307 protein-coding genes, 3 tRNA genes and 2 pseudogenes are annotated in these 381,486 nt (G+C 64.4%); 145 read left to right on the plus strand and 167 right to left on the minus strand.

Features of this window, described 5'->3' with window-relative positions; all coding sequences use genetic code 11:
* Positions 1-65 precede the first annotated feature (65 nt).
* Positions 66-605, plus strand: a complete 540-nt coding sequence (locus tag V3C40_RS04250) for a hypothetical protein (RefSeq protein WP_331776627.1) — start codon at positions 66-68, stop codon at positions 603-605.
* Between the two features lie 40 nt (positions 606-645).
* Here V3C40_RS04250 and V3C40_RS04255 read toward each other — a convergent pair whose 3' ends face one another.
* Positions 646-1,629: a tyrosine-type recombinase/integrase gene (locus V3C40_RS04255; protein WP_331776628.1), complete on the minus strand. Its 984-nt coding sequence runs from the start codon at positions 1,627-1,629 to the stop codon at positions 646-648.
* A 257-nt stretch (positions 1,630-1,886) separates the two neighbouring features.
* Between V3C40_RS04255 and V3C40_RS04260 the strand changes: the two genes are divergently transcribed.
* Entirely contained in the window at positions 1,887-2,909 is a 1,023-nt protein-coding gene (locus tag V3C40_RS04260; protein WP_331776629.1) for a DNA-binding protein, read from the plus strand.
* Between the two features lie 45 nt (positions 2,910-2,954).
* Here V3C40_RS04260 and V3C40_RS04265 read toward each other — a convergent pair whose 3' ends face one another.
* The 4 genes from V3C40_RS04265 to V3C40_RS04280 are packed head-to-tail and all read right to left on the minus strand — an operon-like array spanning position 2,955 to position 5,026.
* Positions 2,955-3,383 carry a GNAT family N-acetyltransferase gene (locus V3C40_RS04265; protein ID WP_331776630.1) on the minus strand — a complete coding sequence of 143 codons (429 nt, stop codon included), beginning with the start codon at positions 3,381-3,383 and terminating at the stop codon, positions 2,955-2,957.
* Between the two features lie 21 nt (positions 3,384-3,404).
* Entirely contained in the window at positions 3,405-3,956 is a 552-nt protein-coding gene (locus tag V3C40_RS04270; protein WP_331776631.1) for a hypothetical protein, read from the minus strand.
* Positions 3,953-4,387 carry a DUF1801 domain-containing protein gene (locus tag V3C40_RS04275; protein ID WP_331776632.1) on the minus strand — a complete coding sequence of 145 codons (435 nt, stop codon included), beginning with the start codon at positions 4,385-4,387 and terminating at the stop codon, positions 3,953-3,955. The genes V3C40_RS04270 and V3C40_RS04275 overlap by 4 nt, the downstream gene beginning before the upstream one ends.
* A gap of 30 nt (positions 4,388-4,417) precedes the next feature.
* Positions 4,418-5,026: a hypothetical protein gene (locus V3C40_RS04280; protein WP_331776633.1), complete on the minus strand. Its 609-nt coding sequence runs from the start codon at positions 5,024-5,026 to the stop codon at positions 4,418-4,420.
* A gap of 188 nt (positions 5,027-5,214) precedes the next feature.
* Here V3C40_RS04280 and V3C40_RS04285 point away from each other — a divergent pair, with 188 nt between their 5' ends.
* Positions 5,215-6,123, plus strand: coding sequence for a VirK/YbjX family protein (locus V3C40_RS04285; RefSeq protein ID WP_331776634.1), 909 nt, complete (start codon positions 5,215-5,217; stop codon positions 6,121-6,123).
* A gap of 141 nt (positions 6,124-6,264) precedes the next feature.
* Positions 6,265-7,617 carry a serine hydrolase gene (locus V3C40_RS04290; protein ID WP_331776635.1) on the plus strand — a complete coding sequence of 451 codons (1,353 nt, stop codon included), beginning with the start codon at positions 6,265-6,267 and terminating at the stop codon, positions 7,615-7,617.
* A gap of 3 nt (positions 7,618-7,620) precedes the next feature.
* Here V3C40_RS04290 and V3C40_RS04295 read toward each other — a convergent pair whose 3' ends face one another.
* The 3 genes and pseudogenes from V3C40_RS04295 to V3C40_RS04305 form a co-directional block, all read right to left on the minus strand.
* Entirely contained in the window at positions 7,621-7,974 is a 354-nt protein-coding gene (locus V3C40_RS04295; RefSeq protein ID WP_139248270.1) for a hypothetical protein, read from the minus strand.
* A complete protein-coding gene (locus tag V3C40_RS04300) occupies positions 7,971-9,539 on the minus strand; it encodes an EAL domain-containing protein (protein WP_331776636.1) in 1,569 nt (522 codons plus the stop codon). The genes V3C40_RS04295 and V3C40_RS04300 overlap by 4 nt, the downstream gene beginning before the upstream one ends.
* A 92-nt stretch (positions 9,540-9,631) precedes the next feature.
* A pseudogene (locus V3C40_RS04305) lies at positions 9,632-11,131 on the minus strand (MFS transporter); the annotation flags it as partial.
* Positions 11,132-11,191: 60 nt separating this feature from the next.
* Here V3C40_RS04305 and V3C40_RS04310 point away from each other — a divergent pair.
* Positions 11,192-12,085: a LysR family transcriptional regulator gene (locus V3C40_RS04310; protein WP_331776637.1), complete on the plus strand. Its 894-nt coding sequence runs from the start codon at positions 11,192-11,194 to the stop codon at positions 12,083-12,085.
* 13 nt (positions 12,086-12,098) lie between these two features.
* Here V3C40_RS04310 and V3C40_RS04315 read toward each other — a convergent pair whose 3' ends face one another.
* Positions 12,099-12,668: a helix-turn-helix domain-containing protein gene (locus V3C40_RS04315; RefSeq protein ID WP_331776638.1), complete on the minus strand. Its 570-nt coding sequence runs from the start codon at positions 12,666-12,668 to the stop codon at positions 12,099-12,101.
* A 91-nt stretch (positions 12,669-12,759) separates the two neighbouring features.
* Between V3C40_RS04315 and V3C40_RS04320 the strand changes: the two genes are divergently transcribed.
* Positions 12,760-13,290, plus strand: a complete 531-nt coding sequence (locus tag V3C40_RS04320; protein ID WP_070301721.1) for a GNAT family N-acetyltransferase — start codon at positions 12,760-12,762, stop codon at positions 13,288-13,290.
* Positions 13,291-13,297: 7 nt separating this feature from the next.
* Here V3C40_RS04320 and V3C40_RS04325 read toward each other — a convergent pair whose 3' ends face one another.
* From V3C40_RS04325 to V3C40_RS04335, 3 genes are all read right to left on the minus strand, one after another.
* Positions 13,298-14,488, minus strand: a complete 1,191-nt coding sequence (locus tag V3C40_RS04325; RefSeq protein WP_331776639.1) for a low temperature requirement protein A — start codon at positions 14,486-14,488, stop codon at positions 13,298-13,300.
* Between the two features lie 46 nt (positions 14,489-14,534).
* Positions 14,535-15,488 carry a 2-hydroxyacid dehydrogenase gene (locus V3C40_RS04330; protein WP_331776640.1) on the minus strand — a complete coding sequence of 318 codons (954 nt, stop codon included), beginning with the start codon at positions 15,486-15,488 and terminating at the stop codon, positions 14,535-14,537.
* 259 nt (positions 15,489-15,747) lie between these two features.
* Positions 15,748-16,425 carry a hypothetical protein gene (locus V3C40_RS04335; RefSeq protein ID WP_331776641.1) on the minus strand — a complete coding sequence of 226 codons (678 nt, stop codon included), beginning with the start codon at positions 16,423-16,425 and terminating at the stop codon, positions 15,748-15,750.
* A gap of 232 nt (positions 16,426-16,657) precedes the next feature.
* On the opposite strand from V3C40_RS04335, the gene V3C40_RS04340 reads away from it, so the two are divergent.
* From V3C40_RS04340 to V3C40_RS04380, 9 genes are all read left to right on the plus strand, one after another.
* On the plus strand, positions 16,658-18,865 hold the full coding sequence (locus tag V3C40_RS04340; protein ID WP_331776642.1) for a TonB-dependent receptor: 2,208 nt from the start codon (positions 16,658-16,660) through the stop codon (positions 18,863-18,865).
* A 102-nt stretch (positions 18,866-18,967) separates the two neighbouring features.
* The gene (locus V3C40_RS04345) at positions 18,968-19,843 is read left to right on the plus strand and encodes a hypothetical protein (protein ID WP_152546399.1); all 876 of its coding nucleotides are present in this window, start codon (positions 18,968-18,970) and stop codon (positions 19,841-19,843) included.
* Between the two features lie 84 nt (positions 19,844-19,927).
* Positions 19,928-21,055: a sensor histidine kinase gene (locus V3C40_RS04350; RefSeq protein ID WP_331776643.1), complete on the plus strand. Its 1,128-nt coding sequence runs from the start codon at positions 19,928-19,930 to the stop codon at positions 21,053-21,055.
* A 173-nt stretch (positions 21,056-21,228) separates the two neighbouring features.
* Complete coding sequence (locus V3C40_RS04355) at positions 21,229-22,683, plus strand: circularly permuted type 2 ATP-grasp protein (RefSeq protein WP_331776644.1); 1,455 nt, start codon at positions 21,229-21,231, stop codon at positions 22,681-22,683.
* Positions 22,677-23,621 (plus strand): alpha-E domain-containing protein, encoded by a 945-nt coding sequence (locus tag V3C40_RS04360; protein ID WP_034748325.1) that lies wholly within the window; start codon positions 22,677-22,679, stop codon positions 23,619-23,621. Before V3C40_RS04355 ends, V3C40_RS04360 begins: the two co-directional genes overlap by 7 nt.
* Positions 23,621-24,430: a transglutaminase family protein gene (locus V3C40_RS04365; protein WP_034748328.1), complete on the plus strand. Its 810-nt coding sequence runs from the start codon at positions 23,621-23,623 to the stop codon at positions 24,428-24,430. Before V3C40_RS04360 ends, V3C40_RS04365 begins: the two co-directional genes overlap by 1 nt.
* 91 nt (positions 24,431-24,521) lie before the next feature.
* Entirely contained in the window at positions 24,522-25,400 is an 879-nt protein-coding gene (locus tag V3C40_RS04370) for a peptidase (RefSeq protein WP_128141527.1), read from the plus strand.
* Positions 25,401-25,508: 108 nt separating this feature from the next.
* Complete coding sequence (locus V3C40_RS04375; protein WP_331776645.1) at positions 25,509-26,849, plus strand: alpha/beta hydrolase; 1,341 nt, start codon at positions 25,509-25,511, stop codon at positions 26,847-26,849.
* A 103-nt stretch (positions 26,850-26,952) separates the two neighbouring features.
* Positions 26,953-27,378, plus strand: coding sequence for a Fur family transcriptional regulator (locus V3C40_RS04380; protein WP_034748338.1), 426 nt, complete (start codon positions 26,953-26,955; stop codon positions 27,376-27,378).
* Positions 27,379-27,384: 6 nt separating this feature from the next.
* On the opposite strand, the gene V3C40_RS04385 is transcribed toward V3C40_RS04380, so the two are convergent.
* Genes V3C40_RS04385 through zigA form a run of 4 tightly spaced genes read right to left on the minus strand, consistent with a single transcriptional unit; the run spans position 27,385 to position 30,977 of the window.
* On the minus strand, positions 27,385-27,903 hold the full coding sequence (locus V3C40_RS04385; RefSeq protein WP_331776646.1) for a GNAT family N-acetyltransferase: 519 nt from the start codon (positions 27,901-27,903) through the stop codon (positions 27,385-27,387).
* Positions 27,904-27,947: 44 nt separating this feature from the next.
* Entirely contained in the window at positions 27,948-28,736 is a 789-nt protein-coding gene (locus V3C40_RS04390) for a HoxN/HupN/NixA family nickel/cobalt transporter (protein WP_331776647.1), read from the minus strand.
* The gene (locus tag V3C40_RS04395) at positions 28,733-29,731 is read right to left on the minus strand and encodes a CobW family GTP-binding protein (protein WP_331776648.1); all 999 of its coding nucleotides are present in this window, start codon (positions 29,729-29,731) and stop codon (positions 28,733-28,735) included. The genes V3C40_RS04390 and V3C40_RS04395 overlap by 4 nt, the downstream gene beginning before the upstream one ends.
* 19 nt (positions 29,732-29,750) lie before the next feature.
* Complete coding sequence (gene zigA / locus V3C40_RS04400; RefSeq protein WP_331776649.1) at positions 29,751-30,977, minus strand: zinc metallochaperone GTPase ZigA; 1,227 nt, start codon at positions 30,975-30,977, stop codon at positions 29,751-29,753.
* A gap of 136 nt (positions 30,978-31,113) precedes the next feature.
* Between zigA and V3C40_RS04405 the strand changes: the two genes are divergently transcribed.
* The 7 genes from V3C40_RS04405 to V3C40_RS04435 all read left to right on the plus strand — a co-directional run bounded on the left by V3C40_RS04405 (position 31,114) and on the right by V3C40_RS04435 (position 38,530).
* Positions 31,114-31,776 carry an ABC transporter ATP-binding protein gene (locus V3C40_RS04405; RefSeq protein WP_331776650.1) on the plus strand — a complete coding sequence of 221 codons (663 nt, stop codon included), beginning with the start codon at positions 31,114-31,116 and terminating at the stop codon, positions 31,774-31,776.
* Positions 31,773-32,951 carry an FtsX-like permease family protein gene (locus tag V3C40_RS04410; protein ID WP_331776651.1) on the plus strand — a complete coding sequence of 393 codons (1,179 nt, stop codon included), beginning with the start codon at positions 31,773-31,775 and terminating at the stop codon, positions 32,949-32,951. Before V3C40_RS04405 ends, V3C40_RS04410 begins: the two co-directional genes overlap by 4 nt.
* Before the next feature lie 12 nt (positions 32,952-32,963).
* On the plus strand, positions 32,964-33,431 hold the full coding sequence (locus V3C40_RS04415) for a DUF3299 domain-containing protein (RefSeq protein WP_331776652.1): 468 nt from the start codon (positions 32,964-32,966) through the stop codon (positions 33,429-33,431).
* Positions 33,428-33,877, plus strand: coding sequence for a TlpA family protein disulfide reductase (locus tag V3C40_RS04420; RefSeq protein ID WP_331776653.1), 450 nt, complete (start codon positions 33,428-33,430; stop codon positions 33,875-33,877). Before V3C40_RS04415 ends, V3C40_RS04420 begins: the two co-directional genes overlap by 4 nt.
* Before the next feature lie 89 nt (positions 33,878-33,966).
* Entirely contained in the window at positions 33,967-36,063 is a 2,097-nt protein-coding gene (locus tag V3C40_RS04425; RefSeq protein WP_331776654.1) for a bifunctional 2',3'-cyclic-nucleotide 2'-phosphodiesterase/3'-nucleotidase, read from the plus strand.
* 55 nt (positions 36,064-36,118) lie between these two features.
* Positions 36,119-36,811, plus strand: coding sequence for a tetratricopeptide repeat protein (locus tag V3C40_RS04430; protein ID WP_331776655.1), 693 nt, complete (start codon positions 36,119-36,121; stop codon positions 36,809-36,811).
* Between the two features lie 282 nt (positions 36,812-37,093).
* Positions 37,094-38,530 (plus strand): catalase, encoded by a 1,437-nt coding sequence (locus V3C40_RS04435; RefSeq protein ID WP_128141539.1) that lies wholly within the window; start codon positions 37,094-37,096, stop codon positions 38,528-38,530.
* An 89-nt stretch (positions 38,531-38,619) separates the two neighbouring features.
* On the opposite strand, the gene V3C40_RS04440 is transcribed toward V3C40_RS04435, so the two are convergent.
* The gene (locus V3C40_RS04440) at positions 38,620-38,952 is read right to left on the minus strand and encodes a hypothetical protein (RefSeq protein WP_331776656.1); all 333 of its coding nucleotides are present in this window, start codon (positions 38,950-38,952) and stop codon (positions 38,620-38,622) included.
* Positions 38,953-39,119: 167 nt separating this feature from the next.
* Positions 39,120-40,301: a S1 family peptidase gene (locus V3C40_RS04445; protein ID WP_254671487.1), complete on the minus strand. Its 1,182-nt coding sequence runs from the start codon at positions 40,299-40,301 to the stop codon at positions 39,120-39,122.
* A gap of 256 nt (positions 40,302-40,557) precedes the next feature.
* Here V3C40_RS04445 and V3C40_RS04450 point away from each other — a divergent pair, with 256 nt between their 5' ends.
* Genes V3C40_RS04450 through V3C40_RS04460 form a run of 3 tightly spaced genes read left to right on the plus strand, consistent with a single transcriptional unit; the run spans position 40,558 to position 45,220 of the window.
* Positions 40,558-42,513, plus strand: a complete 1,956-nt coding sequence (locus tag V3C40_RS04450; RefSeq protein WP_331776657.1) for a serine protein kinase — start codon at positions 40,558-40,560, stop codon at positions 42,511-42,513.
* A 2-nt stretch (positions 42,514-42,515) separates the two neighbouring features.
* Positions 42,516-43,733 (plus strand): DUF444 family protein, encoded by a 1,218-nt coding sequence (locus V3C40_RS04455; protein ID WP_331776658.1) that lies wholly within the window; start codon positions 42,516-42,518, stop codon positions 43,731-43,733.
* Complete coding sequence (locus V3C40_RS04460; RefSeq protein WP_331776659.1) at positions 43,730-45,220, plus strand: SpoVR family protein; 1,491 nt, start codon at positions 43,730-43,732, stop codon at positions 45,218-45,220. Before V3C40_RS04455 ends, V3C40_RS04460 begins: the two co-directional genes overlap by 4 nt.
* Before the next feature lie 84 nt (positions 45,221-45,304).
* Here V3C40_RS04460 and V3C40_RS04465 read toward each other — a convergent pair whose 3' ends face one another.
* Both V3C40_RS04465 and V3C40_RS04470 read right to left on the minus strand, forming a co-directional pair.
* Positions 45,305-46,540, minus strand: a complete 1,236-nt coding sequence (locus V3C40_RS04465) for an SDR family oxidoreductase (RefSeq protein ID WP_331776660.1) — start codon at positions 46,538-46,540, stop codon at positions 45,305-45,307.
* Entirely contained in the window at positions 46,540-47,868 is a 1,329-nt protein-coding gene (locus V3C40_RS04470; RefSeq protein ID WP_331776852.1) for a nucleotide sugar dehydrogenase, read from the minus strand. The genes V3C40_RS04465 and V3C40_RS04470 overlap by 1 nt, the downstream gene beginning before the upstream one ends.
* A gap of 241 nt (positions 47,869-48,109) precedes the next feature.
* Between V3C40_RS04470 and prsT the strand changes: the two genes are divergently transcribed.
* Genes prsT through V3C40_RS04485 form a run of 3 tightly spaced genes read left to right on the plus strand, consistent with a single transcriptional unit; the run spans position 48,110 to position 54,141 of the window.
* Entirely contained in the window at positions 48,110-50,893 is a 2,784-nt protein-coding gene (gene prsT / locus V3C40_RS04475; RefSeq protein ID WP_331776661.1) for an XrtA/PEP-CTERM system TPR-repeat protein PrsT, read from the plus strand.
* 3 nt (positions 50,894-50,896) lie between these two features.
* Positions 50,897-53,368 (plus strand): hypothetical protein, encoded by a 2,472-nt coding sequence (locus tag V3C40_RS04480; protein WP_331776662.1) that lies wholly within the window; start codon positions 50,897-50,899, stop codon positions 53,366-53,368.
* Positions 53,365-54,141, plus strand: coding sequence for a S1 family peptidase (locus V3C40_RS04485; RefSeq protein WP_034748378.1), 777 nt, complete (start codon positions 53,365-53,367; stop codon positions 54,139-54,141). The genes V3C40_RS04480 and V3C40_RS04485 overlap by 4 nt, the downstream gene beginning before the upstream one ends.
* A 4-nt stretch (positions 54,142-54,145) precedes the next feature.
* On the opposite strand, the gene V3C40_RS04490 is transcribed toward V3C40_RS04485, so the two are convergent.
* A complete protein-coding gene (locus tag V3C40_RS04490) occupies positions 54,146-54,892 on the minus strand; it encodes an N-acyl amino acid synthase FeeM domain-containing protein (protein ID WP_070301749.1) in 747 nt (248 codons plus the stop codon).
* A gap of 200 nt (positions 54,893-55,092) precedes the next feature.
* A complete protein-coding gene (locus V3C40_RS04495; RefSeq protein ID WP_034748384.1) occupies positions 55,093-55,716 on the minus strand; it encodes an XrtA/PEP-CTERM system exopolysaccharide export protein in 624 nt (207 codons plus the stop codon).
* A 254-nt stretch (positions 55,717-55,970) separates the two neighbouring features.
* Here V3C40_RS04495 and V3C40_RS04500 point away from each other — a divergent pair, with 254 nt between their 5' ends.
* The 15 genes from V3C40_RS04500 to V3C40_RS04570 all read left to right on the plus strand — a co-directional run bounded on the left by V3C40_RS04500 (position 55,971) and on the right by V3C40_RS04570 (position 74,087).
* On the plus strand, positions 55,971-57,500 hold the full coding sequence (locus V3C40_RS04500) for an XrtA system polysaccharide chain length determinant (protein ID WP_034748388.1): 1,530 nt from the start codon (positions 55,971-55,973) through the stop codon (positions 57,498-57,500).
* Positions 57,501-57,516: 16 nt separating this feature from the next.
* Positions 57,517-58,350, plus strand: coding sequence for an XrtA-associated tyrosine autokinase (locus V3C40_RS04505; protein ID WP_331776663.1), 834 nt, complete (start codon positions 57,517-57,519; stop codon positions 58,348-58,350).
* Positions 58,334-59,863: a TIGR03016 family PEP-CTERM system-associated outer membrane protein gene (locus V3C40_RS04510; RefSeq protein ID WP_331776664.1), complete on the plus strand. Its 1,530-nt coding sequence runs from the start codon at positions 58,334-58,336 to the stop codon at positions 59,861-59,863. The genes V3C40_RS04505 and V3C40_RS04510 overlap by 17 nt, the downstream gene beginning before the upstream one ends.
* Positions 59,864-59,872: 9 nt before the next feature.
* The gene (gene wecB / locus V3C40_RS04515) at positions 59,873-61,033 is read left to right on the plus strand and encodes a non-hydrolyzing UDP-N-acetylglucosamine 2-epimerase (RefSeq protein WP_331776665.1); all 1,161 of its coding nucleotides are present in this window, start codon (positions 59,873-59,875) and stop codon (positions 61,031-61,033) included.
* Positions 61,030-61,881, plus strand: coding sequence for an XrtA system polysaccharide deacetylase (locus V3C40_RS04520; RefSeq protein ID WP_331776666.1), 852 nt, complete (start codon positions 61,030-61,032; stop codon positions 61,879-61,881). Before wecB ends, V3C40_RS04520 begins: the two co-directional genes overlap by 4 nt.
* The gene (locus tag V3C40_RS04525; RefSeq protein WP_331776853.1) at positions 61,881-62,963 is read left to right on the plus strand and encodes a FemAB family XrtA/PEP-CTERM system-associated protein; all 1,083 of its coding nucleotides are present in this window, start codon (positions 61,881-61,883) and stop codon (positions 62,961-62,963) included. Before V3C40_RS04520 ends, V3C40_RS04525 begins: the two co-directional genes overlap by 1 nt.
* A 15-nt stretch (positions 62,964-62,978) precedes the next feature.
* A complete protein-coding gene (locus V3C40_RS04530) occupies positions 62,979-64,274 on the plus strand; it encodes a TIGR03087 family PEP-CTERM/XrtA system glycosyltransferase (protein WP_331776667.1) in 1,296 nt (431 codons plus the stop codon).
* On the plus strand, positions 64,271-65,851 hold the full coding sequence (gene xrtA, locus V3C40_RS04535; RefSeq protein WP_331776668.1) for an exosortase A: 1,581 nt from the start codon (positions 64,271-64,273) through the stop codon (positions 65,849-65,851). The genes V3C40_RS04530 and xrtA overlap by 4 nt, the downstream gene beginning before the upstream one ends.
* Entirely contained in the window at positions 65,841-67,043 is a 1,203-nt protein-coding gene (locus V3C40_RS04540) for a TIGR03088 family PEP-CTERM/XrtA system glycosyltransferase (RefSeq protein ID WP_331776669.1), read from the plus strand. Before xrtA ends, V3C40_RS04540 begins: the two co-directional genes overlap by 11 nt.
* Positions 67,044-67,053: 10 nt before the next feature.
* Complete coding sequence (locus tag V3C40_RS04545) at positions 67,054-69,015, plus strand: XrtA/PEP-CTERM system amidotransferase (RefSeq protein WP_331776670.1); 1,962 nt, start codon at positions 67,054-67,056, stop codon at positions 69,013-69,015.
* 3 nt (positions 69,016-69,018) lie between these two features.
* The gene (locus tag V3C40_RS04550; protein WP_331776671.1) at positions 69,019-70,245 is read left to right on the plus strand and encodes a TIGR04063 family PEP-CTERM/XrtA system glycosyltransferase; all 1,227 of its coding nucleotides are present in this window, start codon (positions 69,019-69,021) and stop codon (positions 70,243-70,245) included.
* On the plus strand, positions 70,242-72,677 hold the full coding sequence (locus tag V3C40_RS04555) for a glycosyltransferase (RefSeq protein WP_331776672.1): 2,436 nt from the start codon (positions 70,242-70,244) through the stop codon (positions 72,675-72,677). Before V3C40_RS04550 ends, V3C40_RS04555 begins: the two co-directional genes overlap by 4 nt.
* 84 nt (positions 72,678-72,761) lie before the next feature.
* Complete coding sequence (locus V3C40_RS04560; protein WP_331776673.1) at positions 72,762-73,472, plus strand: HTH domain-containing protein; 711 nt, start codon at positions 72,762-72,764, stop codon at positions 73,470-73,472.
* 1 nt (position 73,473) lies between these two features.
* Entirely contained in the window at positions 73,474-73,731 is a 258-nt protein-coding gene (locus V3C40_RS04565) for a hypothetical protein (RefSeq protein ID WP_331776674.1), read from the plus strand.
* Positions 73,722-74,087 (plus strand): hypothetical protein, encoded by a 366-nt coding sequence (locus tag V3C40_RS04570; protein ID WP_331776675.1) that lies wholly within the window; start codon positions 73,722-73,724, stop codon positions 74,085-74,087. Before V3C40_RS04565 ends, V3C40_RS04570 begins: the two co-directional genes overlap by 10 nt.
* 34 nt (positions 74,088-74,121) lie before the next feature.
* On the opposite strand, the gene V3C40_RS04575 is transcribed toward V3C40_RS04570, so the two are convergent.
* The 3 genes from V3C40_RS04575 to V3C40_RS04585 form a co-directional block, all read right to left on the minus strand.
* Positions 74,122-74,370 carry a hypothetical protein gene (locus tag V3C40_RS04575; protein WP_139143300.1) on the minus strand — a complete coding sequence of 83 codons (249 nt, stop codon included), beginning with the start codon at positions 74,368-74,370 and terminating at the stop codon, positions 74,122-74,124.
* A 189-nt stretch (positions 74,371-74,559) separates the two neighbouring features.
* On the minus strand, positions 74,560-75,027 hold the full coding sequence (locus tag V3C40_RS04580; RefSeq protein ID WP_331776676.1) for a MepB family protein: 468 nt from the start codon (positions 75,025-75,027) through the stop codon (positions 74,560-74,562).
* Positions 75,024-75,257, minus strand: coding sequence for a hypothetical protein (locus V3C40_RS04585; RefSeq protein WP_034748420.1), 234 nt, complete (start codon positions 75,255-75,257; stop codon positions 75,024-75,026). Before V3C40_RS04585 ends, V3C40_RS04580 begins: the two co-directional genes overlap by 4 nt.
* Before the next feature lie 96 nt (positions 75,258-75,353).
* Here V3C40_RS04585 and V3C40_RS04590 point away from each other — a divergent pair, with 96 nt between their 5' ends.
* A complete protein-coding gene (locus tag V3C40_RS04590; RefSeq protein WP_046685185.1) occupies positions 75,354-75,716 on the plus strand; it encodes a TfoX/Sxy family protein in 363 nt (120 codons plus the stop codon).
* On the opposite strand, the gene V3C40_RS04595 is transcribed toward V3C40_RS04590, so the two are convergent.
* From V3C40_RS04595 to V3C40_RS04625, 7 genes are all read right to left on the minus strand, one after another.
* Positions 75,705-76,709, minus strand: a complete 1,005-nt coding sequence (locus tag V3C40_RS04595) for a 2-hydroxyacid dehydrogenase (protein ID WP_331776677.1) — start codon at positions 76,707-76,709, stop codon at positions 75,705-75,707. The genes V3C40_RS04590 and V3C40_RS04595 overlap by 12 nt on opposite strands.
* 87 nt (positions 76,710-76,796) lie before the next feature.
* A complete protein-coding gene (locus V3C40_RS04600) occupies positions 76,797-77,990 on the minus strand; it encodes a hypothetical protein (RefSeq protein ID WP_331776678.1) in 1,194 nt (397 codons plus the stop codon).
* 46 nt (positions 77,991-78,036) lie between these two features.
* Entirely contained in the window at positions 78,037-79,227 is a 1,191-nt protein-coding gene (locus V3C40_RS04605; protein WP_331776679.1) for a hypothetical protein, read from the minus strand.
* Between the two features lie 2 nt (positions 79,228-79,229).
* Positions 79,230-80,804, minus strand: coding sequence for an MBOAT family O-acyltransferase (locus V3C40_RS04610; RefSeq protein WP_331776680.1), 1,575 nt, complete (start codon positions 80,802-80,804; stop codon positions 79,230-79,232).
* Positions 80,794-81,867: a glycosyltransferase family 4 protein gene (locus V3C40_RS04615; protein WP_331776681.1), complete on the minus strand. Its 1,074-nt coding sequence runs from the start codon at positions 81,865-81,867 to the stop codon at positions 80,794-80,796. The genes V3C40_RS04610 and V3C40_RS04615 overlap by 11 nt, the downstream gene beginning before the upstream one ends.
* A gap of 2 nt (positions 81,868-81,869) precedes the next feature.
* Entirely contained in the window at positions 81,870-83,342 is a 1,473-nt protein-coding gene (locus V3C40_RS04620) for a lipopolysaccharide biosynthesis protein (RefSeq protein WP_331776682.1), read from the minus strand.
* 15 nt (positions 83,343-83,357) lie between these two features.
* Positions 83,358-85,442, minus strand: a complete 2,085-nt coding sequence (locus V3C40_RS04625; RefSeq protein WP_331776683.1) for a glycosyltransferase — start codon at positions 85,440-85,442, stop codon at positions 83,358-83,360.
* Positions 85,443-85,580: 138 nt separating this feature from the next.
* Here V3C40_RS04625 and V3C40_RS04630 point away from each other — a divergent pair, with 138 nt between their 5' ends.
* Positions 85,581-86,873 carry a putative O-glycosylation ligase, exosortase A system-associated gene (locus tag V3C40_RS04630; protein ID WP_331776684.1) on the plus strand — a complete coding sequence of 431 codons (1,293 nt, stop codon included), beginning with the start codon at positions 85,581-85,583 and terminating at the stop codon, positions 86,871-86,873.
* Complete coding sequence (locus V3C40_RS04635; RefSeq protein ID WP_331776685.1) at positions 86,870-87,805, plus strand: polysaccharide deacetylase family protein; 936 nt, start codon at positions 86,870-86,872, stop codon at positions 87,803-87,805. The genes V3C40_RS04630 and V3C40_RS04635 overlap by 4 nt, the downstream gene beginning before the upstream one ends.
* Here the strand turns inward: V3C40_RS04635 and V3C40_RS04640 are convergent.
* Genes V3C40_RS04640 through V3C40_RS04650 form a run of 3 tightly spaced genes read right to left on the minus strand, consistent with a single transcriptional unit; the run spans position 87,714 to position 92,502 of the window.
* Positions 87,714-89,657, minus strand: coding sequence for an asparagine synthetase B family protein (locus V3C40_RS04640; RefSeq protein ID WP_331776686.1), 1,944 nt, complete (start codon positions 89,655-89,657; stop codon positions 87,714-87,716). The two genes, V3C40_RS04635 and V3C40_RS04640, sit on opposite strands and share 92 nt — an antisense overlap.
* On the minus strand, positions 89,654-90,913 hold the full coding sequence (locus V3C40_RS04645; RefSeq protein ID WP_331776687.1) for a pyridoxal-dependent decarboxylase, exosortase A system-associated: 1,260 nt from the start codon (positions 90,911-90,913) through the stop codon (positions 89,654-89,656). Before V3C40_RS04645 ends, V3C40_RS04640 begins: the two co-directional genes overlap by 4 nt.
* Positions 90,910-92,502, minus strand: coding sequence for an acyl-CoA ligase (AMP-forming), exosortase A system-associated (locus tag V3C40_RS04650; protein ID WP_331776688.1), 1,593 nt, complete (start codon positions 92,500-92,502; stop codon positions 90,910-90,912). Before V3C40_RS04650 ends, V3C40_RS04645 begins: the two co-directional genes overlap by 4 nt.
* Before the next feature lie 209 nt (positions 92,503-92,711).
* On the opposite strand from V3C40_RS04650, the gene V3C40_RS04655 reads away from it, so the two are divergent.
* The 6 genes from V3C40_RS04655 to V3C40_RS04680 are packed head-to-tail and all read left to right on the plus strand — an operon-like array spanning position 92,712 to position 97,434.
* Positions 92,712-93,467: a GNAT family N-acetyltransferase gene (locus V3C40_RS04655; RefSeq protein ID WP_331776689.1), complete on the plus strand. Its 756-nt coding sequence runs from the start codon at positions 92,712-92,714 to the stop codon at positions 93,465-93,467.
* The gene (locus V3C40_RS04660; RefSeq protein WP_230515827.1) at positions 93,446-93,691 is read left to right on the plus strand and encodes an acyl carrier protein; all 246 of its coding nucleotides are present in this window, start codon (positions 93,446-93,448) and stop codon (positions 93,689-93,691) included. Before V3C40_RS04655 ends, V3C40_RS04660 begins: the two co-directional genes overlap by 22 nt.
* Positions 93,688-94,545 carry a hydrolase 2, exosortase A system-associated gene (locus V3C40_RS04665; protein WP_331776690.1) on the plus strand — a complete coding sequence of 286 codons (858 nt, stop codon included), beginning with the start codon at positions 93,688-93,690 and terminating at the stop codon, positions 94,543-94,545. The genes V3C40_RS04660 and V3C40_RS04665 overlap by 4 nt, the downstream gene beginning before the upstream one ends.
* Positions 94,542-95,429 carry a hydrolase 1, exosortase A system-associated gene (locus tag V3C40_RS04670; protein WP_331776691.1) on the plus strand — a complete coding sequence of 296 codons (888 nt, stop codon included), beginning with the start codon at positions 94,542-94,544 and terminating at the stop codon, positions 95,427-95,429. Before V3C40_RS04665 ends, V3C40_RS04670 begins: the two co-directional genes overlap by 4 nt.
* Positions 95,423-96,727 carry a glycosyltransferase gene (locus tag V3C40_RS04675; RefSeq protein ID WP_331776692.1) on the plus strand — a complete coding sequence of 435 codons (1,305 nt, stop codon included), beginning with the start codon at positions 95,423-95,425 and terminating at the stop codon, positions 96,725-96,727. Before V3C40_RS04670 ends, V3C40_RS04675 begins: the two co-directional genes overlap by 7 nt.
* Positions 96,724-97,434 (plus strand): ABC transporter permease, encoded by a 711-nt coding sequence (locus V3C40_RS04680; protein WP_331776693.1) that lies wholly within the window; start codon positions 96,724-96,726, stop codon positions 97,432-97,434. The genes V3C40_RS04675 and V3C40_RS04680 overlap by 4 nt, the downstream gene beginning before the upstream one ends.
* Here V3C40_RS04680 and V3C40_RS04685 read toward each other — a convergent pair.
* The 8 genes from V3C40_RS04685 to V3C40_RS04720 form a co-directional block, all read right to left on the minus strand.
* Entirely contained in the window at positions 97,421-98,158 is a 738-nt protein-coding gene (locus V3C40_RS04685; protein WP_331776694.1) for a hypothetical protein, read from the minus strand. The two genes, V3C40_RS04680 and V3C40_RS04685, sit on opposite strands and share 14 nt — an antisense overlap.
* Before the next feature lie 16 nt (positions 98,159-98,174).
* Positions 98,175-98,612, minus strand: a complete 438-nt coding sequence (locus V3C40_RS04690) for a DUF6678 family protein (RefSeq protein ID WP_257620624.1) — start codon at positions 98,610-98,612, stop codon at positions 98,175-98,177.
* Positions 98,612-99,841, minus strand: coding sequence for a formate-dependent phosphoribosylglycinamide formyltransferase (purT, locus tag V3C40_RS04695; protein ID WP_072453699.1), 1,230 nt, complete (start codon positions 99,839-99,841; stop codon positions 98,612-98,614). Before purT ends, V3C40_RS04690 begins: the two co-directional genes overlap by 1 nt.
* Before the next feature lie 90 nt (positions 99,842-99,931).
* Positions 99,932-100,429 carry a VOC family protein gene (locus tag V3C40_RS04700; RefSeq protein WP_442907219.1) on the minus strand — a complete coding sequence of 166 codons (498 nt, stop codon included), beginning with the start codon at positions 100,427-100,429 and terminating at the stop codon, positions 99,932-99,934.
* An 81-nt stretch (positions 100,430-100,510) separates the two neighbouring features.
* Positions 100,511-101,890: a TolC family protein gene (locus tag V3C40_RS04705; protein WP_331776695.1), complete on the minus strand. Its 1,380-nt coding sequence runs from the start codon at positions 101,888-101,890 to the stop codon at positions 100,511-100,513.
* Complete coding sequence (locus tag V3C40_RS04710; protein WP_331776696.1) at positions 101,880-103,223, minus strand: HlyD family type I secretion periplasmic adaptor subunit; 1,344 nt, start codon at positions 103,221-103,223, stop codon at positions 101,880-101,882. Before V3C40_RS04710 ends, V3C40_RS04705 begins: the two co-directional genes overlap by 11 nt.
* Positions 103,220-105,406 (minus strand): type I secretion system permease/ATPase, encoded by a 2,187-nt coding sequence (locus V3C40_RS04715; protein WP_331776697.1) that lies wholly within the window; start codon positions 105,404-105,406, stop codon positions 103,220-103,222. The genes V3C40_RS04710 and V3C40_RS04715 overlap by 4 nt, the downstream gene beginning before the upstream one ends.
* A gap of 91 nt (positions 105,407-105,497) precedes the next feature.
* Positions 105,498-108,518 carry a calcium-binding protein gene (locus tag V3C40_RS04720; protein ID WP_331776698.1) on the minus strand — a complete coding sequence of 1,007 codons (3,021 nt, stop codon included), beginning with the start codon at positions 108,516-108,518 and terminating at the stop codon, positions 105,498-105,500.
* A gap of 311 nt (positions 108,519-108,829) precedes the next feature.
* Here V3C40_RS04720 and V3C40_RS04725 point away from each other — a divergent pair, with 311 nt between their 5' ends.
* Entirely contained in the window at positions 108,830-109,981 is a 1,152-nt protein-coding gene (locus V3C40_RS04725; protein ID WP_331776699.1) for a serine hydrolase domain-containing protein, read from the plus strand.
* Positions 109,982-110,025: 44 nt separating this feature from the next.
* Here V3C40_RS04725 and V3C40_RS04730 read toward each other — a convergent pair whose 3' ends face one another.
* Together V3C40_RS04730 and V3C40_RS04735 are read right to left on the minus strand one after the other, a co-directional pair.
* Entirely contained in the window at positions 110,026-110,670 is a 645-nt protein-coding gene (locus V3C40_RS04730) for a DUF6000 family protein (RefSeq protein ID WP_331776700.1), read from the minus strand.
* A complete protein-coding gene (locus tag V3C40_RS04735; protein ID WP_331776701.1) occupies positions 110,667-111,560 on the minus strand; it encodes a LysR family transcriptional regulator in 894 nt (297 codons plus the stop codon). The genes V3C40_RS04730 and V3C40_RS04735 overlap by 4 nt, the downstream gene beginning before the upstream one ends.
* 109 nt (positions 111,561-111,669) lie before the next feature.
* Here V3C40_RS04735 and V3C40_RS04740 point away from each other — a divergent pair, with 109 nt between their 5' ends.
* Both V3C40_RS04740 and V3C40_RS04745 read left to right on the plus strand, forming a co-directional pair.
* Positions 111,670-112,314, plus strand: coding sequence for an MFS transporter (locus V3C40_RS04740; RefSeq protein WP_331776702.1), 645 nt, complete (start codon positions 111,670-111,672; stop codon positions 112,312-112,314).
* On the plus strand, positions 112,212-113,177 hold the full coding sequence (locus tag V3C40_RS04745) for an MFS transporter (protein WP_331776703.1): 966 nt from the start codon (positions 112,212-112,214) through the stop codon (positions 113,175-113,177). Before V3C40_RS04740 ends, V3C40_RS04745 begins: the two co-directional genes overlap by 103 nt.
* Here the strand turns inward: V3C40_RS04745 and V3C40_RS04750 are convergent.
* From V3C40_RS04750 to V3C40_RS04760, 3 genes are all read right to left on the minus strand, one after another.
* A complete protein-coding gene (locus V3C40_RS04750; protein WP_331776704.1) occupies positions 113,159-113,695 on the minus strand; it encodes a hypothetical protein in 537 nt (178 codons plus the stop codon). The two genes, V3C40_RS04745 and V3C40_RS04750, sit on opposite strands and share 19 nt — an antisense overlap.
* Positions 113,696-113,777: 82 nt before the next feature.
* Positions 113,778-115,358 (minus strand): methyl-accepting chemotaxis protein, encoded by a 1,581-nt coding sequence (locus V3C40_RS04755; RefSeq protein ID WP_331776705.1) that lies wholly within the window; start codon positions 115,356-115,358, stop codon positions 113,778-113,780.
* 268 nt (positions 115,359-115,626) lie between these two features.
* Positions 115,627-116,061 (minus strand): hotdog fold thioesterase, encoded by a 435-nt coding sequence (locus V3C40_RS04760; protein WP_072453709.1) that lies wholly within the window; start codon positions 116,059-116,061, stop codon positions 115,627-115,629.
* 143 nt (positions 116,062-116,204) lie between these two features.
* Between V3C40_RS04760 and lpxO the strand changes: the two genes are divergently transcribed.
* The 3 genes from lpxO (at position 116,205) to fdx (ending at position 117,979) form a co-directional block, all read left to right on the plus strand.
* Entirely contained in the window at positions 116,205-117,104 is a 900-nt protein-coding gene (gene lpxO / locus V3C40_RS04765) for a lipid A hydroxylase LpxO (RefSeq protein ID WP_035818659.1), read from the plus strand.
* A gap of 82 nt (positions 117,105-117,186) precedes the next feature.
* Positions 117,187-117,585, plus strand: coding sequence for a DUF6331 family protein (locus V3C40_RS04770; RefSeq protein WP_331776706.1), 399 nt, complete (start codon positions 117,187-117,189; stop codon positions 117,583-117,585).
* A gap of 61 nt (positions 117,586-117,646) precedes the next feature.
* Positions 117,647-117,979: an ISC system 2Fe-2S type ferredoxin gene (gene fdx, locus V3C40_RS04775; protein WP_046685158.1), complete on the plus strand. Its 333-nt coding sequence runs from the start codon at positions 117,647-117,649 to the stop codon at positions 117,977-117,979.
* 45 nt (positions 117,980-118,024) lie between these two features.
* Here the strand turns inward: fdx and V3C40_RS04780 are convergent, their stop codons facing one another.
* Both V3C40_RS04780 and V3C40_RS04785 read right to left on the minus strand, forming a co-directional pair.
* Positions 118,025-120,070 (minus strand): M13 family metallopeptidase, encoded by a 2,046-nt coding sequence (locus V3C40_RS04780; RefSeq protein ID WP_331776707.1) that lies wholly within the window; start codon positions 120,068-120,070, stop codon positions 118,025-118,027.
* A 118-nt stretch (positions 120,071-120,188) separates the two neighbouring features.
* Positions 120,189-120,974, minus strand: coding sequence for a hypothetical protein (locus V3C40_RS04785; RefSeq protein WP_331776708.1), 786 nt, complete (start codon positions 120,972-120,974; stop codon positions 120,189-120,191).
* Between the two features lie 123 nt (positions 120,975-121,097).
* Here V3C40_RS04785 and V3C40_RS04790 point away from each other — a divergent pair, with 123 nt between their 5' ends.
* Both V3C40_RS04790 and V3C40_RS04795 read left to right on the plus strand, forming a co-directional pair.
* Positions 121,098-121,328 carry a DUF7661 family protein gene (locus V3C40_RS04790; RefSeq protein WP_034748505.1) on the plus strand — a complete coding sequence of 77 codons (231 nt, stop codon included), beginning with the start codon at positions 121,098-121,100 and terminating at the stop codon, positions 121,326-121,328.
* Entirely contained in the window at positions 121,325-121,825 is a 501-nt protein-coding gene (locus V3C40_RS04795; RefSeq protein ID WP_331776709.1) for a hypothetical protein, read from the plus strand. The genes V3C40_RS04790 and V3C40_RS04795 overlap by 4 nt, the downstream gene beginning before the upstream one ends.
* 23 nt (positions 121,826-121,848) lie before the next feature.
* On the opposite strand, the gene V3C40_RS04800 is transcribed toward V3C40_RS04795, so the two are convergent.
* From V3C40_RS04800 to V3C40_RS04825, 6 genes are all read right to left on the minus strand, one after another.
* Positions 121,849-122,418, minus strand: a complete 570-nt coding sequence (locus tag V3C40_RS04800; protein WP_331776710.1) for a DUF1439 domain-containing protein — start codon at positions 122,416-122,418, stop codon at positions 121,849-121,851.
* 218 nt (positions 122,419-122,636) lie between these two features.
* Positions 122,637-123,590: a hypothetical protein gene (locus tag V3C40_RS04805; RefSeq protein ID WP_331776711.1), complete on the minus strand. Its 954-nt coding sequence runs from the start codon at positions 123,588-123,590 to the stop codon at positions 122,637-122,639.
* 36 nt (positions 123,591-123,626) lie between these two features.
* On the minus strand, positions 123,627-124,070 hold the full coding sequence (locus V3C40_RS04810; RefSeq protein WP_034748516.1) for a hemerythrin domain-containing protein: 444 nt from the start codon (positions 124,068-124,070) through the stop codon (positions 123,627-123,629).
* Positions 124,071-124,160: 90 nt separating this feature from the next.
* Positions 124,161-125,531, minus strand: coding sequence for a PEP-CTERM-box response regulator transcription factor (gene prsR / locus V3C40_RS04815; protein WP_331776712.1), 1,371 nt, complete (start codon positions 125,529-125,531; stop codon positions 124,161-124,163).
* Positions 125,532-125,546: 15 nt separating this feature from the next.
* Positions 125,547-127,649 (minus strand): XrtA/PEP-CTERM system histidine kinase PrsK, encoded by a 2,103-nt coding sequence (gene prsK, locus V3C40_RS04820; RefSeq protein WP_331776713.1) that lies wholly within the window; start codon positions 127,647-127,649, stop codon positions 125,547-125,549.
* The gene (locus V3C40_RS04825; RefSeq protein ID WP_034748523.1) at positions 127,646-129,034 is read right to left on the minus strand and encodes a TIGR03013 family XrtA/PEP-CTERM system glycosyltransferase; all 1,389 of its coding nucleotides are present in this window, start codon (positions 129,032-129,034) and stop codon (positions 127,646-127,648) included. The genes prsK and V3C40_RS04825 overlap by 4 nt, the downstream gene beginning before the upstream one ends.
* Positions 129,035-129,239: 205 nt before the next feature.
* Here V3C40_RS04825 and nadB point away from each other — a divergent pair, with 205 nt between their 5' ends.
* Positions 129,240-130,853: an L-aspartate oxidase gene (gene nadB, locus V3C40_RS04830; RefSeq protein ID WP_072453720.1), complete on the plus strand. Its 1,614-nt coding sequence runs from the start codon at positions 129,240-129,242 to the stop codon at positions 130,851-130,853.
* A 121-nt stretch (positions 130,854-130,974) separates the two neighbouring features.
* Here nadB and V3C40_RS04835 read toward each other — a convergent pair whose 3' ends face one another.
* The 5 genes from V3C40_RS04835 to V3C40_RS04855 are packed head-to-tail and all read right to left on the minus strand — an operon-like array spanning position 130,975 to position 137,467.
* Positions 130,975-132,336 (minus strand): toxin-antitoxin system YwqK family antitoxin, encoded by a 1,362-nt coding sequence (locus V3C40_RS04835; RefSeq protein ID WP_331776714.1) that lies wholly within the window; start codon positions 132,334-132,336, stop codon positions 130,975-130,977.
* Entirely contained in the window at positions 132,321-133,667 is a 1,347-nt protein-coding gene (locus tag V3C40_RS04840; RefSeq protein WP_331776715.1) for a toxin-antitoxin system YwqK family antitoxin, read from the minus strand. Before V3C40_RS04840 ends, V3C40_RS04835 begins: the two co-directional genes overlap by 16 nt.
* Positions 133,668-133,676: 9 nt before the next feature.
* On the minus strand, positions 133,677-136,016 hold the full coding sequence (locus V3C40_RS04845; RefSeq protein ID WP_331776716.1) for a hypothetical protein: 2,340 nt from the start codon (positions 136,014-136,016) through the stop codon (positions 133,677-133,679).
* Positions 136,013-136,780, minus strand: a complete 768-nt coding sequence (locus V3C40_RS04850) for a PP2C family serine/threonine-protein phosphatase (protein WP_331776717.1) — start codon at positions 136,778-136,780, stop codon at positions 136,013-136,015. Before V3C40_RS04850 ends, V3C40_RS04845 begins: the two co-directional genes overlap by 4 nt.
* 3 nt (positions 136,781-136,783) lie before the next feature.
* Entirely contained in the window at positions 136,784-137,467 is a 684-nt protein-coding gene (locus V3C40_RS04855; protein WP_072453725.1) for a vWA domain-containing protein, read from the minus strand.
* A gap of 304 nt (positions 137,468-137,771) precedes the next feature.
* Between V3C40_RS04855 and V3C40_RS04860 the strand changes: the two genes are divergently transcribed.
* The 5 genes from V3C40_RS04860 (at position 137,772) to V3C40_RS04880 (ending at position 140,762) form a co-directional block, all read left to right on the plus strand.
* Positions 137,772-138,479: a helix-turn-helix transcriptional regulator gene (locus V3C40_RS04860; protein WP_331776718.1), complete on the plus strand. Its 708-nt coding sequence runs from the start codon at positions 137,772-137,774 to the stop codon at positions 138,477-138,479.
* A 185-nt stretch (positions 138,480-138,664) separates the two neighbouring features.
* The gene (locus V3C40_RS04865; RefSeq protein WP_331776719.1) at positions 138,665-139,114 is read left to right on the plus strand and encodes a hypothetical protein; all 450 of its coding nucleotides are present in this window, start codon (positions 138,665-138,667) and stop codon (positions 139,112-139,114) included.
* A gap of 33 nt (positions 139,115-139,147) precedes the next feature.
* Positions 139,148-139,540, plus strand: coding sequence for a hypothetical protein (locus V3C40_RS04870; RefSeq protein ID WP_331776720.1), 393 nt, complete (start codon positions 139,148-139,150; stop codon positions 139,538-139,540).
* Between the two features lie 158 nt (positions 139,541-139,698).
* Positions 139,699-140,142, plus strand: a complete 444-nt coding sequence (locus tag V3C40_RS04875) for a hypothetical protein (RefSeq protein ID WP_331776721.1) — start codon at positions 139,699-139,701, stop codon at positions 140,140-140,142.
* A 95-nt stretch (positions 140,143-140,237) separates the two neighbouring features.
* A complete protein-coding gene (locus tag V3C40_RS04880; protein ID WP_331776722.1) occupies positions 140,238-140,762 on the plus strand; it encodes a hypothetical protein in 525 nt (174 codons plus the stop codon).
* Between the two features lie 32 nt (positions 140,763-140,794).
* On the opposite strand, the gene V3C40_RS04885 is transcribed toward V3C40_RS04880, so the two are convergent.
* On the minus strand, positions 140,795-141,250 hold the full coding sequence (locus V3C40_RS04885; RefSeq protein ID WP_035818589.1) for a tellurite resistance TerB family protein: 456 nt from the start codon (positions 141,248-141,250) through the stop codon (positions 140,795-140,797).
* 354 nt (positions 141,251-141,604) lie between these two features.
* Here V3C40_RS04885 and V3C40_RS04890 point away from each other — a divergent pair.
* Positions 141,605-142,316 (plus strand): annotated as a pseudogene (locus V3C40_RS04890) (lipid II flippase family protein).
* Positions 142,317-142,410: 94 nt separating this feature from the next.
* Positions 142,411-144,240 carry an ATP-dependent nuclease gene (locus tag V3C40_RS04895; RefSeq protein WP_331776723.1) on the plus strand — a complete coding sequence of 610 codons (1,830 nt, stop codon included), beginning with the start codon at positions 142,411-142,413 and terminating at the stop codon, positions 144,238-144,240.
* A gap of 98 nt (positions 144,241-144,338) precedes the next feature.
* On the opposite strand, the gene purL is transcribed toward V3C40_RS04895, so the two are convergent.
* Together purL and V3C40_RS04905 are read right to left on the minus strand one after the other, a co-directional pair.
* On the minus strand, positions 144,339-148,376 hold the full coding sequence (purL, locus tag V3C40_RS04900; protein ID WP_331776724.1) for a phosphoribosylformylglycinamidine synthase: 4,038 nt from the start codon (positions 148,374-148,376) through the stop codon (positions 144,339-144,341).
* Positions 148,377-148,569: 193 nt separating this feature from the next.
* Positions 148,570-149,634, minus strand: a complete 1,065-nt coding sequence (locus V3C40_RS04905) for a GGDEF domain-containing protein (RefSeq protein WP_331776725.1) — start codon at positions 149,632-149,634, stop codon at positions 148,570-148,572.
* A 348-nt stretch (positions 149,635-149,982) separates the two neighbouring features.
* On the opposite strand from V3C40_RS04905, the gene V3C40_RS04910 reads away from it, so the two are divergent.
* The gene (locus tag V3C40_RS04910; RefSeq protein WP_139088868.1) at positions 149,983-151,608 is read left to right on the plus strand and encodes a tetratricopeptide repeat-containing response regulator; all 1,626 of its coding nucleotides are present in this window, start codon (positions 149,983-149,985) and stop codon (positions 151,606-151,608) included.
* Positions 151,609-151,948: 340 nt separating this feature from the next.
* Here the strand turns inward: V3C40_RS04910 and V3C40_RS04915 are convergent, their stop codons facing one another.
* The 3 genes from V3C40_RS04915 to V3C40_RS04925 all read right to left on the minus strand — a co-directional run bounded on the left by V3C40_RS04915 (position 151,949) and on the right by V3C40_RS04925 (position 154,087).
* The gene (locus tag V3C40_RS04915; protein ID WP_331776726.1) at positions 151,949-153,043 is read right to left on the minus strand and encodes a S41 family peptidase; all 1,095 of its coding nucleotides are present in this window, start codon (positions 153,041-153,043) and stop codon (positions 151,949-151,951) included.
* Between the two features lie 62 nt (positions 153,044-153,105).
* Positions 153,106-153,615: a MarR family winged helix-turn-helix transcriptional regulator gene (locus V3C40_RS04920; RefSeq protein ID WP_331776727.1), complete on the minus strand. Its 510-nt coding sequence runs from the start codon at positions 153,613-153,615 to the stop codon at positions 153,106-153,108.
* Positions 153,616-153,784: 169 nt separating this feature from the next.
* Complete coding sequence (locus V3C40_RS04925; protein WP_331776728.1) at positions 153,785-154,087, minus strand: HNH endonuclease; 303 nt, start codon at positions 154,085-154,087, stop codon at positions 153,785-153,787.
* Between the two features lie 695 nt (positions 154,088-154,782).
* On the opposite strand from V3C40_RS04925, the gene V3C40_RS04930 reads away from it, so the two are divergent.
* On the plus strand, positions 154,783-155,259 hold the full coding sequence (locus V3C40_RS04930; protein ID WP_331776729.1) for a hypothetical protein: 477 nt from the start codon (positions 154,783-154,785) through the stop codon (positions 155,257-155,259).
* Positions 155,260-155,617: 358 nt separating this feature from the next.
* Entirely contained in the window at positions 155,618-155,875 is a 258-nt protein-coding gene (locus tag V3C40_RS04935) for a hypothetical protein (RefSeq protein ID WP_034748572.1), read from the plus strand.
* 257 nt (positions 155,876-156,132) lie between these two features.
* Here V3C40_RS04935 and V3C40_RS04940 read toward each other — a convergent pair whose 3' ends face one another.
* The 4 genes from V3C40_RS04940 to V3C40_RS04955 all read right to left on the minus strand — a co-directional run bounded on the left by V3C40_RS04940 (position 156,133) and on the right by V3C40_RS04955 (position 161,408).
* On the minus strand, positions 156,133-156,678 hold the full coding sequence (locus tag V3C40_RS04940) for a hypothetical protein (RefSeq protein ID WP_331776730.1): 546 nt from the start codon (positions 156,676-156,678) through the stop codon (positions 156,133-156,135).
* A gap of 176 nt (positions 156,679-156,854) precedes the next feature.
* Entirely contained in the window at positions 156,855-157,427 is a 573-nt protein-coding gene (locus V3C40_RS04945) for a TetR/AcrR family transcriptional regulator (protein WP_331776731.1), read from the minus strand.
* Positions 157,428-157,507: 80 nt separating this feature from the next.
* Entirely contained in the window at positions 157,508-159,934 is a 2,427-nt protein-coding gene (locus tag V3C40_RS04950; RefSeq protein WP_331776732.1) for a membrane-bound PQQ-dependent dehydrogenase, glucose/quinate/shikimate family, read from the minus strand.
* Between the two features lie 427 nt (positions 159,935-160,361).
* Positions 160,362-161,408: an NAD(P)-dependent alcohol dehydrogenase gene (locus V3C40_RS04955; protein WP_331776733.1), complete on the minus strand. Its 1,047-nt coding sequence runs from the start codon at positions 161,406-161,408 to the stop codon at positions 160,362-160,364.
* 179 nt (positions 161,409-161,587) lie between these two features.
* Here V3C40_RS04955 and V3C40_RS04960 point away from each other — a divergent pair, with 179 nt between their 5' ends.
* Positions 161,588-162,526 (plus strand): AraC family transcriptional regulator, encoded by a 939-nt coding sequence (locus V3C40_RS04960; RefSeq protein WP_034750995.1) that lies wholly within the window; start codon positions 161,588-161,590, stop codon positions 162,524-162,526.
* Here V3C40_RS04960 and V3C40_RS04965 read toward each other — a convergent pair.
* Positions 162,508-166,080: a hydantoinase B/oxoprolinase family protein gene (locus tag V3C40_RS04965; RefSeq protein ID WP_034750998.1), complete on the minus strand. Its 3,573-nt coding sequence runs from the start codon at positions 166,078-166,080 to the stop codon at positions 162,508-162,510. The genes V3C40_RS04960 and V3C40_RS04965 overlap by 19 nt on opposite strands.
* Positions 166,081-166,224: 144 nt before the next feature.
* Here V3C40_RS04965 and V3C40_RS04970 point away from each other — a divergent pair, with 144 nt between their 5' ends.
* Positions 166,225-167,769, plus strand: coding sequence for a bifunctional ADP-dependent NAD(P)H-hydrate dehydratase/NAD(P)H-hydrate epimerase (locus V3C40_RS04970; RefSeq protein WP_070301857.1), 1,545 nt, complete (start codon positions 166,225-166,227; stop codon positions 167,767-167,769).
* Between the two features lie 117 nt (positions 167,770-167,886).
* Here the strand turns inward: V3C40_RS04970 and V3C40_RS04975 are convergent, their stop codons facing one another.
* Positions 167,887-168,639 carry an ABC transporter ATP-binding protein gene (locus V3C40_RS04975; RefSeq protein ID WP_425323989.1) on the minus strand — a complete coding sequence of 251 codons (753 nt, stop codon included), beginning with the start codon at positions 168,637-168,639 and terminating at the stop codon, positions 167,887-167,889.
* On the opposite strand from V3C40_RS04975, the gene V3C40_RS04980 reads away from it, so the two are divergent.
* The gene (locus tag V3C40_RS04980) at positions 168,638-169,327 is read left to right on the plus strand and encodes an arylesterase (protein ID WP_080698539.1); all 690 of its coding nucleotides are present in this window, start codon (positions 168,638-168,640) and stop codon (positions 169,325-169,327) included. The genes V3C40_RS04975 and V3C40_RS04980 overlap by 2 nt on opposite strands.
* A 178-nt stretch (positions 169,328-169,505) precedes the next feature.
* Here V3C40_RS04980 and V3C40_RS04985 read toward each other — a convergent pair whose 3' ends face one another.
* From V3C40_RS04985 to tig, 8 genes are all read right to left on the minus strand, one after another.
* A complete protein-coding gene (locus tag V3C40_RS04985; protein ID WP_070301964.1) occupies positions 169,506-171,431 on the minus strand; it encodes a SurA N-terminal domain-containing protein in 1,926 nt (641 codons plus the stop codon).
* Positions 171,432-171,841: 410 nt separating this feature from the next.
* Positions 171,842-171,918: transfer RNA gene (locus V3C40_RS04990), tRNA-Asp, on the minus strand.
* A 17-nt stretch (positions 171,919-171,935) separates the two neighbouring features.
* Positions 171,936-172,012 (minus strand) — tRNA-Asp (locus V3C40_RS04995).
* A 125-nt stretch (positions 172,013-172,137) separates the two neighbouring features.
* Entirely contained in the window at positions 172,138-172,410 is a 273-nt protein-coding gene (locus V3C40_RS05000; RefSeq protein ID WP_010398442.1) for an HU family DNA-binding protein, read from the minus strand.
* A 204-nt stretch (positions 172,411-172,614) separates the two neighbouring features.
* Positions 172,615-175,026 (minus strand): endopeptidase La, encoded by a 2,412-nt coding sequence (gene lon, locus V3C40_RS05005; RefSeq protein WP_034751007.1) that lies wholly within the window; start codon positions 175,024-175,026, stop codon positions 172,615-172,617.
* Positions 175,027-175,302: 276 nt separating this feature from the next.
* Positions 175,303-176,571, minus strand: coding sequence for an ATP-dependent Clp protease ATP-binding subunit ClpX (gene clpX, locus V3C40_RS05010; protein ID WP_034751010.1), 1,269 nt, complete (start codon positions 176,569-176,571; stop codon positions 175,303-175,305).
* Positions 176,572-176,771: 200 nt separating this feature from the next.
* The gene (gene clpP / locus V3C40_RS05015; protein ID WP_374106865.1) at positions 176,772-177,389 is read right to left on the minus strand and encodes an ATP-dependent Clp endopeptidase proteolytic subunit ClpP; all 618 of its coding nucleotides are present in this window, start codon (positions 177,387-177,389) and stop codon (positions 176,772-176,774) included.
* An 85-nt stretch (positions 177,390-177,474) separates the two neighbouring features.
* Positions 177,475-178,815 carry a trigger factor gene (tig, locus tag V3C40_RS05020; RefSeq protein WP_319991792.1) on the minus strand — a complete coding sequence of 447 codons (1,341 nt, stop codon included), beginning with the start codon at positions 178,813-178,815 and terminating at the stop codon, positions 177,475-177,477.
* Positions 178,816-179,415: 600 nt separating this feature from the next.
* Between tig and V3C40_RS05025 the strand changes: the two genes are divergently transcribed.
* Positions 179,416-179,598, plus strand: coding sequence for a hypothetical protein (locus V3C40_RS05025; RefSeq protein WP_034751016.1), 183 nt, complete (start codon positions 179,416-179,418; stop codon positions 179,596-179,598).
* Complete coding sequence (locus V3C40_RS05030; protein WP_331776734.1) at positions 179,561-181,120, plus strand: hypothetical protein; 1,560 nt, start codon at positions 179,561-179,563, stop codon at positions 181,118-181,120. Before V3C40_RS05025 ends, V3C40_RS05030 begins: the two co-directional genes overlap by 38 nt.
* 59 nt (positions 181,121-181,179) lie before the next feature.
* On the opposite strand, the gene V3C40_RS05035 is transcribed toward V3C40_RS05030, so the two are convergent.
* The 3 genes from V3C40_RS05035 to V3C40_RS05045 all read right to left on the minus strand — a co-directional run bounded on the left by V3C40_RS05035 (position 181,180) and on the right by V3C40_RS05045 (position 185,694).
* Positions 181,180-181,262 (minus strand) — tRNA-Leu (locus tag V3C40_RS05035).
* Positions 181,263-181,435: 173 nt separating this feature from the next.
* Complete coding sequence (locus V3C40_RS05040; RefSeq protein WP_331776735.1) at positions 181,436-184,534, minus strand: efflux RND transporter permease subunit; 3,099 nt, start codon at positions 184,532-184,534, stop codon at positions 181,436-181,438.
* Positions 184,531-185,694, minus strand: coding sequence for an efflux RND transporter periplasmic adaptor subunit (locus V3C40_RS05045; protein WP_081368049.1), 1,164 nt, complete (start codon positions 185,692-185,694; stop codon positions 184,531-184,533). The genes V3C40_RS05040 and V3C40_RS05045 overlap by 4 nt, the downstream gene beginning before the upstream one ends.
* Before the next feature lie 288 nt (positions 185,695-185,982).
* Here V3C40_RS05045 and hpnC point away from each other — a divergent pair, with 288 nt between their 5' ends.
* The 6 genes from hpnC (at position 185,983) to V3C40_RS05075 (ending at position 191,024) form a co-directional block, all read left to right on the plus strand.
* A complete protein-coding gene (gene hpnC / locus V3C40_RS05050; protein WP_034751023.1) occupies positions 185,983-186,864 on the plus strand; it encodes a squalene synthase HpnC in 882 nt (293 codons plus the stop codon).
* Positions 186,865-186,910: 46 nt separating this feature from the next.
* Positions 186,911-187,744, plus strand: a complete 834-nt coding sequence (gene hpnD, locus V3C40_RS05055) for a presqualene diphosphate synthase HpnD (protein ID WP_139092815.1) — start codon at positions 186,911-186,913, stop codon at positions 187,742-187,744.
* A complete protein-coding gene (hpnE, locus tag V3C40_RS05060) occupies positions 187,737-189,110 on the plus strand; it encodes a hydroxysqualene dehydroxylase HpnE (RefSeq protein ID WP_331776736.1) in 1,374 nt (457 codons plus the stop codon). The genes hpnD and hpnE overlap by 8 nt, the downstream gene beginning before the upstream one ends.
* A gap of 124 nt (positions 189,111-189,234) precedes the next feature.
* Entirely contained in the window at positions 189,235-189,390 is a 156-nt protein-coding gene (locus V3C40_RS05065) for a hypothetical protein (RefSeq protein ID WP_331776737.1), read from the plus strand.
* A 28-nt stretch (positions 189,391-189,418) separates the two neighbouring features.
* The gene (locus tag V3C40_RS05070; protein ID WP_331776738.1) at positions 189,419-190,207 is read left to right on the plus strand and encodes a DUF1700 domain-containing protein; all 789 of its coding nucleotides are present in this window, start codon (positions 189,419-189,421) and stop codon (positions 190,205-190,207) included.
* 10 nt (positions 190,208-190,217) lie between these two features.
* Positions 190,218-191,024 (plus strand): head GIN domain-containing protein, encoded by an 807-nt coding sequence (locus V3C40_RS05075; protein ID WP_331776739.1) that lies wholly within the window; start codon positions 190,218-190,220, stop codon positions 191,022-191,024.
* Here the strand turns inward: V3C40_RS05075 and V3C40_RS05080 are convergent.
* Positions 191,011-192,267, minus strand: coding sequence for a TIGR03862 family flavoprotein (locus V3C40_RS05080; protein ID WP_331776740.1), 1,257 nt, complete (start codon positions 192,265-192,267; stop codon positions 191,011-191,013). The two genes, V3C40_RS05075 and V3C40_RS05080, sit on opposite strands and share 14 nt — an antisense overlap.
* A 152-nt stretch (positions 192,268-192,419) precedes the next feature.
* Between V3C40_RS05080 and V3C40_RS05085 the strand changes: the two genes are divergently transcribed.
* Entirely contained in the window at positions 192,420-192,653 is a 234-nt protein-coding gene (locus tag V3C40_RS05085) for a hypothetical protein (RefSeq protein ID WP_034751041.1), read from the plus strand.
* Between the two features lie 41 nt (positions 192,654-192,694).
* On the opposite strand, the gene moaD is transcribed toward V3C40_RS05085, so the two are convergent.
* From moaD to thrC, 3 genes are read right to left on the minus strand one after another with little or no spacing between them, the layout of a single operon-like run.
* Positions 192,695-192,949 (minus strand): molybdopterin converting factor subunit 1, encoded by a 255-nt coding sequence (gene moaD / locus V3C40_RS05090; RefSeq protein WP_034751044.1) that lies wholly within the window; start codon positions 192,947-192,949, stop codon positions 192,695-192,697.
* Positions 192,950-192,959: 10 nt separating this feature from the next.
* Positions 192,960-194,186 carry a molybdopterin molybdotransferase MoeA gene (locus V3C40_RS05095; protein ID WP_331776741.1) on the minus strand — a complete coding sequence of 409 codons (1,227 nt, stop codon included), beginning with the start codon at positions 194,184-194,186 and terminating at the stop codon, positions 192,960-192,962.
* On the minus strand, positions 194,186-195,667 hold the full coding sequence (gene thrC / locus V3C40_RS05100; protein ID WP_331776742.1) for a threonine synthase: 1,482 nt from the start codon (positions 195,665-195,667) through the stop codon (positions 194,186-194,188). The genes V3C40_RS05095 and thrC overlap by 1 nt, the downstream gene beginning before the upstream one ends.
* Positions 195,668-195,937: 270 nt before the next feature.
* On the opposite strand from thrC, the gene V3C40_RS05105 reads away from it, so the two are divergent.
* On the plus strand, positions 195,938-196,681 hold the full coding sequence (locus V3C40_RS05105; protein WP_331776743.1) for an AAA family ATPase: 744 nt from the start codon (positions 195,938-195,940) through the stop codon (positions 196,679-196,681).
* A gap of 155 nt (positions 196,682-196,836) precedes the next feature.
* Here V3C40_RS05105 and V3C40_RS05110 read toward each other — a convergent pair whose 3' ends face one another.
* From V3C40_RS05110 to kbl, 3 genes are read right to left on the minus strand one after another with little or no spacing between them, the layout of a single operon-like run.
* Complete coding sequence (locus V3C40_RS05110; RefSeq protein WP_331776744.1) at positions 196,837-198,249, minus strand: L-serine ammonia-lyase; 1,413 nt, start codon at positions 198,247-198,249, stop codon at positions 196,837-196,839.
* 46 nt (positions 198,250-198,295) lie between these two features.
* A complete protein-coding gene (locus V3C40_RS05115; RefSeq protein ID WP_331776745.1) occupies positions 198,296-199,261 on the minus strand; it encodes an NAD-dependent epimerase/dehydratase family protein in 966 nt (321 codons plus the stop codon).
* 20 nt (positions 199,262-199,281) lie between these two features.
* Entirely contained in the window at positions 199,282-200,505 is a 1,224-nt protein-coding gene (gene kbl, locus V3C40_RS05120) for a glycine C-acetyltransferase (protein WP_331776746.1), read from the minus strand.
* A 222-nt stretch (positions 200,506-200,727) separates the two neighbouring features.
* On the opposite strand from kbl, the gene V3C40_RS05125 reads away from it, so the two are divergent.
* From V3C40_RS05125 to V3C40_RS05150, 6 genes are all read left to right on the plus strand, one after another.
* Positions 200,728-201,303: a helix-turn-helix domain-containing protein gene (locus tag V3C40_RS05125; RefSeq protein WP_070218654.1), complete on the plus strand. Its 576-nt coding sequence runs from the start codon at positions 200,728-200,730 to the stop codon at positions 201,301-201,303.
* A gap of 91 nt (positions 201,304-201,394) precedes the next feature.
* On the plus strand, positions 201,395-202,321 hold the full coding sequence (locus V3C40_RS05130; RefSeq protein ID WP_331776747.1) for an STM4015 family protein: 927 nt from the start codon (positions 201,395-201,397) through the stop codon (positions 202,319-202,321).
* A gap of 6 nt (positions 202,322-202,327) precedes the next feature.
* A complete protein-coding gene (locus V3C40_RS05135; protein WP_331776748.1) occupies positions 202,328-203,404 on the plus strand; it encodes an STM4014 family protein in 1,077 nt (358 codons plus the stop codon).
* Positions 203,397-204,239 carry an STM4013/SEN3800 family hydrolase gene (locus tag V3C40_RS05140; RefSeq protein ID WP_331776749.1) on the plus strand — a complete coding sequence of 281 codons (843 nt, stop codon included), beginning with the start codon at positions 203,397-203,399 and terminating at the stop codon, positions 204,237-204,239. Before V3C40_RS05135 ends, V3C40_RS05140 begins: the two co-directional genes overlap by 8 nt.
* On the plus strand, positions 204,236-205,615 hold the full coding sequence (locus V3C40_RS05145) for an STM4012 family radical SAM protein (protein ID WP_331776750.1): 1,380 nt from the start codon (positions 204,236-204,238) through the stop codon (positions 205,613-205,615). The genes V3C40_RS05140 and V3C40_RS05145 overlap by 4 nt, the downstream gene beginning before the upstream one ends.
* Positions 205,609-206,517, plus strand: coding sequence for an STM4011 family radical SAM protein (locus V3C40_RS05150; protein ID WP_331776751.1), 909 nt, complete (start codon positions 205,609-205,611; stop codon positions 206,515-206,517). The genes V3C40_RS05145 and V3C40_RS05150 overlap by 7 nt, the downstream gene beginning before the upstream one ends.
* Positions 206,518-206,610: 93 nt before the next feature.
* Here V3C40_RS05150 and V3C40_RS05155 read toward each other — a convergent pair whose 3' ends face one another.
* Complete coding sequence (locus V3C40_RS05155; protein ID WP_331776752.1) at positions 206,611-208,806, minus strand: prolyl oligopeptidase family serine peptidase; 2,196 nt, start codon at positions 208,804-208,806, stop codon at positions 206,611-206,613.
* Between the two features lie 11 nt (positions 208,807-208,817).
* Positions 208,818-209,024 (minus strand): hypothetical protein, encoded by a 207-nt coding sequence (locus V3C40_RS05160; protein ID WP_139248279.1) that lies wholly within the window; start codon positions 209,022-209,024, stop codon positions 208,818-208,820.
* A gap of 196 nt (positions 209,025-209,220) precedes the next feature.
* On the opposite strand from V3C40_RS05160, the gene V3C40_RS05165 reads away from it, so the two are divergent.
* Positions 209,221-211,008 carry a GGDEF domain-containing protein gene (locus tag V3C40_RS05165; protein ID WP_319991899.1) on the plus strand — a complete coding sequence of 596 codons (1,788 nt, stop codon included), beginning with the start codon at positions 209,221-209,223 and terminating at the stop codon, positions 211,006-211,008.
* Between the two features lie 22 nt (positions 211,009-211,030).
* On the opposite strand, the gene V3C40_RS05170 is transcribed toward V3C40_RS05165, so the two are convergent.
* From V3C40_RS05170 to V3C40_RS05190, 5 genes are all read right to left on the minus strand, one after another.
* Entirely contained in the window at positions 211,031-211,474 is a 444-nt protein-coding gene (locus tag V3C40_RS05170; protein ID WP_070301893.1) for a DUF6386 family protein, read from the minus strand.
* Positions 211,471-211,947, minus strand: a complete 477-nt coding sequence (locus V3C40_RS05175; protein ID WP_319991810.1) for a DUF4262 domain-containing protein — start codon at positions 211,945-211,947, stop codon at positions 211,471-211,473. Before V3C40_RS05175 ends, V3C40_RS05170 begins: the two co-directional genes overlap by 4 nt.
* 102 nt (positions 211,948-212,049) lie before the next feature.
* Positions 212,050-213,438 (minus strand): tetratricopeptide repeat protein, encoded by a 1,389-nt coding sequence (locus V3C40_RS05180; protein WP_331776753.1) that lies wholly within the window; start codon positions 213,436-213,438, stop codon positions 212,050-212,052.
* Between the two features lie 176 nt (positions 213,439-213,614).
* Positions 213,615-214,244, minus strand: a complete 630-nt coding sequence (locus tag V3C40_RS05185) for a 3'-5' exonuclease (RefSeq protein WP_170846245.1) — start codon at positions 214,242-214,244, stop codon at positions 213,615-213,617.
* 38 nt (positions 214,245-214,282) lie between these two features.
* Positions 214,283-215,533, minus strand: a complete 1,251-nt coding sequence (locus V3C40_RS05190) for an Hsp70 family protein (protein ID WP_331776754.1) — start codon at positions 215,531-215,533, stop codon at positions 214,283-214,285.
* 179 nt (positions 215,534-215,712) lie between these two features.
* On the opposite strand from V3C40_RS05190, the gene V3C40_RS05195 reads away from it, so the two are divergent.
* Positions 215,713-217,767, plus strand: coding sequence for an Ig-like domain-containing protein (locus tag V3C40_RS05195; protein ID WP_331776755.1), 2,055 nt, complete (start codon positions 215,713-215,715; stop codon positions 217,765-217,767).
* 238 nt (positions 217,768-218,005) lie between these two features.
* Positions 218,006-219,031 (plus strand): LacI family DNA-binding transcriptional regulator, encoded by a 1,026-nt coding sequence (locus V3C40_RS05200; RefSeq protein ID WP_072453759.1) that lies wholly within the window; start codon positions 218,006-218,008, stop codon positions 219,029-219,031.
* A 167-nt stretch (positions 219,032-219,198) separates the two neighbouring features.
* Here V3C40_RS05200 and V3C40_RS05205 read toward each other — a convergent pair whose 3' ends face one another.
* Positions 219,199-219,585, minus strand: coding sequence for a YidB family protein (locus V3C40_RS05205; RefSeq protein ID WP_051991132.1), 387 nt, complete (start codon positions 219,583-219,585; stop codon positions 219,199-219,201).
* Positions 219,586-219,876: 291 nt separating this feature from the next.
* Between V3C40_RS05205 and V3C40_RS05210 the strand changes: the two genes are divergently transcribed.
* From V3C40_RS05210 to V3C40_RS05225, 4 genes are all read left to right on the plus strand, one after another.
* Positions 219,877-220,089, plus strand: a complete 213-nt coding sequence (locus tag V3C40_RS05210; protein ID WP_034751103.1) for a hypothetical protein — start codon at positions 219,877-219,879, stop codon at positions 220,087-220,089.
* 109 nt (positions 220,090-220,198) lie between these two features.
* Positions 220,199-220,906: a hypothetical protein gene (locus tag V3C40_RS05215; protein ID WP_331776756.1), complete on the plus strand. Its 708-nt coding sequence runs from the start codon at positions 220,199-220,201 to the stop codon at positions 220,904-220,906.
* An 87-nt stretch (positions 220,907-220,993) separates the two neighbouring features.
* Entirely contained in the window at positions 220,994-221,467 is a 474-nt protein-coding gene (locus V3C40_RS05220) for a DUF6328 family protein (RefSeq protein ID WP_070301903.1), read from the plus strand.
* A gap of 266 nt (positions 221,468-221,733) precedes the next feature.
* Entirely contained in the window at positions 221,734-223,944 is a 2,211-nt protein-coding gene (locus V3C40_RS05225) for a hypothetical protein (protein WP_034751109.1), read from the plus strand.
* A gap of 92 nt (positions 223,945-224,036) precedes the next feature.
* Here the strand turns inward: V3C40_RS05225 and V3C40_RS05230 are convergent, their stop codons facing one another.
* A complete protein-coding gene (locus V3C40_RS05230; protein WP_331776757.1) occupies positions 224,037-224,501 on the minus strand; it encodes a DUF421 domain-containing protein in 465 nt (154 codons plus the stop codon).
* Positions 224,502-224,531: 30 nt separating this feature from the next.
* Complete coding sequence (locus V3C40_RS05235; protein ID WP_331776758.1) at positions 224,532-225,455, minus strand: LysR family transcriptional regulator; 924 nt, start codon at positions 225,453-225,455, stop codon at positions 224,532-224,534.
* A 101-nt stretch (positions 225,456-225,556) separates the two neighbouring features.
* Here V3C40_RS05235 and V3C40_RS05240 point away from each other — a divergent pair, with 101 nt between their 5' ends.
* The 3 genes from V3C40_RS05240 (at position 225,557) to V3C40_RS05250 (ending at position 228,523) form a co-directional block, all read left to right on the plus strand.
* Positions 225,557-226,573 (plus strand): aldo/keto reductase, encoded by a 1,017-nt coding sequence (locus V3C40_RS05240; RefSeq protein WP_331776759.1) that lies wholly within the window; start codon positions 225,557-225,559, stop codon positions 226,571-226,573.
* Positions 226,574-226,594: 21 nt separating this feature from the next.
* On the plus strand, positions 226,595-227,011 hold the full coding sequence (locus V3C40_RS05245; RefSeq protein WP_331776760.1) for an SRPBCC family protein: 417 nt from the start codon (positions 226,595-226,597) through the stop codon (positions 227,009-227,011).
* A 294-nt stretch (positions 227,012-227,305) separates the two neighbouring features.
* Complete coding sequence (locus tag V3C40_RS05250) at positions 227,306-228,523, plus strand: MFS transporter (RefSeq protein ID WP_035818476.1); 1,218 nt, start codon at positions 227,306-227,308, stop codon at positions 228,521-228,523.
* Positions 228,524-228,574: 51 nt separating this feature from the next.
* Here the strand turns inward: V3C40_RS05250 and V3C40_RS05255 are convergent, their stop codons facing one another.
* From V3C40_RS05255 to V3C40_RS05270, 4 genes are all read right to left on the minus strand, one after another.
* Positions 228,575-229,273: an aspartate/glutamate racemase family protein gene (locus tag V3C40_RS05255; protein ID WP_331776761.1), complete on the minus strand. Its 699-nt coding sequence runs from the start codon at positions 229,271-229,273 to the stop codon at positions 228,575-228,577.
* Positions 229,274-229,395: 122 nt separating this feature from the next.
* Positions 229,396-229,911 carry a hypothetical protein gene (locus tag V3C40_RS05260; RefSeq protein WP_331776762.1) on the minus strand — a complete coding sequence of 172 codons (516 nt, stop codon included), beginning with the start codon at positions 229,909-229,911 and terminating at the stop codon, positions 229,396-229,398.
* Positions 229,912-229,936: 25 nt separating this feature from the next.
* Positions 229,937-231,472 carry a hybrid sensor histidine kinase/response regulator gene (locus V3C40_RS05265; RefSeq protein WP_331776763.1) on the minus strand — a complete coding sequence of 512 codons (1,536 nt, stop codon included), beginning with the start codon at positions 231,470-231,472 and terminating at the stop codon, positions 229,937-229,939.
* An 11-nt stretch (positions 231,473-231,483) separates the two neighbouring features.
* Positions 231,484-232,314, minus strand: a complete 831-nt coding sequence (locus V3C40_RS05270) for an alpha/beta fold hydrolase (RefSeq protein WP_331776764.1) — start codon at positions 232,312-232,314, stop codon at positions 231,484-231,486.
* Between the two features lie 249 nt (positions 232,315-232,563).
* On the opposite strand from V3C40_RS05270, the gene V3C40_RS05275 reads away from it, so the two are divergent.
* Together V3C40_RS05275 and V3C40_RS05280 are read left to right on the plus strand one after the other, a co-directional pair.
* A complete protein-coding gene (locus V3C40_RS05275; protein ID WP_331776765.1) occupies positions 232,564-233,823 on the plus strand; it encodes a PepSY-associated TM helix domain-containing protein in 1,260 nt (419 codons plus the stop codon).
* 298 nt (positions 233,824-234,121) lie between these two features.
* Positions 234,122-236,425 carry a TonB-dependent receptor gene (locus tag V3C40_RS05280; RefSeq protein WP_331776766.1) on the plus strand — a complete coding sequence of 768 codons (2,304 nt, stop codon included), beginning with the start codon at positions 234,122-234,124 and terminating at the stop codon, positions 236,423-236,425.
* Here V3C40_RS05280 and mdcH read toward each other — a convergent pair.
* From mdcH to mdcA, 9 genes are read right to left on the minus strand one after another with little or no spacing between them, the layout of a single operon-like run.
* Positions 236,422-237,360, minus strand: a complete 939-nt coding sequence (gene mdcH / locus V3C40_RS05285; protein ID WP_331776767.1) for a malonate decarboxylase subunit epsilon — start codon at positions 237,358-237,360, stop codon at positions 236,422-236,424. The two genes, V3C40_RS05280 and mdcH, sit on opposite strands and share 4 nt — an antisense overlap.
* A complete protein-coding gene (locus V3C40_RS05290) occupies positions 237,357-237,965 on the minus strand; it encodes a malonate decarboxylase holo-ACP synthase (protein ID WP_331776768.1) in 609 nt (202 codons plus the stop codon). Before V3C40_RS05290 ends, mdcH begins: the two co-directional genes overlap by 4 nt.
* Positions 237,965-238,729: a malonate transporter subunit MadM gene (gene madM / locus V3C40_RS05295; protein WP_034751139.1), complete on the minus strand. Its 765-nt coding sequence runs from the start codon at positions 238,727-238,729 to the stop codon at positions 237,965-237,967. Before madM ends, V3C40_RS05290 begins: the two co-directional genes overlap by 1 nt.
* Positions 238,722-239,126 carry a malonate transporter subunit MadL gene (madL, locus tag V3C40_RS05300; protein ID WP_072453773.1) on the minus strand — a complete coding sequence of 135 codons (405 nt, stop codon included), beginning with the start codon at positions 239,124-239,126 and terminating at the stop codon, positions 238,722-238,724. The genes madM and madL overlap by 8 nt, the downstream gene beginning before the upstream one ends.
* Positions 239,127-239,180: 54 nt before the next feature.
* On the minus strand, positions 239,181-239,993 hold the full coding sequence (mdcE, locus tag V3C40_RS05305) for a biotin-independent malonate decarboxylase subunit gamma (protein ID WP_072453774.1): 813 nt from the start codon (positions 239,991-239,993) through the stop codon (positions 239,181-239,183).
* On the minus strand, positions 239,990-240,844 hold the full coding sequence (locus tag V3C40_RS05310) for a biotin-independent malonate decarboxylase subunit beta (protein ID WP_070301933.1): 855 nt from the start codon (positions 240,842-240,844) through the stop codon (positions 239,990-239,992). The genes mdcE and V3C40_RS05310 overlap by 4 nt, the downstream gene beginning before the upstream one ends.
* On the minus strand, positions 240,841-241,149 hold the full coding sequence (locus V3C40_RS05315; RefSeq protein WP_070301935.1) for a malonate decarboxylase subunit delta: 309 nt from the start codon (positions 241,147-241,149) through the stop codon (positions 240,841-240,843). The genes V3C40_RS05310 and V3C40_RS05315 overlap by 4 nt, the downstream gene beginning before the upstream one ends.
* Complete coding sequence (locus tag V3C40_RS05320; RefSeq protein WP_442907220.1) at positions 241,136-242,023, minus strand: triphosphoribosyl-dephospho-CoA synthase; 888 nt, start codon at positions 242,021-242,023, stop codon at positions 241,136-241,138. The genes V3C40_RS05315 and V3C40_RS05320 overlap by 14 nt, the downstream gene beginning before the upstream one ends.
* Complete coding sequence (gene mdcA, locus V3C40_RS05325; protein ID WP_331776769.1) at positions 242,023-243,696, minus strand: malonate decarboxylase subunit alpha; 1,674 nt, start codon at positions 243,694-243,696, stop codon at positions 242,023-242,025. The genes V3C40_RS05320 and mdcA overlap by 1 nt, the downstream gene beginning before the upstream one ends.
* Positions 243,697-243,815: 119 nt before the next feature.
* On the opposite strand from mdcA, the gene V3C40_RS05330 reads away from it, so the two are divergent.
* Positions 243,816-244,739, plus strand: coding sequence for a LysR family transcriptional regulator (locus V3C40_RS05330; protein ID WP_070305853.1), 924 nt, complete (start codon positions 243,816-243,818; stop codon positions 244,737-244,739).
* A gap of 40 nt (positions 244,740-244,779) precedes the next feature.
* Here V3C40_RS05330 and V3C40_RS05335 read toward each other — a convergent pair whose 3' ends face one another.
* From V3C40_RS05335 to V3C40_RS05350, 4 genes are all read right to left on the minus strand, one after another.
* Complete coding sequence (locus V3C40_RS05335; RefSeq protein ID WP_034751161.1) at positions 244,780-245,139, minus strand: hypothetical protein; 360 nt, start codon at positions 245,137-245,139, stop codon at positions 244,780-244,782.
* Positions 245,140-245,237: 98 nt separating this feature from the next.
* Positions 245,238-247,079 (minus strand): glycoside hydrolase family 15 protein, encoded by a 1,842-nt coding sequence (locus V3C40_RS05340; protein WP_331776770.1) that lies wholly within the window; start codon positions 247,077-247,079, stop codon positions 245,238-245,240.
* A 3-nt stretch (positions 247,080-247,082) separates the two neighbouring features.
* On the minus strand, positions 247,083-247,844 hold the full coding sequence (otsB, locus tag V3C40_RS05345) for a trehalose-phosphatase (RefSeq protein ID WP_331776771.1): 762 nt from the start codon (positions 247,842-247,844) through the stop codon (positions 247,083-247,085).
* Complete coding sequence (locus tag V3C40_RS05350) at positions 247,844-250,108, minus strand: alpha,alpha-trehalose-phosphate synthase (UDP-forming) (protein ID WP_331776772.1); 2,265 nt, start codon at positions 250,106-250,108, stop codon at positions 247,844-247,846. The genes otsB and V3C40_RS05350 overlap by 1 nt, the downstream gene beginning before the upstream one ends.
* A 260-nt stretch (positions 250,109-250,368) precedes the next feature.
* On the opposite strand from V3C40_RS05350, the gene V3C40_RS05355 reads away from it, so the two are divergent.
* The 4 genes from V3C40_RS05355 (at position 250,369) to V3C40_RS05370 (ending at position 254,392) form a co-directional block, all read left to right on the plus strand.
* Positions 250,369-251,484, plus strand: coding sequence for a mechanosensitive ion channel family protein (locus V3C40_RS05355; protein ID WP_072453781.1), 1,116 nt, complete (start codon positions 250,369-250,371; stop codon positions 251,482-251,484).
* Positions 251,485-251,534: 50 nt separating this feature from the next.
* Positions 251,535-252,830, plus strand: coding sequence for a cation:proton antiporter (locus V3C40_RS05360; protein ID WP_331776773.1), 1,296 nt, complete (start codon positions 251,535-251,537; stop codon positions 252,828-252,830).
* A 109-nt stretch (positions 252,831-252,939) separates the two neighbouring features.
* Positions 252,940-254,121: a serine hydrolase domain-containing protein gene (locus V3C40_RS05365; protein WP_331776774.1), complete on the plus strand. Its 1,182-nt coding sequence runs from the start codon at positions 252,940-252,942 to the stop codon at positions 254,119-254,121.
* A 91-nt stretch (positions 254,122-254,212) separates the two neighbouring features.
* Positions 254,213-254,392 (plus strand): hypothetical protein, encoded by a 180-nt coding sequence (locus V3C40_RS05370; RefSeq protein ID WP_331776775.1) that lies wholly within the window; start codon positions 254,213-254,215, stop codon positions 254,390-254,392.
* Here V3C40_RS05370 and V3C40_RS05375 read toward each other — a convergent pair.
* A complete protein-coding gene (locus tag V3C40_RS05375; protein WP_331776776.1) occupies positions 254,389-254,772 on the minus strand; it encodes a YkvA family protein in 384 nt (127 codons plus the stop codon). The genes V3C40_RS05370 and V3C40_RS05375 overlap by 4 nt on opposite strands.
* Positions 254,773-254,864: 92 nt before the next feature.
* On the opposite strand from V3C40_RS05375, the gene V3C40_RS05380 reads away from it, so the two are divergent.
* On the plus strand, positions 254,865-255,962 hold the full coding sequence (locus tag V3C40_RS05380) for a DNA topoisomerase IB (protein ID WP_331776777.1): 1,098 nt from the start codon (positions 254,865-254,867) through the stop codon (positions 255,960-255,962).
* Here V3C40_RS05380 and V3C40_RS05385 read toward each other — a convergent pair.
* The gene (locus V3C40_RS05385; RefSeq protein ID WP_219329428.1) at positions 255,922-256,182 is read right to left on the minus strand and encodes a hypothetical protein; all 261 of its coding nucleotides are present in this window, start codon (positions 256,180-256,182) and stop codon (positions 255,922-255,924) included. The genes V3C40_RS05380 and V3C40_RS05385 overlap by 41 nt on opposite strands.
* A gap of 229 nt (positions 256,183-256,411) precedes the next feature.
* On the opposite strand from V3C40_RS05385, the gene V3C40_RS05390 reads away from it, so the two are divergent.
* Complete coding sequence (locus V3C40_RS05390) at positions 256,412-259,771, plus strand: hypothetical protein (RefSeq protein ID WP_331776778.1); 3,360 nt, start codon at positions 256,412-256,414, stop codon at positions 259,769-259,771.
* Positions 259,772-259,777: 6 nt separating this feature from the next.
* Here the strand turns inward: V3C40_RS05390 and V3C40_RS05395 are convergent, their stop codons facing one another.
* The 4 genes from V3C40_RS05395 to V3C40_RS05410 form a co-directional block, all read right to left on the minus strand.
* Positions 259,778-260,593: a ferritin-like domain-containing protein gene (locus V3C40_RS05395; RefSeq protein WP_070306039.1), complete on the minus strand. Its 816-nt coding sequence runs from the start codon at positions 260,591-260,593 to the stop codon at positions 259,778-259,780.
* A 43-nt stretch (positions 260,594-260,636) separates the two neighbouring features.
* A complete protein-coding gene (dsdC, locus tag V3C40_RS05400) occupies positions 260,637-261,539 on the minus strand; it encodes a DNA-binding transcriptional regulator DsdC (RefSeq protein WP_331776779.1) in 903 nt (300 codons plus the stop codon).
* Between the two features lie 20 nt (positions 261,540-261,559).
* The gene (locus tag V3C40_RS05405; RefSeq protein ID WP_331776780.1) at positions 261,560-262,879 is read right to left on the minus strand and encodes a D-serine ammonia-lyase; all 1,320 of its coding nucleotides are present in this window, start codon (positions 262,877-262,879) and stop codon (positions 261,560-261,562) included.
* A gap of 118 nt (positions 262,880-262,997) precedes the next feature.
* On the minus strand, positions 262,998-263,735 hold the full coding sequence (locus tag V3C40_RS05410; RefSeq protein WP_331776781.1) for an NYN domain-containing protein: 738 nt from the start codon (positions 263,733-263,735) through the stop codon (positions 262,998-263,000).
* Positions 263,736-263,961: 226 nt separating this feature from the next.
* Between V3C40_RS05410 and V3C40_RS05415 the strand changes: the two genes are divergently transcribed.
* Positions 263,962-264,186: a hypothetical protein gene (locus tag V3C40_RS05415; protein WP_034751205.1), complete on the plus strand. Its 225-nt coding sequence runs from the start codon at positions 263,962-263,964 to the stop codon at positions 264,184-264,186.
* A 146-nt stretch (positions 264,187-264,332) separates the two neighbouring features.
* Here V3C40_RS05415 and V3C40_RS05420 read toward each other — a convergent pair whose 3' ends face one another.
* The 3 genes from V3C40_RS05420 to V3C40_RS05430 form a co-directional block, all read right to left on the minus strand.
* Positions 264,333-266,411 carry a TonB-dependent receptor gene (locus V3C40_RS05420; protein ID WP_331776782.1) on the minus strand — a complete coding sequence of 693 codons (2,079 nt, stop codon included), beginning with the start codon at positions 266,409-266,411 and terminating at the stop codon, positions 264,333-264,335.
* 93 nt (positions 266,412-266,504) lie between these two features.
* Complete coding sequence (locus tag V3C40_RS05425; protein WP_331776783.1) at positions 266,505-266,897, minus strand: DUF2946 domain-containing protein; 393 nt, start codon at positions 266,895-266,897, stop codon at positions 266,505-266,507.
* Positions 266,898-266,948: 51 nt separating this feature from the next.
* Positions 266,949-269,093 carry a TonB-dependent siderophore receptor gene (locus V3C40_RS05430; protein WP_331776784.1) on the minus strand — a complete coding sequence of 715 codons (2,145 nt, stop codon included), beginning with the start codon at positions 269,091-269,093 and terminating at the stop codon, positions 266,949-266,951.
* 247 nt (positions 269,094-269,340) lie between these two features.
* On the opposite strand from V3C40_RS05430, the gene V3C40_RS05435 reads away from it, so the two are divergent.
* Entirely contained in the window at positions 269,341-272,826 is a 3,486-nt protein-coding gene (locus tag V3C40_RS05435; RefSeq protein ID WP_331776785.1) for a DUF748 domain-containing protein, read from the plus strand.
* A gap of 35 nt (positions 272,827-272,861) precedes the next feature.
* Positions 272,862-273,953 carry a hypothetical protein gene (locus V3C40_RS05440; RefSeq protein WP_331776786.1) on the plus strand — a complete coding sequence of 364 codons (1,092 nt, stop codon included), beginning with the start codon at positions 272,862-272,864 and terminating at the stop codon, positions 273,951-273,953.
* Between the two features lie 64 nt (positions 273,954-274,017).
* Here V3C40_RS05440 and V3C40_RS05445 read toward each other — a convergent pair whose 3' ends face one another.
* Positions 274,018-276,468, minus strand: a complete 2,451-nt coding sequence (locus V3C40_RS05445; protein ID WP_331776787.1) for a membrane-bound PQQ-dependent dehydrogenase, glucose/quinate/shikimate family — start codon at positions 276,466-276,468, stop codon at positions 274,018-274,020.
* A gap of 309 nt (positions 276,469-276,777) precedes the next feature.
* Between V3C40_RS05445 and V3C40_RS05450 the strand changes: the two genes are divergently transcribed.
* From V3C40_RS05450 to V3C40_RS05485, 8 genes are all read left to right on the plus strand, one after another.
* Positions 276,778-278,457, plus strand: coding sequence for a methyl-accepting chemotaxis protein (locus V3C40_RS05450; protein WP_331776788.1), 1,680 nt, complete (start codon positions 276,778-276,780; stop codon positions 278,455-278,457).
* Between the two features lie 49 nt (positions 278,458-278,506).
* Positions 278,507-279,151 carry a hypothetical protein gene (locus V3C40_RS05455; protein ID WP_139248285.1) on the plus strand — a complete coding sequence of 215 codons (645 nt, stop codon included), beginning with the start codon at positions 278,507-278,509 and terminating at the stop codon, positions 279,149-279,151.
* Positions 279,148-280,062: an HDOD domain-containing protein gene (locus tag V3C40_RS05460; protein WP_331776789.1), complete on the plus strand. Its 915-nt coding sequence runs from the start codon at positions 279,148-279,150 to the stop codon at positions 280,060-280,062. The genes V3C40_RS05455 and V3C40_RS05460 overlap by 4 nt, the downstream gene beginning before the upstream one ends.
* 73 nt (positions 280,063-280,135) lie before the next feature.
* Positions 280,136-280,762, plus strand: coding sequence for a response regulator (locus V3C40_RS05465; RefSeq protein ID WP_070306043.1), 627 nt, complete (start codon positions 280,136-280,138; stop codon positions 280,760-280,762).
* Between the two features lie 34 nt (positions 280,763-280,796).
* Complete coding sequence (locus V3C40_RS05470; protein ID WP_331776790.1) at positions 280,797-281,159, plus strand: Hpt domain-containing protein; 363 nt, start codon at positions 280,797-280,799, stop codon at positions 281,157-281,159.
* Positions 281,156-282,685 carry a response regulator gene (locus V3C40_RS05475; protein WP_331776791.1) on the plus strand — a complete coding sequence of 510 codons (1,530 nt, stop codon included), beginning with the start codon at positions 281,156-281,158 and terminating at the stop codon, positions 282,683-282,685. The genes V3C40_RS05470 and V3C40_RS05475 overlap by 4 nt, the downstream gene beginning before the upstream one ends.
* 121 nt (positions 282,686-282,806) lie before the next feature.
* A complete protein-coding gene (locus tag V3C40_RS05480) occupies positions 282,807-284,498 on the plus strand; it encodes a sensor histidine kinase (RefSeq protein WP_331776792.1) in 1,692 nt (563 codons plus the stop codon).
* A gap of 57 nt (positions 284,499-284,555) precedes the next feature.
* The gene (locus tag V3C40_RS05485) at positions 284,556-287,999 is read left to right on the plus strand and encodes a response regulator (protein WP_331776793.1); all 3,444 of its coding nucleotides are present in this window, start codon (positions 284,556-284,558) and stop codon (positions 287,997-287,999) included.
* Here V3C40_RS05485 and V3C40_RS05490 read toward each other — a convergent pair.
* The 9 genes from V3C40_RS05490 to V3C40_RS05530 form a co-directional block, all read right to left on the minus strand.
* Positions 287,996-289,207, minus strand: a complete 1,212-nt coding sequence (locus tag V3C40_RS05490; protein ID WP_331776794.1) for an NnrS family protein — start codon at positions 289,205-289,207, stop codon at positions 287,996-287,998. The two genes, V3C40_RS05485 and V3C40_RS05490, sit on opposite strands and share 4 nt — an antisense overlap.
* A gap of 134 nt (positions 289,208-289,341) precedes the next feature.
* Positions 289,342-290,004: a response regulator gene (locus tag V3C40_RS05495; RefSeq protein WP_034751227.1), complete on the minus strand. Its 663-nt coding sequence runs from the start codon at positions 290,002-290,004 to the stop codon at positions 289,342-289,344.
* 23 nt (positions 290,005-290,027) lie between these two features.
* Positions 290,028-291,914: a type IV pili methyl-accepting chemotaxis transducer N-terminal domain-containing protein gene (locus tag V3C40_RS05500; RefSeq protein ID WP_235194215.1), complete on the minus strand. Its 1,887-nt coding sequence runs from the start codon at positions 291,912-291,914 to the stop codon at positions 290,028-290,030.
* A 44-nt stretch (positions 291,915-291,958) separates the two neighbouring features.
* The gene (gene moaA / locus V3C40_RS05505; RefSeq protein ID WP_139091857.1) at positions 291,959-292,945 is read right to left on the minus strand and encodes a GTP 3',8-cyclase MoaA; all 987 of its coding nucleotides are present in this window, start codon (positions 292,943-292,945) and stop codon (positions 291,959-291,961) included.
* Positions 292,946-293,047: 102 nt separating this feature from the next.
* Positions 293,048-293,794: a peptidylprolyl isomerase gene (locus V3C40_RS05510; protein ID WP_331776795.1), complete on the minus strand. Its 747-nt coding sequence runs from the start codon at positions 293,792-293,794 to the stop codon at positions 293,048-293,050.
* A 15-nt stretch (positions 293,795-293,809) separates the two neighbouring features.
* Positions 293,810-294,496 carry a respiratory nitrate reductase subunit gamma gene (narI, locus tag V3C40_RS05515; protein WP_331776796.1) on the minus strand — a complete coding sequence of 229 codons (687 nt, stop codon included), beginning with the start codon at positions 294,494-294,496 and terminating at the stop codon, positions 293,810-293,812.
* 27 nt (positions 294,497-294,523) lie between these two features.
* Positions 294,524-295,192 carry a nitrate reductase molybdenum cofactor assembly chaperone gene (narJ, locus tag V3C40_RS05520; protein ID WP_257620467.1) on the minus strand — a complete coding sequence of 223 codons (669 nt, stop codon included), beginning with the start codon at positions 295,190-295,192 and terminating at the stop codon, positions 294,524-294,526.
* A 9-nt stretch (positions 295,193-295,201) separates the two neighbouring features.
* The gene (gene narH / locus V3C40_RS05525) at positions 295,202-296,752 is read right to left on the minus strand and encodes a nitrate reductase subunit beta (RefSeq protein ID WP_034751243.1); all 1,551 of its coding nucleotides are present in this window, start codon (positions 296,750-296,752) and stop codon (positions 295,202-295,204) included.
* Between the two features lies 1 nt (position 296,753).
* Positions 296,754-300,452, minus strand: a complete 3,699-nt coding sequence (locus V3C40_RS05530; RefSeq protein ID WP_331776797.1) for a nitrate reductase subunit alpha — start codon at positions 300,450-300,452, stop codon at positions 296,754-296,756.
* Between the two features lie 245 nt (positions 300,453-300,697).
* Between V3C40_RS05530 and V3C40_RS05535 the strand changes: the two genes are divergently transcribed.
* A complete protein-coding gene (locus V3C40_RS05535) occupies positions 300,698-301,069 on the plus strand; it encodes a hypothetical protein (protein ID WP_034751248.1) in 372 nt (123 codons plus the stop codon).
* A 115-nt stretch (positions 301,070-301,184) separates the two neighbouring features.
* On the opposite strand, the gene V3C40_RS05540 is transcribed toward V3C40_RS05535, so the two are convergent.
* From V3C40_RS05540 to V3C40_RS05550, 3 genes are all read right to left on the minus strand, one after another.
* Positions 301,185-301,877, minus strand: coding sequence for a carbonic anhydrase (locus V3C40_RS05540; protein ID WP_034751250.1), 693 nt, complete (start codon positions 301,875-301,877; stop codon positions 301,185-301,187).
* Positions 301,878-301,938: 61 nt separating this feature from the next.
* Positions 301,939-303,324, minus strand: a complete 1,386-nt coding sequence (locus tag V3C40_RS05545) for a NarK family nitrate/nitrite MFS transporter (RefSeq protein WP_034751252.1) — start codon at positions 303,322-303,324, stop codon at positions 301,939-301,941.
* A complete protein-coding gene (locus tag V3C40_RS05550; RefSeq protein ID WP_034751255.1) occupies positions 303,321-304,565 on the minus strand; it encodes an MFS transporter in 1,245 nt (414 codons plus the stop codon). The genes V3C40_RS05545 and V3C40_RS05550 overlap by 4 nt, the downstream gene beginning before the upstream one ends.
* Before the next feature lie 282 nt (positions 304,566-304,847).
* Here V3C40_RS05550 and V3C40_RS05555 point away from each other — a divergent pair, with 282 nt between their 5' ends.
* The 3 genes from V3C40_RS05555 to V3C40_RS05565 all read left to right on the plus strand — a co-directional run bounded on the left by V3C40_RS05555 (position 304,848) and on the right by V3C40_RS05565 (position 306,387).
* On the plus strand, positions 304,848-305,294 hold the full coding sequence (locus tag V3C40_RS05555; RefSeq protein WP_331776798.1) for a GNAT family N-acetyltransferase: 447 nt from the start codon (positions 304,848-304,850) through the stop codon (positions 305,292-305,294).
* A gap of 84 nt (positions 305,295-305,378) precedes the next feature.
* Entirely contained in the window at positions 305,379-305,756 is a 378-nt protein-coding gene (locus V3C40_RS05560) for a SirB2 family protein (RefSeq protein WP_319991858.1), read from the plus strand.
* A 118-nt stretch (positions 305,757-305,874) separates the two neighbouring features.
* A complete protein-coding gene (locus V3C40_RS05565) occupies positions 305,875-306,387 on the plus strand; it encodes a hypothetical protein (RefSeq protein ID WP_331776799.1) in 513 nt (170 codons plus the stop codon).
* A 10-nt stretch (positions 306,388-306,397) separates the two neighbouring features.
* Here V3C40_RS05565 and V3C40_RS05570 read toward each other — a convergent pair whose 3' ends face one another.
* From V3C40_RS05570 to V3C40_RS05590, 5 genes are all read right to left on the minus strand, one after another.
* Positions 306,398-307,705 (minus strand): DUF3472 domain-containing protein, encoded by a 1,308-nt coding sequence (locus V3C40_RS05570; RefSeq protein ID WP_331776800.1) that lies wholly within the window; start codon positions 307,703-307,705, stop codon positions 306,398-306,400.
* 128 nt (positions 307,706-307,833) lie between these two features.
* Positions 307,834-309,225 (minus strand): Gfo/Idh/MocA family protein, encoded by a 1,392-nt coding sequence (locus V3C40_RS05575; RefSeq protein ID WP_200899242.1) that lies wholly within the window; start codon positions 309,223-309,225, stop codon positions 307,834-307,836.
* A gap of 66 nt (positions 309,226-309,291) precedes the next feature.
* A complete protein-coding gene (locus tag V3C40_RS05580; RefSeq protein ID WP_331776801.1) occupies positions 309,292-312,333 on the minus strand; it encodes a TonB-dependent receptor in 3,042 nt (1,013 codons plus the stop codon).
* Between the two features lie 494 nt (positions 312,334-312,827).
* The gene (locus V3C40_RS05585; protein WP_331776802.1) at positions 312,828-315,773 is read right to left on the minus strand and encodes a TonB-dependent receptor plug domain-containing protein; all 2,946 of its coding nucleotides are present in this window, start codon (positions 315,771-315,773) and stop codon (positions 312,828-312,830) included.
* A 98-nt stretch (positions 315,774-315,871) separates the two neighbouring features.
* Positions 315,872-319,222, minus strand: coding sequence for a TIM-barrel domain-containing protein (locus V3C40_RS05590; protein WP_331776803.1), 3,351 nt, complete (start codon positions 319,220-319,222; stop codon positions 315,872-315,874).
* Positions 319,223-319,569: 347 nt separating this feature from the next.
* Here V3C40_RS05590 and V3C40_RS05595 point away from each other — a divergent pair, with 347 nt between their 5' ends.
* The 8 genes from V3C40_RS05595 (at position 319,570) to V3C40_RS05630 (ending at position 329,668) form a co-directional block, all read left to right on the plus strand.
* Positions 319,570-320,706: a tagatose-6-phosphate ketose isomerase gene (locus V3C40_RS05595; protein ID WP_331776804.1), complete on the plus strand. Its 1,137-nt coding sequence runs from the start codon at positions 319,570-319,572 to the stop codon at positions 320,704-320,706.
* Positions 320,693-321,640 (plus strand): ROK family protein, encoded by a 948-nt coding sequence (locus V3C40_RS05600; RefSeq protein ID WP_331776805.1) that lies wholly within the window; start codon positions 320,693-320,695, stop codon positions 321,638-321,640. Before V3C40_RS05595 ends, V3C40_RS05600 begins: the two co-directional genes overlap by 14 nt.
* A gap of 5 nt (positions 321,641-321,645) precedes the next feature.
* Positions 321,646-322,989 (plus strand): D-tagatose-bisphosphate aldolase, class II, non-catalytic subunit, encoded by a 1,344-nt coding sequence (locus V3C40_RS05605; RefSeq protein ID WP_331776856.1) that lies wholly within the window; start codon positions 321,646-321,648, stop codon positions 322,987-322,989.
* Positions 322,990-323,024: 35 nt separating this feature from the next.
* A complete protein-coding gene (locus V3C40_RS05610) occupies positions 323,025-323,792 on the plus strand; it encodes a DeoR family transcriptional regulator (RefSeq protein WP_034751280.1) in 768 nt (255 codons plus the stop codon).
* A gap of 3 nt (positions 323,793-323,795) precedes the next feature.
* Positions 323,796-324,890, plus strand: coding sequence for an N-acetylglucosamine-6-phosphate deacetylase (locus tag V3C40_RS05615; protein WP_331776806.1), 1,095 nt, complete (start codon positions 323,796-323,798; stop codon positions 324,888-324,890).
* 35 nt (positions 324,891-324,925) lie between these two features.
* Positions 324,926-326,713 (plus strand): MFS transporter, encoded by a 1,788-nt coding sequence (locus tag V3C40_RS05620; protein ID WP_331776807.1) that lies wholly within the window; start codon positions 324,926-324,928, stop codon positions 326,711-326,713.
* Between the two features lie 211 nt (positions 326,714-326,924).
* Positions 326,925-328,322 (plus strand): amino acid permease, encoded by a 1,398-nt coding sequence (locus tag V3C40_RS05625; RefSeq protein ID WP_034751289.1) that lies wholly within the window; start codon positions 326,925-326,927, stop codon positions 328,320-328,322.
* A gap of 59 nt (positions 328,323-328,381) precedes the next feature.
* Positions 328,382-329,668, plus strand: coding sequence for a DUF445 domain-containing protein (locus V3C40_RS05630; protein ID WP_331776808.1), 1,287 nt, complete (start codon positions 328,382-328,384; stop codon positions 329,666-329,668).
* A 6-nt stretch (positions 329,669-329,674) separates the two neighbouring features.
* On the opposite strand, the gene V3C40_RS05635 is transcribed toward V3C40_RS05630, so the two are convergent.
* Positions 329,675-330,700 carry an LLM class oxidoreductase gene (locus V3C40_RS05635; RefSeq protein WP_331776809.1) on the minus strand — a complete coding sequence of 342 codons (1,026 nt, stop codon included), beginning with the start codon at positions 330,698-330,700 and terminating at the stop codon, positions 329,675-329,677.
* A gap of 18 nt (positions 330,701-330,718) precedes the next feature.
* Entirely contained in the window at positions 330,719-331,369 is a 651-nt protein-coding gene (locus V3C40_RS05640; protein ID WP_331776810.1) for a glutathione S-transferase family protein, read from the minus strand.
* Between the two features lie 125 nt (positions 331,370-331,494).
* Between V3C40_RS05640 and V3C40_RS05645 the strand changes: the two genes are divergently transcribed.
* The gene (locus V3C40_RS05645) at positions 331,495-332,397 is read left to right on the plus strand and encodes a LysR substrate-binding domain-containing protein (RefSeq protein WP_331776811.1); all 903 of its coding nucleotides are present in this window, start codon (positions 331,495-331,497) and stop codon (positions 332,395-332,397) included.
* On the opposite strand, the gene V3C40_RS05650 is transcribed toward V3C40_RS05645, so the two are convergent.
* A complete protein-coding gene (locus tag V3C40_RS05650; RefSeq protein ID WP_331776812.1) occupies positions 332,394-332,627 on the minus strand; it encodes a hypothetical protein in 234 nt (77 codons plus the stop codon). The genes V3C40_RS05645 and V3C40_RS05650 overlap by 4 nt on opposite strands.
* Before the next feature lie 356 nt (positions 332,628-332,983).
* Here V3C40_RS05650 and V3C40_RS05655 point away from each other — a divergent pair, with 356 nt between their 5' ends.
* From V3C40_RS05655 to V3C40_RS05685, 7 genes are all read left to right on the plus strand, one after another.
* Positions 332,984-333,886, plus strand: coding sequence for a sensor domain-containing diguanylate cyclase (locus V3C40_RS05655; RefSeq protein WP_331776813.1), 903 nt, complete (start codon positions 332,984-332,986; stop codon positions 333,884-333,886).
* Positions 333,887-333,946: 60 nt separating this feature from the next.
* Positions 333,947-334,450, plus strand: coding sequence for a chemotaxis protein CheW (locus tag V3C40_RS05660; protein WP_219329458.1), 504 nt, complete (start codon positions 333,947-333,949; stop codon positions 334,448-334,450).
* A 51-nt stretch (positions 334,451-334,501) separates the two neighbouring features.
* Positions 334,502-335,560: an HD domain-containing phosphohydrolase gene (locus V3C40_RS05665; RefSeq protein ID WP_331776814.1), complete on the plus strand. Its 1,059-nt coding sequence runs from the start codon at positions 334,502-334,504 to the stop codon at positions 335,558-335,560.
* A 14-nt stretch (positions 335,561-335,574) separates the two neighbouring features.
* Complete coding sequence (locus V3C40_RS05670) at positions 335,575-336,717, plus strand: FIST signal transduction protein (protein WP_331776815.1); 1,143 nt, start codon at positions 335,575-335,577, stop codon at positions 336,715-336,717.
* Complete coding sequence (locus V3C40_RS05675; protein WP_331776816.1) at positions 336,714-340,211, plus strand: PAS domain S-box protein; 3,498 nt, start codon at positions 336,714-336,716, stop codon at positions 340,209-340,211. The genes V3C40_RS05670 and V3C40_RS05675 overlap by 4 nt, the downstream gene beginning before the upstream one ends.
* 62 nt (positions 340,212-340,273) lie before the next feature.
* Complete coding sequence (locus V3C40_RS05680; RefSeq protein WP_331776817.1) at positions 340,274-342,079, plus strand: PHA/PHB synthase family protein; 1,806 nt, start codon at positions 340,274-340,276, stop codon at positions 342,077-342,079.
* Between the two features lie 34 nt (positions 342,080-342,113).
* Positions 342,114-342,959, plus strand: a complete 846-nt coding sequence (locus tag V3C40_RS05685; protein ID WP_331776818.1) for a universal stress protein — start codon at positions 342,114-342,116, stop codon at positions 342,957-342,959.
* Between the two features lie 36 nt (positions 342,960-342,995).
* Here V3C40_RS05685 and V3C40_RS05690 read toward each other — a convergent pair whose 3' ends face one another.
* Entirely contained in the window at positions 342,996-343,373 is a 378-nt protein-coding gene (locus tag V3C40_RS05690; RefSeq protein WP_331776857.1) for a c-type cytochrome, read from the minus strand.
* 232 nt (positions 343,374-343,605) lie between these two features.
* On the opposite strand from V3C40_RS05690, the gene V3C40_RS05695 reads away from it, so the two are divergent.
* Positions 343,606-344,304 carry an alpha/beta hydrolase gene (locus V3C40_RS05695; RefSeq protein ID WP_331776819.1) on the plus strand — a complete coding sequence of 233 codons (699 nt, stop codon included), beginning with the start codon at positions 343,606-343,608 and terminating at the stop codon, positions 344,302-344,304.
* 9 nt (positions 344,305-344,313) lie between these two features.
* On the opposite strand, the gene corA is transcribed toward V3C40_RS05695, so the two are convergent.
* The 16 genes from corA to V3C40_RS05775 all read right to left on the minus strand — a co-directional run bounded on the left by corA (position 344,314) and on the right by V3C40_RS05775 (position 375,167).
* Positions 344,314-345,300, minus strand: coding sequence for a magnesium/cobalt transporter CorA (gene corA / locus V3C40_RS05700; protein ID WP_331776820.1), 987 nt, complete (start codon positions 345,298-345,300; stop codon positions 344,314-344,316).
* An 89-nt stretch (positions 345,301-345,389) separates the two neighbouring features.
* Positions 345,390-346,022, minus strand: a complete 633-nt coding sequence (locus V3C40_RS05705; RefSeq protein WP_139248287.1) for a hypothetical protein — start codon at positions 346,020-346,022, stop codon at positions 345,390-345,392.
* 145 nt (positions 346,023-346,167) lie between these two features.
* Positions 346,168-348,540, minus strand: coding sequence for a TonB-dependent siderophore receptor (locus V3C40_RS05710; protein WP_331776821.1), 2,373 nt, complete (start codon positions 348,538-348,540; stop codon positions 346,168-346,170).
* A gap of 95 nt (positions 348,541-348,635) precedes the next feature.
* A complete protein-coding gene (locus V3C40_RS05715; RefSeq protein ID WP_219329466.1) occupies positions 348,636-349,610 on the minus strand; it encodes a FecR family protein in 975 nt (324 codons plus the stop codon).
* Positions 349,607-350,125, minus strand: a complete 519-nt coding sequence (locus V3C40_RS05720) for a sigma-70 family RNA polymerase sigma factor (protein WP_331776822.1) — start codon at positions 350,123-350,125, stop codon at positions 349,607-349,609. The genes V3C40_RS05715 and V3C40_RS05720 overlap by 4 nt, the downstream gene beginning before the upstream one ends.
* 136 nt (positions 350,126-350,261) lie before the next feature.
* Positions 350,262-352,778, minus strand: coding sequence for an ATP-binding protein (locus tag V3C40_RS05725; RefSeq protein ID WP_331776823.1), 2,517 nt, complete (start codon positions 352,776-352,778; stop codon positions 350,262-350,264).
* A 10-nt stretch (positions 352,779-352,788) separates the two neighbouring features.
* Entirely contained in the window at positions 352,789-353,817 is a 1,029-nt protein-coding gene (locus V3C40_RS05730) for an ABC transporter substrate-binding protein (protein ID WP_331776824.1), read from the minus strand.
* Complete coding sequence (locus tag V3C40_RS05735; protein ID WP_331776825.1) at positions 353,814-355,451, minus strand: ATP-binding response regulator; 1,638 nt, start codon at positions 355,449-355,451, stop codon at positions 353,814-353,816. The genes V3C40_RS05730 and V3C40_RS05735 overlap by 4 nt, the downstream gene beginning before the upstream one ends.
* 123 nt (positions 355,452-355,574) lie before the next feature.
* Complete coding sequence (gene paoC / locus V3C40_RS05740) at positions 355,575-357,773, minus strand: aldehyde oxidoreductase molybdenum-binding subunit PaoC (RefSeq protein WP_331776826.1); 2,199 nt, start codon at positions 357,771-357,773, stop codon at positions 355,575-355,577.
* A gap of 4 nt (positions 357,774-357,777) precedes the next feature.
* Entirely contained in the window at positions 357,778-358,737 is a 960-nt protein-coding gene (locus tag V3C40_RS05745; protein ID WP_331776827.1) for an FAD binding domain-containing protein, read from the minus strand.
* Positions 358,734-359,381 (minus strand): aldehyde dehydrogenase iron-sulfur subunit PaoA, encoded by a 648-nt coding sequence (gene paoA, locus V3C40_RS05750; protein ID WP_331776828.1) that lies wholly within the window; start codon positions 359,379-359,381, stop codon positions 358,734-358,736. Before paoA ends, V3C40_RS05745 begins: the two co-directional genes overlap by 4 nt.
* A 76-nt stretch (positions 359,382-359,457) precedes the next feature.
* On the minus strand, positions 359,458-360,165 hold the full coding sequence (locus V3C40_RS05755; protein WP_331776829.1) for an RNA polymerase sigma factor: 708 nt from the start codon (positions 360,163-360,165) through the stop codon (positions 359,458-359,460).
* A complete protein-coding gene (locus tag V3C40_RS05760) occupies positions 360,162-372,737 on the minus strand; it encodes a filamentous haemagglutinin family protein (protein WP_331776830.1) in 12,576 nt (4,191 codons plus the stop codon). The genes V3C40_RS05755 and V3C40_RS05760 overlap by 4 nt, the downstream gene beginning before the upstream one ends.
* A 143-nt stretch (positions 372,738-372,880) precedes the next feature.
* Positions 372,881-373,852, minus strand: coding sequence for a FecR family protein (locus V3C40_RS05765; protein WP_070305971.1), 972 nt, complete (start codon positions 373,850-373,852; stop codon positions 372,881-372,883).
* Positions 373,853-373,860: 8 nt separating this feature from the next.
* Entirely contained in the window at positions 373,861-374,436 is a 576-nt protein-coding gene (locus V3C40_RS05770; RefSeq protein WP_139248288.1) for an RNA polymerase sigma factor, read from the minus strand.
* A complete protein-coding gene (locus V3C40_RS05775) occupies positions 374,433-375,167 on the minus strand; it encodes a hypothetical protein (protein WP_139248289.1) in 735 nt (244 codons plus the stop codon). Before V3C40_RS05775 ends, V3C40_RS05770 begins: the two co-directional genes overlap by 4 nt.
* A 209-nt stretch (positions 375,168-375,376) precedes the next feature.
* Between V3C40_RS05775 and V3C40_RS05780 the strand changes: the two genes are divergently transcribed.
* The 3 genes from V3C40_RS05780 to V3C40_RS05790 are packed head-to-tail and all read left to right on the plus strand — an operon-like array spanning position 375,377 to position 378,224.
* On the plus strand, positions 375,377-376,393 hold the full coding sequence (locus V3C40_RS05780; protein WP_331776831.1) for a M14 family zinc carboxypeptidase: 1,017 nt from the start codon (positions 375,377-375,379) through the stop codon (positions 376,391-376,393).
* Positions 376,390-377,196 (plus strand): alpha/beta fold hydrolase, encoded by an 807-nt coding sequence (locus tag V3C40_RS05785; protein ID WP_331776832.1) that lies wholly within the window; start codon positions 376,390-376,392, stop codon positions 377,194-377,196. The genes V3C40_RS05780 and V3C40_RS05785 overlap by 4 nt, the downstream gene beginning before the upstream one ends.
* Positions 377,187-378,224, plus strand: coding sequence for a serine hydrolase domain-containing protein (locus V3C40_RS05790; RefSeq protein ID WP_331776833.1), 1,038 nt, complete (start codon positions 377,187-377,189; stop codon positions 378,222-378,224). The genes V3C40_RS05785 and V3C40_RS05790 overlap by 10 nt, the downstream gene beginning before the upstream one ends.
* 3 nt (positions 378,225-378,227) lie before the next feature.
* Here V3C40_RS05790 and V3C40_RS05795 read toward each other — a convergent pair whose 3' ends face one another.
* Positions 378,228-379,367 carry a YbfB/YjiJ family MFS transporter gene (locus tag V3C40_RS05795; RefSeq protein WP_331776834.1) on the minus strand — a complete coding sequence of 380 codons (1,140 nt, stop codon included), beginning with the start codon at positions 379,365-379,367 and terminating at the stop codon, positions 378,228-378,230.
* The gene (locus V3C40_RS05800; protein ID WP_331776835.1) at positions 379,364-380,239 is read right to left on the minus strand and encodes a LysR family transcriptional regulator; all 876 of its coding nucleotides are present in this window, start codon (positions 380,237-380,239) and stop codon (positions 379,364-379,366) included. The genes V3C40_RS05795 and V3C40_RS05800 overlap by 4 nt, the downstream gene beginning before the upstream one ends.
* Before the next feature lie 87 nt (positions 380,240-380,326).
* On the opposite strand from V3C40_RS05800, the gene V3C40_RS05805 reads away from it, so the two are divergent.
* Positions 380,327-381,388 (plus strand): NAD(P)H-dependent flavin oxidoreductase, encoded by a 1,062-nt coding sequence (locus V3C40_RS05805; RefSeq protein WP_331776836.1) that lies wholly within the window; start codon positions 380,327-380,329, stop codon positions 381,386-381,388.
* Positions 381,389-381,486 lie beyond the last annotated feature (98 nt).

The raw sequence follows: 381,486 nt of genomic DNA on the forward strand, positions 1-381,486 counted from the left end.
AGATGTTATATCGCAGGCGCGTTAGCTCGTCGTTTTGTAATGTAGAACACGTTGGGTCTAAAAAAATGAAACTACCCGTTCAGCTTGAAAAACTGCATCAAGTCGCTGAGGCCGCCGCAATTCAGTTTGAAACTTCCGCCGATATGGTCTTCGAGCCTTGTGGCCTTATCCTGGAAACGCCTCAAATGGAACAGCAATACTGGTGCACCCCTGCTAACGTCGTTACCTTTGCAAGCACAGGCGGGGACGGTGTCCATTACAGTTATCTCAAAGACTTTGTATCCGCTAACGGAACTTTACCGATCGTAATGACTCTGCCAAGCGCGGACGAAAACAACGTAGTGATCGCCGAGTCCTTTGAGGAATTCTTTAATTTGGGCTACTACGTCGGCTGGTACTCCCTGGAGCAGTTGGTATATCAAGAGGAAGAAGCAATCGGTTACTTTACAGAACCCGACGAAGAACACCATGACGATGCGGAGTCTCGTCTCGAATACATGCGAGAAGCTTTGCAGATGCGTCCTGTTCCGCCGCAGATGGCGCGGCTCGCCAAGCTCCGCGAGCAATATTTCGATCTTCTGCTGATCGCGGAGTTGCCGGAGTAAGCGCAGCCAGTCATTCAGCCGGACGCGTTGGCGCGCACCCTCAGCCCGCCGCCTTCTTCTTCCCCTTCAACAAACTCCCGGCCGCATTTTCCTCGAAGCGGCCCGCCTCTTCTATATAGCCATGCACGGTGCCGTCGTGGCGCCAGCCGCCCTGGCGCTTGATGGCCTGGAAATCGGCGCCGGCCCGGTGCGCGCTGGTGGCCATGCCGCGGCGCAGGCTGTGGCTCGATAGTTCCGGCACGTAGTCGAGCGCCGCCAGCCTGGCGCAAGCTTCCAAGATCGTATTGATGCTGCTCGCGTGCAGTCCCTTCGCGCCCACGTGTCCCCACTGGTTCACCGTGCGCAAGAGCGGCCCCGTGCGGATGTGCGCCGCGGCCAGCCACGTGCGCAAGGCCGTGGCCGGGCAGCAGACGCCGTCGCCGAACGGAATCGCCTTGACGATGCCCTCCCCCAGTTGGTCCGTTTTCGAGCGGGGCAAGGTGATCACCATGCCCTGCGGCTCCCAGCGCACGTCTTCCACGGTCAATCCCACCAGTTCGCTGCGGCGGAAACCGCCAAAAAATCCCAGCTGCAGCAAGGCGCTGTCGCGCAAGGCCTTGTTGGTGCCCAGCGCGGCCAGCTTGGCGACGATCGCTTCCAGATCCTCCAGCGGCAGGGCCTTGGCCTTCTTTTTTGGCTTGCCGTGCAGGCGGGCGATGCCGGCCAGGGTTTTGCGCACGGTGGGCGTGGACGCGGGGTCGGCAAAGCCCTGGTACACATGCCATTGCGACAGGGCCGTCAGGCGCAGGGCCAGGGTACGGGCGTTCAGGCTGTCCGCATGGGCCATCAGGTAGCGGATGACGGTGGACTCGTCGGCGGGCAGCGCCCCGCCCCAAGTCTGGAAGTGGCGGATGGCGGAACGGTAGGTGCGGCGCGTGTTATCGGACGTGGCGGCGGCGAGAAACGCCTGGTGGCGCGCGGCCAGCTCGGCATCGATCAGGGCGCCGTGTAATGGCGCAGGAGCGATGGCGGTGCTTTTTGGCACAGCGGCACGGCGTTTCGAGAGGGGCAAATCGGGCATGGCGGCGGCGAAATCGCGGTTTTGTACTGGGAGATACGCAGAATAGCATGCAAAGCACCCGCGTAACACGCGATAAGCGATCTTATCGTGACTTATATTTTTTGAGAATCACGAAAATTTATATCGTAATATTATTAGATATTACGTATCATGTAATACGTTACTAAATTTCGCTCATAGGTGGTTTTATGGCCCGCACCGGCATTTTGTACTCTGATGTTATGAAGGCAGCCCAAATCGTCGCTGCCGATGGGCGTAATCCCACGGTCGACAGCGTGCGCGAAGCGCTGGGCAGCACGGGCAGCAAGAGCACCATCGCGCCCTTGCTCAAGCGTTGGAAGGAAGAGTTCCAGGGCGCGGGCGCCGTGAAAACGGAAGCGGGCTTGCCTGCCGAGTTGATGGAAGCGATGCGCGGCGTCTATGACAAGCAGCAGCGCGACGTGGCGCAGCAGCTGGAAACGGGCATGCAGCAGAACCGCGCCGAACTCGACGCGGCGCTGGAAAAATTGAAAAAGACGGAAACGGAGCGGTTGAAACTGACGGAAGCGCGCGCGGCCCTCACCCAGGAATTGCGCGCCACGCAGCACGCGCTGGCACAGCTGAAGGAAGAGCACCATTTTCGCGCCGTCACCCTGGCCACTCTGCACAGCGACAATGCTGGCCTGACGCAGCGCCTGGCCGACCGGGGCGAGGAAATCGCGGCCCTGAACCGCCAGCTGGCGCAAGTGCGCTCGCAGTTCGACCATTACCAGGAAGCGGCGGCCGCGCAGCGCAGCGAGGAACGGGCCCAGGCCCAGCAGCGCGAGAGCCGCCTGGAGCAGGAGAACGCCCAGCTGCAGCAGCGCCTGCAAGGCCAGCAAGCGACCTTGGTGCAGCAAGACATGCGGCTGGCACAGCTGCAGGCGGAGCACACGCGCCTGGCTGATGAAGCGGCCGCCGACCGCGCAGCGCTGGCTACCGTGCGTCCCGAACGCGATCAGTTCGAATTCCAGTACTTGCAGGCGGCCGCGTCGGCCGACGCCCTGCTGGCCAAGCTCGATACGGCCTTGCTGGCGCTGAACGACGCCAAAGTAGCGCTGGCCGCGCAAGACCGGCAGCTCGACATGCTGGCGGAAAATGCGCAAGCGTCGCAACTGAAGGCGGAAAGCCTGGCGCAGGAACGCGATGGCTTGCTGCGCGAGAATGCCGGCATGGCGGCGCGCCTGGCCCTGCTTTCGGATAGCAAGGAGAAGCGTGATGTTTGAACCTGTCTATATGGCTGCCTTGCGCGCCTCGCTGAATCTGACGCTTTACTGCCGGTAGCGGACCCGTATCCACGCGCCGATGGCGTCCACGCCGCTGTCTGCCGCATCTTCGACCCAGCCCGCGCGCGCATAAAAGCGCCGCGCGCCCGTATTGCTCAGCTGCGTTTTCAGGCTCAGGCGGGGACCGAAGCGCGCCACGACGGCGGCCAGCAGTTGCCCGCCGATGCCCGAGCCACTGTGCACCGGGTGCACATACAGGTGGTGCAGGAAATAGTCGGGGGCATCGCCCGTGTACACGGCGGCAAAACCGGTGACGATGCCGCCGCGCTCGGCAACGAGGATGGCTTCGCCTTGCGTCGCCGCCGTGAAAGTAGCGCTGCCGACGACAGGGCCGAAGGCGTCGCGCCCGGCCAGGGCCAGGATGGCGGTGCAGGACTGCGTGTCCGCGCTGGAGAAAGGACGAATCAGGCACATGGCTGGCGCACTATCCATTCCTTACAGGCGGCGATTCAGCACGCTGTCGATATCGTGGGTTTTCAGTTCTACCTGGACTGTGCCGTCCTGCAACCAGTAGCCGTCACCTCCCTGCTGCAGTGCCGCCAGATCGAGCGTGCCCAGGGCTGGCGGGATGGTGCTGGCGAGCAAGGCCGCCACATCGTCCCATTCCCCATAAAACAGTTTCAGATACCAGCCGTCGTCGTGGGCAAAGGCAAGAAAGCGGCCCTGCAGGGCGGGCAGCGGCGCCAATGCGGCACGGTGATCGAGCATCTCGGCCACGGCCGCATCGCCGGAGGCCGGCGGCGCGCCTTGCCAATCGGCCCAGGCGTGGCTGCCTGGCGCGTACATGTCTTCGAGCGCCAGGGCCGGCAGTTGTTGCGGCGCCAAGATATGAAAGGCGGCAGGCTTTTTGATTGTGCCGGCGCTGCCCTTGCGCAGCACGATGCCGTCCGCTTCGCCGAGGGCAGCAATACAATCCTTGAATTCGATGCCGGAAGCGACCAGCATGCGCTCGGCCGGGTCGTGCCAGAGGTACAGATAATGTCTCAAGTAGAAGTCCGTTTTGGTTTTGGCGCCGTATTTGCGGCCACGGCGGCGCGTATCAGCGCCTTGAACGCCGCGGCATCGAGATGCTCGTCTTCGTGGATATCGATGGCCCGGCGCGTGTTGCCGTCCAGGCTGGCATTGAACAGGCCGGCCGGATCGGGCAAGGCGGCGCCCTTGGCGAAGGTGAGTTTCACGGCCGATTTGTAGGTTTCGCCCGTGCAGATCATGCCCGCGTGCGACCAGACGGGCACGCCGCGCCATTTGACTTCCTCGACCACGTCCGGGTCCGCCTGGCGGATCAGCGCCCGCACGGCGGCCAGGGTTTTGCCGCGCCAGTCCGCCAGCGAGGCGATCTTCGCGTCGATCTGGCTGGCGGCGGGCTCGGCGTTTTCGGCGTCATTATCGGGCGCCGTGCCCGGTACTGTTTTTTTCATGGCTGACATTTCCTTCCCTGCCCGCTTGCCTTACTGCGCAGGATCGGCCATGCAGCTGGCAAGCGAGGCAATCAATTGTGCGCGCAGCGCCTGGTATTGCGCATCCGTCGCAAAGTCGCGCGGATCGGCCGGCTGGTTCAGTATGTAGGCGGTGGCGACCGTGCCGCTGGCGGCGTGCAGCAGTGTATACAAACTGATGATGCCTTGCGCTTGCGCGATACTGGCGTTATTCAATCCTAGCACTTCCACGCCATCGCGCGTGTCCGTTTCCAGCGGCAGTTGCTGCGGCAGCTTGCCCCTGGCGGCCATTTCCCGCATCTGCGCCACGATGGTCTCGCGGTCGGCCGCGAACTGGCCTTCGGCGCTGCGTTCGATCTTCAGATTCACGAAAGGCAAGCTGCTCTTGCGGAACAGCATCAGCCGATAGCCATCGGCCGTCGATATCTGCCTATCCCCCGCCACCATCTTGACGATGCGCGTGGTCGCACCGGCTGGCAGCCGGTCCTGCGTCCTGAACTGGAACTGGCTGCGGTTGATGCATTGCGCCAAGGGCGCCAAAGGATCGGCCGTGCGGTCTTGCGCGTGGACGCCCAGTGTCGCAAGCAATACGGGAATGGCAAGCAAATGGCGGTGGTTCATGAGAGGCGTCAGTCATCGAGTCAAGGTGCGGCGAGCATAACCGTCTATATTGCCATAAGGCAAATGTTTAGTTGCCATCCTCTAAATACCCATGGGATAGCTTCTTAATATGAACTTCACCTGGCCCACGTAGCATTCATGTTGGCAAGGCTCTCATTGTGCAGCGCCTGCCCTTTACCGGCAGAACCATGAATGACATCGCGTTAACCCTGCGCCACGGCGCCGCCGTGCCGCACCTGGCCAGCGGCCACCGCCTGAAAGCGGCGCTGGGCGCCCTCTTCTTTCCCCGCCAGCGCTCGCGCTGGCACGCTTTCCTGGGCAGCATGCCGGGCCTGCACTCGCTGGCGCAGCTGCATCCTTGCCTGCGCTTCAAGATTTACCGTCCTTACGCCTCGCGCCAGCTCGGTTGCGCGGATCGCCTGGCCTTGCTGGAAGGACATTACCGTTTCCTGTGGCAAGCGGGCGCGCGCCCCCTGGTCGAACGGGCCGCGCACGCGCCCGTGGTGCTGGCCGCATTCCAAGGCAAGGACGCGGCGCTGTACCGCTTGCAGCTGACGGCCATCCACGACAGCTACCGCGAAGGCGAACTGTGCCTGCGCCTGACGCGCGACGGACAGCCCCTGTACCTGGCCAGCTTTTTGTTCGTGCCGCGGGCCGATGGTGTCTCGCTGCAGCTGGGCGCGCTGCAAGGCTTGCGCTCGGAAGCGGGTAAGCTGGCCGTCAAGGAAGCCACGCGGGCGCTGCATGGTTGCCGTCCGAAAAACCTGATGGTGACGGCCTTGCGTGATTTCGGCGACTTTTTTGCCTGCAATAACCTGTTCTTGATCAGCAATGACAACCGCATCGCCCTGAATGCGCGGCGCCGGCGCCATATCGCCGCCGACTACGACCTGGCGTGGCAAGAGTTGCACGCCTTGCGTATGCGCGACGGCAATTATCACTTGCCCTGCGCGCCCTACCGTGCGCCAGACCTGGCCGGTGTGCCATCGAAAAAGCGCGCCGATGCGCGGCGGCGCGGCGAATTGCTGCAAGACATGGCCGACGGCATGCGCGCGCAGCTGGCGGATTTTCTGGAAGCGCCGGCGGCTGACAATTGAGCAGGCACAAGCATTGCCAAGCCGATAAGCATGTCATAAAACTCAGGCAACCTTCATGTTGGCGCCGTATCCTTCACTTGACATGCCAGATACCCTATCGAGGCGCTGGCGTGCATCCGGCCCACCCAGGACAAGGTTCCCATGACACCCGCATTTACTTTTCTCCCCCTTTGCCTGCTCGGCAGCGCCGCGCTGGCCGCCCCCGTACTGGACGATGCCGTGCGCCAGCGCGCCGAGGAACTCACGCGCACGGGCATGCACGCGAGCATCGTCATCGCCATCATCGATGGCAAGGACAGCGCTGTGTACGGCTTTGGCAGCGTACACGCCGGCAAGAACATCAAGCCGGGCGCCGATACCGTCTACCAGATCGGTTCCGTCACCAAGACCATGACGGGCTTGCTGCTGGCCGACGCCGTCGTCCAAAACAAGGTCAAACTCGATGAGCCGGTCGCGGCATTATTGCCCGGCTATACGGTGCCTGCGTTCGAGGGCAAGACGATCAGCCTGCTCGACCTGGCCACGCACTACTCCTCACTGCCGCGCCTGCCCGACAACTTCGCGCCCAAGAACCCGGCCAATCCGTATGCCGACTACACGGAAGCCAAACAGCGGCAGTTTCTCGCCGCCTATCATCTGCCGTATGCGCCGGGCACGAAACTTGAATACTCCAATATCGGCTACGCCGTGCTGGGCACGGCCCTGGCGGCACAGGCCGGTACCAGCTTTGAAGCGCAGCTGCAAAAGCGCATCGCCGTGCCGCTGGGCATGCGTTCCACTTCGAACAAGCCCACGCACGGCATGCTGGCGCGCCTGGCGCCCGGCCATTTGCTGTCGGGCGAACCGACGCCGGCTTTGGATATGAACGTGGTGGCGCCGGCCGGCGGCGTGTATTCGAGCGCGCGTGACATGATTTCCTACTTGCAAGCGTATATGTTCAAGCCGCTGCGCCCGTACGCGCTGGCGATCCAGCCGCAGCGTCCGCTGGCGCCCGACAGCGGCTCGAAAATCGGCCTGGCCTGGCTGCTGGAACAGCAACAGGGGCAAACCTACGCCTGGCACAACGGCCAGACGGGCGGCTACGCCAGCTATGCGGCGTTCACGACGGACGGCAAGCGGGGCGTGATAGTGCTGACCAACACGGTGCGCGAGGTCGATGCGCTGGGCTTGTCCGCCTTGCTGCCCGGCACACCGTTGCCGCCGCTGAAAAAGCCGCAGGCCGCCATCGAGCTGCCGCGCACAGCATTGGCCGAGTACGTGGGCGAGTATCCGCTGGGCGCGGAATTCACGTTGACGGTGACCTTGGGCAAGAACGGCCTGGAAGCGGCCGGCACGGGCGTTGGGTCAGCCCCCTTGTTTGCCAGCGCCAAGGACCAGTTTTTCTTCCGCGCCATCGAGGCGGAACTGGCATTTACACGCGATGCGGCGGGCAAGATCGCCAGCGCCGTGCTCAAGCAAGGCGGACAGGACGTCGTCTTGCCGCGCAAGCCGTAAAAATCAAGCTGCCGGGTCCTGCATGAATTGCTCGACCCGGGCGACAAACGCCGCCTTGCTGCGTGTGCGAAACTCGCCGAGGAAGGCGTCGCTGCCCTGGACAATCTTGCCATGGCGGTCGTATGCCACCTTGCCCATCTCCAGCACGAATTCGCCCTGCGGATCGTCTTCCGGTTCAAAATGCGAATTGAAGCAGTAGCCGGTGTCGCGGCAGCTGCCCCATAGCAACAATGCGCTGCTGAACCATTCCATGGTATCGGGGCCAGGCTCCACTTCGAACAGGGTGTTGACGGTGATATGCCAGCCGCCGGGGACGCGCAGCGGCTGCAAGGGATAGGGAAAGCGTGGCTGTTTCATGTGGACGACGGGGCGCGGCGCGCCCGGTAAAAGGTGAGGAATTCCGCGGCCGGCAGCGCCTTCGCAAACAGCCAGCCCTGGCCGAATTCTACCTTGCGTTCCAGCAGATAATCGGCTTGCTGCTGCGTTTCGATGCCTTCGGCCACGATCAGCATGTTCAAGGTGCGGGCCATGGCGATGATGTGCGGCGTGACGCTGCTGGTGGCCGCGTCCGTGCCGATGGTGTCGACGAAGGATTTATCGATTTTCAAGGCGTCGAGCGGCAGGTTTTGCAGGCTCGACAGGCTGGAATAACCGGTGCCGAAGTCGTCGATGGCCACGGCATGGCCCCGTGCCCTGGCCTTTTCGATGGTGGCGCGGGCCGCTTCCACGTTGATGAAGCCCCGCTCGGTTGCTTCCAGCCAGATCTGCTGCGCCTCGATGCCCGTGCCGGCCAGCGCGCGTTCCAGCACGTCGAGCACCCGGCCCGTTTCAATGTCACTGGCGCACAGGTTGATGGCGATATGCAGCTCGCGGTCGGCCAGCAGCGCGGCGCGCATGTCGGCGATCACGCAAGCGATGACCTGGTCCGTGATGGGCAGGATCAGTTCGGCTTCTTCGGCCACGGGGATGAACAGGTCGGGCCGTATCATGCTGCCGTCGGGACGGCGCCAGCGTATCAGCGCCTCGGCGCCCACGCACACGCCCGTATCGAGCGCGATGATCGGCTGATAGTGGACAAAGAATTCACGCCGCTCGACGGCCGTTTCCAGTTCACCGCGCAGCGACAGCCGGCGGCGCGACAGCCACACGACGATACCGACGATGAAGGCGGCCATCAGCAGGCCCAGCGGCAAGAGCAGCAGCTGTTCGCGGCGCAGCCTCTCGCTGAGCTTGCTGCGCGGCTCGATCATGACGGCCGTCAAGCCATCGCGGTACAGCATCGCATGGATGCTGTCCTCGCGCGCCAGCGTGTCCGTCCCCCCTTTGCCGGCGAGCAGGGTCTTGACCAGTGCCGGGTCCGGATGGTGCAAGGTGTCGAGCACGCCGCCCTTGCCGATGGCGACGGCCATCTGGATGTCGTTGTCGACGATGACGTCGGAAAAGCGCACGGGATCGATCAGCACCTTATAGGCGCGGTAGGACAAGCCCACCATGCGCTTGCCGCCGCTGACGACGGGGCGCAGGTTGAAATCGAGGCCCATGCCATTGTCGAGGGTAAAGTCGGCGGGCGTGACGGCGATGCGCGCTTCCTCCATGCCGTTCGACGTGCATTTGAGCAAGCCATTTTCGACATAGCCGATATCGTCGATGCTGCGCGTGGTGATGGTGATGCGGCGCAATTGCTGGACATGCGCTTCCGAACACGGCGCCAGGTCCAGCGCATCGGCGCTGCGCAAGGCCATGCTGGCCGAAGCGATCGAACGGTGGGCGCGCTCGAGCGCATAGCCGGCCAGCAGGCGCAGGCGTTCCTGCTCGCCCTGCTTGGCGCGCACGGACGACAAGTAGAAGGCCAGGCTCAGGGGGGCGGCCACGCCGATGACTGCCACCAGCACGCTGGTAATGATGATCCGTTTTCTGCGCATGTGATTACCTGCGGTAGTTATATGATTGCTATGTATTGCTCGCTGGCATCATATTACACGTGCAGGCTGCGCACGCGGATATTGCTGAACAGTTACACTTTTTCCAGCGGCCGCGCCAGCACGAATACGAGCACCGCCACGACTGCTGCCAGTCCGCCCGCCAGGTACAGCACGCTGGCAAAGCCGTCGATGAAGGCGTGGCGCGCCGCTTCCTGCGCCACGGCCTGCATCGCGGGCGGTAGCTGGCCGAAAGCGTCGGCCGCGTTGCCGGCGACGATGCGTCCTATCATTTCGGGCGAGGCCTTCAAGCCGTGCAGCCACGCCAGCTTGTCGAACGAAGCGGCCGTGCGCATGGCCAGCACGGCGCCCAGCGCACCGACGGCCAGCACGATGCCGACAAAGCGCGTCGTCGTGCTGATGCCCGAGCCCATGCCCGTGCGTTCTCTGGGGATGCAGGCAAGGATGGCTTTTTGCGTGGTGCCGTTGAGCAATCCCGCGCCCGCGCCCGTGACGATCATGCCCGCCGCCACCCAGCCGTACTGCAGGCTGGCGGCGGCCAGCGCCGTGGCCACGTTGCCGACAGCGACGATCAACAAGCCCGTCACCAGAATGCCGCGGTCGTCCAGATGGCGCATGGCGTGCGGCGCCAGACGGGACAGCACCACCATGGCGACGGCAAACGGCAGCATGGCGCAGCCGGCCAGCACGGCGGAAAAGCCGAAGGCGTTCTGCAAGTACAGCGGCAGGAAGGTCATCATCACCTGCGCGGCGATCGCATAGCCGAACATGCCCAGCACGGCGCCGACGAACACGCGGCGGCCAAACAGCGACAGATCGACCATGGGTGCGCGCTGGCGCCGTTCCACCAGCACGAACACGACCAGCAGGGCCGCACCGGCCACAAAACGCAGCACGGTGGCGCGGCTGGTCCAGCCCGCCACGCTGGCGTCGATCAAGCCCCAGATGATGGCGAACAGGCCGGCGGAGAAGAATGCCGCGCCGAGCGGGTCGAAACTGGCGTTGGACGCATCCTTCGACTCGTCCACGTGCTTGCCTACGAGCCACATCAACATGGCGACGACGGGCAGGTTCAAATAGAAAATCCAGCGCCAGTTGATGGCGCTCGTGATCAGGCCGCCCAGCAAGGGCGCCACCGTCATGGCCACGCCCATGGCCGCGCCCCATACGGACCAGGCGCGCGCCCGCTCCTTTTCCGCATGGAAGGTGTGGCCGATGACGGCCAGCGCGGACGTCAGCAACAGCGCGGCGCCGAGCCCCTTGACGGCGCGCGCCACGTTGAGCACGAACGGCGTCCACGCCAGGCCGCACAGTAGCGACGCCAGCGCGAATACGGCCAGGCCATACAGCATGACCCTGCGCCGGCCCAGGCGGTCGGCGATGCTGCCGGCGGGCAGCAAAAATGAGGCGAACGCCAGCATGTAGGCGCTGACCACCCATTCCACGTCGACGAAGCTGGCGTTGAGCGAACGGGCGATCGACGGCAGGGAGACGGCCACGACGTTGGTGTCGAGCATGATCAGCGCGCACACGCCCGAGCACGTATATAAGGTCCAGTTGGTATTCTTCATGCCCCGATTGTAAGCACGCTTGTATTATTTCCTGTTATAAGACAGCCACCTTATAATTTACCCATGGTGAATACAGATAAAGAGATGGAACTGCGGCATTTCCGCTGCGTGCTGGCCGTCGCGCACAGCCTGCACTTCGCGCGGGCCGCCGCGGAACTCGGTATTTCTCCGCCCGCGCTGACCAAGCAGGTGCAGGAAACGGAGCAGCTGCTGGGTACGCGCTTGTTCCAGCGCAGCAAGCGCGCCGTGTCCCTGACGGCCGCCGGAGAATTGTTTGTCATCGAGGCCACGCGCGCGCTGGGGCAGCTGGCGCAGGCGCAGGAAGTGGCGCGGCGGGCGGGACGGGGCGAACTGGGGCGGCTGGAAATCGGCTACGTGGCGTCGGCCGCCTACTCCGGCGTGCTGCAGGACCAGTTTGCCCGCTTTCGCGCCAGCCATCCCGGCATCCACATCGGCGCGCGCGAGTATGCAATGGATACCCTGCCCGGCTTGCTGGACCAGGGCCGGGTCGACCTGGCGTTCGTGCGCCCGCCCCTGCACCTGCCGGACGGACTGGACAGCGTGGTCTTGCTGCGCGACCGCTTCGTGCTGGCCGTGCAGGCGGACAGCCCGCTGGCTTCGTTTGATGCGGCGGCGCCGGCCGCGCTGGCGCAGCAGGCGTTCATCGTGCCGGAACAGGAATTGGGAACGTTGGAAGTGAGCCAGCGCGGCGGCTTTGCGGCGCAGGTGGTGTCGCGCCCGGGCAGCCTGGTGGCCGTGCTGACGGAAGTGTCGCTGGGCGTCGGTTGCGCCATCGTGCCCCACTCCGTGATGGCCAGCGTGCAATTGCCGGGCGTGGTGTTCCGCGAGCTGGCAGGGCCGCAGATCAGCTCGGAAATCGCCGTGGCCTTCCGCCGCCACGAACAGGCGCCCGCCGCGCGTGCCTTCATTGCCCAGTTGCGCGCAGTAGCGCTGTAGCGCCGGTTTAAGCTTAACTATTCTTCAACACCGCCACGACGTAGGTGCACGCTGTGGCCGTTTCATTGCGGAACACGCAGTCGGCGGGCGGACCCAGCTCCAGGCAATCGCCCTCGTCCAGAACGTGACGCGTGTCCCCTTCGATGAAGACGAGGCTGCCGCTGAGCGACCATATGAGTTGTCTCCGCGATACATAGGCGGCGGCCGGCATGGCCACCACGGCGCCCGGCGGCAAGGTAATATGCACGAGGTCGAGCGGCATGTCGGACGCGGGCGACACGTGCCGCCGCAGATAGCCGCTCTGCGGGTCGATCCACACGGGCTGGTCCGCCTTGCGCAGCAAGCGCCCTGCGCACATCTCGGCGCGCGCGATCAGCTCGGACATGCTCAAGTCGAAGGCGCCCGACAGCCGCGCCAGCAAGGTGGCCGTGGGGCTGCAATCACCCCGCTCCACCTTATGCACCATCGCGCGCGACACGCCCGAGCGGGCCGCCAGGTCCGTCAGCGACCAGCCCAGGTTTTCCCGCTCGAGGCGCACCCTGGCGCCGATGCGCTGATTCAATTCGTCTGGTTTAGTGGACATGTATCGGCTTCCATTCGGATTTTATTGGACAAGCGGTGAGCGGCAATCTATGATTTATCCATTATAGTAGACGCTTGACGAGGAGAGCAACATGCAGATACGCGATGCCCATGCGGGCGATATCGAGGCCATACTGGCCATCTACAACGATGCCGTCAGCAATACCCTGGCCATCTGGAATGAACGCACGGTCGATGCGGCCAACCGCGCCGCCTGGCTGGCTGACCGCCAGCGGGCCGGCTACCCCGTGCTCGTCGCCATCGATGCAGAGGAAAATGTCGCCGGCTACGCCTCGTTCGGCGACTGGCGCCCGTTCGAGGGTTTCCGGCATACGGTCGAGCATTCCGTGTACGTGCGCGCTGATCGCCGGGGCGCCGGCGTCGGCAAGGCCTTGATGGTGGAATTGATCGCGCGGGCGCGCGGCCTGGGCAAGCACGTGATGGTGGCGGGCATCGAGGCGGGCAATGCCGGCTCGATCGCCCTGCACAAACAGCTGGGCTTCGAGGAAGTGGGATTGATGCGCCAGGTGGGTACCAAGTTCGGCGCCTGGCTGGACCTGGCGTTCCTGCAGCTGCAGCTCGATACGCGCAGCGATCCGGACGGCATCGCGCCGCCCGGCTAAGCAAGCATCAGGGATCGATCTCCGGTGGCGGACGGCGCAGCGCCATATGTTCCCACACGGCCACCAACACCAGCACGCAGCTGGTGATGCAGGCCAGGGTCAACGGCGAATACAGGCGGCCGTAGGCCATCGGGATCAGCGCCAGGATGATCAAAATCCCCAGCAGATGCGACAGCGGCGGCGCGGCGCGCTCGCTGCTGACCCATTTGAACAGCGCATTGCCCAGCAAATACAGGATCGGGCCGCCCAGCAAGGCGCTGATGCCGGCGAAGCTCGCTTCGTCCGGATGCACGAGGGCCAGTTCATCGGCCACGGCGCTGACGATCACGCCGCCCACGATCAGCACGTGGATATACGTGTAGGCCTTGCGGGCGATGCGGCCCGGGTCTTTCGAGTGGGCGATGCGGTGGTGGCCCGCCTCGGCGCCCGTGTCGAAATAAATCCACCACATGGCGATGCTGCCGACCAGGGCCGACATGAAGCCCAGCCAGTTGGCGGCCGTCCATTCCAGGCCCGCGAACGTGGCGCCCGTCACCAGCAACGATTCACCGAGGGCGATGATGACGAACAGGCCGCAGCGTTCGGCCATGTGGCTGCCGTCGACGTCCCAGTCGGCCGTCGTCGAGCGGCCCAGGCCCGGCAGGCCGAACTGCATCCAGGGGCCGGCCAGGTCGATCGCCAGTGCCAGCATCCACCAGAAGATGCGCTGTTCGGGCGACGCCATGCCGCCGGCGATCCAGAAGATGCCGGACAGCACGGCCCACAGGGCGATGCGCTGGAAATTGCGGCGGCGCGACAGCGCTTCATGGCGCACGGCCCACCAGGCAAACAGGGGCCGGCCCACCTGCATGGCGACGTAAGCGCCGGCAAAGGCCAGGCCCCGTGTGCCGAACGCTTCGGGGATCGAGGCCGACATGATCAGGCCGCCCAGCATCAGCGCAAACAGGCTGATGCGCACGGGAATGCGTTCGGGGTCGAGCCAGTTGGTGATCCACGACGTGAAGATCCATACCCACCAGACGGCCATCAGCAGCAGACCCGTCTGCAGCCAGCCCATGGCGCTCAGGTGGGCCAGCAAGCCGTGCGACAGTTGCGTGACGGCAAACACGAACACGAGGTCGAAGAACAGCTCGATCATGCCCACCTTGCCGCTGTCCAGCCCGCCGCGCGTGCGCAACAGCGATTTTCTTAATTCCATAGCTACTCTTTCATTCATGCTTGATTAAAACGGTTGATCCTGGACTTTATGGCTTTACGGGTGTCAACAAGGGCAAGCCGGCGAAGTGCGCGGCCAGGTTATCGACGACCAGCTGGCCCATGGCGTGCCGCGTTTCCACGGTCAGGCTGCCCACGTGCGGCGTCAGCACGACATTGGGCAAGGCGCGCAAGGCGGTCGGTACGCGCGGCTCGTCGGCAAACACGTCGAGACCGGCCGCGCCCAGGTGACCATCCTGCAAGGCGGCGATCAGCGCGTCTTCGTCGATGAGCGCGCCACGGGCGATATTGATCAGGGTGCCTTGCGGGCCGAGCGCGTCGAGAATGGTACGGTCGACGATCTTGCGCGTGGCGGGCGTGCCCGGCGCGCAAACGATCAGATAATCGCTTTCCTGCGCCAGGGCCAGCAGCGATTCCGCGCGCGGCACGGTAGTATCGGCAATGGCGCGCGGCTGGAAGTAGCGCACATGGACGCCGAAAGCGGCCAGACGCAGCGCGATGGCCTGGCCGATCTGGCCGAAACCGAAGATGCCGGCCGTCTTGCCGCGCAGGCTAGATGCGGGGGCGATGGCCTCGCGGCGCTCCCAGCCGCCGTCGCGCACGAAGCGGTCGAGCGCCACGATGTGCCGCGCGCTGGCCAGCAGCAGGGCCAACGCCACGTCGGCCACGTCGTCCGTCAGCACGTTCGGCGTGGTGGTGACGGCGATGCCCCGTTCGCGCGCCACGTCAAGCGCCACGCCATCGAGACCCACGCCATTGACGGCGACGATTTCCAGCGCGGGCAGCAAGCCCATGTCGGTGGCATTCAAGCCCAGCGCGCCCGTCGTGACGACGGCGCGAATAGACGGCGCGCGCTCGGCCAGCCAGGCGTGACGTTCGTCCGCCGGCACTTGCCAGGCGTGATGACAGGTGTAGTGCTGTTCCAACTGCGCGTTGACGGCAGCCGAAGGGCTGGGAGCGAGGATGAGGAGGTCGGGTGGCATGGGCGTCCGGGTCGGTGTCGGCAGGATTTGCAGACGCAACTTAGCATATTTGATGCCACGTCGGGGGTGACTGCCCTATTACCGCCCCTAAAACCCTGCCCGGCGCACGGTCTTTTCCCGCGTGGGGCTACCCCCATCCAATCGTAGGTCGGCTTAGCCCAACGGGCGTAAGCCGACGTGCGCCGCCACGCAGCATGTCAGAATACGCTGCGCTAATCTGACCTACAGCTAATCTGACCTGCACAGCCTTCCATCCGACTCAACCCGGGCAAGGCACTCTTTTCACCTTGCCACCCGTCTTGAACGGGTCGGCGCCCGCGCCCGGGTTCGCATCGAGCCCGAAGCACGTGGCGCCGCCGGCGCTGACGACGCGCGTGGCGGGACGGCCGTCGGCCGTCAGGTATTCCTCCACGCGGATGACGGGGCCGCCGCGCCAGGCTGAGGCGACCAGCTTCTGGAAAGTGCTTTCGCTCTTGAGTTCGGCCGTGGCCAGCCACGGCTTGTCTTGCCTGGTTTCGCCGCGCAGGGCCTTGTCGGCGGCGCCTGCGGCCAGCCGGGCGCGCGTGCGCAAGTCTCCGGCGGACGGTACCGTGGCGGGTGCGGCAGGAAACTCCTCGGCGGGAACGGTGATAATTTCTGCGGCCACGGCGGGCGGCGCGGCAATTGCGGACGGCGCTGTAGCCCGCGCGCGCGGCATGGGAGCCGGCATCGGCAGCGGTAAAGCCAGCGGCGGCGCCTGCGGCGCTGGCCGGGGCGGCAGCAAGGTCATGAAGGCCACTTCCGTGTATTGCTTCAGTTGCCGCGCCGGCAGCAGCAGGAAATACAGGCCCAGCGCATGCATGGCCAGGATCAGCGCGACGGCCGCGCCCTTCAGGCTCAAGCCCCGTCGTATGCGCAGGCGCATGGAAGCGGACGGTAGATGGCGGAGCAATGGCATGCGGATTCCTGTGGGCGCCGGGCGCGATGGCCCATTCTAGCGAAACTTGACCATAGGCATTAATAAATCCACAAGGTATCGTCTGATGCGCCTTTTTTCGCCAGATTCCAGTGCCTGGCTTGCCCGGTGTTGTACAAATGGCGATTTTTTGATCGCTTTGTCACACTTTTCCACGCTGTGTGCCACGCTGGAATATAATGATAATCATTCTCATTAATATCCAGACAACACCATGCGCTCCTTCCACCTCGTCCCTACCCCGTTCGCCCTGGCCGCCTTCCTGCTGGCCAGCGCCGCCGCCCATGCCCAGACCACGCCGGCTGGCGACGCGCAAACCATGCCGACCGTTGTCGTCAACGCTTCGGCCGATGCGTCGGCGGAAGGCTTGTCGAAGGCGTATGCGGGCGGCCAGGTGGCGCGTGGCGGGCGCAAGGGCATCCTCGGGTCCGTGGACATGATGGATTCGCCATTTGGCAGCACCAGTTATACCCAGCAGTTCATTGCCGACCAACAGGCGCGCAGCGTGGGCGACTTGCTGCAGAGCGATGCGGCCGTGCGCATGTCGCGCGGCTATGGCAATTTCCAGGAAGTGTATGTGATCCGCGGTTTCGCCCTCGATTCGGACGACGTGGCCTACAACGGCCTGTATGGCGTGTTGCCGCGTCAATATGTATCGCCGGAATTGCTCGAGCGCGTGGAAGTGTTCCGTGGCGCCAGCGCCTTCCTCAACGGCGCGGCGCCGGGCGGCAGCGGCATCGGCGGCACCATCAACCTGATGCCCAAGCGCGCCGGCAACACGCCGCTGACGGAATTGACGGTGGGCGTGGAATCGGGCGGCCACGCTTACGCGGCCATCGACGTGGCGCGCCGCTTTGGCGCGAACCAGGAATTTGGCGTGCGCGTCAACGCCGCCAAGCGCCAGGGCGAGACCAGCATCAAGCGCGAAGACCACGACGTGGGCATGTTTTCAGTCGGCCTCGACTACCGCGGCCGCGGCTACCGCCTGTCGGCCGATGCCGGCTACCAGAATTTCGATCTGACGGCGCCGCGTCCTTCCGTCAACACGGGCAGCCTGACGGCCTTGCCGGGCGCACCCGATGCGTCGAAGAACTTTGCCCAGCCGTGGAGCTATTCGAAGGAGCACGATGTGTTCGGCACGGCGCGCGCCGAAGTGGATCTGGCCAAGGATGTCGTGGCCTGGGCCGCGTTCGGCAGCCGCTCGACGAAGGAATCGAACAGCCTGGCCCAACCGACGTTGACCTCGCTCAATGGCGATGCCAGCGTGTACCGCTTCGACAATGCGCGCAAGCAGGAAATCCGCACGGGCGAACTGGGCGTCCGCGGCAAGCTCACGACGGGCGCCGTCCAGCACACCCTGGTGGCCAGCTGGTCCGGGCACTGGAACGAAGCGAAGAATGCGTATGCGATCAGCGACTACGCGGGCTTGCCGACGAATATCTACCGTCCGCTGGAGGTGGCCATGCCGCCCACCCTGGCCGCGAACTCGGGCGGCGTGATGAGCGAGCCGCGCCTGACGCAAAAAACCATCCTCAGCAGCTACGCCGTGGCCGACACCATGGCCTTCCTCGACGACCGGCTGCTGCTGACCGTGGGCCTGCGCCGCCAGCAGATCCGCGACGCCGCGTATGCCTACGGTACGGCCGTACAATATTCCAGCTATGACAAGAGCGCCACGACGCCCGTGGCCGGCATCGTTTACAAGGCCAGCAAGAACGTGTCGCTGTACGCCAACTACATCGAGGCGCTGGTCAAGGGTCCCGTTGCCAGCGGCACCTATTTTGATGGCAAGAATGACGTGCCACTGAGCAACAAGGGTGAAGTGTTCTCGCCCTACAAGTCGAAGCAGAAGGAAATCGGCGTCAAGTATGACGGCGGCAGGCTGGGCATGAGCGCCGCCCTGTTTTCCACGGCCAAGCCTTTGCCTGCCGTGGTCGGTTCACGTGCCACCCTGTCGGGCGAACAGCGCAACCAGGGCCTGGAACTGTCCATCTTCGGCACGCCGATGGCGGGCGTACGCCTGCTGGGCGGCCTGACCTGGCTCGATACGGAACAGCGCAAGACGGACAAGCCGGCCAACAATGGCAACAATGCCATCGGCGCGCCAAAGACACAGCTCAGCGTGGGCGGCGAATGGGACGTGCCCGGCGCGCCCGGCTTGAGCCTGAACGCCCGTACCGTCTACACGTCGACGCAGTATGCGGACCTGGCCAACAGCAAGCAACTGCCATCGTGGACCCGCGTCGACATCGGCGCGCGCTACCTGACGCAGCTGGCCGGCCATGACGTAACCTTGCGCGCGCGCATCGACAACGTGGCCGACCGCAGCTACTGGGCCTCGGCCGTCTCCTCGTTCGACGCCGGCAGCCTGGTGCTGGCCGCGCCCCGCACCTTCGTCGTCTCGGGCAGCGTGGCGTTCTAACTGAGCCTGCATCAGCCTGCGACCAAGCTGTCCCTTCCCGGGGCAGCTTTTTTTTCGCGTGCGCGCCTGTGCCGCAAGCGGCGCTTCGGCGACAATGCCCCCATGAAACGATACCCTGCCCTGCTGCTCTTGCTCTGCCTGTCCCTGCCGGCCGCCGCGCAGAAGCAAGCGGCCTGCCCGTATGCCGCCTGGAAAAGCGGCTTCAAGGGCGATGCGCGGGCGCAAGCCACGTGCTTGCTGCGCCCCGTCAAGTTGTATGCGCGCCTGGGCGAGAGCGCGCCGCTGCCCGAGTTTCTTGCCGCCCGCATCGGCCAGCGCACGGGCATCGCCCCGACCCGGCTGCGCGCCTGGCTGGCGCAGCAATCGATCAGCGAAGCGGACGTGGGCGGCGCCGTCGATGCACCGCTGTCGCGCGCCGTGGGCCGGCTGGCCGCGCCCATGGCCCGCTATTTCGTCATCCACGACACCAGCTACCCGAATTTCCTGCTGGAGCCCATTCCCGGCCACATCAACGACGCCAGCTGGGATTTCAACGATTTCAATTTACGTAACCCCGCGCTGGGCGGCGGTCCGAAAGGCCATGTGTACGTGAACCGCCTGGGCGGCTCCCTGGCCGTGCGCGACTTCGGCACGGCCAGCTACGCGAGCAAGCTGGAAAAAGACAAGCCGTCGCTGACGGGCCTGTTCCTGCACGTGGAATTGGTGCAGCCGCGCAACTCCGTGCCCGGCGGCGGCAAAGGCAACGACGGGCTGGCGCCCGATCCCGGTTTTACGCCTGCGCAATACGAGCGCCTGGCCCTGCTGTACATCGCCGCCAGCGTGCGCAAGGGCACGTGGCTGATCCCCGCCTTCCACGCCGTGCTCGATACGGGCTATGCGAATGGCCATGACGATCCGCAGAACTTTTCGCTGGAGCAATGGGATACAACCCTCGGTCATTTGAGCGCCGTCATGACCGGCGCCGACGCGCCGAATTGAACACCACCTGCACGCCGATTTGGAGGATACTTTAGCTCCCGCCGTTGCACCGCGTGGATGCCGAGCTGTCGATGGAGAGCTGCGATGACCTATGCCTCTGACCAGAAAATGCACGTGCTGGACATGCCCGCGCGTACGCGGCGCATCTTCAGCATGCGCGATGCCGTGCTGACGCAATGGGAACACGAGGTGCGCGCCAAGGTGCGCGGTGCCGATGCCTTGCTGACACCCATCTTGATCAATACCTTGCCCGCCTTCTTCGACAACCTGGCCGAAGCGCTGACGCCAGGCTATCCGCGCGACAATGCCACCAGCAATACCAATGCCCCGGCCGTGCACGGCAACGAACGGGCGCGCATGACCAGCTATGGCCCGGAACAGGTGATCCAGGAATACCAGATCTTCCGCGACTGTTTCGCCGATGCGGCCCTCGAAGCGGGCGTGCCGCTGCGGCGCCGCGACTGGCAGGTGATCAATGCCTCGATCGATACGGGCATACGCGAAGCCATCCTGGAATTTACCGCCATGCATGAAAGCTTCCAGCGGCGCATCGCCGCCGGGCTGTCGCACGACATGCGCAATCCCCTCTCCGTCATGCTCAACAGCGCCCAGCTGCTGCAACGGTGCCCGCAGCAGCTCGACGTGCCGGCCCTGGCGTCGAAAATCATCGAACACGGCAAGCGCCTCGACGAGATGATCCAGGAATTGCTTGATACGCTCAGCTACCACCGGGGGCAAAAGCTGCCGCTGGTCTTGCATCGCTTCGATATCCTGCCGCTGGCGCAGCAGGTGGGCGACAGCGTCAATACTGGCCATCCGGGCAAGTGCCTGGTGACGGGCGCGTCCGTCACCGGCTGGTGGTGCGAAAATTCGCTGCGCCGCGCCCTGGAAAACCTCGTGGGCAACGCCCTCAAGTACGGCGACGACGGCCCCATCCATATCCACATCAACACCCTGCGCGAACGCATGATACTCACCGTGCACAACACGGGCAGCGCTATCGCCCCGGACCAGACCGAGCGCATCTTCGAATACCTGCGCCGCGAACACCAGGGCAGCGCGCTCGGCTGGGGCATCGGCCTGCCCTTCGTGCAAAACGTGGCGGAAAGCCATGGCGGCAGCGCGCTAGTCGACAGTGCGCCGGAAACGGGCACCACGTTTACCATCGACCTGCCCATCGACTGCCGGCCCTACGTCACGCCGGACGCTTGAGCTCGCCGCCACCTGCCCCAACACCGGCATTTTCCGCGCAGTAATGCACCAATACGGTGCGGATGACGGTTTTACGCCACAAAAATGGTCATTTTTTACATACTTTCGGGTATGCGGCACTGGCACGATTTCTGCTGAGCTATAGTCAGACACGGCTCAAGGGAAATCACAACATGGCAAATTTTTTCAATGAAATGACTGCAAATGAAGTGGGTACGGACAGCAAGGTACGTGAACACTATCGTGAATTCAGCAACTGGCTGGAGCAGCAATCCCCCGAGACCATCGCCCGCAAGCGGGCCGAAGCCGACCTGACGTTCCGCCGGGTCGGCATCACGTTCGCCGTCTACGGCGACGATGCCGGCACGGAGCGCCTGATTCCGTTCGACACCATCCCCCGCATCATCCCCGCCGCCGAATGGGCGCAGATGCAGACGGGCCTGGTGCAGAGGGTGCAAGCCTTGAACATGTTTATCCATGATATTTATCACGAGCAAAACATCATCAAGGCGGGCATCATTCCCGCCGAGCAAATCTACAAGAATGCCCAGTACCGCCCGGAAATGCAGGGTATTTCCGTCGCCTCCGATATTTACGCCCACATCGCCGGCGTCGACATCGTGCGCGCGGGCCAAGGCGAATTCTATGTGCTGGAAGATAATCTGCGCGTGCCCTCCGGCGTGTCCTACATGCTCGAAGACCGCAAGATGATGATGCGGCTGTTCCCGGAACTGTTCGCCCGCAACCGCATCGCCCCCGTCGACCATTACCCGGACATGCTGCTCGACAACCTGCGTTCCGTCGCGCCGATGGGCGTCGATGACCCCACGGTCGTCGTCATGACGCCCGGCATGTACAACTCCGCCTACTTCGAACATGCGTTCCTGGCCCAGCAGATGGGCGTGGAACTGGTGGAAGGCAAGGATTTGTTCGTCAACGACAACTCGGTGTACATGCGCACGACGCGCGGCCCCAAGAGAGTCGACGTGATCTACCGCCGCGTGGACGACGATTTCCTCGATCCGCTGGCCTTCCGCTCCGACTCGTCGCTGGGCGTGCCGGGCCTGCTGTCCGTCTACCGCGCCGGCCGGGTGACCCTGGCCAACGCCATCGGCACGGGCGTGGCCGACGACAAGTCGATCTATCCTTTTGTTCCCGACATGATCAAGTTTTATCTGTCGCAGGAGCCGATATTGAACAACGTGCCCACGTACCAGTGCCGCAAGAGCGCCGACTTGTCCTACGTGCTGGCGAACCTGGCGAAACTCGTCGTCAAGGAAGTGCATGGCGCGGGCGGCTACGGCATGCTGGTGGGGCCGGCCTCGAGCGCCGCGCAGATCGAGGACTTCCGCCAGCGCCTGCTGGCCAATCCGGGCGGCTACATCGCCCAGCCGACACTGGCACTGTCCGCCTGCCCCACGTATGTCGAGGCCGGCATCGCGCCGCGCCATATCGATTTGCGTCCGTTCGTGCTGTCCGGCAAGACGATTTCCATGGTGCCCGGCGGCCTGACCCGCGTGGCACTCGGCGAAGGTTCGCTGGTGGTCAACTCCTCGCAAGGGGGCGGCACCAAGGATACCTGGGTACTGGAAGCCACATCCGCTTTTGCAGGAGAGAAAACATGCTGAGCCGCACCGCCGATCATTTGTTCTGGATGGCCCGCTACACGGAGCGGGCGGAAAACACGGCCCGCATGCTCGACGTCAACATGCAGACCTCGATGCTGCCCCAGTCCGAACAGGACGCGGAGCAAGGCTGGCGCGCCACGCTGGGGATTTCCGAGCTGCAAAGCGCGTACGATCATAAATATGGCCGTTTTCATACACGCGACGTGCTCGACTTCATGGTGCGCGACCCGAACAACCCATCGTCCATCCTTGCCTGCCTGACGGGGGCGCGCGAAAACGCCCGTGCCGTGCGCGGTACCTTGACGACGGAAGTGTGGGAAATCCAGAACGCCACCTGGCTCGACATGCAGAAGCGATTGAAAAGCAATCTGCTGGAAACGGACCCCAGCCAGTTCTTCGAATGGGTCAAGTACCGCTCGCACCTGTCGCGCGGCGTGACCCTGGGCACCATGCTCAAGGATGAGGCCATCCATTTCATTCGCCTGGGCACCTTCCTCGAGCGGGCCGACAACACGGCGCGCATCCTGGACGTGAAATTCCACGGCGCGCGGGACACGTCGAAAGACATCACCCAGCGCGATTTTTACTACTGGGCGGCCCTGCTGCGCTCCGTCTCCGGCTTCGAGATCTACCGCAAGGTTTACCGCGACGTGATCACCCCGGCACGGGTGGCGGAATTGCTGATGCTGCGCGGCGACATGCCCAGGTCGCTCCTGGCCTGCATGGATGACGTGGTGGAAAACCTCAAGCACATCCGCAACGATGTGTCGGCCGATACGGAGCGGTTTGCCGGCAAATTGCACGCGGAACTAAAATTCGGACATATCGACGACATCATGAAGGCGGGCTTGCACCTGACTTTGACGGAGTTTCTGGAAAACATCTATGACTTGGGCAACCGGGTCAGCCGCGACTTCCTCGTTCCCTTGGCGGCCTGATGCAGCTCACCATCCGCCACGAAACCCATTACGCCTACAGTGCGCCGCTGGCCTACACCATCCAGCAGCTGCACCTGACGCCGCGTATCGAGCCGCAGCAGCGCGCCCTGTCCTGGCAAATCACGACGCCGGGCCAGTGCCACGCCTACACGGATGCCTACGGCAACTTGTCGCACATGCTGACGATTAACGGTAGCCATCACTCCCTGAGCCTGGTGGCGCATGGCGTGGTGGAAACCATCTACCCGCACAAGGGACGGCTGAACCTGATCGACACCTTGTCGCCGTTGCTGTTTACCATGCCGACGCCGCTGACGCAGGCCGATCCCGCCATTCTCGACCTGGCGGCCGCCAGCCTGCCGGACCGGAGCGTGACGGCGGGCACGGGCCATCTGCTGCGCCTGGCCGAGCACATCGTCGGCAAGGTCGCGTATGAAAGCGGCGCCACCATGGTCACCACCACGGCCGGCGACGCGCTGGCCCTGGGACGCGGCGTGTGCCAGGATCACGCCCACCTGTTCCTTGCCTGCTGCCACGCCTGGGGAATCCCGGCCCGCTATGTGTCCGGCTATATCGATCCGGGCACGACGGGCCATGCGGCCAGCCATGCCTGGGTCGACGCGTGGGCCGAAGACACGGATTTCGCGGGCTGGGTCAGCATTGACGTCACGCATGCGCGGCTGATGACGGATGCGTATTGCCGCCTGGCCATCGGGCGCGATTACGATTCGGCGGCCCCCGTGCGCGGCGTGCGCCAGGGTGGTGGCACGGAAACCTTAAGAGTCGATGTGCAGATCGTGCCCGTGTAAACAGGCAGGAATGAGGCTGGCCGGGCCTTGCCAGCGGTATGCCGGGCCCGGCTGGTGTAAAATGCTTCCCCTTTTGATTTGATTTACGACGATGACTTATTGCATAGGCATGCGCCTGAACGAAGGCCTGGTCTTCCTGTCCGACTCCCGCACCAACGCCGGCGTGGACCAGGTAGGCACCTTCCGCAAGATGAGCGTGTTTGAAAACCCGGGCGACCGCATGCTGGTCCTGATGACGGCCGGCAATTTGTCGATCTCGCAGGCGATCCGCCAGATCGTTTCCGAACACGTCGATGCGGACGGGCGCAGCATCTGGAATGTGGCCAGCATGTATGACGCGGCCCGTATCGTGGGCGAAGCCGTGCGCACCGTGCACCTGCGCGAAGCGAAGGCCCTGGCCGACTGCGGCATCGATTTCAATGTCAGCATCATATTAGGCGGGCAGATAGGCGCCGAGCGCTGCCGGCTGTTCCAGGTGTATTCAGCCGGCAATTTCATCGAATCGCACGATGAAAACACGTATTTCCAGATCGGCGAAGCTAAATATGGCAAGCCCATCATCGACCGGGTGATCAACCCGTTCACGCGCCTGGACGAGGCGGCAAAGTGCGCGCTGATCTCCATGGATTCGACCTTGCGTTCGAACATTTCCGTCGGCTTGCCGCTCGACCTGCTCGTCTACGAGACGGGCAGCCTTGCCGTCACGCGCTTCGTCACCATCGATGAAAAGAACCAGTATTTCCGCATGATCCGCGACACCTGGGGCGAACAATTGAAACAGGTGTTCGAAGGCATCGTCGATCCCGTGTGGAACGCGGCGCCGGAGACGACGACGAACGTGCTGTCGTCCGCCAACATGCACAGCAAGCCCGTGCGCGTGGCCATCCCCGAGCACGTGAGCCGCGGCGGCCTGACCGTGGCGCCGCTGCAATCGTTGGCGCAGCAGTTCAGCGACGACAAGCAGCATTGATCTGCCGCGCACCGCCTGCGCGCGGTGCTGGACAAGTCGCTTTTCGCGTGCTTTTATGGCAATATGGGTTGATATTTAATCCAGATTGACCTGAAAGGCAGGTAGCGCATGGACTTGATCACTTCCGCCGTCGTGGCGGCCATCGGGCATGGCGCGCCCGGCCATGCGCCCGAAGCCGTCGCCAGCCACTATGAGCGGCTCAAGCAGGCCATCGCCAAGTTCGACAGCGCCGCCGCCATCCTGGCCGCCATCGCCGCACTGGAAGCCGAGCCTGACAATACCCAGCTGCAACTGGCCCTGTCGGCCGCCCTGTCCAGCGCCAACGTGCCGGACGATATGGAAACCCTGTTTGCCGCGCAAGGCTTGCTCGATGCGGTGCAGCGGCGTTTGCCCCAGGCACCCGACGTGGAAGCGGCGCCCGCCCCGGCCGATAAAAGCGCCGTCGTGTCGAATTATGCGGTGGTGAAAGTGTATTTCGCCACGGACCGCCAGCGCGACGTGGGCAAGCCACCGGCCCAACGGTTCAGCGGCGAACGCAACATCCTGGGAGGCAATGGCCCGCTCAGCTATGGCAGCTGCGACATCAGCATCCCCCGCGACCATCGCATGGGCCAGCTGGAATCGCCATCGCTGTGGCGCCTGGAATTTCGCGACGACCCGGCCAAGCACGTGGTGGTGCTGTCTGCCGAGGTGCAGGACCGCGACAACTTCTTTGCCGCCCTCAAAACCCAGATCCGCGCCTCGGCCGATAAAAGCGCCTTTCTCTTCGTGCACGGCTATAACGTGAGTTTCGAGGATGCGGCGCGGCGCACGGGACAGATGGCCTACGACCTCGGTTTCGATGGCGCGCCCGTGTTCTACAGCTGGCCGTCGCGCGGCGGCGTGGCCGGCTACACCATCGATGAAAACAATATCGAATGGAGCACGCCCCACATGACGGCCTTCCTGGCCGACTTTCTCGCCAGCACGGAAGCAGCGCAAGTCTATCTGGTGGGGCACAGCATGGGCAGCCGAGGCCTGGCGCGGGCCGTGGCCGACTTGCTGGCCGCGCAGCCGCAGCTGGCGCAAAAGATCACGGAAATCATCCTGTCCGCACCCGATATCGACGCGGCCATCTTCAAGCACGATATCGCGCCGAAACTGGCCGGCGCGCGCAACCCCGTCACCTTGTATGCCTCGTCGCAAGACCTGGCCCTGGCCGCCTCGAAGGCCGTGCACGGCTACGCGCGCGCGGGCGACAGCGGCGCGGGCATGCTGATCGTGGCCGGCGTGGAAACCATCGACGCCAGCGGGGTCGACACGAGTTTCATGAAACACACGTATTTCGCGGAAAAGCGCTCCGCCCTGTCCGACATGTTTTATTTGATACGCAACCATGCGCGTGCCGACCAGCGCTTTCTCGACCCCGTCGACACGGCAGCCGGCCGCTATTGGACGTTCAAACCGTGACGCCGTTCCATCCGGTGCGGCACGCATGCTAAGATACGGCCCAGAGGGTGGCAACGGGCACGGCGATGACGCCGCCAGCCGATCCCCCGCAAGCAGGCCTATCATGTTGACATCATCTTCTACACCGCAAGCCGAATCGCTGATCCGCAACACCAACGCCCGCGTCACCAAGACGCGCGTGAAGGTGCTCGACTTTTTAATGGCGCAAAGCCGTTCGCTGACCCACCATGAAATCCAGCAGGCGCTGTCGCAGGACAGCGATATCGATTCCGTCACCCTGTACCGGGTGCTGGAATGGCTGACGGAAAATGAACTCGTGCACCGCATCGCGGGCACCGACCAGGTATGGCGCTTCAGCGCGGGCGCCGGCCACCAGGCGCACGAGCACGCGCATTTCCAGTGCACGAAATGCGCGAACGTCACCTGCTTCAATGAAGTCAAGCTGCCGCCGCCCGTGCTCTTGCCGGAAGGCTTCAGCGGCGGCGAAGTCGATTACCTGATCAAGGGCCTGTGCCCGCGCTGCAAATAGCGGGCGTCACTTCAGCAGCAAGGCCAGGTGGTGCTCGTCATGGAACAGCTCACCGACGCGCATCGAGCGCGGCTCCGTGCCATACGCGATAAATCCCAGCGATTCATACAGGCCCAAGGCGGCATTGTTTTCCGCATTCACGCTCAAGTGCACTTGCATGATGGCAGGGTCGTGTTCGGCCTGTTCGATGCAGGCGTTCACGAGGCGCCGCGCCACGCCCTTGCCACGCTGCGTCACATCGACGAACACGCCCCATAACAATGCCTTGTGCGACAACTGGCGCATCCTTTCGCGCTGCAATCCGGCAAAACCGACGAGACGTTCGCCATCGAAGGCGCCAAAGCCGCGCTGAAAGGCGCCGCCGGCAATGCGCTGCGCATGTTCTTGCGGCGTGCGGGCCAGCTCGTCTTCACGCGACGAAGAAAACGAGCTGGGCGAATCGAGGATGGCGCGCAGGCGCAGCGCGCAAAAGGCGGGGGTGTCTGCTGGCGTCAGCAGGCGGATGACGATCTCGTGTGCGGGCATGGTGGAATCCGGCAGTTTTTTCCCATTATACCCACGCCTCCAGCTCAGGCACGCACGCGGCGCAAACCCAGCAAAGTCCAGCCGTACAGGGCGGCCATCAGCAGCACCATGGCCGCGCCCAGGGCCGCCGTCCAGCTTTCCGGCAGCGACCACTCGGAGTCAAGCTTGCCGGCCGCCATGTATCCAGCCATCGCCATGCAGATGGCGACGATGGGCCAGCCCAGGCGGCGGCGGAACGCGCGCACGATGTCTGCCTGGCCCGTGCGCATGACTTTCGCCGTGACCCAGCCATCGAAGGTATCGGTCACGCCCATGCCCACGGCGAACACCGTGCCTGTGAGCAAGGCCGGCTGCATGCCGCCCAGCGCGACGGCCGCGTAACCCCAGGCGGCCGCCTGCAGGGCAGTGTCGAAGACGAGCGCGAACAGCATGCCGACGAGGATGGCGGCGAGCGGTCCCGAAGCGCCCCGCAGCGCCCGCGGCAGCAGCCGGCCGCGCACCTCGGCCAGTTGCGCGCCGGCCAGCAAGCTGCGCGCATTCATGCCGGCGATGAGCAATAGCAAGGCAATGGGCAGCCATTCCAGCCAGCCGAATACTGCCTCCGACGGTGTAAATTGCTGCGACGCGACGGCGGCGACAGCGACGATGGCCAGCACGGTGACGCCATGGCCCAGCGCAAACAGCGCGCCCATCCATGGTGCCCAGCGCGGCGCTGCGGCCTGGCTGCGCAAGGTCAATCCATCGACGGCGGCCAGGTGATCGGGTTCCAGCCCATGCCGCATGCCGAGCAGGAAGATCAGCGCCAGGGCGGGCAAGCCCGCTTCCACGCTCATGCCGCCACCTCGCTTACGCTGGCCGTCACGCAACGGTCCAGGCCGCGTATCAGCATATCCTGCGGCAAGTCGCGGCCGATAAAGATGATCTTGCTGGCGCGCGGTTCGCCGTCGCGCCACGGCGCGCCCAGCTCCGAGCCCATCAGCATGTGCACGCCCTGGAACACGGCGCGGCAATCCAGGTCGGCCATGTACAAAATGCCCTTGTAGCGCATCAGCTGGGTGCCGAACAGCTGCACCACGGCATCGAGGAAATTTTCCACCTGCAGCAAATCGAGGGGCTGGGACTGGTGGTAGACGAACGATTGCACGCCGTCGCCATGGCGGTGGCCCAGTTCCCCCAGGAAATCCGGCTCCAGCTCGACGATGGCGTTCAAGTTGAAACCGCGAATATTCAGGATGTCACGCAAGGGCACATTGCCGAAGCGCACTTTCTGTATGCCGGCACGGCCATTGATGGCGACCAGACGCTGGCGCAGCGCGGCCAGCTCGTCCTTGCTGACCAGGTCCGTCTTCGACAACAGGATGCGGTCGGCAAAGCCCACCTGCTCCTGCGCTTCCTTGTGCGCCGTCAATTGCTGCTGCGCGTGTCGCGCATCGATCACCGTCAGGATGGCGTCAAGCATGTAGTACTCGCTGACGGAGGGCTCCGCAAAGAAGGTTTGCGCCACGGGCCCGGGCGCGGCCAGGCCCGTCGTTTCGATGATCACGTGGTCGAAGGCAATGGTTCCTGCCGCGCGCCTAGCCTGCAGTTCACCGAGGATGCGGATCAAGTCGCCGCGCACGCTGCAGCAGATGCAGCCATTGTTCATTTCCACGATCTGCTCGTCGCTATCTTGCACCAGCAAGCCATGGTCAATGCTTTCGGCGGCGAATTCGTTTTCGATCACGGCGATGCGCACGCCGTGATCGCCCTGCAATATGCGCTTGAGCAAGGTGGTTTTCCCGCTGCCGAGAAAACCCGTGATGATGGTAACGGGGATCAGTTCTGTCATAGTGCTTTCCTGTCGGTGGTTAATCTTCGAGTTCTTCCATGCGCTGCCATTGCGGGAACGGGTCGGGCAGCTTGCGCCAGGCGGCCATGCCCTGGCGCGTTTCCGTGTAGTTGAGTTGACATTTCTTCAAGTCCGCCTCGATCGCGGCCTGGTCCATGTCCTGGCCGATGAAGACGAGTTCCTGGTAGCGGTCGCCATATGTCTCGTTCCAGCCCGCTTTAACTTCCGCCAGCGAGGCCGCATCCGTTGGCCAGCGCTCCTTCGGCACGGACGCCCACCACAGGCCCACGGGTTCGATATTCATCAGCTTGCCCGCGCCGGACAGGCTGGCTACCCATTCGGGGCGGCTGGCCAGCCAGAAATATCCCTTGCTGCGCACCACGCCCTTGATCGGCTGGGCAATGTAGTCATGCAGGCGCTGCGCGTGGAACGGCTCTTTCGCGCGATACACAAAACTGCTGATGCCATAGGTGTCCGTTTCCGGCGTGTGGATGCCGGCCAATTCCTGCGCCCAGCCCGGCATGCTGGCCGCCTGCTCCAGGTTGAACAGATTCGTACCCAGGATGGCGTCGAGCGGCACGACGGACTGGTTGGTTTCGATGATGCGCGCGCCGGGATTCAAAGCCTTGATGACGGCCAGCACGCGCAGGCGCTCGGCCGCATTGACCATGTCGACCTTGTTGAGGACGATGACATTGGCAAATTCGATCTGTTCCGTCAGCAAGTTGGCCAGCTGGCGGTCGTCGCCCTCGCCCGCCGTCTCGCCCCGCTGCTCCAGGCTGTCTTCGCTGTGGAAATCGTTGAGCAGGTTGGCGCAGTCGACCACGGTGACCATGCAGTCGATCTGCGCCACGTCGTTCACGCTGTCGCCGTGCTCGTCCTCGAAGTCGAAGGTGGCGGCGACGGGCATCGGCTCGCCCACGCCCGTCGATTCGATCAGCAAATAATCGAAGCGGTCTTCCGCGGCCAGGCGCCGCACTTCCAGCAACAGATCGTCGCGCAGGGTGCAGCAGATGCAGCCGTTCGACATTTCCACGAGTTTTTCTTCCGTGCGCGACAGGGCCGCGCCGGCCGCTTCGGCACTGTCTTTCACGAGCGAGGCATCGATATTGACTTCGCTCATGTCATTGACGATGACAGCCACGCGCTTGCCTTCGCGGTTGCGCAGTATGTGGTTGAGCAAGGTGGTCTTGCCGGCGCCGAGAAAGCCGGACAGGACGGTGACGGGGAGTTTGCGCTGGGCCATGGGTATCTTTCGGATGAGCAATTAAAGAGGCAATGGACCTTGGATTTTAAATGCAAGTCTATTGCGTTTGAATTATAATGCAGCTCAGTTGCATTTGTGCGCCAATCTTTGCCGGCCTGACTTCCGAAAGAATTCCATGCTCCACCTCGCCTCTTTGACCTATGGCTATGACCATGCCAGCCCCGTGCTCGATATCGACGCCTTCCACTTGCCCGTCGGGCAGCACGCACTGTTGCTGGGGCCGTCCGGCTCCGGCAAATCGACCTTGTTGCATTTGCTGGCGGGTATCCTGGCGCCCCAGGCGGGCCGCCTCGACGTGGCGGGCAAGTCCCTGCCCGGCCTCACGCCGCGCCAGCGCGACAGCTGGCGCGGCCGCACCATCGGCTTGCTGCCCCAGCAACTGGCGCTGGTGCCCAGCTTGAACGTGCTCGACAATGTCTTGCTGCCCGCCTACGCCAGCGGGCAGCGGCCCGATCCGGCCCGCGCGGCCAGCCTGCTGGGCCAGTTGGGCCTGGCCAACAAGCTCGATACCTACCCATATGCCTTGAGCGGCGGCGAACGCCAGCGGGCCGCCATCGCGCGCGCCATCGTCATGCGCCCACGGCTGATCCTGGCCGACGAGCCGACGGCCAACCTCGACGACGCGGCCTGCACCGCCGTCGTGCACCTGCTGGCCAGCCAGGCTGAGCAAGTTGGCGCCTCGCTGGTGATTGCCAGCCACGACGCCAGGGTGCTGGCCGCCATGCCCGATGCGCTCGTGCAGCGCCTGCCCCGCTCCAGCTCCAGAGTGGCGGCATGAACGCGGCCACCCTGGCCTGGCGTGCCCTGCGCCACAAGCCGCTGGCGTCCAGCCTGAATCTGCTGCTGGTGGCCATCGGCATCGCCATGATGACGTTCATTCTCGGCGTATCCAGCCAGCTGGAAGAGCACGCCGAACGCGACGCGCAAGGCATCGACCTCGTGGTGGGCGCGAAAGGCTCGCCCTTGCAACTGATCCTGTCGTCCGTGTATCACGCCGATATTCCAACCGGTAACATTCCCAACAGCGCGCTGGCGGCGCTGGCCGCTCAGCCGCTGGTGCAATCCGCGATCCCGCTCGCGCTGGGCGACAATTTCCACGGTGTGCGCATCGTCGGCAGCACCACGGCGCTGCTCGACCATTACGGCGCGCAGCTGGCGCAAGGAAAGTTGTTCGCGCAACCGATGCAAGCCGTGTTCGGCGCCCAGGCGGCCCGTGAAACAGGCGCCACCCTCGGCGCCCGCTTTGCCGGCTCGCACGGGCTGGCGGCCGGCGGCGAAGTGCACGAGCACGCGCCCTACACGGTGACGGGCATTTTGGCGCCCACGGGCACGGTGCTCGACCGATTGATCATCACGCCCGTCGCTTCCGTGTGGCAAGTGCACGAAACGGACCCCGACAAATCAGCGGCAACTGCGCCCCAGCGCGAATTGACGGCCGTGCTGGTGCAGTACGCGTCGCCCCTGGCCGCCATCAGCCTGCCGCGCTGGGTCAATGGCCAGCCGCGCTTGCAGGCGGCCCAGCCCGCTTTCGAGGCGGCCCGGCTGTTCAGCCTCTTGGGCGTGGGCATCGCCGTGCTGCGGGCGATTGCCGCCGGCGTGCTGCTGGTGGCGGCACTGTCGTTGTTCGTGGCACTGTATGGCGCGCTGGAAGAGCGCAAGACGGACCTGGCCATCCTGCGCACCTTGGGCGCCTCGCCCGCCAAACTGCTGCGTTTGCTGCTGGCGCAAGGCTTGCTGCTGTCATTGACGGGCGCGGCGCTGGGCTGGCTGCTGGGCCATGCCGGTGTCGGCTTGCTGGAATCGATGCAGCAACTGAATCTGCAAGCGTGGCGCATCGCGCCCGGCGAAGCGTGGCTGCCCGTTATTGCCGTGGCGGTGGGACTGCTGGCCGCCGCCATTCCCGCCGCGCGCGCCTACCGCACCGATATCGCCGCCACCCTGGCGCGTCCCTGAAAGGAAACGAACATGCTGAAAATCATGCTATTGAGCGTTGGACTGCTGCTGGCCGGCTCTGCCTGCGCCGCCCCCGCCGACGAACCACCGTCGTTCTTCGCTCCGTTGACGGACTTGCCCGGCGTCGTGTCGTGGAAACTGCTGGGCAAGGCCACCACGGTCAAGGCGAAAAAGGGCCGCATGGTGCCGAAATACACGCCGGAAATCAGCGCGCTCGACAATACGGACGTGAAAGTGCAAGGCTTCATGATGCCCTTGGAACCGGGGCAAAAGCAGACACACTTCCTGCTGACCGTCACCTCGGCCAGTTGCCCCTTTTGTCTGCCGGCCGGCCCGGAAGGCGTGGTGGAGATCAAAAGCCGCACAGCCGTGAAATTCAGCTATGCGCCGTTCATCGTGCAAGGCAAGCTGAAAGTGCTGGCCAGCGATCCCATGGGCCTGTATTACCGCATGACGGACGCGGCCGTGGTGCCGCAATGACGCGCTGGCCGGCGCTATTGCTGTTGCTGGCCAGCCATGCGGCTGCCGCGCCGCTATCCTTTGACTTGGCCCGCCTCGATGGCGATGGCCGGCTGAAGCTCGACCAGTTCCAGAACCAGCCAGTGGTGCTGAACTTCTGGGCCAGCAACTGCCTGCCCTGCATCCTGGAGTTGCCGATATTGCATGCCCATGCCGCCAAGCAGCAGAAACTCCCCTTCATCGGCATCGCCATCGATACGCGGGCGGCCGCGCAAGCGTTCCTGCGGCAGCACCGGGCCAGCTATCCCCAGGCCCTGGCTTTACCCGCCTTGCTGCCAACCTTTGGCAATCAAATCAAGGGCTTGCCGTACACAGTGATCCTGACTTCTCAACATCGGATCTGCACGCGGCGCCTGGGGCCCGTCGATGCGGCCTGGCTGGCCAAGGCCGTGGCCGCCTGCACGTAAGCCTGTATCCATGCGCCTTGCACGGCTGTCATCGCCGCGTCACATGGCGGCGTTACAGTCGCGTCCTTTGAATCTCTGCGAGGGCGGTAATGAAAACAAATAGGGTCATGCTGGCGGCGCTGGCAAGTGCGGGTCTCGTTGCTTGCAACGGCAGTTCAAACACGGCGCCGGCCATTCCCGAGGGCACGACGGTCACCGTGGCATTGCTGGAAACCACCGATATCCACTCGAACGTGTTGAGCTATAACTACTATGCGCTGGCCGAAGACACGAGCCTGGGCCTGGAACGCACGTCGACCCTGATCCAGGCGGCGCGCGCGGAAAATCCGAACAACGTGCTGCTCGACGATGGCGACGTCATCCAGGGCACTTTGCTGGCCGACTTGCAAGCCGTTGCCGCGCCCGTTCCGTGCAGCGGCACCCTGGCCGTGCATAAAGCCATGAACGCGCTGAAATACGACGCGGGCGGCATGGGCAACCATGAGTTCAACTACGGCTTGCCTTACCTGAGCCAGATCACCAACACGGATTTCGGCATTCCCGGCGTGGCCAAGCCGACGGGCACGTGTGGCGCGCCCGCCTTCCCTTCCGTGCTGAGCAACGTCGTCGGCGTATCCAGCGGCAAGCCCATCTTCCAACCCTACACGGTGCTGCCGCGTGAATTCGCCGCCACGGCGCCCGATGGCAGCAAGCTCACCGTCAAAATCAATGTGGGCGTGTTGAGCTTTGTACCGCCGCAAATCCTCGAATGGGATCAGAAAGTGCTCGCTGGCAAGGTCAGCGTGACGGGCGTGCAGGAAGCGGCGAAACAGTACGTGCCGGAATTGCGCAGCAAAGGCGCCGACCTCGTCGTGGCCCTGTCGCATGGCGGCCTGGACACGAGCGCCTACAGCCCGAAGATGGAAAACGGCAGCTATCATTTGACCACCACGGGCATCGACGCGCTGATGATCGGCCATTCGCACCTGATCTTCCCGAAAGGCAAGGAAGTGGGTGCGGCCGCGCTGGACGCCTCGTTTTCCGCCTTCCCGGCCAGCGCCAAGATCGACGCCGTCAACGGCTTTGTGAACGGCGTGCCGACCGTCATGGCGCAAAGCTGGGGCCGCCGCCTGGGCATCATCAAGCTGACGATGGTGTATCAAAGCGGCAAGTGGGTAGTGCAGCCGGCCAAGACGACGGTGGAATCGCGCGGCTTCAAGTACACGGATGGCACGACTCTCGTGAAAGCCGATCCGGCCATCGCGCCTCTCGTGGCCACCGAGCACGCGGCAACCATCGCCTACGCCAAGCAGCCGCTGGGCATCAGCACCGATTTCGAGATGTCGGCCTACTTCGCGCTGGTGGGCGACGTGAGCGCCATCCAGCTGGTGAACCAGGCGCAGCTCGACTATGTGAAGAACTTCATCGCCACCAGCACGGACGCCACCTTGGCCAGCTACAAGAATATTCCCGTCATTTCGTGCAGCGCGCCGTTCAAGGCGGGCCGCAACGGACCATCGGACTTTACGGACGTGGCCGCGGGCGCGACGCCGGCCACACCGGTCGGCTTGCAGGTGCGCAATCCGGGCGACCTGTATTTATATAGCAATAACAACTTGCAAGCCGTCAAAATCAAGGGATCGGACTTGAAGGCGTGGCTGGAAACGTCGGCCAAGCAATTTGCCCAGATCGACCCAAGCACCACGGCCGAGCAGGACCTGGTGCCCTCGTATGGCACGATCTATAACTATGACGTGTTCTACGCGGAAAACAATGCGCTGACGTACCAGATCGACGTGACGAAAAAACCGGGCAGCCGCATCGTCAACCTCACGTACAAAGGTGCGCCCGTGGCCGATGGCGATGACTTCATCGTTGCCACCAACGACTACCGCGCCGGTGGCGGCGGCGCCGTGCCCGGCATCGATGGCAGCAAGACCATCATCAAGTCGCCCGATGCGAACCAGGCCGTGGTCAGCAACTACCTAGCGTCGCTGAGCACCAAGGGCGGCAAGGTCACCCTGGCCAACAATGGCAGCGCACGCAGCTGGAGCTTCGTCAAGACGGCCACGGCCGGCCCCGTGATCCTGCGCTCGGCACCGGGCCATCTGGCGCTGGCGCAAGGCAGCGGCATCGCCAACGTGGCGGCCGAAGGCGGACTCGACGCCAGCGGTTTCGCCAAGTACCGCATCGACCTGAGCAAATAAGGTCCATGGCCGGAACCGCGGCGGTTCCGTCCTGTCTTGATGAAAGCTGATCCAGATGAAACATCCACTCTCCCTGCCCGCCGTCGTGCTGGCAACGTTCTTGACCGCCTGCCAGTCGTCGCCACCGCCCACGGCGGCGGAAATCGAAGCCGTCGCCATGCATGCGCGCCAGGCGGGCGACCACCAGGCCGAGCGCAAGGTACGCAGCTGGGCCGCCAAGGACATGCCCGTCGCCGAACGCGAACTGGCGCTGATTTACCAGCCCCGTCCCGAACGCCGCGCCGAAGCCTTGAGCCTGTTCGAACAGGCGGCGCGCGCGGGCGACACGGAAGCGGCCTTCGAACTGGGCCAGATGCTGCGCGCGGCTACGCCTGGCCAGGCGTGGCTGTGGTACCGGCAAGCGGCCCAGCAAGGCCATGCGAAGGCGGCCCTGATGCTGGGCCTGCTGGCGGCGAATGGCGAAGGCGTGCCGAAAGATCAGGGTGAAGCGGCCCGCTGGCTGGCCAGGTCAAGCGAGCTGGGCAATCCGCACGCCATGTTTTTGCTGTACAACGCCTACCGCGAAGGCCGCGGCGTGCCGCGCGACCTGGCCAAGGGCCATGCGCTGCTGGAAGAAGCGGCCCACCACGAATATCCGCCCGCCATCCAGGAACTGGCCATGACGGTGCAGGCGGACGACGCCCTGCGCGCCGGCCACCTGATGAAGGAAGCGACGGAGCACAGGCATAACAACTGGAACAAGTTTTAAGAACTGGGCAAAAGGCCAGTGGCGTGATCGTAACCAGCCTTTATATACTTGCAACTTGCAAGCGTGCGGGAGCGGCAGCTATTCAGCGCTTATGATGCAAGGACGCCGCCTGAGCTTGCTCGGGCGGCGTGGCAAGCCATCCCGCATAAAAAAGTTTACACTGGTTTGCATTTTAGAAATTTTACTCTGGACCAGCCCCGGTGAGTGTTCATTCAACCCAGCCAGTGTTTGAGTAGCGCCGGTGCGTCCATTGCTCTGCCTAGCCATGAAAGAAAGAGTCCAATGAAAAAGCTGACCACCGCCTTTGGCGCGCCTGTCGTCGACAACCAGAACATCCAGACGGCCGGTCCGCGCGGCCCCGCCCTGCTGCAAGATGTGTGGTTCCTGGAAAAGCTGGCCCACTTCGACCGTGAAGTCATCCCCGAGCGCCGCATGCATGCCAAGGGTTCCGGCGCGTACGGCACGTTTACCGTCACGCACGACATCACGCGCTACACGCGGGCTAAAATCTTTGGCGAAGTGGGCAAGAAAACGCCGATGTTCGCGCGCTTTTCCACGGTGGCCGGCGAACGGGGCGCGGCGGACGCGGAACGCGATATCCGCGGCTTCGCCCTGAAGTTCTACACGGAAGAAGGCAACTGGGACCTGGTCGGCAACAACACGCCCGTCTTCTTCATGCGCGACCCCTTGAAATTTCCCGATCTGAATCACGCCATCAAGCGTGACCCGCGCACGGGCTTGCGCAGCGCCAACAGCAACTGGGATTTCTGGACTTCGCTGCCCGAAGCCCTGCACCAGGTCACGGTGGTGATGAGCGACCGTGGCTTGCCGCGCAGCTTCCGCCACATGCACGGCTTCGGCAGCCATACTTTCAGCTTCCTGAATGCGCAAAACGAGCGTTTCTGGGTCAAGTTCACCTTGAAAACCCAGCAAGGGATTCAAAACCTGACGGACGCCGAAGCCGAAGAACTGGTCGGCAAGGACCGCGAAAGCTCGCACCGCGACCTGTACGAAAGCATCGAAAACAAGGATTTCCCCCGCTGGACCCTGTACGTGCAGATCATGCCGGAAAAAGAGGCAGGCACGTATCACCTCAACCCGTTCGACCTGTCGAAAGTGTGGCCGCATGGCGACTATCCGCTGATCGAAGTAGGCGTGCTGGAACTGAACCGCAATGCCGACAACCACTTTGCCGAAGTGGAACAGGCGGCCTTCAACCCGGCCAACGTGGTGCCCGGCATCAGCTTTTCGCCGGACAAGATGCTGCAAGGCCGGCTGTTCTCGTATGGCGACGCGCAGCGCTACCGCCTTGGCGTCAATCACAGCCATATCCCTGTCAACGCGCCGAAATGCCCGTTCCACAGCTACCACCGCGACGGCCAGATGCGCGTCGACGGCAACATGGGCGGCACCCTGGGCTATGAACCGAACAGCGAGCAGGAATGGGCCGAGCAGCCCGATTTCCGCGAGCCGCCATTGAGCATCGAAGGCGCGGCCGACCATTGGAACCACCGCGTTGACGAGGATTACTATTCGCAGCCGCGCGCCCTGTTCCGCCTGATGACCGCGGCGCAGCAGCAAGCCTTGTTCGACAACACGGCGCGCGCCATCTCGGGCGCGTCGGAGCAAGTCAAGCAACGCCACATCGGCAACTGCACCCTGTGCGACCCCGCCTATGGCGCGGGCGTGGCCGAAGCGATCGGCCGCCTGAGCAAATAAGGCAGGCTGCAAGACTGCATGGAAGGCCTGGCAACAGGTCTTCTATCGCAACGCTCCGCCGCGGCAAGGTGCCCAGGCCCGCTTGCTGCCTACCAGCGCTGGATATCGATCTGGCCCGTGATGCTCGTTTCCACCGGATAACCCTCGACCTGAGACGGCACGCTCCGCTTGACGGACGAGTCGCGCAGATACACGACGAGCGCTTCCTTGCCCACGGCCGTCTGTCCCACGCTGACACCTTCCACGCCGTCGATGGCCATCAGCGCCCGCTCGTTGCGCCGCTTCGCCGCTTCCAGCCGGCCCTGGGGCGCGGCAGGAGCATATTGCCCCATGCCGTGTCCAAGAGTCTCATCCGGCAAATACGGCATGGCGGCGTCCTCGAAGACGCCATAGGGCGATTGTGCGAATTTACTGTTTGACATGACCCACCCTCCTGATGCCTTCCATGATACACCCGGCCATCGTGTGCCGCAGCGCCGTTCGCCGGGCACATGGCTGCTGCCCCTCATACCATCATCATCGTGCAAAAAACAGCGTTATACAAGGACGAGGCGGCGCGACACCTGCGCCGCGCCGTCTCCTCAAGGGTTCAAGTATACAAATTGATGTCGAGCGCCACCACCACCCGCCGCATCTGGTTGGCAAAGGTGATGTTATTGCCGCCGGCAAACAGCAAACCGACGGGATTGCGCTGCTGGTTCCAGGTCCAGATGGAGGAACCGGAATCGCCGCCCGCGCTGAACGCCCCGCTCACGCCCGTGATGGCGATCTGGTCCTGGAACAGCGCGATCCTGCCGCCGCCGTAATTGACGTTGATGGTGGCGCCCAGGCCCGTGATGCGGCCCTGCGTCAATTGCGTCGTGCGGCCGGACTTGCCGACCATCATGCCTAGCGCGGGCGCCACCAGCGCATTGCTGATGCGGAAGTACGCGGGCACGCCGCCGCTCAGGTAGACCAGTTCGGGACGCACCCTGTCTGGCCAGGCCCAGCCGGTGGCGCAATCGACGAAATTGACGCCGCCGCTGAAATTGATGGGCACGAAGCGCTCGAGCACGGCGACCTGGTCTTGCGGACAGCGGCCGCCGTCGATGGGGCCAGGCTGCACGATGCAGTCGTTGAAGACGCCGCCATTGGAATTGGCCAGCACGTGATTGTTGCTAAGGATCATCAAGCGGCTGTTGCGCGGCGCGCTGCGCCCCACGGCCAGGCAGCCGATGGTACCGGCCGTGATGCGGAAATGCCCGACCGACACGCCGCCCGGCGCGGGGCGCAAGCGGAAACGGTGCGGCTGCGCATCGATCACGCCCGTGACGACGATGTTGACGGGCACCCTGTCGCTCGACACGGCGCGCACGCCCATGGCGCCCACGATGGCGGCCTTGGCGCGGTCGACGGAAGTGGGCTCGGCCACGTACAGGGTCAGGGCCGGCAAGCCCGGCTCGCCGGACGAGCTGTCGCTGGCGCCCTCGCCCAGGCCGATGGACACGCCCTGGATATTTCCGCCGTCGCTGAAGGCATCGGCCGCGCGCACGCCGGCCGCCTGGGAGATGGACTGGCGCATGCCGTCTTCGATGCTGCGCTTGATTTCCAGCAATTCCATGCTGACACCGCTCAAGGCGTCGGGCACGTCCGAGACGGACGCGCTCTCGATCGTATTGTCGTCTTCGCCGGGGGCGGCAAATTGGCCGACGGCCTCTTCATCGTCCGCGCTTTGTCCCCTGCCGCTGCCGCCAGGCGGGGCGCTGAAACCATTCTCATTGCCAATCATCATGCTCTCCTCGTGGGTCGTTCCGAAACACCAGTGTGGGCTGGCCGCGCGGGCCGGTATTGATCTGGGTTGAACCGCGCCGACACATGGCCGCCCTGTCCCAGCGGGGGCAGCAAGGATAAAAATAGTTCCCTCGTCAAGGTTGAGCGAGATCAGGCGTGCGGGCAGAGGCAGCGCCGTATACTTGGCTGGCAGGCTGGAATTGGGTCTGCTCCACGGCAGCAACGGTATGGATGGGGGAACAATGACGAGCCCTGGTATGACACGCCAATCCGACGACGCGCCTGCGGACCAACATGCCGGTTTTATGCACGGCATGGCGGCCTGGGCGGAAAAACACCGCATCAGTCCCTGGCGCGGCAGTTTTGCCGACTTCATCGAGCAGATCCTGCCCGGCCGCGCGGCTCTGCTGACGCGCAGCGCGCACCAGTACCTGTGGGACATGATGCGCTGGAACGGCCAGACGGACGATGCCGGACGTTTCCGCTGCCGCCTGTTCGACGACGAGCTGTTCGGCATCGACGAGGCGATCGACCGCGTCGCCGCCTACTTCAAGGCGGCCGCCGCCGGCTCCGAAGTGGGCCGGCGCATGCTGCTGTTGCTGGGCCCGCCGTCGGGCGGCAAGTCGACCATGGTGATCCTGCTCAAGCGGGGGCTGGAAGAATACAGCCACAGCAGTGAAGGTGCGCTGTACGGCATCGCCGGCTGTCCCGTGCACGAATCGCCGCTGCACCTGGTGCCGCACAGCATGCGCGCCGACTTTCGCGCCAGCTATGATGCCGAGCTGCACGGTGAACTGTGTCCCCATTGCCGCGCCCGCCTGGAAGAACAGTACGCGGGCGACTTCCTGCGCATGCCCGTCGAGCGCATCCACCTGTCCGAGGCGGGCCGCTGCGGCATCGGCACGTATGCGCCGCACGATCCCACCACGGCCGACCTGGCCGACCTCGTGGGTTCCGTCGACCTGTCGAAAGTGGCGCAGTACGGCGACGAAGGCGATCCGCGCGCCTGGTCGTGGTCCGGCGCCGTGTATGCGGCCAGCCGCGGCATGCTGGAAATGATCGAGATCCTCAAGGTCAAGCGGGAATTCCTCTACCTGCTGCTGACCCTGACGCAGGAAAAGAATGTCAAGGTGTCGCGCTTTCCCCTGATTTACCTCGACGAAACCATCCTCGCGCACACGAATCTGGCCGAATTTCGCAAATTCCTGCAAGAAAGCGAAAACGAGGCCTTGCTCGACCGCATGGTCATCGTGCAAGTGCCGTACACGCTCAATTACCGCGAAGAAGCGCGCATTTACCGCAAGCTGATCCAGGCGGCCGCGCCCGCGTTCCGCGACGTGCACCTCGATCCGCACGTGCTGCATGCGGCGGCCGTGTTTGCCATCCTCAGCCGCTTGCCCGAGGGCGACGACAAGGAAGCCGAACTGGTCAAGAAACTGCGCGTGTATGCCGACGAAGACGTCGACGACTTGCAGCATGCCGACATCCGCCGCGTGCGCGAGCGCGACAAGGCGCCCGACGAAGGCCTGTCGGGCGTCTCGCCCCGTTTCGTCATCAATGCCCTGTCGCACGCCATCATTTCCGCCCAGCGCAACAGCCTGTCCACCATGGACGTGCTGCTGGCCCTGAAAGATGGCATCGAAAGCGATGCGCGCATCGAACCGCGGCGCAAGCGCAAGTGGGTCGATTACCTGGTGCTTACGCGCAAGGATTTCTATAACCGCTGGGTCAAGGCTGACGTGCACAAGGCCCTGTTCGTATCGTTCGAGCAGGAAGCGCAAGACTTGCTGAACAAATATCTCGATGAAGTCGAAGCCATGCTCGACAACCGCCAGATCCGCGACCCCATCACCAGCGAAGAACGCCGTCCCGACGAGCGCTTCCTGCGCGCCGTGGAAGAGAAAATCCACATCAGCGACTCGGGCAAGCAATCTTTCCGCCAAGAAGTGGTACGCAAGGCCATGAGCGCCTTCAAGCGGGGCGAGGCGTTTGGCCTGGGCAGCCATGCGCAATTGCACGACGCCATCCAGCAATATCTGTTCGAGCAGCGGCGCGACGTGCTGCGCCTCGTGGGCTCGGCCAAGCGGCCCGATGACGACGTGCGGGCCAGGATCTCCGCCGTCGAACAGCGCCTGGTCGACGAATATGGCTATGACGCCCATAGCGCGCGCGAAGCGCTCAACTACGTGACCACCTTGCTGGCGCAGGAATAGCCATGTCCGCCACGACCTCGCCAGGCAGCGCCAAGCACGATAGTCCAGTGGGATCGTCCACGCCGGCACTGGCCCGCCCCTGGTACGGGCTGTTCTCGCGTGGCGCGCGCGACTGGCTGCGCCACAACCAGAAAGTGCGCGACGCCGTGCAGGCGCACTTGCCCGAACTGATCGCCACGCCTGACCTGATCGGCGGGCCGCAGCAGCGCACAGTGCAAGTCCCCATGCACCTGCTCGAACATGCACGTTTCCGCCTGGCACCCGCGCGCAACAGCGTGGGCGCTGGCCAGGGTGACGGCCAGCCCGGCGATATCCTGCGCGCGGCCCGTCCCGCCACCACGGACGGGGGCGGAACGCAAGGCGACGGCGGCGATGGCGAGGGAGCCGTGCGCCTGCTGCTCGAATTTCCCATCGACGACATACTCGAATGGCTGTGGGAGGCTTTCGAACTGCCGCACCTGAAACCGCGCCACCTGGGCGCTATCGACGACGTACGGCTCGTGCGTAGCGGCCTGGACCGACATGGCGCCCGTTCGCGGCTGGACCGGCGGCGCACCGTCAAGGAAGCGATCAAACGGCGCGCCCTGCAAGCGCAACCCGTGCCTTTCACCAATGACGACTTGCGCTACCGCCAGGTACTGCAACAGCCACGGCCCAGCACGAATGCCGTCGTGTTTTTCGTGCTGGACGTATCGGCCAGCATGGCACAGGCCGAGCGCAAGCTGGCCAAATCCTTCTTTTTCTTTGCCTTGCAGGGCTTGCGCCGCAGGTATGCGCGCGTGGAAGCGCGCTTTATCGCGCATACGACGCGGGCCTGGGAATTTTCCGAAGCCGAGTTCTTCCAGGTCAATGGCATGGGCGGCACCATGGCGTCCACCGCCTTTCGCCTGAGCCGCGAATTGCTGCAGGAACACTACGCGCCGGGACGCTACAACGCCTACCTGTTCTATGCATCCGATGGCGAGAATTTCAGCGAAGACCGGGGAGCGGCCAGCCTGGCCCTCGGTGAACTGGCCGCCTTGCTCAACTATATGGGCTATGTGGAAACCGTGCCCGGCGTGCCGCGCAGCCTGGAAACGGAAATGCACAGCTTGTTTGCCGAGCTGGAACGGCGCGGCTTGCCCTTGCATAGCAGCATTCTCAGCAGGAATGACGATATCTGGGCGGCCATCCGCACCTTTTTCCAGCACGAGGCGGCCGATACGGAGGAAACGGCATGACGTCTGACACAGCCAACCTGGATGGCTACGCGGCGCGCATCGAAGCGCTGGCGCGGGAAATGGGGTTGGAGTTTGCGCCCGTCGAGTTCGAACTGGTGCCGGACAGCTTCATGGCAGAGATCGCCATCTATGGCTTGCCCGTGCGCATGCGCCACTGGTCGTTCGGCGTGCGCTACATCCACCAGCTCGTGCATCAAAAGATGGGCAACTCGCATATGTTCGAAGTCATGTTTCCCGGCGACCCTTGCCATGCCTACATGGCCGAGCACAATTCCGTGGCCGAGAACACCCTCGTCACGGCCCACGTGCTGGGCCACGCCGACTTCGCCAGCCGCAACGCCCTGTTTCTGCGTTTCGGCGCCATGGCAGGCCAGCACATCCTGGAACAAAGCGCGGCGCGGGCGCAGCGTCTCGAAATGGCGCTGCAACGGCACGGACAGGAGCAGGTGGAAGCCGTGCTCGACGCGGCACTGGCGCTGGAACAGCATGTGGACATCCATGCCGAACTTCACCGCCCGCCCTATGCCGCGCCATCCGGGCCAGCCGGTGTGGCCGGCACGCAGGACTGGCTTGGCGCAAACGATCGTTTTGCGGATCCTTTTACGCGGCGTTACCAGCGCTTGCCCGGTGAAGCGGCAGCGCTGGCGGCGCACGAGGCGGCGCGGGCACGGCTGGCACAGCGCCCCCTCGTGCCGCCGCAGCCCGAATACGATTTGCTGTGGTTCATTGCGCAATATGGGCCGGAACTGGCCGACTGGGAACGCGACATTTTCCTGGCCGTGCGCGAAGAGTCGTTTTACTTTTATCCCGTGTACTCCTGCCAAATCATGAACGAAGGCTGGGCCTCGTACTGGCATGCGCGGCTGCTGCGCGAAGCCGACTTCCTGCCGCAGGCCCTGTACCTGTCCGCGATCAAGTCGCACTCGGACGTGGTGCGCCCTTACGCGGGCGAGCACCAGCAGGCGCTGGCCGTCAACCCCTATCACCTGGGTTTTTGCATGTGGGAACACATCATCGAGCGCCAAGGACTGGCGCGGGCGCGCCAGATTTGCCGCGACGACGACGACTGCAGTTTCATTCGCAACTATCTGGATGGGGAACTGGCTGACCGCCTGGGCCTGTTCGTGCATGAAAGCCACCGCGATGGCGAAACACGAATTGCCAGCCGCGACTTGCTCGCCATCCGCGAAGCCATCCTGGCGCCCAAATACAACTATGGCGCGCCGTGCATCGCCGCCACCCTGCTCAACGACGACGGCAGCCTGGTACTGCGCCACGATCACCAGCGCGACGGGCGCGGCCTCGACCTGGAGCGGGCGGAGCAGGTACTGGCGTACATCGCCCGCGTCTGGCGCCGTCCCGTCACCCTGCATACAGCCGATTTCCGCGGCACGCCCCGGGTTCTGCGCAGCAAGACCGAAGGCGTACCGGAGCCGCCCGCGTCGCCTGCGTCAACCATGCCGGCAGCGCCGCCTGCGCAACGCTGAACATTGAACCACTGAACGGCAGCAGTCTGGCGGATATCAGGGTGTACCTGGCCAACTGTGCCTCGCGCTTGGCAAGCCGGGCCCTCAAGCCCGTTCAGCCTGTTCCACATACCAGGCGATGGTCTGCCGCAAGCCTTGCGCCAGGTTGTGCGTGGGGACATAGCCGAGCAGGCGGGCCGCCTTGGCGATGTCCGCCTGCGAATGGCGCACGTCGCCGGCGCGAAATTCGCCATAGCGCGGCGCCAGCGGCACGTGCTGCGGGCGGGCGGCAAGCAGCATCTGCTGCATGGCGGCGTGCAGCTGCGTCAGGCTGGTGCGGGCGTTGACGGCCACGTTGTAGACCTGGTTGACGGCTGCCGGGTCGGTGCCGGTGGCGGCCAGGATATTGGCTTGCACGGCATTGTGCACGAAGCAGAAGTCGCGGCTGGTGGCGCCGTCGCCATGGATGTGCACGGCCTGCTTGTCCAGCATGGCGGCGATCCAGCGGGGAATGACGGCCGCATAAGCGCCCAGCGGATCCTGGCGCGGACCGAAGACATTGAAATAGCGCAGCCCTACCGTCTGCATGGCGTAGCAGCGCGCGTACACTTGCGCATACAACTCGTTGACATATTTGCTCAAGGCATACGGCGACAGGGGCGCGCCGATGTGCTGTTCCACTTTCGGCAGGGCTGGATGGTCGCCATACGTGGCGCTCGAGGCCGCATATACGAAGCGCCGCACGCCCGCGTCGCGCGCGGCGGCCAGCATGTTCAGGAAGCCGCTGACATTGACGGCGTGGCACAGCAGCGGGTCTTCCAGCGAACGCGAGACGGAACCGAGCGCCGCCTGGTGCAGCACAAAATCGACGGCGGCGACGGGGCCACCGGCACGGCCGCGCCCGGCCAAGCTGCCGCTGCTGCCGCTGCCACCATCTTCCGCATCTGTCTCGCCGTCTGCCTCGCCATCGCCGGCGCTGGCAGCCTGGCCGGCGGCCTGCGCAGGCGTGCCGCACGCGCGCGCGCATGCCTGCGGGTCGCGGATATCGCCTTCGATGAAGGTGAAGCGCTGCCACGCCTGCTCGCCCACGCTGGCGCGCACCTGTTCCAGGTTGTGGCGGTGGCCCGTCATGAAATTATCGAGGCCGCGCACTTCCTGTCCCAGCTTCAGCAAGGTTTCCAGCAGGTGCGAACCGATGAAGCCGGCCACGCCCGTCACCAGCCAGCGCCGAGGTTCCTTGCTCAGTTGTTCGCAGGCTTGCGCATAGGCGCCGGCAGAAGGATCTCCAGCGGAGGCGCTTCGCGCCGCGTTTGCGGCCCGATCGAAGGTGTCGGCCGCCATCACAGCCTCCACACGTGCAGGCCGCCGTCTTCCAGCGGACGGGGGTCGAAATGCGATTTGATGTCGATGAAACAGCCGTTTTCCAGCACCTTGGCCTGGAAGTCGGCCAGCGGACGGGCCAGCAAGGCCTGGTGCGAGACGGCGCTGATGATGGCCTCTGCCTGCGGCAGCTGTTCCCAGCTCTCCAGCAATAAACCGTATTCTTCCAGCGCTTCGCGGCCATCGGCGACGGGGTCGTGCACGTGCACCTGCACGCCGTACGATTGCAGTTCGTGGATCATGTCGACCACCTTCGAGTTGCGCAGGTCCGGGCAATTTTCCTTGAAGGTCAGGCCCAGCACGTTCACGTGCGAGCCTTTCAATTTGAAGCCGGCCCGCACCATTTCCTTGATGGTTTTTTCCGCCACGAACTTGGCCATGCCGTCGTTGATGCGGCGCCCGGCCAGGATCACGTGCGGGTGGTAGCCCAGCATTTCCGCCTTGTGCGTCAAATAGTATGGGTCGACGCCGATGCAGTGGCCGCCCACCAGGCCGGGCCGGAACGGCAGGAAATTCCATTTCGTGCCCGCCGCCTGCAGCACTTCCAGGGTGTCGATGCCGATGCGGTCGAAGATGATGGCCAGTTCGTTCATCAGCGCGATGTTCAGGTCGCGCTGCGTGTTTTCGATCACCTTGGCCGCCTCGGCCACCTTGATGCTCGACGCCCGGTGCACGCCGGCCTCGACCACGCCTTCATACAGGGCGGCCACCTTGTCCAACGTGGCGTCGTCGTCGCCCGAGACCACCTTGCGGATGCTGTGCAGGGTGTGGTCCTTGTCGCCGGGGTTGATACGCTCGGGCGAAAAGCCCACATGAAAGTCTTCCTTCCAGCGCAGGCCCGAATGCTGTTCGAGGATGGGGATGCAGATTTCCTCGGTGGCGCCCGGATACACGGTGGACTCGTAGATGACGATGGCGCCGCGCCGCATGTGCCGTCCGACGGCCGCGCTGGCGCCGGCCAGGGCCGAAAAATCGGGATTGTGCGCGCTGTCGACCGGCGTGGGCACGGCCACGACGATGAAATCGGCCAGTTCCAGCTCGGCCGGATCGCAGCCGACGCTCAGCCATTGCGCCGCGCGCAGCTGTTCCGTGCTGACTTCACCGGTCGGGTCGACATGGCTGCGGTAGCTTTCCACCTTGCGTGCCGACAAGTCAAAGCCGATCGTGCGCTGGCGCATGCCAAACGCCACGGCCAACTGCAAGCCCACATAGCCGAGCCCCACCACGGCCACCACGCCGCCCTTGCCAATCACCTTGCTATTCGCGTTGCTTTCCACCTTGCTGTCCATATGCATGTGCTCCGAATGGTTGCGGCACGAGCATCGCCGTCCGGGAAATTCTACGGTTGCCAATCGGGCCATTCTTGAGCGGGAACAAGAAACACGGGCCGGCGGCCAGCATGCACGCGGACAATCAGCGGCTTGTTGAGCGCAATCAAGGAGTCCTGCGGCCATCTTTTTAAGCTAGGCCATGCCCATCGCCCATCGCGAATCGGCTAATCGTCCACGCACGCCGCTACCGGAGATTTCCATGGCCTTTACCCTGCCCCGCCCTTTCCCTGGCCTGCCGGCCGCCGCGCTGTGCTGTACTTTGCTGCTGCCCCTGCTGACGGCTTGCCACGGCACGCAGAGCAGCGAAAGCCTGCTGGCCGACGCACAGCAGTACCGCCAGAAAGGCGAAGCGCGGGCCGCCATCATCCAGTTGAAGAACCTGCTGCAAAAGGAGCCGGACAATGCGGCCGCCCGCTTGCTGCTGGGCAGTATCTATATCGACACGGGCGAAGCGCTGTCTGCCGAGAAGGAATTGCGCAAGGCAAAGTCGCTGGGCCTCGCATCGCAGCAAGTGATGCCACTGCTGGGCAAGGCCTGGCTGATGCTGGGCCAGTTCGACAAGGTACTGGCCGAGATTGCCGATGATGCGGCGCAGCCCGCCAGCGTGCTGGCCCTGCGCGGCGATGCCTTGCTGGCTCTGGGCCGCCAGGACGAGGCGCACGCCCTGTACTCGCGCCTGCTCGAAGCCCATCCCGACCAGGTCGAGGCATTGCTGGGCCTGGCGCGCCTGTCGGCGCTCGACCACCAGGTGCCGGCGGCCGAGCTGCTGCTGGCGCAAGCCTTGAAAAGCGCGCCCGCCAACCTCGACGCCTTGCGCCTGCAGGGCGACCTGCTGCGCCTGCAAGGCAAGAACGGCCCGGCGCGGCTCGCCTACATGCAGATCCTGAAGATCAAACCGGACAATACCCAGGCGCACATCGACCTGGCCAACCTCGATATCGTGGAAAACCGCTACGCGGAAGCGTCGGCCCAGCTGGCCACGGCGCGCAAGACGGCGCCCAACAGCCTCGGTTTGCTGCAAGCCCAGGCGTTGCTCGATTTTCGCCAGGGCAAGAACAAGGCGGCCCTGCAAGCCTTGCAGCTGGTGCTCAAGGCGGCACCCGACCACATGCCGTCCATCCTGCTGGCCGGCGCCGTGCAACTGGCGCTCGGTTCGCCGCCGCAGGCGGAAAACTATCTGCGGCGCTTCCTGGCCGTGTATCCCAGGCATCTGTATGCCGTCAAGATGATGGCATCGATCGAATTGATGCGTGGCAAGACCGACGCCGCCATCGACTTGCTGCAACCGATGCTGGCCGCCTTTCCGGAAGACGTGGAACTGCTGTCGCTGGCCGGCGAAGCCCACTTGCGCGCGCGCCGCTACGACAAGGCGACCGCGTATTTCGAACAGGCCAGTACCCTTGCGCCGGACACGGCCAAGCTGCATGCGGCCCTGGGCATCAGCCGCCTGGGCATGGGAGAGAACAGCCGCGCCATCAATGAACTGGAACGCGCCAGCATGCTCGACAAGAGCACGCCGCAAGCGGGCACCATGCTGGTGATGACCTTGCTGCGCAACAAGCAGAACGACAAGGCCCTGGCCAGCGTCAAGATGATGGAAGAGCAGCAGAAAGGCACGAATCCCTTGCTGCTGAACCTGAAAGGCGGCGTCTACCTGGCCTTGCGCGATTTACCGGCCGCGCGCGCCAGTTTCGAGCAAGCGCTGAGCATGGACCCCGTCTACCTGCCCGCCTTGAACAACCTGGCGCAGATCGATCTGGCCGAGAAAAAGCCGGAGCAGGCAAAACAGCGCTTCGAAAAGGCGCTGGCGAAAGCGCCGAAAAATGCCGACCTGTGCGCGGCGCTGGCCAAGCTGGCCGCGTCGCAGGGCAAGACGGAAGAGGCGCGGCGCTGGCTCGAACGGGGACACCGCGACAATCCCGATGCCGTCGCGCCAGCCCTGCTGCTGAGTAACTTCTACCTGAAGACGGGCGCGCCCGACAAGGCGCTGGAACTGGCGCGCACCTTGCAGACGGGCCACCCGGGCGACGCCGATGCGCTGGCCCTGCGCGCCCAGGTGGAATACAGCGCCGGCCTGGCGCCGGCAGCGCTCGACAGCTACAACAAGCTGGCCAGCATACAGACCACGTCCGCGCCCTTACAGATGCGCATCGCCAGCCTGCACCTGGCCTTGGGCGACCACCAGAATGCGCTGCAAGCCGTCAAGCGGGCGCAAGTGATTGACCCGACCCTGCTCGAAGCGCGCGTCGTCGAAGTGGCACTGCTGCTGAACCTGAACCGCCAGCGCGAGGCGCTGGCCGTGGCGCGGCAAGTACAGGAACAGCAGCCGAAGCTGGCGGCCGGCTACAAGCTCGAGGGCGACGTGCTGATGGAGCAAAAGCTGCCGCAGCAAGCCGTCAAGCTGTACCAGCACGCGTTCGGCATCAGCCCCATCGGGCCGTTGCAGGTGCAGCTGTACCGCGCCTTGCAGGCTTCCGGACAAGAGCGCGAAGCCGATGCGCGCATGGCCACCTGGCTGAAGGAGCATCCGGAAGACTTGCCGACGCGCACCTATTTGGCGGGCACCCGGCTGGCCGCCAAGCAATACCGCGCCGCCATCGAGCACTTCCAGTATGTCGTCGCCAAGGACACGGATAACGTGGTGGCGCTGAACGACCTGGCGTGGGCGTATCAGCAGGAAAAAGATCCGCGCGCGCAGGCCACGGCCGAGCAGGCACTGAAGCTGTCGCCCGGCAATCCCGCCGTGCTCGACACCCTGGGCTGGATCGTGCTGCAGCAAGGCGACGTCAAGCGCGCCACAGCCCTGCTGCGCAAGGCGGCGGAACTGGCGCCGAAGTCGCCCGAAGTGCAGTATCACCTGGGCGCTGCCCTGGCGAAATCGGGCGACAAGGGCGGTGCGCGCAAGCAGCTGGAACAACTGCTGGCCGCCAACAAGGACTTTCCACAGCGGGCCGAGGCGCAGGCCTTGCTGACCCAGCTGTAAGCCATGGCTGTGCACGCTGCCATGCCCGGCCTGGCAGCGCGGCCGCTGGCCCTGCTGGCGGGCGCGGCCTGCATGCTGGCCTTGCGCCACTATCCGCTGGGGCACGGCTGGCCCGGCCTGTTGTTTGCCGCCCTGCTGCCCGCATATTTCCTGCTGCTGTGCTGGCGTCCCGCCTGCTGGCTGTTCTGCGTGCCCGCCCTGCTGCCCGTGCTGGACCTGGCGCCGTGGACGGGCTGGTTCTTCCTCGAAGAAATCGACGTGCTGCTGTTGCTGACCGTGGCCTGCGGTTATTGGCGCCTGGGCGGACCGGCCCACCCGGCAGCGGCGCGGCTCTCGCCCGCCGCCCGCGCCTGTTTGCTGCTGTGCAGCCTGGCCTGGCTGGCGGCGCTGCTGCGCGGCGTCCTGCCGCTGGCGCCACTCGACCTGAATGCCTGGGATAACTACCTGAGCCCCTACAACAGTTTGCGGCTGGGCAAGGCCTGGGCCTGGAGCATGCTGCTGTTGCCGCTGCTGCTGCGCGACGCGTCTGCGTCCGCCTTGCGCCGCTACGCGCTGCCGGGCATGCTGGCCGGGCTGGCCATGGTGTCGCTGTTCGCGCTATGGGAACGGACCGTGTTTCCCGGCCTGTCGAACCTGTCCAGCGACTACCGCATCACGGCGCCGTTTTCCGCCATGCACACGGGTGGCGCCGCGCTGGACGGCTACCTGGCCCTGAGCCTGCCGTTTGCCGCGCTGTGGCTGGCGCGCGCCAGCAGCCGCTGGCAGGCGGTGCTGGCCATGCTGCTGCTGGCCCTGGCCCTGCACGCGGCGTTCACGACTTTTTCACGGGGCTTGTACGCGGCCCTGGCCGCGGCCATGCTGCTGGGATTCTGGCAAACCCTGCGGACGGCGCCCGGCGCGGCGCGGCGCGCCTCTTCCCTGTTGCCCACGCGCGGAGTGTTGCTGAGGCTGCTGCTGGCCGGCCTGGGCACCGTCCTGCTCGTGTACATGTTCAGCCTGGCCGGCTACCGGGGCTTGCTGGCCGCCGTCGTCCTGCTCGCGGCCAGCTTCGTGCTGGCGGCGCGGCCCTTGCCGTGGAGCCTGGCGCCTGCCAGCGTGCTGTGCGCGCTGTGCCTGCAAGGCTTGCTGGCCGCCTGGTGGCCGGAACCGTCCGGCCAGCAAACGGCCGGCTGGCTGAAAGGCCCGTATTTCCTGTTCCTGCTGGCCGCCGTGCTGCTGGTGGGCACGCTGTGGCCCGGTAGCGCCGGCGGCAAGGCTGGCAAAGGGCTGGACAGGCTGGGGCTGGCGATGATGGCGTGGACCATGCTGGCATGCAATCTCGCCTGGATAGGCTGGCACTGGGCGGGACCGCCGGCCCTGCTGCCGGCCAGCCTGGTCGTGCTGCTGGCCATGCTGATGCTGTGCAATGGACGCCTGCGCCCGCCGCTGTGGCGGCTGGACCGCGCCAGCATCAGCATCGCGGGTGCGGCCGGCATCCTGCTGCTGCTGGCCATACCCGTGTCGGCCAGCTATTACGCCACAGAACGTTTCGCCACCACGGCCTTCGACATGCAAGGCCGCTTGCGCCATTGGCGGCAGGCGCTGGCCATGCAGTCGTCCGACTGGGGCGACCGCCTGTTCGGCATGGGTAGCGGCAGCTTTCCCGCCACGTATTACTGGCACAATCCCCAGCGCGAGGTGCCGGCCAGCATCGCGTATGCGGACGAAGGGGGAAACCGCTATGTGCGCCTGACCAGTCCCGGCTACAGCGCCGGCTATGGCGAATTGCTGCGGCTGCTGCAACGCCTGCCCGTGCAGCCCGCGACGCGCTACACTTTGGCGCTCGACGTGCGGCGCACGGGACCCATGCCCGTGCTGCTGGTGCGCCTGTGCCAGCGGCAATTGCTGTACGCACAGGGCTGCGTGAACGTTCCGCTGCGCCTGCGCCCGCCGCCGCCTGGCAACCCGCCGGAGGGATGGCAGCACTATGAAGTGCCGTTCGACAGCGCCTGGCTGGGCGCGGGCGCCTGGCTGCTGCGTCCGCCCGTGCAGCTGGAACTGGCGGCCAGCGGCACGGCCACCTCATCCGTGCTCGAAGTCGACAATCTGAGCTTGCGCGCGCCGGGCGGCGAGGAACTGATCGCCAACGGGAGCTTCACGCAAGCCAATAATTACTGGTTTTTCAGCAGCGACCACCACCACTTGCCGTGGCATATCAAGAGCATGGCACTGCATTTGCTGATAGAAACGGGCTGGTGCGGCGCCCTGTCCTTGCTGGCCCTGCTGGTTCTGGCCGGCCACCGCCTGCTGCGCCAGACCGCGCGCGGCGATGCAGGCGCGCTGGCCTGCGCCGCCGCCGTGCTGGGTTTTCTCGTCGTCGGCCTGTTCGACAGTCTGCTCGACGTGCCGCGCATCGCCCTGCTCTGCTATCTGATGCTGCTGTGCGCGCTGCTGCAGCCCGTGCCACCTCCTCACGTTGAAAGTGCGCCGCCATGAAAGCCCTGCCGTTTACATGCTTGTCCGCCCTCGTGTTTTGCCTGGTCTTGGCCAGCGTGCCGTGCCGCGCCGATGCGCCGCTGGCGCAAACCATCGCGCGCATCAAACCATCGATCGTCGGCGTGGGCAGCCTGCAAAAGACGCGCACGCCGCCGATGAATTTCATCGGCACGGGTTTCGTGACGGGCGACGGCTTGAGCGTGCTCACTTGCGCCCATGTGATCCAGAAACTGCTCGACGCCAATCCGAACGAAGTCATCGGCATACTCACGGGCCAGGGTGACGTAACGCAATTTCGCCCCGCCAAGGTCCAGGCGCTGGACACGGAACACGACCTGGCATTGCTGCGCCTGGCGGGCGCGCCCCTGCCCGCCCTGGCGCTGGGCGACGCGGCCACGGTGCGCGAAGGCCAGGCCATGGCGTTTACGGGATTTCCGCTGGGCACCTTGCTCGGACTGCGCCACGTGACGCACCGCGCCACCGTGTCATCGCTGACACCGGTGGTCATGCCCAGCGAAAACGCCCAGCGCCTCGACGTGCGGCGCCTGGCGCAGCTACAAAAGGCGCCGTACACCGTGTTCCAGCTGGACGCGACGGCGTATCCGGGCAGCAGCGGCAGCCCCTTGTTCGATCCCGAGACCGGTCTCGTCTACGGCATCGTCAACATGGTGTACGTCAAGGGCCTCAAAGAGGCCGCCATCAGCGCGCCCAGCGGCATCACGTACGCGATTCCAGGCAGCCACATGCAGGCGATCTTGCTGAAGAATAAATAAATCGTCAGTTGCGCCCCTGCCTCAACCGGTCAGTAATACCGGGCTCATCCCATGTCGGAAAAAAAAAGGGGTAAAACGACCGTTCACCCCCATGCTGTTCCATCAGGCCACCGAATTTACGGATCTGGGCCCCCATGTAATCGAGGTCCAGCCGTAGCAGCACGGCCGGCGCCCCCACGCGCGTACACTCGCGCTCGCCGCCGAAGTCCTGGAAACCCAGCATGCGCTTGTAAAACACCACATGGCGCGGGTTGACTTCAATCACGTAATCCGTAAAGCCGTGAATATTGTGAGCATAGATATAAGAAATATGAATCAGCGCCGCAAACACGCGCTTGCTCACGCCCTTGTCGATGGCCAGGCGCGACGGTTCGCACAGGCGCCGGCCTTGCTCGCGCAGGACGTCGAGCTTGTCGCGGAAGTTTTCATCGGCGGGCAAGCCCGTCTCGTCGTTATCGAGGCACAAGGTCATGGTGCCGACGGTGGTGCCGGCCGTTTCCGCAAACAGCGTGATTTTATTCAGCGCATGGGCCGTGCAAGGATCGACGGCATAGCCGCGCCAGCCGTACATCTTGCGGATCAGCAAACTGGCCGCTTCGCGCCGGCCACGCGAATTGGCCATGCGGATATGAAAGCGCTGCAGGTCGAGCTCATGCTCCATGGCCGGGTCGATCTGCCCCTCGCCCACCACCAGATCACTGAAGTTGCCTGGCGTGTCGAAGGAAATTATGGGTTCATCTTCAAAGCTCATCTTGTCCTCACGTTCATCGGCAGCCGTCGAGACGGACTGAAGCCAATGCCTTGTGACAAGAGAAAAACTGGAGAAGTTCCCAGCAATAGCTAAAAAAACAGAAGAAATTTGCCTTGGGATAGCAAAATAACACGATGAAATTTGTCTATAAGTACAAAATGGCAAATATAATTGCTGTTTTGATATTGACGAGCCTGCTGTTAAAAAAAGCTTTCCGGTATCAATAACACGTCGCCCGGCCGCATCATGACGTTGGCGGAAATATCGCCTTCCTTCAGCAAATCGTCGAGCCGCACCCGCAGCTGCTGCTGGTTGCCTTCGCGTACCCGGATGATGCTGGCCTTGTTGCCGGCCGCGAAGTCGGTGATGCCGCCGACGGCGATGAGCACGTCCATCAGCGACATGCCCAGCCGGTACGGCAGCGCCTGCGGCTTGGCCGCCTCGCCGATGACGCGGATCTGCTCGCCATATGGCCCCGAGAAGTTCGTGACGATGACCGTCACCACGGGCTGCTGGATGAACTTGCTCAAGGCTTGCTCGATATCGCGCGCCAGCTGGGTCGATGTCTTGCCGCTGGCGGGCAAATCCTCGACCAGCGGCGTGGTGATCTTGCCGTCCGGCCGCACGGCCACCGTCAGCGACACTTCCGGATTGCGCCAGACGATGATGTTGACGGAGTCGCCCGGACCGATCAGGTAATCGTGCATGGGGGCGCTGTCGTCGGAAGGCGCCAGCGGATGGCGCGTGCGGCAGGCGCCCAGCAGGCTGGCGGCGCCCGCCAGGACCAGCGTGTTGCAGACAAATGCACGGCGAAATGGATTCATGCGGAGCCTCTTCGAGTCGATGCGCGTCCATGGCCGGCCCCGCAGAACCAGCCTGGGCCGCGAACTTCCTATGATTATTAAAACCCGGCAAGTGAACCTTGAGGCGTATCAAGAAGCAATCATCTTGGGAAATCTTGCTCCACAGCCGCCCTATACTTTGCTTACTCAACAAGCAAGTATTTCTTGCAAGACGCCGTCGTTGTCCGCGCCGCCAACCCATCTACCGGGCAGCACCGTTACCTGAAGGAAGCGACATGGAAGAATTGATACAGCAACTGCTTTCCGGCTTGAAAGGCATCTGGAAGTACCGCTGGCATGCGGTGCTGGTGGCGTGGCTGGTGGCCATCGGCGGCTTCATCAAGGTGATCACCCTGCCCGACGATTACCAGACGTCGGCGCGCGTGTTTGTCGATACGCAAACCATCCTCAAGCCGTTGATGGCCGGCATGACCAGCGTGCCGAACACGGAACAGCAGGTGGCCATCATGAGCCGTACCCTGCTCAGCCGCCCGAATGTGGAGCGCGTCATGCGCATGGTCGACCTCGACCTGGACTCGAAGACCGTGCGCGAGCACGAAGCCCAGCTGGACAACTTGATGAGCCGCATCAAGATCACTGGCACCAACGCGTATGACATCTACACCATCAGCTACAGCGGACGCGACCCCAAGCTCGTGCGCGACGTCGTGCAAAGCCTGCTGACCATCTTTGTCGAAGGCAGCTTCCAGGGAAAGAAAGGCGATTCGCAAAAGGCGGTGCAGTTCATCGACGAGCAGATCAAGAATTACGAGGACAAGCTGAGCGCGGCGGAAAACCTGGTGAAGGAATTCAAGATCCGCAACAACCTGCTGCTGCCGCGCCAGGGCATCGACTATGGCAGCCAGCTGCTGATGTCGTCCGATAGCCTGAACAATGCCAAACTGGAACTGGTCGAGGCGGAACAGGCACGCAAGGCCATCCAGAGCCAGATCGAGGGCGACGAGCCCGTGCTCGACCTGGAGCCCAGCGCGTCGGCCATCACGAATCCCGAGCTCGACGAGCGCATCGCCTCGATCAACAAGAACCTCGACAGCCTGCGCATGCAATTTACCGAACTGCATCCCGACATCATCGCCTCGAAGCGCCTGGTGGCCCAGCTGGAAGAACGCAAGATCGAGGAAAACAAGCTGAAAGCGGCGTCCGGCGACCCGGGCAAGAACTACAGCCCCATGCTGCAGCAGCTGAAGGTGGCGCTGACGGATGCGGATGCCAAGGTGGCCGCCATCCGCGCCCGCGTGCAGGAATACAGCGCGCGCAACGAGCGCCTGCTGGCGCAAAGCAATGCCGTGCCCGAGGTGGAATCGCAGCTGGCGCAGCTCAACCGCGACTACATCATCAACAAGGAAAACTATGAAAAGCTGATCGGCCGGCGCGAAGCGGCCAAGCTGTCGGGCGAACTCAGTTCCACCACCGACATGATGGCCTTCAAGATCATCGACCCGCCCACGGTGCAATATGCGCCCGTCGGCCCGAACCGCCCGCTGCTGTTCAGCGCGGCGCTGGGCGCGGCCCTGGTGGCCGGCGTCGCCACGGCCTTGCTCATCAGCCAGGTGCGCCCCACCTTCCTCAGCCCCTCCGAACTGCGCGATGCCACAGGCTTGAACGTGCTGGGCACGGTATCGATGAACTGGACGCCGCTGCAGCAGGTACGCCGCCGCCGCGCCCGCTATGGCTTTGGCGCCTGCCTGGGCAGCCTGTTCGTCCTGTACGGCGGGGTCATGACGGCCGCGCTGCTGAAATTCTAGATCCAAGGGAGCGACGATGAGCAGCAAGGACAGCGGCAAGCACGAACCCACGATCCTCGGCGTGGCCGAGGCCAGCGTGCCTTATACAGTGAACGGTACGGATGGCGCGGATGCAAGCCGGTCGCCCCGCTACCGCGCCCTGAACCTGGCCCGGCTGGCCGAGCAAGGCATGCTCACGCACGATGGCGGGCGCAGCGCCGTGGCCGAGGATTTCCGCATCATCAAGCGCCCGCTGCTGCGTCAGGCGCGCGCCAGCGGCAGCGACGCCATCCGCCACGGCAACCTGATCGTCGTCACCAGCGCCATGCCGGGCGAAGGCAAGACCTACTGCGCCGTCAACCTGGCCATGAGCATCGCCATGGAACTCGATATCACCGTACTGCTGGTCGATGCCGACGTGGCGCGCCCGTCCGTGCTGAAGGTGCTGGGCCTGCCGCCGGAGCCGGGGCTGATGGACGTGCTGTTGGACCCGCAACTGGCCATGGCCGACGTGATCCTGAAAACCAACGTGGCCAATCTGAGCATCCTTCCCGCCGGGCGCAGCAACAAGCACGCGACGGAATTGCTGGCCAGCCGCGCCATGAGCCGCTTGCTGGCAGAAATCGCCAGCCGCTATGGCGACCGCATCGTCGTCTTCGATTCGCCGCCCCTGCTGATCACCAGCGAAGCGCACGCGCTGGTGGGTCAGATGGGGCAAGTGGTGATGGTGGTCGAGGCGGAAACGACGACCCAGCACGCCGTCAAGGAAGCGCTGCGGCAGATCGAGTCGTGCGAACACATTCATTTGATCTATAATAAGACCAAATCGTTCCCCGGCAACGACTACTACGGCTATGGCCATTACGACTAGCCGCCGGGGCTCGCTACCGCTGCTGCCCTTGCTGTCGCTGCTGCTGCCCGTGCCGGCCAGTGCCATCGACTGGCTGGCAAAACCGTCGCTGCGCCTGCGCGAAAGCTATACGGACAATGCCTTGCGCGCGCCGCCCGGCAAGGCGCAATCGGACTTCATCACGGAAATCGCGCCCGCCATCGCCCTCATCGGCACGGGCCCCCGCCTGCGCGTGCACCTCGATTACAGCTGGCACAAATACCTGTCCGGACAACGGGCCGATACCGATAACCACGAACTGCAGGCCTCGGCCGACGCCGAGCTGGTCAAGGACTGGTTCTTCATCGATGCCAACGCCAGCGTGAGCCGGCGCAACATCTCGCCGTTCGGCCCCCAATTGATCGACGACCTGCCCGACACGGACAATGCCAGCACCGTGCGCACCACGGGCATCAGCCCGTATCTGCGCCACCGTTTCCGCAGCCTGGCCACGGCCGAGCTGCGCTATACGCGCAACACGGTCGACAGCGGCGGCGACTTGCTGTCCGTACACAGCGATGAAATGGAATTGCTGCTCAGCGGCGAGCCGCGCGGCAACGGCTGGACGTGGAACGCCAGCCACGACGTGCGCCGCACGCAGGACAGCAAGCTGGCGCCCGTGCGCATGCAGCGCAGCAGCGTGGGCCTGCGCTATCCATTCAGCAGCAAATGGTCGGCCACGGCCAGCGGCGGCATGGAAAAGGAAGGTTATATCTCGGCCAGCGGCAAGGCGCCCGAGGGCCGCTTCTGGTCGCTGGGTGGCGTGTGGACACCGTCGCCGCGCACCAGCGTCGCCTTCAGCACGGGCAAGCGCTTCTTTGGCACCACCTACAGCCTGGACGCCACGTTCCTGCAGCGCCATACCAACTGGCAACTGAACTACAGCGAAAACATCACCACCATGCCGACGCAGTTTTCGCGCCTGGGCAACCGCGACGCGGGCCAGTTGCTCGATCAATTGTGGCGCGGCATCTTTCCCAATGCGCGCGACCGGCGCCTGCGCATTGATGCCTTCCTGCGCTACGCCAACAGCCTGGGGCCGGAACGGGGCGCCATCAATTACTTCAGCCACCGCTATTTCCTGCAAAAGCAGCTGAAGCTGACGATGGCGCGCGCCACGGCGAAAAGCACGACGATCGCCGGCATCACGGCCGTCGACCGCACGGCGCAAACGGCCAGCGGCATCGACAGCGGCTTGCTGCCCGGCGTGGAATTCGGCAGCGAAGACCGCACGCGCCAGATCGGCGGCAATGTGGGCTGGAGCTGGCAAGCCAGTTCGCGCACCAGCGTGAATGTCAATGCCGGCTACGCCAGCGTGCGCTCGCTGAGCGTACCCCGGCGCGACAACAACATCACCTTGACGGCCGGCTACACGCGCATCCTGCAGCCGAACATGACGGCCAGCATCGACGTGCGGCACACGCGGCACGCCAGCAACCGCGGCGGCGACTACCGCGAAAACGGCGTCAGCGCCACGCTCACCATGCAATTCTAAGGAGCCCGCATGTCCGACCCCTCTCTTGCGTCCGCCGCGCCGGCGCACCTGCTGTGCGTGGTGGCCGCGCGCCCCAACCTGATGAAGATGGCGCCCATCCTGGCCGCCCTGGCCCGCCAGGCGCCCGCCGTGCGCGTCACCTTGCTGCATACGGGCCAGCATTACGACACGGCCATGAATGGCCAGCTGTTTGCGGACCTGGATCTGCGCCCGCCCGACATCTGCCTCGACGTGGGCTCGGGCAACCACGCCCAGCAGACGGCCGAGATCATGCGCCGCTTCGACGCCGTGCTCGATGCGCACCCGCCGCTGGCGCCCGATGGCGTGCTGGTGGTGGGCGACGTCAATTCCACCTTGGCTTGCGCGCTGGTGGCGGCCAAGCGCGGCATGCCCGTGATCCATGTCGAGGCGGGATTGCGCAGCGGCGACCGGCGCATGCCCGAGGAAATCAACCGCGTGCTGACGGACCAGTTATCCAGCCTGCTGCTGACCAGCGAGGAAGGCGCGCGCGCCAACCTGCTGCGCGAAGGCATCGCCCCCGAACGCATCCATTTCACGGGCAACGTCATGATCGACAGCCTGCGGCGGCAACTGCCGCGCGCCGTACCGCCGGCCGCCACCCTGCGCGCCCACGGCCACGCCTGCCCGCCCGCGTATGGCCTGTTGACCCTGCACCGGCCATCGAACGTGGATGCGCCGGTGCAACTGGAAGCGCTGCTGCGGGCGCTGGGGCAATTGTCGCAGCAACTGCCGCTGCTGTTTCCCATCCACCCGCGCACCCTGGCCGGCTTGCGCCTGGCGGGCCTGGAGCCGCTGCTGGCGCGCCATGCCATCGTCCGCCTGCCGCCGCTGGGCTATTTGGAAATGCTGGGCCTGATGCAGGACGCGCGCCTGGTGCTGACGGATTCGGGCGGCGTGCAGGAAGAAAGCACGGCCCTGGGCGTGCCCTGTCTGACCCTGCGCGACAATACGGAGCGGCCCGTCACCGTGAGCGATGGCACGAATACCCTGGCCGGCACGGACCCGGCCGCCATCCTGGCGCTGGCGCGGGGCATCCTGGACACGGGCGGCAAGCAGGGCCGCATTCCGCCATTGTGGGATGGCCATGCGGCCACGCGCATCGCCGCCGTCATCGCACCCTGGCTGGCGGCGCGCCGGGGCACGCCGTGACGCCGCCGCTGATTTTGCGCAACGCGCTGACCATCGACGTGGAAGATTACTTTCAGGTGTCCGCCTTCGCGCCGCACATCGCGCGCGCCGACTGGCCCCGCCTGGAATGCCGGGTCGAGGCGAATATCGAGCGCATCCTGATGCTGCTCGACAGCCGGCGCATCCACGCCACCTTCTTTACCCTGGGCTGGATCGCCGAGCGCTATCCGGCCATGCTGCGCCGCGTGGCAGAGGCCGGGCACGAAGTGGCCAGCCACGGCTATGCGCACCTGCGCGCCAGCGACCAATCGGCCGCGCAATTCGCCGACGACGTGCGCCGCAGCAAGACCATCCTCGAGCAATTGACGGGGCTGGCCGTGCGCGGCTACCGGGCGCCCAGCTTTTCCATCGGCGCGGCCAATCTGTGGGCTTTCGACGTGCTGCAGGAAGCGGGCTACCGCTACAGTTCCAGCATCTATCCGATCCGCCACGACCACTACGGCATGCCCGATGCTCCCCGCTTCGCCTGGCGGCCACGGGGTCCACACGGCGTGCTGGAATTGCCCGTCAGCACCGTGCGCCTGCGCGGGCGCAACTGGCCGGCCGGCGGTGGAGGCTATTTCAGATTGATGCCGTATGCACTGTCGCGCTGGCTTTTGCGACGCATCAATTCGCGCGACGGGCAAGCTGGCATATTCTATTTTCATCCCTGGGAACTCGATCCCGGCCAGCCGCGTCCGCCGGGCCTCAGCGCCAGGACGCGTTTTCGCCACTACCTGAACCTGGGGCGCATGGAAGCACGGCTGGGGCGTTTGACGGGCGACTTCGCCTGGGACCGCATGGACCGTATTTTTCTGGAAAGTACATGATGCACGAGGCCAGCCTTGCTCCCGACCCGGCACCATCGAGCGCCGCCATCGCCGTGCGGTCCCTGCAGGGGCACGAGCATGCGCGCTGGGACGCCTTTGTCGCCACGTGCCCGGAAGCGACCTTCTTTCACCGGGCCGGCTGGCAAACCATCATGGAGCAAGGTTTCAAACACGACAGCCATTTCCTGTACGCGGAACAGGATGGGCGCATCGCCGGCGTGCTGCCGCTGGCCCACCTGCGCAGCCGTTTGTTCGGCTCCGCCCTCGTGTCGCTGCCCTTTTGCGTGTATGGCGGCGTCGCCAGCGGCAGTTCTTCCGTGCGCCAGGCGCTCGACAGCGCCGCGCTGGCACTGGCCCGGCGTCTCGGCGTGGGGCACCTGGAATACCGCTGGCGCGAAGTGCCGGAGGAAACCTTGGACGCCTCCTGGCTGCAGAAACCCCTGTACGCGACCTTCCGCCGCCCCTTGCTCCCCGACGCCGAACAGAATCTGCTGGCGATTCCCCGCAAGCAGCGCGCCGTCGTGCGCAAGGCCATGGCGGCCGGCCTGCACAGCGCGATCGACTATGACATCAGCCGTTTCTACCCGATCTATGCGGCCAGCGTGCACCGGCTGGGCACGCCCGTCTTCGCGCGCCGCCATTTTGCCCTGCTGCGCACGGTGTTCGGTGACGCCTGCGACATCCTCACCGTCTACCACGGCCAGCAGGCGCAAGCGAGCGTGCTGCTGTTCTATTTCCGCGATGAAGTGCTGCCGTATTACGGCGGCGGCAGCGTGCTGGCGCGCAGCACAGGCGCCAACGATTTCATGTACTGGGAAGCGATGCGCCGCGCCTGCGCACGCGGCTACCGCCTGTTCGATTTCGGCCGCAGCAAGCTGGGGACCGGGGCATACGACTTCAAGAAGAACTGGGGCTTTGCGCCGCAGCCGCTGCCGTATGCCTACAAGCTCGTGCGCGGCAAGGCCTTGCCGGATGTCAATCCTCTGAATCCGAAATACGCGCTGTTCATCCGCGCCTGGCGCCGCCTGCCGCTGCCGCTGGCCAACCTGCTGGGGCCGCACATCGTGCGGCAACTGGGCTAAGCAAGGGGACCCACCATGCGCGAACTGCTCTTCCTCGCCCACCGCCTGCCGTATCCGCCCAACAAGGGCGACAAGATACGCTCGTGGCACATGCTGCAATATCTGAGCCGGCATTTCCGCGTGCACCTGGGCTGCTTCATCGACGATGACGACGACTGGCAACACACGAAAACCGTGGCCGCCCTGTGCGCCAGCACGCGCTTCATCGACTTGCGGCGCGGCCCGGCCCGCTGGCGCGCCATGCAGGCGCTGCTGTCGCGCCAGGCCATGAGCGTGCAGTACTACCGCGATGCGCGCCTGCTGCAATGGGTCGACGGCTTGGTGTCCGGCGGCAAGGTGCGCCACGCGCTGGCCTTTTCCGGGCCCATGGCGCAATACATCGACGGCAGCGCGAGCCGGCATCTGCACCGCGTGATCGATTTCGTCGACGTCGATTCCGACAAATGGCGCCAGTACGGCGACAGCAAGCCCTGGCCCATGTCGCAGCTGTACCGGCGCGAAGCGCAGCTGCTGCTGCAGTACGAGCGCCATATCGCCCAGCAGTTCACGGCCGCCAGCTTCGTCTCGCCGGCCGAAGCGGCCCTGTTCCGCCAGTGCGCACCGATGGCGCGGCGCAAGACGGGCTACTTCAACAACGGCGTCGACACGGCGTATTTCACGCCCATGCCGGCCCAGCCTGGCGTGTATCCGGCGGGCGTGCAGGCGCTGGTGTTTACGGGAGCCATGGATTACTGGCCGAACGTCGACGCCGTGCAATGGTTCGTGCGCCACGTCTGGCCCGCCCTGCGGCGCCAGTTTCCCCAGCTGCAGTTCTATATCGTCGGCAGCGCACCCGTGCCCGCCGTCACGGCGCTGGCGCGGGTGGCCGGCGTGGTGGTGACGGGCAAGGTGCCCGATATCCGGCCCTACCTGGCCGGCGCGGCGCTGGCCGTGGCGCCCCTGCGCATCGCCCGCGGCGTGCAAAACAAGGTGCTCGAAGCGATGGCGATGGGCAAAATCGTGCTGGCCACGCCGCAGGCGCTCGAAGGCATCGCCGCGCAGCCGGGCCTGGAACTGCTGCTGGCGCGCGACGACGCCGAATTCATCCACCATGCGGCGCGCGTGCTGCGCAATGCGCAAAGTGGCGCGGCCGAAGGGAGCGGCGCGGCCATCGGCGCGGCGGCGCGCCAGCTGGTCTTGCAGGACTACGACTGGGAGCGCAATCTGCGCGGCCTTGGCGCCATGCTGGGCCTGCCAGCCGAGGCCAATTCCGAGGCTGCCTCCAGCGGCGCCGCCTCGCCTTTGCAGCCCGTGCGGGAGCCATCCACATGAGCTTGCAGCTCGACCAGCTGGCCCGCTTGCCGGATGCGGCCGTCCTGCCGCACGGTCATCCGCGGCGCCAGGCCGCGCTGGCGGCGCTGCTGCTGTCGCTGGCCGCCGTCGTGCTGCTGTACCACGCCACTTTCTGGTCGATGGTGGAACTGTGGGCCCGCTCGCAAACGTTCGCGCACGGTTTCCTGATCGTGCCCATCAGTTGCTGGCTGGCCTGGCGCCAGCGCGCCCGCCTGGCCGCGCTGGCGCCCCGGCCGTCGCGCCAGGGCTTGCTGCTGCTGGGCGTGCTGGGCCTGACATGGCTGCTGGCCGACGCCGCCAACGTGCCCGTGGTGGAACAATATGCGGCCACGGCCATGCTGCCCGCCTGCGTGCTGGCCATCCTCGGCTGGCCGGCCGTGCGCCTGCTGGCCTTTCCGCTGGCGTATCTGTTCCTCGCCGTACCGTTTGGCGAAGTCTTCATCGAGCCCCTGATCGACTTCACGGCCGCTTTCACGGTGACCGCGCTGCAATGGTCGGGGGTGCCTGTGTTTCGCGATGGCAGCAATTTTTCTCTGCCCACCGGCAACTGGTCGGTGGTGGAAGCGTGCAGCGGCTTGCGCTATCTGATCGCCGCGCTGGCCCTGGGCGCCCTGTTCGCCCATGTGAATTGCCACAGCACGCGGCGGCGCGTGGCCGTCATGGCCGCCGCCCTGCTGGTTCCCATCCTCGCCAACGGCGTGCGCGCCTACCTGATCGTGATGCTGGGCCACCTGAGCGACATGCGCCTGGCCGTGGGTGTCGACCACCTGATCTATGGCTGGCTGTTCTTCGGCCTGGTGGCGCTGCTGCTGTTCTGGCTGGCCGCGCGCTGGCGCGAATTGCCGCCGCCACGCGCCGTGCCGTCAGCCCTGCCCGTGCGCCTGAGCGCCGGCGCGGCCAGCCCGCGCGCCGCCGTGCGCGCCGGCGTGGCCTGCCTGCTGCTGGCGGCCGTGTGGCCGGCACTGGCGCTGGCCAGCCAGCGCGATGATGGCGCCACGCTGCCTGCCATGGTGCTGGCCTTGCCCGATCCGCCCGCCTGGCGGCGCCTGCACGACGCGGTACCCGACTGGCAAGCGCCGTATGCGGGCACGCCGGCGCGGTTTACCGCCACCTATGCGCGCCAGGACGGCGACGATGCGCCCGTGGGGCTGCAACTGCACTGGTATGCACGCCAGGCGCGCGATGCCGAACTGCTGACGCACCAGGCCTTGCCGTACGGCGCCCGCTGGATGCCGCTGGCACAGCGCGTGCGGCACGTCAACCTGGTCAACGGCAAGCTGGCCGTGCGCGAAAGCGTGCTGGCGTACGGCGGCGAACGCCTGCTCGTGTGGCGCGTCTATCGCCAGGGAGGCATCGTCACGGCCAGGCCCGTGCTGGTGAAACTGCTGCTGGCGCAAGCCAAGCTGCTGGGCAGGCGCCAGGATGGCGCCGACATCATCGTCTTTGCCGCCTACGACGAGCTGGCGCCGCCGCCGCGCGCGCGCCTGCAAGCGTTCCTGCAGGCGGCGCTGCCCGTCATCGAACAACGCTTGCAGGAGCTGCCGCATGGCCCTTGACTTCGACACCGGCGACACGGAAGCGGCCAGCGCCGCCCCCCTGATCGTGCACGTGATCCACCAGCTCGACGTGGGCGGGCTGGAAAACGGCCTCGTCAACCTGATCAACCATTTGCCGCCGGAACGCTACCGGCACGCCATCGTCTGCATGAAGAACGCCACCGCGTTTCGCCTGCGCCTGACCACGCCCGGTGTCGATGTGATCAGCCTGGACAAGCGCGAAGGCAAGGACTGGCGCCACTACCTGCACCTGTACCGCGTGCTGAAACAGCTGCGGCCGGCAGTGGTGCACACGCGTAACCTGGGCTGTCTCGAGGCGCAGCTGCTGGCCTGCCTGGCCGGCGTGCGCCTGCGCGTGCATGGCGAACACGGGCGCGACATGAGCGACTTGCACGGCACCCGCCGCAAATACCGGCTGCTGCGCAAATTGATGCTGCCGCTGGTGCAGCACTTCATTGCCGTCAGCGCCGACCTGGGCCACTGGCTGGTGGACGCCATCGGCGCGGCGCCCGCGCAGGTGTCGCACATCGGCAACGGCGTCGACAGCGTGCAATTCCACCCGCGCCTGGGGCCGCCGGCTGCCGTGGGGCCGCCCGGCTTCCTGTGCAACGGCGCCTTCGTCATCGGCAGCGTGGGCCGCATGGCGGCCGTCAAGGACCATGCCTCGCTGGTGCGCGCGTTCTTGCTGTTGCTGGCGCAGCCGGGCGCCCGCGCGCGCCTGCGCCTGATCATCGTCGGCGACGGTCCGTGCCGCCAGGCTTGCCTGGAGCTGCTGCAGCAGGCCGGCGTGGCGCACCTTGCCTGGCTGCCCGGCGCGCGCGACGACGTGGCGCAACTGCTGCGCACGATGGACCTGTTCGTGCTGCCCTCGCTGGCCGAAGGCAGCTCGAACACCATCCTCGAAGCGATGGCGACGGGGCTGCCCATCGTCGCCACGCAGGTGGGCGGCAACGCGGAACTGGTGCAGTCGGGCTGGAGCGGCACGCTGGTGCCGCCCGGTTCGCCCGAGATGCTGGCCGACGCCATGCTCGACTACTACAGCATGCCCGAACTGGGTCCGCGCCACGGCGCGCGCGGGCGGCGCCAGGTGCTGGCCGAGCACAGCCTGCCCGCCATGGCCGGCGCCTACCTTGCCGTGTACGACCGCCTGACGGGCGCGCGCCAGCCATCTCCCCTGTCCACCATTCCCTGAAAGGCCTTCCATGTGCGGCATCAGCGGCATCTTTGATTTGCAGGGCCAGCGCGACATCGACGTGCTGCTGCTGGCGCGCATGAACCATAGCCTGCGCCACCGGGGGCCGGACGAAGGCGGCTTGCACCGCGAACCGGGCCTGGGCCTGGCGCACCGGCGCCTGTCCGTGATCGACCTGGCCAGCGGCCAGCAGCCGCTGTTCAACGCCGACCGCAGCATCGCCATCGTTTTCAATGGCGAAATCTACAACTACCGCAACCTGATGGCGGAACTGCGCCAGTTCGGCCATCAGTTCCGCACCAGCAGCGACACGGAAGTCATCGTCCACGCTTGGGAACAATGGGGCGAACAATGCGTGCAGCGCCTGCGCGGCATGTTCGCCTTCGCCCTGTGGGATCGCCGCCGCCACCTGCTGTTCCTCGCGCGCGACCGCCTCGGTGTCAAACCGCTGTACTACGGCGAGGCGCAGGACGGCACCGTGCTGTTCGGCTCCGAACTCAAAGCCCTGCTCGCGCATCCGGCCATGCCGCGCGCGCTCGACCCGCTGGCAGTGGAAGAGTATTTCGCCTACGGCTACGTGCCCGAGCCGCGCAGCATCTTCCAGCACGCGCGCAAGCTGCCGCCCGGGCATACCCTGTCCATCCGCGCGGGCCAGCCGCTGCCCGCGCCGCAATCGTACTGGGACATTCCCTTCGCGCCGAACCCGCCCGCCAGCGAGGCGCAGGCGGCCGACGAACTGCTGGCGCGCCTGCGCGAAGCCGTGCGCATCCGCATGGTGGCCGAAGTGCCGCTGGGGGCATTCCTGTCCGGCGGCGTCGATTCGAGCGCCGTCGTGGCGCTGATGGCCGGCGTCAGCAGCACGCCCGTCAACACCTGTTCCATCTCGTTCGGCGACCCGGCATACAACGAGGCGCACTACGCCGACCTGGTGGCGCGCCGCTATGGCACGGCGCACCACGCGCGCCAGGTCGAGCAGGACGACTTCGAACTGATCGACTTGCTGGCCAACCTGTACGACGAACCGTTCGCCGACAGTTCCGCCATGCCCACCTACCGCGTCTGCCAGCTGGCGCGCCAGCGGGTCACGGTGGCCCTGTCGGGCGACGGCGGCGATGAAAGCCTGGCCGGCTACCGGCGCTACCGCCTGCACACGCGCGAGGAAAAAGTGCGCAAGGCGATGGACCCGCTGCTGCCGGCCGGCTTGCGCCAGTCGCTGTTCGGCACACTGGGGCGGCTGTATCCGAAGGCCGACTGGGCGCCCCGCTTCCTGCGCGCCAAGACCACGTTCGAGGGCCTGGCGCGCGACACGACGGACGCGTATTTTCACGGCGTCAGCCTGCTGGGCGACGCCATGCGCGCGCGCCTGTTCAGCCCAGAGCTGCGGCGCAGCCTGCACGGTTACCGCGCCGTCGAGGTGCTGCGCCGCCACGCGCTGGCCAGCCCCGCGCAAGACCCGCTGTCGCAGGTGCAGTACCTGGACCTGAAAACCTATCTGCCCGGCGACATCCTCACGAAAGTCGACCGGGCCAGCATGGCGCATGCGCTGGAAGTGCGCTCGCCCCTGCTCGACCATGAACTGGTGGCGTGGATGTCGGGCTTGCCGCCGCAGTTCAAGCTGCGGCGCGGCGAAGGCAAATACCTGCTGAAAAAAGCCCTGCGCCCGCTGCTGCCCGATACCCTGCTGTACCGCCAGAAGATGGGCTTTTCCGTGCCGCTGGCCGACTGGCTGCGCGGTCCGCTGCGCCAGCGCCTGCAACAACGGCTGCTGGGTCCCACCCTGGCGCAGTGCGGCCTGTTCGACATGGATTACGTGCGCCTGCTACTCGATCAGCATGCGAGCGGGCGGCGCGACTACAGCGCGCCCTTATGGTCGCTGCTGATGTTCGAAGCGTTTTTGCGCCAGGTTGCAAAGGGGTCAGACCCGGCGGGTCTGACCCCAGCCGTCCCGGTAGCAGCCACCGTCCCAGGCTAAGCCATGCGCATCCTGCACATCCTCGACCACTCGCTGCCCCTGCACAGCGGCTATACCTTCCGCACCCTGGCCATCCTGCGGCAGCAGCGCGCAATGGGCTGGCACACGACGCAGCTCACCAGTGCCAAGCAGGGGCCGTCCGATGGCGCGCAGCAGCTGGTCGACGGCTGGCATTTCTACCGCACGGCGCCCGATGCCCGCTGGTGGGCGCGCCTGCCCGTGCTGCGGCAAGTGGCCGTCATCATCGGCCTGGCCATGCGCCTGCGCCGGCTGGCGCAACGCCTCAAACCGGACATCCTGCACGCCCATTCGCCCGCGCTGAACGCCATCGCCGCCCTCAACGCGGGGCGCGCGCTGGGCATCCCCGTCGTGTATGAAGTGCGCGCCTTCTGGGAAGACGCGGCCGCCGACCATGGCAGCAGCCGGCCCGGCGGCCTGCGCTACCGGCTCACGCGCGCGCTGGAAACCTATGCGCTGCGCCGCGCCGACGCCGTCACCACCATCTGCGACGGCTTGCGGCGCGAGCTGTGCGCGCGCGGCGTGCCTGCGCATAAAATCACCGTGATTCCGAATGCCGTCGATGCGGGCGATTTCAATGTCTCTGATAATCCAGCACTGGCCCACACGCTGGGTTTGGATGGTCATCCTGTCATCGGCTTCATCGGCTCGTTCTATGCCTACGAGGGACTGGCCCTGCTGCTGCGCGCCATGCCGCGCCTGCTGGCGGCGCAGCCGGCATTGCGGCTGCTGCTGGCCGGCGGCGGTCCGCAGGATGCCCAGCTGCGGGCGCTGGCGGAGCAGCTGGGCATAGCCGACGCCGTGGTGTTCGCGGGCAGAGTGCCGCACGCGCAGGTGGCCGCCTATTATCAGCTGGTCGACATCTGCGTGTATCCGCGCCTGCCGATGCGCCTGACGGAATTGGTGACGCCCTTGAAACCGTTAGAGGCGATGGCGCAGGGCCGTCTTGTTGTGGCGTCCGACGTGGGCGGCCACCGCGAACTGGTCGACCATGGCAAGACAGGCATGCTGTTTCGCGCCGGCGACACCGAGGCGCTGGCGCAAGCCATACTGGCCCTGCTGCAGGCGCCCGCCAGCTGGCCGGCACTGCGGCGCCAGGCGCGCGCGTTTGTCGAGACGGAGCGCAGCTGGGGCGCCAGCGTGGGCCGCTATGCGCCCGTGTATGCGCGCGTGTCGGCGGAAGCGGCGGAAGCGGCGGGAGCAGTGCCATGATCTTCACGGGCCTGCGCATCGCGCTGGTCGGCCCGCTGCCGCCGCCGGCCGGCGGCATGGCGAATCAAACGGCGCAACTGGCGCACAAGCTGCGTGAGGACGGCGCACAAGTGCAGCTGCTGGCCGTCAACGGTCCGCATCTGCCGCCGTGGCTGGCGCGCATCCGCTACCTGCGCGCCGCGCTGCGCCTGCCCCTGCTGCTGTGGCGCTTGTGGCGCACGGCCAATACGGTCGACCTGTTCCACATCATGGCCAATTCCGGCTGGTCCTGGCATCTGCAGGCCGCGCCCGCGCTGTGGATCGCCAGCCTGAAAGGCAAGCCTGCCTTGCTCAATTACCGGGGCGGCGAAGCGGCCGTTTTTTTCGCCCGCTCGCCGCGTCTGGTGGCGTTCAGCCTGCGCCGCGCCAGTGCCATCGTCGTGCCGTCGGCCTATCTGGCCGGCGTCTTCGAACAATACGGCCATACGGCCCACATCGTGCCGAACATGGTGGACTTGCAGCGATTCAGGCCAGCCACGCCACGCACAGCAGCCGCAGATGGCCCGTGCATCCTCGTGGCGCGGCACCTGGAAAGCCTGTACGACAACGCCAGCGCCGTGCGCGCCTTCGCCATCGTGCGCGAGGCGTTTCCCGCGGCGCGCCTGGTGCTGGCCGGCGGCGGGCCCGAGCGCGCGGCGCTGGCGCGCCTGGCAAGGTCGCTCGGCGTGACCGACGCCGTGCGCTTCACCGGCCCCGTCGACAACGCCGCCATGCCGGCCCTGTACCAGGCCAGCGACATCGTCCTCAATCCCAGCCTGGCCGACAACATGCCCAATTCCGTGCTCGAAGCGCTGGCCTGCGGTGTGCCGGTCGTCAGTACCAACGTGGGCGGCATCCCCGCCCTGCTGCAGGACCGCGTGACGGCGCTGCTCGTGCCGCCCGGCGACCCTGCCGCCATGGCGCACGCCATCCTGGCGCTGCTGCGCGACCCGGCGCGCACGCGGCAGCAAGTGCAGGCCGGCCTGGGGCACGCCGCCACCTTCGGCTGGCCCGACATCGCGCCCGGGCTGGCCGCGCATTACCGCCGCATCCGCGCCGCGCCGCGCCCCGGCGCCTATACGCGCCTCGTCGCCCGCTGGCTGTTTCCCCTGCATGAATGGCTCAAGGGCCACCACAGCGCGCGCCTGCTGCGCCGGATGGAACGCTCGCAATGGTGGAGCACAGAGCAGCTGCAAGAGTGGCAGCTGGCGCGCCTGCGCGTGCTGCTGCGCCATGCGGCCGATCACGTGCCCTACTACCGCGCCCTGTTCGCCCGCAGCGGTTTCGACCCCGAGCAAGTCAGGCAACTGGCCGATCTGTCGCGCCTGCCGCTGCTGAGGAAGCGCGACATCGCCGCCGCGCGCGACAGCTTCAAGTCCACCCGCGCCGTGGGTTTGCGCCCGTTCGCCACGGGCGGCTCCAGCGGCGAGCCGCTGCAGTTTTTCCTCGGCCGGCGCAGGATCAGCCACGACATCGCCGCCAAGTGGCGCGCCACGCGCTGGTGGGGCGTCGACATCGGCGACCGCGAAGCCGTGCTGTGGGGTTCGCCCATCGAACTGCACGCGCAAGACCGCGTGCGCCGCCTGCGCGATGCGCTGCTGCGCACCACCCTGCTGCCCGCGTTTGCCATGTCGCCCGCGCGCCTGGACGGCTATGTGCAGCAATTGCGCCGCTGGCGCCCGCGCATGCTGTTCGGCTACCCGTCGGCCCTGTGCCGCATCGCCAGCCATGCTGCAGCACGCGACGTGCCGCTCGACGGCCTGGGCGTGAAAGTGGCGTTCGTCACTGCCGAACGCCTGTACGACGAACAACGCGCGCAGATCGCGGCCGCCTTCGCCTGTCCCGTGGCCAACGGCTACGGCGGGCGCGACGCGGGCTTCATCGCCCACGAATGCCCGGACGGCGGCATGCACATCACGGCCGAAGACGTCATCGTGGAAATCGTCGATGGCCAGGGCCGGCCGCTGCCCGCAGGCGCCACAGGCGAGATCGTCGTCACCCATCTGGCCACGCAGGACTACCCGTTCATCCGCTACGCCACGGGCGACGTGGGCGCGCTGGGCACGCAGCCGTGCACCTGCGGCCGCGGCCTGCCCCTGCTGCAGAAAATCGAAGGGCGCAGCACGGATTTCCTCACGGCAGTAGATGGCACCGTCATGCACGGCCTGGCCCTCGTCTACATCGTGCGCGAACTGCCGCAAGTGCGCAGTTTTAAAATCATCCAGGAGAGCCTGCTGCGCACGCGCGTGCTGCTGGTCTGCCTGCCGCGCCTCGACGACACCACGCGCGCCACCATCGTGGCCGGTTTCCAGGCCAGGCTGGGCACGCAGGTCGACATCGCCGTCGAGGAAGTCGACGAGATCGCGGCGGAGGCGTCGGGGAAGTACCGGTATGTGGTGAGCAAGGTGGCTTGACGCCGATACGTTACGACAAAAAGTTGTTTTGGTTGTCAATATCAGGTTCTGGAGTAGAATTTGGTATCGCAACTGGAGGGTGTCATGGCAAAGTTGGAAGTTTCAAAGCCGGAGAAAGCGAAGAGCACGCATCGAATGGCGGTACCTGACCCGAGCAAGGCCTTGGGTGATTCGATCCGGAAAATCGGGGCGAGAGGAATCGACCTTGGCGATGGCTACGTATTGGTCAAGATACGACGCACCAAGCGGGCAGCCCAGCATGCCCGCGGGGAGGAAGTGGCGTTTGTACCGCAACAGCTGCCGGGAGTGCCTGTCGTTTCCAATGCCGACCTCCAGGAGTTGATCCAGCGATACCAGCATATACAAGCAATACAAGGTGCGGCAAGCACGGTTCCGCCAGCGAACCAGGCATTCCTTGATCAGTTTGCCCATCAGGAACTGGAAAAATACGCGAGCCTTGAAAAGAAAGGCGAACTGCTCACCTCACAGACGCTGGCCGAGCAAATGGGAGTGACGCGGCAGGCGATCAGCAAGGCGGTGACGGAGCAGCGGATGTTTTCCTTGGACAGCGCAGCCGGCAAGAAACTTTACCCTGCCTTCTTCGCCGATCCCACCCTGAACCGTCGCCAGCTCGGCAAAGTGAACAAGGAACTGGGTCACCTGGCCGGTTCCAGCAAGTGGCAGTTCTTCACCCATCCACGCATGTCGCTCAACGGCATCAGCCCGATCAATGCCTTACGGAAAGGAAAATTCGCCGACGTCATTGCCGCAGCGACAGCGTTCAGGGAGACGTGATGTGGCAGCGACCCGGCTGAAGCCGCCTCCAAAAGTGCTGGCAACGAGCGCGATGCTTCCCGTCGTCGGGCTGCCAATGCCCGGTCTGTACCGCATCTCGGGCCATGCGGCTGGCGAACCCTATTTCGGCTGCAGCGGCGAGAATCGCTTTGATGCACCCGGCTGCAAGACGGGCAATCCCGAATACAGCACCTGCTATCTGGGCCGAACTTTGATGTCGCGCTTGCCGAATCCCTGTTACATGATGCAGTGCCTGTAAAGGGCGCGTTTCCTATCGCTAAGTCCGAAATTGATCGCCGATGGGTGCATCAATTCAGTGGCAATTTGAGATTATTTGACCTGACCGGCCATTTGCTCAAGCAGATGGGCGGTCATGCGGGATTGACAGGTACATCAAGTTACACCTTGCCTCAACAATGGGCGCTGGCCGTGTATCGCAATCCGCTCCGGGTCGATGGCTTCCTGTATATGTCTCGTCATTTCACCAACGAAAAAGCCATCGTGGTATATGACCGCGCCAAAGCCAATCTCACAGCAATGGGCAAACCTATCCAACTTATCATGGCAACGGAAATGCCGAATGCCATGCGGCTGTTTAATATCGTTCCTGCTTGATATCGCCAACCGTCAGGAAAAATGAAAAACCTGCCTACTTATCGCTCAGAGCTTGCACGCGCAGAGCCAAATCGTCAATTTTTCGCTCGAGCTTTAAATTTGAAGCACCGATGAAGAACCAGATACATGCGAAGTTTACAATCGGAATCAACGCAAGAATCGTCCATTTTGTTACATTGCGCCCCTTTTCCTTCGCCAGAAGATGTGCCGCTATTGCCATCAGTAATGACATCAATATCAATGGGAGAAATGAAACAAGAATATTGGGGCCGCTATTTTCCATGGGTTAAATCCTATTTAAATTTACAAATATGATAATACCTTATCTTGTCACTGACAACAGCCAGCTTATAGCCGATGGTCGGAACGTCGCAGTATAAGTGGAAGTTGTCATTATGGAAATAAATAGATTTTATAATGCGTTCTAACTCAGTACTAAAGGCACAGATAAATTCAAGGAAAAAGAGAATAGTCACTCCCCGAACAGCTGTTCCAGCCTGTGCTGATTCCCCGCCGCCACAAACCACTCCTCCTGCCACCGCTGCGTGCGCAGCGCCTGCGCGGACTCAGGCGCACACCACGGCGGATACACGCGCAGCGCGCGCTTGCCTCCGGCTCCGGCGCGCGACATCACGCCCCGTTCCAGCAGTACCTTGCGCGGAAAAATGAAGAAACCGTGCCGCGCGCCATCGTCGTTGGCCACGGCGATGATGACGATGTCGACGGGGTCCGCGTCGTCGAGCGGGGCGATCTCGGCGTCGGGATGGGGGCGCTTCCAGACGGTGACGAACTGGCCGGTTTTCGTCGGGGTGGTTTTGGCCACGCGCAGGACCAGTCGCTTGCCGTCCAGTTCGGCGCGGCAGGCGCCGTAGTCCGCGCTTTCCGCTTCCGGCACGGGCGCTTGCGGCAAGCCCAGGAAGGCCCAGGGACTGGCCTTCATTGCGCGCTGAACTCGGCTGCGGCCTTGGCCGCCCACAGCGCTTCGGCGTGGCTGGCGAACGGGCTGTCGTAGCCGTCGACTGTGCCATCCTCGTCGACAAAATACAGCCACCAGCCGTCGTCCTGCTCGCGGATGGCCGTGTGGCCTGGTGCGCAATGGGTGTCGATGGACTGGCCGGCCGTCAGGGTGGTGATGGTGATGCCGCGGTGAATGATATGCTGGGGTGTCATGGGGTGAAATCGTGCAAGAAAATCAATGGCCATAGTGTAGCCGCGCCCGACCATCCTGGCCAGTGCGTTACACTGATCACTCACACGGAGGACGAAATGGCATCACAGCAAGGCACGGTGGATTTTTTGCTCGACCAGATGGCGGGCGCGGGCAGCATCAGCGCGAAAAAGATGTTTGGCGAGTACGGCTTGTATTGCGACGGCAAGATGTTCGCCGTCGTCGCAGACGACCAGCTGTTCATCAAGCCGACGGACGCGGGCCGCGCCTGGATCAGCGCGCAAGGCACGTTGCAGGAAGCACCGCCCTATCCGCAAGCCAAGCCGTACTTCCTCATCGATGGCGGGCTGTGGGATGAGCGCGACTGGCTAAGCCAGCTGGCGCGGCGCACGGCGGACGCCTTGCCGCTGCCAAAACCCAAGCCGCCGCCCAAGCCTAAAAAACAGGCGTCAGCCAGCTAGTACGCTGTTCTCGCATTGCTTGCCCTGGCGGAAGCATTGCAGGTTGTGATACGTGATGGCGGCGATTTCGCGCAGCGCTTCGCTGGTGAAAAAGCCCTGGTGGCCCGTCACCAGCACGTTCGGGAACGTCATCAGGCGCTGGAAGACGTCGTCGTCGATGATGTCGGACGAGCGGTCCTGGAAGAACAGATTGCTTTCCTGCTCGTACACATCGATGGCCAGAGAGCCCAGCTGGCGCGATTTCAATGCCTCGATGACGGCGCCCGTGTCGATCAGGCCGCCGCGCGAGGTGTTCACCAGCATGGCGCCCTTCTTCATCAGCGGCAAGGTTTCTTCGCTGATCATGTGGCGCGTGCTTTCCATCAATGGGCAATGCAGCGAGACGATGTCGGACTCGGCCAGCAGCTGTGGCAGTTCCACCATCGTGCCCAGCTGCGTGAACGCGGGCGCCGGATACGGGTCGTGGCCCAGCACCGTGCAGCCGAAACCCTTGAAGATGCGCGCCGTGGCCAGGCCGATCTTGCCCGTGCCGACGATGCCCACCGTCTTGCCGAACAAAGTGGCGCCCAGCAAGCCGTCGAGCGAGAAATTGCCTTCGCGCACGCGGGCATAGGCGCGGTGCGTGTGGCGGTTCAGGGTTTGCACGAGGGCCAAGGTGTATTCAGCCACAGCTTCCGGCGAGTAGGCAGGCACGCGGGCGACGAACAGGCCCAGGCGCTTGGCCGCTTCCAGGTCGAGGTTGTTGTAGCCGGCGCAGCGCAGCAGGATGGCGCGCACGCCGTAGCCGTGCAGGGCTTCGAGCACGGGCGCGTCGAGCACGTCGTTGACGAAGACGCAGACGGCGTCCGCGCCTTGCGCCAGAACCACGGTTTCCTGGCTCAGCAAGGCGCTGTGGTAGACCAGTTCGATGCCGGCGGAATCGGGTTGGGACGGCAAGGCTTCATCGAAGAAACGGCGGTCGTAGGGCTGGCTGGCAAAGAAGGCGATTTTCATGGGGCGTCCTGGAACTTGCTGGATGGCAAAACACCATCATAGCGCAAGCGCCCTGCCCCACTGTGTACGCCTGGCTTGCCTGGCCGCCTATTTGGGTTCGCGGGGCAAGGTCAGCACGTGGCGCAAATACGCCGTTTCCTCGGCGTGCTGCGCATGATAGCGCTCGCGCGCGGCGCGCATGGCCGCCTGGTGCGCCGCGATGCCCCTTTCCGTCAGCTCGACGCCGAAGTCCGCCGGCGGCTGCTCGGGGCCGCCGAACAGGCGCGCCAGGATGAAGCGGCCCACATTGTCGCGGTAGTGCGACGCTTCCCAGTAATAACGCATCGCGCGCGCGCCCGTCACCTGCGGGATAGGCTCGCTGGTGATGCTGTTGAAGCCGGAAAAATCAACCAGGAGCACGTCGCAACCCAGGCGCCGGTAGCGTCCGGCCATCTGCGCCAGGTCGCGCTGCCAGGCTTCCATGGCGTCCCACTTGCCGCGCCAGTACAGGGCGTCGAGCGTGAGCGCGTGCGTGGGATTGATGTACAGGCGCAAGCGCGTGCCGCCACGGCACAGCTTGCCGACGCTGGCATCGAAGGCTTGCAGCGCGGGTGCGGTCGGGCCCAGGCCGTCGCCGAATTCCTGCAGGCGCGGCTTGAAGGCGCGCGCCGTGCCGACCCAGACGCGGTTGCGACTGGTGAGGCAGGACTCGTCGCGCTGGCCGTACAGGGCCAGGCTCGACAGACAGACGCCGTCATAGGTGCCGCTGAGGATGCGCCAGCTGTCCTGGGTCATGTCGACAGTCAGGCCACGCTTGATGTTGAGCAAGGCGCGCCGCGCGAAAAACGCGGGAGCGGGATCCGTCAAGCCCGGCTCCACGCCAGCCGAGCCCAGTTCCAGCGAGAACGAGGGGGCATCGATGCCCCACACCATGGTGTCGACATGGCTGACCGTGGCCGCGTGTTCTGCCAGGCGGATGGCCTCGCCGATCGAAGCGCCCGAGACCGCGCTGTTGAACACGCTCTTGCCATCGAACAAAGTACGCATGCTGCTCGTAGGCAAACCCATTTCCGTGCGCGAATTGCCGATGTAGACGATGGCGGGCCGGTAGCGCGCCACCGCATATGTCTTGCTCCACACGCTGAGTTTTTCGGTCGTCGGCCGCAAGCGCTGCAGCAGCGGGCTGTCCCACTGGTGCAGCAAGTAGGGATCGACGTGGTAATTGACGGCGGAAACGAGGGCCAGCGCGGCCAGCGCGCAGGCAAGGAAGGTGGCGAGGTAGCGGCGGGCGTTGGTATCCATGGTCGGCATTGGAAGTGGAGAAATGGCGTATATGTGGGGCTTTGCATCAACGCCGGATCAGCGGCCCGTCCAGCACCCGCTCCGTATAGGCCGCCTCGCGCGCATGTTCCAGGCGATAGCGGTCGCGCGCGGCGCGCGTGGCCGCATGGTGGGCGTCGACGTTGGCCTGCGTCAGCTCCACGCCGAAATCGGCCGGCGGCGGCGTGTCGCCGCCAAACAGGCGCGCCAGGATCAAACGGCCCACATTGTCCCGGTAATGCGACACTTCCCAGTAATAATGCATGTCGGGCTTGCCGCTGACGAGCGGGGTCGGTTCCGTCGTGATGCTGTTAAAGCCGGAAAAATCAACCAGGCGCACGTCGCAGCCCTGCTGGCGGTGGCGCTCGGTGATCTGCACCAGGCCGCGCTGCCAGGCCTGCATGGCATCCCACTTGCCGCGCCAGTGCAGCGCGTACAGGGTCAGCGCGTGCGTGGGGTTGATGTACATGCGCAGACGCACGCCACTACTGCACAGCTTGTCTATGCTGGCATCGAACGCGGGTATCGAGGGCGGCGTCGGCCCCTGGCCATCGCCAAATTCCTGCAGCCGCACGGGTATGGCGTCCTTGGTTCCCAGCCAATGCCGTATGCCTTTCAGGGTGCAGGTCTCGTCGCGCTGCCCATACCGGGCCAGGTTGGAGCGGCAGACATCGCCCGCATTGCCGGTGAGGATGCGCACGCTGTCCTCCGTCATGTCCAGGGTCAGGCCGCGCTTCAGGTTGACGAGGGCGCGCTGGGCGAAAAAGCCGTGCCGGGCGCCCGTCAGGCTGTCTTCCACCCGCGCCGCACCCATGTCCAGGGAAAACGTGGGCGCGTCGATGCCCCACACCATGGTCTCGACGCGGCTGACCCTGGCCGCATGCTCGGCCAGGCGGATGGCGTCGCCGATCGAGGCGCCGGACACAGCGCTGTTGAAGATGCTCTTGCCGTCGAACAAGGCGCGCACGCCCGTCGGCAAGCCCAGTTCCGTGCGCGAATTGCCGATGTAGATGATGGCCGGCCGGTAGCGCGCTACGGCATAGGTCTTGGCCCAGGCGCCGAGCTTTTCATTCAACTGGCGCGGGCGCTGCACCAGAGGACTGTCCCACTGGTGCAGCAAATAGGGGTCGACCTGGTAGTTCAGAAACGAGATGCCGCCCAGCACCAGGAATACACAGGCGAGGAAGCAGACAAGATAGCGGCGGCCGGCGGTGTCCATGGTCAGAACTGGAAGTAAAGAAATTCGGTGACCCGGTTCATGCCGAAGATGCAGGCAACGAACAGCGCGGCCAAGCCCACGCTCCAGCGCGAGGTGGGCCGCCAGCTGAAGGACCAGCGCCCTGCGGGCTGAAAGATTCTTTCAATCGCAGGCTCATAGAGAAAGAATATTTCTTGCGTATTGGGCGCCTTGAAGGCCAGCAGCATCGCCGCCAGCAGCACGGGCAAGCCTGGCCCTGCCAGTTCGATCCAGCGGATGCCATCGAACGCGGGATGCAGGCCCCACTGCGCCAGGCTGGACGCCTGGCTGGCCAGGCCGCGCGGCAGGCTTACGCCGTTCGCCCCCACCAGCGCGCCGGCGATATCCCAGCCTGTGGCTACGTCGGGCGCGCGGAAGAAGACCCAGGCCAGCATGACGGCAAGAAAGGTCAGGACGCCGGGCCACCAGCGCAGCCAGCAGTAGCCCGGCGCCGCGCCAAACACCCGCTGCCACGCCTGCTGCAGCACCAGGTACAGGCCGTGCAAGCCGCCCCAGATGACAAACGTCCAGCCGGCGCCATGCCACAGGCCGCCCAGCAGCATGGTCAGCATCAGGTTGCGGTAGCGCATCGCTTCGCCGCGCCGGCTGCCGCCCAGCGGGATATATAAATAGTCGCGCAGGAAACGCGACAAGGTCATGTGCCAGCGGCGCCAGAAGTCGGCGATATTGGCCGCCTTGTACGGCGAATTGAAGTTCAGCGGCAATTTCACGCCGAACAGGCGCGACAGGCCGATGGCCATGTCGGAATAGCCGGAAAAGTCGAAATACAGCTGGAACGTGTAGGCCAGCACGCCGATCCACGCTTCGATCAGGGTCGGCTCGGCGCCTGCCGCGAAGATGGGGATGGCCAGCGGCGACAGGTTGTCGGCGATCAGCACCTTTTTTGCCAGGCCTATCGTGAAAATCGACAGGCCGATGGCAAAATTGGCGGCGCGCGGATGGGCATTGGCCGGGTCGGCGAACTGCGGCATCATGTCGCGGTGATGCAGCACGGGACCGGCGATCAGGTGGGGGAAATAGCTGACGAACAGCACGTAATGGATGAAACGGTATTCACGCACCTCGCCCCGGTAGCAATCGACGAGGAAGGCGATCTGCGTGAAGGTAAAGAACGAGATGCCGATCGGCAGGATGATGTCGAGGCCATGCCATGGCAGGCTGTCAGCGCCAGCACCAGCGGTCACGGCGATGGCATTGACGCTGTCGATGAAGAAATTCGCATACTTGTAGTAGGCGAGTAGCCCCAGATTCAGCACCAGCGCCACGACCAGCGCCCGCTTGCGGGCCGCTCCCGCGCGCGCGCCGATCAGCCGCCCCGCGCCGTAATTGACGCAGATCGACGCCAGCAGCAGCGGCAGGTAACGCACGTCCCACCAGGCATAGAAAAACAGCGAGGCAAGCGCCAGCCACGTCGCGGGGGCCAGGCGGCGCCAGCTGGCGGATGTGCCGGCGGCCGGCGCCAGGCGGTCCAGCAAAAAATAGCCGGCCAGCACAATGGGCAGATAGCCGAACAGGAAGGCGAAGGAATTAAACAGCATGTTGCCTCCTGGCAGGCAGCGACTGCGCCTGGTAGTAACAATCGGCAATCTGGGCAGCCACCCGCTCCCACGTAAAACGTTCCACGAGGGCTTGCACGCGCGAGCGCTCGGGCGGCAGCGCCAGCAGTTCGAGGATGGCCTGGCGCTGCGCGGCGCCGTCGTCCCAGCGCACCTTGCGCAGTGCAAACGCGGAATCGGGCAAGTCCAGCGCGCTTTGCGCCGTCATGACGACGGGCGTGCCGGCCGCCAGCGCTTCGAGCACGCTCAGGGGAAACACCTCGCCCTGGCTGGGCAAGGCCGCCACGGCCGCCGCGTGATAGGCGCTGGCCAGCAGCGGGTCGGCGTGGTCGAGCGCGCCCAGCCAGCTGACGTGCGGCAAGTCCAGCAGCAGTTGCAGATATGCCTGCTGTTCGCGCGGCGCGGCGCCGATCAGCACCAGGGGCAAGCCGGCGCCCGCCAGCGCCTGGGCCAGTCCCAGCTGGTTTTTATACGGTGAAATACTGCCCACCATCAGCACGAACGGCCCGGCGATACCCGTTTCGCGCAGGAACAGGTCGCCATTGGCCGTGAAGAAATGCGGGTTGATTCCGTTGGGCAAGACGCGGATGGCGTCGGGTCCCATGCCGAAACCTTGCACGATGGCGTCACGCTCGGCCTCGCCCAGCGCGATCACCACGTCGGCCAGTTGCAGGGCGCGCCGGGTTTGCGCATAGCTCGTTTGCACCATCCATTCCGTCAGGCGCCCCGCCAGCCGGTCGGCGAGCCGCGCGCGCCAGGCGCTGGCACGGTTCCAGCTGGGCGCCAGCAGCGGCGACAGCACCACGGGCACGCCTTGCTCGCTGGCCATTTCCATGATGCGGTAGGTGCCATTACTCGCCGAAAACACGTGCAGCACGTCGAAATCGGCCAGCCGCTGGTGATTGGCGTCGACCAGTTGCACCTCCAGAGGCCGCGCCGGCTGCTGGGGCAGCCGGTTTAGCGCGGCAATGGTTTCGCGTACCTGGATCTGCAAGCCGCCGTCGCGCTGGAACAGCATCGGATAGGACAAGATACCGACACGCATGGTCATCCTTTCGTGCATTTGACTGCCAGCCATCGGCCAGCGAGCTTGCGTTGCAACAACAGAAACTCGCCAGCGAGTTCATGTTTCAACAGGAACAGACCGGCCAGCCAGCACAGCAAGGTAGCCAGCGCCGTGCCCATCAGCGCCAGCAGCGCCGGGGTGTCCGTTGGCAGCCACAGCAGCGAAGCGACGGGCGCAACGGCGCTGACACCGCAGAGCAGCGAACTCTTGCGCACTGCCCGCGCCAGGATGCGCCAGTCGAGTGCGCTCAAGCGCCGCAGGCAGTTGTAGTTCAGCCAGCTGCGCAGCACATTGCTGAGCACCACGGCCCAGGCCACGGCCACCAGACCGAACGGCGCTGCGGCCAGCAGCAGCGCTACTTTGATGACGCCGGCGCAGGCATCGAGCCGCACCTGCGCATGCAGCTGGCCCGTCGCCACGAACAGGTAGCGGGCCATGCTGAACATGCTATACACGGCCGAGGACAGGCACATGATGCGTATCAAGGGCACACAGCCTAACCATTGCGTGCCATACAACACCTTGACCAAGGGCAAAGCCATGCAGGAGAGAAAGAGAAAAAACGGCCATGCCAGCGCCGTCATGTAACTGATCGTGCGCAGATACACGAGCTCCGCCCCGCCCTGCCCCCCTTCCCCCCTTGCGCGGGCCGCGAACAGGGGAAACACGACGGGAGAAATCGCGCTGGTGATGGCCTGGTTAAAGATATTCAGTACGCTTTGCGCCTTGCCGAACAGGGCCAGGCTTTCAATGCCGATCAACTTGCCGATGATCAGGTCCGGCGCCGCCACGCCCGCCTCGTCGACGAGGCCGCCCCCCGTCGCATACGCGCCAAAGCGGGCGATATCGCCCATGCCGCGCCGTCCCGGCAACCATGGTAACTCTGCAGGCCGCACCAGCAGGCTCACCAGCAGCGACGCGCAGGAACCGGCCAGCGCCGCCCACACCATGCTCATGTAGCTGTAGCCCTGCATCGCCAGCAGCACGGCCACCAGCAGGTTGACGACGCTATTGGCCGCATTGATGGCATAGATGGCGCGAAAGCGCAGTTGCCGGCGCAACATCGGTAACGTCAAGGCGCTGAACGGTATCAACAGGAAATTGATCGCCAGCAAGCGCAGCACGAGGGTCAGCCGGGGTTCGCCATAGAACTGCGCGAGCGGCGCGCTGGCCAGCAGCACCAACCCTGCCAGCAGCCAGGCGACGAGCAGGCTGGTGGCCAGCGCGGCCCGCAATTTCACCGTATCGAGCTGTTTTTCCTGGATCAGGTATTGCCCCACGCCAAAGTCGCGCACCACTTGCGCCAGCGCCACCAGCACGGCGCCCAGCGAATACACGCCCACTTCGGCCGGCGTCAGCAAACGCGACAGCACCATGGTGGCGACGATGCCCAGCAGAAGCACCGTGTATTTTTCGGCGAACGAGAAGAAAAACGAGTGGCGGGTGGCGCTCATGCGGGCTGCCCGCGCCTACACGAGGCCGGCGTAAAACGCGCGCAGCTGGCGTTCCAGGCGCGGCATCGAATAGCGCTGCACGGTTTCTTCGCGCGCCAGCCGTCCCATGCGGGCGCGCCGGGGCGCGTCCATCAGCAGTTGCGCCACGGCAGCGCAGGCGGCGTGCTCGTCCTCGAGCGGCAGCAGCAGCCCGCCTTCGCTATCATGCAGGATATCGTGGGTGCCCGGCACGTCCGTCCCCACGGCCGGCACGCCGCAAGCCATGGCCTCGATCGTGGCGATGCCGAAGCCTTCGTTTTTACTGAGGAGCACATGCAGGTCGAAGGCCGGCATCAGCAACTCGACACGCTGCTGGAAGCCGGCAAACACGATCCTGTCCTGCAAGCCCGATTGCTGCGCCTGCAGCCGCAGCATGGCTTCCAGCGGCCCCGTGCCCACCAGCACTAAATATAGATTGGGAAATTGCTTGGCCAGCCTGGCGAACAGGGCCAGCAGCGCCTGCGGGCGCTTTTGCGCGGAGAGCCGGGCCACGCAGCCGAGCACGAGCGCGTCCGGCGGCAGCCCCAGCTGCTTGCGCGCCAGTATCCGCCGTTCGGGCGAGGCGATAAAAGTATCCGTATCGACACCGTTGGGAATGACGGCCAGCCGCGTTTCCGGATTCAGCATGCCGCGATACAGCGCGAGAAAATGCCACATGGCCGACGGCGACACGGCATACACGCCTTTGACGGTGCGGAACGCTTCCTGCAGCCGCGGCCGCTGCCAGTCGCTGAACGCTTCCAGCGGAAAGGCATTGTGCACGCTGATCACGGCAGGCAAGCGGCATTGCCGCGCCAGCCACAGGATGGAAGCGCCATAGCTGGTCCAGCAAAACGCCACGTGGACGAGGTCGGGCCTCAGCCGCCGCAGCCGCCACGCTCCCGTGACCCTGGCGCGCAGCCAGTTCCAGCGCCGCCAGGCCCAGTGTTCGAGAAACAAGGGCGGTTCATACACACGCACCTGCAGATGCTGCGCGCGCAAACCTTGCACCCAGGCAGTAAAACCGGGAAAGCGCCGCAGGGCAAGCACGCTGTCATAGCCGCTCGCGCCCAGTACTTTCGCCTCTTGCGCCATGCGCAGCTCCATGCCGCCCAGCTCGCCCGAATAACTGCTGATGACGATGCGCGGCAAGCGTTTGCGCCGTCCGCGCCACGCTTCATGGAAAAAGCCGCGCAGCCAGGCCCGTTCCCACTGGCGCAGGAACAGGTCGGCGTGGTCGCGCCGCAGCCAGGCCCGCACGGCGCCGAGGGAGTCGCGCACGTATCTGCCCAGCATCCAGCGCGGTACGCCGAGCAACTCCACGCTTGGTGCGAATGTGGCCAGACGGCATTGGCCGCGGCCAAACAGCATGGCGCGGCGCAGTATCCAGGCGCGCTGTACTTGTTGAGCGCGGATGATGTGCGCCACTTTCGCTTGCGGACAGAACCAGGAAGGATTGCCTGCCGCATGCATCTCCAGGTTGAGCCGGGTTTCGCTGCCCATGGCGTAGTTGGCGCCTTGCGGGCCGATGCTTTCGTCATAGCGGGCGCCCGCCTCGAAGATGCGGCGGCGTATCGCCATGTTGGCGCCCCAGACCAGGCCCGGATAGATGGGCGCGTCGCGCAAATCGGGGCTGGTGATGCCCCACGTCAGGCCAACGGGGGTCAGGCGCAGCAGCCAGTCTTCCGGCTTTTCCCGCCAGGCAGGCACGATGGCGCCGCCGAACAGGGCGTAGCCGGGGTGAGCGCGCGCGCTGTCCTGCAAGCGGCACAGCCAGTCCGATGCGGGCATGGCGTCGTCATCGCCAAACACGAACAGCTCGCCGCCATCGCCGCTTGAACGCAAGGCGTGTTCGACAGCCCCGTTCAGGGCGGGACTGCGGCCGCGCCGCGCCACGTAGACGGAACGCAAGGGCAAGCGGCCGCGGAAGGCGGCGATCACCTGGGCCGTGGCGTCCGTGCTGCCATTGTCGGCGATGATCAGGCGCCAGCCGCCCACGGGGGCTCGCAACCCCATGTAGGCGCGCAATACCTGGGGCAAGGTGCCGGCGCCATTGTAGGTCGCCATGAGAACGGTCAACAAGGACATGCCTCCTTGGTCTTACCATGACAAAACTATGTACTCAAGCAGTGTTGATCCAGTGTACTGAGCCTGCCCGCCAGCCCGTTGACAGGCATCAATACCTTGCCAACCCGGGCACAACCAGGAGCGTCTCCCTTCATGCGCGACATACTGATTACCATCATCATCCTGGGCTCGCTGCCCTTCATCCTGAAGACACCGGCCACCGGCGGCCTGATGTGGGTCTGGGTCAGCGTGATGAACCCGCACACGCAGGGCTGGGGCTTTGCCACGCACATGCCGTTCGCCTTCATCATCGCCATCGCCACCCTGATCAGCCTCGTGATGACGCGCGAGCCGAAAAACCTGCCGCTTACGCCCGTCAGCGTGCTGCTGCTGTTGTTCGTCATGTGGATGAATGTCACGGCCCCGTTCGCCCTGATTCCGGAATCGTCATGGGTGCAGTGGAACAAAGTGATGAAGATCATGCTGATGAGCTTTGTCATCATGATGGTGATACGCACACGGCGCGACATCGTGCGCCTGATCTGGGTGCTGGTGGGGTCGATCGGCTATTACGGCGTGAAAGGCGGCATCTTCACCATCCGCAGCGGCGGCACGGACCGGGTCTGGGGGCCGGAAGAAACGTTTATCGGGGATAACAATGCGCTGGCCCTGGCCCTGATCATCACCATCCCCCTCATGTATTATCTGCAGCAAAACACGGATAAACGCTGGGTGCGCCATGGTTTGTCCGCAGCGATGCTGTTGTCGGCCCTGGCGGCGCTGGGCTCGTATTCGCGCGGCGGGCTGCTGGCCATTGCCGCCATGGGCCTGTTCATGTGGCTGAAAAGCGACCGCAAGATGGTGCTGGGCGCGCTGCTCGGCGCTGTCGCGCCGCTGCTGCTGGCCTTCATGCCCGAGCGCTGGGCCGAACGCATGGACACCATCAACACCTATCAGGACGATGTCTCCGCCATGGGCCGCCTGAATGCCTGGCGCATGGCCTGGAATTTGGCACGCGACCGTTTTCCCGGCGGCGGCTTCGACGTCTCCGACGCGGCCATCTTTGCCCGCTATGCGCCCAACCCCATGGACGTGCATGCGGCGCACAGCATCTATTTCCAGGCACTGGGCGAACACGGCTTTGTCGGCTTGCTGATTTACCTGGCGCTGGGCATCGCCACCTGGCGCACGGCCGCCGCCATCATCCGCCGCACGCGGGGCAAGCCGGAATTGCGCTGGGCGTACGGCCTGGCCACCATGAGCCAGGCCAGCCTGATCGGCTTTGCCGTGGGCGGCGCCTTCCTCAGCCTGCTGTACTTCGACATGCCGTATTACCTGATGGCCGCCCTGATCGCCACGCGCATCATCGTCGAGCGGCAGGTGCCCACGCTCACCTCTACTTCGCGCCAGGCCAGGCCCCGGACCGCCATCGTGGAGCAGCCATGACAGCCACCTTGTCCATCCTGATCTACCACCGCGTGCTGGCGCGGCCCGACCCGCTGTTTCCCGGCGAAGTGGACGCCGTGCTGTTCGAGCGCCAGCTGCGCCTGCTGAAACGCTTCTATACGCCGCTGTCACTGAGCGATGCCGTGCAGCGCTTGCAGAATGGCAGCCTGCCGCAGCGCGCCGCCTGCATCACCTTCGACGACGGCTATGCGGACAATGCGCAAGTCGCCCTGCCGCTGCTGCAGCGCCTTGGCATGCACGCCACGTTTTTCATCGCCACGGGCTACCTGGACGGCGGGCAGATGTGGAACGACACGGTGATCGACGCCGTGCGCCATGCGGCCGGGCCCGTGCTGGACTTGCGCAAACACGAGCTGGGGACGTTCCCCGTCGCCAGCCTGGCGCAGCGGCAAGCGGCCATCGCCACCCTGCTGGGGCAGCTCAAATACCTGCCGTTCGCCAGGCGCCAGCAGCTGGCCATGCGGATACGCCGCCAGGCGGGCGTCCTGGCAGGTCCGCCCGCCATGCTGAGCACGGCGCAGCTGCGCCAGTTGCATGCGGCCGGCATGGAGGTGGGCGCGCACACGGACAGCCACCCGATTTTGTCCACCTTGCCGGACCACGCGGCGTGGCAAAACATCGCCGACGGCAAGCGCCAGCTGGAAAGTCTGATCCAGGCGCCCGTCACTCTGTTTGCGTATCCGAACGGCAAGGCCGGGCGCGACTATGGCGCGCCGCACGTGGCGATGGTCAAAAGCCTCGGTTTCAAGGCGGCAGTGGCCACGGACTGGGGCGTGGCGCGCCCCGGCGCGGAGCTCGACCTGCTGCAGCTGCCCCGCTTTACGCCGTGGGATCGAGGACGGCTGGCGTTTCTGTGGCGCATGCGGCAAAACCGCCGGCAAGCGCACCCAGCGCGCCTGGATGCTGGCTGAGCCACTGTTCCAGCATCAGCAGCAGCCACACCATGGTGCCGTGATAGGCCGGATGTTCCGCCAGCAAGCGCCCTTGCAGATCGTCGATGAAGGCGGGCCGCACGATGCCGCGTCCGCGCAGCTGCGTGAGGTTGTCGAATGCAAACTCGCGCAGCGGCGGATGGCTGTGCAGCCACAGGCCGAAAGGCAGGCCGAAGCCGTGCTTTTTCTTGCGCACGATGGCCGGCGGCAAGATTTCCGCCAGCGCCCGCTTGAAGAAGGGCCGCAGCCGCATGCCGTCGAGCTTGTCCCGCGGCGCCAGGCGGGCGGCAAACGCCACCATCGCATCGTGCAGAAAGGGAAACGCCGCTTCCACGCCGGCCAGCTCGCACGCCTTGCGCACCTTGAACAGGTCGTTGTCGGCCAAAGTAAAACGCATGTCGAGCGCCAGCAGTTCATTGATCTGGCTCAAGCCCTGGCCTTGCCGCTCCCAATACGCGCCATTCACGCAGCCGGGTGCCATGCCCGGGTCGATGGTGTCGATGAAACCCGCTTCCAGCACCGTGCGGTGGCCATGGCGCAGCAGCAGGTTGTAGCTGTCGAGCCGTGCCGGCAGCGGCAGGCTCGATAGCTCGATGTAGCGGCGCGCCTTGTCGCCCAGCCGCCACGGCTTGCCCGTGCGCTCGCGGAACAGCAGCGGCTCGATAATGGCCTGGCGCAGCACGGCGGGCAAGCGCTCGTACTGCGACAGCAAGGCCTGGTGCGCATAGCGTTCATTGCCGCCAAACAGTTCATCGCCGCCGTCGCCACCCAAGAGGCGCGTTATGCCATCCTCGCGCGCCATCTGCGCGCAGTAAAAGGCGGGAATGGCCGAGGCGTTACCGAAAGGCTGGTCGAAGATGGCCGCCATGGCGGGAATGGCGGCCAGCACGTCGGCTGGCGTCACGTAGCGCTCGTGGTGGATGCTGCCCGCGTGGCTGGCGGCCAGGCGCGCATACGCCATTTCGTCATAGCCGGGCGCATCAAAACCGATGGAATACGTGCGCGCGGGCCGGCCCGTCACTTGGCCCATGATGGCGGCCACGGTGGAACTGTCCGTGCCGCCGCTGAGAAACGCGCCCGTGTCCGCGCCATCCGCGCCCAGGCTGCTTTCCACAGACTGGCGCAGCAGGCGCAGGAATTCCTGCTTGTTGCTGTCAAAGCTGGCCCGCGTGCGCGCCGCGCCCGGCTCCTGGAAAGCCAGTTGCCAGTAGCTGCCCTTGCATTGCTTGCCGCCGCGCACATGCAGGTATTCGCCGGGCAGCAAGCGCTGCTGGCCCAGATAAGCCGTGGCCGGGCCAGGCACCATGTGGAAGAACAGGTAGTGATACAGCGCTTGCGGATCGAGCGCGCCCCGCACGGACGGATGGGCCAGCAAGGCGTCATGCGAGGAGGCAAAGAACAAGCCTTGCGCATTGCCCGCATAGCTGAGGGGGTGGATTCCGGCGCGGTCCACTGCCAGCAGGGCCGAGCCGGAAAAAGAGTCGAGGATAGCTATAGCAAATGGCCCGGACAGGCTGGCGCAGGCCGCCACGCCCCGGCTCAGCCAAAGGGAAGCGAGGCGGCTTGCCACGTCATCGGCCGAACCGTCAAGCATGGGCCGGCCCCAGATAGCCACTTGCAAGCCATCCTGCTGATACACATGGCGGCTGCCGTCGATCGCGGCCACGGCCACGCCGCCCACTTCGCTCACGCAGGCAGTCAAGGGGGCCCTATCGAAACGCGACAGGGGCGCGGCCATGCCGGCCAGCGCGGCGCCACTGGCATCGGCATCGGCGGCGACAGAGCCCGCTGCCCCGCCGGTCGCCGCCAGCCAACCGCACAGGCCGCTCATACGAGCACCTCGGCCGGCAGCGGATGGCCGAGAAACGCCGTCGGGCTGGCCGTCAAGCCATACGCGCCCGACTGGAACACCACCACCAGATCGCCCTCCTCGGCGCGCGCCATCTCCATCTGATCGGCAAGCAAGTCCAGCGGCGTGCACAACGGTCCCACGACGGACGCCACTTCGCGCGCCCCGCCATGCAGCCGGTTGCCGATGGCGACCGGGTAATTCTTGCGGATCAGCTGGCCGAAATTGCCCGAGGCCGCCAAGTGGTGGTGCAAGCCGCCATCCGTGACGAGAAACACTTGTCCATGCGACACCTTGCGTTCGAGCACCTTACACACATAGATGCCCGCCTCGGCCACCAGATAGCGGCCCAGCTCCAGGTTCAGGCGCGCGCCGGGCGCCGCCTGGGCCAGCAGATCGAGCTGCCGCTGCAAGCCGTCCGCCACAGGCGCCAGGTCCAGCGCCTGGTCGCCGGGAAAATACGGCACGCCGAAGCCGCCGCCGATATTCAGGGTGCGCAAGGGCGACGGCGCGCTGTCGGCCAGTTGCAGGGCCAGTTGCACGCTCAGGGCTTGTGCTTCAGCCAGGGCCACCGCCGACAGGCTTTGCGAGCCTGCATACAGGTGAAAACCATAAAAATCCAGCCCCAGCTGGCCGATGCGGCCCAGCAGCGCCGGCACGAGGGCCGCATCGACGCCAAACGGCTGCGCGCCGCCGCCCATGCGCATGCCCGTGCGGCGCAAGGCAAAATCGGGATTCACGCGTACGGCCACCCTGGCCGTCATACCCAGCCGTTCGCTGGCCAGTGCCACCCTTTCCAGCTGGGCGCCCGACTCCACGTTGATCAATACGCCAGCGGCCACGGCCCGCGCCAGTTCGCCATCGCTCTTGCCCGGTCCCGCAAAACTGATGCGCTCCGGCGCCATCGGCGTATCGAGCGCCGTGGCCAGTTCGCCGCCCGAGGCCACGTCGATGCCGTCGACCAGACCCGCCAGCCATTGCACCACGGCCGGCATGGGGTTGGCCTTCATCGCATAATGCACATGCACGCCAGCGGGCAAGGCGGCACGCAGTTGCGCCACGCGGCGCGTGATGTGCGCGCGGTCATACGCGTAAAACGGCGTGCCGCCCACCCTCTGCGCCAGCCGGCGCAAGGAAATACCGCCGACCTGCAGCATGTCGCCATCCATGGCAAACTGCTGGCCCAAGGCCGAATGCAAGGGTAATTCCGTACTGTTCGAGCGGATCAAGTCCTTCATGCCGCGTCTCCTGTTTGGACCGCATACGCGCGCGCCAGTTCCCGGGCCAGCAAGGGGCGGTCGATCTTGCCGTTCGGATTGCGCGGCAGCACGCCGTCGCGGATCTCCACCCACAGCGGCACCATATAACTGGGCAGGCGTGCGCGGCAGGCTGCCAATACGCTGTCGCGCTGCAATTCCACACCGGGCGCGGGCGTGACGAGCAAGGCGATGGCCTGGCCCAGCACGGCATGGGGCAGGCCCAGCGCGGCGGCATCGCCCACCAGCCCGCTCGCATACGCGACTTCCTCGATCTCGGCCGGGCTGACCCGGTAGCCCGACGTCTTGATCATGTCGTCGCTGCGCCCGACGAAATACAGATAGCCATCCGCATCGCGTCGCACCGTGTCGCCCGACCAGACGGCCAGTTCCGGCAGCACCAGGCCACTCGCCTGCGGCGGCAGCGGCTTGAAGCGTTCGGCCGTGCGCGCCGCGTCGTTCCAGTAGCCAAGCGCCACCAGTGCGCCACGGTGCACGAGTTCGCCCGGCTCGTCGGCGTCGCACACGCTGCCGTCGGGACGCAGCACCAGCACTTCCGCGTTCGGGATCGCTTGCCCGATGGAATCGGGGCGCCGTTCCAGCTGTTCCGGCGCCAAATAGGTCGAGCGGAACGCTTCCGTCAAGCCATACATCAGGTAGACTTGCACGCGCGGCAGCGACAGGCGCAGCCGGTCGAGCGTGGAACGCTGCATCACGCCGCCCGAATTGGTGATGTAGCGCAAGGGCGTGGACAAGGGCCAGCTCAGCTGGGACAGCTGCACCCACAGCGGCGGCACGGCGGCCAGGCCCGTGATGGCTTCCTGCTCGACGGTTTCGACGATATCGCGCAGCAGCAGATAATTCATCAGGACGGCACAGGCGCCGCTGGCAAACGCCGTCGTCAGCTGGCTCAGGCCGTAATCAAAACTGAGCGGCAGGACGCATAAAATACGGTCTTGCGGCGTGTTGCGCAGATAGCCCGACACGCTGAGCGCGCCCGCCAGCATGTTGCGGTGCGACAGCACCACGCCTTTCGGCCGCCCCGTGCTGCCCGAGGTATATAAGATGGCGGCCATGTCCATGTCGATCGCCGCATGCGGCTGGGACGCACCAAAGGCGGGCGCAGCGTTCCACGGCAGCACGCGCACCTTGCCCAGGCTGGACTCCGCCTCCGCTTCGCCCGTCAGCAGCACCGTCCGCAAGTCCGGGCAGGCGGCCAGCGCCGGGCCCAGCTGCGCCAGGCGTTCGCGCGAGGTAACGAGGATGGCCACGTTGCAGTCGGCCAGGATATACGCCACCTGGTCCGGCTTGAGCAGCGGATTGACGGGCACGAACACGCCGCCGGCGGCCGCCGCGCCGAACATGGCGCTGACGTTTTCCGGGCGTTTCTCCAGGTACACGGCCACGCGCGCGCCACCTTGCAAGCCCAGGGTCAGCAGGGTAGCTGCCGCCTCGCGCACGGACTGCGCCAGCGCGCCATAGCTCAGCTCCTCGCCCTGCCACGACAGGGCCGGCGCGTGGGGGGCGCGCTGCGCCGTTTCAAAGATCAGATCGTGTATCAGTGTCGCCATCGTGTCGCCCCAGGGTTGCCATGATTGCCATGCATCCCCCTATGATTGGGATAAACGGGCGCGGCAGTGTTGATTTTTATCAAGCAAGCACCTCTCCCCACGGACGGTGGCCTATCTGGCCCAATGCTTGAGGCCGCGCAACATCGGCCACTGGCCGCTGCGCTCTAATGGACAGCGTTGGCTGCATAGCCGCCCCGTCCGTTACTACCATGGCCCTGTCCCCGCAATTTCCCTTGCTGCAACGGCTGGCCGCCAGCGTCGCCCAGCTGGGCTGGCGCGACAGCGCCTGGCTGGCCGTGGCGCGGCTGCTGGCAACGGTGCCGGGCGGGCGCTGCGCGCTGTACCGTTATCAATTTGTGGCGCAAGCCGTGGCGCCCGGTTCGCTGTGCCGCGGGCGCGGCCAGTCGATCACCGTCACGCCCTGCCTGGCGGAAGCGGACTTGCCGCCCGGTCCCGAGCGCCGGCCCGGCGCGCTGCGCGAGCGTTACCGCCAGGGCGCGCAATGCCTGGTGGCGCGCGACAAGTCCGGCATGGTTGGCTGGATCTGGCTGCTGCGCCACGGCTGCCAGGAAGACGAGGTGCGCGCCCGCTATGCGCTGGCCTCAAACCAGTCGTCGTGGGACCTCGACGTGTGGGTGCATCCTGAACAGCGCGGCGGCCTCGTCTTCGCGCGCCTGTGGGAAGAAGCCAACGCCGTGCTGTACGCGCAGGGCGTGCGCTGGTCGTGCAGCCGCATCTCGCGTTTCAACCGCGCCTCGCTGGGCGCCCACGCGCGCCTGGGCACGCACGCGCTGGGCACGGCCACCTTCATTCGCTGCGGGCGCTGGCAATGGATGGCCGCCAGCCTGCCGCCGCATGTACACCTGTCGCGCCGTCCCGACGACATCCCCTGCCTGGCCTTCGATACGTCGTCCCTGCCGCACTACCCTTCCCTGGAGCTGACATGCCGCATCTTGAAGCAGTAAAGCACATCCTCGACACCACCCTGGGCTTGAACGGGCGCGTGCTGGAAGCCCACACGCCGCTCCTGGGCAGCGTGCCGGAACTCGACTCGATGGCCGTGATCGGCGTGATCGCCGCGCTGGAAGACCATTTCGGCATCATCGTCGCCGACGACGACATCCACGCACGCCACTTCGCCACCGTGGGCACCCTGCACGATTTCGTGTTTGCAAAGCTGCGAGCATGAACCGCGCCCTCACCGACGCGCTGCCGCTGCTGCCCTTCTTCCTGCCCGCCAGCGGCGGCCAGCGCTATTGTTTGCTGCACCTGCCGCCGCCGGGCCAGGCCGCGCGCGGCGGCATCCTCTACGTGCATCCGTTCGCGGAAGAACTGAATAAAAGCCGCCACGTGGCCGCCGCGCAGGCGCGCGCCTTTGCCGCGGCCGGCTACAGCGTGCTGCAGATCGACCTGTTCGGCTGCGGCGACAGCAGCGGCGACTTTGGCGAGGCGCGCTGGGATATCTGGCACAACGACCTGCACCTGGCGTGCGCGTGGCTGGCACAGCGGGTCGACGGTCCCTTGACCGTATGGGGCTTGCGTCTGGGCGCCCTGCTGGCCCTCGATTTTGCCAGCAACCCGCCGCTGCCCCTGGCGCGGTTGCTGCTGTGGCAACCGGAACTCGATGGACGGCGCGTCATCGACCGTTTCCTGCGCCTGCGCCTGGCGGCCGGCATGCTGGCCGGCGGCGGGCAGGAAGCGCCCGGCCATGCGCGCGCAGTACTGGCAGAGAGCGAAGCTGTGGAAGTGGCCGGCTACCTGCTGGCGCCCGCGCTGGCGCACGCCATCAATGACGTCAGCGCGTCCGCGCTGCAGCCTGCCGTTCCAGTCTATTGGCTCGATTACCGGGGACCGGACCAGGCAGCCGCGCCCTTGCCGCCCCTGGCACGGCAATGGCGGGACCAGGGCGCCGCCGTCCACGTGGCCAGCTTCGGCGATGGCCCGTTCTGGCACAGCGGCGAGCTGCTCGCTTGTCCGCAACTGCTGGACGCCACGCGCGCGCTGTGCCGCGACTGGCTCGATGCGGAGAGGACGCCGCCATGAAGCGCGACAGCAGCCAGCAGCACCTCGCAGCACCCGCCGTGCGCGAACTGGCCCTGCGCTTTCGCAGCGCAACTGATGACGGCGAGGCGCAGGCGCGCATGATCGGCATCCTCAGCCTGCCCGACGCGCCGGGCCCGCGCGGCGTATTGATCGTCACGGGCGGGCCGCAGTACCGGATCGGGAGCCACCGCCAGTTCGTCTTGCTGGCCCGCGCCCTGGCCGCGCAAGGCTGGCCCGTGCTGCGTTTCGACTTGCGCGGCATGGGCGACAGCGAAGGCAGCGCGCGCGATTACCGTGCCGCCGGTCCCGACATCGCCGGCGCGCTGGCGCAATTCTTCGACGCCGTGCCGGCCTTGCGCGAAGTGGCGCTGTGGGGCTTGTGCGACGGCGCCACGGCGGCCGCCTGCCACGCGCCGCGCGACGCGCGCGTCAAAGCCCTGATCCTGCTCAACCCGTGGGTGCGCAGCAGCGCCGGCCTGGCGCGCGCCACCTTGCGCCACTATTATCTGCCACGCCTGCTGCAAGGCGGTTTCTGGCGCAAGCTGGCCAGCGGAGGACTGCAGCTGGGCGCCAGCCTGGCCTCGCTGCGGCAGGTGGCGGCCGCCACGCAAGAACCGACAATGCAGGAAGACGATGCGCCCGCGCCGGCCCTGCTGCGGGCCCTGGCGCAATTCCAGGGCAAGGTGCTGCTGGTCCTCAGCGGCGACGACCTCGGTGCGCGCGAGTGGCAAGCCCTGCTCGATGGCGACACAGCCTGGCGCGCCGTGTCCACCCGCGCGCAATGGACGCAGGCGCAGGTCGCTGGCGCCAACCACACGTTCGCCAGCGCCGCCTGGCGCGGCGAAGTCGAACAGCTGTGCGCGCGGTGGCTGCGGTCATGGTAATGACCTCGCCGAACGCGGCCCGACCGAACGCGGCCCGACCAAAACGGGTGCTGATGGTCGCCTACCATTTTCCGCCGTTTGCCGGCGGCAGCGGCATCCTGCGCACCTTGGGCTTTGCGCGCCATTTGCCCGACTGCGGCTGGCAGCCGCTCGTGCTCAGCCCCTCGCCGCTCGCGTATGCGCAGCGGGGCAATACGCAACTGGCGCAGATCGGCGCGCAAGCGACCGTGCGGCGCACCCTGGCGCTGGACGCGGCGCGCCATTTGTCCATCGCCGGGCGCTATCCGCGCTGCCTGGCGCTGCCCGACCGCTGGAGTTCCTGGTGGCTGAGCGCCGTGCCGGCCGGCCTGCGCATGATCCGCGAATACCGCCCCGACGCCATCTGGTCGACATACCCGATCGCCACGGCGCACCTGATCGCGATGACCCTGCAAAAACTCAGCGGCCTGCCGTGGATCGCCGACCAGCGCGACCCCATGCTCGACGACAGCGACCCGCTGGCGCCGTATCCGCCCGAGCCTCGCCTGCACCGCATGCATGCGTGGATCGAACAGCGCATCGCGGCGCGCAGCGCGGCCATCGTCTGCACCACGCCGGGCGCCATCGCGGCGCACCAGCGGCGCCTGGCACAGGTGGGGCGCGAGCGCTTCTGCCTGATCGAAAATGGCCACGACGATGACGCGGACGCCGTGCCGCTGGCCGGGCCGCGCGGCCACCGCAGCCGCTTTTTGCTGCTGCACAGCGGCGTGATCTACCCGTCCGAGCGCGATCCGCAGCCGCTGTTCGAAGCCCTGGCCCGCCTGCGCCACGACGGCGTGCTGCACGCCCGCAATTTCCAGCTGGTGCTGCGCGCCACGGGCCACGATGCGTGGCTGGCGGAACTGCTGGCGAAATACGGCATCCTGGATCTGGTGAGCCTGGAACCGTTGCAGCCGCACGAGGATGCGCTGCGCGAAATGCTGGCCGCCGACGGCTTGCTGCTGCTGCAGGCGGCCAACTGCAACGGACAGATTCCCGCCAAGCTGTATGAATACCTGCGCTGCCGCCGCCCCATCCTCGCGCTGACCGACCTGGCCGGCGACAGCGCGGCCAAGCTGCGCCACTGTGGCATCGATACCATCGGCCAACTGGCGTCGAGCGGCGATTGCGCACGCGCGCTGCTGCGCTTTCTGGAACTGGCGCGCCAGGGCCGCGCCCCGCTGGCCAGCCCCACGGCCATCGCCCTGCAATCGCGGCAAGCCCGCAGCAACGCCCTGGCCGATTTGCTCGACCAGGTCAGCCACAGGAGTCCGACATGAAGCATTGCTTGTTAGCCTGCACCCTCGCCGCCTGCTGCGCCAGCGCTACTGCCGCCGAGTGTCCGCCCTACGTCAAGCGCACGCCGGGCGGCGACTACACGAGCGCGGAAGACCGCGACGGGCTGTCCGTGGTCGAGAAATTCCATTTTTCGCGCGCCGTGGAAACGCTCACGCAAGGCATGACGGGCAGCCTGGGCGCGGACATCAGCTACACGCTCGAACACTTCCCGAACCACCACCGGGCGCTGGCATCGATGGCCAAGCTGGGATTGCGCCTGAAAAGCGCGCAGCCGGTGGGCGCCCGCTATACGGTCAGCTGCTACTTCGAACGGGCGATCGCCTTCGCGCCGCACGACGTGACGGCGCGCATGGTATATGGCAGCTATTTGCTGTCCACGGGCCAGGATGCGATGGCGCTGGAACAGCTGGACGCTGCCAGCCGCCTGGCGCCTGACCAGGCCACCATCCAGTACAACCTGGGCCTGATGTATGCAAAGAAGAAGGAATACGAGAAGGCCAGCGCGCACGCGCAAAAAGCCTATGCGCTGGGTTTTCCCTTACCGGGGCTGAAAAACAAGCTGAAGGCGGCGGGCAAGTGGCGCGAGCCGCCGCCGGCGCCCGTCGTCGTGGAGGCGAAGGAAGCGCCGAAAGCGGAAGAACCGGAAGCACCAGTTGCCGTGCCCGTGGAACCGCCTAGCGGGGAATGACGGCCGGCCGCTGGGCCACGCTCCAATGCCCGGCCGGCGACGCGGCCAGCGCGGCGGCCAGGTCGCGCCGCGCTTGGGCCTTGTCTTCGGCCTCGCTGATGTATGCCAGTTCGGCCGGCTGCAGCGCGGTGAGCGTCAGCAGCATCACGTCGCCAAACGGCGTGTCGAAGGAAGGGGGAATCGTGCCCGCGCCCTGGGCCAGCAGCACGCCCACCTGTTCATTCTCGTCTTCGAGGCCCTTGGGTACGTCTTGCAAGTCCAGCGCCATCGACACGCTGCCGTGGCGCTGCACCAGCAAATCGATGGAGCCATGATCGGCCACGTTCTGGCTGACCTGGTAGACCAGATCGAAGAGCCACGATGCCTGCACCGGACCGCCGTCGAAGGCGGACAGCGGCGCCTCGATGCACACTTCCAGCAGGTGGCCGCGCGGGACAAAAACGTCGTCGTCATCCTCGAACGGGTCGCTCAAGCCATCGCTGGCGATGAGGATGGAATCATTGCGGCGGATCACCCGCCAGGCCTGACGCAACGATGGCCAGCGTGGGCCACCCATGAAGGCCGGGTTGACCAGCGGCGCCAGCACGTCGGCGTCAACGGCGCCCAATGTGGCATAGAAGGCGTCGCGCGCGGCGCACGCCGTGGCCAGCATCTGCGCGCCCGCTTCCTTGCCGACGACGGCGTCGTCCGGTTGCGGCACCTGGGGAATAAGGTTTTCAGGCATGAGAGTAGTCTTTGAATTAGTCGGCGGTTGGGAAGTCGTGATAATTACGGGGCAAATAGCCCCAGATACGCGCCACCCGGTCCCGCACTTCGAAATCGAAACCAATGCGCTCGAGCGCCGGCACGATCCACACGCCGTGGTCGATGATTTTCTTGGGCAGCAGCATAGCCACGTGTTCTTCCGAATACAGGCTGATATCGAACCATTCCACGCCCAGGAACGGGAACGGCGGGTGGTAATCCCATTCCGTATCCCAGCGCGACACATAGCCGGTGACGGAGCCGTAACGGTACGACGGCGCCCAGTCGGTGCGTCCGCGCATAAAGGCCAGCAGCTCGTTCCACTTGCAATCGTTGGCGGCGCCGGCCAGGTTGCGCCGCGCGATGTGGCCGCGCAGCTTGCGCTTGATGTCGTCGCCACCGGCGTCGGCCTGCGGCAGGCTGGCCTCTGGCATCAGCGGACCACCGGCTTGACTTTCGACGCAGCCAGCACGGCGCGCGCGCGCGCCGTGTCGATATCGTCGGCCGTGGCCAGCGCCACGCCCATGCGGCGGCGGGCGAACGATTCCGGCTTGCCGAACAGGCGCAAGTCCGCGCCCGGCACGCTCAGGGCGTCGGCCACGCCTTCGAAGGCGATGCCTTTCGCTTCCAGCTGGCCGTAGATGACGGCCGAGGCGCCGGGCGAGCGCAGGGCCACGTTGACGGGCAAGCCGAGGATGGCTTTCGCGTGCAGCTCGAATTCGCTCTGCACCTGGCTGGCCATGGTGACCATGCCCGTGTCGTGCGGACGGGGGCTCACTTCCGAGAACCACACCATGTCGTCCTTGACGAACAGCTCCACGCCGAACAGGCCCAGGCCGCCCAGGTTGTCCGTCACCTTGCGCGCGATGTCGCGCGAACGCTCGAGGGCCAGCGGCGCCATGCGGGCCGGCTGCCACGATTCCACGTAGTCGCCATGCACCTGCAAGTGGCCGATCGGCTCGCAGAACTGCGTCTCGATCTGTCCCGAAGCGCCGACGGCGCGCACCGTCAGCAGGGTGATTTCGTAGTCGAAGTCGATGAAACCCTCGACGATGACCCGGCCCGTATCGACACGGCTGCCGCTGGCCGCATACGCCCACGCCGCGTCCACGTCCGCGGCGCCATCGAGTTTGGACTGGCCTTTTCCCGACGACGACATCACGGGTTTCACGACGCACGGAAAGCCGATCTCCTGGCATGCAAGCTGCAACTCCCGCAGGCTGCTGGCGAAGCGGTAGGGCGACGTGGCCACGCCCAGGGTTTCGGCCGCCAGGGTGCGGATGCCTTCGCGGTTCATCGTCAGCACGGCCGCGCGCGCGTTCGGGATGCACGTGATTTGTCCGGCCGCTTCCAGCGCCGCCAGCGTATCGGTGGCGATGGCTTCGATTTCGGGCACGATCAAATCGGGCTTTTCCAGTTCGATCAGGGCGGCCAGGGCCACGCCGTCGCTCATGTCGATCACGTGCGAGCGGTGCGCCACCGGGTGGCCCGGCGCGTTCGGGTAGCGGTCGACGGCGATCACTTCCACGCCCAGGCGCTGCAGCGACATGATCACTTCCTTGCCCAGCTCACCGGAACCCAGCAGCATGACTTTGATGGCGGTGGAAGACAGGGGCGTGCCGAAGGTGCGGGGCGCGATGGTGCTGCTGGTGCTAGTGGTCATGGCAGGTATGTAGGCGGATGGAAAGATGGCTGGGACTATAACAAATGCCGGCCATCTTGGACAGGGCGCACCGCTGCCTGACGGACCAGGCTAACCCGCGTACGCCCGCTTGATCTCGTCGATGTCGATCTTTTTCATGCCCATCATGGCTTTCATCACGCGCTGGGCCTTGATCGGGTCGGGATCGCCCAGCAGCTTGACCATGATGGTGGGCACGATTTGCCAGGACACGCCGAACTGGTCCTTGAGCCAGCCGCACTGCTGCGCTTCCAGGGCCCCGCCTTCGGACAGCTGGTTCCAGTAGTGGTCGACCTCGTCCTGGGTTTCGCAATTGACCTGGAACGAGATCGCTTCGGAAAACTGGAACAGCGGCCCGCCATTCAAGCCTGTGAACGTCTGGCCGTCGAGTTCAAACGCCACCGTCAGCACGCTGCCCGGCTCCTGGCCGTGGATTTCCTTGCCCTCCTCGCCATAGCGCAGGATCTGGCCGATCTTCGAATTGGGGAATATCCCCGTATAAAACAGGGCCGCCGCCTCGGCGTGGCCGTTGAACCATAAACACGGGGTAATCTTTTGTATGCTGTGCATGATGTCTCCCTTGGCCGGTGTGTGGATTAGCTACGCTAATATAGTCATAATTGCGCCGGCATGGCGCGCGGAATGCGCCTGTTAGCGACCTGCAATGGCCTCCCGTCCCAGCACGCCGGCGCTGGCCAGCAGACGCAGCCGGGCCGAACGCCATTCCGCCTGGCAACGGATGCGCTCCTGCTGCGCCTCGAGCAGCGCCGACTGCGTGTTCAGCATTTCCAGGATATCGGCCGCGCCCAGGCCGAACTTGCGCTGCACGCTGGCCTGGGCATCGCGCGCCGCGTCCAGCCACGCTTGCGAGGCGGCCAGGTTAGCCAGCGCCGTACTCGCCTCCGCATGCGTTTTCACCAGTTCCATCAGGGTTTGCTGCTTTACGTCTTGCGCCTCGGCTTCCCTTTGCCCGGCCTGCGCCAGCGCGCCGCGTACCTTGTAGTGGCGCGCAAAACCGTCGAACAAGGGGATGTTCAATGAGATGCCCACCAGGGTTTCACGCGTGGACGCGGCGGACAAGCCCTGGTTGGGGCGGCCGTTCTGGTAGATATTGGCCGTCAGGTCGATGCTGGGACGGCCTTCCGACTCGCTCATGGCCACCCGTTCGCGCGCGGCCGCCAGCTGCGCCTGCGCAGCCACGATGGCCGGGTGCCGCGCCTGGGCCAGCGCCAGCCAGGTGTGCAAATCTTCGCCCAAGCCCGCCACCGGGGCATCCGCTTCGTCATCCAGCACCACGCCCGCCTCAGCCGGCAAGCCCAGCGTATAGACGAGCACGGCGCGCGCCTTCTGGAACTCGCCATCGGCGCGGCTGGCGCCCAGGGCCGCCTTGGCCAGCGCGCTCGTCGCCTGCAGGGTGTCGCTGTGCGAACCCAGTCCCCGCTGCGCGCGGCGCTGCGTGGCCAGCACCGTTTCATTGGCCAGCGCCCGGTACTCCTCGCGCATCCGCACGTTGGCCCGCGCCGTCTGCGCGTCGAAATACGCGCTGACGGTGGCCGCCAGCGTCTTTTGCAGCACGGCGTCGCGGTTGGCCAGGGCCGCGTCGAGCAAGGCTTGCGCCGAACGCTGGCCCGCCGCGCGCCCGCCGAAGTCGAACAGACGCCAGGACAGATTGAGCGAGCCCGTATTGCTGTTCAAGCTGCCGGACGGCGTACTGGCGCCCGGATAGGCCGTGCGGTCGTGCACCCGGCTCACGCCCGCATTCAGGGTCGGCAGAAAGACGGCCCTGGCCTCGCCCACGCCGGCCGCCTGCAAGCGGATGCCGGCCCAGGCGCCGTGCACCTGCGCGTTATGGCACAGGGCCAGGTCGACGGCCGCCGGCAGGGTCAAGGGCACGCCCGCCTCGTACGCGGACGGGCATGGCGCGGCCTCGAACTCGCCCGCCTGCGCCGCAGCACTGGCCAGCAGCAAGCTGGCGGCGATGGCGATGGCGGCCATGGCGATGGCGGCCATGGCGCGGGGTCTAGCGTTCATGCAGCGCCTCCTTCTGGTGCTGTACCAGCGGCGAGAGCACGTATTCGATCACCCTCCTCGTCCCCGTGCGGATTTCCGCGCGCACGGCCATGCCGGCCGACAGCGGCGCCAATCTGCCGTCGACGACGATGGACGGCTGCCGCAGCGTGATCCTGACGGCATACACGGGGCCCTTCTTTTCATCCTCGACGGCGTCGCGCGAGACGCTGCTGACGACGGCGGGCACGGTGCCATACTTGGTGTAATCGAAGGCGTCGACCTTGATGGCCACCGCCTGCCCGACCTGCACGAAGCCGACGTCGCGGTTTTCCAGCACGGCGTCGATTTCCAGCTTGCCCTGGCGCGGCACGATCTGCATCAGCGCCTGCGCGGCCGGCACGACGCCGCCCACCGTATGCAGCTTCAGTTGCTGCACCGTGCCATCGACGGGCGCCGTCAGGCGCAGCAGGCTGCCGCGGGCGCCTGCGCGGCGCGCATCCTGGCCGCTGGCCGCCGCTACCCTGGCCCCTTCCGTCAGCGCGTCGTAGGCATCCTTGCGCGTCTGCGCCACCAGGGCCGCGCGCTCGCTGCGGGCCGACGCCAGCTGGCCGGCCAGGTCGATACGCGCCTGTTCCTTTTCCAGCCACGCGTGTTCGGCCACGTCGCGCGTGGCCAGCAGCGCCTGGTAATCGCCTGCGCGCTGGGCCGCCAATGGCAGCGCCTGGGCGTAGCGGGCGATTTCTCCATCGAGATGCGCGAGCCTGGCGCGGAAGTTCGCGTACTGGCCATCGAGGTGGCCCTGCGCTTCCTCACGCTGGGCGGCGGAAGCGCCATCGGGCGCCACCAGCTTCGGCAGCGTCAAGCTGTCGATGGCGGCGATCAGCGCACGCGAACGGGCCATCTGCAGCGCGGCCGCCACGGCGTCGCCGGCGGCCTTGTCGCGCTCGGCGTCCGGGCCGCGGCTGTCGAGTTCCACCAGCAGCTGGCCCGCCTTCACGGCCTGCCCCTCGCGCACGTGCAGGGCGCGCACGGCCGCCACGTCGACTGAAGCGATGGTCTTGGTGTTGCCGGAAGGAATGATCTTGCCTGCCGCGTTGACGATGATGTCGACCTGGCCAAAGACCGCCCACAGCACGACGCAGCCGACCAGCAGCATCAGCACCCTGGCCGTCAGGCGCAGCGATGGCGACACGGGCCGCTCCTGCAGCGCCAGCGCGGCCGGCAAGAAGGCCGCCTCGTCTTCGCTGAGGACGGGGCCGCTCAAGGCGGCGCGCTGGCGCCAGCTGTGCCGCAGCACCTGGGCGTAGCGTTGCAACAGCTCGCCATACGCGGCCAGGCGGTGGCCGGCGCTCATGTTGCGTCCCCTGTTGCGCTCCCGCTCGTGCCCTGCTGCAGGCTGTACAGATGGGCGTAGATGCCGCCCGGCTGCGCCAGCAGCGCGTCGTGCGTGCCCAGTTCGGCCACCTGCCCCCGCTCCATGACCACGATGCGGTGCGCTTCGCGCACGGCCGACAGGCGGTGGGCGATGATCAGCACGGTGCGCCCCGCGCAAATGCCGCGCATATTGTCCTGGATGATTTTTTCCGACTCATAGTCGAGCGCGCTCGTGGCCTCGTCGAAAATCAGGATGCGCGGATTGCCGATCAGGGCGCGGGCGATGGCGATGCGCTGGCGCTGGCCGCCCGACAGGCCCGTGCCGTGCTCGCCCACCATGGTGTCGTAGCCTTCGGGCAATTCGCAAATAAAATCGTGGGCGCCGGCCAGTTTCGCCACGGCGATGACGGTTTCCATCGGTAGCGCCGGGTCGCTCAGCGCGATGTTGTCGCGCACGGAGCGGTTGAACAGGATGTTTTCCTGCAGCACGACGCCAATCTGGCGCCGCAGCGAAGCCGTGTCGATGACGGCGATATCCTGCCCGTCGATCAGCACCTTGCCACGCTCGGGGATATACAGGCGCTGCGCCAGCCGCGTCAAGGTGCTCTTTCCCGAGCCGGAACGCCCGACGATGCCGATCACTTCGCCGGGCGCGATGGCAATCGACACATTGCGCAGCACCTCGGCCGCATCAGGCCGGTAGCGGAAACCCACTTGCTGGAAGTCGATGGCGCCCGCGATGCGCGGCAGGCGCGCCTTCTGGCTGCCCGCTTCCACGCGCGCGTTGAGGATGTCGCCGAGCCGGCTCATGGAGATGCCCACTTGCTGGAAATCGTTCCACAGCTGGGCCAGGCGCAAGATGGGCGACGCCACCTGCCCGGCCAGCATATTGAACGCGACCAGTTCGCCCACCGTCATCTTGCCGTCGATGACGAGGGTGGCGCCCCACCACATGATGGCCGCCGTCACCAGCTTGCTCACGAGCGTCACGCCGCCGCTGGCCAGCATGCCGATGTTATTCGCCGACAGGCCCGCCGAGACATAGCCGGCCAGCTGCTTTTCCCACTGCTGCTGCCAGCGCGGCTCGACGGCCATGGCCTTGAGCGTATCGACGCCGCTGATGGTTTCGACCAGGAAGGACTGGTTTTCCGCGCTGCGGTTGAATTTGTCGTTCAGGCGGCCCCGCAACACAGGCGTGAGCAGCATCGACAGGGCCGCATAGACGGGAATCGAGGCCAGCACGACGATGCTGAGCGCCGCGCTGTACCACAGCATGGCGGCAATGAAGATGAAGGAAAACAGCAGGTCGAGCACCAGGGTCATGGCGTTGCCGGTGAGGAAAGAGCGGATGTTTTCCAGTTCATGGATGCGCGCCACGGAATCGCCCACGCGGCGCGCCTGGAAATACGCGATCGGCAAGGCCAGCAAGTGGCGGAACAGGCGCGCGCCCAGTTCCACGTCGATCTTGCTGCTCGTGCGCGCAAAAACATAGGTGCGGATGAGGCCAAGCACGGCTTCGAAGACGATGGCACACACGAGGCCGATGGCCACCACGTGCAGGGTTTTCATCGCGTGGTTGACCAGCACCTTGTCCATCACCACTTGGAAAAACAGGGGCGTGGCCAGGCCGATCAGTTGCAGCACGAAGGAAATCAGCAACACTTCGCCCAGCAGCCTGCGGTATTTGACTATGGCGGGAATGAACCAGCTGAAGTCGAAACGTGCCGTCTCGCCCGCATAGCTGGCCTTGCTGGTGAAAAAGATCAGCTCGCTCGTCCAGGCGGCAAGGAAGGCGTCACGGCCGAGGATTTGCGGCGGCTGGCCCGGATGCTGGACCAGCACCTTGCTCACGCCGTCAGCGCCCGTCTCGACCTTGCCGAGGATAAAGAAACGGCCATCCGTATCGATGGCGATGGCCGGCAGCGGCGCTTGTGCCAGCCGTTCGGGCGCCTGGCGCACCAGTTTGGCCGTCAAGCCAAGTTGCCGGGCGGCCAGCAGCACGGTTTGCCGCGTGAACACGGCCTGGCCGAAAGCGTGCTTGAGCTGGGCGCCATCGGCGGCGATGCCGTGCAGGCTGGCCATCAGCAACAGCGACAGCAAGCCCGAGTCGGGCGCGGTTTTTTCCAAGGACGGCGTATCGTTGCGGTGGGAGAGGACTGTCATCGGGCAATATCAGAGATTCAATGGCGCAGCCAGGCCGTGACAGGTCGCCCCGGCCCGGCTGCGTGAGGGTGGATCTGGCTATGTCAACTGATTAATGGACTGCCGCCAGCTGGATCTGCGTCGACGGATTGCCGTGGCCTGACCATGGCGCCGATGCAGCCGGCGGCACGGCAAAGCCGGCCATCGCTTGCACCAGCTGCGCGGAATCCGCCTGCCAGCCGCCGAAGCCGCCCTGGCTGGCGGCAAGCGTTTGTTGCGCGGCGCGCCAGTTCTGCGCCAGCACCGGCGCCAGGATGGCGGCCGTGCCTGCAGGCAAGGTCAGCTGGCCGGCCGGTGGCGGCGTCAGGCCCGCCATGGCCTGCACGAGGTTTTGCACCTGGCTGCCCAGCAAGACCCGGCCATCGGCCATGCGGAATTGCTCGATGCTCGCCCCCGCTGCCGCATACCAGCCATTGACGGTGATCTTGTCATTGGTGCCGATGGTGCTCACTTCGAGGTTGCTGCCCACCTGGCGGAACCACAGCTGCTCGGCGCTGACGCCGGCCAGGAAGGACACCACGTCGCGGCTGCCCACCTCGTTCGCCTCGGAAATAATGTCGGCGCCGTCGCCGCGGGCGAAGACATAGGTGTCGTTGCCCAGCGTACCGGCCAGCGCGTCATCGCCCTTGCCGCCTTGCAGGATATCGTTGCCGAGGCCGCCCAGCAGGATGTTCTTCAGTTCATTGCCGGTCAGCACATCGTCGAACTTGCTGCCGATGACGGCATTGAAATTGGCCAGCACGTCGCTACCCGCGCGCGCCGTCATCGGGCCGCCAACGGGCGCAAAGGCGGCCGTCACGCCCGTAGTGGAAGTGGCATAGGACAGCGAATTGCCCGCCCCGCCACCGTCGAGCACGTTGCCGCCGGCGGTGCCGACATGGAAGACGTTGCTGGTATAGGCGCTGCCCGTCACCGTCAGGCCGGCAGCGGCCAGGCGCACGTACTCGACGTTGTCGGCCACCGTGTAGTTGACGCTGGTGTACACGGTGTCGTTGCCGCCATTGCCACGTTCATCGATGAAGTCGCCGCTGTGGTTGACGTAATACGTGTCGTCGCCACCGAGGCCTTGCAGCAGGTCCGCGCCGGCCGTGCCGTTGATGACGTCGGCGCCCGCCGTGCCGACGAAGGTCTGCCCCGTCGGTTGCGTGGGACCGTTGAAGTGCCAGGCCTGGGCCAGCGCGGGCGCCAGGGCGGCGGCCGTGCCGGCCGGCAAGGTCAGCTGGCCCAGCGGCGGCGGCGCCAGGTTCGCCATCGCCTGCACCAGCAGCTGCACGTCGGCGCCGCGCATGACGTGGCCGGCGGCCGTGCGGAATTCCTCGATGTTCGGCACAGCCGCGTTCCAGGCGCGGATAGTGATCTTGTCCGTGGTGCCGATGGTGCTCACTTCCAGGTCATTGCCCACCTGGCGGAACCACAGCTGGTCGATGTTGACACCGGCCAGGAAAGCGATGGTGTCGTAATTGGCATCGGCGGACGATTCGATAATGACATCGGCGCCGTCGCCGCGCGCAAAGACATAGGTATCGTCGCCGAGGCCGCCGGTGAGCACGTCGCTGCCTTTGCCGCCTTGCAAGGTATCGTTGCCAAGGCCGCCAGCCAGGGTATTGGCCAGCTCGTTGCCGGACAGTACGTCGTCATAGCCGCTGCCCGTCACGCTGGAAATATTGACCAGCACATCGCTGCCCGGGCGGGCCGCATGGGATTCATTGATGGAAACGATGCTGGCCGTCGCGCCCGCCTTGGAGCCCGCATAGGTGGCCGTGCTGTTCGTGCCGGTGCCGCGCAGCACGTTGCCGCCGGCGACATCGACGTGGAACACGTTGTCATTGCCGTTGCCCGTCACCGTCAGGCCGGCGGCGCTCACATGCACCTCTTCGACGTTGGCGGCCAGCGTGTAGTTTGCGCTGGCATAGACGGTATCGCGGCCGCCGCCGGCCTGCTCCACCACCACGTCGCCGCTGTGGTTGACGTAATACGTGTCGTCGCCGGCCAGGCCCGCCATCACGTCGGCGCCCGCCGTGCCCAGGATGATGTCCGGGTTCGCCGTGCCGGTAAAGACGCCATTGCCGGGCTGGTTCGGTCCTTCCGTGCGCCAGTTCTGCGCCAGCGCCGGCGCCAGGGCGGCGGCCGTTGCCGCTGGCAAGGTCAGCTGGCCAGCGGCTGGCATCGCCAGGCCCGCCATTGCCTGCACGAGGTTTTGCACGTCGCTGCCCAGCAGCACGCGGCCTTCGGCCGTGCGGAATTCCTGGATGCGCGGCGCCGCACTGGAAAACCAGGCGTTGATGGTGATCTTGTCGCCGGTGCCGATGGTGCTCACTTCCAGCGCCGTGCCCACCTGGCGGAACCACAGCTGGTCGGCATTGACGCCGGCCAGGAAGGAGACGACGTTATGGCTGGCCGCCTCTTCCCCTTCAACGATGATGTCGGCGCCGTCGCCACGGGCAAACATATACGTGTCGTCGCCCTGCATGCCGGCCAGGGTATCGTCGCCCTTGCCGCCGCGCAGGATATCGTTGCCAAAACCGCCCACGAGGGCGTTTTTGAGCTCGTTACCGGTCAGGACATCATCGAACTTGCTGCCGGCGATGTTGGCGATATTGAGCAGCACATCGCTGCCGGGCGGCGCCGTCACCGGGCCATTCGCTCCGGACAAGGTCGCCGTCACGCCCGTGCTGGACGCCGTGTAATTGACCATGTTGCCCGTGCCGCCGCCATCGATCCTGTTGCCACCGGCCGCATCAACGAAAAAGACGTTATTGGTATTGGCGCTGCCCGTTACCGTCAGGCCGCCTGCGGCCAGGCGCACGTTCTCGACGTTGTCGGCCACCGTGTAATTGACGCTGGTGTAGACGGTATCGCTGCCGCCGTTGGCCAGTTCGACGATCACGTCGCCGCTGTGGTTGACGTAATACGTATCGTCGCCGGCCAGGCCTTCGAGCACGTCGGCGCCCGTGGTGCCGCTGAGGATATCCGCGTTCGCCGTGCCCGTGAAGCGCTGTGCGGCGGCTGCCGAACTGTTCAGGTAAGCGTCGATGGCGGAGACGCTGGAGCCAGATGCATTGTTTTCAGTCATGTTGCAGTTTCCTGTCATTAAACTTAAAACCAAGATTGAATATGCCGGCGCAAGCCGGCATGCAAGGCAAAAGTTCCGGCCGCATCCACTTGCCATTCAGCGTGCACCTTCAACGGTCCGGCACTTTTGGCGCATGGACGGCGAGCGCTTGAGCGTCGCCTCGCATGCACGCCTTAATGACGCGCAATCGGGACAGGCACTGTTATTTGTCATGCAAATGTCACACTGCATGGAAGAAAGAAGATGAGATTTTTGCCAAGTTTTTTCTGTCACCGCTGTAGCCATTGTGCGAGAATGCCCCTCCCCCCTCGATGGTGCGCATGATGACCAAACTCGCCGCAAGCATCACTGTAATGACACTGCTGCTGGCAGCTTGCAAGCCAGCAGCCACGGCATCTGCGCACGACATTCCTGCGGCCATGCGCCAGACCGCGACCACTTTGCTGCAGTCACCATTGCTGCACGCGACCTCGATTGCCGTCGTTTATCGCGGCAAGGAATTCATCCTGCATCAGGGCGAGCTGGAGACCGGCAAAGCCAATCCGCCGAACGATACAACGCTGTATGAAATCGGCTCAGTCAGCAAAACTTTTGCTGGCCTGCTACTGGCGAACGCCGTGCTGGACGGGAAGGCGGCGCTCGACGATCCCATACAAAACTACCTGCCGGCCGCCTACCCGAACCTGCAGTGGCAAGGCCAGCCCGTGCGCTTGCGCCACTTGATCACGCACACCAGCACCATGCCGGGCATGCTGCCATTGCAGGTGAACGCCATATTGCAGGATTTCACGGCACACGCCACGCCGGCAAAGCTCAATGCAGCGTATGCCAACTACGGGCAACAGCAATTCTGGCAGGATTTACATACGGTCAGCATCAAGGGTCCGCTTGGCAAGGACTACGCCTATTCCAGCGCCGGTACCGAACTCATTGCGCACACGCTCGAAACAATCTACGACATGCCCTATGCAGACCTGCTCGCGCAATTCCTCGCGCGCGAAGCCGGCATGCGCGATACCGGGCTGAAAATCGCAGCCCAGGATGCCGGCCGGCTGGCGCCCGGCTACCACAGCGACAATCCCGTCATCACGACACCGATGCCGCAACTGCCCTGGGGGGCGGCCGGCAACCTGAAGTCAACCATGCCCGATATGGCGAAATACCTGCGCCTGCAATTGGGCACCCATCGCGCGGTCGCCGAATCGCACAAGCCGCTGGTGCGCTTTCAGGATGACTTCAGCATTGGCTATTTCTGGAACATCGGCAACAACCGCCAGTTGGGCACGCATTATGTACACCATGGCGGCGTGCCACGTGCGCAAAGCTACGCCTACATCGTTCCCCAATATCAGCTTGGGGTCTTCATCATCACCAACCAGAGCGGCGACGCGACCGCCGGCGCCATGGAAAGCGCGCTGGCGCCTATTTTCGACACAGTGGAATCGATGGAAAGCGCGAAGTAGGCCGCCAACAATACGTACGGCGCCACAGTTTGGGGAGATGGCGCTTATTTGCCAGGCGCTGCGGCCTGCAAGGCGCGCAAGGCGGCCATGCGGGAAGTAAATTGCGCGAGCGCGTCGTCCAGCGCCAGGCCCGGGCGGCTGGCGGCGAAGGCGGTCCAGGCCGGCGCGTGGCGGGCCGCCTCATCCCGGCCATGCTGGCCATCGAGGTAGGCAATGGCCGCCATCGCGTGCTCCTGATCAAAGTGCAGCTGCGGCTGGCACAAGTAATATTCAAGATAGCGGTGCAGGTAGTCGCGGCTGGCTGGCGTGTCGAAAACAGCCAGCGCCAGACAATACGCGCTGCCCGCGTAGCAGACCTCGCTGGCCAGCAGCAGGCCGCCCAGCTGGTCCGTGAAAGCGGACTGTCCGGTCAGTGCGGCCAGGTAGGCGCCCGCCGTGCGGCTGCGCCAGTCGAATTGCCCCAGCAGGCGCGCGATGACGGTGGCGTCGGCCTGCGCCAGCCGCTGCGCGCACGCCAGCGCCTGGGGCTGGTGCAAGCCCATGTACAGGGGCCGCACCCAGCCGTCGCGCAGGGCCGCCGTCAGCGGTTCCTGCGGCGGCAGCGCCGGCATGGCAAACGGGTGGTCATGGCGCACGGTGGCGCCGGCCACATGCAATTGCAATGGCGTCAGGGAAGAATCCACCGTCATGGCATAGCTCCAAAAGTTTGATCCTGCAACTGTTCCACGAGGAAATCGATGAACACGCGCAAGCGCGGCGGCAGGTGGCGGCTGGCCGGCCACAGCAGCCAGAATGCCGTGCGCGCCTGCGTATGCTCGTCCAGCAGCGAGACCAGTTGCCCCGCCGCCAGCTCGCGCTGCACGACAAATGCGGGCAGGTAGGCGATGCCCTGCCCCTGTACGGCCAGGAAGACGCGCATCTCCACGCTGTTGCACACCATGCCTGGCACCGGCTGGGCAGCCTCGTCCATCAGCGGCCACTGTTCCACACGGCCCGTGGAGGGAAAACGGTAATCGAGGCGCTGATGCCGCATCAGTTCGGTGCCATCGGCGGGCCGGCCGTGGCGCGACAGGTAGGCGGGCGACGCCACCAGCAGGCGCCGGAACGTACACAGTTTGCGCCGCATCAGGCTTGAATCGGCCAGCTCGCCCGTGCGCACGGCCGCGTCAAAGCCGTCGCTGACGATGTTGACCATGGCGTCGGAGAAATCGAGGTCGAGTTCGATGGCGGGATAGGCTTGCATGAACGCAGCGATGGCCGCTTCGAACAGGCCGCTGTAGCGTGGCAGGCTGATGCGCAGGCGGCCGCTGGGCGCGCCGCCCGATTCACCGAGTTCGCGCTCGGCCGCTTCCACTTCCGCCAGGATGCGCTTGCAGCGCTGCAGGAATTTTTCCCCTTCCGCCGTCAAGGCCAGATGCCGCGTGCTGCGCTGGAACAGGCGCGCGCCCAGCCGCGCCTCCATGCGCGCCACGCTTTTCCCGACGGCCGACGACGACAGGCCCAGCAACCGGCCCGTGGCCGAAAAACTACCGCTGTCGGCCACCTGCACGAACATGGCGATGCCACCCAAGCTATCCATTCACACTCCACTCAAGACATTTGTGTCCGATATGTTGATCAGTTTAGCCCATTTTTCTTCAATGATGGGCGCGCCATACTCGCCCCTCTTTCTTTCATATCCGACACCCATGTCCTCTTCCTCACCTCTTTCACTCCCGCTGCAAGTGCTGGCCGCTTGCCTGACGGGCTTGCTGATACCCCTGTGCTTCACGGGCCCGGCCGTGGCCCTGCCCGCCCTCGGCGCCGAATTGCACGGCAGTGCCGCCGCCCTGAACTGGGTCATCAACGCGTATATCCTCAGCTATGGCAGCGCCATGATGGTGGCCGGCAGCCTGACGGACGTGCTGGGACGGCGCCGCGTCTGGCTGGCGGGGTTGGCGCTGTTTTGCGTGGCGACCCTGGCCATTGCTGTCCCGCCATCGGTGGCATGGATCGCCGCGCTGCGTTTCGTGCAGGGCCTGGGCGGCGCGGCTGCGTTCGCCGCCGCCATGTCGTCGCTGGCGCCATTGTTCCACGGCGCGGCGCGCAGCCGCGTGATGAGCGTGCTGGGCACGACATTCGGCCTGGGCCTGGCCTTCGGTCCGCTGGCGGCCGGCGCCATGCTGGCGCTGGCCCGCTGGCCCGCTGGCCCGCCATCTTTTATGCCACGGCCGCGCTGGGCGCCACCGGCATGCTGCTGGTATGGGTCAGCGTGCCGGCCGATCCGGCGCGCGGCCAGGGCCGGCTGGACTGGCCTGGCGCCATCAGCTTCAGCGCCGCGCTGGGCCTGCTGACCCTGGGCATGCTGCTGGCGCCCGAACACGGCTGGCGCAACGGCGCCGTGCTGCTGTCCATCGCCGCATCCGTGCTGCTGTTCCTCGCCTTTGTCGCGATCGAGCGCAGGACGGCGCGGCCCATGCTGGATTTGTCGCTGTTCCGCCAGCGCCGCTTTGTCGCCGTGCAAGTGCTGGCCGCCTCGCCCGCCTTCCTGTTCATCGTGCTCATCGTCATGCTGCCCGGGCGCTTCATCGGTATCGACAATATGTCCGCGCTGGCCGCTGGCCGTCTGATGATCGCCCTGGCCGCGCCGCTGCTGCTCGTGCCCGTGTTGGCGGCGCTGCTGTCGCGCTGGGTCAAGACGGGCGCCCTGTGCGCGGCGGGACTGCTGCTGGCCGCGGCGGGCCTGGCCTGGCTGGCGCAAGTGCTGGGCCATGGCGGCACTGCGGCGCTGGCCGGCCCCCTGCTGCTGATCGGCGTGGGCATCGGCTTGCCGTGGGGCTTGATGGATGGCATGGCCCTGAGCGTGGTGGAAACGGAGCGGGCCGGCATGGCGACGGGTATCTTCAATACCGTGCGCGTCAGTGCCGATGGGGTGGCGCTGGCCCTGGCGGGCTCCTTGTTGGCCGGCCTGATCGGTGCGGGCCTGGCACAGCAACTGCCGGCCGAACTGCCCGTGCTGGCCGCCGCCAGCCGCGCCGCGCTCGGTGACATCCAGCAAGCAACACAGCTGCTGGGCGGCCAGGAAGCGCTGCTGCGCGCCAGCTATGACGCCGCCTTCCGCCAGTTGCTGGTCGGCCTGGCGGTGCTGGCCGTGGCGCTGGCGGCGCTGGTGCCGTATTTGCTCAGGAAGGATGGGGCTCAGGCATCCAGGCCGTAGAACACGGCGATAAGGATGGCGATATTGTTGCAGGCGCGCGCAAACGCCGTTGTCGCGTAGGCAACGGCCACGCTGGGGCCGCGGTAGCGCAGGTAGACAAAGCTGAACATGGCGCCGGACCCCAGCGCGACGATGGCGTGCAGCAGGCCGCCGCTGATGAAATGCACGATGGCCCACAGGATGGCGCCAATAAAAACGCTGAGCTGGCGACTGGCGCCCAGGCGACGGAGGATTTCCAGCGGCAGCAGCTGGCCGAGGAAGGTTTCCAGGATGGGGGAATAGATGACGACCCAGAACACCAGCAGGGGCAGCGACATTTCGCGCTTGAACTTGGACAGGCCCGTGTGCGCGCCCCAGTATTCGGGCGGCAGCAGCCATTTCGTGACGAACAGGATGGCAAAGCACAGCATGCAGGTGAGCAAGCCCCAGCCAAGACAGGCAAGGGCCAACTGCAGCACGGGCGGCGCCGGTTTGTCGTCGTCCGGGCTGGATAGATCATGGCTGCTGCGCACTTGCATGACTCGTCCTGGCGGTGATCCAGCGCTCATTGTAGCGCGGAATATGCCGGTTGGCGCGCGCCGCGCCAAAGCGCCATCGGCCTCAGGCCGCCAGGCGCAGCGGTCCGCTGGCCGGCGGGGCCAGCTTGAAGATGCCCACTTCCTGTTCCAGCTGCGCCGCCTGCTGCTGCAGTTCGTGCGCGGCGGCGGCCGCCTGCTCGACCAGGGCCGCGTTTTGCTGGGTCACACGGTCCATGTCGACGATGGCGCGGTTGACTTGTTCGATGCCGGCGCCCTGCTCCTGCGTGGCGTGGCTGATCTCGGCCATGATGCCTGTCACCCTGCCGATGCCGGCCACCACATCATGCATGGTGGCGCCCGCCTGCTCGACGAGCACGGTCCCCGTGCCCACCTTGCTGACGGAATCGTCGATCAATGCCTTGATTTCGCGCGCGGCGGCGCTTGACCGTTGCGCCAGGCTGCGCACCTCGGTGGCGACGACGGCGAAACCGCGTCCCTGTTCGCCGGCGCGCGCCGCTTCCACGGCCGCGTTCAAGGCGAGGATATTCGTCTGGAAGGCGATGCTGTCGATCACGCCGATGATGTCGACGATCTTGTTCGATGAGGCATTGATCAGGCCCATCGTGTGCACCACTTCGGCCACGGCCTTGCCGCCCTGCTCCGACACCTGCGACGCTTCGCGCGCCAGGCGGTTCGCCTGCTGGGCGTTGTCCGCATTCTGGCGTACGGTGGAAATCAGTTCTTCCATCGATGAGGCCACTTCTTCGAGCGAGCCGGCCTGCTGCTCCGTGCGCTGCGACAGGTCGCGGTTGCCCGTGGCAATCTCGGTCGACGCCGTGGCGATGCTTTCCGTTCCATGGCGCACCTTGCCGACGATGGCGGCCAGGTTGTCGCGCATGGTCTTGATCGCAAACAGCAGGCTGCTGTCGTCGCCATGGCGCGTGTGCACGTCGATGGCCAACTCCCCCAGCGCGATGCGCCCGGCGATCGCGGCCGCATACGCCGGTTCACCGCCCAGCTGGCGCAGCAGGCCGCGTGTGATGACGGTGGCGACCGCAATGCAAATAAGCACGCTGAGCGCGGCCAGCACGCCGATCCAGCGCAAGGACTGGCCGTAGATGGCGCGCGCGGCCACGCTGGCCTGCTCCGATTCGCGCTGCACGTTTTTCAGCACCGTATCGATGTCGGCGACGATCTGGCGCCGCAAGGGGCTGCACTCTTCGACGAGGAAGGTGCCGTACTGTTCCATTTGCCCAGCGGCGCGGAACTGGCGCGGACGTTGCAATTCCTGCGCCATGGCTTTCAAGCCCGTGCTGACTTTCTCGAATTGAGCATCGCCAACAAACTGCGGCGCCAGCCGGGCCAGCGCGTCCAGGTACAGGGCCTTCTGGCTGTCGAGGATGGCCAGCTCTTTCTCGGCGGCGGCCTGGTCGTGGAAGATATATGCGTTGCGGGCGGCCAGGCCCGTCTGGTCGAGCGCTTCGCGCGCCACGTACAGCGGTTCGAGTTTTTCCAGTTGGACTTTTTCTTGCGCGTCCATGGCGCCGGAAATGGCGCCGATGCGCAGCAGCGCAAAGGCCGCCAGCACCAGCATGAGTAAGACCAGCAGCCCGAAGCCTGCGCTCAGGCGCGCGCCTATCGTCAAACGATTGAATGACATCATTGTTGTTATTGCCCTGTATAAAGTTGATTTTTTGCCGGTTCCGCTAGAACCGGGCGATCTGCTCGCCGTCGTGTGCCTTTCCCGCATGCTGCAGGATGGGTCTCTAACTGGCGTTTTTTGGGCAGTCAGCTTCTAATGTCGGGCAATGCAGGCGCGCGGGACTTTCCGCTACGCCATACAACAGCACACTGAATTATAAGCGAACAGCGTTTTTTATGATTTCACGCGCTCGCTTTTCATGCCTTGATGCAAGTCAAGAGCTGCCGCATCAGCCCGCGCCCGGGGCGTCGATGACGGCCATGGTGATGCGCGAGATGCAGCACAGTTTGCCGTCGTCGCCCGTGATGCGGATTTCCCAGACCTGGCTGGTGCGGCCCCGGTGGATCGGCGTGGCGCGCCCCGTCACGTGGCCGCCGCGCACGCCGCGCAGGTGGTTGGCATTGATTTCCTGGCCCACGCTCACGTGCCGGCTGGAATCGAGGCAGGCATTCGCGGCCATGCTGCCCAGGGTTTCGGCCAGCAAGACGGAAGCGCCGCCGTGCAGCAGCTTGAATGGCTGCATGGTGCGGTGGTCGACGGGCATGGTCGCTTCGATCCAGTCGGGGCCGAAGGCCGTAAATTCGATGCCCAGGTGGCGCATGGCCGTGCCCTCGCTGGCGGCGTTGAGGATGGCCAGGTCGAGCGGTGCGTGCCAGATTTCCATTGTTACCTCGGATAGTGTGTAGAAAAGGCCATTGTAGGACAGAGCGTCCGCGCGTGCCGCTTCATCTTTCCTTCACCGTGGCCCGGGGTGGCCATGGCATTAACTGGTTATAATTGCCCCATTCTTAAAAAACGAGGTTGTGTATGAAGTGGGCCTTGCTGGGCATTTTTGTGTTTTCTGTTTTACATATTCATTTTCGGGGCAAGGTGCGCCTGCCGTTCCGCCGCCAGATCTTCGATCACTCCTCGTTCATGGCGCCGCTGAACCTGTTCATGCACACCTTTTCCAAGGTGCCGGCCACGCCGTATTTGGCCGTCGAGCAATTCCCGGAACTGGCGCCGCTGCAGCAGAACTGGCAAATCATCCGCGATGAAGCGCTGCGCATGCAGGAAATGAAAAAGATCAAAGCCGCCGAAAAGAACAATGACGTCGGTTTCAATTCCTTCTTCAAATATGGCTGGAAGCGTTTCTACCTGAAATGGTATGACGCGAACCATCCGTCGGCGCAGCAGATGTGCCCGCAAACCTATGCCTTGCTGCAATCGATTCCGTCGATCAAGGCCGCCATGTTCGCGGAACTGCCGCAAGGCGGCAAGCTCAACCCGCACCGCGACCCGTTCGCGGGCTCCCTGCGTTACCACCTGGGCTTGCAGACGCCGAACGACGACCGCTGCTTCATCGACGTCGATGGCGAGCGCCACAGCTGGCGCGACGGCCAGGCCGTGATGTTCGATGAAACGTATATCCACTGGGCCCGCAACGATGCCGACAGCGACCGCATCATCCTGTTCTGCGACATCGAGCGCCCGATGCGCTACCGCTGGGCGCAAGGCTTGAACCGCTGGCTGGGCCGCACCCTGATGACGGCCGCCGCCTCGCCCAACGAACTGGGCGACCAGGTGGGCGGCGTGAGCAAGCTGTTCCAGATTTCCTGGACCATGGGCCAGTACCGCCGCCGCTTCAAGGCGTGGAACAAGACGGCCTATCAGGTCACCCGCGTGGCGCTGGTCGTGGGCATCATCGCGCTGATCTATTTTATTTAAGCACTGCATTACCGCACAAGAAAACCGCCTTCGGGCGGTTTTTTTTATAATGCAATACCACTGACCAGGAGAATGCTGACACATGACGGAACGCGACCGCCAATACGATATCCAGATCGGCGACGATGCATGGATCGAATTCATCGGTCTTGACGGCCGCTATGAGCAAGCCATCGACATCGATCCCTTGCTGGGGGAACTGTGGCCGCTGATCTGCCTGCTGGAAACCCATTGTGTCGCCGGCTGCTGCGGCATGGATGCCTACGACTTCACGCGGGAAGCCGTCGATACGGCGCTGCTGGAACTCGATCGCGCGCAACTGCATGCCGCCTGCGTGCAGGCCCGCAGCGCCGTGGCCGCGGTCGCCAGCGATGTATTGCTGAGTAACACGATGAATCACTACGCCGATAAACGCGTGTTCCTGCAATTGCTCGATCATCTGGACGAATGCATCGTCGCGCAGGATGCCGCAGGGGCTTGACCTTGCCAAGGCGGGAAGGTCCACAGTGACGGCATTAAAGGATAACCGAGGAGAATCCCGCATGCCAAAGATCACCGTCCTGCCCCATCCCGAGCTGGCTCCCGACGGCGCCGTCATCGACGCGCCGCAGAACATGAGCATTTGCGACGCCTTGCTGCTCAACAAAATAGACATCGAACACGCCTGCGGCCAGGTGGGCGCCTGTTCCACCTGCCACGTGATCGTGGTGCAGGGTTTCGATACACTCAACGAACTGGGTGACAATGAAGAAGACATGCTCGACCAGGCCTGGGGCTTGCAGCCCCACTCGCGCCTGTCGTGCCAGGCGCGCCTGGCCCAGGAAGACCTGACGGTCGAACTGCCCCGGTACACGCTGAACCACGCCAAGGAATAGTCCCTGGCGCGGTTGCGCGACTGCCCTACGGGTTTACCACGTGATTTACCACATGATCACACGCTGCTCGGGCGGCAGATACATCAGGTCGCCCGGCTTGATGCCGAACGCTTCATAGAAGCCGGGCTGGTTCTTGACCGTGCCCTTGGCGCGGAATTCGCCCGGCGAATGCGGGTCGCTCTTGATCTGGGCGATGGCCGCTTCGGGACGCAGTTTCGCGCGCCATTTCTGCGCAAAACCAATGTACAGGCGCTGTTCGCCCGTCAAGCCATCGATGACGGGGGACGGCTTGCCACCGAGCGAACGCTGGTAGGCCTTGTAGGTGATCGACAGGCCGGAATTGTCGCCGATGTTTTCGCCCAGTGTCAGCTCGCCATTGATGTGGTAGCCAGGCACCGGGCTGTAGGCGCCGTATTGCTTGACGAGGCCGGCGGCCAGCGCCTTGAAGGCCGCGCGGTCTTGCGCCGTCCACCAGTTGCGCAGACGGCCCTTGGCATCGTATTGGCTGCCCGAATCGTCGAAGGCATGGCTGATTTCATGGCCAAAAGTGATGCCGAGCAAGCCGTAATTGACGGCGTCTTCCGCCTTCACGTTGAAGAATGGCGGCTGCAAAATGGCGGCCGGGATCGTGATGGCGTTGAGGGCCGGGCTGTAGCTGGCGTTGACGGTTTGCGGCGTCATCGACCATTCGTCGCGGTCGACCGGTTTGCCCAGCTTGGCCAGGTTTTGCTGGCGGCTCCACGCGCGCGCGGCGCGCACGTTGGCGATCAGGTCATTCGGCTGCGTCTGCATGCTGCTGTAGTCGCGCCAGGTATCGGGGTAGGCGATCTTCGGCTTCAAGGCCGCCAGCTTGAGCTGGGCTTCCTTCTTGGTTTCCGGGCCCATCCAGTCGAGCTGCTCGATGCCATCCTTGAACGAGGCGACGAAATTGTCGAACATGGCCATCACGCGGGGCCGGGTTTCCGGCGGCAGATACATTTGCACGTAGCGCTTGCCGACGGCGTCGCTGATGGCGTTATCCGTGAAGCGCAGCGCCAGCTGCCACTGCGGTTCGCTTTGCGGCACGCCGCGCAGCACCGTGCCGTCGAAGGCGAAGCGCTCCTTGACAGTCGCGCTGTCCAGGTAGGACGCATAGCTTTCGATGATGCGCCAGTTCAGATAGCTCTTCCACGATGCCAGCGGCACGGCGGCCACGGTCTCGGCAAAGCCTGTCATGAAGCTGGGCTGGCGCACCACGGCCGAGGATGCCTTCGGCGCCAGGCCGGCGGCCGTAAAGTAGGCGTGCCAGTCGAAGGCCGGCGCCAGTGCCGCGAATTTGTCGAAATCGACGCGGTTGTACGATTTCACGGGGTCGCGCATCTGCACGCGCGTCCACTGCACTGCCGCCAGGCGCGTTTCGATGTCGAGGATCTGCGCCGCGTGTTCGGCAGCGGCCTTGTCGCCACTCATGGCCAGCATGGTCTCGATATGCTTGAGGTATTTGGCGCGCACGGCTTGCAGCTTGGCGTCGTCGTCCTTCAGGTAGTAATCGCGGTCGGGCAAGCCCAGGCCGGACTGGCTGATATTGACCGTGTACTGCTCGGGGTCTTGCGCATCGGGCGCCACATAGGCGGAAAACGGCGTCGCCACGCCATTGCCTTGCAGATAGGCCAGCAGCGCCGGCAAGTCTTTCTTGTCCTTGACGGCAGCCACGCGGGCTAGTTCGGCGTGCAGGGGCTTGAAGCCGGCCGCATTGCGCGCCTTGTCGTTCATGAAGCTCGTGTACAGGTCGGCGATCTTGTGCGCCTCGCTGCCGGGCTTGCCGGGATTTTTCACGGTGGCGTCGATCAGGCCGCGCAACTGGCCCTGGGCAATTTCGCGCAATTCGATATACGTGCCCCAGACGGATTTGTCGGCCGGGATTTCCGTATTGCGGGTCCACACGCCGTTGACGTAGCCGTAGAAGTCATCCTTCGGGCTGACGGCCGGGTCCAGGGTTTTCAGGTCGATGCCGGAGACGGGTGCGGCGGGATTGTTGGCTTGGGCGTACAGCGAGGGCGAAGATAAGGCGAGCAAGGCGCAGCAGGCGGCGCTGATAAGTGAGCGTTTCACGAAGATTCCTTTAATTGTTTTCACTTCATGTTGGGGAACATGCTTGTCCAGGCATGGGAGGCCGGATTATAGTCCGCCAGCCTGCCCCGCAACAATGACAGTTAAACAATTCCAGGTATCAGCGGATCAGGAGATCGAACAGGTCCACGGTCTTTTTACCCTGATTTTTCAGCAGGTCTGCAAGCGAGCCCGGCGTTGGCCCACCATCGCCGGCCGCATGATTGAAATAATTAAAATCGAGCTTGATCTTGTCTTCCAGGTCGTTCGCATAATTGGCGGGATATTGCGACTGTTCCAGCTGGGGCAATGTACTGAAATGGCCCAGCACCGACTTGAAGAAATTGGTCATCTTGCCGGTGCTATTGTATTCCTGCATGGCTTGCGTCACGACTTGGGTGCGCCAGGCCTGTTCTTCATCGTATGCCTGCGTAAAGGCCGCACGCCGCTCGTTGATGGTAAAGGTCCCGCTGTCATCGTTCGAAATGGTGGACAATTGCTCGCGCAACAAGCCAGCAAAGGGATTGGGCCCCTTCCTGTCGACAAACGCGGTAGCGGCAGCGGCCGACTTTGCCGAGGCCGCGTCATTCGGTTCCGGCACCTGCCTGGCGGCGGCCGCCTTGTGTTCCGCGTCCAGCGGATAGAGAATCTCCGTCGTATTGTCCTTCACCCACACACCCAGCCCCGCATGATCGTAGCCCTGGACGGTGGCGCTGGTGGCTGTCGCGGCCTTCGACAGGCGCCCGGCCAGGGTGGAAATCACGACGTCGTCGGCCACGGCGCCAGCGCCAGCCGGTGCCCGGGAGGCCTGCGCCTGGTCCGACGATGTCTTGTCCGATGATGTCTTGTTGCCTTGCGCGACCGATAATGCCCCAGGCTGGATTCCCACCGTGCTGATATTCATCATCGCCCGCCCCAAGTTAAGTAAATGTTACTATAGCACAATAAATATCGGGGTTATGTCACGGCGCTTTACGCAATGCTTCCTGTCGCGGCACATTCAAACCATTTGTTTTGTTGGAGCAGACTGATGCAGGAATTCAGATTCAATGTTTTCGGCACGCTGATTGGCATCCGGGGGATGCCGGGAGCATGGCGCGCATTCTATCTCGGCGCGGAAGGCAAGCGCCGGCCCGCCGATTTCATTATTCCCGACGATATTCAAGCCGATGCGCTGTGCGAATACCTGGCTGACCTGTTCCATGAAGAGGCGACGCCGCGCAATAACACAACGATACAGCTTAATGAAGGATCGCCGTGAATCGATGGACGCAATACCTGTTCGAGGAACATGACGAAAAAAAGCTGCGCAAGTGGTCACGGCGCCTGAAGTTCTTCCGTTTTTTCAGGGCGCTTGGGGGACATGCCAATGACGGCGACTCACTGGATGTCGCCTTTGCCTACGTCGAACCCGCACAGCTCGACACATTCTTGGCGGGCCTGGGCATCAAGCTGGTGAAATTTGACGCACCGCCACCGCAGCCTTTACCGGGCGACGCCTACCCCGGCGATGCATACTTGCAGTTTCCATCGCTGATTGATGGCACCTTGTGGCAACAGCCCGGGCGGTGTGACATCATGGGTATCGAGGTCTTCATCTGGTGCCATGCCGGGGTGCTGAAAATTTCTCTACATGATGGCTATGCGGTGTCAGAGCAGAATGTGCGCGACGCCGAGGCCATCGAAAAGCTGCTCGCCCGGGTGGTTCTTGAGCGGATAGAACCGCCTGCCGACAGCCTTCATTACATTTTCCCGTAACAGCATCCTGGTGCAATGCGCCCCTACTTCACCGGCTCGAACGTCACCGTCAATCCATTGCTGCTGGTCCTGAGCTGCGTCGGCACGAATTGCACGCCCGCATAGCGCAGTTCGTCGGGCTTGAACGTGTAGATCGGCGTTTCATGCATGAGCTGGTCGGCCACCAGGCTGGCCACCTTGGCGAACTGGCGCTGCTGGGCTTCATCCATGCCGTCGATGGTCACCTTGTCCACGCTCGCTTCGCTCAGGTAGACCGCGTTGCGCTGGGCGTCCAGCACGAGGCGGCCCGACATGGCCAGGCTGCCGCGCCAGGTTTGGCGGATGAACGGCGGCAGGACGCTGGCGTCCACGCTGAGAGCCACTCTTTCGCGCTCGGGTTGCAAGGACAGTTGTGGGTGGGTCAGCTTAACGTCCAGCACGGACAGCACGCGCTTGTCGATGGGAAAGCGGCGCTCCAGGCCTTGCTGCATCTTGCTCAGCGACACATTCACGTCGCGCGGGCCGATCAGGGTGGAACACGCGGCCAGCACAGTACAGGCAAAGGCGGCGATCGTGGCGGTTTTCAGCAAGGGACGTATGGAGGTCACGTTCATGGATGGTCTCGGAGGAAAGATGGCGCCATCTTACACATGCGCCCGCTTTCACGCAAAAACCGGCGCCCACCTTGCAGCGGGCGCCGGTTCTTGTGTTGGCCTTGTCAGCGGACGAACAGGGCGATCAGTATGACGATGGGCAATGGAATGCCCAGCAGCAGCAAGAGGATGGAACGCATGGAGGACTCCTTGATTTATATAGTTTATAGAGACAGGGTTCAGATGGTGACGTGGCGCAGCACGCGCTCATGGTCGCGCTGGCGGCCGCCAAACGTTGCCGCCAGGCTGGCCACGAAAGCGCCGAGCAGCAAGGCGACGAACATCCACAGTGCCGTGTGGGCACCGGCCTTGCGGGCCGTGTCGGCCGCCTGCTGGGCACGCGCCTTGGCATCGGCGGCGGCCTTGGCGGCGCGGCCGTAGACGGCGTCGACGCGCGCTTCCGCTTCAGCTTGCGTCAAGCCCGTGCGGCTGGCCACGACCTGGCCCAGATAGGCGCGGTCATCGGCGGCCAGGCTGCCCGTGGACAGGCTTGTTGCGAAGATCCTGCCGGTTTCCATGCGCTGGTCGGCCGTGCTGGCATTGGCCGAGGGTGCCGCCAGGGTGCCGGTGGTGGTGGCAGCAGCGGTGGCAGGCGCGGCAGGCGCGCGCAGCAGCATGTCCGAGAAATAATCGAGCGGATTGGCTCCGCCGCCCTCGCCTGCATTGGCGCCTGCAGCACCAGCAGCACCTGCGCCCGCCGCCGCAGCTGGCGACACCGCCGCCGCCACGCCGCTGCCCGCATCGATGGCGCCGCTCAGTACGGCGCGCGTGCCGCCGGCCATCACGGCCACGGTGACCAGGGTGGCCACGGCCCAGGCCAGCAAGCCGTGCGCCGTATCGCGGAAGTGCACTTCATCCGTGTGGATGGCACTCCATTTCACGCGCAACCGGCCCGCCATGTAGCCGCCGATGCCGGAGGCGGCCAGTTGCATGAAGGCCAGCCAGGCGATGGTCGACACGCCGATGGCCGTCGCGTTGAACGACCATGGCGACACGGACGACAGACCCAGGCCCACGCCGAGGATCAGCAGGATGAAGGACAAGGCGGCCGCAGCGGCCGCGCCCGCCAGCACGGCGCCCCAGGAGACGCCCGGATTGTTCAGGTCCGACACGGACAATTGTGTAGCTTGCATGGAATACTCCCTTGGTTGTTGATTTTTTTAAGCCGTTCAGGCGGCCACGCCCGTCAGCTGTTCCTTGCGCGCGGCCATTTCCTGGCCCAGCGCGTCGAGGTCGACAGCCGTCTCGCGCACCTTGGGAAACATGTCACCCTCCTCTTCCTTGACGTGGTGCTCGATCTGCTCGGACAGCACCTTGACCTTGGCGTCGTACAGGTCGTCGGCCGGGTCCATGGCGGCGATTTGCGCGATGAGCTCCTTGGCGCTCGCGTGCTCGACGAGGGCTTCATCCATCAGGTCGCCGTCGTGGATGGGGCGGCGCACGGCCGGGTAGAAGATTTCTTCTTCCAGCTGCGTGTGCACGGTAAGTTCCTGGCAGATCTGGTCGGCCAGCTTTTTCTTGGTGGCAAATGAGCGGTCGCTCAAGCCTTCATATTGGGCAAACAGGGCCTTCACGGCCTTATGGTCCTGCATCAATAGATTGATCGCGTTCATGGCGCCTCCTTGTTGTAGATGAGGCAAGGATGCGCCATGGCGGCGCCATCGTATGTGCGACGCCTTACACAATCTTGATTTTTAATACACTCAGCTATTCACCTGCGACTTGATGCCGTGATGACCCATCAGGTCGTACAAGGTGGGCCGGCTCACGCCCAGCAGTTCGGCCGCCTTGGCAATATTGCCGTCGGCCCGCGCCAGCGCGCGCACCATGACCTTGTATTCGGCACCGTCGCGGGCCTGGCGCAGGTTCAGCGGTTCATCCTGGGGCGCAGCCTGGGCGCTGGCGGGCAAGCCCAGGTCGTCGGCGGCGATCTGCGGCCCGTCGCTCATGATGACGGCCCGCTTGATGCAGTTTTCCACTTCGCGCACATTGCCGGGCCAGCCGTAGTTTTCGATCAGCTGCAGCGCGCCGGTGCTGAAATGCAGGTTGCTGCGGCCTTCGCTGGCGCAGAACTTGTTCTTGAAATGGTGGGCCAGCAAGGCCGCATCGCCGGCCCGCTCACGCAGCGGCGGGATGCGCAGGACGATTTCGCTGAGGCGATAAAACAGGTCTTCGCGGAAACGCCCCTGTTCCGCCAGCACTTTCAGGTCCTGGTGCGTGGCGCATACGATGCGTACATCGACGGCGATCTCGGCACGGCCGCCGACGCGCTCGATGACCCGCTCCTGCAGGAAACGCAGCAGTTTCGCCTGCAGCCCCATCGGCATGTCGCCGATTTCATCGAGAAAGAAAGTGCCGCCGTGGGCCAGTTCGATCTTGCCCAGGGTTTGCCGCGCCGCGCCCGTAAACGCTCCCCGCTCATAGCCGAACAGCTCGCTCTCGAGTAGGTTTTCGGGGATGGCCGCGCAATTGATGGCAACGAAGCGTTGCGCATGGCGGCTCGACAGTGCATGCAGTCCCCGCGCAATCAGTTCCTTGCCGCTGCCCGAGTCGCCCAGCAGCATCACGCTGGCCGACGAGGGCGCCACTTTTTCCACGCTGCGGCACAGCTTCAACATGCCCGGGTCGCGGCTGACGATGCCGGCCAGCGGCGAGTCCGCCTGCGTCTGCAGCATGCGGCGGTTTTCCTGCTGCATCGCGTGCAGATAGAACGCGCGGGCGATGACCAGGCCCAGCATGTCGGCCTCGAACGGTTTCTGGTGAAAATCGTAGGCGCCCAGGGCGATGGCTTTCAAGGCATGCACGCGCTCCTGGTTGCCGGAGAGGATGATGACTTTCGTGTCCGGCGCCAGCGCGAGGATTTGCCGCAGGGTGGCCAGGCCTTCCGTGGCGCCGTCCGGGTCGGGCGGCAAGCCCAGGTCCATCGTCACGACGGCCGGCTGGTGTCGCCGCACGAGCGCCAGCGCCGCCTCGCGCTCGCCCGCCAGCAAGACTTCATAGCCGTCAAAACTCCAGTGCAACTGCTTTTGCAGGCCGGGGTCGTCTTCGATGACCAGCAGTTTTTGTTTTGCCATACGTATGCACTCCAGTCAGCGGGTAGAGCAGCGGAAATCTGGGGTATGACCCGGCGGGTCAGACCCCGTGGCCGCGTGCAGCGGCAGGACCACGCGAAACGTCGTGCCCACCTGCGGCTCGCTGCGCACTTCCAGGCTGCCGCCCACTTCGCGCAGGTATTCGCGGCTTTCGAACACGCCGATGCCCATGCCCGCCGTCTTGGTCGTGTCGAACGGTTTGAACAGGCGTTCGCGGATGAATTGCTCGCTCATGCCCTGCCCCGTATCGTCGAGCTCGACGACGGCCGTATGCTGTTCGCGCCGCAGCCGCACGGCCACCTTGCCATCGCTGGCCGTCGCTTCGATGGCGTTCTGGATCAAATGGCCCAGCACCCGTTCCAGGCGCGCGCGGTTGGCCAGCACCGTCAGCTCGCCATCGACGATTTCCAGCCGGGGCGCCGGGGCCAGGCTCGCCTTGGCGGCCACGGCCTGGCGCAGCAAGCCGTCGAGCAGCAGCGGCGCGGGCGCTTCCGGCGCCTCGCCGCGCGCCAGTTTCTGCAGCAAGGTCTTCATTTTCTGCACGGAATGGTCGAGGGTGCCCAGCATGTCTTCCTGGAAGGCGGGATTGGCGCGGTGCTTTTCCGCATTACTCAGTAGCAGCGACAGCTGGAACACGAGGTTTTTGAGGTCGTGCACGATGAAGGTGGACATGCGGTTGAACGAGTCGAACTGGCGCGCCACCGTCAAGGTATCGAGCGATTCGCGGTGCGCCAGGTAGCTGGCGGCTTGGCTGCCGGCAATTTTCAGCACGTCGAGGATTTCCCAGTTCAAGCTGATGTGCGTGCGGGGCCGCGCCAGCGCGACAAAGGCGAACAGCTGGCCGTGCAGCATCAATGGCACCAGCAGCCACACATCGGGCAGCGCCAGCAGCGCGGGCGGCAAGCGCAAGCCGCCGTACTGGCGCGGGTTTTGCTGGCAATCGGGCACGTCGATCACCCATAGCCGTGCCTCCAAAAACTGGCACAAGGGACCAGATGCCGGCTCGCTCCACCTGCTCGGCGGCCAGTTCCAGCTGGCCGCCGGGGTGAACTGTCCCTGTTCGCGCAAGATCCACAGTGCGCCGGCGCGGCTTTCCACCAGCTGCGCCATCGCCTGTATCGTGCGTTCACCGAGCGCTGGACCGTCTTCGGACAAGGCGCGCGTAAATCTCAGCCATTCCTCGCGGTAATCGAAGATGGCATTGTAAAAATGTTTATTGATATACACCTTGAGCTTGGCGCGCAGGCTGCCGGAAAACAGCACGCCCGCCAGCAGCAAGGCCGCGCCGCCCAGGTAAGCCATCTGCATCAGGGAACCCCAGGTGCCGCCGAAATAGCGCAAATAATAGGCACTGGCCGCCATGGCCAGCAAATAGATGGCCGAGCCCAGCAAGGCGGCCGAGCGGTACAGCATCTGGCGCGAGACGGACAAGCCCAGCGCCCAGCCCGGATTGCGCGCGGCCGAGACGGCCAGCAGCGGCGCGCACAGGGCGTCGACGATGCCGCGCGCGGCCCAGATGTCGTCATTGACCGCGCGAAACAGCAAGGCGTCGCTGTACAAATAGAAATCGTAGGCGAACAGCCCGCCTACGCCCAGGCACGCGAACTTGATGCCCCAGCGTTTCAAGGGCGGCGTGTTGCGGTACCATTGTTCCACCAGCAACATGCCCAGCACGGCCAGCAGCAAACGGCAAACACTGGCGATGAGCCGCGCCGGCAAAGGCAGCGCCAGCCAGGATGAGGCCATGGAAAGCAGCCACGGTGCCAGCGCCGTGAGGACAATGCCGGCCAGCACGAGGCGCAAACGGGGCCGCGACGGTTCGATCAGCAGCAGCAAGAATACCAGCCAGGCCAGGGTGCGCAACAATTCCAGCGCGTCGCCGGCCAGCGCGATGCGCTGCCCCAGCAGCACCAGCACCACCGTGCCCGTCGCCCAGCCGCCCGTCGCCAGGCACGCCACAAGCAAGGCGCGCACGTTTTGCCGTGCGCGCCAGTTGCTGATCAATAGCAGCGCCAGCACGAAAAAGGCCAGCGACGCCAGGCCATGGCTGAGAGCCGCCGCGTCGGGCGCCGCCAGCCAATCCGACTGATCCCGCATCATCGGCTGCCCTTGCCAAACAGCACCACCTGCACCGTGTCGAGCAGGATCAGCAGGTCGAGGAACAGGCTATTGTTTTTCACATAATACAAATCGTATTGCAGCTTCTTGACGGCATCGTCGACGGAGGCGCCATATTGATAGCGCACCTGCGCCAGGCCCGTGATGCCCGGCTTGATGCTGTGACGAATGTTGTAGTACGGCACCTGCTCCTTCAGCTGCTCGACAAAATACGCGCGTTCGGGGCGTGGTCCCACAAAACTCATCTCGCCGCGAAACACATTGAGCATTTGCGGCAGCTCGTCGATGCGCAGCTTGCGGATCAGATTGCCCACGCGCGTGATGCGCGCATCGTTGGCCAAGGCCCAGATGGGCGTGCCGTCGCGCTCGGCGTCGCAGCGCATGCTGCGAAATTTCAGCACCTTGAATGGCTGGCCGTCGCGCCCCACCCGTTCTTGCTGATAGAACACGGGGCCGCCGTCTTCCAGACGGATGCACAGGGCGGTTACCAGCATCACGGGCAGCGACGCCAGGCAGATGACCCCGCTGGCCGCCAGGTCGAACAAACGCTTCGACGTGGCGCGGAAAAAGCTCTGGTCGAAGCCGCCGCCATAGATCAGATAGCTCGGTTGCAATGAATCGATGCGAATCTGGCACGCTTCGCGCTCGAAAAACGTGGCCGCGTCGATCACCTTGACGCCGCCCAGCGCGCATTCCAATAGTTGCTTGGCAGGAAACGCGCCATTGCGCCGGTCGCTGACGGACACGACGATTTCATGCGCGGCATGGCGCTGGGCCGTGGCCAGCAGGGACGGTCCGGTCGGCAGCAAGGCCGAGGCCGGCACGCAGCATTGCTCGCCCGCCACATCGATGCAGCCGACGACCGTAAACTGGTGGAATCCGATCTTGCTGGCCGCCAAATCCATGCATTCGCGCGCCAGTACCCCGCCACCCACCAGGATCAGCCGGCCTTTCATCAGCGCCGATTGCGAGGATTTGAATACCAGCAGGCGCGCCAGCAGCACACCGATGGCGCCCAGGCCGAAGATCAGCACGCTGCCGCGTCCGAAATGCAGGGCTGGAATGAAGCGTATCAACACGCTGAGCACGGCAAAACCCAGCGCGAACGACGGCAGGATGCGTAATAACGTGTTGCGGATGTCTTCGCGCGAGCGGTGCTGGTACATGCCCAGCGCGCTCATGCTCAAGACGATGACCAGCGCAAAGATCGAGGACGACAGGTAGACCTCGCTCGCCCGCACCACGTGGCTGCCATCCGCCAGCCACAGCAAGGACGTCAGGGTGGCCGACAGCAGCAGGATCAGGATTTCCAGCAACAGCAGGATAAACGCTGTTTTCGAGACATAGTGGCTGAAGATGCGGATCATGGTTCCCCCTGCGGCAAAAAGCATCGGGCCGCGCGCAAGGCGGCCTGTTGCTGGTCTTGCCATCATGGCGAACTGTTCCAAGAAGACATTGATGCGCCACAAGCTAAGGCCCCGGCTATCTTTCGCTGGCAGAATTTATCTCAATACATTACCGAATGAGGGGAAATGGCATATAGTATGCTTCCCCTAAAAAAAGATAAATGTCATGAAATTTGATGTAGCGATTGTCGGCAGTGGCCTGGCGGGTTTATCGGTTGCACTGCATTTAGCTGAGACGCGCACTGTCGCGATCATTTCCAAACGCGCGCTGCTCGATGGCGCCAGCAACTGGGCGCAAGGCGGGATCGCGGCCGTGCTGGACTCGGGCGACAGCCACCAGCAGCACATCGAAGACACCCTGATCGCCGGTGGCGGCCTGTGCGACGAGAGCGCCACGCGCTACATCGTCGAGCACGGCCGCGAAGCGATCGAATGGCTGATCGAGCAAGGCGTGCCGTTTACACGCGACGCCACGGCCGAACTGGGTTTCCACCTGACCCGCGAAGGCGGACACAGCCAGCGCCGCATCATCCACGCGGCCGACGCCACCGGGCACGCCGTGCAAGTGACCCTGGAAGAAAAGGTCCGCGCCCACCCGAACATCAGCCTGTTCGAACACCATTGCGCGATCGACCTGATCACTTCCGACAAGCTGGGCATGAAGCCGACCCAGCGCAATGCCCAACCACATTGCCATGGCCTGTACGTACAGGATGAGCAAACGGGTAAAGTACTGACGTTTGCCGCCGAGCACACCGTGCTGGCCACGGGCGGCGCCGGCAAAGTATACTTATATACAACGAATCCCGACACGGCCAGCGGCGACGGCATCGCCATGGCCTGGCGCGCCGGCTGCCGCGTGTCGAACATGGAATTCATCCAGTTCCACCCGACCTGCTTGTACCACCCGTATGCCAAATCGTTCCTGATCACCGAAGCCATCCGTGGCGAAGGCGGCTTGCTGAAACTGCCGCCTGAAGCGGGTGCGGCCGCTGGCACGCGCTTCATGCTGGCTCACGACGAGCGGGCCGAACTGGCGCCGCGCGACGTGGTGGCGCGCGCCATCGACTTCGAGATCAAGAAACGGGGCCTCGACTACGTGCACCTGGACATCAGCCACAAGCCGGCCGAATTCCTCATCGAGCACTTCCCGACCATCTACGCGCGCTGCCTGGAACTGGGCATCGACATCACCAAGCAGCCTATCCCCATCGTGCCGGCCGCCCACTACACATGCGGCGGCGTCGTAACGGACTTGGCGGGCCGCGCCGACTTGCCGGGCCTGTACGCGGTCGGCGAGACGGCGTGCACGGGCCTGCATGGCGCGAACCGTCTGGCGTCGAATTCCCTGCTGGAATGCATCGTCATCGGCCGCGCCTGCGCGCAAGACATCGAAAGCAAGGAAAAGCTGGGCACGCCGTATCTGCCCGACTGGGATGAAAGCCGGGTCACGGATGCGGACGAGGAAGTGGTGATTTCCCACAACTGGGACGAGCTGCGCCGCTTCATGTGGAATTACGTGGGCATCGTGCGCACGACGAAACGCCTGGAACGGGCCCAGCATCGCATCGCGCTCTTGAAGGAAGAGATCGACGAGTACTACCGCAACTTCCGCATCACGCACGATTTGCTGGAATTGCGCAACCTCGTCGACGTGGCCTCGATGATCGTCAACAGCGCCCTGTCCCGCCGAGAAAGCCGCGGCCTGCACTTCAGCCGCGATTATCCTGAGACCTTGCCGAAGGCGATTGCCAGCGTGCTGACGCCGCCGCACCGCTAATGTTACGCCTCAGTCCTAGACCATTTGTAAGCCGATAGCATCACCGAACCCTCAGGCAAAGAGCCGGGGTCAGACCCGACGGGTCTGACCTCAGTCCTTGTCTTGGGTCAATTGACGTGCCTCACCGCTCCGGCATCTCGAACTCAATCCCATCCTCCGTGTACGACATCTTCGCGGACGCCCCCGTGCACTCCCCCTGCGGCTCATCCGCCACATAACGGCACTCGCTTTCCACACTACCGTCAGCACGCCAGTGCCGCGTCCAGCCCTGGCGCTCGCCATCGATATACTCGATCAGCTGCCGCGGCTTGCCATCGGCATACCAGGAACGCAATGCGCCCTCCTCGCGCCCGCCCGCGTTCCACTGTTTCTGCACCATCAATACTCCGGCCCGGCTGAAACGCTGTTCGCTGCGCAACACGAAGTGGCCGCTGTGCGTGCGCTTGCTGGCGACTTTGCCGTCCGGGTAATATTCGACGCTGTCGCCGACAGGCTTGTCGTCCACGTACTGCGTTGTACGCTGCACCTTGCCATCCGGGAAATAGCCGGTGCTCGGTCCTGCCTGGATGCCATCCACGTACAGACTGCGGCTTTCCACACTACCGTCCGGATAAAACAGCAGCAGCTCGCCCTCCGTCTGGCCCTTGACCTGGGTCATGCGCGTGCGCAGCTTGCCGTCTTTATCAAAAGACTCCACCACGCCATCGGCGCGGGCGCCGTTCACGTACTGGCTGGCCTCGTTCAGCTTACCCGTATCGTGGTAGGTCCGCTGTTCGCCTTCCTGCACGCCATTGCGCCACGTGTTGCGCATGGAAATCTGGCCGTCAGGACGATACAGGGTCTGCACACCTTCCTGCACGCCGCGGCCATCTTGCTCCACCTGCATTTCCAGCTGTCCATGCGGGTAGTACATGCTGTAGTTGCCCACCAGCTTGCCGCGCAGGTAATCGGGATCGTTGACCTGGCCAATCAGCCGCTTCGGCTCGCCTTCGCGCGCGTGCACCACCTCGACTTGCCAGGTGCCGGGCGTCTTGCCTGGCGGCAGCGGGACGATCAGCGCATAGCGCGCATGTTCCTTGACTTCGCCGCGCGTCAGATTGTGATTCAGGTACAAGCTCGCCTTGCCATCGGCACAGGCTTGCGGCTCGCAGCCGCCCAGCTTGCCAACATCCGGCATGGCGAGCGCACCCACATTACCCGGCGCAGGGCAGAATTTGATACGCATCAACAAGGGCGTTTTGTCACGTATCAGCTTGGCCAATTGCTGCTTCATGGCGGCGTATTGCTGCGCGTCCAGGCCCACGGACACGGCATCCATCAGCACCTGCCTGCCGCCACAGCCGCTGTCGCTGGCCAGGGTCAGCACATCGCCGTCGGGCGTCGCCTTGATGGCGCTGACTACTTGCCGCTGTTCGATCTCGGCGTGGGCCAGCACCGGCCACAGCAGCGTTGCCAGCAGCACATGCTTCACAAGGCGCGCCATGCCTGCTCCTTGCGCTGCAGTTCCGGCGCTGGCGGCGCTTCGCCGCAGCCGCCCTGGGCCTTGCCGGCCACGTACTGGCATTCGCCCTTCAAACTGCCATCCTCGTGCCAGCTGCGGCTCCAGCCGTCGCGCCGGTCGTTCACGTAGTCGATGGCTTGTTCCGGCTTGCCGTTCTCGTACCACGAGCGCGACGTGCCCTGTTCGCGCAGTTGTGCATCCCATTTCCGTTCCAGCACCAGCACGCCCTGAGGGCTGTAGCGCTGGATACTGAGCAGCCCGCCCTTGTCTCCATATTGCTGGCGGCTTTTCACCTTGCCGTCCGCATAGAATTCCATTGCCTCGCCCGTGGGCAAGTCGTTAACCTGCGTCATCCTGGCTTGCACGGCGCCATCCGGGTAGTAATTCGTGCTCACGCCATTGAACTTACCGTTCTGCATTTCCGCGCGGCTGGAGATTTTTCCATCAGGGAAGTATGTGAGCATCTCGCCTTCCATCTTGCCGCCGCGCAAAGTGTAGCTGCTACTCAGCTTGCCATTTTCATCAAACGTCTGCACTGGCCCGTCGAGCTGCTTGCCGTCGCGGTAGATGCTCGTTTCACTCAACTTGCCGGTCGCGTGATAGCGCTGATGCTCGCCTTCTGGCAAGCCATGGCGCCAGTCACCGCGCAGCTCCAGCGTGCCATCGGGAAAATACTTGCTGCCGATGCCATGCTGACGGCCCTGCCCATCCTGCGCCACCTGTTTCTCGGTCTTGCCATTCGGGTAATACGTGACATAGCCACCCACCAGCTCGCCCTGCGCATAATCGGCGCGGTTGACCTGGCCCGACAGGCGCAGCTTGTGGCCGGCCACGCTGTAAATGTCCACCTTCCACGTACCCGGCAGCTTGCCTTTCGGCAAAGGCAACAGCAACACGTTTGGCGCCTTTTCCTGCTCGATGGGGTAGAAACGCTCGTGCAGGTACAACCGCGCCCGGCCGTCGGTGCAGGCCGCTGGCGTGCAGGCGGCGATCTGGCGCACGATGGGCACGCTCGCATCGTCCGGGCATTTTTTCAATGTGACAAGCATGGGCGTCTTGCTGCGGATCTGCTTGGCCAGCCGGGCTTTCATCGCTTCGTATGGCCCATCGTCCAGCCCGACCGAGCGCGCATCCATGCGCACTTGGCGGCCGCCGCAAGCCGTGTTCGCGGCCACGGTCAGCACGTCGGCGCCTTCGCTATCCTGCTCGCCGGCGATGGCTGTCACCACCTGGCGTTGAACGATCTCCGCCTGCGACAACGCGGGCCACAATAAGGACGCGCCCAGCACGGCGCATAAGGTCTTGATTTTCATGGCATTCCTCTAATTTTCCGCCGTGACGGCCACGCCGCCCGGCACAAAGCTGACCCGGCCATCGCGGTAGCGCACGAGCACCACCACCTTCGATTCCAGCAATTGACCGTGCTGCACGGCCGGCAAATAAGTCCAGCGCTTGACGCTATCGAGCAGCACCTTGTTGAGCATCGGCTCCATCGGCAACTCGGCCGCCGCATAGGTCAGGGTGCCGTCGGCCGCGATGGTCAGGGTCAGGCGGTTTTCACCCGTTGCGTGCTTTTCGTCCAGCACGCCATACGCAACCGTCGTCATCGTGTCGCGCTGCACGCCGCCGACTTGGTCGCGCAAGGGCGGCATGGCCTTGAGTTTGGCCGCCAACAGCGCGCCCTCGGCCAGCACCTTGTCCCAGCGTTTCTGGTAATCCCACCCCTGAGCCAGGCGCAACACCTTGGCGTTCAGGTCCATGCGCTGCATCGTGCGAGCGACGCCGTTGTCGGCCGGTTCGCCCGGTTCCGCCGGCAAGGCGTTCTGCACGGCATAACGGTAAGCCGTCAGCTGCGCCAGCGCCACCAGATTCACGGCATCGCGCTCATCGCCGCCGCGCAGCAGGGCCGTGGCCGCGATGCCCAGCCAGGCTACGCCATCGGTGGGGCGTGCCCACACGGCTTGCTCGAAATACTGGCGCGCCGCCTGCGGTTCGTCCAGGCTCAGGTACATGCGGCCCATGGCCGCCGCCGCCAGATAGTCGCGCGGGTCGGCTTGCAAGTTGTCGAGATACGTATCCGACAATTCGGGGGCGTAGCCCGGCATCGACCCCAGGCCTTCCATCAAGGTGGTGCGCAGCCGGACGCGCATCGGGTCGCCAGCGTAGGTGGACGGCTTTCCTTCGCCGGCCCGGTACAACAGCTGCAAGCCGCGCGTAACGGCGTCATCGTCGCCCTTGCTGATCGCTTGCGACAGGCTGCGCACGGCCTTGCGCGCATCGGACGGCTGGAAGCCGGTCGCCTTGCGCGAACGCCAGCGAAATACTTCCAGGCCAGCCGCCTGGTCCGCTTGCGCCTGCAGGCTGGCCTTGGCCTTGGCTTCATCGGGCGACGAGGTCCAGGCCGTAAAGCCGATCAGGAACAGCACAATCAGCAGCACCACCACGGCCCAGCCCTTGCCCGTGATGCCGCCGCCAGTGTTGCCTGCCACTGGAATGGCGGCGGGCGCCTGCCCCGGCGCCGTGCGCCGCGTACTGCGCTGCGGCGGCAACGATTGCTGTTGCAACTGCATCTGCTGCGCCTGCACCGAGGCTTGCGCAGCCGCGACAATGACCTTGTCGCGCGCACAGGCCGCGCAGCCGAGGCCCGCGAAATGCTGGTGCTCGGGATTCGCGGTACACACGACGAGCTTGCCGTCGCTGCGCTGCGCATAGCCGCGCAGCAACTGCGCCCAGTCGGCCGCCGAGGGCCGCTGCGGTTTGGGGGACTGGGAAAAAGCGCGGTCGAACATGGCGCGCAGCTCGGGTGGCATCAAGGCATGGCCGCTGGTCGCGTTCGGCGCCAGCTGCTTGTGGCGTTTGACGCCGTACGCATAGCAGGCGTCGCGGATGCGGCCGGGAATGTCGGTCGCCACTTGCGCATTGCCGGGCCGCCCGCTGTACGGGTGAATGCCAAAGTTGAGCAACTGGAAGATGACGACGGCCAGCGCAAAGCGGTCTTGCGCCATTTCCGTGCCCGCCGGCATGCCCTTGCGCTGGAATTCCGGCGCCAGGTAGTCGGCCGTGAATTGCTCCGCAGGAAAACGCTCCGCATGGCCCTGGATGCTGAAACCATCGCAATCGAGCATGGCGATGTACAGCGAATCGCGGTAGAAGCGCAAGTTCACGGGTTTCAGATCGACCACGTAATGCTGCTGCTGGTGCAGCGCATCGATGACGGCGGCCAGGTTGGCGGCCAGGGTCAACTTGGGCCCGAGACCCGTGGGCAAGCCGGCCGCGCGCGCTTGCCGCTCCTGCATGATCTGTTCCAGCTCGGCCGTTTGCGCCATGTCCAGCAAGGGCATGACGAAACCTGCAAAGCCGCCCTGGCCGTCGAACACGGCCGCTTGCGGCCAGGCGATCTGCACGTAGCGCTTGCCGTTTTCCAACTGGTCCGGCAGCTCGGGCGACAATTCCAGCATCGCTTCGAGCTTGCGCCGGTTGGCGGCCCGGTCCAGGTGCGGGTGGTACAGCTTGGCCACCTGCGCCGGCGCGCCCGGCAGCAGATACACGCTGCCCGCGCCGCCGCTCTTGATGAGTTTGCCCAAGACAAGGCTACGGACTTTGTCGAGCCAGATTTTTCCGCCCGGACTCAGACCCGGTGTCACGCCCTGCTTCCGGCTCATGCGCGCAAAGCCAGCAGCAGGGTCTTGTCGTCACCCGTGATCTGGTGCGTGCGCGGATCGGCCAGGGTGGACGCCAGCGCTTCATTGCCCAGTTCGATGCTCTCGACCGTGCGCAGATAGCCTTGCACGGCATCCATGAACGGCGCGTACAAGGCCGCATTGTTCTTGCTCATGGCAAAGGGCATGCAACCGTCCGACATCAGCACGACGCCGCGCACGGACTGGGGTATCGGCAGCAGGCGCAGCTGTTCGCGCCAGCGCTCGCCGCTGATAAAGTATGTTTCGTTCGCGTATTCGCCGTTGGCGGGCAGCGAGATCAGTTCGCCGCCATCGCCCAGTTGCGCCACGCCCAGACCGTCGCCCAGGTGGAAGAAGAAGCCGGTATCTTGCCCCATGACCGCGCCGACAACTGTGGCAGCGTAATCGTCGAGAGTGGCGTTGGCGGCGCGGGCGATATCGCCCAGCGCGGCGCGGATCTGCGCCAGGGTGCCTGCCAACGCGCCGTCATGTAAATCCTGCACGGTGGCGCCCTGCTCCAGCCGTCCGGCCAGCGCCTGCACGGTTTGCGCGGAAACAAACTGTGCGCCCTGCTCGCTGAGCCTGGCCGAACCGGCGCCATCGCAGACGATGGCCACCAGGACGTCGCCCACGACGGCGTGCGCATGCGCATCCTGGCAAGGGATATCCTTGTCCAAATGCGCCTTGCCCGTGACGGAGGCGCCGAATGTGCGCCAGGAGTCCTGTGTTGCTTGCACTGCTGCCATCGATCAGGTGCTCACGACAGACCAGCCGTCCGTCGAGGCCAGTTGGGCCTGCGCACCGGGACGCGACTGCGACACCACCTGCATGCTGGCGCTCAGCCACAGGAACAGTTCGCGGAACTGCAAGCCTTTCAGCTGCTTCACGCCCCGTTCGCCACGGCTGGAAAACTGCCCCAGGGAATCGATGTTCGCGTTGTCGCCCACGGCGATGGGGAAGATCGCCACTTTATTGGCCTGCTCGGCCGCGCGCGCCTGCTCGGCGCCGTGCTGCCAGCGATCCGTCGGCTCGCCGTCCGACATCAAAAACAGCCACGGCCGCGTGTACGCCACGCCCGCCTGGCGGAAGCGCTGCTTTTCCTGCTCGATCTCGGCCAGCGCCAATTCGACGGCCGCGCCGGTCGGCGTGGTACCGTTCGCTTCAAGCCGGGGCGCCGTGAAATCCATAGCATCGCACCAGTTGCTGGCCACCACGGCTTCATCGTGGGCGCCATATTGAATCACGAGGATGCGCACGCGCTTGGCGGCGATCACGTCGGACTTGAGTTCCTGCTCCAGCAAGGCCAGACCTTCGTTGAGCAGGGCGACGGGCTCGCCATCCATGCTGCCGGAGCAGTCCAGCACGAGCACCAATGGCGTGCGTTGTTCGGTGTTGTCGACGAGGGCAACGTCGGGGATCATTATTGAACTCATGGGCAATTGGCAAATGTGAAATCGGTCATAGTGCGAATCTTACATCATGGACGTGTTTTGCCCGTGCAAGTTTCCTACAGAACACTATCCCACCATATTATTGCAAACCATTGCAGCACTGATGTCTTTGTACTATCTTGATAGTTGCCCAGGCCAGATGGCAGCGGCCAGCCCCTCCTCACAAAGGCGGGGCGGATCGCTGCGCAACACCGCCCTTACCCAGTTCCGCACCTGCACGCCTGCGGCACGCTGATCTAATCAGGCTATGGGGACAAGCATGGGCACAGCTACAATAAGCGCGGATGTGGGCAAACTGATTGCCGCCTTGTACGAGACGGCTTGTGGCACGGACGACTGGCCGCAGCTCGACAGCGCCGCCCTGAACAGCCGGCAATGGCAGGAACTCTTGCCGCATCTGCAACGCGCCGTGTGCTTGCAACAGCGCCTGCGCGAGGCGCAACTGGCCAGCCGCTGCGCGCTGGCGGCGCTCGACGCCATGGGTGCCGCCGTGCTGGTACTCGACGCGGGCCTCGGGCTGCGCTTCGCCACGCCCGCCGGCCACGCTCTGCATGCGGCGCAGCTGGCACACGGCGTACCGCCGGCCCTCGTGCGTGCCGTGCACCTCGTCATCGCCAGCGCCGGCAGCGCGCCGCAATGCCAGTCGCTGCGCCTGGCGCGCAAGCAGCAAACGCCGCTGGCCCTGACCGTCACCCTGCTCGCCGCCTGCCAACCGCCATGCGCACTGCTGATTGCGCGCGATCCCACACAGGCGAGCACCTCCGTCCCCGCCTTGCGCCAGCTGTTCGACTTGACGCAAGCCGAAGCGCTGGTGGGCAAGGAGCTGGCGCAAGGGGCCACCATCGAAGAAATCGCCGCACGCAGCGGCATCAGCGTCAACACCGTCAAGACGCATCTGCACCACACCTATCTGAAAACGGACACGCGGCGCCAGGGCGAGCTGATCGCGCTGATTCACGGCGCGACGGCGCACCTGGCCGTGCTCGACGCATGAGGCTGTCTCATCCGATCGGATGATGTACAGGACAACTTGCCTGCCTACACTGGCAAGACCGGTCGCCCGCACCTTGTCAGTGTCACCACAGCGCGTGCTGGCCAGCCGGTCGATTTCTCTGGTATCGACAACCATATCGCCGCGCCGGCAGCGGACGGCACCAAAGTTCAAGGATGGGTAAAAAAATGAAAACATGGATACTGGCCGGCACCCTGGGCGTCTGCGCCCTGCTGGCAAATGCGCAATCGCTCCCCGACAGCCAGACCGTCGTCATTCCAGGCGGACGCCTGCAGACGATCGAAATGCCGGCACAAAAACATTTCATGACTGCAGAAAGGTTTGCCCCGTTCCGCGGCGGCTATGAGCTGGCGAACGGCCAGGTGCTCTACCTGCGCAATGCAAGCAGCATCGGCGCCATCATGTATGCGCGTATCGATGGCCAGGAAGAACACCGTATCGTCGCCACCGACAACAACAGCTTCGTGGCGCTGGACCGGCAGCTGGCCATGCGCATCGACTTGCGCGACGATGGCAGCGTGGGCGGCGAAGTGCTGATGCTGGTGCCGGCCGAAAAACTGGCCAGCGGCGACATCGTGCCGGCCCACGTGCAAAGCATGGGCCTGGCATCGCGCTAAGGCAGCAAGTCCCCTTCAGCATGGGTGGCAGGCATGAGCAGACAATATTCTGTCCAACAGCAGAACGCGCAGACCCTGGCCGCCATCAAACAGACGGCGGCCTGGTGGCGCGCCCGCCCCCTGCCCGACGCCCTGTGCCAGTACGCGGCCAGCCATGGCGTGGCGCTGAGCGCGGCCCTTATGCTCGACCTGCGGCTGGCCTACCCCGGCATGCCCGCCGTGTACGGCAAGCTGCTGAGTGCCGACGGCCACTTCATCCACTTCGAAATGGATCTCGACGATGCCTTGTGCCCGCTGCCCGGCAGCGTGGCCTGGGACGACATCAGCGCCAGATATGACTTGGCCGCACACAAACGCGGCACTGGCGTGGGATACGGCGAGCTATGCAAGAAGGCGCTGCAAGAAATGAATCACGCTGCGCGCTAGTGCATAAACCACCGCCATGCGATGGCCTACCCGCAAAATATCAAGGCCGTCTCCACCGAATGAACGATGCGCAGCGCCAAACCTGTGCCTAGACTGGTTCCTGCCCCATGCCCGCCCGCATCACGCGCCAGAGGCCATCAACCAACGAGGACAACAACATGAAAACCATCATCCTGGGCACACTGCTGTGCCTCGCCGCCGCCAGCACGGCAGCCATCGCGCAAACCCTACCTCCCGAGCACACTGTCACCGTGCCGGGCAACATGCTGCGCATCGATGTGCCCGAACACCCGCGCTACATGATGCGCCGGGATTTCAAGAAATTCGTCGGCGTCTATGATCTGTCGAATGGCGACACCCTGGAACTGCGCCTCGCCGGCGCTGAAAAGTATGCGCGTATCGGCAAGCAGGAAGAGCACCGCATCGTCGCCACCGATCGCAACGCCTTTGTCGCGCTGGACCGCCAGCTGAAAGTACGCATTAACCACAACGATGACGGCAGCGTGGATGGCGAACTGGTGATGGTGGTGCCGTCGCAGAAGGTATCGAGCGGCGGCATCGTGCCTTCCCATGTGCAAAACATCGGCCTGGCGTCGCGTTGAGGCGGCGCACAGGCACGGCAGGCACAGGCGCTGCCATCGCGTGCTATCATCGCCGCCAAATTCCTTAAACGAATGGCAACGGCCCATGGAGCGCAATGCAGACACCTCGCAGTAATCCAATATTCACCGTGCTGCGCGGCGGCCTGCGCCTGCTGGCCTGGCCCTTGCTGGCCCTGGTCAGCGCCGCGTGCACCAGCACCACGCGCCATCCGGCCAGCGAGCCCACGCAAGTCATCCTGCGCTTTACCTATGACGACGGCAAGCCGATGCGGCATGACGATTACCTGGCCAATGCGCGCCAGCAAACGTATATCAAGCACTGCAGCAAGATAGGCAGCACCACTGTCTGCGACATCGGCTCGGATCCCCTCTTCATGGGTGGCGACGCCCCGCTGGACGCCAACGGCGAAGTGCGCGTCACCCTGCACTCGACCGGCCCCATTGGCAACAATCCGAACCAACACTGCATCAAGGGCCAAAGCTACATCTTTGATTCCGGCGACTGGAGACGCGGTCCGTTTCACCATGGGCAAGTGATCGAGATCCGCTACAGGATCAGCGAAGTGCAAACGGCGTGCCCCTGGTCGTCGGGCACGCCGCCTTGGTGGGACAAGAGTTAGGTCTGGCCAGCCGTGGCCGGCTGGCTTAAAAATTACTGCAGCTCGAACTCGCCTGGGTTCAAGCCCAGTTCGCGCGCGATCTTGCTGGCCACGCGCTGCTCATTGGCGTCGAAATTGCCGTCCGACGAAGCGACGGCGATAATCATGCGCACCAGCAGGCGCGACGCCTCCACATTCGACTTCATCTTGCCCAGCGCCTGATACGCCTTGGCTTCGCCGATATCCTTGTCGAACTCCAGCTGACCGACATAGTCCTGGAAAGCCTTGATCACGTCCGTGGTGGTAAACACTGACAGAGCGTCATTGCTCTCAATAAACTTCACCATCTTCTGCTTCTCTTCCGCACTGACGCTGCCGTCCGCCATGGCGATCAGGGCCGATCCCGCCATCGCGGCATTCAGGAAATCCTTGTTCTTGTACTTCAGTGCCTCGGTTTTCAGCTCGCTGGCTTTGGTCTTCAGTTTGGACAGAAAGGAATCGAAACTCATGGTGTACCTCCGGGTTGGTTGATTCATGTCGAGCGGCAAGTCGTGCCGTTACCCAGGATAGTTGAGGGTGCAAGCTTGAAATACAAGCAAGGAAACCAGTCAGACGCTCACTGGCGGCATTTATCTCACCCACAGGCAAAGGCCGGGGTCAGTCACTTCGTGATCGTAATGTCCCCCATTGGGGGACATTACCCCTGTAGGGTCTGACCCCAGTTTCTGCCTTGGGGTGAAATTCAGTCAACTCCACACAAACCACCACAAAACCCCAATCACATAAAATTAACTTATTTGCAGTTGAAAAATAAATAATTCCATGGCAGGATGGAATTATATTTTCCATACTGCAAGGCTGTAATGGACAAGCAATTGCTGCTGATTTGCGCGCTGACGTTCATCATCCACATCATCGGCACCCTCGCCTCCCATGCGCATCGCCGGCATCCACACGCGATGCATCGCCGTGTCGCTGGCCCTGTTCAGCATCCTGATGCTGCTATCGCGCACCTCGAACTCATTCCTGGGCCCCTTCCTCGCCAAGCGCGTGGAAACAGGCATAGACCAGCATGGTGCCGCCAGCACGCTATTGGTAGATTTCCGCTGGCTACTGTCCTCCGCCAGCCTGGCAACCATCCTCGGCGCGACACCGAAACTGCTGCTGCACGCCGTCTTCAAGGGCGGCTTGTCCTACCTCAAGACCTCCGCCAGCCTGCCCAAGCCGGCCAACGTCACGGGCCTGCCCGAAAAATCAGGCGTCTCCGTCTCCATGACAGCCATGAACGTCATCGCCACGGCCCTGTGGACGGTGGGCGTCTTCGCGGCGCTGTACGCAGGCGTGCTCGACCCCAGCGTGCGCGTCACCTCCAGCACGCTTTCATCGATCATCAACGGCGGCGCCACCATCATGATGGCCGTCTTCATCGACCCGCACATGTCGGGCATGACGGATGACGTCATCGAAGGCAAGATCGAAGAATCGCAGTTCCGGCGCGCGGTGGTGTGGCTGGTGGGGAGCAGATTGGCGGGAACGCTGATTGCGCAGTTTTTGCTGGTGCCTCGGCGGTGGTGATTGTGGGGGGGGGGCGAAGGGGTTGTAAGTGTAGATTTAAAATTCGAGAAGATAGGACGTCTTCTTTTAAACAACTAAGAGAAAGAAAAATTACATGTCGAATCCTAGTATCACTACCTTGAAAATTAAAAATTTTGGATGCATTGGATCAACAGGAGTTTCTATTGATATAGATAAAATTGTTGTTCTAGTGGGTGCAAACAATGCAGGAAAAAGCACTATATTAAGAGCCTTTGAAGTTGTTACCGACTGCCTAAAACTAGATCAAGACGATTTCCACAACAGAGAAATAATAGCTGATCAACTTCCTGAAATAGAACTTCACTCAATCGCAAATGCAGAAAATAAGCCGGGTGATGAATGGTGCGCACCAACTGTAGATGGAAGCTTCCTAATAAAAGAGAAATGGACTTGGGATGGAGTTGGTGCCGAACCTAAACGCGTTGGATTTAATGCAAATAAAAATGATTGGGCACAACAAGCAGACAAAGAAAAAATGCCGTGGGGTGTAAACAACGTCGCAAAATCACGCAGACCTAAACCGCATCGCGTTAACACTTTTGATGATCCAGAAATTCAAGCTAAAGCTATTACATCACTATTCAAGAGCTTACTTGAAGATCAAATAAAAAATCTAAAACACAAGGAAGATGACGAATTATCAAGATATGAATTTATTCTAGAAAGCTTAAAGAGTTTGCGATTAGATTCAAAAAATATGCAAAAGACCGGAATTAAAGAAATAGAGGCACAGGCAAATTTAATACTTGAGCGAATATTCCCAAGTTACGGATTAAGCATTACTGCTCCTGAAAGCATTGCACCGATTTCAATTGAATTACTTGGCGAAGAATTCTCTGTAGAAATGGGAGTAAAAGATGGAATCTCTCTTCCGCTACAAAAACAAGGAAGTGGTACGCGAAGAACAGCTTTATGGACTATTCTTAAATTACTTGCAGATAAAGGAATGAAAGCCAAACCAGCAGGAAAAACTGCAAAGTCTTTTCACGAGGGACTTGGACCAAACACAGCACATATTCTTCTGTTAGATGAGCCAGAGGTAAGCCTACATCCCCGCGCAACACAAAATGCAAGAGATGTTCTTTATGCATTGCCAGAAAATGACAATTGGCAAATAATGATTACCACTCACTCCCCAAGCTTTATCGACTTAACCAAAGATCATACCACCATAATCCGCGTAGAGAAAAATATTGGCGACGAAATAAAAGCCACGACTCTTTATCGGCCAGAAATAGCGAAATTAGATGTTGACGACAAAGAAAATTTGAAACTATTAAATCTATTTGACTCACATATTTCTGAAGCATTTTTTGGAGGAAAAATTTTAATTGTTGAAGGCGACACTGAATATTCGGCATTCAACCATATAAAAAACGAAGAAGAAAAGAATGGGAACTTCCAGTACAATGACTTAAATATAATAAGAGCAAGAGGCAAGGTAACTGTGGCATCCATGATGAAGGTTTTGAATCATTTTGACTCGGAATATTTTGTTTTACATGATACAGATTCGCCGTTCACAAAATCAAAAAAGAAAGACAAAGAAAAAAGCACCGAAGACATAACAATATACAAAGAAATAATTATAAAAAATCCTGCTTGGACAAACAATGAGAAAATTCTATCTCAAATGAGTGAAAAATCAAGAGTTGTCGCTTCGATTATGAATTTTGAAGAAGCCTATTTCTCCGAGATCATCGAGAGTGACAAACCAGAAAATTGCATTGAACATTTAAAGAACGAGGAAGGTTCATACAACAAAATAAAGCAACTTCTCGATAGTATATTAAATATTAATGATGCATTGCTTCCCGAGGGGGCAATTTCCTGGTCCGACATGACTGAACTAAAGGATCACATTGATATATGGCAAGGAAAAATTAAAATAGAGGCCATATAAAATCTACAAAAAAAGCCGCTGTCTCCCGACAGCGGCTTCCTCATTCCTACCCCAGCAGCAGCGCATTGAACCAAGACGCCGCGTTGAAAGCTAACTAATTACCCCACAAACTTCCGAGCATTCCTGAACATGCGCATCCACGGCGAATCCTCGCCCCACGCTTCAGGGTGGTACGACTGTTGCACGGAGCGGAACACACGTTCCGCGTGCGGCATCAGCACCGTGAAGCGGCCGTCTGGCGTGGTCACGGAGGTGATGCCTTCCGGCGAGCCGTTCGGGTTGTACGGGTAGGCTTCGGTGGCGGCGCCCTTGTTGTCGACGAAGCGCATGGCTTTGGTGACCTGGGTGATGTCGCCCGTTTGCGAGAAGTCGGCGTAGCCTTCGCCGTGGGCGATGGCGATGCCGGCTTGCGTGCCGGCCATGCCGTTGAAGAAGATCGATGGGGAATCCATCACTTCGACCATGGCAAAGCGGCCTTCGAATTTCTCCGACTTGTTGCGCGTGAATTTAGGCCAGGCGTGGGCGCCGGGGATGATGGATTTCAAATTGCTCATCATCTGGCAGCCGTTGCAGATACCGAGGCCGAAGCTGTCCGTGCGGTTGAAGAAGCGCGCGAACTGTTCCGCCAGGCTGGCGTTGAACAGAATCGTTTTCGCCCAGCCTTCGCCGGCGCCCAGCACGTCGCCGTACGAGAAACCGCCCACGGCGATGACGCCCTGGAAGTCGTCCAGTTTGACGCGGCCCGCAATCAGGTCGCTCATGTGCACGTCGACAGCGGTAAAACCTGCCTGGTGCATCACGTAGGCCGTTTCGATATGCGAGTTGACGCCCTGCTCGCGCAGGATGGCGACACGCGGACGCACGCCAGTGGCGATGAATGGCGCGGCGATGTTGTCGTTCTGGTCGAACGTGACGATCGGCGACATGCCCGGGTCTTGCACGTCCAGCAGGCGGTCGTATTCGGCGTCCGCGCAGGCCGGATTGTCGCGCAGGCGGGCGATGCGCCAGCTCGTTTCGCTCCACAGGCGGTGCAGTTCGGCGCGCGGCTGGGTGTAAATCAGCTTGGCGTCGCGCGTGAATTCGATCACGTCGCGGTCGTTCAATTTGCCGATGATATGACTGCAGGCGCCCAGGTTGAACGTGCGCAGCACATCCATGACGAGCGACTTTTCTCCCGCGCGCACCTGGATCACGGCGCCCAGTTCTTCGCTGAACAAGGCGCGCAGGGTCAGTTCGTTGCGGCGTTCCGCTACCTGGCCGGCCCAGTTCTTGGCGTCGCCCCAGTCGCTCGAATGCTCGCCTTCCATGGTCAGCATGTCCAGGTTGACGGACATGCCCGTGTGGCCGGCGAAGGCCATTTCCGTCAGGGTCGCGTACAGGCCGCCGTCCGAACGGTCATGGTAGGCCAGCAGCTTGTCGTCGCTGTTCAATTTCTGGATGGCGGCGAAGAAGCCTTTCAGGTCTTCCGCGCTGTCCACGTCCGGCGTGGCGTTGCCCAGCTGGCCCATGACTTGTGCCAGGGCGGATGCACCGAGGCGGTTCTTGCCGCGGCCCAGGTCGATCAGGATCAGCGACGTGTCGCCCTTGTCCGTTTTCAGTTGCGGCGTAAGCGACTTGCGCACGTCCGTCACTGGCGCGAACGAGGACACGATCAGCGACACCGGCGACGTGACGGATTTCGCCGCGCCTGTGCTTTCGTCTTTCCACGTCGTGCGCATCGACAGCGAATCCTTGCCGACGGGGATGCTGATGCCCAGCGCCGGGCACAGCTCCATACCGACGGCTTTGACCGTGTCGTACAGGGCTGCGTCCTGGCCAGGCTGGCCGCAGGCGGCCATCCAGTTGGCGGACAATTTGATGTCGCTGATATCGCTGATAGCTGCGGCGGCGATGTTGGTGACGGCTTCGCCCACGGCCATGCGGCCCGAGGCGGCGGCGTCGATGACGGCCAGCGGCGTGCGTTCGCCCATGGCCATCGCTTCGCCCAGATAACCTTCAAAGCTCATGGTGGTGACGGCGCAATCGGCCACAGGCACTTGCCATGGTCCCACCATCTGGTCGCGCACGGTCATGCCGCCCACGCTGCGGTCGCCAATGGTGATCAGGAAGGATTTGTCGGCCACGGTCGGCAGCAGCAGCACTTTTTGCGCCACGTCCTTCAAGTCCATGCCCGTCAGGTCAATCGCAGGGAAATCGTTGGCCACGTGGACCACGTCGCGCTGCATCTTTGGCGGCTTGCCCAGCAAGACGTCCATCGGCATGTCGACCGGTTCGTTGCCGAGTTCCGTGTCGATCAGTTTCAGTTGACGCTCTTCGGTGGCCACGCCCACGGCGGCGAACAGACAGCGTTCGCGTTCGCACATGGCTTTAAATAATGGCAGGCTTTCCGGCGCGATGGCGAGAACATAGCGTTCCTGCGACTCATTGCTCCAGATTTCCTTCGGCGCCATGCCCGACTCTTCCAGCGGCACCTTGCGCAGGTCGAAAATCGCGCCGCGCTTGGCGTCGTTGGTGATTTCCGGGAACGCGTTCGACAAGCCGCCCGCACCCACGTCGTGGATAGAGATGATCGGATTGTCTGCACCCATTTGCCAGCAAGCGTTGATGACTTCCTGGGCGCGGCGTTCCATTTCAGGGTTACCGCGCTGGACGGAATCGAAGTCCAGGTCGGCCGTGTTGCTGCCGGTGGTCATCGACGAGGCGGCGCTGCCGCCCATGCCGATGCGCATGCCCGGGCCACCCAACTGCACCAGCAGGCTGCCGACGGGGATGTCGTTCTTGTGCGTGTGCTGCGCCGAGATATTGCCGATGCCGCCGGCGATCATGATCGGCTTGTGGTAGCCGAAGACGGCGTCTTTATCTGTACCGACGTTCTGTTCATACGTGCGGAAGTAGCCGCCCAATACGGGACGGCCGAATTCGTTCGAGAATGCGGCGCCGCCCAGCGGGCCTTCGATCATGATTTGCAGCGGCGAAGCGATGCGCTCCGGTTTGCCGTATTGGTCCGCATCTGTGCGGCCAGCCAGCGGCGCCGTCACGGAAGCTGCCGTTTCCCAGCTGCGCACGGCATCCGGCAGCGACAGGTTCGAGACGGTGAAGCCGGTAAGGCCAGCTTTCGGCTTGGCGCCGCGGCCCGTCGCGCCTTCGTCGCGGATCTCGCCGCCCGCGCCCGTGGAGGCGCCAGGGAATGGAGAAATCGCCGTCGGGTGGTTATGCGTTTCCACCTTCATCAGGGTGTGCGTCAGTTCCGTCGACGCCGCGTATTCGTGCTTGTCACCGCGCGGGTAGAAGCGCGATACGGTCGCACCTTCCATGATCGAGGAATTGTCGCTGTAGGCGACGACGGTGCCCTTCGGCTGCAGTTCATGCGTATTCTTGATCATGCCGAACAGGGACTTCGGCTGCGCCACGCCGTCGATGGTCCAGTCGGCGTTGAAGATCTTGTGGCGGCAATGCTCGCTGTTCGCCTGCGCGAACATCATCAGTTCCACGTCGGTCGGGTTGCGGCCGGCCTTGGTGAAGGCGGCGTCCAGGTAGTCGATTTCGTCTTCCGACATCGCCAGGCCCAGTTCCGTGTTCGCCGTTTCCAGCGCGGCCTTGCCCTGCCCCAGCAAATCGATCGATTCGAGCGGGCGCGCTTCCAGGGTGCGGAACAGGTCCTTGGCGTCGTCGGCGCTGCGCAGCACGGATTCCGTCATGCGGTCGTGCAGCAGGTCGGCCACGGCTTGTACCTGCTCGTCCGTCAATTTGCCGGCGCCGATGGCGCTGCCCAGGATGCCCGATTTCAGGTTGATGCGGAAAGCGATGCCGCGTTCGACGCGCTTGATGTGCGCCATGCCGCAGTTGTGCGCGATGTCGGTGGCTTTCGAAGCCCACGGCGAGATCGTGCCGAAACGGGGGATGACGAAGAATTCTTCGGCAGCGCCTTCCGTATTGTCAGCCTGGGCCGGCTCGCCGTACGTCAGCAAGGCGCCAAGGCGCGTGCTGTCGTCGTTGGTGAGAGGCGCGCTGGCATCGATGAAATGGACATAGCGTGCTTGTACGGCAACAATCGCAGGCGAGACGGCTTGCAGTTGGCTTAACAGACGGTGGCTACGGAAATGGGACAGGGCATTGGAACCCGGCAGTATCAACATGATTGGAAGGTGGTTGATGCAGCGTGGCTGCGGGTTAAAGGTAGGTATGACAATATCTTTCGTACGGCAAATTTCCTTTGCGCGCATTATACCCGTTTTACCCCTGCCTTATGACCGGAACTTGGCCCTTTGCCACCGTTTTGCCCCTCACAGCGGCAGTTTTTGACACTGCAACAACACCCTCAGCCGGTCATCAGGCGATCACATAGCGGTTCTTGCCTTGCCGCTTGGCCAGGTACAGGGCCTCGTCGGCCCGCCGGTAGCTGTGGCCCAGGTCCTTGCTCCGGTCCAGCTCGGCCACGCCCACGCTGATTGACACGAACTGTGCAGCCAGGAAAGCCTGGCTGACGGCTTCGACCAGGGAGCCGGCAAAGGCGCGCGCGTCTTCCCGGTCGCCCGCGTAGACGATGCCGAATTCCTCGCCGCCCAGGCGGCCGCACAGATGGCCCTGGGCCTTGTCCGCGATGACGGCGGCCGTGCGCACGAGCACCGCGTCGCCCGCATCGTGGCCCTGCTGGTCGTTGATGATCTTGAAATTGTCGATGTCGATCATCAGGAAATGCAGCATGCCGCCATGGCTTGCGCCATGCATCTGCTGGGCGCGCTGCGTGAACATGCGGCGGTTGTTCAAACCCGTCAGGCTGTCCTGGAAGGCCAGCCGCGTCAACTCCACCTTGGAGTGATAGTTACGCAAGCGCAATAAACTGAAGCTGACATTCAGTGCCAGCCCGAACAGCACGCTGACGGCGATCATCAAGGGCGCCCAGGATTGGTCGGGCAAGCCCGCGTTGACGGGATACAGGCCATGGCCCACGTTCCACCAAACGCCGGCCACCACGGCCAGGTAGCTGAGACCGCCATTGAAAATGGAGGCGATGGCCAGGGTCATGAAGACGCCCACCGGCAAGACCCAGAAGCTGGCGTGATGCACGGCGTCGGCCATGGTGCGCAAGCCGAAAGTCAGGGCCAGCACGGCGCAGGCGCCGGTAATCGTCAGCACGGGCAAGGTGGTGCAGCGGTAGCGCACGACCAGGCTGATCAGCATGCCCAGCAGCGCCAGCACGGCATGCGTGAGGTTCGGATGGTAGGTAGGCGGCATCAGCAGCCACGTCAAGCTGAAGGCGATGATGCCCAGCACTTGCGTGACCATGCCGACCCGGTGCAATTCCGCAAAATAGGTATGCTGCTGTTCGCTGTTGCCGCCAAATGCGAGGGGAACGGCAACGCGGCGCAGGGAAGAAAGATCAGGAACACGCATACGGGTATCGACACCAGAAAGAAGAAAAGCGCCCGGTACAGCCTTGCGCATGCCTGGCCGCAAGGTTGTGCGGCATCCAACATTAGTTGTAATTAGGATACTATCATGCTAGTCAACTATGTGCTGGAATTTGCGGCGCCGGCACTGGCGCGCAGCACAACGGCGCCATGAAATACAACGCTGCGCGCCACCGGATGCGCCTTGCACCCTGCCCTACGCCCGATTGCACGCATTTTGCTGGCAGTGCCGGCCAGCTTTGCAGTATGCTGATAAAAAACAATACTGCCAGGCCGAGACATATAAGAAGAGTTCCCGCAAATGACCGAACAGATGAACGAGAGCTGAACAATGCCAGAAACTAGCGACTTATCTGTCCTGATCGTCGACCCGAACCCCAGCATGCGGGGCAATCTGCACAATATGCTGAATCAGGCTGCCATCACCAAGGTGGAATATGCCGTCAATGCCGGCACGGCCATCCGCTTGCTGACGAAGAAACCGTTCGACATCATCCTGTGCGAATACGATCTTGGCAGCGGCACGGACGGCCAGGATGGCCAGCAATTGCTGGAAGACTTGCGCCACCATAAGCTGATCGGCCTGTGGACGATCTTCATCATGCTGACCTCGGAAGCCATCCACAGCAAGGTAATCAGCGCGGCCGAACTGACCCCGTCCGACTACATATTAAAACCGTTCACCGTCGACGTGCTGAGCGGACGCATCGCGCGCGCCATCGAGCGGCGCGCCATTTTCCTGCCCACGTATCAGCTGATCGACAAGGGCGACTTGCGCGAAGCCGTGAAAAGCTGCCGCGCAGCCGAACTGCAGCACCCGCGCCTGGCAGCCGATTTCGCCCGCCTGCGCGCCGAGCTGCACATCGCCCTGGACGAATGGAAGGAAGCGGAACAGCTGTACGCCGACATGCTGGCCACGCGCCCCATGGCTTGGGCCCACCTGGGACTGGCGCGCACCCTGTTCGAACAGCAGCGCCACGAAGAAGCGCAGGACGCGCTGCTGGAACTGGTGGAGGTCTATCCCCGCTTCATGGCCGCCTACGACTTGCTGGCGAAGAACCATGAAGCCATGGGCCAGCAGCTGCAGGCAAAGAAAATCCTCGAGGACGCGGTGGCCATCTCGCCGCACATGGTGCGCCGCTTGCGCCACCTGGGCGGCATCGCCTTCGACACGGGCGACATCGGCGCGGCCGAACGGGCCTACAAGCAGGTAGTGACGAAAGCCAAATACTCGGAATTCCGCGATCCCGAAGATCATGTGAATCTGGTCAAAACGCTGGTCAAGAAAGGCGATGCACCGCAAGCGAGCGGCGTGCTGCGCGACATGGAGCGCTCCTTGCGCGGCGGCGCCAACGTGGAAGCGTGCCGCGCCATCTCGGCCGCCATGCTGCATGAATTGTCGGGCAACGACATCGCCGCCGCCACCGAACTGCAGCTTGCCGCCGCCGCGCTGGACACGGCGCGGGGCCTGTCAACGCAGCTGAAGGTGGGCCTCGTGCAAAGCTGCCTGAAAAATAACCTGGAACAGGCGGCGTCCGACGTCATGATGAAACTCGTCAACGAAGCCGACAGCGACGTGACAATGGAAGCGGCCGTTGACGTCTTTGAAAAAGCGGGCCGCCACGACCTGGCGCAAGGCATGGGCCAGCAGATCACGAACCAGGTGCAGGAACTGATGCAGGATGCGGCCAGCAAGTCGGAAAGCGGAGAGCTCAAGGGAGCCGTATTCGTGCTGCGCCAGGCCCTGCGCAAGACGCCAGGCAACCTGCCCGTGCTGTTCGCCTCCGTCGATGCCATCCTGCGCCAGCTCAACATGCTGGGCTGGGAAGCCCCGCTGGCCGAACAGGCGCAACACCAGATGCAGGTGATCCGCAAGATCGATCCCAAGCATCCGAAGCTCGAGTCGCTCAAGCAGCAGTACGAGGCGACGCAGCACAAGTATGGTATTGCGACTTGAGCTGAGGGACGCACTGCAAACCTGCTGCGCAGCCCATTTCCGATGATTCACGTAGGTCGGATTAGCGGGGCCGCCGAGGCGGAGCGTAATCCGACACCATTGTTGGCTCAGTAGCGTCGGATTACGCGGCGTGCCGCCGCTAATCCGACCTACGCCTGAGCTGAGGGACGCCCCTGCAAACCTGCTGCGTAGCCCATTTCCGATGATTCACGTAGGTCGGATTAGCGTAGCGTAATCCGACACCATTGTTGGCTCAGTAGTGTCGGATTACGCGGAGTGTCGCCGCTAATCCGACCTACGCACCATCGGTACCGCCACAAGCTTGATCAGCTTCGCGATATCAACGCTCGTCCCTGAGCGTGTAGACCGGCTTATCGGACTCCCCCTTCTCCGCCATCGCCAGCACGCGCTGCAGTTCCTTGCGCTCGTTGCCCTCCTTGGCCGATGACACCAGGTTGCGCAGGATGGCGACATGCGCCGTCTGCAGCGCCTGTGCCGCCGGCACGGCGATGTCCGGTTTCACGCCGACATGCTCCCAGTTGGTTTTGGTGACGGCATTGGTCGTGCGCGCGGTCGGAATCGCGACAATGATGTCCTGCCCTACGTTGTACCAGCTCACGGGATTGGAGCCGCCGCCGGTGGTTTCTCCAACCACCGTCCCCCGTTTCTGCGCCTGGATGCCATAGGAGAAATCCTCGCCGCCGGAAAACGTGCGGGCCGAGGTCAGCACGTACACGGGCTTGTCGTAACGCTGTGCGACCGTCTTCACGGTCCAGAACTGCCGCGTCGTACCGGTAGGGCGATCGTACATGTCGATCAGGTGACGCTCGTCGCCGAATGGGAAGAAATGACTCATCAGGTAAGCCACGCTGGCCGGGCTGCCGCCGCCGTTGCGGCGCAGGTCGAGGATCAGCGCATCCGTCCCCGCCATGAGCGACATCGCCGCCGTGTACGCCGCAGCGACGAATTCCGGACCGCCGAAGCCGCGCAGCTCGATATAGCCGACGTTGCCGGGCAAGCGTTCGATCTTCTCGATATCATAGCCGCGCCGGGTGGTCTGGTCGCGCCATTCGTCAATCTTGGCGCGGCTGGGCACTTCGGCGGCACCGCTGCGCTCACGAAGACCTTCGTAAAACGCGGCGCCGAAATGCAAGTCACCGCTCAATTCCCGCAAGTCCTTCGCCAGCGCCGCACTGAAGGCCTTCACGCTGGAGGCAGTCGCATAGCCTCCTTCGGCATTTTTTCTGGCAATCGCACTGCCGACCCGTTCGGCCACCGCTGGCTCGATGTAATTCGCGTTCATTTTCACTGCCAGTGTCTGCACGATCGCCGTGCGATCGGCCGCGTTCAACGCGGTGTCCTCCGCCGCAAAGGCGTGCAACGACAACAATGTACCCAATACGACGCCTGCGACAAACTTCTTTCTACCTGACATACATTCCTCCAAGTTGGACTGCGAAACGTTTGATCGTTGTGCGAAAAGTGTGCGTGGCTGCATCATTCAGGTTTCTCGCCAGGTGTTGTCGTCGCTGCGTCAGAGCGGGCATCCAGGCGCAGCCTGCCATCGTGGATGCGCGCGCCGAAGGAACGCGTCTCGAGTACGGCGATCGCCTGTGAGAGGCAGTCGGACAAGGGAAACGCCAGCTCCGCATCGAGGCTGTCGGCTGCGGATTTGGTCGCCTGCCAGCACAACCGCAGGCGCGGCAGCAGCGCTGCGCCAGCGGCGCTGAGGCGCACCACGCGCTGCCTGCCGTCTTCGCCGCCGGCGGCTACCGTCAACAGACCCTTCTTCACCATCAAAGCCACTGTCTGGGTCGCGGCGGGCTGCGTGAGGCCGCCCAGGGCCGCCAGCTCCCCAATGGTCGCGCTCGGCTGCTCGGCCAGCACCCGCATTACCGGCGTGTAGCGCGGCCGGTAATCGAGCCCCGCTTCCACGTAGGCCTGCTCGACCGCGCCGTCGAGCAGTTCGATGAGATGTCTTAATTGCGTGCCCAGTCCTGGTTTCATGAAACCATCGTAGCACTATTTATATAAGAGCTTATATAAATATTTGAAAACTATTGAAGCGGGCCACCATCCAACCAAGGTGGCCTCAGCGAAGCGCCTGCTTGTGCACGTTATAAGTTAGCGACGATTGGTACTTGGCAATGAGTTCGCTGCTACTGCAGCGCCTGCATCAGCGCGGGAATTTATACCGTACCAGCAGCGTAGCTCCCTTGCCGCCAGGTGGCGTCAGCAGTATCTCGTCACCCGGCTGCATTTCTTCATACATCACCGTGCAACAGGTCGGCATCGAGTGGCCGCGCGCCGGATAAACCCCAACCTCGGTGTGCAGGTTCGCAGCGCGTACGTCCACGCTGGACTTGCCGGCCTTTGCTTCGTCTTGCAGCAGCTTGCGCAGTACGGTGACGAAGTCCTCTTTGCTGAGCCTGACAGGTGCCTGGTTTGCTTGCGGGCGAGTGGTTGCGTCGTTTTTCATGGCAGTTTCTTTCAGTAAATAAATTTTCGCCACTATAACATTCGCTCCTGGCGCAACACGACCAGGGGGCACAGCGAGGCCATCACATCCGACCGAGGCAACTGCGGCAGAACGCCTGCGATGGAGCTGCCATCATGATCGGCGCGACATGGCATCTGGCGTCTGGTCAAAGCAGAAGCTACGCTGGCCGCTTACATGCTCCAAGTGATGAGGCGACCAGCCATTTGGGGTAAAGTGCTGCATCCAGCGGATTGACCCGCCGGTTTGAATTGCCAACGGCAGTAGCCAACAGCAGGCATTGCAAACGTTAACGTCTTGTGGGGTTCAAGCACCTAGAGGAAAATCATGGCAGGAAAATTTTTGAGCCGAGGCGCGCTAGTCCACCTTATCAAGAGTCAGGAACGAACTAATGCTATTCAGAAGCGCGATGGATTAATCCAGCACCCGGTGCGAACAACTGTGTGTGGCTGCCCTGACCCTGATTGCGGTGGCTGGCATACCATACTGACCGAGAAAAACGTGCCAACCGAAGACGAATGCAGGTCGATTTTGCAACGAGAAAAGACCAAAAGAAAGGGCTAGTTGCGTATGGCCGAATCTGGCCAAGAGCGGATGTTGAATAAGTTTGCGATGTGCAAGAACACAAGTTGTTTAATTCAGGGGCGTGCAGTCGCCCATTTCTAAATATGGAATCAATGACAGTGATGGCAATAAAGTGGAGGAACCAGGAGGTGCGAAGCCACAATGGCCTCGTGTGCAGCAACGGTGATATCTACGAAGTGCACGAAACCTGGATGGCCAGAGTACATGAAAAACAGGAGCTTGGCGGTTGGCTCAATGTCGCGATTCTGGCGCAAGAAGAGTTGTATGGTGGTCAGTACATAGTCAAGTGCGGAGAGGCTGCGGAACACGGCTCAATCGGCGTAGTCGTTTTGGAATCGCTGCAAAATCATGAACCTGTTTGGACGTTTGTTTCGGATCAATCCAATCCATTTGATCAAATAACAATCAAGGGCGGCTGGGTTGTGGTGCTGTCAACGTCAGGCGCCGTGTTACGGTTTGGTGCGCCAATGAGGGAGGCAAGGCTTCTGCTTACGCGTACTTCGATCCATGGCTCTAACGACGGCGCTTGTAAAGTGGTGAGAGGCTGCGCGTCCGCTATGCTTAGGTGATGCCTTTTAGGCAGCCTCCGGCCAAGAGCAGCCGTTCAATGATCGGTTCAATTATGAAATTTATGCAATACGATGTAGTTAAGATTGCGGCATTCAACGTGCAACAGGCCACATTTTCTGATGCATTCAATCTTCGGCGGCCGGCAATCGCTGACGTCGCAACCATCATTGAAATTTACTCATCACCTCCGGGTTACGAGTTGGAATGCAGTGATGCACACGGTATTACACAATGGCTAGTTGCGTTTCGACCTGAAGATGTAGTGCTCGAGTTGCATCGCTAATTCGACCGAGATCGGCCAGAAGCCGCCGTTCGCCGATGTAAAAACTGAAACATCCTTCTTCCTGGAGCATCGATTTGGACAAGATGATTGTTTTGCGAATTTCCGATAATAGTGGCGTAGACTTGAATGGCGTCAAACTACATTCAACAACTGAGGTCGCGGAAGCTCTTGAGAAAATCTCCGCCGAGAACCCGGACATGGCAGTTTCTGTCGAGGCCACCGATTCCAAATGGTATGAATCTATCGGGAAGGCCATTTACGGTAGCCACCGGGCGGGGTTTTCAGGTGAACGGTTTCGCGTACTTATCGATGGCAAGCCTCTGGAAGCCTGACATGAACCTCGGTTACTCCACCGCCTGCTGCCGGCCTATCGTGTTGAAAAACGCGGGTAGGTTGACGTTTAGCTAGAAATTCTGACAGCCTAGACTGGCCAGAACCGCCGCTATTGAACGATCTCCGACTGTTTGGAGGTCTGAGACCTCCCGAAATTGTTGCCGATCGACTTCTTCAACACAATAGGCCAAAAGCGGACGGTCAGTCGCCGCGGTTTTGCTTGAGCATGTCCTCGATCAGGACGGCAGGATATTGGTCAGACCTGCCGCTTTATCCCCGGTATTGCAGCGTAGACGTGCAGCACATCTCCATCAATATGTATCACCTGCGCCGGTGTTCCTTCGAACACGGGCGCAAGCAGCAAGGGGCGCAGGTCGCCACTTGCCACTGCCGCATCAAGAAATACCAGCAGCTCAGTGACGCTGGCCTGCGCCACACGGCCCTGGAAGATAACGCGCTTGCCGGCATGTGCGACCAGCTTGTGGGCCACGTAATATGCTGGCGCCGTCAACTGCATCCGCAAGTCGGTCATCGAATCGTATGCGACCAGCGGGCCGCCGCGCAGGACCGGCGCCAGCATGCTGAAAAACAGCGCATCGGCATCCGGTCCCGGCGCGACTTCCTGCTTTGCCAGCGCCGCAAAAGTGTACTCGTTCTTCATGCAGCCCTGGCTTGGTATGGGATGTGCCGACGAACGTCGATGTGTGCGGTTTTCATGGGCAAAGCATAGCACGGCGAGCAAGCATTCATTTGAATGCCGGTTGTGGCAGCCTTCAAGCATACGTGAGATCAAATGCTTCAATCCCACGCCAATTTCAACAGACCGCAAACGAACTTTGAAGGTCCGCTTCGGGGGCGAAAGCAGACGAACACGACGGCCAGGGATAAGATGGCGAACAGGACTGATGCTATGACTAATGCAATGCTGCCCGACGGCTTCAGCTGCTCACCTTTCAGCACAGTCGGATTATGGCCCCGCTAATCCGCCCTACGCTCCACCCGCGCCACCACCAGCTCAATCAATTCCGCAATCAACGGCCGGAACGTGGCCGCATTACCGCCCTGCCCCAGCATCACGGTGCGCGTGGTCAGGTGCGAGAAGACGGCGTCGAACAGGATTTGCGGCAGGTTGGAAAATGAGGTATCGGGCGCGATGCGGCCCTGGGTGCGCTGCTGCTCCAGCAGGCGCAGGATGAGCGCATGCCACACTTGCGGGCCGTGCTCGTACCAGGTCTGGCCCACGGCCGGCACGGCGGCGGCGCCCGTGACGACGAGGCGGTAGAAATCCACGTGGCGGGGGCTGGTGACGACGGCCACCAGTTCGTCGAGGATCAGCTGCAAGCCCTGTTCCAGGCCCGCTTGCGAGGTATCGAGCTGGCGCAGCGCGATGATGAAGTCGGCGCACAGGTATTCGACCACGGCCACCAGCAATTCCTGCTTGCTGCCGAAGTAGCGGTAAGCGGTGGCTTTCGAGCCGCCCGCCTCGGCCACGATGGCGTCCATGCTGACGCCGTCGTAGCCGGAGTCAAGAAAGAGTCTGGATGCCGCCACCAGCAGCTTTCGCCGCCGCTCCTCGCTTCGGGTACTCGGGGAAGCGGGAACGGTGCGCAACTGGGGCATGAAGCAAACTCTTACTGTGTCTTGGGAAGCGCGTATGCTATCACGTAATCCCCCCGGTCCGGGCTCTGGCGGGCGCCGCCCGCGACCACCACGACGTACTGGCGGCCCGACTTGGGCGACACATAGGTCATCGGCGTGCCTTGCGAACCGACAGGCATGCGCGCCTTCCACACTTCATGGCCGGTGGCGATATCCATGGCGCGCAAATAATAATCCTGCGTGCCCGCATAAAACACGAGGCCGGACGCCGTGCTCATGCCGCCGCCCAGAGTCGGCATGCCCAGCGGGATGGGCAGCCTCGCCTTGACGCCATTGACCACCGCATCCTGCACCGTGCCGGCCGGACGCTCCCACACTTTTTTCTTCGTCTTGAGGTCGATGGCGGCAAACACGCCCCACGGCGGGGTTTGGCACGGTATGCCCAGCGGCGAATTGAAGGCCTTGTGGTCGATGACGAACGGCGTGCCATCCATCGGATAGGTGCTGCCCACGCCGTGGCCAGCCGTCAGCTTGGCCACGTCCACCGTTTCGCGCGGCACCAGCTTGACCACTTGCGGCATGCGGATATCGTTGACGAACATATAGCCATTGCTTTCATCGACGGCCGCGCCGCCCCAGTTGAAGCCGCCGTAATAGCCGGGGTAGATCAAGGTCTCTTTCGTGCTTGGCGCCGTGAACTCGCCCTGGTAATTGAGCTTGCGGAAGCTGATGCGGCAGGCCAGCTGGTCGAAGAAAGTGGCGCCCCACATGTCGCGCTCCGTGAGCGTATCCGCGCCGAGGGCCGGCATGCCCGTCGAGTATGGCTGCGTTTTCGACACCCAGTCGCCGGCCGCGTGCTCTTGCGGCACGGGTTTTTCCACGACTTCCGCAATCGGTTTTCCCGTGCGGCGGTCCAGCATGAAGATCTGGCCACGCTTGGTCAGCTGCACCAGCGCGGGGATCTTGCCTCCCTTGCCGTCCGGGACGTCGTACAGGGCCGGCTGCGCTGCCACGTCGTAGTCCCAGATATCGTGGTGGACGGTTTGATACGTCCAGCGCTCGCGGCCCGTGGCCATGTCGAGGGCAACGATGGCCGATGCGTATTTTTCCGTCAGCGGCGGACGCTTGCCGCCCCAGAAGTCCGGCTGCTCGTTCCCCGTCGGCAGGTAGACCAGACCCAGTGCATCGTCGAACGCGGGCGCCGACCACATGTTCGGCGTGCTGCGCGTGTACGTCTGCCCTTCCGGCGGCAGCTTGGTAATGGCTGGATTGCCCAGGTCCCAGGCCCACACCAGTTCACCCGTGTCGGCGCTGTAGGCGCGCACGACGCCAGACGGTTCATCGGTCGAGCGGCCATCGAACACCCAGCCGCCGAGGATGATCAGGTTGCGCGCCACTGTGGGCGCGGATGTGTAGGCGTAGTACGGCACGTTCATCTTGACCTTGCCCAGGCCGACCGTCAGGTCGACCGAACCCTTGTCGCCGAAGCCTTCGCACTGCTTGCCCGTCTGCGCGTCGATCTGGATCAGGCGCGCATCCATGGTCACTTGCACGATACGCTGGGCACAGGCGCCCGCCACCGGCGCGCTAGCCGCCTGCATGCCCTCAAAACGGAACGGATTCGTCACTTTCGCAGGCTCGTAATAGCCGACGCCGCGGCAACGGTTCCACGTCTTGGTATTGGCCGGCTTCGGGTCGAAGGTCCAGCGCTCCTTGCCCGTATCGGCATCGAGCGCGATGACCTTGCTCGTCGGCGTGCACGTATAGATGGTGTCGCCGATCTGCAGCGGCGTGTTTTGCGATTCGGACGCGCCTTCGGCCAGCTCGCCCGAGCGGTAGGTCCACGCCACTTGCAGCTTGTCGACATTCTGTTTGTCGATCTGCGTGTACGGCGCGAAGCGCGTGCCCTTCGGGCCATAGCCGTAATGCGCCCAGTTGGCGCTGCCGCCGTTCACCGCCGCCAGCGCATCCTGCTGCGGCTGCAAGGTGGCGTCAAGCACGCCGTGCGGCTTGAACATGGCGGCGAAACCGGCCACCAGCACGACGGCGAGCAGCGCCGCGAAACCGCGCGACTGGCCGGTGTGCTTGCGCCCCGCCAGCCACGGATGCAGCAAGGCGGCCACCAGGCCGATGACGAGGAACGGCGCCAGGCGCGGTACCATGGGCCAGAAGGCGAAGCCGATTTCCCACACGGCCCATACCAGGGTGGCGATGACCAGCGCGGCGACGATGCCGCTCGCCAGCGGTTTGCGGCGCAGATACAGCACGCCAGCGAGGAGCAGGCCGAGACCGGCCAGCAGGTAGTACCAGGAACCGCCGAGGGTAATAAGTTCGATGCCGCCGGCGGCCAGGGCCAGGCCGGAAAATCCGAGAAAGATGCCGAAAACCGTCAAGGCAAGCCGCTTGCCCCTGAAGACCGCCGGGATCGCCGGCGCTCCTTTATTTACTGAAGTGTCCATTTTTTATCCATGACGCCTCCCCTGCCCAGGCAAATACGCCGGGGATGGCTGGTTTTTTCAAATCTACGTAGTGAAACTGTACTGTACGGTTTCATTTTATGCCGATTTTTGATGCAAGGAAAGAAAAATTGACGCGGGAGCTTGATTTTTGGCGGGGATGGGGAGTTGACGGGGGTGTCGGATTACGCGCTTGCGCGCCTCGGCGGCCCCGCTAATCCGACCTACCGGAACGCTGAACGTGCGTAGGTTGGATTAGCGCAAAGCGCGTAATCCAACAAACACAAGTCAACCGGATAGCAGCCGGTTTTGCTTTTAAAGCATACCGGTTGGAACGCCCGAAAAATGCCCAGGGCTAGGGGCCGCGTCGAAGACAGTACGAATAGTACGGCGAGACGCGGTAACAACGCCCTGGGCTTTTTCTCGAGCGTTACAAAGATGCCATGTCGATCACGAAGCGGTAGCGTACGTCGCTCTTGACGACACGCTCAAACGCCTCATTGATATCCTGGATGCGGATGATCTCGATGTCCGACACAATATTGTGCTTGCCGCAGAAATCCAGCATTTCCTGGGTTTCCTTGATCGAGCCGATCATGGAGCCGGACAGGCTGCGGCGCGCGCCCACCAGGCCGAAGGCGCTCACGGGCGGCACGGCGCCGTCGGGGATGCCGACGATGACCATGTTGCCGTCGACTTTCAGCAGGTTGATGTACTGGTTCCAGTCGATCGCCGCGCCGACGGTGCAGATAATCAGGTCGAACGTGCCGGCCAGTTTAGTGAACGTTTCCGCGTCGTTGGTGGCGTAGTAATGGTCAGCGCCCAGGCGCAGGCCGTCTTCTCGCTTCGACAGGGTCTGGCTCAGCACCGTCACTTCGGCGCCCATGGCGTGGGCGATTTTCACGCCCATGTGGCCCAGGCCGCCCATGCCCAGGATGGCGACCTGCTTGCCAGGGCCGGCTTTCCAGTGGTTCAGTGGCGAATACAGGGTGATGCCGGCGCACAGCAGCGGCGCCGCGGCGTCCAGCGGCAGGTTGTCGGGAATCGACAGCACATAGCCTTCCTTGACGACGATGCTGTCCGAGTAGCCGCCCTGCGTGGCCGTCTTGCCGTCCGCTTCCAGACCGTTGTAGGTCTGGATCAGGCCTGGCATGTACTGTTCCAGGTCCACGTTGCGCGTCTTGCAGGTGGTGCAGGAATCGACGAAGCAGCCCACGCCCACGTGGTCGCCCACCTTGAACTTGCTGACGTTGGCGCCGACGGCCGTGACGACGCCGGCGATTTCATGGCCGGGCACCATCGGGAAAGCGGCGCCGCCCCATTCGTCGCGCGCCTGGTGGATATCGGAATGGCACACGCCACAGTATTTGATCGAGATGGCCACGTCGTCTTCGCGCGGGGCGCGGCGCTCGAACGTGAACGGTTGCAGTGCGGAAGTCGGGCCCAGTGCGGCGTAGCCTTTGGCGATGGTGGTCATGAAAACTCCTGTATCTAGATGTGTGTGGCGAGGGGTGACGCGTGCCATGCATGCGATTGCACAAGTGTGCCCGAGATGCCCGGCCGCCGTTACCGCGATCCTGCAAGACCTTTGCACGATCCTCCAAATCTGCGTAAGATCAGCCCCTGCCCTTCTTCGCCTCACGCATACTGAACGCCATGTCCACGCCACTTACTCCGCAAGATGAAATCGCCGCCCTGATCAGCCGCCACGCGCCGCGCACGGGCGACTACACGACGGCCATCGGCAACCTCAGTTTCCACCGCCAGTCCTCGGTCACGGAATCGCTGTTCCATGCGGCGCGCCCCAGCGTGGCCATCATCGCGCAGGGTGCGAAAGACGTCACCCTGGGCACGGAAACCTTCCATTACAGCCGCATGCAGTATCTGCTGACCTCCGTCGACCTGCCGGTGCAGGTGCGCGTGGTGGAAGCGAGCGTGGACAAGCCGCACCTGTGCGTGGTGCTGGGCATCGACATCGCCGACGTGGCTGCGCTGCTCGACAGCGAAAGCGGCAGCGACAACGTGGCGCAGCAGAAAATCCTGCCCGCCACGCGCGGCATTTCCGTCAGCGACGTGTCGGCTGAGCTGCTCGACGCCATGCTGCGCCTCGTGCGCCTGCTCGACAAACCGGGGGAAATCGCCACATTGGCGCCATTGATCCGCCGCGAGCTGACCTATCGCCTGTTGAACGGCCCTGTCGGCGCGCGCCTGCGCCACATGGCGCTGGCCAGCAGCCAGTCGCACCAGGTGGGGCAAGCCATCGACTGGATCAAGCACAATTATTGCGAACCGCTGCGCATCGAGCACTTGGCCGGCATGGCGAACATGAGCATGTCGTCGCTGCACCACCACTTCAAGGCGATTACGGCCATGACGCCGATGCAGTACCAGAAACTGCTGCGGCTGCAGGAAGCGCGGCGCCTCATGCTGGTCGAGCAGATCGACGCGGGCACGGCCGGCTACCGGGTCGGCTACGCCAGCGAATCGCAGTTCAGCCGCGAATACAGCCGCCAGTTCGGCCGCGCGCCCATGCGCGACGTGGGCCAGGTGCGCGCGCAGCTCAGCGGAGCCACGGCCTACTCCGTCTTGCCGTAAGCGCCGCCACCCGGCGTTTCGATCACGAACACGTCGCCCGCCTGCATGTCCGTCTTGCCGATATGGGGCAAGTGCTCCACCGTGCCGTCAACCCGCTCGACGTAATTGCGCCCCAGCGCGCCCGGCGCGCCGCCGTCCATGCCGAAAGGCGGATGGATGCGGTTGTTCGACAAGATCGCCGCCGTCATCGGCTCCAAAAAGCGCACCCGGCGCACGCCGCCATTGCCGCCGTGCCAGCGCCCCGCCCCGCCGGAGCCTGCACGGATGCTGTAGCTGTCCAGCCGCACGGGAAAGCGCCACTCGAGGATTTCCGGGTCCGTCAGGCGCGAATTGGTCATGTTCGTCTGCACCACGTCCGTGCCGTCAAAACCGGGACCGGCGCCCGAGCCGCCCGATATCGTCTCGTAGTACTGATATTTGGCGCTGCCGAACGTGAAATTGTTCATCGTCCCCTGTGAGGCGGCCATCGCCCCCAGCGCGCCATACAGGGCATTCGTGATGCAGGTCGAGGTTTCCACGTTGCCCGAGACGACGGACGCAGGATACTGCGGGTTGAGCATGGAGCCGGGCGGGATGATCACCGTGAGCGGCTTCAGACATCCGGCATTCAAGGGAATCTCGTCGTCGACCAGGGTGCGGAACACGTACAGCACGGCCGCCATGCAGACGGCGGATGGCGCATTGAAGTTGTTCGGCAACTGGCTGGACGTGCCCGTGAAATCGATGACGGCGCTGCGGGCAGTTGCGTCGACCCTGATCGCCACCTTGATCTGCGCGCCGTTGTCCAGGTCCAGCGCATAGCGGCCATCCTTCAGGGTCGTGATGACCCTGCGCACGGCTTCCTCGGCATTGTCCTGCACGTGGCCCATGTAGGCTTTTACTACGGCGAGGCCGAAATGCGCGACCATCTTGTGCAGTTCGTCGGCCCCCTTCTGGTTGGCCGCCACCTGGGCGCGCAGGTCGGCCAGGTTTTGCCGGGGATTGCGGGCCGGCCAGCTGGCGCCCGCCAGCAGGGCCAGTGTTTCCGCCTCTGCTAACCGCCCCGTGTCGCCGTCGACCAGTTTGAAATTGTCGATCAACACGCCCTCTTCCTCGATGCGCGTGGAGTCGGGCGGCATGGAGCCTGGTGTCGTGCCGCCGATATCGGCATGGTGGCCGCGCGAGCCGACATAGAACAGGATGGCGCCGCCCGCTTCGTCGAACACGGGTGAAATGACCGTCACGTCGGGCAGATGCGTGCCGCCGTGGTACGGGTCGTTGAGCATGTAGACGTCGCCCGGCCGCATGGTGCCCGCATTGCGCGTCATGACCGTGCGGATGCTCTCGCCCATGGAACCCAGGTGCACGGGCATGTGCGGCGCGTTGGCGATCAAATGGCCTTGCGCGTCGAAGATGGCGCAGCTGAAATCGAGCCGCTCCTTGATGTTGACGGAATGGGCCGTATTTTGCAAACGCAGCCCCATCTGCTCGGCGATCGACATGAACAGATTATTGAAAATTTCCAGCATCACGGGGTCGGCATTGGTCCCGATGGCACGGCGTTCAGGCAAGGCGACGACCCTGCGCAAGACCAGATGGCCATGCGCCGTCACTTCGGCGCGCCAGCCCGGCTCGATGACCGTGGTGGCGTTGGCGTCGCTGACGATGGCCGGGCCATCGATGATGTCGCCTGGACGCAAGCTGTCCGCCGCATACAGGCCGCTTGGCCTCCACGCGCCGGCGCAATACATGTCCACCGTCTGCAAGGGCGCCAACCCACGCGCGCGCGCCGCATGGGTAGGCGTGGCCACTTGCGGCGCATCGGACGCGCCGATGGCTTCCACGGAAATCGCTTCGACGATCAGCGCGCGCGCCGGCATCAGAAAGGAAAAGCGTTTTTTGTAGGCCGCTTCGAACTGCGCCTGCATGCTCGCCACCGTATCGAACAGCACGACAAGGGCCGAATCCGTGCCTTCGTAGCGCAGGTGCACGCGCGACACCAGCGCGATGCGCTTCCCTTCCACGCCCTGGCGCAGCAAGTCGCCACGCGCCAGTTCGCCCAGTTGCGCGAAATCGCCGGCCAGGTCCGCGCCCAATGCCGCCTCGATGGCGCGCTCGCGCATGGCGCTCTGGTCGGCCAGGCCCATGCCGTAGGCCGACATCACGCCCGCCAGGCGGTGGATGAACACCGTGCGCATGCCCAGCGCATCGGCCACCAGGCAGGCATGCTGGCCGCCCGCGCCGCCAAAGCTGGTCAGGGTGTATTCGGTGACGTCGTGGCCGCGCTGCACGGAAATCTGCTTGATGGCGTTGGCCATGTTGCCGACCGCGATGGCGACATAGCCTTCGGCCACATCTTCCGGCGTCGAATTCACCGTGCGCGCCAGCGCTTCGAACTGGGCCCGCACGGTGGCCACGTCCAGCGCTTCATTGGCATCGGGGCCGAAGACGCGGGGGAAGAACGCGGGCTGCAGCTTGCCCAGCATGACGTTGCAGTCGGTGACGGCCAGCGGGCCGCCGCGCCGGTAGCTGGCGGGGCCGGGATTGGCGCCCGCGCTGTCCGGCCCCACCTTGTAGCGGGCGCCGTCGAAATGCAGGATGGAGCCGCCGCCCGCGGCCACCGTGTGGATGCTCATCATGGGCGCGCGCATGCGCACGCCGGCGATCTGCGTCTCGAACACGCGTTCGAATTCGCCCGCGTAATGCGACACGTCGGTGGAGGTGCCGCCCATGTCGAAGCCGATGACCTTATCGAAACCGGCCAGCGCGCTGGCGCGCACCATGCCGACGATGCCGCCGGCGGGACCGGACAGAATGCTGTCCTTGCCCTGGAAGGCGCGCGCATCCGTCAAGCCGCCATTCGACTGCATGAATTGCAGGTGCACGCCGGGCAGCTCCATCGCCAGTTGGTCGACGTAGCGGCGCAAAATCGGCGACAGATAGGCGTCGACCACCGTGGTGTCGCCGCGCGCCACCAGTTTCATCATGGGACTGACTTCGTGCGACACGGACACCTGCGTAAAACCGGCTTCGCGCGCCAGCTGCGCCACCCGCGCCTCGTGCGCGTGATGGCGGTAGCCGTGCATCAGCACGACCGCAATGGCGCGCACTCCGCGCGCATATGCGTGTGCCAGTGCCACCCGCGCGGCCGTCTCGTCGAGCGGGGTCACGACGTCGCCGTGGGCGCCCACTCTTTCATCGATCTCGATCACGTCGCCATACAGCAGTTCGGGCACGATGATCTGGCGCGCGAACAGCTGCGGGCGGTTCTGGTAGGCGATGCGCAGGGCGTCGCGGAAACCGCGCGTGATGGCCAGCACGGTCGGCTCGCCCTTGCGTTCGAGCAGCGCATTGGTGGCCACCGTCGTGCCCATCTTGATGGCGCCCACCAGTTCGACGGGCAGCGGCGCACCAGGCGCCAGGTCCATCAGCTGGCGCATGCCGGCCAGCGCCGCGTCGCGGTACTGGCCAGGATTCTCCGACAGCAGTTTATGCGTGGCCAGGCTGCCGTCAGGACGGCGCGCCACGATGTCCGTAAAGGTGCCGCCCCGGTCGATCCAGAATTGCCAGTCCATCGCCTTGCTCCCGTGCTTGTGTGAGATCCTATGTGAGATGGCTATTGTAGCCGCACAATTACGGCGCACCGCAGGCGTGCGCGCCTTGCCTTTCGCTCGCTTCGGCCTTATGTTGAAGATATGCTGACTAACGGAACACGCTCCATGAACCTGATCGACTCTGCCGCCCCCTTGTATTCCATCGCCGAACTGCGCGCCATCGAACAGGCGGCCATGCGCGACCTGCCGCAAGGGCTGCTGATGCAGCGCGCGGGCCAGGCCGCCGCCAGTGCCGCCCTGAAGCTGCTGCATGCCCAGGACGATGGCGAAGACGCGGGCCACCGCCGCGTGCTGGTGCTGGCTGGCCCCGGCGACAACGGCGGCGACGCGCTGGAAGCGGCCGCGCACCTGGCCGGCAGCGGCACGGAGGTGCTCGTCTGGCTGGCGCCCGAAGCGCAAGCCACGTCGCCCGAGCGCGAACAGGCGCTGAGCCGCGCGCGCAACAGCGCCGCGCGCTTCATGGATGCGGCAACGTCGATGGCGTCGGCCGCGGTGGGCGCGGCGCCGTGGCATCTCGTCATCGATGGCCTGTTCGGCATCGGCGCGTCGCGCCCCCTGGACGGCGAATGCCGCGACATGGCGCAACTGGTCAACAACCTCGATTGCCCCGTGCTGGCCCTCGACGCGCCCAGCGGCCTGCACGCGGACACGGGCGCCATCGACGGCGTCGCCATCCGCGCCACGCATACGCTCACCTTCATCGGCGACAAGCCTGGCCTGCACACGGCGAATGGCCGCGACCATGCGGGGGATGTGGAAGTGGCGGAACTGGCCATCGATCCCTCCCTGCTGCCGCCCGCCAGAGCCCAGCTGGGCGGCCTGCACCTGTTCGCCCGCCATTTGCTGCCGCGGCGCCAGAACACGCACAAGGGCAGCTACGGCAGCGTGGCCATCATCGGTGGCGCGCAAGGCATGGCCGGCGCGCCCATCCTGGCGGCCCGCACGGCCCTGCATGCGGGCGCGGGACGAGTGTATATCGCGTTTCCCGACGCACCGCCCGCCTTCGACAGCGGCCAGCCGGAGCTGATGTGCCGGCACGCGAGGGACGTGGATTTCTCGGGCCTGCACTTCGCCGCGCTGGTGGCCGGTCCCGGCCTCGGCGACAAGGCCGGTACGGTGGAACTGCTGCAGCGTGCCATTGACAGCGACAGCCCCCTGCTGCTGGACGCGGACGCGCTGAACCTGATGGCGGCCGAGCCGGAGCTGCAATCGGCGCTGGCCGTGCGCACGGGCGCGGGGGCGACGATATTGACACCGCATCCGCTGGAAGCGGCGCGTTTGCTCGACCTGACGGTGGCCGAGGTGCAGGCCGACCGCCTGGGCGCGGCGCGCCAGCTGGCCACGCAGCTGGGCGTCATCGTGGTATTGAAAGGTTCGGGCACGGTGATCGCCGCGCCCGATGGCCAGATTGTCGTCAACAACACGGGCGGCCCCGCGCTGGCGACGGCCGGCACGGGCGACGTATTGTCCGGCCTGTGCGGCAGCCTGCTGGCGCAAGGCTGGCCGGAATGGGAGGCGGCGATAGGCGCCGTCTGGCTGCATGGCGCGGCGGCCGATGCGCTGGTGGCCGCAGGCAGCGGCCCGATCGGGCTGACGGCCGGGGAATTGATACCGGCGATACGCCGGTTGATCAATGCCTTGTCGGCATAGGCATTTGGCGCGCTTGTGTTGGATTACGCTGCGCTAATCCAAGCTACACCCCGAAGGTCGCGTAGGTCGGGTAGGTCGGATTAGCGGAACGCGTAATCCGACAACCGCCACTAACAATCACACCAGCCGACCAGCCGCAATCGTAATCGTCCGCCCGCAACGGGCCGCGATCGAACTGTCGTGCGTGACGAGCACCAGGGTCGACCCGCGTTCGCGGTTCAGCTCGAACATCAGCTGGATCACGGCTTCGCCGGTGGCCGCATCGAGGCTGCCCGTCGGTTCATCGGCGAACAGCAGCGGCGGCTCCGTGACGAACGCGCGGGCCAGGGCCACGCGCTGCTGCTCGCCGCCGGACAGGTATTTCGGATAATGCTTCAGGCGGCTGCCCAGGTTGACCCTGCCCAGCATGGCTTGCGCCTTTTCCTTCGCGTCCGGGTCGCCGCGCAACTCCAGCGGCAGCATGACGTTTTCCAGCGCCGTCAAATGGGCCAGCAGCTGGAAAGACTGGAACACGAAACCGAGCTTTTCCTTGCGAAAGCCGGCGCGGCCGTCTTCATCGAGGGCGAAGATATCGGTGCCGTCGAGGATGACTTTGCCTTCGCTGGGCGTGTCCAGTCCCGCCAGCAAACCCAGCAAGGTGGACTTGCCGGAACCGGAGGCGCCGACGATGGCCAGCGTCTCCGCCGTTTGCACGGTAAAATCGACTTGATGCAGGATGGTCAGCTCACCATCGGCATCGGGTACGCGCTTGGCCAGTTGGACCACTTCGATGGCCGGCTGGGCATTTTGGCTGTTGGGTACGGCGGGCCGCTGGGCCGCCGCGTCTGATGGAAGAAAACTGGTGGAAGTCGCTTTAGGGAATTCGGGCATGCTGATCTATCTTAAAAAATTTCGTGAACAAATAAGTGTCGAGGGCAGCAGCCGCATGCGGCGGCGCACCCTGTCCTTGCTTCCTGCGGCAGCCCTGCTGCTGGTATCGAGCATGACGAACGCCTATTCTGCACCAAAAACGCTGCTGGTGCTCGGCGACAGTCTGTCGGCCGAGTATGGGCTGGCGCGCGGCACGGGCTGGGTGGCGCTGCTGGAACAGCGGCTGCAAGCGCAAAAGAACGACACGCGCATCGTCAACGCCAGCATCAGCGGCGAGACCACGAGCGGCGGCCGCGCGCGCCTGCCTGCCCTGCTGGCCAAGCACCAGCCCGATGTCGTGCTGATCGAACTGGGCGCCAACGACGGCTTGCGCGGCTTGCCCGTGGCGGCCGCCGAAGCAAATCTGCGCGCCATGGGCGAGGCAGCCAAAAAATCGGGCGCGCAAGTGGTGCTGGTGGGCATGCGCATGCCGCCCAACTATGGCCGCGCCTATGGCGAACAGTTTTACGGCGTGTACGGCAAGCTGGCCAAGGAATGGAAGGCGCCACTGGTGCCGTTCATGTTCGAAGGCATCGCCGACCAGCCGCAGCTGTTCCAGGCCGACCGCATGCACCCGAATGCGAATGCGCATCCGACGATTTTGAGGAATATCTGGCCGCGGCTGGCGCCGTTGCTGGGGGCCAAATAAGCAAAAGGCTGGTGTTACCTCTAGCCCAAGGCAGAATCCGGGGTCAGAGCCGGCGGGTCTGACCCCAGCTTTATGCTGACGATCCCGCTCGCGTCCATGGCACGCTCACTCCACAGACAAAATCCACAGACAAAAAAATAGCCGCTCAAGAGCGGCTATTTTTATGGGCTAAAACTGATTACGGTGCTTCCGGCGCTGCCGCAACCGGTGCGGTCACCGGCTTGACGATCTTCACCTTGGCCTTGGCTTTCAGGTACTCGACGTAGTCGAACATTTCCTGTTGTGCCAAGATGCCGCTGATCTGGTCTTTCTCTTGCTGGCGGCGCGCTGCGTCCACTTCTGCTGGCTGCTGCACCTTGGCGATGCGGTAGATGCCGTAGCCCAGGGCTGGCAGGTCCACGCCCACATAGGCTGGCAGCTTGCTCGTGTCCGCTTTCATGACTTGCGCGATGGCGGCACGGTTGATGCCGTCGAGCTTGCTGCGCGATACCCATTGCGCCGCGCCGAAACCGGTCGCATCACCGGAGGCTTTCAAGGCGGCCAGCTTGGTCTCGCCCGCTTTCTTGGCCAGCTTTTCCGCTTCTTCCATCGTCACGCGTTGACGGATCATCGCTTCGACTTCGGCCAGCGGACGCTTCGAGGCAGGCTTGAATTCCACCACGCGGCCGGCGATCAGCACGTTAGGCGCGACGGTGACGGCTTCCGTGTTGCGCTTGTCTTTCAGCGAGTCGTTCGAGAAGATGGCTGTCAGGAACTTGGCGTTGTTGAACGGCGCCTTGCCCAGTGCTGGCGACGGCGTGCGCGACAGGTTGGCGACGGTTTCCACTTTCAGCTTCAGCTTGTCGGCCACCGGCTTCAGGCTGTCCGATTGCTCGTAGACCGTGTTGGTGAACGTTTCGGCCATTTCCGAGTATTTCTTGGCGGCAAATTGCTTGCGCAGGTCGGCCGTGATTTCGCCGCGCACTTCGTCCAGCGCACGGACGTGCTGTGGCTTGAGCGAGGTGACGGTCAGGATATGGAAGCCGAAATCGGAAGCGACGACATCGCTGATTTCGCCTTGCTTGAGTTTCGCGACAGCGCTCAGCAGCGGTGCTGGCAAACCATCCTTGCCAATCACGCCCAGGTCGCCGCCTTGCTCTGCGGACGCCGGATCTTCCGACTTGGCTTTCGCCACGGCGGCAAAGCTGGCTGGCGCCTTGCGGACTTCCGCCAGGATGGCTTCGGCCTTGGCCTTGGCGGCTGCCTTGTCGGCGGCCGACGCGTCTTTCTTGACGGCTACGAGGATGTGGCTGGCCTGGCGCGCTTCTTCCGTCGTGTAGGCTTTCTGGTTCTTCGCGTAGTAGCCGGTCACGTCGGCGTCGGTGACGTCGACCTGCTCGCCGGCGGCGCTGTCGTCCAGCACGACGTACTCGACCTTCGCTTGTTCCGGGATTTCGAAGAACTTGCTGTTCTTGTCATAGAAAGCCTTGATCATGGCGTCCGTCACTTTGACTTCCGACACGTACTGAGCGATCGGCAGCAGCAGTTCCTGCACTTCACGCTCTTCCGAGGTGATATCGGACAGGCGCTTGGACACGGTGTTCGGCGCGAAGGCGGTGCCTTGCACGGCGCCGGCCAGTTGCTGCAGGGCCAGGTCGCTGCGGCGGCGCGCATCGTACATCTGCGGCGTCATGCCTTGGGCGGCCAGCATGGCCTTGTAGCGTTCCAAGTCGAATTTACCGTCCGGCAAGGTCAAGCCTGGGATGTCCAGCACTTCCTTTTGCAGCACGGCATCGCTGATGACCAGGTGGCTGCGGCCCACTTCGGCGGCCACGGCGCGCTCGGCGATCAGGTTGTCGAGGATGCTCTGGCGCGCTTCCGGCGTGTCGAACATTTTCTGGTCGAACTGCTCGCCCATCATCTGGCGGTAGCGGTCGATCTGCTGGCGTTGCGCTTCTTCATATTGCTGCTGCGTAACGACCTGGTCGCCGACCTTGGCGATGGTGTTCGCGCCATCGCCGAAGCTTTGGTAGCCGCTGATACCGACCAGTGCAAAAGACGGGACGATGACCAGCATCAGGAGAAACTGCATCAAGCGTCGATGGGTACGAATAAATTCAAACATGGTCAGCCAATTCGGGATGAGTGGATCACTATAAAAAAAGGCGAACATGCGTTCGCCTTGATTTCTTCGGCGGAATGGACGGGACAGATGTCCACTTCCCCTTTAGATTCAACAACTTGGCGCTGGAACTAAAGCAGGATTCTGACGCCCAAGCCATTATCTCCTGATTCTACAATGCCCATAGCGCTATAGCAAGAGTAAATCAGGGCGCGCGCCCTGCCCTGGCGCCGCATGGCGCGCAAGGCGCCGGGCTCGATCATTTAACACGGCGCAGCTTAAAGCGGATTTAAACGCGGGCGTTTTTATTCAAAACGGCAGGACGGGATTTTAAAAGCAGGTGCGCCGAGATAATCTGGCGCCGGAAAAGAAAAACCCGCGCTACTTATTCAGCAGCGCGGGCTTCTATATTCTGGCGGAGCGGACGGGACTCGAACCCGCGACCCCCGACGTGACAGGCCGGTATTCTAACCAACTGAACTACCACTCCTTAAGAGCGTATTTTTTTGGCGGAGCGGACGGGACTCGAACCCGCGACCTCCGACGTGACAGGCCGGCATTCTAACCAACTGAACTACCACTCCGAAAAATACACAGTACTACTTGCATTTGTATTCAGGGTTGCGATTCGCAGAACTTCAACCCTGAAATCGCGGCACCCGGAGGCGCCGCCAAATGTTTCCGGTGATTGTCACCTCACCGAAGTCCGTTAGTTTACAGCATCCTTCAAAGCTTTACCAGCTTTAAATTTTGGAACTTTTGCAGCTTCGATCGTGATCGCTTCTTTGGTACGCGGATTGCGGCCGGTACGCTCAGCGCGTTCGCTGACCGAGAAAGTGCCAAAACCAACCAGCGTCACGCTGTCGTTGTTTTTCAAAGTTTCCGTCACGCCGCCGATAACAGCGTCGAGTGCGCGCGCAGCGGCGGCTTTGGAAATGTCAGCTTTTTCAGCAATGTGGTCGATCAATTCAGTCTTGTTCACTAGCATCCCCAATTACAAAGGTATAAAACGTTTACCGTATCGTTGCGGCACTTTTGGCACCACAGCTGTCCGGCGAAAAAAATGTGCAGGCGTATTAAACAAGCCACACTGTATATGTGTCAAGCGCTTTGGGGGCGCAATTCACGTTTCAATATAAAACAAGCGCTCTAAAAGCGCTTGTTTGGGGAAAACAGGGGTAAAACGTTAGTGTTTTACTACCTCGCCGGCCGCGTCAGGCTTGGCCGCGGCGGCCGTGACAGCCTCCACCGCAGCGACATCCGCCAACGCTTCAGGCATGCGTTCGAGGGCGATTTCCAGCACTTTGTCGATCCAGCGCACCGGTACGATCTCGAGCTTGTTCTTGACGTTGTCCGGAATGTCGGCCAGGTCTTTCACGTTCTGCTCGGGAATCAGGACCGTCTTGATGCCGCCGCGATGAGCCGCCAGCAGTTTTTCTTTCAGGCCGCCAATCGGCAATACTTCGCCGCGCAAGGTGATCTCGCCCGTCATCGCCACGTCGGCGCGCACGGGGATGCCCGTGAAGACCGACACCATCGCCACCGTCATGGCCGCGCCAGCCGAAGGACCATCCTTCGGTGTCGCGCCTTCCGGCACGTGGATGTGGATGTCGCTCTTCTCGAACACGTCCGCCTTGATGCCCAGGCGCTGTGCCCGGCTGCGCACCACCGTGCGGGCCGCCTCGATCGACTCCTTCATGACGTCGCCCAGGGTACCCGTGCGGATGATGCCGCCCTTGCCCGGCATTGACACGGCTTCGATGGTCAGCAGATCGCCGCCCACTTCCGTCCATGCCAGACCGACCACCTGGCCCACCTGGTTTTCTTTCTCTGCGACACCGAAATCATAGCGGCGCACACCGAGGAATTTGTCCAGGTTCTTCGAGTTGACGATGACTTTCTTGTCGGATTTCTTCAGCAGCAGCATCTTGACCACCTTGCGGCAGATCTTCGACACTTCACGCTCGAGCGAACGCACACCGGCTTCCCGCGTGTAGTAGCGGATGATGTCGCGCAGGGCCGACTCGGCCACCGAGATTTCCTCTTCCTTCAAGCCATTGTTCTTGATTTGCTTCGGCAGCAGATAACGCTGCGCGATGCTGGTCTTTTCGTCTTCCGTGTAACCGGACAGACGGATCACTTCCATGCGGTCAAGCAAGGCTGGCGGAATGTTGTACGAGTTCGACGTGGCCACGAACATCACGTCGGACAAGTCGAAATCGACTTCGATGTAATGGTCGGAGAACGTGTGGTTCTGTTCCGGATCGAGCACTTCCAGCAGGGCCGACGATGGATCGCCACGGAAATCGGCACCCATCTTGTCGACTTCATCGAGCAGGAACAAAGGATTGCGCACGCCGACTTTCGACAGCGATTGCAGGATCTTGCCCGGCATCGAGCCGATGTAGGTGCGGCGGTGGCCGCGGATCTCGGCTTCGTCGCGCACGCCGCCCAGGGCCATGCGCACGAACTTGCGGTTCGTCGCGCGGGCGATGGACTGGCCCAGCGAGGTTTTACCGACGCCAGGAGGACCGACGAAGCACAGGATCGGGGCTTTGAGCTTGTCGACGCGCTGTTGCACCGCGAGGTATTCCAGGATGCGTTCCTTGACCTTGTCGAGGCCGTAGTGGTCGCCTTCGAGCACTTTTTCCGCATTCGACAGATCGTTGTTGACCTTGGATTTCTTTTTCCAGGGCAAATTGACGAGGGTGTCGATGTAGTTGCGCACGACGGTGGCTTCGGCCGACATCGGCGACATCAGCTTGAGTTTTTTCAGCTCGTTGGTGGCCTTGTCGAGCGCTTCCTTCGGCATTTTTGCCGAAGCGACTTTTTTCTCCAACTCGTCGAGGTCGGCGCCATCTTCGCCCTCGCCCAGTTCTTTCTGGATCGCCTTGACTTGCTCGTTCAGGTAGTACTCGCGCTGCGACTTTTCCATCTGGCGCTTCACGCGGCCGCGGATGCGCTTTTCCACCTGCAGGATGTCGAGCTCGCCTTCGAGCTGGCCCAGCAGGTGCTCGAGGCGCTTGGCCACGCTGAAAATTTCCAGGATGACTTGTTTTTGCTCAAGTTTCAGTGGCAGGTGCGCGGCCACCGTGTCGGCCAGGCGGCCGGCATCGTCGATGCCCGACAACGATGCCAGGATTTCCGGCGGGATCTTTTTGTTCAGTTTGACGTACTGGTCGAACTGCTGCACGATCGCGCGGCGCATGGCTTCGACTTCCGACTCGTCGCCCGGCTCGGACTCGAGCGGCGTCAGGTCGGCGATGAAGTGCGTCGGCGCATCGCTGATATGGTTGATACGGGCACGCTGCGCGCCTTCGACCAGCACCTTGACGGTACCATCGGGCAGCTTCAGCATTTGCAGAATATTGGCGACGCAGCCAATTTCATAGATATCCGAAGGAGACGGCTCGTCCTTCGCGGCTGCTTTTTGAGCGGCAAGCATGATGCTCTTGCCCTGCTCCATCGCAGCTTCCAGCGCCTTGATCGACTTTGGACGGCCAACGAACAGCGGTATCACCATATGCGGGAAAACGACGACATCCCGCAACGGCAATAACGGCAGTTGAGTTTGCTCAGTTAATTTGGAAGTTGTCATGGCGTACCTTATAGAAAGCGTGTTTACGATGTTGGCGCTCGCTGCCAAAACACAAGACCGGCGAGAATAAATAATTCTGTGAAACAAACATTTTTCTGTCTATTTCGCAAAACACACCCGCATGACGGTAATAAATGCAGTTTTCACAGTAAAAAAGCCACGCGCAGCTAAGCGCCGCGAGTGGCTTTCCGATTGAAGCCTGCACTCATTGATTTAAATTGTACTGCCATGCATTAAGGAATCAAAACCCTTTTTATGCATTTGTCTCAGCAGTAATCAATTTTCTCCGGAGGCCTTGGCAGTCTCTTGATAAATCAACAAAGGTTTGGCGCCACTGGTGATGGTATTTTCGTCGATGACGACCTTCACCACATTTTGTTCGCTCGGCAGTTCGTACATGACGTCCAGCAAAGCATGTTCCAGGATGGAGCGCAGGCCACGGGCACCGGTCTTGCGCGCCAGTGCTTTCTTGGCGATCGCATGCAGGGCGGCCGGACGAATCTCCAGTTCCGCGCCTTCCATGTCGAGCAGCTTCGAATACTGCTTGATCAGCGCATTCTTCGGCTCGACGAGGATCTGGATCAGCGCCTCTTCCGTCAATTCCGCCAGGGTGGCGATGACGGGCAGACGGCCGACCAGTTCCGGGATCAGGCCGAACTTGACCAGGTCTTCCGGTTCCGCTTGCAGCATCAGTTCGCTGGCCGAGCTTTGCGACTTGCTGCGCACCGTGGCCGAGAAGCCGATACCGCTCTTTTCGGAGCGGTTGGCGATCACTTTCGACAGGCCGTCAAAGGCGCCGCCGCAGATGAACATGATGTTGGTCGTGTCGATCTGCACGAAATCCTGGTTCGGGTGCTTGCGGCCGCCTTGTGGCGGCACGGAAGCCATCGTGCCTTCGATCAATTTCAACAGCGCCTGCTGCACGCCCTCGCCCGACACGTCGCGCGTGATGGACGGATTGTCGGACTTGCGCGAAATCTTGTCGATCTCATCGATGTAGACGATGCCGCGCTGGGCTTTCTCGACGTCGTAGTTGCAGCTTTGCAGCAGCTTCTGGATGATGTTTTCCACGTCCTCGCCCACATAACCGGCTTCGGTCAGGGTGGTGGCATCGGCGATCACGAACGGCACGTTGAGCATGCGCGCCAGGGTCTGTGCCAGCAGGGTCTTGCCCGAGCCGGTAGGACCGACCAGCAAGATGTTGCTCTTGGCCAGTTCGATGTCGTCTTTCTTGCCCAGGTGCTTGAGGCGCTTGTAATGGTTGTACACCGCCACCGACAGGATGCGCTTGGCAGTCTGCTGGCCGATCACGTACTGATCGAGCAAGGCGGCAATTTCTTGCGGCGTCGGCAGGTCGGATTTGGTACCGGTCACCGTCTCGATGCTCGACGTTTCATCACGGATGATGTCGTTGCACAAGTCGATACACTCGTCACAAATGAATACGGACGGGCCGGCGATGAGTTTCTTCACCTCGTGCTGGCTTTTGCCGCAGAACGAGCAATACAGTAATTTTTCGCCGCTAGAGGATTTTTTGTCTGACATAAGGCATTTTGGTTGGAACTGCATTAACAATATTGCAAAATCGCAAGCCGGATGATGGTTGCCGCCCGCAAAGGCGGCTATCCATGGCGCAAGTCAACAACGTGCACAAGCTCCATGCTACCCGAAATAAAAGCGAAACGCCCGAACGTTTGATCGCCCGGGCGTTTACTTACGTACTTAGCAATACCGGTAGGGGCTCATCAAGCGCGGCTGGTCAACACTTTGTCGATCAAACCATACTCAACGGCCTCGTCGGCGGACATGAAACGGTCGCGGTCGGTGTCCTTGGCGATCTGTTCGATCGACTGGCCCGTGCGCTCGGCCATGATGCCGTTCAAGCGGGTGCGCAGGTAAAGGATTTCCTTTGCCTGGATCTCGATATCGGACGCCATGCCTTGCGAACCACCGGACGGCTGGTGAATCATGATGCGCGAGTTGGGCAGCGAGAAACGCTTGCCCTTGGCGCCAGCGGCCAGCAGGAAAGCGCCCATCGAAGCAGCCATGCCCGTGCACAGGGTCGAGACGTCCGGCTTGATGAACTGCATGGTGTCGTAGATGGCCATGCCGGCCGAGACCGAACCACCTGGCGAGTTGATGTAGAGCGAGATTTCCTTTTCCGGATTTTCGCTTTCCAGGAACAGCAGCTGGGCGACAACCAGGTTGGCCATCTGGTCATTGACCGGGCCGACCATGAAAATCAAGCGTTCCTTCAGCAGGCGCGAGTAAATATCATACGAGCGCTCGCCGCGACCGCTTTGTTCCACCACCATCGGCACCAGGCCGAGCATCTCTGTGTCCAGCGCCGGATTACGGTTCATACCTGTCATTTCATTTCCTTGTGAAGCAGTTAGGGGATACCGCCCTCGCCTTTCGGCAAGAGCCGGCATCCCAATACCAACTGGTTTACGCTTGTGCGTTGCTTCCCATCAGTTCGTCGAAAGCAACTGCTTTCGTCGTGACTTTCGACAGGCCCAACACGTAAGTGACGACGTTTTCTTCCAATACAAGGGCTTCGATCTCACCCAGACGACGACGGTCGCTGTAGTAGTACTTCAGCACTTCGCGTGGATCTTCGTAGCTTTGGGCGAAATCTTCGATTTGCGCCTTGACTTGCTCAGGCGTTGCCTGCAGGTTGTTGTCGCCCACCAGTTGCGACAGGATCAGGCCCAGGCGTACGCGACGCTCGGCTTTGTCTGCGAACAGTTCTGCTGGGAAAGGCACGTCCTTGACGTTCATGCCACGCTGCGCCATGTCTTGACGGGTCATTTCGGCCAGGCGCTCGGAATCCTGAGCGATCAGCGTTTTTGGCACTTCCAGCTCAGCAACTTTGATCAGCGCGTCCATGACGGCTTCCTTGTTGCGTGCTTTCACGCGGCCAGCGACTTCGCGTTGCAGGTTGACTTTGATGTCTTCGCGCATTTTGGCCAGGTCGCCATCGGCAACGCCCAGGGACTTGGCGAATTCGGCATCGACTTCCGGCAGGTGCGCCCATTCCAGCTTTTGCAGGGTGATGGTGAACGATGCGGTTTTGCCGGCAACGTCCTTGCCATGGTAGTCCTCTGGGAACGACAATGGGAACGTCTTGGCTTCGCCAACTTTCAGGCCCAGGGTCGCTGCTTCGAATTCTGGCAGCATGCGGCCTTCGCCCAGCACGAAAGCGTAGCCTTCAGCTTTGCCGCCTGGGAATTCAACACCGTCGATCGAGCCGACGAAGTCGACGGTCACGCGGTCGCCGTTGGCAGCGACAGCTTCGCCGCCGTCGCCGTGTTCGCCAGCTTCGCCCTTGGTGTGGAAGTGCACGCGCTGCTTGCGCAGGATGTCGATGGTCTTGTCGATTTCGGCTTCCGACACGTCGGCTTGCACGGTTTCGATTTCAACGGCCGTCAGGTCGCCGATGGCGACTTCCGGATACACTTCGAACGTTGCGTCGAAAGCCAGCTGGCCTTCGGCTGCTTCTTCTTTCGGCACGATGTTCGGGAAACCGGCCACGCGCAGATTGTTTTCGTTGGCGGCGTCGTTGAACGCGCGGCCGACTTTGTCATTCAGCACTTCCGATTCAATTTGGTAGCCGTATTGTGCTGCGACCATTTTCAACGGCACTTTGCCCGGACGGAAGCCCGGTGCCTTAGCCGTACGGGCTTGCACTTTCAGGCGCTTCTCAACTTCCGTGCGGACGTCCGTCAGCGGGAAGGAGATCGTGATACGACGTTCGAGTTTGCCCAAGGTTTCGACTGCAGTTGCCATGTAAAAAATCGTCCAAAAAATAAACACTGTTGGTGCGAGAAAAGAAGACCCGACCCCTTGCGCCATCACTGGCGGCAAGACATGGGTCCAGCTTCACTCGCTCGCATATTCATCTGTAAAAGTACTGAAAACAGGACGATGGACCTGGTCTACCCGGCTGAGGGAAAACCCGCACCAGGCACCAAACAATCCGCCGCTTCCAGTACTGCGACAGGGCTCCGAGCGTCCAGCCATGCGTCTAAGTATATGCAGGGCCGGCCATCATTCGGTAAAGCGTGGCATTATAACAAAGGACTTCGGGAAAGTGGCTGGCTTTGCAGCCCGGCCACAGAGGATACCAGCGGCGGCGAACGAGTCGCCACAGCCTGGGGGTGCCCTGTCTTTACTCTTGCCCCGGCATTCTTTATTTCGCCAGAGACAGGCTTTCCAGCCTGCTTCGTTCATTAGTATATGCGAACTGGCGCCCCGTCCGAAACAAAGAAATGCGCTCACAGCGAAGATTTCGGGCAAAAAACCTTTGATTTACCTCAATTTGGCCATTTTTCAGGCAAACCTAAGTCGCGCGCGCCCTCTCCAAGTGAATTTAATGGAGAAAACATCATGAGCGATAGCACATCCGGCAGTTCCAGCAACGCCAAAGCCAAGCTGCAAATGGTCCTCAGCCGCCTGCTCGACGGCGTATCCGATGACGACCTGCAAAAAATCCAGACGGAAGTCGATGAAATGGAATTGCGCATGCGCGGCGATGGCCACCACGACCACGACCACCCCACCGTCGCCTGACCCGGCAGTGGCTGCGCTTACCGTGCGCGCCGCGCCACCGGATGCGGACGTGCTGGCCGCCGTGGAAACGGCGCTGGCGACCCACCGCGCGTTTGGCGACAGCGACTATATCCGCGACCAGCTGGCCATCACCTACCGGCGGCGCCTGCACAAACTGGGCGGCACCCTGCCCGAGGCCGCGCGGCTGGCCAGCCTGCTTGAGGGGGCGCCACCGGCGCGCCAGCGCCAGCTGCTGGGCGACACGGTGCTGCGCTGCGCCGTCCAGCACGCCATGCGCCAGTTGCACCTCGGCGACGAGTACGGCTTGCCCCTGCCGCAATGCGCGGCATTGTTTCAGGCGGCCAGCGCACACCTGGATGCGGGCCTGCCCGGCGGCCCGCTGACGACGCACCTGCCCGACATGGCGCGTCTTTACGGCGAGCACCCGCCGCAGGACAACGACACTTACCTATGGCATGCCTGGCAGGAAGATACGCCGTACGCACGCGCCTTTCTTGCAGTGATGGACGATAACTACGGCGCGCCACTGACCACGCCCACGCCGCAGGAACGGACCCTGCTGCGCCGCGGGCTAGGCTTGCTGGAAACCTTGCTGCCCCGCCTCACGACCAGCGCGCTTTCTCATGTGCAATTGATCGCCCTGTTTCCCAAGCTGGGCACGTGGCGCGGCAAGGCGTCCAGCTCGCAATTTCGCGTCAACGGCAGCGTGTTCCTGAACCAGGAACTGATCGGCAATCCCTGGTGGCTGGCCGAGCACTTGCTGCACGAGTCGCTGCACCAGAAACTGTACGACTTCCGCCACGGCCACAGCCTGCTGGCGCCCGACTATGCGCGCGAGGATGGCGCCAAGGTCTGCTCGCTGTGGAATGCGCCCGATGATGAGGGCAATCACTATTGGGATGCCCACCGCACCCTGGCCGCCTTTCATGTGTATGTCCACCTGGCCTTGCTGTGCCTGCTGGCCGAGCAACAGGAGGCGGCACTGTCGCCCCAGTACGGCCCCATCGGCCAGCACATGAGCGGCAGCCGGCGCGCCATCGACCGCGCCCGCTACCTGGGCGAACAATTGCAAAGCACCACCTGGCCGGAACTGGGACTGGCCGGGCGGCAGATGACGCACTGGCTGCTCGATGTGCTCGACGCCCTTGACACGCAACGGCGGCCAGGCGGCGCCACCGTGCATTTGCTGCTCGACCTGTACGAGCGCCAGAGCCGCAAGCTCGACACTTATCTGGCGCGGCAGCCGCCACCGCGCAGCGACACGCTGGCCGCGCAGGCGCAGCAAGAGCTGGCGATGACGCGCGAGGCGCTGCACCTGCTGGACAAGGAACTGCCGCCCTCAACGCAGACGCACGAGCACGACTGGCCGCAGACACGGCAACGCGTCTTGCAGGCGCTGTTGCCGCTGACTGAAGATGATCATTTAATGGAAAGGAACGGCTACCCGCAGGCGCAGGCACTGATTGCGCAGATGGTGCAACAGTCGAGCCGGCAACTGGGCGCGCTGGGCGCACTCGCTTAATTGACTACTTTGGAGAAAATCTTGATGGCGCTGCACATCCGGGCTGGAACAACCCGGATTGGTGCGGATGGGGAGACTCGAACTCCCAAGCCGAAGCACTGGCTTCTAAGACCAGCGTGTCTACCAATTCCACCACATCCGCATTTGGTACTACTGTGTGCTACTTGTTGCAGCTTGCTCCTGATTTTAACAACTCGGGAGCGATCTGGCTACCGCAGACTAAACGAGCAAGCCCTCGGTAAAGCAAAGGCGGCATTCTACTGGATTTCCCAGAGGAATGCCGCCTTTTTTATGCCAGCACCCTGGCGCTGGCGCCTAGCCTTCTTTTGCGCTCACCGGCTCTGGCCTCTTGACCCGGAACCAGGCCGCATACAGGGCCGGCAGGAACAGTAAAGTCAAGGCCGTCGCCAGGATCAGGCCGCCCATGATGGCCACGGCCATCGGCCCCCAGAACACGGAGCGCGACAGCGGGATCATGGCCAGCGCCGCGGCGGCGGCCGTCAGCACGATGGGGCGGCAGCGGCGCACGGCCGAATCAATGATGGCGTCCCACGGGGCGGAGCCATCCTGGATGTCTTGCTCGATCTGGTCGACGAGGATCACGGAGTTGCGGATGATCATGCCGAACAGCGCGATGATACCCAGGTTGGCCACGAAACCAAGTGGCCGGCCCAGCGCCAGCAAGGCAAACGCGGCGCCCGCCACACCCAGCGGTCCCGTCAGGAAAACGAGCAGGGAACGCGAGAAACTGTGCAGCTGCAACATCAGCAAGGTGAAGATGATGAAGATGGCCAGCGGCAGGTTCGCCGAGATCGACGCTTCCGCCTCGCCGCTGTCGGCCGCCACGCCTTTCACCACGATGCGGTAGCCGGACGGCAACTTGGCGCGCAAGGCGTCCAGCTGCGGCGCCAGCTGTGTCGACACGGTCGCGCCCTGGATGCCATCGATCACGTCCGACTGCACGGTGATGGCCCATGCGCGCTTGTCGCGCCAGACGACACCCGGCTCCCACACGAAATGCGCACGGGCCAGCTGCGAAATGGGCACGGACTTGCCCGTCGCCGTCGGGATATTCGTGTCATTCAACACGGAAATCGTCGCCCGCTCTTCCAGAGGCTGGCGCACCTGGATGTCGATCAGCTTGTTGTCCTCGCGGAACTGGCCGATGACGGTGCCCGACAGGATCGTATTGGCCGCCTGCATCACCGTTTTCGAGGTGACGCCCAGCGCGCGCATCTTGTCCTGGTCCAGGTCCAGGCGCAGCACTTTCACCGACTCATTCCAGTTGTCATTCACGCCCAGGGTGTTCGGATTGGCGCGCATGATGTCCTTGACCTGGTCGGCGATGGCCCGCACACCCGCCACTTCCGGCCCCATGACGCGGAATTGCACGGGATACGGCACCGGCGGCCCATTCGGCAACAGCTTGACCCGGCCCCGCACTTCCGGGAAATCCTTCTTGAAGACGTCGACGATTTGCTGGCGCAAGCGTTCGCGGTCCGCCAGGCTCTTCGGCAAGACCACCACTTGCGACACATTGGTCTGCGGGAATATCTGGTCCAGCGGCAAATAGAAGCGGGGGCTGCCCGTGCCGACATAGCTGGTCACGCTTTCCACGCCATCGAGCTTGCCCACAAACGCTTCGAACTTCTTCACCTGCTTTTCATTCGCGGCAAACGTCGTGCCCTCGGGCGACCACAGTTCCACCATCAGTTCGGGACGGCTGGAATCGGGGAAGAATTGCTTTTCGATAAAGTTGAAACCGTAAATACCGAGCGCAAAGATGGCCAGGGTGGCGGCAATCGTCGTCTTGCGCCATTCCACGCACCAGGTGACGGCACGGCGGAAGCGGCGGAAGTTTGGCGTGTCGAACAATTCATGGTCGTTATGCGCGTGCGGTTTGACTTTCAGCAAGATGTAGCCGATGTACGGCGTAAACACCACGGCCACCACCCACGAAATGATCAGGGCCAGCGCATTGACGGAGAACAAGGAAAACGTGTATTCGCCGGCGGCCGACTTGGCCAGGCCGATGGGCAAGAAGCCCGCCACCGTGATCAGCGTGCCCGTCAGCATGGGCATGGCCGTCGACGTGTAGGCGAACGTGGCCGCGTCGAAACGCGACATGCCCTCTTCCATCTTGCGCACCATCATCTCGACGGCAATGATGGCGTCATCGACCAGCAAGCCTAGCGCGATGATCAGGGCGCCCAGTGAAATCTTGTGCAAATCGATGTCGAGCAGGCGCATGAACAGGAAGGTGACGGCCAGCACCAGCGGGATGGTCAGCGCCACCACCAGGCCCGGCCGCACGTCGATGCGCAGCGGCTTCGTGTGCAAGCCCAGCGCGACGAAGCTGACGGCCAGCACGATCAGAATGGCTTCGATCAGGGTATGCACGAACTCGCCAACGGAAGCGGACACGGCTTCCGGCTGGTTCGACACGCGCTGCAATTCTATGCCGACCGGCAATTCACTCTTCATGCGCGTGACGGTGGCCTGCAAGGCCTTGCCCATGTCGATGATGTTGCCGCCCTTTTCCATCGACACGCCCAGGCCGATCACTTCCTTGCCATTGAAACGCATCTTGTCCTTCGGCGGATCGACAAATTCGCGTTTCACCGTGGCAAAGTCGCCGAGGCGGAAGGTGGTACCGTTGGCGCGCAGTTCCAGGTTTTCCAGGTCCTTGACGGTCACCATGGCGCCCGTCACGCGCACTTGCAGATTATCGGTCGGCGTCACCAGCACGCCCGTGGCGTTGATGCTGTTTTGCGCGGACAGTTGCTGCACGATGGCGTCGAAAGGAATGCCCAGCTGGGCAAATTTCTTGTGCGAGAAGATGATATTGATCTTTTCATCCTGCACGCCGAACAGTTCCACCTTCGATACCTGCCCCACGGCCAGCAGCTCCTGGCGCACCTTGTCCGCGTAATCCTTCATTTCCGCGTAGGTAAAACCGTCGCCGGACAGGGCGAAGATGGAGCCGTACGTGTCGCCGAACTCGTCATTGAAGAACGGGCCCACGACGCCGGACGGCAACGTGCCCTGGATGTCGCCGATCTTCTTGCGCACCTGGTACCAGGCGGCCGCCGTTTCCTTGGGCGGCGCCGATTCGCGCAACTCCAGCAAAATCAGGGTTTCGCCCGGCTTCGAATAACTGGTGATTTCGTCGATGTACGGCGTTTCCTGCAGTTTCTTTTCCAGCTTGTCCGTCACCTGCTCGGCCATCTGCAAGGCCGTGGCGCCGGGCCAGTACGCTTGCAAGACCATGGCGCGGAAGGTGAACGGGGGATCCTCATCCTGGCCCAGGCTGGCATAGCTGAGCATGCCGCCGATCAGCAGCACGGCCATCAGGTAGCGCGTCAGCGGGATGTGTTCGAGCGCCCAGCGCGACAGATTGAAGCCGCCCTTCATTTGGCCGCACCCACGGTGACGGCGGCAGCGGCGGCAGCCGGCTTGCTGGCCACGTCGGCGCCGAGGATGGTCACTTTCTGGCCCGGCTTGAGCAGGTTGACGCCGGCCGTGACCACCGTCTGACCCGCTTTCACGCCCGACGCCAGCAGCAACTCATTGCCGGCCACGCCGCCCACCGTCACCGGCACGAGCTTCACGGCGCCGTTTTCCACCACCCACACGGAACTTTGCGATTTTTCATTGAACAGGGCCGTCAACGGCACCTTGATCTGCGGCGTGGCCGTCTGCGAGGCGAACTGCACCACGGCCGTCATGCCCAGGCGCACTTGCGGCGCGTCCGGGATGCTGACCTTGGCAATATAGGTGCGCGTGGCGGCATCGGCCACGGGCGACACTTCGCGGATCTTGCCCGGCAGCGCCTGCTTCGGATCGGCCCACAGGCGCACGACCACATCCTTGACGCCACGCAAAGTCTCGACCTTGTCTTCCGGAATGCCGATCACGACTTCCTTCTCGCCGCTCCTGGCCACTTGCACGACAGGCGCGCCGGGCGCCACCACCTGCCCCACTTCAGCCTCGATGCGCGTGACGACGCCATCGACGTCGGCCAGCAGGCTGGCATAGCCGGACTGGTTGGCCTGACCACGGTACAGTGCCTGGGCCGCTTCCACGTTCGCCTGGGCCGCCTTGTAGGTGGCATCCTTGCCATCGAGCACGGCCTGGCTGACGAAATTTTTCTCGCGCAAATCCTGGTAGCGTTTCAATTCCGCGCGCGCCAGGTCGCGGCTCGTTTCCGCGCTGACCAGCGAAGCCTTGGCCTGCGCCTGCGAAAGCTGCAAGTCGACGGGATCGAGCTGCATCAGCACTTGCCCCTTCTTGACGGTAGCGCCCACGTCGACCTTGCGCGCGACGATCTTGCCGCCCACGCGGAAACCCAGCTGCGACACGACGCGGGGCACGACCTCGCCCGACAGCTCGGCACTGACGTCAACATTACTGCTAGACAACACGATCGCGCGCACGGGGCGCACGTCTTCCACTTTGACGGCAGGCTTGGAACAGGCCGCCAGAGTCAGCGCGAGGGCCGCGGCGGCAGTCAGCCGCAGGGCAGGAAGTGCGGATGCGCCGGTCTCGCGGCGCAGGGTTTTCAGGGCAAACAAGGTATTTTCCTTTACTATGCGGGCTGCAATATTTTTATGCGGAGAAACTTTTTGCCTGCCCTTTGGGCCAAGACAAACTTTTTCGCACGCGATATCCTTAAATTTGTGACAATATCAGTTTGGTCGTGACGGGGAGTATTCTTCGCCTACTGACTTTCTGGTTATTAATTATAATCGTGCGTAAAAGTTTTTAGTGACTTTTGCGTCATTAATCTTGAGACGTACAACGTCCGGCCACACTCGAGCATTTGGGGTGCCGGACAAACGCAAGACTAGAGAAGTGTGTTCATGCCTGTAGACCATTACGAAAATTTTCCTGTTGCATCATTTTTACTGCCGCGCCGCCTGGTGCCCGCCGTCGAAGCCATCTATGCCTTCGCCCGCAGCGCCGACGACCTGGCCGATGAAGGCGACGCCACGCCGGCCGAACGCCTCGTGGCCCTGCACGCCTATGAAGAGGCGCTGGGCCGCATCGACCGCCACGAAGGCCACGCCGGCGAGAACGCCGCCATGTTCGAACGCCTGGCCGCCGTCATTGCCAAACACCAGTTGCCGCTGAAGCCGTTTTACGATCTGTTGTCCGCCTTCAAGCAGGATGTGGAAACGACGCGCTACGCGAGCTACGACGACCTGCTCGATTACTGCGCCCGCTCCGCCAACCCCGTGGGGCTGCTGATGCTGCACCTGTACGGTGCGGCCGATGAACAGAATGTACGCGATTCCGATGCCATATGTTCAGCTTTGCAACTAATTAATTTCTTGCAAGACGTCGCCATCGACCAGCAAAAAGAGCGCATCTACCTGCCGATGGAAGACTTGAGCCGCTTTGCCGTCTCCGCCGCCGCCTTCGAGCGGCCCGAGGCGCACGGCAAGTGGAGCGCCCTGATGCGCTTCGAAGTGACCCGCGCGCGCGCGCTGATGCTGTCCGGCGCGCCGCTGGCCCTGCGTTTGCGCGGGCGCATCGGCTGGGAACTGCGCCTGGTGGTGCAAGGGGGCTTGCGCATTCTCGAGTGCATCGAAGCCGTCAATTACGACGTGTTCCGGCGCCGCCCCAAGCTGGAGAAACGCGACTGGCTGATCATTTTCTGGCGCGCCCTGCGCATGTCGCGCAAAAGCTTGCATCAAGAGACACAAGTAAAAACGGCTTTTCCCCCGTCGCCCACTCTGTAAGACGATAGAATAGCGGCTTCGATCTGCAACCCTTGCTCTTTTGACTATGTCTCCCGACGAATACTGCCAACAAAAAGCCGCCCAGAGCGGCTCCAGCTTCTACTACAGCTTCCTGTTCCTGCCGGCCGAGCGCCGCAAGGCCATCACGGCCCTGTACGCGTTCTGCCGCGAAGTCGATGACACGGTTGACGAATGCACGGACGAAGCCGTGGCACGCACCAAGCTGGTCTGGTGGCGCAAGGAAGTCAAGGCCATGTACGAGGGCAACCCCACGCATCCCGTGATGCGCGCGCTGCAGCCGCACCTGGACATCTATAAACTGGAAGAAAAGCATTTACAGGCCATCATCGACGGCATGGAAATGGACTTGAACCAGACCCGCTACCTCGATTACCAGGCCATGAGCCGCTATTGCTGGCATGTGGCCAGCGTGGTCGGTATCTTGTCGGCCAGCATCTTCGGCGCGACCCGCCCGGAAACACTGCTGTACGCGGAAAAGCTCGGCCATGCTTTCCAGCTGACCAACATCATCCGCGACGTGGGCGAAGATGCGCGCAAGGGGCGCATCTATTTGCCGATCAGCGAATTGCAGCAGTTCAATGTCACGGCCGCCGACCTGCTGAATGCGCGCCACAGCGAAAACTTTGAAAACCTCATGCGTTTCCAGGTGGCGCGCGCGCAAAAGGCCTACGACGAGGCATTCGCGCTCTTGCCTGCCGAGGACCGCCGCGCCCAGCGCCCGGGCCTGATCATGGCCGCCATCTACCGTACCCTGCTCAATGAAGTCGAGCGCGACGGCTACCATGTGCTGAAACAGCGCATTTCGCTCACGCCGATCCGCAAACTGTGGCTGGCCTGGAAAACCTGGGTTCGTGGCTGATCAGGCCGTGAAGCAACGCTACGCCGTCATCGGCGCCGGCTGGGCCGGCTGCGCGGCAGCCATGGAACTGGCGCGCGCCGGTCATTCGGTGACCGTGTTCGAGGCGGCGCGCACCCTGGGCGGACGCGCGCGCCGCGTCGAGCGAGAAAATACGCTACTCGACAACGGCCAGCACATCCTGCTAGGCGCGTACACGGAAACCTTGCGCCTGATCAAGCTGGCGGGGCAAGACCCTGGCGAACTGATCCTCACCTTGCCCCTGCAGATGCGCTATCCGGCGGACTCGGGCGGCATGGATTTCATCGCGCCGCGCCTGCCCGCGCCGCTGCACCTGGCGTGGGCCCTGCTGCGCGCGAAGGGATTATTGCGTGCCGACAAGCTGGCCCTGATGCGTTTTTCCACGGCCATGCGCTGGATGGGCTGGCAGCTATATAACGATTGCACGGTCAGCGAGTTGCTGCAGCGCTTCGACCAGACGGAGCGCCTGAACCGGCTGATGTGGCATCCCTTATGCCTGGCCGCACTCAACACGCCGCCCGAGCGCGCCTCGGCCCGCGTCTTCATCAACGTGCTGCGCGACAGCCTGGGCGCATCGCGCCGCCGCGCATCCGACATGCTGATCCCGAAAGCGGATTTGAGTACCCTGTTGCCCGACGCGGCCGCCCGCTATGTCGAACGGCATGGCGGCGCAGTGCGCACGGGCGCCAAGGTCGACGCCTTGCAGGCGCTGCCCGATGGCCGCTGGCAGCTCGATGAGACCGGCACTTACGACGGTGTCATCATCGCCACCTCGTCCGTGCAGGCCATCAGCCTGCTGCAGGGCTTGCAGGACGCCCGCCTCGACGAGGCTATTGGCCGCATGCAAGCTTTCACGCCGGAAGCCATCAGCACCTGCTACCTGCAATACGACGCCTCGGTGCGCCTGGACTTGCCGTTCTACGCCCTCGTCGATACGCCGGGGCAACAGCACTGGGGCCAGTTCGTCTTCGACCGGGGCCAGCTCGACAGCGAGCAGGCGGGCTTGCTGGCCGTCGTCGTCAGCGCGTCAAGCGCTGCCGCCGAGCAAGGCCATGGCCCGCTGGCGCAAGCGATCGCGACGCAGCTGGCGCAGGTGCTGCAGCGCCCGGAACTGGCGCAACCTGCCTGGACCCAGCTGATCACGGAAAAGCGCGCCACGTTTGCCTGCAAGCCGGAGCTTGCCCGCCCCGGCAACGCCAGCGGCGTGCCGGGCTTGCTGCTGGCTGGCGACTACACGGCCAATGATGACCGGACGCAAGATTATCCGGCCACCATCGAGGCGGCCGTACGCAGCGGCGTGGCGGCGGCCAAAGCCGTCACCACGGGCAAGGCGGCAAAACAGCCTTGACGGTGCATCCTGCCCTGGTGTCGCTCGCCCCCGCGAAATTGCAGTCTGTCGCACCGCGCTGGTGCGCTCGCGTGCGCTTGGGTACAGTCTGATCATCGACAACGGCCATGCCACGGGGAATACCATGCACACCACCTTGCACTTGAAAAACAGCTTGAAAGCCGTGGCGCTGCTCGCTTGTGTGGCACTGGCCACCTTGACCGTCGTCAGCGGACAGCAGGCATCCCATGCGCCATTGCTGCTGAGCCAGGCAAGCATGCTGCTGCCGGCAATGGGCTGAAGCGGCAAAGCGGACTGACAGGAAGAATATGATGAACAAGCAAGATTATCTCGACGCCCTGCGGCGCGCGCTGGAAGGCCTGCCACCGGACCTGGCGGCCAAGACCCTCGATTATTACGAACAGACCTTCATCGAAGGCGCCGCGGCCGGCCGCAGCGAGCAGGAAGTCGCCGACGACCTGGGCGACCCGAAAAAGATCGCCCTCACCTTGCGCAGCAGCACCCACCGCCAGGCTTTCGAACAGAAGAAGACCCCCGTCAACCTGCTGCGCCTGCTCGTCTCGCTCGTGGGCCTGGCCATCTTCAACCTGTTCATGGTCGTGCCTGCCGCCGTGTACGCAGCCCTGCTGGCCGCCCTGTATGCCGCCGGCCTGAGCTTTTACCTGGCCGGCATCGCCATCACGGCCAGTGGCTTGTCCGGCGCTAACGAACTGGTGCTCGACGGCCCGCTGCGCCACGTCTTCATCCATGACGATGACGGCGGCGAAGGCGGCGAACGGCGCGAAACGCGCATCACCATCGGCGACACGGGCATCGAAGTCGATCACCTGCCCGGCCCCGTCAAAGCGGAGTCCGAGCCCCAGGCACCGGGCGCGTCATCGCGCGTGATGGAGCGGGCCGAAGCGCTGGCCGGCGGCGGCATCCGCATCTCCACGGACATGGACCGCGATGCGCGCACCACGCAAACCGTCTTCGGCGTGGGCATGCTGCTCGGCGGCATCGCCATCTTCCTGCTCAGTCTGGTGGTCACGCGCTATACCTTGATCGGTATCAAGCGCTATGTCGCCATGAATGTCTCCCTGCTCAAAGGTCACTAGAAAGGCTGCCATGAAACGCTTGCTCAAAGTTGGCCTGTCCATGCTCTTGCTGGCACTGGTCCTGATCGCCATGTCGTATGCGGCGCTGCGCGCCAAGGGTATCAGCAATCCCAGCAGCGCCGCCGGCCGCGCCGTGCGCAGCGAAACGCGCCCGGTTGCCGCCAATATCAACAGCATCGACCTGGCCGGCCCCATAGACCTGGTGCTGCGCCGCGGCGCCACGCCATCGCTGAAAGTGAGCGGCGAGCAGCGTTTGCTGTCGAACGTCGACACGACGGCCGATGGCACGACCCTGCATATCGGCCCGAAAGGCATGCTGTTCCACCATCGCCAGCCGCTGCAGGTGGAACTGGTGCTGCCAACCCTCGTGCGCGTGGAAGTGCACGGCAATGGCGACAGCAAGATCACGGGATTTTCCGGCGACAGTTTTATCCTGGAATTGACGGGATCGGGCGACGTCAGCTTCACGGGACGCTACAAGCAGGTGCAAGCGACCGTCAACGGCAGCGGCGACCTCGACATCAATGCCGGCAACAGCGACAGCGTGGTGCTGGAAATGGTGGGTTCCGGGCGCATCGCCGCCAGCGGCAACACGAAATTCCTCCGTGCCGACCTGAGCGGATCAGGCGATATCGATGCAGAGCACCTGGCCGCCGACAAGGCCAGCGTCAGCCTGCAAGGCTCGGGCACGAGCACCGTCTTCGTGCGCGACGCCGCCAACCTGACCCTGCGCGGCAGCGGCGACATTAACGTCCACGGCAACCCGCGCCAGCGCGAGACGCAAAAGAGCGGCTCAGGCGATATCACTTGGCATTAACCTTCTCTTCCAGCCACGCCACCGCCTGCTCGCCGGCCGCCTTGCCTTGCGCCAGGCAGGCCGTCAGCAGGTAGCCGCCCGTCGGCGCTTCCCAGTCCAGCATTTCCCCCGCCACGAAGACGCCCGGCATGGCGCGCAGCATGCTGCCGTCGATGCCGTCGAACACCACGCCGCCGGCGCTGCTGATGGCTTCATCGATGGGACGCGGGCGTACGAGTGTCACGGGCAGCAGCTTGATGGCGGCAGCCAGCTTCGCTTCGTCGGCAAAGTCGGCCGCGCTCAGGCATTCGCGCAGCAAGCCCGATTTCACGCCCTTGATGCCCAGGCGGCTATTCAGGTGGCTGGACATGGAACGGGCGCCACGGGGGCGCGTCACTTCCTCGAACACGCGTTCATGGCTGTGGTCGGGCGCCAGGTCGAGCCAGATGGTGGCGCTGCCGTCGCGTGCGATCTGCTCGCGCAGCGCGGCCGACAGCGCATAAATCAGGCTGCCTTCCACGCCCCCCGCCGTGATGACGAACTGCCCCTGGCGCTTGATCCGCAAGCCGTCGATGTCATGCGCCGTGATGGCCACGGTCGTCAGCGGTTCGCCCGCATGGCGGCTGCTGAAATGCGCGCTCCAGTCCACGTCGAAGCCGCAATTGGCCGGTACCAAAGGCGTCACGGCCACACCCTGCCCTTGCAGCAGCGGCACCCAGGCGCCATCGGAACCGAGCCGCGCCCAGCTGCCGCCACCGAGCGCCAGGATCACGGCGTCGAAGGCGCGCAAACGTTCGCCGTCCGGGGTGGCAAACGCCAGCTGGCCATCCTCATCTTGCCAGCCCGTCCAGCGGTGGCGCATGTGAAATTGCACGCCCGCTTCGCGCAGGCGGTGCAGCCAGGCGCGCAGCAGGGGCGCCGCCTTCATGTCCGTCGGGAAGACGCGGTTCGAGGAGCCGACAAAGGTTTCCACGCCCAGGCTGTGCACCCAGTCGCGCACCTTTTGCGGGCCGAACTGGTCCAGCGCAGGCTTCACCCGGTGCGCCTGCCTGCCGTAGCGCGAGACGAAGGGCTGGTAGCCTTCTGCATGCGTGATGTTCATGCCGCCGCGCCCCGCCAGCAGGAATTTGCGGCCGACGGACGGCATGGCGTCGAACAGTTCCACCCTGGCTCCCAGGCCGGACGCAGCCTGGGCGGCCATCAGGCCGGCGGGGCCGCCGCCGATGACGGCGATGTGAAACGGAGGGGAACTGGAGTTGGTCATGGCAAGCTGGAAGACGGTGAAAACCCCGGCATTTTAGTCGAGATAAGGCCGGTGGATGGCGAGAATGCCGAAAAATGATGCATACTGCGCGGACATGCCGCAACGATCGGCTTTGACTTCACGAGACAACGAGACGACAAGAGGAGAAACACATGGGCGCAGGATTCTGGATTTCCCGCTATTTGCTGGCCAGTTCGATCTTATTCATCATCCTGACGGTGGTCGAGTACAGCAAGGGCACGCCCAGCCAGGCCGATATCCTCAGCGCGCTGGCCTGGTCGCTGGTGGCCTCGGCCATCTTCATCGGCTCGAAATACTGGCGCTACCGGAAAGCCGTCGCCTGCGCCACGTGCAGCGGGGACAAACCAAAAACCAAGTCGCGATAAAAAATGGCCGCATCAGCGGCCATTTTCTTGAGTCAGTATTCTTAACCGCCCGTCACGGGCGGGAAAAACGCCACCTCGTCGCCATCACCGATCAAGGTGTCGGCATCGCACATCACCTGGTTGTGGGCCATGCGCAGCGCGCGGCCTTGCGCCAGCGCGTATTCCCAGTTGCCGCCGCGGGCGATCAGCAGCGCTCTCACCGCACCCACCGCCAGCGGCTCGGCTACTTCCAGCACTTCATGGCCGGTGCCCACCAGCTCACGCACGCTGGCAAAAAACCGCAGATTGATCTTCATCGATACTTCCTCAGTACAGCAATTCGTTAAACGGGATAAAACGCAGCATGTCGCCGCGCGCAATCGACAGCCCCGGCGGACAATCGATCAAGCCGTCGCCCCACACGGTGGACGTCAGCACGCCCGAACTCTGGTTGGCGAACAGTTCCAGCTCGCCCTCGTCATTGACCTTGGCGCGCAAGAACTCGTTGCGCTTGTCCGCCTTCAGGCGCTCGAACGCGGCCGGCAGCTTGTAGCTGCGCGGCGCCAGGTTACCCGCCACGCCTTGCAGGCGCAGGATGAACGGGCGCACGAACAGCAAAAACGTGACAAAGCTCGACACGGGATTGCCGGGCAAGCCGACAAAGAACGCCTCCCGCACTTCGCCAAACGCCAGCGGTTTGCCTGGTTTGACGGCGATCTGCCACATGTTCAGCCGCCCTTCCGCTTCCACGGCCGGCTTGATATGGTCTTCCTCGCCCACGGACACGCCGCCCGAGGTGATGATCAGATCATTGCCCTGGGCCGCCTGGCGCAGCACGGCTTTTGTCGCTTCCAGGCTGTCGGGCACGATGCCCAGGTCCGTGATCTCGCAACCGAGGTTTTCCAGCAAGCCGCGCAAGGTAAAGCGGTTCGAGTTGTAGACGGCGCCCGGTGCCAGGGGTTCGCCGGGCATGGCCAGTTCGTCGCCCGTGAAAAATACGGCCACGCGCAGCTTGCGCAGCACAGGCAGCTGCGCCAGGCCCACCGAGGCGGCCAAGCCCATTTCCTGGCTGCGCAAGCGACGGCCCGCACCGAGGATCTCGCCGCCGGCGCGGATATCCTCGCCCTGGCGGCGCACCCATTCTCCCGCTGCCGGTACGTGATTGACCGTCACCACGCCGTCCGCCACCGTGCACTGCTCCTGCATGACGACGCAGTCGGCGCCGTCCGGAATCAGGGCGCCCGTGAAGATGCGCGCCGCCGTCCCCGGTTGCAAGGGCTGGCCCACGTGGCCGGCCGCGATGCGCTGCGACACGGGCAAGCTGGCCGCGCCGCTGGCGCAGTCACTGGCGCGCACGGCGTAGCCATCCATCTGCGTGTTGTCGCGCTCGGGCACGTTCAGGGTCGACGTTTGCGCGGCCGCCAGCACGCGGCCGTTGGCGCGCATGGTGTCTACCAGCTCCACGTCGGCCACCGGGCGCGCCGCGCCCAGCATGAAGGCTTGCGCCTCGGCCACCGACAGCATCGGTTTGCGTACAGTGCTGGCGTCTGTCATCACAAGCCCGTATTGGCGGCGATATACGCCTTCATTTTCTCGACATCGGCATCCATCACGACGAACTTTTGCGGCAAGTCTTCGATGTTCTCGAAGCCGGCTGGCCGTTCCGCGTCCACGCCCAGCGCTTCGAGGATGGTTTCGTTGAACTTGGCCGCCAGCGCCGTTTCCAGCACGATCATCGGCACGTTCGGTTCCAGGTGCTCGCGCGCCACCTTGATGCCGTCGGCCGTGTGCGTGTCGATGGTGATGCCGTAGTCGTCGGCCACGTCGCGGATGGTGTCGAGGCGGTCCTGGTGCGTGGACTTGCCCGACTTGAAGCCATATTTGGCCACGAGCTTGAATTCGTCGCCATCGCTGCCAGGCTTGCCGGACAAGTCGAAGCCGCCATGCGTTTCCACTTTCGTAAACAGGGCGCGCACGCGGTCGCTGTCGCGGCCCACGAGGTCGTAGACGAAGCGCTCGAAGTTCGACGCTTTCGAGATATCCATCGACGGGCTGCTCGTGTGGTACGTTTCGGCCGACTTGCGCACGCGGTAGACGCCCGTGCGGAAGAATTCGTCGAGCACGTCGTTTTCATTCGTCGCCGCCACCAGTTTCGAGATCGGCAGGCCCATCATGCGGGCGATATGGCCGGCGCAGATATTGCCAAAGTTGCCCGACGGCACCGTGAACGACACTTTTTGCTCGTTGCTGGTGGTGGCCGCCAGGTAGCCGCGGAAGTAGTAGACGACTTGCGCCACGACTCGCGCCCAGTTGATGGAGTTGACGGTGCCGATCTTCTGCTTGGCCTTGAACGGCAAGTCGTTCGACACGGCTTTCACCATATCCTGGCAATCGTCGAACACGCCTTCGACGGCGATGTTGACAATGTTCGGGTCTTGCAGGCTGAACATCTGCGCCGTCTGGAAGGCGCTCATTTTCTTGTGCGGCGACAGCATGAAGACGCGGATGCCCTTCTTGCCGCGCATCGCATATTCGGCCGCGCTGCCCGTGTCGCCCGACGTGGCGCCGAAGATATTGAGTTCGGCGTCGTGCTTGGCCAAGGTGTATTCGAACAGGTTGCCCAGCAGCTGCATGGCCATGTCCTTAAAGGCCAGGGTCGGGCCGTTCGACAGCGCCTGCAGCATCAAGGTGGTCTGGCCGCCATTGACGGCGTTTTCTTCGAGCACGCGCAGCGGCGTGATGTCGGCCGCGTTTTCGCCGGCGCGGGCGTTCTTGTAGACTGCCTTGGTATAGGTTTTCGCCGTCAGTGCCTTCAGGTCCGCAGCCGGGATATCGGTGGCGAACTTCTTCAGGATTTCGAATGCCAGGTCGGCATACGACAATGTGCGCCAGGCATTGAGCTCGGCACCAGTGACTTGCGGGTAGTGTTCTGGGAGGTACAGTCCGCCATCGGGGGCCAGGCCGCCCAGGAGGATGTCGGAGAATTGCTGCTGATTCGATGGCGCTTTATCAGCGCGGGTAGACACGTAGTGCATAAATTTGAAGAGTCCAGTTGAGCTGAGTGCGGTTGATCATGAATGGCAGCGGATATTATAGTGCCAGCCGCCGTCCAAGGCGAATCGCGTGGCGCCCGCCTGATCAAGATGTGACAATTGGAGCGCCTGCCTATTATCAAACAAGCCATAATTGCATGAGATCAAGCCAGGCGAACATGGCTGGCGTACGCACTGGCGCGCGCCGGCGATTTACGTCACACTGTGCTGAGTATCCCTTGCCACGATCATTATTGGAGTCGAGAACCGGCCATGTCGCTGAGTAAAAAACCATATCTGCAAAGCGCCGCGCTGCGCTCCGACGCCGTCGTCGACCTCGATCACTATCCATTCACCATCCCCGCCATCCGCGACTTCGTGCACATGGATTTCCACCGCGACGTGACGTTTTTCGTGGGCGAAAATGGCAGCGGCAAGTCGACCATGCTCGAAGCGCTGGCCGTGGGGCTGGGCTTCGGCAAGGATGGCGGCACGCGCAACGTGCGCATCGCCCTGCCGTCGGACGAGGAATCGGGCTTGCACGCGCATCTGCGCCTGAGCAAGAGCTACAAAAAGCCCGAAGACAGCTATTTCCTGCGCGCCGAGAGCTTTTTCAACGTCGCCACCTACATGGACGAGATGCCGCAGGAGTACCTGGTGAGCTACGGCGGCAAGTCGCTGCACGCGCAGTCGCACGGCGAAGCGTTCATGGCGACCCTGATCAACAAGCTGCGGGGCAAGGGCTTGTATCTGCTGGACGAACCCGAGGCGGCCCTGTCGCCGAGCCGCCAGATGGCGGCGCTATCCGTGATCCACCAGCTGGTGCAGGACGACTCGCAGCTGATCATCGCCACCCATTCGCCGATTCTACTCGCCTACCCGAACGCGAAGATTTTGATGTTTACGGGCGGCGGCATCCACGAAGTGGCGTATGAAGACACGGAACACTATGCCGTGACGCGCGATTTCTTGAATAACTACCCGAGGAGGCTGGAGCAGTTGTTTGAGGAGGAGTGAGTTTATCGGGAGACTACTGTGGTGGTGTCGGCTTACGCGCTTTGCGCTAAGCCGACCTACGCCGACCTACGCCCACCAACGCCGACCTGCGACTTGCCATTCACCGTAGGCCGGATTAGCGCTTGCGCGCGTAATCCGACAACACCACCGGCGCATCAACAAGCCGCGTGATTGACTGTGATAACGTGCACGGCCAGCCCGCCCAGCGACGTTTCCTTGTACTTGTCCTGCATGTCCGCGCCCGTCTGGCGCATGGTTTCGATGACTTCGTCGAGGCTGACGAAATGCGTGCCGTCGCCCTTCAGCGCCAGCGAGGCGGCCGTGATGGCTTTCACGGCGCCCATGCCGTTGCGCTCGATGCAGGGGATCTGCACCAGGCCGCCGATGGGGTCGCACGTCATGCCCAAGTGGTGTTCGATGCCGATTTCGGCCGCGTTTTCGATCTGCTCGTTGGTGCCGCCCAGGGCTGCCACCAGGCCGGCCGCCGCCATGGCGCACGCCACGCCCACTTCGCCCTGGCACCCCACTTCGGCGCCCGAGATCGAGGCATTGCGCTTGCACAGCATGCCGATGGCCGCGGCCGTCAGCATGAAGCGGCGCACGCCGCCCACCGGATCGCTGGGGCGGCAATCCTGCGCGTAGTAGCGCAGCACGGCCGGGATGATGCCGGCCGCGCCGTTGGTCGGCGCCGTCACAACCCTGCCGCCGGCCGCGTTTTCCTCGTTGACGGCCATCGCATACAGGCTGACCAGGTGCACGGCGTCGTGCGGCAAGTCGTTGGCGCGGTTGTCGGACGCTTTCGCCTCCTGCGCCAAGCGCCACAATTTCGCGGCACGGCGCTTCACGTTCAAGCCGCCCGGCAGGTTGCCCGTCGTTTCCAGGCCGTGCGCGATACAGTCGCGCATGACGTGCCAGATGCGGTCCAGGCCCGCGTTCAATTCCTCGTCGCTGCGCTTGACGCACTCGTTCGCGCGCAGCATTTCCGGGATCGACAAGCCGCTTTCGACGCCGTGGGCCAGCAACTGCTCCATCGTGTCGAAGGGGAAGACGACCCGCGCGCTGGCGGCCGATTCCACGGCCGCTTCGGCCTGCGCCGCAGTTTGAACTTCCTCGGCCTCGCGGATAAAACCGCCGCCGATCGAGTAATACACCTTGTCGACACGGCTGCCGTCCGCCAGTTTCAGGGTGAAGCGCATGCCGTTCGGGTGTTCGGGCAGCGATTCGCTCTTGTGCCAGACGAGGCCCGTGGCGGCCGTGAATGGCACCACGTGCGTACCCAGCAAGGCGATCTCGCCGGCCGCCTCGATGGCGGCCAGCTTGCTGTCGACTTCATCGGGCGCCACGTCTTGCGGCGTTTCGCCCATCAAGCCAAGAATGACAGCCTTGTCCGTCGCATGGCCCACGCCCGTCAGCGCCAGCGAGCCATACAGGGCCGCCTCGGCGCCCACTACCTGGTCCAGCGGACCGTATTCGACCAGAAAACGCCGCGCCGCCACCATCGGTCCCACCGTGTGGGAACTCGACGGCCCGATGCCGATTTTAAACAGGTCAAATACGCTCATGTCCATGTAGTGTCTCTTTATTTAGTATGTTTTATGAATGCCGGGGCTGGACTCAGGCCGCCTTGGCGGCATGGCCCACGTCGACATTGGCCAGCATGTCCGTGACCATCTGCTCGACGCCGATCTGCGCCTTCCAGCCCCAATCGGCGCTGGCCTTGCTGTCGTCCAGGCTTTGCGGCCAGCTGTCGGCGATGGCCTGACGGCTGTCCGGCTTGTAGCTGATCTTGAAGTCCGGCACCATGCGCACGATGGCCTTGGCCAGCTGCTCGGGGTTGAACGACACGCCGGCCACGTTGTACGACGAGCGGATCTTGATCTGTGCCGCTGGCGCGTCCATCAGTTCGATGGTGGCGCGGATCGCGTCGGGCATGTAAATCATCGGCAGAGTGGTATTCGCATCGAGGAAGCAGTCATAGCGCTCGCCGCGCAAGGCCGCGTGGAAGATGGCGATGGCGTAATCGGTGGTGCCGCCGCCTGGAGGCGATTTGTAGCTGATGATGCCCGGGTAGCGGATGCTGCGCACGTCCACGCCATACTTGTTGAAGTAGTATTCGCACAGGCGCTCGCCGGCCAGCTTGCTGATGCCGTACATCGAGGTCGGGTCCATCACGGTCATTTGCGGCGTGTTCACTTGCGGCGTGTTCGGGCCGAAGGCGGCGATCGACGATGGCCAGAAGATCCGCAGCGGCTTGCCTGCCTCGCCACGCTCGCGCGCCAGTTCCAGGATATTGAGCAAGCCATCCATGTTCAGGCTCCACGCCTTCAACGGCGCCGCTTCGCCCGTGGCCGACAGCATGGCCGCCAGCTGGTACACCTGGGTGATGTTCTCGTCGGCGATGATGGCCGCCAGGCCGTCCTTGTCCAGCACATTGAGCTGGGCGTAGCGCTTGGCCTGATACAGATTGTTCGTGCCGATGTCGCTGGCGATGACGTTGTCCGCGCCGTGCTGCTGCGCCAGCGCGCCCACCAGTTCACTACCGATTTGGCCGTTTGCGCCAATGACTAAGATGCGTTCCATGCTATTTTCCTGAAATCTTGTTAATTGGTAGTGGTAGTGGTCAGCAAACCGAGTTCCTTGCCAGCCTGTTCAAAAGCGGCCAGCACTTGCACCAGCTGTTCGCGCGTATGCGCGGCGGACAGCTGCACACGGACACGGGCCTGACCCATCGGCACGACCGGGTAGAAGAAGCCAGTCACCAGCACGCCCAGTTCATACAGGCGCGCGGCGAATTTCTGCGCCACAGGCGCGTCGAACAGCATCACGGGAACCACCGGATGGGTGCCCGGCTTGATGGTGAAGCCGATGCGCTCGATCTCGCTGCGGAAGAAAGCCGTGTTGTCATGCAGGCGGTCGCGCAGTTCCGTCGACTTGGCCAGGCGGGCCAAAACCGACAGCGAAGCGCCGGCAATCGATGGCGCCAGCGTGTTCGAGAACAAATAGGGACGCGATTTCTGGCGCAGGGTGTCGATGACTTCCTTGCGCGCCGACGTAAAGCCGCCCATGGCGCCGCCCAGGGCCTTGCCCAGGGTGCCCGTGATGATGTCGATGCGGCCCATCACATTGTGGTGTTCATGCGTGCCGCGGCCCGTCGCGCCCATGAAGCCGGAAGCGTGGCATTCGTCGATCATCACCAGCGCGCCATATTGGTCGGCCAGGTCGCAGATCTTGTCCAGTTGCGCAATCGTGCCGTCCATCGAGAACACGCCGTCCGTGACGATGACTTTATGGCGCTTGCCGGCGGCAATCGCCGCTTTCAGCTGCACTTCCAGGTCGGCCATGTCGTTGTGGGCGTAGCGGTAGCGGCCAGCCTTGCACAGGCGGATGCCGTCGATGATGGAAGCGTGGTTCAGCGCGTCCGAGATGATGGCGTCGTTTTCATCGAACAGGGGCTCGAACACGCCGCCGTTGGCGTCGAATGCCGCCGCGTACAAGATCGTGTCTTCCGTGCCGAGGAAGCTGGAGATCGCCTGTTCCAGTTCCTTGTGCACCGTTTGCGTGCCGCAGATGAAGCGCACGGACGACAGGCCGTAGCCGTATTTCTGCGTGGCGGCGATCGATGCTTCCTGCGTCTGCAGGTCGCCGGACAGGCCCAGGTAGTTGTTCGCACACATATTGATCAGGGTACGGCCATCGTCGCACACCACTTCGGCGCCCTGGCGCGAGGCGATCACGCGCTCGGGCTTGTACAAGCCCTGCTGGCGCAGTTGATCGAGGTTCTGTTGCAGACCGCTGAAAAAGGTGTTCTTCGCTTGCTCGCTCATGATGATCCTTGTGTATCCCTGTTGTATGTGTGGCATCCGGGTAACCTCAGCCGCCATAGGGGAAAAGCGGCCGCTTGACCGGTGCGCGCACAATGCTGTACCGTGAAGCGCTGTTTGAAGTCTACACGTTTCCGTGTTTTTCTTCAAAATCCACTATTTCGAACTGAAATTCAATATAGTGGATATTACCCAAGCCTTTTGAACTTTGCAAGCCACCTGCCGATGAAAACCAGCGTTTCGACCAATTCTCCGCCCGAAGTGGGCGCCACCCTGCAACGGCTGCGCCTGGCGCGCGGCCTGACACTCGAGGATTTGTCGCGCATCGCCGGCGTTTCGAAGTCCATGCTGTCGCAAATCGAGCGCGAAAAAGCCAATCCCACCATCGCCATCACGTGGCGCTTGGCCAACGCCCTGGGCGTGCAGATCGGCGAATTGCTGTCCAGCGCGGAAAAAGCCGTGGAAACCATCCGCATCACGGACGCGCACGAAACCCCCACCCTGCCCGGCGACCACGCGGGCTACGTGCTGCGCATCCTGGGGCCGATGGAACTGGCCGGCAAATACGAATGGTATGAAGTGACCCTGGCGCCGGGCGGCGAACTGGCGTCGCAGCCGCACGACCCGGGCACCACCGAACATTTGACGGTCATTCACGGCAACCTGGAGCTGGAAGTGGGCGCGGCGAAGAAAAAGGTCAAGAATGGCGGCACGGCACGCTACCCGGCGGACCAGCCGCATACCATCCGCAACTTGGGCAAGACGGAAGGCAAGGCCTTATTGGTGGTCATCCATAGATAGTTGCATTTCAGCGGTGTGCAATAGGCTCTTTCGCCCATGCTAAGATTTTGGATTAGACAAGATTTTCACTGTCTTTCATGGAGCCTTAGCAATGACGATTTCCGAAAGCACCACCCTCTTCCACAAGAAAAAAGTCGTCCAGTACGATCCCGATATTGCGCTGCAGTCCGGGCAGGATATCGTCTACCGCCTCTCGCTCGAGTATGACGACAAGCGCAAGATGCCGGACCTGATCGCCGGCTTCTTGGAAAAAACCGACAAGAATGCGCTTGAGGCGCTGATCATCGGCATGTGGGGCGACCCGTACGAAGCGGGCGCCGACGAGGTGATCGCGGCGCTGATCAGCCACGCGCCGCAGCTGCCGAACTTGCGCGCGCTGTTCATCGGCGACATGACGTACGAGGAATGCGAAATCTCGTGGATCGTGCAAGGCAGCTACAAGCCGCTGCTGGACGCTTTCCCGCAGCTGGAAGAGCTGCGCATCCGCGGCGGCAATGAGTTGACCGTCGAACCGTTCGCGCACCAGAACCTGCGCAAGTTCACCATCGAGTCCGGTGGCCTCGATCAGAAGATCGCGCAGGCGCTGGCCCAGTCGAGCATGCCCAAGCTGGAATACCTGGAACTGTGGCTCGGTAGCGACGACTATGGTTTTTCCGGCGACGTGGCGCTGTACCAGAAAGTCCTGGCGCAACTGGCCACGCCGACCCTGCGCTACCTGGGCCTGCGCGACGCGCAGATCGCCGACGAGCTGGCCGTCTGGCTGGCCAAAGAGCCTTTGCTGGCCACCGTCGAGACCCTGGACCTGTCGCTGGGCACCCTGGGCGACGTGGGCGCCGAAGCACTGCTGCAAGGCACGCAATTGGGCAATCTGAAGCGCATGGACCTGTCGCATCACTATATCTCCGAAGCGAACCAGGAAAAACTCAACGCCCTGCCCTTCCCCGTCAGGCTCGATGATCCGCAGGAAGACGACGAGGACGACGACGAAGTCTATCGCTATGTCGCCGTCGGCGAATAAAACCTGATGCTTTTGCTGGCGACACAGGGCAGCAAGCGCGTGCGCCTGCTGCAGGCGGCGCGCGCGCAGTTGCGCCTGCCGCCCGCGCAAGTGCTGGAATGGCGCGACTGGCTACGTCAGCCTGCCTTGCTCGAGGATTCATTGCGCCAGACCGGCCCGCTCAAGATCGAACCGCCCGGCGACGATCCCGCCGCCCATCTGCTGTTGCTGCAGGCGGGCTGCCGGCTGCTGGACCGTCCGCTGCTCTCGGCGCCCGCGCATGGCGAGCTGCTGGCCATGGATGCGTGGTTTGCCGGTTTTTCCAATGCCATGGCGTCCCTGGCGGCGCAGCTGGCAGACCTGCCGCAAATACGCGTCTTCAATGCGCCAGCCGAAATCTGTCTCATGACGGACAAGCTGGCGTGCCAGCGCCACCTGGCCGCGCATGGCGTGCCCATACCTGCCTTGCTGGGACCAGTGCAGAGCTACGAGCATCTGCAGTCGCTGCTGTACGAACACCAGCTTGACCGCGTCTATCTGAAACCATGCTACGGCTCGTCCGCATCGGGCGTCGTCGCCTACCGCAGGAACAAGGCCGGACGCCAGCAAGCCACCACCTCGGCCGCCTTGCACCGCACCGAGGGCGCAACGCGCCTGATCAACAGCAAACGCATGGCGCGCTACGAGTCCGAACACGACATCGCCGCCCTCGTCGACGCGCTGGCAGCCCAGGAACTGTATGCGGAAGCATGGCTGAACAAGCCGCGCTGCGGCGACAGCCATTACGACCTGCGAGTCGTGACCGTAGCCGGCCAGCCCGCGCACCGGGTGGCGCGCATCGGCGACCAGATGATGACCAATCTCCACCTCGACAACCGGCGCGGCGACGCGGCTGGCCTCTTGAACGCGGCCGACATGACGGCGCTGGAAGCGGCCAGCGCCCAGGCCGCGCGCGCCTTCCCCCACAGCCACGTGACGGGCTACGACCTCGTCGTGCGCCACGGCCAGGCCCATGTGCTCGAAGCGAACGCCTTCGGCGACCTGCTGCCAGGACTGCTATGGCAAGACGCGGACACTTACGCAGCGCAACTGACCCATGTTTAAAGACACAGCCCCCATCCCCGACATGCACCGCATCGTCGGCAGCCACGACATCGTCTTCCTCACGCTCGACACCCTGCGCTACGACGTGGCGCAAGCCCTGTATGAGGCGGGTGAGCTGCCCGTGCTGGGACGTTTTCTGCCGCCGGGCGGCTGGGACAAGCGCCACTCGCCCGCCACGTTTACCTACGCGGCGCACCAGGCCTTCTTTGCGGGTTTCTTGCCCACGCCAGCCGCGCCGGGCCGCCATCCGCGCCTGTTCGCCTCCGCTTTTGCTGGCAGCGAAACCACCTCGCCGCACACGTTTGCGTTCGAGGAAGCGGACCTTCCCGCTGCGCTGGCCGCGCGCGGCTACCGTACCATCTGCATCGGCGGCGTGGGTTTCTTCAATAAACAAACGGCGCTGGGCACGGTGCTGCCGTCGCTGTTCCAGGAAAGCCACTGGAGCGCCGGCATGGGCGTGGCCAGCCGCCATTCGACGCAAAAGCAGGTGGCGCTGGCAACACGGCTGCTGGCGCAGAACGACCAGCGCACTTTCTTGTTCATCAACGTGGCCGCCCTGCACACGCCGAACCGCGCCTACCTGCCCGGCTGCCGTAGCGATAACCTTGACAGCCATGCGGCGGCCCTGCGCTATGTCGACAGCGCACTCGCGCCCCTGTTTTCCGCCTGCGCCGCGCGCGCGCCCACGTTCGCCATCGTCTGCTCGGACCACGGCAGCGCCTATGGCGAAGACGGCTACCGTGGCCACAGGGTCGCCCATGACAGCGTGTGGCAGGTGCCGTACGCGCACTTCTTCCTCACGCCAGATACCATTTCCCAGGAGTCCCCACCGTGAACCCATCCGAACAACCGGGTACCCTGGCGCAGCGCATGCGCCATACGCCCTACCAGGCGTATTCATACTCGTATCCGCACAAGGCGGCCTACCGCGCCTTGCCGCAGGCCGCGCCGCTGGCGCCCCTGTGGGCGCGGCAGGACCGCTCCGCCCTCTTCGCCTACATCCACATCCCGTTTTGCGAGATGCGCTGCGGCTTTTGCAACCTGTTCGCCATGGCCCGCCCCAGCGCCGACATGGTCGAGCGCTACGTGCAGCAGGTGCTGGTGCAGATGCGCGCGATGGACGGCGCCCTCGGTGAACGCCGCTTTGCCCGCTTCGCGCTCGGTGGCGGCACGCCCACCTATCTGTCGCCGGCGCAGCTGGACACCCTGCTGTGCGGCGCGCGCGACATCCTCGGCATCGACCTGCAAGCCACGCCGGCCGGCATCGAAGCGTCGCCCGAAACCATCACGGCCGAGCGGCTTGCCGTCTGCCGCGCGCATGGCATCGACCGGGTCAGCCTGGGCATCCAGAGCTTTGCCGCCGGCGAGATGCGCGCGCTGGCCCGTCCCCAGCAAAACGCCACCGTCCATCACGCCATCGGCCTGATACGCGCGGCCAGCTTTCCCACCCTGAACCTGGACCTGATCTACGGCATCGCCGGGCAAACCGTCGCCAGCCTGCTCGCGTCCATCGACAGCGCGCTGGCGTTCAAACCGGAAGAAATCTATCTGTATCCGCTCTACGTGCGGGAACAAACGGGTCTTGGCAAAGTGGCGCGACGCCAGGGTGCCGCGTCGCTCAATCCCATCATGCTGGCCCGCGATGGCGACAGCCGTCTGGCCCTGTACGCGGCCGCGCGCGATCATTTGCGCGCCCAGGGCTACGAGCAGGTCTCGATGCGCATGTTCCGCGCACCGCATGCGCCCGAGCAGAACGGGCCGTCGTACTGCTGCCAGAACGATGGCATGGTGGGCCTGGGCGCGGGCGCCCGCTCCTACACGGCGAACCTCCATTATTCGAGCGAGTACGCGGTGGCGCGCACGCAGACCATCGGCATCATCGAACAGTATCTGGCGCTGGACGAAACGCGCTTCGCGCAGGCCGAACACGGCTATGTGCTCGATGATGCAGAACAGCGCCGCCGCTACGTGATCCAGTCGCTGCTGACGGAACCGGGCCTGGACCGCGACGCCTACACGGCCCGCTTCGGCAGCCGCTGCGAGCTTGATCTGCCGCAGCTGGCCGAGCTGCACGCCTTGGAACTGGTGGAAGAACACGGCCCGCTGTTGCGCCTGAATGACCGCGGCTACAGCTACGCCGACACCATCGGCCCGTGGCTGGCTTCCGATACGGTGCGCGCGCTGATGGCTGAAGGCGGCCAGGCGTGCTGACAACGGAGCTGACAACGGAGCCGGGTACCTTGTCCCTGCTATACCGGGGCACCTTGGCGAGCTGCAATTACGCCTGCGGCTACTGCCCGTTCGCCAAGAAGCGCGACAGCCGCGCCACCCTAGCCCGCGACGCGCGTGAAGTGGCGCGTTTTACCAGTTGGGTGGCGGCGCAAAAACGGCACATCAGCGTCCTGTTCACGCCCTGGGGCGAAGCGCTGGTGCGGCGCCACTACCGCGCGGCCATGCAAACCCTGGCAGCTTTGCCCCATGTGCGGCAAGTAGCGCTGCAGACGAATCTGTCCGGTCCCCTGAACTGGCTGCAAGCGGTGGAGGGGTTGGAAAAGATCGGCCTGTGGTGCACCTACCACCCGGACCAGACGACGCTGGCCCGTTTTCTCGAACGCTGCGCGCGCCTGGACACCATGGGCGTGCGCTATTCCGTCGGCGTCGTCGCCATGAACGAACACCTGGACGCCATCCGCACCCTGCGCGCGGCCCTGCCCGCGCACGTCTATTTGTGGCTCAACGCCTATGACCGCCGTGGCCCCGGCTACTACAGCGGGGAAGACCTGGCCTGGCTCGACACCGCCGATCCGTGGTTTTCGCAAAGCCGCCGTCCGTCACCCTCGCGCGGCAAACCGTGCCTGGCGGGCGAAGCGTCGCTGTCCGTCGATGGCGATGGCGAACTGACGCGCTGCCATTTCGTGCCGGAGCGCTTGGGGAATCTGTACGTTGATGACTTGGCAGACATGCTGCAGGAACGCCGCTGCCCGCGCTTCAAGTGCGATTGCTATATCGGCTATGCGCAGCGCAAGGATTTGCCGTTTCAAACGGTGTTTGGGGAGGGGGTGCTGGCGAGGATCGTGACTGTAGGTCGGATTAGCCAGCGTAGGTCGGATTAGCGGCGGCACGCCGCGTAATCCGACACATTGTTGGCATGACGGGTGTTGTCGGATTACGCGCGGCGATGCCGCGCTAATCCGACCTACCGTATTTTACTGCGCAGCCACCTTGGCTGGCTCCGCCACTACCGGCGTCATCTTCAACGAACGGCTGAGGAAGCCCCAACGATCCGCCACTTCTTCGATCTGCTTGGTCGTCGGCTTGCCGGCGCCATGGCCGGCCTTGCTGTCGATACGGATCAGCACGGGCGCCGCGCCGCCTTGCGCTGCCTGGGCGGCGGCGGCGAACTTGAAGCTGTGCGCTGGCACGACGCGGTCATCGTGGTCGGCCGTCGTGATCATGGTGGCTGGATAGCAGCCGCCCGCCTTCAGATTGTGCAGCGGCGAGTATTTCACGAGCGCCTTGAACTGTTCGGCGTCGTCCGACGAACCGTAGTCAGGTACCCAGCCCCAGCCCACGGTGAACTTGTGGAAGCGCAACATGTCGAGCACGCCCACTTGCGGGATGGCTGCAGCGAACAGGTCCGGACGCTGCGTCATGGCCGCGCCTACCAGCAGGCCGCCATTGCTGCCGCCGCCGATCGCCAGTTTCGATGGCGAGGTGACCTTGTTGTCCACCAGCCATTGCGCCGCGCCGATAAAGTCGTCGAACACGTTTTGCTTGTTCAGCTTGGTACCAGCCTGGTGCCAGGCTTCGCCGTACTCGCCGCCGCCGCGCAGGTTGGCCATCACGTAGACGCCGCCCATTTCCACCCAGGCCAGATTCGCCACGGAGAAGCTAGGCGTGAGCGAGATATTGAAGCCGCCATAGCCGTACAGATAAGTCGGGTTGGAACCGTCGAGCTTCATGCCTTTTTTCGAGACGATGAACATCGGCACCTTGGTGCCGTCGCGGCTGGTAAAGAATTGCTGGCGTGTTTCAAAGGCGTTCGGGTCGAAATCGACCTTCGGCTGGCGGTACACCGTGCTCTTGCCCGACTTCATGTCGTAGCGGTAAATGGTCGCTGGCGTCGTGAAGCTGGTAAACGAGTAGAACGTTTCCGTGTCGCCACGCTTGCCCGCAAAACCACCGGCCGAACCGATGCCCGGCAAGGCCACTTCGCGCACCAGCTTGCCGTTCAGGTCGACAATCTTGATTTGCGTTTGCGCATCTTTCAAGTAGTCGAGCACCAGCTGGTTGTTGATGAGGTTGACGGCGACGAGGGTTTCCGCGCTTTGCGGCACGATTTCCTTCCAGTCGGCAGGCGCAGGCTTGCGCGTATCGATGGCGATCACGCGCGATTTCGGCGCCTTGTTGTCCGTTTTGAAGAAGAACACGGGACCGTCATTGTCGATGAACGAGTACGAAGCGTCGAACTCTTCCAGCAAACCGACTACCTTGGCATTCTTCTGGCGCAAGTCTTTATAAAAAACGCGGTTCTTGCGTTCCGTGCCTTGCGTGGCCGTGATGATCAAATAATTGCCGTCGTCGCTGACGGTGCTGCCGCCGAATGCCCATTCCTTCTGGTCGGGACGGTCGAAGACGAGCACGTCATCGCTTTGCGGCGTGCCGATCTTGTGGAAATACAATTTCTGGAAGTAATTGATATCGGCCAGCTTGGTGGCTTCGTTCGGCGCGTCATAGCGGCTGTAGAAGAAACCTTTGTTGTCCTTGGTCCACGAGGCGCCGGAGAACTTGGCCCACTTGATGTGGTCTGTCAAATCCTTGCCCGATTCGATGTCGCGCACTTTCCACTCGTTCCAGTCGGAACCGGAAGCGGACGTGGCATAGGCCAGGTACTTGCCGTTCGGGCTGATCGAAGTGCCTGCCAGCGCCACCGTGCCATCCGTCGACAGGGTGTTCGGGTCGAGCAGCAGACGCGGTTCGTCCGTCAGTTTTTTCACCGTGTACAGCACGGCCTGGTTCTGCAAGCCGTCGTTGCGGCTGTAGAAATAGCGGCCACCCTGCTTCGTTGGCGTAGAGAAACGCTCATAGTTCCACAGCTTGGTCAGGCGCTGCTTGATCGCGGCGCGCTCGGGGATGGTGCCCAGGTAAGACTGCGTCAGCTTGTTTTGCGCCGTGACCCACTCGCCCGTTTCCGCGCTGTTGGCATCTTCCAGCCAACGGTACGGATCGGCGATGGTGGTGCCGAAATAGCTGTCTTGCTGGTCGACTTTTTTGCTGACCGGATACGTCACGGCAGCGCCATCGCCGGCCGGGCACGATGGCATCGCGGCGCTTTGCGCCAGGGCATTGCCACCGAAAGCGGCCATCAAGCTGAATATGAGGGATGCACTACGTAATTGCATGGGTTGTTGTCTCATTGTTGGATGTCGAGGAAAGCAGGCCGCTCACACACACGCCGCGCCTGCCCATGTTGACTTTCGCCAAGAGAAATCATAGCGCGGATTGCCACTTTTAAAGCACAGTTATCTGAGGGATTTGCCGTCTTTTGTTTGGATAATTTACGGGAAACGCCATGATAAATCTCGCTTTCGGCGGAATCGGCAAACTGACGTTCATGCAAGAAACGTTATCAAAAGCAAAGTCATTTCATCAAGTTGTCATAAATCTTCTTTACTATCGGCAACATGTTCATGGCCCGTCCAGAGGCCGTGCCGCCACAGCCTCCTATGCACACTCTCGCCCTCCCTACCGCCACCGCCGCGCCGGCCCCCGCGACGCCATCGAATGTGGCTTACCTGAAGCCGCCATCGGCAAGCATGACCATCGAAGGGACGGACGCCTTGCACGACATCCTGGCGGGCCGCAAGCTCAGCGCGCTGTTCCAGCCCATCATCCACATGCACAGCGGCGACATCATCGGCTACGAAGGCTTGATACGGGGGCCGTCCGACAGCCCCCTGCACGCGCCGATGAATCTGTTCAAGGTGGCGCGCGCGCATGACCTGACCCTGGATGTGGAACACCTGTGCCGCCAAGTGGTGCTCGAGCGCTTCGCAGAACTGCAACTGCCGGGCAAGCTGTTCCTCAACGTCAGCCCGGAATGCCTGCTGCTGCGCAATGCCCGCCATGGCGAAACCCTCGAATACATCGAGCACATCGGCATCAACCCGGACCGTGTCATCATCGAGCTGACGGAAAACCAGCCCACCTACGATTACGAGCTGATGCGCGAAGCCGTGCTGCATTACCGTAACATGGGTTTCCAGATCGCCATCGACGACCTGGGCGAAGGCTTTTCCAGCCTGCGCCTGTGGTCGGAACTGCGCCCGGAATATGTGAAGATCGACATGCATTTCATCCAGGGCATCAATAATGACCCCGTGAAACTGCAGTTCGTGCGCTCGATCCAGGAAATCGCGGAGAAATCGGGCACCCTGGTGATCGCCGAAGGCATCGAGGCGCAGACGGAATTGCTGGTCTTGCGCGACCTCGGCGTGGCGTTTGGACAAGGCTATCACCTGGGGCGGCCCAACGCGGTGCCGGCGCGCGCCCTGCCGGCCGAAGTGGTGCAGGCGCTGGGACGCAATGGCGTGGCCGTGTATCCGCAGCGCAGCAGCCTGGAAAAGAATGGCGCCAGCATCCGCAAGCTGCTGCACAAGGTGGCGGCCGTGTCGCCACAGCTCAACAATAACGAGGTGTACGATATCTTCCTGAAGGAACCGAAGCTGATGATCATTCCCGTCGTCGACGACGGCGTGCCGCTGGGCCTGATCAGCCGCTTCGAAATGATCGACCACTTCGCCCGCCCCTACCAGCGCGAACTCTATGGCAAGAAATCATGCAGCCTGTTCATGGATGCCACGCCCCTGATTGCCGACCACGAGACGAGCTTGCAGGAACTCAGCTACACGATGGTGCAGTCCGATGCCCACCACCTGTTCAACGGTTTCATCATCACCGAGCACGGCCGTTACCTGGGCATGGGCACGGGCCACGACCTGATGCGCGAAATCACGCAGATGCAGATCAACGCGGCCCGTTACGCCAACCCGCTGACGCAACTGCCCGGCAACGTGCCCATCAACGAGCATATCGACCGTTTATTGCACAGCGGCAGCCGCTTCTGGGTCTGCTATTGCGACCTCGACCACTTCAAGCCCTTCAACGATGTGTACGGCTACCGCAAGGGCGACGACGTGATCCAGCTGACGGGAGAAATCCTCAGCAGCCATTGCGACCCGAACCGCGACTTCATCGGCCACATCGGCGGTGACGATTTCATGATTCTGTTCCAGAGCGAAGACTGGGAAACGCGCTGCCAAGCCATGCTCGACGACTTCGCGGCCGCCATCCTCGCCTACTACAGCACAGGCGATTGCGAACGGGGTGGCTACATCAGCGAAGACCGGCAAGGCAAGAAAGTGTTTTATTCGTTGATCAGCCTGTCGCTGGGCGTCATCAAGGTCGAGGCGCACCAGTACTACACACACCATCAGATCGCCACGCAGGCGGCCGAAGCGAAGAAGCAGGCAAAGAAAATCCACGGCAACAGCCTGTTCCTAGACCGGCGGCAAGGCGCGGCTGTGGCGCGCATGGATGCCTAGCCTGGAGCAATAATACGCAAGATCAAATACGCACGAGATCGACAAACGCATTGCCGCTGCGCGTATCGGACACGAATGCCAGGCTGATGTGCGCGCCATCGCGGCGCGCCTGCACGCGGTAGCTGCCTGCGGGCAGATCCACGAACAGTCCTCCATACGCCGTGTCCGGTTCCAGGCCGCCGCCCGTGACGTCTTCCCCCGCGCCGATGAAGACGCGGCCCGAAACGACGGCAAGATGCACGATCACCTGCGGTTCGGCAAGTTCCTCGTGCAAGGTGACTTCATACGCGCCATCGCCGCCCACGTTGAAAAACGCGACTTGCCCCGCATTCACGGCCGCCAGTTCGGCGCTGGGGATGCTCCACCAGTCGCAGTCATCTTCCAGCTTGTGGCGCAAGAGCGCAGGGTCGAACACGCACAGGGTAGCCGTCCCGGTCACAATTTTGACGCACGTGCTTGGCGTCATGTGGCCAGCGGCGCCGGTCCCAGCAGGGGCTGGCTCTCCACATACTGCGCGCTCGCTTGCACCTGCCACGGGAAGTGGCCATCGCGCGACGGCCAGACGATCTGGTACAAGGTGAAATCATCGCCCTGGTAATACCAGCGCGCATAGCCGACATAGTCGCGGTATTGCTCGACGGGCACGCGCACGAAGGCGCACTGATGGCCTTCCAGCAAGACGTCCGTGGTAGTCGTGAAATCCGTGATGGCGCCGCTGCGCGCGGCGTCCAGCGCCAGGTCGAGTATCCGGTGGGCCATGGAATGGGGCAAGCCCATGATCAGGAATTCAGGCTGGCCGAAGCTGTGGCAAGCGCCTATGGTGAAGGCATAGCCGGGACCTTCTTCATCGGCACCGATATGCACGCCATGCCAGCCATGCGTGGCGATGTCGTCGATGACTTTTTGCTCTGATGCATCCTCGCCTGCCTGCCTTACCATGCTTCACCTTTCACCGTGCCGAAAAACCGTGCCGCCATGGCGACATGCCTGCCGGCAATTATCGCATGCGGCACGCGTCCATGCGCGCACGGCGGCGGCGCTTCAGTCAGGCGGCTGCAGCGGAGGAAAACGCACCTGGTGCCGTTGCCGCATGCGCTGCTGCGCCTCTTGCATCTGTGCCGGTTCCAGCCTGGTGGCAGCCGCTTCCCTGGCCCTGGCCGCCCCGCTATCACCGCCCTCGGCCGCCAGCGCCAGCCACATGTAGCCGCAGACGGGGTCCTTTTCCACGCCGCGCCCGCTGTTGTACATGCCGCCCAGGTTGTACTGGGCCAGCGCATGGCCCTGGCCAGCTGCGCGCGCATACCATAGCACGGCCAGGCCATCGTCTTGCGGCACGCCATGGCCGTTCGCATACATGACGCCCAGGTTGTTTTGCGCGCTGGCATCGCCTTGATCGGCCGCCGTGCGGTACCAGCGCACGGCGCACACCTCGTCGCGCTCCACGCCCTGGCCATTCGCATACATCACGCCCAGGTTGAACTGCGCATTCGACGCGCCCTGGTCCGCCGCCCTCGCATACCAGTCCAGCGCCTGGCGCAAGTCGCGGGCGACGCCGCGCCCGCCCGCAAACATGCCGCCCAGATTGTATTGCGCCATGCAATGGCCTTGCAGGGCGGCGCGCCGGTACCAGGCGACAGCGCGCACCTCGTCCTTGTCCACGCCCTGGCCGCGCGCCAGCATCAGGCCCAGGTTGAACTGGGCGTCGGCGTCGTCCTGCTCGGCCGCCCGCTGCAGCCAGGCATAGGCGCGCAGCTGGTCGGGCGCCACGCCCAGGCCTTCCGCATATGCCACGCCAAGTTGCCGCTGCGCCACGGCCAGGCCCTGGGCCGCGGCCTGGCGGAACCAGGCCAGCGCCTGCGCATCGCTCTGCACCACGCCCTGCCCCCGTTTGTAGACGAGTCCCAGGTTCAGCTGTGCCTGCGCATCGCCTTGCAAGGCTGCCTTGCGGAACCACGCCAGGGCCAGCGCATCGTTCTTTTTCGCGCCCAGACCTTGGGCATACGCTTCGCCCAGCAGAGATTGCGCGCTGGCCACGCCCTGCTCGGAAGCGCGGTAAAACCACGCCAGGGCCAGCTCGTCGCTCTGCAGCACACCGCGTCCCTTGCGGTACATCTGCCCCAGGTTTTGCTGGGCCGAGGCATCGCCCTGGGCGGCGGCGCGGCGAAACCACAGCACGGCGTCGGCATCGCTCTGCGCCACGCCGCGGCCGTGGTAATACATGGCGCCCAGGTGGTTCTGCGCGAACGCCAGCCCTTGCAGCGCTGCCAGGCGTAGCCAGACAAAGGCACGCGCGTCATCCTGCGCCACGCCTTCGCCCTTCTTGTACATTAATCCCAGGTTGAACTGGGCGTAGGCATTGCCCTGCTCGGCAGCCGTGCGGAACCAGATATACGCCTGGTGGCTATCTCTGGCAGTATGGTCCTTGTCCATGTGCGCCCCCATCCACATCGCGCTTGCCGGCAGCACGCGCAAAACGGCGGCCCAGGGCGGCGAAATCGTGTGTTGCTTAAATTTTAAATTCGCTGCAGGGGAAGGACTTGAGCAGGCTCAATAGAAATAATAAAATTATATCGTTTTGATGAGCCCGCTTAGAGGGGAAACGGCGTTCAGCGGCGCGATGGATGCTTTTGCAGGAATTGCGGCACCTTGGCGGCGGCCAGCTTGTTCAGCGACACGAGCAAGTCGGCGTCGACATCGGCGATGCCATAGCTGCTGCGCAAATGGCGGCCGATATGGATCAGTACTTGCGCCGCCACTTCCGCATCGGACTCGGCCCTGTGGGCGGCGCTCTTGAAGGCGATGCCCAACTGGCTCGACAGCAAGCCCAGCTTGTAGCTGGCCATGCCGGGAAACACGCGGCGCGACAGTTTCAAGGAACACACGAGCGACTGGTGCGCCGGTGTCAGGTTCAGCCTGGCGCTTTCCGCGCGCAGGAATTTTTCATCGAAGCTGGCATTGTGCGCCGACAAGGCATCGCTGCCGATGAAATCCAGCAATTGCGGCACCACTTCGGCCACGGGCGGTGCTTTGTCCACCATCGCCTGCGTGATACCCGTCAAGCCCGTGATGAACGAGGGAATGCGCGCATTGCAGTTGATCAGGGTCACGTAACGGTCCGTGATCCGCCCGCCCTCGATGCGCAGCGCCGCCACTTCCGTGATGCGGTCGCCCATGTCGGGCGACAGTCCGGTCGTCTCGAAGTCGATCATGACGATCGGTTTGTCAAACACATTCATGAAGTCAGGCTCTTTCTGCGATGCTGCGGTGGACCAGCTTAGCCGAACTTGCGCACGGCGTCCAGCGCGAGACCTGCACCAATGCTGCCGAACAAATCGCCTTCGACCTTGCGCGCGGCCGGCACCAGCGCCGCGATCTTTTCGCGCAACAGGCGCACGCCGCTGGAGCCGCCCGTGAAGAACACGGTGTCGACGGCTTCCGGCGCCACACCCGCGTCGCGCAGCAGACGCAGCACGGTGTCTTCCACGGAACCGCACAGGTGGCCGATGGCTTCGTCGAACTGCGTACGTTTGAGCAACAGGCTTTGCGCGGGCGACAAACGGTCCAGCTCGAGCTGCACTTCGGCCGCGTCGGACAGGGCGATCTTGCCCTCTTCCACTTTCATGGCCAGCCAGTGGCCGGCGCGCTCGTCGATCAGCTTTTGCAGACGACCCATCTTGTCTTGCTCGCGCGCATCGCGGCACACGTCGGCCAGTTGTACCCAGATCTTCTTCGTGTACGCCAGATTGATCGTGTGCCACGTCGCCAGATTGAAATAATAGCTGGACGGAACTTCGCTATTATTGTTCAGACGGCTGCCATAGCCGAGCAAGGGCATGACGGACGACAGGCTCAGGTATTTATCGAAATCCGTGCCACCGATGTGCACGCCGCCCGTGGCGAGGATGTCGTCACGGCGCTCGGCTTTTTTCGCCCGGTCCGGCGACAAACGCACCAGCGAAAAGTCGGACGTACCGCCGCCGATGTCGGCGATCAGCACCAGCTCTTCCTTGGCTATCTGCGACTCGTAGTCGAACGCTGCGGCAATCGGCTCGAACTGGAAGGCGACATCCTTGAAGCCGACGGAGCGCGCCACTTCGGCCAGGGTGTCCTGCGCCAGCTGGTCCGCTTGCGCATTGTCGTCGATAAAGAAGACGGGGCGGCCGAACACGGCGGACGAGAATTCGCGGCCGGCGGACTGCTCGGCGCGACGTTTCACTTCGCCAATGAATTGCGCGAGCAACATGCGAAATGGCAGCGCGCGGCCGCCGACTTCCGTCTGGCCATCGATGAGACTGGTACCCAGCAAGCTTTTCAGCGAGCGCATCAAGCGTCCTTCGTAACCAGCCAGATAGCCGGCCAGCGCCGCGCGGCCAAAACTGACTTCCTCGTCTTCCGCATTGAAGAAGACGACGGACGGTAAGGTCGTCTTGCCATCTTCCAGGCCGAGCATGGTGCTCTGCCCTGGACGTGCCCAGCCTACCGTGGAATTTGACGTGCCGAAATCGACGCCGCAAGCATTGGCCATGTCGACCCTTCCCTGAATAAAGGGGCGTTATGTTATCAGAAGGCAGGCTTTTGCACCAGCAAAACCCGTCCGACGGGCTCAACAGCATAAGCTTGCTTTGCATCAAGTACCAGCCGCACGCAACAGATACTCTTGGGAAAATAACGCCGAGCAACTCGGCCAGCCCCCGGAGACCCATCGTGCCCCATGCTCCCCTGCGCCACCTGCCCGCTGCTGTACTGGCCACCTTTCTCGTTTCCCTGGCCGGCTGCGGCGGCGGTTCGGCCGACACCCAGGCCGGCGCCGGTTGCGGGCTGCACAGCACGGCAGGCTGCGGCGGCAGTCCGCCGCCGGTGGTCAATCCGCCCGTGACGCCACCGGTGACGCCACCCGTGACGCCTCCCCTGATTCCGCCCGAGCCGGCCAGCCTGGCCAGCGCCGTCAACCTCGTGTTTTCCAGTACGGAACTGGCCTCGGCGGGCATGGCCGGCGGCGAAGTGGCCGTCACGGCCCTCGTCAAGGATGGCGCCAACCTCGCCTTGCCCAACGCGAAGATTTCCTTTGCCGCCGATTCCGGCATCCTCGGCAGCGTCGACGCCGTGACGGACAAGAATGGCCAGGCGCGCGCCCTGCTGGGAACGGGAGGCGCCAACAGCAACCGCAGCATTACCGTGACAGCCAATGTGGGCTCCCGTAGCGGCAAGGGCATGGTGGCGGTCACGGGCAGTACTGTAGAGCTGCTGGGGCCAGCCGCCCTGATGCTGGGCCAGGGCGCCGACCTCACCGTCACCGTGCGCGACTCGGCGCGCAAACCCGTGGCCGGCGCCGCCATCGCCTACAGTACGGGCGCCGGCAACAGCGTACGTGTCAAGGATGGCGGCGCAGCGCTCAGCAATGCGCAAGGCCAGCTGGTGCTGCGCCTGACGGCAAGCAGCCTGGGCAAGGACGCCGTGTCCGTCAATGCGCTGGGCGCCGCCGCCACGCAAGCGTATGCCGTGGCGGGCAGCGACCTGCGCCTGAGCCCGGCCGTGGGCCAGGATGCCAGCGGCGCGGACGTGCTGGCGGAAGTGGCCGCCCTGGCATGCCAGCCCATCGACGCGCGCTATGACAAGGCGGGCGTAGCGCAGTCCGGCAGCGCCAGCCTGTCGACCTCGCGCGGCAACCTGTTTGCGGACAGCGCCTGCAGCCAGGCCTTGCCCGCCAGCTTGATGTTCAGCAATGGCAACTTGCCGCGCAGCTATGTGCAGTCGGCCAACACGGGCGTGGCCACCATCACGGCAGCCGTGGCCGGTGGGCCCTCGGCGCAGACACGGCTGGAATTCGTCGCCCCGCTAAGCGCTGCCAGCAAGCTGGCCGTGCAAGCGGATCCGGCCGTGCTGCGCGCCAACACGATCACTTCGGCCGACAACGCCAACACCAGCACCATCGGCGCCGTGGTGCGCGATGGCGCGGCCAACAACCTGGTCAAGAACGCGCCCGTGCTGTTTACCATCTTGAGCGACCCCAGCGGCGGCTACCTGCGGCAAGCGGGCCGCGTACTGACGGGCAGCGACGGCCTGGCGCGCGCCGAGTACGTGGCGGGACCGGCCGACAGCGGCCGCGATGGCGTGCTGATCCAGGCCCGCATCGAGGGCGCTGCGCAAGCGGCGGCCACGGCTCTCGTGCGCCTGACGGTGGCGCGGCAAGCGCTGTCGGTCAAGCTGGGCACGGGCAGCCTGCTGCGTGAGTATTCGGCCAGCGTGCTGCAGAAGGACTTTGCCGTGTTCGTATCCGACAGCGCCGGCAACGCCGTGCCCGGCGTCGCCATCACGGCCGCCGCCTGGCCCAGCCGCTATGCCAAGGGATACTATGTGTGGCAAGCGGACAAGCCCGAGTTCCCCGACACGGGCGTCTGGCGCCTGGCCCTGCCCCATTACAGCTGTGCCAACGAGGACGTCTTGCGCAATGGTATTTTTGACGCCGCCTACGATGGCAACGGCAATGGCGTGCTCGATCCGGGCATTCCCCTGACCGTCAGCGCAAGCGGCCTGACCGACGCGCTGGGCATGGCCACCGTCACCATCAGCTATCCGCGCAACTTTGCTTCCTGGGTGCATGTCGCCTTGACCGTGCGGGGCACGGTCAGCGGCACGGAAGCGAGCGCCACGGCGGACTTGCCCTTACCCACCCTGGCCAGCGATTTCAGCGCCCGCCGCGTGGAGCCGCCGGGACGCCTCAGCCCCTATGGTAGCGGCCCCTGCGACAGTCCCGATTGAGGAGCAGGCATACCACTTGCCATTAAATCAAATTATTTGCAACATGGACAAGAAAACAGTCTTGCCACATGGAAATATTTTCGCTATGCTCATTTTTCCCGCCCAAGCCGCCACAAGCGGCCGGGCCTGCAGGAATACTTTGAGACAGGTTGCTTGCCAGACCACTATGCGAAAAAAGAATACTGTAGCCCGGACACCCATCACCACCACCCGCCCCGTATCCGGCGCCGGACGGCGCGTGACCTCGTATGACGTGGCCCTGCTGGCCGGCGTGTCGCAATCGGCCGTGTCGCGCTGCTTCAAGCCGGGCGCCAGCGTTTCGCCAGCCACCCACGCCAAGGTCATGCAGGCGGCCATCAGCCTCGACTACATCCCCAACGCGGCCGCGCGCAGCCTGATCACGCGGCGCTCGAACCTGGTGGCCGTCATCATTTCCAACCTGGCCAATCTGTACTATCCGCAAGTATTGTCCGACCTGAGCCAGCAAATTGCCCGCCAAGGCAAGCGTCTCCTGTTGTTTACCCTCGAGCGCGAAGCGGACATCGGCAAGGTCTTGTGCGACGTGTGGCAATACCAAGTCGATGGCGCCATCGTGGCCGCCTGCCTGTCGGACGAGCAGATGGCCGAGTTCGGCCGGCGCGACGTGCCGCTGGTGCTGTTCAACCGCAGCCCGCGCGAGCACGCCGTGCATGCCGTGCTGTGCGACCAGGCCGAAGCGGCGCGCCTGCTCGTCTCGCGCCTGGCCGAAGCGGGCCACCGCCAGTTCGCCATCATTGACGGCCCCGGCGACTCGGCCGTCGCGCAGGAACGCAAGGCTGGCATGCTGGACCGTTTGCTGACCCTGGGCCTGCCCGCGCCCATCGTCGTCAGCGGCAACTACGATTACGCCAGCGGCGGACGCGGCTTGCGCAAAGTCATCGATCGCCTGGGTCGCGTGCCGGACGCCGTCATCTGCGGCAACGACATCATGGCCATCGGCTGCCTGGACACGGCGCGCCACCAGATGGGCATCGAGGTGCCGCTGCAAATGTCGGTGGCCGGTTTCGATGCGCTGGAAGCATCAGGCTGGCTCAGCTACGACATCACCACCCTGCGCCAGCCCGTGCAAAAGATGGCCACCGACGCCGTCGCCATGCTGGGCGAACTGATGGAGCGGCGCGGCGGCATCGCCGAGCGCCGCCGCTATTGCTCGTATCTGGTCGAGGGAAGTACGGCGAGGCTGACTGGAGCACAGCCATATTTCGGCATGATGGCCGCCGCCTGAAAAACGCCCGTGGCGTTGTTGCCTGCCCCTCGCCGTACTATTCGTACTGTCTTCGGGGCCGCGCCTAGCCACAGGCGTTTTTCAGACGCTCGCACTTCTCTGCCAAAAACCTTACACATAAAAAAACCTCGCATTGCTGCGAGGTTTTTCATTTCAAGGCCAGGGAATCAACCGAAGATCTTGCCCTTGAGCATATTCAAACCCTGGCTGACGAGGTCATTGCCTTCCGGTACCTGACCATCAGGGGTCAGTTTGTCGATCAGCTGGGGCAGCAAGGCTGCCAGGCCGCCCGAAGCCGCGTCCGGTGCGACGCCCGCTTTTTCCGCGATCTGGGTGATCGTGTCGCTACCGAGCGCATCCTTAATTTGTTCGCCGGAGACAGGCGCATTGGCACCCGTGCCGATCCAGCTGGCCACTTGGTCGCCCAGGCCGCTTTCCTGGAATTTCTGCAGCAGGCCGGGCAAGCCGCCATGCTGGTTGACCAGGTCCATCACACTGGCCATCAATCCCGATGGGGCTTCCCCGTCAGCACTTTTGTTGCCCAAAGCGCTCATCGCCTGTCCTGCAAGTTGATCTAGCAAACTCATCGTATTCTCCTGAACGCTATCGATTGGTACCGCGTGACTGCGGCGTCGGTATGGCGCAGACCATTCTGCGTCATGGAAATCATTATACTATGAATAATAAAAATGCTATAATTACAATCTTGAGGCGAACGCACAGATCGCCTCACTGTCGAGGCATCCACCTCCATCATATTTAGTTCGGCCCAACTTGCAAGCGTAAATTGACAGTTTGCAAAAACGTGTAGAATTAATTTTCCACTTACTGAGGAGTATCAACACATGAACATCAATAAAGCGGTAGACAAGGCTTACGAAAAAAAGACCTTCAAGGAAATCGCTGATGCGCCCGTCGATGCGCTGCAAGGCGTGAGCGAAAAGGATGCGGAACTGCTCAAGCAAGCGTTCAATATCAAGACCGTGCGCGATCTGGCAAACCTGAAATACTCGAAGTGGGCGCGCGCCATCGTCACCCTGGCCGATACGGAAGAATAAACCGGGCCATGCCGCAGGCATTCCCGTCAGCACAGCCCGCCCCAGTCGGCGGGTTTTTTCATTCCGGCCCACTATCGGCTGGCAAGCCGATAGCCGCGCGGAGGCGCCGTTGACTACGCCGCTGACCCTGCCCGGCATCTGCTGGCCCCTGCAAGCGAGCACGGGCCACCTCGCCGTCACCACGCAGCACATCACGGGCCACTTTCGCGCCGGCGCGGGCGAAGATGCCATCATCGCGTGCGCTCTGCTGGCAGCCGGGAAGTTCCGCAATGGTGCGGCGCGCCACTGGTGCCGCACGCATCAGTGCTACTGGGGCACGCAGGCCGACATGGCCGACTGGCAGTCAACGCGGCAGATGCGTTGCCGCCAGCACGCCAGCCCCATGGGCTACGTGCTGTATCCGGCGCTGTTCGACCCCAGCCAGTTTCACGCCACGACCTTGCGCCCGGGCCCCGATGGCTTGCTGCAACTGCGCGCCAAGGCCGATGATGGCGGCGCCCTGCTGGCGCGCGACACGGCCGCGCTGGCGATCGATTGCCGCGCCCTGCCCGGCCTGTTCCCGCCCGACGTCGTGCAGCTGAACATCACGCCGCCCGCCGCGCAAGCGTTCACCGCCGCCTTGCAGGCCGGCACGCCGCTGGACTGCAGCGACTGCGCCCGCTGCGGCCATCCGCACCTGGACCTGGGCAGCTTCGCGCTGGCGCCACACCGGCGCCACAGCTGCGGCCATTGCGGCCACGACGCCTCGCACAGCGCCACGGCCATCGTCTCGACGCCCCTGTGGCGGCTGCGCCAGCGCTACGCGCAATGGTTCTGACGCAATGCGTCTGATGGTGCGTCCGCCCACAGTCAGGCAATGCACTGCCGAGTAGACTCGCTCCATCACCACCATGAGGACGGCACCATGCCACAAACGCAACACCAGGATGAAAATGGCCAACCGGGCGACGAAGGCGATTTGTCCGACCTGCTCAGCGAATTGCGCATCCTCTTGCCGGGCGCGCAGATGCTGACGGCCTTCCTCATCATCCTGCCCTTCAACGGCGGCTTCGCGAAGATCGTGCAGGCGGAAAAAGTCGTCTTCCTGCTGACGTTCTTCCTGTCCATGACCAGCCTGGTGCTGCTCAGCGCGCCAGCCATCCAGCACCGCGTGATGCGCCCGCTGCAAGACCGCGAACGTTTCAAGCGCGTGGCCGACCGCATCATGATGTGCGGCGCCTTTTCCCTGGCGCTGGCGTTTATTCTGGGCACGAACCTGGTGATGTCGGAAGTGTTCGGCCACATCGCCGGCATCATCGCCGGCGTGCTGATGGGGTCACTCATCATTTGCATGTGGTGGTGGCTGCCCCTGCACCTGAAAAGCAGCAAGAAGATCTAAGCGAAGCTGGCAGCGCCCAGTCCGCGCCCGGCAACTATCGTAGGCATAGTCGCTTTCATATTCTACGTGTCAATATTTTCCATGGGATCAGAAATTCCTTGCGCCGTCCGTCTCCGAGTGACATCAGAGCGATTCCTCCGTCCTGGCCATCAGCACGGCTGCCGTCATGCAAATACAGCTTGCGCACCTCGACGCCAAGATTAGTATGAATGCAATATTTTGTCTTCGTACAACTAGTATCGAACCCGCATTGAAAGGATGACAACTTGGATCCCGACCTCGACCTCCTCAAGAAACAGATTGAATTGATGGCCTTGCACGCGCAATCGAGCATGGACCCCGCGCAAGCAAGGGCATTCGAGGCAGCGACACGGAAAATGCAGGCGGAGTATGAAGGGGCAAAACGCATCCTGGCCGACAAGAACGCCAGCGCGGAAGCCAAGAAATATGCAAAGGACGTCACGGACGCCATCAACAAGAACTTGCCCAACATGGTCAAGGGCGTGCTGTCCGCGGCGAGCGCCTTCAAGTCGGGCGACTATATCAATGGCAGTGCCGCCATCATGGATATCTGCGCCGCCGGCATGCAGCTGATCGGCAGCCTGTCAGCCGGCGCCGGTCCCTACGGCGCGATATTCGGCGCCCTGTTCAGCATTGTCGGTCAACTGCTCACCTATTTCGGGCCAAAGCAACCTTCTCTCAAGGATCAGATCATTGAGGCAATGAAAGGGTTGAACGCGGATGAGAAACTGCGTGAGGTCAAGGCCAATGGCAGTGCGGTTGATCAATATATGGCGACCATAGGCCGCATCAAACTGGATCTGTCCGAAATTCTGCCGACGCCCTTGAACACGGTGGAGAATCGGGTGAAAGTGCACAAATGTCTCGATAGTTGCATTATTTCAATAAATAATGCGTTTACCATTATTTCCGTTTTATACGACAAATGGATGACCGCCGAATGGCTGAAGGACGAAAAAACCCAGGACCTGGAGAAATGGCCGGAAATCCTCGGCGTTTTCTGCCGCACCTACGCCGATGCGCTGCTCGCCCATGTACTGCTGGAATCCCTCGTCGACCATGAAATGGTGGGGCGGCAGCTGGAGCAGGCCTCGATTCGAAATCCGGACTACAAGAACACGCCGCACGAGTATGACGCGATCTACGACCGTTTGATACGGCTCGAAGCGGACATGGAGGCGCTGCCCAAGCTGTGGAACGACGGCAACACCCAGATGCTGGAATGCCTGAAGGCGATCGAACCGGTCGCCCGCGACCGGGGCCTGTTCGCTCACCTCGGCACCAACATGAGCAAGAACCTCTACGCCGCGACGGGAGGCAACGTCACGCGGACCGGCGAATGGAAGCCTTTCCAGATCGGCTACGGCAATCGTGGCCGCCGCTTCGCCTTGACGATGCCAAAGACGGAGGCAGGCTCGCTGAAGCCGCGCTATCACCTTTTCTTCTGCCAGCACTGGAGCGCGTCCGATAACGGCGACATGGAACACGGCTGGATGGATCCGACCACGATTGAAGTGTCGGACATGAAAGAAGTATCCGGTGATAAATTCCATGACGTCTGGGCGCTGCCGTCCCCCGACGACAGCCGCGCATCGTTCGTCTACACGGCGCGCAATGAAGGCAGGCAAGGCTCCATCAAGCTGCATCAATTGAATGACAGCGGAGAGTTGAAAGCCGGAAATTGGCAGCCGGCGACCAAGGCCGGCGTCGTCAACGTCCGCGCCATCACCCATCCACCCGCGACATTGCCCGATGACCCCGACGGGGCCGCCATGCTGCCGGCCCTCCTGCAAGGGACGGACCATTACAACTCCATCATGTACGGCGCCCTTGCCGCTTCCGGCGAGCTTTACGTCGACCAGTCAAATACCCGCTGCTACGTGCCAGCGCCGTGGGGCAGCTATACCGGTATCGATGTCGATCCCTACTATGTCTGGGTTTTTGGGCCGATGGGCCTGGCGTGCGCCACGCACGCCTCGGTCATCAGTTGTATACGCGGCATCATCAAATCGCCCAGATGGATCAGCCATATCCCCGAAGCGCTGATCGGCGACACGCATACCCATCCGGGCAAAACGTGGCGGGACAGGTACACCCAGGCGAGGATTCCCTACCCGCCGCTGATCGGCATACAATCGCTGTCGCCGTGCAAGGATGGCACCCTGTTCGCCAGCATCACGACACGCACCGTTACAGCTGTACAACATGGCGGAGAAGTCGCCTACATCGCGACCGATACGCCAGCCCTGTATACGGCCCTCTACAGCATCAATATCAAGGATGGCAGCCTCAACGTGGGACCGTGGAGCAAGCTGCCCGGCGGCCCGCAGGCGCAACAAGTCCAGAAGATGGCCATCCCCTGCTGGTCGCTATTTGCAAGTTTGAAAGCACAGCTGGCCAAGACGCCTGTCATGGCCCCGCCTCCGCTGCGAACTGCCCGGCAGACCACGCTGTAAGCCTGTCCTGCCGCCATGGCTCGCCGTGGCGGCAGGAATCACAGAGACGGCAAGCAACGCACGGCGGAAGGAAACGCAGCATGGGCAAGCCGCTACCCCGCCTTTTGCAAAATGGTGATCTTGCCATCTGCCTCGAGGAACGCGCATTTCATGTCCGCCAACGGACAATCGGCCTCGCGCAGCGCCTGCTCGACATCGCCGCCGGCCACCCGGCATTTCTTGACGACATCATCGAAAATCTGGCCGTCGCGGCCCAGCAGCACGGGCGTGCCATCGACCAGATCGGCGAACTTGCGGCTGCGCGAACTCAGCCATGCGATCAGCATGTTGAGGCAGATCAAAGTCAACGCCAGTACCAGGCCGGCAGGAACGGATTCGTCGCCGCCGGACAGGGAATTCGATACCGCCTCGCTCAGCAGCATGACGACCAGCAAGTCGAACGGCGTGAATTGCCCCACAGTCCGCTTGCCCGTCATGCGCACCATCAGCAGCAAGGCAAGGTAGATGATGACGGCGCGCGCCACCAGTTCCCACACCGGCACACTCAGATCGAACATGGCAATCCTCCCCACAGATGATTGCCTTATTTATACGTCTTTTTGCTCCGGCATGGCCACACCGCTGGCCTGCTCCAGCAACGTTTCGCGGAAAATCCCCACCAGCGGACGCAGGTTGACCTTATGCCAGGCCAGCCACAATGGCGTGCGGTAGCTGAACCACGGCAGTGCGCGCACGATCACGCCGGCCGGCGCATGCTGGCGCAGGCTGTGCTGGATCATGGCCATGCCCAGCCCGGCCGCCACCAGGCCCAGCGCCGTCAGCGGTTCCGTTGCTTCCAGGCGGATATCGGGCGTAAAACCGGCGCGCGCGCAGGCGGCGATGAAGTTATCGTGTTTCAGCACGCTTTCCTTGTGCAGCACGGCAATCCATTCCTGGCCCGCCAGGTCCTCGGGCGTCAGCTCCGCCTTGTGCGCCAGCGGATGCGTCTCCGGCAAGGCCAGCAGCATAGGGTCGCTCAGCACTTGCGCGCAATCGAGGTCGGGGTCGTTCGGCAGCGGCGGTTCGCACAGCAGCGCAATATCGAGGCTGCGCTGGCGCAAGCCCTCGATCTGCTCGGCAGAATGCAGCTTGTACAGGGCGATATGCACCTGTGGGCGCGTGGCGCGCAGGGCGCGCAAGCCATTGGGCAAGACGCCCGCATGCATGGCGTTCTCGATATAGCCGATGCACAGGCCGCCCTCGTCGCCGCGTCCCAGGCGTTTCGCCAGCGCTTCCAGGCGATTCCCGTGCGTGATAAAAGCGCGCGCTTCGGCCAGGAAGGTATGGCCGTCGCGCGTCAGGCGGATGCGCTGCGCGCTGCGCTCGAACAGGGTCAGGCCCAGCCTGTCTTCAAGCTGGGCGATTTGCCGGCTCAGCGGCGATTGGGAAATATGCAGGCGCTCGGCGGCGCGCCCCACGTGTTCTTCCTCGGCGACGGCGATGAAGTATTGCAATTGGCGGATGTCCAGCATATCAGACCTTTAAGGACTCAAGTTGAGCTAATTATGTCTTGGACAGGCTTAACTTGTCCAGCTATTCTGTCTTCACTGATCCACACATTGAAGGAAACATCATGAATATCAAACACTTACTGACAGGCAAACTGGGTTTCGGCACGGCGCCGCTGGGCAATATGTTCCGCAACATTCCTGAAGAGGAAGCCATGGCGACCGTCGACGCGGCCTGGGAATCGGGCATCCGCTATTTCGATACGGCCCCGTTCTACGGCGCTGGCCTGGCCGAGCTGCGCCTGGGCGCCGCCCTGAAACAGCGCCGCCGCGACGAATACGTACTGAGCACCAAGGTCGGCCGCCTCATCCTCGGCGAACTGGAAGACCCGGCAAGCCGCGAACTGGGCGAAAAAGGCGGCTTGTTCGAATTTGGCCGCAAGAACAAAATCGTCGACGATTACTCGGCCGACGCCACCCTGCGCTCGATCGAAGACAGTTTGAAACGCCTGGATACGGGCCACCTCGACATCGTCTGGGTACACGACATCGCCCAGGATTTTCACGGCGACAACTGGCTGGCGCAATTTGAAACGGCGCGCACAGGCGCCTTCCGCGTGCTGACCCGCTTGCGCGAAGAAGGCGTCATCAAGGCCTGGGGCGTGGGCGTGAACAAGGTGGAGCCGCTGGAACTGACCCTGGACCTGGCCGAAGCCCAGCCCGACGCCTTCCTGCTGGCCGGCCGCTACACCCTGCTCGACCATGAGCGGGCGCTGCAGCGATTGATGCCTGCCGCCGCGAAACAGAACGTCGACATCGTCGTCGGTGGCCCCTACAGTTCGGGCATCCTGGCCGGTGGCGCGCATTTCGAATACCAGAAAGCCTCACCCCAGATCATTGCAAAAGTGGAACGCATCAAAGCCATTGCCGCGCGCCACGGCGTCAGCGTGAAGGCGGCCGCCCTGCAATTCTCGCTGGCCAACCCGGCCGTGGCCGCCGTGATCCCCGGCGCCAGCCGTCCGCAACGCCTGGCCGAAGACCAGCAAGCATTGAACAGCGTCATCCCCGCCGCGTTCTGGCAAGACATGCGCGCCGAGCAACTGGTGTCGCCATTCGCGCCGCTGCCCGGCAGCACTCTCTAATATATACATAAGGAATTCACCATGGCCCATACCACCACCTCGATCGACATCGCCGCCACGCCGGCGCAAGTGTGGCAACTGATCGGCGGCTTCAACTCGCTGCCCGACTGGCTGCCCTACATTCCCAGCAGCACATTAAGCGACGGGGGCCGCATCCGCCACCTGGCCAACCCTGCCGGCGACGTCATCGTCGAGCAGCTGGAAGCGTACGACAATGCGGCGCGCAGCTACAGCTATTCCATCCTGCAGGCGCCGTTTCCCGCCACCGATTATTTGTCCACCCTGCAAGTGAGCGCGATTCCCGGCAGTGATGGCGCGCGGGTCAGCTGGTCGGGCCGTTTCACGCCGGTGGGCGTGAGCGAGCAGGAAGTGTCGGACCTGTTCCACGGCATCTACGTGGCGGGCCTGGAAGCGCTGCAGCAATCATTGACGAAGTAACAATCCGCGAAGACCATTTCCGCCACAGCCAGCTTTTCTTCGCCTGCCCTGTGGCGGAATCGCGCAGATTCCGTGTTATCGTTAACAAAAATAGCAAGCGCTATTGTGTGCAGTGCAGCATATTTCAGCCATCGCCCAGCAGAGCTTGCCCGAATCTTTTACAATGTTGTCTTTGGGCAGTTCCTATCGCCCGAAAATACCGGCCAGCCGACGACTCTGGTGGCGCATTGCAACTTCCGGCCGGGCCACAGCGCGTCTCTCCACCCTGTCATTCTTTACCCAACTAACAAGAACATGCACGCCTCCGTAGACCCATTGATTCCGCGCGTCACCGCGCCTTTTGGCGCTGGTTATGCCGACCTGGCCCTGGCCATCGGCGGCCTCGCCATCGGTACGGGCGAATTTGCCTCCATGAGCATCCTGCCCGTGGTGGCTGACGACCTGGGCACGACCTTGCCGCAGATGAGCCACATGATCAGCGCCTATGCGCTGGGCGTGGTCGTCGGCGCGCCCCTGATCACGATCTTCCTGGCCCGCATGCCGCGCCGGCTGATGCTGATCTGCCTGATGCTGATGTTCGCTGGCGGTAACTTGCTCAGCGCCATCGCCCCCAATTATGGCTTGCTGGTCGTGGCGCGTTTTGTCGCCGGCATCCCGCATGGCGCGTATTTCGGCGTGGCTGCCTTGGTGGCGGCCGCCCTGGCCGAACCGGACAAGCGGGGCCAGGCCGTCGCCCGTGTCCTGATGGGCTTGACCGTAGCCAATATCTTCGGCGTGCCGCTGGCCACGTATATCGGCCAGACCCTGGGCTGGCGCTCGGCCTTCTTGCTCGTCGCCGCGCTGGGTTTGCTGACCATGCTGATGGTGCGCATCTTCGTGCCGATGGTCGCCGCCGGCGACTCGAGCCCGCGCCGCGAACTGGGCGTATTCCGCCGCCTGCAAGTGTGGCTGACCCTGCTGATGGTGGCGATCGGCTTCGGCGGCATGTTCGCCGTCTACACGTTCATCACGCCGACCTTGCTGGAAATCACGAAAGTGTCGCCCCTCGTCATCTCCATCTTGCTGGCCATCATCGGCGTCGGCATGACCGTGGGTAATCTGATCGGCGGCTGGCTGGCCGACCGCTCGCGCCTGTGGACCATCTTCGGCGTGCTGCTGTGGAACGTGGCCGCTCTGGCCGCGTTTACCTATACCAGCAGCAATGTGTGGCTGACGGCCATCAACCTGTTCGCCATCGGCGCCGGCATCGCCGTCGCTCCCGCCGTGCAGACGCGTTTGATGGACGTGGCCGGCGACGCGCAAACCGTGGCCGCCGCCCTCAACCATTCCGCCTTCAACATCGCCAACGCCCTGGGCGCCTGGGCCGGCGGCATCGCCATCGCCATGGGCATGGGCCTGCGTTCGACAGGCTGGGTCGGCGCCATGCTGGCCTGCGGCGGCATCGTCGTGCTCGGTATTTCCGTGCTGGTGGAAAACCGCAGCCGCAATGTGGGCGGCGCGCAGCCGGCTTGATCCGTGCAGTGAGCGGCGGCCGGTTCAGGCGGCCGCTCACTGCGCGCTCGTCTAGTCCTCGATGGCAAACGCCACCGCCGCCTCGCAATGAATGGCCGTGGTATTAAATAACGGCAAGTCGATATCTGCGGGCTTGACCAGCAATGGAATCTCCGTGCAACCCAGAATCACGCCCTGCACGCCTTGCAGCCGCAGTTTCTCTATGATGCCGAGAAAAATTTTCCGACTGCCATCGGTAACAATATTCTGTACCAGTTCCGTGTAGATAATGTCGTGGACGACTTCCTGTTCGGCCGCATCGGGTGTCACTGTGGCGATGCCAAAGCGCTCCAGCGCGTCGTGATAAAAGCGGCCCGCCATGGTCTGCTTGACACCCAGCAAGCCGACCTTGCGCAAGCCCGACTGCTGCACCCGCTTCGCCGTTTCCTCGACGATGCTGATGAAAGGCAAGCCGATCCGCGGTACGACGGCCGGCGCGAAGCGGTGCACGCCATTCGCGCATAGCAGGAAGAAATCCGCGCCCATGCCTTGCAGGCGCCGCCCTTCCTTGACGAGGAATTGCTCGATGGCGTGGGAATCGGCTTGCGCCGCGTGCGCGACGAAATCGGCCTGGTCGATGCGGACCAGCATGATGCGCGCGCTATGCGCGGGACCGAGGCGCGCCACCAGCATTTCATTGAGCAAGCGGTAGTATTCCAGGGTGGACGCCCAGCCGATGCCGCCGATCAAGCCTATCGTTTTATGCTGCACGTCTATCCTGGCAAAAAAGAGTTTCGTACATTGTATGTCACGCGTATCCAGACGACGGCAGAGAAGCACGCAGCGCTGCCGCCATCCAGATGGCGCGGCACCTTGCCGTCTATCTTCCGCATCTACCTGATGTCATGGCCATTGGAGGTCTGCCGCCGGTAGTCGCGCTCAAACGCCGCCAGGCTCTCCGCTTGCGCCCACAGGCTGGCGATATAGCGAAATTCATCCTCGAACGGCTGCTCGAAATCGGCCACGTCCGTCGCATACTCGCAATTGCGGCTCAGCATGACCAGCCAGTCGGGATAAGCTAGCGCCGGGTACAAGCGGGTAAAGATGGCATCGAGCGAAGCCACGCTTTCCCGCCCTGCCAGATAGGCGGCGCGCAACTCGACAATGAATTTGCCAGCGAGGAATTGCTGATCGAGCCGTTGCGTGCCCCGGTAGCGCTCGATGATCACCTCGGCCAGCGGCAGTACCTCGTCAACACCCCGGGCGCTGGCCAGCAGCACGACCTCGAGGTCGTCACCTTCCTGGTCCAGGCGCAAACGTTCCACAGCCCAATCCACGCAGCGGTCCGCCGGGGCGAAACCCATGCGCAGCTGGAAAACGGCGATTTCCAATTCTGTCAGTTGTTCCATGTCTTTCATTTTGCTGATGCCCTCCTCACTCCGCCTGCAGCATCTTCTGCAACACCGCATCAAGCTCATAAAAATCCACGGGCTTGGTCAGGTGCAGATCGAAGCCCGCATCGGATGCCATCTGGCGGTCCTTGTCCTGGCCCCAGCCCGTGACGGCCACGAGGATGGCGTCCTTGCCGCAGGGTTCACTACGCAACAGCCGCGCCACGTCGTAGCCGTTCATGTCCGGCAAGCCGATGTCGAGCAGGATCACGCGTGGCATGAAAACTTGCGCCGCAACCATGCCGGCCGGGCCATCGTAGGCCGTGCGCACTTCATAGCCGAGGATGTCGAGCGACAGCGCCAGGCTTTCGGCCGCGTCGGCGCTGTCGTCGATGACCAGCACCTTGCCCTCGCGCGTGCCGGCCAGCAAGCGGCGGTTGGGCTCGGGCGGCGCCTGCAGCGGCACGGCGGGCAGCGGCAGGCGCAATATGAAGGTGCTGCCCAGCCCCACGCCATCGCTGTGCGCGCTGATACTACCGCCATGCAATTCGGCCAGGCCGCGCACCAGCGACAGGCCGATGCCCAGGCCGCCCTGTGCCCGCGACAGGGCCGGTTCCAGCTGCGAAAACATGTCGAACACCGTGTCTAGGTGCTCGGGCGCAATGCCGATGCCCGAATCGCGCACGGTAATGTGCACGTCGTTGTCCGTGCACGACACTTCCAGCCCGATGACGCCGTTGGCGGGCGTGTACTTGACGGCGTTGGTCAGCAGGTTGGCAATCATCTGCCCCAGTCGCGTGGCGTCGGCGTCGAGCCAGATGGATTGCGGCCATTGCTCCACGTGCACCGCGTGGCCCGATTGCGCGGCCAGCTCCGCCACGCTGTGCAGGGCCGCTTCGACCACGGGGGCCAGCTCCACGCTGGCGCGGCGCAATTCCAGACGCCCCTGCGTGATGCGCGACACTTCCATCAAATCGTCGACCAGGTGCGTCATGTGGCCCACTTGCCGGCCCAGCACGTCTCGCGCCCAGCGCAGCTGCGGATCGTCCAGCTGCGCCAGGCGCAGCACTTCCAGTACATTGCGCATGGGCGCCAGCGGGTTGCGCAACTCGTGCGCCAGGGTGGCCAGGAACTCGTCCTTGCGCCGGTCGGCGGCCGCCAGCTGCTCGTTGAGCTCGCCCGCCTCCTTGCGCGCCAGCTGCAGCTGCTGCTCGTATTTGCGCCGGTCGCTGGCGACAAAGACGGCGATCTCGTCATAACGCACGCCCTCGTGCACGCGGCGCACGGCGTTGAACAGCATCGGTATGGATTGCCCCTGGCGCTGGCGCATGTCGAGCAGGATTTCCGACACGCTGCCCTGCACCTGCATCAGCGGCAGCCAGTGCGTCTGGTGGAACACGCGCCCGCCGATGGTCAGCAAGTCCTGCAGTTTCTTTTTGCCGAGCAATTCCGCAGAGCCGTAGCCGAGCCAGCCGCAAAAGGTGGCGTTCGCCTGCACAATGGTGCCGTCGGCCGTGCACAGCAGCAAGCCGCAAGCCGCGTGCTGGAACAAGGTGTCAGTATCAGGCAAGGAAGGCATCGTGTCGCGCATTACAGGTGCAGGCCGTCGAGAAATTGGCGGATGGCGCGGTAGCTGGCATCGGGCGCGCTCATGTGCGGGCAATGACCGACATTCTCGACCACGTGCAGGCTGCTGCGCGGCAGCATCTCGCGCAAGTACTCGCCCACGGACGGCGGCGCGATGAAGTCGTCGCTGCATTGCACGATCAGGGCCGGCGTGCTGTTGTGCGGCAAGATGGCGCGGTGGTCGGACAAAAACGTGGTTTGCGCGAAATGCCGGGCGATGGCCGGGTCCGTGCGGCAAAAACTGTTCACAAGATCGTCTCCCAGCGCCGGCTGCCCGGGCGCGCCCATGATGGCAGGCGCCATGCCGGCGGACCAGCCCAGGTAATTGGCGTCCATGGCATCCAGCAGGTCGTCGATATCGGCACGGCTGAAGCCGCCCCGGTAACCGGCCGCCGCATCGTCGATATAGCACGGCGACGGCGCCAGCATGATTTGCGCGGCGAACAACTCCGGCTCGGCAATCGTGGCCAGCAAGGCGCTCATGGCGCTGACGGAATGGCCGACGCAAATCACGGGACCGCCGCCAACGGCATGGATGACCTGGCGCAAATCGGCGCCGTGCGCATCGAGCCGCGCATAGCGATCGAAATCATAGGCGCCCTGGTCGGAAGCGCCACTGCCGACCAGATCGAACAGCACGGTGCGGTAGTGCGGACGAAACAGCGGCTCCAGATAGCGCCACATGGTTTGATCGCAGCCAAAACCATGCATGAACACCATGGTGGCTGCCGCGCCAGCCAGCGGTGCACCGCTGCGTTCGTTCACGCGGACATTGTTCCGATCTTCTATACGCATGCCGCTTCAACCTTGAATATTTCCATGTGGAATGTAAATTAACTTCTTGCTAGCATCTTAGCATGCGCCATTTGACTCGAGGCAACACCATTGGCGCTGGACAAACGCCATGCCACGGCGGATAATGAGAACGATTCCCATTATCAAAATAACAGGCCTGTACTAGGCCCATACTTGGCTTTTCCCTGTGCGCCCCGGTGGCGCCCGCTGGCGGCAACAAGCCGGTTTTATGTTGAAGGTTTGTACCGCATGCGCGCTTTCTGGACTGTCATACACCGCTGGGCCGGTCTCACCATTGCCCTCTTCCTCATCGTCGCGGGCCTGACGGGCGCCGTCACGTCGTGGGACCACGAACTGGACGAATGGCTTAACGCCGACATCATGGAAACGCCGGGCCGCGGCCCCCTGCAGCCGCCGTTCGTGCTGGCGCAAAAAGTGGCCGCCGCAGACCCGCGCGTGGAAGTCAATTACATGACCCTGGGCCTGGAAGAAGGTCATGCGGGCGCCTTCATGGTGCGTCCGCTCACCGACCCGGCCACGAACAAGCCGTTCGTGCTCGACTACAACACCGTCTACATCGACCCCGTCACGGCGCAGATCACGGGCACGCGCGATTCGACGGCCATTTCCCTGTCGCGCCGCAGCCTGATGCCGTTCTTGCGCCACTTGCACTACAGCCTGCACGTGCCCGCCTTCTGGGGCACGGACCGCTGGGGCTACTGGCTGATGGGGACGGTGGCCCTCATCTGGCTGCTCGACAGCATGGTGGCGTTTTATCTGACCACGCCGCGCCGTTTGCGCCCACGCGCGCAGGATGAAGCGCCGCGCCACCGCGACGCCGCCAACTGGTGGCAGCGCTGGAAACCGTCATGGGTGGTGCGCTGGGCAGCCGGCGGCTACAAGCTCAATTTCGACTTGCACCGCGCGGGCGGCCTGTGGGTGTGGATCATCATCATCGTCGTCGCGTTCACGTCATTCTCGCTGAACCTGTACCGTGAAGTGTTCTATCCCGTCATGTCGCTTGTCTCGACCACCACGCCGGGCCCGTACGAAACGCAAACGCCGGCGCCATACGGCACGTATATCACGCCCGCGATCGGTTTCGAGCAAGCCGTGGCCATCGCCAAAAAGCAGGCCGTGCAGCGCGGCATCACCTCACCCATCGGCGGCATTTATTACGGCGGCAATTACTCGTTCTACAACGTCTCGTTCTTCGACCCGGCCGATGAATTCGGCACGGCCGGCATGGGCTTGTCAAACCTGTACGTCGACGGCATGGACGGCAGCATCATCGGCCAGCACAAGCCATGGGAAGGCACGGCCGCCGACGTCTTCGTGCAATTGCAATTCCCCCTGCACTCGGGCCGCATCCTCGGCCTGCCGGGACGCATCATGATGTCCTTCATGGGCGTGATGGTGGCCATGCTGTCGGTGACGGGCATCGTCATCTGGGAAAGAAAACGGCGTTCGCGCCGCCTGCAGGCGAAAAAGCCCCAGCAATCCACCTGAAGTAACGGCTCCACGAGGGCGCAGGCGGACGCATTCGGTCTGCGCCGCACATGCGCAACGCGCAACTAATAATAGCGGCCATCCCACCTCCGCACTTTGCTACACGGTAGCCGGCACATGCCGGCTGTCCGTGCTGCGCCTTCCGCTCGACTAATGCAGTTTACTTGCAATAGCATGACGCGCCAGCTATTATTGCAAGTCAATTGCATTTATCACTTCGCGCTGCGCCTGCGTCCAGCGCCAGCATCCCATACGCCTATTAGAGAGTCCTATGCGCCATCATGTATTCGCAGCCGCCATGCTGTCCACTGCCCCGCTCGCTTACGCGGCGGACGACGTCACCCTGCAAACCATCCAAGTCCGCGCGGACAGGCCTTCCGGCATCGACAGCGTCGTCATCGTCGAGAATACGCAAGCGCAGAACAGGACCCTGGGCGGCATGCTCGAGCATGTATCGGGCGTGCAAAGCAGCGCCTTCGGCCCGAATGCCGGCGCACCCGTGATTCGCAGCCTCAGTGGCAGCCGCGTGCAAATTCTCGAGGATGGCCAGTCCATCCTCGGCATGAATGCGCTCAGCGGGGATATCAACATCCCGTTCGACCCGCTGTTTGCGCGCAGCGTGACCGTGAACAAATCGTCCGACAGCGTACGTTACGGCGGCAATGCGATCGGCGGCAGCGTCGACATCGATTCCGGCCTCGTTTCGAGGAAGATGGAGAGCAAGGAGAAAGACCTTGAATTTGTACTGCGCAAGGGCTTCAACGATGCGGACGCGCAAGGCTTGCGCATGAACTTCAACGATGGAAAGCGCTTCTCGACGAATCTGCAGATGTCATTCCAGAAGATCGGGCATTACGATATTCCCGGCAACAGCAAGGCCGGCGTGTGCAACAGCCAGCTGTTCCCAGTGAAAGGCGGCGTGAATACCTTCCTGGCCGACAGTTGCCAGAAAGAAGCGCGGATCCAGCAAGTCTACAACAAGGCTTCGCAACCGTTTATCGACCAGTTCATGACGGAAAATCCGGATTGGGCGGATGGCGATTTTTCCTTCTATACCAATCAGCCGACATCCGTCTGGCAGCGCAAGACCTACGTCAATCCGGCCAACCCCGCTTACGTGCCCGGCACGCCAAAAACGGTGCAGAACAAGATCAACAAGGACGTGACCCCCGATTACCACGGCACCCTGGGTAACAGCCATGCCAGCAATTCCCACTTTGCCGTCGGCAGCACCTATTTTTTCGATCGCGGCTACGTGGCCGTCAGCCTCGACACCAAGAATAGCGACTATGGCGTGCCGGGCTTTTCCATGGAAAACAAGTCTTTCGGCGCGAATTATGACGAGAGGTTGCCCGTCGGCGTCGTGATCAGCCAGGATAAATATGCGCTGGAAGCCACTCTGCGCGACCCCGTCGCGTATATGGAAAGCGCGCAGCTGCGCGTGTCGCGCCTGAACAATACGTCGGGAGAACGCCTGGGAGCGGCGAAGGCCAACGACTACCGCTTCGACACCAACCAGGCCGAGCTGCTGCTGGCGCACCGGCGCGCGGGTCCCTTGAGCGGCTTGCTTGGCCTGAGCCATCAATCCCGCGACATCACCGGCAGCGGGCCGCAGCTTTACCTTCCCGATGCGAGCACGGCCAGCAGCGCACTGTTCGTCAAGGAAAACCTCGACGCCGACTGGGCCACCTTCGATGCCGGTTTTCGCCATGAAAAAGTCGAGCACGACATCCGCCAGAGCGGATTCAAGACGTCGAGGAATGCGAGCAATTCCAAACTCAAGGACAGGTCGTTCAGCCTGAACAGCTATAGCCTCGGGGCCTCGGCCAAGCTTGGCCAGCTGTTCGGTGCGAAGCTGCGCCATGCCTCGTCGGAAAGAGCGCCCGACGTCAATGAATTGTATGCGAGCAACCGCCACTATTCGATCATGACCCAGGAAGAAGGCAACCAGGATTTGAAGGCCGAGCGCGCGCGGAATACCGAGCTTACCGGATTGTTCAGCAATCGCGGCTTCCAGCTGTCCGCCACCGGCTACGTCATGAAGTATGAAAACTTTCTGTATCTTGGCCACTCGGGACTGCAGACGGCCAATCGCCTGCCATTAAAATATTGGAAGCAGACCGATACGACGGTCAAGGGATTCGAGATCGACGCCTCGCAGCTCATTGAGCTTGGCGGCTACGGCAAGCTGAACCTCTCCGCCTTTGCCGACCTGGTCAAGAACAAGGCGGACAATCCGGACAAGCTGCGCGCGCACAACGACGGCGCCTACCTGCCCAACATGCCCACCAACCGCTATGGCGCGAATCTGCTGTGGGAAAACAAGGGGTGGAAGGCCAAGCTTTCCAGCACCTGGTACGACAAGCAGAAGTACCTGGGCAAGAGTGTCAGCGAGGAAGTGCCGCTCGACGGCTACACCATGGTGAACTTCCAGGTGAGCCGCGCACTGCAAGTGCCGAATTCGCCGTTTGCCGGCATCGACGTGTTCATCAGCGGCACCAACCTCCTCGATGACGATGCCAGGCCACACAATTCTCCACTGAAATACATCGCGCCCTTGCCGGGCCGTGGCTTCCAGATTGGACTGAGCGCCAGGCTCTAAGGCGCGGCGCCATCCCGCTCCCGCCTCACCAGCGCCAGCAGGCTGTCGGCCCGGTTGCCGTCGCAGCAGATGGCCACGCCATCCGTGAAGTCTAGCGCCGTCAGCCGCGTCAGGACGCTGCCGGGCGGCATTTCCAGCGCCAGCCTGGCGCCACGTTCCCACGCCAGGCGCGCGGTAGCGGTCCACTGTACGCGCTGCGCCATGTTGGCGGCCAGGCTGTCGCGGATGCGGGCCGGGTCGAACAGCGCGCGCGCCGCGCTGCTGCTCAGGTAGACGAGCGATGGGCGGCGCACGACCACGCCATCGAAGGCGGCAGCCATGTCGCCGGCGGCAGCCTCCATCAACGGACAATGCGACGGCACGCTGACGGCCAGGCGCTTGGCCTTGCTGGCGCCATGCGCGAGGGCCAGCGCCATCACGGCGTGCAAGGCGAGCTCGCTGCCGGCAATGGCGATCTGGCGCGGCGCGTTCAGGTTGGCGACATATACGGGCGTTGCAGCGCCATGCACCTGCGCCAGCAAGGGTTCCAGCTGCGCCAGGTCCAGGCCGATGATGGCCGCCATGCCGTAGCCGGCCGGATACGCGTGCTCCATCAACTCGCCGCGCCGCGCCACCAGGCGCACGGCATCCGCATAATCGAGCGCGCCGGCGACGACGGCCGCCGCATATTCGCCGATGGAAAAGCCGGCCACCATGTCGGGCAGCGCGCCGCGCGCGGCCAGGGAGCGCGCCATCGCCACGCCCGCGATCAGCAAACACAGTTGCACGGCCCGCGTCGACGCCAGCGCGTCAGCCGTGTCCAGTTCCAACGGATCGTGGCCCAGCACTTCAGCCGCTTCGGCCAGGGCCGCCGCCACGGCCGCATCGCCGGGCAACGCATGCAGCATGCCCGGAGTCTGGGCGCCCTGGCCGGGAAAGGTAAACAAGACGCTCATGCCAGCTCCCATGGCGTGGCCGTCAGCACCGGGCCGTGATCCGTTTTCAGCAAGACCCGGCCCCGCCCCGCCGCCCACTCGGCATACGCAAAGCCGCCACGGCCCGTGTCGATCTGCATGTCCAGCCGGCACGCCGTGACAGTGGCCGCGATGGCGCGCAGGGCGTCGGCCCGGGCGAGGTCCGGCGGCGCGCCGATGCGCAGCACGAGATCGAGGTCGCTGTCGGCGCGCAGCACGGGCAAGCCGCTGGCCAACGCGAAACCGACGCCGCCCGTCGGCCCCCAAGGCCAGCCCGTGGCGTCGAGCAGCGGCGCAACTTGCCGCAGCGCGTCGAGCGCGGCGCAGGAAAAATCCGGCACTGGCGCATGCGCCAGCATTTCCGGTGTGACGCGGCGCACGACGGCGGCGGCGTCCACTTCGCACGCATGCCGCTCGCTGCGCAGCATGCCGCGCATACCCACGGGGATGCGCCCGGGGGCCGTGCTGGCGCGCCGCACCACCAAGGGCGCGGCCTGCAGCCAGACAGAGTCGGCCCAAGCTGGCAAGGATGCGCCGTCCGGCAAGCCGTCCAGCCACAACAGATCATGCGCGCGCCAGGCTTCCATCAGGCCACCACCGCCTTGACGGCAAAGAACAGCAACGATGGACCCAGCAAACAGCCCAGGCCCGTATGAAACGTGGCCACCAGCGCGCCATACGGCACCAGCTTGCGGTCGGTGGCGGCAAGGCCCGCCGATACGCCGCTGACGGTGCCGGCCAGGCCGCCGAAGACCATGGCCGAACGCGGCGTTTTCAGTCGCAGGAAACGCGCCGCGGCGGGTGTGCCCACCATCACCAGGATGGCCTTGATGAGACCCGCCGCGATACTGAGCGCCATGACGTCGGAACTGGCGCCGATGGCCGCGCCCGTGACGGGGCCGACGATGTAGGTGACGGCGCCGGCGCCGATAGTGGTCATGCTGACGGCGTCCGAATAGCCAAACGCGTACGCGATGCCCGCACCGACGAGAAACGGCAGCACCACGCCCAGCATCAGCGCCACGACGCCGATCAGGCCCGCCTTGCGCGCTTCCGTCGCCTGCACTTCGAAGGCCGTGGCGACGATAGCAAAGTCGCGCAGCATGGCGCCGCCCATCAGGCCGATGCCGCCGAACAGCGACAGATCGGCCAGTCCCTTGTGGCCGCCGCTATGCACGCCGCCCCAGTAAGCAAGCCCCAGGCCGATGACGATGGCGATGGCCGAACCGTGCACGCGGCCCAGGGTCAGATACTTCGACAGCGCCACGGACAGCAGCATGATCAGGCCGACAAAAGCGAATGCCGTCACCAGGCCATTGTGGATGGCGGCTTTTTCAAATATCTCAAGCATGACGGTGCTCCTTGATCAGCATCGAGTCGGCTTCGACGGCGGCCGGGCTTTCCATTCGATTAATCAGCGAGATCACTGCGCCACAAACGATGACGGAACCGATGGCGGCCAGCACGGCCACCGGTCCGCCGCGCAAGGCCGCCACCACGTCCTGCTGCGCGGCCATCGCCACCACCACGGGAATATACATGGCGCCCCAGTATTCGACGCCCCGCTCCGTCATCTGCGGCAGCCAGCCGCGCCGCTGCATGTAGAGACGGGCGCAGATCAGCAGCAGCATGGCGATGCCCACGCCACCCACGTTGGTCTTGACGCCCATCAGCTGCCCGAGCAGGTCGCCCAGGAAGATGCCGAGCAAGTGGCATAAGGCCAGCAGTGCGGTTCCGTAAATGATCATGATTTGTCTCCGTTATAGGAATGGAATGACTTGAAGTCTTCTCTGTTGTTTCACCTACCACTGCTGCCCCAGCACCTCCCTGACTTTTGCCGACGCCTGGCGATGCGGCGCGCCCAGGCGGCTGGACAGGTCCGGCAGCGGGTCGGCGCGGATGTCGGCCAGGGCCGCCCGCAGGCAGGCCTCGACGGCGGCCGTGTCCTGCGCCGATGGATCGTCGGGCTGCGCCACCTGCAAGGTTTGCCACAGCAAGCCCAGGGTGGCGTAGTTGCCAATGTCGTAGGCCATCGGCGCGATGCTGGCGGCCAGCGCTTCGAGCGCTTCCACGGTGCGCAGGGTGATGCGCGCCGCCGACGCCTTGCCCATCGCATGCACCATCACTTGCGGGTCGTCGAGCGCGATCAGGCGGTTGGCCTGGTAGCCGTGCGCGAGGAAAGCGCCCGACATGGCCTTGCCGACGATCAGGCCGATCACGGGATGGCCGGCCAGGCGCGCCTCGGCGTATGCGCCTGCCGCGCCGGCCAGCGCCTGGTGGATGCCGTACGCTTCTTCGCGCCGGCCATACGCCTGGCTGGCCACGTCGATGACGGCGACGATGGGCCGTTTCACGGCCAACTCGCGGTCTTCAAGCACCACCTGCCGCACGGCGCGCGCCAGTTGCCACGCCTCGACCAGGCCGACTTCACCGGTGCGTGCACGCACAAAACGGTTGTCCGGGTCGGGCAGCACGGCAATGTAGCGCGCAGGCTCGTCCGCCAGCGGCGCGTCGACCACGCGCACGGAAGGCGGATAATCAGGCAGCGGCGCGGCATGCTGCGTCAGGGCCGCGAGCCAGACGGCGCCCCGGCTCGTATCGGTGATGGCGTTCATGCTGCTGCTCCTTTGCTGTAGATGGTGCGCACGGCTTGCGGCGTGGCTTGCGGGCCGGCGTCCACTTGCGCCAGGCGGGCGAGAAAATCGTCAGCCTGGCTGCTGCGGTGCTGTGCTGGCACGCCGCGCGCGAACAATTCGGCTACCGTGGCGCGCATCTGCGCCGTGTCGTCTTCCACATAGGCGTCGGCCAAGCCGCTGTGGAAGCGCTGTTCGCCGCCCGTCAGGCTCCAGATGAACGGTTTGTTGCGCGAGTCGAATTCGTCCACGCCCGCCTCCTGCTCGATCACGGCCGGACCGTTGAGACCCAGGCGCGCCTCGCGCGTGACGACAAGGTAGCTGCACAAGCCCGCCGCGATCGACATGCCGCCGTAGCAGCCGACGGTGCCGGCCGTAATGCCGATCACGGGCTGGTAGCGGCGCAGGTCGACGATGGCCGCATGGATGTCGGCAATGGCAGCGAGGCCCAGGTTGGCTTCCTGCAGGCGCACGCCGCCCGTTTCGAACAGGATCACGGCGCGCGTCGGGATGCCGTTGCGATTGTCGCGCGCCGCCAGTTCCAGCGCGCCGGCGATTTTCGCGCCGCCCACCTCACCCATGCTACCGCCCTGGTAGGCGCCCTCGATGGCCAGCACCACGGCCGGCTGGCCGCCGAACAGGCCCTTGGCCACCACCACGCCATCGTCCGCCTGGGCCGTCACGCCCTGTTTAGGCAGCCACGGCGAAGCGATGCCGCAGAACGGGTCGAGCAGTTCGCGCATGCTGCCCGCATCCAGCAAGGCCTTGGCCCTGCTGCGCGCGCCCCGTTCGATGAAGCTGTCACGCTCGAGTAATTGCTGCAATGTGCTCATGCCGCCCTCCCCGCTTGCAATTCTTCGTACGCTTGTTCGATGCGCATGCGCACCACGCCCGGCGTGGCGCCGCAATCGTTGATGACGATGCGCGCCGCCGGCAGCGGCTCGCCGCCGAATACGCGCTGCAACAGCGCATCCCACACGGTGCCCTTGCCATCGACGGAGGTGTTGACGACGATGCGGGTCACGCCATCGCTGCCCGGCTGCAGCAGCACTTCCAGGTCGCCCGAGCCGACGACGCCGGCCAGCGCGCGCCCTGCCGCCGGCTGCCCGGCCGGGAATGTATAGTCACGCGTTTCCATGCGCTTCTCCTTGCGTCAATCGGTCGAGGAACAAGGTGGCCGCCAGCAGATCGGCCGCGCCGCCCGGCGACACGCCGCGCGCCAGCGCCACGGCTTCCAGGGCCAGCAGCGCTTCGGTACCGGCGGCCGTGGCCGCGCCGCCGGCCGCCAGTACCCGCGCAGCGCCAGCCTGCACTGCCAGCAAGGCAGGCTCGCCGCCGCGCGACAGCACACAGGTGTCATCGAGCTGGCTGACAATGGCCAGCAAAGCGTTCAGGCGCGCCGTCGTTTCGTTGTCGCCGCGCGCCCGCGAAGCGTGCAAGGCAGGCAATCCGGCACCCGTCACCAGGGGAAAGCCGGCGCGGGCCTGGCCCCGTGCGCCATCGACCTGATACTGGCGGCACGCCAGTTCGCCCTTGTTGCCGGTGGCGCCAGGCGCGCCGCGGTCGTGCAAACGGGCCAGCGCGCCGGCCCGCGCCGCCACGGCTGTTGGTGCCAGCGACGCGCCGCGCGCGCCCTGCTGCGCCGCCGCCGTCACCAAGAGGCCCAGCGCCCAGATGGCGCCCCGGTGCGTGTTCACGCCGCCCGTCGCTGCCAGCATCAGCGCCTCGCCGTCGCGGCCGATGGCGCCGATGCGCTGGCGCAGCAGGTCGTCGTCTTCACTGCGCGCGCCGGCGTCGGCCATGGCGGCAAACACGGGCTCCAGCACGCAGGCCGAATGGCACATCAGGGCCCAGTTCAAGTCCGTATGCGCGCCACGGCTGCGCAAATCGACCAGGCCCGGTTTCGGCGTCAAGGTCACTTCATCGAGCAGCGCCTGCAGCACTTGCCGTCCCAACGTGGCGCAGCGTTCCCGCACCGGTGTCATCGTCATCATTGTGCTCATTGCAATCATTACCAGCTCCTGAATTTGGCGGGGGGTTGATACAGGCCGTCCGACCATTCGACCAGGTCGGCGATGCTTTTCGCGGCCAGCAGCGAGCGGTTCGCCGCGCCGCGCTGCACGCCGATATCCTCGGGCAGCGCGATCAGGCCGTCGGCGCGCAATTTGGCCGTCGTCTTCGGGTCGTGGCGCAGGCCAATCGGCGTCACGCCGGCGACCGCCGCCAGCATGGCCTTGCGCTCGTCGAGCGACCGGGCCTTGTACAGGTAAGCGATGCCCTCTTCCGTCAGCACGTGGGTGACGTCGTCGCCATAGATCATCACGGGCGCCAGCGGCATGCCGCTGGCCTGCCCCACGGCCACGGCATCGAGCGATTCGACGATCGTCGGCTGGCCGCCATCCTGGAACGTTTCGACCATCTGCACCACCAGCTTCTTGCCGCGCGCGAGCGGATCGTCCGTCTCGATCAGGTCCAGCCAGGCCGGCGTCGGATGGCGCCGGCCATGCGGGTCGTGCCCCATGTTCGGCGCGCCGCCAAAGCCGGCCAGCCGGCCATTCGTCACGGTGGACGAGTTACCTACGCCATCCATCTGCAAGGTGGCGCCGATGAAGAGGTCGACCGCGTACTGGCCGGCCAGCTGGCACAGGGCGCGGTTCGAGCGCATGGAGCCGTCGCGGCCCGTAAAGAACACGTCGGGCCGCGCGGCCGCATAGCCTTCCATGCCCAGTTCCGCGCCGAAGCAGTGCACGCTCTCGACCCAGCCCGTCTCGATGGCAGGGATCAAGGTCGGATGGGGATTGAGCACCCAGTTGCGGCAGATCTTGCCCTTCAAGCCCAATTGCTCACCATACGTGGGCAAAATCAGCTCGATGGCGGCCGTATTGAAACCGATGCCGTGATTGAGCGACTGCACCTGGTGTTTTTCATACACGCCGCGGATCGCCATCATGGCCATCAGCACGTGCACGGGCTTGATCACGCGCGGGTCGCGGGTAAACAGCGGCTCGATGAAGAACGGTTTATCGGACTGCACGACGAAATCGATCCACGAGCCGGGCACGTCGACCCTGGGTAAATCGCTGACGTCGTCGACGATCTGATTGACTTGGGCGATGACGATGCCGTCGCGGAAGGCGGCCGACTCCACCAGAGTCGGCGTGTCTTCGGTGCTGGGGCCCGTGTACAGATTGCCCTGGCGGTCAGCCATGTAGCCGGCCACCATGACGACGTTCGGCGTGAGGTCGACGAACAGGCGCGCATACAGTTCGATATACGTGTGGATGGCGCCAACTTCCAGCAAGCCATCCTGCAGAAACTGGGCGATGCGCAGGCTTTGCGTGCCGGCAAACGAAAAATCGAGCTTGCGGGCGATGCCCCGCTCGAACAGGTCGAGGTGTTCGGGCAGGCTGACGCTGGGCATGATCAGGTGCAGATGGTGGATCTTGTCGGGATTGACCTGGGTCAGCATGCGGGCGAGGAAATCGGCCTGCTTCTGGTTGTTGCCTTCCAGGACGACGCGGTCGCCCGGCGCGAGCAGCGCTTCGAGCACGGCGACCATGTCGCCCTGTTGTAGCACGGGGCCGCTCGCGTAGTGGCGCACGGCATCGAGGCGGCGGCGCTTCTCGGTGCGCCGCGTGTCCCATTGTTTTTGCCGCTGCGCTGGCGCTGCTGTGGCGGTTGACATCTTGCCTCCGAATTAAGCTATCGAACCCTGACGATAGAGCGAAAACAGAGGCGCGACAATCAACCTGCTACCATGTTCATTACCCTGAAGTTAATGAACTCACGATAATCACGGTGATCATGGCCATCAACGAAGAAATCACGCTGAAAAAGCTCGAGGTTTTTCTCAGCTTTATGGAATTGAACAACCTGGCGCGGGTGGCCGACGCGCTGGGCCAGAGCACGGTCAGCGTGCACCGCGCCCTGCACTCGCTGGAAGACGGCTTGCGCTGTCCCCTGTTCAAGCGCGAGGGCCGCAGCCTGATACCGCTGCATGCGGCCTACACCTTTGCCGAATCGGCGCGGCGCGCGCTGGCCGAGTGCGAGGAAGGCGTGCGCAAGGTGCGCGAAATGTCGGGCATCAACCCCGTGCGCCTGAAGATCGGTTCGCTGTATTCATTGACCCTGCACTGCATCCCGCAACTGGTGATCGCCCTGAAGCTGCGCCGGCCCGGCCTCGACATCGACCTGACCCTGGGCTCGAACCGCGAACTGCTGCAAAGCCTGGCCGATGGACGCCTGGACGCCATCATCGTCGGCGTGCAGGAGGAAGAACAGCATGCCGGGCTGGTGGCCGTGCCCCTGTTCCAGGACGACGTCTACCTGGCCGCACCGCTAGCCTCGCCCTATGCGGGCGCCGCCTCGGTGGACTTGCAGCTGCTGCGCCATGAGAAATTCGTCACCCTGAACGAAGGTTTCGTCACCTCGCAAAGCTTCAACCACGCGTTCGACCTGGCGGGATTCGTGCCCGACACGGCCATGCGCGTGGGCGACATCTTCTCGCTGATCAACCTCGTCAGCGGCGGCATCGGCTACAGCCTGCTGCCGGGCCGCGTGCGCGCCTTCAGCTCGCGCATCGAACTGCTGCCGCTGGACGCGCGCTACGGCTCGCACCAGCAAATCACCCTGCTGATGCTGAGCAGCCGCGAGCGCGACCCGAATTTGCTGGCGCTGGCGGCGGAGTGCAGGTTGTATGGGCGTGGCGAGCGCGCAACTGGCAGCTGAAATGGCGTCGCAGATGCGCCGCGAACATGCCTGTATCAGCTCAAGTTGGAAACTCTCCGCGCATATAGGTTTTCCAGAGATTGTCGATAAAGTCGATCTCGACTTTATCGTGGCATGCCTGTGCAATCAGGCCCATATCGTCCGACACATAGCCAGCAAGGTCGGAATTCTCAGTGATTTGATACACTTTCTTGAATGCGACCTCCCTGATCCCCTTCACCAGGGCGCCTTCAGGTGGACAAGATGAGGTCACTTTTTCGTAGCTGGCACACCATGCGCCATCAAACTCAACAGATTCCCTGGCGCACAATACAGCATCCCAATCAGTATCTTTCTGGAAAATAGTCTCAAGAAAAATGCTGTCATTTATTGTCGCTAAAATGTCGTTTGCGGTCGTCATCTCGGTATTTCGTATTGATCAGTGTGGATGCCATTCGGCATTTCGTATTCCTGCGCACCAAGGCTGGTGATGACCTGGCGCGTAATGACATGGCACAATTAAATAGCGCTATCCCAAGGCGCCGACAACCTGACGGCGCAGTTGATCAGGCCCACCATCGAATACGTCTGCGGGAAATTCCCCCACATCTCCCCCGTCACCGGGTGCGTATCTTCCGACAGCAGGCCCAGGTGGTTGCGCGCCATCAACATCGTTTCGAAGATTTTGCGCGCTTCGTCTTTCCTGCCGATGCGCGCCAGGGCGTCGATGCGCCAGAAGGTGCAGATGTTGAAGGCCGTTTCCGGTTTGCCGAAGTCGTCGGGCGCTTCGTAGCGGCGCATGTAGGGGCCGTCGCACAGCGATGCTTCCAGCGCGTCGACGGTGGCGATGAAACGGGGGTCCATGGGGTCGATGAAGTTGACTTCCGCCATCAGTAGAACGGAGGCGTCGAGGTCGCGCCCGCCCAGGCTTTCCGCGAAGGCCTGGCGCTCCTCGCTCCACGCTTCGCGCAGCAACCTCTCGCGTATCAGCACGGCGCGGCTGTTCCAGTGCTCGGCCCGGTCCGGCAAGCCCAGTTTATGGGCGACCTTGGCCAAGCGGTCGCAGGCGGCCCAGCTCATCAGCATGGACGAGGTGTGGACCCTGGCCCGCGTGCGCAACTCCCACATGCCCGCGTCCGGTTCCGCGTGCAATTTGAAGGCCTGGTCACCCACGGCTTCCAGCGCGGCAAACTCGGCCCTGCCCGCCCGGTGGAACAAGCGGTGGTCGAGGAAAGCCTGTGCAGCACCGAGCACGATATTGCCATAGACGTCGTGCTGAAAGTGTTCCTGCGCCTGGTTGCCGACGCGCACGGGACCATTGCCCCGGTAGCCGGGCAAGTGGTCGAGCATGGACTCGGGCAACTGCTCTTCCAGGCCGATGCCGTACAGGGGCTGGATGTGGCCGCCTTTCGAGCGGGCGACGATATTCGTCAGCCAGCGCAAATACTCTTCCATCGTGCCCACTTCGGACAAACTATTGAGTGCGCGCACGACGAAGAAAGCGTCACGCAGCCAGCAATAGCGGTAATCCCAGTTGCGGCTGCTGCCCGGCGCTTCCGGGATGCTCGTCGTCATGGCGGCGATGATGGCGCCCGTGTCTTCATATAAAGACAGTTTTAATGTGATGGCCGCGCGGATGACCACGTCCTGCCATTCCAGCGGCACGGCCAGGCGGCGCGTGTAGGTGCGCCAATAGTTGATGGTTTCCTTTTCGAAGATGCGCGCCGTCTCGTCGATGCCGCCGGCCAGGGTTTCATCGGGGCCCAGCAGGAAGTTGGCGGTGCCGCCCAGCACGAAATACGTTTCACTCAGCACATAGTTGAGCGAAACATCGGTGTTCAGACGCAAGGTCTGTTCCGGCCCCACATAGCGGATGTGGTGGCTGCCCTGCGTGACCTGCGGCGCCAGCTTGCCCCAGTCGTAGCGGGGCCGCAGGCGCACGCGGATGCGCACGGCGTGATCGAGCGGACGCACGCGGCGGATCAGCATCAGCGGGCGGAACATGCGATCGCGGCTGAGGAATCGGGGCGCGAAGTCCGTGATTTCCACGCCGCGCCCATCCGTGTCGTACAGCCGCGTGCGCAGTACGGCCGTGTTCGGCTCGTAGAATTGCTCGCTGCGGGCAAAGTTTTCAATGTCGATGGCCCACACGCTGCCGTTTTCCGTGGCGTCCAGCAAGCCGTTGAAGACGGGGTCGCCATCGAAACGGGGCAGGCAGGACCAGACGACCTGCCCCGCCTGGTCGATCAGGGCGCTGAAGGCGCAATTGCCCACCACGCCGCAATTGAGGGACGCTTGCGCCGGCGGCGCGGCGGCAGCGGACGCGTGGGCGCCGCTGGGGGTGTCATAGGATGTCGTCATCGGCTACTCCTTGAACGGGGATACGGACGCGGCCAGCAACAAGGTGCGCAAAACGTCCGGGCTGGCCAGGCGCAGGCTGGCGGCGCTGGGGCCGCTGCCCACTTTCACGCCCTGCCCCCCAATTTGTTGAACATAGGCAAAGCCTGCCTCGTCGGTGGTATCGTCGCCCGCGAACACGGGCCGGCGTCCCTTGAACGGCGCCTCGGCCATGAAGGCGGCGATGGCGCCGCCCTTGTCCGTGGTGGCCGGCTTGGCTTCCAGAACCATTTTGCCATGCAACAGCAAAAGACCGGGGCACGCTTGCACGGCCGCCGTCATTTCCTGCAGGCACAGCTGTTCCAGTTCCGGCGCCAGCCGGTAATGCAGGGCCACGGCGCCGCGCTTGTGTTCCACCAGCAAGCCGGGGTACACCGCCGCCAGTGCGCGGGCATGCGCCAGCACGGACGACACGTCGGGCGTGGCCGCCACATGCCGTGTGCCGTCGGCGCCGCGCCGCTCCACGCCATGCACGCCGGCCACGGGCAGGATCAGCGGCGCCAGCATGGCATCGATCTGCGCCACGGGGCGGCCGGAAACGAGGGCCAGCGCGCCGCCATGCCAGCGCGCCAGCAGCATCAGCGCGTCGACCACGCCCGCTTCCAGGCGCACGCCGTCGGGCGTGGGCGCCAGGTCGACCAGGGTGCCGTCGAAGTCGAAGAAGACGGCGCTGCCGGGCGCACTCAGCAGTTGCAGCAAGGCTGCGCTATCGTCAGGGATCTCCGCCATCAGATCCCCTTGCGCCGCTTGATGCGGCTGTGGGCATCGATCTTGGTCATGACCTTGTCGCGCTGGCGCAGACGGGCCGCATCGAGCAGCATGCGCCCGGCCCACCGGTAGACATTGAAATGTTTCACACGGGCCCGCATGCTCTTCATGCGCTCGCGCTGTTCCACGGGCGGCATCACGAGCGCGCGGTACAGGGCTTCGGCGCCCTGCTCGATATGGTAGGGGTTGATGATCAGCGCTTCGTGCAGCTCGCGCGCCGCGCCCGTAAATTGAGACAGCACCAGCACGCCCAGCTCATCTTCGCGCGCGGCGATGAATTCCTTGGCCACCAGATTCATGCCGTCATGCAAGCTTGTCACCATGCACACTTCGGAGGCGCGGAAATAGCGCTGCAAATCGTCCTGGCCATGGTGTTCGGCTTTCAGCAGGATGGGCACATAGTCGCCGCTGCCGAAGCGGCGGTTGATGCGTTCGACCATCTTGCGCACCCGGGCGTCGAAACTCTGGTATTCATCGAGTGACGCGCGGCTCGGGGCGGCGATTTGCACGAAAGTAAAATGACCGACCATGCCAGGCTGCTGTTCCAGCATGCGTTCGACGGCCTGGAATCGCTCGACGATGCCTTTCGTGTAGTCGAGGCGGTCCACGCCGATGCCCAGCAAGTGGTCGGGCGCCACGCCCAGTTCGCTGCGAATCTGTGCGCGGCACGTGGCCACGTCGGGCTGGTCCGGGTTGTCTTCCGGCCAGGCGATGGAAATCGGATAATCCTCGACCTGCGTCATCTCGCCGCCATAGGAAATGGTCGACGCTTCCGGTTCGATACGGGTTTCCAGGTAGCGGTCCACCGTTTCGAGGAAATTCTTGCGGTGGAATGGCGTGTGGAAGCCGAGAATCGTGCTGCCCAGCAAGCCGTCGAGGATTTCTTCGCGCCATGGACAAATGCCGAACGACTCCGAGTTCGGCCAAGGGATGTGCCAGAAAGTGATAATCGTCGCCTTCGGCAAGGCTTCGCGCACCATGCGCGGCAGCAAGGCAAAGTGGTAATCCTGCACCAGTACGACGGGGTTGTCCGCCTTCGCCTCGGCGATCACGGCGTCGGCAAAGCGGCGGTTGACCTTCACATACTGCTCCCAGTCGGACGAGCGGAACACGGGGCGCACATGGGCGATATGGCACAGCGGCCACATGCCCTCATTGGCGAAGCCATAATAATAGCCCTGCTCTTCCTCTTGCGTCAGCCACACGCGGCGCAAGGTATAGCTGGGATTATCGGGTGGCACGGGCACGTGGTCGAGCTTGTCGACCGTCTCGCGGTCGGCGGAACCGGCGCCATGCGCGATCCACGTGCCGGAGCAGGCGCGCATCACGGCTTCCACGGCCGTCACCAGGCCGCTGGCGGGACGCTGCACCGCAACACCGGTTTCCGTTTTGGTGTGGATATACGGTTCGCGGTTCGACACCACGAGCACCTGGTCGCCCGACAGGTCCGCTTCCAGCAAGGCGCGCAGCTTGTCCGGCGTCCAGTCGGACGACCAGCCGTTATCGCCCTGGCGTTCCAGATGGTATTCCTGCAGCAATTCGCGCAAGTCGCCGATCAGCGGCTGCATTTCCGGCGGCGGCGCGGGCGCGGCGGCCGGTGCGGCGGCGGCAACGGCGGGATTATTCTTCGACAGCAATTCGCCGCGCAAAATGTCCTTGACGGCCGCCAGCCAGCCGCGCCAGCTCAGGTGGGCCACGAACACGGTCATCAGGGAAATCAGCACGGCCAGCACGGCCAGGAAGGCAAATATAAAACGTTTGGTATCGGTATTGCGGCGCTCGACAAAGCTCATGTCCTGCACCAGCACCAACCGGCCCAGCTGGGACGCATCCTGCATCACGGGCGTTTCGCTGATATGGACTTGCCCTTGCGGCAATTGCGCCAGGGATTTGTACAGGCCGCCCGTGGAAGGCGTGCTCCAGCAGCCGATGGAAGCGGGGTATTGCGCGGACTGGTACAGCAAATGGCCCGCATTGTCGCAAAAGCCGATGGCGATCAGGCGCTCGTCGCGCGTGGCGCCCTGGAACAGTTCGCTGATGCGCGTGGCGTCCTGCGCGGGCAGGTATTCGGTGAGCGAAGGCCGGAGGGTTCCGGCGAGTAATTCTGCCCGGCTGTCGAGGTCGCGCACATACCAGCGCAGGGTGATGTTGTCGAGCAGGGGTACCACGATATAGGCAAACAGTCCCAGCACCAGGGCCAGTGGCAGGATGAAGCGCAAGGACATTCGGAGTGATCGTACTATCATCGTTTTCCTTTGCAAAAACAAAAAGCATGGCAAGTATGACTATGTTTCCACTGCGGCGACGCCCGTTTGCTTTCCGTATTGAAACGTCAACGTGACATGGCGCAGCGCAGCAATTTCTGCAAGTATCCCCGTTGACGCAAGTCTTATCCGTACGGCAACGCACGCCCCCGTTACGCCATCTGCCCGTAAAATACCCGCTTCCGACATCCATTTCATTTAAGAACAAGGAGTTTTCGCCTATGGATCTCAGCACGTTCCACTCGCTGATGGGAGGCCCGCTGCGCTCGGCGCTGACCGTGCTCGTTTCCGCCCTGCTCGTCACCCTGGTTGCCATCGGCGTGCACCGGGCCGGCATCGGCCTGCTGAAAAGACTGGCCAATGGCCACCCGCTTGCCAGCAACGTCGCGCGCGTGGCCTTCCGCGCCAGCCAGCTGTGCCTGATCGTCTTCGGCTTGCGCATGGTGCTGGCCAGCGCACCCGACGACACGCCGGGCCTGGTCGCCATGTCGCACCTGGCCAGCGTGGCGCTGATCATCGCGCTGACCTGGCTGGCCATGCAATGCATCGAATCGCTCAGCATCACGATTTCCCAGATCAATCCCGTCGACGCGGCCGACAACCTGCGCGCGCGCCGCCGGATCACCCAGGCCCGCGTGCTCACGCGCAGCGCGCACGCCATCGTGGTCCTCCTGGGCCTGTCCTTCGTGCTGTTGACCTTGCCCGGCGCGCGGCAGATCGGCGCCAGCCTGCTGGCGTCGGCCGGCGTGGCGGGCCTGGTGGCCGGTATCGCCGCCCGGCCCGTGCTCGGCAATTTCATCGCAGGCCTGCAAATTGCATTCTCTCAACCCATCCGCATCGACGACGTGCTGATCGTCAACGGAGAATGGGGCACGGTCGAGGAAATCAAGGGCACGTATGTGGTCGTGCGCGTATGGGACGAGCGCCGTTTGATCGTGCCGCTGCAGTGGTTCATTGAAAATCCGTTCGAGAACTGGACGCATACCTCCTCGGAGATCCTGGGAACAGTGTTTCTGTGGCTCGATTTCAGCATCCCGATCGAGCCGCTGCGCGCGGAACTGACGCGCATCTGCGAAGGCGCCAAGCAATGGGATGGCCGGGTCTGCACCGTGCAGGCGACGGATTCGAACGAGCGGGCCGTGCGTGTGCGTTTCCTCATCAGCGCTGTAGATTCAGGCACGGCGTTCGAATTGCGCTGCATGGTACGCGAGCAGATGCTGGCCTTCATCACCACCCACTATCCGCACGGCCTGCCCCGCTTGCGCTCCACGCACGACCCCATCGAGCTGCATGGCATGCAGGCGCAGAACGACAGCGTGTCGCTGCACAAAGCATAAAAAACCGTGCGGCGCGCTGCCCTTGCCCGCGCGCCGCTACAATGGTTTGCATGAGCACCACCGCCTGGTTCATCCTGATCGGTTGCCTGATGCTGGCGCGTGGCCTGGGCGCCGATGGCATCGCGCGCCTGCCATTGACCTCGGCCATGGCTTACCTGGGCGTGGGCCTGCTGCTGGGGCCCATGTTCCTCGGCCTGTTCTCGTTCGATCTGGTGCAGCAAGCGCCACTGCTGGAAACCCTGACGGAAATCGCCGTCCTCATCTCCCTGTTTTCCGCCGGCGTCAAGATGCCCGTGCCTTTCAGCCTGGCGCGCTGGCTGCCGTCGCTGCGCCTGGCGTGGCTGTCGATGGCCATCTCCGTGGCCCTGGTGGCGGCCTTTGCGTGCTTGGTGCTGGGCCTGCCCCTGGGCGCGGGCATACTGCTGGGCGCCATCCTCGCACCCACCGACCCCGTGCTGGCCACCGACGTGCAGCTGCGCCATGCGGGCGACCGCGAGCAATTGCGCTTCATGCTGACCAGCGAAGCTGGCATGAACGATGGCAGCGGCTTTCCCTTCGTCATGCTGGGCCTGGGCTTGCTGGGTCTGCATGAGCTGGGGCCGCACGGCGCCACCTGGCTGTGGCGCGATCTGGTCTGGGCCAGCGCGGGCGCCATCGCCCTGGGCGCGGCCGGCGGCGCGCTGCTGGCCTGGCTGGGCTGGCAGGTGCGCGCCAAGGAGCCGAAACACGCCATGCTGGACGACCTGGCGGCCCTGGGCTTGATCGCCCTCGTGTATGGCGTGTCCACATGGCTGCACGCGTGGGGCTTTTTGGCCGTGTTCTTTGCCGGCGTGGCCTTGCGCCAGACGGAACTGCGGCTGGCCGGCGCGCCGAAAGACCGGCACGGCTTGCTGCAAGCCGAGGAAACCCATGCCGTGTCCGCCGCCAAGCCGCACGACAGCGACGTGACGCTGACCGTCAGCGGCGAATCCCTCGTCTTCAAGGAACATCTGGAACGCCTGTCCGAACTGACCCTGGTGCTGCTGCTGGGCGGCGCCGTCACGGCCGCCGCCTGGAGCTGGCAGGCGTGGAGCGTGGCGCTGTTCCTGCTGCTGGTGGCGCGCCCGGCCAGCGTGATGCTCGGTCTGCTGGCCTCGGGCACCAGCGTGCGCCTGCGCGGGCTGGCCGCCTGGTTCGGCGTGCGCGGCATCGGCTCGCTGTACTACCTCAGCTATGCCATCGCGCATGGCCTGGCGGACGGCTTGGCGCGCGAACTGGCCGACATCACCCTGGTCGTCGTCATCCTCTCCATCGTCGCGCACGGCCTGACGGTCAAACCGCTGCTGGAACGCTACTGGCGCAAATAGGCGCCGGCGGCACCCATTTATCACTGCTTCAAAGCAATGTTTTGTCAATTGCGCCTATGACGGGCGGAAATATTGTTAAGATAATTAAAAATGGCAAAAGAGAGAAGCAATGAAACGAAGAAGCGTGCTGGGACTGGGCGTCTCGATGGCCCTGCTGCAAACGGGCTGCGCCACCGATCCGGCCAGGCTGGCGTGGGAAACGGCATTTGACGGCTTCATGCGCGATGGCCTGGCCCGCACGGAAACGCCGGGCATGAGCGTGGCCGTGGTGCGCGGCGAGCGAACGATTTTCGCGCGCGGCTACGGCTGGGCCGACATCCAGGCCGGTAAGAAGGCCGACGCCAGCACGGTGTTCCATGTCGCCTCCGTCAGCAAGCTCGTCACGGCCACAGCCGCCATGATGCTGCTGGAACAAGGCGCCTTCCAGCTCGACGACAAGGTGGCGGCCTACCTGGACTTCCCGCTCATGCATCCGAAGTTTCCCGACGTGCCTATCACCTTTCGGCACTTGCTCAGCCACACCTCGGGCATTTCCGACGCCGTGTACGAAAAGACGACGACGTTTGCCGTGCAGGGCGACCCGCGATTACCGCTGCGCGACTTCGTCAAGGGCTACCTGTCGCGCGGCGGCGCCTGGTACGACGCGGACGTGTCGTTCGCGGCCCGGCCCGGCACGGAATGGCGCTACAGCAATGTCGGCATCGCCCTGCTCGGCTATCTGGTGGGCCGTTTGAACCCCGATGGCCTCGACGCCTTTACGCACGAGCACCTGTTCGAACCGCTGGGCATGGACAGCACGGCGTGGAATCTGGCCGGCTTGCCGCGGCGCACCGTCGTTGCCCAGCCGTATGCGCACAAGGAACCGGGCCTGCAAGCGCTGCCGCCCGTCGGCTATCCGGACTGGCCTGCCGGCCTGCTGCGCAGCTCGGCGCATGACTTTGCCCGCTTCCTGGCCATCTTCAGCAATGGCGGCCGGGTCGATGGCCACCGCTACCTGCAAGACTCCACCCTGCAATTGTTTTTCGCGCCTCAAGCAGCCCCCATCGTGCCCGCCGACTCGTCCGTGCGGCAAGCCCTCGTGTGGCTGCTGCGCGACGTCGACGGCAGGCCGCTGGCCACGCACAGCGGCGGCGACCCGGGCGCCGCGTCCGTCGTCTGCGTCGACCGCGCCAGCAAGACGGCCGTGCTGGCCTTCGCCAACGTCAGCGCCGACAAGGAGTTTCGTTCATTCCAGAAAGAAGTCGTGCTGCGCCTGCTGGCCCATGGCGGCAGCGGCGCGCAAGCGCGGTAGGCATGCAGCTTGTGTGAGCGGACGCACGGTGGCGCACGGGCAAGAACGTATGCTGTGCTGGTCAGATTTGACGCTCAACAAGGAGACCGGCATGACTAACCGCATCGGCAACAAGGACGTGGCGCAGCAGCGCAGCAAGAGTGAAAAAGCCCGCATCAAGGCGCAGAACATCGCCAACGAGGCGGTCAAGAAGGCCGAGGCCAGGGCCAAGTACCGCAACGCCGTCAAGGGCCAACCGGACCAGCCGGGCCAGCCCGCCCCGGCAAGCTAGGCGCCGAACCAGCCGCGCAGTTTCTCGGCGGCCCGTTCCTTGACCTCGGCCGTGATGTAGGTGGCCACCGTGGCAACAGCCGCCGCTAGCACGGCCAGGTCATCCGCATAGCCGACCACGGGCGTGATATCGGGAATCGCATCGATGGGCGAAATGAAATAGCCGAGCGCGCCGTAGATGGCCGTCTTGGCCCACAGCGGCGTATTCGGCTGCTGCGCCGCGTAATACAGCCACAGGGCTTTTTCGATGACTTCGCGTCCCGCCGTCTTGGCGAACTTGACAACCTTGTCCCAGAAGCTGTCATCCGTGTATTTCTTTTCATACTGCTTGTCGGCCTGGGGGACGTGGTCTTCTTCCAGATTCTTTTTTCTGCCAAACATCTGCTGCTCCTGTCTGCCGCGCACGGCGTTACGAATGCGCACCTTAGCATAACGGCGCGGCAGGTGCGCGGCGTACAAGGTACGCTATATCCATGGAAATATCCGCCACCACCACGGCCCGCGCCGCCGGCCTGCGCTACACGGGCGACCATCAGAGCGGCATCGCCCGATCGGGCAAGCCCGGCAAGTTCCGTTACCGCGACGCGGATGGCAAAGTCCTGCGCGATGCCGCCACCCTGGCGCGTATCAAGGCGCTGGCCATTCCGCCGGCCTGGACGGACGTGTGGATCTGCCCGCACGCGAATGGCCATTTGCAGGCGACGGGGCGCGATGCGCGGGGCCGCAAGCAATACCGCTACCATGCGCGCTGGCGCCAGGTGCGCGATGAAGTGAAATACGAGCGCATGCTCAGCTTTGGCCGCGCCCTGCCCGCCATCCGCGCCGCCGTCGCACGCGGCATGCAGCTGCCGGGCTTGCCCCGGGAAAAAGTCCTGGCCACCATCGTGCATCTGCTGGAATTGACGATGATGCGCATCGGTAACGAAGAATATGCGCGCACGAACAAATCGTTCGGCCTGACCACCCTGCGTACGCGCCACGTGCAGGTCGACGGCAGCGCCGTGGCCTTCCACTTCAAGGGCAAGAGCGGCGTGCGCCACGATATCCGCCTGAGCGACCGGCACCTGGCCAGGGTGCTGCAGCGCATGCGCGAACTGCCGGGACAGGAACTGTTCCAATATGTCGATGAGGATGGTGCGCGCCACGGCGTCGATTCAGGCGACGTAAACGATTACCTGCGCGAGGTGACGGGCGAAGACTACACGGCCAAGGATTTCCGCACTTGGTCCGGCACCCTGCTGGCCGCGCTGGCCCTGCAGGCGTTCGAACAGGTCGATTCCGATGCGCAAGCGAAGAAGAACATCGTGCAGGCGATCGAGTCCGTGGCCAAGAAGCTGGGCAACACGCCGACGATCTGCCGCAAGTGCTATGTGCACCCGGCCGTGCTGGAATCGTATCTCGATGGCAGTTTATTGGAAGGCATGCGCGAGCGGGCGCGGCAGCAGATGCAGGACGATTTGCAGGCGCTGGCGCCGGAGGAAGCGGCCGTGCTGGCCTTGCTGCAGCAGCGGCTGCAGGGTGCCGCTACGGTCAAGCCCGGCGTTCCGGCTGGCAATGTGCCGACAGCGTGAGCGCATCGCTGCTGCAGACAGGCAAGGCGCCATGGCCGGCATCGCGCGCCACGGGTGCCGGCGCGGCATCGTCCGGCTGTGCCTCGCCCGTATTCATCAAGGTGGCCGCCAGTGTCGAGAACGTAAACAAGCAGATCAGCAGGAAGGGCTTGTTCACGTGGATGGACTGGCCTGGCTTTTGCATCGCGTACTCCGTCGGACTGGTTGGCTGTTGCAGCATGAACACGATCATCGCGTGTTTCCGCAAGGCATACAATCAGACAGTTTCGACAAGACGGGTAGGACAGCGCTGACAGGCTCAGCCATAACGTGCCGTGTCGGAAAATTTGACACCTGCTCCGTCCCGTTTCCGCCAAGCCCTTGTTTTTGCAGCACAATTAATATAGGAACGCTTCCTGCTTGACCTCCTGCCTGGGCACGCTTGGCGCCAGTCTACGGGGGGAACGATCATGAGCTTTATCAAACAGGCGCTGCTGGCGCTGCTGCTGTGCGCGATGTCCGCCGCGCACGCCGCCAGCATCGGCTACACGGCAACATCGCTGGGCGGCACGCAGTGGCGCTACGACTATACGGTCAGCAATACCACCCTGGCCGTGCCCATCGAGGAATTCACCCTGTTCTTCAGCGTGGGCCAGTACGCCAACCTGCACAGCGCCTCCACGCTACCAGGCTGGGACCTGCTGCTGGTGCAGCCCGATCCCGCCATTCCCGCCAGCGGCTACCTCGACGCGCTGGCGCTGGCCGGCGGCATCGGCCCCGGCGCCACGGCCACGGGCTTTTCCGTCACCTTCGACTACCTGGGCGCGGGCAGCCCCGGCGCCCAGCCGTTTTCCATCCTCGACCCCGTCTCCTTCATCGAGCTTGAGGCGGGCATCACGCAGCCGGCCGCCGTCGCCCTGCCGTCCACGCCATGGCTGCTGCTGGCCGGCGTACTGGCCATGGCCTGCCTGCGGCACCGGCAGCTGGTAGGCGCCGCGCTGGCACTGACCCTGTGCGCCTGCGGCGGCCCGAACGACCCCACGCAGGCGCCCGCGCCGAAGATCATGCTGGCCGGTGCGACCACCGCCCAGGCCGCCGGGGACCTGGAAGTCACCTTGCTGGAAAAAGTGGCCGAGCAGCGCGTCAACCGCACGGCCTGGGACTACACCTACCGCGTACACATCCGCAACAATGGCAGCGAAGCGGCCGTCAACGTGCAAGCCGTGCTGGCCAGCGCGCCCGCAGGCAGCACCATCATCGATGGCGACGTGCTGGCCGGCAGCATCGGCGCGGGCGCCACCGTCACGCCCGCCGACACCATCACCGTGCGCATCGAGCGCAGCATCGCCTTCCAGAGCTCCGGCCTGACATGGACCTTCAGTACCGGCGACGGCATCGTCCTCGACCCCGTACGGCCCGCGCAAGTGATCGTGCTGCCGCTGGCCGAGCTGGGCTTTCCCGATGGCGCCGACAGCGTCAAGGCCAGCGGGGCCGTGACGGACGTGCTGCTGCAGGACGGCAGCCTGCGCTTTTCCACGCCCGGCGACACGGGCGTGGACCAGCACGCGCAATTTTCCCTCAGCAAGGGCGGCAAGGTCACGACCCTGGACCTGCTGATCCAGACGCAACTGCCCACGGCTGTGGAAACCTATGTGGAGCCGAACGATGACGGCAGCGTGCCGACCACGGCGCCCGTGCTGGCCATCACGGGACTGGGGCCCAACAACCGCCTGCAGCCGGGCGGCCTCGCGTTCCGCCTCGTGGATGCTGCCCCCATGGCCTTGCAGGATGACAGCGACGGCCTGCTGTCCGGCCCGAATGGCGTGGCCATCAGCCTCAAGACCTACTGGACGTTCGATGCGGCCAGCGGCACCTTCAGCATCGGCGCCACGGCCATGCAACAACTGCTGGTATCCCTGCCCAACGGCAGCTACGACCTGAACCTCAATTTCGTCTCGCAGGATGGCGAGTTCACGGCCAGCTATGCCTTGATCGTCATCAAATCCGGCATCGTGCTGCAAGGACAGCTGCGCACGCCGGCGGGCGGCAATGCCACGGGGCTGGCCGGCAAGAAGATGTTATTGGCCGGCTACAACAACCACCAGCGCCAAGTCGCCGTGATCGACGCCACGGGCGCCTTCCACTTCGACGGCGTACTGCCCGATACCTACCAGCTGACTTTGAACGACCTGGTCCACCCGAACGTGGTCAGCGTCAGTGCCGTCGTTTTTGAGAACAGCAGCAACGTCAATGTCGACATCGTCTATCCGTATGCGGCGAGCCTGGCCCTGCGCGGCGGGGCGCAGACCTATGCGGCCAGCAGCGTCACGCAGGATGGCGCCGGCCCGCCTGCGCGCGACCTGCCCGCCAGCCCCCGCGCCGCGGGCGAAGACACGCCGCAGGATGACGAGGGCAGCAAGACCTTCACGGCCATTGCCGCCGCGCAAAACCAGACCATCACCTCGCCCATCGCCTTCACTGTACCCAAGGACACGAAAAACGTGGGCGTGAAAATCACCGTCAGCACGGCCGAGTATCCCACCTACACGACGGCGCAAAGCCAGTACAACGATACCTGGTCGTACGCCGTGACAGGGCTGCCCGGCGTCAACCTGGCCGCCACGGGCGCCGTCAACCAGTCGCACTTCACGCAAGGCAGCATCGTCAGGACGGAGTGCGTCGACGTCAGCAAGCAAACCAAGGATGGGGCGTTGAGCCTGGGCGGCAACGTCAGCGCCACGAATATCGGCGACAGCGCCCTGGCCACCGTGACGACGGTGGAACTGAGTCTCGCGTGCAAGGGTTTGAAGGTGACGCTGGCGAAGTTCAGCTCGCCGAACCAGGCCGCCCACCCCGTGCTGCAGCCGATCAAGCTGACGGGCAATTTGGCGGGGCCGTATGTTTCCGTCTCGCAAGGAACGGCCACGGCCACGCACACCTTGCCGCTGGAATTGCACTACACGCCGGCGGCGGCGACGATTACGGAAGTCAACATCGGCATTTCGTCGGGCGGGGGCAATCCCGCCTTCAGTGCGGAGAATCTATTGTCCCAGACCAATACCAAGACCGCCGGCACCGTAAAATTTCCCAGCCTGGTGCTGCCCGCCTTTGCCGGCGCCAAGCTCGACAAGAAGGCCGTCGTCACGGTGCGTCTGAAGGGTCGCATCGATAATGTCGATGCCAGCTCGGACCCCGCCGAAGGGGGGCAAGTGGAGTTCAAGGGCGACACGGCCTACATCCCCCTGTACCTGGCCGACAACGAGGCGGCGCTGGCGGCGCGGCGCTATGGCACGCGCGACCCTGGCGGCGATTCGTGGGCCACGCGCCTGGCCATCGCCTGGCTGGCAGGCAAGGCTTACCGTTTCGACGACATCAGCGGCCAGCACGTGACGCAGACGGCGACGGGCCGCTCCATCCTCGGCCACAGCGGCCACAGCGACGGCCAGCAGATCGACTTGCGCTACGCGGACGGCGCGGGCGGCTACACGGACGCACTGGGCGGCCAGAACGATGGCGCCGCCATTCAAAATCTGATCAATGCCGCCAAGGCGGAAGTGGTGGCCAACCCCGCGCAAAAGCCGAAACTGGCAGCCCTGGTGGCGTGGATTGCGGCGAACCGCGCCATGCTGGCCAACGAAGCGGCGCAGTCCAGCACGCGCGTGATCTACATCGGCCCCCGCTTCATCAAGCTGGCCCTCGTCGACGGGCGTTTTTCCGCCGCCACTACCGACAATATCCCCGGCGCTGGCGCCTGGAACAAACCGGCCAAAGTGCACATCGAGGCGGGACACCTGAGCCACTGGCACATCAGCATCACGGCCCATCCGTAAGCATGGTCAGGCGGGCAGATCGGACAGTTCCAGCTCCGAAAACCCCGCCCGCCGCCGCGCTTCCAGGTTGAACGGGCCGCGCAGGGTCGGCGCTTCGTAGCGCAGCGCCAGCTCGGCATAGGTGGCGCGCAATTCCAGGCCCCTTTGATCGCACAGGTAGCCATACCAGCGGTTGCCGATTTCCACGTGCCCCACTTCATCGCGCAGGATGATGTCAAGGATGGCGGCGGCGGCCATGTCGCCCGCCTGCGCCAGCTTGGCGCGCAGCGGCGGAATCGCATCGAGCCCCCGCGCTTCCAGGGTACGCGGCACGAGCGCCATGCGCGCCAGCACGTCGCCGCGCGTCTTGTCGACCATTTCCCACAGGCTGTCGTGACCGGGGAAGTCGCCATACGTGTGGCCCAGCACCTGCAGGTGCGCCTGCAGCATGGCAAAGTGCGTGGCCTCCTCCTTCGCCACGCGCAGCCAGTCCGTATAGTAATCAAAGGGCAAATCGGGGAAGCGCCACAGCGCGTCGAGCGCCAGATTCATCGCATTGAATTCGATATGCGCGAGCGCATGCACGAGCATGGCGCGCCCTTCCGGCGTGATCATCGACCGCCGCCCCACCAGACGCGGCGGCACCAGTTCCGGCCGTTCGGGACGGCCCGGCACGGCGCCGGTCGGCGCCAAAGGCAGGTGCGCATCGAGCGTAAGCTGGGCCTCGGCCATGGCCGCCACCATCGCCACCTTCGTTGCCGGGTCCGGTTCGAGCAGGCAGGCGAGCGCAGTTGTGCGCAATTCCTGTGGCGGCGTGGAGGTCAGTGGGGATGATGCGTGCATGGTGCTTCCTTCGTGCGTTTTCTTGAACAAGGCGCGCAGTGTATCAAATCGCCTGCCCCACCAGCCAGTCGAACAAGGCCTGCACTCTTGCCGGCAGCGCGGCGCGCCCGCTGTGCACGAGATAATACGCCTGCGGGCTGGCCAAGGAAAAGCCGCCAAACGGCAGGATCAGCTGGCCGCTGTCCAACCACGGCTGCACCAGCTGGCGCCGGCCCATGGCCACGCCCGCGTGGTGGATGGCCGCCTGCGCGCACAGGTCGGCGCGGTCGAAACGCAGGCTGCGCGCGGGCAAGGTCACCTCGGGCGCCTGCGCGTTCAGCCACAGCCGCCACTCGGCATCGGGCGCGCAGGCGGGCCAGGCCAGGGTGTCGTGCAGTACCGTCGCGCCTTGAAGCTGATACGGCGCATCGAGCAAACCGTGTTCGCGCGCATAGTCCGGACTGCACACGGGCGCCAGCCATTCGCCCATCAGCTTGCGCGAAGCCAGGCCGGGAAAGCTGCCGTCGCCGTAATGCAAGGCCAGGTCGACCTGGCCCGCGCGAAAGTCCACGCTATCATTTCCCACGCGCAAATCGATCGACACGTCCGGATACTGCGCCGTGAAACCTGCCAGGCGCGGCACGAGCCAGCACTGGGCGATGGAGGGGCGCGCATGCACGGTGATGCTGCCCGTGAGCGCATCGCCGCCGGCCAGCGCCGCATGCAAGCCATCCCAGCCGATTTGCAGCGCGGCGAAGATGCGCTCGCCATCCTGCGTCAGCTTTACTTGCCGCGTCAGGCGCTGGAACAAGCGCAGACCCAGGCCCGCTTCCAGCCGCGCAATGCGGTGGCTGACGGCGCTGGGCGTGAGCGCCAGTTCCTGCGCGGCCAAGGCAAAACTGGCATGGCGCGCCGCCACGAGAAACGTGTGCAGGTTGGCAAACTGGCTGGCCGTCAGCGTCGCCATGCGCGGTGCGCCGGCCGGCATCAAGCGGCGCCGGCCGCCAGCAAGGCGCGGCCGCGCGCCACGTAAGCGGCCATTTCGTGCTCCGGCACCATGCTGCCGCCCGTGCCCCACACCAGGTGCGTGGCCGCTTCCATGTGCTGCTGGTATTGCGGCGCGGCCAGCACGGCAGGAATGCCCGCGAAACCGGCCACGGCCGACGGTTCCAGGCGCAAACCTTGCGTTTGTTCCAGCGTCGTAAGCAAGCGGTACAGTTCTTCATCCGTGACGGTGGCGTAGCCGTCAATCAGCCGCTGCATGGCGCGCCCGACGAAGCCGGACGGGCGTCCCACGGCCAGGCCATCGGCGGCCGTCAGGTTGTCGATGCCGATTTCCTGCACGCTGATGCCATCATGCAAGCCCGTGTACACGCCCAGCAGCATGCATGGCGAGTGGGTCGGCTCGACGAAGATGCAGTGGACATCGTCGCCAAAGGCCAGCTTCAAGCCAAAGGCCACCCCGCCGGGGCCGCCACCCACGCCGCACGGCAGATACACGAACAAGGGGTGCTGCGCATCGACCGTGACGTTCTTTGCGGCGAACTGGGTTTTCAGGCGTTGGCCCGCCACCGCATAGCCGAGAAACAGATCGTGCGAATTTTCATCGTCGACGAAGTGGCAGGTGGGATCGCTTTCCGCCTGCTTGCGCCCCGCTTCCACGGCCACGCTGTAGTCGGTCGCGTACTCGACGACGGTGACGCCGTGGCTGCGCAATTTATCTTTTTTCCACTGCCGCGCGTCAGCCGACATGTGCACGGTAGCGCGAAAGCCCAGGCGCGCGCTCATGATGCCGATCGACAGGCCCAAATTGCCCGTCGAGCCGACGGCGATCGCATACTGGCCAAAGAAGGCGCGTACGGCGTCGCTGGCCAGCAGGCTGTAATCATCGCCCTCTTTCAGCAAGCCTGCGTCCAGCGCCAGCGTTTCCGCGTGTTTCAGCACTTCATAGATGCCGCCGCGCGCCTTGATCGAGCCGGAAATGGGCAAATGGCTATCCTGCTTGAGCCACAGCTGACCGCTTGTCATGTCTAATGCCCCCTGCATGGCGGGCAACGGCACGACGGGCGACTCGATGACGCCGCCGCTGGCCTGGGTTTCCGGGAAAGCCTTGACCAGATACGGCGCAAAACGGGCCAGACGCGCACTGGCCTGCGCCACGTCATCCGCCGTCAAGCCCACGTCTTTCAGGCCCTCGGCCGCCGGCGCAATGCCGGGATTGAACCAGCTCAAGGGCTGCAAGGCCATCAGTTCTGTAATCAGGGGAAATTTTTCGCGCAGCGCGACGATGGCGGAAGTGGGCAGCATGGCAAGCTCGTAAAGGAACAAGCCATGATTAGACCGTATCCGGGCGCCACTGGCAAACGATGGTTGATCAGGCAATGGGTGACGGTGGATCATCTGTCATGATGGCCCGGTTGCTTCCCTATTTCAATTTGATGTACAGATGCATGGCGGGATTCTTTTCGTTTTGAACTTCTTTGACTTCAATGAAAGGAAGGCGACGCACCAGCTCACTCAATTTCTGGCAGCCATAGTGGCGCGGGTCGAAGGCCGGATTATTCTTCAAGATCAGACTACCGACGCCACTCAAGGAGGCAAAACCGTCATCACGCGCCGCGGCGATAATGGCCTTGCGCAGCACTTCGCGCGTATCCGCGTCGAGGGAGACAGGCGCCAGTGCATGTAACGGTTTTTGCTGCTTTTCTGCCAAAGGAGGCGACGTCACCGGCCGCAAGATCTCCGTATAGACAAACTTGTCGCAGGCGGCGACGAAGGCTGGCGGCGTCTTTCTTTCGCCAAAACCATATACGGCCAGTCCTGATTCGCGAATCCGTGTCGCAAGGCGCGTGAAATCACTGTCGGACGATACCAGGCAAAAACCGTCCAGTTTTTCCGAGTGCAGCAAGTCCATGGCGTCGATGATCAACGATGAATCCGTCGAATTTTTACCTGTCGTATAGCTGAATTGCTGGATCGGCTGAATGGCCATCAAATGCAGGACTTCCTTCCAGCCCTTCAAATTGGGCGTAGTCCAGTCTCCATAGGCTCTCTTCACCGATGCGGTACCAAAAGTCGATACCTCCGTCAGCAATTCCTTGATGATCGACGCCTGGGCATTGTCCGCATCGATCAGGACGGCCAGTTTGGCATTACTTGTCATAATTTTTGGGCCTCATCAGCTAAACGCCGTTTGATTGCAGTTCCCACTATGCAGCCAAATGTTCCGTCAAGCAATACCAGAACCGGCAGCCCTATCCCTGACGATAGCTAAATTTAATTCCTGAATGCACTATCGATTAAAGAAAAATTACCACAAAGTCACAAAAATAAGTTATCTTAAAGGCAAATAAAAGGAGACATTTTTTCTCTTTTCTACCGAGGCAAAAATGCGCTCCAAGAACGACAAGGTCACTGCTACGAATATGGATATCCTCGACTGCGCAAGGCAGGACGACTTGACGGCCCAAAAGGTCGAAGTCGGCATTATTTTCCAGGAGATGCTCGATACGGCCACGGCCGCCGCCTACCTCGCCAAGAACAAGGTGCCGATCGCCACCGCGCTGCGCGTCCTCACGGGGTCACGGCGGAAAAAGAACGGCGGTGGGAATTGATGGCGCTGTGCCGGATAGCCAGAGGATGGTGTTGAAAAAGATACACGCGCACATTGTCACAAACCCCAGGCGCTCGCCGATGCGGCAATGCCGGCAGGCACCTTCCGTGCGCATCGGCGCAGGAAGGCGCCCGCTGATTACCCGCCTTAGAACTTCAGTTGCAGCCCCAGATCAATCGACCTGCCCTCGGCCGGCAACGCTTGCAAGGCGCCGCCGTTCGCTTTCAAGCCGGACAAATACACGCCACCCAGCGGATCCGCATACGCGCGGTTGAACAGGTTGCTCACGCCCGCGCTCAGGCTGGCCATCTTGCTCAGCGCTACGCTGCTGCGCAGGTTGACGAGCGCGTAGCCGCCCGTTTCCGGTTCGACGCGGCGCGCGTCGACCTTGTCCTTGCGGGCCACGATTTTCGTTTCGATGCTGTTGCTCCAGGCGCCCAGCTTGTGCTCGACGGCCAGCAAGGCGTTGAACGGCATCATGCGGTACAGGTCGCCGCCATCGCTGCGCTTGCCCCGCGTGTATGCGGCGTTGCCCGTGGCCATGAAACTGCCCCAGCGAGCGCTACTGGCCAGCGGCAACTGCCACGCCAGATTAGCGCCGTACAGCTTGGCGTCGTGGTTGGCAAAGCGCAGCAAATTGCCGTTGGCGCCCATTTTCATGTACGGGTGGAAAGATGACAGCACGTCGACGTCGATGTAATTGTCGACCTTGCTGTAATAGGGGTTGAGGCGCACGAACCAGCCCTCCTCGCCGCCGCCATGCCAGTCGGCCGTGAAGGCCGCCGTGTAAGCGGTCTCGGGCTTGAGGTCGATACTGCCCACATAGCCGTTGCCATCGCCAAACCAGTTGGTCATGGTCATCGCCATCGAGCCGCGCCCCCACGAGTAACGCTCGTACAGGTTCGGCGAACGCACCTTGCGCGCCAGCGCGAATTCATAGCTGCTGGCCGCGTCTGGCGTGAAGGTCGCTTGCGCCGAGGCATCGATATTCGTGTCACGCTGGCTGCGGCTGCGCGCATTGAAAGCCCTGGCGGCCATCACGTCCGGCATGTTCATCATGTTGGTGCCGTACGATTGCACGTCGCCCGTGTCCATGCGCACGGATTCGCCGCGCAAGCCCAGCACGCTCGTCCAGCGCGCATCGTGGCGCGTTTCCAGTTCGCCAAACAACACGGTACGGTCGCGCTTGCCGTCGTTGATGTTCAGATAGGTGCGCGGTCCCATCATCATGGAACCAGGCACGGCCGGCCAGTAATCGTCAAGACGGAAGCCATGCCACTCCTGGCCCAGGCGCAACTCGCCTGCAGCGGTCGGCAGGCTGGCCATCAGCGCATAGCCCGTGTTGCGCCCGTGCGTGATCATCGGCATGGTGCCCGTGCGCTCGGGTGTGAAAAAGCCCATTTCATGGTCCGTCTGCTGCCAGTAGGCACGCGCGTCAAGCACGCCCCAGCCGAACTCGCCCTTGTAAGCGAGGTTGGCGAACTGGCCATGGTTGTCCGTCATGTCCATGTACTGGTTGGGAAAACCCTGGTACGGGATGTGCTGCACGCCGGCACGCAGGGTCAGCTGCTGGCCATCGCGCTTGGCCGCCAGCACGATGGACTGGTTGATGCTTTCAAACATGCTGGCCAGCACGGTATTGCCGTGGCCATCTTCATAGCTGTGGCCGCGCGTGTAGGCACCGGTGTAGCCGACGCTCAGGCTGTCGCTGGCGGCAGATGCATTCACGCTGGTCGCCACGCTGTTGTTGACGCTGCGTCCCGACACGGCAAAGCTGCCTTGCGTGAGCAGGCCCGCGCCGGGCTGGGCGAACACGGGCGCGTTCGACTGCACCTCGATGGTGCCGCCTATGCTGTCGCCGCCCGCGCTGACGGGAGTCACACCCGCGATCAGGCGAATGCGCTGCACTTGCTGCGGATCGATATACGATAGCGGCGCATTCATGTGGTTGGCGCAGGCCGACGTCAATTCCATGCCGTCGATGCGAATTTTCAGCCGGTCATCGGCAAAGCCATTGACCACCGGCAAGCCGGACACGCCGCCGCCGGCCGCCACGCTGTAGCCGGGTGTACTGCTGAGCATCAACGCCGTGTCGGCGGCAGGACGGTAGCCGTCGCCTATGGCCGTGACGATGACTTTCATTTCAGGCAGAACCTGTTCAGTGCGCGTTTGCGCCAAGGCGGGCATGGCGATGGCGAGGGAAATCAATATTGGTAAATGTTTCATGATGCTGCTTTCACATTCTGAGTAGACAAGGCGAACGGCTGCGCGCGCACAATCGGCGCGGCAAAAACGCCATTCACACGGGAAATGAAAAAATCAGAAAGCGGCGGGCGGGCCGCGGGACTGGACGGGTGTCCAGGCGAACAAGGGTGTGGCGGATTGGTAGAACAGCAGGGGCAGCAAGCCCGTGATGAGCTCGCCGGAAGCGAGCACGAGAGTCGTTGGGGGAATATCCAGGGCGGCCGCATGCATGCTGCAGCACGGGCAATCGCCTATGCGCATGCTGCTCTTGGTATCGGGCTTATCCGTGGAGAATGTTGCGGCCAGCATATTCATGCCGCCCGCCACCGAGCAGATTTCCAGGCTGGGCACGGCCAGGCCGCTGGCGACCGTCAGCGCGCGCGACACCGTAGGGGCGAGCGTGGCCAGGAAGATGGCGATACACGCGATCCACAGGACGATGCCGGCCTTGCCTTTGCTGATGAACATGGCAACATTGTATCAGCGCAGATCACCCGTGGACAGCGCGCAGGTCAAGCCTTATAGATCCACCTTCATCGACAGCTTGATGGCGCGCGGCGCACCGGATGCCAGGCGCGTGCCGGCGCCGGCCCAGTAGCGCTTGTCGGCCGCATTTTCCACGTTCAACTGCCACACGACGGCCTTGTCCATCACGCGGCTCGCATAGCGGGCGCCCGCGCTGAACAGGCTGACGCCGCCGAGGAAAGCCTGGTTCAAATCGTTGACGGGACGGGCGCTGTAGTAATACGCGCCGCCGTTGACGGACAGGCCCGGCACGGCGTCAAACGCGTAGACGAGGAAGGCGCTGGCCGTGCGTTTCGACGCGTTTTCCGGCGCCTTGCCGTTGTAGTCCGCGTTGATGTGCGCAAACTTGGGGTCAAGGAACTGGGCCGACGTCTGCCACGACAACTGCCGCGTCAGCTTGCCCTGGGTCGACAGTTCCAGGCCACGGTAGCGCTGTTCGCCGTCCGACGTGAACACATTGCTGGCATTCGTGTAGTAGCCGGGGCGCGTGATGTCGAACAGCGCCGCAGACAGCAAGGTGCCGCCAGGTGTCAGCCAGCGCGCGCCCAGTTCCTTTTGTTTACTCACGCCAGGCGCCATCTTGATGCCCTGGTTGACCGTGCCCGTCGGGCCCGTTTCGCCCTCTTCCAGCCCCCGCGCCGTGGAGGCGTAGAACGACAGCTCGGGCGTGGCCTTGTAGATCAAGGAGGCCATCGGCGTCGTCTTGCTGACATCGTAGTGGCTGGCGCCCTGGTCGCTTTGATAGCTGCTGCGGCGCACGCCGATGACGCTTTGCCATTGCGGGCTGAACACCATGCGATCGAGCGCATACAAGCCCGTGTCGCGCGTGTCGAGCCCGGCCGTCGTCGGCGCCGTCGGCTTGGGACCGAACACGACAGTCGTCACGGGCACTGGGTTGTACAGGTTTTGCGAGGCGATCGTGTAATTGCTCTGGTAAATCGGATCTTGCGATTTGTCCGTGCGCGACGCGCCTAGGGTCAGTTCGTGGGCGATGAAACCCGTCTTGAAATTGCCGGCCAGTTCCGCGCGCAGCAAGTCCGACGTCATTACGCTGTGCTGGATATTGCCCGTGATGCGGCCCGCGCCCGTGGCCAGCGCGGCTGCGTTGTTCAGGCGGAAGATCGCCAGGCGGCGGTCGCGCGCCGTTTCCGCGTGGCCCGCCTCCACCGTCAAAGCCCAGCCATCGGCGATGGCGTAGTCGGCGCGCAATTGCGCGTTTTTCGTTTGCGCTTCGAAATTCGACCAGTCGGGGCCGATCAGCTTGCGCGGATCGACGGCGCGCGGCAAGCTGATCACGCCTTTCACGGCCGCGGGCAAGGCCACGCCCGCCTGCTCCGTCACCCTGCGGCGCTCGTACTCGAGGTCGGCTTTCAGCAACAATTTGTTCGTGACTCTCCAGTCCAGCGCCGTGGAAAGGAAGCGGCGGTTGCCATTGCCGACATCATCCAGGTAAGAACCGAGGGTGCCGCCAGCGGCATTGATGCGCACGCCGAATTCCTGCTGCGCGCCAAAACGGCGGGCCACGTCGACATTCGCCACGGCACTGCCACGGTCGTCGACGCTCAAACCCATGCTGGTAACGGGCTGACTGCCGGCCCGCTTGGTGACAAAATTGACGACGCCGGCCGGCGACGTAAAACCGTAGTACAGGGCCGAGGCGCCCTTCAGCACTTCCACCCGCTCCTTGTTTTCCATGGGCACTTGCGAGAAGTTCATGATGGGCAGGGAACCGTTGAGGCGATAATTCGTGCGGTTTTCCACCCCGATGCCGCGTATCACCAGCTGATCCCACGTCTCTCCCCCGTTTTGCTGGCGCGTCACGCCGGCTGTATTGCGCACGGCGTCGTACAGGCCGGACACGGCTTGCTGCTCCAGCAATTCGCGCGTGATCACGTTGACGGTCGACGGCACGTCCATGATGCTGGCGCCACGGAAACTGCCCGCCTCCGTGGTCAGCGGCACCAGCCCTTGCGCGCGGGCGCCCGTCACCTGCACGGCTTGCATGACTTTCTCATCGCCAGCCGTCGGCTCGTCCTGGCCGCCGGCCGCATTGGCCGCCAGCGCGGCGTGGGAAGCGAAGGCCAGCGACAAGGCTGCGGCCACTGGAAGTAAACGGGTGCGGGGAGTGACAACAGGCATGGCGTCAGACTTTCAATTGGAAAATTGGGGCAAGCGGAAACTTACGGTTAGCGCACATGATACCGATAATGAGAATCATTATCAAGAAAAGGTGAGTTTGTGTGAGTTTTACAGAAGAAACTAGCTCCCTTGGGCGCCTGTTATCACTTGAACACGTTTGGATTTTGCAGACGAGGCCGCAAAGAGGCATACTGACAGTCACGGCGCGCAAGACGTGCCGCCTAACAAGATACTAAAAGGTAAGTTCGTGAACACAATCGACAACAAAAGCGTGCAGACGAAAACATTTCGCTGGAAACGCTGGCAGCGCTGGGCCCTGGGCACGGGCTGCGCCCTGGCCGCCTACAGTGCGGCCGGCTTTTGGCTGGTGCCCTACGTCATCAAAAACCAGTTACCCAAATTTGCAGAAAAAGAACTCGCGCGCCAGGCCAGCATCGCCGACGTGCGCTTCAACCCGTTTACCCTGCGCCTGGAAGTGGACAAGATCGCTTTCAAGGAAGCGGCCAGCGCAAACAATGCACCGCTGCTGTCCATCGGCGCCCTGGCCGTGCAGTTGGAATGGAAATCCATCGTGCGCCGCGCCTGGAGCCTGGCGGAAATCCGCATCACGGCGCCGCAAGCGCAGCTGACGATCACGCCGGACGGCAAGTTCAACCTGGCCGAAGTGCTGGCCACCTGGCAACGCAACCATCCGGAAAAGAGCGAAGGCGGCATGCCGCGCCTCGTCATCGCCCACTTTGCGCTGGAGCAAGGCAAAGTCGACTGGCAAGACCAGAAGGCCGGTTATGCGGACAACTTCACGCCGATCAACTTTACGCTCGATAATATCTCCACCCTGCCCGACGCCAACGGCAGCTACAGCCTCAGTGCCGATGCGGCGCGCGGCGGCAAGCTGCACTGGCGCGGCACGGCCTCGCTCAGCCCCATCCGCGGCGAAGGCGAACTGATACTGAACGACGCTTCCCTGCCCGGCCTGGCCGCGTACTTGAAAGCCTATACGCGCGCGACTGTCGCCAGCGGCAAGCTGTCGGCGCGCCTGCCCTACGCTTTTTCCTATGCGGACGGCAAGCTGGAAGCCACCGTCAAAGGCGCCGGCCTGGCCTTGCGCGACCTGGCGCTGGTACAAAGTGGCAAGAGCGACGCCTTTACGTCGCTGAACACCTTGGGCATCGCCGGCGTGAACGTGGACCTGGCGCGCCAGAGCGTTACGGTCGACAAGGTCAACCTGGTCGGCGGCAAGGTCGCCGTGCGCCGCGACAGCAAGGGCGAGATCGATGTGGCAAACCTGATGCTGCCCGGTAATCCCGCACCAGCAGCATCTGCCGCCGCCACGCCCGCCGCACCATCCATACCCGGCAAGTGGAAAGTGGATTTGAAACAGCTGGCGCTGGCCAATGTGGACGTGTCCGCCATCGATGAAACCGTTTCGCCGGCTTTGCAGCTGAGCGCCAAGCAACTGCAGCTGAGCCTGCAACTGGCCTTGCAGCAAGGTCCATCGGGCATGGCCACCGTCATCGACGGCGCACAGTTCGGCCTGGCCGACCTCACCATGCAACGGGGCGCGCAAACGCCGTTCAAGCTGGCCCAACTGGGCTTTACAGAAGGCAAGATCGACCTGGCGGCGCATACCGTGCACTTGGGGGCCGTGACAGCCAGCGGCGCGCAGATCGACCTGGCGCGCAACCGCCAGGGAGAATTTGCGATTGCGCAAAAGCTGCCCGTGTTTGCCTCCAGCAAAGCCGACGCGGGCAAGGATGCACCATCCGCGCCCTGGTCCACCAAGATAGACAAGGTGGAACTGAGCAAGTTCGACGCCCGTTTCGATGACGCGGGCACGGGCATCAAGGTCAATGTGCAGGATGCCCGTTTGTCACTGCAAGACGTCAGCAACGATATGAAACAGGCGCTGCCGTTCGAGCTGGGCGTGGGCCTGCGCGAAGGCGGCCTATTGACGGCCAATGGCAAGTTCGTGCCGGGCACGGGCGCCGTCGATGCGCAGCTGAATTTGAAACAGCTGACCCTGGCGCCCGTGCAACCGTTGCTGGCGCAGCACGTAAAACTGAAGCTGGCGGGTGGCGCAGTGTCCGGCAGCGGCCGCCTGACGACGGGCGGCGGCGCGCCGAAAGCGCCCAAGGTCCGCTATGTGGGCGGCGTCGATATTGCCGGCCTCGTGCTCAATGAAACGGATGGCAAGCGCTTTGCCTCTTGGAAAAGCGTGCGCGCCGACAAGTTGACAGCCAGCGTGGGCCCCGATTTTGTCGACATCCCCGAACTGCGTGTGGTCGAACCGAACGCTCAGCTGATCATCGAAAACGACCGCAGCCTCAACGCCCAGCGTTTGCTGGTCAAGGCGCCCGAGCCTGCCATGGCCACGGCCACTGCACCTGCGCCGGCTCCCGTTGCCTCCGCCACGCCGGCGGCCGACGCCGCCTTCCCCGTGCGCGTGCGCCGCGTGCGCCTGCAAAACGCCAAGCTGGACTTTGCCGACCTCAGCTTGCGACCCCAGTTCGCCGCCAAGATCTATGAACTCAATGGCGTCGTCACGGGCCTGTCGACGAAACGCGATGCGCGCAGCCAGATCGAACTCGATGGCCGCATCGACGAATTCGGCCTGGCCCGCGTGCGTGGCCAATTAAATCCCTTCGCCCCGACCGACAACACGGACTTGAACGTCGTCTTCAAGAATGTCGACATGGTGTCCGCCTCGCCGTACACGATGAAGTTCGCCGGCTACAAAGTGGCAGAAGGCAAGATTTCGCTGGACTTGCAATACAAGGTACGCAACCGCCAGCTCGACGGCACCAACCAGATCGTGCTCGACAAGCTGACCCTGGGCGAGCGCATCGACAGCCCGGACGCCTTGAAGCTGCCGCTGGAACTGGCGCTGGCCATCCTCAAGGATAGCGACGGGCGCATCGACCTGGGTTTGCCCGTGTCGGGCGACATGAACGACCCGCAATTCAGCTATGGCGCCCTGATCTGGAAAGCCGTGGGTAATGTGCTGACGAAAATCGTCACGGCGCCGTTCCGCGCGCTGGGCAACTTGCTCGGCATCAGTGCCGATAAGCTCGAAGCTATCGATTTCGATGCGGGCAGCGCCGTGCTGCTGCCGCCCGAGCGGGAAAAGCTCAAGCAGGTGGCGCAAATCCTCGCCAAGCGCGAACAGCTGAAGCTGGCCGTGCCTGGCCAGTACAGCGATACGGATGCGGCCGCCCTGCGCGCCCAGGCCGTGCGCCGCGCCGTCGTCGCCAAGGCCGGCATCAAGCTGGAAGCGGGCGAAGAACCGGGACCGTTGAACTTGGGCGAACGCAAGATACGGGGCGCCCTGCGCGACCTGTACGGCGAACGCTTCGGGAAGGCCGAGCTGGACAAACAGAAAAAGGCGGCGGAATCGGCCGTCCCAGCCACAGCGGCGGCAGAGACGGCATCAGCAGCCGCATCGGCTCCGGCAAAAATCCCCGTATTCCAACGTCTGGGCAAGCTGATCGAAGGCGAGCCGCAAGTGGCCGACACGGGCGCCTTCTACAAGGGCTTGCGCGAGCAGCTGGAAGCCAAGCAGCCCTTGCCCGCCGACGCCTTGAGCAAGCTGGGCACCCAGCGCAGCGCGGCGATTCTGGCCGCCCTGCAGCAGGATGGAACGCCCGCGGCCAGGGTCAGCGCCGGTGCACCGGAAAAAACGGAGGCCGCGCCGGGCAAGCTGGTGGGACTGAAACTGGGATTGGCGGCGCAATAAGCAATAAGCAATAAGATAAGGAGATTAGCTGACGCATGAAAAACCTCGACAAGGTAACGCCCTTTGCATCGTCCATTACCCAGGGCAACTTGGCTACCATGACAATATTGCTTGCTGAGATAAAAATATCAGCAAAAGACAGTATTTCATGTGGCCAAAAGACGCTGCTATCGAACTATGTGTACGAAAAAAACGGTACGTACAAGCTGGTTTATACGACTGTCGAGATCGATGGCAGTATCGACAACTACGTCGAGGATGACGGCATTTTGCCGACACTGTTCCTCAGCCCCGATCAGGAAAACTATGTCTCCGTCATTCCCTATCATCCCGATAAGGAACTGGAAATCAGCATTCCCATCTTTCACCGTGAAGATGTGGAAATGCCAAAGGGCAGCCGTCCATGTACGGGAGACTTCATTGGTACAACGGACGCATATTCGATATTTCACGATGTGCCTTTTGAGGATAACAAACCGGACAAAATCCTGGCCATCGAGTTTATCAATGGGAAACTGAAGAAGAAACACAATGTCAAGATTCCATTACCCGCAAATAACAGAATTGCCATTTGCAACAAGGTGATTCATTTGCTGGCCCATGACGGCAGCTTGCTCCTGCACCGGGAGATCGATGAAAAAGGCAACGTCACGCGCTCGAGGGAAATCGACGCGCATGATATCGATGTCTTGCAGACATTAAGCGCATCCTTCGACAAAGATTCTTATCTTCTGGCGCAAGCAAAAGATAAAATCATTATCGAAAAAATAGATTCGGATGGGACAAGCGAAATCATTGAATTGGTGGACTTTGCCGATCCACTGTTCAATACATGGCTGCCGGTCAAAATCGCTGACGACACTTTTGTCACGCGTTTCAATAGCGAGTTTGGAAACGGCTGGCTGACCACGAAAAATGATAATTTATTGGAAATATTCTATAGCAAAGGTGAGCAAGGCTACAGGAACTTGCTGACAAACGAGGTGCTGTCCATACAGCGTGACAAATTGATCATTTCCAGCATCAACAAGACGACCGAGCATGGTTATGCGGTCGTGCTCTACCCGATGGCAGGCGATATCGCGGACAATGCGGAACTCATCGTCTTGAATCGCCGCTTGCAGTAAGGTCGAACGCCTCGATGGCAGCGTATCCGCGGCATGGCCAGCCCATGCCGCGGATGCACATCGCTTACTTCGCTTTCCCCGCCTCCTTCACCGCCTCATCCGGCAACGCAAACGCCACCAGGCTATCGCCCATCTTCGTGCCGAGCGAACCATGGCCGCCGGCCATGACGACGACATATTGCTTGCCCGTCTTGTCGGAGACATAGCTCATCGGCGTGGCCTGGCCGCCGGCCGGCAGGCGGGCTTTCCATACGGTCTTGCCATTGCGCACGTCGTAGCCGCGGATGTAGTAGTCGAGCGTGCTGCTGAGGAAGGCCACGCCGCCGCCCGTGGTGCTAATGCCGCCCAGGCTGGGCACGCCCAGCGGCAAGGCGATGGGCACGGGGGCGCTGTCGCGCGTGGTGCCGTTCTTGTGCATCCACACTTTTTTCATGGTGCGCAAGTCGACGGCGGCGATATAGCCCCACGGCGGCGCCTGGCATGGGAAGCCCAGCGGCGAAAGAAAAGGCTTGATTTCGACGGCAAACGGCACGCCCGTCTGCGGCTGCAAGCCCATTTCCGAGCCCGTGCCGCCCTTCGCATTGGCTTGCGCGCGCGGCACCAGGCGTTCCAGAAAGCCCATGTAGTCGGGATTGACCAGCAGCAATTGCCGGCCCGGGTCGACGGCCGCCCCGCCCCACTCGAAGATACCGAGCGGGCCCGGCGAGATGATGGCGCCCTTGATCTTGCCTTCGGCCACCGTTTGCGGCGTGAACGGCCCTTCGTAGCGGTGCTGGCGGAAGATGATGCGGCACGCCAGCTGGTCGAATGGCGTCGTGCCCCACATATCCGTTTCGCTGATGTTTTTCTCGGGCAAGAAAGTGAGGGCCGAAAACGGCTGCGTGGGCGACAGGCGGTCGCCGGGAGCCGGGTTGTTCGTCGGCACGGGTTTCTCCGGCGCCGGCACGACCAGGCTGCCATCGCGCCGGTCGATCACATAGATGTCGCCCCGTTTCGTCGTGGCCACGACGGAGGGAACCTTGCCTTTCGGCGTGTCGATGTCGACCAGGGTGGGCTGGCCGCCGATATCCATGTCCCAGATATCGTGGTGCACGGTCTGGTAGACCCAGCGCACCTTGCCCGTCGCCAAGTCCAGCGCGACGATGGCGCTATTGTATTTCTCGCCATGGGGATTGCGGTTGCCGCCCCACGTGTCCGGCGTTTCATTGCCCATCGGGATGTACACCATGCCCAGCTTTTCATCGACGCTGGACACGCCCCAGGAATTGGGCGAATTGTTCGTGTAGGTCTTGCCATCGGCAATCGGCGCCGTGTCGTCGGGGTTCGAGGCATCCCAGTTCCACATCAGCTTGCCCGTGACGGGATCGTAGCCGCGGATCACGCCGGACGGCTCTTCCGTGGAAAAGTTGTCGGTGACGCTGGCGGCCATCACCACCACGTTTTGCGCCACGGCCGGCGGCGACGTCGGCATCAGGAAGCCCCGTTTCTTCATGCCCATGCCGTGGTACAGGCCGATCACGCCATTTTCGCCAAAGCTTTTGCAGGCTACCCCCGTGTCCGCGTTGACGGCGATCAGGGTGGCATCCATGGTGGGCGCGAGGATGCGGCGCGGGCATTCCATGCCGGCCGCCTCCGGTGCCGGGTCGCCCTTGGCGCGGCCCGCGTTGACGTCCCAGTAGGCCACGCCGCGGCAGATCATGTGCTGGTAGGTCGATGCGTCGCGGTTGATCTTCGGATCGTGGCGCCAGATCTCCTTGCCCGTGTCCGGATCGAGCGCGATGACGATGTTATGCGGCGTGCACAGGTACAGCATGCCGTTTACTTTCAGCGGCGTGACTTCGTTGGCGATCTCGCCCGGATCGTTCGGGCCCTTGAAGTCGCCCGTGTTGTACACCCATGCCTGTTTCAGCTGCGACGCGTTGGCCGGCGTGATCTGCGCGGCCGGCGCATAGCGGTCGCCATAGCCGGAACGGCCATACGCGGCCCAGTCGTTGGGCGCCACGCCGGGCGCGAAATCGCCTTGCGGTGCGGCCGCCATGTTCTCGGCCGGCACTTCGCCATGCAAGGTGTAGTAGTCCTGGAACAGCGAGAACACGCCCACGGCGGCCGTCAGTACCACGGCGGCGGCCAGCGCGCTCTTGCCCGCATCGCGCGGTTTCGCTCCAGCCGTCAATGGCGGATCGAGGCGGCGGTCGACGAAGGGCAGCAGCAGCCAGACGGCGGCGGCGAACCAGATATCTAGGCGCGGCAGCAATTGCCACCAGTCGAACTTCACTTCGATCACGGACCAGATCAGGGTGGCGAACAGCAGCAGCGCGAGAAACAGCTGGGCGCTGCGCCGCCCCTTCCACACGAGCGCGCCCGCGACGAGCATGCCGATACCGGCCACGACGTAATACCACGAACCGCCCAGGCTGACGAGCCAGGCGCCGCCGCCGGCAAGTGCCAGGCCCAGCAAGATGAAGATGACTGCGGTGATGACAAGCAAGGGTCCAGGCCGGGCAGAGGCAGTCATGATGCTCCTTTACAAGAGTCAGTCGGCGGCACGCGCCTGCGCACCGTATTTGATGGCAATCAAGGAATTCATTTTTTCACTAATCGGCAAAGCGTGCCACACGCCAGAAGGCCAGGTACACGCCGTGTGGCTTTTTATACACGGCTTGAGCGTCCAGCTCGCTATAAGCATATGTTTTCAATGAAAATCATTGAATAAATTAATTCGACAACAAATTTCTCGAATAAAACGAATTTTTATCGTAAAATGGAAAAAACACCCAAACCGAACATTTTTCTTGAATTTCACTTCATTGGAGCGGCGCCCATCATGACCATCGCTAAACGGCTGTACGCCTTGATCCTCTCCGTCGTCCTCGGGCTGGCCGCCCTCGCGGGCTTTGGCATCTACCAGATGGACCGCGTGTACACGGCGGCCAGCTATGCCACTGTCAACACGGTACCCAGTCTGCTCACCTTGAACGAGGCTTTCGTGCCGTTCGCGCAGATGCGCACGGCCGTCTGGCAGCACATGGCCAGCAAGGATGCGGCCGGACGCGCCAAGCTGGAAGCGGGCATCAGGGAAGCGCGCGCGGCGGTCGGCAAGGCGCTCGACCAGTATGAAAAAGAAGATATCACCGATGAACAGGACCGCGCGCTGCTGGCCGCCGACCGCACCGTGCTGCTGCGCTACGATGAAGTGCGCGACAAGGTGCTGGCGCTATCGAAGGCCGGTGAACTGGACGCGGCGCGCGACTTGCTGGTGCAAAACCAGCCCATCATCAAGGAACTGGTCGACGCCCTCGCCGCCCACCACCGCTACAACGCAAACCTGGCGGCCAAAGGTGCGGCCGATGGCGCCGCCGCTGCTGCCAGCGCGCGCTGGATTGCCATCGGCCTGGCCTTGGCCGTGACGGCCCTGGTGGCCAGCATGGGCCTGCTGCTGGCGCGGCGCATCGCCGCCTCGCTGGCCGGCGCCATCGGCGTGGCCCGCACCATCGCGGACGGCGACCTCAGCGTGCAGGTCCGCGCCACCTCGAACGACGAGGTGGGCCAGCTGATGCAGGCCATGGCGGACATGAGCGCGAGCCTGGTGCGCATCGTGGCCGAAGTGCGCTCCGGCACGGACAGCATCGGCACGGCCTCGGGCGAAATCGCATCCGGCAACCTGGACCTGTCGGCGCGTACGGAACAGCAAGCGGGCTCGCTGGAAGAAACCGCCTCGGCCATGGAAGAACTGACGGCAACCGTGCGGCAAAACGCGGACAATGCCCGCCAGGCCCAGCAAATGGCCATCGGCGCCTCGGACAAGGCGCAGCGGGGCGGGCAAGTGATGGGCGACGTGATACGCACGATGGAGGCGATCGACAACTCGTCGAACAAGATCGCCGACATCATCGGCGTCATCGACGGCATCGCCTTCCAGACCAATATCCTGGCCCTGAATGCGGCCGTGGAAGCGGCGCGCGCCGGGGAACAGGGACGCGGCTTTGCCGTCGTGGCCACCGAGGTGCGCAACCTGGCGCACCGTTCGGCGGCGGCCGCCAAGGAAATCAAGGTACTCATCAGCGACTCCGTGGAACAGGTGGAACAAGGCGGCAAGCTGGTCCAGCAGGCCGGCGCGGCCATGACGGAAGTGGTCGACACGGTACGCGGCGTTACCGACATCGTCAGCGAAATCTCGGCCGCCAGCGTGGAGCAAAGCACGGGCATCGAGGAAATCAACCGCGCCATCACGCAGATGGATGAAGTCACGCAGCAGAATGCGGCCCTGGTCGAAGAAGCGGCGGCGGCATCGCAATCGCTGCAGGAGCAGGCAGCCAGGCTGGCCAGCGTGGTGGGCGCCTTCAAGCTGGCACAGGGACAGGCCGGTGCGGCGCCGCGCGCGCCTGCCGCCCCGCGGCCCGCACAGCACAAGGCGACGCTCAAGCTGGTCGCCACGCGCCCCGCAGGACAAGCCAGAAAAGCGGCGCCGGCCGCCGCCGATTCGGGCGACTGGGACGTATTTTAGGTCCGCCATCACGCAGGATCACTCGCATAGAACGCACTGGAGCACTGCCATGAACACCTTCCTTGCCATTCACCCCTTTCTTCGCTGCGAAGATCTCTCCCTGATGCGCCCGGCGCTGGCGCTGGCAGGCCTGCTGTTGCTGCTGGCCGCCCTGCTCTGGCGCCGCACCCGCTGGCAGCAGGCCGACCGCACGCAGGCCGCCGGCGCGGCGCCGGCCGATCTGCATGCGCTGCTGCAAATGCGCAAAGCGGTCCCGCCGGCCAAGGCGGCTGACAGCGCACCACCATCGACAGCGCCCAAGGCACCGGACACGCCGCCATTCGACGCGGCCCGCCTGGACGCCATGTTCGGCCACGACCGGCGCCTGCAGGGCGAGATTCTGGCCCTGTTCGTGGCCGAGACACGCGACCGCCTCGCCGGCATCGCCCATGCGCTGCGCTGCGAGCGGGCTGCCCCGGCAAGAGTGCTGGCACAGGAAATTCTCGACGGCAGCCAGTCCATGGGCCTGCTCCCATTGCAGGCCCTGTCGCGCCAGGCCGTGCATGCGGGCTTTTCCAACGATATCGGCGCCCTGCACCGCCTGCATGCGGAACTGCTGATGGCGCTCGATGCGCTGTCGCAAGCCGTCACGGCCCTGCAGACGGCGGGCACGGCGCAGGCCGATGACTGCAACGGCGTAGGAAGCCGGCCATGAGCGCGCACATCGACCTGGCGTTCCTGCCCGGCGGCGCCATCCTGCCTTCGCCCGCCTGGCGGCGCCACTGGCTGGCCACCTTGTGCCAGCAGCAGGTGGCGCTCGATGAATTGGCGGAACAGCTGGGCTGCGATCCGGCCATGACCGGCAAGCTCATCGGCCTGGCGAATGCGGGCGTGCCGCCGGGCGGGCGCAGGCATGCGGCCGTCAGCGCCGCGATGCTGGCGGCCATCGGCCTGCCCGCCCTGCGCCAGGCGTGCGCCACTCCGGCCCCGCCAGCGCCCACGTGCGCGCACTTCGACGCGCAGCGCTACTGGTCGCACTCGCTGGCCATGGCGTGCGCCGCCCGTGTGGCCGGCGACGCGCTGCAGCTTGCGCCGGCCGATGAGCTGTACAGTTGCGGCTTGCTGGCCAACTGCGGCCAGCTGGCCTTGGCCACCGGGCATCCGCAGGAATATGGAGAACTGCTGGGCCAGTACGGCAATGGCGTCACGGCCCGGCTGCTGGGCGAAGAATCGCAGCGCTTCGGCCACCACCAGCTGGCCCTGTCGGCCATCCTCATGCGGGGCTGGGGCATGGCGGACATCCTGTGCGACGCCGTGCTCTGCCATGCCGCGCCGCCCGGCTTCGGACGGGCCGGGCGCATGACGGACCTGGCCTGGCTGCTGAAGCTGGCCAGCAGCTTCGCCGACCTGATACTGCGCAACGGCGCGGGGCCGCGCGAGCCCGCCCTGGCCACGGCGCGGGTACTGGGCCTGGACGCAGGCCACATGGAAACCCTGCTACGCCACAGCAATGCGGAGTGGAGCGAATGGCGCGATATCCTGGAACCGCACACCCATCCCGCCCCCTGCCGTACGCGCACGCGAGTCCGGCCAGCCGCACGCCAGGTTTTCAGTGAATTCATCTAATTCGTTGAAATTGATTTTTTGAGCCCGATTGCGTATCATTCCCATCAACTTCATCGCGACCATAAAGCCCATCATGCACACTGCAGACGTCTGCACCACCCAAAAGGCCGCCGAAATCCTCGGCATCTCGGTCACCTCAGTGCAGCAACTGGTCGAGGCCGGCGTGATCGAAGCGTGGAAGACCAAGGGCGGCCACCGGCGCATTCCCCTCGCGGCCGTCGAAGCCTACAAGGGCAATCCCGGCCAGCCGGGACAGGACCAGCGCGCGGCGCGGGCCAGCCGCCCCGCCCCATCGGGCCGCCCGCCGTCCATCCTGGTGATCGAAGACAATCCGATCGAGCGCGCGCTGTATGAAAAGCAGATCGGTTCATGGGGCTTGCAGGCGGACTTGCGCTTTTGCGAGAACGGCTATCAGGCGCTGATGGAAATCGCCCGCGACCAGCCCGACATCCTGCTGGCCGACATCGTCATGGAAGGCATCGACGGCTACGAAGTGATCCGCACCATCCTGGCCGACCCGCTGCTGGCGGACATGCACATCGCCATGCTGTCGAGCCTGACGCAGGAAGAGCTGCAGGAACGGGGCGGCGTGCCGCCAGGCGTCGTGTTCTTTGCCAAACCCGTCAATTACGACGAGCTGCGCGGCTATCTGCGCGCCTGCTGCGCCGGCCACGCGCGGCGCAACAGCCTGGCCGCCTGACCCGCCGCCGCTTTCCCTTCGCCACGGAGCCGCCATGCCAGCCTATCGCCACATCGATCCTGCCGTGCTGTTCCACGCCACCGGCCACGACCTCGAGATGTTCCGCGCCCTATCGCAGACCTACCTCGACACGTCGCCGGCCATGTTTGCGCGCGTCGAGCAGGCCGTGCGCGGCGGTGCGGCGCAAGCCATCGTGCATAGCTGCCATACCTTGCGCGGCACCGTGGCCCTGCTGGGCGCCAGCGCCCTCGTGGCGCGCCTGGCGGCACTCGAGCAGCTGGTGCGCCATCAGGGCGTGGCGGCACCGGAATGGCTGGCCGAAACGGCGGTGCTGATCGGCGCAGTGGAGCAGGAAGTACGCCGCAGCATGCGCGAATACACGGGCGCGCAGGCATGAACGCGCGCCAGGCCGTCCTGCGCCTGGTGCACCACTATCGGCCGCGCACCACGGCGGCCATCGTGGGCCTGGTACTGGTGGGCCTGCTGGCGCTGCGCATCGTCGTCTCCGGCGTGGTGCTGCACCGCGAAGCCGTCGACGACTGGAAACAGGACCTGTCCAACCTGTCGCTGCTGCTGGCGGAAAACACGGCGCAGAGCATGACGGCGGCCAGCCTGGTGCTCGACAGCGTCAGCAGCGAGATCGAAGCCGCAGCCCCCGTGGACGCGCAGGCGCTGGCCGCCGCCGTCGGCACCCCGGCCATGTACCAGATGCTGCGGCACAAGATCGGCGGCGTGCCGCAAGTGGACGTGGTATCCATCGTAGGCAGCGATGCCGGCGTGCTGGCCTTCAGCCGCGCGTTTCCCGCGCCACCCATCCGCCTCGGCGAGCGCGACTACTTCGAGTATCACCGGCGCCACCCGCACGGCGGCATGCATGTGAGCGCGCCCGTGCAAAACAAGGGCAATGGCGCCTGGACCTTCTATATCAGCCGGCGCATCAGCGGGCCGGACGGCCGTTTCCTAGGCGTGGTGCTGGTCGGCCTGTCGTGCGATTTCTTCAGCAAATTCTTTCAGAGCACCAGCATCGGCGAACACACGGCCTTTTCCCTGTACCGCAGCGACTACACGCTGCTGGCCCGCTGGCCGGCCGTGCCCGCCATGATGGGCAAGCGCAACCTGACGGGCAGCACCTACCGCCTGCTGGAACAGGGCAAGACCGATGGCGTGCTGCAGGTGGACACGCCGCGCGCGGCCGAGCAGGGCCGCCCGGTCAAGCGCCTGGCCGGCGTACGGCTGGTGCGCGACTATCCGCTGGCCGTCAACGTCACCGTGACGGACGAGGTCTACCTGGCGGGCTGGCGGCGCATGCTGCGCACCATGGGCGGTGCGGCCGTCGTCAGCCTGCTCGTGCTGGCCGGGGCCATCGCGCTGATCATGTCCCTGCTGCGGCGCCAGGAACACGAGGCGGCTCTGCCCGTGGCGCTGGCGCCTCAGACGCCGGCCGCCACATCGCCGGAGCCGGAGACAGCAGCGCCATCCGAATCCACACCCGCGCCCGCGCCTGCACCAGCGCCGGAATCCGCCCCGGAAGCGGGCGCGCGCATCCTGCTGGTCGAGGACACGGCGCTGAACCGCCAGCTCGTGTGCCTGCAGCTGGGATCACGCGGCTACAGCATCGACACGGCGGAGAACGGCGCGCTGGGCCTGCAGGCGCTGGCCGAACGGCAGTACGACCTGGTGCTGATGGATTGCATGATGCCCGTCATGGACGGCTACCAGGCGTGCGAGGCCCTGCGCGCCCGCGAAGCGGCCAGCGGCGCGGCGCGCCTGCCCGTCATCGCCCTCACGGCCGGTGTCACCGAGGACGACCGGCAGCGCTGCGTGGCGGCCGGCATGGACGACTACCTGTCCAAGCCGTTTACGGCCGCCCAGTTGCGCGACATGGTCGAGCGCTGGCTGACGCGCCAGGCGGCGACGCGCTAGCCGCCAGGGCCAGCGCTCAATACAACACTTCCCGCATAAAAATCATTTTATTCGATAAATTCAATTATATTCACTATAATTGATAAATCACGCACAGAATGAAAACCCTCGCGGAGGCAGCATGCAACAGCACAGATACGGGAAGGCCATGGCCTGGCAGCGTTGGGAACGCTGGGATGCGCGCATACTGCTGTCACTCTTCATGGCCATGCTGCTGGCGGGGCTGTGGAGCATCACCGTGCTGCAACTGCGGCACGCCTGCGACAGTGCCATCGCCGGCGCCGGGCGCGATGCGCGCAGCATGGCGCGCGTCTTCGACGAGCACGCGATCCGCACGATCGAGGCGGCGGACCAGGCGGCCACGTATTTGCGCAGCCGCTACCAGGCGCTGGGCAACGGCCTCGACATCGTAACGGACCTGCGGCAAGGCCTCAGGCCCGGCCCCCTGTACAACCTGTTTACCATCGTCGACGAACAGGGCGACATGGTGCTGTCAAGCCGCCCCTTCCAGCCGACCAGGCTGGCCGACCGCGAACACATCCGCGTACACATGCAGCGCGATAGCGGCGAACTGTATATCAGCAAGCCGGTGCTGGGCCGCGTGTCGCAAAAATGGTCAATCCAGATGACGCGCCGCATCAACCATGCCGATGGGCGCTTCAAGGGCGTGGTGGTGGTCTCGATGGACCCGTATTACTTTACGCGCCTGTACGACGAAGTCGACCTCGGCGACAACAGCTCCACCGAGCTTGTCGGCAGCGACGGCGTGGTGCGCGCGCGCCGGGTCGGCGCCGCCGACACCATCGGCCAGGATATCGGCGGCAGCAAGGTATTTTCCTTGATGCAAGGTAAAACGCGGGGCAGCTTCACCGAACGCAGCCCCGTCGACGGCATCGTGCGCTTTTACGCCTTTGAAAAACTGGCCGGCTACCCGCTGTACATGCTGGTCGGACTGGACCGCGACACGGTATTGGCCGACTACGTCTCGCGCCGCAACCAGGCCTTGCTGATGGCGGCCATCACGAGCGCGCTGATCGTGCTGTCGTGGGCCGCGCTGGTGCTGCTGATCGGCCGCCTGGTCGACAGCCGCGCCAGGGCCATCGCCGCCAGCGAAGCCAAGTCGCGCTTCCTGTCGAACATGTCGCATGAATTGCGCACGCCCCTCAACGGCATCCTCGGTTTCTCCGAGCTGCTGCAAGAGCAGCTGCGCGAGCCGGAACAGGCCGCCTACGCGCAAACGATACAGGACAGCGGCCGCCAGTTGCTGTCCATGGTCGAGGCGGCGATGGAATTGAGCGCGCTCGAGCACGACCAGGTCCGGCTGGAGTCCGCCGCCGCGCCATTGGACCAGCTGCTGGAACTGGCGCTGGCGCCGCACCGGCCGCGCGCGGCGCACAAGGGCTTGCAGCTGGCCGCGCAAGTGGCACCCGCCACGCCGCCCAGCATCGATTGCGACCGCGTCCGCTTCGTGCGCGTGCTCGACATCCTGCTCGATAACGCCATCCGCTACACGGCCGCCGGGCGGGTCGACGTGCACGTCACGCACAGCGGCGCGGACCTGCAGATCGAGGTGCGCGATACGGGCATCGGCATCGCACAGGCGCAGCAGGGCGTGATCTTCGACAAATTCTCGCAGGCCGACGACTCGCCGAGCCGCGCCCACGATGGCGCCGGCATGGGCCTGGCCATCGCGCGCCAGCTCGTCGCGCTGATGGGTGGCAGCCTCGGTGTCGCATCCGCGCCGGGCGAAGGCGCCGTCTTCCGTCTGCGGCTGCCGCTGGGCGGCAAATTGACCACACTATCACATGCATAGTTGCGCCAGTTGTGCGCAAAAGTTGTTCTCCATCCCTATCGGGTATAGCATCGCCACATGAGCTATCACACAGAGGCGGCGGCGTTGCGCAGACGATGGATCGAGTGGCTGTTCCTGCTTCTCGGGCTGCTGATCGTCGCTGCCGCCCTCGCCTACGCACATCTGGCCGAAGCGACGCGGCATGACGAGGCCGAGCGCGAGCGCCTGAGCGTGCTGACGGCGCTGCTGGCAAAAAACATCGAAGTCGACCTGGCGGCGACCAACCTGGTGCTCGGCGGCGTGATCCGCGACTACCTGGCCGCCGGCCCCGCACCGGACGCCGGGCAAGCGCTGCCGCGGCGCCTGGCCGCGCTGGTCGACGCCATGCCGGGCGTGCGCACCATGCTCGTCATCGATGCGCAAGGCAAGGCGGTCGCCACCAACATCGCGGAACTGGCGGACCAGGATTTTTCGCGCCGCGGCTACTTCCAGACGGCGCGCGACGCCCCCGATGCACGCATGCTGTACATCTCGGCGCCCTTCCATTCCTTCAAGGGCGACCTGGTCATCACGGCATCGCGCATGGTGCAGGACAAACAGGGCCGCTTTGCCGGCGTGGTGGTGGCCACCTTCGCCCCCGAATACTTCACGGCCAAGTTCCGCACCGCCATGTACGCCCCCGACGTGTGGGCCGTGGTGCTGCATGGCGACGGCCAGCAGTTCCTCAACTATCCGGCCAGGACTGCCAATGGCGGCAATATGGACGTCCCCGGCAGCTTCCTGCGGCGCTTTCGCGACAGCGGCTACCAGGCGGGCGTCCTGAGCGGCGTCGAGATTGCCGGCGCCGGCGCCCACATCGCCCCCCGCATCATGGCCATGGCGACCATCGCCCCCACGGCCCTGCACATGGACCGCGCCCTGATCATCGGCCTGAGCCGCGAAGAAGCGGCCATCGCCGCCCCGCTGCGGCGCCAGGCGCTCGGCTACGTCCTCTCCTTTGCCGTGCTGGCGCTGGCCGCGGCCAGCCTGCTGTTCTGGAGCCAGCGGCGGCGCCGGCAGCAGGCCGCCTGGCATGCGGAACAGGAAAGCGAGCGCCAGGCCATGCAAGCCGTGTCCGATAGCGAAACGCGCTTTCGCACCCTGATCGAAGATGCGCCCGTGGCCATCGCCATCCTGCGCCACGGCCGCTTCATCTATTCGAATCCCCGCTACCGCAATCTGCACGGCTACACGATGGAAGACAATCTGAACGGCCTGCCCTGGTCCGCCATGATTTCCCCGCCATCGCTGGCGGCGCTGGCCGCCAACGAAGCGCTGATCGAGGCCGATTCGCCCAGTGAACAGGTGTTCGAGGCCGTCGGCCTGGGCAAGCAGGGCCTGCCCGTGCCCATGTTCAAGACCACCACGCGCGTGCTGCTCAAGGATGGACCGGCCACGCTGATCTTTGCCCAGGATATCTGCGCGCAAAAACAGGCCGAGGAGGCCATGCTGCTGGCGCGCGACGCGGCCGAAGCGGCCAACCGCAGCAAGGCGGAATTCCTCGCCAACATGAGCCATGAAATCCGTTCGCCGCTCAACGCCATCCTCGGCATGGCCTGGCTGCTGGAACGCGACGGCCTCGATGGCGAAGCGCTGCAGATGGCGCGCAAGATCCGCGCCGCCGGCCAGTCGCTGCTGGGCATCATCAACGACGTGCTCGACGTGTCGAAAATCGAGGCGGGCCACATGACCATCGAACAGGCGCCGTTCCGCCTGGCCGACGTGATCGACAAGATCGCCGCCAGCATGGGCGTTGCCGCGCATGACAAGCCGATCGAGGTGCGCATCGGGCCGCTGCCCGACGGCGTCGACCAGGTGATGGGCGACGCGCTGCGGCTGGAACAGGTGCTGGTCAACCTGACCAGCAATGCCATCAAGTTCACCACGCAGGGCACGGTCGAGCTGACAAGCGCACTGGAAAGCCGCGACGGCGACGCCGCGGTGCTGTGTTTCAGCGTGCGCGACACGGGCATCGGCATCGCGCCCGAAGTGCAGGAGGCGATCTTTTCCGCCTTCGCCCAGGCCGACACGTCCACCACGCGCCGCTTCGGCGGCACGGGCCTGGGCCTGACCATCTGCCGCCAGCTGGTGCGCCTGATGGGTGGCTCCATGCGCCTGACCAGCGTCACGGGCCAGGGCAGCACCTTCAGCTTCACGGTGCCGCTGCAGCTGATGGCCGCCAGCGTCCCGTCCTCGCCCGACATGCAGGGCTTGCGCGTCTTGCTGGCCGATGGCAAGGCCGACGCGCGCGGCGCCGTGGCCGCCGTGGCGCAGGGCCTGGGCTGGAGCGTGCATGCCGTCTCCGGCGGCCAGGCGGCGCTCGAGCATGCACTGGCCTGTGCCGAAGACGCGCGGCCCGGCGTCATCGTGCTGGCCGCGCGCATGCCCGACATGGACGGCGAAACCACGGCGCGCGCCCTGCGCGAGCACCTGCCGCCGCAGGACTGCCCCATCGTCATCCTGGCGGCCAGCGGCACGCCGGCGACAGCGCCCGCGCGCCGCCGTACGGACCCGGCCAACCCGGCCGATGCCATCCTCAATGAACCGGTGACGGCGTCCAGCCTGTACAACGCGACGATGGAAGCGCGCCAGCGGCGTGCCGAAGCGGCCGGCCTGGACGTGGGCCTGGACGTTGTTCATGGGGCGCTGGGCGAGCGCGTGCTGGCCGGCGTGCGCGTGCTGGTGGTCGACGACAGCGACATCAACCGGGACGTGGTCAACCATATCCTGTGCGACCAGGGCGCCCTGCCCTCGTTCGCCTGCGACGGCCAGCAGGCGCTGGACTGGCTGCTGGCCCACCCGGCCGACGTCGACATCGTGCTGATGGATGTGCAGATGCCCGTCATGGATGGCTTGCAGGCGACGCGCGCGCTGCGCCAACTACCGCAGTTCCAGGACCTGCCCGTGGTGGCGCTGACGGCCGGGGCGTTCCAGACGCAGCGCGCGGCGGCGCTGGAAGCGGGGGTGAACCATTTCATCAGCAAACCGTTCGACGTGCCGCAGACCATCGCCCTGATTGCGCGCGCGCACCGGCGCCATGCGCAAGGGCTGCCGGCCCTGCCGCCCGTCGTGGCCGAAGCGGCAGTGCCCATGCGGACAGGCGGCGCGGCGCCCGTGATCGACCTGGCGCAAGGCATGGAGCAGTGGCTCGATGAAGCCCCCTACCGCCAGCACCTGTCCCACTTCGGCAGCACCTACCGCAACACGGTGGGCGCCATGCGCGCGCTGCTGGCGGCCGATGCCCGCGCCGACGCCGCCGCGCTCGCGCACAAGCTGGCCGGCGTGGCCGGCAGCCTGGCCCTGCCCGCCACCGTGCACGCGGCCCAGCAAGCCGAACAGCTGCTGCACGCGGGCGACGATGCGTCGGCCGCCCTCGATGCACTGGAACAGGCACTGGCGCAGGCCATCGAGGCCGCCGCCGCATACACGGCACGGACGCCGCCCGGCCAGGCGACCGTGCCAATGACAAACTTGCCAGCCTAGCCTTCGCGGCCATCCACCCTGGCGCGCCACAGATACGGCGCATACACGCATGCATACAGGCCAAAGGCCAGCGACCAGCAGGCGCCGGCGGCCAGCAGCAGCGGCATGGACAGCGCGGCGGGACCGACGGCGGCCAGCAGGCGCGCCAGCGCGCCCAGCTGGATCAGCCAGTACATCGCCGCTTCCGCCTTCCCGCCCTTGAGCGGGCGACCCGTGTGACCCAGGGTGGTGCGCGTCATCATGCCGATGATCAGGCCCGCCATCGAGCCCACCGTCAGCGCGTGCAAGGCGGCGCTGGCGGGCAGCAGGCCCAGGCTGGCGGCCGCCAGCAGCGCAAAGCCGATGCCGATCCACGCATACGACAGGTGCAAAATCCACAGCAGCGGCACGCGCACCGTACGCTGCGGCTGCCAGGCCAGCAGGTTGGCAAGCGACACGCCGGCGGCGCAGAAGGCCAGCGGCGCCGTCAGCCAGGCTGGCGCGCCGGCCAGCCACGCGATCGCGGCGGCCGCCATGCAGGCCACGGCCGCCAGCGCGCGTTTCGGACTGGCCACGGGCGTGCTGCCCGGTGCGCCATTGCGCGTAAACATGGGGATCACGCGCGCGCCGATCACCGATTCGATCAGCACGATGATGAAAATGGCCGCCTGCACGGGCACAAACAGCGACAGCGGAAGCCAGCCCAGCACGGCCGCGTGGAACAGGCCATTGGCCAGCGCCAGCAGGGCCAGCAAGCCGACGAGGAACAGGTTGCGCGTATTGCCCGAGCGGCGCAGCACCAGGTACAAAGGCCAGGCGGCCAGCGGCAGGAACAGCCAGTCGACCAGCGCCGCCAGGAATCCGGGGCCGCACAGCATGGCCACGCGTCCCGCCAGCCACAACGCCACCAGCGCCATCAGCTGGGCGCCGTGCGGCGTCGGCAAGCCCGTCCAGTTGCGTCCTGCCGTGTACAAAAAGCCCACGACGACGGCCAGCGCGAAACCGAACACCATTTCATGCATGTGCCAGCCCAGTCCCACCTGCAGGCCGCCCGTCAGCCAGCCCGCATAACTGGCCAGCCACAGGGGAATGCCGATGGCCGCAAACACGGCCGCCAGCAGGTAGAACGGGCGGAAACCCAGTTGCCAGACGGCGTGGCCGGCATGCCAGGGCGCGGCGCTGGCGGCGGCGGGAGGAGAAGATGGTTCGCTGATCGGGGTGATGGCCATAATGGGCTCTCTTTTAAAGATATATTCAATATACTACTTTAAAAGTACGATGGCGGCCATCGGCAAAAAGGACTAGAAGAATGAATGGCAGCGGCCATGGGGCCGGCCCGGCGGGCCTGACCCCAACTACGCGGCTACTTGCCTTGCCGGTGCTCGACCGCGTACACGGCCGCCTGCACGCGGCTGGTGAGGTTGAGTTTTTTCAGCACGTTCTGCACGTGGATCTTGACCGTGCTTTCGGCCAGGTCGAGGGTGCGCGCGATGCCCTTGTTGCTCTCGCCGCGCGACAGGCAATCGATGATTTCTTTTTCACGGGGCGTGAGCTTGTCGAGTTCCGACACGGGTTCCTCGCGCCGCGTGCCCGCCTGCAGCTGCGCCACCAGCTTGCCCGTCATCGCTTCGGCGATGACGACTTCGCCGGCAGCCGCGCGGCGGATGGCGCGCACCAGGTAATCGGCGTCGATGTTCTTGATCAGATAGCCGCAGGCGCCCGCGCGCAGGGCCGTGGCCAGGTCTTCCGCGTCTTCGGACACGGTCAGCATGACGATGGCCGTATCGGGGCAATCGTGCTGCATCAGCTGCAGCGCTTCCACGCCGGACATGCCGGCCATGTTCAGGTCCAGCAGCACCACGTCGGGCTGCAGCTGGATGGCGCGCTTGATGCCTTCCACGCCATCGGCCGCCTCGCCCACGACGGCAAAATCCGTATGCCGCTGCAGCAGCGAGCGTATGCCGCTGCGGAACAGCGCGTGGTCGTCGACCAGCATGACGGTGATCGGTTTATCGGGTGTCTCCATTTTTTATACTTTCAGGTAGTTACTCAGGCGGCGCGGCGCTGCTCGCGCGACAGATGCAGTTCGACCGTGGTGCCGCCGCCCTGGCAGGCATGCACGTCGAATGTGGCGTCGATGCGCTGCGCGCGCTCGCGCATAATATGGATGCCGACATGGCTGTCGCCCTTTTCCAGCACGGCGGCAGCGTCGAAGCCGACGCCATTATCGCTGATCGTCAGGGTAAAGTCCTGGTGATCGGCGAGGCGCACCTCGACGTGGCTGGCCTGGGCGTGCTTGCGGATATTCGACAGCGCTTCCTGCACGATGAATAATAACTGCAATTGCTGCTCGCGGGGGAACGGCGCGCCGTCCACGTCGGCCAGCAGTTCGGCGTCGATGCCCGTCTGGCGGCGGAATTTGTCCACGGCCGCGCGCAGGGAGCCGATCAGATCGTCCTCCATCAGGCGGCTGCGGAAATTGGCCAGCAGTTCGCGCACGTCCTCGTAGCTTTCCTTCACGCCCGCATGCAGGGCCGGCACGATGCCCGCCACCTCGTCGAAACGCGCGTTGCGCACTGAGTCGTCGAGCATCTGCACCTGCAGGTTGAGGAAATTGAGGCTTTGCGCGATGCTGTCGTGCAGGCCTTGCGCCACCAGGTTGCGCTCTTCGGAAATGGCCATTTCGCGTTCGCGCGCGGCCAGGCGCAGGTTTTCCAGCGCGATGCCCAGCAGCTGGCCCAGGGTTTCCAGCAAGGCCAGCTCGCGCGCGGAAAACACGCGCGCATGGCGGAAATGCAGGTTGAAGAAGCCCAGGTGCTGTTCGTGCGCATGGATATGGAAGACGGAGACGGTGGCAAAGCCCTCGCGGTGGCAGCGCAGCTCGTGCGCCTTGTCGATGCGGCGCATGTCGTGCACCTTCGCCACCTTCATCTCGACGGCCGTGCCGCACAGGCAGTCGCCCACCTTCAGGCAATGCTCGGACGCCACCAGTTCCTCGGACAGGCCCGTATGCACGACCATGTGCAGGTTGCCCCGCTCGGCGTCGAGCACGCGCACGGTGGAACCGTCCGCCTCGAAATAATCGACGATGCGCTGCATGAAGCCGCCGCAGATGTCTTCCAGAGGCTGCGGGCGCTGCAGGAAAGCGGCGCTTTCGTACAGCAGCGCCAGTTCGCGGTTGCGGTATTCGAGGGTGGCCGTCTTGCTGCGCACGCCCTCTTCCAGGTTGCCGTACAGCGCCTGCAGGCGGTCGGCCATCTGGTTGAAGCCACTGGCCAGCTGGCCGAATTCGTCATTGCTTTCCACTGCCAGGCGCACGCTGAAATCGCGTTCCTTCATGCGCTGCATGCCCAGGCGCAGCCGCGTAACCGGTTCGATGATCAGCATGAACATCAGGTAAATCATGCTGACCGTGCCGATGACGGCCATGCCGACGAGGATCAGCTGCGAGGCGCGCAGCCAGAAGGTGCGCTGTTCGCTATCGTGCTCTATCAGGCGCACCAGTTGATCGACCTGGCCCACGAAGGTATCGGCGTCGTGCTCGAACTGGCGCGCACGCGCCGTGGAGTCGGCGGCCAGCGCGGCCGGGCGCAAGGCGCCGCGCCAGGCCGTGCCGATGCGCTCGAATTCGGACTTGATGGCCGTGCTGGGGGGCAGGAACAGGGGGCGCTGCGGGTCCCCGTGGCCGATCTTGGCCAGGGTTTCGTCGATCAGCAGCACTTGCTGGCGCGCCTGTTCGCGCGCATCGCTGGCAAGCAGCAGGGTCAGGCGGTAGGTCTGCATGCGCAGCCGGCCCGTCTCGTTGATGGCGGCCGAACTGCCTTCGAGCTGCCAGGACAGGAACAGGGTGCAGCCGATCGCACTCAAGGCCAGCACCAGCATGAGCAGCAGCGCGCCGACGATCTTGGTCGACAGCTTCTGCCAGGAGGAAAACATCGCCTTGAATTTCATACCGCCCTTGAATGTAAATGCAAACTGCCTCAGCCGCCCGTCTGCGCCATGAACCGGATAATTTTATCGGGCTGCGTATTGAAATCATGCTGCTGCGGCTTCAGTTCGATGGCGGCGCGGATCGCCGCTTCGATCTCCGCATCCGTGGCCCCGCCGCGCAGCATGGGGCCGAGGGCAAATTTCTCTTCCTGGCCCAGGCACAGGTACAGGGTACCATCGACGGACAGGCGCACGCGGTTGCAGGTGGCGCAAAAATGCTGCGACATGGGCGTAATGAAGCCGATGCTCGAGCGTCCATCGGCTGTCGCCATGTAGCGCGCCGGCCCGCCGCCCAACTCTGTTGCCTGCGGCACCAGGCCAAAACGGGCCGCCAGGCGCTCGCGCACAGGACCGAGCGGCATATAACTGGCATTGCGGCCCGTGCTGCCCATCGGCATGGCTTCAATCAGGCGCAGGATGAACTGCTGCTCGATGCAAAACGCCGCCATGGCCTCGATCTGGCCGTCATTGATGCCGCGCATGGCCACCATATTGATCTTGATCGGGTCGAAACCGGCCGCCTTGCCCGCCATCAGCCCATCGAGAATCGGCTGCAGGCTGTCGCGCCCCGTGATCTGCTGCATGCAGGCGCGGTCGAGCGAATCGAGGCTGACGTTGATGCGGTCCACGCCCGCCGCGCGCAAAGCCACGGCGTGCTTGCCCAACTGGGTGGCGTTGGTCGACAGCGACAAGTCCTGCAAACCAGGCAATGCCGTCAGCCGCTGCGCCAGTTCCGGCAGGTTGCGCCGCAACAGCGGTTCGCCGCCCGTCAGGCGCACGCGGCGCGTGCCGAGGCGAACGAAGATGCCCAGCAGGCGTTCGATCTCGTCGAACGTCAGCCAGTCCTTCGGCTCCTCGAAGCCGCGAAAGCCCTTGGGCATGCAGTAACTGCAGCGCAAGTCGCAGCGGTCGGTGACGGACAGCCGCACATAATCGATCGAACGGCCAAAACGGTCCTGCAACTTGACGCTACCCATGACGCTACTCCTGTTTCTTACTTGATTGTAAAGGCTGGGGCACGATCTGGCTGTGCCCCAGAAGGCCTAGCGGCCTACGCCTTTCGGCCTACGCATTTCTACCTACTGAACCAGCGGGCTGGCCGTGCCTTCGAGCTCGATGCCGGCGATCTCGGCGCGCCCCAGCAGCAAGTGCAGATACTGGTGCACGGCGCGCTGCCACGCGGCCCGCGACAGGCGGTCGGCGATCTGCGCCTGCACGGCCTCGTAGGCGATGGGCTGGCCCTCGACCCTGCGCAGCACTTGCACGATGTGGTAGCCGAAGCGCGTTTCCAGCAAATGGCCGGCCAGCGCGCCCGCTTCCAGGCGGAACAGCAGCGCGTCGAACTCCGGCACGCTCTGGCCCGGCGACAGCTGGCCCAGGTTGCCGCCCAGGGCGCCCGACGGGCAGTTCGAATACTGCGCCGCCAGTTCGCCGAAGCGCTCGGGCGCCAGTTTCAAGGCGTCGAGCACGGCTTGCGCCGTCGTGCGCAGCAGCTCCAGGGGCGCCTCGGGTGTCACCTGGAACAGGATGTGGCGCGCCTCGACCAGCGCCCCGCTGCTAAACAGCTGCGGGCGCTGCGCATAAAAGGTGCGGCAAGCCGCATCGTCGGCGGGCGGCACGCGCACTTCCTGCGCAAACAGCGCTTCGATGCGGTCGTCAATACTGTCGCCCTGCACGCCGAGGCGTTCGGCTTCGTCCAGCAGCAGCCGGCGCAGCACCAGTTCATGCACGGCCTGCTTCAAAGGGTTGCCGGCACCGTCGTGATGCGGTAGTTCCTGCGCGATGTCGGCATCGTCGATATCGATGCCATTGACCGAGATTCCCATGATGTGACTCCTTTCTTAACGGCGGCGAACCAGCTGGTAAGCGCGGCCCAGGTACCCGATGGCGCCGAAGCCGCTCCACACGTGCACCAGACGGGTGAACGGGAAGATGACGAACAGCGACATGCCCATGAACAGGTGCAGCTTGAACACCAGCGGCGCATCGACGATGAAGCTGGCGGCGTCGCCGCGGAAGGTCACGATGTGCTGCGCCCAGTTCATCAGCAAGACCATCATGTGGCCATCCATGTGCGAAGCCGAGACGAAGATCGAGGACAGGCCCAGCAGCAAGGTCAGCAAGATCCACACCATCACCAGCTTGTCGCCGGCCGTGGTCACGGCGCGCAGCCGGTCGTTACTGAAGCGGCGCACCAGCAGGATCAGGATGCCGGCCAGGCACAGGGCGCCCATCACGCCGCCGGCCGCCATGGCCACGCCCTGCTTCAGGCTGTGCGACACGCCCAGGGTATCCCACACCCAGACGGGGGTGAGCAAGCCGGCCGCATGGCCGAACAGCAGGCCGATGATGCCGATGTGGAACAGGATATTGCCCAGGCGCAGGCTGCCGCGGTGCAGCAGCTGGCTGGAATCGGACTTCCACGTGTATTGCTCGCGGTCGAAACGGATCAGGCTACCGAGGAAAAAGATGGCCAGCGCGATGTATGGATAAATGCCATACACAAATTGATGCAAGTAATTACTCATGATGTACTCTCCTCATGCGGACGCGCTTCAAGCGGCGCGCCGCGGCTGCGGGTGAAAATGCACGGGATGGACGCCGCCCGGAACCTGGGCCGGACCTTGGCGCAGCAGCGGTTCGACGCCGTCCGCACCGGGACCGAAGGTTTCCAGCGCTTCATCCATGTCGCGCACCGGCGGTTCGGCCAGCATTTCCGCCGCCACGGGGCTCAGGCGTTCGAGCACGGTGAAGACGGGCGCATACGGGCTGCCGTTGGCCGTCAGCTTGCGGCCGATGTGCGCCAGCACGTGGACGGCGTCGCCCAGCAGCGGCGCCGAGACTTCCTCGTCGAGCTGCGCGAGGAACTCCAGGAACAGCGGCACGAAGTCGGGCAAGTCGTCGCCCACCATTTGCAGGCCGTGGCGCTTGTATTCCTCCATCAGGTCGACCATGGCCTGGCCCCGGTCGCGCGATTCGCCGTGGATATGCTCGAACAGATGCAGCGAGTGCGACGGGTTGCGGTCGAACGTGGCCACGTACTGCTGCTGCAGGTCGATCAGGCTGCTGCTTTCCAGGTGTGCCAGCAAGGGCCGCAGCAGCGCGTGCTGCTCCGGCACGGCCGCCAGCGCGGCGTCCAGCTGCGGCAGGTGGGTGATCAGCTCGGGCTCCGGATACAGCAGCAGGCGCGAAAGGACTTGGTAGTGATGCATAGCGTGTTCCATATCAGCTCCTTAAGCGCCTGGCGCCGTTTTGCGCGACTTCGGCATCTGCATGAAGATGGCCGAACCGTGTTTTTTCTTGCCGAACAAGGTCGGTTCGCTGGTGCCGTCCGAGCAGCCGTTGCCGAAGCTGAAGCCGCACGAACCCTTCTCGTTGAAGCTGTCCTCGGCCATTTCCTTGTGGCTGCTGGGGATGACGAAGCGGTCTTCGTAATTGGCGATGGCCATGATGTGGTACATGTCCTCCACCTGCGCCTTGCTCAAGCCCACCTGTTTCAGGACCGTGAGGTTTTCCACCTTTTCCACCGTCTTGCTGCGCATGTAGGCACGCATGGCCAGCATGCGGTCCAGCGCCGTGACGATGGGCGGCTGGTCGCCGGCCGTCAGCAGATTGGCCAGGTACTGCACGGGAATGCGCAGGCTTTGGGTGTCCGGCAGCATGCCGTTCACGCCCAGCTTGCCCGATTCGGCGGCCGCCTGGATCGGCGACAGCGGCGGCACGTACCACACCATCGGCAAAGTGCGGTATTCGGGATGCAGCGGGAACGCCACTTTCCACTCGACGGCCATCTTGTAGACGGGCGACTTGACGGCCGCTTCCAGCCAAAGGTCGGGGATGCCCTGACGGCGCGCCTCGGCGATGATGGCCGGGTCGTGCGGATCGAGGAACAGGTCGAGCTGCGCCTGGTACAGGTCCTGCTCCTGCGGCACGGAGGCGGCGGCTTCGATCTTGTCGGCGTCGTACAGCAGCACGCCCAGGTAGCGGATGCGGCCCACGCACGTTTCCGAGCACACGGTAGGCTGGCCAGCTTCGATGCGGGGGAAGCAGAACGTGCACTTCTCCGCCTTGCCCGACGACCAATTGTAGTAAATCTTCTTGTACGGGCAACCGGAGATGCACATGCGCCAGCCGCGGCACTTGTCCTGGTCGATCAGCACGATGCCGTCGTCTTCGCGCTTGTACACGGAGCCGGACGGGCAAGACGCCACGCACGTCGGGTTGAGGCAATGCTCGCACAGGCGCGGCAAGTACATCATGAAGGTGTTTTCGAACGTGCCGTACATCTCCTTCTGCATGTTGTCGAACAGTTTATCCTTGCTGCGCTGGGCAAACTCGCCGCCCAGGTCATCTTCCCAGTTCGGACCCCACTCGATTTTTTCCATCTTTTTCCCCGTCAGCACGGAGATCGGACGGGCCGTCGGCGGCGTCTGCGACAGCGGCGCGCTTTGCAGGTGCTCGTAGTCGTAGGTGAACGGCTCGTAGTACTCGTCGATGGCGGGCAGGTTCGGGTTGGCGAAGATATTCGCCAGGATCTTCAAACGGCTGCCCTGGCGCGGCTCGATCTTGCCCGCATCCGTGCGGCGCCAGCCGCCGTTCCACTTGTCCTGGTTTTCCCACTGCTTCGGATAGCCGATGCCGGGCTTGGTTTCCACGTTGTTGAACCATGCGTACTCGACGCCGTCGCGGCTGGTCCATACGTTCTTGCAGGTGACGGAACAGGTGTGGCAGCCGATGCACTTGTCCAGGTTCAGCACCATGCCGATTTGCGCTCTGATTTTCATACTATGCTCCTTGTTCCTGCAACGGGCCTTCGAGCCAGTCGACCTTGTTCATCTTGCGCACCAATACGAATTCATCGCGGTTGGAGCCCACCGTGCCGTAGTAATTGAAGCCGTACGCCAGCTGGGCGTAGCCGCCGATCATGTGCGTCGGCTTGGGCACGGCACGCGTCACCGAGTTATGGATGCCGCCCCGCTTGCCCGTCATCTCCGCGCCAGGCACGTTGATGATCTTTTCCTGGGCGTGGTACATCATCGTCATGCCGGCCGGGATGCGCTGGCTGACGATGGCGCGCGCCGTCAGGCTGCCATTGACGTTGAAGACTTCGATCCAGTCGTTGTCGACGATACCGGCAGCTTGCGCGTCCGTCTCCGACAGCCACACGTGCGGTCCGCCGCGCGACAATGTCAGCATGCGCAGGTTGTCCGAATACGTGGAGTGGATGCCCCACTTCTGGTGCGGCGTCAAAAAGTTCAGCGCCAGTTCCTTGTTGCCGTTCGGCTTGGTGCCCAGCAGCGCTTCCGTCGTCTTCGTGTTGATGGCCGGCTTGTAGACGCACAGTCCCTCGCCGAAATCGCGCATCCACAGGTGATCCTGGTAGAACTGCTGGCGGCCAGTCAGGGTGCGCCAAGGGATCAGTTCATGCACGTTGGTATAGCCGGCCGTGTAGCTGACTTCTTCGCTTTCCAGGCCAGACCAGGTGGGCGAGGAAATGATCTTGCGCGGTTGCGCCTGCACGTCGCGGAAGCGGATGCTGTCATGCTCGCGCGGCAGCGCCAGGTGCGTATGATCGCGTCCCGTGATGGAGGACAGCGCGGCCCAGGCTTTCACGGCCACGTGGCCATTCGTTTCCGGCGCCAGCGACAAAATCATCTCGGCCGCATCGATGGCCGTATCGAGGCGCGGCTGGCCCTGCGACACGCCTTCCTCCAGCACCGTGCGGTTGATGCCGCGCAGGACGTCGACTTCATGCCCGGTTTTCCAGGAAATGCCCTTGCCGCCGTTGCCGATGGTTTCCAGCAGCGGGCCGATCGAGGTGAACTTCTTGTACACGTCGCGGTAATTGCGCTCGACCACCGTCATGTTCGGCATGGTCTTGCCGGGAATGGCTTCGCATTCGCCGGCGCGCCAATCCTTGGGATCGAAAGGCTGGCCCAGTTCGCCCGGCGTGTCGTGCATCAGCGGCGTGAGGATGATGTCTTGCTGGGTGCCCAGCAGCTCGCCGCCGATTTCCGAGAATTTCTCGGCGATGCCCTTGTAGATTTCCCAATCCGACTTCGATTGCCACAGCGGCTGCACGGCTTCCGACAGCGGGTGGATGAACGGATGCATGTCCGACGTATTCAGGTCGTCTTTTTCATACCAGGTGGCCGTCGGCAGCACCACGTCGCCATACAGACACGTCGTCGACATGCGGAAGTCCAGCACCACGAGCAGATCGAGCTTGCCTTCGGCGGCCGGGCGCACTTTCACCTGTTTCGGCGTGAGGCAGTCGTCTTCGTCGCTGAGCAAGCCGTTTTGCGTGCCGAGCAGGTATTTCAGGAAGTACTCGTGACCCTTGCCCGAGCTGCCGAGGATATTCGAGCGCCACACAAACATATTGCGCGGGAAGTTGGCCGGATTGTCCGGGTCATCGCACGAGAACTGCAGCTGGCCCGCCTTGATCTGGTCGAGCGCATACGCGGCCGGCTTCTGGCCTGCGGCGGCAGCGGCCTTGGCCACTTCCAGCGGATTCGTTTGCAGCTGCGGCGCCGATGGCAGCCAGCCCATGCGCTCGGCCTTGGCGTTGTAGTCGAGCAGGGTCAGGTCGCCCGTGCCGCCGGCCGCCGATGGCGAGGCGATATCGCCCGTTTCCAGCTTTTCGTGGCGCCACTGGCTCGTGTGGGCATAGAAGAACGAGGTGCCGTTCATCTGGCGCATCGGACGTACCCAGTCCTGGGCGAAGGCCAATGGCGTCCAGCCCGTTTGCGGACGCAGTTTTTCCTGGCCCACGTAATGGGCCCAGCCGCCGCCCGACTGGCCGATACAGCCGCACATCATCAGCATGTTGATGATGCCGCGGTAGGTCATGTCCATGTGGTACCAGTGATTCAAGCCGGCGCCCACGATGACCATGCTCTTGCCGCGCGTCTGGTCCGCGTTTTCCGCGAACTGGCGCGCCACGGTGATGACGTCGGCGCGCTTGACGCCCGTGTGCTTTTCCTGCCACGCGGGAGTGTACGGCACGTCGTCGTCATAGCTTTCCGCCACGTTTTCGCCACCGAGGCCGCGGTCGATGCCGTAGTTGGCCAGGGTCAGGTCGAACACGGTGGTCACCAGGCCCGTCGTGCCGTCGGCCAGGCGGATGGTTTTCACCGGCACCTTGCGCAGCAACATGTCGGACGCGTCCTTGCCGCCGAAGTAGGCAAAACCCACTTCCGTGACGGCGTCGCTGTCGTTGATCATGGAGAGCATCGGCACGATGGGCGCGCCGCTGCCGCCTGCCTTCTGTTCCAGGTTCCACTTGCCCGACTCGCCCCAGCGGAAGCCGATGGAGCCGGCCGGCGCGGTGATCGCACCCGTGGTCTCGTCGATGACGAGGGTTTTCCATTCGGGGTTATTCGTTTCGTCGAGGTTGTTGTCCAGGTGCGAAGCGCGCAGGAAGTAGTCGGGCACCAGGGTACCGTTATGCTCCTTGAGCAGTACCAGCATGGGGAAGTCCGTGTACTGGCGTGCATAGTCGCGGAAGTAGGCGCTCTGCCCTTCCGAGTGGAATTCCTTGAGGATGACGTGGCCCATGGCCAGCGCCAGCGCGGCGTCCGTGCCCTGCTTCGGCGCCAGCCAGATGTCGCCGAACTTCACCATTTCGCCGTAGTCGGACGAGATGGCGACGGTTTTCGTGCCCTTGTAGCGCACTTCCGTGTAGAAGTGGGCGTCCGGCGTGCGCGTCATCGGCACGTTCGAGCCCCACACCATCAGATAGGTCGAGTTGTACCAGTCGGCCGATTCCGGCACGTCCGTCTGCTCGCCCCACACTTGCGGGCTGGCCGGCGGCAAGTCGCAGTACCAGTCGTAGAAACTCAGGGCCACGCCGCCGATCAGGGACAGATAGCGCGTGCCGGAAGCATAGCTGACCATGGACATGGCGGGAATCGGCGAGAAGCCGACGATGCGGTCCGGGCCGTATTTCTTGATCGTCAGCGCATTCGCGGCGGCGATGATTTCATTCGATTCCTCCCACGTGGCGCGCACGAAGCCGCCCAGGCCGCGGATGGATTTGTACTGTTGCGAGCGCACGGGGTCCTGGCTGATCCAGTCCCAGGCCGTGACGGGATCCATGGTCTTGCGCGCTTCGCGCCACATTTCCATCAGGCGGCCGCGCACCATCGGGTATTTCACGCGCTGCGCCGAATACACATACCAGGAATAGCTGGCGCCGCGCGGGCAGCCGCGCGGTTCGTGGTTGGGCAGGTCGGGCCGCGTGCGCGGGTAATCGGTTTGCTGGGTTTCCCAGGTGATCAGGCCGTTCTTGACGTACACCTTCCAGCTGCACGAGCCGGTACAGTTCACGCCATGCGTGGAGCGCACGATCTTGTCGTGCTGCCAGCGCTGGCGGTATGCGTTTTCCCAGGTACGGTCTTCATCGACCACGGTGCCGTGGCCGTTTGAAAACGGCTCGGCGGGCTTGCTAAAAAATTTCAGGCGGTCCAGAAAGTGACTCATGCTACCTCCACATTGCGCCGCCGACAGCGGCGCCAGGTCTTAAAAAACGCTGCAAGCACGATGGCTCAAGCGTCGATACAAACAGTCTATCGATGCGCCGAGCCCGGCGGTATTGGCAAGAAGTCGGTTTCCGGCACCAGGAATGCATAGGCGCGTAGTCACCCGGATAGTCACTATTGCCTATGGGCGGCGCGGCGGAGCTGCGGTATACCTGTCATCATCGTTCAACACAGAGAAAGAGCATCATGCCGATTACCGATTACGCCAGCCTGCTGAGCAGCGCCCGCAACCAGGAGCAGCCGCAACGCCTGCTGTTCACCTTTACCCAGGCGCAGGCCCAGCCTGGCGGCCAGGGCAAGTCCCTCACGCCCGTGATGTGCGCCGACAAGCTGCCCGAGGAACTGGACAGCTTCGAGACGTTGAAGGAGGAGTCGAAACAGATGCAGACGCACTGGGATGTGGTCTTCGTGGCGGGACTGGCGGGTCGCGAAGGCCAGCCGCCCGCCGCGCAGGAATGCGAGGCGCCACTGCGCGCCATGGTGACGGCCATCGAGCAAGGCCGCATCGACAGCCTGCTGGCGTTTGACCGCAGCGGCGACTTGTTACGTTTTAGTTGACGGAACTTGTCGGATTACGGCCTGCGGCCTAATCCGACCTACGTGATTGATGTAGAGCAAGGTAGGTCGGATTAGCGTAGCGTAATCCGACACCTTGTTGGCCGCACGTTTCGGATTATCTGCCTGCATCCGGCCAAGGGCGCTCGTGCAAATGACGCGCCCTTTCTATTGGACAGACGAGGGGCAAAAACTGCTGCTGGCGCGCCGAATACGCCATCAGCGCCCCGCTGTCGATGTCGAAATACCATCCATGCAATTTCAACACACCCTGCTCCACCCTGCGCTTGAGCCAGGGGTAGGTGAGCAGGTTGTCCAGCGACTGCAATATGCTGGCCAGCTCGCACGCGTGGTGCTGTTCCGCCGACGAACGGTGCGCCAGTTCGCGCCGCACTCTTTGCGCCACCGGTTCGGCGATGCGCATCCACTGGCCAACGAAGTCCGTTTCCTGCCCTTCCGCGCGCGGCTGCGGTTCCAGCAGCGCGCGGATGCCGCCGCAGCGCGCATGACCGAGCACGATGACCCTGGCCACTTCGAGCTTGCAGACGGCGAACTCGATGGCCGAACTGACGCCGGGCGGCGCGTCCGGCGTACACGGTGGCACGAGGTTGGCGATATTGCGAACGACGAACATGTCGCCGGGGTCGCTGCCCGTCAGCAGCATGGGGTCGACCCTCGAATCGCAGCAGCCGATCAGCAGAGTCGAGGGCCGCTGCCCGTCGCGCAGGCTGTCGTACAAGGTTTGCGGCTCGCTGAAGTACTGCTGCTGAAACAGGCTGAAGCCGTTGACGAATTTTTCCAGTTCTTCCATGACTACCTCTTACTGTGTTCAACGCCGGGCAAGCAAGACTCGTCCGGCGTTCTGACGCTGACTAGCAAGGCATCGGCGCATTCTTGCGCGCATAGCACCACCAGGTGATCGCGATGCAGCTGACATAAAAGCCGATGAAGCACCACAGGGCCGCGTCGGGGCTGCCCGTCAGCGCGATCGAGGTGCCATAGCTTTTCGGGATGAAGAAGGCGCCGTAGGCGGCCACGGCCGAGGTGAAGCCCAGGACGGCCGCGCCTTCCTTGTTGGCGTCGACGATGGCTTGCTCCTGCGCCGCCTTGCCCTTGCCGGCCGCCGCGCGCTGGTGTTCCGTCAGGAAGATCACGGGGATCATGCGGAAGGTCGACGCGTTGCCGATGCCCGTGCCGGCGAACAGCAGCATGAACATCCAGAAGAAGCCATTGAAACTGCCACCCACGCCCGCTTGCGGCATGAAGTACAGCACGCCCAGCACGGCGGCTATCATCAGCAGGAAGGACCACAGGGTGACTCTGGCGCCGCCCAGCTTGTCGGAAATCACGCCGCCGGCCACGCGCGCCAGCGCACCGACGAGGGGGCCGAGGAAGGCGTAATCGAGCGGGTTCACGTCGGGGAACTGGATCTTGATCAGCAGCGGAAACGCGGCCGAATAACCGATGAAGGAGCCGAAGGTGCCCGTGTACAGCCAGCACATGAGCCAGTTGTGCTTGCGCTTGAAGATCACGGCCTGTTCGGAAAACGATGCTTTCGCCGATGCCAGGTCATTCATGCCGAACCAGGCCAGCAAGGTCGACAGCGCGATGAACGGCACCCAGATGAAGCCCGCGTTTTGCAGCCACATGTCCTTGCTCACGCCATTCTTGACCCAGGTGAGCGAATCGCCGCCCCAGGCGCCAAAGACGGCAAACGTGATCACCAGCGGCACGACGAACTGCACCACCGACACGCCCAGGTTGCCCAGGCCAGCATTCATGCCCAGCGCGAAGCCCTTGCTCGCCTTAGGATAGAAAAAGCTGATGTTGGCCATCGAGGAGGCGAAATTGCCGCCGCCGAAGCCGCACAGCAGGGCCAGGATCAGCATGGTCGGATAACCGGTGTTCACATCCTGCACGGCCAGGCCGATGCCGATGGCGGGAATCAGCAAGGAACCCGTGGAAATGGCCGTCCAGCGGCGCCCGCCGAAGATCGGCACCATGAACGAATAGAAGATGCGCAAGGTGGCGCCGGACAAACCCGGCAAGGCCGTCAGCCAGAACAGCTGGTTGTTACTGTAGGTGAAGCCGATGTTGGGCAGGTTGACCACCACCACGCTCCACACCATCCACACGGCGAATGCCAGCAGCAGCGCGGGGATCGAGATCCACAGATTGCGCGCGGCCGTGGCCTTGCCCGTGTTTTGCCAGAAGCTCGGGGTTTCCGGCTCCCACGTATTGATCATGTAGCGGCTCATGCTTTAGCTCCTGCGAGTTGGTTGGTAGGTGCCGCGCGCAGCGGCTTGAACGAGAAATACATCCAGACGAGGGAGACGCAGACGGTGCCGTACAGGAGCATGAAGGAGCTCGAACGCACGCCCGTGAAGTCCACCAGGGCGCCGAACATCACGGGCAGGATGAAGCCACCCAAGCCGCCGGCCAGGCCGACCACGCCCGAGACGGCGCCGATATTGTCGGAAAAATCATCGCCGATGAACTTGAAGACGGACGCCTTGCCCACGGCCATGGCGATACCGACGATGAACAGCAGCACGGTGAACCACAGCGGCGACAGGCCGATATGGAAGGCCAGCGGACCGGTGACGGTTTCCACGACCATCTGTGTTTGCGGATACGACAGCAGGAAGAAGCACACCCAGCACACCCACATCACGGCCCAGGTGACTTTCGCCGCGCCGTATTTGTCGGAGATCCAGCCGCCCACGGCGCGCAGCACGCCGCCCGGCAGCGAGAAGCAGGCGGCCAGCAGCGCCGCGTGTTTCAGGTCGAAGCCGTATTCGGCCACGTAGTACTTCGTCATCCACAGCGCCAGCGCCACGTAGCCGCCGAACACCACCGAGTAGTACTGGCAGTAGCGCCACACGCGCGGGTCCTTCAGCACCTTCATCTGTGCGCTGAAGCTTTCGCCCGATGGCGCCAGGTGCGATTTGTCCGTGTATGAGAACAGCCAGAAGATGATGGCCGTGGCCAGCATGGCTACCGCATACACCTTGGGGAGCATCTGCCAGCCGAAGGCGGCGACGATGCCGGGCGCGACGAACTTGGTCAGCGCGGAACCGGAGTTGCCGGCGCCGAAGATACCCATCGCCAGGCCGCGGCGCTCCTTTTCATACCAGCGTGCCACGTAGGGCGTGCCGACGGAAAACGAGCCGCCCGCCAGACCCACGAACATGCCCAGCACGAGGAAGTGCCAATAGGCGGTGGCGTAGGAGATCAGGTAGATCGGCACCACGCTGGCCAGCATCAGCCAGAAGAAGACGCGGCGTCCGCCGTATTTGTCCGTCCAGATGCCCAGGGGCACGCGCACGAGGGAGCCCGTCAGCACGGGCATGGCGGCCAGCAGGCCGAATTGTGTTTCAGTCAATCCCAGGCTGGTCTTGATGGGGATGCCCAGCACGGCAAACATCATCCAGACTGCAAAGCAGATGGTAAATGCGAAGGTGCTGCTGATCAGCACGGACGCCTGCTTGCGCCGCATGCCGGGTTCGACTGCCTTGTTACTACTGTTGTTCTTAGTGCCATCTAGGGTAGCCACGATGTTTCTCCATGAATGCACTGGCCGTCTGGCCAGCCGTCCCGACCAGCTTACGTGGCAGAGGGGAAAGGCACTATCGGCCACAGGGTGATTCTGGAAAGGCAATCTGGATAGCCGTATCGGCAAAAGTGACTAGATGGCGGGGTATGGACCTAGCCTGGATGGCGGGTGTTTTACAAACGGACGCATTTTTGGCACACTCGGCGCCTGGAGAAAAAGAACGCCATGCAGAACAGAGACGAAACAGACGGGATCATCACGCGCGCGGCGCTGCCGGCCGATGTGGACGCCATGCTGGCCTGCGATGCCTATGCGCAGGCGCACGCCAGCCGGGGCGATGCCGTGCGCGCCGCCGTCGGCCAGGGGCACTGCCAGGTGGCCATCCAGGCGGGCCAGGTGGCAGGCTATGTCCTCACGCGCGACGATTTCTTCGATTACGGTTTTGTCTCGCTGGTGGTGGTCGCTCCCGGCCACCAGCGGCGCGGCGTGGGCGTGGGCCTGCTGGCCGCCGCCGAAGCCGCGTGTCAAACTGAGAAGCTATTCACCTCGACGAACCAGTCCAACTTGGCCGCGCAACGGCTGTTCGCCAGCGCGGGTTTCGTGCGCAGCGGACAGATCGACCATCTCGACGAGGGAGACCCGGAGCTCGTGTACATGAAATGGTGCCGCTGATTGCGCTTCCCTCCGACGGCGTATGGCGCGGCGCGCCAAAGGGGGCTATGCTGGCGCTACTTTGAATAACGACCGCAGGGACATATGGACTATCTGAGCCTCAAGCATTTCCACATGGCTTGCGCCGCCGCGAGCGGCTTGCTTTTCCTCTTGCGCGGCGCATGGATGCTGCGTGCCTCGCCCGCCTTGCAGCAGCGCTGGGTAAAAATCCTGCCGCACCTGGTCGACACGGCTTTGCTGGCCAGCGCCATCACCCTGGCCGTGTGGAGCGGCCAGTCGCCGGGCAGCCAGCCCTGGCTGGCCGCCAAGCTGTGCGCGCTGGTGGCCTACATCGTGCTGGGCACCATCGCCCTGAAACGGGGCAAGACGCCAGCCGTGCGCGGCGCAGCCTTCGCGGGCGCCGTGCTGGTATTTGCCTACATCGTCGGCGTGGCCGTCACCAAGCAGGCCTGGCCGCTCTGAGCGATTGCGGCGCGCGCCAGTTCTGCCGGGCGCGCGCAAGTGGAAGGCAATGATAGTATTTGCAACTTCATCGACAAGCGGGCCACCGTGGCCCCGCATCCACTCCTGAAAGGCAAACATGCTGCTATCCGAATTGCTGACCAAGCTGACCTGCGGCGACCTGGAAGGCGAGGAACTCGACGACGCCGTCGCCGCCATCACCGAAGCCCCCTCCGCGCCGCGCGAGGAATGGGTCGACAGCGATGCGCAAGCCTACGCGCTGGAACTCCTCTCGCAGCTGGGCGGCTATATGGCGTCGAGCGACAAGATCGATGAATTGCACGAACAGATACAGGACATGTTCGACGAATTCCCCGACTTCCCGTACGCACTGCTCAAGGAAAGTGGCGGCAGCGTGCTGCCCTATTTCGAGTGGCTCGATACGGAACTGGCGCAGCGCGCCGTGGAAGAAGGCGGCTATGACCTGATCCAGATCGACGGCAACGGCTCCGATGAAATGGATGCGCTGATCGTCTACCGGCGCGACACGGACGACATCATCCAGGCCGCGGCATTGATGGGCGTGACGATAGGCCGGCCGCTCACCTACTACCGCGGCATCGACGCGATGGTGGGCAAGCAACCGGGCTAAGGATCAACGCCTATTGCATCGGCAAGGCGCTCACATCGACGGCCGGCGCCTGGCCCGTCGCGGGCCGCGTAAAGTTCTGGCTGGTTTTCACGTAGTCAGTGAAGAAGCCGCCGTTATGCAGGTAGAACTTGCCGTTTTCCAGCCCGCCCGCATAATCCATGCGCTGTGCATTCGTGGCCGTGGCGTCGCCGGTGAACCTTCCCGCCGTCACTTCGGTCCATGTCCCGGAAACGTTCCTGGCCCACTGGTTGCCGAACTGGACGCGGCGCTCCGTGTAGCCCAGGGTATCGATAAAGTTCTCGAGGAAGGAATGCACGCCCGTCAGGTAAGTGGAGATCGCGGGCCGCTTCCAGGTGGCGATGTAGCGCCACTTGCCCGTCTCGGGCGCGAAGAACCAGGCCGAATAATCGCTGCCGCCATTGCCGTCGGGCCGCGCACGCGTGATGAAGCGGTAAGTCGTGCCAGCCGCCCAGTTATACGACAGATAGGTCTGGCCGCCCGTGCCCTCGCCGCCAAACGCATTGTCGACCACGCCGGCGCCCTTGCTGACCAGGGTGGTCTTGGCGCCATTGTCGGCATCCCACACGGAGAACAATATCCAGCGCTCGCTCGGCGACTTCACCTGGATGCCCATGTAGCCCTGGCCAAAGCCGTTGGCCATGAAGTAGGAACCGATGGCGTCCTGGCCCTGGGGAATCGTCATCTCGTTATAGAAATACTCGGTATTGGCCGGCACCGTATAACCCATGTGCACGGACGGGCCGCGCCGCGACCAGTAGTAGTTGGCGGGGTCATTCGCATAGGTGAGCGCCGTGTTCGACGTCACCTTCAGCGCCGCCACGTCGCCGAACGTGCCCTTCACGCGCTTCAGGCCCTGCATGTCGACCTTTACATAGCCGGCCGCCGGCACATTGACCGTGCCGACGGCATAGGTCTTGCGCTCCTTGCCGGCCAGCTTGACATCGAACGGCGTGCCATTGATCTTCACGCGGATGGTGCTGTTGCCGCCATCGGCCAGGCTGGCGTCGAGCGCCACCTGCACGGAGCCCGCCTCGGCCACGCGGAAATACGTGCTGGCGACGGCATCGGGATTGCTCCAGCCGGCCAGGCCGCGTTCGTTGATGACGGCGCCTGCGTCCCCGCTGGTGATGAAGGCGTTACCGGCCAGTTCCACGGTCGCCGTCGTGGCGGGCGCCGCCACGCTGGCCGCCAGCAAGGCCGTGTTGCCGTTGCCCGTGGCGGTGGCGCCGCCGCAGGCCGCCAGCAGCAAGGGCATGGCGGGAAGGATGGCATAGAGTAATGAACTTCTGTGTTTCATCAACGTCTCCTGGTGGTGAAGCTTTGCGGCGGGCGAACACGAGCCTGCGCACCTGCGCCGCGGTTGAAAAACTGGGTGGATAGAAAAAACCCGCTACGGCAACTGGTGCGGTAGCGGGCGAATGGGGCTTAGTACTTGCCGTCGAGCGCAAAGATCGGCTTGCGCGATTTCCACTGTCCGCCCGTGAAGTCCGGGAAGTCCAGGGTCTGGAAGTTGGCGGCGATCGATTGCTCGGACAGCGGCGTGATGGCGCTCCACGTCACGGCATCATAGATATCGATCGGCATCGGCGCGTTGGCCTTGAGCGCTTCGACAAAGGCGTGGATGACGAAGAAGTCCATGCCGCCGTGGCCCGCGCCTTCCGCTTGCGCCGCGTATTTGCGCCACACCGGATGCTCATACTTGTCCTGGTAAGCCTTGAAGTCGTCCCACTGGTGCGGCTTGCTGACGCCTTCGATATGAATCGAATTGTTCAAGTCCATCCACAGGCCGTCCGTGCCTTGCACGCGGAAGCCCAGCGAATACGGGCGCGGCAGGCTCGTATCGTGCTGCAGGATGATGGTTTCGCCGTTCTCGCACGCCAGCGTGGTGGTGACGATGTCGCCCAGCTTGAATTTCACCTTGGCGTTAGCATGCTGCGCGCCGCCCGGCTGCTTGACGATGTAGTCGTGCAAGCCGCGCGCCTTGGTGGCGAAGGCGTTGATGCGCGTAAAACGGTTGCCGCGGTTGATGTTGGTGTACATGGCACACGGGCCGATGCCGTGGCTCGGATACAGCTCGCCATTGCGCTCGACCGAATGCTGCGTGCGCCAATGGGCTTCCGACCAGCCCTTCTCGCCGAATTCCACGCCGCCGCCATACGGCTTGGCCGGATTGCCGCTGTTGAATTTCACGGCGCGCAAATCGTGCTGGTAGCCGCCCTGCAGGTGCAGCAGTTCGCCGAACAGGCCCGCGCGCACCATCTGCAGCGCGGCCATCACATCGCGGCGGTAGCACACGTTTTCCAGCAACATGTACGGCGTGCCCGTTTTCAGCTGGGTGTTCAGGACATCCCAGTGGTCTTGCAGGGTGATGCCGGCCACCACTTCGCAGCCGACGGCGATCTTCGCCTGCATGGCGGCGATCGCCATCGGCGCATGGAATTCCCACGGCGTGGCGATGATCACGCCATCGAGGCCGCCCGCGTCGAGCATGCGCTTGTAGGCTTTCTGGTCGCGGTCTTCGCCATACGTGCGCGGACGGGGCTTGCCGGCCTTGGCCACCTGGCCCAGCGCATGTTTCAGCATGATCGGTTCGATATCGCACAGGGCCACCACTTCCACGTCGTCGCGGCGCACCAGTTCGGCCAGCAGCACCTGGCCGCGCATGCCCGTGCCGATCAGGCCCAGGCGGACCTTGTCGCGGCCGGCGGCGGGTGCGGCGTTGGCCTCGCCAGGCAGCAAGGCGCTGCCGGCCATGGCGCCACCGGCCAGCGCGGCGCTGGCGGACAGGAAATTGCGTCGATTGATTTGTGTCGTCATTGGTCTCTTCTCGCTTCCATTGGTAATGATCGTCGCCGGCCCGCCGCACGGCAGGCCGGCTGCAGTTTAATAGGTGTATTCCGCCGTGAAGCGCACGGAACGCGGCGCCGTGCGGCCGGCCACCTGCAGATAGCTGCGGGCGATGGCGCCATGGTCTTCGCGTGTCTCGTTGTAGCGGGTCACGGTCTGGCTGTTGAACACATTGAACACGTCCACTTTCAGGCTCAGGCCCTTGACGGCGCTGGGAGTATAGGCCAGATTCATGTCCAGCTGGGCTTGCCAAGGCAGGCGGCCCTGGCTGCCGCGCGGCGCCGCTTTGCCATCGCAATAGAAGTAGGAATCGCCGTAGTCGTTCTCGAACTTCAGGTTGTCGGGCAGCGCGCCGATGCAGTTGCGTGGCGCGCCCGACGTCAGCGACAGGTTGGCGCCGACCGTCACGTCCGGGATGAGCTGCATGAAGCCGTAGGCTTTGAAGGCGTGGCGGTGGTCGCCCGGCAGATAGCCATACGCGTTGTACATCAGTTCCTTGTGGTCGTCGCTGACCGTCAGGCCCACGTCGCCGCCGCCGATACTGTCCGTCTGGCCTTCCATATTGCCCTTCAGGCCGGACAAGGTGTAGGTCAGCTTGCCGTACCAGCCATTCGTGTACGGGTGCTCGATGAACATGTTCAAGGCGCGGTAGGTGCGTGCCGGTTTCGGATTGCCCCACTCCGCCGCCGAAATATCCACGCGGCGCAAGCCCTTGCCATCGTCGAAGTCCACCATCAGGCTGTTGTCGCGGCCCGGGTTGATGATGGCGCACTGGAAGCCACCCCAGTTGCTCGTGTCGACGCTGTTGCGCGTAGCCCAGGCTTGCAGCGGACGCGCATCGCAGGTGTCGTCGTTGGTGTCGTTCAGCTTGCGGTACAGGACGCTGGCGCCCACCACCAGCTTCTTGCTCAGGGCACGTTCGAAGCCGAGCGAGAATTCATCCTGCGACAGCGGCTTCAGGCCGACGGCCGTCACCTCGCGCGCATCGCGGCTCTGGCCATACGCATTGTTTGCCGAATACGGCTTGCTGATCGCGTGCAGGCCCGTCGGCGCGCCCGTGACGGGATCGATGCCCGTGTACGTGTACATCTCGCTGGTGGCCAGGAAGGGGCTGGCCATGTTGCTCGACAAATTCGATGGCACGGGCAGGTGGTAGCGGCCGCCGTTGACGAAGAATTTCAGGGTGCCGTCGCCCAGGTAATCCCAGGTGGCACCCACGCGCGGGGCGATCATGTTGCGCTGCGAAATGAAGGCCACGCCATCGGTGCTGTAGTTGGTGAACTGTTCGCGGCGCAGGCCCAGGTCCAGCAGCACCCGTTCCGTGACCTGATAATGGTCCTGGATGTATTGCGCCGATTGCACGCTGGTCGGGCGCGCCAGGTTGGCGTTCAAGTCCTTGCTGACGTAATAGCCCTGCGCGCCGTAGCCGCCGCCCTGGGCCGGCGTTTCAAAGGCGCCGTTGATGGCCCGGTTCGGATCGGTCGCGCGCTGATAGCTCCAGCGGTAGCCGCCGGCCAGGCTCAGGCCCACTTTCGATTCCACGTCGATGCGGTCGATGCCGCCGCGCAGCGAGTGCTTGCCCAGCTTGTATTCGAGATCGAGGCGCTTGGCTTTCTGGCGGTCTTCCGACGACGGGTCGACCAGGGTGCCCGTCACCGTTTGCGGATTGGCGTACGTCAGGCCAGGCACCTGGGTCGAGGTATTCGACGACGTTTGCGCCAGCAGCGGGTTGTAGCCGTTCGGCGTGCGGGTGTGGGAGGTGCGCGATTCGCCCATCATGGCCGTCACGGTGAGGTTGTCCGTCAGGTAGCCCGTGTACTTGAAGATGTCGATGTTGGCGCCCGGCGCGGCCGATGAACCGCAGCAGTTGACCGTCGTCTCGCCCTTGCCTGCCTGGACGCCATTGCTTGCATGCGTGGCGTAGCTGTAGCCATACGCCTGGCTGTCCGTCTTCGTGCGGTCATACAGCTTGGTGTATTCGAAGTGATGGTCGTCCGTCAGATTGTAGTCGAGCTTGGCCATCATGCGGTCCACCTTGCTCTGGCTCGTGCTCCAGCCGCGCGCCAGAGCCGTGCCCGAGTCGGCGGCGGCGGCAACGGACTGGCTGTCTGTGCGCGTCTGTTCCAGCGCCACGAAGGCGAACAGCTTGTTCTTGATCAGCGGGCCGCTGCCGTACAGGCCCACCACTTTGCTGGTGCTGCCATTGTCGCGGTTCCAGTACAGCAGGTTGCCGTCCGTCTTGGGATTGGCGCCCGTGTTCGGGTAATAGGTGTTTTCCGGCTCGCCCTTCAGCGAACGGGGGATGATGGAGACCTTGCCGCCGAATTCGACCTTGTTGCCGCCGCTTTTGGTGGTGATGTTGATCACACCGCCCGTGGAGCGGCCAAATTCCGAACCGTAGCCGCCCGACAGCACCTGCAGGTTCGAGATCGCGCCAAACGGCAGCTCCGACGCGCCCACCTGGGTCAGGATATTCGTGATGGGGAAGCCGTTGACGTAGAACGCGTTTTCCGACTGTCCTGAGCCGCCGATCGATGGCGCATTGCCGTACACGCTGTTGGTGCCGCGCGAGACGCCCGGCGTCAGCTGCACGATGGACGCCACATCATTGCCGACCGGCAGCGCCTTCAATTCCTTGGCCGTGAAGATCACGCCATTGTTCGTGTTCGACACGTCGATCGGATTGCGCGACGCCTTCACCACGACGGTCTGCTCCTGACCCACGGTGCCTGCCGCGCTGGCCGGGCCGAAGTTGGCCTCCGCGCCCGCGCCGATCAAGGCTTCGACTTCCTGCGATGCTTCCACCGAACCGGCACGCAGCACGCGCACCGCATAGCGGCCTGGCGGCATGGAGTTGGCCACGTAGCGGCCCGACGTATCGGGCGTCAAGGTGCGCTGCACGCCCGTCGCCAGGTTTTCCAGCACCACGGTGGCGCCGGCCGGCGCACTCACTTCGCCGAAAATGGTGCTGGTGGCGTTCGACTGTGCCCAGGCCTGGCCTGGCACGCCGGCCGCCAGGGCGATCACGATCGCGGCGGCGCGGCTGATGTCGCGCAATTTGAGTCCGGTGGTATGCATGGTGTGTCTCCGTCTATATCGAGGGTTATGCGCGCCCTCCCCGCTCCAGGGCGAAGCCGGGGGGATGCAATTTTTATGGTGGTCGTCGGAAGGTAGCTCCAGGCAGTTGCACCTTCCGGGAAATCAGTCCGTATCGGCTGATTTTCGTTTTCTTGGGATTACTTTAAAAAGAAAAATAAGTATCGTCAACAAAAAGAAAGTTATAACGGCAATTTATCGAGAAATTCGGTAAATAAAGGCATTTTATCTTTCGATTCAATCTGCGATGCCTCTTTTAACTTTCGTTATCGTGGTATGACAGATACACGCGACTGCAGTGAGGTAAGCATAAATCGTGAACCGGCGCAAAAAAACGGGGTGAAAAACGCGAAAGCAGCCATAACTCTCTGCTTTCGCTTGCGTTTATCTTTCGTATTGTACATTTCGGAATATTGTCTTTTCTTTTCCATGGCAATACCCCGGCCCGCATAGACAGGCCGGGGCAGCGTCACGCTTTAAAAGAACTTGTAGCTGGCCGACAGGGCGAACTGGCGGCCGAACAGGTCCTGGCTATGGTTGTAGCCTTCCCAGCCGTTCGGGTCGTAGTACGGCTTCTTGTTGAACGCGTTTTTCACGTTCAGGCCCACGTCCAGGTTCTTCACCGGCTTCCAGCTGAAGGCCAGGTTGACCGTCGTGTATGACGGCGCGCCCTTGCACTGGCCGGCCGGCAGCGCCACCGAGGCGGCGGTGCAGTTTTCCGGCGTGTTGTCTTTGTCCCAGGGACCGTAGGCCCAGCGCGTCTTGCCCGAATAGTTGATGAAGACGCTGCTGACGAAGTTGCGGTAGCTCCAGTCGGCGTTGACCGTGGCACGGTAGCGCGGCGAATCGTAGTAGCCGACGGTATTGCCCTTGATATCGCTGCCGTCTTCGCTGTCGTGGGTGTCGCGCTTGCGGATGGTGGCCGCGATGCCCGTGCTCAGTTTGCCCCAGTCACCGAGCCCAAAGCGCGTGCGCGCATCGATGTCCACGCCATCCATCAGGGTGCGGCCCCGGTTCGAATACGAGTTGATCAAGCCGCCCAGGTTGCCCACCGAGTAGCCGGGCACGCCGCCCGCGCACACGCCCGCGTTGGCGGGATTGGCGCACATGGCCGCCACCGCCGCCACGTTGCCCCGGTCCGTATCCGTCAGGTCGTTGCGGATGGCGCTGGGCGTGCCGGCCAGGGTCGGGCCGTACTTGTCCACCAGTTCCGTAAACAGCTCGTTGAAGTCCTGGCGCACGATTTCGTCGCGGCGGTTGATGAACCAGTAATCGATGGAAATGCTCACGTCCTTGGCCGGCTGCAGCACCAGGCCTACGGTGGAAATCTTCGCCTTTTCCGGACGCAGGTTCTGGTTCGGCGGCGTCAGGCCGCCCACCGTCGTCGAGCAGTTCGAATTGAGCAAACTCTTGCCCAGGTCAGCATCCGTCGCCACCTTGGACTTCATCAGCGCGCGCGCCATCGCGTTCGTTTCATCGCAGCGCACCGTGTCGCGGATGCCGCCCACCTGCGCAAAGACGCCGCCCGTACCCGATTCGGCCAGGTTGGGCGCGCGGAAGCCTTCCGAATACGTCCCGCGCAGCATCAGGTCGGGCCGCGCGCGCCAGATCACGCCCAGCTTGGGCGCCAGGTTGGCCGAGAAATGCGGATATTTGTCCAGCCGAGCGGCCGCGTTGACTTCCAGGGTGTCGCTGAGCGGCACCACCACTTCGCCAAACACGGCCGCGATGGTGCGCCGCCCGTCGAACCAGGAACCGCCCTGCTGCGTGATCAGGCCATTGGCCGCATCCGCATTGCCGGGCGTGAGGAAACTCTCGCGCATCACGTTGGTGCCCACGGCGGCGCGCACTTCGCGCTCGCCCAGCTTGAACAGGGTGCCTTCCACCTTCGCGTCCCACGTCATCAGCTTGGTCCACGATTCGATGGCGAAGGTCGGATAGGCGCTGCGCACCAGCGCCGCATTCGCCTCGCTGATTTCGCCGAACTTGTAGGCGGGATTGTCGGAGATATACGTGCGGCCGCTGACGGGGTCTTTCGTGAACGGCCCGAATGCCTGCTCGAAGCCCTTGATGTTGATGTTCGCCGTCTGGAACAGGGTCGAATGGCTGCCCGCCACGCTGAGCGCCGTTTCAAAATCCCAGCCGCCGCCGATGCTGCCGCGCAGGCCGACGAGCGCGCGGTAGTTTTCGTCGACGTTCTTCTGGCCGAAGTGGCCTTGCGCATCCTGCAGCAAATAGTTCAAGCCGGCCGCGCCGCCCATCTTGGCCACCATGTCGGCATCGAGCTTGCCTTTCAGGTAGGCGTTGTTGGGGCTCAGGAAAGGCGTGGCAAACGTGTTCAGGGTATTGCCCGTGTTGCGCGCGAACCAGTTGTTCGTGCTGCCGCTATTGAAGCTGGACGGGCCATTCTCGCCGCGCATCTTGATGTGGGTGAAAGCGCCTTCCGCGAACGCTTCCATGTCGCCACCGAGTTTCAGCCGGCCGCTCACGTAGGCCGTGGCGCGCTCCGAGGTGGGGCCCGTGTCGAGCTGGTTGGGCAGCGCATTCCACACACAGCGCGTGCCCGACGCTTCGGTGATGCTGTTGTTGCAGCCATTGACGGCGCGCTGGGTGCGCGCATTGTTCTTCGCCTTGTCGAAGACAAAGAAGGTCCCGGGATTCATCACGCCCGGTTCGCTGCCCACGCCCACGCGCATGTTCAAGATGAAATTGGGATTGTTCACATAAAAATACGAGGGGCGCTTGCGCCAGGTATCGGCCAGCGCGATGCGGTCGCGCTGGTAGACGTTCACGGAACCGTAGATGTTGTAGCCATCGCTGGCCAGGTCGCCCAGGCCATACAGCACGCTGGCCTGGCGCTCGCCATACGATTTCACGCTCGGTGAAAACTCGCCATTGGCGCGCGCTTCCAGGCCCTGGTACGACTTCTTGGTGATCACGTTGATCACGCCGGCCACGGCGTCGGAGCCATACACGGCCGAGGCGCCATCCGTCAAAATTTCCATGCGCTCGATGGCGGCGGCGGGAATGGCGTCGATATTGACGAACATGGTCTGAAAGCCGGCCGGCGCGCCATAGAACGACAGGCGGCGGCCATTCAAAAGCACCAGGGTGCCCTGCGCGCCCATGCCGCGCAAGTTCGCTTGCGAACCGCCATCGGAACCCGTAAACATCGAGCGGAAATCCTGCTGCGCCGGACGGGCCGCGGGCAGGTTGTCGAGCACTTGCAGCAAGGTGAGCGCGCCCATGTTCTCGATCTGCTTGGCGTTGATCACCTGCACGGGCGACGCCGTTTCCGCGTTGATGCGCTTCAGGCTGGACCCCGTCACTTCGACACGCTGCAGTTTCTCCTCCTCCGCCGCCAGCGCCGTCGACGCCAGCCCCACCGCCACCATCGCGGCCATCAGTTTTTTCAAGTGCATTCTCAACTCCCTTTTTATAAGTGATTTGTTTTCGTCAGGTTGCAAGAGCCCCTCCCCGGTCCGCAGAGGGGCTCTTTTTAGTGAAATGATTGAAGTAGTTAGCGCGGCTTGACTGTCGCGCCTTCCGTGCCGGTGAGTACGGCATTGGCCCAGTTGCCGCAGACCTGGGCCGGGTGGGCGCCGCGCGCGCCCAGGGTGCGCAAACTGAGCTGGCTCAGGCCGCGCACGTCGATTTCGGGTTTGACCACCCCGGGAGCCGTGACCAGGCCGCTGTCATACAGCAGCCGCTCACCGCTCCATACCTGGAATTGCAAGCCGCCCGCGCTGCGGCAGCTATCGTCCACGCCCAGGTCGGCGCGCAGCAGATTCCAGTTGCCCGCCAGCTGCAAGTCGATGCGGCTGGCGGGTCCCACGCCGAGGCCCTTGCGGAACCACAGCCCGTTCATGCGCATCTCGGCCGCCTTGCCGGCCGGCCGGTCTTTCGCGATAGTCTTCGGCAGCGCCAGGTCCGACAGGTAGCGCTGCACTTCCTCGCCTTCGGCCACTCTGTGCTCGAGCACGCGGAATGCGGACAAGGTGACAGGCGCCACGTCGGTCGCCAGCGCCGCGTCGAACGCGCGCGCCACCGGACCCGCTTGCGCCGCCGTTACCATCGGGTCCAGGGACGCCGCGCCATCGCCTTCCGGATTTTGCGTGCTCATGACGCGAAAGCGCAGCAAGCGCCCGGCCGTGGCGGGGAAGTTGATCGTCTGCGGGCCTTCCTGCAGCTTCAAGGTGCCCCGCTGCAGCGGCGCGCCCCACTCGCCGTTGTTGTCGCCGATGTAGATTTCATAGTCGCGCACCTGGCCATGCTTCCAGTGCTGGTCGTTGCGCGGCGCCAGTTCGACGCCGTCCACCAGGCGCCGTTCCGTGAAGCCGATCACCCATTCATGCGGTCCGCTTTTCACGGACGGGCTGCGCACGGTGCGGAACCACGTCTCCGGCTTGCCATCGAAGGCGTTTTCCAGCGGATAGCCGCTTTCTTCCGCAGGACGCGCCACCACCTGCATGGCGTCGGCCGGCAAGGCGCGGCCCGGCACGGGAGCGGCCGGGAAGTCGGCGTCGACTCTGGCCACGGCCAGCGTGCCGGCGACCTGCAGCATCAAAGGCTGGCGGATATCCTGCGCCGCCACTTTCACGTGCAGGGTGCCTTTCCTGTCCGCCGCATCAAAATACCAGCCCTCTGCCGCCTTGTCATAGGCGGCACGGCCGGCGGCTGCCGCGATCAGGCGTTCGCCGGCGCGCACGGCGACCGGTGCCTGGCCCGCCAGCATGCGCAGCGCATAAGCGCGGCGCGCTTCCTGGCCTTGGTACCGGCCATCGACGGCGCCGATGTCGACCTGCACGTCGGCGCCCGTCTGGCGCATGCGGATGACTTGCTGGCTGAAGGCGCCGCCCTGGTACTGGCGCGTATTGCCATCGTCTTCATACAGGGTGTAGTCGGAATCGCCGTGCGGGTAGATATCGAGCGTGAGCTGGTCCTTCGGCTTCTGGCCGTCGTACAGCATTTCCGGATACATGGGCAGGATGGCGCCGGCGCGCACGAACACGGGCAGTTTATCGAGCGTCACCTGCAGGTCGAGGTCGCGCCCTTTCGCGCCGGCCGTGGCCTGGCGGCCATCCCAGTAGTCGTACCACGTGCCTTGCGGCAGGTGGATGCCCTTGCGCCAGCCGCCGCTGACGGCCTGGCTGCGGTAGACGGGCGCCACCAGCACGTCGCGGCCCAGGAAGAACTGGTATTTATAGGCTTCCGTGTAGGCGGCCGGGTCTTGCGGGTAATCCCACATCAGGCCGCGCACCAGCGGCGCGCCCGATTGCTCCGCTTCGCGCACGAGCGTATACATATACGGCGTGAGGCGCATCTTGAGTTTCAGGTAGCGGCGGTTGATGTCGCGGTACGGTTCATCGAACCACCACGGATGCTTGCGCTCGGCCGCGGCCCAGCCGGACATGCCCATCAGGACGGGCGTAAAGCTTTTCCACTGCAGGTCGCGCAGATAGGTTTCCGGGCTGCCGCCAAAGATGGCGTCCACGTCGCCGGACGCATAGGCCTGGCCGGACAGGCCCGAGCCGATCAGGGTCGGGATATGCCAGCGGATGTAGTCCCAACTGGCGCTCTGGTCGCCCGTCCACGCCACAGCGTAGCGCTGGATGCCGGCCCAACCCATCACCGTCCACAGGAAGGGGCGGCTGTCGGAGTTGTTCAGGATGCCGTCGTAGGCCGACTTGTTCGCGTCCATGGCGAACTGGTAGCCCTTGCCCGTCCACGCCACGTCCAGTTTTTGCACGCGGCTGCCCGCCTGGCCCACTTCCCAGGCGATCTTGTCGACGCCGTTTTCCGTCCACAGGCCCGTGCGAAAGCCATAGCCAGCCAGGCCCTTCACCGTTTCCGGCAAATTCGTGTAGCCGCAGCCGTAGCCGTCGTTGGGCAGTATCCAGCCGCCCGGCATGTCGTGTTCGCGGTACTGGCGCGCCACCGTTTCCACCACGTCCGGCGTCTTGCCGGTGGGGCCGTCCGTCCAGTTCTTCGGCACGGAACCGGGCTTTTTCACGTTGTCGCCATCGTTGTAGCAATCGGCGTCGCCGTATTCCAGCGCCCAGCGGGGCAGCATGCGCGCGCGGCCCGTCAGGTCCGTGTAGCGAGCGACGACGTCGCGCAAGTCCTTGCCGACGAAGAAATACGCATCGAAGCGGCCTTCCGCGTGCTGCAGCGAGATCTGCTCCTTGTCGCGCAGATCGTAGTTCCCGTCGGACCAGGTATTGCGCAGCATGCCCCAGCCGCGTGAACTCATGAGGAATGGCGCGGGATTCGGCCGGTCGCCCTCTTCCCAGCCGCCCGAATACGATACGGGCACCTGCTTGCCCTTGAATTCGAAGCGGCCATTCTGCTGGCCGCCGCCAAAGTAACGCTCGCCCGGCAGGCTCGATAGCACCTGCACGCCCTGCTTGTCGTCGAGCGACAGCGGCTGCACCTCGCGCCACAAGGGCACCGCATCACCGTTGCGGAAAAGGGTAAAGCGCAGCGGTTTGCGGTCGATGCGCAGGCTCAGGGCATCCGTGTTGATCAGGATATGGTCGGGCTGCTCCTTGATCTGGTACACCACCTGTGCGGCAGGCTGGCCCACGACAATGGGCGCTGCCTTGTCGCCGGGCCCCGTCAAGCCTGCCTTGCCGCCGGCTTCGATGCGCAGCACGTCCACCTGCGGCAGGCTGATACGCAGTTGCACGCCCGTGTCGCTGCGCAGGTCCCAGCCCAGCGCCTCGCCCTTGGCAACGTCGGCCGCGTGCACGGCGCTCAAGCTGGCCAGGTTACCGATAGGCGCGGCATGCAGGCCCGGTGCGGCAAGGGTGGCAAGGGCGGCCAGGACGCAGGCAGCAATGGCGCGGCGGGGAAGCGGGAGAGGTTTCATCTGCTGGCTTTCAGAAAATCGAAGTGATGGAAATACTTTAAGAAGAAAAATAAATATCGTCAATAAAAAGAAAGTTAAAGCGGCAATTTATTAATAAAATGCCCAGAATTGGCGCATTTTTCTTACGTTTCACCAAAATGTCACAAAACATACTTTCGTTATCGTGGCATTTCAGCGACAGGCCGCGCCGCCACGGGCTTTTGCGCTGCACCGCAGCATGCTTCATGGCCATTAAAACGACATTATTTCGCAAGCCGCCAAACTATTTACTTTCGTTTTACTTTCGTATTTGACTTTTCGAAATTTAGTATTTATGCTTTCTCCAACAAACACTTTACTGACCTCTCATGACTACCCTTCTTCAGCGTGACATTCAAACCTGGCGCGACATCGGCGGCCTGCACACGGCCGAGGAAATCGCCCACCAGCCAGCTATCTGGCGCGCGCTGGCCGGCATCTTGCGCAAGGAGCAAGCGACACTGGCCGCCTTCCTCGGCGACGCGCTGTCGAACCCCCAACAACGCGTCATCCTCACGGGCGCCGGCAGCTCGGCCTATGTGGGCGAAATCGTCGTCGATACCCTGAATGCGGCCTGGCCCGCGCAGATCCGCGCCATCGCCACCACGACGTTGCTGACCCACCATGAGCTGTACCTGGAAGCGGATGCGCCCACCCTACTCGTCTCGTTTGCCCGCAGCGGCGACAGCCCGGAAAGCCTGGCGGCCGTGGAATTGCTGCGCCAGGTCGTGCCCGGCGCGCGCTTTCTGAACATCACCTGCAATGCGGACGGCAAGCTGGCGCGCCAGGGCGCAAACGACAGCAATACCTATAATCTGCTGATGCCGGAAGGCAGCTGCGACTGCGGCTTCGCCATGACCAGCAGTTTCAGCAGCATGCTGCTGGCGGCCCTGTCGGTACTGGGCAAGGACACGGATCTGACCCGCCTGGACACCCTGGCGCAGCTGGGCGAACACGCCTTGCACGACTGGTCGGCGCCCGTGGCGGACCTGGGTTCGACACCGGTGCGGCGCGTCGTCTACCTGGGCAGCGGCCCGCTGGAAGCGCTGGCCAAGGAAGCCGCATTGAAGATCCTGGAATTGACGGGTGGCCGCGTGATGGCGATGGCAAATACGCCGCTGGGCTTCCGCCACGGCCCGAAATCGGCCGTCACCACGGAGTCGCTGGTGATCCTGCTGCGCAGCAGCAAGCCATTGGCGCGCCAGTACGAAGACGACCTATTGAAAGAGCTGCAGCGCGACAGCGTGGCGCAGGCCTGCCTGACGGTGGGCATTGGCGGCGACCTGTCTGCCGATGCGCCGGCCTGGCCCGACGCCTGGCTGGCCCCATTGTGGCTGCTGATGGCGCAGCAATATGCGCTGCACCAGTCCGCGCTGCTGCAACTGCGCCCCGACAATCCATTCGCCGGCGGCATCGTCAACCGTGTCGTGCAAGGCGTCACCATCTATGGCCATGACCAATTCTAATCACACAGCCGGCTACCACGGCATCGACATCGGCGGCAGCAAGATAGAGCTGGTCGCCTTTGCCGACCGCGATGGCGCGCTGGAAGAAGTGTTCCGCGAACGGGTCGCCACACCCGGCGACGATTTCAACGCTTTCGTGCAAGCGATCACCGACCTGGTGGCACGCGGCGACGCGGCACTGGGCACGACGGCGCCCGTCGGCATCGGCTTGCCCGGCGTGATCGACAGCGCCAGCGGACGCCAGCTCAGTTCCAACGTGCCGGCCCTGAACGGCCGCCTCGTGGCGCAAACCCTGCAGCAGGCCTTAAAACGCCCTGTCGCCATCGGCAACGATTGCCAGTGCTTCGCCCTGTCGGAAGCGCAGGGCGGCGCGGCCGACAATGCCGCCAGCATGTTCGGCGCCATCCTCGGCACGGGCGCCGGCGGCGGCTATTGCGTGGGCGGCCAGCTGCTGCGCGGCTTTAACGGCGTGGCCGGCGAATGGGGCCACTGGAGCCTGCCCGCCACCCTGCTGGCGCAGCATGGCCTGGCCGGTTACGACTGCCCGTGCGGCAAGGCGGGCTGCCTCGAGCGCTATGTCTCCGGCCCCGCCATGCGCAAACTCCACGTGCATTTCGGCGGCGATGGCGCCGAGCCTCTGGCCATCGTCGCCCGCGCCAACATGGGCGACGCCGTGGCCCAGCGCACGGTGGCCGTGCACCTCGATGTGCTGGGCCACGCGCTGGCCGGCCTCGTGCTGGCCTACGACCCGCACGTCATCGTGCTCGGCGGCGGCCTGTCCAAGCTGCCTCACCTGTATGACAAGCTGCCGGCCGCCGTGAAACGCCATCTGTTCCCCGGCGTGCACGTGCCGCCGATTTTGCCGCCCCGCTTTGGCGACGCCGGCGGCGCGCGCGGCGCGGCCCTTTTGATACGACAACATACAAAGGCGTAAACATGATGAAGCAAGCGGAAAACCCGACTTTTACCCTGTCCCCGATCCAGCAAGTGATCAAGGCGCACCGCCGCGGCGAGCGCGTGGGACTGTACGCCGTCTGCTGCAGCCACCCGAGCGTGCTGCGCGCCGCCATGCGCGTGGCCAGCGAGTACGACACGGTGCTGGTGGTCGAGGCGACGTCGAACCAGGTCGACCAGTTCGGCGGCTACACGGGCATGACACCGGCCGTTTTCCGCGACACCATGCTGGCACTTGCCCGTGAACAGGGTTTCCCCGCCAGCCGCCTCGTGCTGGGCGGCGACCATCTGGGCCCGAACGCCTGGCAGCACCTCGATGCGGCCACCGCGATGAACCACGCCGAAACCCTGATCGCCGCGTATGCGTCGGCCGGCTTCCATAAGATCCACCTCGATTGCAGCATGCGCTGTGCCGACGACCCCTTGCAGCTCGACGACGAAACCGTGGCCGCCCGTTCGGCGCGCCTGTGCATCGTCGCCGAGGAAGCGGCGGCCGCCGCCGGCTTCGCGCCGCCCGTCTACGTGATCGGCACGGAAGTACCGGTTCCCGGCGGCGAAGCGTCGCTGGCGCAGGCCGGCGCCGTCACCAGCCCGCAGGCCGCGCGCCGTACGCTTGATGTACACCGCCGCGCCTTCCTCGACAAGGAATTGCATGGCGCCTGGCGCCGTGTCATCGCCATGGTGGTGCAGCCGGGTGTCGATTTCGACCAGAGCAGCATCCAGCATTACGATGCCGATGCCGCCACAGAACTGTCGGCCTTTGTCGCCGAGCAGCCGGGCCTCGTGTTCGAAGCCCATTCCACCGACTACCAGCGCGAAACGGCGCTGCACGCCATGGTGCGCGACCATTTCGCCATCCTGAAAGTGGGCCCGGCCGCCACCTTCGCGCTGCGCGAAGCGCTGTTCGCCCTGTGCCAGATCGAGGAGGAACTGCTGCCGGCGCACGCCACCTCGCAGCTGATGCAGGTGCTCGACGACGTGATGGTGGCCAAGCCGAAGAACTGGATCAAGCATTACCTGGGCACGCCGGACGAGCAGCGCCTGATGCGCCGCTACGGCTTGAGCGACCGTTGCCGCTATTACTGGGGCGAGCCGGAAGTGGCGGCCGCCGTCGGCAAACTGCTGGCCAACCTGGATACGGTGGCCATTCCGCTGCCGCTCCTGAGCCAGCATTTGCCGGAACAGTATCTGGCCGTGGTCCAGGGCAGCTTGCCGGCGCAGGCGCAGGCCCTGATCGAGCACAAGATCGGCAGCTTGCTGGCGCAATATGCGCGCGCCTGCAACCGCAATGCGGCAGTCCCCGTCATTGCCGAAGCGGCAATCTGTTAAGCTCGGTATTTTCACTTTTTACCGAGCCCGCCACCATGCGAAATACCAGCCAACGCCGTGAATCCATCCTCCAAATGCTTGCCCAGCAGGGCTCGGTGCAAGTGACCGACTTGGTGGAAAAGCTCGGCGTGTCCGCTGTCACCATCCGCAGCGACTTGAATGCGCTGGAAGCGCAAGGCATGGCCACGCGCAGCCACGGCGGCGCGACCCTCACGCGCACGCCCCCGCTTGAACACACGATACGCCAGAAAGACGCCATCAACCACGAGCAGAAGGAGCGCATCGGCGCCTATGCGGCGCGGCTGGTGGAACCGGGCGACAACATCATCATCGACTCGGGCACCACCACCATCTCGCTGGCGCGCCATCTGCGCGATGCGACCGGCGTGACGGTGGCCACGAATGGCCTGAACATCGCGTGGGAACTGGCCGACGCGCCCGGCGTGGACCTGATCCTCACGGGCGGCCTGCTGCGCAAGCAGTCGCTGTCGATCCAGGGCAGCCAGGCGGAAACCTGTCTGCAGGCCTACAGCTTCGACAAGCTGTTTCTGGGCGTGGACGGCTTCGATCTGCAGTTTGGCGTCACCACCCACCACGAAGCGGAAGCAAGCCTGAACCACAAGATGGTGGAACGGGCCAAGAAAATCATCGTCCTCACGGACGCCTCGAAGTTCGGCCGCGTCAGCCTGCACCGCATCGTGCAGCTGGACCGGGTCGATACCGTCATCACCGATGCCAGCATCAGCCAGGAGTACCGCGAAGGGCTGCAAAAGCTGGGCATCGAACTTTTTATAGCGGAATAACACATGCTGAGCGGCAGAATCCTTACCCCATCTGGCTGGATCACGGGCACCATCACCTTTGACCAGCGCATCGTCCAGATACAAGAAGACCCTGCCGCCGACAGCGCGCTGACCATCCTGCCCGGCTTCATCGACCTGCACGTGCACGGCGCGGCCGGCGTCGACATCATGGAAGGCGGGAACGCTGGCGCCACCGTGGCGCAAGTGCACGCGCGCCACGGCACCACGGCCCTCCTGGGCACGACCCTGACAGCCAAGGAACCGTCGATCCTGCGCGCCCTGCAAGGCCTGGCCGGCGTCATCGCCGAGCGCCCGGCCAACGGCGCGCGCATGCTGGGCGTGCACCTGGAAGGCCCGTTTTTGAATTTGCATCGCCTGGGCGCGCAGCCGCCCGACGTCGTGCAGGCCAGCCTGGCGCTGGTGCAGCGCTTCCACGCCATCGCCCCCATCAAGGTCTTGACCATGGCGCCGGAAATCCCCGGCCACCTGGAACTGATCCCGCAGCTGGCGGCGATGGGTATCCGCGTGCAGATCGGCCACAGCGCCGGCACGTATGACGAAGGCGTGGCGGCGCTGAACGCCGGCGTGTCCGGCTTTACCCACCTGTACAACGGCATGACGGGCATGACGCATTACGACCCGGGCATGGTGGGCGCGGCGCTCGCGCATGCCGAATACGCGGAAATCATCCCCGACCTGCAGCACGTGGCCAAGGGCGCCCTGCGCGCGGCCTTGCGCGCCATCCCCCGCCTGTACGGCGTGACGGACGCCACCTCGGCCACCGGCATGCCGGATGGCGAGTACGGCCTGGGCACGCAGCGCGTCTACAAATGCCTGGGCTGCGTGCGCCTGGCCACCGGTTCCCTGGCCGGCAGCGTGCTGACCATGGACCAGGCCCTGCGCAATTTCGTCGACCTGGGCCTGGACCTGGCCGACGCCTCGAACCGCTTGTCGCTGTACCCGGCCGACTACCTGGGCGAGTCCGAACGGGGCCGATTGGCGCCGGGCGCCTGGGCCGATATCGTCGTCCTCGATTCCACACTACAGCCAGTGTCCGTCTTCGTCGAAGGCACGGCCATCGATCTTTCCACCCGCTAGACCATCCACAACCTCAACCCCGTCCCGGAGTTACCATGCACGACACGTCACACAAGGCCCCCGTGTGGGCCATGCGCTACCTGCTATTTATTGCCGGCATGGGGGGATTGCTGTACGGCATAGACATCGGCATCATCGCCGGCGCCCTGCCCTACCTGGAATCGACGGCCTCCGTGGCCTGGAAACTGACGGCCCAGCAACTGAGCTTTATCGTCGCCGCCGTGCTGCTGGGCTCCGTCCTGTCGTCGCTGTTCGCCGGCGCCCTGGCCGACCTGCTGGGCCGGCGCTGGGTGATGTTCCTGGCCGGTGCCCTGTTCAGCGCCAGCATCCCGCTGATCGCGCTGGCCGACGGCTACACGCCGCTGCTGCTTGGCCGTCTGCTGCAAGGCATCAGCGGCGGCTTGATCGGCGTCGTCGTGCCCCTTTACCTGGCTGAATGCCTGCCCGCGCAGCAGCGTGGACGGGGCGCCGCCCTGTTCCAGCTGCTGCTGACCATCGGCCTGGTGGCGGCCGCCCTGATCGGCCTGATGCAGGCGCAGACGGTGGAAGCGGCCACGCAGGCCGCGCAAGCGTTGCCGGAAGCGGGCCGCGCCGCCGCCATCTTCACGGCCAAGGACCAGGCCTGGCGCAGCATCTTCTGGGTCTGCTTGACACCGGGCCTCGTGTTTACCGTCGGCGCCCTGCTGCTGGCCGAGTCGCCGCGCTGGCTGGCGCAACGGGGCTGCATCGAGCAGGCGCGCCAGTCGCTGCTGCGCACGCGTTTGCCCGCCGCCGCCGACATCGAACTGCGCGAGATGCAAGATACGCCCGAGAATACGGCCAAGGCCAGCGGCAAGGCGAAAGACCCGCTGCTGAGCCGCCGCTACGTGCTGCCCTTCCTGCTGGCCTGTTTGATCCTCGCCTGCACGCAGGCGACGGGCATCAATTCCATCCTCGCCTATGTCGTCAATATCCTGAACCAGGCGGGCCTGTCGGGCGCCTCGGCCAACATGGCGGACGTCTTACTGAAAGTACTCAATGCCGTGATGACGGTGGTGGCCGTACTGCTGGTCGACCGCAAGGGCCGCAAGTTCCTGCTGATGCTGGGCACGGGCGGCATCGTCGTCTCGCTGCTGGCGGCCGGCTTGCTGTTCCGCGGCGCCGAAGCCCACCTGGTCGACGTGCGCCCCGCCATCGCGGCGCAGGTGCAGGCCGATGGCCTGGCCTTGCAGCTCGATGCGGCCACCTTGACGGCCCTGGGTGCGGCGGCCGACGGCACGCCGCAGCAGCTGACCATCGCCTACGCCTACGGCCCGTTCACGAACGTAAAAAGCTTGCGCAGCGACGACGCCGTGCTGCGCCAGGTGACGATCGCCCGCGACGAGGCCGTGCAGCCCGACAGCGTGATTGGCGTGTTCTTCCGCAAGCTGCACCTGAACCCGTTCGCCGACCCGGCCGCCGGCCGCGAAGCGCCGCTGCGCATCGAGAAGGCCAGCCTGGGCCCCGTGCCCTCGTCCACGCACGGCTGGCTGGTGGCGATCGCCATCTGCGTGTTCGTGTCCAGCTTTGCCGTGGGACCGGGCGTGTGCGTGTGGCTGGCCCTATCCGAACTGATGCCGACGCGCATCCGCTCGAACGGCATGAGCATCGCGCTGCTCGTCAACCAGTTCGTCTCGACGGTGATCGCCGCCATCTTCCTGCCGACCGTGGGCTTGCACGGTTATTCGACCCTGTTCTTCTTCGGCGCCGGCTGCACGGTGCTGTACTTCCTGGCGGCCGCCTTCCTGCTGCCGGAAACCAAGGGCAAGACCCTGGAAGAGATCGAAGCGCACTTTGCCAAGTAAGCCAGAGTAACCAACTGTAGCAGTCTCCTTTCCAGCCCCGGGCCACCATCCGGGGCTGTTTTTTTGCCTGCCGGACAAGTTTGCGGGGCTGGCGCGCACGGCACCGTACGGTTTTCCTTCTGGAATCAAGGGCGCGTGGGCTAGAATCTGGCTGCGTCGTGCTACTCACGAGGCGGCAATGGCGCCATGACAAAAACCACCAGGAGACACAGTGAGCTTATTTAGAACCAAGAATTTGGATGACATGATCGCCCACAGCAAGAAACCGGGAGGTCTGGCGAAAGTGCTGGGGCCCTTCGACCTTGTCCTCATGGGCATAGGCGCCATCGTCGGCACGGGCATTTTCGTGCTGACCGGCACGGGTGCCCTGACGGCCGGGCCCGCCCTGTCGCTGTCGTTCGTCGTGGCGGCCGTCGCCTGCTGCTTCGCCGCCCTGTGCTATGCGGAATTCGCTTCCACCGTGCCCGTGGCCGGCTCCATCTATACCTACAGCTATGCCACTTTAGGCGAGCTGGCCGCCTGGATGATAGGCTGGGACTTGCTGCTCGAGTACGGCCTGGCCGCGGCCGCCGTCTCCGTCGGCTGGTCCGGCTACTTCCAGTCGCTGCTGTCGGGCTTTGGCATCGCCCTGCCCGTCGCCCTGACGGCCGCACCCGGCGCCCTGCCTGGCGTGACTACCTTCATCAACCTGCCCGCCCTCGTCATCATGCTGCTGCTGACGGCCATGCTGGGCTGGGGCGTGCGCGAATCGGCGCGCCTGAACAACATCATGGTGGCCATCAAGGTGGGCGTGGTGCTGCTGTTCATCATCTTCGGCGCGCGCCACGTGCAGCCGGCCAACTGGCAGCCCTACATGCCGTTCGGCTACCACGGCATGCTGAGCGCCGCCGCCCTCGTCTTCTTCGCCTTCATCGGCTTTGACGCCGTCACTTCGGCCGCCGAGGAAGTCAAGAAACCGTCGCGCGACCTGCCGATCGGCATCATAGGATCCTTGGCCGTGTGCGCCGTGCTGTACGTCGTGGTGTCGGCCATCATGACGGGCATCGTGCCATATCAAAAATTCCTCGGCGTCGACCATCCCGTCTCGCTGGCCCTGCAATATGCGGGCGAAAACTGGATCGCCGGCTTCGTCGACCTGGGCGCCATCCTCGGCATGACCACCGTGATCCTCGTGATGGCTTTCGGCCAGACGCGCATCATCTTCGCCATGTCGCGCGACGGCTTGCTGCCCAAGCGCCTGTCGACCGTGCACCCGCGCTTCCACACGCCGTTCTTCGCCACCTGGCTGGTCGGCATCGTCTTCGGCCTGATCGCCGCCGTGATCCCGCTCAACATCCTCGCTGAGCTGATCAACATCGGCACCTTGGCCGCCTTCACGATGGTCTCCGTCGCCGTCGTGGTGCTGCGCAAGAAGCGCCCGGACCTGCCGCGCGCCTTCCGCTGCCCTGGCGTGCCGTACGTGCCGGCGCTGGCCGTGATCCTGTGCGTGGGCCTGATGACCTTCCTCAGCTGGGTCACCTGGGTGGCCTTTACCATCTGGCTCGTGATCGGCCTGGTCATCTACTTCGGCTACGCGCGCCGCCGTTCACTGCTGCATCCCCAACAGTAATCCCTCCACTGCGACATCGCAGTAAGATGGCGGTCTCGCAACCCAGCAGACCGCCATCGATGCAACGCTCCCCCGACCTCATCAAACAGCTGGACCACAGCACGGACCAGCTCAAGCGCGCGCGCCTGCGCAGCATGCAGTGGCTGGCCGTTGGCTTGCTGCTGCTCGCCGCGCTGGTGTTTGCCGTGGCCCGCTCGCAGCGCGGCGGCCACCCGGCCTGGGGCTATGTGGAAGCGTTTGCCGAAGCGTCCATGGTGGGCGCGATCGCCGACTGGTTCGCCGTCGTCGCCCTGTTCCGCCACCCGCTCGGCATCCCCCTGTGGCATACGGCCATCATCCCGAACAGCAAGGCCGACATCGGGCGCAGCCTGGGCGCCTTCGTGGAAAACCATTTCATTACCGAGCAAGGCATCGCCGAGCGCATCGCGCAAGCCGACCCCGCCGCGCGCCTGGGCGCCTGGCTGGCCGACGAGGCCCACGCGCGGCAACTGGGTGTCGCCAGCGCCGGCGTGGCGAAGCAGCTGCTGGCGATGGCCGACCACGACAAGCTGGGGCAGCTGCTGCGCGAACAGGCCAGCGGCTACCTCGGTCAATTGAACCTGTCGGACGTGGCGGCCGACTGCATCGATGCACTGATCGCCGACGGCAAGCCGCAAGAATTGCTGGACTTCCTGCTCGACCGCGGCGCCGCCTACCTCGACGACGAGGCGCACCACGCGGCCATCGGCGACTTCGTGCTGGGCGCCTTCCAGATCGAGAACGCGCTGATCAAAAAAGCCGTGAAAGCGTACGAGCCGCGCATGATCGCCTCGCTGCAAAAATTCGCCATCGCCGTACGCCTCGATCCCGATCACCTACTGCGCCAGCGCATCGCCGGCTGGATCGCCGACAGCGCGCTGCACCTGAAGGCCGACCCGCAGTGGCAGGACACGGTGCGCCGCTACCAGCTGCAGCTGGTCGCCAGCGATACGGTGCAAGCCATGCTGGGCGACGTGTGGAAGCACATCAGCACGCGCGTGCTGGCCGACCTGCACGCGGACCAGCCCGTGCTGGCGCAAGCGATCGCCAGCGTGGCGCGCAACACGGGCCGGGTGCTGGGCACGGACGACCATGCGCGGGCATGGCTGAACGGCGCCATCGTCGCCGGCAGCGGCTCGCTGGTGCGCCGTTACCGGGGCGAAGTGGGCGCCTTCATCGCCGCCCGCCTCGACTTGTGGAGCAAGGAAGAAATGAGCGAGCGCGTCGAACTGGCCATCGGGCGCGACCTGCAATTCATCCGCATCAACGGCACCATCGTGGGCGGCCTGGCCGGCTTGCTCATTTACGCCGCCAGCCAGGCGTTCTAACCATACTTACCAGCGCGGCACGGCGCTGGCCGGCGCCGCATGCGACGGAAAATGCGGCAGCACTTCCTGCGCCAGTTCCTGCAGCACCTCGGCGGCCGGACGCTGGCCATGCTGGATGCCCAGTGCCGCATGGTTGACGCCCGCTTCCTGCCATTCCCCCAGCAGATCGATCAAGCCCTTGCGCCCCGTGCGCAGCACATAGCCGCTGCGCACGGGCGTGCGCGGATAGTCGGGGTCGTCCACCAGGTCCAGCCACTCATTGCACATGTGCGGACGAAAGCCGCCATCCGGGATGCACTGGCGCCAGGCGCGGATCTTTTCCGCCAGCCGGCGCGGCCCGTCCGGCGTACCGGTCGCTTCCGGATACGTCAGCCAGCCATCGGCATGCCGCCCTATCCACTCAAGCGGCTGCCCCGAGGAACTGGTGACGATCAGGGGAATGGCGCCCGCCACGGGCTTCGGCAGCAGTTCGAGGCCCTCAATCCTGCCCAGCGGGCTGCTGACATGCGCGGGGCCAGGGCGCAGCAACTGGCGGAACAGGTGCACGGCCTGCGCATAGCGTTCGCCGCGCGTATCGTACGGCACGCCATACGCGGGAAATTCGCTGGCGCGGTCACCCGAGGCCGTGCCCAGCACCAGGCGCCCGCCCGACAGCTGGTCGATGCTGGCGGCCGCCTTGGCCAGGTCGATGGGATGGCGCAGGGTAAAAATGGCGCTGCCCGTGGCCAGGGCCAGCGAGTCCGTGCGCGCCGCCAGGTAGGCGAGATAGGTCCACGGGTCGAACAGCTGGCCTGCGTCGCCGAAGCGCGGGTCAAACAGGGGAATATCGCGCACCCAGGCGGCGGCGAAGCCTTGCCTGTCCATGGCGGCGACCAGGTCGGCCTGGCCGGCCAGCGCCCGCATGTCGCCCTGGTAAAAACGCAGCGGCAGGTAAATGCCGAGGGTAAGCGCGCCGGGCGCGAACATGCGGCGGTAGCCGCGGTGCTGCGTGAAGGCCTGCGACGAGGCGCCTTCCGTGATGTCATTGCTCATGCTGTTCCTCGATAAAAATCAGGCGCCCGTGGCGGGCGCGGGGATAGTGACGCCCAGCTGCACGGCCGGACGCGCCGCCACGCGGGCGTACCAGCTGCTGACATGGGGCCAGGCGGATAAATCGAAGCCGACGATGCGGGCGATGTGCAGCCAGCCGAAGCTGGCGATGTCGGCAATGGAATAGCCGTCGCCGGCAAGGTAGGCGTTGGCCGCCAGGCGGCCATTCATGGCGATTAGCGCGGCGTCGCACAAGCGGCGAAAGTGCGCCGTGGCGGGCACGTTCGCGCCCGCGTCGGCGATCTCGAAATGCACGCGCTGGCCCAGCATCGGCCCCATGCTGGCCGCATGAAATTGCAGCCAGGTGATGGCGGCCCAGCGCTGCGCGGGCGCTGCGGGCAGCAGCCGCCCCGTCTTCTCGGCCAGGTACAGCAGGATGGCGGCCGACTCGAACACGGTGACGCCCGTCTCGTGGTCGACCAGCACGGGAATGCGCCCGTACGGATTGAGGGCCAGGAAAGCGGGCAGCCGGTGTTCGCCCTGCTCGATGCGCACATGGCGCAATTGATACGGCAAGCCCAGTTCGGCCAGTGCAATCGTGGCCTTGAAGCCGTTGGGCGAGCTGTCGGTGTAGAGTTCAAGCGAACCCGCAGGGGATGTGATGCTGTGCATGGAGTATCCTGTCGATATAGTTTTACTGAAGTAAAATAAGCGTTGCAAACACCGCCATCCTCGCTCTTATTTTCAGCGAATGGAAACGATGATTTTTGCTGTCTTACTATAGAAAAACTATATCGATGAAGCATCCTTTACCGCTCCAGGCACTGCGCGCCTTTGTCGAAGTGGGCCAGCGCGGCAGCATCAAGGCCGCCGCCGAAGCGCTGCACGTGACGTCGGGCGCCGTCAGCCAGCAAATCCGCCTGCTGGAAGAACGGGTCGGCATGCCCCTGTTTACGCGCGAACGCCAGGGTTTGCGCCTGACCGAAGCGGGCGCCATGGTCCACCCCACCCTGCTGGGTGCCTTTGCGCAGATCGCCGGCGCCAGCCAGGCGCTGGAAGACATGGGTGGCCGCCAGACGCTCACCGTCAGCACGGTCGCCACCTTTGCCGCCGCGTGGCTGGTACCGCGCCTGGGCCGCTTCAACCAGCGCCACCCGCAAATCGAAGTGCGCGTGGAAGCCACGTCGGCGCTGGTCGACTTGCGCCGCGACAGGGTCGACGTGGCCTTGCGCCACGGCCTGGGAGATTATCCGGGTTTGCAGGCGACGCGGTTAATGGCGCCCGTGCTGGTGCCCGTCGCCAGCCCCGCCCTGATGGCAGGCCAGCCGCCCATCACCACGCCCGGCGATTGTCTGCGCTACCCGCTGCTGCACGATACGGACCGCGCCGACTGGCCGTTGTGGCTGGCCGCGCATGGCGCCCCGGACGGCAGTGCCGATGCGGCGCGGGCGCTGCGCGGCTCGGCCTTCGAAGATGATTTTCTGTTGATACGCGCGGCCGAGGCGGGACAGGGACTGGCCCTGGTGCCGCAGCTGTACGCGCAGGAGGAAATCGCCGCGGGACGCCTGGTGCAAGTGCTGGACTTGCCCTGGCCCGCGCGCTTTGCCTACTACCTGGTGACGCGGCCCGACGCGGCCACGCGCCCTGCTGTCCAGGCATTCATGGCATGGATACGCGAGGAGGCGCAGGCCGCGCGCTAGAGTCCGTGCTCGCCTGCCGCGCACGACACCACGCCGCACATAGCGCTGAACGGCACCGGCACGCCGGCCCGCCCCGTGGCGATGCAGGCCGCGGCCGGCACCACGGCCAGCAACAGGGCCAGGTAAGCGATCGCCTTCAGGCGCTGCATGGATGCATGGCGCACCTGCGCCCTGTGTGGATAGCCCTTGCCCGCCTCTGCACTGCCCCTTGCCGACATCTTCGTATGCATGTCCGTCTCCCCTATCCACAGTGAATGGTGTTGCTTCACTGCATTTTGCTACATAAATTTACCGAATACAATAAATAATTTCACGAAAAAATCATTTTTCCTTTCCGTGAGCAAACGAAACGAAGAAGAAAACTTTGCTCACCATAGGAAGAAATGGCCCAGCGTCAGCTGTTTACGCCATACGCCCCCGAACTTAGCTGTGTCGAAAATCCAAATGAAATCATGAAAATCACAATATTCGTTGAAATCATTTTTATTTGATGTATGATGAGTATAAAGGAGCGCCCAGGGCGGTTCGGCAGACCTCTTTGCCTCGACCGCCCGGTATCTCCACCTTCTTTGTAGGGGACAAGCAGATGAACAGAATCCTGGCCTTGCGCCTGCTCGACGCCGCCGATGACGCCGCCGTCATCATCGATGCGGGCTCGCGCATCCGCTATGCGAACGACGCCATGTATGCGCTGAGCGGCTATGCCGCAGGCAGCTTGCCGGGCCAGCCGATCGAGGCGCTGCTGCCCGACGCCGTGCGCGAGCAGCATGGCGCGCAGATCGGCGCGTATCTGGCCGGCTACAAGAAGTCCCGGGTGCTGGGGCACAAGCGCCATTTCGCCATTCGCCACCGCGATGGCACGATGCTGCCCATCGTGCTCAAGGCCATGGACCTGGGCACCCTGGACGATGAAAACTTCATGGGCGCCTTTTTCATCGACCAGCGCCGCGAACTGGCCATCGAACAGCAGAACGCGGCCCGCTGGCAGCAGTTGCAGCGCATCGCCCTCAGCGATCCCCTGACCCAGCTGCCCAACCGCCGCGCCTTCGAGATCCACGCCGTGCGCACGGCGGCGCGCTCGAAGCGCTCGGGCCACCCGATGACCATCGGCATCGCCGACATCGACTTCTTCAAGCATGTCAATGACCAGCATGGCCATGCGGCCGGCGACGCCGTGCTGCAAGCCATCGCGGCCATCATCCTGGCCCAGGCACGGGCCGCCGATGTCGTCGCCCGCGTGGGCGGCGAGGAATTCGGCTTGCTGTTCCCCCATACGGACCTGGCCAGGGCGCGCCAGGTGGCCGAGCGCATCCGCCTTGCCGTGGCCGCGGCGCAGGTCGATGTCGAGCACGCGCCCATCGCCGCGACGATCAGCATCGGCCTGGCGCCGCTGCCGGCCGACGGCGACTGGAAAGCGGGCTTCACGCAGGCCGATGCCGCCCTGTACCAGGCCAAGAAAAATGGCCGCAACCGCGTCGAGCAGGCTTGAACCCCGCCCGGCGACCCTCGCAGTCCCATGCAGTACGCAGCACCTGACAGGAGCAAGCACATGGAAACGACCACGACACATGCCGCCGCAGCGGGCCAACGGGCGCAAGCGGGCGCACGGGAATTGCTGGTCTTCGGACTGGGCAAGGAGGAATACGCGATCGACATCGGCCTGGTGCAGGAAATCCGCGGCTACGGCGCCGTCACCCGCATCGCCAACGCGCCCGCCTTCCTCAAGGGCTTCATCCACCTGCGCGGCAGCATCGTGCCGCTGGCCGACCTGCGCATCGCGCTGGGCCAGGCCGAGCCCGCATACGATGCCTCGACGGTGGTGATCATCCTCGTCTTCGCGCATGGCGCCACCGGCATCGTGGTCGACCGCGTGGCCGATGTGGTGCCGCTGGCACCGGGGCAGATCAAGCCGCCGCCGCAGCTGCACGGTTCGGCCATGGCCGGCCACGTGACGGCCATCGGCGCCCTCGACGAGCGCATGCTGATCGTGCTCGACATGGACAGCCTGCTGGCGGGCCTGGGCATGCACGCCACGGGCGAGCTGGCGGCCTGAACCAGCCGCCGCCGTCCGTCCGCCACCTGACCGCCATCCGCCGGAGACACCATGAGCATCCTGATCGTCGATGACAACGACACCAACCTGAGCCTGCTATCGACCCTGGCGTGCAAGGCCAGCAGCATCGAGACGGTCTGCATGAGCGATCCCGTCGATGCGCTGTACTGGTGCGAATCGCACGTGCCGGACCTGGTCTTGCTCGACTACCGGATGCCCAGCCTGTCGGGCAACGAGTTCCTCAGCATTTTCCGCAAGATGGGCGGCATGGCCGACATCCCCATCATCATGGTAACCACGGAAAACGACCGCGCCGTGCGCAAGCAAGCCTTTTCGCTGGGCGTCACCGAGTTTCTCACCAAGCCCGTCGACACCATCGAATTCAGCCTGCGCGTGCGCAACCTGCTGGCCCTGCGCACGGCGCAAACCATGCTGGCCGACCGCGCCAAGCTGCTCGAACATGAAGTGGCCCAGGCCATCGCCAACGTCACGGCCAGGGAGATGGAACTGGTCACGCGCCTGGCGCGGGCGGCCGAATTCCGCGACCCGGAAACGGGCGCCCACATCATGCGCATGGCGCGCTACTCGGCGCTGATCGCCAGGAACCTGGGCATGGATGCGCAATGGCAGGACCTGCTGCTCAAGGCGGCGCCCATGCACGACGTGGGCAAGCTGGCCACGCCCGACCATATCCTGCTCAAGCCGGGGCGGCTCGATCCCGATGAAATGGCCATCATGCGCCTGCATGCGAAGATCGGCGGCCATATCCTCGCTGGCAGCGATTCGCCGCTGATCCGCCTGGCCGAGGAAATCGCCTGCGGCCACCACGAAAAATATGACGGCAGCGGCTATCCGGACGGCCTGGCGGGCGAGCAGATACCGCTGTCGGCGCGCATCGTCGCCGTGGCCGACGTCTTCGACGCGCTCAGCTCGGAGCGCCCGTACAAGCCGGCCTGGCCTCTGGCGCAGGCGCGCCAGTACCTCGAGGAAAACCGTGACAGCCATTTCTGCCCGCTGTGCCTCGACGCCTTCCTGGACGCCTGGGACGAGGTGCTCGCCATCCGCGACAGCCTGCCCGACCCCGTCCAGCAACACGCCCACCCATTGTAAGCGAGGAGCCTGCCATGCGCGTGCAACAACTGATCCTGAACAGCCATGCTGACTTCGATGCGGCCCTGGCGCCGCTGGCCGCCATGGCCCCCGACCTGGTGCTGGTCTTCGGCGCCTGCCCCTACTTTGCCACGCCAGGCTTGAGCGCGGCGCTGCGCCGGCAGCTGCCCGGCGCCGTCATCGCCGGCTGCTCCACGGCGGGCGAGATCGCCGGCAAGCGCGTCCACGACGACAGCTGCGTCATCACGGCCATCCGCTTCGCCCACACCACGGTGGCGATTGCCGATGCCATCATCTGCGACATGGCCGATTCGCACGACGCGGGCGAGCGCCTGGCGCAGGCCCTGCCGCACGATGGCCTGACGGCCGTCTTCATGCTGGGCACGGGCGTGGCCATCAACGGCAGCGCCCTGATCGCCGGCCTGCAGGCGAACCTGCCGCCTGGCGTGACGGTGTCGGGCGGACTGGCGGCGGACGGCGGCGCCTTCCTCCAGACGTGGACCCTGGGCCCGCGCGGCGCGGCCGACAATACCATCGTCGCCGTCGGCCTGTACGGCGAACGCATCCGCCTCGGCTACGGCAGCCATGCGGGCTGGGAAGCGTTCGGCCCCGCGCGCAAGGTGACGCGCTGCGTCGACAACGTGCTGTATGGCCTCGATGGCGCGCGGGCGCTCGACATCTACAAGCTGTACCTGGGCGACCATGCGCGCGACCTGCCCGCTTCAGGCCTGCTGTTCCCGTTTGAAATGCTCACGGCGGCGCATGAAAAAAGCAATGTGTTTCGCACCATCCTCGCCGTCGATGAAGAGCAAGGTTCGCTGACCCTGGCCGGCGACATCCTCGCCGACGGTTACCTGAGACTGATGCATTCCAGTACCAACCGGCTGATCGACGGGGCCGAGACGGCCGCGCGCGGCGTCGAGCCCCACGCCGATGCGCAGGGCGACCAGCTGGCCCTGCTGGTCAGCTGCGTTGGGCGCAAGCTGGTGATGGGCGACCGGGCCGAGGAAGAGGTCGAAGCCGTGGCCGACCTGCTGGGCGGCGCGGCCTGCATCGCCGGTTTTTACTCGAACGGCGAAATCGGCATCGCCCAGCCGCATGGCGCATGCCAGCTGCACAACCAGACGATGACCGTGACTGTATTGAGCGAAGCATGAACCGCACCCTGGCACGCCAGTTGAACCGCGTCTGCGATATCGACTCGGACGCCGCCTGCGCCGCCCTGCTGGAACAGGCGCAGACACTGTGCGGACAGGCGGACACGCCGCCCGAACTGGCCGGTTTCCTGGCCGGCTTGCCAGCCCTGCTGCAGCGCATCGACGGCGCCTACGAACAGTCCGAACGCGACCTGGACCTGCGCTCGCGCAGCCTGGAACTGAGTTCGAATGAACTGAGCATGACGAATGACCTGCTGCGCACGGAACTGGCCAGCCGCAACCGCGTGATCCAGTCACTGCGCGTGGCGGCCGTGCGCCTGCTCGACAACAACGATTCCGGCCTGCGCCTGCCGCAGGAGGACGATATCGAAGGCCTGTCGGTGCTGCTGGCCGAGCTGGTGTCGCAGCAGGAACTGCGCCGCATCGAATTGCAGAACCAGCGCTTCGCGATGGACCAGCATGCCATCGTCAGCATCACGGACACGGCCGGCGTTATCATCTACGTCAACGACAAGTTCTGCGCCATCAGCGGCTTCGCGCGCGAAGAGCTGGTCGGCAAGACGCACCGCCTGATCAATTCGCGCGCGCATCCGGACGCCTTCTTTGCGCAGATGTGGCAAACCATTACGGCCGGCCACGTGTGGCACGGCGAAATCTGCAACCATGCCAAGGATGGCGGGCAATACTGGGTCGACGCCACCATCGTGCCCTTCCTCGACGCGGCCGGAAAACCCTATCAGTACATCGCCATCCGCACGGAAATCAGCGACAGCAAGCGCATGGCCGAGACCATCGCGAAAAGCGAGCGCGAATACCGCAACGTCGTCAACAGCCTCAATGAAGTGGTCTTCCGCACGGATCTGCACGGCGCCTGGACCTTCCTGAACCCCGCCTGGCACACCATCACGGGCTTTGGCGCCGCCGACAGCCTGGGCAAGAGCGTGCTGCAATTCGTCGATCCGCGCGACCGCGACCGCGCCGCGGCCGGCCTGTCCCAGCTGCTGGGCGGCCAGGTCGACAGCATGCGCCATGAAGCGCGCTACGTGACCCGCGATGGCGACGTGCGCTGGATCGACGTGTGCGCGCGCGCCGAACGCGATGGCCTGGGGCGGCTGGCCGGCATCACGGGCAGCCTGACGGACATCACTGAGCGGCGCCAGGCGGCGCGCGAGCTGCGCCACAACCTCAACTTCGTCGACGCGCTGATCGAAACCATCCCTATCCCCTTGTACCTGAAGGATGTACAGGGCCGCTACCTGCGCGCCAACCGCGCCTTCTGCGCCTTCTTCCACCTCGACCAGGCGCGCATCCCGGGCCTGACGGTGGCCGACATCCTGCCGCAGCAGCAGGCGCAGCAAGCGCTGCAGCACGACCTGGCACTGCTGCAGGACCGGGGCAACCAGTCGTATGAAGACCGGCTGACCGTCGGCAAGCGGCAGGTCGATGTCCTGTGCAGCAAGGCGGCCCTGCTGAAGTCCGACGGCAGCCTGCACGGTCTGGTGGGCACCATCGTCGACATTTCCAGCCAAAAAGCGGCCGAGCGCGCGCTGCTGCTGGCAAAGGAAGTGGCCGAATCGGCCAGCCGCTCGAAGAGCGAATTCCTGGCCAACATGAGCCACGAGATCCGCACGCCGATGAACGGCATCCTCGGCATGACGGACCTGGTGCTCGATTCCGATCTCGATGCCCACCAGCGCAAATACCTGGAAATCGTCAAGGCCTCGGCCGACGCCCTGCTGTGCATCATCAACGACATCCTCGATTTCTCGAAGATCGAGGCGGGCATGCTGACCCTGGAAAGCATCCCCTTCGACCTGCGCCAGCTGCTGCAGGAAACCATGCGCGCGCACGCCATGCGGGCGCAGGCCAGCGGCCTGGAACTGGTGCTCGACGTCGACCCCGCGCTGCCGCACACCCTGCTCGGCGACCCGGGCCGGCTGCGCCAGGTGCTGACCAACCTGGCGGGCAACGCCATCAAGTTCACGCCGCAGGGCGAGGTGGTCGTCAGCGCCCGGCTGCGCGCCAGCGGCGATGGCGTGGCCAGCCTGCGCCTGAGCGTGCGCGACACGGGCATCGGCATCGCCGCCGACATGCAGGAGGCCGTCTTCGACGCCTTCCAGCAGGAAGACGGGTCGACCACGCGGCGCTTCGGCGGCACGGGGCTGGGCCTGTCGATCACGCGCCGCCTGGTGACGATGATGGATGGCGGCATCGGCCTGACGAGCGAACTGGGCAAGGGCAGCTGCTTCACCGTGGACCTGGCCCTGCCCATCGGCGAGCAGCAGCCCCTGGCGCCGCCGCCCGGCGCCTCGCTGGCCGCACGCAACATCCTGCTGGTGGACGACAATCCCAGCAGCCTGACCATCCTGCGCCGGATCTTCGAGCACAGCGGCGCCACGGTCACCGCCTGCGAGTCGGGCGAGGCGGCGCTGGCGCACTGCCGCGGCGCCTTGCCGGCGGACTGCATCATCATGGACTTCGCCATGCCCGGCATGAACGGCTTCGACACGGCATCGGCGCTGGCCGCCCTGCCCCACTGGAGCCAGGCGCCCATCGTCATGCTGTCGTCCTGCGGCAGCCTCGGCGACGCGGCGCGCTGCCGCGAACTGGGCATTGGCGGCTACCTGCTCAAGCCTGCCAGCCCCGAGGAATTGCTGACCGTCGCCATGAGCGTGCTGGGCACCCGCCGCGGCATGCCCAGCGCCGCGCCCGTGGCGACGCGCCAGGCCGTACGCGAAAGCATGCCCGGCCTGGACATCCTGCTCGTCGAGGACAACGCCATGAACCGCGAACTGGCCACCGTGCTGCTGTCGAATGCGGGCCACCGCGTCACGCACGCGGCAAACGGCCGCATCGCCCTCGATTGCCAGGCCGCCGGCCATTTCGACATGATCCTGATGGACTTGCAAATGCCGGAGATGGGCGGTTTCGAAGCCACCGCGCAGATCCGCGCGCGCGAAGCGCAAGGCATGCCGCGGAGCGTCATCATCGCCATGACGGCCAGCGCCCTCGAAGGCGACCGGGAACGCTGCATCGCCGGGGGCATGGACGACTACCTGTCCAAGCCGTTCCGCACGGCCGCCTTCCACAGCCTGATCGAGCAGCATGTGCTGCAGATAAACAAACAGACGCCGCGCTTCGGCTACGGCGCCGCGCTGGCCCAGGCCGACGCCGACGTGATCGGCATCATCGGCGCATCGTTCCTGACCGGCTTGCCGGCGCAGCTGGAGGCACTGCGCACGGCACTGCGCGCGGGCGACCGGGCCACCGTCAGCCGGCAGGCGCACACGCTGGCCGGCTTGCTGGCCAATTTCCGCGCCGCACCGGCCGTCGCCATCGCCGCCGCCATCGAGCGCGAAGCGGCAACGGCGCCGCAGGGTGCGCTGCTGGCGCGGCTCGATGCGCTGGAAGAGCAGCTGCGGCTGTTTGTGCAGGAAACGGACACGGCCATCCAGGCGGCAAGCCACATGCTGCACGCATCCGGCCAAACTTGATGTAGATCATAATTTTTTAAACAAGCTCTTGCTATCCTGTAAAAAAATGACAGGAGCCCTGGATGAGCAAGACGCAGCCGAGCGAAGCGGCGCACGACGTTGAACATGAGCGCCTGGGCAGCGCCTGGCAAGGCGTGCCGGCGCCGGACTATCCGGAAAGCGCGCCGGAAGGCGCCACCCTGGACTTGCTGCTGAACGCCTGGCTGGGCAAGTTCACGGGCGGCATTTCGCCGGCCGCGCTGGGCAACGCCTATGCCGACTGGCTCAGCCACCTGGCGCTGGCGCCGTCGAAGCAGCAAACCCTGCTGCAGGAAGCGTGGAAGAAGATCGGCCGCTGGCAGCAATATGCCTTGCAATCGGCCATGGCCGGCGGCGCCTTCGAGCCGCCATGCATCGCGCCGCTGCCGCAGGACCGGCGCTTCGACGATCCGGCCTGGCGGCGCTGGCCGTACAACCTCGTCTACCAGGGTTTCCTACTGCAGCAGCAATGGTGGCACCGCGCCACCACGGGCGTGCGCGGCGTCACGCCGCACCACGAGGATGTCGTCACGTTTACCGTGCGCCAGTGGCTCGACATGCTGGCGCCGTCGAACTTCATGCTGACCAATCCCGTGGTCCAGCAAGCGGCCCTCGAGAGCGGCGGCGCCAGCCTGGCGCGCGGCGCGCAGCACCTGGCCGAAGACTGGCAGCGCGCCGCCATGGGACCGTATGCGTCCGACACGCGCCGCTACAAGGTGGGCGGGAACGTGGCCGTCACGCCGGGCAAGGTGGTCTACCGCAACGACTTGATCGAATTGATACAGTACGCGCCCACGACCGCCACGGTGCATGCGACGCCCCTGCTGTTCGTGCCCGCGTGGATCATGAAGTTCTATATTCTCGACCTGTCGCCGCACAATTCGCTGGTGCGCTATCTGGTGGGCCAGGGCCACACGGTGTTCATGATTTCCTGGAAAAACCCCACGGAAGAAGACCGCGAGCTGTCGCTGGAAGACTACCGCCAGCTGGGCGTGATGGACGCGCTCGACGCCGTTGCCCGCATCACGGGCGCGCCGCACGTGCACGCGGCCGGCTACTGCCTGGGCGGCACCCTGCTGGCGATCGCCGCCGCCACGATGGCGCGCGACGGCGATGCGCGCCTGGCCAGCCTCACCATGCTGGCCTCGCAGGTGGATTTCAAGGAGCCGGGCGAACTGTCGCTGTTCATCGACGAGAGCCAGGTCAGCTTCCTGGAAGCGGCCATGTGGAAACAGGGCTACCTCGATACGAAGCAGATGGCGGGCGCTTTCCAGCTGCTGCGCTCGAACGACCTGGTCTGGTCGCGCCAGCTGCGCCATTATCTGCTGGGACAAGACGAGCAGGACAGCGACCTGATGGCCTGGAATGCGGACGCCACGCGCATGCCCTGCCGCATGCACTCGGAATACCTGCGCCGTCTGTTCCTGCACAACGACCTGGCCGAAGGCCGCTACCGCACGGCGGGCCGCCACATCGCCCTGCCCGACATCGATGCGCCCATCTTTGCCGTCGGCACCCTGACGGACCACGTGGCGCCGTGGCGCTCCGTGTACAAGCTGCAGCTGCTGACCGACACGGACGTCACTTTTTTACTCACCTCGGGCGGCCACAATGCTGGCGTCGTCTCGCCGCCGGGCCAGCCACGGCGCAGCTACCAGCTGGCCACGCACGGCCACGACGCACCCTACATCGACGCGGACAGCTGGCAACGCGACGTGCCGCACCATGACGGTTCGTGGTGGCCCGCCTGGCAGGCGTGGCTGGCGCAGCGCTCCGACGCGCAAGTGGCGCCGCCGGCCATGGGGCCCGGCCTGGGCGACGCGCCGGGCCGCTACGTGCTGCAAACCTGATACTGACAACCGAGCGACAACCGAGGAAAACGCCATGCCCTACACCACCCTGCTGGTCCACGTCGATAATTCCCGCCACTGCGCCCAGCGCATCCGCCTGGCCGTGCGCCTGGCCGTTGCCGACGGCGCGCACCTGATCGGCTCGGCCATGAGCGGCATCTCGCGCTACGCGTATGGCGGCGGCGTCAACGCGCTGCAGTTTGCGCCGGCGCAGATGCAGGCGCTGCGCACCCAGGCCAGCGAGGCCTTGCACGACTTCGAGCGCATCGCCCGCGAAGAAGGCCTGGGAACCTATGAAACGCGCTTCGTCGACGACGACGCGCAAGGCGCGCTGCTGCTGCAGGCCCGCTATTGCGACTTGCTGATCCTGGGCCAGACGGATGCGCAGGATACGCCGTCGCGCGTCATCGCCGGCACGCCCGAATACCTGATGCTCCACTGCGGCCGGCCCGTGCTGATGGTGCCGCACACGCCGTCCGCCGCGCCAGCGGGCAACGCGCAGCATCCGCTGCTGGCCTGGAACGGCAGCGCCGAAGCGCTGCGCGCCATCACCGATGCGCTGCCGCTGCTGCAAGGGGCGCGGCAAGTCACGCTGGCCGTCGTCAATTCGCACGCCCAGCCGGCCGCGCATGGCGAGCAGCCAGGCGCCGACCTGGCCCTGTACCTGGCGCGCCACGGCGTCAACGTCGAGGTGCTGCAGCACGACACGCCGCCGGGCCAGGACGTGGGCACGGCCCTGCTGGCCATGGCGGCCCAGCGGCACTGCGACCTGCTCGTGATGGGCTGCTACGGCCACATGCGCCTGCGCGAAGCGCTGCTGGGCGGCGTCACGCGCACGGTGCTGCAGGAGATGACGTTACCGGTGCTGGTGTCGCACTAGCGCGGCCGTTCGGTCATGTCGGCATGCCGTGCGGCGTCATCGTTTTTGTAAAATCACGCCGCTCATGTATTGATTCAGATCGCGAAAATCCTTCACGCTCCAGGCGTGCGGCGCAATCTTGACGCCATTCTCTTTCAAGGTTTTCGGAATCAGGTCGCCATTCGGACGAAGGATGACCGACGAGACGATCACGCCCGGATAATCATTGAGCCGTTTCTTGAAAGCGGCGGTGGTCAGATCGGGGGTACGGGGGTTGCTTTTATTTGCCAGCGGCCCCGTTCCTCTGATTTCGGCTCCGTGGCACACGGCACATCGCTGCATGTAGAGATTTTTTCCATTGACGTTCTCCGCGAAGGAGGACGATGTGTGAAGCAAAGATAAAAGGCCCAGCGTAGCGGTGAATACTAATTTCATTGTCATGTAGTTTGTTATTGATATCAACGGAGCTGGCTCAGGGCAAACCCCGTCAATGCCGCTGCAACGCTCCAGATAATATTTTAACCGGGATTGCTCATTCACCAAGTGACGCCTGCAGCCAGGGAACGGCCTACAATAGCCAGGCTGGACACTGCGCGGCCGCCTGCTGACAGGCCGCGCGGCTCATGCCGCCTCCCCTGTCAGCGCCACCGCCACAAGGAGTATTCGCATGAGCAAGCAAGCCACCATCGTCCTCGTCCACGGTTTCTGGGGCGGCGCCGCCCACTGGAGCCGCGTCATTGCCGAATTGCGGCGCCAGGGCCACACGGCCATCCGCGCCGTCGAACTGCCGTTGACGTCCCTGGCCGACGACGCCGAACGCACGCGCAAGATGGTGGCGCAGGTCGATGGCCCGGTATTGCTGGTGGGACACTCCTACGGCGGCGCCGTCATCAGCGTGGCCGGCAATGCGCCGAATGTGGCGGGCCTCGTCTACATCGCCGCCTTCGCGCCCGACGCGGGCGAAAGCCCGGGCGGCATCACGCAGGAACACCCGCCCATCGGCGCGGCCAGCCTGGAGGGTGACAGCGACGGCTACCTGTGGGTCAAGCCCGAGCACTACCATGACAGCTTTTGCCAGGACCTCGACGTGGAAGAAGGCGCCGTGCTGGGCGTGGTGCAGAAAGCGCCGCTGGCCAGCACCTTCGGCGACACCGTCAGCGACCCGGCCTGGAAGCACAAACCCAGCTGGTACCAGGTTTCCACTGCCGACCGCATGATTTCCCCCGTCAATCAGGAGCGCATGGCGGCGCGGCTGAATGCGCGGAAAGTCATCAGCCTGAATGCCAGCCACGCGTCGCTGGCTTCGCGCCCAGTGGAAGTGGCGGCGCTGATACTCGAGGCGGCAAGCGCGGTGGCCGGCGAATAAGGCTGCTGGCTACAGCCACCCTTCGCGCTTCAGGCGCCGGTGCAGCCAGACGCAGCCGGCGATGATGACGACGATCACGGCCGGATAACTGCCGCGCCACTTCAGTTCCGGCATGAATTCGAAGTTCATGCCGTACAGGCTGAAGACCATGGTGGGCACGGCCAGGATGGCGGCCCAGGCGGCCAGGCGCTTGACGACCTCGTTCTGGCGGATCGAGATTTGCCCCAGCGCCACCTGCATGGCCGAGTTGACCAGCTCGCGCATCTGCCCCGCCGTGTGCGTGACCCGTTTGACGTGGTCGAGAATGTCGCGGTAATAGATGCGGTTTTCCTTGGGCACGATGTCGCCATGAAAACGGATCAGCTGGGTGCAGATGTCGTGCAGGGGATTGACGGCCGCGTCGAGCTTGAGCAGCTCCGTCTTGAGCTGGTAGAAATCCTGCAGCTTGTCTTCGCTCAAACTGGGCTTGAACAGCTGCAGTTCGTAGTGCTGGAAGCGGGCCTGCAAATGGTCGATGCAAGGCTGGTACTGGTCGACGATGAAATCGATGATGGAATACAGCACGTAGCCGGGGCCGCTGGCCAGTTTCTCGGGCACGCTTTCCTTGCGCTCGCGCAGCTTCGCATAGCCGGCCGAAGGACCATGGCGCACCGTGATGATGAAGCGGGGGCCGAGGAAGACGTGGGTTTCGCCATAGACGATGGCCTCGCCGTCCAGGGTGGCCGTGTGCATCACCATGAACAGGGTGTCGCCGTACTCTTCCAGCTTGGGCCGCTCGTGCGCGCCCTGCGCATCCTCGACGGCCAGTTCGTGCAGACCGAACGCCGATTGCAGCGCCTGCATGGCCGTGGCGTCGGGGCTGGCCATGCCGATCCAGACAAAACAATCGGGATCGCCGAGAAAGTCGCCCACCTTGTCGATGTCGAAGTGGGCGATCTTCTTGCCGTCGCGATACGCTTCGCAATTGACGACGGCGGCGTGGGTACTCAGGTCCATGTGATTTTCGGGCTACGATGTCGGGCCGTCAGTATAGCGGAATGACACTGTCACTCTGTTAAGTTGGCCACCGTCGCCCGCAACGAAGCTTAGAACAGGCCGAACAGCGATTTTTTCGGCGCCGCGCAGGCGGCGGTGACGGGCGCCTCGATTTCCTGCCTGGCCGCCGGATCCGTCACATCGAGCAGCACCTGCTTGCACTTGTTTTCACCCAGGAAACGGAATTCCACCTGATATGTCTTGCCCGCTTCCGGCGTCAGCTGCAAGGTCAGCGGGCCGCAGGAACCGGCGCGCAAGCCGTGTTCGGCCGGCCAGTCGGCGTAAGCCTGCACCCAGACCGGTACGCCCGCCGTCAGCGTCTTCTGCACTTCCGGCAACACGCCCGTCATGCGCCGCGAACGCTCGACCATCTTCGAGATAAACGGCAACAATTTCTCGCGCAAGGTCGTGGCGTCGTACACCTTGCCCGCCGGCGTGAAGTCCTTGCACTCCTCCTTGCTGCCACTGGTGCCGTAGTCCACCACCATCTGCTCGCCCGAGGATACCAGGCTCAGTTTCGCAACCGCGGGCACGGCGGCCGCTTCCGCAGCAACAGGCTGCGCCACCGGCGTTTCCACCGCCGGCTTCGCCACGACTTCGTCACCCGCCTGGGCCGCCCAGGCACTCACGCTGGCCGCAGCCAGCAAGACACTCAATACACCACGCACACTATCTTTACGCACAAGAAATCCAGATTCAAAGTAGGTTTCATCGAAACATTAGTTAATTCAACATAACCAATATTGCCATAAAAGATAATATATTAAATATTTCCATATAGCAACTTTATAATGTGCGGTTTGCCTGCGCGTCGCGTCTCATCACGTCTCAATAGCGGTAGTTCAGGCTCAGCATCGCATTGCGCGGGTCGCCGTAACTGACCCTGCGGCCCGTGCTGATCCCGTAGTAGCTGCGATCGGCCAGGTTGTTGAGGTTGAGCGACAGGGCCAGGCGATCGGAGACCTGGTAGCGCGCCATGGCGTCGAACACGGCGTACGAGCCTTGGTGCACGGTGGTGATGCCGCCGCGCACGGCCCGGGTTTGCTGCCAGGTATGCGATTGCCAGCGGGCGCCGCCGCCCAGCGTCAGGCGCGGCATCGGCTGCCAGGTGCTGTACAGGCTGAGCTGGTCTTCGGGCGCCAGGGTATTGACCTTGCCAGCCGTGTCGCGCGCGATCTTGTGCGTGTAGCCGGCCTGCAATTGCCAGCCCGACATCAGCTGGCCCGACACTTCCAGCTCCACGCCGCGCGAGCGCACGCCGTCGATGGCGCGGTAGGCGTCCATGCCCGTCACCTTGTTCACGGCGTCGACAGACTCGGCAAAATTATCCTGGCGCACCTCGAACGCGGCCGCGCTGGCGTTCAGGCGGCCGTTGAGGAATACGCCCTTCACGCCCGCCTCGATATTCTTGCCCAGCACGGGGTCCAGTGTCTTGTTGTCGACGTCACGGCTGTTTTGCGGACTGAAGATGTCGCTGTAGCTGGCAAACGCCGTCAGGTTTGGCGCGAAGTCCCAGGTCAGGCCCACATACGGCGTGAAGATCGACGCTTCATCGATCTCGGCCGTTGGGTTGACGTAGGACGACAGGCGCCCGCCCATGATCACGTGCACGCCCTGCGGCAGCGAAAAGCGGCCCGTCGCATACACGGCCTTCTGGCGGATGACTTCGCGCGCCGTATCCAGTTCCCACTTCGGCTCAGCGACTATGCCCCGGTAAGTATAGATATTATCGACCTTGATGAAGGAATACGGCCTGAAAACGTCGTCCGACTGCTTGCGGTAGGCGTTCGCGCCCACCACCAGTTCATGCGTGCGGCCCAGCAAGGTAAACGGCCCCTTGGCGTACACGTCCAGGCCATTGCTGGTGGCGTCGCTGTTGTACTGGCGCGCCGTGACGGACGTGCCGCTGCCGTCCGCCTTCGGGAAACCGTCAAGGTAGGCGACGGGCGCGTACAGGGCGTTGGCCTGGTGGATCAGGCGCAGATTGGCCAGCCAGCCATTGTCGAACGTGTGCTCGAGCGAGGCGAAGACGGATTTGGCTTGCGTCTGCTGTGTGCTCCAGGTGGGCGCGCCGTTGAACGAGCGGGGCATGGTGAAACGGTTGCCGTCCGCGTCGAACAGGGGCGCGCCGCCCCAGTCGCTGTTGCGCGGCACCGTATGCTGGTAGTCGGCGCCCACGGTCAGCAAGGTGCGCGGCGACAGGTCCGCCTCCACCGTGCCATAGGCCAGTTCGGAGCGGCGCTGGTAGCGGTCGACGAACGAGTGCTTGTCCTGGTACGAGGCCACGGCGCGCGCACGCACGCTGCCGCTGTCGTTCAGGGGGCCGCCCACATCCGCCATGCCGCGGTAATTGCTCCACGATCCAGCCGACAGGTCGGCCAGCGCGCGCAGTTCGCGCGTGGGCTTCTTGCGGATCAGGTTGACCGTGGCGCCCGGCGTGCCGGCTCCGCTCATCAGCGCATTCGCGCCTTTCAGCACCTCGACCCGATCGTACAGGTCCATATTGGCCAAGGACTCGCCCAGGTTCAGCGAAGCGTCGCGCGTCCACGGCAAGCCGTCGTAGCTGAAATTGTCCAGCGAAAAACCGCGCGCATAGTAAATCGTGCGTTCATTGTCGATGTGCTGCACGTACACGCCCGGCGTGTGGTTCAGCACTTCGCTCAGCTGCACCAGGCCGAAATCGTCCATCTGCTGGCGCGTGACGACACTGACCGCGTGCGGCGTCTCGCGCGGCGACAGCACCAGGCGGTTCGCCGTGCTGACGGCGCCCGTCGTGTACGAACCCGTGTCTTCCGTCACCTGGCCCAGGTAATTGGTGGTGATGACCACTTCCGGCATCGTTGCCTCGGGATGGGCGGCGGCCTGTGGCGCCGCCGCTTGCACGGTATAGACGCCGCTATCGGTCTTGAGCAGGGCCAGCTGCGTGCCCTGCAAGGCGTGGCGCAAGGCCTGCTCCGCCGTGAAATCGCCGTGCACGGCCGCGCCGCTGGCGCCGCGCGCCAGGTCCGCATCGATGGAAATGCGCACGCCGCCACGGCTGGCAATCGCGATCAGGCTGGCGTTCAAGGGCTGGGCCGGCACGTCATAGCGCACGGTGGCTGGCGCCATTTGCGCCGCTGGCGTTTGCGCCAGGACGGTGGGCGCGGCGCAGGAAAGTAACATTACAGCCAGGGGAATCTGGCGCATCAACAATGGGGGCATGCTGGGACTCTATCTTGTGGTGAAGGAAAAGTGGGGCTACACCAGGTATGAGTCGCGGCGCGCCAAAAGTGACAGTGCCGGCGCAAAAAAAAATGTCAGCCTGCCTTCAGGTCGATGCCCGTCCACCAGCCGCCGGGTCCCTGGCGCAAGGTGACGGGCAGGGTTTCGGCCAGCGCCAGCAAGGTCGCTCCGCTGTCGTCGAGCGAGTAATTGCCCGATACGCGCAGCGCCGCCGCCTGCGCCGTGATGTCGATGTAGCCGTGGCGGTACGGACGCAAGGCGGCCACCACTTCGCCCAGCGGCTGGTCGACGGCCACCAGCATGCCCTGCTCCCACGCCGTCGCCTGCCCTGGCGCCAGGCCGGGCAGCAGGGTCAGCCGGTCCGCGTCGAAGCGCGCCGCCTGGCCCTGGCGCAGCACGCGCGCCAGTCCCTTGCCGGCCGGACGCACGTCGAAATCGCCCCGCACGGCCAGCGCCACGGTGGCCTGCGCTTCGCGCCGCAGCATCAGTTCGCCGCCCGGCGCCGTCACCGTGCCGTGCGCGCTGCGCAGCAGGAATGGCGCATTTGCCGCATGCGCCACCCTGGCCAGCAGCTGGCCCTGGCGCAAGGTGAGGTGGCGATGCCCGTGCGTGAGGTCCGTATCGGCCGAGGAACGGGCATCCAAAGTCAGCACGCTGCCGTCGGCCAGCGGGTAGCGGCCCCGCTTGGCCGTGGCCGTATGCAGGTCCGCGCTCCAGTCCGGCAAGAACGGGCTGCCGCGCAGCAGCCAGGCGCCGCCGAACGCCGCGCCCGCCAGGCACAGGGCGCCCTGCAGCCACTGGCGCCTCTGCTCATCGTGCCGGGCGGCGCGTGCCAGGGTTTGCCCGACGGTCCCCGCCCCGCCCGCCGCCTGCAGCGGGCCGACGCTGTGCTCGACGGCCTGCCCCAGGGTGTGCCACGCGGCCGCATGGCGCGCATCGGCGGCCAGCCAGCGGGCGAAGGCCTGATGCTGGGCCGCGTCCGCCTCGCCCGAACTCAGTTCGACCAGCCAGCCGATGGCGGCGTCCTGTACCGCAGGGGAGATGCTCATGCCGGCTCCGCGGCGGCCAGGCAGCAGCGCAAGCCTTGCGCCATGTACTGGCGCACCATGCTGGCCGACACACCCAGTTCCAGGGCGATCTGCGCATACGTGAGTCCATCGAGCTGGCTCATGAGAAAGGCGCTGCGCGCCTTGACGGACAAGGTATCGAGCGCGCGCGACAGCCGCTCCAGCGCTTCGAGCAGCACGGCGCGTTCCTCGGGCAATGGCTGGACGGCGTCCGGCAGCAGCGCCAGGGTGTCGAGATAGGCCTGCTCGATATCGCGCCGCCGCCACTGCTGCAGCAAGATGCTTTTCGCTACCGTCGTGAGATAGGCGCGCGGCTCGCGGATGGCGGCCAGCCGCCCCGCATGCAGCACGCGCACAAAGGTTTCCGAAGTGACATCTTCCGCCTCCGCCCGGTTACGCAGGCGCAACAGCAAACGCTGCAGCAGCCAGCCCTGGTGGCCCGTAAACAGGCTGGCGGCCAGGGTGGCGTCATTCGAGGGAAAAGGCAAGGCAGACAAGAGCGGATCCGGCGGCTTTAATGATAATGATTCTCATTATATTGCAGAGACTGGAGCCTGTCCCGCAATTTTGCCATTGTTGTCAGGCGCCGACAACGCAGCAGCAGTCTTGAAGGACGAGGGATGCCGCAGCAGGCTAGGCCGTCGAGATGACCGCATTCAAGGCGCGCCGCAATTCCTTCAGCCGCGGCGGCTTGCCCAGCACGCAGTTGACGTGTTCGGGATAGTCGCTGTCGGCCGCCAGGCGCTGGCCCCAGCCCGTGAGCATGATGATGGGCGTGGCCGGCGAACACTGGCGCACGGCGCTGGCCACCTTGCGCCCGTCCACGTGGGGCATGCCCAGGTCCGTGATGACTACCTCGAAATCTTCGTGCCGGTCGCGCGCGGCCAGGAAGCTGTCGATGCCGGCCTGGCCCCCATCGGCGGACACCACGTCGTGGCCATCGATTTCCAGGATGTCGCGCAGGGACTTGAGCACCATCGGGTCGTCGTCGACGACGAGGATGCGCAGGCGCGGCGGCACGGCGTGGGCCGCGTCGGGCGCCTGCGCCCCCTCGTCGCTCGCGCAGGCGGGAAATGCCAGGCGCACCGCCGTGCCCTGCCCCGGCGCCGTGACGATATCGATACTGGCGCCATGGCGCTCCATCATGCCGTACACCATGGCCAGGCCCAGGCCCGTACCCCGCTCGCCCTTGGTGGTGAAAAACGGTTCCAGGCAGCGGCGGCGCGTGTTCTCGTCCATGCCGACGCCCGTGTCGCCCACTTCGATCAGCACCTGGCGCGTCCGCTGGCCGGGCGCGCCCACGCCGGCCGTGCGCACGGTCAGCGTGCCGCCATCGGGCATGGCGTCGACGGCGTTGAAGACGAGGTTGGTCAGCGCTTCGCGCAATTCGCCCACGCTGCCGGGCAGCATGGGCAGCGCGTCGGCCAGCTCCGTGCGCAGGGCGATGACGATGCCGCGCTGCTGCGGCATGTCGCTCCAGCGCGCACGCGTCAGGTCCAGCACCTGCTGCACCACCAGGTTGGCGTCGATCGGCGAGAGCGCCAGTTGCGGTTCGCGCTGGCGGTAGAATTCGCGCATGCGCGCCACGGTGGCGGCCACGTCGTCGATGGCCCGTTCGATCACTTCCAGGCAATGCCGGCCCTGCGGACTGAGATTGGTTTCCGTCTCCAGCAGCGATTCCGTGTACAGGGCCACGGGGGAAATGGCGTTATTGATGTCGTGCGCGATGCCGCTGGCCATCTGCCCCAGCGCGCGCAAACGTTCCTGCTGCATCACAGACTGCTGCGTCTGGCGTAAATCGTCATACGCGCGCTGCAGTGCGCCGTAGAGCTGCGCCTGGTTGGCGGCCAGCGCCACATGTTCGCTCAGCTGGCTGAGGAATTCGCACTCGCCGCTGGTAAAGCTGTTTGCGGCGCGGCGCGCCACGATCAGGATGCCGAAGACCGTGTTTTCGGCCAGCAGCGGCGCCATGACGAGGGCACGCAGTCCCCCTTGCGCCAGGCGCTGCGGAAACGGAAACGCCACCCCTGCGATGTCGGCTTCATACACGAGCTTGCCGCGCACGCAGCTCGACAGTCCATTCTCGTCGATGGGAATGTGCGCGTGTTCGCTCATCATGAACGACTGCGCCAGCGCCTCGCTGCGCACGCCCACGCACGTCACCTGCAGCGCGTGCTGCGACGGTTCGTACAGGCAGATGCAGCTGAAATCGATGGGCAGCTGCTCTTCCAGGCTGCGCACCACCACCTGAAAGATGCTGCGCAAGTCCTGCCGCTCGCCGATCGAACGCGTGATCTGCTGCAGCAGGTTCAAGCGTTCGAGCTGTTCATGCACCTTGCGTTCGGCCAGCTGGCGTTCGGCGATCTGCGTTTCCAGGGCGGCATTCGTGTGCGCCAGCTCGTCGCGCGAGACGGTGGTACGGCGCAGCTTTTCCGTCATGCCGTCGAAGGCGCGCGCCAGGTCGCCGATTTCATTTTTGGTGTGCACGCCGAGCGAAAAGTCCAGCTTGCCGGCGCCGACGATCAGGGTACCCTGGCGCAGTTTTTCCAGCGGTCCCGTGACGCTGGTCATGGTGAAGTAAATCAGGCCGGCCACCAGCGCGATGATCATGCCGCCAAACAGCACCACGGCCACGTTGGCCCGCTGCTGCGCCTCCAGCACCCCTTGCCGGCTCAATTCGGACAGCCGCATCGCCTCCGAAATCATGCCCTGCACCTTGCCCATGATCTGGCCGGACAGGCGCGACTCCAGCTCGTCCAGCACTTCGCGCCGCTGCGGGTCCTGCCCCAACTCGCGGTGATTCGCGACAAACAGGTGGAACAGGCCGCCCACGCCGGCCAGGTCGCCCTGCAATTTCAGCAGCAGCGCGCGCTCCTCGTCCGTGCTGAAGGCGGGCGCGGCCAGCAGGCCCGACGACAGCGATTCGCTGCGCAGCTGCCACTGGGCCCGCGTGCGCTCGCCATGGTGCAGCGCATATTCGATCGACAGGTAGCGCAGCGACGTGACGGCTTGCAGGATATCGGCCGCCGCCTTGTTCTTCGCCAGTTCGCGCTGCATCGCCATGGTGGTGGAAAACAGCATGGCGACGATGATGGCCACGAGCACCACGCAAAACAGTTCGGCCAGCTTGAAACGCGTTACGATTTTCACGGTGGCCTTCTCAATGAATGACCGTCACGGCCGATGGCGCCACGGCTTCCAGGCCGTCCAGGTAGACGGCGTCGAGGAAGTTCGGCATGGTGCCGCGCTCGGCCAGCCGGTTCCTGATGGCCCAGCGCGCCTCGTCTTCCAGCGCCAGCAGCAAGCCCTGGTCGAGCACGACGCCGAAGCGGTAACCGTGCCAGGCCGCCTGCAGGCGCGCCGTCTCGCTGGCCGATGCCTTGGCAAACAGGGCGCGCGCGGCGTCGGGCTGGTCCTGGCAAAAACGGGCGCCGGCAATCAGCGCGCGCAGCACCTTGCGCACCGTGGCCGGGTGGCTGCGCACATAGCCGTCCGTGCCGGCCACGTTGAACAGGCCCGCATAGACATCCTCGCCATAGAAGATGGCCGCCTTGCCCGCGATGGCATGCGCCATGCCCGTCAGAAACGGTTCCCAGCCGGCCGCCGCATCGATCTCGCCCCGCGCCAGCGCTCCGGCCAGCTGCTCGGGCGCGTAGTTGCGCAAGGTGACTTCGGCGGGCAGCAGCTTCTGGCGGTTCAAAAAGGCGTCCAGCGTAAACTGGCCGGAGGTGCCCAGCGTCACGCCGATGCGCTTGCCCTTCAGGCTGGCGGGCGTGGACACGCCGCGGTCCAGGCGCCCCACGATACCGTGGTCGCGCTCGGCCTCGAAGATGCTGGCAATGATGACGACGGACTGGTTCCGCAGGCTGGCCAGCACGACGGGAATATCGGAAACCGTGCCCAGGTCGGCCTTGCCCTGCAACACGGCTTCCATCGATGCCTTGCCCGACGAATACGGCTGCAGCCGCGCGTCGATGCCTTCGCGCGCGAAATGCCCCTGCCCGTGCGCGGCCAGGACGGGGCAGCTGCCCACGTATTCCGCATTCACGGCCAGGCGCAGCACTTCCACGGGGCCGGGCGGCGCGGCGGGACGGGCATTGAGCTGCCAGATGGCCACGGCAACCAGCGCCAGCAACAGCGCGATGGCCGCCAGCCTGGCCGCCCACCGCCCCGGTGCAAGGCCGCTCATGCGCTGCACTGCGCCGTGGCCGGCTCCAGCGCGCTGTTGATGGCCTCGGAAAACGCCGTTACGTCGATCGGCTTGGTGAGATAGCGGTAAAAGCCCGCCGCCAGCCCCTGGCGGATATCGCCGGGCCCGGCCACGGCCGTCAGGGCGATGACGGGGATATGCGCGGTGCGGGCATCGGCACGCAGCAGCTGCATGACTTGCGTGCCGCTGATGTCGGGCAGGTCGCTATCCATCAGTATCAGCTGCGGCACGTGGCGGCGCGCCATGTCCAGGCCCGTCTGGCCGTCGCCGGCCGACAGCAGGTCGAGATCGGGACGGAAATGGATCAAACCCGCCACCAGGGTCACATTCAGGGGATTGTCTTCCACATACAGCAGCGTCTTGCGGTCAGGCAGCCGTACCGCTTCGGCGGGCCGGGCGATGACGGACAGGCGCGCACTTTCCTGCGGCGACTGGCGCGCCGGGCAACTGGCGATATCGAGCCAGAAGGTGCTGCCGCGCCCGGGCGTGCTGGCCACGCCCAGCCTGGCCTGCATGGCTTCGGCCAGGCGCTTGCTGACCACCAGCCCCAGGCCCGTGCCCTCTTCGTCGCGCGCATCGCGTCCCAGGCGGTTGAAGGGCTGGAACAGCGCCTCCAGCTGCGCCGCGCTCATGCCGCCGCCCGTGTCGCGCACGGACAGGCGCAGCTGGCGCGCGTCGACGGGCTGGCAATCGACGTGGATCTCGCCCTGTTCGCGGTTGTACTTGACGGCGTTCGACAACAGGTTGATCAGCACCTGCTTGAGGCGCGTGCGGTCGGCCAGCACATGCACGCCGCCCGCTTCGACGAACGTCAGGGTGATGCCGCGCTTGTGCGCCAGCGGTTCCATCATCTGCCAGCATTCGTGGTAGATGTCGGCCAGGCTCACGGGTTCCATCGACAGCGACATATTGCCCGACTCGATCTTGGCGATGTCGAGAATGTCGTTGATCAGGGTCAGCAAATGCCGGCCGGCGCCGAAGATGTGCGAGGCAAAGGTTTTCTTTTCCTGCGCCGTCGAGGGGATGGAATCGGACAACAGCATCTGCGAAAAGCCCATGATGGCGTTGAGCGGCGTGCGCAGCTCGTGGCTCATGCTGGACAGGAAATTGGTCTTTTCCTGGTTTGCCCGCTCGGCCACTTCGCGGGCCAGCTGCAAATCCTTGTTCATGGCGTCGAGTTCGGCCGTGTGCTGGCGCAGCAGCAGTTCCAGGCGCGCATTGGCGATGCGCAGCTGGCGCGTTTCCAGCGCCCGCGCCAGTATCAGCAGGATGCCCGACACCTTGAACGGCTTGACGACGTAATCGAGCGCCCCCGCCTTCATGGCCTGCACGGCCGAGGCGATCGTGCCTTCGCCCGTCATGACGATGCAGGCCAGGTCGGGATCGATCTTGCGCGCCGCTTCCACCACGGCGATGCCGTTCATGCCCGGCATCATCAGGTCGACCAGCAGCAGATCGAACGATTCGACGGCCAGCAGGGACAGCGCCGCCTCGCCCGAAGCGAGCCCCGTCGTGTCGTAGGCCTGGCCGCGCAAGGTGTCGCACAGCGCGCGCACATGCGCCAGTTCGTCATCGACGATCAGTAACCGCGGCGGCATTGATGAGCTGTTCATGCATTCTCCTGGCGGCATGGCATTGCGGACCGGAAATTTTCCCGCACCATGCGTTCCGAGCATAGCACTTGGAAATTACCAAAAATACACGCATTGTCACGCGCGCCAGGCGCCAGGCAGATGTCAGCTCATGACGGGAAGTCCCCGCAGCAGCTTGTCGAGGGTCAGCGGATAGTCGCGCACGCGCACCCCCGTTGCGTTGTAGACGGCATTGGCGATGGCGGCCGCCACGCCGCAGATGCCCAGCTCGCCCACACCCTTGGCTTTCATGGGCGAGGACGTGGGGTCCGTTTCATCGAGGAAGATGACGTCCTGGTGCGGGATGTCGGCGTGCACGGGCACTTCGTAGCTGGCCAGGTCGTGGTTGACGAAGAAGCCGCGGCGCTGGTCGACCACCAGTTCTTCCATCAGGGCCGCGCCCACGCCCATGGTCATGGCACCGATCACCTGGCTGCGCGCCGCTTTCGGGTTCAAAATGCGCCCGGCCGCGCAGACGGCCAGCATGCGGCGCACGCGCACTTCGCCCGTGTCGCCGTCCACGCCCACTTCGACGAAATGGGCGCCGAACGTCGATTGCTGGAACTTTTTATCGAGGTCGCCGTATTCCATGTGGTCTTCCGCGACGACGTCGCCATGGTAGGCGGCGGCAGCGAGCGGCACGCTGCGCTCGCCCTGGCTGACCTGCCCATCGGAAAAGCGCGCCTCTTTCTCATCGAAGCCCAGCTTGACGGCGATGGCCTGGCGCAGGCGCACGCAGGCCGCGTACACGCCAGCCGTCGAGCTGTTGCCGCCCCACTGTCCGCCCGAACCGGCCGAGACGGGAAAATCCGAATCGCCCAGGCGCACGACCACCTTGTTCAAGGTCACGCCCAGCATTTCCGCCGCCGTCTGCGCAATGATGGTGTAACTGCCCGTACCGATGTCCGTCATGTCCGTTTCCACCGTCACGATGCCGTTGCCGTCCAGGCGCACTCGGGCGGCGGACTGCATGACGAGGTTGTTGCGGAAGGCGGCCGCCACGCCCATGCCCACGAGCCAGCGGCCGTCGCGCCGCGTGCCCGGCTGCGCCGATCTTTCCTTCCAGCCGAATTCCACGGCGCCCGTGCGCAGGCAGTCGATCAGGCGGCGCTGGGAGAATGGACGGCTCGGCTTTTCCGGATCCACTTTCGTATCGTTCAGGATACGGAAGACGATAGGGTCCATTTTCAGCTTGTCCGCCATCTCGTCCATGGCGATTTCCAGCGCCATCATGCCCGGCGCCTCGCCCGGCGCGCGCATGGCGTTGCCTTCCGGCAAGTCGAGCACGGCAAGGCGCATGGCCGTCATGCGGTTCGGTCCCGCATACAGCAGCCGCGTCTGCATCACGGCCGTTTCCGGCTGCCCCCCTTTCAAGTCGCCGGACCACGATTCATGGCCGATGGCCGTGATCTTGCCGTCGCGCGTGGCGCCGATGCGCAGGCGCTGGATGGTGGCGGGCCGGTGCGTCGTGTTGTTGATCATCAAGGGCCGCGCCAGAGCGACCTTGACGGGACGCTGGGCCGCGCGCGCCCCCAGGGCCGCCAGCAAGGCTTCCGCGCGCACGAACAGCTTGCCGCCGAAGCCGCCACCGATATACGGCGAAACGATGCGCACCTTGTCTTTCGGTATCCCCAAAGTGCGGGCCAGGTCGCCGCGGCCCCAGTCCACCATCTGGTTCGCCGTCCATACCGTCACCTTGTCGCCTTCCCAGGCGGCAATCGAGGCGTGCGGCTCCATCATCGCGTGCGACTGGTCGGGCGTCGTGTAGGTCGCATCCAGGCGCACGGGGGCATGGGCATAGGCGCCGGCGAAGTTGCCCGTCTTGCTGTCGGGCTTGCCATCCTTCGGCTTGGTGGCGCCGCCCTTGGCCTTGGCCAGGTCGAACACGCCCTGTTGCTCGATGTACTTGACGTCGAGCAGCTGCGCGGCCGAGCGGGCTTGCTCGAAGGTTTCCGCCACCACCAGCGCGATGGCCTGGTGGTAATGTTCAATGTCCGGCCCGCCCAGCAGCTTTGCCGTGTTCATCTTGCCTTTACCCAGCTTGCCAGCCGACTCGGCCGTGACCACGGCCAGCACGCCCGGCGCGCGCCGCGCGGAGCTCGTGTCGATCGAGGCAATGCGCCCCTTGGCGATGGCCGCGCCGACGACATGACCATAGGCCGCATGCGGCGCGGCGTTGTTCTGTTCATATGCATACGGCGCCGTGCCCGTGGTTTTCAGGGGGCCGTCGATGCGGTCCGTGGGGCGGCCCACGATTTTCAGCTGGTCGATGGGATTGGTGGTTGCAGGTGTCGAAAATTTCATGGCCCTAGCCTTTCTTCGCTTGTGCTTGCGCCAGCACCGAGGCAATCGTGCGCTGCGCCAGGGTCACCTTGAAGCCGTTGTCGTCAGTGGGATGGGCGCCGGCCAGCAGGCGTTCGCTCACGGCGGCGGCACCATCGGGTATCGCCTGCTCAGCGGCGGACACGCGCCACGGCTGCGGCGCGACGCCGCCCAGGGCCAGCCTGCCCGTGCCGTTGGGCAAGATGATGGCCGCCACGGACACGAGCGCGAACGCGTACGAGGCGCGGTCGCGCACCTTGCGGTAGACGTGCGTGCCGCCAACGGGCGGGGGCAAGGTGACGCTGGTGATCAGTTCGCCGGGCTGCAGCACGGTTTCCACATGCGGCGTGTTGCCCGGCAAGCGGTAAAAGTCGGCGATGGGGATGCTGCGCGTGCTGCCGTCGGCCCGCACCGTGTCGATGCCGGCATCGAGCACGCGCATGGCCACGGCCATGTCGCTCGGGTGCGTGGCGATGCAGGCATCGCTGCCGCCCAGAATCGCCAGCGGCCGGCTGAAGCCGACTATGGCCGAGCAGCCGCTGCCCGGCACGCGCTTGTTGCAGGCCTGGTTCGTGTCATAGAAATACGGACAGCGCGTGCGCTGCAAGAGGTTGCCCGCCGTCGTCGCCTTGTTGCGCAATTGCGCCGAAGCGCCGGCCAGCAAGGCGCGCGACAGCACGCCATAATCGCGCCGCACGGTGGCGTGCGCGGCCAGCGCCGTGTTGCGCACAAGGGCGCCGATGCGCAGGCCGCCATCCTTTGTTGCTTCCACCTTATCCAGCGCGAGGCCATTGACGTCGATCAAGTGTGCCGGCGTTTCGATTTCCAGCTTCATCAGGTCGAGCAGATTCGTGCCGCCCGCGATGAATCTGGCGCCCGGCGTGTTCACGGCGGCCGCCGCCGCTTCGGCCGGTGAAGTGGCCTTCTGGTAGCTGAATACCCTCATGCCGGCCTCCCCGCCACCTCGGTGATGGCCTCGATGATGTTGGAGTAGGCGCCGCAGCGGCAGATGTTGCCGCTCATGCGCTCGCGCAATTCCTCGGGCGTCGCCTGCGGGACCGCGCTCAAGTCCGCGCTGACGTGGCTGGGGATGCCCTGGCGGATCTCGCCCAGCGCGGCGACGGCCGAGCATATCTGCCCCGGGGTGCAATAGCCGCACTGGTAGCCGTCGTGCGCGATGAAGGCGGCCTGCATCGGATGCAATTTCTCCGGCGTACCCAGCCCCTCGATGGTGGTGACCTTGGCGCCGTCATGCATCACGGCAAGAGTCAAGCAGGCATTGATGCGCTGGCCGTCGAGCATGACGGTGCAGGCGCCGCACTGGCCGTGGTCGCAGCCCTTCTTGGTGCCCGTCAGCTGCAGGTGTTCGCGCAAGGCATCGAGCAAGGTGGTGCGCGTGTCGAGTTCCAGGCTGTGGCGCCGGCCGTTGACGTCGAGGCTGACTTTCATCAGGACTGGTGGCGCCTGGCCGGTCGTGCTGACGGCCTGCGCCGCTCCCGCGACGCCGGGCACGGCCGCCGCCGTGGCCGACAGCGCGCCGGCGATCAGCAAGCCGCGCCTGCCGGCATTGATGTGATGGGACTCTGTCATCTCGCGCTTCCTCCTGGCTGTGGACTGGCTGGGTGGGCGCATGCAGGCCCGAAGCACCAGTCTGACGGGCCGATTCCTACGCGTCTGTACGCAAACGAACGTTCAGCCTGAGGCCGCGCCGGGTCGTGCCGACGCCGCCCTGCGCCGCGTAGCCCGTGTGGCGGGCGCAATGGTCGAGCGCCTGGCGCAAAGCCGTATCGACGTTACGCAAGGACATGCCGTGCCGCTCGGCCACCTCCTGGCGGGTCAGCTCGTCCACGCGCAGCGCTTCGAGCACTTGCCGGTGGCGCCGCGGCAGCAAATCGACAGCCAGCGCCAGCCGGCGCACGTCCGCCTGCAGCTCGGCCAGGCGTTCCGGCCCGGCCGCCGTATCGGCAAGGAAATCGACGAGGCCGGCGCCGCCCCCATCACCGTCGTCCGCATACAGCCAGGCGCGGTTGCGGCGCAGGCTGTCCATGGCAGCATTGCACGCGACGCGAAACACATAGGCGACGGGGCTATGCGCCAGCGCAGCTCCGTCCGCGTCCCCGGCCGCCAGCCTGCCCAGGCGCAGCCAGGCGTCGTGCAGGCTGTCGCTGGCCAGTTCGGCGCAACCCAGGTGGCGCGCCAGGCGCCGGTGCAGGGCCGCGTAATTGCCCTCCAGCACCGCCTGCAGGCGGGCGCCCTGCCCTGGCGCCACGTCGTTGGCCGCCTGCTGCCGGGGGCGGATGGCCGGGCGGTACCAAGCCATGCCCGTCATGCGCAAGGGCAAGGCAGCCGTCATACTCGCCAGGCCGGCCATCATGGCGACAACCTGCTGCGCTCTTGCGCCGTCAGCTGGCGCGTGGCCGATTCCGGCAGCGGGCCCAGGCCCAGCACGCGCACGGCGCTGCGCGGATTGTAGTCGGCCGCCTCGGTGCGCGCGCCATCCTGCGGCGCCGCTTGCGCGCTGTCGGGCGGCGCGTCGTTGCCAAACCCCAGCACGCGCACCGTGAACACCGATGGCTGCGCCGAACGGGTGGCGGCGCGCTCGCGCTGCACCACGTCCTGGGCGGCGGCCGTGGCCTGCGTGGCGGCCGCGCTGGCGTTCGTCATGGCCGCCACGTTGACGGACGCCACGGCCGGCATGCCCTTGGCTTCGCCCTTGACCTGGATGTTCGCCGCGTTCATCACGGTCAGCGCGGCCAGGTTGACGTTGCCCGACACGCGTATGCCCGCCTCGCCCGCGTCGATGGTGCCCAGCGGGGCCAGCAAGTCCACGTCGCCGGCCGGCACTTCGGCGATCGGCGCCAGGGTGGCGATGCCGGCGCCCGTGCTGGGCACGTCGGACGACAGGGTCACGTTGCCCCAGCTGTCATACACGCGCTTGGGCGGCGTGTAGACGATGGTCGACTTCGAGCCGCGGCCCGCGTTGATGTCGCCCGTCGACGACCAGCCGAGGATATCGCCGCCGAACGTCGTCATGATGCGGCTCTGGCCCAGCAGGATGCTGCCGTGCGAGAACAGGCCGATATTGCCGCCGCCCTTGGTGATCACACCCGATGTCGACGGCGGCGCCTCGCCTTCGATGCCCAGCACCTGCTTGCCGCCCGGCGTCAGCATCTGGATATCGCCGCCGAAGTTCGTATGCACGTAGCCGCTGCGGGGGAAGTAATCCCAGCGCTGCTCGCCGTCGTTGCGCTTGGCGTACAGGCCGCGGTACATGATGATGTCGCCCGCATAGGAAATCGCCTTGCCATTCGCGTCCGTGGCTGGCGCCAGGCCCGCGATGGCGTTGCGGCTGCGCAGGAAGCTGCCGTAGCGCGCATTGTCCGCATCGTTGAACTCGCGCCCGCCCGCCTTCAGTTCCGCGAAATACACGTTACGGGCAAACACGCGCTGCTGCGGCTCGGGCAAGGCCAGGAAGTAGGCCAGCGCTTCGGCGGCCGTGCCCTTGAAGCCGTAGCGCTCACCGAGCCAGGTCGCCAGTTCGCCGTCGTACGCTTTCACCACCTTGCCGGCCTGGTCGGCCAGCGGCACGCCCGTCTTCGCCACGTTAGCCGGGTCAAGATAGGGCTTGACGAAGCGCAGGTAGTCGAGGCCAGCCGCGCCCACACCGGCCTGCATGGCGATGCCGGCGCCCGGGCGCTTGTCTCCCGCGACGACGGGGCCGAGGCTGACGACGCTGCCCTTGTCCTGCATCAATATATTGCGCCCGGCGCTGATGTCGAGCGTGCCGGGGCCGGCCACGTTGAAGGAACTGCCGAGGATATCGCGTCCGGCCGACACCACCGACACGTCGAACACGTTGTTATGCACGAACAGATTGCTGTAATTGCTGAACATCATGTCGCTACCGCCCCTGCCGTCGATGGCTTCCAGCAGCGCCGTGCCGCTGCCGACGATATCGCGGCCCGCCCTCATCCAGACCGGTTGCGCCCCCTCGTACCAGGTGATGCCCGCGTGCTTGGCGTCGTAGAACGCGACCATGCGGCCGCTATTGACGCCGATCAGATCGCCCTTCACGGCATAGATACGCGCCACTTGCGTGCCGCTGTTGGCCGGACCGGCGGCGGAATCGGGCCCGAAGGCGAACAGCGGAAAGTTCCACTGTGACGATGGCACGCCCGAGCCCGAAACATTGCCGCCCGCCGACGTCAGGCTGCCAGGCCTGAGATTCCACGCTTCGAAGGCAGGCTTGAACGGCGTGGCCATGCTGTCGGCGGCCGCGCCGGACTGGCTGACGGCATAGCCGCCCGCATAGATGGAATCGCCGGCCAGCCACTCCAGCTGGGCGTAGCCCGACGGCGCCAGCAGCAAAGGATCGGCATACGCGGTCGCACCACCCCAGTCCGAGATGGTCTTGCCATAATACAAGCTGCCATTCGCGGCTGCGGCCCGCACGATGGACGGGTAGACGACGGCCAGGTCAGTGGCCGTGCCGACCGGCGCCGTCAACGGCGTCATGTTGCCGCCGGCGGAGAACAGGTCGAGCGCCGTGCGCGGCGTCCACAGGCTGAACCAGCTGTAGCCGGCGCCCGGCTCGCCCGACGCGCTGATGAACGACGCGGCGTTGAACATCGGCACGCGGCCGGGGTCGGCCACGTCCTGCAGCACCTGGTCGCCCAGGGTCGCCACGCTGACGGTGGCGTCGCCGGGCACCAGGGTCATGCCGCCCTGCGGCGTAGCGCGCGTGGCGTGGAAGGCGTCGAAGGCGCGCGTTTCCAGCGGCACGTGGTCGGTCGAGCGCGTGCCGTACTGCAGCGCGACCTTGCCCAGCTGGGCAGCGGCCACGTCCACGTGGCCGCGCAAGTCGACCAGCGCGCCATTCAAGTGGCCGCCACCGGACTGGCTGGCGGGATTGAGGGCGCCGCCCACGCGCAGGTCCAGGTCGCCGCCGCCCGTCAGTTGCAGGCTGCCATCGGCCAGCACGCGGCCCGTGCTGCCCACGGCCAGCAGCAAGCCCTGCGAGCGCGGATTGATGTTGATGTCATACACGGTGGCAACCTTGGGCGCCAGCACGCCCGCATCGCCCGCCACGTCGGCGCGCACGTTGCCGCCGCCCAGGGTGCCGAAGCCCGTAAAGCCCAGCACGGTATCGGCCAGGGTATCGCGGCCCACGTAACTGCCGAAATTGATCCACCACGCCGTCGGCTGGGCCGGACCGCCCGTAGCCACGCCACCGCTGCCCTGGCGCCACAGCCAGTTGCCCACCGCTACCGAATCGCCCATGCCATCCGTGTTGACGGGGCGCCCGTTGGTGGCGGCGGACGCGCCGACCAGCGAGCCGCTCAGGTCGCCCGCCACCCGCAGCAGCAGATTGCCGCCCTGGTCCGGATACCATGCCCGGTAAATGCTGTCGGCGCCGCCATCGACCAGGCGTTCATGCGCACCATCGGGGTTGGCCAGCACCTTGCCGTCCAGATTGCGCGCGCGCGCCAGGTTGTACGGGTCGCCTGCCGTGGTCGCCATGGACGACATGCCGGCCGTGTACACGCCGTACAGGCTGTCCACGCGCAAGTCGCCGCCGCTGACGAGGTCCAGGTCGCCCGTGCCCGTGCGCAGCACGCTGTGGCGCAGGCTGGACGCCTTGTTGTCGAAGGTAGGGTTGGAGGTGCCGCACCAGGTGGGGTTTTCCTCGCACATGGTGGGCCAGCCCAGGCCGGCCAGGTCGACCACGTCGCCCGCCTTCACGCTGGGGTCGGCGAATTCTTCGGCGCCGGCCTTGGTCCACACATAGGCCAGCTTCAGCACGCACATGCTGGCGTCGCCAGCGCAAAACTCCGCCACGGTCTGGCCGAACTGGCTGATGAATTCCTCGGTGATCGGTTCGCCCGCCACGATGCCGACGATGCCCTCGCGCTCGCCCAGCTCCTGCGCCGCCTGCGTCCAGTGCTGCACGCCCTTCGGCGGGATCATGACGCCATACATGCCGTAATGGCTGTCGGCCAGGCGCAGGGTGCCGTGCGACGGATGCGCCTGCACGCTGCGCGTGTCGGCCGCGTCCAGGTCGGCGCCGGCCGCCAGGCGCATGCCCCACGATTGCGAACCTTCGGCCAGCATCGGTGCGATGGCCCACAGCGCGCCCTGGCGCCCCGCCACTTCCGGACGCAGTTCGATGGCATCCACGCCGGGCAGCAGCTTGACGTCGGTGCCGTTCGGGATCAGCGCGCCGACGGGCAGCGCCACCTTGCCACTGAGCGTGACCACGTTGAGCTCGCCCAGCAAGCCGGGCAAGGCAACGCCTTTCGGCCAGGTCATGGCGCGCACCTTGACCATTTGCGCGACCACGCTGCCCGCGTCGAGCCGCATGCCGGTAGTAAAGGTCTGTTCCGTGGCCAGCAAGGTACCCGCCGCGTGGACGATATTGCCGGCGCTGTCGCGCACGGCAGCGGCCAGTACCGTACCGGCCGGCACGGTGAGCTTCTGGTTCAGGACCACATCCACGGGCAGGCGCGTGTTGGCGCGGAAACTCAGGGCCTTGACGGGCACGTCGTAATTGAGCGTGACGCCGCCCGGGAAGATGGTGCCGTCAGCCAGGGTCACGCCCTTGCCCGGCACGATGACGTCGCTGCCGTTGATGTCTCGCCCCGGTAGCAACAACCAGCCCTTGTCGTCCTGCGTGGACGGCGGCGGCGCGAAGCCGTCATTGATGCTGCCATAGATATTCAAATCGCCGCCAGCGCGCAGCAGCAGGCTACCCACCTCGCCCGAGCCGCGCGCATGCGTCACTTGAAAACGCGGATTGAGGCTGGCGTAGCGCATGCCGGACAAATCCAGGTCGCCCTGCACCACGAGGTCGCCGTCTGGCGTCTTGCTGACGATATCGACGCCGGGACGCAGGTGCAGCGCATCGGCATACGCGGCCGTGTTCAAGCCCGCCAATTTGCCGTTGCGCAAGTTCGTATTGGCCAGCGCCGCATCGATAAAAGCCGTGCTGTCCGCATGCTTGCTGTCGAGGTATGCCTGGTTGACCACCTGATATGGGCGGCCGCTGGCCGACAGGTCCCTGGCATAAGCCGCATCGTCATAGCGCTGCATGGCATTGATGGCGATCGATTTCGCGCCGCGGATGGTGAGACCGCCGCCAGCCGTAATGGCGATATCGCCAAAGGTGGCCGCGTCTGCGTCCGTGCGGGAACCGCCGCTGCCCAGGCGCGGCGCGCTCAGTTCCACCGTGCCGCGCGCGGCGCCGTCGTATGCGCCCTTGCCCTTCCCAAGCACGGCCGCCGTGCCGTGGCGCACGTCGATCTGCGCGCCGCCGGCCAGGTCCAGCAAGCCTTCGCCCCCGTTCAGTTCCACCATGGCCCGGTTCGGGCTGTCGATGATCTTGCCATAGCTGTCGACGCGCAGAACGGTGCCATGCGCGTCAAGCACGGCGTTGTTGGCCAGGGTGACGCCCTGCTTGCCGGCCAGGCGGATGCTGCCCACGCGCTCGCCGCTGGCGTCGATCACGCCGGCGACGGTGAGGCGGCCATTGTCGACGGCCACCTGCACGTCGCCCGCCTTGAGCTCATTGCCGATGGTCAAGTCGCCCTGTTTCAGCTGGAAGCTGCGCGCGCCCGTCACGCCGCCCTCGTTCAGGCGCGTGTTGAGCGCGGCGAACTGGCCGTCCAGGGTGCCGCCTACGCCCAGGGTGTGCGCGCGCACGTCCACGCTGCCCTTCTTGTATGGCACCACAGTGCCGCCCGCGTCGTAGCTGCCGCTGGCGCCGCCCAATATCTTGCCTTGCAGCTCCACCATGCCGGCCGCGCCATCGAGGGCCACGGCTTTCAGGCTGCCGGCGCGGTTGTTCCCGGCCGACAGGTCGATCACGCTGCCGGCAGCTGCGCGGATATCGCCGGCGCGGCTGTCCAGGGTCACGTCACCGCCCCAGCTGTATTTGTCCACGTCGAAGAAAGTGCTCTTGCGGCCCGCCATGTCGATGCGCGCGCCGTCGGCCACGCTGATGTCGTGCTGCGCGTTGACCGTGAGCTTGCCGCTCGGCAACACCACGGCTGTCGCCACCGTCACGCTGTCGCCGTTCAAGGCCAGCTGGGCGCCCAGCGCGGCGTTAGTTTTGGCGAAAGGGGCTGGCGCGCCGGCTGGCGCCGTCACGGCCAGCGCGCCGCCCGCCGTGTAGCTATGCGATGAACCGGCCTCGCCCGTCAGCAGCGGCGTGCTGATGTTCAGGTTGCCGCCGCTGTACTGGAAACCCTTGCCCGCCTCATACGCGCCCTGCGCCTGGTGGACGGACAGGCTGCCCTTGTGGTTGGCCGTGACCTGGCCCGACGCTTTCAGGTTAACGGTGCCAAAACCCAGCGCCAGGCGGTCGAAGGTGGCGACGCCGGCCGGCTGCGTGAACGGGCCGAAACCGAAATCGATGCGTTCCGCTTCCAGATTCAGGATGCCGCTGCCCGTGCCGGCGCCATGCGCGATCACATTGCCGGGCGCCGACAGGGCGCCGCCCCAGATCAGGTTAGCCGTGCGGATGGTTGCCACGGTATCGGCACCGCCCTGGCCATACATGGCCGGCGTGGTCAGCACCAGGCGCTCCAGGTTCGATTTTCCGCTCGTCTTGTCGTAGGTGTCGAGCACCACGTCGCCATAGAAATTGACGCTGTCGGCCGCGTTCAGCATCAGCGCCTGCAGCGCTGGCGCGCCCGTGCTGGTGTCGCCGCGCAGCAATCGGTCCAGCAGGCCCTGGTTCAGGGTCAGTCCGGTGGGACGCGTGCCGCCGGACTTGGCCGCCGCCAGCGCCTCGTTCGAACCGATATTGATGGCTCCCACGGCCAGGCTCAGGTTGCGCGTGCCGTAACGGGCCGTGTCGTCGAGCTGGAAGCTGCCGCTGGTCGCCAGCAGCAAGGTGCCTTCCGAATACAGGCTGGCCGTGCCGGCGCAAGCGGCGGCGCACATGCCGATGCGGATGCCGCCGCGCGTCGTGCCGCTGACGGGCGCCACATTGAGCAAGCCGTTCGACGCGGCCAGCACGTGCACGTCCGGACGGCTCTTGTAGATAAAGCCATCATTGGCGTCGTACGCGGCCTTGCCGCGGCCCAGGGTGTTGATGCCGGCGCCGGGCGCGATATCGATCACGCCATTGCCCAATTGCGCGTTGCTCGGGTCCTGGGCGACGAGGAACACTTCGGGCGCCGACAGGACGGCGCCGGCGCGCAGGTAGATGGCGCGCGCCGACTGGACGCCGAAGTTCACGTAATTGCCGCCCTGGCCATATTCCACCGTGGGCGCATTGCCCACCACGATGCGGGCCGCGCCGATATTGTTCAGGCTTGAAGCGCGTATGCTGACCTGTTTTGCGCCGCCGCTGGCTGGCGCGCCGTCGGCGAGAATTTCAATTTCGCCAGTCGAGCTATCGTTCGACATCAGCACCACGGTGCCGCCATAGCCGCCCTCGGCCGCCGCGAACTTGCCGGCGCCCTGGAACTGGAACGTCTCGAGGCCGCCGCCGGGCGCCATGGTCAGCTTGAGCGTTTTCGCATCGGACGGCAGCATCGCGCGGGGAATGCCGCGCGTTTGCGCATCGGCCAGGGCAAACGCGGCATAGCCCATTTCGTTGTACTGGGAATACGTGCGCAAGACCTTGGCCGGCGTAAGTATCAGCTGACTGGCCAGCGGTGCGCGGATGTCCGTGCCGGCGATCGACAGGGTGCCGGGCGCGGCCCAGGAACCGTTGCGCAGCGGCTGCGCCAGCGAGCCGGCGCCGCCCTGGCCCGCCAGACCGTTCAGCTCCACGCGGAAGGCGCCCGGCAGCAAGGCGTACGTCGACGGCATCAGTGTATAGGTGCCGGCCGCCAGGCCCGGCACGCCGCTGCCTATCGTCACTTGCCGGCCAATGACCGCATCGGCGGCGCCCGAAGGCGCTTGCGGCGCCTGCACACCGGGCACGATGGCGTACACGGGATTCGTCGCCAGGCCCGGCAAGACAAAACCGCCGTTCGCCCCCACCTGCACCAGCGGGTGAGTGCGCGCATCGGTGGAACCGCCGCGGCCCGCGATGAAGCCGGCGCCCGTCAGTTCGCCGCCGCCGGACAGGTCGAGCAGCGCGCCCGGCTGCACGTGCACGGCCACGCCGGCCATTTCCATGCCGACGCGCAGGCCGCCCTGGGCATTGAAGCCGCCCACGCCCATGAAGGCGGCCAGCTTGCCGTCAACGTTCCAGCTCTGGCCATCGACCGTGCCGCCATACGGCATGACCAGGCCGGCGCCGCTGACGGAGCTGATGCTGTTGGCCAGCAGATTGACGCTCAGGCTCTTGTCATTGTCATAGCGGGCCGCGCCGATCGCTAAGCGGCCCAGCGGTGCGCGCACCACGCCGCCCTGCTCGATATGCGCAGCCTCCAGTTCCAGCGAGCCGAAGGCGGAATACGGCATGGCCGGCACGCCATCGGTCGTGCGAGCGATGCGCAGGCTGCGCGCCGGGTCGTAGCCGAACTTTCCATCGGTGCGGCCATAACCGACGCGTACGGCGGCGCCGGCGCCCGTGTCCGGGTACAGCTGGGCCGCGCTGAGGGTCATGTCGCCCGGCGAGGACAGCACCGTCGTCGCCTCCGCGCCGCCCCAGCCCAGCGGGGACAGCAGGAAGCGCAAGTCGCCGCGGCTGGTCAGGCGCACGTCGTCGGCAACGATATTGACCAGGCCGCGCACGTCGATCAGGTCGCCCGTCATGCTGACCTGGCCGGCGACCGGCGACTCGCCCGCCGTGCCTGGCGTGACATAGAAATCGCGTCCGACCGGCTTGACGCTGGCCAGGCGCACGTACGGCGCCGCGATGCCGACCTTCGCGCCGGGCTTGCTGCCTGGTGTCAGCACGGGCGCGCCGTACAGCTGGAAGCTTTGCTGCAGATGCAGCGACACGTCGCCATCGAAGGAGGCGGCCCCCAGCAGGGCCAGGCTGCCGAAGCCGCCCGCTTCCACCTGCTCCACGGAAAAACGGCCGTGGCCGTACTGCAGCGTTGCCGCCGCGTCCCGTGCGCGCACGTTTTCGGCCAGGTCGCTGGCGCCCTGGCGCTGCGTCACGGCCAGTTGCCGCCCCTGCAGCACCTTGTCCGTGGCCAGCACTTTCAGGTATTCGGGCGAACCCGTGGCCACGGACAGGCTGCCGCCTGCCGCGCCCGCGCCACCGGCCCTGGCCAGCAGCTGGCCATCGAGATACAAGCCGTTGTTCGACGCCAGCGCGATGCTGCCGCCCGCGCTGGCGACGTCGACGGCCGCGCCGTTCACGTCGAGCACGGCATGCGCGCCCGAAGCGTCGAGCACGGCGCCATCGCGCACGACAACAAACAGGCTGGCCGCCGACGTGCTGCCCTGCGCATTGTCGATCTCGCCGCCGACGACGATGCTGCCGCCATCGACCACCTTGCCGTAGCGCCGGCTCTGCGCATCCACAGCCGTGACGGCGCGCGAGGCGACGTCGAGCACGGCATTCTCGCCTATCCACAGGGAACGGCCATGGCCGGCCGCTTCCACGGCTTCGGACACACTCACGCCGACGCCCACGCCGCCGAGGCTGATCTTGCCGCCCCAGGCGTTCAAGCGGCCGTCCACCGTCAGCTGGCCCACGCTGGACAGCTTGATCGACTGGCCCGCATCAACGCTCACCACGGCACCCTTGCCCACAAGCAGTTCGGCGCTGGCCATGCCGGCCGCATCGGACTCGATATCGCCCACCTGCAAGGCCAGGCTGGCGCCCTTGCGCTGCGTCAAGGTGCCCTTGAGCGCGTTTTCCGTGACCTGCTCCGGCGTCCATACGGCCAGTTTCTCGTTGTCCACCACGCGCAGCACGGGCATGCGCACGTCGACCTGCGTGCCCTCCGCCACCGCCACGCCCTGCTTGCCGACCAGGCTGTAGCTGGAAAACCCCTTGTCGAAGAAGTCGCCGCCCAGTTGCAGGGCGCCTTTCTGTTCCGTCTCGGCCTGGCCAATCGCGATCTTGTTCGCCTGCAATTCCAGCTTGCCGCCGCCCGCCACGCCATGGCCGCGCACTTGCGCGCCCTCGCCCAGCACCAGGTCGGCCTTCGGCCCATAGCTGGCCAGGCTCACGTTGCCGCCCTTGCCGCCCTGCTGTTTCGCCTGCGACAGAATGGCCGCGCCCGAGCTCACGTCGATCAGGCTGCCATTGCCGATGCGCACGTCGCCGCTCGCCCGCAACGAGACATTGCCGCCATTCATGTAGGGCAAGCCCGCGGCGGCCAGCGGGTCGCGCAGTACATTGCTGAGCAAGCCGCTCGTGTCCAGGCTCACGCCATCGGCCAGCACCAGCTTGCCCGCAGACCCGCCCGGAATGACGACGGTGTCGACCATGCCCAGCGCGCCGATCTGGTTCAGCACATTGCCGGCCATGATGCTGCCGCCATGGCTGCGCAGGCTGGCGTTGATGGCCACGTCATTGCCGAACAAGGTGATATTGCCGCCATCGGCCACCTGCAGCGCGCTGTCGACGGTGACCGCGCCCTTGGCCGCGATGCGGATGGCGCCCAGCTGCTGGCTGTTCAGCAAGCCGGTGTCGAGCAGCAGCTTGCCCTGGCGTTCAGCGTCCAGCATGCCTGTCACGTCGAGGCCGGCGGCGATGCCGTCCTGCACACGCGTCAGGCGCACCTCGTCCATGACGGCCGACAGCGCATGCTGCAGCACGCCCGTGCGCTTGTCGAACATGGCTTGATACTGGCCGACGATCAATTGCCCCCGCTGCGCGGCCGCGAACTGCGACTGCTGGTAGCCGTCGAGCAGCGCTTGCGGCGCCTGCACTTGGCGCTCGCCCTGGAAGACGTCGCCCGCGATGCCCCCTTCCAGCACGGCCGACCCCGTGGCGACCACCAGCTTGCCCGCGTCGCGCCCCGCCGTGTAGCCGTTTTCCAGCCGCAGTTGCGCGGCGATCAGGGGATTGGCGTAGAAGGCGCTGGCATCCTTGCCCCAACGCGCGTGTTCTTCCTCGTAACCCTTGTAGACGCCCAGATACTGCAAGTCGCCGGGCGCGCTGCCCGCCTCGTGCAGCTTGCCGTCCGCGCCTTTGAGCCAGGTCTGGCGCACGGCGCCCGTCTGCACGTCCAAAGTGCCGCCGGATAGATTGATGCTGGAGCCAAGCTGCGTGATGACATCCTTGCCGCCGAAACTCACCGTGCCGCCCTGCGCCATCCATTCGCTGACGGAATGGCCTTGCGTGCCCAAATAACCGGCCACTTCCAGCAAGCCGCCGGCCGTGTACCAGCGGTCGCTGTCGTAGCCGTTCGTGCCTTTCGGTACGAACACGAGCTTGCGGCGGTCCACCCAGATGCTGCTGTTGATCAGGGCCTTGCCGTCGCGGTTGACGGGCGCGTCGCGCTGCTCGTTGCCCTGCACGTTGATCTCGACATTGTTCGCCGCCATCGCCACTTTCACGCCCACGGCGCCGGAAACGTCGAGCTGGGCCCCATCGCGCACGAGGCTGCGGCTGCCGGCGTTGACGGCGAGCTGCCCGCCCGTGGCCAGGGTCAGCGAGTCGCCGAGGAATTCCACCGTGCCGGCGCTGCCGATCTCGATGCGCGACTGGTCGCGGCGGTCGTTGACGGCGAGGATATTTTCCGTGGACGTCACGGCCGGCCCGCGCATGGCGTCGCGCTGGCTGTCGAGCGCCATCGTCTTGCCGTCGTCCTCGACGACGATGGCCGTGGTGGCGCCGCGTCCCAGGGTCACGGCAGCATCGCCGCCCAGGGCGTTGAGGTGGATGGTGCCTCGCGTGGCCGCCGTGGTGGACGCGAGCAGCACGCCATCCTGCCGCACGTCGCGCCCGGCCAGGGTGATGTCGCCTTCGCGCGCCTGGATCAGACCCGTGTTGACGACCTTACCCGCAGTGCTGGCGGCCGCGAATTGCGGCGTGACTTCGCTGCCGCGCGTGGTCGACAGCGGGTTGCCATCCGTGCCCACGCCCTTCTTGATGGTAAAACTGTCGCCGGCGGCCAGCAGGGCCTGGCCTTTCGGCGTATTGATCTCGCCCGCATTGTGGACCTCTTTGCCCAGCAGCATCACGTAACCGCCGCCTTCCGTGCTGCCCTTGGGCGCATTGCTGGCCAGGCGCGCGCCCGCCTGCACCTGCACCTTGCCGTCCGCATCGGTAAACGTCGCGGCGCCGGCCGTGCCGGGACTGTAGATGCCATTCTTCTGGAATTGCGTATCGCTGATGCGGGCCGCGGCCGCCACCAGGCTGCGCGTGTCGACCTGGCTCGTGCCGGTAAACACGATGCCGTTGCGGTTAGCAATCAGCACCGTGCCGTCGGCCTTGATCTGGCCCTGGATCTGGCTGGGCCGCGCTTGCGGATCGTTGACCCGGTTCAGCACGGCCCAGTCCTTCTGCTGCTGGAAGGTCAGAGTCGTGTCCTTGCCCACATTAAACGTTTCCCAGTTCAGGATGGCCTTGTCCGCCGTCTGCTGCACCACCACGGCCGTCTTGCCCGCCGCCACCGTCTGCACGGGCGCCTGGGCGTTGAGCCAGCCGGCCGTCAGGCTGTTGGTGTCGACCTGCAAGCCGCCCTGCGCCAGGCCGTTCGGCATGCTGAGACCGCCACCAGCTGCCTGGCGCGCCTGCGCCTGGGCCGCTTGCTGCGCGGCGATGGCGCGCGCGGCCAGGTTCAGGTTGTTGAGCGAACGCTGCAACTGCTGGTTCGCCTGCTGTTGCTGGCCCTCTGGGCGGCTGCCCAGCGGCAGCGGCTGGCCATTCGGCAGGCGGCCGGAGCTGGCCGCCGTATTTTGCGCCGCACCCTTGGCCGCGAACCAGCCGCCGCTGAACGCCTGCTGCGCGCGGGCCGGCGTGCTGAAGGCGCCCGCCATCAGCATGGTGGTCAATGCGTAAGCGAGCGGCGTGAGCCGCAAGCGGCTGCCCAGCGTGGACGTGAGGACTGGGCGCTGGGCAGTGTGAAGCTTGGTCATGGCAATGGTTTCCTGGCTAGAGAGAAGGGAACGGAGCCTGGCGTTAGCGCAAGCGTCCATGCCTCCATGACGTAGCTGGGCGGCGGAAGGGATAATACTTTTGTAAAATATTTTTTGCGGCGCACCCTGGCACGCGCCGCACTTCAGCTGAGCAGCACGATGCCGCCTGGCAGGCTGGTCATTTGCGCCCCAGTCAAGTCGCGTATCATCGCCAGCGCGCCATCCATCTGGGTGATGGAAAAGCGCATGCGCACGAGGCGCCGGCCCAGTTCCGCATTGCGCAGTACGACCCTGCCCGGACGGTAGCGGTTGATTTCATCGACCACGCGGGACAGCGGCTGGCCGGCAAACGACAGCGCGCCCGTGCGCCATGCGCTGGCCTCCCCGGCCGGCGCGGCCGTGGCCGCCTGCACGCCTTGCTCGTCGTAGACCAGTTGCTGCCCCGCGTCGAGGGTCTGGCGGCGCTGCTGCCAGACTACGTCCACGGCACCCGCCAGGCAGGTGACGCACACGGCGTCGTCCGTGTGGCGCACATTGAAGCGGGCCGACTGCGCCAATAAACGCCCCGCGCCCGCCACCACCGATACGGGCTGGCGCGCGCCGCTGGCAAGAATTTCCGCTTCGCCGCCCAGCAGTTCGATCGCTTCCGGCGCCCGCACGTCGATGCGCGTCTGCGTATTCATCTGCACCGTCATCTGCTGCGACAGCGCCAGTTGCCGCTGCTCGCCCGTGCCCGTGCGGTAATCGGCGCGCAATTCCTGCAGCGACGGCCAGGCGCCCAAGGGCGGACGCAAGGCCAGCACGGCCACGCCGGCCGCCAGCGCGCCACCGAGAAACGCCCGCCGGCCGGGGCGCGCCGGGAACGCCAGCACGGCCGCCCCCTGCGGTGCGGCGGCGCGGGTCAAGGCGAGGTCGAGCGCCTGCCACACTTGCTTGAGCTCGCGCCAGGCGCGCGCATGGTCGGGGCTAAGCGCGCACCAGGCGCGCAAGGCGTCGGCGTCGGCTTGCGTAAAATCGTCGGCACGCAGCCGCGCCCACCAGGCAGCGGCTTCCCGGCCAATGGCCGTGTCGGCATGATCTAAAGGGGCGCGTGGATCGCGGTCGGGAGCAGTCATGGGATTCATCAATATTTACGCCGGCCCGACACATCGCTGCGCTGGGCCGCATCGGCGTCGGCCATGCACGTTTTACAGTGTTGCAGGGCGGCCTGCAATTCTTTCTTCACCATTGCCACGGAAATGCCGAAGCGTTCGGCGATTTCCGCATTGAGCATGCCGTCGATGCGTGCCGCCGTCAGGATGGCGCGGCGGCGCGGCGACAGGCCAGCCAGGGCCGCGTCGAGCGCCTGCACGTCGAGCCGCGCCGAGACGATGCGGGCCGGGTCGCTGATGTCGTCGCCCGGTTCGTCGGCCATGTGCATCAGTTCTTCGCGTTCGCGCTCGGTGACGATGATGCGGTCGCGGCGGTAGGCATCGGTGGCGATATTGGCCGCCATGCGCAGCAAATAGGCGTCGGGATTGTGGACGGGCGCGGCGGCCGGCCCCGGCGCCACCATCGCTTCGAGGCGCAGCCAGGTTTCCTGCAGCGCATCGGCCGCATGGTGCTTGCAGCCGACGACGCGCTCAAGGCGCCAGCGCAGCACGGCGTAGCGCGAACTGAGGTGGCGTTTGAGCTTGGTGCGCAGGTCGGGCATGCTCATGGCGCGGCCATGGTCTTGGGGGCGCAATCGACTTCGCTGCCCGGCCCTTGCGGCAGCAGCAGGATGGAAACGGGCTGCGGCATCGACGGCAGCGGCGCGGCGCCCACGCGCATGCCCAGCACGACGCGTGCAATGGCCGTGTCGCGCGCGCGCAAACCCGTGCTGTCGAGCAGGTGCACGCGGTCCACCACGCCGGCACGGTTCAGATACAGTTGCAGCGCCAGGCGATAACCGCCGGGACGCGTCTGCGCCGCGCGGCACAGCAGTCCCAGCAGCGCGTGCTGCAAGCGGCTGACATAGGCCGCATGGTCGCCGCCGCCCTGCGTGGCGCCCGGGATGTCGGCGGCGGCCACGACGGCGGCCTGCGGCAAGTCCGCTGCCGTTGCTGAAGCGCCGGCCGGGGCATACACAATGACAGCTTGCGCGTCGGACAGGCGCGATAGCAGGCCCGTGCCTTCCAGCAAAGCTTGCAGGGCCGCACCCGCCGCATACGGGCCGCGCACGGCGGCCGACTGGCGCTGCGCGTAGCGCTGGTCCATCAGCACGGCGACGCCCGTGCGGCGGCTGTACATATCGAGCGCGTCGCCCAGGTTTTGCGCGGCGATATCGAACTGCAACACGGCGCCATCGGCCGGCTGCGCCCGCACGGGCCCCACCGTGGCCAAGAAACCCAGCAGTACCAGGTATCCCGCCAGCGCAAGCACATGGACGGATGCCGGGCTGCCTGTCATATCGCTATCGAGTCGCTATCGTGTGAGGGGAAAACTGCGTGGCAACAAGGGATTGCCAAGTAATAATTCTTGCATCAACTGCAATATCCTACACACAAAAAATGACGGCTTCGTGACATGCTTGCCATCAATAAATTTCGCCATGCGGGACGTCGGGCGCGGTGCTTATTTCGGCTACACTGGCTGCTACTCTCCCTTTCAGACGCCTGATGATCGAAAAGAATCTGCCCGAGCTGGTCATGCTGAAACGCCTCATCGACGAAGGCGGCAGCCACCTGGAAGTGGCCGCGCCCTGCAGCATCGCCATGGATGGGCGCGAATTTCCCGTGTACTCGATCGCCATGGGCAATCCCAGCCCCGACGTACCCGTGCTGGGCTTTTTCGGCGGCATCCACGGCCTCGAACGCATCGGCACGCAAGTGCTGCTGTCGTTCCTCGAAAGCCTGATCGCGCGCCTGCGCTGGGACGCTACCTTGCACCAGCAGCTGGAAAGCATGCGCCTCGTGTTCATGCCGCTGGTCAATCCGGGCGGCATGTGGCAAGCGACGCGCAGCAATCCGCGCGGCGTCGACCTGATGCGCAACGCGCCCTTGAGCGCGCGCGAAAAAGTGCCGTTCATGCTCGGTGGACAGCGCTACAGTGCCCGCCTGCCCTGGTACCGGGGCGCGGCGGATGGCCCGATGGAGGTGGAAAGCCAGGCCGTGTGCAACCTCGTCGAGCGCGAACTGCTGTCGCGCCAGTTCAGCATCGCCCTCGATTGCCATTCCGGTTTCGGCTTGCGCGACCGCATCTGGTTTCCTCATGCGCATACCAAGGTGCCCATCGAGCATCTAGCCGAGATCGGCGCGCTGGAAGAGCTGTTCAGCCAGAGCTATCCCAATCACAACTATGTGTTCGAGCCGCAAAGCCGGCAATACCGCACCCATGGCGACCTGTGGGACTATCTGTACCTGAACGGCACCAGCTACAGCGGGCGCGTGTTCCTGCCGCTGACCCTGGAAATGGGCTCGTGGCGCTGGGTCAAGAAAAACCCGCGCCAGCTGTTCAACCGGGTCAGCATCTTCAACCCCACGGCCGCGCACCGCTTGCAGCGCGTGCTGCGCCGGCACCTGGTGTGGTTCGATTTCCTCATGCGCGCCGCCAGCAGCCACGGCCGCTGGATGCCGGAAGGCTTGCTGCGCAAGGCCCAGCGCCGGCGCGCCCTGGCGCAATGGTACGAATCATGAGCGGATCGCCCACCTGGGTCCTGCTGCGCGGCCTGATGCGCGAACAGCGCCACTGGGGCAGCTTTCCCGCCACCCTGGCCCGCGCCCTGCCCGGCGCCACCATCGTCACGCCCGATTTGCCCGGCAACGGCACGCGCCACGCGCAGGACAGCGCCACCCGCGTGGCCGACATGGTGGAAGACTGCCGCCAGGAGCTGCTGGCGCGCGGCATCCCCGCGCCCTACCACTTACTGGCCCTGTCGCTGGGCGGCATGGTGGCCGTCGAATGGGGTCACCGCTACCCGCAGGAAATCGCCCGCTGCGTACTGATCAACACCAGCATGCGGCCCTATAGCCCGTTTTACCGGCGCCTGCGCTGGCAGAACTATGGCGCCCTGCTGCGCCAGCTGCTGCTGGGCGACGGGCGCAGCCAGGAAAGTCTGATCCTGCGCCTGACCAGCCGCAGGCATGCCCATGGCAACCCCGCGCTGCTGGCCGACTGGTGTACATATCAGCAGGAATACCCGGTCAGCCGCCGCAACGCGCTGCGCCAGCTGCTGTCGGCCGCCCGCTACCGCGCCCCGGCAATCCGCCCGCCCATGCCCGTGCTGGTGATGGCCGGCGCGCTAGACCGACTGGTCGACCACCGCTGCTCGCAGCGCCTGGCCCGCGCCTGGCAGGCCGATTGCCTGATCCACGGCGACGCGGGCCACGACCTGCCGCTCGACGAGGGGCAGTGGGTGGCGCAATCGGTGGCGAGGTGGCTGGGCGTGGCAGCGACAGACGATCACAAGATAAACACAGCACAATCATCATGCCAATAGCAAACCCCACAGACCAACTGACAGCGCTGGTGGAAGCCGGCGTCCGCGAACAGATTTTTCCAGGCGCGACCTGGGCCGTGGGCACCGTCGACCACCACGCAATGGGCGCGGCCGGGCGGCTCACGCCCGATCCCGCCAGCGCCGCGATGCAGGTCGACACCCTGTTCGACATCGCTTCGTTGACCAAGATCATCAGCGTGTGGTCGCTCATCGGCAGACTGGTAAGCCAGAAACGCCTGGGGCTGGACAGCCGGCTGGCCGACGTCTTGCCCGGCACTCAAGGCTATGCGCTGGCACCCATCACGATTTTCCAGCTGCTCACGCACACGGCCGGCTTGCCGCTGCGCGCCCGCCTGCGCGCCAGCTATGGCGACGTGTACGACGATATCGTGCGCGGCGTGCTGCGCGAGCAGCTGGAAGGCATACCAGGCCAGGCCGTGGAATACACGGACCGCGCGGCCCTGATCCTCGGCCTGGTCATCGAGCGGCTGCTGGGCATGCCGCTGGACGTGGCCCTTGCCGAGCACGTGCTGCAGCCGCTGGGCATGGCCGCCACGGGATATGGTCCTGTGGCGCCACGGCACGGCCAGCTGGTCGCGCCGACCGAATACTGCGACGAAGCAGGCGCCCATCTTGCCGGCACGGTGCATGACTTTTCGAGCCGGCTGCTGGGTGGCGTGTGCGGCATTGCCGGCCTGTTTTCCAACGTGCCCGACCTGCAGCGCTTCCTGCGGGCGATGCTGACTCCGCATGGCGATGTGTTTGACGCCGATTGGGTGAGGGAATCGCTGAGGGTACAGACGGGCGAGCTGCAGCCCTCGCGCGGCCTGTTCTGGCATCCGGCGGCAGGCACCAGGCCGCAAGACGACGTCTGGTGCCACCTGGGCTTCACGGGCACGGCCATGTGGCTCAGCCCCCGGCGCGGTCGCTATGCGGTGCTGCTGACGAACAAGCTGTATTACACGCGCGATTTCACCAGGATCAACGACATCCGGCGCGACTTCATGCGCGGCGCATTCGCTCTCTGATTTTCATAGCCGCAGGCTGACGAGAATCGCAAGCAACAGCGCGCCAGCGGCCGCCAACAAGGCGCTGTTGAAGCTGTGCGACTGCGCATACAGGCTGCCAGCCAGCACGGGGCCGATGATCTGGCCGATGCCATACACCACCGTCATGATGGCCATCATGTTCGAGCCAAACTTAGCTGCCTTGACGGCGGCCCGCTGCGCGGCCGGCATGGCGATGGTCACCGTGCCGACAAACGTGCCGCCGACGAGGATGGCGCTGAGCAGATAGCCAGCGGCCGTGGGCGCCAGCACGGGAAGCGCCACGCCCAGCGCCTGCAGCAGCAAATTAAGCCTCAGCGCATGGCGCGTCCCAAGTCTCTCGTGCAGCCGGTGCCACAGGAAGCACGACGGCGCCGCGCCAAGACCGAATACGGCCAATACGTGAGCGGAGTTCAGCCCGGGCAAGGCAGCGCCGACCAGCACAGGCAAATACGTGGCCGTGACGATATAACCAAATCCTGCCAGTCCGTAGATCAGCACCAACGGCAACGGCGCCACAGGCGCCAGGGCCGATGCGGCGGCTTGCGCCGGTGCAGCCAGGGTTGCCTGGCCACTGGCGGCAATGGCGGGCGCTGCCGCCAGCCCCGCCAGCGCGGTGACGCCTGCCAGCAGCAGCCACATGCCGGCGCTGTGCCAGCCCAGCTGCGAGGCCAGCACCAGCAATTCGGCCGAGACGGCGATGCCCACACCCACGCCCGCATACAGCAGCGGCGCGCCGCGACCATGTCCGCGCTGGACCAGCAGCCATAATGACGCGGCCACCATGGCCAGGGCGCTGAAGACGCCCGCCACGCCGCGCACCGTCACGATGAGCCAGACGGGCATAGTCAAGGCCAGCATGCCCAGGCACAGCGCCGTACCGGCCACCGACCACAGGCACAGCCGGTGCGCGCTGTGGGCCCGCGCGCGCATGGCCAGGATGGCGCCCAGCAAGTAACCGGCATAGTTGGCCGAGGCGGCCAGGCTGCCGTCGCGCAAGCTCAAGACGCCTTCCCTGACCATGTGCGGATAGATGGCCGTGAAGGCAAAGCGGCCAAAGCCCATGCCGATGGCGAGGATGACGGCCGCCGCGATGGCGGCGCGCAGCCTGGCCGGCGCGCTCACAGCGCCGCCTCGCCTACTTGCGCCAGCAAATGCTGGAAGGCGGGCACGTCGAATCCCCCGCGCCACACCAGCACGGTGTCAATCTCCCCTGCGGGCAGGGTTGTCAAGGTAGCTGGCGCGTCCGACAGCGCCAGCACGCTGGCCGGCAGCAAGGTCACGCAGGCGCCGGCCGCCACGCAAGCGATCATGGTGTGATACGAACTCATTTCCTGCACCTGCCACTGCGTGCTGCCGGCCACGCCCAGCACCTCTTCCGCGATGCCGCGGTAGGTGCAGCCCTGCGGGAAGGCCGCAAGCGAGCGCGTGCGCACGTCCATGGCGCTGCGCGCCTGCCCTTCGCTGGCCGGCAGCAGCAAGCACAGTTCCTCGCGCCACACGGCCGTCGATGCGAGGCCCAGCTCTTTCAGGGCGGCGGTGCCACCGAACGAGGGTGGCAAGGCGACGAAGGCGCAGTCGAGCAGGCCCGTGCGCACTTGCTCGATCAAGGGGCGCGACGGCCCCGTGCTCAGCGCCAGGCGCGTCGCCGGATGGCGGGCGTGATACGCGGCCAGCAGCGCCGGCAAGCGGCTGGCCGCCGTGCTTTCCATGCTGCCGACGCGCAAGGTGCCGCCCTCGCGCCCGCCTGTGACGACGTGCCGCGCTTCCTCCGCCAGCGCCAGCAAACGCTGCGCATACTCGAGAAAGCGCTCACCCGCCGCCGTCAGGGCCATGCGTTTATTCGTGCGCACGAACAGTTCCGTGCCGATATCGGCTTCCAGCTGCTGGATGCGCGTGGTGACGCTGGACGGCGCGCGCCCCAGTCTGGCTGCTGCCTGGGTGACGCTCAGTTCACTGGCCACGGCGCAAAAAATCGTCAGGGATTCCATGTCCATCGTATTCTCTATTTGAAAATGATTATGCTATTATATTCTTCAAATACGAATATTGCACAATGTCCTCAACTTTGTGAAGGAAACATCATGAGCTCGTTCCAGCCCTTCCTCGACCGCCTCGGCTTGCAGTTGCCCATCATCCAGGCGCCGATGGCCGGTATCTCCACGCCGCGCATGGCCGCCGCCGTCTCGGACGCGGGCGGCCTCGGTTCGCTGGCCATCGGCTCCGGCACCGTGGCGCAGGCGCGCCAGATGATCATCGACACGCGCGCGCTGACGGACCGTCCCTTCAATGTGAATGTGTTTTGCCATGCGCCGGCGGTCAGGGATGCGCGGCGCGAAGCGGCCTGGCTGGCCCACCTGGCGCCCCTGTTTGCGGAGCTGGGCGCGGCCGCGCCCGTGGCGCTCGACGAAATCTACGAAACGTTCATCGGCAATGACGCGGCATTCGAGCTGTTGCTGGAACTACGTCCCGCCGTCGTGAGCTTCCATTTCGGCTTGCCAACGCATCAGCAGATCGCCGCCCTGCGCCAGGCCGGCATCTACACGCTGGCCACGGCCACGAATGTGCGCGAAGCGGCGCTGATCGAACAGGCGGGGGTCGACGCCATCGTGGCGCAAGGCGTGGAAGCGGGCGGCCATCGCGGGGTTTTCGACCCGCAAGCGCCGGACGAGCGCCACAGCACCAGCGTCCTGCTGCGCCTGCTGGCAGGCAGCACCGCCCTGCCCCTGATCGCCGCCGGCGGCATCATGGATGGACAAGGCATCCGCGCCGCGCTGGACCTGGGCGCCGCAGCCGCCCAGCTGGGCACGGCGTTCGTACTATGTCCGGAATCGTCGGCCAATGCCGGCTACCGCGCCAACCTGAAAAGCGAACGTGCCGCAAGCACGCGCCTGACCAGCGTGCTATCGGGCCGCCTGGCGCGCGGCATGGTGAACCGCCTAATTGAATACGGCGAAGCGCCAGGCAGCCCGCCGCCAGCCGACTACCCGGTCGCCTACGATGCCGCCAAACAATTAAACGCGCTGGCCAGCCAGCACGGCAACAGCGAATTCGCAGCCCAGTGGGCTGGCCAGGGGGCGCCATTGGCGCGGGAAATGGGGGCGGAGGAACTGGTGTTGACCTTGGCCAGGGAAATGGCGCGCTGATTTCAGGATGCCGCTGACATGCGTGCGGCCAGGACAATGAAGGCCTTCGCCGCATACCACCTTGGTCCGACGTGCGACTGTATTGCAGTGTCCGCTTT

This window comes from Janthinobacterium sp. LS2A (assembly GCF_036543145.1).
Taxonomy (GTDB): domain Bacteria; phylum Pseudomonadota; class Gammaproteobacteria; order Burkholderiales; family Burkholderiaceae_D; genus Janthinobacterium; species Janthinobacterium aestuarii.

What these genes read in the sequence shown, in the direction of transcription:
- V3C40_RS04370 (WP_128141527.1), top strand. Translation starts at nt 24,522, where the DNA reads ATGACTTATTGCATAGGCATGCGCCTGAACGAAGGCCTGGTCTTCCTG.
- V3C40_RS05180 (WP_331776753.1), bottom strand. Translation starts at nt 213,438, where the DNA reads ATGGACAAGGACCATACTGCCAGAGATAGCCACCAGGCGTATATCTGG.
- V3C40_RS05275 (WP_331776765.1), top strand. Translation starts at nt 232,564, where the DNA reads ATGCGCGCTTTCTGGACTGTCATACACCGCTGGGCCGGTCTCACCATT.
- V3C40_RS04540 (WP_331776669.1), top strand. Translation starts at nt 65,841, where the DNA reads ATGGCCCTTGACTTCGACACCGGCGACACGGAAGCGGCCAGCGCCGCC.
- V3C40_RS05665 (WP_331776814.1), top strand. Translation starts at nt 334,502, where the DNA reads ATGAGCATCCTGATCGTCGATGACAACGACACCAACCTGAGCCTGCTA.
- V3C40_RS05780 (WP_331776831.1), top strand. Translation starts at nt 375,377, where the DNA reads ATGATCGAAAAGAATCTGCCCGAGCTGGTCATGCTGAAACGCCTCATC.
- V3C40_RS05580 (WP_331776801.1), bottom strand. Translation starts at nt 312,333, where the DNA reads ATGCATACCACCGGACTCAAATTGCGCGACATCAGCCGCGCCGCCGCG.
- V3C40_RS04250 (WP_331776627.1), top strand. Translation starts at nt 66, where the DNA reads ATGAAACTACCCGTTCAGCTTGAAAAACTGCATCAAGTCGCTGAGGCC.
- V3C40_RS05495 (WP_034751227.1), bottom strand. Translation starts at nt 290,004, where the DNA reads ATGGAGACACCCGATAAACCGATCACCGTCATGCTGGTCGACGACCAC.
- V3C40_RS04440 (WP_331776656.1), bottom strand. Translation starts at nt 38,952, where the DNA reads ATGTCAAACAGTAAATTCGCACAATCGCCCTATGGCGTCTTCGAGGAC.
- V3C40_RS04345 (WP_152546399.1), top strand. Translation starts at nt 18,968, where the DNA reads ATGAAACGATACCCTGCCCTGCTGCTCTTGCTCTGCCTGTCCCTGCCG.
- V3C40_RS04850 (WP_331776717.1), bottom strand. Translation starts at nt 136,780, where the DNA reads ATGGCAGCAGTGCAAGCAACACAGGACTCCTGGCGCACATTCGGCGCC.
- V3C40_RS05805 (WP_331776836.1), top strand. Translation starts at nt 380,327, where the DNA reads ATGAGCTCGTTCCAGCCCTTCCTCGACCGCCTCGGCTTGCAGTTGCCC.
- V3C40_RS04635 (WP_331776685.1), top strand. Translation starts at nt 86,870, where the DNA reads ATGACAGCCACCTTGTCCATCCTGATCTACCACCGCGTGCTGGCGCGG.
- V3C40_RS04455 (WP_331776658.1), top strand. Translation starts at nt 42,516, where the DNA reads ATGTCCGCCACGACCTCGCCAGGCAGCGCCAAGCACGATAGTCCAGTG.
- V3C40_RS05485 (WP_331776793.1), top strand. Translation starts at nt 284,556, where the DNA reads ATGAGCTATCACACAGAGGCGGCGGCGTTGCGCAGACGATGGATCGAG.
- V3C40_RS05205 (WP_051991132.1), bottom strand. Translation starts at nt 219,585, where the DNA reads ATGAGCGCTTTGGGCAACAAAAGTGCTGACGGGGAAGCCCCATCGGGA.
- V3C40_RS04550 (WP_331776671.1), top strand. Translation starts at nt 69,019, where the DNA reads ATGCGCATCCTGCACATCCTCGACCACTCGCTGCCCCTGCACAGCGGC.
- V3C40_RS05785 (WP_331776832.1), top strand. Translation starts at nt 376,390, where the DNA reads ATGAGCGGATCGCCCACCTGGGTCCTGCTGCGCGGCCTGATGCGCGAA.
- V3C40_RS05440 (WP_331776786.1), top strand. Translation starts at nt 272,862, where the DNA reads ATGAAAAACCTCGACAAGGTAACGCCCTTTGCATCGTCCATTACCCAG.
- V3C40_RS05105 (WP_331776743.1), top strand. Translation starts at nt 195,938, where the DNA reads ATGTCGCTGAGTAAAAAACCATATCTGCAAAGCGCCGCGCTGCGCTCC.
- V3C40_RS04555 (WP_331776672.1), top strand. Translation starts at nt 70,242, where the DNA reads ATGATCTTCACGGGCCTGCGCATCGCGCTGGTCGGCCCGCTGCCGCCG.
- V3C40_RS05455 (WP_139248285.1), top strand. Translation starts at nt 278,507, where the DNA reads ATGAACACCTTCCTTGCCATTCACCCCTTTCTTCGCTGCGAAGATCTC.
- V3C40_RS05365 (WP_331776774.1), top strand. Translation starts at nt 252,940, where the DNA reads ATGAAACGAAGAAGCGTGCTGGGACTGGGCGTCTCGATGGCCCTGCTG.
- V3C40_RS05425 (WP_331776783.1), bottom strand. Translation starts at nt 266,897, where the DNA reads ATGTTCATCAGCAAAGGCAAGGCCGGCATCGTCCTGTGGATCGCGTGT.
- V3C40_RS05375 (WP_331776776.1), bottom strand. Translation starts at nt 254,772, where the DNA reads ATGTTTGGCAGAAAAAAGAATCTGGAAGAAGACCACGTCCCCCAGGCC.
- wecB (WP_331776665.1), top strand. Translation starts at nt 59,873, where the DNA reads ATGTCCGACCCCTCTCTTGCGTCCGCCGCGCCGGCGCACCTGCTGTGC.
- V3C40_RS05220 (WP_070301903.1), top strand. Translation starts at nt 220,994, where the DNA reads ATGCCACAAACGCAACACCAGGATGAAAATGGCCAACCGGGCGACGAA.
- V3C40_RS04705 (WP_331776695.1), bottom strand. Translation starts at nt 101,890, where the DNA reads ATGAACGCTAGACCCCGCGCCATGGCCGCCATCGCCATGGCCGCCATC.
- V3C40_RS04460 (WP_331776659.1), top strand. Translation starts at nt 43,730, where the DNA reads ATGACGTCTGACACAGCCAACCTGGATGGCTACGCGGCGCGCATCGAA.
- V3C40_RS05755 (WP_331776829.1), bottom strand. Translation starts at nt 360,165, where the DNA reads ATGATGGCCGGCCTGGCGAGTATGACGGCTGCCTTGCCCTTGCGCATG.
- V3C40_RS05545 (WP_034751252.1), bottom strand. Translation starts at nt 303,324, where the DNA reads ATGAGCCGCTACATGATCAATACGTGGGAGCCGGAAACCCCGAGCTTC.
- V3C40_RS05290 (WP_331776768.1), bottom strand. Translation starts at nt 237,965, where the DNA reads ATGGAAGCCTGGCGCGCGCATGATCTGTTGTGGCTGGACGGCTTGCCG.
- V3C40_RS04950 (WP_331776732.1), bottom strand. Translation starts at nt 159,934, where the DNA reads ATGGACACTTCAGTAAATAAAGGAGCGCCGGCGATCCCGGCGGTCTTC.
- V3C40_RS05710 (WP_331776821.1), bottom strand. Translation starts at nt 348,540, where the DNA reads ATGCCCCCATTGTTGATGCGCCAGATTCCCCTGGCTGTAATGTTACTT.
- V3C40_RS05695 (WP_331776819.1), top strand. Translation starts at nt 343,606, where the DNA reads ATGAGCAAGCAAGCCACCATCGTCCTCGTCCACGGTTTCTGGGGCGGC.
- V3C40_RS04715 (WP_331776697.1), bottom strand. Translation starts at nt 105,406, where the DNA reads ATGACAGTCCTCTCCCACCGCAACGATACGCCGTCCTTGGAAAAAACC.
- V3C40_RS05260 (WP_331776762.1), bottom strand. Translation starts at nt 229,911, where the DNA reads ATGGAACAACTGACAGAATTGGAAATCGCCGTTTTCCAGCTGCGCATG.
- V3C40_RS05640 (WP_331776810.1), bottom strand. Translation starts at nt 331,369, where the DNA reads ATGCACAGCATCACATCCCCTGCGGGTTCGCTTGAACTCTACACCGAC.
- V3C40_RS05540 (WP_034751250.1), bottom strand. Translation starts at nt 301,877, where the DNA reads ATGGAAGAACTGGAAAAATTCGTCAACGGCTTCAGCCTGTTTCAGCAG.
- V3C40_RS04825 (WP_034748523.1), bottom strand. Translation starts at nt 129,034, where the DNA reads ATGATCCGCATCTTCAGCCACTATGTCTCGAAAACAGCGTTTATCCTG.
- V3C40_RS05340 (WP_331776770.1), bottom strand. Translation starts at nt 247,079, where the DNA reads ATGACGACATCCTATGACACCCCCAGCGGCGCCCACGCGTCCGCTGCC.
- V3C40_RS04600 (WP_331776678.1), bottom strand. Translation starts at nt 77,990, where the DNA reads ATGGATACCAACGCCCGCCGCTACCTCGCCACCTTCCTTGCCTGCGCG.
- V3C40_RS04980 (WP_080698539.1), top strand. Translation starts at nt 168,638, where the DNA reads ATGCTGATCTATCTTAAAAAATTTCGTGAACAAATAAGTGTCGAGGGC.
- dsdC (WP_331776779.1), bottom strand. Translation starts at nt 261,539, where the DNA reads ATGGCGACGCTGACGGCCAGCCAGTTTGCCAACCTGCACACGTTTCTC.
- V3C40_RS04610 (WP_331776680.1), bottom strand. Translation starts at nt 80,804, where the DNA reads ATGCTGTTTAATTCCTTCGCCTTCCTGTTCGGCTATCTGCCCATTGTG.
- V3C40_RS05510 (WP_331776795.1), bottom strand. Translation starts at nt 293,794, where the DNA reads ATGGGAATCTCGGTCAATGGCATCGATATCGACGATGCCGACATCGCG.
- lon (WP_034751007.1), bottom strand. Translation starts at nt 175,026, where the DNA reads ATGACAACTTCCAAATTAACTGAGCAAACTCAACTGCCGTTATTGCCG.
- V3C40_RS05460 (WP_331776789.1), top strand. Translation starts at nt 279,148, where the DNA reads ATGAGCGCGCACATCGACCTGGCGTTCCTGCCCGGCGGCGCCATCCTG.
- V3C40_RS04310 (WP_331776637.1), top strand. Translation starts at nt 11,192, where the DNA reads ATGGTGAATACAGATAAAGAGATGGAACTGCGGCATTTCCGCTGCGTG.
- V3C40_RS05635 (WP_331776809.1), bottom strand. Translation starts at nt 330,700, where the DNA reads ATGAGCAATGACATCACGGAAGGCGCCTCGTCGCAGGCCTTCACGCAG.
- V3C40_RS05125 (WP_070218654.1), top strand. Translation starts at nt 200,728, where the DNA reads ATGAAAACCAGCGTTTCGACCAATTCTCCGCCCGAAGTGGGCGCCACC.
- V3C40_RS05730 (WP_331776824.1), bottom strand. Translation starts at nt 353,817, where the DNA reads ATGAGCGGCCTTGCACCGGGGCGGTGGGCGGCCAGGCTGGCGGCCATC.
- V3C40_RS04675 (WP_331776692.1), top strand. Translation starts at nt 95,423, where the DNA reads ATGGTAATGACCTCGCCGAACGCGGCCCGACCGAACGCGGCCCGACCA.
- V3C40_RS04960 (WP_034750995.1), top strand. Translation starts at nt 161,588, where the DNA reads ATGTCCACGCCACTTACTCCGCAAGATGAAATCGCCGCCCTGATCAGC.
- V3C40_RS05130 (WP_331776747.1), top strand. Translation starts at nt 201,395, where the DNA reads ATGACGATTTCCGAAAGCACCACCCTCTTCCACAAGAAAAAAGTCGTC.
- V3C40_RS05235 (WP_331776758.1), bottom strand. Translation starts at nt 225,455, where the DNA reads ATGCTGGACATCCGCCAATTGCAATACTTCATCGCCGTCGCCGAGGAA.
- V3C40_RS05465 (WP_070306043.1), top strand. Translation starts at nt 280,136, where the DNA reads ATGCACACTGCAGACGTCTGCACCACCCAAAAGGCCGCCGAAATCCTC.
- V3C40_RS04770 (WP_331776706.1), top strand. Translation starts at nt 117,187, where the DNA reads ATGACGGAACGCGACCGCCAATACGATATCCAGATCGGCGACGATGCA.
- V3C40_RS05600 (WP_331776805.1), top strand. Translation starts at nt 320,693, where the DNA reads ATGACCAATTCTAATCACACAGCCGGCTACCACGGCATCGACATCGGC.
- V3C40_RS04735 (WP_331776701.1), bottom strand. Translation starts at nt 111,560, where the DNA reads ATGGATAGCTTGGGTGGCATCGCCATGTTCGTGCAGGTGGCCGACAGC.
- V3C40_RS04445 (WP_254671487.1), bottom strand. Translation starts at nt 40,301, where the DNA reads ATGATGATTGGCAATGAGAATGGTTTCAGCGCCCCGCCTGGCGGCAGC.
- V3C40_RS04910 (WP_139088868.1), top strand. Translation starts at nt 149,983, where the DNA reads ATGCCAGAAACTAGCGACTTATCTGTCCTGATCGTCGACCCGAACCCC.
- V3C40_RS05075 (WP_331776739.1), top strand. Translation starts at nt 190,218, where the DNA reads ATGAAACGCTTGCTCAAAGTTGGCCTGTCCATGCTCTTGCTGGCACTG.
- V3C40_RS04470 (WP_331776852.1), bottom strand. Translation starts at nt 47,868, where the DNA reads ATGGACAGCAAGGTGGAAAGCAACGCGAATAGCAAGGTGATTGGCAAG.
- V3C40_RS05680 (WP_331776817.1), top strand. Translation starts at nt 340,274, where the DNA reads ATGAGCAAGACGCAGCCGAGCGAAGCGGCGCACGACGTTGAACATGAG.
- V3C40_RS04650 (WP_331776688.1), bottom strand. Translation starts at nt 92,502, where the DNA reads ATGGCGACACTGATACACGATCTGATCTTTGAAACGGCGCAGCGCGCC.
- V3C40_RS04275 (WP_331776632.1), bottom strand. Translation starts at nt 4,387, where the DNA reads ATGAAAAAAACAGTACCGGGCACGGCGCCCGATAATGACGCCGAAAAC.
- V3C40_RS04355 (WP_331776644.1), top strand. Translation starts at nt 21,229, where the DNA reads ATGGCAAATTTTTTCAATGAAATGACTGCAAATGAAGTGGGTACGGAC.
- V3C40_RS04595 (WP_331776677.1), bottom strand. Translation starts at nt 76,709, where the DNA reads ATGAAAATCGCCTTCTTTGCCAGCCAGCCCTACGACCGCCGTTTCTTC.
- madM (WP_034751139.1), bottom strand. Translation starts at nt 238,729, where the DNA reads ATGCTTGAGATATTTGAAAAAGCCGCCATCCACAATGGCCTGGTGACG.
- V3C40_RS05115 (WP_331776745.1), bottom strand. Translation starts at nt 199,261, where the DNA reads ATGGAACGCATCTTAGTCATTGGCGCAAACGGCCAAATCGGTAGTGAA.
- paoA (WP_331776828.1), bottom strand. Translation starts at nt 359,381, where the DNA reads ATGACAGAGTCCCATCACATCAATGCCGGCAGGCGCGGCTTGCTGATC.
- V3C40_RS04835 (WP_331776714.1), bottom strand. Translation starts at nt 132,336, where the DNA reads ATGGCGCGCCTTGTGAAGCATGTGCTGCTGGCAACGCTGCTGTGGCCG.
- V3C40_RS05565 (WP_331776799.1), top strand. Translation starts at nt 305,875, where the DNA reads ATGCTGCTATCCGAATTGCTGACCAAGCTGACCTGCGGCGACCTGGAA.
- V3C40_RS05380 (WP_331776777.1), top strand. Translation starts at nt 254,865, where the DNA reads ATGGAAATATCCGCCACCACCACGGCCCGCGCCGCCGGCCTGCGCTAC.
- V3C40_RS04425 (WP_331776654.1), top strand. Translation starts at nt 33,967, where the DNA reads ATGAAAACAAATAGGGTCATGCTGGCGGCGCTGGCAAGTGCGGGTCTC.
- V3C40_RS04905 (WP_331776725.1), bottom strand. Translation starts at nt 149,634, where the DNA reads ATGCGTGTTCCTGATCTTTCTTCCCTGCGCCGCGTTGCCGTTCCCCTC.
- V3C40_RS04720 (WP_331776698.1), bottom strand. Translation starts at nt 108,518, where the DNA reads ATGACTGAAAACAATGCATCTGGCTCCAGCGTCTCCGCCATCGACGCT.
- V3C40_RS05670 (WP_331776815.1), top strand. Translation starts at nt 335,575, where the DNA reads ATGCGCGTGCAACAACTGATCCTGAACAGCCATGCTGACTTCGATGCG.
- mdcH (WP_331776767.1), bottom strand. Translation starts at nt 237,360, where the DNA reads ATGAGCGTCTTGTTTACCTTTCCCGGCCAGGGCGCCCAGACTCCGGGC.
- V3C40_RS04875 (WP_331776721.1), top strand. Translation starts at nt 139,699, where the DNA reads ATGAAAACCATCATCCTGGGCACACTGCTGTGCCTCGCCGCCGCCAGC.
- V3C40_RS04690 (WP_257620624.1), bottom strand. Translation starts at nt 98,612, where the DNA reads ATGCCAGAGGCCAGCCTGCCGCAGGCCGACGCCGGTGGCGACGACATC.
- V3C40_RS05095 (WP_331776741.1), bottom strand. Translation starts at nt 194,186, where the DNA reads ATGACAGACGCCAGCACTGTACGCAAACCGATGCTGTCGGTGGCCGAG.
- V3C40_RS04260 (WP_331776629.1), top strand. Translation starts at nt 1,887, where the DNA reads ATGAAGGCAGCCCAAATCGTCGCTGCCGATGGGCGTAATCCCACGGTC.
- V3C40_RS04560 (WP_331776673.1), top strand. Translation starts at nt 72,762, where the DNA reads ATGGCAAAGTTGGAAGTTTCAAAGCCGGAGAAAGCGAAGAGCACGCAT.
- V3C40_RS04895 (WP_331776723.1), top strand. Translation starts at nt 142,411, where the DNA reads ATGTCGAATCCTAGTATCACTACCTTGAAAATTAAAAATTTTGGATGC.
- clpP (WP_374106865.1), bottom strand. Translation starts at nt 177,389, where the DNA reads ATGAACCGTAATCCGGCGCTGGACACAGAGATGCTCGGCCTGGTGCCG.
- V3C40_RS05480 (WP_331776792.1), top strand. Translation starts at nt 282,807, where the DNA reads ATGCAACAGCACAGATACGGGAAGGCCATGGCCTGGCAGCGTTGGGAA.
- V3C40_RS05445 (WP_331776787.1), bottom strand. Translation starts at nt 276,468, where the DNA reads ATGACTGCCTCTGCCCGGCCTGGACCCTTGCTTGTCATCACCGCAGTC.
- V3C40_RS05310 (WP_070301933.1), bottom strand. Translation starts at nt 240,844, where the DNA reads ATGAGCACATTGCAGCAATTACTCGAGCGTGACAGCTTCATCGAACGG.
- V3C40_RS05335 (WP_034751161.1), bottom strand. Translation starts at nt 245,139, where the DNA reads ATGACGACCGCAAACGACATTTTAGCGACAATAAATGACAGCATTTTT.
- V3C40_RS05715 (WP_219329466.1), bottom strand. Translation starts at nt 349,610, where the DNA reads ATGAGCATCTCCCCTGCGGTACAGGACGCCGCCATCGGCTGGCTGGTC.
- V3C40_RS05320 (WP_442907220.1), bottom strand. Translation starts at nt 242,023, where the DNA reads ATGATTGCAATGAGCACAATGATGACGATGACACCGGTGCGGGAACGC.
- V3C40_RS05570 (WP_331776800.1), bottom strand. Translation starts at nt 307,705, where the DNA reads ATGAAACACAGAAGTTCATTACTCTATGCCATCCTTCCCGCCATGCCC.
- narH (WP_034751243.1), bottom strand. Translation starts at nt 296,752, where the DNA reads ATGAAAATCAGAGCGCAAATCGGCATGGTGCTGAACCTGGACAAGTGC.
- V3C40_RS04965 (WP_034750998.1), bottom strand. Translation starts at nt 166,080, where the DNA reads ATGGACTGGCAATTCTGGATCGACCGGGGCGGCACCTTTACGGACATC.
- zigA (WP_331776649.1), bottom strand. Translation starts at nt 30,977, where the DNA reads ATGGCCCAGCGCAAACTCCCCGTCACCGTCCTGTCCGGCTTTCTCGGC.
- V3C40_RS04505 (WP_331776663.1), top strand. Translation starts at nt 57,517, where the DNA reads ATGAGCAGCAAGGACAGCGGCAAGCACGAACCCACGATCCTCGGCGTG.
- V3C40_RS05610 (WP_034751280.1), top strand. Translation starts at nt 323,025, where the DNA reads ATGCGAAATACCAGCCAACGCCGTGAATCCATCCTCCAAATGCTTGCC.
- V3C40_RS04290 (WP_331776635.1), top strand. Translation starts at nt 6,265, where the DNA reads ATGACACCCGCATTTACTTTTCTCCCCCTTTGCCTGCTCGGCAGCGCC.
- thrC (WP_331776742.1), bottom strand. Translation starts at nt 195,667, where the DNA reads ATGCACTACGTGTCTACCCGCGCTGATAAAGCGCCATCGAATCAGCAG.
- V3C40_RS05550 (WP_034751255.1), bottom strand. Translation starts at nt 304,565, where the DNA reads ATGCGGCGCAAGCAGGCGTCCGTGCTGATCAGCAGCACCTTCGCATTT.
- V3C40_RS04640 (WP_331776686.1), bottom strand. Translation starts at nt 89,657, where the DNA reads ATGAGCGGCCTGTGCGGTTGGCTGGCGGCGACCGGCGGGGCAGCGGGC.
- V3C40_RS04495 (WP_034748384.1), bottom strand. Translation starts at nt 55,716, where the DNA reads ATGAATCCATTTCGCCGTGCATTTGTCTGCAACACGCTGGTCCTGGCG.
- V3C40_RS04385 (WP_331776646.1), bottom strand. Translation starts at nt 27,903, where the DNA reads ATGCCCGCACACGAGATCGTCATCCGCCTGCTGACGCCAGCAGACACC.
- V3C40_RS04580 (WP_331776676.1), bottom strand. Translation starts at nt 75,027, where the DNA reads ATGAAGGCCAGTCCCTGGGCCTTCCTGGGCTTGCCGCAAGCGCCCGTG.
- narI (WP_331776796.1), bottom strand. Translation starts at nt 294,496, where the DNA reads ATGAGTAATTACTTGCATCAATTTGTGTATGGCATTTATCCATACATC.
- V3C40_RS05385 (WP_219329428.1), bottom strand. Translation starts at nt 256,182, where the DNA reads ATGCTGCAACAGCCAACCAGTCCGACGGAGTACGCGATGCAAAAGCCA.
- V3C40_RS04420 (WP_331776653.1), top strand. Translation starts at nt 33,428, where the DNA reads ATGACGCGCTGGCCGGCGCTATTGCTGTTGCTGGCCAGCCATGCGGCT.
- V3C40_RS05560 (WP_319991858.1), top strand. Translation starts at nt 305,379, where the DNA reads ATGGACTATCTGAGCCTCAAGCATTTCCACATGGCTTGCGCCGCCGCG.
- V3C40_RS05655 (WP_331776813.1), top strand. Translation starts at nt 332,984, where the DNA reads ATGAACAGAATCCTGGCCTTGCGCCTGCTCGACGCCGCCGATGACGCC.
- V3C40_RS04930 (WP_331776729.1), top strand. Translation starts at nt 154,783, where the DNA reads ATGACAGTGATGGCAATAAAGTGGAGGAACCAGGAGGTGCGAAGCCAC.
- V3C40_RS04430 (WP_331776655.1), top strand. Translation starts at nt 36,119, where the DNA reads ATGAAACATCCACTCTCCCTGCCCGCCGTCGTGCTGGCAACGTTCTTG.
- V3C40_RS05650 (WP_331776812.1), bottom strand. Translation starts at nt 332,627, where the DNA reads ATGCATACGAAGATGTCGGCAAGGGGCAGTGCAGAGGCGGGCAAGGGC.
- V3C40_RS04510 (WP_331776664.1), top strand. Translation starts at nt 58,334, where the DNA reads ATGGCCATTACGACTAGCCGCCGGGGCTCGCTACCGCTGCTGCCCTTG.
- V3C40_RS04790 (WP_034748505.1), top strand. Translation starts at nt 121,098, where the DNA reads ATGCAGGAATTCAGATTCAATGTTTTCGGCACGCTGATTGGCATCCGG.
- clpX (WP_034751010.1), bottom strand. Translation starts at nt 176,571, where the DNA reads ATGTCAGACAAAAAATCCTCTAGCGGCGAAAAATTACTGTATTGCTCG.
- V3C40_RS04320 (WP_070301721.1), top strand. Translation starts at nt 12,760, where the DNA reads ATGCAGATACGCGATGCCCATGCGGGCGATATCGAGGCCATACTGGCC.
- V3C40_RS04660 (WP_230515827.1), top strand. Translation starts at nt 93,446, where the DNA reads ATGCCGCATCTTGAAGCAGTAAAGCACATCCTCGACACCACCCTGGGC.
- prsT (WP_331776661.1), top strand. Translation starts at nt 48,110, where the DNA reads ATGGCCTTTACCCTGCCCCGCCCTTTCCCTGGCCTGCCGGCCGCCGCG.
- V3C40_RS05175 (WP_319991810.1), bottom strand. Translation starts at nt 211,947, where the DNA reads ATGGTAAGGCAGGCAGGCGAGGATGCATCAGAGCAAAAAGTCATCGAC.
- V3C40_RS04415 (WP_331776652.1), top strand. Translation starts at nt 32,964, where the DNA reads ATGCTGAAAATCATGCTATTGAGCGTTGGACTGCTGCTGGCCGGCTCT.
- V3C40_RS05775 (WP_139248289.1), bottom strand. Translation starts at nt 375,167, where the DNA reads ATGACAGGCAGCCCGGCATCCGTCCATGTGCTTGCGCTGGCGGGATAC.
- V3C40_RS04360 (WP_034748325.1), top strand. Translation starts at nt 22,677, where the DNA reads ATGCTGAGCCGCACCGCCGATCATTTGTTCTGGATGGCCCGCTACACG.
- V3C40_RS05240 (WP_331776759.1), top strand. Translation starts at nt 225,557, where the DNA reads ATGAATATCAAACACTTACTGACAGGCAAACTGGGTTTCGGCACGGCG.
- V3C40_RS05390 (WP_331776778.1), top strand. Translation starts at nt 256,412, where the DNA reads ATGAGCTTTATCAAACAGGCGCTGCTGGCGCTGCTGCTGTGCGCGATG.
- V3C40_RS04805 (WP_331776711.1), bottom strand. Translation starts at nt 123,590, where the DNA reads ATGCAAGCTACACAATTGTCCGTGTCGGACCTGAACAATCCGGGCGTC.
- V3C40_RS05315 (WP_070301935.1), bottom strand. Translation starts at nt 241,149, where the DNA reads ATGGAAACGCGTGACTATACATTCCCGGCCGGGCAGCCGGCGGCAGGG.
- madL (WP_072453773.1), bottom strand. Translation starts at nt 239,126, where the DNA reads ATGATCATTTACGGAACCGCACTGCTGGCCTTATGCCACTTGCTCGGC.
- V3C40_RS04685 (WP_331776694.1), bottom strand. Translation starts at nt 98,158, where the DNA reads ATGCCTGAAAACCTTATTCCCCAGGTGCCGCAACCGGACGACGCCGTC.
- V3C40_RS05040 (WP_331776735.1), bottom strand. Translation starts at nt 184,534, where the DNA reads ATGAAGGGCGGCTTCAATCTGTCGCGCTGGGCGCTCGAACACATCCCG.
- V3C40_RS04760 (WP_072453709.1), bottom strand. Translation starts at nt 116,061, where the DNA reads ATGGAAATCTGGCACGCACCGCTCGACCTGGCCATCCTCAACGCCGCC.
- V3C40_RS04665 (WP_331776690.1), top strand. Translation starts at nt 93,688, where the DNA reads ATGAACCGCGCCCTCACCGACGCGCTGCCGCTGCTGCCCTTCTTCCTG.
- V3C40_RS04655 (WP_331776689.1), top strand. Translation starts at nt 92,712, where the DNA reads ATGGCCCTGTCCCCGCAATTTCCCTTGCTGCAACGGCTGGCCGCCAGC.
- narJ (WP_257620467.1), bottom strand. Translation starts at nt 295,192, where the DNA reads ATGGAACACGCTATGCATCACTACCAAGTCCTTTCGCGCCTGCTGCTG.
- V3C40_RS04480 (WP_331776662.1), top strand. Translation starts at nt 50,897, where the DNA reads ATGGCTGTGCACGCTGCCATGCCCGGCCTGGCAGCGCGGCCGCTGGCC.
- V3C40_RS04500 (WP_034748388.1), top strand. Translation starts at nt 55,971, where the DNA reads ATGGAAGAATTGATACAGCAACTGCTTTCCGGCTTGAAAGGCATCTGG.
- V3C40_RS05430 (WP_331776784.1), bottom strand. Translation starts at nt 269,093, where the DNA reads ATGCCTGTTGTCACTCCCCGCACCCGTTTACTTCCAGTGGCCGCAGCC.
- V3C40_RS04575 (WP_139143300.1), bottom strand. Translation starts at nt 74,370, where the DNA reads ATGGAAAATAGCGGCCCCAATATTCTTGTTTCATTTCTCCCATTGATA.
- V3C40_RS05660 (WP_219329458.1), top strand. Translation starts at nt 333,947, where the DNA reads ATGGAAACGACCACGACACATGCCGCCGCAGCGGGCCAACGGGCGCAA.
- V3C40_RS05405 (WP_331776780.1), bottom strand. Translation starts at nt 262,879, where the DNA reads ATGCTGCCCACTTCCGCCATCGTCGCGCTGCGCGAAAAATTTCCCCTG.
- V3C40_RS04680 (WP_331776693.1), top strand. Translation starts at nt 96,724, where the DNA reads ATGAAGCATTGCTTGTTAGCCTGCACCCTCGCCGCCTGCTGCGCCAGC.
- V3C40_RS04465 (WP_331776660.1), bottom strand. Translation starts at nt 46,540, where the DNA reads ATGGCGGCCGACACCTTCGATCGGGCCGCAAACGCGGCGCGAAGCGCC.
- V3C40_RS04485 (WP_034748378.1), top strand. Translation starts at nt 53,365, where the DNA reads ATGAAAGCCCTGCCGTTTACATGCTTGTCCGCCCTCGTGTTTTGCCTG.
- V3C40_RS05575 (WP_200899242.1), bottom strand. Translation starts at nt 309,225, where the DNA reads ATGACGACACAAATCAATCGACGCAATTTCCTGTCCGCCAGCGCCGCG.
- V3C40_RS05450 (WP_331776788.1), top strand. Translation starts at nt 276,778, where the DNA reads ATGACCATCGCTAAACGGCTGTACGCCTTGATCCTCTCCGTCGTCCTC.
- V3C40_RS04925 (WP_331776728.1), bottom strand. Translation starts at nt 154,087, where the DNA reads ATGAAAAACGACGCAACCACTCGCCCGCAAGCAAACCAGGCACCTGTC.
- V3C40_RS04920 (WP_331776727.1), bottom strand. Translation starts at nt 153,615, where the DNA reads ATGAAACCAGGACTGGGCACGCAATTAAGACATCTCATCGAACTGCTC.
- V3C40_RS04855 (WP_072453725.1), bottom strand. Translation starts at nt 137,467, where the DNA reads ATGAGTTCAATAATGATCCCCGACGTTGCCCTCGTCGACAACACCGAA.
- V3C40_RS05370 (WP_331776775.1), top strand. Translation starts at nt 254,213, where the DNA reads ATGACTAACCGCATCGGCAACAAGGACGTGGCGCAGCAGCGCAGCAAG.
- V3C40_RS05770 (WP_139248288.1), bottom strand. Translation starts at nt 374,436, where the DNA reads ATGAGCATGCCCGACCTGCGCACCAAGCTCAAACGCCACCTCAGTTCG.
- V3C40_RS05395 (WP_070306039.1), bottom strand. Translation starts at nt 260,593, where the DNA reads ATGCACGCATCATCCCCACTGACCTCCACGCCGCCACAGGAATTGCGC.
- V3C40_RS05185 (WP_170846245.1), bottom strand. Translation starts at nt 214,244, where the DNA reads ATGAATGTGTTTGACAAACCGATCGTCATGATCGACTTCGAGACGACC.
- corA (WP_331776820.1), bottom strand. Translation starts at nt 345,300, where the DNA reads ATGGACCTGAGTACCCACGCCGCCGTCGTCAATTGCGAAGCGTATCGC.
- V3C40_RS05500 (WP_235194215.1), bottom strand. Translation starts at nt 291,914, where the DNA reads ATGTTTTCCTCCTGGCAGAAGCTGTCGACCAAGATCGTCGGCGCGCTG.
- V3C40_RS04955 (WP_331776733.1), bottom strand. Translation starts at nt 161,408, where the DNA reads ATGACCACCATCGCCAAAGGCTACGCCGCACTGGGCCCGACTTCCGCA.
- V3C40_RS05490 (WP_331776794.1), bottom strand. Translation starts at nt 289,207, where the DNA reads ATGGCCATCACCCCGATCAGCGAACCATCTTCTCCTCCCGCCGCCGCC.
- kbl (WP_331776746.1), bottom strand. Translation starts at nt 200,505, where the DNA reads ATGAGCGAGCAAGCGAAGAACACCTTTTTCAGCGGTCTGCAACAGAAC.
- V3C40_RS04985 (WP_070301964.1), bottom strand. Translation starts at nt 171,431, where the DNA reads ATGTTTGAATTTATTCGTACCCATCGACGCTTGATGCAGTTTCTCCTG.
- moaD (WP_034751044.1), bottom strand. Translation starts at nt 192,949, where the DNA reads ATGAAGATCAATCTGCGGTTTTTTGCCAGCGTGCGTGAGCTGGTGGGC.
- V3C40_RS04800 (WP_331776710.1), bottom strand. Translation starts at nt 122,418, where the DNA reads ATGAACGTGACCTCCATACGTCCCTTGCTGAAAACCGCCACGATCGCC.
- V3C40_RS04280 (WP_331776633.1), bottom strand. Translation starts at nt 5,026, where the DNA reads ATGAACCACCGCCATTTGCTTGCCATTCCCGTATTGCTTGCGACACTG.
- V3C40_RS05630 (WP_331776808.1), top strand. Translation starts at nt 328,382, where the DNA reads ATGCAACGCTCCCCCGACCTCATCAAACAGCTGGACCACAGCACGGAC.
- V3C40_RS05080 (WP_331776740.1), bottom strand. Translation starts at nt 192,267, where the DNA reads ATGACCAACTCCAGTTCCCCTCCGTTTCACATCGCCGTCATCGGCGGC.
- V3C40_RS05360 (WP_331776773.1), top strand. Translation starts at nt 251,535, where the DNA reads ATGAGCACCACCGCCTGGTTCATCCTGATCGGTTGCCTGATGCTGGCG.
- V3C40_RS04865 (WP_331776719.1), top strand. Translation starts at nt 138,665, where the DNA reads ATGAAAACATGGATACTGGCCGGCACCCTGGGCGTCTGCGCCCTGCTG.
- V3C40_RS04840 (WP_331776715.1), bottom strand. Translation starts at nt 133,667, where the DNA reads ATGAAAATCAAGACCTTATGCGCCGTGCTGGGCGCGTCCTTATTGTGG.
- prsK (WP_331776713.1), bottom strand. Translation starts at nt 127,649, where the DNA reads ATGATGCGGGATCAGTCGGATTGGCTGGCGGCGCCCGACGCGGCGGCT.
- V3C40_RS05470 (WP_331776790.1), top strand. Translation starts at nt 280,797, where the DNA reads ATGCCAGCCTATCGCCACATCGATCCTGCCGTGCTGTTCCACGCCACC.
- V3C40_RS04395 (WP_331776648.1), bottom strand. Translation starts at nt 29,731, where the DNA reads ATGACAGAACTGATCCCCGTTACCATCATCACGGGTTTTCTCGGCAGC.
- V3C40_RS04295 (WP_139248270.1), bottom strand. Translation starts at nt 7,974, where the DNA reads ATGAAACAGCCACGCTTTCCCTATCCCTTGCAGCCGCTGCGCGTCCCC.
- moaA (WP_139091857.1), bottom strand. Translation starts at nt 292,945, where the DNA reads ATGGGTAGCGTCAAGTTGCAGGACCGTTTTGGCCGTTCGATCGATTAT.
- V3C40_RS04885 (WP_035818589.1), bottom strand. Translation starts at nt 141,250, where the DNA reads ATGAGTTTCGATTCCTTTCTGTCCAAACTGAAGACCAAAGCCAGCGAG.
- V3C40_RS05165 (WP_319991899.1), top strand. Translation starts at nt 209,221, where the DNA reads ATGACCATCGAAGGGACGGACGCCTTGCACGACATCCTGGCGGGCCGC.
- V3C40_RS05155 (WP_331776752.1), bottom strand. Translation starts at nt 208,806, where the DNA reads ATGCAATTACGTAGTGCATCCCTCATATTCAGCTTGATGGCCGCTTTC.
- V3C40_RS05535 (WP_034751248.1), top strand. Translation starts at nt 300,698, where the DNA reads ATGCCGATTACCGATTACGCCAGCCTGCTGAGCAGCGCCCGCAACCAG.
- hpnC (WP_034751023.1), top strand. Translation starts at nt 185,983, where the DNA reads ATGCCTGTAGACCATTACGAAAATTTTCCTGTTGCATCATTTTTACTG.
- V3C40_RS05615 (WP_331776806.1), top strand. Translation starts at nt 323,796, where the DNA reads ATGCTGAGCGGCAGAATCCTTACCCCATCTGGCTGGATCACGGGCACC.
- V3C40_RS04490 (WP_070301749.1), bottom strand. Translation starts at nt 54,892, where the DNA reads ATGAGCTTTGAAGATGAACCCATAATTTCCTTCGACACGCCAGGCAAC.
- V3C40_RS05270 (WP_331776764.1), bottom strand. Translation starts at nt 232,314, where the DNA reads ATGCGTATAGAAGATCGGAACAATGTCCGCGTGAACGAACGCAGCGGT.
- V3C40_RS05745 (WP_331776827.1), bottom strand. Translation starts at nt 358,737, where the DNA reads ATGAGGGTATTCAGCTACCAGAAGGCCACTTCACCGGCCGAAGCGGCG.
- V3C40_RS04755 (WP_331776705.1), bottom strand. Translation starts at nt 115,358, where the DNA reads ATGATGTCATTCAATCGTTTGACGATAGGCGCGCGCCTGAGCGCAGGC.
- V3C40_RS04375 (WP_331776645.1), top strand. Translation starts at nt 25,509, where the DNA reads ATGGACTTGATCACTTCCGCCGTCGTGGCGGCCATCGGGCATGGCGCG.
- V3C40_RS05140 (WP_331776749.1), top strand. Translation starts at nt 203,397, where the DNA reads ATGTTTAAAGACACAGCCCCCATCCCCGACATGCACCGCATCGTCGGC.
- purT (WP_072453699.1), bottom strand. Translation starts at nt 99,841, where the DNA reads ATGACCACTAGCACCAGCAGCACCATCGCGCCCCGCACCTTCGGCACG.
- V3C40_RS05685 (WP_331776818.1), top strand. Translation starts at nt 342,114, where the DNA reads ATGCCCTACACCACCCTGCTGGTCCACGTCGATAATTCCCGCCACTGC.
- V3C40_RS04975 (WP_425323989.1), bottom strand. Translation starts at nt 168,639, where the DNA reads ATGCCCGAATTCCCTAAAGCGACTTCCACCAGTTTTCTTCCATCAGAC.
- V3C40_RS04340 (WP_331776642.1), top strand. Translation starts at nt 16,658, where the DNA reads ATGCGCTCCTTCCACCTCGTCCCTACCCCGTTCGCCCTGGCCGCCTTC.
- V3C40_RS04710 (WP_331776696.1), bottom strand. Translation starts at nt 103,223, where the DNA reads ATGAGCGCCGGCCACCGCCTGGCCGCGTATGGCGAGCTGTTGCAACGC.
- V3C40_RS05620 (WP_331776807.1), top strand. Translation starts at nt 324,926, where the DNA reads ATGCACGACACGTCACACAAGGCCCCCGTGTGGGCCATGCGCTACCTG.
- V3C40_RS05065 (WP_331776737.1), top strand. Translation starts at nt 189,235, where the DNA reads ATGCACACCACCTTGCACTTGAAAAACAGCTTGAAAGCCGTGGCGCTG.
- V3C40_RS04700 (WP_442907219.1), bottom strand. Translation starts at nt 100,429, where the DNA reads ATGCACAGCATACAAAAGATTACCCCGTGTTTATGGTTCAACGGCCAC.
- hpnD (WP_139092815.1), top strand. Translation starts at nt 186,911, where the DNA reads ATGTCTCCCGACGAATACTGCCAACAAAAAGCCGCCCAGAGCGGCTCC.
- V3C40_RS04745 (WP_331776703.1), top strand. Translation starts at nt 112,212, where the DNA reads ATGCTGCTGGTATGGGTCAGCGTGCCGGCCGATCCGGCGCGCGGCCAG.
- V3C40_RS04615 (WP_331776681.1), bottom strand. Translation starts at nt 81,867, where the DNA reads ATGCGTGTCGGTATCTTGTCCTATCCGATGCTGTTCCAGCGCGACGGC.
- V3C40_RS04785 (WP_331776708.1), bottom strand. Translation starts at nt 120,974, where the DNA reads ATGATGAATATCAGCACGGTGGGAATCCAGCCTGGGGCATTATCGGTC.
- V3C40_RS05690 (WP_331776857.1), bottom strand. Translation starts at nt 343,373, where the DNA reads ATGAAATTAGTATTCACCGCTACGCTGGGCCTTTTATCTTTGCTTCAC.
- V3C40_RS05675 (WP_331776816.1), top strand. Translation starts at nt 336,714, where the DNA reads ATGAACCGCACCCTGGCACGCCAGTTGAACCGCGTCTGCGATATCGAC.
- V3C40_RS05070 (WP_331776738.1), top strand. Translation starts at nt 189,419, where the DNA reads ATGATGAACAAGCAAGATTATCTCGACGCCCTGCGGCGCGCGCTGGAA.
- mdcE (WP_072453774.1), bottom strand. Translation starts at nt 239,993, where the DNA reads ATGAACGCCATCACCGATACGAGCCGGGGCGCCGTCTGGCTCGCGGCC.
- V3C40_RS05280 (WP_331776766.1), top strand. Translation starts at nt 234,122, where the DNA reads ATGCTGTCCACTGCCCCGCTCGCTTACGCGGCGGACGACGTCACCCTG.
- V3C40_RS04390 (WP_331776647.1), bottom strand. Translation starts at nt 28,736, where the DNA reads ATGAGCGTGGAAGCGGGCTTGCCCGCCCTGGCGCTGATCTTCCTGCTC.
- V3C40_RS05410 (WP_331776781.1), bottom strand. Translation starts at nt 263,735, where the DNA reads ATGACAAGTAATGCCAAACTGGCCGTCCTGATCGATGCGGACAATGCC.
- purL (WP_331776724.1), bottom strand. Translation starts at nt 148,376, where the DNA reads ATGTTGATACTGCCGGGTTCCAATGCCCTGTCCCATTTCCGTAGCCAC.
- prsR (WP_331776712.1), bottom strand. Translation starts at nt 125,531, where the DNA reads ATGGCAAAACAAAAACTGCTGGTCATCGAAGACGACCCCGGCCTGCAA.
- V3C40_RS04810 (WP_034748516.1), bottom strand. Translation starts at nt 124,070, where the DNA reads ATGAACGCGATCAATCTATTGATGCAGGACCATAAGGCCGTGAAGGCC.
- mdcA (WP_331776769.1), bottom strand. Translation starts at nt 243,696, where the DNA reads ATGTCAACCGCCACAGCAGCGCCAGCGCAGCGGCAAAAACAATGGGAC.
- V3C40_RS04585 (WP_034748420.1), bottom strand. Translation starts at nt 75,257, where the DNA reads ATGACACCCCAGCATATCATTCACCGCGGCATCACCATCACCACCCTG.
- V3C40_RS05025 (WP_034751016.1), top strand. Translation starts at nt 179,416, where the DNA reads ATGAGCGATAGCACATCCGGCAGTTCCAGCAACGCCAAAGCCAAGCTG.
- V3C40_RS04380 (WP_034748338.1), top strand. Translation starts at nt 26,953, where the DNA reads ATGTTGACATCATCTTCTACACCGCAAGCCGAATCGCTGATCCGCAAC.
- V3C40_RS05645 (WP_331776811.1), top strand. Translation starts at nt 331,495, where the DNA reads ATGAAGCATCCTTTACCGCTCCAGGCACTGCGCGCCTTTGTCGAAGTG.
- V3C40_RS04410 (WP_331776651.1), top strand. Translation starts at nt 31,773, where the DNA reads ATGAACGCGGCCACCCTGGCCTGGCGTGCCCTGCGCCACAAGCCGCTG.
- V3C40_RS05190 (WP_331776754.1), bottom strand. Translation starts at nt 215,533, where the DNA reads ATGGCCAATGCTTGCGGCGTCGATTTCGGCACGTCAAATTCCACGGTA.
- V3C40_RS05735 (WP_331776825.1), bottom strand. Translation starts at nt 355,451, where the DNA reads ATGAACAGCTCATCAATGCCGCCGCGGTTACTGATCGTCGATGACGAA.
- V3C40_RS04525 (WP_331776853.1), top strand. Translation starts at nt 61,881, where the DNA reads ATGCACGAGGCCAGCCTTGCTCCCGACCCGGCACCATCGAGCGCCGCC.
- V3C40_RS05030 (WP_331776734.1), top strand. Translation starts at nt 179,561, where the DNA reads ATGGCCACCACGACCACGACCACCCCACCGTCGCCTGACCCGGCAGTG.
- V3C40_RS04725 (WP_331776699.1), top strand. Translation starts at nt 108,830, where the DNA reads ATGGTGCGCATGATGACCAAACTCGCCGCAAGCATCACTGTAATGACA.
- V3C40_RS04880 (WP_331776722.1), top strand. Translation starts at nt 140,238, where the DNA reads ATGCAGACACCTCGCAGTAATCCAATATTCACCGTGCTGCGCGGCGGC.
- V3C40_RS04730 (WP_331776700.1), bottom strand. Translation starts at nt 110,670, where the DNA reads ATGACGGTGGATTCTTCCCTGACGCCATTGCAATTGCATGTGGCCGGC.
- V3C40_RS04330 (WP_331776640.1), bottom strand. Translation starts at nt 15,488, where the DNA reads ATGCCACCCGACCTCCTCATCCTCGCTCCCAGCCCTTCGGCTGCCGTC.
- V3C40_RS05245 (WP_331776760.1), top strand. Translation starts at nt 226,595, where the DNA reads ATGGCCCATACCACCACCTCGATCGACATCGCCGCCACGCCGGCGCAA.
- V3C40_RS05250 (WP_035818476.1), top strand. Translation starts at nt 227,306, where the DNA reads ATGCACGCCTCCGTAGACCCATTGATTCCGCGCGTCACCGCGCCTTTT.
- xrtA (WP_331776668.1), top strand. Translation starts at nt 64,271, where the DNA reads ATGAGCTTGCAGCTCGACCAGCTGGCCCGCTTGCCGGATGCGGCCGTC.
- V3C40_RS05590 (WP_331776803.1), bottom strand. Translation starts at nt 319,222, where the DNA reads ATGAAACCTCTCCCGCTTCCCCGCCGCGCCATTGCTGCCTGCGTCCTG.
- fdx (WP_046685158.1), top strand. Translation starts at nt 117,647, where the DNA reads ATGCCAAAGATCACCGTCCTGCCCCATCCCGAGCTGGCTCCCGACGGC.
- V3C40_RS04620 (WP_331776682.1), bottom strand. Translation starts at nt 83,342, where the DNA reads ATGAGCGCCACCCGCCACTCGTTTTTCTTCTCGTTCGCCGAAAAATAC.
- V3C40_RS04405 (WP_331776650.1), top strand. Translation starts at nt 31,114, where the DNA reads ATGCTCCACCTCGCCTCTTTGACCTATGGCTATGACCATGCCAGCCCC.
- V3C40_RS04335 (WP_331776641.1), bottom strand. Translation starts at nt 16,425, where the DNA reads ATGCCATTGCTCCGCCATCTACCGTCCGCTTCCATGCGCCTGCGCATA.
- V3C40_RS04435 (WP_128141539.1), top strand. Translation starts at nt 37,094, where the DNA reads ATGAAAAAGCTGACCACCGCCTTTGGCGCGCCTGTCGTCGACAACCAG.
- V3C40_RS05135 (WP_331776748.1), top strand. Translation starts at nt 202,328, where the DNA reads ATGCTTTTGCTGGCGACACAGGGCAGCAAGCGCGTGCGCCTGCTGCAG.
- V3C40_RS04605 (WP_331776679.1), bottom strand. Translation starts at nt 79,227, where the DNA reads ATGGACACCGCCGGCCGCCGCTATCTTGTCTGCTTCCTCGCCTGTGTA.
- V3C40_RS05355 (WP_072453781.1), top strand. Translation starts at nt 250,369, where the DNA reads ATGGATCTCAGCACGTTCCACTCGCTGATGGGAGGCCCGCTGCGCTCG.
- V3C40_RS05170 (WP_070301893.1), bottom strand. Translation starts at nt 211,474, where the DNA reads ATGACGCCAAGCACGTGCGTCAAAATTGTGACCGGGACGGCTACCCTG.
- V3C40_RS05210 (WP_034751103.1), top strand. Translation starts at nt 219,877, where the DNA reads ATGAACATCAATAAAGCGGTAGACAAGGCTTACGAAAAAAAGACCTTC.
- V3C40_RS04870 (WP_331776720.1), top strand. Translation starts at nt 139,148, where the DNA reads ATGAGCAGACAATATTCTGTCCAACAGCAGAACGCGCAGACCCTGGCC.
- V3C40_RS04285 (WP_331776634.1), top strand. Translation starts at nt 5,215, where the DNA reads ATGAATGACATCGCGTTAACCCTGCGCCACGGCGCCGCCGTGCCGCAC.
- V3C40_RS04265 (WP_331776630.1), bottom strand. Translation starts at nt 3,383, where the DNA reads ATGTGCCTGATTCGTCCTTTCTCCAGCGCGGACACGCAGTCCTGCACC.
- paoC (WP_331776826.1), bottom strand. Translation starts at nt 357,773, where the DNA reads ATGAAATTTTCGACACCTGCAACCACCAATCCCATCGACCAGCTGAAA.
- V3C40_RS04325 (WP_331776639.1), bottom strand. Translation starts at nt 14,488, where the DNA reads ATGGAATTAAGAAAATCGCTGTTGCGCACGCGCGGCGGGCTGGACAGC.
- V3C40_RS04670 (WP_331776691.1), top strand. Translation starts at nt 94,542, where the DNA reads ATGAAGCGCGACAGCAGCCAGCAGCACCTCGCAGCACCCGCCGTGCGC.
- V3C40_RS04630 (WP_331776684.1), top strand. Translation starts at nt 85,581, where the DNA reads ATGCGCGACATACTGATTACCATCATCATCCTGGGCTCGCTGCCCTTC.
- V3C40_RS04590 (WP_046685185.1), top strand. Translation starts at nt 75,354, where the DNA reads ATGGCATCACAGCAAGGCACGGTGGATTTTTTGCTCGACCAGATGGCG.
- V3C40_RS05790 (WP_331776833.1), top strand. Translation starts at nt 377,187, where the DNA reads ATGCCAATAGCAAACCCCACAGACCAACTGACAGCGCTGGTGGAAGCC.
- V3C40_RS04750 (WP_331776704.1), bottom strand. Translation starts at nt 113,695, where the DNA reads ATGCAAGTGCGCAGCAGCCATGATCTATCCAGCCCGGACGACGACAAA.
- V3C40_RS05230 (WP_331776757.1), bottom strand. Translation starts at nt 224,501, where the DNA reads ATGTTCGATCTGAGTGTGCCGGTGTGGGAACTGGTGGCGCGCGCCGTC.
- V3C40_RS04740 (WP_331776702.1), top strand. Translation starts at nt 111,670, where the DNA reads ATGTCCTCTTCCTCACCTCTTTCACTCCCGCTGCAAGTGCTGGCCGCT.
- V3C40_RS05585 (WP_331776802.1), bottom strand. Translation starts at nt 315,773, where the DNA reads ATGCACTTGAAAAAACTGATGGCCGCGATGGTGGCGGTGGGGCTGGCG.
- V3C40_RS05605 (WP_331776856.1), top strand. Translation starts at nt 321,646, where the DNA reads ATGAAGCAAGCGGAAAACCCGACTTTTACCCTGTCCCCGATCCAGCAA.
- otsB (WP_331776771.1), bottom strand. Translation starts at nt 247,844, where the DNA reads ATGGCGGAGATCCCTGACGATAGCGCAGCCTTGCTGCAACTGCTGAGT.
- V3C40_RS05420 (WP_331776782.1), bottom strand. Translation starts at nt 266,411, where the DNA reads ATGAAACATTTACCAATATTGATTTCCCTCGCCATCGCCATGCCCGCC.
- V3C40_RS05085 (WP_034751041.1), top strand. Translation starts at nt 192,420, where the DNA reads ATGGGCGCAGGATTCTGGATTTCCCGCTATTTGCTGGCCAGTTCGATC.
- V3C40_RS04350 (WP_331776643.1), top strand. Translation starts at nt 19,928, where the DNA reads ATGACCTATGCCTCTGACCAGAAAATGCACGTGCTGGACATGCCCGCG.
- V3C40_RS05760 (WP_331776830.1), bottom strand. Translation starts at nt 372,737, where the DNA reads ATGACCAAGCTTCACACTGCCCAGCGCCCAGTCCTCACGTCCACGCTG.
- V3C40_RS05800 (WP_331776835.1), bottom strand. Translation starts at nt 380,239, where the DNA reads ATGGACATGGAATCCCTGACGATTTTTTGCGCCGTGGCCAGTGAACTG.
- V3C40_RS04970 (WP_070301857.1), top strand. Translation starts at nt 166,225, where the DNA reads ATGAACCTGATCGACTCTGCCGCCCCCTTGTATTCCATCGCCGAACTG.
- V3C40_RS04530 (WP_331776667.1), top strand. Translation starts at nt 62,979, where the DNA reads ATGCGCGAACTGCTCTTCCTCGCCCACCGCCTGCCGTATCCGCCCAAC.
- V3C40_RS05415 (WP_034751205.1), top strand. Translation starts at nt 263,962, where the DNA reads ATGCGCTCCAAGAACGACAAGGTCACTGCTACGAATATGGATATCCTC.
- V3C40_RS05330 (WP_070305853.1), top strand. Translation starts at nt 243,816, where the DNA reads ATGGCCATCAACGAAGAAATCACGCTGAAAAAGCTCGAGGTTTTTCTC.
- V3C40_RS04450 (WP_331776657.1), top strand. Translation starts at nt 40,558, where the DNA reads ATGACACGCCAATCCGACGACGCGCCTGCGGACCAACATGCCGGTTTT.
- V3C40_RS04315 (WP_331776638.1), bottom strand. Translation starts at nt 12,668, where the DNA reads ATGTCCACTAAACCAGACGAATTGAATCAGCGCATCGGCGCCAGGGTG.
- V3C40_RS05595 (WP_331776804.1), top strand. Translation starts at nt 319,570, where the DNA reads ATGACTACCCTTCTTCAGCGTGACATTCAAACCTGGCGCGACATCGGC.
- V3C40_RS05265 (WP_331776763.1), bottom strand. Translation starts at nt 231,472, where the DNA reads ATGCCTTCCTTGCCTGATACTGACACCTTGTTCCAGCACGCGGCTTGC.
- lpxO (WP_035818659.1), top strand. Translation starts at nt 116,205, where the DNA reads ATGAAGTGGGCCTTGCTGGGCATTTTTGTGTTTTCTGTTTTACATATT.
- V3C40_RS04545 (WP_331776670.1), top strand. Translation starts at nt 67,054, where the DNA reads ATGTGCGGCATCAGCGGCATCTTTGATTTGCAGGGCCAGCGCGACATC.
- V3C40_RS05765 (WP_070305971.1), bottom strand. Translation starts at nt 373,852, where the DNA reads ATGACTGCTCCCGACCGCGATCCACGCGCCCCTTTAGATCATGCCGAC.
- nadB (WP_072453720.1), top strand. Translation starts at nt 129,240, where the DNA reads ATGAAATTTGATGTAGCGATTGTCGGCAGTGGCCTGGCGGGTTTATCG.
- V3C40_RS05350 (WP_331776772.1), bottom strand. Translation starts at nt 250,108, where the DNA reads ATGTCCTTGCGCTTCATCCTGCCACTGGCCCTGGTGCTGGGACTGTTT.
- V3C40_RS04915 (WP_331776726.1), bottom strand. Translation starts at nt 153,043, where the DNA reads ATGTCAGGTAGAAAGAAGTTTGTCGCAGGCGTCGTATTGGGTACATTG.
- V3C40_RS05555 (WP_331776798.1), top strand. Translation starts at nt 304,848, where the DNA reads ATGCAGAACAGAGACGAAACAGACGGGATCATCACGCGCGCGGCGCTG.
- V3C40_RS05110 (WP_331776744.1), bottom strand. Translation starts at nt 198,249, where the DNA reads ATGGACATGAGCGTATTTGACCTGTTTAAAATCGGCATCGGGCCGTCG.
- tig (WP_319991792.1), bottom strand. Translation starts at nt 178,815, where the DNA reads ATGGCAACTGCAGTCGAAACCTTGGGCAAACTCGAACGTCGTATCACG.
- V3C40_RS05530 (WP_331776797.1), bottom strand. Translation starts at nt 300,452, where the DNA reads ATGAGTCACTTTCTGGACCGCCTGAAATTTTTTAGCAAGCCCGCCGAG.
- V3C40_RS05475 (WP_331776791.1), top strand. Translation starts at nt 281,156, where the DNA reads ATGAACGCGCGCCAGGCCGTCCTGCGCCTGGTGCACCACTATCGGCCG.
- V3C40_RS04365 (WP_034748328.1), top strand. Translation starts at nt 23,621, where the DNA reads ATGCAGCTCACCATCCGCCACGAAACCCATTACGCCTACAGTGCGCCG.
- V3C40_RS04645 (WP_331776687.1), bottom strand. Translation starts at nt 90,913, where the DNA reads ATGAAGGACTTGATCCGCTCGAACAGTACGGAATTACCCTTGCATTCG.
- V3C40_RS04845 (WP_331776716.1), bottom strand. Translation starts at nt 136,016, where the DNA reads ATGAGCCGGAAGCAGGGCGTGACACCGGGTCTGAGTCCGGGCGGAAAA.
- V3C40_RS04300 (WP_331776636.1), bottom strand. Translation starts at nt 9,539, where the DNA reads ATGCGCAGAAAACGGATCATCATTACCAGCGTGCTGGTGGCAGTCATC.